This window comes from Niallia circulans (assembly GCF_007273535.1).
GTDB classification, from domain to species: domain Bacteria; phylum Bacillota; class Bacilli; order Bacillales; family Cytobacillaceae; genus Niallia; species Niallia circulans_B.
On record NZ_RIBP01000001.1, the window covers coordinates 865,074 to 1,326,446 of the forward strand.

At 36.2% G+C, this 461,373-nt stretch carries 424 protein-coding genes, 21 tRNA genes, 11 pseudogenes, 6 riboswitches and 1 other annotated feature (1 of these 463 cut by a window edge); of the genes and pseudogenes, 97 read left to right on the forward strand and 359 right to left on the reverse strand.

Translation table 11 applies throughout. From position 1 onward, the window contains the following. From CEQ21_RS05140 to CEQ21_RS05160, 5 genes are all read right to left on the reverse strand, one after another. Positions 1-116 carry the start of a DHA2 family efflux MFS transporter permease subunit gene (locus tag CEQ21_RS05140; protein ID WP_185763551.1) on the reverse strand. 1,411 nt of this gene lie to the left of the window's left edge, so the window shows 116 of its 1,527 coding nt (coding positions 1-116); the start codon lies at positions 114-116; its stop codon lies off the left edge, out of view. Between the two features lie 89 nt (positions 117-205). Continuing rightward, complete coding sequence (gene helD / locus CEQ21_RS05145; protein ID WP_185763552.1) at positions 206-2,542, reverse strand: RNA polymerase recycling motor HelD; 2,337 nt, start codon at positions 2,540-2,542, stop codon at positions 206-208. Positions 2,543-2,785: 243 nt separating this feature from the next. Continuing rightward, positions 2,786-3,220 (reverse strand): hypothetical protein, encoded by a 435-nt coding sequence (locus CEQ21_RS05150; RefSeq protein WP_185763553.1) that lies wholly within the window; start codon positions 3,218-3,220, stop codon positions 2,786-2,788. Between the two features lie 136 nt (positions 3,221-3,356). Then, a complete protein-coding gene (locus CEQ21_RS05155; RefSeq protein WP_185764099.1) occupies positions 3,357-6,524 on the reverse strand; it encodes an ATP-binding cassette domain-containing protein in 3,168 nt (1,055 codons plus the stop codon). A 71-nt stretch (positions 6,525-6,595) separates the two neighbouring features. Next, the gene (locus tag CEQ21_RS05160; protein WP_144454384.1) at positions 6,596-7,303 is read right to left on the reverse strand and encodes a DNA alkylation repair protein; all 708 of its coding nucleotides are present in this window, start codon (positions 7,301-7,303) and stop codon (positions 6,596-6,598) included. Positions 7,304-7,587: 284 nt separating this feature from the next. On the opposite strand from CEQ21_RS05160, the gene CEQ21_RS05165 reads away from it, so the two are divergent. Further along, complete coding sequence (locus tag CEQ21_RS05165) at positions 7,588-8,559, forward strand: cation diffusion facilitator family transporter (protein WP_144454383.1); 972 nt, start codon at positions 7,588-7,590, stop codon at positions 8,557-8,559. Positions 8,560-8,661: 102 nt separating this feature from the next. Here the strand turns inward: CEQ21_RS05165 and CEQ21_RS05170 are convergent, their stop codons facing one another. The 17 genes from CEQ21_RS05170 to CEQ21_RS05250 all read right to left on the reverse strand — a co-directional run bounded on the left by CEQ21_RS05170 (position 8,662) and on the right by CEQ21_RS05250 (position 28,445). Continuing rightward, a complete protein-coding gene (locus CEQ21_RS05170; RefSeq protein WP_185763554.1) occupies positions 8,662-9,252 on the reverse strand; it encodes a YdeI/OmpD-associated family protein in 591 nt (196 codons plus the stop codon). A gap of 178 nt (positions 9,253-9,430) precedes the next feature. After that, a complete protein-coding gene (locus tag CEQ21_RS05175) occupies positions 9,431-10,018 on the reverse strand; it encodes a hypothetical protein (protein WP_185763555.1) in 588 nt (195 codons plus the stop codon). Positions 10,019-10,033: 15 nt separating this feature from the next. Continuing rightward, the gene (locus tag CEQ21_RS05180) at positions 10,034-11,611 is read right to left on the reverse strand and encodes a HEAT repeat domain-containing protein (protein WP_185763556.1); all 1,578 of its coding nucleotides are present in this window, start codon (positions 11,609-11,611) and stop codon (positions 10,034-10,036) included. A 122-nt stretch (positions 11,612-11,733) separates the two neighbouring features. Then, entirely contained in the window at positions 11,734-12,948 is a 1,215-nt protein-coding gene (locus CEQ21_RS05185; RefSeq protein WP_185763557.1) for an MFS transporter, read from the reverse strand. Between the two features lie 253 nt (positions 12,949-13,201). After that, positions 13,202-13,390 carry a hypothetical protein gene (locus CEQ21_RS05190; RefSeq protein ID WP_185763558.1) on the reverse strand — a complete coding sequence of 63 codons (189 nt, stop codon included), beginning with the start codon at positions 13,388-13,390 and terminating at the stop codon, positions 13,202-13,204. Between the two features lie 55 nt (positions 13,391-13,445). Beyond that, on the reverse strand, positions 13,446-13,733 hold the full coding sequence (locus CEQ21_RS05195) for a DNA-binding protein (protein WP_144454378.1): 288 nt from the start codon (positions 13,731-13,733) through the stop codon (positions 13,446-13,448). Positions 13,734-13,952: 219 nt separating this feature from the next. Further along, a complete protein-coding gene (locus tag CEQ21_RS05200) occupies positions 13,953-15,353 on the reverse strand; it encodes a M24 family metallopeptidase (RefSeq protein WP_185763559.1) in 1,401 nt (466 codons plus the stop codon). A 377-nt stretch (positions 15,354-15,730) separates the two neighbouring features. Then, positions 15,731-19,477 (reverse strand): alpha-L-arabinofuranosidase C-terminal domain-containing protein, encoded by a 3,747-nt coding sequence (locus CEQ21_RS05205; RefSeq protein WP_185763560.1) that lies wholly within the window; start codon positions 19,475-19,477, stop codon positions 15,731-15,733. Positions 19,478-19,697: 220 nt separating this feature from the next. Further along, entirely contained in the window at positions 19,698-20,513 is an 816-nt protein-coding gene (locus CEQ21_RS05210) for a uroporphyrinogen-III synthase (protein WP_185763561.1), read from the reverse strand. A gap of 192 nt (positions 20,514-20,705) precedes the next feature. Then, a complete protein-coding gene (locus tag CEQ21_RS05215; RefSeq protein WP_185763562.1) occupies positions 20,706-21,143 on the reverse strand; it encodes a YfmQ family protein in 438 nt (145 codons plus the stop codon). Positions 21,144-21,264: 121 nt separating this feature from the next. Next, on the reverse strand, positions 21,265-21,651 hold the full coding sequence (locus tag CEQ21_RS05220; protein WP_185763563.1) for a hypothetical protein: 387 nt from the start codon (positions 21,649-21,651) through the stop codon (positions 21,265-21,267). A gap of 164 nt (positions 21,652-21,815) precedes the next feature. Next, a complete protein-coding gene (locus CEQ21_RS05225) occupies positions 21,816-22,583 on the reverse strand; it encodes a 3-oxoacyl-ACP reductase (protein WP_185763564.1) in 768 nt (255 codons plus the stop codon). Between the two features lie 14 nt (positions 22,584-22,597). After that, a complete protein-coding gene (locus CEQ21_RS05230; RefSeq protein WP_185763565.1) occupies positions 22,598-24,058 on the reverse strand; it encodes an acyl-CoA reductase in 1,461 nt (486 codons plus the stop codon). Beyond that, positions 24,055-25,191 carry a LuxE/PaaK family acyltransferase gene (locus tag CEQ21_RS05235; RefSeq protein ID WP_185763566.1) on the reverse strand — a complete coding sequence of 379 codons (1,137 nt, stop codon included), beginning with the start codon at positions 25,189-25,191 and terminating at the stop codon, positions 24,055-24,057. The genes CEQ21_RS05230 and CEQ21_RS05235 overlap by 4 nt, the downstream gene beginning before the upstream one ends. Next, entirely contained in the window at positions 25,188-26,510 is a 1,323-nt protein-coding gene (locus CEQ21_RS05240) for a solute carrier family 23 protein (protein WP_185763567.1), read from the reverse strand. Before CEQ21_RS05240 ends, CEQ21_RS05235 begins: the two co-directional genes overlap by 4 nt. Before the next feature lie 35 nt (positions 26,511-26,545). After that, positions 26,546-27,055, reverse strand: coding sequence for an energy coupling factor transporter S component ThiW (gene thiW / locus CEQ21_RS05245; RefSeq protein WP_185763568.1), 510 nt, complete (start codon positions 27,053-27,055; stop codon positions 26,546-26,548). Between the two features lie 58 nt (positions 27,056-27,113). Further along, positions 27,114-27,218, reverse strand: a riboswitch (TPP riboswitch). A gap of 77 nt (positions 27,219-27,295) precedes the next feature. Further along, positions 27,296-27,403, reverse strand: a riboswitch (TPP riboswitch). A gap of 160 nt (positions 27,404-27,563) precedes the next feature. Then, positions 27,564-28,445: an aldose 1-epimerase family protein gene (locus tag CEQ21_RS05250; protein ID WP_185763569.1), complete on the reverse strand. Its 882-nt coding sequence runs from the start codon at positions 28,443-28,445 to the stop codon at positions 27,564-27,566. Between the two features lie 480 nt (positions 28,446-28,925). On the opposite strand from CEQ21_RS05250, the gene CEQ21_RS05255 reads away from it, so the two are divergent. Next, positions 28,926-30,065 carry a PP2C family protein-serine/threonine phosphatase gene (locus tag CEQ21_RS05255; RefSeq protein WP_185763570.1) on the forward strand — a complete coding sequence of 380 codons (1,140 nt, stop codon included), beginning with the start codon at positions 28,926-28,928 and terminating at the stop codon, positions 30,063-30,065. 16 nt (positions 30,066-30,081) lie between these two features. On the opposite strand, the gene CEQ21_RS05260 is transcribed toward CEQ21_RS05255, so the two are convergent. The 3 genes from CEQ21_RS05260 to CEQ21_RS05270 all read right to left on the reverse strand — a co-directional run bounded on the left by CEQ21_RS05260 (position 30,082) and on the right by CEQ21_RS05270 (position 34,497). Next, complete coding sequence (locus CEQ21_RS05260; RefSeq protein WP_185763571.1) at positions 30,082-30,903, reverse strand: CheR family methyltransferase; 822 nt, start codon at positions 30,901-30,903, stop codon at positions 30,082-30,084. 43 nt (positions 30,904-30,946) lie between these two features. Beyond that, on the reverse strand, positions 30,947-33,712 hold the full coding sequence (locus tag CEQ21_RS05265; RefSeq protein ID WP_185763572.1) for a hybrid sensor histidine kinase/response regulator: 2,766 nt from the start codon (positions 33,710-33,712) through the stop codon (positions 30,947-30,949). 197 nt (positions 33,713-33,909) lie between these two features. Further along, the gene (locus tag CEQ21_RS05270; protein ID WP_185763573.1) at positions 33,910-34,497 is read right to left on the reverse strand and encodes an NAD(P)H-dependent oxidoreductase; all 588 of its coding nucleotides are present in this window, start codon (positions 34,495-34,497) and stop codon (positions 33,910-33,912) included. A 256-nt stretch (positions 34,498-34,753) separates the two neighbouring features. Between CEQ21_RS05270 and CEQ21_RS05275 the strand changes: the two genes are divergently transcribed. After that, the gene (locus tag CEQ21_RS05275) at positions 34,754-35,233 is read left to right on the forward strand and encodes a hypothetical protein (protein WP_185763574.1); all 480 of its coding nucleotides are present in this window, start codon (positions 34,754-34,756) and stop codon (positions 35,231-35,233) included. A gap of 139 nt (positions 35,234-35,372) precedes the next feature. On the opposite strand, the gene CEQ21_RS05280 is transcribed toward CEQ21_RS05275, so the two are convergent. The 16 genes from CEQ21_RS05280 to CEQ21_RS05355 form a co-directional block, all read right to left on the reverse strand. Further along, positions 35,373-35,840, reverse strand: coding sequence for a C40 family peptidase (locus tag CEQ21_RS05280; RefSeq protein ID WP_185763575.1), 468 nt, complete (start codon positions 35,838-35,840; stop codon positions 35,373-35,375). A gap of 249 nt (positions 35,841-36,089) precedes the next feature. Beyond that, positions 36,090-36,920, reverse strand: coding sequence for a methyl-accepting chemotaxis protein (locus tag CEQ21_RS27375; RefSeq protein ID WP_185763576.1), 831 nt, complete (start codon positions 36,918-36,920; stop codon positions 36,090-36,092). 133 nt (positions 36,921-37,053) lie between these two features. Then, positions 37,054-37,135, reverse strand: a riboswitch (cyclic di-GMP riboswitch). Between the two features lie 239 nt (positions 37,136-37,374). Next, positions 37,375-37,800, reverse strand: a complete 426-nt coding sequence (locus CEQ21_RS05290) for a PH domain-containing protein (protein ID WP_185763577.1) — start codon at positions 37,798-37,800, stop codon at positions 37,375-37,377. A gap of 66 nt (positions 37,801-37,866) precedes the next feature. Next, on the reverse strand, positions 37,867-38,958 hold the full coding sequence (locus CEQ21_RS05295; RefSeq protein ID WP_185763578.1) for a low temperature requirement protein A: 1,092 nt from the start codon (positions 38,956-38,958) through the stop codon (positions 37,867-37,869). A 275-nt stretch (positions 38,959-39,233) separates the two neighbouring features. Next, positions 39,234-40,430 (reverse strand): DUF4085 family protein, encoded by a 1,197-nt coding sequence (locus CEQ21_RS05300; RefSeq protein WP_185763579.1) that lies wholly within the window; start codon positions 40,428-40,430, stop codon positions 39,234-39,236. Positions 40,431-40,635: 205 nt separating this feature from the next. Next, positions 40,636-42,027: a right-handed parallel beta-helix repeat-containing protein gene (locus CEQ21_RS05305; RefSeq protein WP_185763580.1), complete on the reverse strand. Its 1,392-nt coding sequence runs from the start codon at positions 42,025-42,027 to the stop codon at positions 40,636-40,638. 121 nt (positions 42,028-42,148) lie between these two features. Then, the gene (locus CEQ21_RS05310) at positions 42,149-43,093 is read right to left on the reverse strand and encodes an aminopeptidase (RefSeq protein WP_185763581.1); all 945 of its coding nucleotides are present in this window, start codon (positions 43,091-43,093) and stop codon (positions 42,149-42,151) included. A 13-nt stretch (positions 43,094-43,106) separates the two neighbouring features. Further along, positions 43,107-43,778 carry an AroM family protein gene (locus CEQ21_RS05315; protein ID WP_185764100.1) on the reverse strand — a complete coding sequence of 224 codons (672 nt, stop codon included), beginning with the start codon at positions 43,776-43,778 and terminating at the stop codon, positions 43,107-43,109. A 51-nt stretch (positions 43,779-43,829) separates the two neighbouring features. Continuing rightward, positions 43,830-44,777, reverse strand: a complete 948-nt coding sequence (locus tag CEQ21_RS05320) for a DUF1177 domain-containing protein (RefSeq protein WP_185763582.1) — start codon at positions 44,775-44,777, stop codon at positions 43,830-43,832. A 25-nt stretch (positions 44,778-44,802) separates the two neighbouring features. Further along, on the reverse strand, positions 44,803-45,864 hold the full coding sequence (locus tag CEQ21_RS05325) for a DUF917 domain-containing protein (RefSeq protein ID WP_185763583.1): 1,062 nt from the start codon (positions 45,862-45,864) through the stop codon (positions 44,803-44,805). Positions 45,865-45,874: 10 nt separating this feature from the next. After that, a complete protein-coding gene (locus CEQ21_RS05330; RefSeq protein ID WP_185763584.1) occupies positions 45,875-47,497 on the reverse strand; it encodes an OPT/YSL family transporter in 1,623 nt (540 codons plus the stop codon). Positions 47,498-47,558: 61 nt separating this feature from the next. Then, positions 47,559-48,230, reverse strand: coding sequence for an aspartate/glutamate racemase family protein (locus CEQ21_RS05335; protein ID WP_185763585.1), 672 nt, complete (start codon positions 48,228-48,230; stop codon positions 47,559-47,561). A gap of 144 nt (positions 48,231-48,374) precedes the next feature. Then, entirely contained in the window at positions 48,375-49,895 is a 1,521-nt protein-coding gene (locus tag CEQ21_RS05340; RefSeq protein WP_185763586.1) for a PucR family transcriptional regulator, read from the reverse strand. 465 nt (positions 49,896-50,360) lie between these two features. Next, complete coding sequence (locus tag CEQ21_RS05345) at positions 50,361-50,966, reverse strand: alpha/beta hydrolase (RefSeq protein WP_185763587.1); 606 nt, start codon at positions 50,964-50,966, stop codon at positions 50,361-50,363. Then, positions 50,966-51,910 (reverse strand): ring-cleaving dioxygenase, encoded by a 945-nt coding sequence (locus CEQ21_RS05350; RefSeq protein ID WP_185763588.1) that lies wholly within the window; start codon positions 51,908-51,910, stop codon positions 50,966-50,968. Before CEQ21_RS05350 ends, CEQ21_RS05345 begins: the two co-directional genes overlap by 1 nt. Before the next feature lie 181 nt (positions 51,911-52,091). Next, positions 52,092-52,319: a hypothetical protein gene (locus CEQ21_RS05355; protein WP_185763589.1), complete on the reverse strand. Its 228-nt coding sequence runs from the start codon at positions 52,317-52,319 to the stop codon at positions 52,092-52,094. Positions 52,320-52,492: 173 nt separating this feature from the next. Between CEQ21_RS05355 and CEQ21_RS05360 the strand changes: the two genes are divergently transcribed. Next, the gene (locus CEQ21_RS05360) at positions 52,493-53,167 is read left to right on the forward strand and encodes a response regulator transcription factor (RefSeq protein ID WP_185763590.1); all 675 of its coding nucleotides are present in this window, start codon (positions 52,493-52,495) and stop codon (positions 53,165-53,167) included. Further along, positions 53,164-54,201 (forward strand): HAMP domain-containing sensor histidine kinase, encoded by a 1,038-nt coding sequence (locus tag CEQ21_RS05365; protein WP_185763591.1) that lies wholly within the window; start codon positions 53,164-53,166, stop codon positions 54,199-54,201. Before CEQ21_RS05360 ends, CEQ21_RS05365 begins: the two co-directional genes overlap by 4 nt. Before the next feature lie 44 nt (positions 54,202-54,245). On the opposite strand, the gene CEQ21_RS05370 is transcribed toward CEQ21_RS05365, so the two are convergent. The 3 genes from CEQ21_RS05370 to CEQ21_RS05380 form a co-directional block, all read right to left on the reverse strand. Continuing rightward, entirely contained in the window at positions 54,246-54,368 is a 123-nt protein-coding gene (locus tag CEQ21_RS05370) for an FbpB family small basic protein (RefSeq protein WP_185763592.1), read from the reverse strand. Continuing rightward, positions 54,365-54,526, reverse strand: coding sequence for a Fur-regulated basic protein FbpA (gene fbpA, locus CEQ21_RS05375; protein ID WP_235907171.1), 162 nt, complete (start codon positions 54,524-54,526; stop codon positions 54,365-54,367). The genes CEQ21_RS05370 and fbpA overlap by 4 nt, the downstream gene beginning before the upstream one ends. Before the next feature lie 154 nt (positions 54,527-54,680). Then, complete coding sequence (locus tag CEQ21_RS05380) at positions 54,681-55,151, reverse strand: MarR family winged helix-turn-helix transcriptional regulator (RefSeq protein ID WP_185763594.1); 471 nt, start codon at positions 55,149-55,151, stop codon at positions 54,681-54,683. Positions 55,152-55,274: 123 nt separating this feature from the next. Here CEQ21_RS05380 and CEQ21_RS05385 point away from each other — a divergent pair, with 123 nt between their 5' ends. The 3 genes from CEQ21_RS05385 (at position 55,275) to CEQ21_RS05395 (ending at position 57,280) form a co-directional block, all read left to right on the forward strand. Then, positions 55,275-56,057, forward strand: a complete 783-nt coding sequence (locus CEQ21_RS05385) for an SDR family NAD(P)-dependent oxidoreductase (RefSeq protein WP_185763595.1) — start codon at positions 55,275-55,277, stop codon at positions 56,055-56,057. A 212-nt stretch (positions 56,058-56,269) separates the two neighbouring features. Beyond that, the gene (locus CEQ21_RS05390; RefSeq protein WP_185763596.1) at positions 56,270-56,587 is read left to right on the forward strand and encodes a winged helix-turn-helix transcriptional regulator; all 318 of its coding nucleotides are present in this window, start codon (positions 56,270-56,272) and stop codon (positions 56,585-56,587) included. Positions 56,588-56,644: 57 nt separating this feature from the next. Then, positions 56,645-57,280, forward strand: coding sequence for an FMN-dependent NADH-azoreductase (locus CEQ21_RS05395; RefSeq protein WP_185763597.1), 636 nt, complete (start codon positions 56,645-56,647; stop codon positions 57,278-57,280). 51 nt (positions 57,281-57,331) lie between these two features. On the opposite strand, the gene aroQ is transcribed toward CEQ21_RS05395, so the two are convergent. From aroQ to CEQ21_RS05460, 15 genes are all read right to left on the reverse strand, one after another. Then, complete coding sequence (gene aroQ / locus CEQ21_RS05400; protein WP_185763598.1) at positions 57,332-57,772, reverse strand: type II 3-dehydroquinate dehydratase; 441 nt, start codon at positions 57,770-57,772, stop codon at positions 57,332-57,334. 24 nt (positions 57,773-57,796) lie between these two features. Further along, positions 57,797-58,696: a shikimate dehydrogenase gene (aroE, locus tag CEQ21_RS05405; protein ID WP_185763599.1), complete on the reverse strand. Its 900-nt coding sequence runs from the start codon at positions 58,694-58,696 to the stop codon at positions 57,797-57,799. 48 nt (positions 58,697-58,744) lie between these two features. Further along, a complete protein-coding gene (locus CEQ21_RS05410) occupies positions 58,745-59,923 on the reverse strand; it encodes an MFS transporter (protein ID WP_185763600.1) in 1,179 nt (392 codons plus the stop codon). Between the two features lie 42 nt (positions 59,924-59,965). Next, entirely contained in the window at positions 59,966-61,168 is a 1,203-nt protein-coding gene (locus tag CEQ21_RS05415; protein ID WP_185763601.1) for an MFS transporter, read from the reverse strand. Positions 61,169-61,689: 521 nt separating this feature from the next. Further along, a complete protein-coding gene (locus CEQ21_RS05420; protein ID WP_185763602.1) occupies positions 61,690-62,715 on the reverse strand; it encodes a LacI family DNA-binding transcriptional regulator in 1,026 nt (341 codons plus the stop codon). A 156-nt stretch (positions 62,716-62,871) separates the two neighbouring features. Next, positions 62,872-63,414 (reverse strand): PadR family transcriptional regulator, encoded by a 543-nt coding sequence (locus CEQ21_RS05425; protein WP_185763603.1) that lies wholly within the window; start codon positions 63,412-63,414, stop codon positions 62,872-62,874. A gap of 45 nt (positions 63,415-63,459) precedes the next feature. Next, a complete protein-coding gene (locus CEQ21_RS05430; protein ID WP_185763604.1) occupies positions 63,460-64,644 on the reverse strand; it encodes a YhgE/Pip domain-containing protein in 1,185 nt (394 codons plus the stop codon). A gap of 162 nt (positions 64,645-64,806) precedes the next feature. Further along, positions 64,807-66,387 carry a YndJ family protein gene (locus tag CEQ21_RS05435; RefSeq protein ID WP_185763605.1) on the reverse strand — a complete coding sequence of 527 codons (1,581 nt, stop codon included), beginning with the start codon at positions 66,385-66,387 and terminating at the stop codon, positions 64,807-64,809. Beyond that, positions 66,356-66,967, reverse strand: coding sequence for a DUF4166 domain-containing protein (locus CEQ21_RS05440; RefSeq protein ID WP_185763606.1), 612 nt, complete (start codon positions 66,965-66,967; stop codon positions 66,356-66,358). Before CEQ21_RS05440 ends, CEQ21_RS05435 begins: the two co-directional genes overlap by 32 nt. Before the next feature lie 145 nt (positions 66,968-67,112). Next, entirely contained in the window at positions 67,113-67,721 is a 609-nt protein-coding gene (locus tag CEQ21_RS05445; RefSeq protein ID WP_235907173.1) for a DoxX-like family protein, read from the reverse strand. Beyond that, positions 67,657-67,884: a hypothetical protein gene (locus tag CEQ21_RS27105; RefSeq protein WP_235907174.1), complete on the reverse strand. Its 228-nt coding sequence runs from the start codon at positions 67,882-67,884 to the stop codon at positions 67,657-67,659. Before CEQ21_RS27105 ends, CEQ21_RS05445 begins: the two co-directional genes overlap by 65 nt. 177 nt (positions 67,885-68,061) lie before the next feature. Then, on the reverse strand, positions 68,062-68,439 hold the full coding sequence (locus CEQ21_RS26990) for a suppressor of fused domain protein (RefSeq protein WP_213087328.1): 378 nt from the start codon (positions 68,437-68,439) through the stop codon (positions 68,062-68,064). After that, positions 68,421-68,711: a suppressor of fused domain protein gene (locus CEQ21_RS26995; RefSeq protein ID WP_213087329.1), complete on the reverse strand. Its 291-nt coding sequence runs from the start codon at positions 68,709-68,711 to the stop codon at positions 68,421-68,423. Before CEQ21_RS26995 ends, CEQ21_RS26990 begins: the two co-directional genes overlap by 19 nt. 493 nt (positions 68,712-69,204) lie before the next feature. Continuing rightward, positions 69,205-69,528: a hypothetical protein gene (locus tag CEQ21_RS05455; RefSeq protein ID WP_185763607.1), complete on the reverse strand. Its 324-nt coding sequence runs from the start codon at positions 69,526-69,528 to the stop codon at positions 69,205-69,207. 363 nt (positions 69,529-69,891) lie between these two features. Beyond that, positions 69,892-70,800 carry a LysR family transcriptional regulator gene (locus CEQ21_RS05460; RefSeq protein ID WP_185763608.1) on the reverse strand — a complete coding sequence of 303 codons (909 nt, stop codon included), beginning with the start codon at positions 70,798-70,800 and terminating at the stop codon, positions 69,892-69,894. A 109-nt stretch (positions 70,801-70,909) separates the two neighbouring features. Between CEQ21_RS05460 and CEQ21_RS05465 the strand changes: the two genes are divergently transcribed. Next, the gene (locus tag CEQ21_RS05465) at positions 70,910-71,578 is read left to right on the forward strand and encodes an O-methyltransferase (protein WP_185763609.1); all 669 of its coding nucleotides are present in this window, start codon (positions 70,910-70,912) and stop codon (positions 71,576-71,578) included. A 440-nt stretch (positions 71,579-72,018) separates the two neighbouring features. Here CEQ21_RS05465 and CEQ21_RS05470 read toward each other — a convergent pair whose 3' ends face one another. Then, positions 72,019-73,017: a methyl-accepting chemotaxis protein gene (locus tag CEQ21_RS05470; RefSeq protein WP_185763610.1), complete on the reverse strand. Its 999-nt coding sequence runs from the start codon at positions 73,015-73,017 to the stop codon at positions 72,019-72,021. A 334-nt stretch (positions 73,018-73,351) separates the two neighbouring features. On the opposite strand from CEQ21_RS05470, the gene CEQ21_RS27110 reads away from it, so the two are divergent. Beyond that, on the forward strand, positions 73,352-73,540 hold the full coding sequence (locus tag CEQ21_RS27110; RefSeq protein WP_235907211.1) for a nucleotidyltransferase domain-containing protein: 189 nt from the start codon (positions 73,352-73,354) through the stop codon (positions 73,538-73,540). Between the two features lie 98 nt (positions 73,541-73,638). Next, positions 73,639-74,025, forward strand: a complete 387-nt coding sequence (gene hepT / locus CEQ21_RS27115) for a type VII toxin-antitoxin system HepT family RNase toxin (RefSeq protein WP_235907175.1) — start codon at positions 73,639-73,641, stop codon at positions 74,023-74,025. Positions 74,026-74,117: 92 nt separating this feature from the next. On the opposite strand, the gene CEQ21_RS05480 is transcribed toward hepT, so the two are convergent. Then, the gene (locus tag CEQ21_RS05480) at positions 74,118-74,996 is read right to left on the reverse strand and encodes a LysR family transcriptional regulator (RefSeq protein WP_185763611.1); all 879 of its coding nucleotides are present in this window, start codon (positions 74,994-74,996) and stop codon (positions 74,118-74,120) included. A gap of 134 nt (positions 74,997-75,130) precedes the next feature. Here CEQ21_RS05480 and CEQ21_RS05485 point away from each other — a divergent pair, with 134 nt between their 5' ends. Both CEQ21_RS05485 and CEQ21_RS05490 read left to right on the forward strand, forming a co-directional pair. Then, the gene (locus CEQ21_RS05485) at positions 75,131-75,823 is read left to right on the forward strand and encodes a DUF554 domain-containing protein (protein ID WP_419181583.1); all 693 of its coding nucleotides are present in this window, start codon (positions 75,131-75,133) and stop codon (positions 75,821-75,823) included. Positions 75,824-76,013: 190 nt separating this feature from the next. Further along, a complete protein-coding gene (locus tag CEQ21_RS05490) occupies positions 76,014-76,262 on the forward strand; it encodes a hypothetical protein (protein WP_185763613.1) in 249 nt (82 codons plus the stop codon). A gap of 73 nt (positions 76,263-76,335) precedes the next feature. Here the strand turns inward: CEQ21_RS05490 and CEQ21_RS05495 are convergent, their stop codons facing one another. The 8 genes and pseudogenes from CEQ21_RS05495 to CEQ21_RS05530 all read right to left on the reverse strand — a co-directional run bounded on the left by CEQ21_RS05495 (position 76,336) and on the right by CEQ21_RS05530 (position 82,240). Then, positions 76,336-77,028 (reverse strand): DUF3600 domain-containing protein, encoded by a 693-nt coding sequence (locus CEQ21_RS05495; protein WP_185763614.1) that lies wholly within the window; start codon positions 77,026-77,028, stop codon positions 76,336-76,338. Then, positions 77,018-77,599, reverse strand: a complete 582-nt coding sequence (locus CEQ21_RS05500) for a sigma-70 family RNA polymerase sigma factor (RefSeq protein WP_185763615.1) — start codon at positions 77,597-77,599, stop codon at positions 77,018-77,020. Before CEQ21_RS05500 ends, CEQ21_RS05495 begins: the two co-directional genes overlap by 11 nt. Before the next feature lie 182 nt (positions 77,600-77,781). Continuing rightward, positions 77,782-77,997 (reverse strand): hypothetical protein, encoded by a 216-nt coding sequence (locus CEQ21_RS05505; protein ID WP_185763616.1) that lies wholly within the window; start codon positions 77,995-77,997, stop codon positions 77,782-77,784. 261 nt (positions 77,998-78,258) lie between these two features. After that, positions 78,259-78,465 (reverse strand): hypothetical protein, encoded by a 207-nt coding sequence (locus tag CEQ21_RS05510; protein WP_185763617.1) that lies wholly within the window; start codon positions 78,463-78,465, stop codon positions 78,259-78,261. A 128-nt stretch (positions 78,466-78,593) separates the two neighbouring features. Beyond that, positions 78,594-79,034 (reverse strand): VOC family protein, encoded by a 441-nt coding sequence (locus CEQ21_RS05515; RefSeq protein WP_185763618.1) that lies wholly within the window; start codon positions 79,032-79,034, stop codon positions 78,594-78,596. A 409-nt stretch (positions 79,035-79,443) separates the two neighbouring features. Beyond that, positions 79,444-79,758, reverse strand: a pseudogene (locus CEQ21_RS27450) (methyl-accepting chemotaxis protein); the annotation flags it as partial. A 684-nt stretch (positions 79,759-80,442) separates the two neighbouring features. Further along, complete coding sequence (locus tag CEQ21_RS05525) at positions 80,443-81,480, reverse strand: ketopantoate reductase family protein (RefSeq protein WP_185764101.1); 1,038 nt, start codon at positions 81,478-81,480, stop codon at positions 80,443-80,445. A 13-nt stretch (positions 81,481-81,493) separates the two neighbouring features. Beyond that, the gene (locus CEQ21_RS05530; protein ID WP_185763620.1) at positions 81,494-82,240 is read right to left on the reverse strand and encodes an acetoacetate decarboxylase; all 747 of its coding nucleotides are present in this window, start codon (positions 82,238-82,240) and stop codon (positions 81,494-81,496) included. 142 nt (positions 82,241-82,382) lie between these two features. Between CEQ21_RS05530 and CEQ21_RS05535 the strand changes: the two genes are divergently transcribed. Further along, the gene (locus CEQ21_RS05535; RefSeq protein WP_185763621.1) at positions 82,383-83,270 is read left to right on the forward strand and encodes a LysR family transcriptional regulator; all 888 of its coding nucleotides are present in this window, start codon (positions 82,383-82,385) and stop codon (positions 83,268-83,270) included. Positions 83,271-83,342: 72 nt separating this feature from the next. Here the strand turns inward: CEQ21_RS05535 and CEQ21_RS05540 are convergent, their stop codons facing one another. The 8 genes from CEQ21_RS05540 to CEQ21_RS05575 form a co-directional block, all read right to left on the reverse strand. After that, entirely contained in the window at positions 83,343-84,167 is an 825-nt protein-coding gene (locus tag CEQ21_RS05540) for a hypothetical protein (RefSeq protein WP_185763622.1), read from the reverse strand. Between the two features lie 70 nt (positions 84,168-84,237). Beyond that, entirely contained in the window at positions 84,238-84,450 is a 213-nt protein-coding gene (locus CEQ21_RS05545; protein ID WP_185763623.1) for a hypothetical protein, read from the reverse strand. Positions 84,451-84,763: 313 nt separating this feature from the next. Then, positions 84,764-85,702 (reverse strand): HEAT repeat domain-containing protein, encoded by a 939-nt coding sequence (locus tag CEQ21_RS05550; protein WP_185763624.1) that lies wholly within the window; start codon positions 85,700-85,702, stop codon positions 84,764-84,766. Between the two features lie 209 nt (positions 85,703-85,911). Further along, positions 85,912-86,139, reverse strand: a complete 228-nt coding sequence (locus CEQ21_RS05555) for a hypothetical protein (protein WP_185763625.1) — start codon at positions 86,137-86,139, stop codon at positions 85,912-85,914. 24 nt (positions 86,140-86,163) lie between these two features. Beyond that, a complete protein-coding gene (locus tag CEQ21_RS05560; RefSeq protein WP_185763626.1) occupies positions 86,164-86,376 on the reverse strand; it encodes a helix-turn-helix domain-containing protein in 213 nt (70 codons plus the stop codon). Between the two features lie 10 nt (positions 86,377-86,386). Continuing rightward, the gene (locus CEQ21_RS05565; protein WP_185763627.1) at positions 86,387-86,863 is read right to left on the reverse strand and encodes a DUF2975 domain-containing protein; all 477 of its coding nucleotides are present in this window, start codon (positions 86,861-86,863) and stop codon (positions 86,387-86,389) included. A gap of 443 nt (positions 86,864-87,306) precedes the next feature. Next, positions 87,307-88,101, reverse strand: a complete 795-nt coding sequence (locus CEQ21_RS05570; protein WP_185763628.1) for an SDR family NAD(P)-dependent oxidoreductase — start codon at positions 88,099-88,101, stop codon at positions 87,307-87,309. A gap of 23 nt (positions 88,102-88,124) precedes the next feature. Then, complete coding sequence (locus tag CEQ21_RS05575; protein WP_185763629.1) at positions 88,125-89,141, reverse strand: AraC family transcriptional regulator; 1,017 nt, start codon at positions 89,139-89,141, stop codon at positions 88,125-88,127. Positions 89,142-89,518: 377 nt separating this feature from the next. Between CEQ21_RS05575 and CEQ21_RS05580 the strand changes: the two are divergent. After that, positions 89,519-90,487: pseudogene (locus CEQ21_RS05580) on the forward strand (aldo/keto reductase). Positions 90,488-90,522: 35 nt separating this feature from the next. Here the strand turns inward: CEQ21_RS05580 and CEQ21_RS05585 are convergent. Beyond that, complete coding sequence (locus CEQ21_RS05585) at positions 90,523-90,903, reverse strand: MerR family transcriptional regulator (protein WP_185763630.1); 381 nt, start codon at positions 90,901-90,903, stop codon at positions 90,523-90,525. Between the two features lie 478 nt (positions 90,904-91,381). On the opposite strand from CEQ21_RS05585, the gene CEQ21_RS05590 reads away from it, so the two are divergent. The 3 genes from CEQ21_RS05590 to CEQ21_RS05600 all read left to right on the forward strand — a co-directional run bounded on the left by CEQ21_RS05590 (position 91,382) and on the right by CEQ21_RS05600 (position 94,402). After that, the gene (locus CEQ21_RS05590; RefSeq protein WP_185763631.1) at positions 91,382-92,344 is read left to right on the forward strand and encodes an ABC transporter substrate-binding protein; all 963 of its coding nucleotides are present in this window, start codon (positions 91,382-91,384) and stop codon (positions 92,342-92,344) included. Between the two features lie 88 nt (positions 92,345-92,432). Beyond that, on the forward strand, positions 92,433-93,386 hold the full coding sequence (locus CEQ21_RS05595) for a FecCD family ABC transporter permease (protein ID WP_268878982.1): 954 nt from the start codon (positions 92,433-92,435) through the stop codon (positions 93,384-93,386). A 5-nt stretch (positions 93,387-93,391) separates the two neighbouring features. Beyond that, entirely contained in the window at positions 93,392-94,402 is a 1,011-nt protein-coding gene (locus CEQ21_RS05600; protein ID WP_235907176.1) for a FecCD family ABC transporter permease, read from the forward strand. 43 nt (positions 94,403-94,445) lie between these two features. On the opposite strand, the gene CEQ21_RS05605 is transcribed toward CEQ21_RS05600, so the two are convergent. Beyond that, positions 94,446-95,690 carry a sensor histidine kinase gene (locus tag CEQ21_RS05605; protein ID WP_185763632.1) on the reverse strand — a complete coding sequence of 415 codons (1,245 nt, stop codon included), beginning with the start codon at positions 95,688-95,690 and terminating at the stop codon, positions 94,446-94,448. Further along, positions 95,680-96,366, reverse strand: coding sequence for a response regulator transcription factor (locus tag CEQ21_RS05610; RefSeq protein WP_185763633.1), 687 nt, complete (start codon positions 96,364-96,366; stop codon positions 95,680-95,682). Before CEQ21_RS05610 ends, CEQ21_RS05605 begins: the two co-directional genes overlap by 11 nt. A gap of 302 nt (positions 96,367-96,668) precedes the next feature. Between CEQ21_RS05610 and CEQ21_RS05615 the strand changes: the two genes are divergently transcribed. Then, the gene (locus tag CEQ21_RS05615; protein ID WP_235907177.1) at positions 96,669-97,376 is read left to right on the forward strand and encodes a YceI family protein; all 708 of its coding nucleotides are present in this window, start codon (positions 96,669-96,671) and stop codon (positions 97,374-97,376) included. A 726-nt stretch (positions 97,377-98,102) separates the two neighbouring features. On the opposite strand, the gene CEQ21_RS05620 is transcribed toward CEQ21_RS05615, so the two are convergent. From CEQ21_RS05620 to CEQ21_RS05630, 3 genes are all read right to left on the reverse strand, one after another. After that, entirely contained in the window at positions 98,103-99,671 is a 1,569-nt protein-coding gene (locus tag CEQ21_RS05620; protein WP_185763635.1) for a 2-isopropylmalate synthase, read from the reverse strand. 54 nt (positions 99,672-99,725) lie between these two features. Beyond that, positions 99,726-99,971: a binding site (T-box leader), on the reverse strand. A gap of 330 nt (positions 99,972-100,301) precedes the next feature. After that, on the reverse strand, positions 100,302-100,667 hold the full coding sequence (locus tag CEQ21_RS05625; protein ID WP_185764104.1) for a cupin domain-containing protein: 366 nt from the start codon (positions 100,665-100,667) through the stop codon (positions 100,302-100,304). Positions 100,668-100,751: 84 nt separating this feature from the next. Next, positions 100,752-101,114: a cupin domain-containing protein gene (locus CEQ21_RS05630; RefSeq protein WP_185763636.1), complete on the reverse strand. Its 363-nt coding sequence runs from the start codon at positions 101,112-101,114 to the stop codon at positions 100,752-100,754. 217 nt (positions 101,115-101,331) lie between these two features. Here CEQ21_RS05630 and CEQ21_RS05635 point away from each other — a divergent pair, with 217 nt between their 5' ends. Then, positions 101,332-102,195 carry a LysR family transcriptional regulator gene (locus CEQ21_RS05635; protein WP_185763637.1) on the forward strand — a complete coding sequence of 288 codons (864 nt, stop codon included), beginning with the start codon at positions 101,332-101,334 and terminating at the stop codon, positions 102,193-102,195. Between the two features lie 1,077 nt (positions 102,196-103,272). Here the strand turns inward: CEQ21_RS05635 and CEQ21_RS05640 are convergent. Then, positions 103,273-104,628 carry a serine hydrolase domain-containing protein gene (locus CEQ21_RS05640; protein WP_185763638.1) on the reverse strand — a complete coding sequence of 452 codons (1,356 nt, stop codon included), beginning with the start codon at positions 104,626-104,628 and terminating at the stop codon, positions 103,273-103,275. Positions 104,629-104,794: 166 nt separating this feature from the next. Here CEQ21_RS05640 and CEQ21_RS05645 point away from each other — a divergent pair, with 166 nt between their 5' ends. Further along, positions 104,795-105,397, forward strand: coding sequence for a TetR/AcrR family transcriptional regulator (locus CEQ21_RS05645; protein WP_185763639.1), 603 nt, complete (start codon positions 104,795-104,797; stop codon positions 105,395-105,397). A gap of 788 nt (positions 105,398-106,185) precedes the next feature. Here the strand turns inward: CEQ21_RS05645 and cdiI are convergent. From cdiI to CEQ21_RS05665, 4 genes and pseudogenes are all read right to left on the reverse strand, one after another. Continuing rightward, a complete protein-coding gene (gene cdiI, locus CEQ21_RS05650; protein ID WP_185763640.1) occupies positions 106,186-106,551 on the reverse strand; it encodes a ribonuclease toxin immunity protein CdiI in 366 nt (121 codons plus the stop codon). A 20-nt stretch (positions 106,552-106,571) separates the two neighbouring features. Continuing rightward, a complete protein-coding gene (locus CEQ21_RS05655; protein WP_185763641.1) occupies positions 106,572-106,865 on the reverse strand; it encodes a CdiA family toxin C-terminal domain-containing protein in 294 nt (97 codons plus the stop codon). A gap of 260 nt (positions 106,866-107,125) precedes the next feature. Further along, positions 107,126-107,569, reverse strand: a complete 444-nt coding sequence (locus CEQ21_RS05660) for an ASCH domain-containing protein (RefSeq protein ID WP_185763642.1) — start codon at positions 107,567-107,569, stop codon at positions 107,126-107,128. 474 nt (positions 107,570-108,043) lie between these two features. Then, positions 108,044-109,176 (reverse strand): annotated as a pseudogene (locus CEQ21_RS05665) (IS3 family transposase). 470 nt (positions 109,177-109,646) lie between these two features. On the opposite strand from CEQ21_RS05665, the gene CEQ21_RS05670 reads away from it, so the two are divergent. The 5 genes from CEQ21_RS05670 to CEQ21_RS05690 all read left to right on the forward strand — a co-directional run bounded on the left by CEQ21_RS05670 (position 109,647) and on the right by CEQ21_RS05690 (position 114,471). Beyond that, positions 109,647-109,775: an Arm DNA-binding domain-containing protein gene (locus tag CEQ21_RS05670; RefSeq protein WP_185764105.1), complete on the forward strand. Its 129-nt coding sequence runs from the start codon at positions 109,647-109,649 to the stop codon at positions 109,773-109,775. Positions 109,776-111,078: 1,303 nt separating this feature from the next. Beyond that, complete coding sequence (locus CEQ21_RS05675) at positions 111,079-111,501, forward strand: hypothetical protein (protein ID WP_185763643.1); 423 nt, start codon at positions 111,079-111,081, stop codon at positions 111,499-111,501. A gap of 61 nt (positions 111,502-111,562) precedes the next feature. Beyond that, positions 111,563-112,195: a hypothetical protein gene (locus tag CEQ21_RS05680; protein ID WP_185763644.1), complete on the forward strand. Its 633-nt coding sequence runs from the start codon at positions 111,563-111,565 to the stop codon at positions 112,193-112,195. A 382-nt stretch (positions 112,196-112,577) separates the two neighbouring features. Further along, positions 112,578-113,798 (forward strand): hypothetical protein, encoded by a 1,221-nt coding sequence (locus CEQ21_RS05685; protein ID WP_185763645.1) that lies wholly within the window; start codon positions 112,578-112,580, stop codon positions 113,796-113,798. A 4-nt stretch (positions 113,799-113,802) separates the two neighbouring features. Beyond that, entirely contained in the window at positions 113,803-114,471 is a 669-nt protein-coding gene (locus CEQ21_RS05690) for an ABC transporter ATP-binding protein (protein WP_185763646.1), read from the forward strand. A gap of 705 nt (positions 114,472-115,176) precedes the next feature. Here CEQ21_RS05690 and CEQ21_RS05695 read toward each other — a convergent pair. Together CEQ21_RS05695 and CEQ21_RS05700 are read right to left on the reverse strand one after the other, a co-directional pair. Beyond that, positions 115,177-115,869, reverse strand: coding sequence for a hypothetical protein (locus CEQ21_RS05695; protein WP_185763647.1), 693 nt, complete (start codon positions 115,867-115,869; stop codon positions 115,177-115,179). A 78-nt stretch (positions 115,870-115,947) separates the two neighbouring features. Further along, entirely contained in the window at positions 115,948-116,487 is a 540-nt protein-coding gene (locus tag CEQ21_RS05700; RefSeq protein WP_185763648.1) for a hypothetical protein, read from the reverse strand. Positions 116,488-117,358: 871 nt separating this feature from the next. On the opposite strand from CEQ21_RS05700, the gene CEQ21_RS05705 reads away from it, so the two are divergent. Then, the gene (locus CEQ21_RS05705; protein WP_185763649.1) at positions 117,359-118,153 is read left to right on the forward strand and encodes a hypothetical protein; all 795 of its coding nucleotides are present in this window, start codon (positions 117,359-117,361) and stop codon (positions 118,151-118,153) included. A gap of 695 nt (positions 118,154-118,848) precedes the next feature. On the opposite strand, the pseudogene CEQ21_RS27455 reads toward CEQ21_RS05705, so the two are convergent. Together CEQ21_RS27455 and CEQ21_RS05715 are read right to left on the reverse strand one after the other, a co-directional pair. Continuing rightward, positions 118,849-119,460 (reverse strand): annotated as a pseudogene (locus CEQ21_RS27455) (SMI1/KNR4 family protein). A gap of 350 nt (positions 119,461-119,810) precedes the next feature. Then, positions 119,811-120,368, reverse strand: coding sequence for a restriction endonuclease (locus tag CEQ21_RS05715; protein ID WP_185763650.1), 558 nt, complete (start codon positions 120,366-120,368; stop codon positions 119,811-119,813). A 1,087-nt stretch (positions 120,369-121,455) separates the two neighbouring features. Between CEQ21_RS05715 and CEQ21_RS05720 the strand changes: the two genes are divergently transcribed. Continuing rightward, the gene (locus CEQ21_RS05720; RefSeq protein ID WP_185763651.1) at positions 121,456-121,839 is read left to right on the forward strand and encodes a hypothetical protein; all 384 of its coding nucleotides are present in this window, start codon (positions 121,456-121,458) and stop codon (positions 121,837-121,839) included. Between the two features lie 716 nt (positions 121,840-122,555). Here the strand turns inward: CEQ21_RS05720 and CEQ21_RS05725 are convergent. The 3 genes from CEQ21_RS05725 to CEQ21_RS05735 form a co-directional block, all read right to left on the reverse strand. After that, a complete protein-coding gene (locus tag CEQ21_RS05725) occupies positions 122,556-123,080 on the reverse strand; it encodes a hypothetical protein (RefSeq protein WP_185763652.1) in 525 nt (174 codons plus the stop codon). 86 nt (positions 123,081-123,166) lie between these two features. Next, positions 123,167-124,339, reverse strand: a complete 1,173-nt coding sequence (locus CEQ21_RS05730) for a hypothetical protein (RefSeq protein WP_235907179.1) — start codon at positions 124,337-124,339, stop codon at positions 123,167-123,169. Positions 124,340-124,352: 13 nt separating this feature from the next. Further along, complete coding sequence (locus tag CEQ21_RS05735; RefSeq protein ID WP_235907180.1) at positions 124,353-125,288, reverse strand: S8 family peptidase; 936 nt, start codon at positions 125,286-125,288, stop codon at positions 124,353-124,355. A 1,260-nt stretch (positions 125,289-126,548) separates the two neighbouring features. On the opposite strand from CEQ21_RS05735, the gene CEQ21_RS05740 reads away from it, so the two are divergent. Then, complete coding sequence (locus CEQ21_RS05740) at positions 126,549-127,418, forward strand: tyrosine-type recombinase/integrase (RefSeq protein WP_185763653.1); 870 nt, start codon at positions 126,549-126,551, stop codon at positions 127,416-127,418. A gap of 814 nt (positions 127,419-128,232) precedes the next feature. On the opposite strand, the gene CEQ21_RS05745 is transcribed toward CEQ21_RS05740, so the two are convergent. Further along, positions 128,233-129,171, reverse strand: coding sequence for a hypothetical protein (locus CEQ21_RS05745; RefSeq protein WP_185763654.1), 939 nt, complete (start codon positions 129,169-129,171; stop codon positions 128,233-128,235). A 371-nt stretch (positions 129,172-129,542) separates the two neighbouring features. Here CEQ21_RS05745 and CEQ21_RS05750 point away from each other — a divergent pair, with 371 nt between their 5' ends. Together CEQ21_RS05750 and CEQ21_RS05755 are read left to right on the forward strand one after the other, a co-directional pair. After that, positions 129,543-129,755: a hypothetical protein gene (locus tag CEQ21_RS05750; RefSeq protein WP_185763655.1), complete on the forward strand. Its 213-nt coding sequence runs from the start codon at positions 129,543-129,545 to the stop codon at positions 129,753-129,755. A 58-nt stretch (positions 129,756-129,813) separates the two neighbouring features. Next, positions 129,814-130,488: a hypothetical protein gene (locus CEQ21_RS05755; protein WP_185763656.1), complete on the forward strand. Its 675-nt coding sequence runs from the start codon at positions 129,814-129,816 to the stop codon at positions 130,486-130,488. Positions 130,489-130,572: 84 nt separating this feature from the next. Here the strand turns inward: CEQ21_RS05755 and CEQ21_RS05760 are convergent, their stop codons facing one another. Further along, positions 130,573-130,746, reverse strand: coding sequence for a hypothetical protein (locus CEQ21_RS05760; protein ID WP_185763657.1), 174 nt, complete (start codon positions 130,744-130,746; stop codon positions 130,573-130,575). A gap of 310 nt (positions 130,747-131,056) precedes the next feature. On the opposite strand from CEQ21_RS05760, the gene CEQ21_RS05765 reads away from it, so the two are divergent. Then, a protein-coding gene (locus CEQ21_RS05765) for an IS3 family transposase (protein WP_235907182.1) occupies positions 131,057-132,207 on the forward strand; the annotation gives its coding sequence in 2 pieces (ribosomal slippage) (positions 131,057-131,306 and positions 131,306-132,207; 1,152 coding nt in all). A gap of 65 nt (positions 132,208-132,272) precedes the next feature. Here the strand turns inward: CEQ21_RS05765 and CEQ21_RS05770 are convergent. Beyond that, positions 132,273-132,584 (reverse strand): hypothetical protein, encoded by a 312-nt coding sequence (locus tag CEQ21_RS05770; protein ID WP_185763659.1) that lies wholly within the window; start codon positions 132,582-132,584, stop codon positions 132,273-132,275. Positions 132,585-132,990: 406 nt separating this feature from the next. Here CEQ21_RS05770 and CEQ21_RS05775 point away from each other — a divergent pair, with 406 nt between their 5' ends. The 3 genes from CEQ21_RS05775 to CEQ21_RS05785 are packed head-to-tail and all read left to right on the forward strand — an operon-like array spanning position 132,991 to position 134,331. After that, positions 132,991-133,320, forward strand: a complete 330-nt coding sequence (locus CEQ21_RS05775) for a PadR family transcriptional regulator (RefSeq protein ID WP_185763660.1) — start codon at positions 132,991-132,993, stop codon at positions 133,318-133,320. A 4-nt stretch (positions 133,321-133,324) separates the two neighbouring features. Beyond that, positions 133,325-133,807, forward strand: a complete 483-nt coding sequence (locus tag CEQ21_RS05780) for a hypothetical protein (protein ID WP_185763661.1) — start codon at positions 133,325-133,327, stop codon at positions 133,805-133,807. Next, positions 133,804-134,331 (forward strand): permease, encoded by a 528-nt coding sequence (locus CEQ21_RS05785; RefSeq protein WP_185763662.1) that lies wholly within the window; start codon positions 133,804-133,806, stop codon positions 134,329-134,331. The genes CEQ21_RS05780 and CEQ21_RS05785 overlap by 4 nt, the downstream gene beginning before the upstream one ends. Positions 134,332-134,649: 318 nt before the next feature. Here the strand turns inward: CEQ21_RS05785 and CEQ21_RS05790 are convergent, their stop codons facing one another. After that, positions 134,650-136,008, reverse strand: coding sequence for an SMI1/KNR4 family protein (locus tag CEQ21_RS05790; RefSeq protein ID WP_185763663.1), 1,359 nt, complete (start codon positions 136,006-136,008; stop codon positions 134,650-134,652). Between the two features lie 377 nt (positions 136,009-136,385). Here CEQ21_RS05790 and CEQ21_RS05795 point away from each other — a divergent pair, with 377 nt between their 5' ends. Beyond that, a complete protein-coding gene (locus CEQ21_RS05795) occupies positions 136,386-137,510 on the forward strand; it encodes a DUF6688 domain-containing protein (protein ID WP_235907213.1) in 1,125 nt (374 codons plus the stop codon). Positions 137,511-138,018: 508 nt separating this feature from the next. Here the strand turns inward: CEQ21_RS05795 and CEQ21_RS05800 are convergent. The 23 genes from CEQ21_RS05800 to CEQ21_RS05910 form a co-directional block, all read right to left on the reverse strand. Beyond that, a complete protein-coding gene (locus CEQ21_RS05800) occupies positions 138,019-138,243 on the reverse strand; it encodes a hypothetical protein (protein WP_185763665.1) in 225 nt (74 codons plus the stop codon). A gap of 534 nt (positions 138,244-138,777) precedes the next feature. Beyond that, positions 138,778-139,386 (reverse strand): transglutaminase-like domain-containing protein, encoded by a 609-nt coding sequence (locus CEQ21_RS05805; protein ID WP_185763666.1) that lies wholly within the window; start codon positions 139,384-139,386, stop codon positions 138,778-138,780. A 349-nt stretch (positions 139,387-139,735) separates the two neighbouring features. Then, entirely contained in the window at positions 139,736-139,915 is a 180-nt protein-coding gene (locus tag CEQ21_RS05810; protein ID WP_185763667.1) for a hypothetical protein, read from the reverse strand. A gap of 139 nt (positions 139,916-140,054) precedes the next feature. Next, positions 140,055-140,549 carry a hypothetical protein gene (locus tag CEQ21_RS05815; protein WP_185763668.1) on the reverse strand — a complete coding sequence of 165 codons (495 nt, stop codon included), beginning with the start codon at positions 140,547-140,549 and terminating at the stop codon, positions 140,055-140,057. Between the two features lie 1,140 nt (positions 140,550-141,689). Continuing rightward, complete coding sequence (locus CEQ21_RS05820; protein WP_185763669.1) at positions 141,690-142,160, reverse strand: hypothetical protein; 471 nt, start codon at positions 142,158-142,160, stop codon at positions 141,690-141,692. Positions 142,161-142,343: 183 nt separating this feature from the next. Continuing rightward, a complete protein-coding gene (locus tag CEQ21_RS05825; protein ID WP_185763670.1) occupies positions 142,344-143,219 on the reverse strand; it encodes an SDR family NAD(P)-dependent oxidoreductase in 876 nt (291 codons plus the stop codon). A 72-nt stretch (positions 143,220-143,291) separates the two neighbouring features. Further along, positions 143,292-143,864 carry a TetR/AcrR family transcriptional regulator gene (locus CEQ21_RS05830; protein WP_185763671.1) on the reverse strand — a complete coding sequence of 191 codons (573 nt, stop codon included), beginning with the start codon at positions 143,862-143,864 and terminating at the stop codon, positions 143,292-143,294. Positions 143,865-143,983: 119 nt separating this feature from the next. Then, a complete protein-coding gene (locus CEQ21_RS05835) occupies positions 143,984-145,024 on the reverse strand; it encodes an NAD(P)-dependent alcohol dehydrogenase (protein WP_185763672.1) in 1,041 nt (346 codons plus the stop codon). 66 nt (positions 145,025-145,090) lie between these two features. Further along, positions 145,091-146,143 (reverse strand): MBL fold metallo-hydrolase, encoded by a 1,053-nt coding sequence (locus CEQ21_RS05840; RefSeq protein ID WP_185763673.1) that lies wholly within the window; start codon positions 146,141-146,143, stop codon positions 145,091-145,093. Positions 146,144-146,206: 63 nt separating this feature from the next. Then, positions 146,207-146,779 (reverse strand): TetR/AcrR family transcriptional regulator, encoded by a 573-nt coding sequence (locus CEQ21_RS05845; protein ID WP_185763674.1) that lies wholly within the window; start codon positions 146,777-146,779, stop codon positions 146,207-146,209. A gap of 86 nt (positions 146,780-146,865) precedes the next feature. Further along, a complete protein-coding gene (locus CEQ21_RS05850) occupies positions 146,866-147,114 on the reverse strand; it encodes a helix-turn-helix domain-containing protein (protein ID WP_268878976.1) in 249 nt (82 codons plus the stop codon). 274 nt (positions 147,115-147,388) lie between these two features. After that, positions 147,389-148,846, reverse strand: coding sequence for a glycoside hydrolase family 1 protein (locus CEQ21_RS05855; protein ID WP_185763676.1), 1,458 nt, complete (start codon positions 148,844-148,846; stop codon positions 147,389-147,391). Positions 148,847-148,864: 18 nt separating this feature from the next. Then, entirely contained in the window at positions 148,865-150,736 is a 1,872-nt protein-coding gene (locus CEQ21_RS05860) for a beta-glucoside-specific PTS transporter subunit IIABC (protein WP_185763677.1), read from the reverse strand. 198 nt (positions 150,737-150,934) lie between these two features. Beyond that, positions 150,935-153,301, reverse strand: coding sequence for a GH39 family glycosyl hydrolase (locus CEQ21_RS05865; protein ID WP_185763678.1), 2,367 nt, complete (start codon positions 153,299-153,301; stop codon positions 150,935-150,937). A 508-nt stretch (positions 153,302-153,809) separates the two neighbouring features. After that, on the reverse strand, positions 153,810-154,289 hold the full coding sequence (locus CEQ21_RS05870) for a PTS sugar transporter subunit IIA (RefSeq protein WP_185763679.1): 480 nt from the start codon (positions 154,287-154,289) through the stop codon (positions 153,810-153,812). Between the two features lie 12 nt (positions 154,290-154,301). After that, positions 154,302-154,586, reverse strand: coding sequence for an antibiotic biosynthesis monooxygenase family protein (locus tag CEQ21_RS05875; protein WP_185763680.1), 285 nt, complete (start codon positions 154,584-154,586; stop codon positions 154,302-154,304). After that, positions 154,583-155,968 (reverse strand): glycoside hydrolase family 1 protein, encoded by a 1,386-nt coding sequence (locus CEQ21_RS05880; protein WP_185763681.1) that lies wholly within the window; start codon positions 155,966-155,968, stop codon positions 154,583-154,585. The genes CEQ21_RS05875 and CEQ21_RS05880 overlap by 4 nt, the downstream gene beginning before the upstream one ends. Next, positions 155,958-157,379: a PTS transporter subunit EIIC gene (locus tag CEQ21_RS05885; RefSeq protein ID WP_185763682.1), complete on the reverse strand. Its 1,422-nt coding sequence runs from the start codon at positions 157,377-157,379 to the stop codon at positions 155,958-155,960. Before CEQ21_RS05885 ends, CEQ21_RS05880 begins: the two co-directional genes overlap by 11 nt. A gap of 201 nt (positions 157,380-157,580) precedes the next feature. Then, positions 157,581-158,060, reverse strand: coding sequence for a MarR family winged helix-turn-helix transcriptional regulator (locus CEQ21_RS05890; RefSeq protein ID WP_185763683.1), 480 nt, complete (start codon positions 158,058-158,060; stop codon positions 157,581-157,583). Between the two features lie 365 nt (positions 158,061-158,425). Beyond that, on the reverse strand, positions 158,426-158,737 hold the full coding sequence (locus CEQ21_RS05895; protein WP_185763684.1) for a hypothetical protein: 312 nt from the start codon (positions 158,735-158,737) through the stop codon (positions 158,426-158,428). A gap of 627 nt (positions 158,738-159,364) precedes the next feature. Next, positions 159,365-160,474, reverse strand: coding sequence for a GerAB/ArcD/ProY family transporter (locus CEQ21_RS05900; RefSeq protein WP_185763685.1), 1,110 nt, complete (start codon positions 160,472-160,474; stop codon positions 159,365-159,367). A gap of 251 nt (positions 160,475-160,725) precedes the next feature. Further along, positions 160,726-161,904 carry a Ger(x)C family spore germination protein gene (locus tag CEQ21_RS05905; RefSeq protein WP_185763686.1) on the reverse strand — a complete coding sequence of 393 codons (1,179 nt, stop codon included), beginning with the start codon at positions 161,902-161,904 and terminating at the stop codon, positions 160,726-160,728. Between the two features lie 46 nt (positions 161,905-161,950). Next, positions 161,951-163,504, reverse strand: a complete 1,554-nt coding sequence (locus CEQ21_RS05910) for a spore germination protein (protein ID WP_185763687.1) — start codon at positions 163,502-163,504, stop codon at positions 161,951-161,953. A gap of 635 nt (positions 163,505-164,139) precedes the next feature. Here CEQ21_RS05910 and CEQ21_RS05915 point away from each other — a divergent pair. The 3 genes from CEQ21_RS05915 to CEQ21_RS05925 all read left to right on the forward strand — a co-directional run bounded on the left by CEQ21_RS05915 (position 164,140) and on the right by CEQ21_RS05925 (position 167,163). After that, a complete protein-coding gene (locus CEQ21_RS05915; RefSeq protein ID WP_185763688.1) occupies positions 164,140-164,676 on the forward strand; it encodes a sigma-70 family RNA polymerase sigma factor in 537 nt (178 codons plus the stop codon). Beyond that, positions 164,657-166,051, forward strand: a complete 1,395-nt coding sequence (locus CEQ21_RS05920) for a DUF4179 domain-containing protein (RefSeq protein ID WP_185763689.1) — start codon at positions 164,657-164,659, stop codon at positions 166,049-166,051. The genes CEQ21_RS05915 and CEQ21_RS05920 overlap by 20 nt, the downstream gene beginning before the upstream one ends. Before the next feature lie 488 nt (positions 166,052-166,539). Next, positions 166,540-167,163: a DUF1796 family putative cysteine peptidase gene (locus CEQ21_RS05925; RefSeq protein ID WP_185763690.1), complete on the forward strand. Its 624-nt coding sequence runs from the start codon at positions 166,540-166,542 to the stop codon at positions 167,161-167,163. A gap of 572 nt (positions 167,164-167,735) precedes the next feature. Here the strand turns inward: CEQ21_RS05925 and CEQ21_RS05930 are convergent. Further along, positions 167,736-167,938 (reverse strand): annotated as a pseudogene (locus CEQ21_RS05930) (GNAT family N-acetyltransferase); the annotation flags it as partial. Between the two features lie 337 nt (positions 167,939-168,275). Further along, positions 168,276-168,794, reverse strand: a complete 519-nt coding sequence (locus CEQ21_RS05935) for an NUDIX hydrolase (RefSeq protein WP_185763691.1) — start codon at positions 168,792-168,794, stop codon at positions 168,276-168,278. A 796-nt stretch (positions 168,795-169,590) separates the two neighbouring features. Between CEQ21_RS05935 and CEQ21_RS05940 the strand changes: the two genes are divergently transcribed. From CEQ21_RS05940 to CEQ21_RS05950, 3 genes are all read left to right on the forward strand, one after another. After that, positions 169,591-170,622, forward strand: coding sequence for a Delta(5) desaturase DesA (locus CEQ21_RS05940; RefSeq protein ID WP_185764108.1), 1,032 nt, complete (start codon positions 169,591-169,593; stop codon positions 170,620-170,622). A 95-nt stretch (positions 170,623-170,717) separates the two neighbouring features. Then, positions 170,718-171,851 carry a sensor histidine kinase gene (locus tag CEQ21_RS05945; protein WP_185763692.1) on the forward strand — a complete coding sequence of 378 codons (1,134 nt, stop codon included), beginning with the start codon at positions 170,718-170,720 and terminating at the stop codon, positions 171,849-171,851. Continuing rightward, the gene (locus CEQ21_RS05950) at positions 171,848-172,447 is read left to right on the forward strand and encodes a response regulator transcription factor (RefSeq protein WP_185763693.1); all 600 of its coding nucleotides are present in this window, start codon (positions 171,848-171,850) and stop codon (positions 172,445-172,447) included. The genes CEQ21_RS05945 and CEQ21_RS05950 overlap by 4 nt, the downstream gene beginning before the upstream one ends. A gap of 59 nt (positions 172,448-172,506) precedes the next feature. On the opposite strand, the gene rbsB is transcribed toward CEQ21_RS05950, so the two are convergent. From rbsB to mmuP, 23 genes are all read right to left on the reverse strand, one after another. Beyond that, on the reverse strand, positions 172,507-173,424 hold the full coding sequence (gene rbsB, locus CEQ21_RS05955) for a ribose ABC transporter substrate-binding protein RbsB (protein ID WP_185763694.1): 918 nt from the start codon (positions 173,422-173,424) through the stop codon (positions 172,507-172,509). Between the two features lie 17 nt (positions 173,425-173,441). Continuing rightward, positions 173,442-174,365: a ribose ABC transporter permease RbsC gene (gene rbsC, locus CEQ21_RS05960; RefSeq protein WP_185764109.1), complete on the reverse strand. Its 924-nt coding sequence runs from the start codon at positions 174,363-174,365 to the stop codon at positions 173,442-173,444. A gap of 43 nt (positions 174,366-174,408) precedes the next feature. After that, the gene (locus CEQ21_RS05965) at positions 174,409-175,890 is read right to left on the reverse strand and encodes a sugar ABC transporter ATP-binding protein (protein WP_185763695.1); all 1,482 of its coding nucleotides are present in this window, start codon (positions 175,888-175,890) and stop codon (positions 174,409-174,411) included. 14 nt (positions 175,891-175,904) lie between these two features. Then, the gene (gene rbsD / locus CEQ21_RS05970) at positions 175,905-176,303 is read right to left on the reverse strand and encodes a D-ribose pyranase (protein WP_185763696.1); all 399 of its coding nucleotides are present in this window, start codon (positions 176,301-176,303) and stop codon (positions 175,905-175,907) included. 2 nt (positions 176,304-176,305) lie between these two features. After that, the gene (rbsK, locus tag CEQ21_RS05975; protein WP_185763697.1) at positions 176,306-177,184 is read right to left on the reverse strand and encodes a ribokinase; all 879 of its coding nucleotides are present in this window, start codon (positions 177,182-177,184) and stop codon (positions 176,306-176,308) included. After that, entirely contained in the window at positions 177,177-178,163 is a 987-nt protein-coding gene (locus CEQ21_RS05980) for a LacI family DNA-binding transcriptional regulator (protein ID WP_185763698.1), read from the reverse strand. Before CEQ21_RS05980 ends, rbsK begins: the two co-directional genes overlap by 8 nt. A gap of 552 nt (positions 178,164-178,715) precedes the next feature. Continuing rightward, the gene (cobA, locus tag CEQ21_RS05985) at positions 178,716-179,495 is read right to left on the reverse strand and encodes a uroporphyrinogen-III C-methyltransferase (RefSeq protein ID WP_185764110.1); all 780 of its coding nucleotides are present in this window, start codon (positions 179,493-179,495) and stop codon (positions 178,716-178,718) included. A 26-nt stretch (positions 179,496-179,521) separates the two neighbouring features. Further along, the gene (locus CEQ21_RS05990; RefSeq protein WP_185763699.1) at positions 179,522-180,361 is read right to left on the reverse strand and encodes a formate/nitrite transporter family protein; all 840 of its coding nucleotides are present in this window, start codon (positions 180,359-180,361) and stop codon (positions 179,522-179,524) included. Positions 180,362-180,382: 21 nt separating this feature from the next. Beyond that, positions 180,383-180,700: a nitrite reductase small subunit NirD gene (gene nirD, locus CEQ21_RS05995; RefSeq protein WP_185763700.1), complete on the reverse strand. Its 318-nt coding sequence runs from the start codon at positions 180,698-180,700 to the stop codon at positions 180,383-180,385. A 19-nt stretch (positions 180,701-180,719) separates the two neighbouring features. Next, positions 180,720-183,131 carry a nitrite reductase large subunit NirB gene (nirB, locus tag CEQ21_RS06000; protein ID WP_185763701.1) on the reverse strand — a complete coding sequence of 804 codons (2,412 nt, stop codon included), beginning with the start codon at positions 183,129-183,131 and terminating at the stop codon, positions 180,720-180,722. 886 nt (positions 183,132-184,017) lie between these two features. Continuing rightward, positions 184,018-185,301 carry an SLC13 family permease gene (locus tag CEQ21_RS06005; RefSeq protein ID WP_185763702.1) on the reverse strand — a complete coding sequence of 428 codons (1,284 nt, stop codon included), beginning with the start codon at positions 185,299-185,301 and terminating at the stop codon, positions 184,018-184,020. A 651-nt stretch (positions 185,302-185,952) separates the two neighbouring features. Next, positions 185,953-187,119 carry a sialidase family protein gene (locus CEQ21_RS06010; protein WP_185763703.1) on the reverse strand — a complete coding sequence of 389 codons (1,167 nt, stop codon included), beginning with the start codon at positions 187,117-187,119 and terminating at the stop codon, positions 185,953-185,955. A 432-nt stretch (positions 187,120-187,551) separates the two neighbouring features. Then, the gene (pdxA, locus tag CEQ21_RS06015) at positions 187,552-188,556 is read right to left on the reverse strand and encodes a 4-hydroxythreonine-4-phosphate dehydrogenase PdxA (protein WP_185764111.1); all 1,005 of its coding nucleotides are present in this window, start codon (positions 188,554-188,556) and stop codon (positions 187,552-187,554) included. Then, complete coding sequence (locus tag CEQ21_RS06020) at positions 188,504-189,838, reverse strand: four-carbon acid sugar kinase family protein (protein WP_185764112.1); 1,335 nt, start codon at positions 189,836-189,838, stop codon at positions 188,504-188,506. The genes pdxA and CEQ21_RS06020 overlap by 53 nt, the downstream gene beginning before the upstream one ends. 9 nt (positions 189,839-189,847) lie before the next feature. After that, positions 189,848-191,011, reverse strand: coding sequence for an iron-containing alcohol dehydrogenase (locus tag CEQ21_RS06025; protein WP_185763704.1), 1,164 nt, complete (start codon positions 191,009-191,011; stop codon positions 189,848-189,850). Between the two features lie 47 nt (positions 191,012-191,058). Then, positions 191,059-191,958 carry a 4-hydroxy-tetrahydrodipicolinate synthase gene (gene dapA, locus CEQ21_RS06030; RefSeq protein WP_185763705.1) on the reverse strand — a complete coding sequence of 300 codons (900 nt, stop codon included), beginning with the start codon at positions 191,956-191,958 and terminating at the stop codon, positions 191,059-191,061. A gap of 165 nt (positions 191,959-192,123) precedes the next feature. Next, a complete protein-coding gene (locus CEQ21_RS06035; protein ID WP_185763706.1) occupies positions 192,124-193,884 on the reverse strand; it encodes a sigma-54-dependent Fis family transcriptional regulator in 1,761 nt (586 codons plus the stop codon). Between the two features lie 434 nt (positions 193,885-194,318). Continuing rightward, positions 194,319-194,813, reverse strand: coding sequence for an LURP-one-related/scramblase family protein (locus CEQ21_RS06040; protein WP_185763707.1), 495 nt, complete (start codon positions 194,811-194,813; stop codon positions 194,319-194,321). Positions 194,814-195,183: 370 nt separating this feature from the next. After that, positions 195,184-196,317: a glycerate kinase gene (locus CEQ21_RS06045; RefSeq protein ID WP_185763708.1), complete on the reverse strand. Its 1,134-nt coding sequence runs from the start codon at positions 196,315-196,317 to the stop codon at positions 195,184-195,186. 22 nt (positions 196,318-196,339) lie between these two features. Beyond that, a complete protein-coding gene (locus tag CEQ21_RS06050) occupies positions 196,340-197,611 on the reverse strand; it encodes a GntP family permease (protein ID WP_185763709.1) in 1,272 nt (423 codons plus the stop codon). A 121-nt stretch (positions 197,612-197,732) separates the two neighbouring features. Then, positions 197,733-198,854 (reverse strand): sugar diacid recognition domain-containing protein, encoded by a 1,122-nt coding sequence (locus CEQ21_RS06055; RefSeq protein ID WP_185763710.1) that lies wholly within the window; start codon positions 198,852-198,854, stop codon positions 197,733-197,735. 708 nt (positions 198,855-199,562) lie between these two features. After that, on the reverse strand, positions 199,563-200,498 hold the full coding sequence (mmuM, locus tag CEQ21_RS06060; RefSeq protein ID WP_185763711.1) for a homocysteine S-methyltransferase: 936 nt from the start codon (positions 200,496-200,498) through the stop codon (positions 199,563-199,565). After that, the gene (gene mmuP / locus CEQ21_RS06065) at positions 200,476-201,882 is read right to left on the reverse strand and encodes an S-methylmethionine permease (RefSeq protein WP_185763712.1); all 1,407 of its coding nucleotides are present in this window, start codon (positions 201,880-201,882) and stop codon (positions 200,476-200,478) included. Before mmuP ends, mmuM begins: the two co-directional genes overlap by 23 nt. Before the next feature lie 71 nt (positions 201,883-201,953). Continuing rightward, positions 201,954-202,057: riboswitch (SAM riboswitch) on the reverse strand. A gap of 292 nt (positions 202,058-202,349) precedes the next feature. On the opposite strand from mmuP, the gene CEQ21_RS06070 reads away from it, so the two are divergent. Both CEQ21_RS06070 and CEQ21_RS06075 read left to right on the forward strand, forming a co-directional pair. After that, entirely contained in the window at positions 202,350-203,561 is a 1,212-nt protein-coding gene (locus CEQ21_RS06070; protein ID WP_185763713.1) for a CynX/NimT family MFS transporter, read from the forward strand. Positions 203,562-203,762: 201 nt separating this feature from the next. Beyond that, positions 203,763-204,248: a CBO0543 family protein gene (locus tag CEQ21_RS06075; RefSeq protein ID WP_185763714.1), complete on the forward strand. Its 486-nt coding sequence runs from the start codon at positions 203,763-203,765 to the stop codon at positions 204,246-204,248. Between the two features lie 11 nt (positions 204,249-204,259). On the opposite strand, the gene CEQ21_RS06080 is transcribed toward CEQ21_RS06075, so the two are convergent. Beyond that, on the reverse strand, positions 204,260-205,894 hold the full coding sequence (locus CEQ21_RS06080; RefSeq protein WP_185763715.1) for a M20/M25/M40 family metallo-hydrolase: 1,635 nt from the start codon (positions 205,892-205,894) through the stop codon (positions 204,260-204,262). 75 nt (positions 205,895-205,969) lie between these two features. Continuing rightward, positions 205,970-206,710, reverse strand: a complete 741-nt coding sequence (locus CEQ21_RS06085; RefSeq protein WP_185763716.1) for an IclR family transcriptional regulator — start codon at positions 206,708-206,710, stop codon at positions 205,970-205,972. 296 nt (positions 206,711-207,006) lie between these two features. Here CEQ21_RS06085 and CEQ21_RS06090 point away from each other — a divergent pair, with 296 nt between their 5' ends. Then, complete coding sequence (locus CEQ21_RS06090; RefSeq protein WP_185763717.1) at positions 207,007-208,203, forward strand: ornithine--oxo-acid transaminase; 1,197 nt, start codon at positions 207,007-207,009, stop codon at positions 208,201-208,203. A gap of 33 nt (positions 208,204-208,236) precedes the next feature. Here CEQ21_RS06090 and CEQ21_RS06095 read toward each other — a convergent pair whose 3' ends face one another. The 30 genes from CEQ21_RS06095 to hmpA all read right to left on the reverse strand — a co-directional run bounded on the left by CEQ21_RS06095 (position 208,237) and on the right by hmpA (position 219,712). Next, positions 208,237-208,662 carry a CBS domain-containing protein gene (locus tag CEQ21_RS06095; RefSeq protein ID WP_185763718.1) on the reverse strand — a complete coding sequence of 142 codons (426 nt, stop codon included), beginning with the start codon at positions 208,660-208,662 and terminating at the stop codon, positions 208,237-208,239. Further along, the gene (kdpDN, locus tag CEQ21_RS06100) at positions 208,662-209,831 is read right to left on the reverse strand and encodes a KdpD-like non-kinase potassium sensor (protein WP_185764113.1); all 1,170 of its coding nucleotides are present in this window, start codon (positions 209,829-209,831) and stop codon (positions 208,662-208,664) included. Before kdpDN ends, CEQ21_RS06095 begins: the two co-directional genes overlap by 1 nt. A 70-nt stretch (positions 209,832-209,901) precedes the next feature. Beyond that, complete coding sequence (gene kdpC / locus CEQ21_RS06105; protein ID WP_185763719.1) at positions 209,902-210,465, reverse strand: potassium-transporting ATPase subunit KdpC; 564 nt, start codon at positions 210,463-210,465, stop codon at positions 209,902-209,904. Between the two features lie 31 nt (positions 210,466-210,496). Next, positions 210,497-212,551, reverse strand: a complete 2,055-nt coding sequence (gene kdpB / locus CEQ21_RS06110) for a potassium-transporting ATPase subunit KdpB (protein WP_185763720.1) — start codon at positions 212,549-212,551, stop codon at positions 210,497-210,499. 12 nt (positions 212,552-212,563) lie between these two features. Then, positions 212,564-214,231 carry a potassium-transporting ATPase subunit KdpA gene (gene kdpA, locus CEQ21_RS06115; RefSeq protein ID WP_185764114.1) on the reverse strand — a complete coding sequence of 556 codons (1,668 nt, stop codon included), beginning with the start codon at positions 214,229-214,231 and terminating at the stop codon, positions 212,564-212,566. Positions 214,232-214,258: 27 nt separating this feature from the next. Next, positions 214,259-214,339, reverse strand: coding sequence for a K(+)-transporting ATPase subunit F (gene kdpF, locus CEQ21_RS27460; RefSeq protein ID WP_185764115.1), 81 nt, complete (start codon positions 214,337-214,339; stop codon positions 214,259-214,261). Between the two features lie 197 nt (positions 214,340-214,536). Further along, positions 214,537-214,677: riboswitch (cyclic di-AMP (ydaO/yuaA leader) on the reverse strand. A 77-nt stretch (positions 214,678-214,754) separates the two neighbouring features. After that, positions 214,755-214,900: riboswitch (cyclic di-AMP (ydaO/yuaA leader) on the reverse strand. Between the two features lie 425 nt (positions 214,901-215,325). Beyond that, positions 215,326-215,399, reverse strand: a tRNA-Arg gene (locus CEQ21_RS06125). Between the two features lie 37 nt (positions 215,400-215,436). Then, a tRNA-Asn gene (locus CEQ21_RS06130) sits at positions 215,437-215,511 on the reverse strand. A 9-nt stretch (positions 215,512-215,520) separates the two neighbouring features. Continuing rightward, positions 215,521-215,597 (reverse strand) — tRNA-Ile (locus CEQ21_RS06135). Between the two features lie 9 nt (positions 215,598-215,606). Then, positions 215,607-215,680 (reverse strand) — tRNA-Gly (locus CEQ21_RS06140). Between the two features lie 46 nt (positions 215,681-215,726). Then, a tRNA-Gln gene (locus CEQ21_RS06145) sits at positions 215,727-215,798 on the reverse strand. Positions 215,799-215,809: 11 nt separating this feature from the next. Continuing rightward, positions 215,810-215,885: transfer RNA gene (locus CEQ21_RS06150), tRNA-His, on the reverse strand. A gap of 18 nt (positions 215,886-215,903) precedes the next feature. Next, a tRNA-Tyr gene (locus CEQ21_RS06155) sits at positions 215,904-215,987 on the reverse strand. A gap of 40 nt (positions 215,988-216,027) precedes the next feature. Next, a tRNA-Asp gene (locus CEQ21_RS06160) sits at positions 216,028-216,104 on the reverse strand. A 3-nt stretch (positions 216,105-216,107) separates the two neighbouring features. Continuing rightward, positions 216,108-216,181 (reverse strand) — tRNA-Met (locus tag CEQ21_RS06165). A gap of 25 nt (positions 216,182-216,206) precedes the next feature. After that, positions 216,207-216,299 (reverse strand) — tRNA-Ser (locus CEQ21_RS06170). A gap of 16 nt (positions 216,300-216,315) precedes the next feature. Then, positions 216,316-216,392, reverse strand: a tRNA-Ile gene (locus tag CEQ21_RS06175). Between the two features lie 19 nt (positions 216,393-216,411). Next, positions 216,412-216,488: transfer RNA gene (locus CEQ21_RS06180), tRNA-Met, on the reverse strand. 29 nt (positions 216,489-216,517) lie between these two features. After that, positions 216,518-216,593, reverse strand: a tRNA-Ala gene (locus CEQ21_RS06185). A gap of 19 nt (positions 216,594-216,612) precedes the next feature. Further along, a tRNA-Pro gene (locus CEQ21_RS06190) sits at positions 216,613-216,689 on the reverse strand. 6 nt (positions 216,690-216,695) lie between these two features. Further along, positions 216,696-216,772, reverse strand: a tRNA-Arg gene (locus CEQ21_RS06195). A 23-nt stretch (positions 216,773-216,795) separates the two neighbouring features. Then, a tRNA-Gly gene (locus CEQ21_RS06200) sits at positions 216,796-216,870 on the reverse strand. Between the two features lie 15 nt (positions 216,871-216,885). Continuing rightward, positions 216,886-216,970: transfer RNA gene (locus CEQ21_RS06205), tRNA-Leu, on the reverse strand. A gap of 4 nt (positions 216,971-216,974) precedes the next feature. Continuing rightward, positions 216,975-217,050: transfer RNA gene (locus CEQ21_RS06210), tRNA-Lys, on the reverse strand. Positions 217,051-217,064: 14 nt separating this feature from the next. After that, positions 217,065-217,140 (reverse strand) — tRNA-Thr (locus CEQ21_RS06215). A gap of 5 nt (positions 217,141-217,145) precedes the next feature. Beyond that, positions 217,146-217,221 (reverse strand) — tRNA-Val (locus tag CEQ21_RS06220). 7 nt (positions 217,222-217,228) lie between these two features. Then, positions 217,229-217,303 (reverse strand) — tRNA-Glu (locus CEQ21_RS06225). Positions 217,304-217,584: 281 nt separating this feature from the next. Beyond that, the gene (locus CEQ21_RS06230) at positions 217,585-217,809 is read right to left on the reverse strand and encodes a hypothetical protein (RefSeq protein ID WP_185763721.1); all 225 of its coding nucleotides are present in this window, start codon (positions 217,807-217,809) and stop codon (positions 217,585-217,587) included. Further along, entirely contained in the window at positions 217,797-217,967 is a 171-nt protein-coding gene (locus tag CEQ21_RS06235) for a hypothetical protein (protein ID WP_185763722.1), read from the reverse strand. Before CEQ21_RS06235 ends, CEQ21_RS06230 begins: the two co-directional genes overlap by 13 nt. Positions 217,968-218,515: 548 nt before the next feature. Continuing rightward, complete coding sequence (gene hmpA / locus CEQ21_RS06240) at positions 218,516-219,712, reverse strand: NO-inducible flavohemoprotein (protein ID WP_185763723.1); 1,197 nt, start codon at positions 219,710-219,712, stop codon at positions 218,516-218,518. Between the two features lie 165 nt (positions 219,713-219,877). On the opposite strand from hmpA, the gene CEQ21_RS06245 reads away from it, so the two are divergent. After that, positions 219,878-220,327: an Rrf2 family transcriptional regulator gene (locus CEQ21_RS06245; protein ID WP_185763724.1), complete on the forward strand. Its 450-nt coding sequence runs from the start codon at positions 219,878-219,880 to the stop codon at positions 220,325-220,327. Positions 220,328-220,409: 82 nt separating this feature from the next. On the opposite strand, the gene CEQ21_RS06250 is transcribed toward CEQ21_RS06245, so the two are convergent. Together CEQ21_RS06250 and CEQ21_RS06255 are read right to left on the reverse strand one after the other, a co-directional pair. Beyond that, on the reverse strand, positions 220,410-220,571 hold the full coding sequence (locus tag CEQ21_RS06250; RefSeq protein WP_185763725.1) for a hypothetical protein: 162 nt from the start codon (positions 220,569-220,571) through the stop codon (positions 220,410-220,412). Positions 220,572-220,619: 48 nt separating this feature from the next. Further along, positions 220,620-221,126 carry a CBO0543 family protein gene (locus tag CEQ21_RS06255; protein WP_185763726.1) on the reverse strand — a complete coding sequence of 169 codons (507 nt, stop codon included), beginning with the start codon at positions 221,124-221,126 and terminating at the stop codon, positions 220,620-220,622. A 228-nt stretch (positions 221,127-221,354) separates the two neighbouring features. Here CEQ21_RS06255 and CEQ21_RS06260 point away from each other — a divergent pair, with 228 nt between their 5' ends. Next, the gene (locus CEQ21_RS06260) at positions 221,355-222,227 is read left to right on the forward strand and encodes a YitT family protein (RefSeq protein WP_185763727.1); all 873 of its coding nucleotides are present in this window, start codon (positions 221,355-221,357) and stop codon (positions 222,225-222,227) included. A gap of 113 nt (positions 222,228-222,340) precedes the next feature. Here the strand turns inward: CEQ21_RS06260 and CEQ21_RS06265 are convergent, their stop codons facing one another. The 6 genes from CEQ21_RS06265 to CEQ21_RS06290 form a co-directional block, all read right to left on the reverse strand. Beyond that, the gene (locus tag CEQ21_RS06265) at positions 222,341-223,471 is read right to left on the reverse strand and encodes an SH3 domain-containing protein (RefSeq protein WP_235907183.1); all 1,131 of its coding nucleotides are present in this window, start codon (positions 223,469-223,471) and stop codon (positions 222,341-222,343) included. A gap of 268 nt (positions 223,472-223,739) precedes the next feature. Next, complete coding sequence (locus CEQ21_RS06270) at positions 223,740-225,815, reverse strand: methyl-accepting chemotaxis protein (protein ID WP_185763728.1); 2,076 nt, start codon at positions 225,813-225,815, stop codon at positions 223,740-223,742. Positions 225,816-226,054: 239 nt separating this feature from the next. Continuing rightward, positions 226,055-227,773 carry a thiol reductant ABC exporter subunit CydC gene (cydC, locus tag CEQ21_RS06275; protein WP_185763729.1) on the reverse strand — a complete coding sequence of 573 codons (1,719 nt, stop codon included), beginning with the start codon at positions 227,771-227,773 and terminating at the stop codon, positions 226,055-226,057. After that, entirely contained in the window at positions 227,773-229,557 is a 1,785-nt protein-coding gene (cydD, locus tag CEQ21_RS06280) for a thiol reductant ABC exporter subunit CydD (protein WP_328593461.1), read from the reverse strand. Before cydD ends, cydC begins: the two co-directional genes overlap by 1 nt. Further along, positions 229,538-230,551 (reverse strand): cytochrome d ubiquinol oxidase subunit II, encoded by a 1,014-nt coding sequence (locus CEQ21_RS06285; RefSeq protein ID WP_185763730.1) that lies wholly within the window; start codon positions 230,549-230,551, stop codon positions 229,538-229,540. The genes cydD and CEQ21_RS06285 overlap by 20 nt, the downstream gene beginning before the upstream one ends. Next, positions 230,548-231,900 carry a cytochrome ubiquinol oxidase subunit I gene (locus CEQ21_RS06290; protein WP_185763731.1) on the reverse strand — a complete coding sequence of 451 codons (1,353 nt, stop codon included), beginning with the start codon at positions 231,898-231,900 and terminating at the stop codon, positions 230,548-230,550. The genes CEQ21_RS06285 and CEQ21_RS06290 overlap by 4 nt, the downstream gene beginning before the upstream one ends. Before the next feature lie 494 nt (positions 231,901-232,394). Between CEQ21_RS06290 and CEQ21_RS06295 the strand changes: the two genes are divergently transcribed. After that, on the forward strand, positions 232,395-235,040 hold the full coding sequence (locus CEQ21_RS06295) for a YhgE/Pip domain-containing protein (protein WP_185763732.1): 2,646 nt from the start codon (positions 232,395-232,397) through the stop codon (positions 235,038-235,040). An 82-nt stretch (positions 235,041-235,122) separates the two neighbouring features. Here the strand turns inward: CEQ21_RS06295 and CEQ21_RS06300 are convergent, their stop codons facing one another. Then, positions 235,123-236,055, reverse strand: a complete 933-nt coding sequence (locus CEQ21_RS06300) for a DMT family transporter (RefSeq protein ID WP_185763733.1) — start codon at positions 236,053-236,055, stop codon at positions 235,123-235,125. Between the two features lie 115 nt (positions 236,056-236,170). On the opposite strand from CEQ21_RS06300, the gene CEQ21_RS06305 reads away from it, so the two are divergent. Further along, positions 236,171-237,511 carry an aminotransferase-like domain-containing protein gene (locus CEQ21_RS06305; RefSeq protein WP_185763734.1) on the forward strand — a complete coding sequence of 447 codons (1,341 nt, stop codon included), beginning with the start codon at positions 236,171-236,173 and terminating at the stop codon, positions 237,509-237,511. 155 nt (positions 237,512-237,666) lie between these two features. Here CEQ21_RS06305 and CEQ21_RS06310 read toward each other — a convergent pair whose 3' ends face one another. Genes CEQ21_RS06310 through CEQ21_RS06320 form a run of 3 tightly spaced genes read right to left on the reverse strand, consistent with a single transcriptional unit; the run spans position 237,667 to position 240,604 of the window. After that, complete coding sequence (locus CEQ21_RS06310; protein ID WP_185764118.1) at positions 237,667-238,845, reverse strand: amidohydrolase; 1,179 nt, start codon at positions 238,843-238,845, stop codon at positions 237,667-237,669. Positions 238,846-238,888: 43 nt separating this feature from the next. Beyond that, entirely contained in the window at positions 238,889-239,233 is a 345-nt protein-coding gene (locus CEQ21_RS06315; protein WP_235907185.1) for a hypothetical protein, read from the reverse strand. A 36-nt stretch (positions 239,234-239,269) separates the two neighbouring features. Continuing rightward, positions 239,270-240,604, reverse strand: coding sequence for an LLM class flavin-dependent oxidoreductase (locus tag CEQ21_RS06320; RefSeq protein ID WP_185763735.1), 1,335 nt, complete (start codon positions 240,602-240,604; stop codon positions 239,270-239,272). A gap of 291 nt (positions 240,605-240,895) precedes the next feature. On the opposite strand from CEQ21_RS06320, the gene CEQ21_RS06325 reads away from it, so the two are divergent. The 6 genes from CEQ21_RS06325 (at position 240,896) to CEQ21_RS06350 (ending at position 247,490) form a co-directional block, all read left to right on the forward strand. After that, positions 240,896-242,446, forward strand: a complete 1,551-nt coding sequence (locus tag CEQ21_RS06325) for an ABC transporter substrate-binding protein (protein ID WP_235907186.1) — start codon at positions 240,896-240,898, stop codon at positions 242,444-242,446. Between the two features lie 84 nt (positions 242,447-242,530). Beyond that, a complete protein-coding gene (locus CEQ21_RS06330) occupies positions 242,531-243,484 on the forward strand; it encodes an ABC transporter permease (protein ID WP_185763736.1) in 954 nt (317 codons plus the stop codon). A gap of 14 nt (positions 243,485-243,498) precedes the next feature. Continuing rightward, positions 243,499-244,401: an ABC transporter permease gene (locus tag CEQ21_RS06335; protein ID WP_185763737.1), complete on the forward strand. Its 903-nt coding sequence runs from the start codon at positions 243,499-243,501 to the stop codon at positions 244,399-244,401. Continuing rightward, positions 244,398-245,405, forward strand: coding sequence for an ABC transporter ATP-binding protein (locus tag CEQ21_RS06340; RefSeq protein WP_185763738.1), 1,008 nt, complete (start codon positions 244,398-244,400; stop codon positions 245,403-245,405). Before CEQ21_RS06335 ends, CEQ21_RS06340 begins: the two co-directional genes overlap by 4 nt. Beyond that, positions 245,395-246,372 carry an ABC transporter ATP-binding protein gene (locus tag CEQ21_RS06345; RefSeq protein ID WP_185763739.1) on the forward strand — a complete coding sequence of 326 codons (978 nt, stop codon included), beginning with the start codon at positions 245,395-245,397 and terminating at the stop codon, positions 246,370-246,372. The genes CEQ21_RS06340 and CEQ21_RS06345 overlap by 11 nt, the downstream gene beginning before the upstream one ends. Before the next feature lie 227 nt (positions 246,373-246,599). Continuing rightward, positions 246,600-247,490: a sulfite exporter TauE/SafE family protein gene (locus tag CEQ21_RS06350; protein WP_185763740.1), complete on the forward strand. Its 891-nt coding sequence runs from the start codon at positions 246,600-246,602 to the stop codon at positions 247,488-247,490. A 130-nt stretch (positions 247,491-247,620) separates the two neighbouring features. Here the strand turns inward: CEQ21_RS06350 and CEQ21_RS06355 are convergent, their stop codons facing one another. The 10 genes from CEQ21_RS06355 to CEQ21_RS06400 all read right to left on the reverse strand — a co-directional run bounded on the left by CEQ21_RS06355 (position 247,621) and on the right by CEQ21_RS06400 (position 258,150). After that, positions 247,621-248,388 (reverse strand): NAD-dependent epimerase/dehydratase family protein, encoded by a 768-nt coding sequence (locus CEQ21_RS06355; protein ID WP_185763741.1) that lies wholly within the window; start codon positions 248,386-248,388, stop codon positions 247,621-247,623. A gap of 417 nt (positions 248,389-248,805) precedes the next feature. Next, the gene (locus tag CEQ21_RS06360) at positions 248,806-250,380 is read right to left on the reverse strand and encodes a glycoside hydrolase family 43 protein (protein ID WP_185763742.1); all 1,575 of its coding nucleotides are present in this window, start codon (positions 250,378-250,380) and stop codon (positions 248,806-248,808) included. After that, positions 250,337-250,798, reverse strand: coding sequence for a hypothetical protein (locus CEQ21_RS06365; protein WP_185763743.1), 462 nt, complete (start codon positions 250,796-250,798; stop codon positions 250,337-250,339). The genes CEQ21_RS06360 and CEQ21_RS06365 overlap by 44 nt, the downstream gene beginning before the upstream one ends. A 15-nt stretch (positions 250,799-250,813) precedes the next feature. After that, complete coding sequence (locus CEQ21_RS06370) at positions 250,814-251,737, reverse strand: pectinesterase family protein (RefSeq protein WP_185763744.1); 924 nt, start codon at positions 251,735-251,737, stop codon at positions 250,814-250,816. Beyond that, positions 251,707-252,606, reverse strand: a complete 900-nt coding sequence (locus CEQ21_RS06375; protein ID WP_185763745.1) for a dienelactone hydrolase family protein — start codon at positions 252,604-252,606, stop codon at positions 251,707-251,709. The genes CEQ21_RS06370 and CEQ21_RS06375 overlap by 31 nt, the downstream gene beginning before the upstream one ends. Continuing rightward, entirely contained in the window at positions 252,603-253,937 is a 1,335-nt protein-coding gene (locus CEQ21_RS06380; protein WP_185763746.1) for a glycoside hydrolase family 28 protein, read from the reverse strand. The genes CEQ21_RS06375 and CEQ21_RS06380 overlap by 4 nt, the downstream gene beginning before the upstream one ends. After that, positions 253,934-255,064 (reverse strand): glycoside hydrolase family 88/105 protein, encoded by a 1,131-nt coding sequence (locus CEQ21_RS06385; RefSeq protein ID WP_185763747.1) that lies wholly within the window; start codon positions 255,062-255,064, stop codon positions 253,934-253,936. Before CEQ21_RS06385 ends, CEQ21_RS06380 begins: the two co-directional genes overlap by 4 nt. A gap of 59 nt (positions 255,065-255,123) precedes the next feature. Further along, a complete protein-coding gene (locus tag CEQ21_RS06390; RefSeq protein WP_185763748.1) occupies positions 255,124-256,632 on the reverse strand; it encodes an extracellular solute-binding protein in 1,509 nt (502 codons plus the stop codon). Then, entirely contained in the window at positions 256,601-257,269 is a 669-nt protein-coding gene (locus tag CEQ21_RS06395) for a YesL family protein (RefSeq protein ID WP_185763749.1), read from the reverse strand. The genes CEQ21_RS06390 and CEQ21_RS06395 overlap by 32 nt, the downstream gene beginning before the upstream one ends. A 23-nt stretch (positions 257,270-257,292) precedes the next feature. Further along, on the reverse strand, positions 257,293-258,150 hold the full coding sequence (locus CEQ21_RS06400) for an ABC transporter permease (protein ID WP_328593467.1): 858 nt from the start codon (positions 258,148-258,150) through the stop codon (positions 257,293-257,295). 421 nt (positions 258,151-258,571) lie between these two features. Between CEQ21_RS06400 and CEQ21_RS06405 the strand changes: the two genes are divergently transcribed. Next, on the forward strand, positions 258,572-259,456 hold the full coding sequence (locus CEQ21_RS06405) for a carbohydrate ABC transporter permease (protein ID WP_185763751.1): 885 nt from the start codon (positions 258,572-258,574) through the stop codon (positions 259,454-259,456). A gap of 61 nt (positions 259,457-259,517) precedes the next feature. Here the strand turns inward: CEQ21_RS06405 and CEQ21_RS06410 are convergent, their stop codons facing one another. Beyond that, positions 259,518-261,749, reverse strand: coding sequence for a helix-turn-helix transcriptional regulator (locus CEQ21_RS06410; RefSeq protein WP_235907187.1), 2,232 nt, complete (start codon positions 261,747-261,749; stop codon positions 259,518-259,520). Positions 261,750-262,079: 330 nt separating this feature from the next. Here CEQ21_RS06410 and CEQ21_RS06415 point away from each other — a divergent pair, with 330 nt between their 5' ends. Both CEQ21_RS06415 and CEQ21_RS06420 read left to right on the forward strand, forming a co-directional pair. Next, positions 262,080-262,769, forward strand: a complete 690-nt coding sequence (locus CEQ21_RS06415; RefSeq protein ID WP_185763753.1) for a rhamnogalacturonan acetylesterase — start codon at positions 262,080-262,082, stop codon at positions 262,767-262,769. A gap of 128 nt (positions 262,770-262,897) precedes the next feature. Next, positions 262,898-263,797: a LysR family transcriptional regulator gene (locus tag CEQ21_RS06420; RefSeq protein WP_185763754.1), complete on the forward strand. Its 900-nt coding sequence runs from the start codon at positions 262,898-262,900 to the stop codon at positions 263,795-263,797. A 38-nt stretch (positions 263,798-263,835) separates the two neighbouring features. Here CEQ21_RS06420 and CEQ21_RS06425 read toward each other — a convergent pair whose 3' ends face one another. Together CEQ21_RS06425 and CEQ21_RS06430 are read right to left on the reverse strand one after the other, a co-directional pair. Beyond that, entirely contained in the window at positions 263,836-264,735 is a 900-nt protein-coding gene (locus CEQ21_RS06425) for a 3-hydroxyacyl-CoA dehydrogenase (RefSeq protein WP_185763755.1), read from the reverse strand. Between the two features lie 107 nt (positions 264,736-264,842). Continuing rightward, positions 264,843-265,457 carry a TetR/AcrR family transcriptional regulator gene (locus CEQ21_RS06430; protein WP_185763756.1) on the reverse strand — a complete coding sequence of 205 codons (615 nt, stop codon included), beginning with the start codon at positions 265,455-265,457 and terminating at the stop codon, positions 264,843-264,845. A 159-nt stretch (positions 265,458-265,616) separates the two neighbouring features. Between CEQ21_RS06430 and CEQ21_RS06435 the strand changes: the two genes are divergently transcribed. After that, positions 265,617-266,387: an SDR family NAD(P)-dependent oxidoreductase gene (locus CEQ21_RS06435; RefSeq protein ID WP_185763757.1), complete on the forward strand. Its 771-nt coding sequence runs from the start codon at positions 265,617-265,619 to the stop codon at positions 266,385-266,387. Positions 266,388-266,438: 51 nt separating this feature from the next. Here the strand turns inward: CEQ21_RS06435 and CEQ21_RS06440 are convergent, their stop codons facing one another. The 6 genes from CEQ21_RS06440 to CEQ21_RS06465 form a co-directional block, all read right to left on the reverse strand. Next, positions 266,439-268,298, reverse strand: coding sequence for an ABC transporter permease (locus CEQ21_RS06440; RefSeq protein ID WP_185763758.1), 1,860 nt, complete (start codon positions 268,296-268,298; stop codon positions 266,439-266,441). Then, on the reverse strand, positions 268,273-269,037 hold the full coding sequence (locus CEQ21_RS06445; protein WP_185763759.1) for an ABC transporter ATP-binding protein: 765 nt from the start codon (positions 269,035-269,037) through the stop codon (positions 268,273-268,275). Before CEQ21_RS06445 ends, CEQ21_RS06440 begins: the two co-directional genes overlap by 26 nt. 86 nt (positions 269,038-269,123) lie before the next feature. Further along, positions 269,124-270,125, reverse strand: coding sequence for a sensor histidine kinase (locus tag CEQ21_RS06450; RefSeq protein WP_185763760.1), 1,002 nt, complete (start codon positions 270,123-270,125; stop codon positions 269,124-269,126). Beyond that, a complete protein-coding gene (locus CEQ21_RS06455; RefSeq protein WP_185763761.1) occupies positions 270,122-270,826 on the reverse strand; it encodes a response regulator transcription factor in 705 nt (234 codons plus the stop codon). The genes CEQ21_RS06450 and CEQ21_RS06455 overlap by 4 nt, the downstream gene beginning before the upstream one ends. 131 nt (positions 270,827-270,957) lie before the next feature. After that, positions 270,958-271,509, reverse strand: coding sequence for an NADPH-dependent FMN reductase (locus tag CEQ21_RS06460; RefSeq protein WP_419181570.1), 552 nt, complete (start codon positions 271,507-271,509; stop codon positions 270,958-270,960). A 90-nt stretch (positions 271,510-271,599) separates the two neighbouring features. Then, positions 271,600-272,466: an SDR family oxidoreductase gene (locus CEQ21_RS06465; protein ID WP_185763763.1), complete on the reverse strand. Its 867-nt coding sequence runs from the start codon at positions 272,464-272,466 to the stop codon at positions 271,600-271,602. 191 nt (positions 272,467-272,657) lie between these two features. Here CEQ21_RS06465 and CEQ21_RS06470 point away from each other — a divergent pair, with 191 nt between their 5' ends. Next, positions 272,658-273,098, forward strand: coding sequence for an Rrf2 family transcriptional regulator (locus CEQ21_RS06470; RefSeq protein ID WP_185763764.1), 441 nt, complete (start codon positions 272,658-272,660; stop codon positions 273,096-273,098). A gap of 194 nt (positions 273,099-273,292) precedes the next feature. Further along, positions 273,293-274,996, forward strand: a complete 1,704-nt coding sequence (locus tag CEQ21_RS06475; RefSeq protein ID WP_185763765.1) for a methyl-accepting chemotaxis protein — start codon at positions 273,293-273,295, stop codon at positions 274,994-274,996. A gap of 65 nt (positions 274,997-275,061) precedes the next feature. Here CEQ21_RS06475 and CEQ21_RS06480 read toward each other — a convergent pair whose 3' ends face one another. From CEQ21_RS06480 to uxaC, 13 genes are all read right to left on the reverse strand, one after another. Continuing rightward, positions 275,062-275,706: a HupE/UreJ family protein gene (locus CEQ21_RS06480; protein WP_185763766.1), complete on the reverse strand. Its 645-nt coding sequence runs from the start codon at positions 275,704-275,706 to the stop codon at positions 275,062-275,064. Positions 275,707-275,719: 13 nt separating this feature from the next. Beyond that, positions 275,720-276,193, reverse strand: coding sequence for a nickel pincer cofactor biosynthesis protein LarC2 (gene larC / locus CEQ21_RS06485; RefSeq protein ID WP_185763767.1), 474 nt, complete (start codon positions 276,191-276,193; stop codon positions 275,720-275,722). A 16-nt stretch (positions 276,194-276,209) separates the two neighbouring features. After that, complete coding sequence (locus CEQ21_RS06490) at positions 276,210-277,139, reverse strand: nickel pincer cofactor biosynthesis protein LarC (protein ID WP_185763768.1); 930 nt, start codon at positions 277,137-277,139, stop codon at positions 276,210-276,212. Beyond that, a complete protein-coding gene (gene larB / locus CEQ21_RS06495; protein ID WP_185763769.1) occupies positions 277,120-277,893 on the reverse strand; it encodes a nickel pincer cofactor biosynthesis protein LarB in 774 nt (257 codons plus the stop codon). Before larB ends, CEQ21_RS06490 begins: the two co-directional genes overlap by 20 nt. 93 nt (positions 277,894-277,986) lie before the next feature. Beyond that, positions 277,987-278,808 carry an ATP-dependent sacrificial sulfur transferase LarE gene (gene larE / locus CEQ21_RS06500; protein WP_185763770.1) on the reverse strand — a complete coding sequence of 274 codons (822 nt, stop codon included), beginning with the start codon at positions 278,806-278,808 and terminating at the stop codon, positions 277,987-277,989. 49 nt (positions 278,809-278,857) lie between these two features. Then, a complete protein-coding gene (locus tag CEQ21_RS06505) occupies positions 278,858-279,628 on the reverse strand; it encodes an SDR family oxidoreductase (protein WP_185763771.1) in 771 nt (256 codons plus the stop codon). 20 nt (positions 279,629-279,648) lie between these two features. Beyond that, entirely contained in the window at positions 279,649-280,917 is a 1,269-nt protein-coding gene (locus tag CEQ21_RS06510; protein WP_185763772.1) for a nickel pincer cofactor-dependent isomerase, group 22, read from the reverse strand. A 261-nt stretch (positions 280,918-281,178) separates the two neighbouring features. Beyond that, positions 281,179-282,030 (reverse strand): sugar phosphate isomerase/epimerase family protein, encoded by an 852-nt coding sequence (locus CEQ21_RS06515; protein ID WP_185763773.1) that lies wholly within the window; start codon positions 282,028-282,030, stop codon positions 281,179-281,181. Next, the gene (locus CEQ21_RS06520) at positions 281,984-283,039 is read right to left on the reverse strand and encodes a Gfo/Idh/MocA family protein (RefSeq protein WP_185763774.1); all 1,056 of its coding nucleotides are present in this window, start codon (positions 283,037-283,039) and stop codon (positions 281,984-281,986) included. Before CEQ21_RS06520 ends, CEQ21_RS06515 begins: the two co-directional genes overlap by 47 nt. 20 nt (positions 283,040-283,059) lie before the next feature. After that, on the reverse strand, positions 283,060-284,226 hold the full coding sequence (locus CEQ21_RS06525) for a Gfo/Idh/MocA family protein (RefSeq protein ID WP_235907188.1): 1,167 nt from the start codon (positions 284,224-284,226) through the stop codon (positions 283,060-283,062). Next, on the reverse strand, positions 284,223-285,110 hold the full coding sequence (locus tag CEQ21_RS06530) for a sugar phosphate isomerase/epimerase family protein (protein WP_185763775.1): 888 nt from the start codon (positions 285,108-285,110) through the stop codon (positions 284,223-284,225). The genes CEQ21_RS06525 and CEQ21_RS06530 overlap by 4 nt, the downstream gene beginning before the upstream one ends. Positions 285,111-285,124: 14 nt before the next feature. Further along, a complete protein-coding gene (locus CEQ21_RS06535) occupies positions 285,125-285,973 on the reverse strand; it encodes an AraC family transcriptional regulator (RefSeq protein ID WP_185763776.1) in 849 nt (282 codons plus the stop codon). Positions 285,974-286,173: 200 nt separating this feature from the next. After that, positions 286,174-287,580 carry a glucuronate isomerase gene (gene uxaC / locus CEQ21_RS06540; RefSeq protein ID WP_185763777.1) on the reverse strand — a complete coding sequence of 469 codons (1,407 nt, stop codon included), beginning with the start codon at positions 287,578-287,580 and terminating at the stop codon, positions 286,174-286,176. 235 nt (positions 287,581-287,815) lie between these two features. Here uxaC and CEQ21_RS06545 point away from each other — a divergent pair, with 235 nt between their 5' ends. Continuing rightward, positions 287,816-288,985, forward strand: coding sequence for an ROK family transcriptional regulator (locus CEQ21_RS06545; RefSeq protein ID WP_185763778.1), 1,170 nt, complete (start codon positions 287,816-287,818; stop codon positions 288,983-288,985). A gap of 375 nt (positions 288,986-289,360) precedes the next feature. On the opposite strand, the gene CEQ21_RS06550 is transcribed toward CEQ21_RS06545, so the two are convergent. From CEQ21_RS06550 to CEQ21_RS06575, 6 genes are all read right to left on the reverse strand, one after another. Next, positions 289,361-290,764, reverse strand: coding sequence for an MFS transporter (locus CEQ21_RS06550; RefSeq protein ID WP_185763779.1), 1,404 nt, complete (start codon positions 290,762-290,764; stop codon positions 289,361-289,363). A gap of 351 nt (positions 290,765-291,115) precedes the next feature. Continuing rightward, positions 291,116-291,850 (reverse strand): alpha/beta hydrolase, encoded by a 735-nt coding sequence (locus CEQ21_RS06555; RefSeq protein ID WP_185763780.1) that lies wholly within the window; start codon positions 291,848-291,850, stop codon positions 291,116-291,118. Positions 291,851-291,859: 9 nt separating this feature from the next. Continuing rightward, entirely contained in the window at positions 291,860-292,855 is a 996-nt protein-coding gene (locus tag CEQ21_RS06560; RefSeq protein ID WP_185764122.1) for a FecCD family ABC transporter permease, read from the reverse strand. Between the two features lie 13 nt (positions 292,856-292,868). Then, positions 292,869-293,879, reverse strand: coding sequence for a FecCD family ABC transporter permease (locus CEQ21_RS06565; protein ID WP_185763781.1), 1,011 nt, complete (start codon positions 293,877-293,879; stop codon positions 292,869-292,871). Positions 293,880-293,942: 63 nt separating this feature from the next. Next, positions 293,943-294,905: an iron-hydroxamate ABC transporter substrate-binding protein gene (locus tag CEQ21_RS06570; RefSeq protein ID WP_419181572.1), complete on the reverse strand. Its 963-nt coding sequence runs from the start codon at positions 294,903-294,905 to the stop codon at positions 293,943-293,945. 88 nt (positions 294,906-294,993) lie between these two features. Further along, positions 294,994-296,610, reverse strand: coding sequence for an ABC transporter substrate-binding protein (locus tag CEQ21_RS06575; protein ID WP_185763782.1), 1,617 nt, complete (start codon positions 296,608-296,610; stop codon positions 294,994-294,996). A gap of 120 nt (positions 296,611-296,730) precedes the next feature. Between CEQ21_RS06575 and CEQ21_RS06580 the strand changes: the two genes are divergently transcribed. Next, positions 296,731-297,546: an alpha/beta hydrolase gene (locus CEQ21_RS06580; protein WP_185763783.1), complete on the forward strand. Its 816-nt coding sequence runs from the start codon at positions 296,731-296,733 to the stop codon at positions 297,544-297,546. Between the two features lie 403 nt (positions 297,547-297,949). Here the strand turns inward: CEQ21_RS06580 and CEQ21_RS06585 are convergent, their stop codons facing one another. Further along, positions 297,950-298,819: a dihydrodipicolinate synthase family protein gene (locus CEQ21_RS06585; protein WP_185763784.1), complete on the reverse strand. Its 870-nt coding sequence runs from the start codon at positions 298,817-298,819 to the stop codon at positions 297,950-297,952. Positions 298,820-299,011: 192 nt separating this feature from the next. Between CEQ21_RS06585 and CEQ21_RS06590 the strand changes: the two genes are divergently transcribed. After that, positions 299,012-300,388 carry a MocR-like pyridoxine biosynthesis transcription factor PdxR gene (locus CEQ21_RS06590; RefSeq protein WP_185763785.1) on the forward strand — a complete coding sequence of 459 codons (1,377 nt, stop codon included), beginning with the start codon at positions 299,012-299,014 and terminating at the stop codon, positions 300,386-300,388. Between the two features lie 342 nt (positions 300,389-300,730). Here CEQ21_RS06590 and CEQ21_RS06595 read toward each other — a convergent pair whose 3' ends face one another. From CEQ21_RS06595 to CEQ21_RS06625, 7 genes are all read right to left on the reverse strand, one after another. Next, the gene (locus CEQ21_RS06595) at positions 300,731-302,812 is read right to left on the reverse strand and encodes a TerD family protein (RefSeq protein ID WP_185763786.1); all 2,082 of its coding nucleotides are present in this window, start codon (positions 302,810-302,812) and stop codon (positions 300,731-300,733) included. Between the two features lie 209 nt (positions 302,813-303,021). Beyond that, positions 303,022-303,942, reverse strand: coding sequence for a hypothetical protein (locus CEQ21_RS06600; RefSeq protein ID WP_185763787.1), 921 nt, complete (start codon positions 303,940-303,942; stop codon positions 303,022-303,024). A gap of 163 nt (positions 303,943-304,105) precedes the next feature. Beyond that, positions 304,106-304,780, reverse strand: a complete 675-nt coding sequence (locus CEQ21_RS06605) for an aspartate/glutamate racemase family protein (protein WP_185763788.1) — start codon at positions 304,778-304,780, stop codon at positions 304,106-304,108. A 21-nt stretch (positions 304,781-304,801) separates the two neighbouring features. After that, positions 304,802-305,683, reverse strand: coding sequence for a LysR family transcriptional regulator (locus CEQ21_RS06610; protein ID WP_185763789.1), 882 nt, complete (start codon positions 305,681-305,683; stop codon positions 304,802-304,804). Positions 305,684-305,751: 68 nt separating this feature from the next. Continuing rightward, positions 305,752-307,029 (reverse strand): four-carbon acid sugar kinase family protein, encoded by a 1,278-nt coding sequence (locus tag CEQ21_RS06615; protein WP_185763790.1) that lies wholly within the window; start codon positions 307,027-307,029, stop codon positions 305,752-305,754. Positions 307,030-307,041: 12 nt separating this feature from the next. Beyond that, a complete protein-coding gene (locus tag CEQ21_RS06620; RefSeq protein WP_185763791.1) occupies positions 307,042-307,683 on the reverse strand; it encodes a class II aldolase/adducin family protein in 642 nt (213 codons plus the stop codon). 56 nt (positions 307,684-307,739) lie between these two features. Continuing rightward, positions 307,740-308,819, reverse strand: coding sequence for an isocitrate/isopropylmalate dehydrogenase family protein (locus CEQ21_RS06625; RefSeq protein WP_185763792.1), 1,080 nt, complete (start codon positions 308,817-308,819; stop codon positions 307,740-307,742). Between the two features lie 357 nt (positions 308,820-309,176). Here CEQ21_RS06625 and CEQ21_RS06630 point away from each other — a divergent pair, with 357 nt between their 5' ends. Continuing rightward, complete coding sequence (locus tag CEQ21_RS06630) at positions 309,177-309,671, forward strand: PTS sugar transporter subunit IIA (protein ID WP_185763793.1); 495 nt, start codon at positions 309,177-309,179, stop codon at positions 309,669-309,671. Positions 309,672-309,832: 161 nt separating this feature from the next. Here CEQ21_RS06630 and CEQ21_RS06635 read toward each other — a convergent pair. The 3 genes and pseudogenes from CEQ21_RS06635 to CEQ21_RS06645 all read right to left on the reverse strand — a co-directional run. Then, positions 309,833-310,510, reverse strand: a pseudogene (locus tag CEQ21_RS06635) (TerC family protein); the annotation flags it as partial. A 74-nt stretch (positions 310,511-310,584) separates the two neighbouring features. Continuing rightward, the gene (locus tag CEQ21_RS06640) at positions 310,585-311,877 is read right to left on the reverse strand and encodes a CitMHS family transporter (RefSeq protein ID WP_185763795.1); all 1,293 of its coding nucleotides are present in this window, start codon (positions 311,875-311,877) and stop codon (positions 310,585-310,587) included. A 35-nt stretch (positions 311,878-311,912) separates the two neighbouring features. Then, complete coding sequence (locus CEQ21_RS06645) at positions 311,913-312,992, reverse strand: isocitrate/isopropylmalate dehydrogenase family protein (RefSeq protein WP_185764124.1); 1,080 nt, start codon at positions 312,990-312,992, stop codon at positions 311,913-311,915. Positions 312,993-313,245: 253 nt separating this feature from the next. Between CEQ21_RS06645 and CEQ21_RS06650 the strand changes: the two genes are divergently transcribed. After that, positions 313,246-313,869 carry an RraA family protein gene (locus CEQ21_RS06650; RefSeq protein WP_185763796.1) on the forward strand — a complete coding sequence of 208 codons (624 nt, stop codon included), beginning with the start codon at positions 313,246-313,248 and terminating at the stop codon, positions 313,867-313,869. Between the two features lie 53 nt (positions 313,870-313,922). Next, positions 313,923-315,068 carry an MFS transporter gene (locus CEQ21_RS06655; protein WP_185763797.1) on the forward strand — a complete coding sequence of 382 codons (1,146 nt, stop codon included), beginning with the start codon at positions 313,923-313,925 and terminating at the stop codon, positions 315,066-315,068. Positions 315,069-315,095: 27 nt separating this feature from the next. Here CEQ21_RS06655 and CEQ21_RS06660 read toward each other — a convergent pair whose 3' ends face one another. After that, positions 315,096-315,881: a class I SAM-dependent methyltransferase gene (locus CEQ21_RS06660; RefSeq protein WP_185763798.1), complete on the reverse strand. Its 786-nt coding sequence runs from the start codon at positions 315,879-315,881 to the stop codon at positions 315,096-315,098. Between the two features lie 263 nt (positions 315,882-316,144). Then, positions 316,145-316,600 (reverse strand): hypothetical protein, encoded by a 456-nt coding sequence (locus CEQ21_RS06665; RefSeq protein ID WP_185763799.1) that lies wholly within the window; start codon positions 316,598-316,600, stop codon positions 316,145-316,147. A 147-nt stretch (positions 316,601-316,747) separates the two neighbouring features. On the opposite strand from CEQ21_RS06665, the gene CEQ21_RS06670 reads away from it, so the two are divergent. After that, complete coding sequence (locus tag CEQ21_RS06670) at positions 316,748-317,623, forward strand: VanW family protein (protein ID WP_185763800.1); 876 nt, start codon at positions 316,748-316,750, stop codon at positions 317,621-317,623. Positions 317,624-317,674: 51 nt separating this feature from the next. Here the strand turns inward: CEQ21_RS06670 and CEQ21_RS06675 are convergent, their stop codons facing one another. The 3 genes from CEQ21_RS06675 to CEQ21_RS06685 all read right to left on the reverse strand — a co-directional run bounded on the left by CEQ21_RS06675 (position 317,675) and on the right by CEQ21_RS06685 (position 319,479). After that, positions 317,675-318,112, reverse strand: a complete 438-nt coding sequence (locus CEQ21_RS06675; RefSeq protein ID WP_185763801.1) for a hypothetical protein — start codon at positions 318,110-318,112, stop codon at positions 317,675-317,677. Positions 318,113-318,202: 90 nt separating this feature from the next. Next, complete coding sequence (locus tag CEQ21_RS06680; protein ID WP_185763802.1) at positions 318,203-318,604, reverse strand: hypothetical protein; 402 nt, start codon at positions 318,602-318,604, stop codon at positions 318,203-318,205. 47 nt (positions 318,605-318,651) lie between these two features. Beyond that, the gene (locus tag CEQ21_RS06685; RefSeq protein ID WP_185763803.1) at positions 318,652-319,479 is read right to left on the reverse strand and encodes a TrmB family transcriptional regulator; all 828 of its coding nucleotides are present in this window, start codon (positions 319,477-319,479) and stop codon (positions 318,652-318,654) included. Positions 319,480-319,607: 128 nt separating this feature from the next. Here CEQ21_RS06685 and CEQ21_RS06690 point away from each other — a divergent pair, with 128 nt between their 5' ends. Next, positions 319,608-320,237, forward strand: a complete 630-nt coding sequence (locus CEQ21_RS06690) for a homoserine/threonine efflux transporter (RefSeq protein ID WP_185763804.1) — start codon at positions 319,608-319,610, stop codon at positions 320,235-320,237. 530 nt (positions 320,238-320,767) lie between these two features. On the opposite strand, the gene CEQ21_RS06695 is transcribed toward CEQ21_RS06690, so the two are convergent. The 5 genes from CEQ21_RS06695 to CEQ21_RS06715 form a co-directional block, all read right to left on the reverse strand. Beyond that, on the reverse strand, positions 320,768-322,633 hold the full coding sequence (locus tag CEQ21_RS06695) for a serine hydrolase domain-containing protein (protein ID WP_185763805.1): 1,866 nt from the start codon (positions 322,631-322,633) through the stop codon (positions 320,768-320,770). Positions 322,634-322,983: 350 nt separating this feature from the next. Further along, positions 322,984-323,874, reverse strand: coding sequence for a DMT family transporter (locus CEQ21_RS06700; protein WP_235907189.1), 891 nt, complete (start codon positions 323,872-323,874; stop codon positions 322,984-322,986). Positions 323,875-323,938: 64 nt separating this feature from the next. Continuing rightward, the gene (locus CEQ21_RS06705; RefSeq protein ID WP_185763807.1) at positions 323,939-324,856 is read right to left on the reverse strand and encodes a D-alanine--D-alanine ligase; all 918 of its coding nucleotides are present in this window, start codon (positions 324,854-324,856) and stop codon (positions 323,939-323,941) included. Positions 324,857-324,860: 4 nt separating this feature from the next. Then, positions 324,861-326,309, reverse strand: coding sequence for a MocR-like pyridoxine biosynthesis transcription factor PdxR (locus CEQ21_RS06710; protein WP_185763808.1), 1,449 nt, complete (start codon positions 326,307-326,309; stop codon positions 324,861-324,863). A 206-nt stretch (positions 326,310-326,515) separates the two neighbouring features. Continuing rightward, positions 326,516-327,058: a sugar O-acetyltransferase gene (locus CEQ21_RS06715; RefSeq protein WP_185763809.1), complete on the reverse strand. Its 543-nt coding sequence runs from the start codon at positions 327,056-327,058 to the stop codon at positions 326,516-326,518. A gap of 199 nt (positions 327,059-327,257) precedes the next feature. Between CEQ21_RS06715 and CEQ21_RS06720 the strand changes: the two genes are divergently transcribed. After that, on the forward strand, positions 327,258-328,001 hold the full coding sequence (locus CEQ21_RS06720) for an SDR family NAD(P)-dependent oxidoreductase (protein ID WP_185763810.1): 744 nt from the start codon (positions 327,258-327,260) through the stop codon (positions 327,999-328,001). Between the two features lie 100 nt (positions 328,002-328,101). On the opposite strand, the gene CEQ21_RS06725 is transcribed toward CEQ21_RS06720, so the two are convergent. Continuing rightward, positions 328,102-329,355: a DUF445 domain-containing protein gene (locus tag CEQ21_RS06725; protein ID WP_185763811.1), complete on the reverse strand. Its 1,254-nt coding sequence runs from the start codon at positions 329,353-329,355 to the stop codon at positions 328,102-328,104. Between the two features lie 152 nt (positions 329,356-329,507). Then, the gene (locus tag CEQ21_RS06730; protein WP_185763812.1) at positions 329,508-329,675 is read right to left on the reverse strand and encodes a hypothetical protein; all 168 of its coding nucleotides are present in this window, start codon (positions 329,673-329,675) and stop codon (positions 329,508-329,510) included. Positions 329,676-329,926: 251 nt separating this feature from the next. On the opposite strand from CEQ21_RS06730, the gene CEQ21_RS06735 reads away from it, so the two are divergent. After that, complete coding sequence (locus CEQ21_RS06735; RefSeq protein WP_185763813.1) at positions 329,927-330,397, forward strand: DinB family protein; 471 nt, start codon at positions 329,927-329,929, stop codon at positions 330,395-330,397. Between the two features lie 151 nt (positions 330,398-330,548). Here the strand turns inward: CEQ21_RS06735 and CEQ21_RS06740 are convergent, their stop codons facing one another. From CEQ21_RS06740 to CEQ21_RS06750, 3 genes are read right to left on the reverse strand one after another with little or no spacing between them, the layout of a single operon-like run. Further along, positions 330,549-331,190 carry a hypothetical protein gene (locus CEQ21_RS06740; RefSeq protein ID WP_185763814.1) on the reverse strand — a complete coding sequence of 214 codons (642 nt, stop codon included), beginning with the start codon at positions 331,188-331,190 and terminating at the stop codon, positions 330,549-330,551. A 32-nt stretch (positions 331,191-331,222) separates the two neighbouring features. Continuing rightward, positions 331,223-331,825 carry a hypothetical protein gene (locus CEQ21_RS06745; protein ID WP_185763815.1) on the reverse strand — a complete coding sequence of 201 codons (603 nt, stop codon included), beginning with the start codon at positions 331,823-331,825 and terminating at the stop codon, positions 331,223-331,225. Positions 331,826-331,882: 57 nt separating this feature from the next. Then, complete coding sequence (locus CEQ21_RS06750; RefSeq protein WP_235907190.1) at positions 331,883-332,812, reverse strand: arginase family protein; 930 nt, start codon at positions 332,810-332,812, stop codon at positions 331,883-331,885. 189 nt (positions 332,813-333,001) lie between these two features. On the opposite strand from CEQ21_RS06750, the gene CEQ21_RS06755 reads away from it, so the two are divergent. Together CEQ21_RS06755 and CEQ21_RS06760 are read left to right on the forward strand one after the other, a co-directional pair. Continuing rightward, entirely contained in the window at positions 333,002-333,472 is a 471-nt protein-coding gene (locus CEQ21_RS06755) for a flavodoxin domain-containing protein (RefSeq protein ID WP_328593462.1), read from the forward strand. Further along, positions 333,462-334,346 carry a hypothetical protein gene (locus CEQ21_RS06760; RefSeq protein WP_185763816.1) on the forward strand — a complete coding sequence of 295 codons (885 nt, stop codon included), beginning with the start codon at positions 333,462-333,464 and terminating at the stop codon, positions 334,344-334,346. Before CEQ21_RS06755 ends, CEQ21_RS06760 begins: the two co-directional genes overlap by 11 nt. Before the next feature lie 45 nt (positions 334,347-334,391). Here the strand turns inward: CEQ21_RS06760 and CEQ21_RS06765 are convergent, their stop codons facing one another. From CEQ21_RS06765 to CEQ21_RS06835, 15 genes are all read right to left on the reverse strand, one after another. After that, entirely contained in the window at positions 334,392-334,781 is a 390-nt protein-coding gene (locus CEQ21_RS06765; RefSeq protein ID WP_185763817.1) for a hypothetical protein, read from the reverse strand. Between the two features lie 118 nt (positions 334,782-334,899). Further along, positions 334,900-335,295 carry a hypothetical protein gene (locus tag CEQ21_RS06770; RefSeq protein WP_185763818.1) on the reverse strand — a complete coding sequence of 132 codons (396 nt, stop codon included), beginning with the start codon at positions 335,293-335,295 and terminating at the stop codon, positions 334,900-334,902. A 270-nt stretch (positions 335,296-335,565) separates the two neighbouring features. After that, positions 335,566-336,009 (reverse strand): hypothetical protein, encoded by a 444-nt coding sequence (locus CEQ21_RS06775; protein WP_185763819.1) that lies wholly within the window; start codon positions 336,007-336,009, stop codon positions 335,566-335,568. 16 nt (positions 336,010-336,025) lie between these two features. Further along, positions 336,026-337,978: an alpha/beta hydrolase family protein gene (locus CEQ21_RS06780; protein ID WP_185763820.1), complete on the reverse strand. Its 1,953-nt coding sequence runs from the start codon at positions 337,976-337,978 to the stop codon at positions 336,026-336,028. Between the two features lie 35 nt (positions 337,979-338,013). After that, on the reverse strand, positions 338,014-338,997 hold the full coding sequence (locus CEQ21_RS06785; RefSeq protein ID WP_185763821.1) for an ABC transporter ATP-binding protein: 984 nt from the start codon (positions 338,995-338,997) through the stop codon (positions 338,014-338,016). Beyond that, complete coding sequence (locus CEQ21_RS06790) at positions 338,978-339,970, reverse strand: ABC transporter ATP-binding protein (RefSeq protein ID WP_185763822.1); 993 nt, start codon at positions 339,968-339,970, stop codon at positions 338,978-338,980. The genes CEQ21_RS06785 and CEQ21_RS06790 overlap by 20 nt, the downstream gene beginning before the upstream one ends. Before the next feature lie 19 nt (positions 339,971-339,989). After that, positions 339,990-340,874, reverse strand: a complete 885-nt coding sequence (locus CEQ21_RS06795; protein ID WP_235907215.1) for an ABC transporter permease — start codon at positions 340,872-340,874, stop codon at positions 339,990-339,992. Between the two features lie 57 nt (positions 340,875-340,931). After that, positions 340,932-341,849 (reverse strand): ABC transporter permease, encoded by a 918-nt coding sequence (locus CEQ21_RS06800; RefSeq protein ID WP_185763824.1) that lies wholly within the window; start codon positions 341,847-341,849, stop codon positions 340,932-340,934. Positions 341,850-341,916: 67 nt separating this feature from the next. Then, a complete protein-coding gene (locus CEQ21_RS06805) occupies positions 341,917-343,467 on the reverse strand; it encodes an ABC transporter substrate-binding protein (protein WP_185763825.1) in 1,551 nt (516 codons plus the stop codon). Between the two features lie 30 nt (positions 343,468-343,497). Then, complete coding sequence (locus CEQ21_RS06810; RefSeq protein WP_185763826.1) at positions 343,498-344,679, reverse strand: M20 metallopeptidase family protein; 1,182 nt, start codon at positions 344,677-344,679, stop codon at positions 343,498-343,500. Between the two features lie 30 nt (positions 344,680-344,709). Continuing rightward, the gene (locus CEQ21_RS06815; RefSeq protein ID WP_185763827.1) at positions 344,710-345,438 is read right to left on the reverse strand and encodes a FadR/GntR family transcriptional regulator; all 729 of its coding nucleotides are present in this window, start codon (positions 345,436-345,438) and stop codon (positions 344,710-344,712) included. 599 nt (positions 345,439-346,037) lie between these two features. Then, the gene (locus CEQ21_RS06820) at positions 346,038-347,558 is read right to left on the reverse strand and encodes an ABC transporter permease/substrate-binding protein (RefSeq protein WP_185763828.1); all 1,521 of its coding nucleotides are present in this window, start codon (positions 347,556-347,558) and stop codon (positions 346,038-346,040) included. After that, positions 347,555-348,505: an ABC transporter ATP-binding protein gene (locus tag CEQ21_RS06825; RefSeq protein WP_185763829.1), complete on the reverse strand. Its 951-nt coding sequence runs from the start codon at positions 348,503-348,505 to the stop codon at positions 347,555-347,557. Before CEQ21_RS06825 ends, CEQ21_RS06820 begins: the two co-directional genes overlap by 4 nt. A gap of 19 nt (positions 348,506-348,524) precedes the next feature. Next, complete coding sequence (locus tag CEQ21_RS06830) at positions 348,525-349,493, reverse strand: zinc-binding alcohol dehydrogenase family protein (protein ID WP_185763830.1); 969 nt, start codon at positions 349,491-349,493, stop codon at positions 348,525-348,527. Between the two features lie 27 nt (positions 349,494-349,520). Continuing rightward, positions 349,521-350,771: a multidrug effflux MFS transporter gene (locus CEQ21_RS06835; RefSeq protein ID WP_235907191.1), complete on the reverse strand. Its 1,251-nt coding sequence runs from the start codon at positions 350,769-350,771 to the stop codon at positions 349,521-349,523. 189 nt (positions 350,772-350,960) lie between these two features. Here CEQ21_RS06835 and CEQ21_RS06840 point away from each other — a divergent pair, with 189 nt between their 5' ends. Further along, on the forward strand, positions 350,961-351,320 hold the full coding sequence (locus CEQ21_RS06840) for a winged helix-turn-helix transcriptional regulator (RefSeq protein ID WP_419181573.1): 360 nt from the start codon (positions 350,961-350,963) through the stop codon (positions 351,318-351,320). A 263-nt stretch (positions 351,321-351,583) separates the two neighbouring features. Here the strand turns inward: CEQ21_RS06840 and CEQ21_RS06845 are convergent, their stop codons facing one another. Then, a complete protein-coding gene (locus tag CEQ21_RS06845) occupies positions 351,584-352,762 on the reverse strand; it encodes a glycoside hydrolase family 88 protein (RefSeq protein ID WP_185763831.1) in 1,179 nt (392 codons plus the stop codon). A gap of 60 nt (positions 352,763-352,822) precedes the next feature. Beyond that, a complete protein-coding gene (locus tag CEQ21_RS06850) occupies positions 352,823-353,971 on the reverse strand; it encodes a DUF2264 domain-containing protein (protein ID WP_185764128.1) in 1,149 nt (382 codons plus the stop codon). Between the two features lie 195 nt (positions 353,972-354,166). Here CEQ21_RS06850 and CEQ21_RS06855 point away from each other — a divergent pair, with 195 nt between their 5' ends. Beyond that, the gene (locus CEQ21_RS06855) at positions 354,167-355,039 is read left to right on the forward strand and encodes a helix-turn-helix domain-containing protein (RefSeq protein WP_185763832.1); all 873 of its coding nucleotides are present in this window, start codon (positions 354,167-354,169) and stop codon (positions 355,037-355,039) included. Between the two features lie 59 nt (positions 355,040-355,098). Here CEQ21_RS06855 and CEQ21_RS06860 read toward each other — a convergent pair whose 3' ends face one another. The 18 genes from CEQ21_RS06860 to CEQ21_RS06945 form a co-directional block, all read right to left on the reverse strand. After that, the gene (locus CEQ21_RS06860) at positions 355,099-356,433 is read right to left on the reverse strand and encodes a sulfatase family protein (protein WP_185763833.1); all 1,335 of its coding nucleotides are present in this window, start codon (positions 356,431-356,433) and stop codon (positions 355,099-355,101) included. Positions 356,434-356,448: 15 nt separating this feature from the next. Continuing rightward, entirely contained in the window at positions 356,449-358,281 is a 1,833-nt protein-coding gene (locus CEQ21_RS06865) for a PTS transporter subunit EIIC (RefSeq protein WP_185763834.1), read from the reverse strand. A gap of 138 nt (positions 358,282-358,419) precedes the next feature. Further along, positions 358,420-359,250 carry a PRD domain-containing protein gene (locus tag CEQ21_RS06870; RefSeq protein ID WP_185763835.1) on the reverse strand — a complete coding sequence of 277 codons (831 nt, stop codon included), beginning with the start codon at positions 359,248-359,250 and terminating at the stop codon, positions 358,420-358,422. 43 nt (positions 359,251-359,293) lie between these two features. Next, complete coding sequence (locus CEQ21_RS06875) at positions 359,294-359,785, reverse strand: PTS sugar transporter subunit IIA (RefSeq protein WP_185763836.1); 492 nt, start codon at positions 359,783-359,785, stop codon at positions 359,294-359,296. Positions 359,786-359,953: 168 nt separating this feature from the next. Continuing rightward, complete coding sequence (locus CEQ21_RS06880; protein WP_419181574.1) at positions 359,954-360,937, reverse strand: formylglycine-generating enzyme family protein; 984 nt, start codon at positions 360,935-360,937, stop codon at positions 359,954-359,956. Positions 360,938-360,945: 8 nt separating this feature from the next. Continuing rightward, a complete protein-coding gene (locus tag CEQ21_RS06885) occupies positions 360,946-361,482 on the reverse strand; it encodes a chromate transporter (protein WP_185763838.1) in 537 nt (178 codons plus the stop codon). A gap of 14 nt (positions 361,483-361,496) precedes the next feature. After that, positions 361,497-362,111, reverse strand: a complete 615-nt coding sequence (locus CEQ21_RS06890) for a chromate transporter (protein WP_185763839.1) — start codon at positions 362,109-362,111, stop codon at positions 361,497-361,499. A gap of 241 nt (positions 362,112-362,352) precedes the next feature. Next, positions 362,353-364,233: a BglG family transcription antiterminator gene (locus CEQ21_RS06895; protein WP_185763840.1), complete on the reverse strand. Its 1,881-nt coding sequence runs from the start codon at positions 364,231-364,233 to the stop codon at positions 362,353-362,355. Between the two features lie 32 nt (positions 364,234-364,265). Then, positions 364,266-365,699 carry a sulfatase family protein gene (locus CEQ21_RS06900; RefSeq protein ID WP_185763841.1) on the reverse strand — a complete coding sequence of 478 codons (1,434 nt, stop codon included), beginning with the start codon at positions 365,697-365,699 and terminating at the stop codon, positions 364,266-364,268. A 114-nt stretch (positions 365,700-365,813) separates the two neighbouring features. Beyond that, entirely contained in the window at positions 365,814-366,116 is a 303-nt protein-coding gene (locus tag CEQ21_RS06905) for a PTS sugar transporter subunit IIB (RefSeq protein WP_185763842.1), read from the reverse strand. After that, complete coding sequence (locus CEQ21_RS06910) at positions 366,116-366,424, reverse strand: PTS sugar transporter subunit IIA (protein WP_185763843.1); 309 nt, start codon at positions 366,422-366,424, stop codon at positions 366,116-366,118. Before CEQ21_RS06910 ends, CEQ21_RS06905 begins: the two co-directional genes overlap by 1 nt. A 21-nt stretch (positions 366,425-366,445) precedes the next feature. Continuing rightward, positions 366,446-367,810: a PTS sugar transporter subunit IIC gene (locus tag CEQ21_RS06915; protein ID WP_185763844.1), complete on the reverse strand. Its 1,365-nt coding sequence runs from the start codon at positions 367,808-367,810 to the stop codon at positions 366,446-366,448. A gap of 184 nt (positions 367,811-367,994) precedes the next feature. Further along, positions 367,995-369,479, reverse strand: coding sequence for a sulfatase (locus CEQ21_RS06920; RefSeq protein ID WP_185763845.1), 1,485 nt, complete (start codon positions 369,477-369,479; stop codon positions 367,995-367,997). A 187-nt stretch (positions 369,480-369,666) separates the two neighbouring features. Further along, positions 369,667-371,583 (reverse strand): beta-glucoside-specific PTS transporter subunit IIABC, encoded by a 1,917-nt coding sequence (locus CEQ21_RS06925; protein ID WP_185763846.1) that lies wholly within the window; start codon positions 371,581-371,583, stop codon positions 369,667-369,669. A gap of 359 nt (positions 371,584-371,942) precedes the next feature. Further along, a complete protein-coding gene (locus CEQ21_RS06930) occupies positions 371,943-372,704 on the reverse strand; it encodes a MurR/RpiR family transcriptional regulator (RefSeq protein ID WP_185763847.1) in 762 nt (253 codons plus the stop codon). 270 nt (positions 372,705-372,974) lie between these two features. Further along, a complete protein-coding gene (locus tag CEQ21_RS06935; protein ID WP_185763848.1) occupies positions 372,975-374,219 on the reverse strand; it encodes an ROK family protein in 1,245 nt (414 codons plus the stop codon). 240 nt (positions 374,220-374,459) lie between these two features. After that, on the reverse strand, positions 374,460-375,227 hold the full coding sequence (locus CEQ21_RS06940; protein ID WP_185763849.1) for an SDR family NAD(P)-dependent oxidoreductase: 768 nt from the start codon (positions 375,225-375,227) through the stop codon (positions 374,460-374,462). Positions 375,228-375,470: 243 nt separating this feature from the next. After that, positions 375,471-376,361, reverse strand: coding sequence for a MurR/RpiR family transcriptional regulator (locus CEQ21_RS06945; RefSeq protein ID WP_185763850.1), 891 nt, complete (start codon positions 376,359-376,361; stop codon positions 375,471-375,473). Positions 376,362-376,599: 238 nt separating this feature from the next. Here CEQ21_RS06945 and CEQ21_RS06950 point away from each other — a divergent pair, with 238 nt between their 5' ends. Continuing rightward, entirely contained in the window at positions 376,600-377,982 is a 1,383-nt protein-coding gene (locus CEQ21_RS06950) for a 6-phospho-beta-glucosidase (protein ID WP_185763851.1), read from the forward strand. Positions 377,983-378,063: 81 nt separating this feature from the next. Beyond that, positions 378,064-378,324, forward strand: coding sequence for an HPr family phosphocarrier protein (locus CEQ21_RS06955; RefSeq protein ID WP_185763852.1), 261 nt, complete (start codon positions 378,064-378,066; stop codon positions 378,322-378,324). 187 nt (positions 378,325-378,511) lie between these two features. Here CEQ21_RS06955 and CEQ21_RS06960 read toward each other — a convergent pair whose 3' ends face one another. Then, positions 378,512-378,925, reverse strand: coding sequence for an Lrp/AsnC family transcriptional regulator (locus CEQ21_RS06960; protein ID WP_144457148.1), 414 nt, complete (start codon positions 378,923-378,925; stop codon positions 378,512-378,514). Positions 378,926-379,040: 115 nt separating this feature from the next. Between CEQ21_RS06960 and CEQ21_RS06965 the strand changes: the two genes are divergently transcribed. Both CEQ21_RS06965 and CEQ21_RS06970 read left to right on the forward strand, forming a co-directional pair. Then, the gene (locus tag CEQ21_RS06965; RefSeq protein ID WP_185763853.1) at positions 379,041-379,805 is read left to right on the forward strand and encodes an MBL fold metallo-hydrolase; all 765 of its coding nucleotides are present in this window, start codon (positions 379,041-379,043) and stop codon (positions 379,803-379,805) included. 154 nt (positions 379,806-379,959) lie between these two features. Further along, positions 379,960-381,294, forward strand: a complete 1,335-nt coding sequence (locus CEQ21_RS06970) for an MFS transporter (protein WP_185763854.1) — start codon at positions 379,960-379,962, stop codon at positions 381,292-381,294. 229 nt (positions 381,295-381,523) lie between these two features. On the opposite strand, the gene CEQ21_RS06975 is transcribed toward CEQ21_RS06970, so the two are convergent. The 13 genes from CEQ21_RS06975 to CEQ21_RS07035 all read right to left on the reverse strand — a co-directional run bounded on the left by CEQ21_RS06975 (position 381,524) and on the right by CEQ21_RS07035 (position 393,560). Further along, positions 381,524-382,024, reverse strand: a complete 501-nt coding sequence (locus tag CEQ21_RS06975; RefSeq protein ID WP_144457142.1) for a MepB family protein — start codon at positions 382,022-382,024, stop codon at positions 381,524-381,526. A 266-nt stretch (positions 382,025-382,290) separates the two neighbouring features. Beyond that, positions 382,291-383,259: a transketolase family protein gene (locus tag CEQ21_RS06980; protein ID WP_185763855.1), complete on the reverse strand. Its 969-nt coding sequence runs from the start codon at positions 383,257-383,259 to the stop codon at positions 382,291-382,293. Further along, complete coding sequence (locus tag CEQ21_RS06985; RefSeq protein ID WP_185763856.1) at positions 383,259-384,107, reverse strand: transketolase; 849 nt, start codon at positions 384,105-384,107, stop codon at positions 383,259-383,261. The genes CEQ21_RS06980 and CEQ21_RS06985 overlap by 1 nt, the downstream gene beginning before the upstream one ends. Before the next feature lie 83 nt (positions 384,108-384,190). After that, complete coding sequence (locus CEQ21_RS06990) at positions 384,191-385,567, reverse strand: PTS ascorbate transporter subunit IIC (protein WP_185764130.1); 1,377 nt, start codon at positions 385,565-385,567, stop codon at positions 384,191-384,193. A gap of 45 nt (positions 385,568-385,612) precedes the next feature. Further along, complete coding sequence (locus CEQ21_RS06995) at positions 385,613-385,894, reverse strand: PTS sugar transporter subunit IIB (RefSeq protein WP_185763857.1); 282 nt, start codon at positions 385,892-385,894, stop codon at positions 385,613-385,615. A 27-nt stretch (positions 385,895-385,921) separates the two neighbouring features. Beyond that, positions 385,922-387,988 carry a BglG family transcription antiterminator gene (locus CEQ21_RS07000; protein WP_185763858.1) on the reverse strand — a complete coding sequence of 689 codons (2,067 nt, stop codon included), beginning with the start codon at positions 387,986-387,988 and terminating at the stop codon, positions 385,922-385,924. 353 nt (positions 387,989-388,341) lie between these two features. Continuing rightward, positions 388,342-388,974: a LysE family transporter gene (locus tag CEQ21_RS07005; protein ID WP_235907192.1), complete on the reverse strand. Its 633-nt coding sequence runs from the start codon at positions 388,972-388,974 to the stop codon at positions 388,342-388,344. A 164-nt stretch (positions 388,975-389,138) separates the two neighbouring features. After that, positions 389,139-389,528: a hypothetical protein gene (locus tag CEQ21_RS07010; RefSeq protein ID WP_235907193.1), complete on the reverse strand. Its 390-nt coding sequence runs from the start codon at positions 389,526-389,528 to the stop codon at positions 389,139-389,141. 182 nt (positions 389,529-389,710) lie between these two features. Beyond that, entirely contained in the window at positions 389,711-390,460 is a 750-nt protein-coding gene (locus CEQ21_RS07015) for an ABC transporter permease (protein ID WP_185763860.1), read from the reverse strand. Continuing rightward, positions 390,461-391,222, reverse strand: coding sequence for an ABC transporter ATP-binding protein (locus CEQ21_RS07020; RefSeq protein WP_185763861.1), 762 nt, complete (start codon positions 391,220-391,222; stop codon positions 390,461-390,463). A 144-nt stretch (positions 391,223-391,366) separates the two neighbouring features. Then, positions 391,367-391,708, reverse strand: coding sequence for a DUF1048 domain-containing protein (locus CEQ21_RS07025; protein ID WP_185763862.1), 342 nt, complete (start codon positions 391,706-391,708; stop codon positions 391,367-391,369). Positions 391,709-391,776: 68 nt separating this feature from the next. Beyond that, the gene (locus tag CEQ21_RS07030) at positions 391,777-392,097 is read right to left on the reverse strand and encodes a PadR family transcriptional regulator (RefSeq protein WP_185764132.1); all 321 of its coding nucleotides are present in this window, start codon (positions 392,095-392,097) and stop codon (positions 391,777-391,779) included. A gap of 335 nt (positions 392,098-392,432) precedes the next feature. Further along, on the reverse strand, positions 392,433-393,560 hold the full coding sequence (locus CEQ21_RS07035) for a polysaccharide deacetylase family protein (protein WP_185763863.1): 1,128 nt from the start codon (positions 393,558-393,560) through the stop codon (positions 392,433-392,435). Between the two features lie 897 nt (positions 393,561-394,457). Here CEQ21_RS07035 and CEQ21_RS07040 point away from each other — a divergent pair. Next, complete coding sequence (locus CEQ21_RS07040) at positions 394,458-394,934, forward strand: hypothetical protein (protein ID WP_185763864.1); 477 nt, start codon at positions 394,458-394,460, stop codon at positions 394,932-394,934. Between the two features lie 60 nt (positions 394,935-394,994). Here CEQ21_RS07040 and ahpF read toward each other — a convergent pair whose 3' ends face one another. Both ahpF and ahpC read right to left on the reverse strand, forming a co-directional pair. Continuing rightward, positions 394,995-396,524: an alkyl hydroperoxide reductase subunit F gene (gene ahpF, locus CEQ21_RS07045; RefSeq protein ID WP_185763865.1), complete on the reverse strand. Its 1,530-nt coding sequence runs from the start codon at positions 396,522-396,524 to the stop codon at positions 394,995-394,997. Between the two features lie 12 nt (positions 396,525-396,536). Beyond that, positions 396,537-397,100 carry an alkyl hydroperoxide reductase subunit C gene (ahpC, locus tag CEQ21_RS07050; RefSeq protein WP_185763866.1) on the reverse strand — a complete coding sequence of 188 codons (564 nt, stop codon included), beginning with the start codon at positions 397,098-397,100 and terminating at the stop codon, positions 396,537-396,539. Between the two features lie 1,021 nt (positions 397,101-398,121). On the opposite strand from ahpC, the gene CEQ21_RS07055 reads away from it, so the two are divergent. After that, a complete protein-coding gene (locus CEQ21_RS07055; RefSeq protein ID WP_185763867.1) occupies positions 398,122-398,757 on the forward strand; it encodes a pentapeptide repeat-containing protein in 636 nt (211 codons plus the stop codon). Between the two features lie 304 nt (positions 398,758-399,061). Here the strand turns inward: CEQ21_RS07055 and CEQ21_RS07060 are convergent, their stop codons facing one another. The 5 genes and pseudogenes from CEQ21_RS07060 to CEQ21_RS07080 all read right to left on the reverse strand — a co-directional run bounded on the left by CEQ21_RS07060 (position 399,062) and on the right by CEQ21_RS07080 (position 403,910). Then, the gene (locus CEQ21_RS07060; RefSeq protein ID WP_185763868.1) at positions 399,062-399,901 is read right to left on the reverse strand and encodes an MBL fold metallo-hydrolase; all 840 of its coding nucleotides are present in this window, start codon (positions 399,899-399,901) and stop codon (positions 399,062-399,064) included. A 601-nt stretch (positions 399,902-400,502) separates the two neighbouring features. Continuing rightward, positions 400,503-401,032 (reverse strand): annotated as a pseudogene (locus CEQ21_RS07065) (isochorismatase family protein). Between the two features lie 121 nt (positions 401,033-401,153). After that, positions 401,154-401,924 (reverse strand): class I SAM-dependent methyltransferase, encoded by a 771-nt coding sequence (locus CEQ21_RS07070; RefSeq protein WP_185763870.1) that lies wholly within the window; start codon positions 401,922-401,924, stop codon positions 401,154-401,156. Between the two features lie 281 nt (positions 401,925-402,205). Beyond that, complete coding sequence (locus CEQ21_RS07075; RefSeq protein ID WP_185763871.1) at positions 402,206-402,829, reverse strand: chloramphenicol phosphotransferase CPT family protein; 624 nt, start codon at positions 402,827-402,829, stop codon at positions 402,206-402,208. Positions 402,830-403,550: 721 nt separating this feature from the next. Then, positions 403,551-403,910 carry a MerR family transcriptional regulator gene (locus CEQ21_RS07080; RefSeq protein ID WP_185763872.1) on the reverse strand — a complete coding sequence of 120 codons (360 nt, stop codon included), beginning with the start codon at positions 403,908-403,910 and terminating at the stop codon, positions 403,551-403,553. A gap of 132 nt (positions 403,911-404,042) precedes the next feature. Here CEQ21_RS07080 and CEQ21_RS07085 point away from each other — a divergent pair, with 132 nt between their 5' ends. Next, positions 404,043-404,885 carry an SDR family NAD(P)-dependent oxidoreductase gene (locus tag CEQ21_RS07085; RefSeq protein WP_185763873.1) on the forward strand — a complete coding sequence of 281 codons (843 nt, stop codon included), beginning with the start codon at positions 404,043-404,045 and terminating at the stop codon, positions 404,883-404,885. A gap of 116 nt (positions 404,886-405,001) precedes the next feature. Here the strand turns inward: CEQ21_RS07085 and CEQ21_RS07090 are convergent, their stop codons facing one another. Then, entirely contained in the window at positions 405,002-405,490 is a 489-nt protein-coding gene (locus CEQ21_RS07090) for a hypothetical protein (protein WP_185763874.1), read from the reverse strand. Positions 405,491-405,783: 293 nt separating this feature from the next. Between CEQ21_RS07090 and CEQ21_RS07095 the strand changes: the two genes are divergently transcribed. Beyond that, complete coding sequence (locus CEQ21_RS07095) at positions 405,784-406,200, forward strand: helix-turn-helix domain-containing protein (protein WP_268878983.1); 417 nt, start codon at positions 405,784-405,786, stop codon at positions 406,198-406,200. 326 nt (positions 406,201-406,526) lie between these two features. Here the strand turns inward: CEQ21_RS07095 and CEQ21_RS07100 are convergent, their stop codons facing one another. The 12 genes and pseudogenes from CEQ21_RS07100 to CEQ21_RS07155 form a co-directional block, all read right to left on the reverse strand. After that, positions 406,527-406,979, reverse strand: coding sequence for a S1 domain-containing RNA-binding protein (locus tag CEQ21_RS07100; protein WP_185763875.1), 453 nt, complete (start codon positions 406,977-406,979; stop codon positions 406,527-406,529). Between the two features lie 762 nt (positions 406,980-407,741). Next, positions 407,742-408,110, reverse strand: a pseudogene (locus CEQ21_RS07105) (TSUP family transporter); the annotation flags it as partial. Positions 408,111-408,160: 50 nt separating this feature from the next. Beyond that, positions 408,161-408,388 carry a sulfurtransferase TusA family protein gene (locus CEQ21_RS07110; protein WP_182104112.1) on the reverse strand — a complete coding sequence of 76 codons (228 nt, stop codon included), beginning with the start codon at positions 408,386-408,388 and terminating at the stop codon, positions 408,161-408,163. A 23-nt stretch (positions 408,389-408,411) separates the two neighbouring features. After that, entirely contained in the window at positions 408,412-409,539 is a 1,128-nt protein-coding gene (locus tag CEQ21_RS07115; protein WP_213087330.1) for an MBL fold metallo-hydrolase, read from the reverse strand. A gap of 52 nt (positions 409,540-409,591) precedes the next feature. Then, complete coding sequence (locus CEQ21_RS07120; RefSeq protein WP_185763876.1) at positions 409,592-409,987, reverse strand: DsrE/DsrF/DrsH-like family protein; 396 nt, start codon at positions 409,985-409,987, stop codon at positions 409,592-409,594. Between the two features lie 18 nt (positions 409,988-410,005). Further along, a complete protein-coding gene (locus tag CEQ21_RS07125) occupies positions 410,006-410,581 on the reverse strand; it encodes a sulfurtransferase TusA family protein (protein WP_185763877.1) in 576 nt (191 codons plus the stop codon). Between the two features lie 53 nt (positions 410,582-410,634). Continuing rightward, on the reverse strand, positions 410,635-410,931 hold the full coding sequence (locus CEQ21_RS07130; RefSeq protein ID WP_185763878.1) for a rhodanese-like domain-containing protein: 297 nt from the start codon (positions 410,929-410,931) through the stop codon (positions 410,635-410,637). Positions 410,932-410,955: 24 nt separating this feature from the next. Then, positions 410,956-411,318, reverse strand: coding sequence for a rhodanese-like domain-containing protein (locus CEQ21_RS07135; protein WP_185763879.1), 363 nt, complete (start codon positions 411,316-411,318; stop codon positions 410,956-410,958). A 37-nt stretch (positions 411,319-411,355) separates the two neighbouring features. Next, positions 411,356-411,835 (reverse strand): DsrE/DsrF/DrsH-like family protein, encoded by a 480-nt coding sequence (locus CEQ21_RS07140; protein ID WP_185763880.1) that lies wholly within the window; start codon positions 411,833-411,835, stop codon positions 411,356-411,358. Positions 411,836-411,897: 62 nt separating this feature from the next. Then, positions 411,898-412,077 (reverse strand): annotated as a pseudogene (locus CEQ21_RS07145) (sulfurtransferase TusA family protein). 121 nt (positions 412,078-412,198) lie between these two features. After that, a complete protein-coding gene (locus CEQ21_RS07150) occupies positions 412,199-412,459 on the reverse strand; it encodes a metal-sensitive transcriptional regulator (protein ID WP_144454610.1) in 261 nt (86 codons plus the stop codon). 480 nt (positions 412,460-412,939) lie between these two features. Beyond that, positions 412,940-414,610 carry a glycoside hydrolase family 2 protein gene (locus CEQ21_RS07155; RefSeq protein WP_185763881.1) on the reverse strand — a complete coding sequence of 557 codons (1,671 nt, stop codon included), beginning with the start codon at positions 414,608-414,610 and terminating at the stop codon, positions 412,940-412,942. Between the two features lie 194 nt (positions 414,611-414,804). Between CEQ21_RS07155 and CEQ21_RS07160 the strand changes: the two genes are divergently transcribed. Beyond that, positions 414,805-415,593, forward strand: coding sequence for an AraC family transcriptional regulator (locus tag CEQ21_RS07160; protein ID WP_185763882.1), 789 nt, complete (start codon positions 414,805-414,807; stop codon positions 415,591-415,593). Between the two features lie 343 nt (positions 415,594-415,936). Then, positions 415,937-417,087 (forward strand): IS3 family transposase gene (locus CEQ21_RS07165; protein WP_235907194.1). Its coding sequence is split into 2 segments (ribosomal slippage): positions 415,937-416,186 and positions 416,186-417,087, totalling 1,152 coding nucleotides; the frame shifts between segments, so codons are not numbered across the junction. A gap of 460 nt (positions 417,088-417,547) precedes the next feature. On the opposite strand, the gene CEQ21_RS07170 is transcribed toward CEQ21_RS07165, so the two are convergent. Continuing rightward, positions 417,548-418,393: an SDR family NAD(P)-dependent oxidoreductase gene (locus CEQ21_RS07170; protein WP_185763884.1), complete on the reverse strand. Its 846-nt coding sequence runs from the start codon at positions 418,391-418,393 to the stop codon at positions 417,548-417,550. 256 nt (positions 418,394-418,649) lie between these two features. Here CEQ21_RS07170 and CEQ21_RS27125 point away from each other — a divergent pair. Both CEQ21_RS27125 and CEQ21_RS27390 read left to right on the forward strand, forming a co-directional pair. After that, a pseudogene (locus tag CEQ21_RS27125) lies at positions 418,650-418,868 on the forward strand (LysR family transcriptional regulator); the annotation flags it as partial. An 83-nt stretch (positions 418,869-418,951) separates the two neighbouring features. Further along, a pseudogene (locus CEQ21_RS27390) lies at positions 418,952-419,109 on the forward strand (PadR family transcriptional regulator); the annotation flags it as partial. Positions 419,110-419,216: 107 nt separating this feature from the next. Here the strand turns inward: CEQ21_RS27390 and CEQ21_RS07180 are convergent. Next, complete coding sequence (locus CEQ21_RS07180) at positions 419,217-419,864, reverse strand: 2OG-Fe(II) oxygenase (protein WP_185763885.1); 648 nt, start codon at positions 419,862-419,864, stop codon at positions 419,217-419,219. Positions 419,865-420,443: 579 nt separating this feature from the next. Here CEQ21_RS07180 and CEQ21_RS07185 point away from each other — a divergent pair. After that, a complete protein-coding gene (locus CEQ21_RS07185) occupies positions 420,444-420,632 on the forward strand; it encodes a hypothetical protein (RefSeq protein WP_185763886.1) in 189 nt (62 codons plus the stop codon). Between the two features lie 386 nt (positions 420,633-421,018). On the opposite strand, the gene CEQ21_RS07190 is transcribed toward CEQ21_RS07185, so the two are convergent. The 13 genes from CEQ21_RS07190 to CEQ21_RS07250 all read right to left on the reverse strand — a co-directional run bounded on the left by CEQ21_RS07190 (position 421,019) and on the right by CEQ21_RS07250 (position 433,266). Further along, complete coding sequence (locus CEQ21_RS07190) at positions 421,019-421,924, reverse strand: ROK family protein (RefSeq protein ID WP_185763887.1); 906 nt, start codon at positions 421,922-421,924, stop codon at positions 421,019-421,021. Between the two features lie 81 nt (positions 421,925-422,005). Further along, positions 422,006-423,388: a glycoside-pentoside-hexuronide (GPH):cation symporter gene (locus tag CEQ21_RS07195; RefSeq protein WP_185763888.1), complete on the reverse strand. Its 1,383-nt coding sequence runs from the start codon at positions 423,386-423,388 to the stop codon at positions 422,006-422,008. Between the two features lie 324 nt (positions 423,389-423,712). Continuing rightward, entirely contained in the window at positions 423,713-424,366 is a 654-nt protein-coding gene (locus CEQ21_RS07200) for a GntR family transcriptional regulator (RefSeq protein WP_185763889.1), read from the reverse strand. Between the two features lie 44 nt (positions 424,367-424,410). Continuing rightward, a complete protein-coding gene (locus tag CEQ21_RS07205) occupies positions 424,411-425,067 on the reverse strand; it encodes a class II aldolase/adducin family protein (RefSeq protein WP_235907195.1) in 657 nt (218 codons plus the stop codon). An 11-nt stretch (positions 425,068-425,078) separates the two neighbouring features. After that, positions 425,079-426,452, reverse strand: coding sequence for a four-carbon acid sugar kinase family protein (locus CEQ21_RS07210; RefSeq protein ID WP_419181575.1), 1,374 nt, complete (start codon positions 426,450-426,452; stop codon positions 425,079-425,081). Position 426,453: 1 nt separating this feature from the next. Then, positions 426,454-427,386 carry a sugar phosphate isomerase/epimerase family protein gene (locus tag CEQ21_RS07215; RefSeq protein ID WP_185763891.1) on the reverse strand — a complete coding sequence of 311 codons (933 nt, stop codon included), beginning with the start codon at positions 427,384-427,386 and terminating at the stop codon, positions 426,454-426,456. After that, positions 427,355-428,422, reverse strand: a complete 1,068-nt coding sequence (locus CEQ21_RS07220) for a Gfo/Idh/MocA family protein (RefSeq protein ID WP_185763892.1) — start codon at positions 428,420-428,422, stop codon at positions 427,355-427,357. Before CEQ21_RS07220 ends, CEQ21_RS07215 begins: the two co-directional genes overlap by 32 nt. Further along, on the reverse strand, positions 428,422-429,534 hold the full coding sequence (locus CEQ21_RS07225; protein ID WP_185763893.1) for an isocitrate/isopropylmalate dehydrogenase family protein: 1,113 nt from the start codon (positions 429,532-429,534) through the stop codon (positions 428,422-428,424). The genes CEQ21_RS07220 and CEQ21_RS07225 overlap by 1 nt, the downstream gene beginning before the upstream one ends. Before the next feature lie 19 nt (positions 429,535-429,553). Then, positions 429,554-430,810: a hypothetical protein gene (locus CEQ21_RS07230; protein WP_185763894.1), complete on the reverse strand. Its 1,257-nt coding sequence runs from the start codon at positions 430,808-430,810 to the stop codon at positions 429,554-429,556. Between the two features lie 77 nt (positions 430,811-430,887). After that, positions 430,888-431,610, reverse strand: coding sequence for an amidohydrolase family protein (locus CEQ21_RS07235; protein WP_185763895.1), 723 nt, complete (start codon positions 431,608-431,610; stop codon positions 430,888-430,890). 268 nt (positions 431,611-431,878) lie between these two features. Continuing rightward, complete coding sequence (locus tag CEQ21_RS07240; protein ID WP_185763896.1) at positions 431,879-432,295, reverse strand: hypothetical protein; 417 nt, start codon at positions 432,293-432,295, stop codon at positions 431,879-431,881. A 356-nt stretch (positions 432,296-432,651) separates the two neighbouring features. Further along, positions 432,652-432,816, reverse strand: a complete 165-nt coding sequence (locus CEQ21_RS07245) for a hypothetical protein (RefSeq protein ID WP_185763897.1) — start codon at positions 432,814-432,816, stop codon at positions 432,652-432,654. Positions 432,817-433,086: 270 nt separating this feature from the next. Further along, on the reverse strand, positions 433,087-433,266 hold the full coding sequence (locus CEQ21_RS07250) for a hypothetical protein (RefSeq protein ID WP_185763898.1): 180 nt from the start codon (positions 433,264-433,266) through the stop codon (positions 433,087-433,089). Positions 433,267-433,613: 347 nt separating this feature from the next. Between CEQ21_RS07250 and CEQ21_RS07255 the strand changes: the two genes are divergently transcribed. Together CEQ21_RS07255 and CEQ21_RS07260 are read left to right on the forward strand one after the other, a co-directional pair. After that, positions 433,614-433,790: a hypothetical protein gene (locus CEQ21_RS07255; protein WP_185763899.1), complete on the forward strand. Its 177-nt coding sequence runs from the start codon at positions 433,614-433,616 to the stop codon at positions 433,788-433,790. A gap of 671 nt (positions 433,791-434,461) precedes the next feature. Continuing rightward, positions 434,462-435,865 carry an MFS transporter gene (locus tag CEQ21_RS07260; RefSeq protein WP_185763900.1) on the forward strand — a complete coding sequence of 468 codons (1,404 nt, stop codon included), beginning with the start codon at positions 434,462-434,464 and terminating at the stop codon, positions 435,863-435,865. 211 nt (positions 435,866-436,076) lie between these two features. Here the strand turns inward: CEQ21_RS07260 and CEQ21_RS07265 are convergent, their stop codons facing one another. From CEQ21_RS07265 to CEQ21_RS07285, 5 genes are all read right to left on the reverse strand, one after another. Continuing rightward, the gene (locus CEQ21_RS07265; protein WP_185763901.1) at positions 436,077-436,442 is read right to left on the reverse strand and encodes a nuclear transport factor 2 family protein; all 366 of its coding nucleotides are present in this window, start codon (positions 436,440-436,442) and stop codon (positions 436,077-436,079) included. 177 nt (positions 436,443-436,619) lie between these two features. Then, positions 436,620-437,450: an SDR family oxidoreductase gene (locus CEQ21_RS07270; RefSeq protein WP_185763902.1), complete on the reverse strand. Its 831-nt coding sequence runs from the start codon at positions 437,448-437,450 to the stop codon at positions 436,620-436,622. Between the two features lie 106 nt (positions 437,451-437,556). Then, positions 437,557-438,195, reverse strand: coding sequence for an SDR family oxidoreductase (locus CEQ21_RS07275; protein ID WP_185763903.1), 639 nt, complete (start codon positions 438,193-438,195; stop codon positions 437,557-437,559). 81 nt (positions 438,196-438,276) lie between these two features. Next, positions 438,277-439,335 carry an NAD(P)-dependent alcohol dehydrogenase gene (locus CEQ21_RS07280; protein ID WP_185764136.1) on the reverse strand — a complete coding sequence of 353 codons (1,059 nt, stop codon included), beginning with the start codon at positions 439,333-439,335 and terminating at the stop codon, positions 438,277-438,279. Positions 439,336-439,608: 273 nt separating this feature from the next. After that, positions 439,609-440,496, reverse strand: a complete 888-nt coding sequence (locus CEQ21_RS07285; protein WP_185763904.1) for a CPBP family intramembrane glutamic endopeptidase — start codon at positions 440,494-440,496, stop codon at positions 439,609-439,611. 409 nt (positions 440,497-440,905) lie between these two features. Here CEQ21_RS07285 and CEQ21_RS07290 point away from each other — a divergent pair, with 409 nt between their 5' ends. After that, a complete protein-coding gene (locus CEQ21_RS07290) occupies positions 440,906-441,904 on the forward strand; it encodes an aldo/keto reductase (RefSeq protein ID WP_185763905.1) in 999 nt (332 codons plus the stop codon). Positions 441,905-442,017: 113 nt separating this feature from the next. Here the strand turns inward: CEQ21_RS07290 and CEQ21_RS07295 are convergent, their stop codons facing one another. The 13 genes from CEQ21_RS07295 to CEQ21_RS07355 all read right to left on the reverse strand — a co-directional run bounded on the left by CEQ21_RS07295 (position 442,018) and on the right by CEQ21_RS07355 (position 454,710). Beyond that, entirely contained in the window at positions 442,018-442,863 is an 846-nt protein-coding gene (locus tag CEQ21_RS07295; RefSeq protein WP_185763906.1) for an aldo/keto reductase, read from the reverse strand. Positions 442,864-442,972: 109 nt separating this feature from the next. Next, positions 442,973-443,938 carry an aldo/keto reductase gene (locus tag CEQ21_RS07300; protein ID WP_185763907.1) on the reverse strand — a complete coding sequence of 322 codons (966 nt, stop codon included), beginning with the start codon at positions 443,936-443,938 and terminating at the stop codon, positions 442,973-442,975. A 377-nt stretch (positions 443,939-444,315) separates the two neighbouring features. Next, positions 444,316-445,644: an LLM class flavin-dependent oxidoreductase gene (locus CEQ21_RS07305; RefSeq protein WP_185763908.1), complete on the reverse strand. Its 1,329-nt coding sequence runs from the start codon at positions 445,642-445,644 to the stop codon at positions 444,316-444,318. Between the two features lie 161 nt (positions 445,645-445,805). Then, positions 445,806-446,936 (reverse strand): amidohydrolase, encoded by a 1,131-nt coding sequence (locus CEQ21_RS07310; protein ID WP_185764137.1) that lies wholly within the window; start codon positions 446,934-446,936, stop codon positions 445,806-445,808. Between the two features lie 11 nt (positions 446,937-446,947). Beyond that, entirely contained in the window at positions 446,948-447,688 is a 741-nt protein-coding gene (locus CEQ21_RS07315) for an amino acid ABC transporter ATP-binding protein (RefSeq protein ID WP_185763909.1), read from the reverse strand. Positions 447,689-447,700: 12 nt separating this feature from the next. Continuing rightward, positions 447,701-448,378: an amino acid ABC transporter permease gene (locus tag CEQ21_RS07320; RefSeq protein ID WP_185763910.1), complete on the reverse strand. Its 678-nt coding sequence runs from the start codon at positions 448,376-448,378 to the stop codon at positions 447,701-447,703. Positions 448,379-448,392: 14 nt separating this feature from the next. Continuing rightward, on the reverse strand, positions 448,393-449,178 hold the full coding sequence (locus CEQ21_RS07325; RefSeq protein ID WP_235907220.1) for a transporter substrate-binding domain-containing protein: 786 nt from the start codon (positions 449,176-449,178) through the stop codon (positions 448,393-448,395). A gap of 6 nt (positions 449,179-449,184) precedes the next feature. Beyond that, complete coding sequence (locus CEQ21_RS07330; RefSeq protein WP_185763912.1) at positions 449,185-449,697, reverse strand: GNAT family N-acetyltransferase; 513 nt, start codon at positions 449,695-449,697, stop codon at positions 449,185-449,187. After that, positions 449,690-451,054, reverse strand: a complete 1,365-nt coding sequence (gene purB / locus CEQ21_RS07335) for an adenylosuccinate lyase (RefSeq protein ID WP_185763913.1) — start codon at positions 451,052-451,054, stop codon at positions 449,690-449,692. The genes CEQ21_RS07330 and purB overlap by 8 nt, the downstream gene beginning before the upstream one ends. 425 nt (positions 451,055-451,479) lie before the next feature. Continuing rightward, positions 451,480-451,968 (reverse strand): DedA family protein, encoded by a 489-nt coding sequence (locus CEQ21_RS07340; RefSeq protein WP_185763914.1) that lies wholly within the window; start codon positions 451,966-451,968, stop codon positions 451,480-451,482. Further along, complete coding sequence (pssA, locus tag CEQ21_RS07345; protein ID WP_185763915.1) at positions 451,959-452,492, reverse strand: CDP-diacylglycerol--serine O-phosphatidyltransferase; 534 nt, start codon at positions 452,490-452,492, stop codon at positions 451,959-451,961. Before pssA ends, CEQ21_RS07340 begins: the two co-directional genes overlap by 10 nt. A gap of 732 nt (positions 452,493-453,224) precedes the next feature. After that, complete coding sequence (locus CEQ21_RS07350; protein WP_185763916.1) at positions 453,225-454,028, reverse strand: endonuclease/exonuclease/phosphatase family protein; 804 nt, start codon at positions 454,026-454,028, stop codon at positions 453,225-453,227. Positions 454,029-454,236: 208 nt separating this feature from the next. Further along, the gene (locus CEQ21_RS07355; protein ID WP_235907196.1) at positions 454,237-454,710 is read right to left on the reverse strand and encodes a DUF4825 domain-containing protein; all 474 of its coding nucleotides are present in this window, start codon (positions 454,708-454,710) and stop codon (positions 454,237-454,239) included. Positions 454,711-455,012: 302 nt separating this feature from the next. Between CEQ21_RS07355 and CEQ21_RS07360 the strand changes: the two genes are divergently transcribed. The 4 genes from CEQ21_RS07360 (at position 455,013) to CEQ21_RS07375 (ending at position 457,126) form a co-directional block, all read left to right on the forward strand. Continuing rightward, a complete protein-coding gene (locus tag CEQ21_RS07360) occupies positions 455,013-455,387 on the forward strand; it encodes a DUF2089 domain-containing protein (RefSeq protein ID WP_185763918.1) in 375 nt (124 codons plus the stop codon). Continuing rightward, positions 455,388-455,777, forward strand: a complete 390-nt coding sequence (locus tag CEQ21_RS07365) for an SHOCT-like domain-containing protein (RefSeq protein ID WP_185763919.1) — start codon at positions 455,388-455,390, stop codon at positions 455,775-455,777. It abuts the gene before it with no gap. A 1-nt stretch (position 455,778) separates the two neighbouring features. Continuing rightward, positions 455,779-456,051, forward strand: coding sequence for a hypothetical protein (locus CEQ21_RS07370; RefSeq protein WP_185764138.1), 273 nt, complete (start codon positions 455,779-455,781; stop codon positions 456,049-456,051). A gap of 250 nt (positions 456,052-456,301) precedes the next feature. Beyond that, positions 456,302-457,126 (forward strand): STAS domain-containing protein, encoded by an 825-nt coding sequence (locus CEQ21_RS07375; protein WP_185763920.1) that lies wholly within the window; start codon positions 456,302-456,304, stop codon positions 457,124-457,126. Positions 457,127-457,551: 425 nt separating this feature from the next. On the opposite strand, the gene CEQ21_RS07380 is transcribed toward CEQ21_RS07375, so the two are convergent. Further along, positions 457,552-458,010, reverse strand: a complete 459-nt coding sequence (locus CEQ21_RS07380; RefSeq protein WP_185763921.1) for a CBO0543 family protein — start codon at positions 458,008-458,010, stop codon at positions 457,552-457,554. Positions 458,011-458,278: 268 nt separating this feature from the next. After that, on the reverse strand, positions 458,279-458,704 hold the full coding sequence (locus CEQ21_RS07385; protein WP_185763922.1) for a MerR family transcriptional regulator: 426 nt from the start codon (positions 458,702-458,704) through the stop codon (positions 458,279-458,281). Positions 458,705-458,923: 219 nt separating this feature from the next. On the opposite strand from CEQ21_RS07385, the gene CEQ21_RS07390 reads away from it, so the two are divergent. Beyond that, on the forward strand, positions 458,924-460,099 hold the full coding sequence (locus CEQ21_RS07390; RefSeq protein WP_185763923.1) for an MFS transporter: 1,176 nt from the start codon (positions 458,924-458,926) through the stop codon (positions 460,097-460,099). A gap of 54 nt (positions 460,100-460,153) precedes the next feature. Next, complete coding sequence (locus CEQ21_RS07395; protein ID WP_328593468.1) at positions 460,154-461,353, forward strand: MFS transporter; 1,200 nt, start codon at positions 460,154-460,156, stop codon at positions 461,351-461,353. Positions 461,354-461,373: the final 20 nt, after the last annotated feature.

Consider the following 461,373-nt stretch of genomic DNA (forward strand, 5'->3'; position numbering starts at 1 on the left):
GGGAGTGCAACATTCAACAAGGTTTCGTTCAATATTGCGACAAAGGCTCCAATAAATAGAATTGCTATCATGCCATAAGGCGGTTTTTTCTGAACAGAATTAGTTTCTGTCGACATTAGATCATTCCTACTTTCCGTGTTATATAGAATAAATGAAAATGAAGTGCAAACTGTTTTTATAAAAAAGGTTATCGTTTTTAGTAAATTTAAGCTTTAATTACCCCTTCCGCTAGTACATTTCGTAAAAACATGCTTGGCTCTCCTACGCTATATAGCGTTAAATGATGCATAGCTCTTGTGCAGGCAGTATAAAAGAGCTTACGTAAACTTTCATCATCGTAAACTTGCCCTGATGCATTATAAAGGAGGACTGCGTCAAATTCTATGCCTTTTGACATATATGCTGGTATAACAACTACACCTTGTTCATATTCGATCGCGTTGCTCTTTACAAGTATTATTTCTTCAATGCTTGCAAGAGATTCATATGCTCTTATACTTTCTTCTGCAGATTTGCAGATTATCGCAATACTTTGAAAGCCACGTGCCTGCAGCTCCGCAACTTTTGCTTTTATAGAGCTGTGGAGCTCGTGCGCATCTGTTACTTGCTCCAGCTCTGGACGCTCACCGTTCCGTTCAAACGGAATAATAGTAGCTCCATTTGGAATAAGTCGGCGAGTAAATTCAATGATTGGTTTAGTAGAGCGATAGCTTTTCGCTAAATTTATCAGCTCTGTTTCATCTGGTCCATAAAGGCTTGAAAGTGTCCTGAAGTCCACCTTATCATTTGCATGTGCGAATATTGCCTGATTAAAGTCTCCAAGCACTGTCATTTTTGCCGCCGGAAACAATCTTCGCATAAACTCAAACTGAAATGGTGAATAATCCTGTGCCTCATCAACAACAATATGTTTAATAGCGCTGTTTGACTGAAAGCCTTGTATTAATTCCTGTAAAAGCAAAAATGGAGTAGCGTCCTCGTAATACAGCTTATCATCGTCAAGCATTTTCAGCGTTGTTTCACAAATGGCCGCCATTTCCACTGGTATTTCGCTTTTCATCAATTGGTTGAAAGCTTCGGAATCTGCAAAAAGCTGTTTATAAATACCGGTAAAATTAATGAAATGAACGTCTCGTATTTGTTTGCGGAGTGGCTTGAACTTTTTAAGTACAATCAGTCGGGCAAGTGCTGCTGGCTCCACTTCGTAGTCGGCGATTTCTTCTCTTTTATAGCCGCGCTTTTTCGCTAAGTAAATACGTGCCTTATGATACTCATCATCACTAAGCAATTCTATTTCCTCCTGCACCCATGGCTGTTTCCGTTCTGCCTTTTGTGTATCGATTAATCTTTTTAACAGCCAGTCTTGCAGTTTTTCCAGTCTATTATGAAAGCGAAGTGCTGTATCGTGTTCGTAAAATCTTTCTGCAATTTGTTGTGCAGTTACAATTGGTTTGCCTCTAAAGATAATGTCCTTAAATAGCATTCCCGCTAATTCCAGCGACTGTCTATATGCTTGAATCGCTGCAAAAAAAGCGGTAGATGCTTTAAAACGGATACTTGCGAGCCTTGCGTTGTATGATGAATTCTTAGCATGAGTTAGTATATATTCCAGTTGCTCATACGGGGTTTCAATAAGGAAATTCCTACTCAGATGATGATGTAAATATTCCTGAAACGTAACCTGCTGCATATTCTCCTCACCAAGCTCAGGAAGCACATTGGAAACATAACTGCTGAACATCGTATTAGGTGAAAAAAGAATGATTTGATCAGCACTAAGGCTATCTCTATACTTGTAAAGCAGATAAGCAATTCGCTGCAGTGCTGCAGAAGTCTTACCACTTCCCGCTGCACCGTGGACGATGAGCAATCTTTTATGATCGAAACGAATAATCTGGTTTTGCTCCTGTTGGATCGTCGCAACAATATTGTGCATCTGTTTGTCTGTACCTTCACCAAGCACTTGCTGTAATATTTCGTCCCCAATAGTGATGCTCGTATCGAACATAGATTGAAGTTCGCCACCACGGCAAAGATATTGCCACTTTTTTTCTAACAAGCCGTTAACTGTTCCTCCAGGTGTTTCGTATTTAGCAGGTCCAGGCTGATAATCGTAGTAGACGCTTGACACAGGAGCTCTCCAATCATAGATCAGGAAATCTTCGCCACTAGCATCACTTAGTGAGGCGATACCAATATAAATATGTTCACAAGCCGCCTCCCCTTTCTCCTTATAATCAATCCGGCCAAAATAAGGAACCTCCTGCATTCTTCGCAATGTGGCTAAACGCTTGGCAGCATGATTATGCATGCTTTGACTCACAGACAAAACTTGAGCTTCTTGCCGCAGGTTAATAATCGTCTCAAGATAGTCATCAAATGTTTCTGTATTCACCTTCACTTCATCCCAAAAATGCCTGCGGATATGAACGACTTCATTTTTACTTCGAACAGTTTCATCCTCCATTTTTTTCATTTCTTCCGTAATTACCTGTGTCACACTTGCGACCCGTTTTTGCTCCTGCTGAAGTTCTGAATTCATAGCAACACTCCTCAGAATTTTCTTTTTGAAAAAAGGTTGACTTATGGCTCGTTCCCATCGTATAATTAAAGTAGAAAATAGGATAATTATACATAAAAATATATATTAAATGTGAATCTTTATAAGATTATCACAGGATTAGACCAATTACAATGGGTTAATCTTTTTTTGCTGCGATTTTTTAAAAAGAAAAAAGAAGTACGTTTTAACGTACTTCTTTTTTTATTGCCCCTTCACCTTATCTTAATCCCTCATTCGCCTTTTATATACAGAAGAATTAGCAAGCAGCTCCCCATCTGATCCAAGTACCTTTTGTGTAACATACAATAACTTGCCGTCTTCCGATAACACTCTGCTAGCTTCATTTATTATCAGATTACCTTTATAAGCAATTGACATAAAGTCGCCAACGGGTGTTATACCATATTTCACATAATCAACATGAGGGTTTTCCTCGTATGGATACTTTATGCCATCTGGTATTCCTGAAAATTCCACTTGGAGCTTTTTACAGTCTTTATCTACCCAGCTAACATGAAACTGGACCTTGCCCTTATCCACTTTTATCTGATAGGTTCCTGCCTTCGGAGGCTCACCAAAAGCATAAGAACAGTCTTCATTTATCAAATCCCATGTTCCGCAAAAGCCACTTAATATTTTTTCGATTCTTTGATTCAATTTGTTTCTCCCTTCTCTTAAAATAAAAATATTGCCTCTTTTTAACAGTAGCATAGGACACAAGCAGAAGTATCTGAACTTTATGAGAAAAATTAGAAAGGCAATAGACGGATTTGCCATCTATTGCCTCTTCATTTTAATTATTTTGCTCAAGATAATGATAGACCGCCATTAAGTCTCGTTTATTCAACTCTCTAATTCGGTTAAAGATAGGAATATCAGCAACTTCATCTATATTTGCCGCTTCGATTACATCGCTAACTTTACCTGTCAGCCATGTTTGTACTTGTATTCCTTCGACAAGCTCTTTGCGGCCTTCGTCATTAACGCCGCTCGCAAGGCAACTGACGCATGGGACGGATAATTTATAAACACCATCATGCAAATTGTCCTCTGAAATGACTTTTTTTCCTTTGCAGAATGGACATTGATGACTTGTCTTTATTTTATTAATTTGCGTTACAAGCTTTTTGTAACCAAACGCTTCATATACGTATGTTAGTTTTTTGAACTTACCATTGGTGAAATATTTATCAATAATCGCTTCTCTTGTTTCATCAATATTGGCAAAATCACAGATGGTTAGCTGATTTTTACTGCTGATCGCTTCTATATTCCTGTTAATTTTGCCCCAGAATGGCAAGGCATTTTGTAATACTACCTCGTAGCCAGCAAAGCTTGCTTGTTCTAACTCAAACATTTTCAACGCTACCTGTGTTTCTCTCGGAAGTAAGGAAACATCTTCTGTAAGAACCATTTCGCCGCCAACGATTGATTGAAGTTTCTCAAGCTCAGGTACTTGTCCTATTATTTCAATCACTTGATTAATCGGCAGTTGGATTATCTCGCGAATATCGTTGTTTCCAAAGCTTAATTTTTTCTTATGGTTTAAAATAGTTCCTTTACAAATTGGGCAAGGAATCATTTCTTTTGATTGCTTCATTTGCTCTTTTATTATTGATTTAGAAATAACCATGTAGCGCCCAAGGATAAAGTTAAAGCCTTCCCACTTTTTCGACGATTTTGTGGCTTTATCATAAAATGACTTTTCCCAATATCCATATAAAAACGTATGTTTTTCTGCTTCTGTCAGATCATTGTAGCTTTTACTTAAATCTTGGCCTAGTTCATTTTTTATTTCTGCAAACAGAAACTCTATTTTGGCATGCTGATAGAACTTCAACACTTCCATCACATCCGGATGTAAAAGCCCGTCCCAAAACGGAACTGTTTTGTCTTGAATCACTAATTCAAAATCAAAACTATCCATTTCCATACGGCCTGAACAGCTTGGACAATGATTATCCTGGCTGAAAAAATCAAAGCTTCTAGTATCTTTATTTGTTGGATGTGCAGCAACTAGATGATTAATCAGACCACCCATCTCATAAAGAAAACTGTATTGACTGTACAGATGTCTTTCTAAATCAATGGCAATAACTGGTGCGATTTTATCTGATTCATATTCACCGTAAATCAACCGAGCCATTGAAGACAAGCTTTTTAAAATACCGCCTTTATATGTGTTTTCCGCTTTTTTAAAGTAATCTATATGATTTTCCTTTAAGTAATTAATCCCGTATTTATTATCTAAAGTGGAAGAGATATGTACTGGTTCATGATTATGTTCACCATTATCCTTTGTAAAATAATGATCAAAACTGACAACATCAAGATGTCTCACAGGCTCCTCCTGCCTTTTGCCAAAATCAATGATAAAATCAGAGCTTTCAAGCATGTAGGCATTATGTTCAATCATGATGATTGAAACAGATTCATCTTTTAAAATAACCCTAACACTATCGATAAACTGGTTTAGTATATTTTGAGATAAACCTTTTGATGGTTCATCGAAAATAAAAAGGGTATGAGGATTTCTTGTGTTCGCAAACAGCTCTGAAACTAAATGAACACATTGAAACTCTCCAGTTGATAATGTCTGTGTTTTTCTTTCAAGCGTCAAGTAACCAAGTCCTAGCTTAATAAGCAAGCTCAACCGTTTATGAGCAATATCCTCATTAGGAAGCTCTGCAATAATATCCTCAATGGACCGCTGGAAGATATCATCAATGTCTTCACTGTATTTTGTCAGCTTCTTCTTTATATCAAGAAATGTCGCAATTGTGGACCTGCTTGTTATCGACTGGTTTCGATCTTGTCCAACCATGACTAGCTTATCTTTTGGATATCGCCTCACAAAATCCTTGGAGATACATTCATTTACAAGTGTCGATTTGCCACAGCCTGATTCGCCTGTAAAGCTCACAAGTCTGTTTTTGGGAATTTGGATTTCATCCATTTGAATGTTGCGACAGTAAAGGTCGTGAAAGTGATAGTACTCAGTTGGTTCTTCATGTTTACGACTCCAATTAACTGGTTCTGGCCGCGGTGATTCGTTGACAATTTTCCCGCCGTATTTTCCACTGCCTGGACCAAAAAACAATTGTTCGTCTGTCGTATTTAATACTGTATCAGAGTGGTCAATAAGCCAAATTTGATTTTTATAACCTAGTTGTTTAATTTGCTCCAAAATTTGCAGCAATGTGTTGTGATCAAGCCCAACGGAAATTTCGTCAATTATAATGACGCTGTTACTGCTGGCTGCCATAAACTCTGCTAAGTACATTCGCGTTAATTCTCCGCCTGATAATGTCCCCATTATGCGGTTTAACGTCAAATAGCCAATATTCATATTGATAATATTTTGGAGGATTTTTTGTTTTTCGTCGCTTATATGTAATTCCTCTGATAATGATAGAATTGTTTCCATACTCAAATTATTAATCTCAGAGATGCTATGTGGTTTATTAAATAATGACAGTGTATATTGCTCTACCTCAGGATTGTACCGTTTGCCTTCGCATTTCTTACAAGCAACGTTTTTCGTAGTACCGCGTCCTTTACAGGCAGGACACCAGCCAAGGGCATTATTAAAGGAGAATACTTCTGGAGAAACATGAAAGGTTTCACCAAGTCTTTCACGAATCTCTTTAAAAACACCAGTATGTGTGCCGATCGTTGAGCGTGGATTTGACGAAATCGATGATTTTCCAAGAAAAAGGACTAAAGGCATATCCTCCATTTTGATGGCGCTAAAATTCGTTTCCATTATATTAGAAAACAAATACTGATATTCAGCCTTTGGCAATAAAGAAACAAGCCGTTTTTTTGATTCTTCCCCAATCGTTTGGCAAAATGTTGTTTTTCCAGAGCCGGATAACCCGGCAATTCCTAACGATAAATCCTCAGGCAAAACGGTATTTAAGCGATTAATATTATTGGCAATCAATTGATTTATTTTCATCGGCTTCCTATCCTCTCCATTTTCTCCATACATGTATCGAATTCCTTAATACTCTCCCATTCAAAATGAGGTTAACATCTTACATATTTACGTTTGAAGCCAAGCTTTCCTAAATCGACTTGTTTTTGAATATTTTCAGCTGCATTAAGAAAACTGCTTTTTTTATTATCGCGTTTCATTTCGACTACGCCTATTTGCTTGGCAGTTTCAACTGCTTTCTCATGAAGCGGTTTATAAGAAATACCAACCGTGTATACGAAGTTATTCATCGCAGACTTTGTTCGTTCTGGTGCCTCATGAATAGAGTCTTTCACCTTATCAAGCATATTGGCAATCTTCTCTTCAGAGAATTCACTGTCCTTGCGATTGCCTAACAGCCAGCAATAGCAGCTCCAGCCTGCCGACATTTTCAGCTCATCTCCGCTTTCAATCCATTTATCTGAAACCTCTTGGGCAATATCTGACTCCGACAATGTTACCGCTACCACATAATCGGACAGCATATAAAAGTATGCTTTATCAATCCAACGATCAAAATCCGCTTCCGTCATCGCTTTTGGATCGGCAATAACACCTGCAAAATACATAGCATCATAGTTTCCTGTTGCGTATAGCTCTTCTGCCAATGGCTGATTTATTTTTATTTTCCTTTTAATTGGTTTCATCGCACCTGTTGCTGCCCCAAACAATGGTTCCTGTGCACCATTTGTCATGTACATTTTTTTCATTCTTTCCTTACCAAGTGCTTCTAGCTCTTCCATAACCGTTTTGAATTCCAATGCTCATACTTCCTTTCCATATGTAATTTCATTTTAAAAGTATCCCATACTTGTCCATTTTACCATTAATACAAGGAAGTATACCGACACAATTTGTGAAATAAATACGAAGTAAAACTAAAGAAGGAGCATTTTCAGAAACAGCTTTGTATATATCTATTTTTCATTAAAATTCCGCTTTAAATGGTAGATTTACTCATAAAAAACAGCACATGGGATATAATTCCTCTTGGAAATATGTATAATGTTATATATCAACCAAAGGAAAGAAGGAACAACGAGAAATGAAAGAGTTATTTATTCTATTGAAACAGGGAAACAAAGCGGCATTAACGGCAGGGATTGTCAATGCAATAATTGCCACAATTAGAGGAATTGCCTTTGCCTTTACAGGAAACGTTGCAATGTTTGCAGAAACCATGCATGGAATCGGGGATGCAGCCAATCAATTCTTTGTTTATATTGGTTCGGCACTTTCTAAAAAGGCTCCAACAGAACGATTTCCTAGTGGTTTTGGAAGATTAGTCAACTTAGTGCTACTAGGTGCAGTATTAATTGTTGGTATTATGAGTTATGAAACGATTAAAGAGGGCGTTCATCATATCATTCATCCAACAGAATCTGCTGGATTTGCGATTGTTGTAACTGTATTAGCTATCGGAGTCGTTTTAGAGTCCTCTGTGCTATACAAAGCAATGAAGGAAATCATGCATGAAACAAATTCTTCTGCAAAAGGAATGCAGATCATTTTCAAAAGCTTTCAGTTAGTTGGGAAAGCAAAACCAGCCACAAAATTGGTATTCATGGAGGATTTAGTTGCTGCTGGTGGCGGTCTACTCGCTTTAGCTGCTGTTATCATTTCTAAATATACTGGTTTCCATGCATTAGAGGGAATTGCTTCCGTTATTATCGGAATTATGATGTTTTTTGTTGTTGGAAAGGTATTTCTTGACAATGCTGCAGGTGTAATTGGCGAATCAGATGATGAAATGGAAATCCAAATTGGTCAGCTTGTCATGCAGGATCCTTTAGTGAAAGATATCCAAGAATTAGTCGTTATTAAAGAGGGCGAACACTTCCATGTGGAAGTAAAAGTGGAGCTAGCTCCAACTCTTACTATCGCTGAAGCAGATAATGTCAGACTTAGGATAGAGGCTAAAATTGGACAAGTAGAAGGCATTACAGATGTTATTATCGAGTTCGTTAAAGATGACGGCATCCTTAATTGGAAACCGGAAGAAAATCCGAACATATAATATTAGGAGAACGATTATGCAGTGGCATGATCGTTCTTTTCTAATTTTTTGGGGTAACAAAAAACCTTCCAAATATAACGGAAGGTTTGATCGCCATTTTATTTACTTATCATTTAAGCCTTTTCCCTCAAGAATATGCGGTAAATACTTTTCTATTCTTGCCTCTCTTGTTTTCGCCTGTTTTGCTTGCGAAAAATGCAACAGATAGGCTCTTTGTCTCCCAGGTGTTAATGCTTCAAAAGCTTCTTTAAACGCAGGATTTTCTGCGAATTTTTGCTGAAGCTCTTCTGGTACGCTATATTCCTCATTCTTTTTAAGCTCTACCTCTAAACCAGCTTCCTCGACTGCTATTGCTTCGTGAATATAGGCTTTTATAACTGCTTCCTTTTCGACTATTTCTTGTAAATTAGTAAAGCGAATTTGACGGGCTGCTTGGACATTTTCTGTTTGTTGAACTAAAATACCCTCTGGATCCTTTAGCAACGCACCTTTATGAAACAGCAATGCAACATATTCTTTAAAGCCATGTATTAACACAATGTTTTTGTTATTTAGCGTATAACAAGGATGCATCCACTTAAATTCTTCAGTAAGCTCGCAGTCGCAAATGATGCTTCTTAGCTTAATATATTCCTCCTGCCAGCTCTTGGCTTTATTTATAAACTCATCGACCTTTGGATTTAATGTTGTCATGACCAGATACCCCTTTGTATTTTTTCAATTCTGACAGTGATTCTAATTATAAAAAGAGCTGCCATTTCAAAATATGGAAGTACGAGAAATGACAGAGTTGTTTTCCGAGTAATAATAGGGTATTAAGTGTACGGTGTCAAGGTAATATAACTTACTACCAGTCTTTTTCCCAAAAGAGTTAATGCTTAAAATTTTCATCATAGGTTTCTGCAACAAACTCAAATTCAACAGCTTCTTTATGGACAAATACACCTGATTTAGCCGGCCTGCCATTGGCATTAGAAATTATATCAACCTCTACTAGATTAAAATTCACGTTTTTTGCTTCCTCCACCTCAAGTCCTCCACCAGGATTGTATACCCCGTCTCCAAATGCCTTAAAAACAAGTGACTTGTCTTTCCATTCCTGTTCACTCATGTTAGTCCACTCTTCATTAATTAGCACATCTATTTCCTTTTCTTTTGGCAAACATGCAATATGATTAATACCTTTATAGCATCTTAATGAGAACCTATAAATATGGGTTTCACCACCATTTATTTCGATGCCATGCTTATATGAAAACGTATTATAAACCATTTCATAAAATAACGGCATCACAATATCATCAAAGGCATTATAACCAAATGCATGAATCGGAATTAAATGTGGATACAAATCAGCAATTGCTTTTTGGAAATTCAACACTATAGATGTGTCTGACAAACTCTGGAGATTTTCATCTATGTCATGATCAAAAACTTTACTGCTTCGGTTATCTATCACAAAAATCCCCCTGTTCTATCCTCTTGTTTCAATCCCTTTCAAACAAAATTCAATGGCACTTACCTGTTGTTGTTCTAAATCATGTCTATGCTTATATAATAAGGCTTTTATAGTTTCAATTTGCTGCTTTGTTGGTAAAACAAAACTGCGATTATACTGGGCAATCCATCCTTCTAGCTGTCTTTCGCCTAAATTGGAAATTTCATCGTCTTCAGTATTTACATAGAACTTTATTATATATATAAGTGCCTGCCATTTTGGAAGTGAGCTTAATAACAACGCTGTATTGTTTTTAGTATGGTCGTATATAGTATCTTCATAAAGTGTAAAAAGAGACTCTTTCATATCCTCATAATTAAGAGTAGTTATTGCCTTTGTTGCTGCTTTAGAAATACCTCTATGCTTACAATTCAGCAGATCAGCAAAGCTACTTTTATATGTTTCACCGTCTAACATGGCTACAGCACGAATCGCTGCCTTCACGATGGCAACATTATGATGCTTTAAGTATGGAGCAATTAATTCTGCATGCTCCTTTCTGCCCGCTTCACCTATGCCTAAAATTGCTATATGCACTGACAGATGAGCGGTTTTCTTCCGACTGTAAAAATGAACAAAATCGTAGGTTGTATCGTACTTTTTTATTAAATATCTAGCATAATCTCTTATTGCCCTGTTTTTATCTAATAATGCCGCTTCTAACTGTTTAGAACGCTCACTTGGAAAGTAAGCAATAAATTCTTTTAATGCATGTAAACGAATTGTCGGAGAATTGTCCCTTTTTAAAAGAGGATAAGAGTTCTTAAAATCATCAACCTGTATATCCCTCTTCCATTCATTAAAAATGAATAGTCTCAATGACGGCTCTTTTTCTTTGCGATAGTACTTCATAAGGGATTCTTTACTAACCACATTCAAGTTCATCGTCATTTGATAACAAGCTAACCGAGTTGACCTGTCTTTTGATACTGTGCCCTTATCCAAGTAAGGGAAAGACTCCTTTTTGGTTAGAAGCTGCACAACTTTATTAAAGACGTTGCTGTTGTTGTTTATATACGGAAGACACTTAACAATTTCCTCTAAATGCTGTTCAGTTAATCGTGACTTTATGTATTGTGCTGCTGGCTTTTTTATTTCTTTAACCCAGTCATTACATCTTAATAGTAAGTACGGGAATTCTTTTCCTGTATTTTGCTGTGCTAATTTATGCAGTGCCTTTTCTCTAAAATACCCATTTGGATGAAAACTGCATAAGCCTAATATAACTGTTTTTTCGTCTTCCGACATACTGGGCACAAACAGACTTTCCGGGTTTTCCTTTTTCCAGTCATAGGACCAATGCAAGGATGTACGTTCTCTAAATAAAGAATCAAGCCTCGATAATTCTAAAATATTTAAGTTTGATACACGCATATACAATACTTGCACTGCTCTCATTTTCAATTCCGTTGAGCTTGTTAGTAATAGTTCAAAAATCGCAGGGATTTTTGTTAATAAGCTGCCTTGCGTATAATTAAGCACCTCTTCTATATATTCCTTTGAATAGTTATCTGCTGGATAATAGGATTTCTTTTTGAAAAATGACCATTTCAAAATCAAGACATCCTCCGATCGATTAATGGTTTTATGTTACAAGACTAGCATTAAATTATAGTAAAAGATTATAAATATAAAGATAACTGCCCATAGACAGTTATCTCAAGCGATGGATTATATTAACTTTTTTGTTTAACATGTAGATGTTTTCGATTAGAAATACCAACTAGGAACGAAAGCAGGAAAAATCCTGCTGCAATAAGAAATGTAGTTGTCACACCATATTCCTCTGTTATCCAGCCTAATATTACAGCGGAAATACCAAAGGCTGCATACATTATAGTGCCTCGTGCTGAAAATACTTTAGCAAGCTGTTCTTTTCTCACACTCTTTTGGACAATTGACACCTCTGCGACATCCCTTACCATTTGAGGAAACCCATATACTAAGGAAATAGCAAGAGCCAACCAAACATTTGATACTAATGCAAAAAACAATGTAAGCAAAGATAAACAGCATGTCGACCAGATGATATATTTTCCAAGCTGCAATTCCAATTTACCAGAAACTCTGTATACAATTAACCCGCCAACAAACATTCCCGCAAAGAAAAAAGCATTGATAACTCCCCACCAAAACTCCTGTTTATGAAGAACATCCTCCACATACACATATAAAATGGCAGCAATCCACACCCCATTTGCAAGGGTTTCGAGCAGACTCATTATTGTAACAGATTTTAATTGTTTAGACTTAACAATAATCAGCCAGCCTTCACTGATAGACTCCCAAACAGAAGCGTGTGACTCTTTAGGAGGTTCATCTTCTTGTTTTATAAGGAACATGAATATCGAGGAGAGGACAAATAACAGGAAAGTCAGCCAAAGCAGATAGCTTCCTTCCCAAACAACTAACAATATACTCCCAATTGGCCAAGCTATTAACTGAGTTAATTGGTCTAAAATCGCTAAAAAACTATTTGCTTTGACAAGTTCACTTTCCTTCACTAAAACAGGTACAAGCGCATTTCTAGCTGGTGTTGCGAAGCCATCCAAAAAGGAAATTATCGCAATTAGGAAATACAAAAAAAGCAAATTATTTATATGTATAAATGGAACAAATAAGCAAAGTACAAGCAGTAATGCTGTTTTGCCACTTTGCGAAAAAAACAAAATCCACTTCAGTTTATATTTATCTATGATGAGTGGTGCAATAAACCCACTAAATAAGGCAGTTATTGTTATTACAAAAGGTACAAAAGACATTAACGTAACAGAACCAGTTGCTTTATATACAATTGTCGTTAAACAGACAGTATAAATAACATCTCCAAGATTAGCCAGCACTTGACCAATCCAAAGAAACCTAAAAGAATCAATATGAAATTTTGACATAGATAACCCTCACTTCTTATTCATTTTTATTTATATAAGAGTGTAGGATTCTACATCAAATTGCCTCCTGTCAAAATATTCTATATCTAGAATACCATAAATCTTGTTACATAATAATCACTTAAATAAATTCTCCGCTTTAATCTATAACCTTAAAGAATGTTTCGATCCCTAATAACATCCTTAAAGTAAAAAAAGACAGGAAGCTCCTGCCCTTTTATTTTGCAGTTTCAAAAACACAAATCTTCTCGCATTATAGATAAGTAACGCCCATCGTTACATACACAAACACTGAAATCGCCAGAAAACCAACAAAAAACAAAATCTTATCCCTTTTACTCCAGCTGTTCATCCAGCCCCATCTTTTCCGTTTTTTATCAAGCCAAAAAAAATCAACCACCACTGCTAAAATAACAATAAAGAATACTAAAAAACTACTCATAGTCTCTTTACCTCCTTTGTTATCTTTCTATTAGCAATCAAAACGGAAGTTTCAGCTATCTGTTTTTATAAATATCTTCTGACGATAGCCATTGTGTGAAGTGTTCATACGGATAATAGGTCGTTCCTTTTAAGACTAGCTTAGGTGCTTCCGGATACTTAACTAACAGCTCTTTCACTTCTTCTGGTCGCAAGCCTAAATAAATATATAAGTCTTTTTCTTTGATTAATGTCGGATGTCCTGACGGGCTTCCTTTTGGATTTTTGAAATTTTTTAAGCCATCGCCTATAAAATAACCAAACACTGCCAACCCTGCACCTATCCAGAAAAAATCAATATCCACGTTTTCAGTCCCTTCCTGCTTTTTATTTATAATTATACGATAAAATATGGCGTAAGTTTCAGTGGATTTCTATTTTTTAACATTTAATTCCTTATTATCAGCAAAAAGGGTTGTTCTCCTTATTATCAGAAGAACAACCCTTTTGTTATTTATGTAAAAGTCTATAGAAGAGCTACCCTTCTAAATTTTTATTAACTAGGAAGCCATCCATAACTTGATTTAGCTTTTCACCTTAAATGCATACTGTTTATTTAAAAGATATGGGCGCATATAGCCATTAATATTAGATAGCGGCAATACCTCTGGATTGAGATTTATTCCTAATGTTTGGATCATATATTGCCGTCTTGCTTGAATACGATCCCAAACTTCTGGATAGTGAGCAGCCAGCTCGTCTCTTAATTTTTCGTCAGCAATCGCTACACCATCCTCTGCACTAGCGCCACCATAGCCTGGGATACTTGGAATGATGTCCATTTGAAATAGCATTCCACTTTCAACAGGAATCTCAGAGCCTGAGTAAATCGGGGATGACATCCATTCTTCACCTGCTGTTAAGTGGCCTGGATTGAGCTTCCAGCCATATTCAGCCTTCGGAATAACCTCTTCAATTAATTCATACATGTCATTGCCACTCATGCCAATCGCAATATTTTCATACCATGCGACACTTGCAGCATAATACGGTTTGGCTACTGCTTCTAAATAGTCCTTGACCTCTACTGGAAGATCTTCCTGTGATGCGACTGCATAACCTGATCTGCTGCTAAGACCGCCTCGGAACCCTAATGTTGCGGAAAACTTATCACCAACACTGACCTTTTTCGCTCTTGGTGCTACGACTGCATTTGTAAATCTGTCGCCTGTAGCAACAATTGTCTGCACATTTGTTTGCTGGCCCCAGGCAGCCAGTTCACCAGCGAGCTCCATTTCCGATATGCCAGGTTCCAATTTATTAAGCAAATTCAGTATACGGTCTGATGCTAATGAAGCACCAAACTCATAATGGGCAATTTCATTCGCATTCATAATAACCCGTGCACCCTCACCAGGATGAATGAATAAGGAAGTTGCATTTATTAATGAGCCTTGCTCTCCGATTGCTTCTTTAACGGCAGTAACGATAAAATATGGCACATCGTAGATTTGTTCATTATCCTCTAATACACTTGTGAACAGCTTCCATCCGGCAATTCCAGCTTTCATTCCTTGTTTTATCCCGGCATCCTCCATCAACCCATCTAATGTTTTACTATTTCCCATTGGCTGATTAGGTAAAGAGAAATACGGTGTATGTACTGCTTCGACTTTAATACGACTGTATTGCTGCATCCTTAACGATTCATTGCCTAACATCATATATGCCTTACCGTCTTTATGAAGAACCAATGCGGCTTCCTCAAATCTTGGTTCAAACCCTGTTAAATAGCCAAAATTCACACCATGCTCCCGGTCTGCATATATGACTAATACATCAAGCTGTTTTTCCTGCATACGCTTTAATATTTTCTGTTTATGTAGGTCCATTGTTTCATCATTTAAATCGACCGGCTCCATAGCTACAGATGTAGTTGGCTCAGGCACTTTTGTGTATTCAATTGTCTTTCTTGTTGTGGTCATAAAAATTCTCCCATCTATATTTTAAATCTATCAAAAACAACACTTGAAAGTCACTTCTTATAAAGGCAGAAAGCTTCCTCACTTTAGCCACACAAAGATTTGCTTCCCTATCATCATGGCATAGTTCTTATCATTTCGTCCAGTTGTTTGAAACCGCTATACATACTGGATATAAAAATTTATTTCTGCCAATTTTTATCCTAATCTGTACCAACACTAAAGCTGACATAATCATCACTTATTATATCCCATTCTTTTCAATTGCTTTCAAATCATTATTTGCTAAAAAATTATAAAAAAACCAAGACCGTAAATAGTGGTCTTGGTTTTCTAATTCGGTGTTCATATAAATATAATTTGTAGCTTATGCTAACAGGTTATTTCCTCATCAACACAAGCACACTAACAGAATTAGCAGCTAATGGAACAACCGCTCCATTGTCCTCTAGGTTAATTTTCGTTTCTACTGGAACAATTTGCTCGGCATTCTTTTTATTAACATTCGGAGTATGCACAAGGGAATCGTCTCCTGTAACTGTTATCATTAGGCCGTCTGTATCTACTGGAAGGTCTTTTAATTCAAGCTTCGTTTCTTTTTCAAATGGATCTGCATTTACTAGCTTCACGTATACATGATTATCGTCTTTTGTAACGGAGTGGAAGATGTCTCGGTTATAGGCTTCTAATTTGTAATCAAGTACTTTACTTGTGAAGCTTCCATCTGTGTAGGAACAAATGAGACGATCTCCTTTACTGCCGCCATAATTGACTGTTATCGTGTAAGCCGTATTTTCAGCTAGCTCTTCGTAGCAGCTTGCACGTAAATTGCCTGCAGCAGTGCTTGATGAATAGTCGCCAAGCATATAGCCTTCTATTCCTTGCTTATGAACCTTAACACCTGTTGCATTACCATCATAGCCGATTGCATATTCGATAACATCTTTTGTTTCTGGTGATATATCAGTCAAGCCGACACCAACAAAGATACCGTCATTACCGGAAACCTTTGCGGCAACAACCTCTACTTTATAGTTAGTCCAAGCTTGATTATTTATATATAAACCGTTAAGCCCACCGTTTTGTGGCTGTAATACTAGACCTCTGTCTTTATCAAGTGAGTATCCTGCTGAGCCAGGAATGATTTCCCAGTCTGGAAGCAAGTCTCGGCTGAAGTCCTGTTCAAACAATACCTCACCATTGACGTTACTTATAACCTTCACTGATTTCACTTCAACCTCTGCATTACCTGCTGCTATTTCAATCCCACCCTTTGGTGCAAGCTCAGTCAATGTCCCGTTTTGATAGGAAGAAAAAGAAGTTCCTAAAAGCTTCGTGCCAAGATATTTTCCAAACAGCTTCTGCACATAGTAATTTGGTGTGTACCAAACTGTTTCATCGTCAAACCAAATCAAATCAGGTGTCCAGCGGTACGTTCCGTCTGTTAGTACTTTATTGAATAGCGGTGCATATGCGACTAAACGAACGACATCTGAATTCCTTTCAAATCCGGTCATAACAGCAGCTTCTGCAATCGCACCAGCAAGTGTATTTTTATCTGTTGAAGCAAATTCACCGACAAACACTTTAGAAATTTCCGTTTCGTTAATACTTCCGTCTTGTTGATATGCTCTGAAGTAATAATTATATCTGTCTGCATTGTTCAACAAATACTCATTTGAACGATAATAATGCTCATCAGCAATGGTATCCATGTAATGGGGCTGCTTTTCATACCATGTAATATTTTCTTCTGTTTCGTTCTTGCCGTCTGTAAAGGTCACTGTTGCTTCTTCTGTCAGGTTGCCGCTAAGGAATTTCCACCCTTCTTGGTAGGCATCATCGTCTGCTTGAGCACCAACCGTTGAAATGATTTGCAAGTGATGGTTTGGATAATTAGTTTTCATATATTGATCGATGGCTGCTTTAAAATATTCAAAGTTCGCAAAAAACTCTGTACCCCAGTTTTCATTTCCAACACCTAAATACGGGAGCTCGAATGGTGCTTCATGGCCCATTTGCTTGCGTAATACAGCCCATTCGTTTTCTTGAAAATCTGTGCTTATCGCAAAATCGATTAAATCTGTAAAGCTCTTAACATAATAATCTCTCAGCTCTCCGCCAGCAGGATGGACATAATCAGATCGGGCCTGACAAAGCACTCCACACGCCATAACAGGCAATGGAATGGCGTGTAAATCCTCTGCCAGCTGGAAATATTCCATATAGCCTAACCCCATTGTCATCATATAGCCCCAAACATTAAAGTTTTCCTTGCGCAGCTCAACAGCGCCAACAGAGTCCTTCCATTCATACACATTGTCCCAAATATAAGAGCCCTCTGAAATACAGCCACCAGGGAAGCGCAAAAAGGTTGGGTGCAACTCGATAAGTGCATTCACCAAGTCCTTCCGTAAGCGATAGTTCGGATTTCCTTTATAGTTTGCGTGAGCCGTCTCAGATCTCACTTCCTCACCTGCTCCCCAAACATCCTGCGGCATCAAGGAGACCATATCGATGGAAATTTCACCATTAAAAGATAACACAAGCTGTCCTAATACTGTTTCAGTACCAGTTAGTACATTGGAGTGAACACCATATTTCTCCCATTTATTTGTTGCATTAACCTCAACAGTTACAGCGTTGCTGATTGTTGTGCCGTTTGTATCCTGAAGCTGTACAGTAATTGTTCCAGCTTTGTTTGCTTTCGCCCAAACCGTAAAATGGTAATACTCACCTTCTTTAATAAACATCGCACAATGATTGTTGGAATCGGTGAAGCCTTTATTAATAAGAGTGCTGCCATGTGGGACTGTAATATAATGAGAATTTACATCTTCATCTGTGATTCCAAAAAACTCATTCAAGCCTCCTGTGTTGTTAACTGTTACAGAATCAGTATCTCCAAACCAAGCATGAAGCGGCTTTCGGTTTCTTCCTGTCGAGCACCCGCAAGCTCCAGAATGGTGTGAATATGTATCGAATACGAAGGATTCAAAGGAGCGGTTTTGAACTAGCTCTGCATAAATCCCGCCGTCTGCAGCATTATTAATATCTTCATAGAAAAGACCGTACATTGTTTTGCTTATATCTAAAACCTCGTCTCCTCCGTCAATCGTTAGTAAATGTGATGGAATACCTTCAGGCAGGACAGTCAGCGGAAACTCCTTTTCTGCGGTGTCATGCCCTTTTCTTAAGATTGCCGTCAATGTAACTCCAATTGGCTTATCCATTTTCCCAACTGTGCCTTCATTTGAAAGTGCTGTGGAGTCACTGGATTTCCAAGTGACAGCCACGTTTCCGCCCATTAAGGAATCTGGAAGGGTAACATTCTGTGAAACAACCGTGATTGGAAATGTTAAATACTTGTCTTTAGCAAGCTCAACAATTTCTGCATCTGTAAGGGACTCACACATAACTTCAATTACTTCATCCTGTGTCAGACCAGCTTTATAAATACGAAAATCAGAGACAGAGCCGTTAAAGTCAGCATCTGCTTCAAATTGTGACTTACCGATAAAATTATTGCTGTAGTTGTCCGAATAAGAAAAAGTTTCGAACCAACTGCGCAATTTAGCATATGTGCCACTTGACGTTTGGCTGATTGAGCCGTCTGCGACAACTTCACCATTGACATAAATAACAGGTCCTGCACTGCTTAGCTTTCCACCTTCTGTACCGCGAACACTCATCGCAACATGAAGCCATTCACCTGCAGAGTAAGTTCTGCCTGCATCAGCGATAAGGTCTGAGCCAGAAAAACAATTCCCTCTGAAATTCCTTGTTAGAAATAGGTACGGTCCTGTTTCGCCTTTTCCAAAATCAAAAATCCGCTCCCAAACATTTGAGCCTTTGCCTAAATAAAGCCATGTGCTGACAGTCATGCCTGTATTATCATTAATATCCGCAAAAATACCTGCAGGTAAGCTTAAATAAGATGTACCAGATTGACCACCTGACAGTGTAACAGCAGACCTCGCGTCAATTGCTTCTATTACAGGTGGTACTGTTCCTTCAGCAGTTGCTTGATTGCCATTATTGGAACAATCTTTTCCTATATTATTCGGATCATTAAATGGATATTGAGCAATGATTAGTTCTTGCAGTGAATTGCTGTTTCGATTCATTTGTATTCTCCTTATTAGAAAATTTTAAGCGCTTACTTAATCACCTAACTTGTATGCACCACACAATAAAAATACCAAACTTATACTTACAACTATTATAATATTGAACAACCATTTTTCCAATGATTATTTATAGAAATTTCCTATAAATCACATTATTCTATTCTAAAAAAATAAGGTATCGGTTTTAGTAGCACCGATACCTCCATCTATTTATAATTTATACTCTACTTTTTTCAACATAACGAGAAAGCTCAATGATCATCGCACCCATACGCTCAAGCTCTGGCACAACAATTCGGTCAATCCCTTCCTCTGATAAAGCCTCTGCCGTCACTTTTCCGACTGCAACTGCTAGTGTATTGCTTTGAAATGCATGCAAAATTTCTGACGTTATTCCCTTTTCTTTAGCAAATGTAAATAAGGATCTTGCTTGAATGGCGCTTGTAAAGCAAACCGCATCCACTTTCTCTTCTTTGATTTCGTCAAATAGTGTTTGAACAGCATCCCATTCTGGAGCAATATGCTGATAAGGCAGGATAGTTTGAACACTTGCTCCTTTGCCCTCTAAAAACTCAATCAGCTTAGGAGCTGTTTCACCATGTAGCTGTACAAGCACTCTTTTCCCAGCAAAATCAACGTCTTCAAGAGCACGTATCAGCCCTCTCGTTGAGCCATCTTCATCCAATACATCTGGTTCAATGTTTATTTTTTTGAGGAAGTTTTTCGTTTTATATCCTCTTATTGCCACATTTGCGTTGTGTATTTGCTTAAGGTAGGCTGCTTTTACTCCAAGTTTATCAGCGATGTTCACTAATGTTTCTGTTCCGATTCCTGTCGTAAAGATTACCCAGTCCGCACCTTCCTCCACAAACTTAATTAGTTCTGGCTCAACCTCCTTCTCTGCCAAAAACACCGTGCCTTGCAGTGAACGAACAACCGGAATACCTCCTTGATTCTCTATCAATTTGCTGATTTCATCTGTTTTGCGAGAAGCTCCAATTGCAACGCGTTTTCCTTCTAAGCCTTTACCCATTCTGTTACCTCATTTCATAACACATAATTGTTTAGTCTGTTACTTTTCTTCACATATACCTTCTATTATACTAGCAGACCGTCTTAAATTGGTAATATATTATGCAATATTCTATTAATTTTGAAGTTAAAGTAGTACAAAAAAAAGCCATATAGTGTCACACTATAATGGCTCTTCTGTTCATTATATTTATTAAGCTTTGTTCATTTTGTCGAGATCAAGCTCAAATGGGTATGTGCTATATACGACGATTTTGTTTTTATATTGCTTTACGACATCTATTCTGTCCTTATAACTCGAAAGCAGCAGCTTCCACTCTTTTTTGCCTGTTTTCGTATGAATTGTTAGAGAATAATCGGCATTTTCCGGATGTAGATAGCTGTCTTCACTTCCTGGGTACAGGCTGTATTTTTCTCTGACAATCGCTTGATTAAAATGGCTTAAAATATCGGCTTTCGTATCACCTTCGATTTTTTTGCCATTGAATACAATATCTGTATGATCATTAGAAAGCTTCATATGCAACTTATACTTTCCAAGCAGCCACTCCACAGCGCCTGTTGGCAAGCATGTCATTAAAACCTTAACAATACAAAATAGAACTAATGCTATGATGGAAATCCAAGTCATAAATGCTCACTCCAATATTAAAATCACATCATGATAATTATATCACATTCCTATCATACTGGATTTCCTACAAAAGTTAACCATCCAATTAAGGTATTTATTGACCATCCAATTTCGCATACTATTCCTTTGTATTAATTACCCAATAATGGGTGCTGCTTGTGTCAATCACTTCTGAACTATAATTCGCTTCCCTTTGATCATCTGTTAGGAAGTATGTATAAAGAATATAACCTTGTGTAGCAATTTCCTTTAAGTTCGTTGTTCTGCCTATCGTCACAAATGGACTGCTTTGTTCCTCAGCGTGTCTTGCTGCAAATTCTGTTACTAATTCATCTTTTTCATTAATATAGGCGAACACCTCCATTGGATTAGCTCCTTTTGGTAATCTCACCTTCTCTTTTGCAAAGAAATACAGTGTATCATTAAGGATCGTTGTAGCAAAGTTAGATCTTTTTAATGTTTGGTTTAAATCCTCTATCGTCTCTTCATCCATTTTAAGTATCATAATAGCCCCTCTTTCTTTTAAGTGCAGTTTGAATGTAAGTTAATTATATAATAGCACTAACTATTACAAAAGCTTCTCTACTGCTCTAGTTCATTTAAGGGAAATCGTTTCAATGCCAGTTAAAGCTTTACCAACTAAGAAAAAGTCCAATATTGAAGAATCGCTCATTTCATCACTAACCCGCCATCTACATATATGCACTGTCCTGTAATAAATGCAGCAAGGTCAGACGCTAAAAACAAAGCACTGCCTGCGATATCCTCTGGTTTCGCCAAACGGCCCATTGGTGTCATGTGAATGATTGATTCTCTGACAGATTCCTGTGTTTCTGCACTGGAGTCTGTTGGATATGTCAGTCCAGGGGCAATGGCATTGACTGTTATCCCGAAAACCCCTAGCTCTTTTGCCAAGTTTCTAGTGAAGCCTAACAGCGCCATTTTCGAGGTTGTATAGTCATGATATGGTATAACAGGAAATTCCATTAAATTACTAACAATGTTAATAATTCTCCCGTGTGTTTGCTCTTTCATATAAGGCATTACTGCTTTGCAAACATTAAAGGCTCCGTGTACATTACCCTCCCACTGGCTGTTGTAATCCTCCCAACTGATATCCCACGCTGTTTTTCTTGTTTTCGGGTTAAAGGTGTAGTGACTTAGCGCATTATTGACAACAACATCAATTGTGCCAAACGAATCACCAATTTGAGCCATCATATCGGCAACCTGATCCTCTATTTGAACATCTGCTTGAATGGCTGCTGCCTGTCCGCCCTTGGCCTCAATTTCCTCTACCACTGAATTAGCGAGAGTCTTATTTTTCAAATAGTTTATAATGACAAATGCACCCTCTGCGGCAAACTTCTTCGCAATTGCAGCGCCAATGCCTCTGCTTGCACCAGTTACCAGCACGACTTTTTCCTGAAGATTCATAAAGACACATCCCTTTACTCGACATCATCGTCGTATTTTTCCATTTCGTATTCAAGGTCTCTTTCCATATCGACCAAGCGGACAAGCTCAATAAGATTAAAGCCGCCGTCATGATGCCAGCCTGGTTTTGCTCGATTCATTTCACCAAGCGGACAAAAACGATTAACACCAACAGCACCTAACAAGCTTGTAATAGCAAACAATCTGGCCGGTTCGACAGCCAACCCGCACGACTGCAGGTATGCCTCATAAGCTTGAAGAATATCTGCTGCTTCCTCCAGCTTGTCGATTGCATATACATGAACAGTACGATTTAAAGGGGTTCCGCTAAAAGCCGTTTCTTCCTGATAAATAACTGTCCAAGCCGTATCATCATTACTGCTGTAGACCGCTACCTTATCTGAACTTAAGCTGTTAAGTTGATATTGATTGCGAATGTTTTGAATGGCCATTGCCTCTTCACCTGTTAATTTTGCTCTCGGTCTTTTTAAATGATAACGTTCAAGCTCTCCAGCCAATCCTTGGGCGAATTGCTTCGGACTTAGCGCTCCGTTTTTTTCGACATAGACTACTTGGGGAGAAAGGCAGCTTTGCTGGTCGTAAACAGACACATCCTCTGCCACCTTATGCAGTGTTTTAGCAAAATGATCAGCTGCTAATGCTTCCTTGCCAATCAACGCTATACTTATCTTATGTCCATATGACAGCAGCTTCTTATGGACAGGGGTTCTTTTCCTGATTGCCTCTACTGTTTGATTAGAACCATACACAATAACTGCATCGCCCCAATCAATGGCAGTCTGCTCCAGCTCCACTGTTCCCCCCTTCCACGGAATAACTGCCATAGATTCAGCTAAAGTTTCGTCCACTTCTTTCAGTGACTGCAGAAATAATACAGGTAAAAGCGGCTCTGCTAACGAGGTTTTTCCGATTGCTGCTGACTTCAGCAAAAGCCCCATCACTAAACTCCATAGCTGCACACCTGGCACATTTCCGGAAAAGATATGGAAGATCGTGCTTGGCCCAAAGGCCCGGCTCATTCCGCCTGATTTTCTTGGCCGAAATTCATCTAGTATTGCAGGCTGATCAAATTCTTCATCAAGAAAACGAAGGAGCTCTTTCCTGCGGAATGTTCGCATATATTTTTTCAGCTCAAGCCGTACCATCTCGCTATCATAGCCAGTGATTGCAGGCACAAGGGATTCCGCCAGTTGTCTTAATCGATAATCAGGCTTCAGCCACAGCTGGATGGCTTTATTGATTTTAGTCACTATTTCACTTGTGGAAAGGGTTGCTAAATAAACCCTTCTATTCTCCTTAACTGCTGTACCTATTTCCTGAAGCTCCTGTTTCTCGATAACAGGAAATCTTAATAGATAAGTTACTCCGTTAACAGAGATGGATTTTTCCTCGAAGTTGTTTAGTTTAATAGACTTAGGCAAATAAAAGGCATCAACGTTTACAGGATTAGTCACGAGAACGTTGCACCACCTAAAGCTGACTGCATCATCTGATCAACAGCGATCGAGCAGCCTCTTGCTTCCGAGCCTTTTATCCTGCCAAGCAGCTGAAAGCCGTTGTCTGTTTGTACCCCTTCATCCTGTGTCAAAATTGCCAGACATGAATTCCAGTTCGCTAAATCAAAATGTGCAATGACACCTTTTGTGCCTTTCTCTACAGGCGTTAAGGTTTCGGGATCAAGTATGACTGTTCTCACCCAGGCAGGGCCTGTTTTATCATAAATCACTTCACCTTTAAAGCTTGACAGTATCGTCTGGTCATAAAGCTGAGAGCTGAGTTCTGTCATACCATACATATTGATGCATTTCGAACGGCTGACATGGAAAAACGCTTGGAACTGCTGGTACAGCTCCTCCATATCTACTTCACGGGATTGCCCTTTAAATCCGCCTGTATCAAATATCCTGCTTCCTTCTGCAAGCTGAAAGTGCAGCTTCTCCGCCTGTAAATAATCAAGGATATGAACATAGGCAAATGTTGCGCCAATCAACAGAACTGGTTCTTGGTTTTGCTCACATTTCTCAAGCTCTATCATCAGTCCTGCCATGTCTAACCCGTTTTCTTTAAATAAAAACTTGCTGTTTTCTGTACCGAAGTTGGCTACTGCTTTTGATAAATACCTTGAAAGAGAAGAGTTTTTATGCAAATCGTCTGCAGGTGAAAGAACTAGCATTGTCAGCTTCTCTACATCTGGCATAACAAATTGTTTAAATGGATATTTCATGGAAGTATCCCAAACACGTAATGTTGGATGATAATTCCGCCCCTTTTGTTCAGGATTTGTTGTTCCACTTGTCATAAACACTGCTTCTGTCTCATCTGCCGGTTCACAGGATAATGTCAGCTCCTTATATCCTTGAATCGGCATTGGCGGAATTTGTAACCAATGCTTAACAGTGAGCGGTGTCCTCTTCTTTGTCTGACAATACTTTTTATATGGTAAGTTATACTGAAATTGATAGTTAAATAGCTGTAGTGACAGTGTATTAAAATCTTGTTCATATCCTTCCAGTTCTTGAACCCCCTCTTTATATGTATCCATAAATGTGAGAATATTATTTGTTATTGCCATAGCGCTCTCCTTCATTTCCCTGTCCCCTTTCTTAACCAATTTGGGATATTAACAAGCAATAGCTGTAAAGTGATTGAACTGAATGCTCCAATTAGAATGGTATTAGAAAGGAACGTTCCTGTAGCACCAGTCAGTCCTGTTGCAAAGCTCGGCAATGAAATTGCGAGCAATATCGATAATCCAATAATCATATAGTTGCGATCATTTTGGTCTACCTTTGCTAATAACGAAATTCCGGTAAATATTAACGTTGCAGCAGCAGGCAGAAAAATCCCGCCCACAACTGGACTCGGTGTTAAGGCAAGCAACGCTCCAGCTTTCGGCACAAAACCAAGGATAAGAAAGATAACTCCGGCAATCATCACTGGATATCTTGAACCAACACCTGTTAGACGCAAAAGCCCGACGTTTTGAGCGTAAGCAGTCGTTGGAAAGCCGCCAATCAGCGAGGAAAGCATGGAACCAGCCGATTCACCAGCAAAGCCATTTCTTATTCGCTTCGTATCTATTTCTGTTTTTAATATCGTGGACGATGCTTGATAAACACCCATTGCTTCAATAACTGCCACAATATAAGCAACAAAAAATGTGATAAATGTCGTCCATTCAAACTCAAGTCCTCCATAAGGAAGAAATGTCGGAAGCCCGAACCACGGCTTTTCTGCTATCATCGAATAATCTGCTTTTCCGAGAAAAATTGCGATAATGTCACCAACAACTAATGCAATAAGAAAAGAAAATGATTTCAAATACCGTTTTCCAAAAATCGATAAAAGCAGCACGATACATGCCGTCGGAATCGACATCATTAATACCGCCGGACTGGCAAATCCAGTGTCGCCTGGTGCTCCACCAAGGAATTCTGATAGTGTAAAGCCAGACAATGAAATTCCTACTAAAAAGATAACCGTTCCCGAAATCACCGGAGTAAATAGCACCTTTAATCTGCCAAGTAAACCAGTGATTGATAGAATAAACACGATTATCGCACTAACAAGGATAGCGCCGCTCGCAGCAGCAAGACCATTTGCTTTTCCAGCAGCTATCATTATCGAGTCAAACGCTGCTGACGGACCTTGAACGATTGGCAGCTTCACGAACTTGGCTGCTTGCAGCAATGTGACAAGCCCTGCTGCAATAAAAATCGAGTTTACTAGATTAGCCGATAGTGCAAATGGCAGTCCAATCATTGCTGCTACAAAGATAGGATCAAGCCAAACATTGGAAACAAAAACATGCTGTAATCCGTATAGAATGTTTTTGAAAGGCGGGAGCTTTTCTTCAAGCTCCACTGTTAATTGTTGCTCATCTGTTTTTGGTATTATTTCTGTCATTTTTTTCTCCTTTTATACAAGCAATAGCCTGCCTTTTATTTCTTAAGCCATCCTGCATTTGTTAGGACAACTAATTGTTTTTTTACAAATACACTTAGAATAATGAAGCCTAGCAACGCTCCAGCAATCGAGCTGAAAATAAACAGCGGAATGAATCCAAACAGCGTCGCTTTTTGTCCAAGCAGTAAGGCAGCGATTGGATATGCCAGCATTGCGCCAAGTACACCTGTACCAACAACCTCCCCAATAAATGCCATATACAACTTTCTTGTCTTCAAATATAGGAAGGATGCCAACAAGGCACCAACCATGCTTCCTGGGAATGCAAACAGAGAACCTGTTCCCATCATATTTCGTAACAGGGAGACACTAAATGCTTGGAGCACTGCATAATAAGGACCTAGCAGCACGGCTGAAAGTACATTAAGAAAATGCTGTATAGGAAAGACCTTTGTAAACCCTATCGGAATAAAAAACAGATTACTTGTCATTGTTCCAATTGCAACCATCATCGCTGTTAATGTGAGCTTCCTTGTTTTGTCCATAAAAAAATCCCTCCAGTAAAATAGCACCGAGGGAAAAGGGTAGCCAAAAAACACAGCTGTCTCCAAGTAAACACTTTCCTACGCTGGCATTATCCAGTTCAGGTCCAAAAGGGTCAAGACAAAAATGTCTACTCTCAGCCGATAGGCCCCCCCAGTGCAAAAATATTATTTAATTGTCATGCTCACCAGCATAAAAAAGCCAGATCTTTTAAAGACCTGGCTTAAATAGCAGTAAACACATCACTTCACTGACTACTTTCCTCCGCTGGCATCACCCAGATCAGGTCCAAAGGGTTAAAAAAATCATTTTTCTCTCAGCCCGTTTCCCGGGCACCCCTAGTAGTTAAAACATATGTAAAATTCAGATTAAGCATAAACCTAACTTGTGCTAATGTAAAGAGAATTTTTGAATGGAACTTAGTTCTGAAGAAAATTACTTAAGCAAAACCATATTAAATCGATAGCAGGGAAACTTGTTATTATAGAATGCCCGTTATGATCCACTCATTCAAATAAACCTTACTTCATATTCCGCTCGGAATGTCTCTCCTGTTTCCAGCTTATTCATGCCGAATTTTTCATTCAGTTTGCCTGTTGTGTTATATGTATCGGCAATTCCGTACCATGGCTCAATACAAACAAACGGAGCCATTTTTCCTTCTGGTTTAGAATAATTCGACCAAATTCCAACAAAAGGAAAATTCGTAAACTTTACTTCAACACCATGATTCGAAATATTTGACGCTAACTTGATAGAATCAATATGGCTGTATATTAAAGCATCTTTTTCAAATAGAGAGTCTTTAATTTGGATAGAATTAATATCAGTAGCGTTGCCTTTTTCATGAATAAGAGCATCCTTTAATTCATACTCTGTTACACTCTGGTTCTCTGCAGGCGTAAAATACAATGTATAGTCTGCAGCGGTTTCATTTTCTGTCAGCGGGACGTTAAAGGCAGGATGGGCACCGATAGAAAAGTACATTTCCTCGTTGTTTTCATTAACTATTTCCCAGCCCACAGCTAAAGAATCTTCTATTAACTTGTAATGAATCAATGCTGTAAACTCATAAGGATAGATTTCGAGGAAACGGCCATCCGATTTAACAACAAACGAAACAGCAGTGCTTGTCTGCTCAGCAACCTCAAAGGTTACATCACGTAAAAAACCGTGCTGCGACATTTCATACGTCTTTCCGTTCAGTTCGTATTTATCATCCTTTAGACGTCCGACAATTGGAAATAATACTGGCGAAACTCGTCCCCAATACGTTTTGTCACCTGTCCACATATAATCAAGCCCCGTTTTTTTATGATTTACTTTGCGTAGCTCTGCACCGCTGCTAGCGATTTCAACCTTAAGCAAATCATTTTCCATAACAATTTTCATGCTAATTCCCTCTTTTCTGAAGTGACTTTTTTATATGAAATACCCAATTATATAGCTACTAACCTAATTTAACATAATATTCCCGTTTTTTTATATAAAATATTTACAATTATTAGTGAGGTTTTACAATTTTAGTTTTATATTAAAATTTTTAATGTCAACCGATTTGAATCTATATTCTAAAGCATGAATAAATGTAAAACCCTTCTACTACAAAATTCCTTGTTTATATGACTTGACTAAGGATTTCTGAGAATACTATTATATAGATAAAAATAAGTAGGCCTTAATATATGTATTAACTTGTTAAGAGCTATCATCCATTACTATTGAAATTATAGCATGCAGCAGTTTTAATCTCCTTGAATTCTACTTAGAATACTAATAATAAAATTTGCTTTTTATGTTTATTATAGTTTTATTAAGGGTATTAAGAAATGTTGTATATAGAAAAACAGACAGTAAGTGAGGGGAGAATAATTGGGAATTCTGATTGTTGATGATAACGAAGCAAATTTATTCGTTATTGAAAAGTTGCTTCAGCGTGCCGGGTATATTGATTATCTGTCGTTTACTTCCGCACAGGATATGTTTAACTACTTATATTCAGATACCCCATACGTAATGGAGAGTCAGGTGGATGCTATCTTAATGGATATCATGATGCCTGAAATTGATGGGATTGAAGCATGCAAACAACTCCAGCAAGTGGAGCATTTAAAGGATATACCTGTTGTTTTCGTAACAGCTTTAGAGGATTCAAGTAAAGTAGTCGAGGCATTAGACGCAGGTGGAACGGATTATTTAATGAAACCGATTAACAAAACCGAGCTGCTTGCCAGACTTCGCGTTGCGATCCGCTTAAAATATGAAAAAGATTGGCATAAAAAGCAGGAGGAAAAAATTCGCAATGAGCTTGAGCTGTCTACACAAGTTCAAACAAGTGTACTAAGCCCGCCAATTTATAAAGAAAACCTACTAATAAAGGCATCCTATGTGCCTGCATTTCAACTGGCAGGCGATATGTATTTCTGGTATGAGATAAGTGATCATCGTTATGCCGCCATTCAGCTTGATATGATGGGACATGGAATTTCGGCCTCGCTTGTATGCATGTTTATTTCCTCGGTATTGCGTGATACTATTCAAACAAATCCTGATCCTGAGTATGTTATACAAGATTTAAACCGCCGCATGAGTATGCTTAATTCAAATCAGAAAATACCTTATTACTTTACAGCCATTTACTTAGTGTTAGATACGAATGAACGAACGATAGAATACATAAACGCCGGACATTTAGATGGCTATGCTTTAATTGATGATAATCAAATAGCGGAACTAAAAAGCAACACGACAGCTGTCGGTTTCTTTGATGATATAAAAACGAAAAAGAATGTTATTACTTACTCCGAATCTATACAGCTCATCCTTTGCACGGATGGTGTACATGAGGCTATTGATAAATATGGTCAAACAGGGATTGACTGTATTAAGAAAGCGGCTTCTTGCCGACTTGCCGAAGCAAAACTAGCGGAACCAATCGACTTAATTACAACGAAAGATCATCAAGATGGAGCCGCAGATGATATGTGTGTAGTTCTTATTCAAGCAAATTAATAAAAAAAGCAGTGTCCTAATACGGAACACTGCTTTTTTTGCGGAATAATTTCTCCTGCGTATTAAAATTTTCAAAGTAGACTGAATCACTGCGAATGGTCTCCTTGCTGCCTAATCCAAGAAACCCTCCTGCACTCAGACTTTCATTAAATAAGTTATATACTTGCTGCTGTAATTCCAAATTAAAGTAAATCAGCACATTACGGCAGATAATAACATGAAATTCATTAAATGACCTGTCCGTTACAAGATTATGCTGTGCAAACACGATGTTTTTTAGCAGCGTTTCATGTAATACCGCGCCATTGCTGTCTGCTGTGTAATATTCGGAGAAGGACCTTTTCCCGCCGGCGGCCAGATAGTTTTTCGTATAGGCCTGCATTTTCGGAAGTGGAATCACTCCTCCTGCAGCTTTTTCCAGCACAACATCATTCATGTCTGTGGCATAAATCTTCGTTTTGTGAGCCAAGCCCTCTTCTTCGAGCAGAATAGCCATGGAATATGCTTCCTCACCAGTAGAACAGCCTGCATGCCATACGCGGATTTCAGGCAGTTTCCTTAAAATAGGAACTACCTCTTCCCGAAATGCCTTGAAAAAGGATGGATCTCTGAACATTTCCGTAACATTTATGGAAAAGTCCCGCAGCAGCTTGTGCAGCACTTGTTCATCATAGATAATCTTTTCCGTTAGGGCAGTAATAGTAAGCAGTTTCTCTCTGCTTAAGCGATTCTGAACACGACGCATCAAGGAGGAACGCATATACTGCCTAAAGTCATAGCCAGTAAGTCTGTATACAGCTGTTAAAAGTAAGTCTAATTCAATTTCTTCTTTTTCCATACAATCAGTTCCTTAATTTTTTACTTGAGACTAGTAACCGAGTTTAGGAGAGCCATACACGCATTGCCGATAATAATTGATCCAATTTCAGCGGTTTACTGATATAATCCGATGCTCCTGCTTCAATACATTTATCTCTGTCACCCTTCATCGCTTTTGCTGTTAAAGCAATGATTGGAATGTCATTATTTGTGTCTAGCTTCCTAATTCGCTTGATTGTCTCATAGCCATCCATAACTGGCATCATAATATCCATTAAAACAATATCGAAATGCTCTAACTCTTTCATCTTCTCAAGACATTCAGCACCATTTTCAGCAGTAATAACATTCATACCTTCTTTATCTAGTGCGTTTTTTAATGCATAGATATTTCGGTAATCATCGTCAGCAACAATCACTGTTTTTCCTTGTAATACAGTTGATGGTGACTTTGTGATAGTTTCCTCTTCACTAACAGCCGCTTCATTCAGCTCTGTTTCCGCCAATTCTGTTCCAGTAGTTGGTACAGCTTGCTCTTCTGCTATGTTATCTATGCCGATTAAAGGAATTCCGCCTGGTAAATTAGGAATGTAAATTGTGAAGGTACTGCCTTCTCCTTCTTGACTTTCTACCTTGCACATACCGCCAAGCAGCTGAGAAAATTCTCTGGATATAGATAATCCCAGACCAGTTCCACCATACTTCCTCATTGTCGCTCCATCAACCTGCTGGAATGCTTCAAATATCATCATATGTTTATCTGCAGGAATTCCAATTCCTGTATCTGTAACAGACATTTTCACCCATATGTCTGCATAGTTAGAAAGCGGCAGCTGGGATACTTCCTTCGCATCTGCTTTATTAACAGTGATAGCTACTTTGCCTTCTTTTGTAAATTTGAATGCGTTCGACAATAGATTTTTCATGATTTGCTGTAGTCTTTGTTCGTCCGTGTAAATAATTGGCGGAACATCGTCAGCATAGTTAATATCGAAGTCTAACTCTTTGCTTTTTGCAATTTGCATAAAGTTACGCTTAAGCCTATCAACGAATTCACTTAAGTACACTTCTTCAAAGCTAATTTCCAGTTTCCCTGCTTCCACCTTGGAAAGGTCAAGAATATCATTAATTAAATTCAATAAATCATTACCAGAAGAATTAATAACCTTCGCAAATTCTTTTTGCTCTGGCGATAATTCTTCATCTTGGTCATCTGCAAGCATTTCTGAAAGCAGCAGGATGCTGTTAAGCGGTGTACGCAGCTCATGGGACATATTAGCCAAGAATTCAGATTTATATTTTGAGCTAAGCTGAAGCTGTTTCGCTTGGTCCTCAAGCTCTTCCTTAACAGTCACAAGTTCCTCTGTTTTAAACTCAGCATCATTCGTGCGCTCTTCGAGTTGTTCATTTATCATCCGCAGTTCTTCTGTCTGTGTTTGTAATTCTTCTGATTGGGCTTGTAATTCTTCTGACTGGGTTTGCAGCTCTTCTGTTTGCGCTTGCGATTCAAGCAATAAGCGCTCGACTTCCATTCTACCCAGAATATTCATTATTCCGATACCCAATGTTTCTAAAACATTTTCAACAAGCTTCTGATCGGCTTTAGTGAATTCGTGAATACTCGCTATCTCCATAACAGCGACAACATCGTCCTTCACTAATATTGGAGCAATCAGAACAGCTGTCGGCTTAACCTCTCCTAATCCAGTTGAGATTAAACGATAGTCTTCCGGAACATTATTTATAATAACCATTTTTTTGTCGTGCACAGTCTGACCAATAATGCCTTGACCAGAAGTAAATGTCTGTCTTCCAGTCTCTGTATCTGCATATGCAGCGACTTTCTTGAACACAGCCTCCTTACCTGTTTCATCCATAAGATAAAATGCACCAAAACTTGCTTTTGTAGCATTTACTACCTGCTTAATGAATTGTTCTGAAAGTGTGGTTATAGAAACGTGGCGGCCGTATAATTTGATGATTTCAGCAGAATTAGATTGTACCCAGTTTTGTTCGGAAATTTCTTCGACAAATTGTTTTTCCTTTGATGTGTAACTCTCAAGGGAAGCAGCCATTGTATTAAATGATCTTGCAATATCACCAATCTCATCATTTGTATCCAATTTAATTCGCGGAACTTCAGCCAAATTATTAAAGTCAACATCTTTAATGACATGGACGATGGAATTAATATTTCTTGTAGTACTTCTGATAACCCATAGCATGACAGAAACAATTAGGATAAGTGCAACGGAAACAACCGAAATTAGTGCGATAACAAGCTGCTTATATGTAGCATTTGCTTCACTTAAAGCGTCTCCCATTAACGATTCCTGATAATCTTTGAACTCATCAATTTTACTTAATAGCACTCTTCGATTATCTGCACCAGCATTATAAATGGCTCGAAGCTCTTGTGTGGAGCCATTATTATTGTACAAAGTTAAAATTTCTGTTTCCATTTTGGCAAAATCTGAGTAACCATTACCAACTTCTTTAATTAACGATTTTGCCTTATTTGTATTCAGTATTACTTCAAGATCAGCTATTTTCGTATTAAGAAGGGTGATATCCTCCGCTGACGAATCAGCAAATTCATTGTTAGATTCTTCACTTTTTCCGTTCATCAGGTTAAGCATATTACGGTCTTCCAAATAAATCTGCTGCCTGATTTCTGTAGCCTCATTCACCTTATGATAACGGTCTTGCACAATCTCCAGCATATTATCTTTAATGGATTGCATCATGATAAGAATGATTCCCATTAAGAGAACCATACATAAGACGGTCAATCCTAATCCAAAATATTGCTTCCTTTTGTATCCCACAACAGTTCCTTCTTTCTACTTGTCTATACTTCAACTATAGCAAACATTTTACTTGTTTACTAATTTGGAAAAATACAAATCTAATAGATTTTATATGTAGATATGCAAATTCAGCCTTACAACAAGAATTTAATTATAGCACAAAAACAATACATTTTGTTTCCTTTGCTTTCATTCGCTAATATGTAAAAATAATTTTAATTATGTATCATTTTAAAATAGTTATAAATCTTCTCCAACTTTTTCGGTTGGTTCCCTTTCGGACTTTCCATATTGCCAAATTCAAAAAATTTCACCTTTTTAATGCCGACAAAATTAAATAAGGCTCTTTTCATCAGTATTTTATGCGCATTGTTCAACCATAAAAACGGATAATTAGTTGGTCCCTTCATTGTAGACACACAAACAACAGATTTGCCTATTAATAAGCCTACTGGGAAAAGTCCTTTTTTATCTTTATAAGCAAAATTAGACGCAAATAATTGATCTATATATCCTAATAGCATCGCAGGAGGTCGTCCCCACCAAATCGGGTAAATAAAAACTAGTTTGTCTGCCCACTTAATTTGCTGTCTATATTTCTCGGTTGCGGGATCTGTATGCATATCACGTCTTCGCTTTTCCTCATTAAACACTAACAACGGATTAAATTCTTCTTCATATAAATCAAGGACCTGAACTTCTGTTATATGTCGATTTTCTTTGCTTCCTTTCAAAACGCTTTGCAGAAAATCATAATTTAGACTGTTATGATTTGGATATGTATAAACGACTAACATTTTCATGTGAATTACACTACCTTTATATGTTATTTAGAAAATCTTTTTCATTTATATTCTCTTATCCTCTAAAAAATCCTTCCTTTCTTCTGTTCATTGCTTGTATGGAAGCTACTTTCATACTTTTATTTATTTGGGATATCAATACAAAATTTTAGTTATCAAACGTTTATAAAAGAAAACATTTTGGCTCTGTCCTTTTTTTATTTAGTGGCATTATTTCAACGTCTGTTAAATAGCTTAAAAGCAGGAGGTGTTTCCATTGCTAAAAATCTTCAAAAAAAGGTGGATGCTCTTTGATCAAGCGGTCAGCCCTTATAAACCATATGTAACGGTTGATTATGGCGTCACTTCCGTTTCACCTAGAGATATCATTGGCTTAAGCCACACACCTAAAGAAATTAAAAATGACGAAAAAATGGCTGAACTGCGTAAATCAATTGAAACACAAGGCTGGGACAATGACAAATTGAAAGCAGATTTGCATTTGGTTCGTCTGCCTAATGGAAAGTACACCGCAATTGGTGAAGGAAATCATTTGTCATACCTTTCTGATCAATTAGATATCCCGAAAGTTCATGCTTTTGTTTCAATCCTTATTCCTGAGGAGTATATTCCTGAGAACATTAAAGCAGAGATGGCCGAATACTCCACTAAGGAATATTTATTTGAGAAAAGAGCATCAACATTGCTTTCATTAGCAAAATTTCTTAATTTACTTCCTAAGACAGGGAAGGATTAATTTAAGCTCTTTTTAGTTTATGTCCCCACAGAAATTCACTAATTTTACCCCTTACCATATTCCCAGTGAAACACACCAAAAAACAGAGCACCAAGGTGCTCTGTTCCTAATGTATAGGCATTGTTGCCGGTTTTTTAATTTAAATACGCTTTGCACTATAGTATGCTGATTTCCAGTAGCTATTATTTAAGCTAGTAATAGTAACACCTTTAGTGGAGTCTGCATGGATGAATTTATTGTCACCTATGTATATACCTACATGTGATGCGCCTTTTTTATATGTTTCGAAAAACACCATGTCTCCCTTTTTCAATTTGCTTTTAGAGACTTTTTGGCCTTTTTTATAAAGCTCAGTAGTTGTTCTTGGCAAGCTTTTACCTGCCTTTTTATAGGCATAGTTGACAAAACCTGAGCAATCAAATCCTGATTTTGTTGTTCCGCCCCATTTATATTTTGTCCCAATGACCTTTTTGCCTTCTTTAACTGCTTTATCTTTATATGAAGTAGAAGATGCAGCCTCTACCTTTCCTGAATCGATAGGAGAAGGAGCTAATACTCCTGCGAATATACTTAAACTTGCCAATCCTGCGATAATGGCCTTTTTCATATGATGGTAACCTCCAAAAATGTTGTGTTTTCCATTGGCTATGTATCTCGACGTTTTAACTATCTCAGTATATCAATATTTTCAGAAAAATATAGTTAATTCTCATTACACTTACATTAAGAAATATTACTAGTATTACAAAAAATGCTAGTTTTTGAAAAAATAGAGGAATATTAAGGAAAGAATTTTATTTTAATAGATTATATAAAAAAAACCGCCACTATTGGCGGTGAGAAAATACAATGCTAGTTACTTTCGATTATTTAATCCTTCGAACTCATTCATTTTTCCACAAATCTCAGTCTGTGTCGTTTTAACGACTTCTTGTGAGTTTTTCGTTACTTCACTTACTCTAGTTACTTCTTTCGCAATGTTTTCAATGTTATTATTTATTTTTTTAATAGCTTCTTCTACACTGCCGGCTAATTTTCGGACTTCCTTCGCAACAACATTAAAGCCTCGACCATGCTCACCAGCACGAGCAGCCTCAATCCCTGCATTCAGCGCCAATATATTTGTTTGTAAGGAAATATTTTGAATATTTTTAGACAAATGTCTGATTAATTCTGTTTGTTCCTGCAAAGAATGGATCGCAATCATATTTTCCTTTGCCGTTTCTGTGACAATCTCTCCTAAATCAAATGATAGATTCTTTAATAATGAAACAAGCTCTACTGTTTGATTTTCCCGTTCTGTAATATCTGTCGCTATCTTAAGAACATTTGTCACTTCTCCTTCGTCTGATAAGACAGGAATGTATGTTGCTTCAAGCCACAACAAGTTGCCTTGCTTACAAACTCGTTGAATTTTCTCCTGAAACTTTCGACCTTTTCTTAAATTAGCCCAAAGCTCTGCATATTCCTTGCTAGCTTGCAATTCCTCCGTACAAAATTGTTTATGCAACATATCCGTTACTACATGAACAGTATAACCAAGTGTTTTTGCAAAATTTTCATTTGCCCAAATGACCCTTCCGTTCAAATCAAATTCAACGATAGCCAAATTCGACTCTAATGCAGCTAAAACAGCATTTGCTTCTAATACTTGCGTACTTATGTTAACTCCAGCAGTTGTGTTCAAGTTTCTTCTTCCTTCTTCTATATATTAGGATACTCTTTCTATCCTTAAATATCTCCATATCTAACAACGACCAATTCAAAGTGCAACTGATGATATATACATTCATATTAAATTACTAAATTATAAACATCCCTCTGGTAACCCAGCTATCAAAGGAAAAGACATGATCTGTGGTTTTGCGTCCCTACCTCTCGATAGGTTTACCTTTTTGTTGAAATACTTTATCCAGGATATAATTTATAACGGCAGAAAAAGGAGAAGTTTTAGTAGGAAAATATGACTAAATTTTAGCTTGTTAAAGGATGAAAATATTGTTAGGTAGAAACCTAAGAATAAAGGGCAACATGCACATTGTCTTACATTATTTACTATTAGAAGCAATTTAAACGGAAAACAACAAAAAAAACGACCTATTATGCGAATATTTATATTACAATCGCATAATAGTTCATTCTTATTCTCTGTATTCTATATGTGGCCAGCTTTTACAAAGCACTGCAATAAATCCATCTCTGTCAACAGGTGAAATTAGGACTGAGTTATATTTACCATAAAAAATCTCAACCCGTTTTAATGACAATGCGGGACTTGAGAATGGATTGTTTGTTTTTTTGACATACTTTATAGCATGGAGTGGAATGGTTGATTGGAAGGGGCCGTACTTAATAATCAAATCTTCTTTATTCAAGAAATAGTAAGTAGTAAACCACATCCAAAGCATAAATAATGGAACAGTAATCGCACCAATAAGAACAATAAAAAAGATAAGCAAACTCGCAGGTTTTACCATGAGTCCGTATATGCCACTACCCAATGCTAACAGTGCTGCTCCCCAAATGATAAGTGTAAGCCACCAGTCTTTTTTCGAATTAAATCTCAAAACCGATCACCTCTTATTAACAAAGCTATGCTGTTCTTTTCTATGTATACCGATTCCTTTTTTCTATTAAGTCGTAGTCAACTTAGCATACACAATAAAAAAGATTGTCATCTCTCCGACTATAACAATTGAAGGAACTGGGACAAGTAAATTAAAGATAAAAAATACGCCGAGAATCCCTAAAAATATTCCCAAATGATATATTTTCAGACGATGGTGCACATGTCTATACTGATGGAATACAAAAGTAGTTGCAAAAAAATAAAGTAACACGGAACCAAAAATAAAAAACAAGCTGAAGAAATAGTCTACTTCATGTAAAACCATAAGTCTGATTGATGCAGCTACGGCACTTAATGACATTAAGATAAACAGATGCCCATAGATTATTGTCTGCCCGGCGGTTTGAATTGATTTATCTACCTTCTTCTCGACATTATCGAAGTATTGCCACCACATTGCGATGATCAATACAAATGATATAACTGCAAAGCCTATCGAGTGCAGGTCGCCTTGTGTAGGCTGAATAACGGCCAGTGTACTCACAAGAGATTCGCCAAAAAGAATAATCGTAAATAAGCCAAAACGCTCAAGCAAATGGGCGGTATTTGTTGGGACTTTGACTAAGTATTTTCTACCTAAGATTGGCACGATAATATCTATCAGAATACCTAGGTACAGAATAAAATAGCGAATCCACGAATCGAAGAAAAGCGAAATTAATGAGATGATAATTCCAATCCAAAAGTACTTTCCTAAGTAGGCAGCTGCTTGCTTCCGAGCCCCCTCTTCTATTCGCTGCACAACAAGGTACTGAATAGCGGTTACTGTTCTTAAGCCAATATAACCAATTAGGAAGGTAAGATAATATGCATCAAAATCAACATTTAAACTGGAGGTCATGACTAGTGCAAAAAACATTTGCAGAATTAAAAACAGCCGCTGATGAAACAAATCCTGTCCAAAGCGGTTAACAAACATGGTTTGGCCTACCCATGCCCACCAAACTGGTACAAAAATCAACACAAATTTAAATAAATATTCGGTATGGATGTGTCCGTCTTCAACATGTAACAATACATGTGTGGCAACTGCGACAGACGCTACAAATAATAAATCATAAAAAAGCTCTAACCAAGTTACTTTCTTTTCAAACACCTTTTTATTCCTCCTATTTCCCCTCTTATTCGCAATCTCTTTATTTTTTTACTCAATATTCAGAACACTCTAGTGACAGTAATGGTGAAATAATCTCGAAATAAAGGTATTGATTTTAGGTTTAGATAACTTTGATTACCCCTCCCTTTATCACTATTATTACATGGTTGAAATGAATGCCTGATATAACACATTTTAACAGAATAAATACGTTATAAATAGTTAAAAAACAAAGAAACTGCCAATTGGCAGCTCTGTTTCAATACTGGTTACAATTAATCAATCATAGCTTGAAACTTTTGGATAACTTCTTCTGTGAGGATGCCTTTTTCATTAAACTCACTGATAAAAACGGCAAGGAGCATTTCATTTTCATCTGAAATCTCAGTCTGAAGCAATACATTGTTAATAAGATCCACATGCTTCATAGGATTTGCAAACAATGTATTCCATGCACGCACCTGCAATTCCAAATCAGTTCCTAAAATGGCGGATTCTATTTCTTCTTCGGGTAAAGGCTCGTTATTTTGAGCATATGGATCTTCGTACGTTTCAGTAAAAATAAAGTTGGTTGGATGATATTCGTCCGTGCTGTATTCATAATGTCTATTTGCGACTATAATAATTGTTTTGTCCTCAACACAGGAGATTTTGCCACTTTCCAATAAGATCTCATTGACATCAAGCTTTATTGGACAGCTAATATCAGGTGTGATTAGCCAATAATTATGGTCAGGATTTAGCTGCTTGATATAATTTTCAAAGGATAATTCTTCGGCCATTTCTTCATTATGATAGATAGTGTAATAAGCCGGGCGGTAATAGCAAGAGGCTTCTATATTCGCCATGCTTATAGTCCATTCTGATTCTGGTGCATCGAATAACACACGAAGAGCATAGCCGTCTGTTATTTTCATCAGCTCATCATATATCATATACTGCCCTGGCTGCAGCGGTTTGTCTGCCTCTTCATTAAAAGCATTCAGTAGTTGTAAATGGACGTATGCCTTATTATAAAAACCACTTTCAGTATTAATAAAAAGATGAAGGTTTCTCCCCTCTCTTTCCACACGCTCTATAATCGCATCATGAAAACCTTCTGTCAAAACAGCTTGTGCTGTAGGTGGTAAGTTCGCTGCGGCCTTCTCCGATTGATCATAGGCAGCCTCTAATAGCTTTTCAAAGGTTTCTTCCTGCTTTCTTACCCATTGTAAATAATCGTTACGAACAGCTTTAGGGAGAACTGGCTGATTTAATGTACCATTATCTAAAAATGGGATAAATCGGCTCGGCAAAACCTGCAGTAAGTCTGCTTTTGCTTCCTCAAGCTCTTCTCTTAAAATTCTATGTATATCTTCGGCTTCTTCTTTTGCTTCCCTTAACGTAATCTCCCAATCCTCATCCGTTTCATGTATCGGCAGGACTGTACATTTTGAATAAGCCTTTTTTGCATCGATTGATATATTCCACATACCATCACCTCGTTTTATTTATTCATCAGAAAAAACTGCATGGATGTGCAAATCCTATACATTCTACGAACATACAAAGATAAAGTTTCTAGTATTCGGAAATATTGTACAACTTATTATTTAGCCAATAAAGTTAACTATAAATTAATTATGTAAACAAATAATGTGTTTCACCCCATGTTAATCATAATATGGGGGTGAAACATCATTTTACCAGACGTAAATCTTGTTTTTTTTCATTTTTAAACTTCGGCTTTTTAAAAACACTTTTGCTGTCCTGGCTGCTTTTCTTTTTATAGCTGCTGAAGCCTTTTAATTCGTTCGTTTCCCATATCCAACGTGTTTCTTTCTCTCCGTTGCTTAAGTAATAGACATTATTGTTGATTATATTGCCTTTACCTTGTTTAAAAGGATTGCTGATAAGAAGCTTCGAGCCTCCTGCTACCATTGTATTTTTTTCGATTTTATTTTGCTTTGTATTGTATTGGATGAGCAATTGTCCGCCATCTTGAAATTTAGTGTCATTTTTATAGAGCACATTGTCAGAAATAACTGTTTTAACCGTGTTCCCTCTTTCCTCATCATAGCCGCCAATGGCTATACCAGCACTTCTGTTTTCGTAAATCGTATTTTTGCGGATTGTAATATTGCTTGTGGATTTATCTTTATGCTCACTGGCAGCTTCAATTCCAATATCATTTTTATAGACAGTATTATTTTCAATAATAATGTCTTTACCACCATCCACATAAATTCCGTCAGCAGAATAATGTTTCCCATATGCAGGATTTCCATAGCTTGATATATCATAGACCGAATTATTGCTAATAATGCCGTTTCTTGCTTGGTCATACGCTTTATCAGGGGCTGTGCCTTCAAAGCCGATAGCATCAATGCCGATATTATCATTTCGTCTTACAATATTTTTTGTTACCTTAAAGTTTGTGACATTTCCGTTCAGAACTAATGCTTCACTCCAGCCAAGCTTCATATCCTCTAGTTTATTTGCTGATATGATAATATCCTCAATTGCTTTAGGCGCATCTGTACCATAAACCGCAATCCCATGAGCATTGCCGTTTTTGTGAGTTGTTTCTATATGATGTAAATGGTTACGCAATATTTGGATGCCTTTCCCGCTGCCGCTGACAGAAATACCGATTGGCACTAAATCTTCAGCTGCTGTCTTATAGTTCTTAATTTCAAATCCATCAACAGTGACGTAGCTTTTGTTATGTATCGAGATCAAGCCTTGATTGTCCCATGACACCTTAACCTTTGCTCCATCAAGCGTTACCTTTTCCTTGTTATATGCTTTGATGATAATAGGGGCTTTTTTTGTACCAGATTTCTTTATGACAATCTGTTCTTTATAAGTACCTTTTCTAACATTAACAGTCGTCCCCGCTTTTGCAGCATTCACTGCCTTTTGAATCGTTTTATATGGCTTTTGCTTTGTACCTGTATTTTTATCGTTCCCGCTTGGCGATACATACAGCATGACTTTCTGATCAGCTTTAGCAGTTATTCCGTGTGTAATAACTCCTGCACAAAGCAGCAGTAATACGATGAAAAAAATTCTCCATTTATTATTCATGACACTCCTCCTTGTAATACATTTCGGTTAATATCATGATTTTTTAATATATTGTACCTAATTAAACTGTACTCCCATAAAAATGGCGCCATAAGCTACTTTAGCTTATAACGCCTGTCTATTAGTTTAATTCACCATTTTCAATTATTACGTTATCATCCACATAAACTGTTGGCTTTGTAACAACCCCGTCTATATGTACACCTGCAGCTATTGTTCCTCCGAATGTATTGTTACTGCCAAACGCTACATGGATTGTGCCATACACCTTTTCATCCTCAAGGACAACTCCTGTAATTCTGGCTTTATCATTTGTCCCAATCCCAAATTCACAAAGCAGTCTGCCATGATCTTCTCCTAAAATGGCTAAGAGTTTGTCACTATGTTCCCCTTCAGCCTGCATAATCCGTCCATTTTCAATTGTCAATAGGACAGGTGAGTTTAGTCGGCCTATTCCTGCAATCGAGCCATCAATTAAAATTTGACCAGCTGCACTTCCTTCTATCGGTGCAATATAAGCTTCTCCTGATGGCAAATTGCCTGATTCACCACTGTTTACATACATCCCAGTACTCGGAATCCCTTCGCGGCCATGTATGGAAAAGGAAAGGGTATAACCGTCTTTTTCTATTTTAATCTTACTCCCAATTGATAATATGTCAGTATACTTTTCTGTTAATGCTTTTACTTTTATATAATCAGCTGCGATAGCGCCTTCTAGAAACATGTCTTCTGTTATACCCGGCATTGTAGCAAGGCGTGTTCCTGCAGCTACGGCATTTTTTCTTGCTTGTGTATGTGTCAAGGAATGCTGGGTTACACACACTACAACATCTGACTCTCTCATAGCAGCTGCAATTGGGGCTGGCGGTTCTTGTCCAGACTTGTCCCTTTCCTTCATCACAACAAGCATAGCTTCTGCATCGAGTAATTTGCCAGCTTCATATAACGATTCAGCTAAATCCTTTTTTACATCATCAGCTACGACAAGGAAGCTTTCTCCCGCTTGTAAACCAAGACAGTTCACTAATACATTTTTGCTGATTTCTACTAATCTTTCGCTCATTGTATTCCTCCTATTAAACAAGTTCTGCAACTAGTTTTGCCATTAGTGCATTAGACAATATGACTGGTAATCCAGTTGCACTTGCGACAAGATCCCGTGCTTGCTCTGTATATCCCATACAGTCGAGCAGGATAACGTCAACATTGTCTTTTAATTCATTGCCCGCATGTACAAAGCTCTCTGTATCACCCTCATATGGTGAAGCAACAGCAAAAGATGGGTTCAATCCGTATGGTGAGTATTTCGGCTTTAAGTTCGTCTTTTGCTCTGGCAACGGAACAATTACGCCAAAACGTCTTTCACCAACTAATGCTTTAACTGTCGGGGGGATAATGTGATCTGGTTCAATTAAATAAGAGCTTTCTGTAGTTAGTCCAGGAAATACTCCAGTGCAAAGCAAAAGAATAGTCTTAATTCCTTTGTTCTCTAAATTGTCAATTTTCTCCTGCAAAATCGGCTTGATTTTCTCTCGCGACATGACAACAGATTCACCAGTTGTCAGTCTTGAGGTCAGTACATAATCATTGTCTTCTGGAAACAAGTTTTGCTCAATATATTCTTTTGTCATGCCATCGAGAACGCCAACTTGCAGGAGTTCTGCTGCTCCATGTAAATATTTCTCAAGAATTGGAGCAACATCGACACGCGGAGCTTGTCCTATTGTTATCATCCCAAGTCGTTCCATCATAACTCTCCATGTAAAGAAAAAGAAGAGGAATGCCCTCTTCTTCCTCCGTTATTGTTGTGACGCCTTTTCACCCATTGTTTGCAGTTTTTTCATGGAACCATAAAGCTCCGTTATTTGGCTGAATTCAGCATCACTATAAAATTGACACGTTCCATTTGTTGCTTCCTTAGCTGTTTCCACAGCGAAGCGAACAGCATCGGCAATATCTGTTTCATGACTTGCACCTGTTCCACAACCAGGAACAACTGACTGTGCTGTGATAGCTACGCCAACAACTGGTGCATCTGTCGCAACAGCTGGCTGCAGGATAGAGTTAATATGATAGAGTCCATTGCCGTATGGAGTTATATCCTGAACAGTTATCGGGAACGTAACGGCAAATTGACCTGTCGTCATTTCCATGATGCGCAGCAAGTCTTCGCTAACACGCAGTATATATCCCTCTTTTACGGTTGGCGATATGGCAATGCCTTTATGGTTAATAACACGGTTTCCTTTAGTCGTATCAATGGATAGAATGGCATCCATCTCAGCAGTTACTTCGTGCTTATTCATTGTTAAAATATCGACAGGTGAATCCATAAAATCAACGGGCTCATGTGGGCGTGTTGGCGCATCAGGGCAAATATGTGTCGTAATGATAACATCCCCTTGAAGATGGTCTCCCTTCACTTGCATGTCTGCCAGCTTTAATGCAGAAGCGATTGCTGCAATTGCACCGTCTGCATCCGATACTAGCCCAATTCGGCTTGGGCGTGCCCCAATGCCGCCAAGTCTTCCGATAATCCCAAAAGTAGGCACAGTGCCTCCGTTTGTTTTTCCATTGGTTCCAGGCACGAGGATTTTTATGAAGTCTGTGCTGCCCTTTTCACCGGTAACAGTCGTAACCGTTACCTCGACATTTGAAAATTTAGAGAATAACTCCTTTACAATTTCTCCAGTTACATATGCACTATCCAATGTTTCAAGTGCGATCAATGTTTGTTTAAGTACCATTTTTATCTTCCCCTTTCAAACTATATTAATAGATATATGGAATAATAGATTTATTAATAATCTCCTCAATCGGCTTCATTAATTTTTCGTTTTTCATCGTTGTACTTAAAATTAATTTTTCCTTTGGGACAGAAATAACCGTTATGTTCTGGCCTTTTTGAATTGCTGCTGAAACAATAGGTTCTGCTGTTTTAGCATCCAATGTCATAATCAAATCAGGGAATGTGCCAAACCGATCGCCGTTTTTTTCAATCGTCATATATTCATTCCAAAAGGTTAGTTCATAGGAATTATTAATTGTGACTGTTCCAACATCAAAGCCGCCAGTCGTTTCCAGTACAAAGTCTGTGACAGTACCTTCAGCAACAACCTTCCCGCCAAGTTTGCTCACGACCGCTGCAATTGCTGCTTCACCTTTGTTACTCAATAATGCTTCCCCTACTGCTATTGCCTGCTGGATGGCTCCTGCAGCACCATTTTGCTTGGCATATGCTACAGTTACTGGATTTCTGGCAACAGCCAAAAGTCCGCCCGCTTCAATCGAGGCTTTTCGAACGACTGTAGATACTTTGTCGAGTGAGCCTGCGAGACTTAATTCCATATAATTGGGACCCTGGCCGCCAACTGCAGCTTGATAGGAAATATAGTCCAGTTGTTCTGATAAATTCATAGAGCCCATTGATCCAGTCGGATGCGCGCGCCCATTACAAGGTATATCAACTACTGGGATTCCTGTAACAGCTGATTGAAACCAGCCGTTCACAGTCGTCCCTGCTCCATTTTCATTTGTTATGATGCCTTTTATGTTTTTTCCAACCTTTTGAGACAGAATTTCTAATGCTTTTGCATAATGGATCGGTTTCACATACTTATCCTTTGCTGCAGGTGCTCCAACAAGGGAAACTGTTACGAGTAAATCTTCATCTTGAAGACTATCAATAGTTATCAGCTCTGGCTGGCCCACCTCGAAAGCAAGCTTTCCGATTTGCAGGCCGTCTTCAATCCAGCCACCACCGCCGCCGCCGAGAATGGCGCCACCGTATACGGCGTATTCGACCGTTTTTTCATCAATGATTATTTTTGACAATGTACTCACCTCATTTTCCTAACTTAAATACGGAACTGAAGAAACTGTAAATCGCATCACCGGCGATAAATCCTGCAGCAAGAATACTCATAGATGCATCTGCTTCTTTTCCTTTTGCTTTTCTCCAAATAACGCGGATAATAATCCCCGCTAATACAGCAAAGCTTGCATATGGAGTTGTGATAAGTAAGCCTGTCGCAAACAAAATTCCTAATTGTCTGCTTGGACCACCAATTAATTGCAGGATAGCTCCTGGAATTGCCCATATTAATAATTGTTTGGCTACTTCGAGTGATGTGCCTGCTTGAATAGTAGATACATATACAGCATCAACTGGCGGCACTAAATTTTGTGCGAAATAACCTTTATAAGTGAAAACAACTGTTAGAAGTGCGATTCCAAAGGCAATCATTGCTGTAATATATTGCTGCTCTCTGCCTTTCTTTTCGTACTCTATATCCTTGCCATGCCCTCTTAAAATATGGCCTGCTTTAAAGTCATAACCCATATCAGCAAATGCTGGACCTGTCGCTGCACTAAATCCTGCAAGTAACGCAAGTGCAACTGGCGGGAAGCCAATCATCATTCCAATTAATAATGTTATAAAGGCAACTGCGAACGCTGGGAACCAACCAGAATGCATTGCGGCAATTCCGACGATTAATTCATGAACAAAGGCTGCAAAGGCTGCAAAAAACAAGAAGCCGATAAACATGCCTGGTGACATGTCTGTCACAATTCCTCCAGTGATAGCAATAATTAGAGCTACAACGACATATGCTAAAAAGCCTAAGCCTAACGCCCTTTTTGCTTCCTTGATCGGACGAGTATATTGTGAATCATCTGACAATTCTGTTGCTGCTGCTACTTCTGGATTACTAGAATTCTTTGCTGGTTTGTCTTTCGAAAAGATCAGGATGGATACTTGCACTAATGCTACTAAGCCTGCACCAATCATAAGACCATGTGGAATATATAATGCATTGACATCAACACCAAAGAATGGGATTGAATATTGGCGGAACAACAAACCGATACCGAACATTGTTAGTGCCCAAATATTTCCGATAAATGCTACACCAAAAGCCGACATTGGAATATGAAGGAATGCACCTAATATCCCAATCCCAGTACCTACGCCAAGAAGTCCTGCTCTTTTTCCACCCTTATCACCAGCAAGAATTGCTTCCGCAGTCGCTGCTCCAGGTGCCCATGTACCTTTCGCAGGGAAAAGCTTGGAATCGAATAGTTTATAAAGCACTGCTGCATCCACAAACATGGCTAACGCTGCACCAATAAGCATTGGAATAATTAATTCTGTATTTCCCATCAAAAACGGTATGCCAATAGGGATAAGCAAGCTGTTGGCTGCACCAAAGGTTGCGGACGAGATAGATGTTTGCACTAAATTTTGACGGTGAATAGACTTATATTTTTTAAAGATTGTAATCGGAATTCTTGCAATAAGCATGGCAATAAGTGCCCCAATTATAGACGTATTTGGAGTTACTCCTAGTGTCGTAATTATTTGCATACCAATGATGGCACCAAAAATAGCTGTTACAGATGTTAAAATAAGTGCTACAGGTTCAAAAATTCGTGGATGTTTTGGTTCATTATGTTTGTTTTTCACTTAAATCCTCCTAAGTTACTGAAAATGTTCATTTAACTACGGTGTTAGGGCACAATCTAAATTACAAGAATCCTGCTTGAGAAGAAACAGATAGAACTGACTTTTTTAATAAATAAGAGGCAAATAAGCCTTCTGCTTCAACTGCATCAATTATTGGAATAGTTAACTTTTCTCTCAAAACTGCTGCAAGCCCAATCGTCGAAAAGCCTGTACAAGCAAATACAATTGCTTCAGCACCGAGACTTATAAGATGCTCTGCTGCTTCGATTCCGTTTTGTTTTCCTTGAGGTGTTAATAGATCAGTCGTATTTGTCACGCCATCAGGTCTTTTATAACCAACAAGCAACGAACCGAGTAAATTTTCCACTGCTGCTGGAGCATTATCTGTTATGCCCATTACCCCAACCGATTTACCTATCGATAAAGCAGTAAGTGCAGCAGCACTTCCTGCTCCGATTACTGGAATTGATACTGATGTTCGAAGCTCCTCAATAGCTGGGTCTGCCGCACAGCTAATTACTAGCACCTTTGAGCCCTCTCTTTCTAGCTCTTTGCCCAATTCCACAATTTTCGGAATTGCTTGTGCTTCCGTTTCGTCATTAAATATACCAAGGGGTTGATCTTGTATACATTTGCTCACTGTCGGTATGTTACTAGTATTTGTGATTACCTTTCCGTGTTGATTTAATATCTCTTTATTATCAGTCGAAAATACACGAATAACTCCTATCATGACAATCACCTCTTCATCTTGTTTCTATTAATTGATTGAATATAAAGAATTATTATAATTTTAAGTATTTAATTCTCTTTTTACAATGTTCCCAAAAACCAAAAATAAATAGAGCTCGTTGTGCTCCAAGCACAACGAGCTCTTTCAATGTGATTTTTTAAATAAATAATGAAAAATGGATAAATAGTAAACAAATTTCTCTCGAAAGCTTGCTATTTTAATGTTTGCGACCTTTTCAATCTTATCCATCCGGTATTTAACAGAATTGCGGTGGATATACAAAAGGTTAGCAGTTTCCACTAAACTTCCATCTGTTGTTAAATAATAGAATAAAGTTTTAACTAGATCTGTATCATTTTCCTTATCATATTGACAAAGCTTGCCTATGTTCTTGGCTACAACTTCATCCATATTTACATAATCTGCGGCATCAAGCAATAAACTAAATACCTCCATTTCTTCATATGTGAAGAGATGCTGTGTTAAATCTAAGCTAGAACCAAGTAGTATAGCTTTACGCGCTTGTATGAAGCTGTTCTGTACCTCCCATAAAGCTGCTTCGGTTCCAACACCGATTCTTATCTCTTTAAACTCAGTAAGAATAGGTGTAAATAATTCCTTCCACTTTTCCGCAGTCCCACCTTTCGTTTGTAATGAACATAACAGCACGATTCTGTTTGCTTGCAAATGAATATGCATGCATGCCTTTTTGAAATATAGTGAAAAATGCTGCTTTAACCCGATCTCTATTTTCTGGAAAAAGGCATGATCTTCTTCCATTTCTGTTTCATTTTCCAGCACCATAATTCTCCAAGAGGTGTCAGGGTTTAAGCCTAATTTCCTGCCTTTGTTCATTACTTCTTGCTTGGTAAGCGGCAGTCCAGTTAACAGTTCCTCAATAAAACTGCCTCTGAGCTTTTTTTCTGTATCTATCGCTGTTTTTCTGCGCATAAGTTCTAATGCAAACACTAAACGAGCTTGTTCTACACAAACCATATCTAAGTCGTCGAGATTGTCTCTTTCAATATAAAGCTTGCCGACAATTTGTTTATCAACGGTAATTTCCCAGCACCTAATATCAGTGAAAGGAGGATTGCTATTTCTTTGCGGAGCAGACACAATCGTATTACCTTTTCTGTCTAGTAGCCATATCGGCGATTTTAATAATCCAGATACATTATCTGCAACAGTTTGTATCCCGCTGTTTTCTAATACAAGAGTTGTTAGTTTCTTGTATAATTCTTCTGACCTTCTCAGCAAGTAGGTTTGTTTATCAATTAAAAGTTCCATAACAGCATTCGTAATATCAATATATGGTATCCCTGTTGGAAGCTCAATGATAGGCAGGTTGAATTCATTGCTTATTTGCAGCATCTCCTCAGGCAAATCCTGCAGGTATCGTTCTCGTTTTATCGCTAAAGCAGCAGCATCTGCTTGAGCTAAATGCTGTACTAAGTTTGACAGCAGCTTAGTATCGTGACGTATAGCATAAGCAGTAGTCAGCAAGAGCTCTCCCTCTCTCAGCCAACCCTTAATATCAGGAACTTCCATGATGTCGATATAACGAACCATTCTGTTTAAGCCCTTTGCCCCGCTTATTACCTTCGCATCCTTTAAGACCGGAAGACGAAGCAACTCATTGATTGTTATTCCTACTGAGTTCATATATGTCACCTATTCTATTTATTGAATTTTAGAAATATTATAGCAGAAAACTATGTTTTATGTATAACTGGGTAGTAATTAAGACCCTTCCGCCGTTGAGATAAGAGTATCTAACTTAAATAAGAACACAAACAATATCAGCTTACTATGGAACAATAAACTCAAGACTGTGAATATAGTATGGCTTGTAATTTAATTCGTTTCCATGCGCGCACGTCTAGGAGTATGGACTCTCCTCGGCTTCGTCTAAGGGCTCTATTTCCCTTAGTAGTCAACTGGCCTCCGCTCCTTTCCACTAAAATTTCTAATTATTGTATTTTAAAAAACAAAAACAAAAAACCGAACTATCTATTCGAATTTCGAATGAGTAGTTCGGTTTTTATACTGATTCATATACTTATGTCCCAGCCTCTTTTCAACTTTAGCTTTACTACTTATATCCCTGTTTCTGAAAAAGTCGACTTCTTAAAATACTTTCTTATACCACTCTGACGCTGCTTCTACTTCTGATGGGATTAGGGAATGTCCGCGGTTTTCCCAGTGGATCTCAACATCTGCATTCGCATTTTGCAATAGTGATTCAAGCTCCCCCGATTCAAGCGGCGAGCAGATTGGATCATTTGTTCCAGCAGCAATGAACACAGATTTTCCTGTTAAGTCAGGCAAGTCTATTCCTCGTCTTGGAACCATTGGATGGTGGAGTATAGCACCTTTTAATGCATCTTTTTCATGAAACAATAAGCTTGCGGCGATATTTGCTCCATTTGAATAGCCAATTGCTACAATATTACTGCGATCGAATTCATATTTTACTGCTGCTTCATCTAAGAAGCTGTTCAGTTCACTTGTTCTTGCAAGCAAATCCGCTTCATCAAACACACCCTCCGCTAATCTGCGGAAAAATCTTGGCATACCGTTTTCTAAAACGTTCCCACGGACACTTAACACGGAGGCTTGATTATCAATTATGCCTGCAAGCGGCAGCAAATCTAGTTCTGTTCCGCCCGTACCATGTAGTAACAATAATGTCGGTCTTTGAGAATCTGTTCCTTTATTGAATATATGTTTCATTAGTTTTCTCCTCCTATTGAACGTACTTCTACCTTTGGTAATACTTCTTCTAGTTCTGCTCGTTGCGACTCCAGCCAGTCTGGCAGCATGAGCTTGTTTCCGAGCTCTTCTAAAGGCTCATCTGCGGTGAAGCCTGGCGGGTTTGTTGCTATCTCAAACAGGATGCCGCCTTCCTCATGAAAATACACAGCCTTAAAGTAATTGCGATCACGTATCTCTGTTGGATAATAGCCTTTCTCCTGCAGTAATGCTCGCCATTTCTGCAATTCTTCCTCATCTTCAGCTCTCCACGCAATATGATGGACAGTGCCAGCACCCATTAAGCCGCGATTGGAAGGGTTAAGCTGAATATCAATGATATTGCCTAAATCACCTGCTGATCTGAAACGAATAATTTCTTCTTGTTGACCAACAAATTCCAGCCCTAATATTTCCTCGAGCACTTCCTTTGTTTTATGTGGCCGCGCAGAATATAATACGGCTCCACCGAAGCCTTTTATTGCATGCTCTGCTGTTATTCCTGCTGTGCTCCATGTATTTACTGGACCTTCTTGTCGTTCCACAAGCTCTAATTGCAGTCCATCTGGATCACTGAACTTAATTGTCTTTTCACCGAAACGCACGAATGTTGTTAACTCTATTCCATGTTTAATTAAACGATTTTCCCAAAATGTGGCTGAACCGATTGGAATAACATATTTAGTTACTCCGACTTGCCCTGTACCCACTCTTCCTTTTAGCTGCTTTTCCCACGGAAAAAAGGTAATGACAGTTCCAGGGTCTCCTGTTTCATTGCCGAAATATAAATGGTAAACCTCAGGACGGTCAAAATTAACCGTCTTTTTTATCAGCCTTAACCCAAGTACTCCTGCATAAAAATTAATATTGCGCTGTGCATCATTAACCATTGCTGTTATATGGTGAATGCCTAATGTTTTCGTCATTTGCTTTCCCTTCTTTCCGTGTATTGACCAGACATAATTTTTATAATATCTCGAATTCGAGATATTATTTTAAAAAAATATGAAACATACTATTAATTAAATTATCTTGAATACAAGATAATGATAATTGATAACCTTATGAATGTCAATAAGAAAAAGGAAGATTCTTATTGTTTTAATATCAATAAGAATCACTCCCTAATGTTAATGGAATAATTTCAGCAATACTCATGAAATAACCGCTGCGAAAGCCCCAAATATCATCATTGCCAATAAAGTGATAATTTAGCTTTTTTAATAATTCTTCTGTCTCTGCTTTTGATTCTGATAGGCTGAGCTTATATTCTTCAATTAATCGCTCACTTTCTCCCCTTATTTCGTAATTAGTAAATACTATAGTATAAGACACTGCATTCTTCCCCCTGTTATATATACAATATGTTATTTTCTTTTACTGTGACTCCAATATAGCTTTGCAAAGTAAACTCAATATAAACATTGTGTAGGAAATAATTGATTTTCAGTTTACATTTCAACGCTAAAATTTTTTATGTCATAATAGTTATATGGAGGAGCTAATTTATGTTTAAAATATTAGTGGTTGAAGATGATGTGAATACAAGAAAGCTTATGTGTGCAGTATTAAAGCAGTATGGCTTTGATGCATATGCTGCAGAGGATGGCATCTCTGCACTTCACTTTATGGATAGTCAGCATGTTGATCTAGTGGTGCTTGATTTGATGATGCCAAATATGGACGGTTATGAATTAACAAGACAGCTCCGCTCCTCATGGGAGCATCTGCCTATCTTAATGGTTACAGCAAAGCAGGAACCAAACGATAAAAAACAAGGGTTTCTTGCTGGTACAGATGATTATATGACAAAGCCAGTAGATGAAGAGGAAATGGTACTGCGTATTAAAGCATTGCTGCGCAGAGCCCAAATAGCAAGTGAACATAAACTGACAGTTGGTAAATCAGTCTTAGATTATGATGCATTGACTGTTACAAACAGAGACACTGTGATTGCATTGCCTCCAAAGGAATTTTATCTTTTGTTTAAACTGCTTTCCTATCCGAACATGATTTTTACACGTATGCAGCTGATGGACGAAATTTGGGGGCTCGAATCAGAAACGAATGACCGTACATTAAATGTTCATATTAATCGCTTACGGGACAGGTTTAAAGATTGGTCTGACTTTGATATCGTAACTGTCAGAGGTCTTGGCTATAAGGCAGTGAAAAGAGCATGAGAGAGTTCTTTAAAAAAAGATTAAGTCTTGCCATAACATTAGTTATTTTTGTATTTTTTGTATTTGTGGCAACATTTATTATTGCACTGGCTATTACTATCTTTTTAAACTATATAGGTTATGTAAAACATAGTGATATGACAAAAGCCCTCCCCTTCTTTGGCTTTGTCGGCTTTTGCATATTGCTTGGTACTTCGCTGACTGCTTTTCTCAGCAAAAAAGCTTTAAATCCGATCAGAACCGTTATTGATGCTACACATAAGGTTGCCGATGGCGATTTTTCAGTCAAGGTTAATATAAAGGGCATTGGCGAATTGGAGGAGCTGTCGCAAAGCTTCAATAAAATGACCTATGAACTTTCCAGTATCGAAACATTAAGAAGTGATTTCGTTAATAATTTCTCTCATGAATTTAAAACACCAATCGTATCAATCAGAGGATTTGCTAAGCTCTTAAAGGAAAACAATTTGACAGAGGAAGAACGGCAAGAGTATCTTCATATCATCATGACAGAATCAGAGCGTTTAGCTGCTCTGTCTACAAATGTATTGGCATTATCGAAATATGAGCATATAGAAATTATTTCTGATAAACTGCCGTTTAGGTTAGACGAACAAATTAGGAAAACAATCGTGCTAATGGAACCAAAGTGGTCAGCTAAAGATATAGCTGTTAATGTGGAATTAGATAATGTCACCTTCAGCGGCAATGAAGATTTAACACAACAAATTTGGGTTAATTTGATTGATAACGCCATTAAATTTTCCCACAACGGCAGCGCAATTCATATTAGTCTTTCAAATAAAAACGATAAAATTATATTTACAATCCAGGATGACGGCATTGGGATGGACAATCAAACAAAGGCTCGGCTTTTTGATAAATTTTACCAAGGCGATGTCTCTCATTCGAAACTAGGTAACGGGTTAGGGCTTTCCCTTGTCAAACGAATCGTCCAGCTTTGCAGTGGGACGATTTATGTAGAAAGCGCAAAGGATGAAGGCAGTACATTCACCATAATTCTTCCGAAATAAGGTGCACAAAAGCCGATAATTGAGAATCCAATTATCGGCTTTTATTATTTCTGTGGCTGCAAATGTTTATCATCAATCTTCTTGTATATTTGTTCAACAGACTTTTGGTCTTCTAATATAATTTTCTTGTTTTCATTCACTAATTCTTTAAAGGTCTTTTTCCTCACAGCCTTTTCCCCCTAATATGCAAGTAATACTCACTTTCTAATTCACTAAGACTTAGCTCATATAACTGGACATTTTCTTTTTTATATATACCGATGCTTAACAGCTGATCTATTATAAACGCTTTTCTCACTTCTACTGCATTACTCCATATAGACAAAGGATTCATCTCCTCTAATTGATAATAATTTTCATTCTCATTAATATCTTACTGGATAGAATGGAAAAATTCAACTTTTTCAGTATGGATTTACGTAAATACCGGTTATTTTACGCAATGTAAAAAAAGCTGCATAACAGCAGCTTTATCCTTATTAATTATCAGAACCAAATCTATTGGCAATTTTCGATTCGCTTGTTGTTTCTGAAATTTGATTGGCAAAAAGTGAATTTAAATCCTGCAAATTAATATTGCTTGCAGCGATTTTACTTGCTATTTCCTCGTTAAATAATTGTTCCATCTGGCTTACTTCCTTGCTTAGTAATTTTCCTTTTTCAGTCAATGAAATAATGACTTTTCGGCTGTCATCTTTTGAGTTTTCTTTAATTATGTAATCTTTATCTAACAGTCTTCGGACAAGCCTGCTTGGATGCTGAGAATTACAAAGCAGCAGCTCTCCTAGCTCAGCAATCGACATAGACCCAAACTCACTCAACACTGTAATGACTTCACTTTGACTTGGCGTTATATCAAGCCCTTTTGCTTGAAGCAAATGAGCAAATCTATTATTACCTTCCCTTTGGACACACTGAATTAAATAGCGTAGTTTATCGATTTCTCTCAAACCATTCACTCCTTTGAATACAGTATATCATAATATATGTCTTGACATACATTTCTCGTTCTAGTTATTATATGTCTAAACATATATGTTGCGACATATATAATAACAAAAGGAGTGGTTGTTATGAGTACATATGCATTAATCACAGGAGCATCATCAGGTATTGGCGAAGAGTTTGCCCATAAATATGCTAAGGATGGGTATCATTTAGTGCTTGTCGCCAGATCAACTGAGAAATTAGTAGCCTTAGGTAAGTTATTGGAAAATAATTACGGAATAACTACATATTCGCTTTCGATGGATTTAACTGAGGAATATAGCGCCCAAAAAATATTTGCAGAACTAAATGCACTAGGAGTGGAACTGGATGTTCTGATCAATAATGCAGGCTTCGCAACAAACGGAAGACTAACAGACACTAGCTTAGAAATGCAGCATGAGCAAATTATGCTAAATTCCGTTAGTTTGATGGATTTATGTTATTTATTTTTACAGCAGAAAATGACAGCTGGAAAACAGGCGGGAACTATTATTAATATCGCATCAACCGCGGCATTCCACCCTATTCCCTTTATGGCAATATATGCTGCTACAAAATCATTTGTATTATCATTTACAGAAGGTCTCCATAAGGAATACAGTCCATTAGGCTTTAAGATTATCGCCGTTTGTCCTGGGGCGACAGACACTAATTTCTTTAAAAATGGCGGAGTATCATTTGGGGCAATGCGAACACCAGCAGATGTCGTTAAAACCGTTCATAAAGGGCTAAAAAAACAAAAAGCTGCTGTAGTCGATGGCAGCCAAAATATTTTTTCATCTGTAATTCTGCCAAAAATACTATCAAGAAAAAGTATGTTAGCTTTAGTATCAAAAATAATGCAGACTCGAATAAAATCTGCTTAAGATAAGAAATGGTGGGGCTGGTTCTATTTTTGTCTAACTGAAACTGGCCTCCTTAGAAACAAATCTCCCCTTTTCCTTGCTATTTTTACTTTTATTAATTACTATAATGCTAATTTGTTAAACTTCTCACAAATTTAATTTATAATATACATATAAAAACTCATAATAAAAGAACAAAGAAAATTTATCATTTGTTTGAAGGAGATTTATGAATGAACGAACAGCATCAATTGGGTCCTAAAGTGGAAAGAAGCTTTGAGCTTATAGGAAAAAGATGGACGGGCTTAATTATTTATGTTTTGTTAAGCGGACCAAAGCGCTTTAGTGAGATACACAAAATCATTCCTGATTTAAGTAAACGAATGCTTACCGAACGAATGAAGGAGTTAGAAGATCACGGCATCGTAATTCGCCAAATTGTGAAGGAAAGACCTGTTCGCGCCGAATACTTATTGACGGAAAAAGGCATGGAATTAGGAAAAATCCTTGGTCCATTAAGTCAATGGGGTGAAAGCTGGATGAGTGACTAGTTAAATCTCTACTGCATGTTTATTAACCGCACCTAAAAGACGAAAAAGGAGATAAAAATGGCTAATATACTATATATCACAGCTAACCCCTATGATGAAACAACATCATATAGTATGGCAGTGGGACGAGAATTTATAGATGCATATAAAAAATTACACCCAGAGGATAATATTGTTCATCTTGACTTGTATGAGGCCGAAATACCTTATTTAGATCGAGATGTATTTAACGGCTGGGAAAAGCTTAAAGCAGGCACCCCTTTTGAAAAGCTGTCACACTCTGAAAGATTAAAAACAGGACGGCTTGCAGAATTAGGAGGACAATTCTTATTGGCAGACAAATATGTTTTTGTTAACCCAATGTGGAACTTCTCCATTCCAGCTGTCATGAAGACATATATTGATGCCGTGACTGTCTCTGGCAAAACCTTCAGATACACAAAAGAAGGCTCTGTTGGCCTATTAAAGGGTAAAAAGGCTTTCCATATTCAATCAAGCGGTGATATTTATTCTTATGGTTCTGAAGCTAAAAATGAAATGAGCAATCGTTATTTAGAAGTTATGATGAATTTCTTTGAAGTGTCTTCTTTTGAAAGTATTATTATTGAAGGGCAACAAAGATTTCCTGAACAAGCGGAGGAAATTAAAGCAAAGGCGCTTATTCAAGCACAAGAGGCAGCTGCTGCATTTTAATAAGCATCAAAAAAGGCCAGATATCAAATAATCTGGCCTTCCTCATACTTTTTATTTTTGACTGGCTGCGACTGCTGCACGAATGCCAAGCAAGTAGCTTTCCTCACCGAATCCAGAAATTTGCCCTGTTGCAATGTCTGCAAACACTGATGTATGACGGAATTCTTCACGCGAATGGATGTTAGACATATGAATTTCCACTACAGGCACTGTCAGAATTGCTAATGCATCTCTTATTGCGTAGCTGTAATGTGTCCATGCGCCTGCGTTTAACACTACCCCATCTATTCCATTAAGGAAGGCTTCGTGAATCTTTTCGACCATTTCTCCTTCATGGTTTGTTTGATATGCTTCCACTTCGATTTGCAATTCGTTTGCTAAAGCTTGAATATTGCTGTTGATTTCTTCTAATGTAATTGTGCCATATTGCTTCGGATCGCGTTTACCGAACATATTATGATTGACGCCATGTAACATAAGGAATTTTTTCATTGCTTCTCTCTCCCATCAATTAGATTATTGATTGTCTCCGAATAGTATCTCTTTAACTTGCTCAACAGGCATATCAACACCTGTAAACAGCTTAAATCCTAGTGCTCCTTGCCATAACATCATCCCTAAACCGTTAATAGCTGTAGCACCAGCCTCTTCTGCTTGTGCTAACAATTTAGATTTTTGCGGGTTGTATACAACATCTGTTACGACTAAATCCTTACGAAGCACATCTAATGTATCATCAATAATACTTAAATGATCGAGCGGCTTCATGCCAAGGCTTGTACCATTAGCAAGAATGGCACTTTCTGCTACCTCACGACGGAAGGCTTCTTTATCTTCAAGTGGGAAAATATTAGCTTTAACGCCGAATTGCTTCATTTCGTTATTAATGTAATCTGCGTTTTCTTCTGCTTGGACGAAGAACGCATCATTGCGAGCGAAAATGCTGATTTCTTTGATTCCTGATTGCACTAACTGAATAGCGATTGGTGTTGCCGCACCGCCAGAGCCAACAAGTGTTACTTTTTTGTCTTCAAGTGTTACTCCATGTTCTAATAAATTTTTTACATATCCTTGTCCATCTGTATTGTAGCCTATTAATTTGCCATCACGATTGACTACTGTGTTGCTGGCACGAGCATATTTTGCAGAATCATCTAGTTCGTCCAAGTACTCTAACACCTTCATTTTATTTGGCATAGATACATTGAAGCCTGCTGCTCCTGCAGCTTTTAAGCCTTTAACTGTTGCTTCGAGCTCATCATTGCCAACTTCAAAAGCAAGATATGCATAGTTTAGATCTGTTAAAGTGTAGGCAAGATTATGCATACGTGGTGATAGACTGTGACCGATTGGTGTTGCAAGCAAGCCTACTAATTTTGTTTTTCCATCAATATTTTTTTCGTGTGCGTTTGACATAATAGTAATCTCCCTTAGTTTCATAAATTTGTATTTTTATTTTAACTATTAAGCAAAAATCTTTTTAAATCTGCTTAATACATATACAGCAAGAAGGACACTGACTACGGCGATAACCATATCGAATACTAATGTCATTGATATGCCAGCCGAGCCTACTAAACTACTTGTAATTATCGGAACAAGTATAAATGATGCGCTTGAAGCAATATTTACGTACGAAGATGCAGTTGCTTTGTTTTTTGGGAACAGCTTCATCATAATACTTAAGGCTAATTGCAAAATACCTGATGTAAATAGACCCATTAAGAATGTACAAACCAAAACAATGCCGTAAGAATTCACCATGAACAGTCCAAGCATCGAGATAAATGCGCCGATTGGATATACGATCGCCACCATAATTGGTGAAATGTATTTATCTAGTACAACAGCTAGTAATAACACAGACACAAGTGCACCGATACTAAAGAAGGAAAGTAATTGCACTGCTTGGCTTGAATCAAGTCCAATAAATTGTTTACCAAGCTGTGGCAGCCATGTTTGCCATACAACAAACAGTGCTGTTGAGGTGAAGCCAAGTAGAATCACGGCAATCCCTTCCCCTGCAAACTTCGGCTGAGCTTTAAATACAGTCTCAGCGACACCGTCTGCTTTTGTTACATTTTTATGATTTGGGAATGGCATAAATATTAAGTAAATACCAGTTAGTAAATATAAAACTCCAAGTCCAAAGAATGTCCAGCCCCAGAATATATCGTTAGCAACTAGAATTGCCATAATAAATGGCAGCAATGTTGCACCGATTGATACAGATGCTTTTACTAGTACAGAAGCAGAGCTTGCTTTTTTCGGGAATGACTCGGTTAAAGCCGGATACGTTCCTGAGTCAAGCAGTGAATTTGCAATACCAGCAGATATTGCAAAGATAAATGCTACGACATAACTGGTTGTCGTTGGGACACCAATTAAGAACACAAGATAAAGGAAGTTCGCCGTGATAATGACTGGCTTTCTCCCTAATTTGTCGGAAAGACGACCAACAAAAAACAACGCAATCAATTTTCCAATCCCGATCGCTGAAACGAGAAGACTTATTTGTCCAACAGTAACTGCGTATCGTTCTGAAAGGTTATCCATATTGGAGGCGATGATAATATTAATCATGCCAAGCATGAAGTAGTTCATATACATTCCAAATGATGATTTAATATAAGGATTTTTCATTTTAACACTCCTAAATACAAAAGCTTATTTTCTTATAAGTAATTATTTCTTATCAATTAAAGTGCTTAGCTTATTCCGTTGGCTAACTGATATAAACAAAGCAAGAATCGTGCTTATAAAGGCAATAACAAGGTCAAGCAAAAATACAGAGGAGACTCCGATGTATTTGATAAACAAACCTGTAATGAAAGGGATTACAATAAAAGCGATACTCGCAGCCGCACTTATATACGAAACGCTTACTCCCTTTTTATGTGGAAATACTTCTATCATGACCGTCACGGTTAATTGAAAGATACCTGACATGAATAATCCAAGACAAAAGGCAATGATAGGCAGCAACGTCGGATTGTTATTAAGGACTAACAACAATAATGCAAGGAACGCAAATGCTGGCAGAATTACGATGGCCGTTATCGGTTTTATCGTTCTTTTTAACAGGACTGCAAGCAATAAAATTGAGATAAGCCCGCCTGTACTGTAAAAGCTCAGTAATCCAATTGATTTCAGCTTGTCTAAATGAAGAACCTCTTGTCCATATGTTGGCAGCCATGTTTGTACGACCGTAAATAAGGAGACTGAGCTAAATCCTAATAATATAAGTGCTGCTCCTTCTCTCCAAAGCTTCGGTCCAGCAGAAGCTGCAGACTCTGAAATGATGGCGTCTTGTGGCGCCTTTTCATCCTTAAACTTCGGAAAGCTGACCTTCATTAAAAACAAACCATTGAACAGAAACAGCAACGCAGGAACAAAAAATACTAGTCCATAAAACAGTTTTTCCACAACGAAAAAGTTAATCATGATTGGCAGCAAGGATGCACCAAAGGATATAAATGCCTTTAATAGTACTGTTGCTGTTCCGGAAGCTTCATCAAATGCTTCATTAAGTGCAGGGTATGTCCCTGAATCGAGTAAGGAATTACATATACCTGCAATAAATGCCAGTCCCATTGCAATTTGGTAATGCGATGTCAGCGGAATTCCGATTAAGAAAACCATATACAACAAGGTTGCCACCACAACTAACGGCTTTCTGCCATAACGATCAGAAAATCGTCCTGCAATATTAATTGATAGTAAGTGCCCTACTCCTACGACAGAAATTAATAAGCTGATATCGGTTTTTTCTACATTCAGTTGCTCAGATAAAAAACTCATATTTGAAGCTAAGATAATATTGATCATTCCTAGCAGGAAATAACTCATATATAAACCTAGCGCCATGTTTAAATATTTATGTTTCATGGAATGCTCCTAATTTTCAAGGCTTAAACGCTAACAACCATTACTATTTGTTTTCAACTTGTTTTTATACACAATTCACGGTTTTACAAGCTGACTCATTTTTAGTTATTCAACCTTTTTAGTACATCGTTCTACTAAAAGAACATAGCATATATAACTATCTCAAAATGAATTAATAAACCAGCACCTTTCTTCTTGGTATATCGTTCTACTAAACTCTAAAAAAATATATCTTCGCATCTATTAAGGTAAATTATTTAGTACATCGTTCTACTAAAAATATTTAATTATAGAAACTGAAGAATCTATCAAAAATAAATTAGTTATTTTTAGTAACCTCGGTTACTTTACGTACATATAATAATCCTAAATTTACTTAGAGTCAAGAATTAAATTTCATATTAACAAGGTGATAAACTTACAAAATGGGGGAAACTTGCATTGGACAAGGAATTAGAAGATAACAAAGCATAAAAAATTCTTAATATAAAGATTCTCGCTTCATTATCTCCAGCTGTAAATTATGTTGATGTTTCTCTGATAACTAGCTCTGGATTTAAGATGATTCTTTGTTGAATGGAGTCATCTTGGTCCAATTTATTATATAGAATTGTTGCTGCCTTAATTCCTATCGTTCTTGGGAAAGACGAAACAGTTGTTAATGGCGGATGATATATTTCTGCTTCAGGAATATTATCAAACCCAACAATATCTATGTCTTGTCCTGGTATAATTCCCTGCATGCTTAAACCTTGCAGAACACCAAATGCCACTAGATCGCTAAAACAAAAAATAGCTGTTGGAGGGTTGGGGTTTTTAAGCACCTCTAAAACTGTTTGCACTCCGCCCTCACTTGTTGGCAAGCCATCAATAATAAGTGATTTATCCACCGCTACTCCAGCATTATCATGGGCTTCCTGAAATCCCTTCATCCGATCCTTCCATGTTGAGGACATCTTTATGCCGCCGAGAAAGGCAATTCTTGTATGTCCTTTTTTTAATAAATGACTTACAGCAAGGTATGTACCTTTTATGTAATCAATTCCGACATAATCGCAATTCACATGCTCCACTTCTCTGTTTGCGAGCACGACAGGCAGTTCAAGGTGATTTAATTGACTTATTGTACTTTTATTGGTTTTGGAGGCAGCATTTATGATTAATCCGTCCACTCTATGCTCGACCATCGTTGAAATTAACCGCTCTTGTTTCGAGACAGAATCAAAAGTTGTTCCCAGTAATACAGTATAATCCATGCTCTCAAGTGTTTGTTGAACACCTATTAAAAACTCCGAGATAAATTTATTGGAGATATCCGTCACAATGACTCCAATAATTTTAGAGCTTTGTGACCTTAATTTAGCTGCAACCCGGTCGTATACATATCCCAATTCTTCAATGGAATATAATACTTTTTTCTTCGTTGCATCTGAAATCCGAGGATGATTGCGAATAACTAATGAAGCAGTTGAAGTCGAGACACCGGCATGCTTAGCAACATCTTGAAGCGTAATCCTCCGTTTTTTTTGTTTCAAAAAAATCACCATCTTATTCTTTTTAAGTTATCTATTATTATAATCGATTATTCAAGGTTTGCGTCATTTCTTGTATCAATTTGACTATTTTTAGCATTAATTGCATTTTTAAATCAACTTACATTATGACAAAAAAGACAAGCCGTAATCTAATTCCGGCTTGTCTCCTTATATTTCCTCACTTTTCAATCTGTTGATAAGCTCTTCCATCCAGCGTATGGTGTGGTCTGATCTTGTTGAATAATATCCGCTTATAAAATGAAGCAGATTTTCTTTTTCTGGGTAAAATTCCACTTTATCAAATGTCTTCACCTGCTCCCACCTTGCAGTAAAGCTGTCGAGTTTTTTTTCGAGAATATCTATGATTTTGTTGCGGTCCACATAATCCAAGTTAGATAAACCTACGAGCATATCTGTAATAGCATCAGCATTATCAAACAGCTTGTAAATTTTCTTTGGCAGTTCTTCCCTGCCCTTTTCGGTAATGCCAAATACTTGTTTATCTGGTCTGTGATCTTCTTTTATTATTTCAACGATTTCAATCAAACCTTGCTTTACTAGTGAATCAAAGTGGTAGTATAGCTTGCTTTCTGTCAAACCAACAAGCTGATCAAGTGGTATTGGCTCTGAAAGCTGTTTTTTAATTTTATAAGGATAATTATTTTCCTCCATCAGCCTGCTTAAGATGAAGATTTGAATTTGAGTCGACATGCGGGTTGTACTCCTTCACAGAGAATTATCCTTATTCTAGCAAAATTAAGCGGTAATTTCAGCACCATTCTTAACTTTTGCCTCTGATTCTTGATTCTCAACTGGTACATGCTTGTGCACGAATGTAACGATGACAATATTAATCAACATCGCTGCAGCACCAATTGCGACCATTGACCATATATATGGACTTGGGCTAATGCCTCCATACATGTTTGCAAAGTAAGCTTGAACAGAGTAATACATTGGTGAAATATGACTCATCCATTCATATGGCAGATACATCATATCTCTTGGGATAGTTGCACCATTTGCTAATGTTTGGAATAAGAGAATTGGCAAGTTCAATATCATACCGCCTTCCCCCACTAAGAAAAGCAAAATCGCTGTAAAGTTAAAGCAAACAAGATAGTTCAGAATTTGCTGGCCAAGCATACCAAAGAATAATTCACCGCTTGGCTGGTTTACTAAATAAGTAATACCTAAAGCAATCAATGATGATGTTACAGCAATTAATAATGCAGTTGATTGTACATAAAGGAATAGTTTTGTTTTGCTTGCTTTTCCGCGACTAGCTTTAAATGCAGCTACTAGCTGCATTGCACCAATCATCGCACCAACATAACCTGCCATTGTCAAAAACATCGGCACCATATTATTATTCATGCCATCTGGAATTTCATTAATGGATACTACATTTCCTGTGTAGGCTGTTTCGATTTTATTCGCTAATTCTGCAGCCTGATCTTCAGGCACATTAAAGTTCATCAACACACCTTGAGCTGTTTGCTGAGAGAATTGTGTGCTCAGTTGATTATTGATTTGTGTTACAACTGAGTTCATTGTTGAGGAAACAGTTGTTGCACCTGCCTCATTAATAGTGAAATCAATACTTGATGAAACTTCTCCTTTTTGTAAGTCGGCAGAGAACGTTTCTGGAATATGAACAACTAACGCTAAATCGTTTTTATCTAAGTCTTTTAACGCTTGGCTGTTGGACAGGTCTGTTTCAATATTTTTAAAAGGCAAGTTCTCCTCTAACTGACTCGCAATCTTGGCACCATACTCCCCAGCATCATCATTGACAATGGCAATTGGCAATTTATCTACATTTCCTGGAATTGCAGAGTAACCTGGCAAGAAGATGCCGAGCATAGCAATCGCATAGAAAATCCCCATAAAGATGGCAGCAATTGCTCCTCTTGTTTTTAAGAACTGTTTAAACTTCATGATTTTTACATCCCCTTAATAAAATTAAAGTACTCAAATTAAAGTACTTTTTATAAAGTATTTCATCATTTTAATTTATTAATCATGTCCTGTCAACTGAGAAATCCTCTTCCTTCATGCAATAAAAAGAGGCTAAAAGTTTCTTTTAGCCTCTGGACAAGTTCAACTATGAAGTTTATGTTTTGATATGTTTTTTTCTAGTATATAGTAGTCAATTTTCAGAAAAGGAAGGCCAAATAGCTTCATTTTATGGATAGCGGTTAGTTCTCCAGCTTGTTTTTCTTCAATCAAAAAGTCTTCAGATAATGGCAGCTTAAATAGCAGTTTTCCAGTTGCCAGGTATATACCTTGATTCCCTTCTCCTTGACTAGACAGCACAAGAGATTTGGTTCTTTTTTCAAGCCGCAGGATGCCTCCCATTGTTGAAAATGGAAGTGGCAATGCGATATTCATATATGTCGTGCCTTTATTTTCATGACTAGAATAAATGGCCGTAAAAACGGTGCTTCCATTCACATCTCGCACCCATGCTCGAGGGCTCTTACGGCCATCAAGCAATGAATTTACCCCAAGAATTTGCCCGTGCATTTCCACTTGTTTCTTTGATATGGGCAGATTCAACTGATTAAGCAAAATACTGATGGGTTTATAGATAATAAGCAGTGGTTTAAACCAACCAGCCCAATATGTTGTTGCAAATAAACGATATTTATCACTTTGCTCGTAGAAATGGACGATTGTTTTAGGTAATCCCTTTATATCAACAAATTCACTAAGATCATCAACTAGCCCTGATTTATAGCTATTATCTGTCGTTAATTTCCCTCTTATCCTACTGACAGGAAAGCTCCAGACAGCCTGCTTCGATTCAGGCAGATGAAGTTTCCATCCAAGTACACCAATAAGCCCGAAGAGAATACAGTTCACTACCCCATGAAATAACAGCATAAAGTCTAATGTTACATACCACCTTCCAAAGGCACGTCCAACTGAATAGACAAGAGAAAATAAGATTGTCATACCAAGGGCACTATAAGATAATCGAATAAACAGCCCTTGCAGAAAATACTCAAATTTAGTCTTAAATGCCAGATAGATTAAACTATAAATCGCAAACATGTAAAAAATAACGGAAATAAATTCGAGTAGTCGCCAAAATGTTATGCCTAGCGCAACAAGCATTGGTGCAGCTAAAATGAGTGGCACAATTACATTGTAAAGTGCTGACTTATGAATTCGACCAAAGAAGCCAACCGATATTGGCAATAAAAAGGCCGAATAATGAAAGTGAATCGCTGTCAGCCAATTAAGCATCGGACTAAATCCGGTATTAATCCCATTAATATCAATAAAAAACCAAATTCCTCCCATAAATAAATACATCATCCCGATATCAATCGAAATTTCCGCCCAGTTGACAAAACCACGCCTAAAAAATCGGCCCAAACCGTTCAATGCTACAAACAGTGTAAACAGTATATATATTATAGATAGTATCATTTGTCCTGTCTGAATAGTGATCACATGCAACAAAAATACAGACACCTGACCTGCGCCAATAATAAACGCCTGTTTCTTGGTTATTTCCATTACTAAATGAAGTGTCATTGGAACAAGAATCAATTGTGCGGCCGTTAACAACAAGAAATGCAGCTCTGTTGTATAAAAACAACTTGCCAGAAATAAAATAAGTCCACTTATCATTGATGAGTTATGTATTCTCTTGCTTGAACCTGCCTTCATATGACATCAACCTTCCTAGCAGCGGATTTCTTATATCCACATGAATAGTGTAAAGCTCAATTACATCATCATAGCCCTCCTTAACCGTTACCCTTCCTTCCAATAACCGCGGGAGAGGAACTTCCCATTTTCCAAGGAGGATGCGCTGTGCGCCTGATTGGATTTGCAAGTCTCCGGTCGATGCTACAAGAAAAGTTAAATCCGAATAAAATAAATTAGGCTCTCCTAAATAATCTTTAACAATCCTGCGTTCCGCATCAATTGTCATATATGCATTAAAATGTCTCGTAACATCAGAAAAGTGAAAACTCCGTTCCCAATATATTTCTTGGTCACCATTTGCAAGCTGCTTCGATGTATTTTTTAACGAAAACGGGATATTGCTTCCTTCTTCAGGAAACAGAAACTTCCAGCGAACCGCAAATTTTAAAAAAGGATTTAACCATCTTTTTCCATTGCTGATATGAAGCATTATTCCCTTTCCATGAAATGGCCGATTAACTGTGATCGAATAGCGTTCCTGCAGCTTTGGATGAAGCTTATAGAAATCATCACCAAGTATTTCTTTATAAATCATCATCTCACCTTATCCTTTTCTTGCGTATACAGTTAGTCGCAGTTGTGAGCATCCTTTGCAAATACAAATCCAACGACAGAAAGAATCCACAGACTCATATTAAATGCGATAGGACTAAAGGGATGTGTCCAAATGGGCGGCTCTGCAATCACTGCTGACAATGGAAATACAGGAAAACCAAAATTAACTGTATTGCATGTAGTAGCCTCTTATTACGGTATAAAAGCCAAACAACACCAAATACAATTTCGGCTATGCCAATAATCGTCACTGCTGCCTCAGCTTTAGTCCCAGTTAATGATGTTAGGCTCGATAGCATCGATATTTCTAAAGGATGATGTGCCAGGATTTTAGGGACGAGCCCTTGATAAACCCAAATAAAGCAAAACAGCAAAGAAATAAGGATATTACAGCAAAAACGTACATACTGCCATCTTGGCAATTCACCTTTTTCAGTCCACCTTTTCAATACATCAAAGCTTAATGCCGTCCCCCAGCCGATGAGCGGACGAAAGAAAATATCAATAAACTGTCCAAATACCCCTTTATTATGTAAATCATAGTCATATTGCGTGAGAAATATGGTTCCTGCTTCAGCAGGGATATATTTCCAATAGCCCTTCCCTTCCTTTATTGGTGAAATTACTTGCTCTGGCCCAAAATGTAGGGACGAGGTTTTGGTCCCATCCTGTTTATGTGTACCAACACTTTTTCCCCAGCCTTTTACCTTGAAGCCTAAGCCAAGTTTTTCTTTCATATGTGAAGGCCTGTGGCTCTGCTTCTGTCTTTTTCGGCAAATAGGCAATGGAAGAAAACCTTAGATCCCATTGCTCATGGTGCTCAGGTGTTTGCGTCCTTTCCCACACCTCTTCTATATTCGCTTTAATAGTTGTTTCTACATAATTCGGCTTGTTATTCATTCATTAACCTCTATAAATTGTGAAAATTTTCACAAATAGTAAGATAACTCTTCTTCCAAAAACTAGTACATACTAGTATTATATCAGCTTTCCATCTGATATCTAGTGCCGCTTGCATTTTCCCTCTGTTTTTCAGCTAAAAAAAAGCTGCCCTCCTGACAGCTGAAACGTCTTACATTAGAGATAAGAAAAACTCCTTTGCATATCTGTTACCAAATAAGGATTGTCTTGTTTCATTTTTCCCACAAGCTCATTCGCTTTTGTATGATCTTCTTTTATTAACTCCAATTCCCTTTCCGTAATTCCTACTAGCTGAAGAAAGTCAACCCTTCCGTGCACAGTGTCAACTCCAGCAGCTTCTGTATCATTAACTACTAATAATGCTGTGATTTGCGATTCTGCGCCGATATGTATAGATGTCCCGTTTCCTGCAATATATTGAAGTGGTTCTAAAAATCGTTTTTGTGTAAAGGTATAGCTGGCCAAATTAGACAGCATATCAAGTGCCCACATACAGTCATCATAAGATTCTTCCTTTAATTTAAATAGCCCCATTTGCTCCACTCACCACCAAAGGCTTCTACTTCAGAATAAAGCTCCGTCATTCCATATGTCAGGATATGCTTATAGCCAATTGCTGATTGATAAATACTATAGCCGTCTAAATATTGATCGCCTCCGAATATTGCTCTTGCATGGAGGTCTGTTGCGAAATGAGCCGGCTCTTGCTCTGCATACAGTTCTGCAAAAACCTCATCAATAGCATCCCAGCCTGGTGCCCAATCCTCTTGTTCTGCTGCCTGCTTTGTATATTCCTGTTTATTCACATTCGTTCCCTCCACAACATATCTATTATTCTATGCTTTTCCACTTTTATCAGCATTGTAATCTGCGAATTTCTAACCTGATAATAATCACATAAAAAAAGCATATTTTTAATAAAAACTTCGTAATCTCAACTTACATAGCTTACTTGCCGATTCGGACATTCAAATTCTGATGCTACATGTATCATTTTATCATTACCAGCCAAATTATGGATACCAAATAAAAAATTATAAAAAATTTAATGTTTCATATTTTCACAGACTTTATCATTTTTTAAGTTAGTTTTATTGGTGAATATCCTGCTAAACCTTTGGGAAAGCTGACTATATCACTTGTCTAATACTCTTTCGATAAGTTATGCTTTACTTAAGACAAGCTATATTTATGCTTGCACTTATTGACTTTAATCAGTCATTTTTTATAAAGAGCGTCATACTATATAAAAAGCAAAGCACATTCGTTGGCGCGAATGTGCGTTAAAGACATAATCTACTATTTGCTTTTTTTATTTTGTTTATTTCGGTATTCGTCTAACCAGCGAAATAAGCGTTCTTTATCTGCGGCCTCGGCTTTTTTCTTCCGTTCTGCATTGGCGTGCAGAAGATAAAGGATAAGCCCAACAACAGCCCAGATTGCAACCCACTTATAAGCCCAGTCGTCCATCAAGAATTGAACCATCTCCAAAATTGGCGTTTTGGAGAATGAAACAGTTCCACTGGCAAAACCGTCGCGAATTCGTTTGAAATTTTCGAACAAAGCGGTTAATACAAAACCACCGTAGAGAAAATTTGAAATGAACAGAAGCACTTTCTTCATCCTTACTCACCTCCGTGATAACGAAGAATGTCCTTAAAAATCTTTCGTTAGTTCGGATAGACGACTCGGGTAAAGCTTTATTTTTTTGGCAGCACATCCCCCCCTTTCAATACCACAAAAAGGAAAAATCACATAATAACCTTATCAGAATTAAATATATTAAGTAATTGGCGAAAATATTCCTATTCTATTTAAACATTATTAGGCTTTTTAGGAGTGCTGTAAATTTTATTGGGATTTGTTGTTTGGAGGAGTTATTAGCTTTGGCTATAGTATTACCAGCACTCTTCCCTGGTTATTCACCACTGCTTGTCCCTATTTTAAAATGAGACTTTCTTCGCCATTCTTCCTACCTACATACATCTACTCTTCTACAATACCGTGGTTACTGCTTTCCATGCATAAACGAATAAATTCCTTTACTACAGGGGGAAGGTTTTCGCCCTTGCGTGTACAAATGGCAATAATATTCTTTACTGGTGCTATATCAACAAAAACCCTCGCAAGCTGTCCTGTCTTCACATACTCCTTAACAACTAGCGAGGACACAAAGTTAACGCCATACCCTGTCATAACAGAACGGATGGCCTCATTTAATCCGGTAAACTGCAAAGCAATTTTTGGCGGTGTGACCCGATGTGTGTGACATAAGGAGAGTAGCCTTTCTCTTGTGGAACTGCCTGCTTCTCTCATGATAAAAGGCTCCTTCATCACATCCTCAAGTGATACGGTACAGTTGGCAAGCCTATGCCGCGAGGATACGACAAACCATATCTCATCCTGAAAAAGCTGTCTCCACTCAATTTCCTTCATCTGCTGCTCCGATCCTCCTGCATACATGGCCATATCTGCTTTATAATGAATCAATTCCTGAAAGGCATCTGTTGAATTTCTCGTTGTAATGCTTATCTCAACCCCTTCATTTTCTGCTTTGAATGCAGCTGCCCATTCCGGGATAAGAAAGTTGGCAGGAAGATAGGTTGCAGTTATACGGATCCGCCCTTTTTTCGCTGTTTTATAGTCTTGTACAAACTGTTCTAGTTGTAATTCATGAGCAAAAAACAGCTCCGCTTTTTGAGCCATTGCTTCTCCAAACGGTGTTAAAGTAAATCTTTTGCCATTCTTATTAAACAAAGTAATTCCCAGTTCTTTTTCGAATTGTTTTATTTGGCTCGAAACAGCAGGCTGACTTATCATCAGAATTTCTGCAGCCTTTGTGAAGCTCCCCATACTAGCAACATGATAAAACAACCGAAGCCCATGCAGGTTCATTTTAACTCCTCCTTATAAATTTTATTTATATATATATAAATAACATGTATTTTATTTATATAAAATTATAACTTACAATGAATATATAATCCAAAAGGAGTTGGTTATCATGAGAAATGAGAAAACTTGGAATTCAGTTGATCACTATTTTACGAAACAGTTTCAGCCAGAAATCAAAGATTTGGAATATGTTAGAGACAATAATCAAAAGAACGGCCTACCAGAAATTGATGTTACTCCCACACAAGGAAAATTCCTCGCAATGCTTGCCCAACTAAAAGGCGCAAAAAACATCTTAGAAATCGGCACACTCGGCGGCTACAGCACAATATGGCTCGCTCGCACCCTCCCCGAAAACGGAAAAATAGTCACCTTAGAAGTAGATCCAACACATGCAAAAACAGCACAGGCAAATATAAACTCAGCTAAGTTAGCAGACAAGGTTACGATAATAGAAGGACCAGCATTAACGACCTTGCCTACATTACAGGCACAAGGCTTCAGCAAGTTTGACTTCATCTTCATCGATGCCGATAAGCCAAATAATCCCCATTATATTAAGTGGGCACTTCAATTGGCCGCAAAAGGCGCAGTAATCGTTTCTGATAATGTTGTCCGAGATGGAGAAGTAATTAATAAGAACAGCAGTGATGAAAAGGTGATTGGAATAAGGAAGTTCATTGACATTCTTGCAGTGGACGAACGGGCTGATTCAGTCGGTATCCAAACAGTTGGGGAAAAAGGGTATGACGGATTTGTACTAACATTTGTTCAATAAAAAAGAAAGGGAAGGGCAAAATAATTGCCCTTCCCTTTCTCTCACGGTTGAATTGTTTCCTCTTTAGAACGAGGCTTTCGTTCCTCCTTATATCCTCCCTTTGGATGGTCGCCATTGGAGAAAATAATAAACAGAATTGAAAGGAAAACAAACAGGTTTTTCAATATAAAAACTTCTTTCTAGATTAATAAATAAATAACATGAAAACATGTTTTATTATATATTGTATTATTTAGAAAGACAATTGTCCTTATTACCCTTTTTTTCGTTAGCACTGCTGGAGAAATAATTGATTAGTCAGCAGGTAAACAAAAAAACGAACTAATAATTGATACCTCTGAATAGTGCCATTTTATCCCCAACATATATAAGTGATTTCTGCATAGGAAAATAGTATTTAAACACTTTAATAGATAAATATGACTGCACACAGAATCCCACTAAACAATCGATTCTACCACTATCACAGACCAGCCCTTTCCTTTGTAGGCGTTATAGCCTTCTGTTAAGCAGTAAGCATAAATTTGATTGTCTTCAATAGTAAATCCTCTGACATCCCTGCCCGACATAATATTTTTAACTGCTTTCAGGTTGTCGAGTCTTCTTTCTAAAATGCCTGTTCGATCAGTTGAGGCAATAACATAGCCGTCTGAATTAATGACATATAGCCTGCTTTTTTGATCAAGCTGCACTCTGTCAATAATATCGAAGATGAATTCCCAATTAAATCTTGTTGTCATTACCCCGATAATGTTGCCTGAATCATCATGGATAGGACTGGAATAGGCCATTGTATGCCCACCGACAACAGAGGAATGATACATATCTGTCACATGTACGTGATTTTGCTTCACTGTTTCCTGAAACCATGCTCTATCTGCTTTACTTTTTCCTAACTCGCTTTGATTTTGGGCTGCTACAATAATTTCTCCATGCAAATCAACTACGAATAAATCAAAATACACTTCATAAATTTGATGGATATTCTTTAAGAACTTTTGAGCCGTTTTTTTCGTCTCTGCAGAAGGTGCCAGCAAGCAGTCTTTAATTGCATCATATGTTGCCCATGCTTGCACATCACAATTTCTTTCAAATAAGTTCCGGTCTATTTTATCAATCGTATCAAAGGCAATATCCACTGTGCGCACAGCCATAATTTCATTTGCCTTGTTTTGGATTGTTTTAATAATTGCTTCACTCTCTTTACTTGCATTCAAGCTCTGTTCAGCAAATCGTTTAATTTCAGCAGCAACAACTGAGAAGCCTCTCCCTGCTTCCCCGGCTCGAGCAGCTTCAATCCCAGAATTAAGGGCAAGAATATTGGATTTCATCGAGATATCACGAATCTTTTTCATCACAGTATCCATTTCACTATTGCTTTCCTTCAGTTCATTCATGAGGATAGACACATTTAAGCTATTATCAAGTGTTTTGTCCATATTCTCGACTCCTTTTTACCTAATTATTTATGTGAATATTCTAAAATTATAGATATTATATCACATTGCCGCGGTAAAAAAAGGAACACAGGTAGAATTTTTAGGACTTTAGCCTCAAAAAAATGCCTACTGGCTAAGTTTCACTAAAAACAAACAACAATAATTTGTTATAATAGGATTATTAAAACTACTGTGGAGGGCTGGTCTCATTGACAGAGGAACTGGAACAAACAATTATCAGCTACTTAAGTGATAAAATTTCCCCCTTTTTAATTATTTTATTATTTTTGGTTCCAGTGATAACGGAACCACTCATCCTGAAAGTGATATAGACATTGCTTTTCTTTGTGACAATAAAGTGCAAGATAAATACATTTTATTTATAGCTGCACAAGAATTAGCAGCTCAAATTGGCCAAGATGTTGATTTAATTGATTTAGGCAGTGCTAGTACAGTATTTCAGGCACAAATAGTGCATACTGGTAAAATCATCTACTGTACAAATGAGCAAAAAAAAAGATGAATTTCAGATGAAAGCTTTTTGCAAAGTTGAATGAAGAACGGCATGAGATTCTTAATAAGGAAAATGATAACGGTTGCATTTTTAAAAGTGAAGTACAAATGATCAAAGTAGCTATTATCGAACGGTGTATGAAACGGATAAATGATGAATATCACCAAAGTCCTAGTAATTTAGAGAATTATACTAAACATGATTCCATCATCCTTAATTTGCAAAGGGCTTGTGAAGCAAGTATTGACCTTGCAATGCATATTGTTGCAGACAAAAGGTTGGGGCTACCTCAAAATAGTCGAGAGGCCTTTTCCTTATTAGAAACAGAGAATATTATCACTGCTTCTCTTTCCAATAGAATGAAGGCAATGGTAGGATTTCGAAATATTGCTGTTCATGACTATCAGGAGATAAACATAGTGATATTGCAGAAAATTTTAGATGTTCGTTTAGTTGATTTCTCTGAATATACTAAAGCAATTATTCACTCCTAATCACCCTTTGATAAGGGAAAATTGAAGAAAAATCGCTCAAAAACCCAAAAAAAGCATGCGAACATGCCTCACTGCTCCTTATCTTCATATGTTTAGGTCTCCTTTGATTCAAGTAACTTTTTGATAAATTCAATAAATCTTTGCGAAGCTGGAGCAATTTCTTTTAAAGATAAGGCAGCAATACTAATAATCCGATGCTGCTCTGGCTCAAGACGAAGTGCTGTCACTTTGTATGGCATACTTTGCAGGACAAGTTCAGGCATAATGCTGACACCCAGTTCATTTTCCACCATCGCTAATATAGCTTGGTCATCAGCCATTTCAAAACTGTTCTTGAGTGTAACACCAGTCTCTTTTAAGATACGTTTAATGTCATGGTTATAACCAGATTTAAGAGTAATAAAGGCTTCATTCACTAATTGATTTATCCGGACCTTTTCAAGATTACTGAGAGGATGTTTGTGTGGAAGGATGCACAATATCCGATCTTTTTTTAATGGGATAGTTTCAAAGTTATCTGCTGTAGGCAAGGTTGTAAAACCAAAGTCTATAACACCGTTCGTAATCCACTCTTCAACATCTTGATAGCCTCCTTGAAAAATTTTAATTTCAATGAGAGGATACTCTTGTTTAAAGTTCTTCAGCAATCTTGGCAGCCATTGAATACAAACACTTGTAAAAGCCCCAATTCGTATTGTACCAACTTCCAGCCCCTTGATGGAGGCTGCTTCTTGCTTCAGTTTTTCATCCCAATGCAGGACAGTACGGACAGATTTCAATATTCTTTGTCCATTACTAGTTAGAGTAATACCAGACCGGCTTCTTATTAATAGAGGAAATCCAAATTCTGCCTCTAGGTTCGCGATTGAATAACTAACCGCAGACTGAGTCAGATTTAATGCTTCTGCCGCTTTTGTTAAGCTTCCTAATTCAACAACTGTGTTAAAAACTTCATATCTTGCAAGGCTCATCCCTATCATTCCTATCTATGAATTTCATTCATACTTACTATCTAAAACTTTGATTTTATTTATATATAATTTACCCCTATAATACAAGAAAACACAACAATATGGAAAGAGTCAGGTGAGTCAAAGTGATTTTAATGGGGGCTTTAGCAAATGCAATAGGTGTAAGCGTTGGTACATTATTAGGGAGTCTGCTTCGTCGTATTCCAGAAAGCATGAAGGACACTGTGATGAAAATAATGGGCTTAGCCATTGTCGTTTTAGGTATGCAAATGGGACTTAAAACCGAAAATTTTCTTATCGTGATTTTAAGTCTTGCTATAGGGGCAGTAATTGGTGAACTACTTGCCTTAGAAGATAAAATCTCCAAACTAGGTGATTGGCTAGAGAAACAGGTCGGTTCCAATAAACAAGGAAGCATATCACAAGGTTTTATAACAGGTACATTAATATTTGTGGTTGGCGCAATGGGTATTATCGGCGCTTTAGATAGCGGGATTCGGGGAAATAATGATGTGTTGTACACAAAAGCAGTTATTGACGGATTTATCGCCATCATCTTAACGACCACATTGGGCATCGGCGTGTTATTCTCTGCTATACCTGTAATTTTATATGAAGGATTAATAGCACTTTTTGCTACCCAAATTGTTCAATTAGTTCCAGATGCCTTAATGGATCAGTTTGTTATTGAAATGTCAGCAACTGGTGGTATTATGATTATTGCTATAGGATTAAATTTAGTCGGAATTACAAAAATTAAAATAGCTAACCTTCTACCAGCGTTAGTAGTTGCTATTGTTGTCGTTTTGATTATGCATTTGTTTTGATTATCATATTATAACAACAGACAGAAGCTGCATCTGTCTGTTGTTTTTGTAGTTCATACCATTCATTTTTTTAAATAAGCTGGTCTCCATGTCAAGGACATATTAACAAAGGAGACTTCCTTGTTAACAGTTACTATTTTTTTACATATACCACTTCATTCCTTATAATTAGATAAAAAGGGTTGTTACCATGATAAAAAAGACAAAATTAACAACTTTGCTCTTATGTTTACTTATTGTTGCTTCGTTTCTCTCTGCCTGTGAATCACAATATAAAGAAGGTATACGTTCAGACAGAGACGACTCAGGAGCAACTGAAACCTTAGAGAATAAACATTCTAAAGAAAGTGAAGACCCTGTTTATCAAGAAACGGGTGGTTTATACACAGAAGAAGACCTTAAAAATGCCAAACCACTGGAAATGCCTGTTCAAGATTAGAATCTCCTTAAATTATTACTCGTTGTTTAAAAAAATACCAATGGGATTCTTACAGAAAGATTATACTAAACAACTAGTTCCTATACTCCGTTTGTTTTTCATTAACATAGTCAATAAAGTCCCTTGCTTCTTCAAATGGAGCTTGCAAATCTGTTGGTATTTCCTTTGTTTCTATATAATGGTCTGGGTTTATCTGACTACTTGCAATAATTTCTTCGTAAACCATTAGTGATTCAATATAATGTTTGTATTCTTTCTCGGTTAACAAATCCTTACTTGATTCCTGTCCATTTAATAAATCATAGTATGGTTGTATGTCTGAATATACTTTTTCAAGCTCTGCTTGTTTTGCTGGTGAGAGATCAGCATAGTTAATCCCCCCATATTTGTCACCAAATTCAAGCTTAGCATCGGTCATTATTTTAACAAGTCCAATAAACTCTTTATATTCTTCTGGTTCTATCTGGCCTTGTGCCTGGGCAATCTTTGCATCCAAGCGGAGGTAACCTTCCATTGTCGCACTTGTAATATGCTTCTTCAGATTATCAAAAGAGCCGTAAAGTCCATCAGCTATGAGAGATTTTGAGGCAAATGCCCCTGTCGGTATTAACAATGAAGCAGCTAAAACGCCGGTGATAATTCGTTTTTTTGTTTTTGATTTACCAAGATGAATACTAGTTAGCACATTCATTTTTAATCCTGGTGGAGGGGTTATTTCTTTTCCTTTCTCTTGTAAGGACTCCCTAAGTTTTGTTTCAATATTCATAAACCTTCCTCACTTCTTCGAGTAATCTTTTATTTTTTCCTTTTGTACGCAATTTTGTTAAAGCAGCATTTATTCTGGACTTAACTGTTCCAATAGGAACTTCCATGATTGCTGAAATTTCCTCTTGGCTATAATCGTTTAAATACCGAAGGATAATGACCTGTTTCAGTTTGAATGGTAATTCATCCACTAAATTGACTAGCTGTTTATTTGTTATCTTTTCAATAACCTTGTTTGAGAAATCTACTTCTTTTTCTTGTTTAAATTCTTCAACCTTCTTAACAGTCCTGAATATCTTCCATTTTTTCCTTCGATATGCCTTAATTTGTTTTAACACAATTCCCATTAACCAAGGTTTAAATTTCCGTTCTACATCGAATTTTTTTATAGATTTAAACACTTGTATGTAAATGTCTTGAATCACATCATCTATATCTGTTTTTTCCTCCATTAAAAAGTGAACTGTTTTAAATACATCGTGGATCGTTTTTTCATAAAGTTCAGCACATGCCTCTTTGTCTCCAGATTCAATAAGGTTAATTATTCTAATTAATTCATTATCAACACTCAACCTTATTCACCTCCCTCATCTTTCACACTATATATTGGTAACAATTTGAGTTTTCGTTCGATTTTTTTATAATAAAAAAGAGCCAAACATGCATTGGCTCTTAAAAATATAGTCCTAATGTATAGAACTTGTTTAAAACGCTCCTGAAACAAAGCACTATTGATTTTTACTCTATAAAAAATTTAATATCCAAAAAATTTTGGAACGCTAACACCATAATCAAATAATGTACTCATTACAAAAAAGAAAAGAATGATAACAACACAAATATTTACAATAATCTCCCCAAATTTACTATCTGTTTCTGCAGCATCTTCTTGTTGCTGTCTTTTTATCTCTTTATATATGCCTTGAACCTTTTGGTGGTTTTTCATTTTTGTATGGCTTTTTGGGTTCATATAGGTTCCTCCTTTTTATGAAAGGATAAATACGTCAGGTAATTATCAGTTTACTACAAATCACCATTTGGATAAATATGTATTTTGTAACCAACGAATTAGAAATACTATATAGAAGGATTTTAACCAAAAAAAATAAACTCCCCCTAGGCAGTTTTATGTTTTGCTTTATTTAAATTATATTAAAAGATTAAAATCTCTAAACTAATAAAATACGAAGCTGTTTATGTAAAATGCAATTAAAGCTTACGTATATGATAGTCATTTTTCTTTATACAGTTTCCACAATTCAAGCTGTTTTTTGCTTATATTTTCATTATCTAACTTTATTTTTTTCAGTCTTCTTTTAAGCATAAGATTTGTTGGTTCTTGCTGCAGCCTTTTTATTATTTTTATACTTCGCTTTCTATTATTAGTTAATTCGTTATTCAATGTTTGTATATCAAGGAGAATAAGGGTTTTATTCATACGAACTCCTCTCTTATAAAAGTTTTAATTTTCACTTTACCCTAAATAATCGATTTGTAATAGCTTTTAGTGCTATAAAGCTAGACTGTTGGCTCGAATAATCTTTAAGAATACTTTTTATTATTGCACTACAAAATTGTAAATTTAAATTGTTCTCCTTCCATCCTATTTAAATATATCATATTTTCATCTAAACCATTACAAACTGCCAAATATCCTTCTTCAAGATGAAAACCGATGCCGATCAATTGATTGAAGCATTCAATAATTTCAACCTTCACTACTGGTTTGTTCCTACATTCATTAAGTTTTGGCATCTTATCAATTTCCCATTTAAGCAAAAAGTCAGTACCATAGTAATCAATTTCTTCTGCTAAATCAATTTGGTCAAAGGTAATAGCGAATTCACCACTCTTATATGCACATAATTCCAACTGCCAATCTTCAAAGCTGATTATAACGGGTAGATCATTAAACCACTCATCTTCCTTTTCTTCCCATGCAACCCAGAATTCTATTATTTTGATACCTATAAGCCCTTCTAGCGAATTAATTCCTTCACTAAACAAATTAATTATTGCTTTTATGATAAAAGCATTTCTTTTATTTATCAAAATAATTTTTATATAACTACAATAAGGTTATATGTTTATAGATTCTACTCGAGGAATAATATATGCTAAACAGTTGCAATTCTTAATGTTCTCTCTGTTCTAACACTTTTTTTTAGCTCAAAACAATCACTCTATTTATTAAAATACATGCTGCAAGTAACTTTAAAGTACATCATTATGTAATAAAATTAATGCAGAAAAAAGGCATTAATCCTTCTTGGATTAACACCTTTTCTTACATTTAACCTTCACCTACAAATAACACTAGCATGCAATATTTTGAAGCGAAGATATTAATTTGTCACATGCCAATCTTACCTGTTGATAAACAAGCATAAATAAGTTACAAGATAATTTACTCTTATTAAACCAATTCCTTCATATAAGCAAAAACCTCTTTGCTTTGTTTTTCTAATTTTTGCATTTCCTCTAGGAAATCTACCATAACAGTGGATTGTTCTTCTGATGACGCACTTACTTCCTCAATACTGATTTTCAAGCTTTCGATGCTATTTTTTATTTCAGATAATGATCCGCCAATTGTGCCAACGGCTTGTTTTGTGTTCTCTGAAAGTTTTCTTATTTCTGTTGCAACCACTCCGAAGCCTTTTCCAGCCTCTCCAGATCGTGCTGCTTCAATTGCCGCGTTTAATCCTAATAAATTTGTTTGCGTAGAAATTCCTTCAATGATTTTCACTAAATTGCCGATTTGCTGTGTATTATCATTTGCTTTAATGGCCTGAGAAGTAATTTCATTGCTTGTAGCTGATAATTCTTCTGATTGTGCTGCAACGATTTGGATTTTTTCATGAAGTGTACCGATAATTGCATTTAGTGAGCTTAATTCATGATCCAGCTTTTCTTCAATTTCTAATGTCTTACTTATAGAGAATAAGCCGACAACTTCTTTTGTATCTTTATCTTTAATTGGTGTTACAGTGGAGAAAAATGGAATGCCAAGCCTTTCTTTTGGGACATATTCTTCTACTTTTTTCGCTTCCTTCAACGAACGAATTAAAAGTTCATTACCGGGCACAAATGCTGGGTCGCCAACTTTTATAGATAATGGAAGACTTGTTGAAGGTGAAAAATAAATGATATTTTGTAAGTCTGTAATCATAATCGCAGTAGTTTTGCCTGTTGTCTCTTTAATAATAGGTCCTAAATCAACTAAAGTTTGTAATGAATTATGCAATGATTTTATGCCCCTTTCTTAATATCTTAGTATATATCGGTTAAAACACTGAACCTTTAATGTTAATTTGAGAGATATCCTAACTATAGCGCTTTCTTTGAAAGTTTTATTACTGAAGTATACAGATATGCAGAAAAAAAGGATTGCTTAAGCAATCCCTTCATCTGGTTACATTTTGTGTTTTTTTATCAACTCTTCAAAGCTTTCTATATTGGTAGTAAAATCAGGAACAGTTTGAGAATCTTCCGCAGATTTAACCAGTTTAACAACTAAGTCATTAAACGGTGTGGGAATACTTGTACCTTCTGCCATTTTTGGAACAACTCCATTGATAAAATCAATTTCTGTTTTGCGCATCTTTTCAAGATCTTGTAGCATACTTGCCTTTAAAAGCCTTGAAGGCTCCATTACTGCCCTAAAGGTTTGCACTCGTTCAGGTACATCTTGTTCGTTTATTACTTCTAATGCAGCAATATCAAAACCATTCATTTTAGCAAATGTCACCCCAATAGCATGACCAACTTTAATCGTTTCGTCTGCAATATGAACGGCACTAACGATGCCATATTCATTATCGAGAATGTCACCATATTCACCATTCAAGGCAGCGGATAAGCCACTGAATGCATTATTGATAAGTAGCTTCGACCATTTTGTTCCAACTAAATTGTCCGATATATGTGTACCCCCAACAAGGTCTAACACAGCTTTTATTTGCTTAATTCTATCTGTTGTTTCTCCATTTAATTCACCGATTTGAAAGGCATACTTTTTGAATTGAGTGTATTCGGTTGTTAAGCTGGATACTCCTGGTTCCATAAATGTTGCCCCAAATTCAACTGAACCTGCGATTACACGCTCTGCACCAACAATGGCTGCAACATTCTTCTCCGGTATACCGTTTTGTAAGGAACAAACTACACTATCCTCCCTTAAATACGGAAGTAACTCAGCAAGAACAGAGTCGTTATATAATTGTTTTGTCAGCAGTAAAACTAAATCATATTTGCCAGATTTATTTTCTGGTGTAATAGCTTTCACCTTTGCTTGAAACACATGTGTACCAACTACTTTAGCTCCTGTTTGATTTAGAGCATTAACATGTGCTTCGTACGTATCAATTAATTCAACATCCATTCCACCCTCACTAAGATATGCTCCTACGATAGTTCCTAAAGAACCTGCTCCTAAAACAGCAATTCTCATCATAAAGTCCTCCTTATTTTTCCTCTAGATAGTTATATACAGGCTGTGCAGCATTTAAAGTCAAATCTGTAAGAATATGAGAGGCCGAAATGACTTCTAATACTGGTAAGTCTGCCAAAGGTGCCAATGCGTGTTCAAACAATTGAAGTCGCGCAGGTCCTGTCCATGCCTCTTTCACTTTTATATCTGTTATTTGTGTTCGAATTAGATCACAAACCCGTAATTCTCCCGTATAATCGGTTGCAATTTTCACCATAAAATTAGGACGGCAAATTTCGCTTTTAGCTTTATCCTTGTCCATTTCGCCATGCTTATACCCCATAGTGGCAGTCGCTACTCGAAGGCTTCCATAATCCAATGTTCCAACAAGCGTATCAGAGTCTGTATATAGCTTAGGTGCTCCCAATTTCTTCGGATAAGCCGTTAGCTCACGCCCACTTGCAATTGCTGGGAAGTTGTCTACATACATAGAATGCACATAATCCCCTTCCTCTCCATTAAATCGGACAGGAATCACTTGTCCAGCCTCTGTATAAGCACCAAGTCCAGAAACATCGGGCATCCACATAACTTCAAATTTCACTAATGGTTCCGTTATTTGAAGAGGTTCTGGCACTGCCGCCCTTAATGCTTTTTCATCTGTGCGATAAATAATATTAAGATATTCGCGGTTCACAAACTTATATGGTGGCATAGGGTAAGCTGGTGCAGTTAACGGTGTATTGAGATTTTTTGCGATATTGTTAATATCAATTTTCATTGTAATGACACCTCTCCTAAGTTGTATATAATATCCTTTTTCAAACTATGTAATTAATTTATCTTACATCTTCATTTACATTTAATCTAATACATAATAAGGTATATATATATTTATCAAAATAAATAAGGGGTTTAAATAAATGGAATTACTTCAACTCAAATACTTTCAGACAGTTGCTTATACTGAGCATATTTCAAAAGCAGCCAGCACCTTAAATATTGCCCAGCCCTCTTTAAGCTTAACTATAAAACGATTGGAGGATGAATTAGGAACAGCGCTTTTTAATAGGAAGGGGAGAAATATTCAATTAAACTCCTCAGGCAGAATTTTTTTGAAGCATGTTGACAGGATTTTTATGGAGCTTGCAAATGCACAAAAGGAAATTCACGCAGAAGAAGATAAAATGTCTCATACGATAAAAATAGCTATCTCCAACCCAAGATTTCTTGCAGGATTAATCAGCGAGTATATTAACACCTCCCCTGAATCAACCATTCAACAAGGAATAAAAGCCAAAAGTGACATAATTGCAAGCTTAAAAAAAGGGGATGTTGATTTAGGGATAGCTGGTCATCCGATTGAAGACGATGAGATAGAGAGTTGTTTATTAGTCGAAGAAGATATTGTGTTAGTGTTGCCAAACACCAATAAGTATAAGGCTAAAACGGAACTATCATTATGTGAGGTTGCAAATGAGCCGTTTATTTCATTGGCCGATAATGAGGAATACAGCGAATTCACTACGAATCTCTGTAAAAAACATGGATTTGTTCCGAATAACATTTTTGAGGTGGATTCCTACTTACTTTTAGAAATAATTAAGGTAAATCAAGGGGTTGCACTACTTCCCATTTCGGTCTGCAGGCAATTACAGTTAAATTATGTGAAAATCGCAGACATTTCGCCCTCCTATTCAGTCAGTCTTTCATGGGTTAGAAATAAATTGCTGTCTTCATCAGAAAAAAGCTTTAAAGACTTTATTATTGCTTATTATCAAGAGAATATAAAAATGTTTAAGGTGGATTAAATATAAATATGGAAATAAAGGAATATCCATACAAATGGGTATTCCTCTTAGCTTACTTGATTTGTGCAGATATTATTTAAAGCTCACACTATCCTTTGATATTTGCACACTTATAAAGTCACCTAACGCATGGACTACCGCAATTGTGACAACAATTACATCATCCGTTACATAAACAAATACTTCTGGAAAGTCCATTTTATCTGCTTCTAAAAATTTCTTAAGTAGGTCTTGATCATCTAAGCTTGCGATATACTTTTTGATTTCCTGTTTATATTCTGAGGATTGATCTGTAACAATGTCCCCCAGTTTAAACGCTTTAATAAACTCATCATCAAGATTGACTAAATCACTTAAGCTTACTTTTTCACCTGTTTGCATATTTACAAGTGTTGAATAAGATAAGTTTATCGGATAGCTATTGATTGGACTCGTAAGTAACCCTGCATATGTTATACTAACAAGCTCATCATTTACAAAAGGAATATTATATTTTACTTCACCTGTATAGCTCTCATAATAATCTTTCTCAAAAAAATAACTCGCGTCCTTCGCAATCACACGGTTAATTTTATTTGCCTTATCCAAATCATCGGCTAATTGTGGATAATCTACTGTAATATTCCCTTTTGCATACTGTTTTGTATGGAAGTTGTTTTTGTTATAAAGTCCAATTGTTTTCTCGGTTGTAGCTGCTTCTTGGTTCTCTACATTACCATTGTTATCTTTCGTTTCTCTTTGTTGATTTTCCCCTGCATCGTTATCTGCTTTTATTTCTTGATTTTCTACAACTTCGTTTTGATCATTCCTGTTTGTAGCCTCCTCATTTCCCCCATTACTGCACGCAGATAACCACAATAGAGATACAATACTGACAATAATAATTTTTATATGCATGACATCACCTCTATTGGTAAATTCATCACTTTAGCATAAATGAAGTAGCTATTTGTCACCTGAATTCTCATTACAAATCTTTTAAGTTGATGTTTTTTAAACCAAAAGAAAAGATAAAGCTAACAATAACATAGTAAATACCTAAAATAGACAAGCAATCGGTAGCAACTTTTATTAACTCTCTATGCAGAAATAAATAGCGCCAACCGAATGAACTAAGCATAAATGTTATCGGAAGCACAAGAAATAAAATGATAAAGATGATGCTTTTTTTATTATTCATTTGCTCTCATCTCCTTTTTAACCATATTATATCAGGTGCAAATGTCATTCTTTATTTAGAAACATAATACTTTGTGACATAATTAAGTCTTGGTTAAATTGTAGCATTTTATTATTTATAATTCGTTTGTTCAGTGAAATTTTCTAATGTAATATTTGAAATTCTAAGTGGTATATGGCGGAGAACACTCGACTCCCATGGTAAAAAGAGGCCGAGGAGCCTCTAGTACTCCTCTTTGACAGCGTGTAATCGAGAGTCCAATAAAAAGAACTAATTTAATAGCCATACGCTTACGATTTAAGGAATAATTTGCTTAATTAGTGCTCTTTCGAAACCCCTCCTTTTCTCTATCTGAAAGAAAGTCCCATTTTTTTATTTTGATCCATTCTAATAATTTTTGGACTTTATTATCATAATCTTTATATTTACTTAGAAATTCAAATGCTGGTACTAACTCGTCACTATCTATCTTTCGTTTTTTACTTAATACTGTTTTTACACGTTTATACACAACGTCTATCGCCGTTTCATCACCATGGTTTTTAATTGCTAATAGAGCATAGCTTTTTACATGTGGGGAACGGTCACCTAATGCCTCTATATAATGGGAAAGGTATGCTGCTCCTCCTAAACTAGCGAGTGCACAGACAGCGGAGCGTCTTACTTCTCCTTTTGTATTCGTGAGTAAGGGAAGGATATATGGAATGGATTTTGCGGAACCCATATTACTTAGAGAACCAAGTGCATAATAAAGATCATATTCATCTTGCGATTTTCTAATCACTTCTATAAGTGCGTCTTCTACTACGTCCGTACTTTTAAATTTTCCCAATGCTGAAATTGCTGAATGTCTTACTAGCCATCTCTCATCATCTAAACACTTAATAATAGAAGCGGCATCAGGTATGACTTCTTGTTCCTCAATACTCATCAGTATCCTTTCTAACGTATGTTTATTTGTTTCTTTATCAAGCTGTTTTAATAGAAAATCTACAACACGTTTATCACCTGTATTTGCTCCAAGACACCCTAAAGCAAAATAAATATTCCTTTTGACTGATTCTTTGTTGCTTGTTTTGAACATGTCAATTAGATACGAGATACAATTTGTGTCTGTCAATGCTTCTGCTTTACGGTATGCATTCCAGGAAGGAGCTCCCTCACTTGTGTAGGTTCCATCCGCTTCATTATAAATAGTGTCCGCTCCATCCATCTCATTGATTAAATATTGCAATTGAATTTGATTCATCATTGAAACCTCTACTCATAGTTTTTAATCCTATTATATACTATGTCTGTATTAGGCTCACTGCAATTAAATTACTAAAAAAAAAGCCTTAATCCTTATTCCAATGGATTAATGCCACTTTACTCCGTTTATTAAAGATACTATCTTCTAATCCAGTTATTGAATAACTGTAAGTATCTTTTTCCAAATGCTTTGTTTCTTATAATTGAATTTTAATCCATTACCAAAAATGCATTTCCCTCTTCTAACAGTTCCTCAAGCTCCTCAAACCCCAAATAGCTAAATCCATGTGTTCGTGAGACACAGGTAATTACATCTTTTTCTTCATCTATATTAAAGATAGAAAATCTACATCCATCTAAGATAATTGCTAATCCTAACGGAAGGTTTTCGCGATTGTCATTTCTAGGTACTCCCCCTGTTTTCTCAAAAACTTTCATACTATCACCTCTGTGTTAAATAAATTAATTATCATCTTGCCGGTACTCTAAAATGTCTCCAGGCTGGCACTCTAATGCCTTGCAAATTGCAGCTAATGTAGCTATCCGCACCGCTTTTGCTTTCCCGTTTTTTAGGATAGAGAGGTTTGCTATAGTGATACCGACCTGCTCTGAAAGCTGTGTGACACTCATTTTTCGTTTTGCTAGCATCACATCTATATTAATTACAATTGCCATATTTTCCACCTCATATCGTATGCTCATTTTCGTCTTTTAGTTCAATTGCGTCCTTAAGAAGCTTTTGAAGGACAGCAGCAAACACTGCAATAACGACTGACGCAAAAACAGGAACCATACCAATAAGCACTAAGCCTGGAGCATCGTCTAGCTGTGCTACACAAAAAATAAATGGAAGCATAAAAACATATAAGCAACTTATGACAATGGCACATAGTTTTATCCACTTTAACGCATTCACTGAGTCTTCAGAGAACGCTTTGTTCTTATCAATATAGTTTAAAAGTCGGTAAGCCTGATACAACGCATAGAAATAAGGGGCAGCTGATGCATACATGATCGTAACAATAGGATATAAAACCTCCGCATAATCTGGATTTGCAGCATGTGTAGGTAACCACGTTAAACCAAAAATCCCTAAAGCTAAAATAGGAATTCCCAACAGAAAAACAGCTAATTCTAAAAAAGACGTAGACCCTCGTTTCAATTAAAACACCCCACTAAATGAATTTACAAAATGAATTTAACACATAATTTATTGTTTTACAATAAATTATTATTGAAAATTACTAATTAGTTATTGAAATACATTTTATAAAATACCTGTTAATTGTTAAAATGTCTTCAAAAAAGGACGTTTATCGTCATTTTTGATTAACTCATCCACTACATTTTTTCTTGTGATTTTTTGCAATTTATCCATGCTTTTTCATAGGTTTGCGCTATCCTCTACGAAAGCTTTAACAGTTATAGACTAAATCTAAATAAAAAAAGCCTAAACTCCATATGTTCCAAGAGTTTAGACATTTTAAATGTTCTAACATAAAATATATTTATTCAAAGAAGCCTATTAAATCCCTTCCCAATATAAAATGGTTACAAGAAATTTCTTCTATCACAAAGCTGAAGGACTTTATATAACTAGATAGCTTAAAATATAGTCGGAACCATTCCCCCATCCATACGGATTGGCGATCCCCTAAATGCAGATGCATAGGGACTGCACAAGAATGTAGCAAGTCTTCCTATTTCAATTGGTCTGATAAATCGCTGTATTTGAGAATGTGGCAGATTATTGACCATAAATTGTTTTTCTTTTTCTGAAAACTTCATGTTTTCATCGCTGTATATCCCCTCAATTATTACTTGGACATTTTCAGATAGTGTTGGTCCAGGCATGATTGTATTGACTGTAACTTCTGTTCCTTTTGCTAGAATAGACAAGCTTTTTGCCAATGACAGCAACATCGACTTTGTCATGCAATACTGGGGCATTTGTCCAGAGGGCATCACAGCCTCTTCACTTGCAATAAAGATGATGCGACCATCATTACTTCCCAGCATTTTTGGAAGATAATGCTTACATAATCCATTTGCGGCTAATACATTCGTTTCAAAATACGTTTGCCAGATTTCATCCGTAACATCTTTGTATTGCATGATTTCGTAAATCCCCATATTGTTAACTAATATATCTACATTGGGGTACTTTTTAAATAGTTCCTCTCTTTGTTGAGCATCGACAATATCCGCAGCTGCATTTTGAGGGGACGTTAGCGGGAATTCTGATTTGATTTCCTGTACAGTCCGCTCTACCTCCTCATAATTACGCCCATTTATGAGGACATTTGCTCCTTCTTTCGCGAGTTCTTTTGCGATTGCTTTACCGATTCCTTTTGTTGAGCCTGTAACTAAAGCTGTTTTATTTAATAATTCCATTTCCATGATACATTTCTCCTTTAAGTTGGTTATCTTTGTAGTTCGTTTATAAGTGCATGTTCAGCACGCCAATTTAAAGGAGTTTCACCTTCCCAACTGCGAAAGGCACGATAAAATGAGCTCTGATCTTTATACCCAACGAGAAAAGCCACTTCTTTAATGTCTAGAGCAGGATTATCCAAATACTGTCTTGCCTGTTCATGACGAGCCTTCTTTAGCAATTCCTTAAAGCTTGTTTTTTCATCAGTAAGCCTCCGCTGTAAAGTACGTTCGCTCATGCCCAACTCACTTGCTACGTCTTGAATGTCGAGGCGTTCTCCTGTTAAATTGCGTTTCAAAATCCACTTAACTATCTCCGTTACGGAATGACTGCTGCGCTGCTCATCCAAAGTTTGCTCCAATACTGGTGTTAAAATCTCCAGTAATTCAGCGTTGTATGATGTAAAATGGCGATCGAGATCTTCACTATGCAATGTCAGTCTATTACGTTTTGCTCCGATGTGGATAAAGCAGCCAAAGTATTCTTCAAGTGCCTCTACTTGACCAAATGCATGTGTAAATTCTACTAATTTCGCTTTTATCGGATACCCTGTGCCTCGTCGTCCTAATTCAAGTAAAAACGCGAGTGTTGTGCCAACTAGCAGTGCTGGTCCAGCTTGCTCCGTATCCAACCATGCCACTTCAATGACACAGTTTGCACCTTGTTCCACAATGCGTAATTTTTCAGGAGGACACATTTCTTTGTAGCGCTCCATTCTTTTAAGCGCATCCCGATAATCACAGGCATGATAAGCTGCCAGTACGGACGGGGGATACTGCGTTGTTTCAAACACTTTCGGAAGCTGCAGCATTCCAAGCTCCATATCACCGATAATATCGGAATATGCTTGCCATAATGCATAATATTGTTCTACAGTGACAACTGATTCCGTAATTACAGTCAACGGCATTTTTGCTTTTCGAACTAAATCATACACATTAATTTCAAGTTGTTTTAGTCCTGTCCATAGTCCATCAGGTATTCTAATACGAGTATTTGTAGCCATTTTACACCTCTCTATCTATCAGCACATTAACGCTTAGCTTATATTGTTAACGGGATAGCTATTTCATTTTACTTATATCAAGTCTCTCTGTAATTAGCAGGGGACGACAATCAATTTGCCAAAAACGCCAACTTTTCTTAGATTAATTATAACAATTCTTCCTTCATGCATCTCTTTAACCCCCTTAAAGCTACTCTAAGTTATAAAGAACTGAAACTCACAACCTCCGTGTGTACTTTTACACAAAAAAGGCACGTTTGATTAAAAAATAATGGTAAAACTGCATAAATGTCTAATAAAAAATTTCGCTTGACCTCAAGAGAACTCTAACTCTTATGATGAAATTGCACCAAAATATTATTATAGGAGTGGATACTATGAAAGTAAGAAAGCTTGGAAATAGTAGTTTGGAAGTGTCATCAATTGGACTTGGTTTAATGGGGATGTCACCAGGGATTTATGGACAAACAAATGATGAGGAATCCGTTAAAACAATTCTTGCGCTATGGAGTTAGGCGTGACATTATTAGATACTGCAGATGTATATGGAAATGGTCATAATGAAAGTCTACTCGGCAAAGCTTTGAAAGGTAATCGAGATAAAGCAATTGTTGCAACCAAGTTTGCTTATACGATAAATTATGAAAATATTGTGGGTCATCCTGATTACATTAAAAAAGCTGTTGACGAAAGTCTGCTGCGCTTAAATATTGATTATATCGACCTTTATTATCAACATCTTGTCGATCCAAATATTCCAATTGAGGAAACAATCGGTGCAATGTCCGATTTAGTGAAGGCCGGAAAAGTCCGAGCAATTGGTTTGTCAGAAGCATCTGTTGAAACAATTAAACGAGCACACAACATACATCCTATTTCGGCTTTACAAACAGAATACTCTTTATGGAGCAGAGATATTGAGGAAGAAATTTTACCTGTTATACGAGAATTAGGAATAACACATGTAGCCTACAGCCCTTTAAGCAGAGGTTTTATAACAGGAGAGATAAGTAATTTTAAAGATTTTGGTGATGATGATTTGCGCAGATTCATGCCTAGACCAAGGAGAGAACTTCCAAAAAAATCTTGATTTAGTAAGTGAAATTCTGAAAATGGCTCATAAAAAAAATGTTACACCCTCTCAATTAGCTATTGCTTGGACTATTGCAAACGGTGCCTTACCGATTCCGGGGACAAAGCGTCAAAAATACTTAGAGGAAAATGTCGAAACTCTAGAAGTAGAGTTGACTCCTCAAGATTTAGTGCGTCTAGACACTATAAGTCCCAAGAATACTGTCTATGGAAATCGATATGATGATACAAACATGAAAAATATTAGTCTATAAATCTTTTGGGGGCACTACTCTTTATGTGGTGTCCTTTATTGTGGCAATATCTTCAAGTCTTTTTCATGAATATCATAAAAAGCTAATTTATAATTTATTTTCTCAAGATAACTATAAGTTTCCTGCAGCTGTTCTTCTACTTTTTTCTTATGTTTAAGCATCATTTCTTTTCTTTCACTAATAGATTCTTTACCATATTGCGTTAACTCAACGTATTTCTTCATTTCACTCAACGGCATATTCGTTGAACGTAAACAAACCATAAAGCTTAACCATTCCAAATGATACTCCTCATAGATTCGAATGCCATTATGATCTCTATTAACAGTAGGAACAAGCCCTTCCTTTTCATAAAAACGTAATGTATGTGGAGCTATACCTGTTTTCTCAGCAACTTCACTAATTGTTAACCCCATATTTCCTCCTCTATTGCCACATGCAATTATCTTGTATTTTACTCCATAAGATATGACATAGTAAAATGTAATCGAAATCCAAAATAATGAGAGACCTATTAACGAATAATAGGCGACTCCTTTAACAGCGCATAAGAATGTGAAGCTGCTGAAGCATACATGATTGTAACAATAGGATATTACAATATGTTCTATAGAACTCTTAAAACTGTCCTATTTAAATATTGCACGAAATAGTTAACTTTTGTCTTTCAAATCTGGTAATGTCAACCGCTCTAATATAGATATGTTATGCAGGTTTTCCAAACATTAAAATTTACTAATTCATTATCAAAAATGCTACTTTGTTTATTTATTCTCTGCTTCATTAAAAGACTATTTGCTTTAATTAAAAGAAAATTAAAATATTAAATTGACAAACTAGTATATAATGATTATCATTCTCAATATAATAAAAATATAAAAAAAGAGGGGAAAAATGTACATAACATCTATTAAATCAAACATTGTACTTGTTGCTGCACTGTTTTCTTTATTCCTTGCAGGATGCTCAGCAGGTCAAGAAAATACAAATACTGAAAATATTGCTACACACTCTGTGACACATGAACTTGGAACTGCAGAAGTTCCTAATAAAATAGAGCGAGTTGTTACATTGGAACTTGGCTTAACTGAGACGGCCGCTGCTCTTGGCGTGATCCCCATCGGTGTTGCAGATGATGATAAGCCGGAAAGAATTGCTGAAGATACAATGAAATTAATCGATGGATACACATCAGTAGGTACACGTGCTCAGCCAAATTTAGAAGTAATTAGAAGTCTTAATCCTGATCTGATTATTGCTGATGTTGACCGTCATGAAAGCATCTATGAGGAACTGCAAAAAATAGCGCCGACAGTTGCATTTAAAGACGATGCAGCAAACTATGAAACAGTTGTAGAAACTACAAAAAAGCTAGGTGAAGTATTAAATAAACCGTCTGAAGCAGATAAATTGATTACACAGCATAATCAATCAATAGAGGAACTGAAGTCTAAGCTGCCGGTAACAGATAATACAGTATTACAAGCAGGATACAGTGAAGGAAATATATTCAGTGTATCGACTTCCTCTGCTTTTACACCTGGTTTCTTAATTAGACTCGGTGTTAATTATGCACTAGAGGATGATACTGCAACTACTCAAGAGCTAACAATAGAACAGCTTCTTAAAATCAATCCGGATACATTAATTGTAACCGTAACGGAGGATGCGCCTTCTGTTTTGAAAACATTAAAAGATGATCCTTTGTGGAATAAGCTTACCGCTGTCAGCAGCAAACAAGTTTATGAGGTTGGCCATAATGACTGGTCCCGTAGGAGAACACTGTTAGCTATTGAAGATAATAAAGAGAAACTTACCGAAATTTTACAAAATATGAAAACAGAAAATGCAGAATGACTTTATAGTCGTTCTCTTTTTTTGGAGGTGAAATTCTATAGCTTACCGTTTTAATCTACCATTTGTATTTGCAGCAGGTCTATTAATTCTGCTAGTATCTAGTTTTTTTTCTTTAAAAATCGGTGCCTTTTCCTTTACATCCACCCAAATAGTAACCGATTTATTTTCAAAATCGGAATCAGAGTCAGCAATCATACTTCAGGATGTTAGAATGCCAAGACTACTTATTACTATTATTACTGGAGCAAATCTAGCTGTTGCCGGGGCATTGATCCAAGCATTAATGCGCAATCCCCTCGCTTCGCCAAGTGTACTTGGCATTAATGCCGGAGCCTCTTTAACAGTAGTATCCTGTTTAGTATTCTTTCCAGCTATTACTGGCTATTGGCTCATTATTACAGGATTTGTTGGCGCTACTATCGCCGCCTTGCTTATTTTTATCATGAGTGTTGTATTTCGTGGAGGAAATATTGCTGTCAGCATTTCACTCGTCGGCATAGCCATTCAAGCGTTTTTTTCTTCTGCAACTCAATCAATCTTAATATTTAACGAAGAATCAATTAAAACAATCCTTATTTGGCTGGCTGGCATGACAGCAGGATCTGCCTGGGACGATGTCTATCTTCTCCTTCCACTCAGCTTGCTTGTTTATTTGCTTGCCTTTTGCTCTCATCGCTCACTGTCCATATTGCTGTTAGGAGAAGAAGTGGCCATTAATTTAGGGCAAAGAATTATGGCAATCAAGCTTTATGTCAGCATACTAGTTATACTGCTCGCCGGTGCAACCGTCTCGATTGTCGGACCGATTGGATTTGTCGGCTTAATCATTCCCCATATTGTTCGCTACTTGGCTGGACAAGATTATAAATGGGTGCTTCCATTAAGTGCTTTATATGGCGGCTGTTTACTTGTTGTCGCAGATATTCTATCGAGGTTTATCATGTTCCCTGCTGAGACACCAGTTGGAATTTTAACAGCCTTATTAGGTTCTGTATATTTTGTGTATCTGTCCCGCATTAAAAAAATGAAAGAGAAGAGTTGAATTATGTGAACTATAAACGACATCCGCTATTTATCCTGTTGGGGTTGTGTGTAGTCCTCATAACCTTGGCTATTATTAACATTGGTCTGGGAGCAGTGCCCATTCCGCCACTGCGAGTCATCTCTTCCTTGATCGGATTAGGAGAATACAACGAAACATACATTATTGTTTTTTACAGACTGCCCCGAATTGTCTTAGCCTTACTTGTTGGCGGATGCTTAGCAGTTGCTGGTGTGATTGCTCAGTCAATCTTACGAAATCCATTAGCCGCACCAGATACATTAGGGATAACAGGCGGAGCAAGCATTGGAGCCATCGGATTTACCCTGCTGTTTCCCGCAGCATCTCCCTCCCTGACAGGCATTGCCGCTTTTATCGGCGGCACTATTGCTGCAGCAGCTGTATATCTATTAACCTATCAACGTACTGGTACCGAGCCTGCCCGATTAGCTTTAGTAGGTGTTTCTGTCAGTGCATTTTGCGGTTCATGTGTGGAGCTTTTTATTTTAAAAATGGATACTAACCTGCAGACATCCTTGCTTTGGCTGAACGGCAGCTTATTTGGCCGAACATGGCAATCTGTTATCGATATCCTTCCTTGGGCTGTTATCTTAATAGCAATTACACTTTTTCTAGCAAAAACGCTCGATATTTTCATACTAGGACAAGAATCAGCGATCGGTTTAGGGATAAAAACGGAAACAGCAACTGCCATATTAATGGGATTATCTGTTCTGTTGACTGGTGCAAGTGTTGCTGCCGCTGGAATGATTGGTTTTGTCGGACTTATCAGTCCTCATATTGCCAGAAAGCTAGTTGGCACTGTTCATCATTATCTTATTCCAACAGCCACATTGATTGGAGCAATCATGCTGTTATTTGCTGATTGTATCGGCAGAGGACTTATTCCTCCAGTTGAAATTCCAGCAGGAATTGTCACTGCCTTGATTGGGGCACCGTATTTTCTATTTTTGCTGTGGAAGCAATCAGCGAAGAAGGGATTGTTATCTCGGTGAAATTAAATTGGAAAAGGAGGAGCAATTAATTTGCTCCTCCTTTTTAACTTAGCCTCACTATAAAAGTAGTATTACCACCAGGAACACTTTTCACCGATATCTTCCCTTTATGTTTCTCTACAATAGATTTAGCAATAGCTAAACCAAGCCCATTCCCACCATTTTTCCGCGTACGAGAAGGATCATTACGATAGAATCTGTCGAATATTTTTTCTAAATGCTCTGATGTAATCCCTTCTCCTGTGTTTGTTACCTCCAGCAATATTTCATGATGTCGTTTTCTTAAATCTACAGTAATTAAGCCTTGATGATTGGTGTATTTTATCGCATTATCTAATAAAATCATTACTAGTTGCTTCATTTGCTCCACATTTCCAAAAGTGTTTAAGTCAGGTTCAAGATGGTACTCAAGATTGACTTCCCTTTCAAAGATAACACCCTCCATTGTCAGAATGACACTTTCGACTACTTTGCTTATATTTAATGGTGCAAAGACTATATCAGAGCGTTTATCATCCATTTCTGCCAGGTAAAGCAGGTCATTGGTGAGTAACTTCATTCTTTCTGTCTCTGTCTTAATATGATGTATCCACTTTAATTGAGTTGCAATCAAATCTTCCTGATTGCTCAATAATACATCTGCATTTGTATGAATAACAGATAATGGTGTTTTTAGTTCATGAGAAGCATCGGAAATAAATTGCTTTTGCTTATCAAACGCTTCCTTGACTGGCGCAATATACCTGTTAGCCAAGAATCTATTTACAATAAAGATGATAATTAGCATCATAATACCAACGAGAATAAAGGTGTATATTAAATTGTTCACCACTTTTAACTCAGAAGTAACATCAAGGGCATAGACTGAAAAACCTGACTGGTTTTTCTCCACTTTATAAGCCCAACTAATCTCATTTAGTTTTAAGCGACCATTAGAAGAGTTCCTTGATGCTATTTTATTTATGATTTTTTCATAGAATTGATTTTCCAAATCTAATTTTGATTGTACAGAAAGAATATTCCACTGATTATCTGTCTTCAGCTCAAAGCACGGTAAGAGTTCATCCTTTGAATAACCAGTTTGATCCCCTTGAGGTGGAGGTGACTTATCATCATTGCTGGCCTTTTTTTTATGATAATAATCAGATACCATTTCAAGATTTATGTTTATATCAATTATTACTTTTTGACATGTAATAATATAGATTGAGATAAAAGCGACTAACATGATAAAAATAATCGTTGCCATATTAACAATTAAGAAGCGATTACGTAATTTAGTGAACATCTGATGCCACCTCCAAAATATACCCTATCCCTCTTATTGTTTTTATTTGAACAACAGAATCTAGAAAAGCCAGCTTTTTTCGTAGAAAAGAAATATATACTTCCACATTATTGTGTTCAACATCTGAATCTAGCCCCCATAATTTTTCAATGATTTGCTCTTTCGATGTTACTGTATTTTTTCTAATCAATAGCAGCTCTAATAACTTGCCTTCTTTTAAAATTAACTTCAGATCTTTGGTTTTACACATTAACATAAGAGTAGACATATTTAACTCCAAATCTCCAAATTTCAAGGAATCCTCTGGAACTACTTCATTATTGCGCCTTAGTGCCGCTCTTATTCTTGCCAAAAGTTCATCAGTAGCAAACGGTTTTGCGATGTAATCATCTGCCCCATTATCAAGTCCTGAAACTTTATCAGGAACTTCGCCTTTTGCTGATAGCATTACAACAGGAGTTGCAATTGCCTTATCTCGAATCGTTCTCAATACCGTTATTCCATCTAGTTCAGGCAGCATAATATCAAGCAGGATTAAATCGTAAATGCCAGTAAGGATATAATCCAGCCCTGTTTCTCCATCGTGCACTATGTCCACATAATAATTATTTTTATTCAGAATTTGCGCTAACGCTTCAGCAAGTCCTACTTCATCCTCGACAATTAAGATTCTCATCCTACTTCCCCTTACCAAGATTAATTTAAATCCGAAACGTATTCCATGAGGATAATCTTAACACTTCTCAAACGGAATAATAAATATATTCTTTATTCATTCTTCCATTTAAGATTCATTTAAGGTTCGATTTATAAGATAGTCTTAACAAATGAACAGAAAGAAGAGGAGGCCCAGTTAATACAATTACTTTCAGGACTTACTCAAAATGATTAAGTGTTAAATATAGTATGCAAAGTCTTTTGGGAGTAACTAATATATCGATCAAAATTCAACTATTTAATAATAAAGGAGAAAATAATGTGAAGAAAAAATATATTATTTCAATAGCAGCAGTTGCTGTTCTTATACTTGGTATTGGAGGCTACACATTACTTAACAGCTATATGGGAAATAATGTGGAGATAAGCTCTGTATTAGATAAAAATGAGGAAGCTGACTCATCTGAAGCAAGTGCAGACTCTGATACAGCACCTGTTTCTACAGAAGATTTAAACGGTGATTGGCAAGTTGCTGACGATTCAAGTGTCTATTGGTCTGTTACAACATCACAAGAAACAGTTAACTTTGTCAATGAAGATGTAACCGGCAACTGGACGGTTGATATCAATGATTCAACTGCAATGTCTGGTGAAGGAATTGTCAATATGAATGCATTGGATTCAGGAAATACCCAAAGAGATGACCATGTCAAAGAAGGCGCTGAGTACTTAAATGTTACCGAGTATCCAGAGGCATCATTTGCGACAAGCACCATTTCAGAATTGCCAACAAGCTGGACAGAAGGTACTGTTGTACCAGTAACAATTGATGGAACAATCACTATAAAGGGCATCGAAAAGGAAGTTCAATTTGACTCAGAAGCAATGTATCAAAACGGGCAACTACTTTTATCTGGAACTACAGTTGTAACATTTGCTGATTTTGGAATGGAAAATCCGCACTCTGTTGCCTTAGAAACAGAGAACGACCTTACTGTGCAATTAGAGCTTGTATTAGATAAGGCATAATTAAAAATAAAGACGTCCCTTAAAGTTGGCGTCTTTATCTTTTTACTAGAGGGTAAAGCAACAGTAACCTCTTTTATTAATCTTTTATATTCTCCGTTTAATTTTCATATGCATTCTACCATGCTGCTAGATACACTAACGCCAAATTGCATTATGAAAATGGGTAACGTCATGCAGCTATAATATGTGTGCTTTGTGGATTTTCATGTTTTTTCTGGAAATCTTATTTAACTAAAGCACCCGTTCGTTTAAGTATAATCTTCACAAATTAACCTTATTTCATCCTTTAATTACAGGATTGCTGCCTAGTTAGTGTAGAAAAAGAAAAGTAGAGCATTATTTCTTATTGTACCAATGCTCTCTAAAGTGAAAATATTCTTTTTTAACAGTTCTTTCAATAGAAAATTGATTTTAAAATTACTCGCATTTAAATAAAATTAACTTTACTGCAAACTAAACCAGCACTTTTTTGTTTAGATGAAGCAATACAATTTTTGTCTATATACATCCACTATTATTTCTTCTTACATCAATTGCACCGATAATTAATTCTTTTTCTAGAATCGTATAATGATAATAATTCACTTGAAATTTTGTTCTCTCTTACAATTATTGTATTTGTAACTTCTACTGGAGATTGTTAACTTTCTGGAATAAATATTTGTTGTACTCTATTTTCCCTTCCGTTCATAGATAAGCTCCTAACTTTTCAATCATGTTAGGTTTTTACTTAACTGGAAGTAAATGATTGACCACAATACTATTTATGGCATTAATATACGCATAAGCACTTGCTTTTAAAATGTCTGTATCTGATGCTTTGGCAATATATATTTCCCCTTTAAATTCAACTTGAATTTTCACTTTTCCTAATGCTTCTTTTCCCCTTGAAACACTTCTAATATCGTATTGAATCAACTTCATTTCTAAATCACATACATTCATAATTGCAGAATATAAAGCATCAATCGGACCAGAACCTATCGCAGTTCCCTTTATGATTTGATCAGCCTTCTTTAACTCCACACTAGCAGAAGGAAATTTTGTATTACTGATCACTTGCAGATCTATTAACTCATAAAAATTGTTACTGTAATGGCTGATGTCCTGATTATTCCCCTTTGCTTTTTTGTAATAATTTTCAATCAATACATATAGATCATGATTATATACCTCTTTTTTCGCATCGGCTAATTCAAGAAAGTCTACAAAGATTTCCTCGAACTCTGAATTTGAAAATTGATTCATACCTAATTTTTCAAAAGCCGTTTTAACCGCATGGCGACCAGAACGTGCTGTTAGAATCAGCTCCATGTCATCAAGACCCACCGTGACGGGATCAATTATTTCATAGGTATTTCTTGACTTGATTAATCCATCCTGGTGAATACCTGAAGAATGTGCAAAAGCATTTTCCCCTGTAATTGCTTTGTTTACTTGTACATCAAGTCCCATGAATCCACTTACCATTCTCGACGTATTCATAATTTCCTTTGTATTAATATTCGTATAAGCTTGATATATCTCAGAACGTGTATGAACAGCCATAACTACTTCCTCTAATGAAGCATTTCCTGCACGTTCTCCAATTCCATTAATAGTACATTCTACTTTTTCTGCACCATTTTTAATTGCTGCCAATGTATTAGCTGTAGCCATTCCTAAATCATTGTGGCAATGAACACTTAGAAGCACACTATCATTCAAATTCTTCAAGCGATCATTTATTTTGTATATTAATTCACCGAACTCTTGAGGTTCAGCAAAACCAACTGTATCAGGTATATTAATAATTGTGGCTCCTGCTTTTACAACAGCCTCTATAGTTTTCCATAAATATTCAAAATCAGCTCTAGACGCATCCTCTGTTGAATATTGCACTTCTGGTAGGAGTGTTTTCGCATACTTCACAGCATCCACTCCGATATCTAATATTTGATTTTTGGATTTTCCAAATTTCTTTTCCACATGAATATCCGAAGTACCTAATACAATATGGATTAGTGGATTTTCTGCATATTTCACACTATTATATACAGCATCAATATCGGATTTCACTGCTCTTGCTAACGCAGTAATTATAACATCATCTGTATTTCCTATCTTTTTAGCAATTTCTTTAACCGCGTTAAAATCACCTGTTGATGACGAAGGAAATCCAGCTTCAATCATATCAACTTTGAGTTTCTTTAATTGCTTGGCGACTTCCAATTTTTCATATACATTCAATTTTGCACCAGGAACTTGTTCTCCATCTCTTAATGTTGTATCAAATACCCAAATTTTTCTTGACATGTGAAACACTCCTTATTTAATAAAATATAAAAAAGCCCCGCCTCTATATAAAAATATAGAGACGAGGCATTGCTCGCGGTACCACTCTAATTGGTTAATATAATACAAAAGTAACCCACTCATTTTCGGCGGCGATCACCACCTATCTTTTATAACGGAAGAAATCCGACATCTCCTACTTATATGGTTCAGAGAGTAGCTCTTGGATGAGTTCAAAGGGTATAACTACCGATTCGCACCAACCATCGGCTCTCTGAAGAAGTTTATAAACCTTTTACTATTTCCAATCTTTGCTTATTTATTATTTAATTATAGGCTATAATATATCAGTAATTTCAAGTTGTCAATATAATTTTCAGAAATATTTAATTAGAATAATTTTTCTGAAAATGTAACATAAGGTTGTCTTTAGTAATTTTATTAATTGGACAAAATAAATGTCATTTCCTCTTACTAAAAATATTCTTTATTTCATAATCCACTTCAGTAATTCGTCTGGTACTTAATAAATAACTCTTTTCTTTTTGAATCTAAGCAATTTCTAATTTAAACATTCAGTCGAAATAGTATTAGTAAATTCTTTCCACACTTACTATAACGTTTGATAATTGTTTATATTTTATCATTAGATTAGATCCAGATATCATTAACTGCGGTTAATGCTGATTTAGTATCGCCAGTATTTACAATTCCTCTTGGCTCTACTAACATGATATGACACTCTTGTGTAGCGAAAGGTTTATGTTCGGTCCCCTTTGGCACTATAAACATCTCTCCTTGAGACACCTTAACTTGACCATCGCGAAAATCAATGAACATTTCACCAGCGAGAACGATAAACACCTCGTCGGTATCTTGATGATCATGCCACACAAAATCCCCTTCTATTTTGACCACTTTGAATTGATAGTCATTCATTTCACCAATGACCTTTGGAGACCAGCGTTCGTGAAACTTAGAAAATTTCTCATTCAGATTAATGGCTTGATAATTAATATTAACCCCCACCTTTTGAATTCTATATACCATATTGACTCGATTCATCTTAACCAATCCTACTTTTAAACTTTCAGCAATTTATCAAATTCCTTGAGGGTTCAACACAGTCCGTTCATTGACCACATTTCCTGTATTTAGCGTGGTTTTTGGTTCGATTAATAACAAATGGACTTCCTCTTCAGCAATTGGCTGATGTTCTATTCCTTTAGGTATAACAATAAATTCTCCTTCATTAAGAACTATTTCACCATTTCTCAAACGTATTATCAGCTTTCCTCGCCATACGAAGAACATCTCATCCTCATGATCGTGGTGATGCCAAATAAATTCACCCTTAATCTTCACCATTTTTATGTTTGAATCGTTTAACTCACCACCTATTCTAGGATTCCAATAATCATTTATTTGTAAAAATTCATCCTGTATATTGACCTTTGAAATCAAGAACTTACCTCCTCGTTATCGACAACTCTGTGTTTTAACTTACATAGCTATTTCTCTATTTTCCTCCTCATTAATGAATAGAATAATAAGTTACTCTATTACTTAGTCTTAACATAAAACCCTTACAAACTAAGTTTACATACTCCGATACATCATGTAAAATCAAATAAAAGAGGATAGTTAATCACATTTTGTGATGCTAAAGGAGAAAATTGTTTTGGATATTAAATCTTTAGAAGTGTTTAAGGCAGTAGCTATTGAACAAAGTATTACTAAGGCTGCTGAGAAATTAAATTATGTACAGTCAAATGTTACTGCAAGAATACAGCGTCTTGAACAGGAATTAGGAGTTCCCCTGCTGTACCGATATCATAAGAAAATATCACTGACCCCTGCAGGTCGTGAATTATTACCATATGTAAATAAGTTGCTTTTCGATTTTGAGGAAGCTATTGAAGCAGTCAAGCTTTCCTCTACTCCGCGAGGATCTTTGCACATCGGAGCTATGGAATCAACTGCTACTACACGATTACCAATTATTTTCTCTCGATATCACAAAGAATTTCCCAGTGTAGACCTGAGCTTATATATGGCACCTACTGTAGATCAGGTTAATGCTATTCTCAATTACAAGATAGACGGAGCATTTGTTGATGGGCCAATTCTTCATCCAGAAATTATTGAGTACCCTGTACTTGAAGAATCCCTAGTTCTGATTACAAGCTACTCTACAGAAACATTTCATATAGAATCAATTTTACATGAACCACTACTTTCATCATTCGCACATTGCACATATTTAGGAATTTGGCAAAAATGGCTTGCGGACAATGATTTTGCTCCTATGAGGGTAATGGAATATGGTACTCTAGAAGGTGTCCTTAAATGCGTTGAAAACGGGTTAGGAGTCACCGTATTACCAATATCTATGGTTGAATCACGGATGCAGGACAAACTTAACTGCCATCCATTACCAGATCCACATAGAACAGTTCCCACTGTGTTTATAATGCGTCGTGATTCGTATATGACCAGTGCTCTCTCAAAATTTATGGAGCTAGCAGGCATTACTGATTTATGATGAACGGTAGCAAATCAGCCAGTATGCAGCTCCAAACATGATTTGTTAGACTTCAACAGCCGATACTTGAGTCAGTTGAAACTTTCTTTTCACGTATAAAAAGAACGACTCTCTTTAGAACCCTTTCTTTTTATTCTATTTCTATACTGTTTTTTATCTATTCAAATTAAGTTTCCTTCTGTATTACCTGCTAAAGCTAGTGAACATGTTACCAGTCAGCAATAATTAGTTTTAGAGCCGTCTTCATATCTTAAATTTTTTTCGCTAACCTTCCCCGTTTCTTCCATAGGGCTAGTTTAATATATTGAGAAAATCAGGAAAAGTGACTTTGGACAAATATGTGTGTTCTTCAAGTTTAAATCCTCCTTTTTTATTAGAATATAAACCCAGCAGAGTTTTCGAACTTAATAGTTTGAAGACTGCTGGGTTATTAGGTACATTTGTAAATTAAACTGCAGTACGTAGTTGTTTACGTTATTTATAAATTTCATTCTTTCCAAAAAATTTTAAAATACTTTAAGAAAAAGTAAATTCCAAAAAACAACACTCCTAAGGCGGTAGTCCAAAATCCAATAATTATCATTAAATGATAATTATTGGATTTTGGGCTATGTTGAGAGTTCTTACATTTTTGTGAACATTACATATAATCGATACTTGTTATCACCTTTATTGCGGAACTTCCTTGTCTCCAAGCACTTTTAAGGATATTTATAGCAAAGATACCCAAAATGTAAAATATAAAAATTGGTATCTTTTATTTACTCCGTAGTTTTTGTTATAATTCCTCAAATAAAAAAGACAGAACAAAAAGTACTATCTCTCAAAAATAGTGAAAAAAGCGAGAATATATGAATAATTTTAAATATTATTTCTTATAAGCTTAGCATTAAAACGAATCATTTATATACCACCATCAAGTGGTCACTAAAATGGACATAAATTAGCCGCACACGGTTCCCTTAATAAATTTCCCAGAGATTTTTTAATCAGTGTTCCCTCTGAGCTGCTTTTCTATCAATAAGCAAAGACTGTTGATAGAACTAAGTAATCAACAATCTTTGAAATCTATATTATTTATTCATTCTTACTTTTTAAGAGTTGCCTAAACCCAAAATGAAGACGATTATCTGAAAACTGTAGCAAGAATTCGGTCCCATTCATTGTAATTGTGACAGCCCTTTGGCCCACTGTACGGTTTGGAAGTTCAGTTCCTTGGAATTCCACAAAAATTGCAGCATTTTTTTCATAGACTTTGATTGCTAGACCCTCACTAGATTGATATGTACCGATGATTGCATGGCGGTCTTTTTCAGTGAGCATATAATCTTCATATTGCATTGCTACTTTATCAGGCTTAATATCCATTTCACATTGCACAGCCCCTTTTAAAAGAGCTTCAGCAGGTGCCCCTGCAATATTCGTTAAACAAATGGCAGCAATATCTCTCTCAGGTAATACTGCAAATTGTGCTGATGCGCCTTTAATACTTCCACCATGTGTAATAAGCGTAGTGCCAAAATATTCAGGTAATACGATAAGGCCATATCCATAATACACACCAGGTTCCGCTTCAATGTGTTTTGAAGTTAACACAGTAAGACTTTCTCGAGTTAAAATACCGTTCCCATCTTTTAAAAAGATATCTCCGAAACGGAGCATATCATTGGCCGTTGACTTTGCATAACCCGCTGGTCGCATCGCAGGAGCATCCCACCATTCAGGTGAATATTCAACCATTCCAGTAAGTGGATTCACGCTGTACAAGCAAGCTGCCCGTTGATCGATACGATCAAGTTGAAAGAAACTGTTTTTCATCCCTAGAGGTTGAAAGATGTTTTTCTCTATATAATCTTCATATGACAATCCACTAACACGTTCAATTATAATGCCCAGTAAAGCGTAGCCATCGTTTGAGTAACTAAATGATTGTCCAGGTTTATCAAGGGGTACAAGTTGAATCGTATTTAAATAGTTTATCAGATCATCATATGTATCAATGCTATTTTGCTCTCTGTCAAGGGGTACACCCAACTTAATCTGCAAATCGAATGTACCATCCCTTTCCATTGAGAGCTTATTCGCGTAAAAGAGTGTATTCAATGGTGGAATACCCGATGTATGAGTCAGCAAATGATGAATTGTTATATTATCACTTCCTTCAAACGTAATTTCTGGTATGTATGTTTTAATGGTGTCATGTACAGAAACTTTTCCAACTTCTTGTAGCTGAAGTATCGCAATACTTGTCATTGACTTTGTAATACTGCCAATACCAAAGATAGTGTCTGCAGTTACAGGTAATTGCTTTTCCTGATTACGGAAGCCGAAGCTTTTTTCGTAGCGTTGATTGTTCAACGCAATTATTGTTGCTGGTGTCTGATGGGTCTTTATAAGCGATTCAGCAAACCCTTCGTAGATATATTTATCCATATTAGCGCCTCCTCTTAAATTGCACTTTAGAGCATTCAGTTAATCAATGCCCTATTCAATTTTTTAAAATCATTTAATCTTTCTTATAATAATATACCAATTAGTATTTAAATACTAATTGGTATATTATTATAGTGTGTTAATATTGTCAAGAGGAGGAAGAACAATGAATAGAAAAAGAATGACTCAAGAGGAGCGAAAAATAGAAACACGAAGGATGCTTCTGGATGCAGCTGCGGAAATTTTTGCTCAACTAGGATTTCATGGGGCATCAGTGGATAAAATTGCGGAATATGCAGGATATAGCAAAGGAGCCGTTTACGCCAACTTTAGTTCAAAAGAAGAACTGTTTCTAGCCTTATTAGAAGAGAAAATGAAAAGAGATGTAGATACTATTCATCAAGCCATGAAAAAACAACATTCCATTGATCAGTTTATCGAAAAAATAGAATATCATTTTGACTTAGAGAGACAAACAAACAAAGTTTGGAGCATCCTTAACATGGAATTTCTCTTATATTCCATGCGTCAAGAATCAGCACGTAAAAAGTGGACTGCCATGATTGTGGAATCGGTAGAACAAATTTCTGAGGGTATTGAAAGTATGATCGAACCGAAGAATCGTGAGAGTGCTCCATCAGCAGAAGAACTTGCATGGACTATTCTATCATTAGGAAATGGTATGGCTACTCTTCATTATATTGCCGAAGGTCGTGTCCCTCATAATTTGTATGGAAAAGCTTTGAAAAACATTTTTAAAACTTCCTAATTAGGAAAACATTACAAAAATTATACACAATCAGTTAAAACATCCAATAAAAGTATACAAAAGAAAAGATGTATTATATTTAACGTTTCACTTCGTTTGGGACCAACAGCCCATAATTTCAAACGATGATTTGTATATTTAATTATTTTTATAGAAAGAGAACTTTATTATAATAATCAACCTTTTTTATAACATCACCCAAAATAGTTCCTTGTATGAAAACTGGTTCGTTATTGAAGGGACCAGTTTTTTGATTACATTGTAAATGTTTATTATTCAGAAAAAGCATAATCAGATTAATATTACTAGGAAGAAGAGTGTTTTCTAATTAACACTCTTAAGAAAGGTATCTTCCATTTTTATAGGAATACTGCCACTATAACACCATAAAAAGGCTATCCTTTGATTTTAAAGAGTAACAGTGAAGAATTATAGGCAATAATTTCAAATACATAGACAAAAAGCGTTCTAATTATTATTAAGGTCGCTTTTTGACTTAGTAGCATTTATTAAAAATTTAGTTCTATTATATAATTTGTGAATAAATGTACTTATACTATCCTGCCCCGTTTCTTCCATAAGCAATTTTTTCATTTATTACAGGAATTCTGTCCTGTTAGTGCCGATAAAAAGAGACATTAATATATTTACTGGATAAACGCCGCTTTTATCATCCTTCCATAAGGTTTGAAAAATCACTAAACCCTTCGGAGCCTTTTTACCATGTTTGGGTCAACAATAAGAAAGTATTTTTAATAAAAACTTGAAAGGGTTCCCCTCACAAGTTACTACACCCCTTTAATGTTAAATCTCTTTCTTATTTCCCCTAATAATTCTTCTACATGAACACGATTGTTAGGATACTTTTCTAGGTACTCCTCACTGTCTTCGACTAAATATTGATAGAATGTATCATAATCTAAAACGAATTCGACATCCTCTTCAACCGCAGGAGCATCTATGTAATAGCAGACCCCTTCTTCTCCGAAGTAATCTTCTTCCCACTCGTCCCAATTATTAGCAAAAACGAATCGAGCATATTCATCTCCATATCCTATTGCCTTAGATATATGTTCTAAAATAGTCAGAAATCTTCCATCACCCATCACATGATAGTACACCTTAATTAATTCTCTTTGTTCTTCTGTTCTCATTATATAAAAACACCTCTTTACTATTCGATAGTCGGAAAGAAGTTAGTAATTTCGTTAGTTTCTAAATTTAAGAAACCTCTAAATCGCACCCCATTAGATGCAATCCCATCAACGACCCTTCCATTAACTTCCCCATTTTTCATAGCTTCTTTACCCCATTCTATTAATTGTTCATCCGAAACGATACTTGGATCATAAACCGTTTTTGGTTGAGTGTCTTTACTCAAACAGTAAAGATATCGCTGAGTTGGATAAAAACGGAAAAATAACCTATCTAGAAAATATACCAGACAATACAAATATGTTTGATTCATACAAAAAATAATATGTGATTTATTCCACTAAAATTATACTACTCCGTTAGTATCATAACCAATCAGGGGCATTATTCCTCTAGGATTAATGCCCCTCATTAATTGAGTAATACAATTTACAATCTTGGTTATTTCATGGAGAATTTTTCAAGGTATATTACACCTTAAATAAATAAAGCTTTTAAATACAACTTGTTTTTTCGGAACAGGGAACAACTGCTTAATAAAATTCTATTTATTATTCTTTATCATTTATTTGCTTATTTGGGATATACTTTTTTAAACATTTCACACACAACTAACATATTTGGTGAAAATGCTATATCATACTCTTTTAACAATTCAGTAAAGAACTTCTCGTGTGCATTCCACCAGAATCGGTAATCACCCTCACCCTCAGCTAAAGCAAATTCTTCGGTAACCTCATTCATTGGAACAACTTGCACAGATTCAATTTCTATAACCGCAACTGGATTTTCCTTACCATTTAAAACAATATAATACTCACCAACCGTAGGAATTGCTTCTTTTTCCATTTCATAAAACACTAGACCAGAAGTTGTTGCTTTCTTCTTTCCAGTAACAACTAATTCTGCTAACCAATCAGCAGAAGCACCAAATTGGAAAGCATCTCTATATTGAATTCCTTCTTTTTTAGTTTCTTCACAAAACTCATTCCAAAATTCTTTAACCCTGTTATTCATTTGATTATTCCTTTAATAATATTTTTGTTTCTTCAAAATCTTCAATCTAGATACTTATTCTAGGTTATTTTGGGTTATCCTTCTTGCACTATACTGACCAGTTTGTGACACAAGAAAGAACCTCTTCATTTATTACAGGAATGCTGCCCCTTTAGCGACATAAGAAAAAGACCTCCCTTTATTCAAGGAAATCTATATAGTATTTAAACAACCCAATTCAATCAAGTTGTCTTTAATAATCTCAAATTCTTTAATATTTGCTATCGAATGAAGCATTTATTCTGCGTTAAATACTGAAAAAACGTTCTTCATTTGCCACTTTTTACTCAGTCATGATCGGCAAAAGCACCTCTCCCCAGAGTTATTATATGGGCATCACCGTTAATTACAATTTAAACTGCTCTTACACTTTCTCTTGTTGACCATTCACAAAGATAGGTAAATGTGGAATGTCAAAACCAAACTGGACAACTTTTATAAGGCCTGTTTCTTGAATTCTACTGGCGTTAAGTAACCGAGTGTTCCATGAATTCGAATATGGTTAAACCAATGAACATAATCATTTAATTCCAGTTTTAGCTGTTCAAGAGAAGTAAAATGGGCTCCATTTGCGAATTCCGTTTTGAAGACTTTGAACATGGCTTCGGCGACGGCGTTATCGTATGGACATCCCTTTGTACTCAAAGATCTTTGAATCCCAAATGTTTCTAAAGCCTCGGAAAGTAGTTTATTATCAAACTCTTTTCCTCGGTCTGTATGAAACATTTGAATGTTATGCAAGTTACCTTTAATGCTTGCCAATGCTTTATATACCAGGTCAGCTGTCTTATTTGGACCAGCACTATAGCCGATAATTTCTCGGTTGAAAAGATCGACAAATAAGCATACGTAATGCCATTTTTTCTCGACACGGACGTATGTTAAATCACTTACAACTACTGTTAATGCTTCTTCTTGGTTAAATGGACGTTTTAACTCGTTTCGGGTAGGAGCTTCCTTACTGGATTGTTTATATGGCTTGTATTGTGCCACCGTATAATTCGATACCAAGCCTAGTTGTTTCATAATCCGACCGATTCGACGACGAGAAACGATCTAGTTTTGCTTCTTTAACTCTACTTTGAGTTTGCGAGTACCATAGTTACAACGACTTCCCTTAAAAATGCGTTGAATTTCATTGGAAAGCTCCACTTCTTCTCTTTCATGGGCTTCTTTTTCGCACAAATTGGCTTGATAGTAGTAACTACTTTTGGGTATATGGAGGACGTTACACATTGCTGATACTGAATATTTGTGTGTGTTATTTCGAATCACGTTTATTTTCGTCCCATAATCAGCGCAGCTTGCTTTAAAATGTCATTCTCCATCATTAAGCGTTGATTTTCTTTGCGCAATCTCACTAACTCATTCTCTTCCTCTGTACGATTATCTTTCGCAGAAAAGGATCCAGTATCTTGATGATTTTTAATCCAACGATTTAATGAGGATGGTGTGATTTCATACTCTCGACAGATATCCGCACGGGACTTTGCATTTTCATATAGCTTTACTAATTGAAGTCTGAGGCCTTTTGCTGCTTTTTCTGATGTGTAAAATGAAAGAGCTATCGCTCCACATTTATCTTCTTCTTGATAAGGGATATTCGCTTCCAAATGATTTTCAAAGTCAGTTTCTTCAACCACTTCTTTTTTGGTATATCTATAAACTGGTTCTAAATTATCTGCTCCTGCGTCGGAGGGTGGGCAACATTCTGGCATATCAGCCTGATTTTAAAAAACCATTATTATATCCTTCCCCTTCTTTTTTATGCATATACCTTACGATTATGTATAAATAGTAAATAATTCCTAAATACAATATAGCAATATTCACTACAAAAAAGATAAATTCGACAAAATAAGACATAAAACATATAGAAATCTAATTTTAACTTTAACACTGAAAGAAAAACCGAAATAAACTCACTATAAAATCGGACATAATGGATATTTGTTTGTTACATAAATACAAAGAAAACCAGGTAATCCATGAAATTAAAGAATATTTCTACAGACGAGGCAGTACTTGCAAGTAGAAAATTTGCACCAGCGAATCCAAATGGGCTTTTGACGTGGATATCGGGATTGATCCAGTAACTGGTAAACGCCAGCAAAAGACCAAAGTGGTATTCCAAAGAAAAAAGAAACTGAAAAAGCTGAAACCTTGACGTTCCATAATGGAAAATATGATTTGTATTAAGGAGTCCTGTCAAACCTTTAGCAATTTTACAAAAGAATGGAAACTATTTACAGTTAAGCGGAAAATGTTAAACCCGCAACCATTCAAGTATGTCATGAAATCGGGAAATTGCTTCCTTACTTTGGTCAGTTAAAGCTGAAATTTACGATATCAAGATTCTTAAACGATTTAAAGGAGTGAGGATATTCAGACAGTACAAGAGAAGGAATTCATCGGACTGGTAGGTTGATCTTCTGAAAAGCGTTAGAGTTTGAATTGTTTAAAATATTCCCAGCTGAATTTGTTTATCTCAAAATAGCTAAGAAGACCATTGAGCAGTTGGAGGAAGAAGAGCTTTCAAAATATCTCGTTTCAGTTTAGGTTAGAAATGATTAGATTTTTGTGTGTAAATTGATAATAATGTTTTCCATTTCTTTTATTCAACGATAAAATTTATTTCTCATTCTTGAGACCATTACATTTATTAGTGTTTTACTTCAGTTAATTTTCTCTCAGAAGAAAATCAGATTTTTTCCATGGACAACTACTCAGCTAATTTTTTAAAATGCTTCTTCCAACACTTTGAATTTATAACTAATTTTTTAAACCAGTCTTTTACAACCTATTTATTACTATCTAATCGCACATAATGGTTATAATGTGCGATTAAGAAAAAAATTATAGTATACCAGAATTTATCTTCTTTCCTTATATATTCATATTTAATTGTTAATTGCATTTTAATAAAACCACTATAAAATCAGCATCTGCAATAAGTGATACTAGAATGATAATTGAGTGACTTATCAGTAAATCTTGATTTTTATGTTTACGAGTTGCAAAAATCAAGTTTTTTCTATATATAAGAAATGTAAATTTCACAACTCAGTACCAACGTACTATATTATTTTAAAATAATGAACATTAGCAATAGTTCACATGTTGAACAGTAACTTTATTTACCTTTGTGGCTAGGAAACTAATTTTTTTTACAATAATGACTTTTATTAGAGCCAGATTAATAGTCAATACTAAATTTTAAATGAATTTGATGTACTAAAACCCAATTCGCCAATTCCGCTTAATGACAGTACTAAAACTTATTCCAAAATAGCCATCTTTAGCTATTCCCATTGCACTCTTTAAAACACCTAAATTTATATATTAGATGGTGTAGCGGAACGAATTATAAATATATTTTCCAAAGAATAGAATAAATGCATTAAAAATAAATTGGTAATTATGTAATATATTCCTAGTAAAATAAAAAAAAAAGGAAAGAGGTATTATTAATGAACAAAATTACCAAATCTAAACTTTTTAAAATTCCTGCCACACTTGCACTAGCAGCTGGAATACTCTATGTAGCACCTGTTACATCTCATGCTGCAGAAGGTGGATGGACTGAAGGCGAAGGTAGCTGGATTTCGGAAAATCCCTCACAATTTTCAATTATGGCTACTAAAGTTGCAAAAAAACCACAAAAACATACTGCGTCTTTTAACTATAAAGTACATACTACGTACGTAGCTAAGCAAGTTGTTGCTCATACAGAATGGAAGGATGCTTACCATTACTCAAGAGCAAGATTTGAAGGATCTTTTGGTCGTGTTGAAGGAGATAGCAAAAGAGTATGGGGAACTGGTTCAACCACTGCTAAAAGTGAATATATAGATCCAGTAGCAGTAGTTGCGAAAACTTATTGGGGAAACTAATACCTACCAAAAATAGGAAATGGTCTTTGGCCATTTCCTATTTTTAGGTAATAATATAAATATGAAAAAATATTTTATTTTCAACTTAAATTATATACCTATACTTCTAGTCATACATTTATGCATTTTATTATTAGCATATTTTGCATCTTATCTAAGCAGTATAAACTTACTTAATAATGGATACATAGATCAACGAGCAATCACATTTATTACCAATGAAAATCCTTCTTTTATTATGAAAAATCAAGATAATTCTATATTAATACAATCTCAACAAGACTCTAATAAAGTAAAAAATATCTTATTGGGTGAGAAGGTTTTATTACCACCTATAAATTGGATCGAGAACTACAGTGAGATTACCTTAGGAAAAGAGAACGTAGCAATTATCGGGGAAAATGCACAAAAAGAAAACGTGCCAAAGGATTATGAAATTATTGGAACTTTCAGCTACTTAGACTCCTATAAATTAAATAATGATATTTGGTTAATCTCCCGAGATGGACAGGTTAATGATAAAAATGGAAATATTTATATTTTCAATTCACAAAAAGAAGATTCTTATAAACAAATAAGAAAACTTTTAAAAGAAAGATCAATTAAAATTGTTGATACAGAGTCTTCTGGAACATATACATTAAACTCCAATAAAACCCTTATAAATGCATTAAAGATAGGTTTATTTTTTTAAACAATAATTTTTATTTTTGTTGTTTTTCATTGGGTCTTTAAAGACAGATTTTTAATCAGAATTCTATATTTAGAAGGGAAAAATATATATATAATTTTACTTACTTTATTACGATTCAAACTTGCTCCACTTATATTATTTTCATTCATCTTAGTTATTATTGATTATTCAATTCATAAGTCTTTGAATATTTTTTGGACTACCGAGTGGCTAATAATTTCGAGGCTAATAATATTAGTATCTAACTTGTACATACTTTTAATAAGTTTGATTCAAATAATTCATTCTACAGTAAGAAAAGGTGGAAAAAGATTTTGAGCGTTCTATGGATATTATTTAAACAGAATCGTTTTTTAACTTATTAATGATTCTTATTTCGATATTGTTCTTTTCGTTAGTTTTTATTTTAGTAGTAAATTTAGATCAGGCAAATATTGACACTAAAGCAGCTACAAACTTTAAAGATAAGAATCTCTATCAGATTTCAGATCGTCTTTTTGACGATAGAGAGACTGAGTTTTTTTCAAACAAAGACGGCTTTGATATATTAAGCAACTTTAATAACAAGTTATCTTCTTCATCTATATTTGTTACCTATACAGCAAATTTCCAACCTATTAGCGTTGCAGATTTTAAAGGCGATAATACGTTTAATCCAAACTATCAATCTGATTTATCTGAACCTAATACTTTTGAATTAGACAATAAAGTTTACTTTGATGTCCTCTCATTACAAGTTAATGATTCTGTTTTTGAACTAAATAATCTTCAATTATTAAAGGGAAGAGTATTTTCTCAGAAAGAGTACTTTTATAATAATAATGAGAAAGTAGTTCCTATTATACTTGGTAGTGACTATGTTGATATTTATAAACTGGATGAGATCATAGATATATTAATTTATAACAAAAAATATAAGGCAAAAGTTATCGGCTTTTTTTCTACCTCTCAAAAAGTGATGACTTCTAATGATCCTGAAATAATATTGGATAAGTATATGATTTTACCGGCAATACTTTTTAATGAACCTATATCTAATTACCTTCCTCAAGAATTAGAAGAACAAGTTTTTTTCCGAGCAAACTTATTTGCTGTTGCTAATAGTCTTTTACTGACAAAAGATTCACCTTTGGAATTAAGAAAAAAAGTAGATACTATTTCCGAGCAAACTGGCTTTAAAGACTATGAAATCATCGGAGCTAATGGGTTAGGGATAAATACTATAGTTAAAATGACTAAAGCTAATATGAATATGATCTACATAGCTATTGCTGTTATTTTTTGTCTCGCGATACTTACTTATATTTATATTTTACATTTAAAAATCAAAAAGAATGTAGACACTTATATCGTATTGCTTATTAGCGGGGCTAATATGAAGTATATAAAAGGTAATCTAAGTATTGAGTTTCTTCTAATTAACATTATTGGTATTTTTGTACCGCTAATCCTTTTCTTATTTATATCCATGAATTCATGGATATTTATTGTAAATTTTTTATTTGTTAGTGTTGTATTCTTATTAATAATTATATTCGTAATTAAGATAATGATTGATAGAGTATTTAAAAAGGTTAATATAGTTCAACATCTAAAGGGGTAAATCTATGTCTAGAATAGTTTTAAAGAATATTAAAAAATCTTTTAAAAAGACAGATATTCTCAATGATATTAACTTAACTGTCAAGTCTGGAGAAATGGTTGCTATAAAAGGTAAAAGTGGAATTGGAAAAAGCACATTATTAAACATCATAGCAGGCCTTGAAAAACCTAATGCAGGATCCTACACGCTTGAAGATATTGAGATGACAGGCAAAAATCTTAATCAATTGGCTTCTATACGTGGAACAAAAATCGGATATATATCACAGTTTAGTCCGATGATTCCAAAATTAACTGCATTTCAAAATATCTATCTACCTCTAAGTCTCAATAAAAAAAGTAAGGAATTAGAAGCGTCTATAGAAAAAGAAATCACAGAGATTTGCGAACTATTCGATATTAATCTTTTATTGGATAAGGATATTAAGAAATTATCTGGTGGAGAAATCCAGCGAGTAGGAATTGTTCGATCTGTAATAAACAATCCCAAAGTAATAATTGCAGATGAACCAACAGGATCCTTAGATGATGATACAGCATTAACGGTTTTAGAGTTTTTTAAACAAATGGCTTCCAAGGGTAAAACTATAATAATAGCAACCCACAGTCAGGTGGTAGCCGAGCAATGTGATACTATATATCATTTAACAAAAAGTGGACTCCAACAAGAATAATTTTACTTAATGCGAATTTTTTCCTTTGCTAAAATACGATTACTAATAACATAATGAGCCAATAAGAATAATATTCCTTATTATTCTTATTGGCTCATTTATCTATTCTTCATTACACTAGAACTAGTTTCAGAAATTTGCTTTATTCTATTCTCTATCATTTCAAAAATCCATATTTAAATACCCAAAATCGATTTATTTTAATAAAGTGGGATACTGCTAAAAAAAGAGAAGTTTTATATTTTCTGCTCTTTAAGTTGTACAGGATATCTTCCTTTAATTTTATCCAATTTAGTTCATTGAAGACGGAACCATAAGTATTGATTATTAAAACAGAAGCTGTGCTAGCACATGGTTTATTTCCAATATTTAGCTAGAAATAGACAAATAAAGATTATGCTACTATTTTCCAGTAAATCCGGCAGAATTGCAGCCTAATAAAACATGGTCACTAAGCAATACAAAATTTTATTCTTTTTTTTAAATTACTCCTTGGAAGATAAAAAATGCTATCAGACTTTACAATTGACTTTTATAGTGTTTATAAATTAATAATACACAAAGGTATTTATTTAAAAATAGAATGTTAATGCAGGCAATTAAACCAGTTTTAATTAAAGTGGACGTGAATCATTATTTTACAAAAAAAGAACCGCAAAGTTTATACTTACGGTTCTTTTTTATTAAAACTAGTAAAATATACTTTTAATTTGTAAACTTTCCATCTGTTTTACTAACTATAGTATTAGTTGCTGCTGTAGATTTTCCTTCATCAACTATAAAAGCATCGATTTTCATTTTTGCTGACTTACCAAAGTGAGGTACTGATTTTTTACTTAAGACTTTTGTTGTTCCCTGTTTAACTTTCGCTACAGAAAAATATGAACTATATTGAAGAATATATGTAGAGCTACCAGGAACCACTGAGTATCCTTTTACATAACCAGCAATTTGATCAATGGTAGTAAGTGGAACATAATTTATTACATGAGGCTGCGCAGAAAATCTCGTTGAACTACGAGAATAGCTTTCAAAACCAACTGCTCCTAATCCAAACGAAATTGCTCTAGCTTGTATTTTTGGTTGTACATCTTCAATATCAGTAGAAATATCAGATAGATTTAATTCATCTAATATTTCTACTACATTTACTTCTAAATTTGGATTTTCTTCCAACTCTTCATTTGCTTTATTAACTATCTCTTCGTATTCTTCTTCTGTCGCTGCTCTTAAATCTTCTGGATTATAATTGTAATGCCTATCAATAAGTGTATTTATTTCTATTTGATTCAATTCTGATAATACTTCATTTTCCTCGCTTGCAAATGCTAGAGTAGGCATCAAAAGTGTAAATGCCAAAGTTAATCCTGCTAAAGATTTCTTATAAGAAAATTTCATTTGTTTCCTCCTAAAATATAAAAATAGTAAAAAAGTAACATTTCATATTTTAACATCATAGGAAGAAAGTAGCAATATTTATATTCTATCGTTATTCATTAATTTGTCGATTTCTTCTTTTGATAATACATTTCCAGTATCCTTGGTGTTTATATTTTGGAAATATTTATTAAATTCTTCATTTGAAATTATTGTATTTCTCTGTTCATTAAATAGGAGTATATCTAAAGATTTATTGATTAAAGTAATGTCCTCTTCAGTTCCTTCTTGTTTAAGAATTTTTTCAACAAACATAAGATACTCTTCATAGTCACAATTACTTAGATAGAAAAAGTATTCCATGCAAATGTATATTAGTTTCAAATCTTCACTAGTTAAAGAAGCATCTTTAATAAACTCTATTCTTTTTAATTCTAGTAAAGATTTCATGTTTTCATATTCCATACCGTCACTTATTAATTCTAGCCCATGGCTAATAGTGCTCTGGATTATGGAATCAAAGTTTGTTATGTTTGCTTTTTGAGCTGTAGCAAAGAAGCCAGTCATACGAGCTTGGTACATAAGATAATTAAAATTATGAAATGTATTAATTAATTTTTGAGAATAGGTTAGCATCATGTATTTCTCCTGTTCTTGCAATTATTTGAATAGTACTTTTAACATTGTAACTCGTGATATTAAGGATTAACTTTACCCTATAAAAACTAAAACAGCTCCTTTTTACGATTGGTTAGCATCTTAGCACTCTATCTGATTCTAAGTAACGCCTTCCCAAAACTATATCATAAACTAAAACTAATAATATTTATAAAGAATCTTTTTTTCACCATTGTTTCATTCCTAATTTCTTTAACTTATATTATTATCTACTGAGAAAAATATCCAAAATCTCAAACGCAGAGCTATACATCAAATATAATTAAATCCTATCGACATTATACACCTTTTTCCATTTTTAAGTTAACCTTAACTCCCTCAATAAACAAACACTTATCTTCTAAATACTCAGTTTTAAGCGGTAAATGAGCGTTAATTCTTCTTAGATTAATTAATTCGCAAAGAAAAAACCGTCTAATCCCATATATATTAGTGGTTTCGGCGGTCTCTTTACATATTTTATTAAACGTTAATAAGAATTTAACGCAGACTTTAAGGTTTATATAATTATTGTTAATACTTCTTCTCTTGTTTATATTAGTAAACTTCACATTTTTTTGTTAGTCGTTTAGGTTACCCTTTGTGTAACATATCCATTCATTTAGGTAGTTACTATTGGCAAAAATCAAAATCTTTGACAATTCTCTGTGGAGCTTAGAATAACCTGGTAAAGCAATAACTCAAGGGGCGCTGCAGTATAAATAAGACCAGATGTAATTATCTCAGTTCGTTCACTAACACCACCGATGATTTTGTGTGATTATACAGTATGTAATCTGTTATAAGACAATCCACCCTTGACATATGTTGTATTTATAAAGGAGGGATAAATGTGACAGAGATTAAAATTATTGCTTCGCAGATAACAGAAGTTTTGATGCAAACTCAACTGATAGAAGGAAAAAGCAGATTATTAAAATATTATTCTTTTTTTCATTGTTTAGAAGGAAAACCTGTTATTGAACTAATAGGCGATAACAACTTCAGGTTAATTACTTACCATGAAAATTACGAATTTTACAGTAAATATAAACCTAATATTCCTTTTGATTGCATAGTGAAAATATTTAATACTAATGCTGACCGGTATCTTGAACTCCTTAAACAGCTTTTTCATGGAAAGGCTCGATCGTCCTTTAACAATAAGTATATTATTATTGATATTTTACTCTTAAGTTTATCCCCTAAAGAAATTGCTACTAAAATTGGGGTTACCATAACAGAAATTCAAAAATATATTTTTGCCGATAAATATAAAGAGTACCTAGAATTTGCAATGAAAATTAACAAAAGAACTATCATGGAGGATGTAATTAAATATTTCAATTCAAAAAATATCTTTAAGGAAACAACCAAGAAATATTTATTAGAATTAGTGATTAGTCAGAATTCAGCACTGCAATTAACTCGTAACAAATGGATTATTATTAAATGGGTATTAGAAAGAATAAGTAATAAATTTATTCTTCTGCAGGCTAATGATCAGATAGAGATACTAATTGAAATTTATCCATCTGGTATGAATGTTCTTAACAATCATTTTAGCCTCCGTTGTGACCAATTTTTAATGCGTGATAATTTATATAATAATGGAGATGATTTTTATCAGCCACCTCCTATTCATTAATAAATTAAAAATAACTTTTTTTATCTAATTATATTCATACTTCAGAAATTCTATCAATTTGAATTCAAATTTTTTTAAATCTGTGCTTCTATTCACTGTCAATTTGATTGATATTCTTCCTTGAAGTCGAGTGAAAAATTTATATGCTACTTGCAAGCTATTCCTAAGTGAATTATTAGGAAGCCTAATACACATATCTACTAATGTGCTCTCTTGAATTCGAATATGATTATACTTCATATCCTTTGAAATTAGCCATGTTTATCCCCCATAAGAATAGCTAATTAATATAATTTCTATTACAATAATGATTTTCCTTCTTCATCACAACTACACTGATTGTGACAACATAAGCAAGTCTCTTTTCAGTTATTACAGGAATGCTGCCCTGTTTCTTCTGTAAGCCAGTTTTTAATTTGTGATGGAAACGCTAACCTGTTTGTAAAATAAAAAGAGCTGCTCTTAGCAGCTGAATCCTTTACACCTTGTACTCATATTAAATTAATATTCTAACTCTACTTTTGTATAACTACTTTATAGAGATTATTCTTCCCCTATTCTGCCATGTCTGTGGCACAAGAAAGGTTATATTCATTTGGTACAGAGAATAAAGCTGTACTTTGGATAAATTGGCTTACCACAAAGAAATGTCCATCATTCTTGGATTAATGCATCTATTTACAAAATAAACTGTTTTATTTTGTAATTCTAAGTTCTAATTTAACATTCTCCAACTTTCCAACTAATTTCTTTGCTAATCCATATGGAAATTCTTTTACTATGATAAAGGGAAGGTTTTTTGATTCCTCTAGTAAATCGGCTACTGAAATGTCTAGTCTAAAGTATCTTTTAATTTTTAGTAGATCCATTAATTCACCATCACAAGTGTCTATTAAAACTACTTCGCAATTTTTAGACCAGTTGATATCAATTTCAGTTTCATCTGAGCTAATTAAGAAACCACTTTGAACCCATTTAGTAAAATCTGAAGTAATCAAATGAGCATGTTCTGGAGCCATATCCCCACCATCAACTATTAAAACCCTTTTCTCCTTTTCACCTTGGTGCATAAGAAATACTCTGCCACCGCCATCGTCACCAATTGCAATATACCCCTATGCATATACTTGTGTCTCCCAAGTTTCATTTCTCTCCATTATATCTTGTGTACCATAGATTAATATCCTTTCATCAATAGATAAACCATTATTAACTCTTAGTAAATCCTTATAAGAATTAGGTAATCTGATCTTCATCTTTTCTTCAATAATTGAAATTTCCCTTTCATTTGTTGGGGGCATTAACATTTCATCACTCATGCTTTGAATCCTCTTTCACTAGGTATTTCTTTATGTAATTATTCTTTGTTCTTATTTAACATTCCTTCCTTAATAAAGAAACACTTCTCTCTTTATTATAGGGTTTCACGCAGTAAATGAGCGTTAAATCCTAAAACAAGCGTTAATCCTTCTTAACCTTAAATATGGTATAAAAAGAAAACGGCTAATCCCTTATATATCAAAGGTTTTAACCGTTTATAATTAGAAATCTATGAAGCGTTAATATGTATTATACGAATCGTTGTTCTTTTTTAATATGGAATTCTGTATCCCAGAGTAGACCCATTGATTTAAAATTAAGGAATTAAGATTCATATTCAGATGAATTCTGGTATTATTTTCCGAATCTCCTGCTCATTATGGTTAACACTTGCTAACCATATATCAACTAATTTCACCCCATCAATTAATTCCACATTAATCCCTTTAGCATATGCACGAGCAGCAGATGTAAATGATCCAGTTGTAATCACATAACCTCTTTGTGCATTTCGCTTAACCATATTTGAATGCACTAAAGCTATTGGTTCATAGGATAAGTCACCTTGGTAACATTTAACCTGTCCTAAATACAGTTTATCATTTACTGTCTGTTCAAAGTCAACACCGTAATCACCAGAAGCCCTTGATACCCATGTTGATCCGCCTTTAGATTTTTCAAACACATCTGCTACAAATCTTTCGAATTGTAACGGATCTTGTTTTATGTAGATAGAAGAGTATTTAGGAGTATCATCATTTTCCTTTTTAAATCTTAAATATAGACCCATTGCTAAAGTCTTTTTAATTTCATCACTTGAATTTAAATGATTTACCACTAGAGATACTTTGTATTCATTGTTTCTTTTTGTAAACAAGTAATGAATAAATGCCATAACCAAGACTATTCCAGCGATTAATTCTATTGCTATCCTATATCACTCCTTTTTTCAAGGATAGACAATAAATAGTCTGAATATACAAATAATCATGTAACTGATTAATGGTTCCTAATTTTTTTACTCAACTTAATATATAATAATATGGATAACAAAATTGACCTTTCAACTATCGTCCTTTTTCCTGTTTATGATATGATAATATCAACTTAATAATAGGAGGTGCAATTATGGTCAGCTTTAAAGGCTCCTTCACAGTCAAATTTACTGTGTTAGAAATTACTTTGTTGGTAATTCTTATCCTCGAACGTATTTAATCTAGTAATAAGAAATTAAATACGCTTCAGTATATAAAGGAAACTTTTATACTGAAGAAGTCCTTTAAAGCAAAATAAATTAATTTAACGAATTAATATTCGTAGGCCACAGTTGCACTCAATCGGATATATGTTTCTAAAATTCCATCTGAAATATCCTCTAATTTATATTCATATAAATAATCAGATAACATGCTTTTTATATTGGATATCATCGTATAATCCATATTTTTTTAGCGTCCGAAGTAGTTACAAAGTATTATTAAAAGATATGGTTGTAGACTATTTTACCTAATTATAGTAAAGTATCTATGTATAAAACTGGAAAGGAAATATAAAAATGACCAAAGATCTTTGTATTATTTATTATTTTTTTAGTAATAAGTATCGGTTTATCTGTATATTTATCTTACATAATTAATAAGAAGCTTTTTCCTAAATTAGACGAATTGAGTATAAAAGTTTCAAATTACTTAATAAACAATAAAGTAAAAAATGACAATAGAGCCTTAATAATCAGTGAAATAATGTTACTTTTTATAACTATTGCTATTATAGTATTTTTATTGTTTTATGGAAAAGAGCACCCGTTCTATAGTTGTTTTTTTGTTCTCTTATATGTGGTGTTATGCTTTTTTGTTTCTACTTTTATGGTTAATTTGAGAAAAAAAACTGCTTCTAGAGAATTTGAAAATTCAAAGTTTATTAGTAGCATTAAAAATAGTTACTTCATAAATAGATTATCTCTTTTAGGTGGAAGAACAGGGATGAGTTTATATGCCTATATTGGTATTATCTTCATATTAATTACTGGACTTGCTATATTTAGTAATATTCCATATCAGGCAGGTTATGTAATATTCATAGCTATTCCAATCGGTCTTGCTGTATGGGTATACTTTACTTCTTTTGATAAGCCCTCTCAAAGCCTGCGAAGGATTTTATCATATGTTTTATTACTAATATTATCTTTTATTAAAAGTATTAATGACTTTAAAATATTATTAGATTTACAAGAGAGTAATCCCATGAATGATTACTTGTTATTCTTAATGTTAACTATATTTACCGCAATTGATAGATTGTTTAAGAGTGTTATTGATGATTATGTTGATTATAACTCTAAGAGTGAGAAAACAGTTGATAACTAAGATAAAAGAATCTATAAAGATATAAATGGATTCTAATGACCGATAGGAAAAATAAACTTTTCAATTAGTAACTAGCTGTCTTTTTGATTTTATTCATGCTATAACATTTTTTCGACACAAAACATCCCGACTAATTGCATATTTAGTAAAAAAACTTTGGCTATGTGTCAAAGTTTTTTACTTACAAATAATAAAAGGGATTGAGACTGATATATTGGTAATATTTATAGTTAAATGTACTTACCCTATTTAAGAATAAAAATGGAGTCAGCCAAAATACGTCCTGTTACTTATACTTCTTTTAATTGCTTTTTTTTTACTATAAAACTACATATTATTTAATAAATCATAATATTATTATGCAAACAACAGTTCGTAATAATTGTATTATACGAACTGTTGTTCTTTTTTGTGTGATACTCCACTCTAATGATTAACACTTTACAAACTATATTAAGTAACTAAATTAATGATATTTAAGTAGATACCACCTACTCTTTTTTAATTTTCCCTTTCGCATACCTATAGCTAATAATCAAGATAGCAGGACTGATGGACAAATTAAAATACTCAAACAATTGTATTAATTGGAGATAACCTTTTTAAAGCTTAAACGATTGCGTTTACGCAGATGAACTTGCGTCTATTTACATCTCTAGTTTAAGAACTTTGGTACAAAGACTTCTTTCTACCAAAGTTCTTTTAGTTTAATACTTTCATACACCTTCTTCTAATAGGTACCTTAAAAACCCCATATTTTCAACTGTATTTATATCTTTTTTAAATTGGGTAATCGTATTCTTATAATGCTTCGAATTTTCATATAAAGGAAAACCTAAACATAAATTTAATATACTATTTAGCCTTTCCGACGAGCCTCCCAAGAAATAATCAGTGAAATATTCATTATCTTTACTAGCAATAACGACCATTATAGAAAAATCAAGAATATCTTCTAAATCATTCTCGGGAAAAGGTCTTTCTGAAAATAACGTACTATTAATAGGAATATCTTTAAATGATTTGTACTTTTTTTCAAGTACATCTAGAATTGATTTTTGATAGATAAAATAAACTCCTGAAATATCGTGGTAATTTGGTATATAAGGATCATTCATTAAATGTAATATTCGATTATCATCCTTATCAATTAAAACAGCCTTAAAACAGTCTATGAGCATCTCATTAACAAAATCTAATTTTTTAGGAATATAATCTTGTTTTAATTTTGTTGTATCCATACTAATCTCCTAACTGTTAGTTTTAAAGGTATACCAGCATGTGGTATACCTTCTTCTTGTATTTACTATACCTTAACTTGATAAAATTACCACAGTTTTCCTCCACCATAAAAAGAATGTGCACCTGTTGTTTCATATGGATGATAATGATTAAATGTACGTTTACCTGATTTTGCTGAATGAGCATCATGCTTTAGATATCTACCTGTTTTTGAAGCACCTGTTGCTAACAATCGAGCATTTACCGAATCGATACTCCAACAGTCTTTCCCATTTTTAATCCTTGAGATCGCTTTTGTTTTAGTTTTTCCAGGTCCAACCCAAATTCCTTTTGAATTATTTGCGCGAGACGCCTCATAATGAACATATTTTTTATTCTTTTTATTATCGTTAGCAACCTTGCCAGCTACCCATAATGCTCCACTTACTAGATTAATCATTCCTTTAGAAGCTAAGTATATTAAGGTTGAAGCCCCAACACTGATAGCAAGCATTTCTAGCATTGAAAGACCAACAAAAACACCTAATGCTGGTATCCAAAAAGCTGATGTCTGAAATTCTCCATCAGTATTATTTAATTCTACTTTTTGATTGGTACTAAGGTTAGTCAAATCTGCGTTGAATTCTTCTTCAGAAAGGTCATTTAATTCCAACTTGTATTCATTATTAGTTTCTACGCCTGTATCATTTACAATATCAATTACATTATCACCAATAGAAAAGCCAAGTGCAGTAGTAAATGATTCACCCATATCATCTTTACCTGTAACTTCAATAACAATATCATTTTTATCAACTATATTCTCGTTTTCTATGCTTAAATCTTCCTTCATTTCTTCAATTAGTTCATTATCTTCGCCAGCTTCTTCATTTGTAAAAAATACTTCCTCAAATTCCTGAACATCTTCTACTTTTATATCATCAATTCTTTCTGCTTCTACATCTTGAATTACTTCTTTTAGGTCACTTTTGTTTACTTCTTCAAGAGGCTTATCAATAATTGTGGACAGTTTATCTTCGTAAACGGATTCAACTTCTGCTTCTACCTTATTTGATTGTGTTTCCATCGGTAACATTATATTTACATCTGCTTCTTCAATTCCTACTAGTTCTAATTCATTTACAAGATTATCCTCTAAGACCGCTAATTGATTACTTGTTGGCTCATTAGCACTGGCAGATTGGCTCACTGTAACAAACGTTAAACAAAGAATAATTACAAAAACAAACGAATTTTTCAACAATTTAGTATATCTCATCTCTTTACTCCTTTTAATCTTGAATAAAACCATATCCATATTTATCCTTATTTTTTAAATCAATAGAGTTATTTTTCAACTCATCTAGAATGCTATTAAGAGTATAGTTATCTTTATCAGTATAACTACTAATCTTGTTTGCAATTACTCCGGATACATATGCTGTAGCAGCAGAAGTGAAGCCGAAGTAACCGTAACTGTTATTAGGCTGCGTAGTTATAATGTTTGTACCAGGACCAACAAAATCAATTTTCCCATAAGATGTACCCGATAATTTCTTAAGGTTATAATTAACTGCTCCAACAGAAATAACATTATCCAGCCTTGCTGGAAAATCTACTTCATTACTAATATTATTACCTGCAGCTGCGACAATAATAATATTTTTTGAAGTGGCTTCATTAATTAAATCTAATAATTTTGGAGATTCCTTTGCTGTTCCAGCACTAAAATTAATAATATCTACATTATTTTGAATGGTCCATTTGAGAGCACGCTCTAAATATTCTACTTTACTAGTATTATTACTAAATGCCTTTATTGAATAGATTTCAAGTGAATTCGAATCACTTACTCCTCTTATACCTTTTCCATTATTTATTGCACCAATAATACCAGCTACGGAAGTCCCATGACCTGTGTCATCTACAACACTCTTGGCGCTATTAATAGCATTGTATTCCTTTTTTATAATGCCTTTTAAATCAGAATGCTCTCGATCAATACCTGAGTCAATTATTGCAACTCTTATTTTTCGGTTCACTACTCTTTTTTCATTAATATTTAGTGCCTTCCACCCCCACCCTTCTAATTGTTTTTTATCTATATTGAGAAGTTCTTGCTTTTTTTCCCAATCTTGTATCTCTATTTTAAACCCGGTAGTAGATTGGACTGGGAAATATACGAAGACTCCTAATATAATTAAAATAAATATCGCCTTTTTTATCATTCCATTGCTCCTAATTCAAAAAATATTATGAAACTTGGAAATCACACATTTATCTTCCATACTAGTAATATTTTACCATTAAAAAATATAAATTCAACCATTATTTTACAATACAGGTAACAAAAAGCAGTAAAACATATATCTGGTATGCTAATGTTTGGTGACTAAATCGTGTAATAAATAGAAGGACATATACATTTCGAATATTATCAGGATGAAATGAATTTTATGCACCTGAAGTATCTATCAGTGAAAAAATTTAAGTTCGTTTACATCCTCTTTCCATATATCTTGTAATAATTGTTGTTAGTAATGCATGAATATATCATCCTAACCAGATGCCTTCGTACTTTTCAAAAGAGATATTGAAGGTTATTCGAGTAGGGTACTGAGGTAAAAGTATAGATACATCTAGAAGAAATAATTATTACCATAATAATCCGCTATTAATCTCTAATCTACATATTTTCTTTTTCAAATATTATTTCTAACATTCCTGTAACCTTAACAGCTTCATTAGTTTCAGATGTAACTATAATGGTTAAAATTAGGATGCCGTTGACTTAATTGTTTTAAAGCGGAGCGGTAACTTTATCATTAGTTAACCCTTGTTAGCATCTCCTACAAATACCAAATGGATATTCTTAATGTACCTGTAACTTCTTCTGGGTCAAATCCCTTCTCCATAACAGTTTTTCTAATAGTAAATCCCTTTACTTTATATTTTGTAACTTTAAAATTAATAAATTAGATAGTAAGTGGAAATTGATTGAGCAAGAAACTAAACTAGATGGATATATATAGTTTTTCTAGAGAATAGTTGAAGACTCCCCAAAAGATACTGTCTATTGGAAATCTATTTTAAATATATTAAATAAAGGGGCAAATATTGATAGTGAAATATGTCCTTAAAATTTATTTAAAAAAACCTCTTAAACCCTTGATACCACTGTTATTATAAGGGATTCAATTCACTTTTGTTGTGTTCTAAGACAAAATTAGATTTTTTTCATGAACAACTGCTCATCTAATTTCGTATAAATGACCTCTAGAAACTATTTAAATAGTAGTTCATCACAATTTTATAAACCTTTTATTACCATCTAATCGCACATAATTACAATTATGTACGATTAAGAAGTTTTTATTTTGTTTGGAAGTTTTTAGAGAGAAATTGGGTGTCTTAGCTCGTTAGATGACCAATTTAAATTAGAGCAAGACATACTTACTTACTATGAAGAAGAGGTGGAGATTTTTCGAGTGTACCTGGAGGACTTGAATTACTCTACCTTTACGATTAGTAACTATAAATTGAAAATCATTACATTGAACACTATCAGCAAACAAGATATTGCGGGATTTTTACGTAAGCATCATCGAAACGCTTCGAAGTCAAGCAGGAATCGACGACTCATGACTCTACGAACTTTATATAAATCTTTAATGAAATCAGAAATCCTTTCTTATAACCCTGCACAAGAAGTAGATATGGCAAAACAGGAAAAAGGACGAATTCCCACTTATCTTAGTGAAGAAGAATTGGCATTACTTTTTTCAGGTATGCCAGCTAGCGACTACTATATACGTAATAAATGTATGCTGATGTTGATGGGACTTGCTGGATTGCGTATCGTAGAAATACATAATCTTAACATCTCAGATATTATTAGAAATCAAGAAGATCCAGGCATAGAAGTATCAGGAAAAGGAAATAAAGCAAGATACATTCCCCTTCCTGTTCCTTTATATGAATTGTTATTGGATTATGAACGAATATACCGTCCTATACCTAAACCTAATCATTCCAATGCGTTTTTCCTATCCAAAAGAGGGTTGAGAATTTCCAGAAGAAGAATACAAGAAGTAACAGAGAATGCTTTTGACTTTTTAAGGCAGCAACCTGGATATCAATACTTAGAGCAAAAAAAACTAACAGCTCATAAATTACGCCATACCTTCGGAACAGGTATGGTTCGGGATGGAACGGATTTAGTAACTATACAACAGCTGATGGGGCATACAAATTTAAATACTACACAAATTTATACCCATGTTAGCAATGAACAGAAGCAAAAAGCTATGAGAAATAAGGATGTCTCAAGATTTTTTAGTGATTATAATCACCCGTAAACCATTGATACTATTAGGTTTTGCGGGGTTTTTGCTTAAAAATCGCATACGCTGAGACGAAATTAGAATAGCTAGTATGATGAACCACTCATTAAATTGTACAGAATGCGTTTCTCTGCCTACATTTAATCCACCATTTTTGATAAGCCCCTTTTTAAATAGGTTATCAAATCTAGTAGTAATATTTTTGGAAAGTCGTAATTGCTACTAGATTTGATTATTAAATATATTGAATGCGTAAAATTATAAAAAAGGAGGATTAATTAGACAATCCTCAAAACATTGGAATAAGCCTCCATACTAGTTCTCTTTAAAATTGCAAATATAATTTATGTATCATTCAGTAAAGAAAACAGACTTCAACTAAATGGAAGTCTGTTTTCTTTACTTTTTATCTCTCAACTAAGCAATAAAAACAATTCATTAATTGTTTTTATTTTTTTGAAATTTTATTTCACCTTATTATATATTGAAATTAGTAAACCAATAATTACTCCACCGAATATTGCAAATAGAAAATAAGGTGTCAAATCTCCATTAAAGATACTAAAGATTAAAATAAAGAATAATATGCAGGCAAAAACACTAGTAATAATGGTGGAATATAATTTTAAACCAATCATCTCCTAAAATATAACTAAAAAGACTACAAAGTAGTAAAATTACAGATAACAGTTTATTAAAAAAATTTGGTGCAATGAATAATAGTTTAGAAATATTCTCCACATACAGTAGAAACAATTTGTAGTTATGCTTAACTTTTATGAATCTAAACCATTACCTTTAACCCGGCTTTTTTATTAGGAGATTTGAATTAACTTTCATAGGAACTCCGTTTAAATAGTAATATATAGTTTATTAATATTGAGATTGAAAATGTAAAGAGAATAATCAAAAATGAAGAAATAAATTTTGTATTTTCAACTAATTCTATGGTTACTACACCGTAAAAATCAAAAATCTTATTTCCAAAGAAGAAAATAGAATTTTTCAAATCATATGTACCAAAGTTAGGTAGTACGAATGTATACACTATAACTATGATTAAACCAACATAAATATTTTTAAATAAAATACCTAAAGTATATCCAATCTCAGCAAAAAATAAAGCAATACCATACGCAAAAATAATCTTTAATAAAACTGGAGAACTACTTGTATAAATACTAGAATCTATTGCAAATTCTTTAATAGGTATTTTGTTTTCCAAATATCTAAACTGGAACTCTCCTGCTATATATGCAAGTGTTAAAGCTGCAAGTAAAATAACTAGACTACTAATAGCAAGGGATAATTGCTTAGCTGCTCCCCATTGCCTTTTATTTATTCTAACTGTACGAAGTTTAATAGTTTTGTATCTGTAATCATTTGTAGAAAACAGTAACCCCACAACTCCAAAGACTATTGGAAAATATAGAAATGATGATTCTAATAGCTGAGATAATCTATATTCAGAACTGGCAGCAAATATATATCTACTAATAGTATTTTTATAATAAGCAATTGGGTTACTTATTAGGCCGCCTTCTAAATTAGTTTCAACATTGTATTCAGCGTTAAGATCTTCTTCAACATCAAGATTATTTTTTTGATAATAATTTAATGTGTATTCATACTCAGAGTACGAATCAGTCACTGCTGTGTAATTAATATATAAAATTACTCCAAATAATAAAAGGAGAAATATTGACATATTATCATACATTTTAGATCTTAATCCATATTTTATTTCCTGTTCAATATATTTCTTCATCGTAAATATCCTCCAACAAAACTCCGCTGCTACTAAAATCTAATAAGGCTATTTCATTATCTTTAAATACAAACAATGATCAATTATATCATTATTAAAACTAATTGATGTCCAAACCACCCATTTTCACACTTCAATATTTACGGTAGGAATATATACCAGATTAGATTTATTTTGACATTTTGTCAACGGAATATTATATTTTTATATGTAAACGTATTGTTGGAAGATTGTATATCATAACAAGCTGTTGTTATCTTTCTCAATAAATAGATCATTTTTGTAGCAAAAATATTAATAACTCCAACTCCACCTTGCTTTTCTTAAATGAATTGTATGCTTATTTAGATAATAAAAGGAGGTAAATTACTATGAAGTTTTTTAAGAAGATGAATGAAAAACAAAAAGTAAATACAAAAAAAGCTGCAGAGATTACTTGTGTGTTTTATATGATAAGCTTACTAATACACTCAACTTTTATATTTATTTCAACAGGAAAATTGTTAAGTTCTTCTTTTTATATATTAATAGCTGGATTAATCGTTTTCTTTTGTAGTGAGGTTATTTTCAATAAAAAAGGTTGACTTTCCATTATTTAACATATATGTTTTTATATGTTGAATTAACAAAGGGGGAGCAATCATGTTAAAAACACAAAAAAGTATTCGCAGTCTAATTATTATTTTAGTTTTCTTTTTAGTCTTTTCGGTATCAATACCAATTAAGTCTTCCGCGGAAGATTATGATGAAACTACAGTGTTACCATCAGACATTAATGAACAATTAGACAATCTAATAATTTTATTAAAAGAGATGAATTCTCTTGAAATTGATTTACTAGATATTGAGAATAATAGTAATCAACAAATTGCAGATTTAAGTTCAGAAGCAAAAAATCTATATTTAGGTTACGAGGAAATGGTAGATAATGGAGAGTATGAAGATCTAGTAGAAGAGTTATCAGAGGTTGAATACAAGATAACAGATGATTCTCTATTCACATCGGTAAATTTTAGTGGTACGAAGGTAATGGCAAAATCAAAAGGTGAAGTAAAAATCTCAAATGCTACTATAAAAAAATTAAATGAATTAACTGGTTGGAGTGGCGGAATTTTTGGAGTAGCAGCTGCACTTATTAAAATGAAATTAGGATTGAGTCCAACAGCTTTAACATTATTAATAATCGCTGTAGGTGGTCTTGGTCTGAAAGCCGTTAACTCATGTAATAAGTATAATAAGGGTATTATATTAAAAGGGTCGTTTATTGGCCCAGTAACAATGCCTCTAGGGACAGTTACATGTAAACCGGTTAAATAAATGTTGAACAAGCCTGTGCATAACTGCTGGCCCCGTAAATGTTGATACCATTTTAACATTTACGGGAGTTTTTTTACGACATCATTATCTCAGTACTCCAACCTTAACTTTATTTGGAGCAGAGTTTGGCAGCGTTATCCACCACTCTCCACGTTCAGGTTCAATATAAAACGTTCCTTTAGGAGTAGAATTTTCCTCTTTATAGTCTATTCCAATGGAAGTAATCATCTTATATAAAATATCTTCCTGATTATTCAATGAAACATCTATCCAAATAGTAGCACTATCCTTGATCTCTGGATACGTCCCATCAAAAGGGTATTCCAAACTATATTAGTTGCTTTTAGTAGCTAGCTCATTATCTTGTTTTGTTATTCAAAATTTTTATTTTATATCTCTACATAATCAATCACCTTATTCACACTTTTTTTCATTTTGATTTGAAACAAGAGTACCTTTAATTTAATGAGCATCCTGAAGATAAACCACAAGTATTTTGGAGTTAGTATAGTTTCATGGACACAATTTAATTAAGTCCTTACAATTATTTTGAGAGGATGTGTCCGAATTGGAACGTAAACCTGCAGGCAAAAAATATAACGATGATTTTAAGAAAACGATTGTGGATTTGTATCATTCCGGCAGCCCGGTTAAAGAATTAAGCAGCGAATATGGCGTATCAAAAGTAACAATTTATAAATGGGTGAAAGACTTTACCCCTATTGGTTCAGAAAAAGAGGCGCTGACACCAAAAGAGTTAGGTGAGATTCAGAAAGAAAACCTTCGGTTAAAACAGGAGGTGGAAATCCTAAAAAAGGCTATGGCCATATTCGCGAAAAAGTAACCGAAGCAGAGCTCATCGATTTTATCGAGGAACACAAGGATCAATATCCCGTCCAGAAAATGTGCGAAGTACTGGCCATGCCAAGAAGTAGCTACTATGGCTCCCTTGAAAAAACGACGTCAAAACGTGAACTGGAAAACCAGGAACTCACGCAGGAAATCCAACGGATTCACCTGGAAAGTAAGGCGCGTTATGGCGCACCGAAAGTCCATAAGACCCTATCGAACCACGGAGTTTGTTTAAGCCTGAAGCGTGTCCAGCGCTTAATGAGAAAGGCAGGCATCCGTTCGATTACCAGGAAAAAATACCGTCCTTTCCCCTCAAAAGAAAAGGTTGTGCAGCTGGGTAATCTTTTAAAAAGAGACTTCTCTACCTGCACGTTCAATGAGAAATGGGTGGCGGATATTACGTATATTCCTACGGTAAAAGACGGTTGGTGCTATCTGGCCTCAGTATTGGATCTGCATTCGAAAAAAATTGTTGGCTATTCTTTTTCTCGTTTTATGACTTCGGAATTAGTGATCGAAGCACTTCAAAACGCCTGTTTTTCTCAAAAGCCCCGAAAGGGCTTAATTCTTCATACCGATCTTGGCTCACAATATACCAGCAGTGAGTTTACTCAGCATGTCCAAAAATACGGAATCAGGCAGTCTTTCAGTCAGAAAGGCTGTCCTTATGACAATGCCTGTATAGAGTCATTTCACGCCATATTAAAGAAAGAAGAAGTCTATCATACCCAGTACACAGACTACCGGGCAGCGAAGCTGGCCATGTTTCAGTTTATAGAGGGCTGGTACAACAGAAACAGAATTCACAGCAGCATCGGCTATCAAACACCTCAAGCTATGGAGGATCAGATTAGAAGAACCGCTTAATACTTAACTTTTTTGTGTCCAAATTATTGACTCAAATCCATAAAGCAGCCTTGTTAACTATTTTATTATTTAAGAAGTTTGTTTAGAAATGCTGTATATTCCTGTTCTTTCATTGTAATATCTATTCTGTCAACCCTATCTGCATTAGCAAACAATATCGGTGTTTGGCTGAATTTGGTTCCTGTTTGTCCAATCCCACTAATCATGAAATTAAGTACTTTAAAGCAATTTGTATCTAATCCATTTTCCGCCTCATTCTTTATACTAATAGTTACAAATCCATCAATTCTTGAAAATCTCTTTCTTTGTGGTGAGATATCTTGCCTTCTACAGTATCCTTTTACTGCCTCTTTAAAATAATCTACCTTAGGATCCATTTGACTATAATCACCTCATTCAGATTTAACCCACTCACTAAACCTAACTTTTTAATTCGTTGAGTGTTTTACCGATTCCTTCTGGCACTATCCTGCCATATTTCAAGTTTTTTTTTTCAGTTATTATAGGAATGCTGCCACTATAGCGCCATAGCCAATAAACATTATTTCCCCAGTTAATTTAAGTTCACAAGTTTGGTTTTTATTTAGGTAATATAACAAAGTAATGCCTTCACCTCTGTCAAAAAATGCATTCTATAACTCTTGGTAAATACATCATTCCCCTTTTTATTCCTTCAACTAAGGTTTTTAATAATCAAAAAAAAATTGACACTATACTGTTATATACAGCATACTGTTATTAACAGTACTTTATTATCGATAAAAAAAGGAGGTTATTTACTTTATGAAACATACTGGGAGACATACAGGTGCATTTCTATTGCTGTTTTTAACAGAGGGTGATAACTATGGAGGAAAACTCCTACAAAAATGCGAGGAAGAACTTCCCATCAATCCAATTGATAGTGCGATATTATATCGCACATTAAAAAAATTACAGGTGGAAGGTGCTGTGGAGTCTTATCTTGATGTATCTGATGGAGATAAACCAATTAGGATGTACAAAATCACTAATGTAGGGAAAAAGAGATTAGAAGAATTCCAAATAGATATTGAAGAAAAAATAAAAAATTTATCGTTTTTCCTAGAAAGATATAAAACATGGAAAGATTAAAATAATGATTAGTGGAATTATTCTCTATACTATTGCCGCTATTTTTTTGGGAAATTCCTTCATAAAAGACAAACATAAAACAAAGGCTGCCCTTTTGAGTTCATGGAAAATGTTCCGCAATGTTTTACCGGATTTATTAGCGATTATGCTTTTTATTGGGCTGGCATTATCGTTATTTACACCGAATCTTATCTCGTCAGTTATTGGTGAAAGTTCCGGCTTATTAGGTATCATTTACTCAACAATCGTCGGCTCTATTGCTTTAATACCGAGCTTTATTGTCTTTCCTCTTGGCCATACATTAATTCAAAATGGTGCCGCGCTTCCACAAGTAGCTGTATTAATGTCAACAATGATGTCCGTAGGACTTGTAACTTTATCCATGGAACAAAAAACTTTCGGAAGAAGATTTGCTTATGCCCGAAATATTTCTGCCATAATAATGTCTCTTCTATTTGGATTGATTATTGGGGTGGTAATGACATGACAAAGCTAAAAGAATATCGTTTCTTTTTCATCTTATTATTATGCCTTCTTATAACTGCGTTTATTAATCACTCTATAGCTTTGAAAACCGTTCAGATAACTGGTAAGAGTATTTTAGATATGTTAATCCTCCTTCCTCCTATATTCATTTTAGTGGGATTATTAGATCAATGGGTAAAAAAAGAATCACTTATTCGGTATATGGGAGAAAAATCAGGTATATATGGCGTCTTCTTCACTTTATTATTAGCAACGGTGGCTGCAGGCCCTCTTTATATTGCCTTTCCAATTGCAGTAGTATTATTAAAAAAAGGAGCAAGTGTCCGCTATATAGTGTTTTTCTTAGGGGCTTGGTCAACAGTTAAATTACCAGTTATAGTCTATGAAATCACTTCATTTGGCTCAAAATTCACACTTATTCACATTTGTTTTGGCCTCTTGTTTTACTATTTAACAGGAATTCTATTTGAAAAGTTTTATAACCGACAAACTTTGATAATGCATGATCTAAAAAAGAAAGTCTAGATACAAAAGCATAAGAACTTGAACTTAAATGCAAAATTTTCCGAAGAGTTAAAATTAATTATATTTCTCATAAAAAGAACTTTACTTTTATAAATACTATGCTTTAAATAACCCTGTACCTATGTAATTGTTTAGAAACAAGAGGATATGATACACTGTATCCTCTTGTTAATTTCCTTTTGAAACTAAACTGCCACGATTGTTCCATAAGCTATTTTTCATTTAATACAGAAATGCTGGCACTATAGCAACATAAGAAAATGACCTCCCTTTTATTTAAAAAGGGCACCCGTTAACTTAAGTACATTGTTTCAAAAACTAATAAAATATTTTTATGTTTTGTATGACCTTCTCTATGGATATTCTCCTCTTTTTTATCAATTGCTTATCATGGAATTGAACAAGAAAATCAGTAAATTTCGACTTTGTTGGAAGATCTGAAATAATATGAGTGTATTTATCTTTTGCGACCTTCTCATGGATATACATTTCTAATGCGTGAATTACAGTTACTTCATGCTTTTCTTCTAAAGAGGTCCACCTTTCTAAGTCATCCCATGAAAAGTTTGACCTTACGAAGAGCTCATCCCAGCCTTCTGTTACAGGAAATTTCACATGATTCTCCATCCACAAAATAACATCCCTCGAATGAAAATCACCAAGATGGGAAAGTGCATCATACCCAGTTATCTTTTTATTAGATTCTTGTTCAAGAAAATTAAATACCAGAGATAGTCCCTTATCCTTACCTAAACACATTGAGGTTAGATAAGAACGTAATCTAGTATCGATATTAAATTGTTTAATTTCCCATAAGCTTCTAACCCAGGTCTCTGCGTAAATCCCTAAAACTCTTCCAATAATCTCACATATTATCTTTTGGTCATTAAATGCCTCTTGTTTATGTAATTCTTCTATAAGGAAATCAAATAACTCATTTTTATTAAATCTCTGGAGACAGTCGATTGATTCTTCATCTAATTTCTTTCGATAAACAACATAAGCAATTAACTGTTCCATGTTATCTTTCACATCATCTAGGGTTGTCTCTGAAAATGACTCAAACCATTGCTTCCACTTAACTGCTGCTAGACTTGTAGTATTCAACCCTGTATCACTTAGAAAATATTCAAGCTGCCATTTTTCACTACCAATACACCCTAGTTCAGTAATCCTAAATAAATAATCGATAAACGAATCCGCAATATAAGTAAATGTATCTTCTTCGTGATCCCAATAAATAACTGGTTTCTCATCACTCTCAGCAGTCATATCAAACGCATAAATATCTCCATTTCCAGCTTGAGAAAACTCTAATTTCCCTCTCAGCAACCTTCCATAATCTTCTCCATCTTCTATAAGTTCGTTAGCTAACATATTTAAATTATGAAGGGTTTCAATATTCCAATTTATTTCTCCTGAGAATATTTCCGTAAATTCTCTAGGAATCATTGTATCCTCAGAAAATGAGTAATAAAACGATAATGATTTACCTAAATTATGTAATATATATTTATACGAAGAAGGTAAATGATAACCTAACTCCTTTTCTTTAGCTTCTATCTCATTTATTGTTGCTGTCTTTCCAATTACGATTGGGTGGACTTGGCCGTTATTGTTCTCTAATTTTTGAAGTATCTGCTCCCATCTTGATTTTAGGATTTTAAAATCCTCCATACTTTTTAACCCCCATTTCATAGTTCTAATTATAATTCAATATGGAAATGGTAAATACCATCTTGTACTAAACTGCCTCGTTTGTGTCACAAGAAAGGTCCTTTTCATTTAATACAGGATGCTGCCAAGTTAGCTCTAAGCAAAACAGAGCATATTCCCTTTCTGGAACATTACTCTTATTTCCTCCTTTTAAATTTGTTATTCCTTTGAAATACATCGTTATGTTACCTTTAGGTGCAAATCGCAATCATTAATAATAAACTTCTTTTTTCATCTACTACAAAGTAATTCTATATACTAGATTAAAATTTTATGGTACATTTTACTAGTAAGTTATTGTTCCAATGAATTGTTTGGGAGGAGGATGTTTGTTGTTAGTGATACTTTTAATTTTAATTTCAGTTCCAATATATTCCTTAATATTAATGGTTCGGAGTTTTAAAAGGAAGACTAAGCATGATGCTAAGGCTGGAACAGTCAAAATGAAAACAAGGGATTCCTTACTTTCTATAGGTATTTATTGTTTATTTTTGCTTGGCTTTTATTTAAATAGTAGTGCCGTGGATGCTGGTGAGCCATTGCGTATCTATGAATTTACTGGTGCCAAGTCAAATGGATATGCTTCGTTTGCCAATGAATATATAGTAGCAGTGATTGTCTTAATAACATTAGGAATGCTTTCCTTTTTTCTCGCAAGTATTAGCTATAAGTCTATTTCGCCTATTGTGTATGTGATATGTAGTACATTAATTATAGCTAATATCATATTGGCAGTTGTCTATCTTACTCATACAGGCTTCTCACATGATGGTGAAGAATACTCGGTCCTCCTTCTGCAAATTAGCTTTCAATCACTAATTTTTTTATTTATCTCAAGATTGAAAGATTTTCTGGATTATTTTCTTGATAGACAAAATGAAAAAGAGACTGAGTACAACAATAAATTTATTCTATTTCTCTACAGAATATCTAATAACGATCAAAAGATGTCAAAACTATGGGTAATATGTTTATTTCCAGTTTTAATCATCTTCCAGCTGGTTTTGGTCCTGTTTGGACAACGTCCAGATAGCTTTATTCGTGTGTTCCTTGAAACGAGCTCTTTCATTTATTCGAAAATCCCTGCGCCAAAACCAGAGCTAGTAGAGGGTGACGGGCATTATTTATGTACGGTCACTGTGAAAGGGCATAAAAAATTGGTCAAAACAATCAGAGCTGGTGTAAGAAGAGGAATAAGAATCTCTGTGAACCGCCAGTTGCTTATTGCTAATGCGTTAGAGAACATTCTAGAACAATATGTGCCAACCATCCATAAAGTCATCCGTAACTTTTACGATAGATATGGCTATCCAATAAGTAGGCATATCAATTCAAAATGGTCCGCAGACATCATTTATCTTTTAATGAAGCCTTTAGAATGGTTCTTCCTTTTTGGGCTGTATACGATAGACAAAAAACCCGAAAACAGAATTCATATACAATATAGTGAGTTGAGAAAGTGAAAAAACAAGTTAGTTTACTCTATGGTATTCGCTTTTTATTAGGTAATTTGTTTCATAAATGAATAATTTGATAGCCAACTTTTAGAAGAAAAGAAATCATCTCACACTGAAGAAATGAGATGATTTTTATTTTCAGTATTAAAGAAATCAGTTATCTAGTTGGGTACACTAATATAGATTATTTTCGTGAGCTCTTTGTAAAAAAAATAAGTGTCTCTTCCAAGGCATATCGAAAAAAGAATACTATTTTATGAGCTTTAGACAATAAATCTAAGTTTAAAAAGGTTAACCAACATAAACAAACAGCTGACATCTCAGCTGTTTGTTTTTTCTTTTTATTCAAATATAGGCTTATCCGCTGACAGCCTTCATAAATTAACACTATTAAGTCAGCTAAAACCTAAAGATTATTTCTAGACATATTCCTTTAACCCCTTCTTCTTTCACTAAATTCACCTTGGTGTACCAGGGGAAGGTACATTAAGGACCCTCAAAAAGGGACGGCCCATTAATATAGTGGCTGTTGATTCTGACAAGCTGGAAATCCATTTATATCCTGAATCATATTAAAATCATATTGCTTTAATGCAAATTGTGATTGATACAAATATTCAATTACAAGTAGTTTTCCGCCGGATGTACCACATAAAACACCTGACGTTCCTTGTCCATTTGCTAATGAAAGACCAATAGGCTGACCAATCAAAAAGCTAACTTTTTGTTGCCACGGCATATTCATCACTCCTTCAAAGCCATCATATTTAGATATAAGAAATAAGTGCATGTATTGTTTTTTAAAATAAATTTTTAAAAATGTAGGGCATGCCTTAAGCTAGAGGTACGCCTTATTGCTCTTTAGTTGTACTATTAACACCTGTTGCCTTTCTATTAGATATCACATGATGACTTGAAAAAAGCGATTGCTCATTCAGTAAATGGGTAAGAGATATATCGTTTTTAGGATCAGACTTTTGCTAATTAAATTAGATTAAAGAAATGTTATTTTCTTTTTAATGTACCATTAGCGGACAAATGGCAGAATCATATAGAAATGACTCAGCAGCCAATTTTACTATTTCATTCCTTTGCAGCTAACTCTACATGGTTGTCACAAAAATATCGGTCATTCCATTATCAGTTAATTTAATTGAATTCCTTATTCAGATTGGACTCTTGTCTCTGAATACTATCTAATTTCACTAAATTACCACTTTAGTGAAATAAAAAAGCCCCCCCTTTAAATTTGGAAATCCAACTAGTGAAACAACTATAAACTCTCTGGCAAGTGAAGTTTATACATTTCTAATGCATTTGTATTTACTTTTAGAACAGCAACAATTTTAGGATGTGGCTTAGCATAAATAACTGGATAATCCTTCTCAGCAAGTTCTTCATTAATTGTAAAAGCTAACATTTCTTCTTCAATTGAAAATTGGGCATCAATTCCCGCTTTATTTCCACGCGCATCAACCCTAACCCATTTATGAATGGATTTCAGGTAGATAGAATTTAAAGCGTGAATACAATATCCTTTTTCTGACGTATCAAATAGCATTAACCTTTGATAAGAAAAGCCTGTTGGTATTCCCTGTGATCTTAATAATGCCGCTAAAAGGTGTGATTTTGCATAGCAGATACCCTCTTTATACTCCATTACTTCCGAAGCATTACAAGTAACTCGCTTTGATTGAATATCCCAAGAATGAGAAATTTCATCACGAACAAATTCGAAAGCCATTCTTGCCTTTTCCATTTCCGTTTGAGATGGATTAAAAAGTTCATCTGCTTTCTTTTTTATAATCGGATTAGAATAATTAACTTCGGTTGATTCGAGTAAATAGTCTTCTAGTTTTTCCGACTCACAGATCAAAATCATAATCACTCCCTTTCTTTCGAATGAATAAAAATTCAATAATTAACATTATTATACTGATTCAGTTTTTTAAATGAAAGGGTTTATTATTATGCTAATCTGTGGGTTAACGCCACGTTTCACCTTCATTATTAAATTACAGTACCTTTTAGCAAAAAAGCTGCTTATCGTAGCTTTCACCTTGTCTTATATGAAATTTAAAACCAATAGTAACCAAGTTGTACCCGAAGTCATTTTGTGCATGTTCGGAGACATCTCTCTTTATAGCCCTTATTAAATCGAAGTAAATCGAGAAATCCCTCAGTTATAACAATACCTCCCAACCTGTTAGTAAGTGGGAGGTATATAGTAATTAGTATGGGTGATTATTTTTATTTTTCCAATCCTCATAAAATTTCTGCACTGTATTATGGATACCGTATAATGCTAATAATATTAAATACAGCATCATAACAGTGGCAATTTCACCTGTGAAAATCGCAATCACAGCAATCAAAAGGATTGAAAAAGTATGTACCAATTTGTTGTTCATAGATAACCTCAGTATGTATATTATTTTTTCTTATTAATTTTACAATAATAAGTTTAATATTTTAATTTTTCATCTACTAAGGTGGAATGAATACATCTATAGATACTATCTTAATCTATTAATATTATAAAAGTCTTACTCATGACCATTTATCATTATCATCTATCCATTTCCAAGCAGTTAAATCAAATGATTTCAGTGAATCATGGAAAACAAAATAAGCAGGTAGATTTAATGAATCTGCAGCTGCATTCTTCCAGCAACTTTGAAACCACTCTACAATTGCTTTTTCTTCCTTAAATGCTAACTCTTCTTCATTTTCCTCATAAAAACTGTAAAATTCATCAAGATGTTCATCAGATATGTGACTTATTACCACATCTGAGATTATTCCCTCACTGCCAGCAAATAGCACTGAATCCTCAGTTTCTTTAAATACTTCATTATTATCTCTATCCATTGAAAACATCCTAATACTAAATGATGATTGCTCCATAAAAACAACGAAGTCTAATAAATCAATTTCAGGAGAAAAATCATATGCTCTAATCTCCTTTAATTTCTTTGTAAGAGTTTCTTTATTATTATTTAGGTTCTCTACAAATGTTTCCATATACTTATTAACGAAAAACATAACAACCTCCAAAGTATTTTTATCCATTATATACCAAAAAATACTGAGAAGTATATGTAAAAATGTATTATTCTAGTTTATGCTTCAAACGGAGCGAAAGGAAAAAACTAGGTAATTAATCCAAGTTAGTGGATTGATTGAGAAACATTTAGATATCTAAGAGGAAGAAAAGCGATTAAATTGATTACTCTTTTAGGGAAGCTGTGGCAATGGGTATAGAGCAAGCGAAAGAGATTATAAATATGGTGTCTAAATATCATAAAACTATTAGTCAATTTAAAGAGAGGTTACCCACAGCGTAACCTCTTAACAGTTTAAAACTAATATACGCTTATTTGCCTAAAATAAAATTCAAAAGCAAATAAACCATCGTTGACAATACAATAACAGGTACAATACCTACAACACCACGTGCTAAATATAGCTTTACACTATTTGATTGATATTTAGCAAATTTCAACTTTTTGACATAATTAGAAACCACAATAATTGAGAAGACTATAATTAAAATAGTGACAGTGCTACTCATCGCCGTTGCCAGCTTTCCAAAAAAAAACTATGCTTTCATTGTCACTTAAGCTATACACGATTTATTTCCCCCATTTTCTAAAACAGTCTCATTCCATTGGATATTTGTTTGTTCGGAAATGATTAACTGGTTCGTTTCGTTAACAATTAATTGTTTATTGTTGTTTGCTTGAGCATGTGTAAGACTTGGAGCAATTCCCGTAAATAATAAAATTGTTGTTAAAATCGCTGCACCAAATAATTTAATTATCTTTTGTTTTCCCCCTCTAAAATGTTATAACATATACAGTTTACTGTAAGGTTTATGCCTGTGAAGGTTTTTGAACTTTGTTAGGGGTAGTGAGAAACCCAACAGCTCTAATTTAGGCAAAATGCACAGCATGGTCCTAAGCTCGTATACTTGAAAAAAAGTAAAAATGTTTATGCATTTACTTCTTATTTCAAATGCTTCAATACATCGTCATATCCGGCACTCCACATAGAGAACATACTTAAAGTTTTCCAAACATCTAATTTTCCAATAAAATCCTTGTTCAGCATGTCTGCGAGTATTAGCTCATTTATAATAGAATTACTCTCTCGTTAACTACCTTTTAATAGCCAGATGCACATCTATGTATGGTTTTTAAATGGATATCGCTCTAAAGATAAAACTAAATTTTTAAATTCATCAATATCTTCTTTTATCCACTGATTCCTGTCAAGTTCGCGTATTACTTGCTTTGAAACAGAAAGTAACGAATCTTTGAGTTCTTTATAAAGGAATGTTCCTTTAAAACTTTCATTTAAGTCATCTTCAAAGCTAAAATTCATTTCTACTTGATCTTCACTTACTTTTTTCACCAGAACTTCTGGTGTACCATCCATAAAATCAAATTTATAAGTTGTTCCTATTCTAGAGATATCTACACTTCTAATAGATTTAATCCACCAAGATAAGATGATTACCAAAAAGTCATCCCATCCTTCATCAGGAAAATAGCGATGATAATCAATAATAAAATATATCGTGCCTGTTATATTTTTACTGCGATTAATTTCTAATGAATCTAAATCAACATAAAGGGAGATATGCTGTGCCAACTAATTCATCCCTTTCAGTTTGTTTTCTATACTATTCTCCAAAATTATTATATACCTTTTTTCACCCTGAAAGACTGTAACTGAAACAAAACATTTTTTTATTAAGTCTCCATTTTGTCTAACTGATGTTAAAATAAATGTAACTCAACTAAATAAAAGGACTACAAAAAGTCCTTTTACCCGTTAATACTTATATAATAAATATGGATTAATAACATTCATACAATAATCCCAAACCGTTTTTTCATTTTCGACTGAGTAGAAGCGATCGTAAGGTTTGATTTCCTTAGAATTGCCGAAGTATTTTCCTGTAATGCCTGTTACAGTTGGCGATGTAGCTAAAAATACATTTGTTGAAGCTCCTTTTTCTGGGCTCGCCATAATTGGCAAGGCGATTTTATATATAAGATTTGTTATAATGCCTTTATCACTGTCTTGACCAAAATTTGTGGCAACTGCACCAGGATGTGACACATTGACTGTAACATTATTTACTCCTTGATCTTTAAGTAATCGAGACATATGACGTGTGTTCCAAATCACGTAAAGCTTAGATAGTCCATATCTTTTCTGTGCGGAATAGTTTTCCTCAAGGTTCAGATCTGCCATGTTTGGTTTTCCACTGGCACGATGGGAAGCTGATGACATGTTAATCACCCGTGCATCTTTGCTTTTTTTTAAGATATCCAGTAGTAATTGCGTTAAAAGCAAGGGAGCTAAAACGTTCAATGCCATCGTCTTTTCAATGCCATCTTTCGTAATGGAGCGTTCGTTATCTAAAACAGCTCCAGCATTATTGATTAAAACATCAAGGTGATCATAACGTTGTTTAAAATTAATGCTCATTTGCTTGATAGACTCAAAAGAGAATAAGTCTGCTAGTATATAATCAACTTCATTGTTTCCAGTAGATGCTTTTATTTCATCTACTACTTTTTTGGCTTTATTTTCGTTACGGCCGTGAACAATGACTTTGTGTCCTTGCTTGGCTAATTCTTTAGCAGCCACCATGCCAATTCCGTCCGTTGCACCAGTGATTAAAATGGTTTTTGTTTTCATAAGTATACTCCTTCTTAATAAATGAATGTTCGTTTTTAAAAATAATTTATAAAAAGCACTCTAAGAGAGTGCTTATGCTTTAATTGCATCCCAACACATTTGAAATACTTCTATAAAGTCAACCTCATTGATATATTCCTTGGAATTAAGATTTTCCTTATAAATTTGGGAAATAGGATACATACAAAATCCAATAAGTATATTGGGATTCGTTTGCTTTAAAATACCTTCGTTTATGCCTTTTTCAAAGACCTGATAAACCATGCGACTTGATGTATCAAAATCTTTTACCGATAAAGAATTTAAAACAGGCGAATTAGAAGCTTGCTCTAAAAAAATAAAATAATCTCCTCTGTTCTTGAGGAATAGAAGGATATTTTCACAAAATTGCATAATAGATTGCTTAACCGGAGCTTCAGAAGTTAAATTTTTAGAACAGTCAAGCAGCATCTGTGTTTTAACGTCCAAGTAAACCTTTTGGATCATATCCTCCTTGTTCTCATAATAAATATACAGGGTTGAAGCAGAGACGCCAGCTGCTTTAGCAATTTTAGACATGGAGACATTCACAAAGCCAATTTCATTAATTTGTTGGATGATTGCTTTCACAATCGCTTCTTTTTTATTATTATCTTTTTTTCTCATATATCCATAATAACGAACATTCTGTTATAGTCAAGTTATAGAAAAGTATAGTCTTCATATGTTTCTCGTGTCCTTCATTTGGTAACTTCTTGATAAAGAAAATATTCAACTAGATTTAATTACAAAGTAGATGTATCAATAACAAATCGATACCTTACATCATTACGTTTAAGCCTATCAAACGCCTCATTAATTTGATTTGCATTTATTACTTCTATTTCAGGGGCAATATTGTGTTGTGCGGAGAAATTAAGCATTTCTTGTGTTTCAGGAATTCCACCCCCTGGAGTTGCAGCAATTCTGCGACGTCCCATCAGTATGCTAAGCGTATTAAATTGTTGAGGCTTTCCAGAATCACCGATTATAACAAATGTACCGTTAATATTAAGCATAGAAACATACGCATCCAAATTAAGATTTGCTGATGTAGTGTTTAAGATAACATCAAACTGGCCTGCTAGCTTTGTAAATGTATTTGGATCACTTGTTGCGTAGTAATGATCTGCACCAAATTTTAATGCATCGCTTTCCTTTTCCATAGTCTGACTTAAGGCAGTAACTTCTGCACCTAATGCATGGGCATATTTAATGGCTAAGTGGCCTATTCCCCCAATGCCTACAATAGCTATTTTTTTACCTGGTCCTATTTCCCAGTGCTTCAATGGATAGTAAGCTGTAGCTCCTGCGCAAAGTAGTGGGCTAGCAGCGTCTAACTCTAAATTGTCCGGAATTCGGAGAACATAGTCTTGTTTTATGACAATTTTTTGGCTGTAACTACCATATGTTACACTACCATCATAGTCTTGAGAGTTATACATCATAACCATTCCTTTTGTGCAAAACATGGTTTCACCTTGTAGACAATTCTCACACTCTCCACAGGAATTGACAAGAGGCCCAGCTCCAACCCGATCACCAACAGTAAACTTCGTCACTTCTGTACCTACTGCTTCAACAACTCCTGTCATTTCATGTCCAGGAACCATCGGGAATCTTGAGTACCCATTATCATTTTGTATCATATGAACGTCAGTATGGCATATCCCACTAAACTTGATATCTATTAATACATCATCAGGACGCAATTCTCTTCTCTCAATTGTTGTTTTTTCAAATTGCGCATTAGCACTTGAAACACTTAAAGCATGAGTTTTACACATTATATTTACCTCTTTCTTTACTTTTAGTTTAGACGTCACTATTTACAGGGCAATCTTTTAAACAGCTTACAATCTATCGCATCCCCCCTTATATATTCTCCACCAAGGAAATACTGGTCCTTGAGTCGAACCAATGTCAACATTTTCGCCAATGCGAGGTGCAGCAACAATAACGTTTCTTTCAACTGCAGCTTTCAGAACACGTTCAATGGGCTCATCCCAATCATGAATTGCCAATGTAAATGCCCCCCAGTGAATTGGGAGCAAGGTTTTACCTTGGAGTTCAATATGAGCTTGAACTGTTTCCTCTGGCAACATATGCAATGGCCACCAGCCGCTGTTGTCATATTGTCCAGCTTCCAGGAGCGTTACATCAAACGGGCCATATTTATCACCAATTTCCTTAAAGTGCGGACCATAACCACTATCTCCACCAAAAAATATCTTTTCATCCTTGCCCTCAATAATCCATGAACACCATAAGGTAGCATTATGATCAAACATTCCTCTTCCAGATGAGTGCTTTGCTGGTGTACAACGAAACGTTAGACCGAAAAACTCAGCTTCTTCCCACCAGTCAAGTTCAATAATCTGTTCTGCCTTAATCCCCCATCTTTGCAGATGGCTTCCTATGCCTAATGGAACAAGAAACATTTTAACCTTATTAGTTAATTTCTTTATCGTTTTAGAATCTAAATGATCATAGTGGTCATGTGATATAAGTACAGCATCAAGCTCAGGAAGATTATGAACCTCTATTGGTAGCTCCTTACTATAACGTTTTCCGCCTAATTTAAAAGGAGAAGAATATGCCTCAAAGTTTGGATCTAACAATAATAATTTGCCATCTAATTGGATTATTGAAGTAGAATGCCCTAACCATGTAACAGATGCTTTATTTGATTTGCTGGTAAGTGTTGATATTTGTTGAACCCGAAGTGTTTCAGTAGGACGCTTATTGGGATTTCCTTTAATATAATCAAGCATCACTGGTAGCAAAGCCTTAAAACTGTAGTCAATCGGCGTTTCATTTGGATACTTAAATTTTCCTTTACTAAAGTTTTTCGATTGTTGTTTTCGTAAACTTGTATTTCGCAACTGTTCTTCTCCAAGTATCATTTTCAAACTCCTTAAATTCAAATTAAATGAACGTTCGTTCTTAAAATATTAAAATGAAATAGCCTAAGCTTTAATAGCATCCCAACTCAGTTCAATTAAGTCACCTATATTTTTCTCATTTAGTTTCCATTCACCATTAAAATGCTGCTTAACAAGTGCCGCAACTGGCGCATGGACTTGAACTAACAGCAACAAAATGTCACATTCTTTTAAAATTTTTTGCTCAATTCCCCTATCAACCAGTTTAAACAATGGAAGGAACATGTAGCTTGAATCCTCCAAACATAAAATTTGTAGCAAAGGGGAATTGCTAAATTGTTCCAGAAATAGAAATTCAGCTTTATAATTAAATATAAATTCAATTTGATTTCGAATAACAATCTCAAACGCAGTCTTTATAGGCATTGTATCCTCTATTCCCGCAAGAATTTGATTACTCATCTTTTGCTTGACCATTGCATAAAGCTTACTTAACATATCCTCCTTATTTTTAAAATAAATATAAATAGTTGAAGGGGAAACATTAGCACGCTTGGCAATTTTAAACATTGATATATCCGAGAAGCCGACCTCATTTAATAGTTGAATGGTAGCTTGAAAAATAGCTTCATTTTTATTTTTGTCTTTGTTTCTCATAAATTCTATAATAAACGTTCATTCGTTTATAGTCAATTGGAATATCTTGACCTTTGTCTAATTTTATTTCATTTGTTTTTTTGAATTTAATATTTTAACAATACTATTGGAAGTGGGAGGCTTTTAAAAGCATAAATTGTACCATTCTGTGCACAATATGCGCGTTTTTTTCTTTCATTTCCATGTACCAAAAACACATTAATTCTATTTACTTCTAAATCTATTCCTTCGAAACGATCCATCCATTTCTTGATCATTTCAATTTTCAAGGCAATTGCCGCTTTTGTCATATAAAATCTATCCGCTAAGTCTTGCATAGTTATATAATTACTCAAAAAAAAGATAAGGAATTATTGATGAATACTGTGGCAATAAAGTATTTTTTCTAATCCTTTCTTTTAAAGAAGTAATAATACATTATTGTGATTGCAGCAATTGCATTTATGTATTTCTTAATTTTCTTGGTGTTTTCTTGATACAGTAGATATTGTACCTGTTGTTTAACTATTGCACCCGTTAGTTTAAGTGTAAACATTCACAAACTTTCTCCAGTTAATATAAAAAAGAACTCCCCTTAATTGAAAGGGAAGCTCTATTCGTATTGATTGTCTACTGAAATTGATTTAACTTCGTCCCATTAATTTCTTGCCCATTTGTTTTTATTACATTTTGATACCAATAAAAGGATTCTTTTTTTATTCTTTTTAAAGTTCCATTTCCTTGATCATCTGTATCGACATATATAAATCCGTATCTTTTCCGCATAGTACCACCTGAAAGGCTAACTAAATCTAAAGCACTCCAAGGTGTATAACCTATTAACTCTACACCATCTTCAATGGATTTAGCCATTTGATCTATATGCCTACTTAGATAATCAATTCGATAATCGTCAAATACCTTATCATCTTCCGTAACTATATCAGTAGTTCCCATACCATTTTCTACAATCATAATAGGAATTTGATAACGATCATAAACATTATTTAATACCCAACGCAATCCTAATGGATCAATCTGCCATCCCCATTCCGTTGCTTTTAAGTATGGGTTCTTGGCTCCAATTACTAAATTACCAGACATCATTTCTTGATCTTCTTCAATACCTATACAGTTTGTCATATAGTAACTCATTGAATAGAAATCAACTTTCCCTTTGCGCAATATTTCCTCATCTTCAGGTAACATCTGTAGCTCAATATTCTTTTCTTTAAAATAGCGTTCTGCATATCTTGGGTAGTATCCTCTCACTTGAACATCGCCACATAGCATATTTTTAATCTGATCGTGTTCCTGTGCTAATCTAATGTCTTCTGGTCGACAAGTTAAAGGATAACTACACATATATGCAATCATACAACCTATTTTATTATCTTCGTCAATTTCATGTCCCATTGCTACAGCCTTTGCACTAGCAATAAATTGATGGTGAAGTGCTTGTATGCGGATTTTCTTCGTATTTTCTTCAGATTTGATTGGTATATTTACTGCACCAGCAGTAAGAATACCAAATGGTACTAAAAGACAGTTAATCTCGTTAAATGTAATCCAGTGTTTTACCTTCCCTTTATAACGGGTGAATAATACTTCACAATAATTTAAATATGAATTAATCATATCTCGACTCGTCCAGCCACCAAACTTATTAGCTAAATTAAGTGGAGCATCATAATGAAGAATAGTAACAATAGGTTCAATATTGTATTTTTTTAATTCATGAAATACTTCATCATAGAATTTTAAACCTTCCTCATTAGGTTCTGTTTCATCTCCATTTGGAAAGATACGACTCCATGCAATAGACATTCTATATGCTTTTAAACCCAGCTCTGCAAAAAGCCGGATATCTTCTTTAAAATTATGATAGAAATCACTTGCTACCTGTCCAGGATAATAAACGTCTGGCTTGACCTCATGTGTTTGAATTCTGAACGCACTACCATCTATACTTCCCCCTAGTACGTCTAATACACTTGGCCCTTTCCCTCCTTTATCCCATCCACCTTCAACCTGTCCTGCGGATGTAGCTGCTCCCCATAAAAAGTTTTCTGGAAATTTATTAGTCATTTTTATCTCTCCCATTCCTTATGCATTTAAAACGGTATCGCCATAAGTAACTATACCTATCTCATTATTTAAATTTTTGTAGTTATTTGAATTCATTACTATAATAGAGGTTGTTACATCATATCCAAGATTTTCAATCTCATTTAAATTAAATTCAATTAGAAGATCTCCTTTTTTCACACTTTCCCCCACGTTAACAAAGGTTTGGAAATGTTCACCTTGCAACTTAACTGTATCAATACCTACATGTATTAGGACTTCCATACCCTTTTCACTAACTATAGCAACAGCATGTTTTGTATCACTAACTATTGCAATTGTCCCGTCAAATGGAGCAACTACTTTTCCTTCTGATGGAATAATAGCAACACCTTTTCCCATTGCTTCAGACGCAAAAGTTGCATCATTTACTTCTGTAATTGGAATTGACTGTCCCTTTAAAGGACTAGCAACTTTCTCTCCTTCTACCAAAATTTCTTCTGATTTATCTATTACGTTTTTGTTTTTGTCATTTTCTTTACCTTGGATGTCCTTAAATCCTAAAATCATTACCGCAATAAACGTGAAAATAAAAGCAGCTATAATAGAAATAATTGTCCAAAGGAGAGACATAAATCCATCATCTCCAATAAATATTGGTAATGAGACAACACTTGGATTTACAAATGAATAGGCTGTAACTCCAGTTAATCCTGCAATTGCTCCCCCTAACGCAGAGCCAATTAGAACTGCAATAAATGGCTTCTTTAGTCTAAGATTGACACCATATAAAGCAGGTTCAGTTATACCAAATATTGCGGAAATACCTGCTGAAATTCCAGTTCCTCGCATTGCTTTATTTTTAGTTTTTGTTGCAACAGCAAATGCAGCACCTGCTTGAGCTATATTAACCACCAAACCGCTTACAATTAATACTGGATCAAAACCTTTTGTAGCAAACATTGTAACAATCAAAGGAATTAAAGCATTATGTGTTCCACTTAGTACAAGGAAAGGATAAATAACTGCATTTATACTTACCGCAATCCAACCCCATGTATTCATAATGTCAACAAATCTCGCAAAATACTCACCTGCCATTGCACCAATAGGTCCAAATACAATAAGCATTATAGGGGCAACAATCAATATATTTAGCATTGGCCTTAAAAATACTTTAATAGTCGCTGGACTATATTTGTCAGTAAATCGATTCACATAAGATAATATCCAAACACTTAATATTACTGGTACTGCCTGAGCACTATAATCAAACAATTGCATTGGAATTTTTAAGAAGCTAGTCGAAGTTGCTCCTTCTGCTGATAATGCAATAAAATTAGGATGTAATATAATTGCTGCTAAAACCATTGCTGTAAAGTGATCTGTTTTCAGTTTTTGTGCAGCTGTGAAAGCAACAAAGAAAGGCAAGAAGTAATAGACACCATCACCAAGGATAGTTAAAATTGCTAAAGTCGGGCTCCCATCTGAAAGAATATTCAGGTTAATTAGGATGGAGCATAGTACTTTAATCATTCCTGCTCCAGCAATAACCGGTATTATTGGTGTAAAGCAGCTGATGAATACATCTAGCACACGGTTACCTAAAGATTTCTTTTCCGAATTGTTTTCTTTTTTATTCTTTTTATGGTCTTTTTCTGTATCAAAAGAAGACATTTCTATAAACTCTTTATAGACCTTATCTACTGTTGTTCCAATAATTACCTGATACTGTCCCCCTTGATTTACTGTACCGCTTACATTTTCTAAATTTTTAATAGCTGTATCATTGACTTTAGACTTATCCTTTATTGAGAACCTTAACCTAGTTACACAATGAGAAACAGAGTTAATATTTTCACTGCCACCTATGTTTTCAAGGATGTCTTTTGCTGTTTGTTTGTAACTCATACATTATCCTCCTTCAATAGAGCTCTTTTACACCTTAATAATAATTTATTGTAAACACTTTCAATAGTTTGTTTTCTGCGAATTAGAATGTAAATTTTTACTCAAAAGGTTATTTCAAAAGTAGAATATTAATAATTCGATATGAATTTTTGTTATCATTCATAAAAAATAGGATATCTAAATTTAGATATCCTTTAATTAATATTGATAAGTTATTCGAATACTTTGAATCTCATTTCTTTCCAAAATGGTTTCAAATTCAAATGTCCCGTTTTCTACATTTACTTCGTGTATTTTCATTCTTGGTAAAGCAATATCCCTTAGATAATCTATTTCACTTTTACTAAGATCCATGCCTGAGTTCAATTTAAACCATTCTTGTTGTATATTTCCATGATCCTCATTGACCGATTGTATTTTAACTTTATATGTTCCATTCTTTACATTACAAATTCTATAGTTAAGAACCTTTTTTTCTATTTGCTCAAAAATATCTGAATATACAATACGTTCATGCCCTTGATACTGTTCTAGATAGTATTTATAATTCAATCTTCCAACATTTTGACAGACTATAAAGTAATTCTCTGTACCATCAGATGTAATAAAACTATTATCATCCTTACCTAAATAATACTTTCCTTCACCAATATTAAGGAATGCATAAGCATAATAGGAAGGTTTTCTCAGTCCCTGATTGCTTAACAGTCCTGGGCTTCCATATAAGAGTAAAGGGGTATTAGCGGATGAAGAAAGAGAGTCTAGGGCAAACCAGTAACCCATTCCTTCTAAAAGGCCATAGCAATCAATAATATTTTTAATAATATATGCAGCTTTATAGCTACTATCATTTAAAAAATTATGTTGAGAGAGAGTAAAATTCCATATTGATAATTGTATATCATTAATTTCAAAATTCACTTCTTTCGATATTTCTCTTACCATTAATACCTGGTTTTTTATATATTGTCCGTCTAAAAGCCTCCTTATGTTTTGTTCTCCAGATATATGTAAGGAAGAATCCGGAAAGGATTGTAATGTAAGGTAATCAGGCTTACACTCATTATCGTGCCATTTTATCAACAACTCTTTTATTGTTTCTGAACCACAATGAATTGGTATACCAGCTCCTCCCACCTTAAATCCCGGAGAAAACTCGTTCAAAATTCGCTTAATATTATTGAAGTAAGTAAAGTAAAATTCATTAATCTCTAAATTGTCATTCTTGATTGCACCACTAATTTCAAAATACCATTCCTTCACCTGTCGAATTCCGTACCTATTAACAATATGAGACACAAAGCTTTTAAATAAATGAAGAAAATCATTAAGAGTTTGGCTTTTATCATTCGTTTCTAAAAGGAGCATATCTACCTCTGGATTTAAAACAATATAAGGTTTAATTTTATTATCCATTAAGAAGTCAAAAATTCTCTCTAGATTAAAAAAATTCTTTTTAGTAATTAAATCTTGTTCTAAGATCATTAATTCACTTGAAAACAAGTCCCAAATTCTTCCGTATTCAAAACCCAATTCTTTTTTTAGTTTAATAATATGGTTTTCCGAATTAAACCCCAATAGCCTAGATGCCTTATTTAGATTAATTACTTTTTTCCAATACTTGTTGAAAGAACTTTCATTATTGCCATCTAACTCAAGAACAGAAACTTCTTCTCGATAAACGTCATTTTTAACTTCTTTATTACTAATTATTTTTTTCATTTTTATTATTAGTTCATTCTTTTTCAAAGTATCTTGTTTATTTATAAAACTAATATGTTTAGTTCGAAAATCATGTGGAGTTGTTTGATATTTTTCCTTAAAAACCTTATTAAATGAACTTACATTAGGAAAACCATTATTCATCGCTATAGATGTAATAGAAAGCTTGGAAACTTTAAGCTCCTTAACAGCTTGATTTAATCTAAATTCATTTAAGAACTTATAAAAATTCATTCCAAAAACTTCTTTAAAATATTTAGATACATAAGCCGGCGAAAGGAATAGAAAATCCGCAAGATCTTTTAAGCCAATAGGATTTTGATAATTAGCTTCTACAAAAACTAGAATGTCATTTTTACGACTAGCCCCTAAATCATTAGAATTAAGCTGTTGTATAGAAAAGTCTTTAACTAAGCATTCTACTAACTGATAATTATACATATTTAAACTGATACTGCTATAGTGAGTATCCTCGTAATAACATTTAAGAATATTTTCTATAATATTTTTTAAAACCGAATATTTATGTTGATCATCTATTGAGGAGTTACATAAAAAATAGATATTTGATGAACGCAAATGCTTTAAAATCATTTGATAATTTATATGAAAAATAACATACAAAACTTCCTCATTTGTACTAAATGAGTGTTGGTGTGTGGAATTTATCACGATAAGATCTTCAGGAAAAAGTTTAAATTCTTCCTTGTCAATCTTCACATCCAAAGTTCCTTTTAATATATAAAGAAACTCCGCTTCTCTATGATAATGATTTGAAATATTCTTTTGATCAGTTAATTCATATGTAAGTAGTTGAGGCAGAGTATAGTGCATATTAGTCATTATATTTCCCTCCAGATAAAAGCTTTATTTATTACCTATAATTAACATTCGTACTTTTTTCATCATCCTCTTTTTTATTTTTTCTTTTATAATGATTTCTCTGATTGTCAGTTAAATCCTATCAGATTGATTCAATGAAATAAACATCACTATTCTTTACCATATGTATTCTATTGTTAGGGACATTCATTAAAATGGATTTATTATCCCAGCAGGTAAAGTAGTGTTTTTATGAATTACAAAAAATAAAAACGTCTAATCCCGTATATATCAAAGGTTTAGCCATATTTAAATTTCCAATTTAAATTATTAAATTAAGTTCGCTTTTTACCGAAAAAATTGTAATGCCAATTAATTTTAAGCATCATTCCACTAAGCATTAATCATATAAACACTATCAGCTTATCTTTTACCACGGATAATCACCATCTATTACAAAAAGAAAAGGACCGTCATTGACGATCCCTTGTAAATTATCTATCCAGCAGACCTTAAAATTAGTTTATAATCAGAGATTGATTTGGCCAACTAGTTGACTATTCTTAACATTATCCCCTAAATTAATTATGGAAAGTTCTTTTATTTCAGATGAATTTGTAATAACAACAATAATATCCGTTTGTTTGCCATTACTTTTAATTAAGTCCAAATCCATTTTAGCAATCTGTTGCCCTGCTGCTACTTTTTCATTCTCAGAAATAAATAACTCAAACCCTTCACCATTAAGCTCAACGGTATCTAAACCCATATGAACTAATATTTCTATTCCATTTTTAGATCTAAGTCCTATAGCATGCTTCGTGTTAAATATGCTGACAACATCACCCTCAATTGGTGAAAATACATTTCCATCTGAAGGTAGAACAGCAAATCCTTCTCCCATTAGTTTACTTGAAAACACTTGGTCTTTAACACCTTTTATATCTATTAAATCCCCATTACCAACCGCATACAGTTCAACACTTTTACTTTTTCGTTTAAATAACATACCTATACCTCTCTATACCAGTTCAAGTAATGTTGTTTCATTTTTTACGAAGTAAGGTTTTAAGGATGCTTTATGTTTCAGGAAAATCCCTCCAGCTTTTTCACTACCCATCCGTTCTTGAGATTCCCATACATTAACAATATACACACTATCTTCTTTCTCACTATCTGTAAGGACGTAAGCTCCTAGACACCCATCAACGTTCTCTTTATTTGCTTTACAAAATTCTTTTGCATTTTTTATATACTCCTCTTTTTTTCCTGGTTTAACAGTATTTTCTACCAATTGAATAATCATTTCATGTCTCCTTTTACATTTAATCCATTAGAATTAATAACTTCTTTGTACCAATAAAAACTATCTTTCTTATAACGTTTAAATTGATTATCATAATCAACATATACAAATCCATATCTCTTATTTCTATTTCCACTAGCACTATATAAATCAATACATCCCCATGGTAAATAGCCAAAAACAGGTACGTGGTCTTCTTCTACAGTCAATAATACCTGTTTAATGTGCTTTTCAAGATATTCTATTCGATAATCATCATGTACTTTTTTATCATCCGTTAATTGATCTGTTTCCACACCGCAACCGTTTTCAACAATCATTAATGGAAGCTTATAACGATCATATAGTTCATTCATAAATATTCGGAGTCCAAGGGGGTCAATCTGCCACCCGAAGGATGTCTTCGGCAAGTATGGATTGTGATAAGCTTGATAAAGCAACTGAACAGTCTCAGCCTCTTTTACTTTCTTAGGGTCTCTATCCTGCATACAAATACTAAAATAATAACTAAAAGAAATAAAATCAATTTTGGCATTTGGGTCTTCCATTAATTCCTTTTCAGCTTTGCTAAGTTTAATGTTTACCTTTCTTTCACTAAGTCTTGTGTAAAGTGTTTCATCAATTTTACCGGTTGTTAGAATATCTAGATCATTCCACATCGTTTCCCGATTATGTTTTTGTGCTTCTAGTACATCTACAGGATCAGAAGTAAGGGGATAAGCAAAAGCACTAGCTAACATACAACCTATTTGAGAATTTGGTACCAACTCATGCCCTAGTTGGACAGCTTTGAAATGGCAGATTAAAGAATTGATATATATATCCCATTTTATTTGTTCAAACTGATCATCTTCTGGTGAGACTTTTTCATCCAGGAACATATTGGGAATCAATAATCCTAGATTATTTTCATTAAGCGTTAACCAGTACTTTACGTATGCTCCGAATTCTTCATAACAAGTCCTACAATATCTTTCAAAATGTTCAATGAATCCCTTGTCTTTGAACCCATTGTATTTTTCTACTAACTCCTGTGGCATATCCCAATGAAAAAGTGTTACTACCGGTACAATATTATATTTCTTTAATTCTTGAAAAACTTTAATATAAAAATTTATACCTTCTTTGTTTGGTTCCTGTTCTGTTCCATTAGGATATATTCTAGTCCAAGAGATAGACATTCTAAATGCTTTAAAACCCATCTCAGCCATTAGGGCAATATCTTCCTTATAATGATAGTAGAATTCTGAAGCTTCTGAATATTTAACTCCTTTTCTTTGTTCTCGAATGTCGTATATACTTAACCCTTTTCCACCTTCTTTACCTCCACCTTCATATTGAAACGCTGAAGTTGATCCTCCCCAAAGGAAATTACATTCCATAATCCTTACCTCTTCTCTTCATAATTTTATTAAAGTCAAAACTTGATTTTGCTAAACCCCAGGTAAATAAAGCACTGGCAACGAATGAAATTACAATGGTTAATAAACCTATAATTAAGTTTTGAATTCCTTCGTCATTAATCATTGCTGGAATCCCTACGATACTTGACGAAGCTATCATAAACATTTTAAATTTAAATATTCCTGCAAATATTCCACCTACTAATCCTCCAAGCATTGCTCCAATAAAGCCATATTTTGACGGTAAATTGACACCATACATAGCAGGTTCTGAAATTCCTAATGCTGCAGTTAGAGAAGCAGACAAACCTTCTGACCGCTTTTTCTTATCCTTTGCTATCAGTGCACAAGCAAATGCAGATCCAGCCATAGCAAGATTCTCTGCTAGCATACTTGGCATTAACAATTGGTCATAACCAATACTCGTTAGTGTTGCAACAATAACAGGGAATGCAAAAGAGTGAGTTCCTGTTACAATCATTAGTGGTGTAAAGAATGCAAGAATACCAACTGCAAAGAAACCTAAGTTATCACCTAACCACACCACACCAGAACCTAAGAATCCAGCAATATAATGACCTAATGGGCCGATAACAATTAATTGGATCGGCAAGATTACAAGCATAACAGATAACGGAGCCATAAACGCTCGAACTATATCAGGATAAAACTTATTAAAGAGTCGTTCTAGATAAGATAAAAGCCAGACTCCTAAAATAACCGGTAATACAGCACGACTATAATCTATTGTTGGAACTGCAATTGATAGGAAATTTAAACTCTTGACTCCATGATCGGCAAAATTTAAAACATTTGGATGTAACATAATCCCTGCTAAAAGCATAGATAAAAATGGATTTGCTTTAAATACTCTAGATGAGGAAAATGCAATAAAGAAAGGTAAGAAATAAAAGCCCGCTTCATATACTATATTCATTAGGTAATATGTTGGATTTGTTTCCGTTACCACGCCAGTTAGCTTTAAGATAGTAACAAGAGCACCCATCATTCCGGAGGCCATTAATACTGGAACAATTGGGGTAAATATACCTGAAACTGCTTCGAAGAATTTATCAGATTTTGTTTTATCTTGTTTAGAAGACTCTTCTATGCTGGTGGACTCCATCTGATCTTCACCTATTATTTTCCTAACTTCTGCAAATGCTTTACTAACATCAGGTCCAATGACTATTTGGTACTGGCTATTTTGAACAATTACTTGAATAACCCCTTCAGTTTTTTCTATTGCTTCCGTATTTTCTCGAGCCTTTTCTAAATTTTTCAGATTAAATCTTAAACGGGTAGCACAATGAAATACGTTTTCAACATTTTCTTTTCCTCCTATAAGATTAATAATTTCTTCTGCTAATACCTTATAATTTTTCGCCATAACTTCTATCCTCTTCCCTTATTAGATTTACATAGCATACTATGTATATAACTAATTTTATCCATATACATAGTATGCTATGTATATGGATAAAAAAATGCTATAAAAAATACCCTATGTTTTAAAAAGCAAAAAATCGGCGTAAAAAACCAGTGATCACGATTACATAGTATACTATGTAATCGTTTTCGTCAATATATTTTATAAATATTTAAAATGATTCATAATCTTTTCGGCAATTTCTCTGAATTTTTCTTCCTCTTCCTTACTCAGTATTTTTTCAAATTCCTTTTGAATACTAATATATATATCACAACAAGATTCGTATAAACTCTCGCCTTTACTCGTTAGGTTTAAATTATAATATCTACCGTCCTTCATGCTTTTTTTGCGAATAATTAGGTCTTTTTTTTCCATTGATTTAATACTAACTGTTAAAGTAGGGTTTGTTAAACCAAAAGTTGTTTCAATTTCTTTCTGGTAGTTATCTTTCTCTTTATTTTTCATTAAGTAGATAATTACTAATGCTTGAATATGACTTATATCCAACACATCTAAACGATCAGTTAAATACCTAAACATTACTTTATCCAAATCATGTATAATCCTACTAAACCCCAAATTTTTCTGAGAAAAGATTATATCATCAATTACATAATTGGTATTTCCTTCTTGCATCATAGTTCCTCCTGACTGTTCACCATATACTCTATATTTTAAGATAGAATGAATACTACATACAAACAAAAGATTAGTCAATATTTGTTTTCCTACAATTAAAACTCTTTATAAAAGAATTATCTGCAATATTATCATAAACTTATAGCCAAAAACAGACTCCTTCTATTTCATTGTGAAAGAGTTCACTTAAACAAAACTGCCACGTTTCTTCCATAAGCTATGTTTTCATTTATTACAGGAATGCTGCCCCGATAGTACTAGAAAAACTTAAACATTATGCTGCTTCAGTTATTATAAAAGGGTTGCATGTTTAGCCTCTATAATAGTTACATTACAGTAGCCTTGTTAACTTATATGTTATTTTATTATTTAAAAAGTTTGTTTAGAAATGCTGTATATTCCTTTTCTTTCATTGTAATATCTATTCTGTCAATTCTATCTGAATCAGCAAACAATATCGGTGTTTGGCTGAATTTGATTCCTGTTGGTCCAATAGCACTCAAAATGAAATTAAGTACTTTAAAGCAATTTGTATCTAATCCATTTTCCGCCTTATTTTTTATACCAATAGTTACAAATCCCTCAACATTTGAAAATCTCTTTCTTTGTGGTGAGATATTTTGCCTTCTACAGTATCCTTTTAATGCCTCTTTAAAATAATCTACTTTAGAATCCATTTTTCAGTAATAACCTCATTCCGAATTAATATACTAAACTTTAACTTCGATGAGTACCTTACCAATTCCTTCTTACACTATCCTGCCATGTTTCTTCCAATAGTTTTTTTTCATTTATTACAGATATGGTTATATAAAACGGGCTCAATATCTGCACATCTAATATACCAATAATTACCAGGATATAATAGTTAGTTAATCATATATAATACATTACGTGTATAAGTTATATATGCATAAAATTGTCTCTACCCATTCAATTTTATACAATTTTGCTTATATGCTGTTCATCATAAAAGGAAAAAAGTAAATTTTTTTCTTTTGTGATGGATTATACACAATGTAGTATGTGGCGGCTAAAAAGGTAACAATTAATTCTGCTAACCAATCAGCAAAAGCTCCAATTTAGCAAGCATCTCAATACTAAATCCCTTCTTTTGGGCTTTCTTCACAAAATTCATTCCTAACCAAAACTCTTTAACCCTGTTATTCATTTTTGACTCTTCCTTTATCTTTATTATAGAAAGAAACCATTAAATAATTTATGGATTCTTGTTCAATTAACCTCCCTCAATAAACAAACATTTATCTCTTAAATACTCAGTTCATATTTTTTGAATTCAGCTATTACTGCATTCTATAATTGTTATATTTCTTTTTAATCATCCCGATTGTCAATAATAAGATAGGGAGTAAAAAACAAACAGTGAGTGAAAATAAAGGGTACGTTTTATTCAAAAAGTAGTTAAAAAAGACAATATCTTGATAAAAGAATATGGAACAGGAAAAAATCAGTAAAGCCAGAGGGTATAAAAGGATTTTGTTACTTCTCAATTTTAACAATTGGGCCAATCCAAGTGAAATTCCGTAAAAACAAATAGTTAATTTAAAGTACATAGTAATAATCCAAATAAAAGCCATTATGGCTTCAACTCTAAAGATAACATCTCCAACACTAATTTTTTTGCCTAAAGTATAGGTTGGATATACTTGAATCCTAGTGGTGTACGTATCTAGAACTAAAAGACAAAAGAAGATAGTCAATACTAATATCAGGCCTCCTACTAGCATCCCTCGATAGTAGAATCTCATCATTTTTGACTTGTCCTTCACGTATGGCATTAGCATAAGAAATATAATAAGTTGCAAATATGGTAGCGAAATATGATGATATACTCCATTGATTACAGGTTTAACTCCTTCACCTAAAATTGGCTTTAAGTTATCAAAATGCACATCAGGTAAAAGAAATAAAAATAATATCAAAAGTAAAAAAACGATCCATGGAAAAAATATTAAGGCAGATCGACAAATCACTTCTATCCCTAACCTTACACCAATTAAACTTGTAAGTATAAATACAGCCATTATCATCTGAATAGGAGTTTCATTAAGTAACTCCGTACTCATAAAATCACCTATTTCTCTTAGAGAAGCAGTAGATAATTCAAAAAAATAAAAAAGGAACAGGAGAGAGAACATTTTCCCTAATACATTTCCATATACTTTTTCGTTACATTGTATATATGTAAGTCGTGGAAAAAGCTGATGAATTTTATTGTAAATAAAAATAAAAAATAAACTTATAATGGTAGTAACAACAGAAGAAATCCATGCGTCCTGTTTCGCAGCAGATGCTAAGCTCGATGGTATAATTAATATAGAACTACCTACTGTAAATAAAACGACCAGTAATAAAAACTCTCCTGCATTGATTCTTCCTTTTTCAACCACCATGCCACATCCTTTCTAAGAGAGAATATTCTCCATGACATTAGCTATAGGTCTATATAATGTTATAATCCAACTTAACGGAGAAGGGATTGTCATATTTTTTGAAAGTAGGATACATAGCATAAGACCAGTTGATACCAATAAAAAGACTATGAAAACCTCATACCATTTTCTTTGTTCTAAATAGTGCCTTACCTCCCAGAAAAAGAATAAATAACCGCCACATATCATAACAATAATCTTTATCATTTACCTCATTCTCCCTCATCATCTAAAATGGCACCGATGCGACGAATGTTAGCTTTAACGGTTACTTTCACATCTAAATCCGCAAATTCCTTCTGCCAATTTCCTTTTACTTCTTTCCATATGTTAGGTTGGTTTTGATGTATAACTTCGCCAAATCCAAATATATCGCTTTGATAAGTTTCTTGCATATTTATTATGACATTTTCCACTTTCTCTTTAATTACCTTTTCATAATCGTCCGTTATTTTATCTAAATTCTTTTTACTAGAAAGGTTCATATTGCATTCCACATCGCCTAGTACTCCGTTTGTGAATATATTTACTTGTATTAGTGGTTTTCCATTTCGAGCTAGCGCTTTAAGATTTGTAGTTGAATTAATCGTTTCTATACTAATTTCCGCATCCTTACATGGTACGTTTATTATTAAATTAGAGATATTATCTTGTGTGTAATTAAACCCTATACTTTCTTCTTCATTTAACCAGCCCAACAACTTATCCGTTCTTAATACTCCTATAGAATCAACCGTTATGCCTGATTTTGGTATAATACTTTGTACACTGGTAAGATCTCCACTCGTTTTTGGATCTCCATAAAAATGTATACCTGTCAACACAGGTTCTTTTCCTATTTTGTGTATATCAGTAATTAATCCATCTATCATTACTGCTTTTGTAATGCCTAATGACTTTTCGGTATTTTTTATCGTTTTATTAATCTTCTCACCCGGTACTATTTCCATAGGGGACTGTACGTTAAGTAGTTCTTTAGCTGTTGATCCTTTTGCAATTGCTATTAAAAAGTCCGAACGCATGTCATGATCTCTTGTTAGAAAGTCTAGTGCTTTTCCTATTCCTTCTTTAGCCATATCTTCCCCAAAAATTATCGTACGAATATGTGCTACATAAATCTTTCTAGGTGCATCCATAGAAAGTTTACGTAGTGTTTCAAAAATAGTTTTCCCTTCTTTTGTAATTAAACTCACCTCCGAACGGCCAGATTTCCTCTCTCCAGCTAATTCACCAGGATTAATGATTTGAACAGAAACTTGATATCCATTATCTGTCTTATCAATGCCTATTGCAGATGCAATGGCAATTTCATTTAATTCACTATTACTCCAACATCCAGTTAATAATATGGTCATTAAGCTCAACAAACAAAGTAGAAAAATTTTCTTCACAGTTTATACTCCTCATTGATTTCATATCATACTTTGTTTTCCATTTCTATTTTTTTCTTTTTGTTGTTTCTAAAAACCATTTGGGTAATCGAACGATACTATCTTTCTGAGCTTTTAATTTAAATGGTGCTAACGGAGTTAAATACGGCTCTCCAAATGAGCGTATACTACTTAGGTGAAGCACTAATAAAAGTAAGCCGATAATTATTCCAAATAATCCTAATAGATTAGCGATAAACATAAACATAAAACGAAGTATTCTAACTGACGCAGCCATACTGTAGGAGGGAGAAACGAAATTACATATGGCTGTTAAAGAAACAATGATTACCATTGCTGCAGAAACGAAACCGGCTTCCACTGCAGCTTGTCCAATAACTAATGCACCAACAATGGATATAGCAGTACCTATAGACCTTGGCATTCTGATACTTGCCTCTCTCAATATTTCAAAAGTTAATTCCATTAAAATAGCCTCGAATAGAGTAGAAAGAGGAACACCCTCCCTTTGAGCACTTAAATTAATTAGCAAGGAGGTTGGTAGCATTTCCTGATGAAAGGTAGTAATAGCTATAAATAATGATGGTGTTAGTAAGGATAAAAAGAATGCGAGAAACCTAATTAAACGTACAACTGTAGCGATATCTGCTCTTTGATAATAATCTTCACTAGTTTGAAAAAAGTTAATTAACAGGGCTGGTACTAAAAGCACAAAAGGACTTCCGTCAACTAAAATCGCTATTTTCCCTTGTAAAATTCCAGCGGCAACTGTATCAGGTCTTTCTGTATCATAGACCGTGGGGAAGGTTGTTATTTTACCATCTTGGATATATTCCTCTATATTACCGCTGTCTAAAATAATATCTGTATCAATGTCTTTTAGCCGTTCTCTTACCTCATCTACAGTCTTTTTATCAGCCACATCTTGAAGAAACATGATTGAAACATCCGTCTGCGTTCTTGCCCCAATCTGTTTTGTTTCTAACCAAAGATTTGGGTCTTTTATTCTTCTTCGTATTAAAGCAGTATTTGTACGCAATGTTTCTGTAAAACCATCTCTAGGTCCTCTAACTACCGTTTGAGATTCAGGTTCCTGAATACTTCTTACAGCCCACTCTCTTGAACTTAATGAAATTCCTTCTGTAATTCCATCAATTAATAAGATTGTGTCTCCAGATAATACATGAAGAAATAATTTGTTAAAATTATTTACTTCTGTTATTTCTGCTACAGGGAGTGTATTTGTTTTTATAACATCCATCAAACGGTGATGTAAGGAATTTAGGTCAAAATCAACTTGTCGGATATTTATCATTAAAGTTTCCAAGACGAATTCATTTATTAATTGTTTATCAGATAAACCATCTGTATAAATAATCCCTAGATTTATTTCAGACTTTTCACCAATCTTAAATTCCTTAATCATAATATCTGTACTATTGCCCATGATTTTTTTTATCATATCAAAGTTCGTTTTTAAACTAGCAAACAAAGGAAGGTCCTCTTTATTGAAAAAATCGGTGTTTTTCAATAAACTTTGGTGATTCTTTTTCTTACTGTCTCTTCCTTTCTTTGATGAGAAAAATTTTAATAACTCCAAGTTGTCTCACCACCTCTGTTGTTGTTTAATATTTTCATCCAAAAACATTTTTCTATACGATTAATTTTTCAAATTAAATGGGAGGTATTAGGAAAATAACTAATTCAAAAAATCTAATTTAATAAATGCACAGTGATATCAGAATTTTTTCTAAAAAGTTAGATAAAAACCAAGGTATCAGTGAAACTTCAATACTTTAAAATGGCAAACAAGTAAAAAAAACAGCAATGCTGTTTTTTTCGAATTAGTTACAGTTTTTATTGTATAAATTTAATTCTTCTAGTGTAATTAAAAAAATCTTTCCTTTGTTTCTCTGATTATTCCCTCAACAGAATTTTTTTGGTAACTTTGTGAAAAAATTCACTTAAACTATTCTGCCACTTTTGTATCCTAACCTATGTTCTAATTTATTACAGCAATGCTGCCATATTTAGTTCCAATATTGCCGAAAAGGAAATTCCCACTAAAACTGCAAAACCTATGCTTGTCTTTTTTCTTGAATTAACCCAAAATGTTATTGCCATGATAATCGTGAAAGTTAACCCGAAAAGTAATCATTCATTTTAACAAATAATAATTGTATATTGAAACTTTTTTCTGTTCCTTTGACTCTAATACTATGAAGGGAGGTTATTATGAACGAATTTAATCTTATTGAACAAGCGAAAAAAGGAGATCGAAAAGCGTTTGAACAAATATTTACTGCGCAAAACAAGCAGCTTTATCATACAGCTTATTCATATGTACATAATCGTGAAGATACCCTAGATATTATTCAAGAAACAGCGTGTATTGCTTATCTGTCGATTAATAAGCTTCGCAAAAATGAATATTTTGGTACTTGGTTAACACGAATCTTAATCAATGAAGCTTATAAAGTATTGCGTAAGAAAAAACCTAACCTAGTGGATCTAAAGGATAGAGAAATGGATAGTATCGCTACTTTTTCCGATTTTGGTGATAATCGAATGATGATTGAGGTTGGTTTGAAAGGTATGAAAGAAAACTATCAAACGGTTATTAGATTATATTATTTCCGCGATTATTCTATTAATGAAATTGCAGACATTATGCGTCGACCGGAAAGTACGGTGAAAACATATTTACGAAGAGCAAAACAAAAGTTACGTAAAAATTTAGAGGAGGTTAGTCATGAAGGATTCTCGATTTGAGAATATGAGTGAAAATATTGAAGTTCCTATAGAGGAAATAAATCAAGCGATTCAAACAGGGATTCTTTCTGCTGAACAAATAAAACAAAAACGGAAACAGAAAAAACGGATTACTTGGGTGGCTATCCCACTTCTCGCAGCAAGTCTATTATTCTCAGTTGTCTCTTTTCCAAATCAAATAAGTCATGCACTAGCTAATTCACCAGAGCTAAATAGTGCCTATCGCTATTTTTATGATACAGTAGGGCGTAAATTAATTATGCAAAAAGCAGTAACGGAATTAAACCAAACGGCTGAATCAAACGGGATTAAAGTCAAATTAACTAGTGTTTATTATGATGGTGTCGAAATTGGCATTACAGGGACGATGGATGGGGAGTTAAAATATAATAAAGGCGAAGAAGACGAATATAGTTTGGATTATAATTTTTTTCATGGTAAAGGTGATTCAGACCCCTGGTTAAGCAATGCACAATCACAGTTTTCTAACACTAGTAAAACACATGCAGATTTCTTAATTACATTAGATAATCCACGAGGAGAGTTAGCCAAAGATTTTACTTTACCAATTAATATTCGTGCGGCTAACGTAACGCTAGGTACATGGAAGTTTGATGTACCTGTCAAACAACTGCCAATCACGAAATTAAATGTTTACGAGACCATTCATTATCCAGAGTACGGTGTTTATATTAACGTCAAAGACTTTGTTCAAGGCAAGTATAATACAAGCTATTCAATGAGCATTACGCAAGATAATCCTGATTTTGAAGTGAATGTAGGAGAGTATTCCATATTAGGGAAGGAACGTAATGATTACAGCCAGACTATTCAATCAAAGGAAAAGCGTAATGGCAACGAGGTTAAGGAAATAAGTACGAATAAATTGGCCGCTTCTACTAGTGGTACAAAATCGATTACGTTTTATCCAACGGTTACAAAAACAGAAAATACACCGAGGGCCATTTTATTGGAAAGAGGTGTTACATTAGCAACTTCACTTTCTTCTTCCAAAGTTAAAATTTTAAAAGCTGAAGAAACAGAAGAAGAATTAATTTTAACTGTTCAGAATTTGAATACACCAAAAGATATAAGTTTTGGTGAATTAGAAAGTTACATGAAATATGGGTTTGAAATTTCTACAATTAATAGTAATGACGGACAAGAAGTATTTATGAACTCCACTGAGATTATTAATGGCCCAAATAGTAAAGCGGAACTCATGGATAAAAAGCAAAGTATTTTTAAGGTCACGCTACCGAAGGTGAATGTTAGAACGACGGTATTAGACGGGAAACATTATCTTTATTATGATTTTGGGTTATATGCAGAAACAGTAGCATTAAAACCATTTACAGTTGATTTAACGAAATAAAAAGCGAAGTATAAATGTGCTAAATCCTTCTTAAGTATTATCAAAGAAGCAAGTAGATCCCAGCTCCATTCCATGATAATCCTGAGCTCTACCAACATGATAATGTTTAGCTATATCAATACCAATAACTACGGTTTTAACTGTAGTTGAGCTATTTTATGATTTTGGTTATAATTCATATTGAGACCTCCGTGTAGATATTTTGTCCCTTTTAGCTGGCCAGCTCAGGACACATTTATCTTATCAAGAGGTCTTTTTTCTTTCAAATCCCATTTTCACTTATTATAGGAATGCTGCCACGTTTCTTCCCTAACTAACAATAACATGTCAGTCATTATAACAAAATAAAGCACGAACATTCCAGCAACCATATACTAATGAAGCATGCCCTTTTTTACCAAATTGAACATACGTCCATGCCCCTTTTGAATAACAAACATCTACTATACAAAGATGTTTGTTTATATTTTAATTAAGGGGAAGACAATATGAAATTAGACGAAATTAAAGGTTCATATAATGCTATATTTAGCCTGGGTGAGAATTGTATTCCTGCTTTAAAATTAAGAAAGTATAACCTAAGACAAATGGCAGGTCCTTTTGATTGGGTAGGAACGCCAAAGCTAAAAAATGTAAACGCTTTAATAAATACTAACTTCGCTGATTTTTTAAACGAAAGTAATTTGGTCATCCCACAGTACGCTTCTACTGAGGATGTCCTAGTTGTGGATTCCGTAAATTACGTATCCTTTAATCACGATTTTAAAACAGATGTTAATACATTAACGGATCTTCCCAGCTTACCTCAGGTACAAGAAAAGTATTCCAATCGTATCAATCGGTTTATGACTACACTTACTACCTCACAACGTTTATTATTTATTAGAACGAACGCTTCCATAACAGACATAGTGGAGTTAGAAAGAATACTCTCTCAAAAAGGTAAAAATGAATTTTCTATCCTTGTTGTCAACCACACCTCTGTGAAGGAATTAATAGAAGTAGATTGGAATATAAGTAATGTATGCTCTATTGAACTGCCTAATGAGGAAATATGGGAAGGAAATAATGATTGGTGGGAGTTTATTTTTCAAGAAATATCCCTTTATTAAATATATTTTTACATGCTGAAAATTTTTTTCTAGGCTAACATATTTTTCATTCTTTCTCCCACATACCTATAATATAAACTCTTCAGCTAAGGTGTACTTTAATTGTACACCTTAGCTATTAAGTAAAAGACCCTTCTAGTAAGAAGGGTAGAAAAGTAAATAATATAAAAGGGGAAGTTACATAAATATAATATGCTAGTACAAATAATTGGTACGGGCTATTAGTTTTGAGTAATTATAAGCATAAAAAAAGAAGACATCTCCATAAATTGTCTTCGTTAAAACCTATCTTATTGGGACAGGTGATATTATGTCTAAATATCATATTCGTGTTACTTACTTTTGTTACAGGGCGTTTATAGCTCGTTGCTTTACAAACACTTATAAGAACCTGTAATAGAAAAATAAAATAGGCGTACCTTATAAATAACCATTAACTTTATTGAACTATTTTGCCCCGTTTCTCCCATAGGAGGTTTTCCATTTATTACAGGAATACTTCCATTACAGTACAAAAACATTAAAAAACATTAAAAAACTATTCTACTAGACCTAATTCATAACCATTTCTTTCATCGTTGGGCTGTATAATTATCTGGTGCTGTACTTAGACTTTTTGCACCTGTTTCAATGACAAACTGTTTCGCTTTATGTAAAATAGTTCACCTACGCCTTGTTTTCTTGCTGGTGCATCAACATATAAGTCGTTTAATATCCACGTTCGTTTCATGGAAATCGTCGAAAATGTGGGATAAAGTTGCGTAAACCCAAGGTAGTTTGCAAAATCCAAAGACTTTTGCATGGGAGCAACCTGTAGTAGTAGAATTCCAGCGATTAGCAGGCCAATATAGTTATCTAGTTAAGAGTTTTTGGAGAACCGACTACATTATTGAAATTCTCTTCTGCTGTGGAATATAAATTATATATTAGAGATAACAGTAATCGAAACATTTCTCAATGATTTTCCATATTTAGTGGAATAAAGTGTTACAACGTTGATGTATACAGCAGTAGCCTCTACTACAGTAAGAAAAGCCACTAACATTCACAATGTTAGTGGCTTCTTACTACGTTCACCCTTTTTTGTATGTAAATTATTGCATAAGTTTCATTTAAAGACGAATAGACCCATATTGCTGTCGCCCCTCAAACAGAAACGCAATGATGCTCTCATAATAAGGGATAAATTTTCTTTGTTCGATTAGCTTTAAGATTTCTTCTTTAGTGGCCCATTTTGCTGCTTGTACCTCTTCAGCCTGTAACGTCAATTCATTTAGATCAATGTCATATTCTATTAAATAATAATCATCAAAGCCCCGTTCAAAGTTAATAGTAAGGTGTGGACGAAGCTTGTCAAAGTTATAATGAATTCCCAACTCCTCGAATAGCTCTCTTGAAGCAGCCTGATGACTTGTATCGCCTGCGATGGCACTCCCGCCACAAGTGATATCCCAAAGATTCGGCCATCCTTCCTTAAAGGGCTGACGCTGTTGAATGAGCATTTCTCCTTTTGAGTTAAAAATACAGACGTGTACTACTAAATGAAACTCGTCTGGTGCCATTTCATCTCCACGCATTATTTGTTTTTCGATTTTATTACGATCCTTATCGTATAAATCCCACTTTTCCATAGTAATGCTCCTTATATAATTTTTTGTAACAAAATTCCCAGTGTACTTTAACAATTATTTATATTAATAAAGTTTACAATATATATAAGATAAAGTAGATAAAATGCTTTCAAATTCATATGTTTTTATAACGAAGACAGTACTCCTTATTCCCACAATAAACATTTAACTCATAAGTCGCAATAAGTGTGCTAACAACCTTTCCTTGACAGCCCTACCTCTTTTTTTCTGGTCACCACAAAAAAAATCTAAAAATCACAACCAAGATTACAGATTCGATAACGTTTTCGAGCCAGTTAAACGTTCCTGTAGCTGAATAATCGGTATTCTTTTTAACAATAACCACTAGTAATAGACTTATCATTAAAAACCATCTTCTAAGTAACTCCATGATATCACCACTATTTTTTTATTCTTTCTGCTGTTTAAGAGCTATTCTTTATTATAAAAAAGATAATGGCATAGGACAGGTTAATCCTTTAATGTCACAAAATAATTGGTTGTGCTAATGTGAAAGTTCAATAGATTTCAGTAGTGGAGCACCAATAATTAGTCCTTATTAAAAACAGATCAAGTTGAACGTAAAATCACGTCCCTTTTATTAAGCAAGCAAGGATAGACATATAGTTGAATCTGACGAGTTTGCTTGCAATTCTGTTAGCGCTTTAGTGGCCATCTCATAAGAAAAAGCCCCCTATATGACAAATGTCATATAGCGACCATGACATGTATGTCTGCAAATATGTTAGGGCTATATTTATAATGTAGATATCGATAAATAGAAGGGAAGCTAATGATGAATATAAAAAACTTAAAACAATTGAGAACTGCTGTAGCCCCCTTTGAGAAGTCCACTTTAAAAACAAGTGTCTGGCAGCTTGTCAATACTATCCTGCCCTTTGTATTGCTCTGGATTGCGGCCTACAAAAGCTTAACTATTTCTTATTTTTTAACACTTGTGTTCACTATAGCTGCAGCAGGATTTTTGGTCAGAATTTTTATTATTTTTCATGATTGCTGTCACAATTCTTTCTTTAAAAACCGGAAGGCGAATAAGGTTTTAGGTACTATTACAGGAATCCTGACATTATTCCCATACAACAAATGGCAACATAGCCATTCTATTCACCATGCAACAAGCAGCAACCTGGATAAACGCGGCGTCGGCGATTTATGGATGATGACGATTGACGAGTATGAGAATGCCTCTATGTTTGTAAAGCTACAATATCGCTTGTACCGCAATCCGTTCATTATGTTTATTTTAGGTCCGATTTACGAATTCCTTTTGGCTAATCGCTTTAATCGTAAAGGAGCTAGATGGAATGAAAGGCTAAATACGTACGCAACTAACATTGCCCTAGTATTATTGGTAATATTGCTTGGAAGTACACTTGGCTGGTCCTCTTTCTTGCTTGTACAGCTGCCGATTTTTCTTATTTCTGGCTCTGTTGGAGTTTGGTTGTTTTATGTGCAGCATACTTTTGAGGATACGTATTTCGAGGAAGATGAAAATTGGGACTATGTTAAGGCTGCTGTTGAAGGAAGCTCCTATTATCACCTGCCGAAATGGATGCAATGGCTGACAGGTAATATTGGCTACCACCATGTTCATCATTTAAGTCCAAGAGTTCCTAATTATAATTTAGAGCAGGTTCATAATGAGACGGAACCTTTGCGGAATGTACCAACTGTAACACTGGTAAGCAGTCTCCGTTCTTTGAAGTTCCGATTGTGGGACGAAAAAGACAAAAAGTTTATTAGCTTCTATGAATGGAAAAAACAAAAGAAATCACTTAAATTGTCTGCCGGATCAGGGATGCAATAACATAAACCAATTTAGCAGCAATTATGCCATTAATTGCTGCTAAATTATGTTAAACTGAACAGATGACAGCCAATAAATAATGAGGTTTGAAACTGATGATCAAAAAATTAGAGGTACTAAAAAAGAGCACCGGCATTTCTCCTTATATATGGACATTACTTACTATTTTGCCCTTTTATTTTATATTTCACGCCTCTTCAGCGGTTGATGTGATTGCCGGTATTATCCTTACAATTTTATTTTTTCTGTTTTATAGATTAGCCTATCTTTCAAAAGGCTGGACGATATATTTATGGCCCTCCCTTTTAATCGGGATATCCACCTTTGCCATTTATGCATACAGCTATGTATATTTTTCTTTTTTTCTGTCGTACTTTATCGGTAATATAAAAAAACAAATTCCCTATTTTGTCCTTTACTTTATTCACTTGGCGGTTACAACTTTCGCCATTTACTACAAAGTCATAATTGGCGATGCCTTGCTGTTAAAGCAGCTTCCGTTTGTGCTTATTATTTGGTTTGGCGTTATTTTATTGCCATTGACCATTCATAACCGCAAAGAGAGAGGCCAGCTGCAGGAAAAGCTGGAGGATGCGAATAAGCGCATATCCAATTTAGTTAAACTAGAGGAAAGACAGCGAATTGCCAGAGACCTTCATGATACACTTGGCCAAAAGCTCTCCCTTATCGGCTTAAAAAGTGATTTAGCAAGAAAATTAGTTTACAAGGACCCTGAACAAGCCCGCTTGGAGCTTAAGGATATTCAGCATACTTCAAGAACAGCATTAAATGAAGTCCGAAAAATGGTCTCTGAAATGCGTGGCATTAAATTGAGAGACGAGCTTCTCCTCGTCAAAAAAGTATTAGAAGCGGCTGAAATAACCTTGGTTAGCGATATTGCTTCCAATCTTAAAATGTCATCGATTGCAGAAAACATTATAAGCATGTGCTTAAAAGAGGCTGTTACAAATGTAGTTCGCCATAGCAATGCCACCTCTTGTTATATAAGCATCAGCCAAAATAAAAAAGAAACAATCATGGAAATTAAAGATAATGGAACAAGCCCTTTTAAGGAAGAGGATACTCATAATGGAAACGGATTAACTGGCATGCGAGAACGTTTGGATTTTATAAACGGTACTTTAGAGATTTCCGTGAATGAGGGAACAATATTAACAATCGTAATTCCACATGATGGGAAATTAATCGAAAGGGAGGAGTTATTATGATCCGGATTGTCATTGCCGAAGACCAGCGCCTGCTTTTAGGTGCTTTAGGTTCCTTACTTGATTTAGAAGATGATATTACAGTTGTCGGCAAAGCAAATAATGGTGAAGAAGCAATCCAGCTTGTTAAGGAAAAAAATCCTGATATTTGTATCATGGATATAGAAATGCCTGCCAAGACTGGCTTGGAAGCAGCGGAAGAACTCATGAATCATCCTTGCAAAGTCATTATCTTAACTACCTTTGCCAGATCAGGCTATTTCCAGCGTGCTTTAAAGTCTGGCGTATCGGCATATTTGCTTAAGGATAGTCCAAGCGATGATTTGGCAAAAAGCATCCGCAGTGTGATGGAAGGAAAAAGAATATACGCACCAGAGTTGGTTGATGATGTATATAAAGAAGAAAATCCCCTAACAGAGCGGGAAAAAGAAGTGCTTATGCTAGTTGCAGATGGAAAAAATACTAAAGAGATTGCTCAAGAGCTATCAATTAAAACAGGGACGGTACGCAACTATATCAGTATGATTCTCGATAAATTAGAAGTGAAAAATCGCATAGAAGCCATCACAAGATTTAAGGAAAAAGGATGGTTTAAATAAAAAAGGACTGAATCCAGTCCTTTTTTTGTCTTTACGCTACTTAAGCCATTCGCTGCTAATTAATCTTTTGTAACTAGTTTTAGCGGTGCAGCAATGTTTTCCTCGACCTTTTTACCTTGTAAAACGTCTCTTGCAGCATTTACTGCAAGCTTACCAATCAGTTCTGGCTGCTGAGCAACTGTCGCTTCCAAGTCTCCTTCTTTAATAGCATTCAGGGCGTCGTCATTTCCATCAAATCCAATGACCGCAACATCCTTCCCAGAGCTGTTAATTGCTTCAATAGCACCTAATGCCATTTCATCATTATGAGCAAATACTGCTTTAACATCAGGGTTTGCTTGCAGCAGGTTTTCCATGACAGTTAAGCCTTTTGTCCGGTCAAAATCAGCTGCTTGCTTAGCAATGATATTCAATTGCTTGTCCGCTATGTTATGAAATCCTTGACCTCTTTCCCGTGTTGCTGATGCCCCTGGCACCCCTTCTAATTCAATAACCTCTGCTTTTTCTCCTAACTTTTCAAGCAGATAATTTGCTGCCATTTCTCCACCCTTAATGTTATCGGAGGCTACTAATGCTTCTACCTTCCCTTTATCTGCTGAGCGATCTAATGTAACTACAGGTATACCGATATTATTTGCTGATTGAACAGCAGTTGAAATAGAAGCCGAATCGGTTGGATTAATAAGCAATGCATCTACCCCTTGCTGAATTAAATCCTCAACATCATTCACCTGTTTTGCCGAATCATTTTGTGCATCAACGATAATAACTTCCATCCCTAAGCTTTCCGCTTCTTTAACGACTCCATCTTTTAATGAAACGAAAAATGGGTTGTTTAATGTCGAAACCGATAAACCAATTTTTATATCCTTTAGATTCTCCTTTTTAGCTGGTTTCGCCCATGAAGGCGGTTGCATAGAACAAGCACTTAGGAGTAAAAGTGTTAGTGTTAAACATATAACAATTAATTTTTTCATGATAATCTCTCCCTATACTACTTTTTACGATCAAGTAATACTGCAATTAATATAACAATCCCCTTAACTACCATTTGATAGAAGGATGATACGCCAAGCAAATTCAAGCCGTTATTTAACGTACCGATAATTAACGCACCAATGAGTGTCCCAAAAATGCGTCCTTTGCCTCCTGATAGGCTTGTCCCTCCTAACACAACCGCTGCAATCGCATCAAGTTCATAGGAAGTACCGGCTGTTGGCTGTGCTGAATTCAAACGAGATGTCAAAATCGCTCCTGCCAAAGCTGCAAGCATACCGGAAAGACTATAAATCATGATTTTTACTTTTGGTACTTTAATTCCTGAGATTAAAGCTGCCTTTTCATTGCCACCAATCGCATATGTTTTGCGACCAAATGGAGTTTTGTGCAAAAGAATGAATAAGAATACAAATGCTAGGATCATTGTTATAGCTGGTACAGGTATGCCAAGAAAATATCCACGACCAAATAACTGAAACAGATAATTATCTCCAAGACCAGTTATCGGGTTTCCGCCAGTATAAACAAGGGTTAAGCCTCTGAAGATCGTCATTGTTGCTAGTGTCGCAATAAATGGTGCCATTTTTCCGATAGTAATAAATAATCCATTGACCATTCCCATTACTGCCCCAAGAATACAGCCAACTAAAATGGCAACAATCGGGTCTACGCCAGCTACCATCATTCCTGCTGTCAACGCACTTGATAATGCAAGGATGGCTCCGACAGATAAATCAATTCCTCCAGTCAAAATAACAAAGGTCATTCCAAAAGCTATCAGTGCATTAATGGCAACCTGCCGTAATAAATTTAATAGATTCAAAGGTTCAAGGAAACTAGGATTCAAGATGGACACAATCACAACTAATAAAAATAGCCCAAGTAATGGTCCTAACTTTTGAGTAATAGCATTCATCATATTCGTCTTGCTCGGTTGTGTTACTGTATTAAGGGGATTCATATTATTGACCTCCTGTTGCCAATGTCATAATTTTTTCTTGGGTCGCATTCTCTTTCAATAATTCTCCATTTACTTTTCCTTCATGGACGACGAGGATTCGATCACTCATGCCAAGAATTTCAGGTAATTCGGAAGATACCATGATAATAGCAACACCACGCTCCGTTAACTCATTCATTAGCTGATAAATCTCTCTTTTCGCACCAACATCAACTCCTCTTGTTGGTTCGTCTAAAATGAGCAGCTTTGGTCCTATTCCTACCCACTTGGCAATGACAACTTTTTGCTGATTTCCGCCTGAGAGTCTGCCAACAGCGATATCCTTGGATTCTGTTTTGACTGTTAAGCGTTTAATCAGCATATTAACAAAGTCTGTCTCACTTTTTTCACGGATAATTCCTTTTGGAGCAAAGCTTGCAAGAGTTGGCAATACAATATTATCTTTTATAGAGAAATCAAGAATTAACCCTTCATCCTTGCGATCCTCTGTAATGAAGCCGATACCTAACTTAACAGCCTGAACTGGCGTCTTAATCTGCACTTTCTTGCCATTAATCCATATTTCACCACTATCACTTGAATCAAGACCAAAGATCGTCCTCATAATTTCGGTTCGCCCTGCACCCATCAAGCCTGAAACCCCAACGATTTCTCCAGCACAAACGGAGAAGTTGATGTTCTCAAAAGAGTCTTTTTTTGTTAATCCCTTTACTTGAAGAACCGTTTCACCCAAACTATGATTTCTAGTCGGAAAGCGGTCTGTTAATTCTCTCCCAACCATTTTTCTAACAACCTCATCAAAATTGGTTGCAGGAATGGCCTTCGTATCAACGGTTTTTCCATCACGCATAACGGTAATCCTGTCACAGATAGCGAAAATCTCCTCCATTCGATGTGAAATATAGACGATGGATACGCCTTCCTTTTTCAAAGAAGTAATCACATCAAACAGTTTACTGATTTCCCTTTCGGTTAGTGCAGCAGTTGGTTCATCCATAATAATCACTTTTGCTTCTGTCATTAATGCCTTCGCAATTTCAATCATTTGCTGTTCCCCAACAGAACAGCTACCCGCCTCTTTATCCAAAGGAATGGATACGGATAATCGCTCAAATTGCTTTTTTGCTAACGCTTTCATTTCGGTGGTTTTTAACAGCCCAAAGGAATTCTTACGTTCCTTGCCAATAAATAAGTTATCAAGAACAGTCATATCAGGCCAAATATTTAATTCCTGATGGATAAAGGTTACGCCGCTTTGCTCAGCTTCTTTTGGATTTCTAAAATAGGTTTCCTTTCCATCAATGGTAATTTTGCCGTTATCTCGCGCATGCAATCCTGTAAGAACATTCATCATTGTTGATTTTCCTGCACCATTTTCCCCCATTAGCGCATGTACTTCCCCATCCACCAAATCAAAATCAACACCAGTTAAAACTTGATTGGTTCCGAACGCTTTATGGATGTTTTCCATTGTAATTCGCATCGTTTTCACCTCATTTAATTAAAAAATACTCCTGATTGTAAAATACAATTTGCGTATGGTGTAATCTCACCTGTACGAATGACTGCTTTAGCTTGCTTCGTTAATTGTTTAAACTCCTCGTGGGAAACGTTTTCAATTCCCTTATCGGCGAATTTATCCTTTATGTAGCTAGCATGTTCAGGGTTGCCTGCTTCTATTTCAGATGCAATGATCACTTTTTCGATAACCATATCCTCTTCCACGGCATTCACAACATCTATAAATGAAGGAATGCCGCCTTTAATTGCTAAATCAATCTTTTTAACATCAGCTGGAATTGGTAAACCAGCGTCTGCGATTACTATATAATCTGTATGACCGAGATCAGCTAAAATCTTCGCAATGTGACTATTTAAAATGCCAGAACGTTTCATATTTATAAACTCCCTTCTACTTCTTCTCTTGTTGGCATCCCGCCTTGTGCACCGAATTTTGTTACAGACAAAGAGGCAGCCCGATTAGCAAAACGAATGCTATCTTCCATGCTTTTACCTTCAGCAACCGCAACTGCAAATGCTGCATTAAAGGTATCTCCTGCACCAGTTGTATCAACTGCTTCAACAGAATACGCTGGAATAAGTCTTTCCTTTTCACCATCATAATAACGAACTCCGTTTTGACCTTCTGTAACTAATAATTTATTAGGAAACTCTTTAAATACTTCAGCGATATTCTTGTCTTTAAAAAGAATTGCCGCCTCTGATTCATTTGGTGTCAGATAAGCAGCCCTTTCAATGACTTCTTTACTTATAGGTCTTGCAGGCGCTGGGTTAAGTAATAAGGGCACATCATTTGCAAAACAAATTTCTGCCACATATTCGACTGTTTCCTCTGGAATTTCCTGCTGAATAAGGACAATATCGGACGCAATAATTGTATTAAGTGCTCTTTCAACTAAATCAGGTGTGACATAATCATTAGCACCTTTTACGACAATAATGCTGTTATCACCCTCTGCTAAAGTAATATGTGCTGTGCCTGTTTCTGTATGTGTAACCCGTTCCACATAGGTTGTATCAACACCATTATCAGCCAAATTGGTTATGATTTTCTCCCCAAACTCGTCGACTCCAACACATCCAATCATATTTACTTCTGCACCGAGCCTTGCAGCTGCAACAGCCTGGTTAGCTCCTTTTCCACCAGGAACTGTCTTAAAGCTTTCTCCAATAATCGTTTCCCCTTGATGTGGTCGTTTTGCTGCAGTTACAACTAAATCGATAGAAGAACTGCCAATAGTCGTGATTTTAATCATTTTTCTCCACCTTTCTTGTCGTTTGCCTTTCTATAAAGGTTACAGGCAATTCAATATTCTTTAGTGCTAACGGCTTGTTATTTATAATGTTCATTAATAGTTTGGCAGCTTCCCTCCCCATATCATAGGCAGGCTGTCTTATAGTTGAAAGGGATGGAAACAGCAGCTTGCTAAGCGGAATATCATCATATCCTATAATTTGCAAATCTTCTGGAATAGATCTTCCGATGCGCAGTGCCTCATGTAATATCGCTGCCGCACTTAGATCATTGCTGGCAATTATTCCATCTGTTTCAGGAAACTTCTCAAATAAGTTTTTAGCCATTTTTTCGGCATCATAAAAGCTAAACGATGATGTAATCACTTGAAAGTCCACATTAGCAGCACACAACTCATCAACTGCACCCTTGAATCTGTCTTGTGCAGTCCTTAATTCAATCGGACCTCTTAGTAATGCGATTCGTTTACTGCCTCTTCTGACCATTTCTTGTGCTGCTTTTTTTCCTCCATCCACTCCATCTGCATAAACAGAAGGATAACTTCCTGTTATGCGATCAAGTAAAACGACAGGGAAAGAAAGATTTTCGTAAAGGTTCGTTTCAGCCTGATTAGTTGCTGAAATAATTCCGATTACATTATTTTGTTTAAAAGTTTGTATGTAATCTATTTCTTTTTCTAATTTCTCATCAGCATTGCCAATAATTAAGTGGAGTCCTTGCTCCTGCATTTCATCCTCTACCCCACGAGCTAGCTCAGGAAAGAAGGGATTACGAATATCGGGGAGCAATAACCCTATTAATCTTGATTTTTTTTTATATAAAGATCTTGCTACTTCATTTGGTTTATAATTTAATTCTTTTATTGCGTCGTTAACGAGCTTCCTCGTATCTTCATGTGCATAGCCTTTGTTGTTTAATACTCGTGAAACGGTTGCCACAGATACTCCGGCTCTTTTGGCAACATCCCGTATTGTAGCCATGAACTCACCTCTTTTGTGTAACCGGTTACACACATAGTAACCTATTATTTTTTGGTGCGCAAGATATATAATTTGATAATCTGCCGAGGTTTCTTAGAATTACTAAAAGAGGCTGAGACAAAGTATTCAAGTCTAAATCAAAGACCGAACTAATTAATCGTTTATTGATTAATATTTAATTTTTTGTGGTTTTCCGTTTAAAACAATCATTTTTAATCTTAGTGGAATGAAGAGGAGGCCACTCGACTCCTGCGGGAAATAGGGGAAAGGCTGATACCCCGCAGGCGAGACGTGGAGGCTAAAGCTTCCTCCCCGCGGAAAGCGAGTGGGTGTAGCGTAATGAAACGAACCATTTTTAAAGGAATACTCTATTGATAATTCCATGCCTCATTATTTCAAAGTTAGATAAAAGTATAATTGTTTGTCTTCAGGAAGGGGTATTTTTGTTTTGTCCCAGCCTCTTTTGTATATTTTTCGATAAAAAACATACCAATCACTCTTAATAAGTGTTTTCCGTAATTACCACTCCCATAATCAAAACTTTACATTTAGTTAGCTTCCTGAAACAAGTTCCAACGTGACTTGTTTGTTCGCTGCTTGAAGTTCCTCTATTCTGTGTCTAAAGCTAACAACTTCACCAACAACAATCATTGCCGGGTTTTTTATTCTCGTCTTTTGAGCGATACTAACAATTGTTCCAATTGTACCTGTTACTGTTTTTTGTCCTGATGTTGTACCTTCTTGAATGATGGCGACTGGTGTATCCTCCCGCTTACCATGCTTCACTAATTGGTCACATATATACGGCAAATTTCCAACTCCCATATAGATAGCTAATGTATCCACCCCATTAATAAGACTTTCCCACTTAATATCTGCTGGTTCTCCGTTTTTGCAATGACCGGTAATGATTGCAAATGAGTTACCAAGCTCCCTATGTGTGATGGGAATTCCGGCATAAGCTGGGGCCGCAATTCCAGCTGTTATACCCGGTACGATTTCATAAGGAATATTATTCCTTACCAATTCCTCAATCTCTTCCGCCCCTCTGCCGAACACAAAAGGGTCCCCACCTTTAAGTCTAGTAACCACTTTTCCTGAGCGAGCAGATTGCACTAACAGCTGGTTAATCATTTCTTGTGGCATTGTATGATAGTTTGGCTGTTTGCCACAATAAATGAATTCTGCACCAGATTTTGCTTCCTGCAGTAATTCTCTGTTGACTAACCGGTCATATACAATAACATCTGCCTGCTGTATACATTTCAAACCTTTAATTGTAAGTAAGTCAGGATTACCCGGGCCTGCTCCAACTATATAAACTTTCCCCATCATCATGCCTCCCTTTAAATCATCTGTTAAGTTTCAGCAATATATTCTTCCTGTTCTGAAACTACCATGCTAGTTTTCTTTTTCACTTTATGATGAGTAAAGTATAATGCTAGACCTGTGAATACAACTCCACTTACCATATTGCCGAATAGTACAGGGAGCTGATTCCATAGCCACCAATCTGCTACCGAAACATCTGCACCTAACATCATCCCTGCCGGAATGACAAACATATTTACGACAGCATGTTCAAACCCTTGAGCAAAGAAGATTAAAATCGGCAACCACATTGCAGCAATTTTTCCAATTGTACTTGTCGATGTCATCGCCATGACTGCCCCTAATGTTACCATCCAATTACATAGCAATGCTTTTACAAAAACGACGATTAAACCATCGCTTCCGAGGTTTGCATACATAAGAGTTTTTGCTTCTGCAACTGCAATAATTTTTGTGGCGATTGCATTGTCAGGCACATGACTTAACTGTGTTATTGCGATAACATAAAGTAAAGCATACAGTCCTGCACCTAATAAATGACCAATTATGACCCAAAACCAGTTCGAAAGCATTTGAAAAATGGATACCCTTTTTTCTAAAACCGCTAACGGGATGAGCGCAAAGCTGCCTGTTACTAATTCAAGTCCGAGCAGGATGATTAGTACAAAACAAGCCGGAAATAATATTGCTCCAAAAATCCCCATGCCTGTTTGAATTTCAGCTGTGAATGCCAATGTCGTCCCGAATCCAAGAAGGGCTCCTGCAAGCCCACCTCGTATTAACATATCTATAACAGATAATTTCGCTTTTGCTTCACCTGCCTCAATCATGCCCTGCACTACTTGATCTGTCTTTACGAATGACATGGTATTCCTCCTTTTGTAAAATCAGATAACAATGTATACAAGGTTTTCTTCCACTTCCACTTTATATGCTTTCACACAACCATGATCTGGTGCTTGAACCTGGCCGTCACACACATTGATTTTCCAGTCATGCATCGGGCAAAAAACATGTTCTCCGCTTACCATTCCTTCCGCAAGGACCCCGCCCTTATGGGGACATCGATTCTTTATTGCACGGACCTTCCCATTTGCCAGCTTAAATAACGCAATTTCTTCCTTCCCAACAAAAGCCGTTTTCCCGAGGCGTTCTGGCAAATCCGAATATTTACCGATTAAGACTCTTCCTAGTGTATTTTCCATAACTACTCCCCCCTACCTATTATTTAGAAGCTACTGGAACATGAACTGTTTCATAAAGTCTTTTTACTAAATTTTCATCCTTAAGTGTTTCACTCCATGGTTCTTGAACGGTTGCTAACGTTATATCCATCCGTTTATTCAGTTCAGCGCGGAAGTCTTTATCATCAAGTTTTTCCTTTACATGATCAATTCCAAGACGGCCAACCCAGACAGATGTTCTTTCTAAATAATTCGCTGTTTCTCGGTAGTACTGTAAAAAGGCCCCAGTCCATTCAAGTACCTCAGCTTTTGTTTTAACCTTAACGAATAAATCCCCTTCCCTAAGGTCTGTCCCTGCATTACCTCCTACATACAGCTCCCAAACTCCATCTAAACCAACAACTCCAACGTCCTTAATTCCGCTTTCAGCACAGTTTCTTGGACAAGCTGATACAGCCATTTTTATTTTATGCGGCCCATTCAACCCTTCAAATTTCTTCTCTAACTCGATGCCCATTCCAACTGAGTCTTGTGTGCCAAAACGACAGAAGTCAGCACCAACACAGGTTTTAACTGTACGTAATCCTTTAGCATAACCATGTCCTGATGGCATTCCAAGCTCTGCCCAAATACTTGGTAAGTCCTGCTTTTGAACACCAAGTAAATTAATTCGTTGTCCCCCCGTTAATTTAATCATTTTCACCTTATATTTATCTGCTACATTAGCAATCTTTCTAAGGTCATCGGCATTTGTAACACCACCATACATTCTTGGAATCACACTAAAGGTACCGTTATTTTGAATATTGGCATGCAATCTTTCATTAACAAAACGAGATTCTCGTTCGTCCTTATATTCTGTTGGGTTCAGCATTCCTAAATAATAATTTAATGCTGGTCTGCATTTAGAGCATCCTTCATCGTTGTTCCAGCCCAACACATTCATAACTTCCCTTGTATGTGTTAGCTGCTTTTCCTTAATTTCATGAACAACTTCATCCCTAGTTAACGTGGTACAAGCACAAATGGATTCCTTTTGCTCTTCACTATATTTATCACCCAGTGTAAATTCCAAAATATCAGCAACTAATGACTTACATGAACCACATGAACGTGAGGCATTCGTACAGCCCTTCACTTGTTCAACTGTTGTTAGTCCCTTATTATTTATTGCCGAGACAATACTTCCCTTCGTTACGCCATTACATCCACATACGACTTCATCATCGGTCATTTGGGCTACTAGGCTAGCTCCTGAGTCTTCGGTCTGAGGGGATTCCATATATTCATCTATACTTGCACCATTCTTAATTAAATGTAATAATCGGTTGCCTTCCTTGGTGTTTCCAAATAGGACTGCTCCAGTTATTTTCCCTTGCTCGACAATTATCTTTTTATAGATGCCATGCCAATCATTTACCATTTTTATTGCTTTAGTATTCTCATCCTCTTTGATTTTCCCGGTAGAGAAGACATCTACACCAGACACCTTTAATTGTGAGGAAAGAACCGACCCTTTGTAGCCCTCATCGAATATATTGCAAATACGTTTCGCTAACGCTTCGCCCTGTTGATACAGTGGTGCAACTAAGCCGTATACCATTCCCCTGTGCTCAGCACATTCACCGACTGCAAATATATTAGGAATTCCTGTTTCCATAAAATCATTTACGACAATACCTCGATTAACAGGAATGCCAGATTGTTTAGCCAGGTCCATATTTGGCTTTATCCCGACTGCCATAACAACTAAGTCTGCGTCAATTTTTTCCCCGCCTTTAAAACGCAAGCCTGTCACTTGTTTTTTCCCAAGAATTTCAGTTGTCTGTTTATTTAATAAAAAATTCATGCCTTGATTTTCTAACTCTGTTTGTAACAGTTTACCTGCCTCTCTATCTAATTGACGGTCCATAATATAATCATTAATGTGAATAACATCTACCTGCATTCCAAGATTAAGCAACCCACGAGCCGCTTCAAGTCCAAGAAGGCCTCCACCTATAACTGCTGCTTTCTTATGCTTTTTTGAGTACTGCAGCATTGTTTCACAATCTTTAATATCACGAAATGCAGTTACACCTTGTTTATCTGAACCAGGTAACGGCAGCATAAACGGATTAGAACCTGTTGCGACAATTAACTTATCATAAGGTTCTTCGCGGTCCTTATCTGTATAAACAACCTGTTTTTTTGTATCAATATTAATAACACTTTCGCCTGGATATAAGCGAATATTATTGTTTTCATACCAATTCCAATCATTCAATGTAATATCTGCAACTGTAGTATCTCCTTGCAATACCTTTGATAATTGGATCCTGTTATAATTTGGATGTGGTTCACTTCCAAAAACAGTAATTTCAAATCCATCAGGCTCAAGCTTCAATATCTCTTCTATTGTTCTAATTCCGGCCATTCCATTTCCAATCAAGATTAACTTTCGTTTTAACATAACTGGCAGCCCCCTCAAACTTTCCGATTATTCCGATAATAATCTTGTGCCTAGTTTACTTGGCTGCCTATAAGTCCTGCAAGCAACTTGTTAGATTTCCTCACATATTCTTTTTGCTGTATTTCCGTGGTAAAGTGTTACTACTATATAGCTTTAATTTAAAATTATTTAATAATATCAAGGATGTAAACGATACCATACTTTTGCCAACTCAATTTCTTCATGGACAAAAACACATCTAAAGACCTGTAAAAGTTTTTAACATAGTAACCAAAAATATATGGTGTTTTCATTCAACTAAGATCTGACCAATATGGAACAAGATCATCATTCTTTAAAAAAACTGGCCCGCTCCATATTTGGATTGGAGTCGTTGCGAACAACCACCTTTAATGTGAGTGGGTGGGATTCAAACGTATTATTTTTCGCACCAGGAACCACTTTAGAGTTACATTTCGAAATTAATTCAAATAAAAAACCTCATTTAGATTTAGTACAGAATCCGTACCGTATCAAAATGAGGTTTTTTATAATGAAATAATGAGTTGTCTCTATTATCGCTAATCATCAGTTGAATCCGCTTTCAAAATATATGTAACTCTCTTGATGTCACATAATTATTAACAGCACGGCTACAAACATACTCTGATGCGTATTCGACTTTAATAATTATACTTTGCCCACTAATAAGTGCGACTTCTCTCACTATTTCCAGCTGTTTGAATAAACTACTTGGTGGAAGAAGGATTTCTCCCTGATCAGGAATCAAAATAAGTGTCGGTATTAAAAACAAAGAACAATTTTCTTAGAGTAGCTCTATTTCAAGTTCCTTTAGAAAAATCTGTATCTTGGACCAATTCATCCAACTGTTCCTTCTATCACTTTATCAGTTTACAGGGAACATAATAATAGCACCTACACATAGTGCAAAAATACGGATTAGGTACATAGGTACTGTAAATAACCAGAACTGTGGTAGCTTATATTTACCCATCCCTAAAATCATGGCAGGCATACCATCGACTGGCATGTATCCGCCGTTCCAGCCAGAGATTACGACTGCAATTGCGGCAGCAGCAGGATTAAGTCCTAAACTAATGCTTGTTGCAATAGCGATTGGCGCAAAGATATAAACAGCACCCATATTGGAACCAGTAAAAGTAGCACAGGTACTAGTTAGAAGTGCAAAGATAAAGATAAGAATAAATGGGTGGATATCAGTACCCAATGATTTCGCTACAAAATCTCCAATCATAGCTGTAAATCCAGAGTTTGCCAGAGCGTCAGCAACACCGATAACACCAGCCATCATAAGGATCACAGGTGCACCCATATTATCTCGAACTTCCTTGAAGTCGAGTACATTGATTATTAGTAAGAATGCTCCTGCAAGTCCCGGGATTACATAGGCAGCATTGTCCAATACGTTCATAAGCATCATACCAACCACACTGACAATAAATGCAGCGATGGTGCAGTATTCTTTCCATTTAGGCATAGTCACAATCTCAGTCGTAACCGCCACTTCATCATATTCAGAATGTTCTGTAATCGAATGATCTGGTAGAAGACGATAAGCAACCAAACTCCATACCAAGAAACCAAGAGCCAAGATAAAATTCACTACAGCAAATTTTGACATTGATAGCCCGCCGGTATAACCAGCTGTTTCTAGTACACTGACAGTAACTCCATATAAAAGTGCTACATTGAAAGGAATCAGTGGATGATTAGTAGCGAATCCCAAAGGCATCATCAGTTTGGATGTAGGCATTTTTTTGTTGTAAGGGATTGTAGATATCAACGACAGAATTAGTACATAGTAACCAGTAGAACCAGTACCCGCTAAACTGGCACCAAGCATAACTACCACAAGTAAAAAAGCATAACTCTTATAGCCGCCCTTATTCACCAAAGCAAGCATAGATGACTGCACCCTACCTATCAAACTAGTCTTCATTAGTCCTGCCATAACAACCATAAAGCCAGCGACCATTATCACGCTTGGGTTCACGAAGCCTGCGAAAGCTTCCTGAACTGTAGACAGACCTGTGACTACTAGCAGAAGGGAGGCCAGGAGTGGTGGTGCGCCGAAGGCAAATTTGTCTGACATAATCATTACAATCATCAGGATCAAGATACCAAGGGCAAGAATCATTTCCGTTGTCATTTTTGTTTCTCCTCTCTCTTATGTATTGATAGTTTGCTAACATAATGAAAACTATCAAGGTCTTAGTGAACCTGAGCAGCTGTTGGGTTATTAATTCTACTCTCCATTCTTCGCACCACATTCTGCTAGGTGAAGTGAACGAATATATTTCTCACCTTTTAAGGGGATGAGCAGCATAAGCCTGTTGAATTATTCCATCAAAAGACTGCATCAAGTATGGATAGTTATTGGTCTACTTCTAAATTCCATAAATACCACACACTCATTCCATCCAGAGAACATTTTAAAACACTTAGCCACCATCCTAAAGACAGTGCAAATACAATTGGGTACTGCAATTCCATTTCATGCAACGTTGCCTAAAATTGGGTTAGATATGCATGTAGGATGATATGTAAGTAATTGCGCTAGGCCACTCTAAGGACGCAGCACACTGATGCTAGCGTTACGAATTGGCCGCGGTGTCTGTCTCCAAGGCTTGTACATGCCAAAGGCCTTGCTGTAATTAATACGATAATCATAATGTTTACGCTTACAAGAAACCAAAGGACCAATCACCAATCATTTTATGAACTGATCCTATACTATGTCTTTTATTTAATAGAAGAATAAAACTAAAGCCCGTTTTTAATAAATATTATAATTATGTGATTAATTTATTTCGCCAGATGTAGGATTATATACACCTTCATTTTCACGTTTTTCACCATAGATATCTTCAATTGAAAAACTGTTATATTTTACACATAGTCTATTCTTATATGCGTATACTAAATGTAAAAGCCCTTTTCCATCCTGATAGATTGTAGGATATTCAAATTGTGAATTATTTGTTTTATTCTCTGCTCCAATGTAACCTTCTGCATATTCAATTATTCGACCGATCGGCCAGGTATTTCCGCCATCTTCAGACACTGAGACTACTACCGGGTTTCTTAATCCAGGCCATGCTACTTTACCTTTTTCAGGATTATTAGCAGAATTTGCATTGTATGCAATTGCAATTGCATCATTGTTTAGTTTGATTGCACTTATACTTGAATTATTATTTGGTAAGATTGTTGGCTCAGGTACCGTCCAAGAATCCCCATAATCCTCCGATTCACTTCTATAAATATAATCCGCAAATCTACTTCTCATAAATGCCACTAAATGACCAGCTTCTAATTCAATAACATTGGCATGTACTCGGCCGTTACTTTCAGGCATGCGTACTTCTTTCCACGTTAGTCCCTCATCATCTGATACTTGAAATACTGTAGGATCGTTTGTAAGACCTAATTTTGAATCTTCACATACCCATGTGCTAAATATCCATCTACCATTACTTAATACTTGAATTGTTTGTCTGGCAAAGACACCAGACTGACTAAATAATACTTCTGGTTCAGTCCAATTCTCACCATTGTCATAGGTTTTCTGATATTTGATAATCGACGTAAACTGCATATTATCTTTATCTGGTTGTCGGCCTTCCTGAGAAGTATATATTAACCAGACCGATTTATCTGGTGCGTGGAAAAATGATGGATTTTGCTCACTACGAGTATCATCTCGCGAGATAATTTTCGGTTCATTCCACTCTTGAGTTTCATGATTAAATTTTGATAATACAATTGAAATATCAGGACTCCCCTCAAAGGAACCAGCAAACCATGCACATAATAAATCTCCATTTTCCAACTTAATAATAGTTGGTGCATGTGCAGTTGGAAAAGGACCAGACGGAATTAAAGAAAAATCAATATTTGTATAATCATTATGATATAATTTGCCGTTTGGAATGGACTCATTAACTACTAATTTATTATTACTCATACTAATCACCCTAATCACCTTATCTTTTTAAATTTAATGCCTGCCCTAATTAGTGCTTTATTGAATACTGAGACTTTACGTCCATTGTGAAGCAGACAAATATAGGCTAAACCTTTAATGATTTTTGGTCCACCTTTTTTTGCATTATATTCAATATCGACTACTATTTAGTGATCATGCTATATATTCTAATCTGTCGATAACCATCATCATCTTAAAAGCTCTCTATATTCATTTAATCCACCTTAGTAAGGGGTTACATTTTTAGTGTAGCTATTTTGATATTACCGCCCGATACCAATGGTCTGTGTTTTCTAGGGAACTTAAAATTATTTCTAAGTGCTAAATGTCCAAATGAGCCCAAATCAATCAATTCAGTATACACAAAGAAATTTCCCATTAAGTTCCCTTAAAACTTTCTTTTTCATATCCTTAATTGCAAACTTCTTTTGGAGACAAATCAGCAGCAGATTGGATGGCTGCAAGCATACTTCTTTCATCAGCAATATTTTTTCCGGCAATATCAAATGCAGTGCCATGGTCTACAGAAGTACGAATAACACCACCATTTAAACCAACCGTGATATTAACACCTTCTTCTAAACCCAGTACCTTTATTGGCACATGGCCTTGATCATGATAACAGGCAACAACAAGATCAAAATCACCACGAACCGCTCGGAAAAACACCGTATCTGCAGGGTGTGGACCGCTTACATTTATTCCTTCAGCAATTGCCTGCTCAATTCCCGGAACTAGTTTTTCTTCCTCTTCTCCTTCTCCAAACAAGCCATTTTCACCCGCATGTGGATTAATTCCGCAAACTGCAATTCTTGGATTTATATAACCCGCACGTGTTAGTGTTTCGTGGGCAAGTTTCACCACTTTATACGTCCGTTCTGGTGTAATAGACTGAACCGCTTTAATCAGGCCAACATGTGTGGTCAAATGGATGACCTTTAATTTAGGTGAAGATAACATCATTGAATAATCCACCGTTTCTGTTAATTCTGCAAGAATTTCGGTATGTCCCGGATATAGATGTCCTCCCTTATGAAGGGCTTCTTTATTTAATGGTGCGGTACAAATTGATTGAATCTCTTTATTCATCGCCAGTTCAACAGCCATCTTCAAATATTGAAAGGCTGCATCTCCCGCTTGTGGTGATAACTCTCCAAATGGTAGATCAGCAGGTAGTAAATTTAGATCGATACAATCAATCCTGCCAAATTGAAATTTGCTTTCAGTGACAGATGCAACCTCCGCAACAGTTAATGGTGCTTGAGTAATACTAATGGCTCTTTTAATCATTTTAGCATCACCAATCACAACTGGTCTGCATATTTCATAAACAGTTGGATGGCCCAAGGCTTTCACGATGATTTCAGAACCCACTCCTGCGGCGTCGCCCATGGTAATCCCTATTATCGGCTTCATCATATTCCCTCCCATGAAGTTTATGTAATGCTTTCAACATGACTTCTTTAGAGCCAAAGTTTCCAGCTTTTGTTACAATGAAAAATTCTCTGTCAGTATATACCCGGCCAAGCGGGACACCTGATTCTATCTCATCCATTAAAATAAATTCATTCGCATTTAATTGAAGGAAAACTTGCTGAGCAGTATCTCCTCCAGTTAAAAATAGATACTTTAAATCATGATTACGGATCATTTCTGCCGCAAATTCACCTAATCTCATTGAGATTATATTACTGATTTTAACAGCATCATATCCCAGTTGCCCTCCAATTTTCCGGGTTTCATTCACATTATTCGAAGAGTATAACACTACATTTTTCCCTTGTGAAATGTCCTCTTTAGCCTCAGACAGGATTCGCATTAGTTCGATTGACTTCAAATTTTCGTCTTGCAAAACTTTAGCCGAATTCATTTCCAGTCCAACAGTATCTGAATTGTTCAAAAGGTGCTGCAGCTGAGACCTCCCTGTTTCACTAACACTACCAACAACCAAGAGAACTGGTTCACGATGGATTGGTAGAGTAAGTGCTTTTGGGATTTGTTTCATTCCGTATTTCTCCGGTAAATAATTCATTAAACCGGCAGAACCCACCCAAACGACGGAGAAATCCGTCTTGTGAATCAATTCCACTAACTTTTCTAAATCAGACTCTAAAACAGAATCAACCGTAATGTAAGAGACCTGATTGTTCTTAAAGGAAACCAATTTTTCCACAATCGTGTCATATCCTTGATGAATCTCTTGGAATGTAATATGCTCTACCTTTCGCTTCGATTGATTCTCTATTAATCTTTTAATTTCGGAATCCGTGACAGGTGTTTTTGGATCTTTTGCCACCTCGGTATTCTCCAACTTAACGGAATTTAAATAATGAATCCCATTGATGACTTTACGCCCATTCACCGGGAAGGCAGGGGCAATGATCACAAAATCCGGGCAAAATGCATCATAGATGGCATTGATTTCCTCACCAATATTCCCTCTCATGGTCGAATCTATCTTTTTATAGACCATGTCAACAGGCCCGGATTTTATCGTATCACAAACCTTTTTTACTCTTTCGTAAGCCTCTTCCCCTGTAACAGAGCGGCTGTCTGTATTGTAAATAACTGCGTCACAGTCGTTAATTTTTTCATCATGTTCCTGCACCACTACGGACACCTTTAAACCAAATCTAACTAGCTGCCCTCCACAATCACTTGCTCCCGTTAAATCATCCGAAATGACTGATATTCTCATAGTCAAGTATTATAGCAGTTCGCGATAAATCGCTTCAATATCTGCTATGCTTAATTTTTTCGGATTATTATTTAGTAAGCGGGTGACTTGTGAGGCTGACACAGAAATTTCCGGCAATTCTTCTTCTTTAACACCATAGTTTTTAAGATCTTGAGGAATTTCCAACACATTTGTCCACTCAACGATTTTTTCTACAACTTTTTCTGCCAATTGGCTATTCGATAGACCTTGAGCACTGATTCCCATAGGTTCAGCAACTAAAGCCAATCTGTCTGCTATCGCATCCATATTGTATTTCATGACATGTGGAAGGAGCATTGAATTTGCCACACCATGAGGAATTTTATATTTCCCGCCTAAAGGATAGGCCAGCGCATGTACGGCTGCTGTTCCTGCACTTGTTAATGCCATTCCACCATACATAGACCCTACCAACATTTTTTCTCTTGCCTCAATCGATTGTCCATTTTGAAACGCTTCCACAATACTGGAAGAAATTAACCGGATTGACTCTAACGCAAACATATCACTGATTGGATTTGCCTTTGTTGAAATAAAGGATTCTAAAGAATGAGTAAAGGCGTCCATTCCTGTTGCAGCAGTGATTGGCTTAGGTAATTTTAATGTGAGAACAGGATCAAGGATAACAAGGGTTGGAAGTAAAAGCTTACTTACAATACCAACCTTTAATTCTTGGTCTGGCAGGGTGACGATCGCATTTGGTGTAACCTCTGCACCTGTTCCAGAAGTGGTTGGAATTAAAATCGTTGGAGCCCCTGGATTCACGACAAGGTCCGTTCCCAAAAGCTGCTCAACCGAAGAATCGTTTGTTTTTAGCACGGAGAGAATTTTCGTTGTATCAAGCACACTCCCCCCGCCAATTCCAATCAATACATCATAATTCGTACTTGCTGTTGCTTCAAATACTTGTTCAATATTCTCTAATGTTGGTTCTGGCAGAATATTTGTATTAGTATCAACCGAAACTCCCTTTGCCTCCAATTGACTAACTATCTGTTCAACAAAGCCTAAATCCATCATTGGAGGCTGAGTGATGATCAATGCTGATTTCACTTCAACTCCTAGTAGATTCAATTTTTCTCCAAGCAACTGAAGTGAGTTTGGTCCTGCTACAATATTCTGTGCAGTTTGAAATTGATAAATCGTTTGCATTTCCATCCACCTTTCTATTCCGTTATGTTGTATTTTTATATTTTTAATTAGTTTGTAATCGAAGCTTTTTGTTGTTTATACTTTTCCACCATTTTAGAGACAATTTCTAGCGCATCTCCTGAAATCTCAGAGACAGGCATTTTCGGCGGTCCCACTGGAACACTATAAAGTTCTACCGCTTTCTTTAATACAGAAGGCAAGGTACCATGTTTAAAGGTGTTACGAAGAGGCTCTAATTTCACCTGATTTTCCTCTGCCGCTTCTATATTTCCAGCTAACCAGCTGTCGTAAATTGCAACTACAACATCTGGAACCATATTGGCTGTCGCAGCAACTGCTCCTTTTCCACCAGCCTGTAAGGTTTGGAGAATTAAAGAATCTGTACCGGCAAAAACGGAAAAATCTTCGTCCTTTGTTGCGTTGATATATTTCTCGATGTTGTCAAAGCTACCGCTGCTATCTTTGATTCCAACAATATTTGGCACTTTAGCCAGTCGTGCAACGGTTTCAGGTTCAAGGTTAACTCCTGTTCTAGCCGGTATATTATATAAAAGAACAGGCAAGGAAATACTCTCAGCTACCTTTGTGAAATGAACTGCCATTTCTTCTTGCGTTGGTGAGATAAAGAACGGAGTAATCAAGGATAAAGCATCCGCGCCCAACTGTTCCATTTTTTGTGATAACTCAATTGTTTCCTCTGTACTATTACCGCCAGTACCAACGATTACAGGCACTCTTCCTTTTGTTTCCTCTATGACAGTCTTAGCAAATCCTATTTTTTCCTCAGTATTAAGTAGGTGAAATTCACCGTTTGTCCCAAGAATGAAGAGTCCATGTACACCTGAATCAAGCAAATGGTTTGTTAACTGTCTTGTAACAGATTCGTTGACTTTTTGTTCCACTGTTAATGGTGTCAACATTGCTGGAATGATTCCTTTTAGTTGCATATCCTTACACCCTTCTAATTGAATTGTTTAACTTTTAAACAGTAATAAAATCGCTTACATGCTGAATTATAAATCAATATGTTTATTTTTACAATAAACAAACTAAATAAAAAATTAAAAAACACCAAAACTGTTTAAAAATGAAACAATTTTGGTGTTTTTTATCTATAATTCTTTTAATTTTCTCCATAAAGTGGTTCTATTAATGCCTAGCCTTTCAGCCGTTTTCGTTTGATTCATACCTTCTTCAACCCAAACTCGCCTGATGATTCTCTGTTCTATTTCCTCTAAGGTACCTTTAAGATCCAGCTGAGCCATTTCCGTTTCCTCTAACTTTGTTTTTAAAATATAATTCATATCTTCTTTTTCAATAAAAGGTCCATTTGCTATCAGTACAGTTTCATTTATAACTTGTTTCAATTGGGTTATATTTCCCGGCCAGTTATAATTCTCTAACTCTTCCATAGCTTCATTGCGAATCCCGGCAATTTGCTTTCCATACCTTGTATTAGCTTCATTAATAAAAATACGAGCGATATGATCAATATCTTCTTTTCGCTTTGATAACTGCGGAAGACTTAATGTCAATTGCGCCAACAGATAATACAAGTCACTTAAGAAAGAACCACCTTCAATCATGTTCAAAATATTCTCTCTTGAGGATGCGATAACGCGCGCCTCTAGGTTATTCTTTATAAAATAGGAAACCAATTCCTTCTGAGTAGATAAAGCAATTGCATCGATATTTTTGAGGAAAATTGTTCCATTATCATTAGAGGAAAGCAGACCTTCTTCTTCACTTAACAACAGGTTCCACTGTTCTGCATTTAAAAGCGAACAATTTATTGTCATAAGAGGAAAGGAGCGTTTGGAACTGCGAAAATGGATATAGTGAGCTAATTTTTCCTTCCCTGTTCCTTTTTCACCGCTGATCCAGATCGATTCTTTCTTCTCACTATATCTTTCAGCTGATTTTATTATCATTTTCATCTGGTTACTTTTTATAAACGAAGATTTGATTGGGCTAGAATTCATGAGTGAAGAGATGTTTATACCTTCAGAAAGCCTTTTTTTATCGGATTCCACTCTTTGTAATCGAAACAAGACTAGTGATATTTCTAGCCCTTGTAATATAGACCCCTTTACCTTCCAAAACTCGTTGCTGTATTCAATTAAAGAGGTATATTCACCTTTTAAACCAACTTCTGTCACTGCCTCTTCGATTTTAACGGAAGCATTAAAGGTTGTATTTAACTTTTCAGTAAAGCAGGAATTAGAATAGACATTATTGAATGTTTCGTCAAACACTACAATGCCATCTTTCTCTTCTTGAAGAATTTGTTCGGTAATCGATAATTTTTTTCTAAGTATGGAAAAATAATTGTGAATTTTTTTTGCATTTTGAAAGGCCTTAAGGATGCTTTCTTTTCCCGAAGTAATTAACACCCCATTCAATCCAAGATTTTCAGCTTCCTTCACGGTAATTACATCACCTATAATGACTTCATATCCCTTTTCAAGCAATTGTTTTAACGTTGGTTTAACTTCTTCCTCCTTTGAAATAACAAAGGGGGAAATATCAATTTCAAGTATTTGACAGACAGTTGCTGCACCTTCCGATATGGGAGGAAAGCCAACAATCGCAGCCTTACCAGGATAGTCTTTTACAAGAGTTAACACTCGGAGCATATCATATCCGGAAACTTCAATTTCAATAACAGGAATGGAGACTTTCTTTTGAATAAGTTCTGCAGTCCCCCCTCGGCTAATAATAATATCGTATCCCTGCTCTGCTGCACTACTGGCGAGTTCCACACCTTTTTCTAAATCTCCAACCTCCACATGTATTTCAATGTCTTGATTACGGCCTATTTCTATAATTAATTCTCTTAACCCCTCATAAGGGGCAATCGCCAAAACCTTCACTTAACATCACCTTCTGTTGCATTATTAAACAATACTTATCTATACTATACCAAAAAACAAATAGCAGTGTTTATTTTTTCAAATGTTTTCTAGCAGATTACCTAATACATACTTCCATAGAGTTGGTTCTCATGATTTTTAATTATAAATTAACTAAATCAGTTGAACTCTTCCTAAGATTGCTGGGTTAATGTGCATGATTTACATTTTACGCACCAATTCACTTTGTTTTCGTGCATACTCTTATAGTGCTCTTCTCCATTAAATTTAAAAGAGACTGGAACATTAATAACTTCTTATAAATGAAAAAGTGAATTCAGACAGCCGAATTCACTTTTCTTTCATGAATATTCACGTAAGACCTTATGCAGTTACTGCATATTTCCTTTTGTTTTCTGCCAATAATGCATGATTTATATTTCGATGTCCCGCCTTCATGTCGCCGCCGAAGAAGCCGCTGCTTCATCAGCCTTCACACAATCAATTGCAACAACCAACGCAATAATAATTGCCTCCATGTCTTCCTTGACTACTTGCACCTTATAGCTGTCACCCCAAGTGAACCACTCCTTGCTAACTGTACCAATCACTTCACCATGCTGCAGAACCTGAAAATCCATATCCCACCAGTTCCCCTGCACATCAATACCTGCTGCATCTATCGTATAACGTGGTTTAAAAAACGAAAATTCCTTTCTTATCGTTAATTCCTCTTGACCATTGACTTCAACATAAAACTTCGGTAAAAAGCTGAAAACCTTTTTCGTAATAAGGGCAACTTCTTGTCTCGCTGTATTCATAATGGAAAAGGTCTTTGGTATCTGCATAAAGCTTCCTTCTACATAATAAATATCCTGTTCCTGCTGATCCTTGACTGTAAACTTTCCACTTAAACTGAATACCTTTTGCTTTATATAAAGTTGTTTCATAAGGAACCTCCTTGTAAATTGGCTCTTTCTTATCCCGATTAATAACTATCTTCTTTAGTATTAAACCTAACCTATTTACGTTATCATTTATAATTATTTACGTATTATTCATTAAAAAGTTTCAATATCCTATCTGTTCATAAGAAGGAATAATTGATTTCTAGTGGATTTATATTTTTCTCACATAATTAAAAAAGTAAAAGCTCCAAGGCTTTTACTTTTAATTACAATATAATTTTACTCATTAAGTAATCGGTGTTCCACTTCAACATTAAAGTACCTAGTCTACACTCTGCCTCCACTAACTCTTCTACTCTGTCAATTACAAGAAAGCTCACTGATGCTTTACAAGGTTTGCACCAATTTATTATCATTTTTTCAACTGCCAAACTGCCGCAATATTTCGTGCTGTTCTCGCGACAAATTCGTCTGCATGAAGAAATGCCTCCTGTAAGGATACTATCCCGGGAACGATGCTGAATATGGCATCAATGCCGTACTCATGAACAACATCGCTATCGCTTGCGACGTTGCCAGCAATCCCGATCACAGGCACACCGTGTTGCTTGGCTGTTTTTGCAACACCGATTGGGGTTTTTCCGAAGATGGTCTGTCCGTCAATTTTACCTTCGCCTGTAATGACTAAATCAGCTCCCGCAATGATGTCGGAAAGCTTTGCCGCTTCCATAACAATATCGACCCCACGACTTAATTCAGCTTGCATAAATGCCAGCAAACCTCCGCCAAGACCGCCTGCGGCACCGGCTCCAGGCACATCTGCTATTTTCACGCCGAGATCTTTTTCAATAATTTCCGCATAATGAGCAAGGTTTTCATCCAGTTGGTTGACGATTTCTGGTGTCGCCCCTTTTTGTGGTCCAAAGATGGCAGAAGCTCCTTTTGGACCAATAAGCGGGTTATCAACATCGCAGGCTACTTCTATTTTGACATGTGCTAATCTAGAATCTAAGCTGGATAAATCAATGGCAGCGAGATCGCTTAAAGCCCCGCCTCCTTCTGCTATTTCTTGTCCGTTTGAATTAAGAAAACGTACACCGAGCGCTTTCGCCATCCCAGCTCCGCCGTCATTTGTAGCACTGCCGCCAATTCCGATAATTATATGATTGACATTATATTCAAGTGCAGCAGCAATCAATTCGCCTGTGCCTCTTGTTGTTGTAAGTAGTGGATTTCTTTTAGTTGCTGCAACTAAGTGAAGGCCAGAGGCGGCGGCCATTTCAATTACCGCTGATTTTTCATTCCCTAATATGCCAAAAAACGCCTCTGCTGCTTCTCCCAATGGTCCAGTAACTGTTTTCTTGATGATTCTTCCGCCTGTTGCATCAACTAAAGACTGCACAGTGCCTTCTCCACCATCTGCCATTGGAACCTTCACATATTCAGCATTTGGAAGAACCTGCTTGAAGCCTCTTTCTATCGACTCTGCTACCTGTAATGCTGACAAGCTTTCTTTAAACGAATCTGGTGCAAGGACAATCTTCATTATTTTTGCTCCTCTCTATTTATTAGCCAAATAAGTGAAAAACTCCATAAATAAGCGTCGAAATAAGTGCTAATGTGAAACCAACTAGCGTTTCATAAGGTATCAGCTTTAAACGCTCCTTCATCTCCATATTGACACTTCCGCCTGTTGAATGGAAAAAGCTGCCGTGCGGGAGATGGTCGAGCACTGTTGCTCCTGCGTGAATCATTGCTGCCCCAGCAAGTGCGGACACCCCCATATCTAAAATGGTTGAGCTAAACACTTGGCTCGCAACCGCTGTTCCTGCTGTTGTTGAGGCTGTTGCCGCTGACATAAAGATACCGGAGACAGGTGCAAGTACAAAGCCTGGCAGTCCAAGGAGATTTAAACCATCAATGAGCACATCCTTTAGGCCAGAGTTTGCAATAATACCTGCTAATGTCCCTGTTCCAAGGAGCATGATGGCAACACCTGTCATCTTACCTAATCCCGAAACAGCATAATCATTAATCTTTTTCCCTCTTCCCATTACAATTGCCCCGACAATACCACCAACTGGCAAGGCAATCATTGGATCAATACTAATATTAAACAACGGTCGTAATGATAATAATAGTATCGTTACAACAGGTGCAATAATAGCTGTTAAGAAGGAAGGAAGCTCCAGACTATTAGGCGTTTCTATTTCCTCTACTTCAATTGCTGAACCTTTTTTCACGAGTTTCTTCGCGAGTATGTAAGTAACGATTAGTCCGAAGACAGCTGGAATGATACCTGCAGCCATAATCGAGGTTAACGGAACATCAAAGGCATCTGATGCTGCAATCGCATTGGGGTTTGGTGACATAATATTCCCTGCTTTTCCTCCGCCAATCATCGCCAGTAGTATAGCCATTTTTGAAATGCCTGCCTTTTTAGCAATGGCTAATGCAATAGGTGCAACTGTTATGACCGCAACATCAACAAATACACCAACAGTTGTCAAAATCATTGTCGCTAATGATAAAGCGAGAAGTGCCCGCGTTTCGCCTAGCTTCCTAACGATTGTTTCGGCAATCACAGCAGCTGCTCCAGATTCAATCAGGACACCAGCAAGCACACCGGCAGCCAAAATTCTTAAAACAGCAGGAATGATGTCCTCCGCACCAGCCATCATTAATGACACTGTATTGACTATATCGACTCCTCCAACAATTCCTCCGACTAAGGCGCCGGCAATCATCCCATAAGCAGGAGAAACCTTCTTCAGTATTAAAACGATCGCTACGACAAGTGCAACAATCGCTCCTAACGCACTTACTTGTATGTCATCCATAAGAGTTCCTCCTCGTTTGTTATAATTACATTGTAAGCGGTTTCTTGTATTTTTTCTTTGGACACAGCATAAAAAATAAGCTTGGCAGCACCAAGCTTTTTTGTGCATTTGCACAATTTTGTTAGGAAAGCTGGTTTTGCAGGACCGACAGATAAAGCTCCACTAATTCCTTCAATTTTCGCGGGTCTTTGCCTGTCAGTTCATTAATTCTCTCCAAACGGTACCTAAGTGTATTGCGATGAATAAACAGCTTGCCTGCAACTTTATTGACATCGCCATTTTCCTCCACATACATAAGCAATGTTTCAAGCAGTTCCCCTTTTTTATCGTGTTTCTTGAAGTACTCAACATATGATTCAATGCTGACACTTAATCCCAACTCTTGCGCTTGTGAAAGAAAAATCGGCAGTTTACTATCCTTTGAGAAATATAGTCTTGTATCTGGATACAACTTCTTACCAACCTTTAAAGCGTGAACAGCCTCCTTATAAGAAACGCTTAGCCCATCCATGCCACTATGATACGAGCCTAGCGCAAATTTAACTGGTATTCCTGCATGGTTTTGAAAGTAATATGCCCACTTCTCCAGTTCAAGCTTTGTAGCAGCCTCGTTCCATAATCCGTCTTTTAAATCTATCTTTTTTAATAGAATAATATATTGCTGGTGAACCACATGAAGGTCATCCTTTAACAGCTTTGAACGGAGCGATTTAAACACTCTCGCTTTATCTTTTGATGCAATAATTACTGCCGCTCTTGGGATAGACACATCTATTCCAAGCCGTTTGGCCCTGTCAAAAAAAAGTGAATCGAAGCTTTCCTTCCCATCCAGAAGCTTTGTGACAAGCTCCTCCTTAAGTCGTTCATCCCATTGCATTTCCTCCATTAAAAATGCTTGCTGGATAATCATCTCGGCCGCCATCTTCACTAGTTCTCCATAATTTCGGATTTCCGCTGGATCGCCTGTAATCCCAATAACTCCGACCACTTTGTCGAAAGATTTGATTGGCAAATTAATGCCTGCTTTAACGCCATGGAACTGTGTAATTTCTGTATTATCAATTTCAAAGCCAGCCTGCGTTTCAATCACCTTTAATGCGCCTTCATGAACAGCATCAACCCGCCGCTCATCTCCAGAGGCTATAATAATCCCTTTTTCATTCATTACATTAATATTCCAGTTAATGATTGTCATTGTTCGGTTGACAATTTCCTGTGCTAACCGTTTGTCTAAGTATTTCATCTACTTCCTCTTTTCTGACACAAAAGGATATTTATCATTGTTATATCTATCATAACATAGCTGCCTTTTTTGCTAATTTATCTAGATTTATTCTTTTACAAAAAATAAGTCTAGTAAAAAAGCATGTCCAGTTATGACCATACTGTTAACAACTGGACATGCTTTTTAGTTTTTAGACGACATCTTAGTACGGGCAATAAGAAAATACATCGCGTGCAGGATAAAGAATATTACCACAAAAATAAGGAAATCCACAAAGACATTTAATGGGGCATTTTCTACAATGAAATCATGAAGAAAGAATGTAATACACAAAACAATTAGGGATCCTAAAACACTTTGTTTCCAAAAAGAACTATATGCTATCTTTATGACAAATACCTCCTTTTACTCGCGCTCTAGAAACTAGCATCTAATTTGAAACCGATTTAAATAAAAGTTAACAAATTCATTGACAGGTTTTTGTCGAAAGTTGTCGTATATTTGCATGTGTCATAAATTAGACAAAATTACGGATTTTAACAAATCAAACATAGTTCAGATATTAAATACTTGGTGGCTATCTACTTCTCTAAAGGCTGAAACAAATCTATTACCATTTTAAATCTCAGGTTGTTAGTAATTATTATCAAATAGGAAGGTTGAACAACACCTTAGTGTACAAAAAAAGACCACTCCAAGTATAAGTGGTCTTCCGATTTACATCATTCATTTTCGCCATTCTCTAGCAATCTCTTCAATATCCCGTGGAGATGTTCGGCAGCATCCGCCAATAATACTCGCTCCTGCTTGAAACCATTCTTTATGGTTCAAACCGGAACAGGCTTCCTCACCATGCCATGTTTTCGTGTCTGGATTATATGTCTCGCCTGAATTCGGATAGACAATGATTGGTTTATTTGTACTGTCTTTAAAATTCTTGATTGTATCTGTAACAATTGTTGCCGGAGCACAGTTTAACCCAATTGCAGCAATTTGGTCGTTTTCGACAAACAGACTGCCACAATCTCTGATTAGTGTACCGTCACTGATTTCTGAATCTGTTTTTAAAGAAAACGACAGCCATGCATATGTATCTGGAAATTCCTTCAGGAGAGTCGCTAATACTGTTGCTTCCTGCAATGATGGAATTGTTTCAAATGCTAGCAGGTCAGCACCTGCTTCTATTAAAGCCGTCATTCTGCTGCGGTGGAAATCTGTCAATGCCTCATCTGATACTCCGTAATTGCCGACATACTCTGATCCATCTGCCAAGTAGGCTCCATACGGTCCAACTGATGCTGCAACTAACGGCTTCGGTCTAGTTGGCTGTTTATGCTTCTGCCAATAATCATCCCTAGCTTTTCTTGCTAAAGTAACGGATTTTTTTATCAACTCTAATGCCACTGTTTCATCCATCCCTCTTTTTGCAAACCCTGCAATGGAAGCCTGATAACTTGCGGTGATGGCACAATCTGCTCCTGCTTGAAAATATTCCGTATGAACCTGATAGATTAGCTCTGGATTCTCTAGTAGTACACTTGCCGACCAAAGTGGATCATCTAAATTACAGCCATGCGATTCTAATTCAGTCGCTAACGCTCCATCTAAAATTATTAAAGGGTAATCTGTTAGAATCGTCTTAATTGGATTGCTGCTGAACATAGTCGACTTCCCCTTTCTTCTTAAGCTTCTTTGTGATGTAAAAGCTTATATAGCAGAATACGATAAACGGAATTCCACAATATAATGCAATTCGTTGTGTTGGATCAAAGGCTATGCCAATACATGATACAAGACAGAGTACAAATGATGCAATTGGTACAAAAGGATACAGCGGTGTCCGGTAAACAAGGTCGTCAACTGAATTTCCTTCTTTTAAATACTGCTTGCGGAACAAAAACTGGGAGGCACTTATGCTCATCCATACAGCAACAACAGCAAGTCCAGAAATGGACACTAATACGATATAAACGGTGCCTGGTGCAATAATGCTTGATAAAAGGGCCAATCCTCCGCCAAGCATGCTGAATATGACAGCATACACTGGAACACCATTTTTAGATAGCTTTTTAAATCTTGGAGAAATAGTATTTTTATCTGCAAGTGACCACAGCATTCTTGATGATGCATAGAGTCCTGAGTTCGCGGCTGACAAAATAGCAGTCAAAATCACAAAGTTCATAATATCTGCTGCATAAGGAATACCAATTCGCTCAAAAACAGCCACAAACGGGCTTTCTAGTACACCAGCTTCAGAAGATGGCAATAGTGCTGACAAAATAAAGATCGTACCAACAAAGAAGATAACTAGACGCCATAATGTTGTGTGAATCGCTTTAGGTACTGTTTTTTCTGGATTGGCTGTTTCGCCTGCGGCTATTCCGATTAACTCTGTTCCCGAAAAAGCGAAGTTAACTGCCAGCATTGTCATAAACACTGTAACAACTCCATTTGGAAAAAGACCACCACTTGTGAAATTACTTAGCAATGGTGCTGACTGTGTATGAGTCATTGGAATAATCCCGACAACAGCTCCTAAGCCAAGTATAATGAAAAGTGCGATAGCTATTACCTTAATAGAAGAAAACCAAAACTCAGATTCTGCGAACATTCGCACTGTTAGAATGTTCAACACCAATATTAAAAGTGCGAATATTAAGCTCCAAATCCATACATTAACAGTTGGAAACCATCTTTGCATAAGAAGTCCTGCCGCTGTAAATTCCGATCCTAATGCAACAGTCCATGTTAACCAATACAGCCATGCAACTGTATAGCCTGTGGCTGGATTGATGTATTTAGCTGCGTAGCTGTGAAAAGCTCCTGTTTCCGGCATATGTACAGCCAGCTCTCCTAAGCACAGCATTACTAAATAAACGACGAGTGCTCCAATAAGATAAGCAAGAATGGTGCCTATTGGGCCAGCCTGCTGTATCGTATAGCCTGAACTCAAGAATAGTCCTGTTCCAATAACTCCTCCAAGTGACAGCATCACTAAATGTCTCGTTTGCATCTTTCGTTGAAATTGTTCTTTGTTGTTTTCCATCCAAACTCTCCTTAAAATATCCAGAAAAAAACACACCCTAATTAGAGTGTGTCGCTGACAAATAAACTAAGCTCTCATCTATCAGGGAGTCAACACCCACTGGAATTAGCACAGTGTCCATAGACCTGCTGCTGAGGCTTCATAGGGCCAGTCCCTCCACCTCTCTGGATAAGAAATATTTTTTTAACATTACCAAGCTATGAAATTAATGTCAATAGGGTCGAGTCTGGCAAAACAGCAGAGAATTATTCTTGTATTTCTTATTTAAATGGGGCATATGCAAGTTACCTGTTACTACCAACACTAGTTTCTGTGTGAGGAATATTTCAATATAACAAAAAAACAATAAAATTAATTTCTATTATAAACTAGTTAATCATCTAGCTACTATTTTTAAAACAAAAAAACTAGCTTTGTTATGTTATACTGGATAAGGTTTGCAACATTAGAGAGGAGTTACCAATATAATGGACTTATCAAAATCATCTGAGTATAACAAATCTAAAACTATATCTATTTATTTACTTATTGCAGGGATTGTCCTTGTCGCTTTCAACCTTCGCCCGGCAATTACTTCTTTAGGACCTCTTGTCGGCTTTATTCAGGAAGACGTTGGACTTGCCCATTGGAGTTCAGGGTTACTGATGAGCTTGCCCTTAATCACATTTTCCGTCATGTCACCTCTTGTACCGAAAATATCGGGCCGATTATCAAATGAAAAGGCCCTTCTTCTCGGTCTTATTGTATTATTAACAGGCATTTGTTCAAGATCCATTCCATACACCTTTTTCCTTTTCGCTGGGACACTACTTATCGGAATTGGTATAGCTATCGGCAATGTCCTTCTGCCAGCAATTGTTAAGGATAAATTCCCAACAAAATTTGGTCTAATGACAAGTGTATATTCTACTTCTATGGGTATTTTCGCTTCCTTAGCTTCAGGTCTTAGTGTTCCGCTAGCTGAAGGAAACGGTCTAGGCTGGCAAGGTGCTCAAATGGTGTGGGGCATTCCCGCTGTAGCCGCGATTATTGTCTGGTTTTATTTACAGAAATACAATCGGAATGATAGCGCTGAAGTTACAAATACAAATCTAGTTACACCGACAAAAGTTTGGTCTTCTCCAATTGCTTGGCAAATTGCTATTTTTATGGGCTTTCAATCGTTTTTATTTTATGTGACGATTTCATGGCTGCCGGAAATTTTGCATAGCTATGGAATGAGTATCGAGACTGCAGGATGGATGCTATCCTTTATGCAATTAGTGGGTTTACCTGCCAGCTTTTTCATCCCATTTGTGGCAAGCCGTCTCAAGTCCCAATCTTGGATTTCCTTAGGTTTAGGCATTTGCGCGATTTTAGGCTATTGCGGGTTATTGTTAAGTGCTGACCACTACCCGATTTTAATAATCAGCATCATTTTAATTGGTTTAGCTCTTGGCGGAATATTCCCATTAGCACTAAGCTTAATTGGTTTCCGTTCACAAAGTGCGAAACAAGCAGCAGAGCTTTCCGGAATGGCACAATCAACAGGTTATATTCTTGCTGCAGTAGGACCTTTGTTCATCGGTTCCCTGTTTGATTGGACACATGTATGGTCAATCCCTCTTATCACCCTTATTTTTGTCGCAGCGATTGTTACAATATTTGGAATGATGGCAGGACGAGATAGACATATTTAATAGTCAACAGACACGAAATTTTAATACTTTAATCTAAGCTAAAAGGCCTTGCCAGAAGGTTCTTAGTCAACATGAACACCGAACAATCTCATTGACGATTGTTCGGTGTTTTTTATTTAATTTACTCGGTTAATAAATCATCTAAAGATAAATATTTAAATTCCACAAGGACAAGCTAAGGAAAAACAAAAGGAGAAAAAAATGTCTAAGCGGAATGAATTGAACTTCTTACGATTATTATTATTTGCAAGCATTGGTTTATTTATAAACATGATAAGAAAGCCGCCGCTAAAGGAATGGTTAATTATCTTTTTGATCAAAAGCTATATTGCCTCCATATTAGATAATATTGCCGTAAAAAAAGGCTATATAAAATACCCTGTAAGAATATTTAGGATGTTTGATATTAGTGTACTTTTCAGCTACCTTATTTTCCCTGTCACATGTGTTTATTACAACCAAGCGACAAAGGATTCCAAATTGCCAGGAGTGTTAATAAAGTGCCTCCTTTTCAGTATTCCATCAGCAGTCGCGGAGCATTTTATTGAAAAAAACACGAAGCTTGTTGAATATAAAAAAGGCTGGAACTCTTTTTGTAGCTTTACTTCTATTGCTTTCTCCTTCTTGCTTGTAAGGTTATTTATGGCCATTGTTCGCAAAGTGGAAAAAGCCCAAGCAAACAACTAGATTATATGATGTTATGCAGAAGGATTGGCTGCAAATATTGATGCAATGCTAAAGAAAAGAAGGTCCTTTAATGTGACAAATGCATAGTCAATATCCAATCTTTCTGTCCACTGGTGGGCATCAAAACCAACAGGTCCGATATTTAATACAGGTACGTTGAATGCTTCTAATTCCTTAAGAGGAACAGAGTATCCCCTCTCCCACATCGGCATATTAGCGGTAAGTGATATCATGGATGCAGCAGGATACTGCAAACCAGCATAGCTTAAATCAGATATTCCATTAAAGTAGTTTCTTTTTTCAAAATCTACTCCATGTGAAGCTAATCCATATTTTTGAATGGCTTGCACAACATTATTGATTAATGGATCTTTATAGGAGCTTATCGCTGGATAAAAGGGCGGCGCAAAGAATAAGATCATCATTGGTGCCAGCTCCTTACATAAAATCGCTAGCTTATCGACCATTTCAATTGTGGCCTCTCTATCATCCATTGTTCCTTTGTTTTTCAGGATATTTGCATGGATACTTTCCACACTTTCTTTTCCATACTTTGTCACAGCATACTGACTCAGTTCATCAAATGTTAATACAGTAACTTTCATGTCAGGCGGCACAAAAGGAGTATAGTTTGCAAACGCAGAAGCTTGTTTTTGATAGGAACTAGCTATGTTAGCTGCTGCTTTTTCAGCAGTTTCTTTTAATAAGGATACGACATCATCCATTTTTTTCTCTAATAAAAATAAATTAAATAACGTTACTGCCCGATGCGGAATTTGCACAGAATAGTCCTTTTTAATCCCATATTGTATAAGATTAGTTGGCGGTGGCGTAACTTCTCCTTCTACTATTTCGCATAAATCGGTATTTAACTCAAATGCCTCGGTCAATAAGGAGACCATATAATTTGCATTTAAGCCAGCAAAGGGTTCCCCAACATGCGTTTCTTTTCCATAGCATAAAAAGCCTGGCAGCAATTTCCCAATTGAGCCCGTATAAATATATTTATTTTGGTCTCCAGGATATCGCATAAACATCGGCTCACTATTTAATACCGTCACATATTCCAAGTCATGTTCCTGGGCAATTTCCACTAAAACAGGGACAGCCGCTCTCATGCCGACAGAATTCACTTCCTCATCTGGAACTGTTACTAGCAGAATATTTCCATCGAACTCTCCATTGCATGCTTTTTCTAGTATAGACATATGGAGCGCAAGCCCACATTTCATGTCCATTGTTCCCCTGCCAAACAACCAATTTCCAGTTTCCATATCGTTTTTGACTTGGCTTGGTAGCTCTTCCTTATGCTGCTGAAATGATTCTGTAATTTTTTGCGGCTCAAATGCGTATTCCTTCCATCTTCCATAATCCTCTACATCAACTACATCAAAATGACTGATAAGTATGACTGTCTTTTTCGTCTGCGGTTGATTTTTCACAAGACCAGTAACAAAATACGTTCCGTCACCTGTTGGATTTTTTCGCAGATACTCTGGATTTTCTTGAAAATACTTCAAGCTTGTTAACTGATTTATGACAAAGTCAGGCAGCTCCTTTTCTGCCTGTGAGCCTGTAATGCTAGGAATTTTGACAAGATTACATAAAAGGTCAACTAATTGCTCCTTTGTACTCCATTTCTCCATGACATAGCCTCTTTTCTTTTCCGTATGATGAAATTACTTTCCATTCACTATATAAAAATGGACAGAACCCGCAAATTATGTGGTTCTGCCTATTGCTGTTGAAATTTCGTCTGCCGCTTTCTTTATACAATGAATCAAATAGGATAAACGTTCTTCACTAACACGATATTGGACGACACCAATACTGATTGCCCCGACAATATCATGATTAAAATTAAAGACAGGTGCTGCAACAGATATTGTGCCATCTGTTCTTTCACTGAAGCTAGTAGCATAGCCTTGTTCTTTAATAAGAGTTAAATGGTCAAATAATTCTCTTCGTTTTTCTTTAGATTTTGGCAGCAGCTCCATCACATTTGCCTCGATTGTCTCTTCTGGCATATTAGCTAGAATGGTCTTATTGGGCGCTCCGATGTGAAGGGGAATTCGCAAGCCGATTTTGTCAATAATTCGCACATTTGTTGGACTGTCCACTCGTTCGATTATGATAGCTTCCTTCCCGTCTGGAATATTGAAATAGATACTTTCCTCTACTTGAAGTGCTAGTACTTCCATAACTTCTCGTGCTTTCGTTCTATAATCAGCTTTCTCAAGCTCCCTCAAGCCAATCTCCATCCATAAGCTTCCGAGTTTATATTGCTTCGTATGTTGGCTTTGCAGTACGAGGCGATGTTGGATGAGTGTATTTAATAAGCGATGGACCGTACTTACTGGAAGACTCAAGCTTTCAGCGATTTCTGAAATGGACCACCATTCTCCTTTATCAGACGCCATTAACTTGATAATGCTTAATGCTCTATCGATAGACTGTACCATAATGACCTTCATTCTGTTTTTGACATAAAAAACCTTTTCACACCATCAATGTAGCAGACAGGTAAACATTGTGCAATATAATTTTTAAAATGTTGAGAATTATTAAAAAATTACCTGTAACAAGCATTATAACCCATTGACTTAATACTGAAATTATTTGACAATAAAAGTGATTTCCAAATTGTAGATATGCTTTCCACATTGCGGAAAAATAACTAAATTATTTTATCTTTAACAACACACCATACGATATATACACACGTTTGAGAAACCACCTAATGAATGGAGGAATCCTTATGTCTATGTCAGAAAGGATTATAAGGCAAACGGAGAAATACGGAGCTAACAATTATCATCCCCTGCCAATAGTAATTGAAAAAGCGGAAGGGGTTTGGGTGGAGGACCCAGAAGGCACTAAATATATGGATATGCTTAGTGCCTATTCTGCCGTTAACCAAGGACATCGGCATCCGAAAATTATTGCGGCTTTAAAAAATCAGGCTGATAAAGTGACACTAACCTCTCGAGCGTTCCACCATAGTCAGCTCGGTCCATGGTATGAACAGCTTAGTACTTTAACAAATAAGAATATGGCACTGCCTATGAATACTGGTGCAGAGGCTGTTGAAACGGCTATTAAAGCGGCAAGGCGATGGGCCTATGATGTGAAAGGCGTCAAAGCTAATTCAGCAGAAATTATTGCATGTACAGGAAATTTTCACGGCCGCACGATGGCCGCCGTTTCGTTATCGACTGAAACTGAATACCAGCGTGGGTTTGGTCCATTGCTTCCTGGCTTTACACTTATTCCATACGGAGATTTAGACAGTCTTGAACGAGCGATTACCCCAAATACTGCGGCATTTTTAATCGAGCCGATTCAAGGGGAAGCAGGTATAATCCTCCCGCCGTCCGGCTTTATTAAAGCAGCATTTGAGCTATGCAAACAGCATAACGTTCTTTTTATCGCTGATGAAATTCAAGTTGGCCTTGGCAGAACAGGAAAAATGTTTGCCTATGAGTGGGAAGACATTGAGCCAGACATGCTTATATTAGGTAAAGCACTTGGCGGTGGCGTATTTCCTATTTCTTGTGTTGTCGCAAACAAGGATATTCTCGGTGTATTCAATCCAGGATCACACGGATCCACATTTGGCGGAAACCCCCTTGCATGTGCCGTCTCCATTGCATCATTAAAAGTCATTAAGGATGAAAAGCTTGCAGAACGGTCCCATGAGCTTGGCGCTTATTTCCTTGCCAAACTGCAAGAAATCAAACACCCAGCAATTAAAGAACTTCGTGGCAGAGGCTTATTTATCGGCATGGAATTACATGTGGAAGCGCGGCCATATTGTGAGAAGTTAAAGAATCTTGGCTTACTTTGCAAAGAAACACACGATACTGTAATTCGGTTTGCGCCGCCGCTGATTATAACTGTGGAAGAATTGGATTGGGCCATTGAAAGGATTAATCAGGTGTTTACCACAGAATAAGGAAGATAAGTAACAAGAAGCTGATTAGACATCCTAATCAGCTTCTTGTATCATCGCATTTCCGTTTTGCTCTGACAGCCACTGAATCACTTCTCTCCGTCTAATAATTCCGATAAACACGCCTGAATCATCTACAACTGGGACAAAGTTTTGTTCAAGCAGGGTACTAACGATTTCTTCTATCTCACTGTTGACGGAAATGGCTTCATACTTAGAATGAAGCGGCACGTCTTGAAGGCTGACCACATTGGTATGTTGGAAATCAAGATTACCAGTATTCTTCATCTTCCACAGTAAGTCACCTTCCGTTATAGTGCCTAAGTAGCGTCCCTCCTTGTTTAAGATTGGCACGGCACTGTAGCGGTGATATTCCATCTTTTCCATTACCTGCCTCATTGTCCAATGTTGAAATACGAAAGCAACCTCGTGTTTTGGAATGAGAAAAAATGCTACGTTCATTATCGTTTATTTTCCTTTCTGATTGGCTTACTGTCTGCCACAATATGAATATCAATATTAGTTGTTTGTCTCATAATATCATTAACGATGGAGCCTCTTTTAATTTCCTCCCATCTTGTTCTTGCTGATTGCCCTAATAATATTTGCGTGATAAAGTAACTTTTGGCTGTTTCAACAATTATTTGGGCAGGCTTTTTCTTTTCTTTTTTCTGAAGAATAAACTGTGCATGAAACTGTAATGATAATTCTTCCCAGACTTTGATCTTTTCTCTTTTCCACTGCGGCATTTCCAGCACATCAGCATCTGTAACATGGAGCACATACAGCTTTGCCTTAAGCCGGTTAGCCATGCGCCAGCCTCTTCTTATCAGCTTCTCCGCTGTTTCACTGTACTGCACGCACACTAATATCTTTTCATGAAGTCCTATCGGCCCTTGATAAAGATGAGCATTATTTTCTTCAATTTTTTCATCGACATCATCGGCTACTTCTCTTAACGCTAATTCTCTTAATGCATAAAGATTTGCTTCTGAAAAAAAATTACTTAAGCTTTGCTTAATTTTATGGTTTGCATATATCTTGCCTTCCTTCAGCCGCTTTCTCAATTCAATGGGAGTGATATCAATAAGCTGAATTTCGTCTGCTTTATCAAGAAAAAGGTCTGGCAGTCTTTCCTTTACTTTTACTCCAGTGAAATTCTCAACAATATCATGCACACTTTCTAAATGCTGTATATTAACAGCTGTGTAGACGTCAATCCCTGCAGCTACTATTTCTTCAACATCCATGTATCTTTTCGGATTAACTGATCCATAAATATTCGAATGGGCAAGCTCATCAATAATGACTATTTCAGGCCTTCTTGCTAAGATTGCCGGCACATTTACTTCAAAAAACTTCTTGTTTTTATACGTTATTTCAAGTAGCGGAATTCTTTCTAGCTTTCCAATCTGATTGCCTGTTTCCATTCTGTTATGTGTTTCAATCAGCCCAATGACAATATCCTTTCCTTCATTATGCAATTCATTAGCATCCTGCAGCATTCTATATGTCTTTCCGACACCGGGTGCTGCGCCAATATACAGCTTTAATTTCCCCCTGCTTTGCTTATTAATTTCTGCTAGGATTTCTTCAGGCGTTCTCCTGTTGGCAAATGGATGTTGTTCCATATTCACACGCATTTCAACTCCGTCATTTATAAGTTTCCCGCTTAGGTACAAGCGGGAAACCAAATTTATATTAGGAAATTAATTTCATTAATTCTATGTTCAATTGCAGAACATTTACCTTTTGCTCCCCAAACAGCCCCCAATCCTTTTTCTCTGTTTGGCTCTCAATCAATTCCAACAATTCCTGCTTTGATATACTCGTATTGGTGGAGATTCTTGTTATCTGTGCCCTTGCTGCCTCTGGAGTAATATGTGGATCAAGCCCTGAACCAGAGTTTGTGATAAGGTCAATTGGCAAATCCTGCAATGATTGATTTGGATTTTCCTGCTGCCATTCTGCTATTGATAACTTCGTCCGCTCAATCATCTCTGCATTTGTTGGAGCATAGTTATTGGTGCCAGAGCTTGAAGCATCGTAATTAATGCTTGAGATTCTTCCATGAAATAAACGTTCATCAGTAAATGACTGACCAATTAGCTTAGAGCCAATTACTTCACCATTCTCCCCATATATGAGACTGCCATCAGCCTGCTGTGGCAGTAAAATAGAGGCAATACCTGTAACAGCTAACGGGTAAAGCAATCCACAAATAAGCATAAACAGCAGGCTGGTTCTTGCAACGGTTGCAAACATATTTTCATCCCTTCCCTTAGTCAAATAAAGTCTATAATACAGTCGCTATAAGCAGGTCAATTACTTTAATGCCAATGAACGGAACGATAACTCCTCCAGCACCGTATAAAAACAGGTTTTTCTTTAATAATGCATCAGAGCTCATTGGCTTATAAGCTATTCCCTTCATTGCCAGCGGAATGAGCAGCGGGATGATAACCGCATTAAAAATTAATGCAGACAAGATCGCCGACACCGGTGAGTGCAGCTCCATAATATTCAATCTGCTGACCTCTGGTATTGCCACCATAAACATGGCAGGCACTATGGCAAAATACTTGGCAATATCATTAGCAATGCTAAAGGTTGTTAAAGCTCCCCTTGTCATAAGCAGCTGTTTCCCAATGCTAACTACTTCAATGAGTTTAGTTGGATTAGAATCTAAATCAACCATATTGGCAGCCTCTTTTGCTGCTGTTGTACCACTATTCATGGCCAATCCAACATCAGCCTGTGCTAAAGCTGGCGCATCATTGGTACCATCACCTGTCATTGCAACCAATTTTCCTTTTGCTTGCTCCTGTTTAATAACTGCAATTTTATCCTCTGGCTTACATTCAGCAATAAACTCATCAACCCCTGCTTCCTTTGCAATTGTAGCTGCTGTCAAAGGATTGTCGCCAGTGCACATGATTGATTTTATGCCCATTCTCCGCAGCTCTTCAAATCTTTCTCTCATGCCTGGTTTCACCGTATCCTTTAAATAAATGAGCCCAACTATTTGGCTGTCAATTGCTACAGCTAAAGGAGTTCCACCTGCTTGTGCAATTATCTTTGCTTTATTATTCAAATCAGCAGGTACTATACCTCCCTTAGACAAAACCCATTGCTTAATGGCATCTACTGCCCCTTTTCTAACAAACCTTCCATCCTGCAAATTCAATCCACTCATTCTTGTTTCCGCTTTGAATTCAACTATCTCCGCTCCAGCTGCCAGTGTATCATCATAGTGATAGGTCTCTTTTTTTAATAGCTCCAAAACAGATCTGCCTTCAGGTGTTTCATCCTTTAATGAGCTTGCTGCAACCCATTTATAAAAGTTATCTTTATCAATCTCGCCTGTCTTGATAAATTCACTTGCCATCCGATTCCCAAATGTTATCGTACCTGTTTTATCTAAAATAATCGTATTAATATCACCAGCAGCCTCAACTGCTTTACCCGACATCGCCAAGACATTGAATTTAGTCACCCGATCCATCCCTGCGATCCCAATGGCAGAAAGGAGTCCGCCAATTGTTGTCGGAATTAAACAGACAAGGAGAGCAATTAATACTGGCACTGAAAGTTGAAAGCCAAGATAGCTTGTAAAGAACGGCAGTGTGATGACAACAAACAGAAAAATAAGTGTTAAGCTAATCAAAACAGTATTCAAAGCAATTTCATTCGGTGTTTTTTGCCGCTTTGCTCCTTCTACTAACGAAATCATTCTATCCAAAAAGGATTCACCTGGATTGCTTGTTATTTTCACCTTTATCTCATCACTGACAACAATTGTTCCGCCAGTTACAGAATTAAAATCGCCGCCAGCTTCCTTTAAAACAGGTGCTGATTCACCTGTGATTGCAGATTCATCGACAGATGCCAATCCTTGAATTACTTCGCCGTCACCTGGTATCGTTTCTCCCTGCTTAACTAAGACAATATCACCTTTTTTCAGCTGAGAGGACGGTACATGACTAATGCGGCCCTCGTTTATTAGGTTTGCGAACATATCTGTTTTCGATTGTTTAAGCGTGCTTGCTTGGGCCTTTCCGCGTCCTTCTGCAATCGCCTCTGCAAAGTTTGCAAACAAAATAGTAAACAATAGAATGATAGACACAGCAATATTAAAGCCCCGATCCGTTCCATTAGCGACGATTACGTCAGGAAAAATCGCTAAAACTACTGTGAGAATAAAGCCTAATTCTACAATAAACATAATTGGATTCTTCACCATTAATGTTGGATTCAGCTTAATAAATGAATCCTTCACCGCCTGAATGATAATATCATTATTCATTAACGTACTTCCTTTCTGACTTTGCCGTTCCTCCTGAGTATTCATAGCTACCCTCCATCACCATGTTAAAAATTCTGCAATTGGCCCTAAAACTAATACTGGGAAAAACGTCAACGCTCCAACAATGAACACTGTTCCGATAAATAACCCTCCGAAAAGAGATGTGTCTGTTTTAAATGTTCCTGCTGTTTCTGGTACTATATTTTTTGCTGCAAGACTTCCAGCGACTCCAAGCATTGTGATAAGGGGGAAGTATCTGCCAATAAACATCGCAATTCCTGTTGAAATATTCCAAAATGGCGTTGCATCACCGAGCCCTTCAAAGCCTGAGCCATTATTATTAACAGACGAAGTAAATTCGTACAGTACTTGTGTCAATCCGTGAAAGCCTGAATTAGATATCCCATCACTCCCTAATGGAGTAAATAACGCAAGCGCACTTCCCAATAATATAAGACACGGTGAAATCAACATTGTTATCGCAATCAGCTTCATTTCTTTACCTTCGATTTTTTTGCCGAGAAATTCAGGTGTTCTGCCTACCATCAGCCCGGAAATAAATACAGCGATTAATACATACATCATAATATTGATAAACCCAGAGCCGACACCGCCAAACACTGTATTTAACAGCATATTGGCAAGCGACAGCATGCCAGATATCGGCGTTAATGTATCATGCATCGTATTAACAGCACCTGTCTCAGTTGCAGTTGTTGTTATCGCATATAAAACAGACTGCGCAATTCCTAATCTGACTTCCTTTCCTTCCATACTGCCGTTGTCAGCAGATATGCCAAGTGCTGTGATCGCTGGGTTCCCCTGATATTCTTGATACAAAGAAGTGCTGAGGAACACAAGAAAAATCATCGCCATTGAAATTAATAGTACTTTTCCTTGTTTTTTATTTCCAACTAGCTTTCCGTAAGTAATTGGAATGGATGCTGGCAATAAAAACATTAAGATAATCTGCAGGATATTACTGATTGCATTTGGATTTTCGAATGGGTGAGCAGAATTAACACCAACAAAGCCACCACCGTTGTTTCCAAGCTCCTTAATGGAAAGAAAGGATCCAATCGGTCCTGTTGCAATTACTTGCACATCCCCTTCTAGCGTAGTTGCTTCCATCGTTGTTTCCAATGTTTGCGGAACACCAAGTGCAATGAAGAGAAAACTAGTCACAAAAGCAATAGGCAGCAAGATTCTTGTAATGCTTTTTGTAAAATCAATAAAGAAGTTGCCGATTTTTTTTCCAGCGAGTCCCTTTATGAACGCAATCGCAACAGCCAGCGCAGTAGCCGGTGCGACAAACATCATGTAAACAATGGCTATCAACTGGGACAGCAACGAAAGTCCAGACTCACCGCTATAATGCTGTAAATTCGTGTTTGTCATAAAGCTGATTGCCGTATTAAAGGCTAGATCTGGGCTCATTCCCGCAATATGCCCTGGATTTAACGGCAGATGGCCCTGAATTCGAAAGATCAAATAGACTAACAGAATCATAAAGGCATTTGCCGCAAGCATTGAGAACGCATACTGCTTCCAACTTTGGTTATTGTTCCTTATCCCCCCAAGCTTATATATCCACCTTTCAATCGGATAGAATAGCTTATCTAGCTTAGTTTTATTGTCACTGAAAACGACTGCCATATAGTTTCCCAACGGTATTACCAGTCCAACTATGAGCAGCAATGTGAGAATGATAGATAATATTGTCAAAAACAATTTAATTTCCCTCCAGTCAGCTTAAAATTTCTCAGGGTTTAATAAGGCATAAAGCAAATAACTTACCACTCCAAATGCAAGAACCCAGATAAACAGCATCATTTTTGTTCCTCCTGCCCTTCTCCAGCTGTTTTCCTATCAGACCATTTAATCAGTCCATACATCGAGGTTATACTTATTCCGATGATAAATAGCATAAGCAAGTCTTCCATACATTTCTCCTTTATTTGTTAAAATTTACCAGTATTTTTACACAAAAAACCCCCTGTATTACACAAGGGGGAAAATTCCAAGGTAATACCTTCTGTCTTAACGCTTACGAAGTTAGCTGTCGGATTCGGGCCAAGAAGTAGCCCTACCTTGTAAAAGGATTCACCCCAGTGAGGATTCTCACATATTAAATGGGTCCCCCGCTCCAGTGGATTCAGCGATATAAGATATTTTGTATTTTAGTTAACAGAAAAAGACCGCGGAGGATTACCCCGTGGTCGAGTTGATTTTTTCGATCACCAGTTACACATCCTCTCTCTTCACGCTTACGAGGTTAGCTGTCGGATTCGGGCCAAAAGAGTAGCCCTACCTTACTAAGAAGGATTCACCCCGTGCGGTATAAATACCGCGGATGGGTCCCCCGCTCTAAAATAGATTCAGCGATATAAGAAGCAATATTATGTTAGCAATCATACTCCTTTAAGTTAATGCATGTAAAGATAGTTAAAATTCGATTTTCATTCAAATTTAACCATATTGAACCAATTAAGCTAAATTTAATAGCATAAGTTAATGCTAGCTTCTTTTTTCACCTGAATTCTTGTATTTTATTAGCTTTTGCAATAAAAAGAGGAAAATAAATAACTAGTCTAAATCATTTTGTTTATGTTGCTGAAAGGGACTTTGATGGCAATTAAGTTTCCGTTGTAGTCATACAGTCACTCTTAAGTTATTCGGATTTTAAATGAAGTTTTGCTGCTACTTTCGATTAAATTAAAGGCAACGAATACATTTCCCCGTACCGTCGATAATATTATATTAAAATAAAAAAATAAGCCCTCTCCTTTATATAATAAAAGAGAGGGCTTATTTAAGTACGCGCCTTAGAGGATTCGAACCTCTGACCGTACGCTTAGAAGGCGTATGCTCTATCCTGCTGAGCTAAAGGCGCATGATTTTTTTAAAATTATGTATTACTTAAGTAATTATGGCTCCGCAGGTAGGATTCGAACCTACGACCGCTCGGTTAACAGCCGAGTGCTCTACCACTGAGCTACTGCGGAACAATAATATGGTGGGCCTAAATGGACTCGAACCATCGACCTCACGCTTATCAGGCGTGCGCTCTAACCAGCTGAGCTATAGGCCCATATTATTTTGGAGCGGGTGATGAGAATCGAACTCACGACATCAGCTTGGAAGGCTGAGGTTTTACCATTAAACTACACCCGCATTATTTAGAGAGGGATTATGATTATTACCAGTATTCCCTCTATGACTGGGCTAGCTGGATTCGAACCAACGAGTGACGGAGTCAAAGTCCGTTGCCTTACCGCTTGGCTATAGCCCAATGAAAAAATATGGGGCGACTGATGGGAATCGAACCCACGAATGTCGGAGCCACAATCCGATGCGTTAACCACTTCGCCACAACCGCCAAGGTTATAAATTATAATGGTGGAGGGGGACGGATTCGAACCGCCGAACCCGAAGGAGCGGATTTACAGTCCGCCGCGTTTAGCCACTTCGCTACCCCTCCGACATAAAATGAAACATGCTGCTATTTTTTTTGTGAAAAATGGCGGTCCGGACGGGACTCGAACCCGCGACCTCCTGCGTGACAGGCAGGCATTCTAACCAGCTGAACTACCGGACCAGATTGCGGGGACAGGATTTGAACCTGCGACCTTCGGGTTATGAGCCCGACGAGCTACCAGACTGCTCCACCCCGCGATAATAATATTCATATTGAGTTATATGGAGGAGGAAAGGGGATTCGAACCCCTGCGCGGTTTGACCCGCCTGTCGGTTTTCAAGACCGATCCCTTCAGCCGGACTTGGGTATTCCTCCTCGAAACGCATTCCTATGGTGGACCTTGTAGGACTCGAACCTACGACCGGACGGTTATGAGCCGTCTGCTCTAACCAACTGAGCTAAAGGTCCAGACATGTTTAAAATAATATGGTAGCGGCAGAGGGGATCGAACCCCCGACCTCACGGGTATGAACCGTACGCTCTAGCCAGCTGAGCTACGCCGCCATTATTTTAATATAGTTAATTGAATTAATTGGTGGAGCCTAGCGGGATCGAACCGCTGACCTCCTGCGTGCAAGGCAGGCGCTCTCCCAGCTGAGCTAAGGCCCCAATTGTTTAAAGGGATTAATGGTCGGGAAGACAGGATTCGAACCTGCGACCCCTTGGTCCCAAACCAAGTGCTCTACCAAGCTGAGCTACTTCCCGTTCATATGGCGCGCCCGAAAGGAGTCGAACCCATAACCTTCTGATCCGTAGTCAGACGCTCTATCCAATTGAGCTACGGGCGCATTTTTATCTTTAGTAGTAATTCTGGAGCGGAAGACGGGGTTCGAACCCGCGACCCCCACCTTGGCAAGGTGATGTTCTACCACTGAACTACTTCCGCGTATTAAATTTTAAATGGTGCGGGTGAAGGGAGTCGAACCCCCACGCCTTGCGGCGCTAGATCCTAAGTCTAGTGCGTCTGCCAATTCCGCCACACCCGCATTATGGTGAGTCATGCAGGATTCGAACCTGCGACCCTCTGATTAAAAGTCAGATGCTCTACCAACTGAGCTAATGACTCATCTTTTAGAAAGATGGTGCCGACGAGAGGACTTGAACCCCCAACCTACTGATTACAAGTCAGTTGCTCTACCAATTGAGCTACATCGGCATATATGGTGGAGGATGACGGGATCGAACCGCCGACCCTCTGCTTGTAAGGCAGATGCTCTCCCAGCTGAGCTAATCCTCCGATATATTGGTGACCCATACGGGATTCGAACCCGTGTTACCGCCGTGAAAGGGCGGTGTCTTAACCGCTTGACCAATGGGCCTTTACTTTAATTTTCCCTTTGCTGATTCAGCGTTTGTTTCGTTTGTTGTATCAGCGACAAGTAGTATTATATAACCCTTTAGGACTTAACGTCAACACTTTTTCGAAAGTTTTTTTAAAAAAACAGACGTTTTTTTCGCAAACCTTGTCCCATCAAGGTTTGTAGGGTGTTTTTTTGATAGATTTTTAATTTTACACTATAAAATCCAATGATAAAAGCACTCTTTTGACAAGAGAAAATTTAGACATTGCAAAAAGACGCATGCTACTTTACGCCCTCCCTTAAATATGTATTTTTATAATATTGTATTGTTCGATAAGACCTGCACTTTCTTTATGATAAGAATCAATAATCAATATTCGGTCTTCATCATTTTCCTCTTTATCTATATTCGAATTAAATGGATAAAATTGTTCACGGGCTCTGCCAGCAACTCGTTTCAACCCATCATTGCCTTCTTTTTTCCAAACAATTACTTCATCTTTATCAAATCCTATAGGGACCAAATAGGCTTTTCTGAAGATTCCGCTATATGTTCAAATAAGTTATCAAGACCTTCACTTAAAAGAAGCTCGGTCATTTTCTTAGTGAATTTACCTGCCGCACTTTTATATTCCTGAATTTCTCTTTCCTGCTCTAAAATTGTTTTAGGATCTTCAAACAATCCCTACTTCTTTATTGTATCTTTTATAAACGCTGCTGCTCTAAAGCCAGCTTTTAATAACTGACGGTTGCATCATAATTGTTAAAGGTGGATGAACTTTCCAAGCAACATACTCTTATCTAAAGTGTATTCATCTATCCAGTTGGCTTTGGATTTTTTATAATCTTTACTCGCTCTCGTATATTTAACTTCATGCCCTTTAAATTTTATGGCTACAAATTCTATCTGCCGTAATAGGTGGACAGTATTCAGAGGTATTTGCAGAATTAGCAAATGGCAAAAATATATGTAATTGAAAATAAGGTAGTTCCTAGATTTGGATGAAGAGGCGCCCTGATTTCAGGTATTAAATTTTCCAACTTAAAAAAAGGATAGTGATTGGAGCAAAAGGGATGAGACTCCTACGGGATTAGCGAGACAGGTAACACCGTGCAGGTGTTAACGGAGATGCAGCTCGCCCCGTGGAAAGTGAACCCCTGTAATACCTGAATATGAGTTTGTAAACGATCAGAAGCGGGCGATTGCCCGCCCGCTTCTTTTCATACCTTCTATTCCAAACTGCCTGCCGGGCCAAAAAATTCAAAATGAATATTGTCACCTGGTACTTCTAATTCTTTCAAATGAGAGTTTATCATTTTCATAAATGCAGTTGGTCCGCAGAAATAGAAATCTGCATCCTTGCTTGCAACTATAGACTGCAGCCATTCTAAATCCATAAACCCTTCCTTATCAAATGCCTTTTCTTCTATATCTTGTTGCGTTGGTTCGGAGTATGCCACATAACTTCTTATATTTGCGTGCTTTTCAGCTAACGCTTGCAGTTCCACCTTCAATCCATGCACAGAGCTGTTTAAAGCACCATGAATAAACAATACTTCTCTCTCTGGCTGTTCCTTAACAATTGTGTTGAGCATGCTGATCATTGGGGTAATACCAACACCCCCGCTAATCAAAACAACTGGCGTTTCTTTTTGATTAAGAACAAATTCTCCAGCAGGTGCACTTATTTCTAAAATTGAACCTGTTTGCACATCTTGGTGCAAATAATTAGAAACTACCCCATGTTCTTCTCTTTTAACGCTTATTCGATAGTATGATTTGCCTGCAGCATCAGATAAGCTGTAATGGCGTATATGAGAATACTCTTCTCCCTCTGGGTGAACTCTGACTGTCAAATATTGTCCTGGTAAGAATGAAGCAATTGCCTTTCCATCTTCCGGCTCTAAATAGAAGGAAGTTATACTGTCGCTTTCTGCCACTTTTTTTGAAACGACAAAGTTTCTGAAGCCTTCCCATCCGCCAGTCTGCTCTTTTGCTTCTTGGTACATATCCTGTTCGATTCCGATAAATGCATCTGCAATGACGCCATAAGCTTCAGCCCATGCACCGATAATTTCATCCGTTGCCGCATCCCCTAATACTTCCTTAATTGACTTAAGTAATGTTTCACCAACAATTGGATAGTGCTCTGGCAATACACCTAATGCACGATGTTTTTGAGCAATTTGTTTAACAACTGGAATAATCGCACCTAATTTATCAATATGAAGAGCTGCTGCATAAACAGTATTAGCTAGAGCTGTTTGCTGCTTCCCTTCTCTTTGGTTAGCATGATTGAAAATATTCAATAACTCCGGATGATTAGTAAAAAGTGTTTTGTAAAAGTGAGTTGTTATCGCTGTTCCATGTACTTCTAGTACAGGTACAGTACTCTTAATAATTTCGATTGTTTTTTCATTTAACATGATTACGTCCCCCATAATTTAAACATGTATTTGTTTTACATGTTTCTATTATACTTAACTTATTAACAAAAGATATATATTAAATACATCTTTCATAAATTTGTCACAATTACATCTAAAACAGTTAGGTGCTATAATAAAGATAGCTTCAATGGAGGTTTTCTAATGAGATTAACAAATTATACGGATTATTCTTTACGCGTATTAGTATATTTAGGATTAAAAAAGACCGGTCAATTAAGTACTATTAAAGAAATTGCCGATACATATAATATTTCTAAAAACCACTTGATGAAAATAATTCATCACCTTGGAAAGCTTGGTTATATAGAAACAATCAGAGGACGTAATGGCGGTATAAAGCTCGCTATGAACCCCACTGAAATCAATATCGGAAAAGTAGTTTTAGCAACAGAAGAGGATTTTCATATTGTCAACTGTTTTAGTGAAGGCAAGAATTATTGCATACTTACCCCATCCTGCAAGCTTAAGCACGCATTAAATGAAGCACTGATGGCATTTTTGTCTGTTTTAAACAGCTATACTTTAGCTGATTTCCTTCATAATAATGATGAACTGAAAGCATTAATCGGCGATCCTTTTTCTGATAAATAAAAATGACCAAAACCTCAAACATTTATTCGTTTGAGGTTTTGGTCATTTCTAACTATTTAAATAATGCATTAACGTAATGATATTACCATTTTTGCTTATCATCCTGAACAGCATGCCTTTCAGCAAGCTCATTCTTTAATTCTTCTATCCGTCCTATTCTTTTACCAGTTAGATGCGATAATAATTGCAGGAAATAATGCATTAATTTACTACTGTCACCATTGTTCATTATTATTTTTTCCAATATCAACACCTCATTTGTTTTTACTAATTATACCATTTCTATTAGGCATCATCCTAAAATTTTAAAAGGGATATTAAACAAATGAATGAGTAAAGTGATAATAATAATGGATAAAAGATAGGCTCTTCCCGGTTTTTGCTGGTGCAACGCAATAACAGAAAACATGGCAAGGTCAAATATAAAGGAATACTCAAATTTCCAGCCGTTTTGATAGGATATTCTCCCAGTAATATAAAGGATCAACTCAACTATTATGTATACAACTGACCATATTACTATATATGGAATCCTTTTAGACCAACTAGAAGGAAAATGTGAAAGAAACAAAAAAACACTGATGGGCATTGTTATAAGTGCATAAATAATGACAACCATGTCATGACCATAAAAGAAATCAGGATGAAACTTCCACAATGTATCCTCCTTAACAATATACTCGTAAAGTAGGCCACCAGTTGAAATAAAAAACATGCTGGCATGATATTTCCGCCAGTTTTTCCAATCTCCCCACTTAAGAGAGGCTAAAATAGTAAGAAGTGTGATGGCAACGTGCATCAAACACAGCCCTTTCAGATAATAATATAGGAAGAGAATCATCACTAAAATGAATGATTAAGAAGAGAGAACCTTTTTATATATACTTTCCATTTATGGGAAAGTTCATGTAAAAAAAAAAAAACAGTGTAAATTATGTCTTAACACTGTTCATTGTGAAAACAATTGCTAGTTATGGTAGTATTAAAAGTGGTTTTAAAAAGAGTATATAGAAACGAGGAAAGAGAAATGAGTGTGATGACAAAAAAAAAGCCCAATAATGTTAGGTTTCTATCGCGTATTTTGTTAGTAATTATTGGCGGCTTCATAACAGCTTACGGGCTTGAAGCAGTATTAATTCCAAACAATGTATCTGACGGAGGAGTTACGGGGATAAGCATCGTTATCTCCGAAGTAACAAATCTTCCACTAGGTATTTTAATTGCAATTTTAAATTTGCCTTTTGTATTTCTTGGCTATAAACAAATCGGTAAAAGTTTTGCAATATTTTCGGTAATCGGTATAGCCTCATTAGCTGCAGGTACAGTACTAATGCATCATATTAATACAATTATTCATGGAGATACATTGCTTATTACCGTTGTCGGCGGTATTATAATCGGTTTTGGTATGGGTCTTGCACTCCGCAATGGTGGAGCACTTGATGGAATCGATATGTTAGCCGTCCTATTATCCCGAAAACTGCCTTTTGGTACGAGTGATCTTATATTATTCTTGAATGTATTTGTGTTTGTAATAGTTTCCTTTGTATTTGGTCTCCAAGGAGCAATCCTCTCTGGTATCGCCTACTTTATCGCCTCAAAGGTTATCCATATCGTCGAAGAAGGTTTAAGTGGATCGAAAACCTTTAAAATCATCACAAGTGAACCAGAATTGATGGTAGAGACAATCCGTGACAGACTTGGCAGAAGTGCTACATACAGCCTTGTGCAAGGAGCATATTCTAGCGAACAATTTAAAGAAATAACATGTGTCATTAACAGGCTGGAAGAAAGCAAAATGAAAGAAATCATCTATGAAATTGATAAAGGCGCCTTTGTTACAGTTTACGATGTAGCAGAAGTTAAGGGCGGTAATTTCAAAAAGAAAGATATCCATTAATCCTTATTGGTGTGCAAAGGGCATTCTTTGCACACCTTTTATTATGTATTTCGAACACACATTATTATTATTAAAAAAGAACCCCACTCAGAGGAGTGAGGTTCTTGCTTTAATTAGTATTTCCCTAAACCAGAGTCTGGTGTCTGGATAATAACAGGGTTTTTGTCTGGGTTCAGCCATTTTAAAACAGTCGTAACATTTGATTTTGACGTGGCCGTACAGCCGGCAGTATAGCCGTATTTCCCTGCCACATGGAAGAATATCGCACTACCTTTGCCCGCAACCGGGTTTTTCGTATTGTAATTAATAACAAACCCTAAATCGTACTCAGGTATATTCATTTTTTCCGCACTTTTCCAGCGTCCATTGTTTTTAGAAGCCTTTTGCCATGTATTATATAAGGAAGAAGCTGGATCATCTACCCATACATCATCATTCGTAATTTTACGGTATGGTAATTTAGTACCTGGATTTGCACCTCTGCCAAACGCAGTACCAATCGTATATTTTCCTGTCGGCGATGCTTGTGAGCCTTCTGACATTTTGTCAGTCATCCCCTTTTTGCCAAGCACACCTGTCATAGAATTGACTTGCTTCCACTTACCCTTTGATTTCTCAAATGTTCGGATTGTAGCTGTTTTTGATGAAGAATTCGCTGATGTAACTAAAATCAGCTGTTGGGCATTCCCAAGCGTCTTCATATTATTAACAGTATCGACAATCGATTGCTTCGAAGAACTATTAGATGATGAAGTTGCTTTTACATATGTACCGCTGACATAGCCCGTTTTTCCTTTAAAATCGATTTTATACCAGCCATTAGATTCCTTCTTTTGAACTGACAGCTTTGTTCCCTTTTTAACAGAACCAATCACTTTAGACTTTGTACTTGAACCGCTTCTTACGTTCAGAGTATCTGCCGTCACCGTGTATGTAGTCTTTGGCGCAGATGTAGTCGCTTTCACATATGATCCGCTGACATAGCCTGTTTTTCCTTTGAATGTAATCTTATACCAGCCATTAGATTCCTTCTTTTGAACTGACAGCTTTGTTCCCTTTTTAACAGAACCAATCACTTTAGACTTTGTACTTGAACCGCTTCTTACGTTCAATGTATCTGCCGTTACCGTGTATGTTACCGAGCTTGCTGCTTCAGCAACAGATGGTGTTAACATCCCAGTACCTACAACTAAACTAGAACTGATAATTAAGCATGTTAGCAGCATACAAATATACTTTTTCACTCTCTTCACTTCCTTTCCTGATAACCTCCATATTGTAACAGGTTTTATCCAATTACTAGATTTCATCACAAAAAAATCATTAAATTGTAATCGTTGACATATTTTTATTTCTTGAGATAAACGCAAATGCACTAGCTTTCATACCCAATCACTATTACTAATCCTGTTATAAATGATTTGTTAACAGGTATTAATATAATAAGTCACTAGAGCCTTTAATAATAAAGAGGCGCGGACATAAAATCCGTGCCTCTTTCAAAAGAATATACTAGTCTTCTTTTTTCTTTAATTTAAAGAAGTTAATTTTAGATTTCATTTCATAGGTCATCTCACCTAAGCTGACAGCTGATGCACTGACTTCTTGGATGGAAGCAGACATTTCCTCAGCAGATGCTGAAATCTCCTCTGCTGAGGCAGCTACATCTTCTGCTATAGCTCCTGTATGATCCAATTCTTCCATAATTGCCGTTTTTTCTTGTTGGATTTTTAGCGAAGAATCTTTAATTTCTTTAATTTTTGGTGAAATATCTTCTACAGCATTTATTATTTCTTCAAAAGAATGAATAGTTGTATCTAACTGTCCTCTTTGAGATAGAAGTTCTTTGTTAACATCCTCTGCTGATTCAACCATTTGCGTAGTATCTTTAGAAACACCATTAATAATGGAATCAATCTTATCAGAAGACTCTCTGCTTTTTTCTGCCAAGTTTCTTATCTCATTCGCAACAACAGCGAAACCTTTACCAGAATCACCAACCCTTGCTGCTTCAATTGCTGCATTTAATGCTAACAGATTCGTTTGTTCCGCAATTGAGTTAATAATCTCTGTCATCTCATTAACATTGCGGATGTTTAATTCAACAGATTTGACTCTTTCTATCAATTCCATAAATGTTGTATTCAATGACTCGAAAGCCCTCATCATCATATTCATTTCTTGACTGCTTTCATTTGCCATACTCAAAATAGAATTAGTTGAAGAATCGACGTCATTAATTGATTGTGTCATCATATCTAAGCTTGTGCCAAATTGATTTAGCCCAGAGTTTACACTTTTGATTTTATGATGCTGCTCTGTTGCGCCTTCCGCGACAGTTGTAATCGCTGTTGCAACGTTCTCCGAAGTGGCACTCATTTGTTGAGAAAACGAAGATAGGTTTTGAGCATGATCATCAATACTTAAAGCATTTGTCTGGAAGTTATTAATAACATCTGTTAAGTTATTTTGCATATTAAACAGTGATCTTCCGATATCTCCAAGCTCATCTTTTCTTGTCAGATCTTTCTCTGCAAATTCGTTCACTAAACCGCCATCTGCCACAACTTCTGCTATATTACTATATTTCTTCGCTGTTTTCCCCATCCGGTTTGAATAAATAACAATCGCTATTGTAACCAAAACAATCGAAACAAGTCCAGAAAGAACAAAAATTCTCAGCAAGTCATTTAGGCTATCAAATAGCTTGCTTTCACTTACACTTATTCCTATCTTCCAGTCCGTATTAGGAATAGTTGAAAAGTAGTAAAAATACTTTTCATTATCTGCAGTATATTCTGTTTTCCCTGTCTTATTTGCTAGCATATATTTAGAAGCAGTAACCAAGGAAGAGTTTTTATCATCCAGAATGCTTTCCTTTGTTAAACGGTTTTCATCTACACCGCCAAGAAGAACCCCATCACTCTGTACCAACATGGCTTTCCCGTCGTAATCAATGTTTGCTTCCGTAATTAACTTCTGAATGCTGCTAATATCAACATCCACTGTAACGACACCCATTAAATTCCCATTTTGATTCTTAAATGGATAAGCAGTTGTTACCATCGAAACATTTGTAGATGGATCAGCATATGCCTTTGTCCATCCTCCGTTTGCTTGAGACCCAACTTTATACCACTCTGTTGTCCAAATATCTAGGTCACCTGTAGTATAGGAATCATCAGCAGTAACCTTATCTCCATCCTTATAGGCATATGGCGCGTACTGTTTTTTACCTTTAACTGCGTTTGGCTCGAACCAAATTCCCATCCCAAAAGTTTCATTATACATAGGAATGTAATTTTGCAATAAACCATTATAATCTTTATCCTTTAATAAATCAGAATTAACTTCAACTGTTTTTGCCAAACTGTTGGCTAAACCATTTTCCTTTTCCAAAATGGTAGTAATACCTTGCGCAGTTTCTTCTATTTTTGTATTCATTGCATAATCAAGTTGTCGCTTGATGATTTGTTTTGAAAAGGTATAGCCAATTGACGAAATAACAACTAACGCAATGATGATAATAGGAACAACAAATGAAATAAGCGATGCTGCAATACTTTTCTTACGATGTTTGAATTTCATATTTCCCCCTAATTTCTTTATAATAGATTACTATATGACTACTATCGTCTAGGTAGAAGGAATTATGAAGTGCTTCTCATAAAAAAAACGCAAATTTCGACATCTGAAATTTCTCGAAGTAATACTATGGATTTGTCTGCAAGGAACTTTGGGTGATATTTGCATAAAAAAGGCTTCCTATGTTAAGGAAGCCTCTGATGAATTCTATGAAGTAATTATTAAAATTCATCGATATCTCTTTACAGCAAACTTTCCTCCAACATTTTCATTTGATAAAAATAGCCTTCCTTAAACATCAGCTCTTGATAAGAGCCAGATTCTATTATATTTCCTTGATCCATTACAATAATTGTATCCATTTTGTCTAATCCTTGTAAGCGGTGACTGACTAGAATTAATGTATCTTGTTCGGCTGCTTTAAATAGATTTTGGTAAATAGTTTGTTCTGTCAGTGCATCTAATGATGAGGTTGGTTCATCTAATAACCAGAGATGGCCCTTTTTAAGGAAAGCTCTTGCAATTGCTAGACGCTGTCTTTCACCACCAGACAGATTTTCAGCATTCTCTAATACAGGCTGATCTAATGAAAAATGCTCAAGATTCACCTTATATAAGGCATCCTTCAGCACATCATCAGTAAGGTCATTACCTGCTAATTGAAGATTTTCGCGGATTGTACCGTAGAAGAAATGATTCTCCTGTAATACTACCTTTGTTTTTCCCCAGATTGCCTCGTCAGCAATACTAGCTGTATCATGTTCATCCCAGTTAACCGTTCCTTTTTGAACCTGTATTAACTTTAAAATGATTTGGAGCAAGGTTGATTTTCCCGAACCACTCGCACCAACAATTGCGACATTGGATTTAGCTGAAATGGTTAATGATAGATTCGTAATGATAGTGCGCCAATCTCCTTGATAAGTAAATTGGATGTCTTTAAACGTAAGTGCCGGTGCTTGATCTGCTAGCTTATGAATAGATGGTTGTGTACCACTTCTTTGAATTTCAGGATCTTCTATAACATCGTATAAACGCTGTGTAGCGTCCTGACTTTCCTGCATATAGACTGGAAAGACTGCCATCGGAGCTGCTGGCTCAAAAACTGTTAAGGAAATCATGACCAGCATTGCTAGAAAAACCCCTTCTAATGTTCCAGTAGTTACTAAATATGCACCAATTGCTAGCACAAACCAGCTAACAACAAAGGTAATAAATCCATTAATCGATTGACTGGAAATTTTATTTATATTTTCAGTCTTTTGTTGATTAACATAAGCTTCCGATTGACTTAATAGATGATATTGTTTTTTCTGCAGTTGTTGAAACAGCTTTAAATCGCGAAATCCAAACATCATTTCTGTTATATATGTTGATAAATGACCTCTTTCTTGCCTAACTTTTCCGTTAATTTTCACCTGTCTTAACGTGAATAGAGCTGGAATAATAATAGTAGTCAATAAAAAGCCGATTATTAATATAACTGCAATCTGTACAGAATAGAAGCTTGTAAAGAGAATGGTGCTAATAAAAACTAGTAATAACACGATTGGTGGGTAAAAGACTCTCAAAAAGAAATTTTGCAGGCTCTCAACATCCCCAACAACACGTGCCAATAAATCACCACTGCGATATTTATAGAATACATTTGGAACTAGTGGTGTTAATTTTTCAAAGAATGCTACTCGTAAATTACTTAAAATCGTAAAAGTTGCTCTATGGGAATAAAGACGTTCTCCATATTTTGCCCCTGCTTTCACAAGACCAAGCAATTTCACAGCCGATGTTAAAATAATTAATGTATAAAAGGGAGGGATTAAGGCAGATTTAGAAATAAGATAACCACTTGCAGCAAAAAGGCCAACACTGCTTATACCAGCAATGAAGCCACAAACAACTGCAATCACGATATCTTTTTTCTCGATTAACATTAACTTAATCACTTTTACCAAAGATTTCATTATTTTGCCCCCCCTTTTTGAATAGTAACAACTTTTTGATAGGCAGGTACATTGTCAAGCAAGTATGCATGTGTACCGATTGCTTGTAATTGCCCATTTTCCAAATAAAGAATTTGATCTGCATTTTGAATGGTGTGCAAACGGTGTGCAACCGTTATAACGGTTGCCATTTCACTTAGTTTTTCAATCGATTGCTGCAAAATACCTTCCGTAGCTAGATCAAGTCCTCGTGTTGGCTCATCAAGTAAAACAATATTTGGTTTTTTAAGAAAGGCTCGAGCAATGGATACGCGCTGCTTCTCTCCACTTGAAAGTCCCCTGCCAGCTTCGCCTATGCTTGTTTGTAATCCCTTTTCTAAGGAAGTAATTAGCGGTAAAAGCCCTGCTAGTTTTGCAGCTTCATATACAGCCTTTTCATCAACCGCTTCTGACATCCCCATTGAAATATTTTCAAGTATCGTACCAGAAAAAATATAAGGGTGTTGTGAAATATATGAAATCTGCTTTAACCAAGAAGCTTCCGTAAAGGCAGTGAGCTCCATATTATTGAGTTTAACTGACCCGTGGTCTGGCGTTATCATTCCTGCCAATAAATGAAGCAACGTAGATTTACCTGTGCCACTTGCACCAACTATCGCAATTTTTTGTTTTGGTAGAAATGTAGCAGTCACAGGCTGTAATTGAAAGCCATCATCAGGATAGGTATACCCTACCTGATCAAGCATTACTGTTGGTGGAGTATCCTGCTCAGGTATTTCTTGGGTTCCCCATACTATCAAACTATCTTGTTCTTCAAATTCTTCCAATACTTTTTTTGTAGCTCCCATACTTGCCCTGCCATTATGAAAGGTTAATCCTAGTTCTTTTAATGAAGTAAAAAACTCCGGAACTAAAATTAGAATTAAAAAGGCAGTAAAGAAGGATAAGTTTTGATAAATAATCATTTGGATAGCCAGTTCCAGTGCAACAATTCCGATACTTAACATCGAAATAAGTTCAAGTGCAAAGGATTGTGTAAAGGCAATTTTAAGAATATCAAGCGTTGTGTCACGAAAGCCTAAACTTGTTTTCTCTAATTCATCCTTTTGACGATTCGTTTGATCGAATAGCTTTAACGTAACAAGCCCTTTTAATGTATCAAGAAATTTGCCAGAAAAAGAAGCTAATTTTTCTAACTTCTCTTCTGACTTTTTTTGCGTTTTAATACCGATAATAATCATGTAAATCGGAATAAAAGGTGCCGAAACGATTAATATTAGGCCAGAGTTCACATGCTGTGTTAAAACTACTATTAATATTAATATTGGCACAAAAATACTCTGCATCACTTGTGGAATAAACTGGCTATAAAAGCTGTCCATTTCATCAACACCATCAAGCAGCATGCTAACCTTTTTCCCTGTCTGCCCTTGTCCGGCAATGTGCAGGGAGCTTTTCGTATATTTTGTTAATAATTCACGACGAATATTTCCCTTAACATCACTAGCTATTGATACTCCGATATGTTTACTTAAATAATCCGAACCAGACCTCATTAGTAATATCAATAATAAAAGTAGTAGCCATGGTCCAATATTCTCAAAAGATTGATCCTTCAAAAACACCCCGTCAACAATACTCGTCATTGCAAAAGCCTGTGTAATAATTGCTATGCCAAGTAGTAAAGTTAATCCCATTAACATAAAGATGCTTTTTTTATATAGCCATATGGTCTGCTTTAGCTTTTGCATAATCAATTCAGCCCTTTTTAATCTAGTATTTTCATTACTTCTTTCCCTTGGCATAATTTGCATCAAATAAGAATAGACGCATAAGCAGAATAAGCGACGGAACTAATAAAAGCAGTCCTCCTATAAATGCAGCGATAAGTGCAATGGCCATAGAAGGATTCGTAGCACTATCTTCAATATTTATTTGCGGGAAAAGTAAATATGGAAATTTAGCCATTCCATATCCGAAAAATGCCAAGAAAAATTGCATCATTACGGCAATAAAGGCAATCCCATAAAATTTCCCAATATATAATAGACTAATGGCAATTAAGAAAAACGCCATGGATAAACCAAAAACCCACCATAAATCTATCATATTTTCGAAATTTTGCTGGTTCCTCTGACTTAAAGCAATCATTGTTGTTAATGCCATAATAATGGTTGGTGTAGCCCAAAACAGTGCCCATTTCCTCACTAGCTGAAGAGCCGGTTTATCATGTGCTCTTGAAGCATAATAAGTAAGAAAGCTTGCACTTATGAAAAGGACGGATACTATCGCTAACCCAACAATACTCCAAGCTAATGGGCTCGTAAATAACTCCAAATACTTTAATGATACTTGGCCGTTATGTTCAGAAATAAATCCGCCCTCAGAAATCGTTAAAGCAACCGACAGAGATGCAGGGATAAATAACCCTGTAGCACCATATAGAAACATGTAAACATTACTTTGCTTTGATCCATAATTTTCAAACGCATAAAACGAGCCTCGAATCGCTATTAAGATAATGGCGAAGCTTGCAGGAACAAGTAATGCAGATCCATAATAGTAGGCTGATGATGGAAAAAAACCGACAATGCCAACAAAAAAGAATACTAGAAATACATTGGTTACTTCCCAAACCGGAGATAAATATCGCGAAATAATTTTGTTTATGATGTGATCACGTTTTGTTACCTTTGCAAAATAAGCAAAGAAGCCTGCACCAAAATCAATTGATGCCACAATTAGATAACCATATAAAAACAACCATAATACGCTAATCCCTATGATTTCATAGCTCATTTTTTAGCCCCCTTTGAAAGTTCAGGGTAGTGCTTCTCCAAATCAAGCTCCACTGGATTATCTTTAAACAATTTTCTTAAGGTAAGAATAAATAGTGTGCCAAGCACCACATATAATGCTAAAAATAAGAAGAACATATGCACAATATATGGTGATTTAGTCGCAGCCTCTTCGACTGTCATGTAGCCTCTTAAAATCCAAGGCTGTCTGCCAAGCTCCGCGAAAAGCCAACCGAACTCAACTGCTAACATCGCAAGTGGGCCGCCAAGAGCAAGGAGCCATAGAATAAATTTATTGTGGACATCCCAGCGTTTAAATCTGCTTAATACCAGATACAAAAACGAAACTGCTAATAGGAAGAAACCGATCATAACCATCAAATCAAACAAGTAATGAATAATCAATGGCGGTCGTTCGCCTTCAGGTGTTGCCTCTAGTCCTATTACCTCACTTGTAAAATCTCCATGTGCTAAAAAGCTTAAAAATCCTGGAACTCGAATGGCACCAACGACTTCATTATCTTCATTTAGCCAGCCAAAAAGTACTAAATCAGCCTTTCCTTCTGTTTCAAAGTGCCATTCTGCGGCAGCTAATTTTTCCGTCTGATGTTTGGCGAGGTATTTTGCTGATAAATCCCCACCTAATGCTGTTAGCACGGAAAAAACAAACATGGAGATTACAGTCATTTTTAATGCTTTTTTATGATATTCTGCAGCTCCCTTTTTTCTTAATAGAGCAAATGCCGCAATAGCAGCTAAGATTGCAGCAACTGTTAAGTACGAGCCACCTAAAACATGAAACACTCTTGTAGGAGTGGATGGGTTTAACATTGCTTCTAATGGATTGACTGCCGAAAATTCACCGTTCTCCATGGTGAAGCCTGAAGGTGAATTCATAAACGAATTAACTGTACTTATAAAGACCGCTGACATACCAGCCCCAATAATAACGGGTAAGGATATTAACCAGTGTGTATATTTACTTTTAAAGCGATCCCATGTATAAAGGTAAATACCGAGGAAAATCGCTTCAAAGAAAAACGCAAAAACCTCCATAAATAGTGGCAATGCAATCACATTACCTGCAAGCTGCATAAAGTTTGGCCAAACAAGTGATAACTGTAAAGCGATAGCAGTCCCTGTAACTACCCCTATTGCTACAGATATAACAAAACCTCTGGACCATCGTTTAGCTAATAATTCATAATGTTTATCTTTCTTTCTAATGCCAATAAACTCAGCTAATGAAATAAATAATGGTACACCTACACCTAAAGTAGCAAAAACAATATGAAAAATCAGAGTCATAGCTGTTATTAATCTACTTATTGTAACTGTATCAAACTCCATCTTTTCAACCTCCTAATGTAAATTTATGTGAAATGATGAACAATCCATTGCAAACTTACTCCTTTTGATAACAGATTGCTCCATTCAAACAACTTCTAAATCCTACTTTGAACAAAATTACATTTAAACTATGTACAACATTTATTTTCGAACCTAATTTACTCCTTGGTTATGTTCATATTTCTTTATTACCACTATGTATATAATGTTAACATGAATAGTCACAGAATAATTGTGAACAAATGGTGTACTTTTTGTGTCAATTTTCGTAAGGATAAGTTTTCCATTTTCACTAAGTTATACAGGTCACCATCATTACCACCTACACCTCAAAGTTAGATATCTACTATTTGACTCCATAAGCAATATTGCATTTAACTAATAAATTCAGTCAAAGAATGCTTGACATGATAAAAAATTTATAAAAGAATGATATGGTAGAAAAATCCACATAATAATGATTCATACTTAATGAATAAAAGGGAGATTAAGTCTTGCGAAACATATTTACTATTTATAAAAATGATTGGGTGCGGATCTTCCGAACTCCTGTTGCATTGTTTTTAATCATTGCCTTAATGATTTTACCCTCTCTTTATGCTTGGTTTAATTTAAAGGCGTCATGGGACCCGTATTCCAACACTAGCGGTATTAAAATTGCGATAACTAACGAGGACGAGGGTGCTGTCATTCGTGATAAGGACGTACATATCGGCGATGAAATCGTTTCAACCTTAAAAGAGAATGATAAGCTCGGCTGGACATTTGTCAGCAAAACAGAAGCCGCTGAAGGGGTCAAAAAAGGCACTTATTATGCAAGTCTTTATATACCGAAGGACTTCTCCGAGAAGATAGGTACTGTTTTAGAGGATCAACAAGTAAAACCAGAAATTGAATACACGGTCAACGAGAAATTGAATGCCATTGCGCCAAAAATGACATCCAGCGGTGCTTCTACCATTGTCCAATCTGTTAAGGAAAGCTTCGTGGAAACAGTCAGCGAATCTGTCCTGACTATCTTTAATGATGCGGGAATCAAGCTAGAAGAAGAGCTTCCTACCATTCGCAATATTGAGAGTAAAATCTTTACACTAGAGGGAGACATCCCGCAAATTGATGCATTATCTGAAAAGATTATTCATTTAGAGGAAAAGCTACCAATAATTGATGAACAGGCACAAAAACTATTAGCATTAGAAGCTGCCATTCCCGAATTAAATGCCGCATCTGAAAATATTCTATTATTGGAAGAAAAACTGCCAGAGCTTAAGAAGGTAGGCGAAGGAATTCTGCTCCTTCAGGAAAAAGCACCTGAATTGGAACAAGTGGCCACAAAGGTGGCTGAATTAGAAAGTCACTTTTCCGAAATTAGCGACACCGTTACAAAAGCCGTCACCAATGTCGAAAAGATGCAAGAATTTATAACAAACGCTAGTGGGTCGTTAGCAGAAATTGAGCAAGGTATCAATAATGGGCAAGAAATCGCGGAGGTCATTCCTGAATTTATAGAAGAAAATGCGGAAGCTTTTGAAACAATTGGTCCGGTTTATAAGCAGAACCTTCTTTTATATCAAAACACAGCGGATGCTGTCCACCAGTATGCGACTTCAGTTAAAACTGGTTCACTATCTGAGCAAGAAATAACAGAAAAGGCGGCACTCCTTAAGACTCAAGTACAAACAAGTATAGATAGTCTCAATCGCTCCATTGCGTTATTTACTACGCTTAATACTGCTAATGGAGCTGCAGCTTTACAACAAGAGATAACAGACCTGCAAGCTTTACAGACAAACTTTACAAAAGAAAAAGAACTTCTTGATACTATTCAAGCAAATAATGCTGCAGAATTAATGGTATTGTCTCAAGAAGCTATCAACCTAAGTACGGCAATGCTTAACCGTTATGATACACAAACGGCACCTGCCATAATTAATGCGCTAAGTGCATTGAAAGAAACAGCCCAAAATGCGGGTGCAGATTTAAAAAGCGCTCAAGAAAACTTGCCGAAATTAAAAGAAATTCTAAATACAACAAAAGATTCGCTTACGCTTGCACAGGAAAATCTCGCAAAGCTCGAAAACAATCTACCAGCAATTAAAAAAGAGATTCAAGAAACCTCAAGCATTATTAAAGACAATATGGCAGACGTTTTAGATGGGATAGATAAAGCTGCAGACTTTTATACAAACACATATCCTTCCTTAGAAGAGAAAGTGCATGTAGCAGCAGACTTTGTCCGTAATGACCTTCCTGAAGCAGAGAAACAGCTATCTAAGGTTGCTTCGATTATTAGAAATGATCTGCCTGGATTAGAAGAATCTGTTCATAAGGTTGCAAATTTAGTGCGAGATGACTTGCCAAGCTTCAAGAAAACCCTGACAAATACTGCCGATTCTATCCGAGAATTTGAAGATAATTATGATCTAGGTGAAATTATCTCTTTGTTAAAAAATGATATAAATGAAGAAAGTGACTTTATGGCGAATCCTGTTGTTTTAGATGAGCATTCACTATTTGCCATTCCTAATTATGGGTCTGCCAACTCTCCTTTCTACACAACCCTTAGTTTATGGGTTGGAGGATTATTACTGATTTCGTTGCTGCGTGTGGATGTCAGAGATCCTGAAGGAATTTATACTTCTAATCAAATCTATTTTGGCAGAGGTTTAACATTTGTTACAATTGGATTTTTCCAAAGTCTGATTGTTACTTTAGGAGATATTTTCATCTTAAAAGCATATGTAGCAAACCCAGTCGCATTTGTCCTTTTCAGTATGTTGATCAGTATGATTTTCATGACAATTGTCTATACTTTAGTGTCTGTTTTCGGTAATATCGGTAAAGGTGTCGCCATCATTTTCCTCGTATTACAGTTATCAGGCGCAGGTGGAACATTCCCAATCCAAGTTGCTCCACCATTCTTTCAAGCGATAAATCCATTCCTGCCATTTACGTATGCAATCAACCTGTTACGTGAAACAGTTGGCGGAATGGTAAATGAAACAGTTTATCATGCTGTTAGCATGCTGCTCCTATTCGGTGTGATTGCGATAATAACAGCCGTATTCCTTAAAAAACCACTAGCAAATGCCACGAAAAAAACGGCTGAGAAAGCTAGATCAAGCGAGATTATTCACTAACTTAAATAACGTAACATACTTGACTGTAGATGAAACAATATGGTTTTCATCTACAGTTTTTTTACTGTTATGCAATTGGAGCCTATATCACTCGCTTTATTTTCTCATTTACTTTCCCTCTTACACCGAAATAGTTGGTACCAATAACACCGATGATAATCATAATCGCACCTGCTAAATGGTATAAATGAAATTCCTCTTTTAAGAAAATAACACCTGCTAGAATTGTTATGAGTGTAGCAATATTACTGAAAACACTCATTTTTGATGCAGCTATTTTTGATAAAGCATAGTTGGAAAGATAGGACGATCCTAATGACGACAGTATACCTAAATAAAGGATGGCAAGAACAAAATCACCATGCTTAAAAGGTTCGACATATTGCCTGACTGTTCCATCCACTACGTGATTTGTCAATGCGATGCCGTTAAAGACTATAAATCCAAACAATGTCATGAAATAAGTGATCGTAAAGATGGAATAGCGCTGTGTTAGCTTTCTGGCAAATACGTTGTAGAGTGAAGACGTAATGGCTGAAATTAAGATTAGACCAGTACCAAGAAAACTTGTGTTAGTGCTCCCTGAATTGTTCATTACCATAATAAAAATCACACCGACTACAGATAAACCAATTGCTAGTTTTTGACTATGTGTGGAAGTTTCCTTTAAAATGATAGTTGCAAAAATTAATGTAAAAATTGGGATTGTTGCTTGAATAATTCCTGCTTCCGATGAGGATGTATACAATAAGCCAAATACTTGGAAAGCAAAGAAGCATGTCGGATAAAGAATGGCTAACAACGAAATTCGCAGTGCATCTTTTTTTGTTATTTTGATAGACTCTTTTCTTATTAGCAATAACACTGTGGCAACAAGCCAAGCAGTAGTAAACCTATGCGCTAATGTATCTAACGGTGTAGCAACCGTTAGTGTAATTTTTACAAACATAAATGACAACCCAATGATAAATGCATAAATAGTCGCCGCAATATATGCCTTTTGTTTTTCGTTCATGTCTATTCCCCCATAAATTAATCCGGCCGGTACTACTATCTTAAGAGATAATAATACAAAGCACGATTTAAAATTACAGATCTGTACCGATACAGATTTTATAAGGAGGTTTATAATGCTAAAGTATGAATCAATCTATCAATCACTATTAATGCAAATTCAATCTGGTATTTTTGCAACAGGTGCAAAAATACCTTCCATTCGAACTTTAACAGAACAATACGATTGTAGTAAAAGTACGGTATTAACTGCATTAAAAAAACTGGAGGAACAACATATTATTTACGCCTTACCAAAAAGCGGGTATTATGTTGTCGATAATCATGTGTTCACCCCCCCATTGTCCACAGACATTATTGATTTTGCAACCTCATCTCCTACTTGGCATGCATTTCCTTATAAAGAATTTCAGCACTGTATCAATAAAGCAATTGATACCTATCAAGAGGAACTGTTTCGCTACGGGACGCCAAAAGGTTGGCCGCCACTGATTGCAGAAGCGAAAGAATTATTAGAATCCTACCAAGTATTTGCGCAAACTGAACAGATACTGATAACTACAGGTGTACAACAGGCTCTTTCCTTACTAAGTATAATGCCCTTTCCAAACAACCGAACTACCATTCTAGTTGAACAACCTAGTTATCATTTATACATGGATATGCTGAAAACCTTTCAGCTTCCCGCAATCGGAATTAAACGTACTGCCAATGGAATTGACTTAAATCGATTGGAGCAACTATTTCAAACAGAGGATATTAAATTTTTTTATACGATGCCGCGCTTTCATAATCCTTTAGGAACTTCCTACGATAAAAAGCAAAAAGAGGCTATTTTACAATTAGCACACAAATATAATGTATATATTATAGAGGATGATTATATAGCAGATTTTGAAACAAATTCGAAGAATGATCCGCTTTTTACTGAGGATTACCACGAAAAGGTTATCTATTTAAAAAGCTTTTCAAAAGTACTATTCCCTGGCTTACGGGTTGGATTGGCAGTGCTTCCTCCTGCGCTTATCGACATGTTCCAAAAATACAAAATGACTACTGATATTGACAGCTCGATGATTTCACAAGCCGCCTTATATCTTTACTTAAAAAATGGGTTGTTTGAACATAATAAAACAAAAGTCAGTGACATCTACCAAGTCCGTGGGAAAATTCTGCATCAATCCATACAGGATCATTTATCTATGTACGAATCTTCAGGTGAAATCGTCATGCATAGTCATATTTTATTGCCCAAACGAGTGAATTTACCAACATTTATTGCCCATTTACATCAAGATGGTATCCTTCTTGATTCAGTTAACAAAAATTATTTAGACGACTTTTATAATGAACGAATTTTGAAGTTAAATGTTTCTAGTGTTGAAGTCCATCGGATTGACGAAGGAATTAAAAAAGTTGCCAGCGCACTAAAAAATCCGCGAAACTACTTTTTGTAGGAGTTTACGTCACGTCTTGTTTGAAAAGTGATAAGGGTTTATCCCTCCCCTTATCGCTTTTCTATTACATTCACCTTTATATATTGTTTGACGATAGTTCTCTTAACAAAAAAACCAACCTCAGAAAATGAAGTTGGCCTTTCCATATTCATCGATTAGCTTGGTTCAAAGTCCTTAGCGATTGCATCAACATATAACTTGTTTAATGCCTGCTCCGCCAAATCGGCAAAATAATAGGCGGCGGGCAATATTGCCTCTTCATTAAGCGTATATTTAGGATGATGCAAACCGTATTCACCGGAAACGCCAATATTAACAAATGCGCCTCGTATGCTCTGTTGATAGAAGGCGAAATCTTCTCCTCCTGATGTTGGTTCCACTTCCACAACTTTATAACCATTGTTCTTAGCAATATGTCTGGCAAAGTTGGTCCATTCTAAATCATTATTAACAGATGGCGGTCCTGCATGCCAAACTAATTTGCCCTCAGCTCCGTAGGTATCTGTTATCCCTTTAATTACCCGCTCGATTTTCCCCTCTATTGTCTGCCGGATTTCTTCCTTCAATGTTCGGACAGTTCCTTCTAAATAAGCTGTCTCTGGAATAACATTCCATGTGTTGCCGCCGTGCATTTGTGTAACACTGATGACGACACTTTCACTTGGCTTTGTTTGCCTGCTAACAATCGACTGTAATCTTGTGATGATTTCAGCAGCAATAACGATAGGATCTATTCCTTCTTGCGGGCGTGCCGCATGGCTGCCTTTACCCCTAATGTTAATTTCGAAGCGGTCAACACCTGCTGTTAATACACCATCTTTAACTCCGAAGACGCCTACTTCGCTTAAAGGGTCGTTATGATGACCAAATATGGCCTCGACTCCTTCCAATCCTCCTGAAGCAATAATAGACTTAGCACCATGCCCTGTCTCTTCTGCTGGCTGAAATACAATTCTGACTGTCCCCTTAAGCCTGTCTTGTCTGTTTTTCAACAAATAAGCAGCGCCAATAATGACGGCAGTATGGAAATCATGACCACATGCATGCATAACACCAGGAATGCTTGATTGAAAAGAACTCACTGCTTCTTCGTGAATTGGCAAGGCATCAATATCAGCTCTTATCGCGATGATTGGCCCATCCTGCTCACCAATCACCTCTCCAATAACACCTGTAGCTAATGGCACATCAAGAATGGCAATCCCAGCATTTTCGAGCCACTGTCTGATTTTCTTTGTTGTTTCTACTTCTTTGTTGGATAATTCAGGCTCATTATGGAGATTCCTTCGTACATCAATTAAATGATTTTCTAATTCATTCTTATTATCTGTCACAATATTTAAGCCCAAAGCTATCCTTCCCTTCCTAAAATTCAACCTACAAAATCATTTCTGTCTCTGCAAGAAATTCATTTAAGGATTTAACTAACCCGCCGCTTCCAAATTTGACGTATTTACTATCTGTTTGGAACTGATCTTGTGTCAACAGATATTCTAAATACGCAATCACATGGATACGTCTGCTGATGATATTGTTAATTCCATTTGTATAAAACCATTCATCAATTGTATGGTAAATCCCTTTATTTATTTTATATTTTTCGTTGCACCATTGAAAAAAACGAACCTCTGGAAAATGAAGATATTCACATTGAGCAAATGCTTCCTTTTTCTTCATTCGAAAACCCTTTTTTGAGACGACAAGCCCGTAGTCAATCAGCATGTGAAACACTTCCTCCCCATTTTTATTAATTAGTACTTAGTTTTGATTAAGCGGCTGTTTTTCGTATTGACTGTGCTTGTAAGCTAACCCTAAATTCTCTCTGAGTGTTGCACCAGTATACGCTTTATTGTAATAGCCCCTGCTTTCCAAAATAGGCAAAACATTTTCGATCCAATCAGATAAGCCGTTACCAAGTACAGGTGCACCGTAAATGAAGCCATCTGCTGCTCCGCCGTCTACCCATTCAATTAACTGGTCTGCCACTTGTTCATATGTTCCAAAGAACGCACTTTTCGGTGTTGTCACTTGCAGTGCAACCTCTCTTAAAGTCAGGTTGTTTTCTTTCGCCAGTTTTTTGATGCTGTCTGTTGTGGAGCGGAAGCTGTTCGCTCCGACATCCCCGATTTCAGGAAAAGGCTCATCAAGTGGAAAAGCACTGAAATCAAAATGGTCAAAGAATCTTCCTAAGTAGTTCAATGCATCTTCAATGGATACAAGGTTTTGAATTGCTGCATACTTTTCTTCTGCCTCTTCCATTGTTCTGCCTGCAATCGGGTGAATGCCAGGGAAAATTTTTATTTCATCCTTGCTTCTGCCGAGCTGCTCTGCACGACTTTTCACATCATCGTAAAATGCCTTTGCTTGTTCAAAGGAACTCGAATTTGTAAAAACGGCATCAGCATCCTTTGCGGCAAGGTTTTTTCCTGCTTCCGATGACCCAGCTTGAAAGATAACCGGCTGCCCTTGCTTAGAGCGTTCAATATTTAACGGTCCTTTAACGGAGAAATGCTTGCCAGTATGGTTTAATGTATGCAGCTTTTCTGGATCGAAGAATTGCCCTGTTTTGCGGTCTCTTACAAATGCGTCATCGTCCCAGGAATCCCACAAGCCCTGTGCCACTTGGAGGTACTCTTCGGCAATTTCATATCTTAACGCATGGTGCGGGTGGTCTCCTTTACTATAATTTTCAGCAGAGCCTTCTAATGGAGATGTCACAACATTCCAGCCTGCTCTGCCACCGCTGAGCTTATCTAATGAAGCAAACTGGCGGGCAATCGTGAATGGTTCACTATAAGAAGTAGATACCGTCCCAACTAAACCAATATTCTTCGTAATGGTCGCAAGAGCCGATAATATTGTTAGCGGCTCAAATCTGTTTAAGAAATGAGGAATCGATTTTTCATTTATAAATAAACCGTCTGCCACAAATGCGAACGTGAAGCCTGCTTCTTCTGCCTGCTTTATGATCGATTGATAATATTCAATATTAACACTTGCGTCTGCCGGTACAGATTCATCCTTCCATGCGTTCATATGTCCCCCAGGGCCGTGCAGCATAACACCAAATTGAATTTGTTTTTTCTTTGACATGATTTTCATCCTCCATTTGCTTATTTTAAATACCAACAAAACTTGTAGGAATAGTTTAGATTATCATAAACCAAAGTTTTAAGAATGTATAATTAGTATTTTTAAAGTCACGCATTACTTTTATTAATACATTTAGCCAGACGGGAATTAATTCCAAAAATTAGTATTAGTAAATTCACCTATTAGTTTTTTCAATTTAACAAATCTTCTGGCGGATGTTAGCATAAGCACTAATCCTACAAAACAAAGTTAAATAGTAGGAATTAAATTGCATACAATGGGGGAATTACTTTGAAAAAAACAAAGTACAAATGGCTGTCACTATTACTTGTTCTATTCGTCATTGGAGGCTGCAGCAGCAATAAGGGTACAACACGCAGCTCTAGTAATACGAATGATGCTGTTCAAGATGGAGGAACGTTAAATATCGCTTTTCAAAGTGAACCCACAACACTTGATCCGCAAATAACAGGAAACTCCAGTGTTAAGGATGCAACACGCAGCATATATGAAAAGCTCGTCATTCTCGATGATAGTGGCAATGTTGTTCCTGACTTAGCGGAAAAGATTGATTTAAGTGATGACAAGAAGGTATATACATTCCAATTGCGTAAAGGCGTGAAGTTTCATAATGGCAAGGAAATGACTGCTGATGATGTGGAGGCCTCTATTAATAGATGGATTAAGCTTTCATCCTTAGGTAAAACAAACTTTATTGGCGCAAGCGTAAAAAAAACAGACGACTATACAGTGGAGCTCCATTTAAAAACACCTAATGTGAATACACTTGCACTGCTTGCAGATCCAATTCCGGCAGCTGCAATTATGCCGAAGGAAATTATCGAAAATGCTCCTGACGAAGGTGCAACAGAGTATGTCGGTACAGGACCTTACAAGATAAAGGAATGGAAGCAAAATCAGTACTTAACTTTAGAAAAGTTTGCTGACTATTCCTCAGAAGGCCGTGAGCTTAAGAAAGAGCCTCATGTAGATGAAATTAAAATCAGCTTTATTACAGACGAATCAACTAGAATTTCCGGATTAACAACAGGCCAATTTGATATTGCATTAGGAATATCCAGTGATAATGCACAACAAGTGGAAGGAGCACAAACTGCCTCCATTAAAAAAGCACCTGGTGGTTTTCTTGGTCTTTTCTACAATTCCCAAGAAGGTTTCTTTAAGAATTTGAACGCAAGAAAAGCAGTCAATGCGGTGATAAATTCTGAGGATATCCTTTCAAGCTCCTATGGCAGTGCTGATTTCTATGAGTTGACTTCTTCGATTGTTAATAAGCAGTTCCCTAACTATTACAGTGAAGCAGGCAGTGAGGAGTATAACCAGCATGATCAGGATAAAGCGAAGGAATATTTAAAGGAAGCCGGCTATAACGGACAAGAAATTAAAATTTTATCTTCTCGTGACTATCAGGATCAATACAATACTGCTGTTGTTGTACAGCAAGAATTAGAGGATATTGGTGTCAAAGTAAAACTGGAAGTCTATGATTGGGCAACATTTGGTGAAAAATTAACTGACACAAGCAGTTGGGATCTTTATCCTGTTGACTGGGCAGCACGTTCAACTATCTTCCAAGGCTTCTGGACATCTTATGGTGCACCTGTTGAAGAATCTACTAAGTACTTAGATGCTATTAAGGCCTCAGATGATGTGGAGAATGCAAGACCTGCGATTGATGCTGCTCAGCAGTATGTGTGGGATACTCTTCCATTCACATTAATTGGCCATAAGGTCGCACTTAATGCTGTTGCCAATAAAGTAGAAGGCTATGATTTCAATCTCGGACCAGTCTTCTACAATATCAGTCTCAATAACCATTAATACACACGAAGAAGCAAGGCTTGCAGATTAAAAGCTCTGTCTTGCTTCTTCCATACAAATTTTTAATTCTGAAAGGAAGATTTCATGGGCGGATATATTATAAGACGGCTTTTGTCGCTCATCCCCGTACTGTTAGTCGTTGCTGTCGTCGTTTTTCTTATCATTCATATTACGCCTGGTAACCCTGCCATGATTATATTGGGCGAAGGTGCAACTCCTGAACAAATCACAGAGCTTAATCAAAAGCTTGGTCTTGATAAACCATTAATAGCGCAGTTTTTTATTTGGCTGGCTAATATTGCACAAGGTGACTTTGGCAACTCTTATTTTCTTGGAAAACCTGTCCTAATAGCATTTTTGGAAAATGCAGGACCAACGCTTTCACTTGCCATCCTATCACAGCTAATCGGTGTCACCATTGCCCTTATCTTCGGTATTGTTGCAGCAAAAAACCAAGGTCGCATGAAGGATGATCTTATTTCTGGAACGAGCTTAATCGGTATTTCGATTCCCAGCTTTTTATTAGGCTCCTTTCTCATCATGATCTTTGCTGTGCAACTGAAGGTTCTGCCAGTCTCAGGCTATGCTCCTCTTAGTCAAGGGTTATGGGAGCATTTAAAGTATCTTATTTTGCCTGCTATCACTCTCGGCACAATCCAAGCCGCTCTTATTACAAGGATGACAAGGTCCTCCCTGCTTGATACCCTTTCGGAAAATTTTATTAAAACAGCGAAGGCAAAAGGTGTTAATGAAAGAGCAATCTTGCTCAAACATACATTAAGAGTTGCCTTCCTTCCAATTTTAACTGTTATTGGTGAGTCATTTGCAGGTCTCATCACTGGTGCTGCTGTGACGGAATCATTATTTAATATACCTGGACTTGGCCAATTGATTGTTGCTTCCATTAATCGCCGTGATTATGCAGTCATTCAAGGAGCTGTTTTAATGATTACCGTTGTTTATGTGCTGATGAACCTGCTCGTTGATTTGTTATATGCAGTCATTGATCCGCGCGTTCGAAACTCTTATCAAGCTTAAGAAAGGAGAACAAAATGTCAGAAAGCACAAAAGTACTAGTTAATAAACCTATAGCTATTAATAATACTGTCAAAAAAAAGAGCCGCTTTTTTTCGAACAGATTGCTGCTTACTGGTAGTATTCTGTTAGTTATCACCACCTTTATAGGAGTGTTCGCCTCCTTTCTTTCTCCGTATGAGATATTAGAAATCGACCCAAAAAACCGCTTGGCTGCACCATCTAATGCCCATTGGTTTGGTACAGATAATTTCGGGAGAGATGTGTTTAGCAGAACGATGTACGGTGTTCGCATATCTTTGCTAATTGGGGTTACTGTCACCTTGGTTGCATCTGTTATCGGCCTGACTGTTGGACTCTTGGCTTCTTATTATAAGCTGCTGGACCATATATTTATGAGGATATGTGACGGCCTGTTCGCTTTTCCGTCGATTTTACTTGCAATTGCCATTATGTCCGCACTTGGTCCAAAATCAATTAACGTTATCATTGCGCTAGTCCTTGTCTTCATCCCTTCTATAGCAAGAATTGTCCGTTCCGCTGCATTAGTTGTGAAAGAAAAGGTATTTATCGAGGCACTACAGGCACAAGGTGCGAGTTCATTTCGAATTCTCTTTATGCATATCGCCCCAAATATTCTTGCTCCGCTCATTGTCCAAGTGACATTTGTCTTTGCAGTCACTATTTTGACAGAAGCATCGCTCAGCTTTCTTGGAGCCGGGATTCCTGCTCCCCTTCCAAGCCTTGGGAATATGCTTTATGACGGAAAGCTTGCGATCTATAACGCTTGGTGGATGACCGTATTTCCTGGCCTTTTCATCATTTTAATCGTGCTTGGGCTTAACCTGTTCGGCGATGGCTTAAGAGATCATCTTGATCCGAAAAGCAAACTTTCAGTGAAAAGGAGAAAAAGAAGATGAGCCACGTTGTTCCATTACTTAAAATAGAAGATTTGCAAGTAGACTTTGCCACACATAAGGGAACGGTTTCTGCTTTAGATGGGGTCTCCTTCGAACTGCAGGAAGGCGAGATATTAGGTGTAGTTGGAGAATCCGGCTGCGGAAAAAGCGTTACAGCAGAAGCCATCCTGCAATTGCTCGATGAAGATAGCACCTTTTATGATGGAAAGATTATGTTTAATGGGGAAAACCTTTTGGAGTATAACAAGAAAAAGCTGGAGAAATTACGCGGCAATGATATTGCCATGATCTTTCAAGATCCAATGTCCTCACTCAATCCCGTTATGCCGATTGGCAAACAAATCGCAGAATCGATTCTTATTCATCAATCGACATCAAAAAAGGAATCGTATAGGAAAGCAGTCGAACTTCTGAGACTTACCGGAATCCCTTCGCCTGAGCAAAGAGCAAAGGAATATCCTCATGAGCTTTCCGGAGGGATGCGTCAGCGGGTTATGATTGCGATGGCTTTGTCATGTCAGCCTAAGCTGCTGATTGCGGATGAACCGACAACTGCATTAGATGTGACCATCCAGGCGCAAATATTAGAATTAATTACCTCTTTTCAAAAACAATTGAATATGGGGATTATCCTTATCACACATGATTTTGGTGTAATTGCTAATATGTGTACAAAAGTAGCTGTTATGTATTTAGGGCAAGTAATCGAAGAAACAGATGTCAAAACTCTCTTTAAACGGCCATTTCATCCATACACAATTGGTTTAATGAAATCTGTGCCGCAAATTGAAGGCGAACGCGTTGAACAGTTACCGAGCATTGCAGGCACTGTTCCATCCCTATTTCAAATTCCAGCCGGCTGCAGGTTCGCACCGAGATGCAAGTATGCAAGCAGCACATGTGAAAGCAGCATGCCTTCATTGGAAACAGTCGAAAACAACCATCGTGTCCGGTGCTGGCACTATGATGAAGTGTTGAAAGGAGAAACAATTTATGCAGATTGAACAAAAACCGATTCTGCAGGTGAAAAATCTGCAAAAATATTATCCTGTCAGAACATCATTAGGGAAAACAAAGGCTTATATTAAAGCAGTTGAAGACCTGTCCTTTGACATATATGAAGGCGAAACGTTTGGATTGGTGGGCGAGTCAGGCTGTGGAAAAAGCACCGCTGGTAGAACACTCTTAAAGCTTGTTGAGCCGACAAATGGCGAGGTTATTTATCGGGGTGAAGATATTTTTAAGCTAAGAAAATCCTCGTTAAAGTATGTTCGTAAGGAGCTGCAAATGATTTTTCAGGATCCTCATACCTCACTAGATCCACGCAAAAAAGTCGGCTATTCGATTGAAGAATCACTTGCTATTCATAACATAGGCTCTAAACAAAAACGCAAAAGCCTTGCATTAGAAATTTTGCAAAAGGTCGGCTTTAACGAAGAACATTATTACCGGTATCCTCATGAATTTTCCGGCGGACAAAGGCAGCGAATCGGGATTGCCCGCTCTCTGGTTCTACAGCCGAAACTAATTATTTGTGATGAACCTGTATCGGCCCTTGATGTTTCCATCCAAGCACAAATTGTTAATCTGTTGAAAAGTCTGCAAAAGGAACTGAACTTGTCCTATGTATTTATATCACATGACTTAAGTGTTGTCAGACATATTGCCGATAAAGTCGGGGTCATGTATTTAGGAAATCTTGTCGAACAAGCTTCAACAGAGGAATTATTTTCAGACCCATTACATCCGTACACGAAATCCTTAATTTCAGCAGTTCCATTGTTAAATCCGGAGAGCAAACGTGAAAAAATAGCGATACAAGGAGAAATTCCCTCTCCCCTTAATCCGCCGTCAGGATGTGTATTTCACACAAGATGCCCGTTCGCCTTCGAGCGCTGCAAAACCGAAGTGCCGAAAAACAACAATATACATAATAACCGTGCCGTTAAATGCCATCTATACGATGAATAGAATTTTGAATGTCTTGCTAGCTTCAGCAAGGCTTTTTTGTGCACTTAAATATTTTTAATTATAAGTTGACAGGTAGGAATTATATGTTTTATAATCATCTTAATTTAGAAAATTAAAAAATTGGCAAGCTGATCGGAACACCGAAGGCGTAACCCTTACTGCATTTACTGCATATAAAGGATTACGCCTTTTTTCTATACTTTTATTAACACTAAGGGGTATTGTACATGAAAAAATTAATCATCTTTGCGTTTATCGGGCTGTTAGCACAATTAATCGATGGTTCACTTGGAATGGCCTATGGCGTAACATCTTCTTCGCTCTTGCTTACATTTGGAATAGCACCTGCTGTTGCATCTGCTTCTGTTCACTTGGCTGAAGTCGTCACTACTGCCGCATCTGGCGCATCTCATATTAAGTTTGGCAATGTTGATAAGCAAACAGTTTATCGTTTGATTATTCCAGGCTCCATTGGGGCATTCTTAGGGGCAACTTTTTTAAGCAATCTTCCAGGTGATATAGCAAAACCGTATATCTCCTTGTTCCTATTAATATTGGGACTATACGTGTTAGTGCGCTTTTTGTTCAACTTCCGTCCATCAGAAGAGAAAAAGAAGCTGTCATTAAGCCGTAAACAATCAATTCCGTTAGGACTTATTGCTGGATTTGCCGACGCTACAGGAGGCGGCGGTTGGGGACCGATTGCAACTCCCGTTTTATTATCAAAAAAAGGCATCAGCCCTCGTAAAGTTGTTGGTACTGTTGATACAAGTGAGTTCGCAATTGCAGTATCTGCAACGCTTGGATTCTTTATATCCCTTGGCTGGGAGCAGGTAAACTGGCTGTGGGTTGGCGCGTTGATGATTGGCGGCATTATTGCGGCACCAATTGCAGCATGGCTTGTCCGCAAGTTGCATGCACAGCTGATGGGCGTGTTGGTCGGCGGATTTATTATCTTAGTGAATGCTCGTACACTTGTAACTTCATGGATAGAAAATGAAGCAGCATATCCATATGTTTATGCGATTATCATTGTCGTTTGGATTGCCTCGATTATCTATGCTGTTAATAAAATTAAGTCTTATAAGAAACAAAGCAATCCTAATATTTCTGCCTAACCTGAAAAAACCTTACAGAAAAAGCACCCCCCTGAATCATATTAGAACAATACGATTTTAGGAGGGTGTTTTTTTTATGGTTATGAAAGTTTGTTCATTAAAGATTTTGTGAACGTTAACATTTTTCCTGCTATAAATTCTTGTCTTTTTTTAATACATCAAATGCATTGGACCTTGAGATAAATCCTAGCTGTTCAAATACGTTAGATGTAGACCATGGTTTTTGAGGATTATCAGAAACCCCAAAGTAAGTTCCATACCTTACTTTTGACTCAAGAGCAAGGTCAAAAAGCTGGACTGTATCCTCATGTGTTAGCAATGTTCTATGCAGCCGCTCGTCTTCTGTTACCGCCTTCATTTCATCTGGATGAACACTTCCAATCCGTAAATTTATTAGCGATAAATTGTTATCGGTTTGATGGGAAAGAATATGGCCAATATTTTCAGAAGCCAGCTTCAACACACCATATAAGCCGTTGGAGTAAGGATAATCCGCTGTCGTAACTTCCCTTCCTAACGTTGAATAGCCATCTTTCTCGTAATAATCAGTCGTATGATTGCTGCTCGCATAGACAATCTTAGGAATATCTAATGTAATAGCGGCATGCATGACATAAAAAGAAGCCATAAAATGAAGCTTTGTCATGTTTTGAAATTCTTGTATATCCTGTAAATCGTTATGCGATTTCATAGTTAGTAAATTAATTAATGCATCTGAATCTTTTGGGATGCTGCTGCAGAGCGAGTCATAATCGGTTGCATCCACCTCAATAAATTCTTCTGCTTTTTCAGGGGCTTTTTTATCAAGGATAACAATATGGTATTTACTGCCAAGACCACGATATAAAATCGATCCAATCGTGCCGGCACCGCCAATAATGGTAACTTTCTTTTTCATTATATCCTCCGTTTAAATAAGATTTGTGATGCTTTTAGGCTGCTTCTCTCTTATTTAAAAAGATAACCATTAGGCGAAATATTAAACCTAGTATATACAAAATAGAGGCTGAGACAAGTCAAAATATAATCTATCTAAACACAAATAAAAATAATTTCATCTCATATTGAAACAATGAGCTTCGGATTATAAATAGAATAGGACTTCAAATTGGTTCGTTCCATTGTGTTGCGGTCACTCCCTTACCGCGGGAAGATGAGCATGCAGGGTATAAATCGTCTCTATTTCCTCAGGTGTCAAGTGCCCTCCGCTCCATTCCACTAGGGCTTCTATTTTTTTTTTTATACAGAAAGAACCAAATAAAAAAAACTGAACTAATAATCGATAAGTTAGTTCAGTTCCCAACCTCTTTTTCAATTATTTATAATCAAACCCACAATACTCAAAGTAATCAAAATCCGCATAAGAACTAGCTTTTTTATCCATATCATGGACAGCAATTCCAACAAAATTGCCGGTAAATCCTCCAGATAGGAACATCACATCCTCATCAACACCAATTTGCTGCCAAGCAGCGCTATCACCGATTTCGATTTGATAATAAAAATTAGCAACTGGACCATTGACTTCTACCTTAAACTTAACCTCTCCTTCCCCCATCTTTATACACACTGGACTTAATGTAAATTCCCCATCAGCGCATTTCATCAGGCGGATGACACGTCCAGCTTCTTCATCGTATGTTAAGTAGGTATACAGATAGTTACTATCGTTAAGATAGAGAAGCAACCCAGCCATTTGGTTATAGGTTTTTGGTGTGTAGTCTAGCTTAGTTTCAGCAGTGAAATGAAAATCCTTTTGGCGGACTGCAAGGAGGTGGTGCTCAAATAAAGATTGGATGGATTCACCAGCGTGCATTCGTAGATAGCTATTGCGGCTCTTTAAATCGCACCATGTTTCATCTGCTTGAATCCGTAATGTATTCCACTCTTTTTCAAGTGCATTGTTAAAATCATCTTTAAAATCGGTATGTTTTTTTTGTTCAACCTTGTCGATAGTTACAATCTCTGTTTCTTGCAGTGGACCATCGCCGCCCATTGCTAATCGCAGCCAGCCGTCTTCCGTCCAATAAACCTCCTGGATGGCCGTTTCTCGTCCAAGGATAGCGGCATTTCCTTGCAATGGCCGTGTACATAAATACACCATATACCATTGTCCTGTAGATGTTTGCACAATGCTGCCGTGACCAGAGCATTGTAATGGAGAAGCTGGTTTATCTTTTGCAGTCAGCATTGGATAATGGGGATCGAGTTCATATGGACCTGTAATTTCCGTTGACCTGCATACTGTCACAGCATGACTTGACCCAGTGCCACCTTCTGCGGTAATTAAATAGTAATATTCACCGTGGCGGTATAGATGAGGAGCTTCTGTTTTGGCTAATTCTGTGCCATCAAATATTTTGAAGACTGGACCGATTAAAGCTTCTTTCTCTCCGTCAAATTCTTGCATGACTATTCCCGCTGATTTATTGCCAGTTGTCAGTCGATAATCCCAAATTTCATTTAACAACCATTTCCGTCCATCCGTATCATGATATAAAGACGGATCGAAGCCACTGCTGTTTAAATAGACCGGCTTTGACCATGGACCATTAATACTTGGTGCGGTAATTAAGTAATTGTGTGAATCCTTAAACGGCCGTTTCGTACTTTTCACATCCGTATAGATTAAATAAAACAGCCCATCTGAATAACTAATTTGCGGTGCCCAAATACTGCCGTTCTGCGGGTTCCCCCGTAAATCTACTTGATCCGTTAAGATATCTGTTTCATGCTTCCAATTAACCAAATCATTTGATTGATAAATTCGTACTCCTGGCAGCCATTCAAAGGAAGAAACAGCAATATAATAAGTATCCTCGACCTTAAGGACATTGGGGTCTGGATTAAATCCTGGCAATATTGGATTTTCGACTTTTGTTCGATACATAGTTTGCTCCTTCACTTTTCGTTATTTTTCTAAATAAACATAAGCTTCCAGCAATAAAAAAGAAAAAAGCTAATGGGAAAGCAAGCATTTGAGTGCCAATTAAAGTAGTCGCACCTGCTGCTAAATAAAGAAAAGCCGCCCATTTAGGATATCTATTTCTCCAGATGCATATTGTCGCTGGTAAAGTGAGGCTAAGCACAATCAACAAGGTAACACCAAACCATACAGCAAGTGCTTTCACTGCAACGAAACTTTCAGAAACATAGTCTTTCGAAACATCCTCCTGCAGAATTGGAAAAACAGTTTCTGCAAAAGTCTGCTCCTCCATTGTGGTGATGGTTAACGAAAATCCCCCCAATAGAATGACACAAAGGATGACACCCACAAAGCCAATGATTACTTCCCTTTTTCGCTTCATTCTCGTAATTCCTTTCTATTCAATGAAAGTGATCCAATCCAACATGACCAACTCTTTTTTAGAGTGATAGATATTTTTATATTCTTTATATGTCGCCGTTTTTCTGTTGTGCTGATTTTCCCAATCATCCCATCTTACAGGATGAACATGCTTGCCGATTCGACAATTAGCAAAGGTCGTTTTTGCAAACGAACGCCACGGTCTTCCTAAATAAACATTTGTAACGTCTTTGTCTGCCGTTAAATAGCAATGTATAAAATACAAGCCATTTTCACCTTCAGGAGTGGAGGCTGCCGTTATATATCCTTCGTCATTATTTGGCCTTTTTAATGATTTTATTTCACAGCCTTGAAAGACTGCTTCGCCACCGCCAAAGATAAAATCAACCGTGCCCTCAATGTAACAATAACTAAAATGACAGCTGTGCTCTTTAAAGGATGTTTTTAGTTTTGGAGTTGAAAATAACTGACCGTTTTTTTGCAATGCTGGTAATGGTCCAAGACATATTGTGTCCTGATAGCCTTTGAAGGAGCAGTTCTTGAACGTAATATTGGTTCCCTCATTATAAAGAGCTACCGCCTGACCTACCGTCTCCCCTGGTCCAGCATTATTAATAATCTCAATATTTTCAATGGCTATATTTGATCCATTGATAAAAAAGGTAGCTGTTTGAAAGGTCCCGATTTCTTGCTGCTGCTCATTTTTCTGCAGCGCATACCGATTGCCAATAATCTGGACTGTTCCAACGCCAATTATGGAAATGTCTGATTGATACAAAAGTATGTTTTCATGATATTTTCCACTCAAAATGGTTAGCTTAAGTGGTCCTCTTTCCTCCTGCCAATAGTCTAACGCAGCTTGGATACTTGAAAAATCACACATTTCGTTTCTACCAACAACTAAACTCTTTAAAGATGTTTTTCTAAGAACTTTTTCCATAACGCGCGCATCTCCCTTGTTTCTTGATGCCCTCCTGTGAGCACATAGCCTTCAAAGTTTTGAGGAACATGGTGGTTCGTGTATGTTTTTTGCAATTGTATGTTTAAGTATTGCGCTCCTTCAATTGGACACATCCTGTCATCCTTGCCTGCTAAGCTTAGGCGAGGCTTTGGGGCTATCAGTTCCTGAACAGCTAAAGTAGAGAAATGCTTTAAAAATCCAGGCACATAATAGTAGAAACCGTGATGGTCTAAGCCGCGTTTGTTCATAAGCGTCTCGATATGAACCTGACCAGCAATGTCAACAGACACTTTAATGCGCTCATCAAGTGCAGCCAACCACCAGCTCATCAATCCGCCCATTGACATACCGATTGTCGCTAGTCTGTTAGAATCTACATCCGGACGGGTTTCAAGATAATCCAGAAGCGACAGGCTGTCGAATAAACGCATACCCCAAAGCGTCTGCCCATTTAAAAGCATTTCTTTCACAAGTTCACTTTCCTGTTTTCCCTTACGTTCATTAAATCCCCACATATCTATTGAACAAACAGCATAGCCAAGCCCTGTAAGTTCCTCTACAAATGAGGGATTTTGTAAATAAGCACTGCTATGAAGTAGTTCTTGTTTTCCTTGCTCAAAATTACCGCCATGAGAGTGATTAAAGATGACCGTTGGCAGCGGGCCATCTGTGTCTTGCGGTATAGCAAAATAAGCTGGCACCTTTTCCAGACCATTTAAATCTAACAGTAAACTTTCTAGTATATATCCATTTTGTTGTTCTCTACTAATTACTTGGGCAGATAAGGTTTCTGGTTTTGAACGATCTCCTAAGAGGGCAAATAATTGCCTTAAATGTTGGTCTTTCATTTCACCTTTACTTCTTTAAGTAGCTCTTCTGCAGCTTTTGTATTCTTGGACTTGCAATGAGTGACCTCTATGTCCTCTGAATATTCAATATGGAAGGCTGGTCCTTCATGGTTCTCAACGGTTACACGATTAAACAGGACGTCTTTGGCAAAGCCAACATAAAAACCACGATTATTCATATCCTCGATTCCGGCCATCATTGCCGGCTTCCCAGGAGTAGCATTTTCAGCCATTGAAATATCAATATGATTAAAGCTAATTTCCAACACATACTGTTCAGCTAAGCCATAAATAAATCCTGCTGCTGCATGAACATTACGGGCAGTAATATGCGAGAAGTGGATGCGTCTGAACATCGGTGTCTCCTCTGTTATTGGATAAGGATTTTTATCCCACACATATTTATCCTTTCCGCGCGGTCCACAGAAATAATATAAGTTTAAGATAAATGGACATATGACTCGTTCCATGACAATATTATCAACACGAATGTCCTCAATTACTCCGCCGCGACCCCGACGTGATTTGAGGCGAATCCCTCTGTCTGTATCTTGGAAAACACAGTTACTTATTGTCACATTTCTAATATCACCACTCATTTCACTGCCAAATACAACAGCTCCATGCCCATGAATCATCGTACAATTAGAAATCGTAATATTTTCGCAAGCAACGCGTTCTGCTGTACCTTCTGTTCCAGATTTAATGGCAATACAGTCATCGCCTACGTCAATGTGGCAATTGCTGATTCTAACATTTGCACAGGATTCCGGATCAATTCCGTCTGTATTCGGTGAGTCAGCTGGATTAAAAATCGACACATTATCAATGGTCACATTATTGCAACAAATGGGATTAACGGTCCAGCTTGGTGAGTTTATGAGCGTCACATCTTTAATGGTAATATTTTCACAGCCATCAAAGCTGATAAGCTTTGGACGCGGGTAAGCGAGCTTCTCCTGATGATTTCGGAATATATCCCACCATTGCATTCCATTTCCATCAATCGTGCCAAAACCAGTTACAGCAATGTTTTTGGCATTTTCCGCATACAAGCAAGATGCATAAACCTCTCTTTTTACACCTTCCCACCGCGAAGTAACCACAGGGTAGTCATGCTGATAATTAGAAAATTTCAAAACAGCTCCTCTAGACAAATTCAATTCAATATTATCTTTTAAAAATAACGCTCCTGTTAAGAACTCACCTGCAGGAATAATGATCATGCCACCGCCGTTTTCATATGCTTCATCAATCGCTTTTTGGATTGATTCCGTACATAATTCACCATCACCAAGCGCTTCCAAATCGCGAATTAAATAGGCTGTCATTTCAACACCTCTTTCATTACTTCTTCAAATTCTGCTAAAGCCTGCAAAAATGCTCCCACACCCTTTTGGTCATTACAAATAATTGGTTCACTTATATAATAAGTATAGGAGCCATCCCTGTTACCAGCACCGCCAAGTCCAGCAACCTGACAGGTTTTATTTAAATTTACCCAGCCTTCCTTCGTTAACAAAACAAATTCATCCAATAAGCCCTGATGGGATTTTGTTAACTGTGCTTCCCAACCGTTACGGTCCAAAACACCCAACCGGATACCTTTTGCAAGTGCACAAACATACATACTGCTGCATGAAGCTTCTAAGTAATTCCCTTTTTCATGTCCTTTATCTGTAACTTGATACCAAACACCGCTCTTTTCATCTTGGTAAGTCTTAAGTGCTTGCAATGTTTTCTCTAAAATTTGGATAAGAACATCACGACCTACAGTTTTTTCTGGCAAAATTTCTAACGTATCTACAACTGCCAGCAAGTACCAGCCAATAGAACGTCCCCAGAAATTCGGGGACAATCCTGATTCTTTATCAGCCCATGGCTGTTGCTTTTTTTCATCCCAGGCATGATACAACAGCCCTGTTTGTTGATCTACCAAATGCTGGTAGCTTAGCTTAAATTGAACAATGATATCCTCTAAACCTGCTCCATTAGCGAAGGTTGTTTGATATTCCGCATAAAAAGGGGATCCCATATACAGTCCGTCCAGCCAGATTTGGTATGGATAAATTTGTTTATGCCAAAATGCACCTTCAGATGTTCTCGGATGTGTTTCGAACTGTTTCCGTAATAAATCACAAGCTTTTTTATATTTTTCTTCCCCCGTTTCCTTGTAAAGCACAAATAACAGCTTCCCGTTGTTAATATGATCAATATTATATTCCTCTAAGTGATACCCTCTAATGGAACCATCATCTTGAATAAAATAATCCATATTGTCCTTTATATAGTTGAAGTATTGCTGATAACCTGTTTGTCTCCACACTTTTTCAAAGCCTTTTAAGACAACTCCATAATCATAGGACCATTTTCCATTGTAGCCTTTGTCTTCATATAGTCGGGGCAGTCTCTCCATAATCGAGTTTGCTGTTTTTACAGACCAGTTCCATTCTTTCATCTTTTACTCCTTTTCTTTCAGAAGTCAGCTTATTGTGTAAACATCCAAGGGCAAAATCCTTAATTCGTAGTTTTATAGGCTTCCTTATATTCTTCTTTTATTGTTTTCCCGCCTTGGTCATTCCAACTCTTCACTGCTTTCTTAAAGTCAGCAAGAGAGATGTCTCCTAAAATGTATTGATAAGTAGCGTCTGTGATAATCTTTTGTAATTCAGACCCTTGCGTTGTAAAAGTCGGAGATTCTAATGGAAAGGCAGGATTCATAACAGCATATTGTGCATTATCTGCTATTTTTTCATCCGCTTCTGCCTTAATTGGATTTGGATCCTTCAGATTGTATCCGGTTTCATTAGGGCGTGAAGAAGCAAATGGCTGAACTTCCTGTTGCCATAAGTCTTGATTGATAATTTCATAGGCACCATCATCATCGAGCTTGTAATGTGTACCTTCAATTCCATAAGTCATTAATGTATAGTTTTCTGTGTCTATTAAATCGTTAACGAACTTTAATATCTTTTTCAATTCTGTTTCATCTTTAACTTCTGAACGAGGAAATGCTAGTAACCCTCCAATTCCATTACCTCCAGACCAAATCGCTCTTTCAGAGTAAGACGCTGAAGTCATATCGTTAACAAGGGTAAGCTTCATATTATCCTGGATACCGGCTGCCATTGTTTCAAGATTTTTCGCGTCAAATAAGGCACCAACATAAATACCACCTTTTCCTTGAGCGAAGTTTTGCTGCTGATCCGTCTTAGCAGTTACAGCAAAATCTTTATTTATCCAGCCATTATCATATAACTTTTTCATATAATCCATTGTTTTGATATATCCATCAGTTTCAAATTCCGGCACAAATTCTCCCTTAGAATCTACTTCCCAATTATTTGGTGTTCCAAAATACGAACCGACCGTTTTGAATACTCCATAAATTAAATCACTGCGATCCATAAAACCAGTTGTATCTTTTTTGCCGTTACCATCTGGGTCGTTCTCTGTAAATGCTTTCGCTACCTCCATTAATTCTTCTGTTGTTTTAGGAACCTCAAGACCAAGTTTATCTAACCAGTCTTTACGAAGAACAATACCGTTTCTCGCCAAATCCTTTTGGAACGGTACACCATAAAGCTTGCCTTCAGTCGATGCTGATTTCAGCATTTCTTCGGGAATTGCTTTTAAGTTAGGAAATTCATCTAAATAATCTTCAATATTCCAAAACATACCTGATTTCAATGCGTTTCTAACAGAAGAATTTTCTAAAATCGTTAAGGTAACAATATCCGCCAAAGAATCAGAAGCTAAAGCAGTATTAATACGTTCTTCTTTTGACGCGTCAGGAATCCACGAGAATTTAATTTCCGTATTTGTTTTCTTTTCCAGTTCATTTATGATCGTATCTGTCGGTGGAGAAGCGGTATGGAGAATATTTAGCCAGGATATTTCTGTTTTGCCATTATCCTTGTCACCATCTCCAGATTTATTGCTAGTTTTTTCTCCACTGCACCCTGCAAGCAGCAACATACTGGCAAGACTTACACTAGCTAACTTTGATACCATTGGTTTTTTCATTACAATTCTCCTTTATGTGTTCATTTATATTTGTTTCTTTAGAATCCTCGATTTCCATTCTCGTAAACACTTGATTTGCTGTCCAAGTGATTGAAAAGAACAAGAAACTGACTCCAAGGAAGGTTATAACTCCTGGGAAAAACGTTATAGCTGCCCAATAAAGTACACCTGTCACTAGGAAAAATAGCAGTGAATATTGCAGGCAGGCTAAGCCAAATAGCAAGGACATCTTCATTTTCAAGATAATTCCATTCCAATTGTAGTGGGCCATGATTGGAAAGATATATACGACAGACAACAAATAAATGAATCCTACTATTAACAGAGCCACCCTTAAATACCAATTTGTGACGGTTAATAAGTCGACAGCTATAACAAAGCCAATAAAGAGATAAATCCAACTAATTAAGACAGATTCCTTAAAGTTTTCTTTGTAATATTGCCAATAGGTCTTAAAAACAGGTATTCTGTTTCCGCGTATCCATTGCCGGCAAATACTAACCAAGGCATAAGTAGAAGGGCCGATACCAAACACACCTAACCCTAATAACGTAAACAAAATCCACAATATATTTACATACACTAAGTTTAGAATGCTAGTAAAAATGGAATTTAATTTTTCTACTGATTTGAGCATCGAAATACCCTCCCTCTTCCTTATTAGTACACGCCGTCTTCTCCAAACTTTTTAGCTAGTTTATTAGCTAAAATAACTAATATCAATCCAACAATCCCTTTAAATAATCCCACTGCTGTACTAAAGCTTAATTGACCATTTTTCAACCCGGCTGTATAAATATAGGTGTCGAAAATTTCAGCAACATTTCTGTTTAATGAATTAAGCAGAAGATACATATGCTCAAATCCCAGGTCCAAAGTATGCCCGATTTTTAAGATTAGTAGCGTAATAATAACGGGACGAATGGCTGGTAATGTAACATGCCACGTTTTTCTGAGGATGCCCGCACCATCCATTTCCGCTGCTTCATATAATTGCGTATCAACAGCAGTAATCGCAGCAAGGTAAATAATCGTTGACCATCCTAATTCCTTCCAGATTATTTGACTAATGTAAACCGTTCGCGTCCAATCAGGTGAAGTTAAAAAGCTAATTTTGCCCAATCCTATTGACGCTAAAAACTCATTGATAACCCCGCCATCTACATTTAAGAAAACATACGTGATGGAAACAATAATTACCCAAGACATAAAGTGCGGAATATAAATCAAGGTTTGAATCCCTGATTTAAAGTATTTGTTTTTCACTTCATTCAACATGAGTGACAGGATAATAGGTAGTGGAAAAAAGATAACAATATTTAATGCAAACAGTATTAACGTATTATTCAATAACATGAAGAAAGTAGGTTCAGTAAATAAACGAATGAAATGTTTAAGACCTACCCACGGACTGTCAAGAATACCTAAGTATGGTTGATAGTCCTGAAACGCAACGATAAGTCCCGCCATCGGTAAGTATTTAAAGATTAGAAAATACAGCATACCTGGGAATATCATTAAATATAGAAGCTTATTCGTTTTTATCCCTGCCAGGATCTTTTGTCTCCGAATTCCTTTCTCTTGCTTAACAGTTAAGGTTGGTAAAGTATGATTTGGCTTCACAGCACCTCCCATTTTACTCCTCCTTCAATAGTGATTTAGCTTTCTGGATTAAGCATACTAAGACTAAATAATTACGTACATAATCATTTTATGATTACGCTTACAAACACTGTTATTTCAAGGTTTGTAAAGAGAATCCTACATTTTGATTATCGTTAATTTCCTGAATGATTATTTGGTTTTATTATCTGTAAGCCTCCAAGAAAGCGGGTTTTATAGCCATCTTCTTCTATGTTCGATAGTGATTATATACGTAATAATCTCTTCGATGATAAGGTAAGTGTATCTTTTAAACAGTAATTCAAGGAGGCTGTATATGTTGACGACGAAAAAGAATAAACTGACTAAAGGAGGCCGTGCGTTTTCAATAATTAATGGAACAATATTAATTATTATAGCACTCATTTGTTTCCTTCCTTTTGTGAATGTAATTGCCAGTTCCTTTGCATCCACTCAGGAAGTGGTAGCCAAAAAGTTTATCTTATTTCCACGAACCTTTTCTCTCGACGCATACCGGTATATCTTATCAACCCCAACATTATTTAAATCATTAGCTGTTTCCATCGGGGTTACTGGTATAGGCACACTGGTAAGTATGGTTCTTACTGCTTTAATGGCATATGGTTTATCCCGTAAATATTTATTTGGAAGAAACTTAGTGAATTTTATTGTTGTTTTTTCCATGCTGTTCAGCGGCGGAATGATTCCAACCTTCTTAGTCGTTAAATCGGTCGGATTGATTGACTCCTATTGGTCCTTAATTCTCCCAGTGGCAATTAATGCTTTTAACCTTATTATTATGAGAAACTTTTTTCAGGCTCTGCCTGATAGTTTGGAAGAGTCAGCAAAAATGGATGGCTGCACCGATTTTGGCGTATTTATAAAAATCATGCTGCCCCTTGCATTGCCATCCATTGCAACTATTTCCCTGTTTTATGCGGTGACCTACTGGAACACGTATATGACAGCAATTTTATATATTAACGATTCCACTAAATGGCCGATTCAAGTATTATTGCGTCAGATTGTTATTGTATCGAGCGGAATGCAGGCTGAGGGGTCCTCTGTTGATGTGGTTCCTCCTGCACAAACGATTAAAATGGCTGTTATTGTCATTGCAACAGTTCCAATGCTTATCGCCTATCCATTTGTCCAAAAATACCTAGTAAAAGGTGCTTTAGTTGGATCTGTGAAAGGATAATCTTAAAACAAGAAAAAGCTTCTGGAGCTCCAGAAGCTTTTTTTGGTGCTCTCTTTTCCATTTAGGAGTGCCGATATTCTTTTCGGTAATCTCCTGGGGTGATGCCCAACTTCTTTTTAAAAAAGCGGATGAAATTTTGAGGGTTGCGATATTTCAAACGCTCAGCGATATCCTTTATCGCTAAATCAGTGTCTTTCAGCCAGGTTTGTGCCATCTGTAAACGATAATTCATTAAATAATCTACGAAGGTTTGACCATATTCTTTTTTGAAAACATTGCTTAAATAATTAGGATTATAATGCAATCTGTCAGCAATCAAATCCAAGGAAATTTCTTCATCAAATTCGGTTTGGATAATATAAACCATTTTTTCTGACAGTGATTTAAACCCGCGCTCCGTCTTATCTTGCGTACTGATTATTACTGGTTTTATTAAGTCATTGATCAGCATTTGTTTGATTTTTTCGGGATGGTAAGCAGTGATTGCTGCTTGGTACATTTTCTTAATATTTTCAAAGATTTTTGATTCTGCACCTAATAGCTGGCCTAGCTGTACAAGCTCATTAATGACTCTTATTAAAGTTACCCCTAAGCTTATCGGGTTTTTATTTAAGCGGAAAATTTCATCCACTAAAACGCCAACCATGCTTATGACAACTTCTTCCTCTCCTGACCGAATAGCAGTCATTAACTCATTTTGCAGCTCGACAGGAAATTTTGAAATCGACGCATCATTTAGCATTGAAGCAATATCCTTATAGAATATTATTGATTCTGCACCAACATTCACTCGATAATGAAGCGATTCTTTCGCTAAATCTACTGCTTGCTTACTTTCTATTAAACTGTCATAAGCAGGGCTGATTCCGGCGCTTATTACTATATTCAAGTATTTCTTCACAGCTGTTTGAATGTCTGTGTAATACGTCATAATACTCCGTTCTGCGTCTTGGTCCTCTTTACCTAGGACAAAGATGACTGCTTGCATCTCATCATTTAACACAATCGGAATTAAGCGTTCATTTTTAGGGATTATTTCCTGCACAATATTATTTATGCCCAATAAAAATACGCTTCTATCCTCCAATAGTTTGTCATCTAAGTTATCGATTTGGATTAATCCAGTATAAAACACCTTATTTTCCGCTAACTGGTATCCAAATTGCTCCAATCGGTGCGTAACCTCGTTTTCAGTTATGCGTTTTCTAAATAAACTCAAAACAAATAAAGTCTCTAATTGCGGTTTTTGCTTCGTTAAATTAGCTGTTAACACCTCCTTTTGACCAACTACCTTTTCCACAGATTCAGCTAACAGAGAGAGTTCATTTTGCTTTGGATTTGCCCGTTGAATACCAAGCTTGTCTTGAATTCTTTTGATAGGACGTGAAAAGGATTCAGCCAGCAAATACGAAAGAAAGCCAACTAGCAAAATCAAAATAGCAGAAGCAATAAAAAGTCCGATTCTCGTGTTATGAATGATACTGCCAATTTCACCTTCGTTAATCTCTACTAAGTAAAGCCAATTATTATAATTTGAGCGCGTAAAAACATACTTCTTTCCGTCGTCTGTATTGATTACACTTGAATTTTCGCCATTTTCGACAGCTGCTGTTTTTAAGTGCCGAAAGCTGTCCTCAGGTAGTTTTGTTTCATTACTTGCAGTTGTATAAATCAGCTTGTCTGTTCGATCGTAAATTTGCACAAGCTGGTGATTCTCCCCAACAATTGTATCAATGCTTAATTTAGGAATATTTGCTATTCCTACTGCAAATTTTTCACTTTGATAAATGGGCAGAGTCATAACCATTTGGATGCCGTTATTAATCGGTTCCCAAAAAAGGCTTCTGCTTGTATCGGATACATATTCTTTTTGATATTTTTTTACATCATCCATCGCCTGGGTTTTTAAAGAACCTTCAATAATTCCCCATTGTTGTGTTAAGCTAATCAAACTATAGTGGCTTCCTTCAATCCCCATCAATTCTATGTAACTCATTTCTTTTTTTATGTCGCGATAAGTAGCGAAATCTTTGTCAGACAGTGGATTATTAAACACTTTTTCAAAATTTGCAGTTGAACTGTATGCCGTAAATCCGTATTCAATTGTCCTTACCTTCTGTTCCACGTTCTGGAGGATTTGCTTTGTATAATTTTTCTTATCTGTTAAAAAGCTTTCCTCAACAGATTCATAGGTAGAGTTATAGATAAAGATACTGAATCCAACAACAAGACCGACTCCAACTAAGAGAAACGGAATAAAAAGACTGTGAAACACGCGCGTTTTTTGAAACAAAATCATCACTCCTTCATAGTTTTTCGTTCACTATTTGTAAGCGTTATCATTTTTTAATACCTTATTTCTCTGCAAAGTAGCAATTTTCCTTGGTTACCATTCAGTATACACCTTCATGGTAGATAAATTTGGTGAATTATGTAACTCGATTTCCAATTGTATTAATAAGAGGAATTGACTTATAAACCTATAAGTTATATTATGTAAGCGTTAACACATCATTCGTATTTAACAAAAACAATAGTTCTATTATGATTATACATAATAGTGTTAACGTGTGCATATACCTAATTGAAAAAAATGGATAATTACTATATAGGAGTTGTTTATATGGAGGGAAATATTACTATTTTCATCGCTGGAGATTCAACAGCTGCAATGAAAATACAGGAGAAGCGTCCAGAAACGGGCTGGGGTGAGGCTTTCCAAGCATATCTTTCAGAGGCCGTCATCCTTGATAACCGGGCAATTAATGGCAAAAGCACGAAATCCTTCCTCAAAGAAGGCCATTTAAGAGCAATTGAGAAGTGCATTAAACGAGGTGATTACCTGCTTATTCAATTTGGTCATAACGATCAAAAACTGGAGGATTCTGCAAAAGGCACACAGCCGTATGGAGAATATCAGCAAAATCTCTTACAATATGTTCAGGTTGCACAAAGTGTGAATGCCTTTCCTTTATTATTAACATCTGTTACGCGCCGTAATTTCAATGGAACTATCATTGACGAAAAGTCTGTTGGAGACTATCCAAAAGCAATGCTTGAATTTGCTGCAGAAAATAATGTACCTGTACTTGATATCCATACAATAACACGAGAGTTTTTCAATGCAGCAGGTGAAGAAAAGTCAAAGGATTATTTTTTACATATAGCTCCAGGCCAATCTGAGAACTACCCTGACGGTATTACCGACAATACCCATTTTAATGCAAAAGGAGCCGCAATTGTCGCTAAATTAATTGCCGTGGCAATGAAAGAAAGCAATTTATCTATAAAGGATTTTATTGTACTGCCTTGATAATAACAGAAGCGGTTTCCTCTATATCTAGGAATTTCCCTAGCATTTTTCCCTTCTCTGTTAAAATATTTGCTAAAATAGCTTTAAGGAACAAAAACTATTCTTAAAAATTATTTAAGGTGACAAACATGAATATAACCCAGCTTCAATATTTAATTGATGTCGGAGAACTAGGCTCCTTTACAGATGCCGCCAAAAAGAACTTAATGACAGTCCCAGCCATCAGCCTGTCCATCACGCAATTAGAGGCAGAATTAGATGTGCTGCTTTTTACTCGTTCACGCAAAGGTGTAACCCCAACAGTAGAAGGCAAAAAAGTCATCCAGCATGCCGTAACCGTTTTGAAAACCATCGACATGCTGAAATATGAAATTGCTGTTTCCAAAAACAACCTGTATGGAAATATTGTTATTGCCACAATTCCCGGACTAGTTTCACAAATCATTAATAATACCCTTGAATTTCGTGAAAGCTACCCTTACATTAATGTACAGGTAATGGAGGAAGATACTGCTGCAGTGCTGGAACAAGTAAAAAATGGCCATGCAGATATGGGCTTTGTTTCGTTAGGCTCAGGCAATCATGATGTTGCGTTGGAATGGGAACCGATTAAAAGGGTCGAAGTGGTGCTTGCCGTTAATAAAAGCTCTATCTTAAGATTCAACAATAAGATATCCCTTGACCAAATCATAAACGAAATGAATGAATCAATTGTCCTGTACAATGACCCTTACTTGAAAAAAATTGCCGAGGATTTATTTCCAGATAACTTGAGGAACAGAATTGCCTTGACGACAAATAACGGAGACGTTCTTTTACAAATGGTACTGCAAAGGAACGCTATCACGATCACTAATGACTATATCATTCAAGCATTGCCGACACATCTTAAGGATGAAGTCGTGACAATTTCCATTAATGAGTATCTTACCCTTTCCAATTATTTATGGCGTGTGACTCGAAAAAATGAAAAATGCCCGGAAATGATTAATCAGTTTACAGAGCACCTTTTGCGGGATTTAAAATAACAAAAAAGCCTTCCGAATGCGGAAGGCTTTCTGTTATATTAATTTCCCAAGAAATCAGGGTCCATGAAGCGAGGATTTGGATACTTATAAAACCCTTCTCCTGTGGCAGCCCCAAGTTTTCCTTTGTCAATATACTCTGTTTTCAAAAGCTTTGCCAACTTTTTGAATTCTGAATTACCTGTCGCTTCCGCTTTTGCCTTTACAATATTGTATGATGTTGTGATGCCGACAACGTCAAGGATCGCAAATGGACCTTTTGGCGCTCCTGTTGCAATCATCCATGTTTTGTCAATTGTTTCAACATCAGCAACCTCTTTTGATAACAATAGCTCTGCGGCGTCTAAAAGCGGCACAAGCAAGGAATTCAAAATATATCCGGGCTGCTCCTTATGAAGAGGCAATGCTACCATGCCAATTGCTTTCGCAAACTCAACAACTTGATCAAACACGTTCATGTCTGTTCCTTGGTGTTTCATTATCTCTGCTGTATTGTTTATCCAAATTTCATTAGCAAAGTGAAGTGCCAGAAATTTCTCTGGGCGTCCAGTTGCTTCGGCAAACTGGCTAGGCAGTAATGTCGATGAATTTGTGGCAAATACGGTTTTTGCTGGTGCTACTTTGCTGAGATTTTGATAAAATTCTGTTTTAATCGGCACAATTTCTGGAATTGCTTCGATCAGCAAGTCTGCATCAGCAGTCGCTTTTGCTAAGTCACTGTTATAAGAAATGCGGTCAGATGCTGCTTCTACTTGTTCTTGACTCGCATTTAAATCCTTCTGATAACGTCCTTTTAATAGATTAATTTTTTCCTTTGCTGATTCAAGTACTTCATCATTAATGTCATAAACGGTTACGTTAAAACCGTGGAAGGCTGATTGGAAAGCGATTTGACTTCCTAAAACTCCGCTGCCTGCTACTGTGATTTGTTTAAATTCCATGATTTATACCATCCCTTTGTATAAAACTATTTCGTTCGACAATATTATTTTAAAATAGATTATATATAAAATAAAGTTAATAAAATTTAATTTAATTTAAGTTTTATTTAATGATGATTGCTGTCAGGTTTTTTTACGTTCACTTTTGGTGTAGAAAATCTTAAAATATGGATAAGCTGTTTTCCCATATAATCAGGCTGTTCCTGAAAATCACTGTTGATCCACTGCATTAGAATGCCGATAATGCCATGAATTCTATAGGTGGAAAATAGGTTAATATCAATATCAGCATCAACATCATCTGTAAAAAACTCAAATTCCGATCTGAAAATACGATCTAGCCTGTTAATCATTTTTTCCTGAAAGGAATAATTCGTTTCTGGTGACAGCATTAGCTTATAGAAGTCTTTATGCTCTAGAAAATGATCAAACAATACAATGGCATTAGCAGACAACTCATGAAAATCAATGACAGATAAATTTTCATATGGCTTTTTATATGCTTCTTCCATCTGCTCAAACATATCCTCAATTATTTCATCCAATAGCTCTTCCTTGCATTTATAGTGTGCATAAAATGTGCCTCTATTATAATCTGCCGCATGAACAATATCAGTTATGGTAATTTCTTGAAAACTCTTTTGTTTCATTAATTCCAACAATGCTGCTTTGAAATTCTCAACAGTTCTTTTAACCCGCTTATCTGGATAAATAATAGACAATGGAAGGACCCCTTTAAAAATTTTACTAGACAAATGATTATCATTTGTATGTTTTTGTACATATTCATTATTATTGCATATTGAAGCCCTTTCATAAATAAACTAAGCTTTAATTGCAGATAAATAATACAATTTTAAAGATGAAGGGATCGATATAATATGACATTTCCAGTATTAGACGGAAAAGTTGCTATAGTAACGGGAGCTGCAATGGGTATGGGCCTTGCAACGGCAAAACTGTTTGCTGAAGCAAAGGCAAAGGTTGTCGTAGCAGACTTTAATGAAGAAAAAGGACAAGCAGCGGTTGCCGAAATTGAAGCTGCTGGCGGTACAGCATACTTTGTAAAAGTTGATATTTCTAAATCAGAGCAAGTGCAAAACCTTGTAGCAAAAACAGTCGAAAAATTCGGCCGTCTTGATGTTGCTGTTAATAATGCAGCCTTAACTCCTGACAATGCCCCAGCGGCAGAATTCGATGAAGCATACTGGGACAGATTAATTTCTGTTGATTTGACTGGTACAGCGCTTTGCATGAAGTATGAATTACAGCAAATGATTAAGCAAGGCGATGGCGGAAGCATTATCAATATTTCTTCTGTGAGTGGGTTCCGTCCACAGCCGAACAATATAGCATACGTTGCTGCAAAGCATGGTGTTGTTGGGATGACAAAGGTTGCTGCATTAGAGAACGGTCCTCAAAATATCCGTGTTAACACAGTTGCTCCAGGAGCAATTGACACACCAATGCTAAGAGGTTCATTAGAAGAAACAGGTCAGACAGAAGAAGAATTTGCTCCACAGCTTAGCTTATTAGGCAGATTTGGCCAACCAATTGAAATCGCCCAAGCAAGCTTGTGGTTAGCCTCAGACCAATCATCTTATGTAACGGGGACAACTATCCACGCAGATGCTGGTTATACAAGCAGATAATTACACAAAAGCAGCGGCTCTATATAGAGCTGCTGCTTTTTTTGCCCTGTACTAAAGAACACGCTTAACCTGCTTTGTGTAAAAAAAACGGACAATCGCAAAGTAAATAACCTGGATTAATATAAAGACACCTAATACTGCTGTTGATATTTTTGTTAAATCATAATAAAAGAAATGTGACAGCGCTGTTAAAGCAACTGCACCATGAATCAATGCCACTAGAATTGGTGTAAAGAATAGAATCGCTGTTTGTCTTGTAAGAACATTCTTTAATTCCTTCTCTGTTAAGCCCATTTTAGCAATAGACCGAAACTTCTGTTTGTCTTCCTCTAAGTCCGCATACAGTCGGAAATAAAGGAAGCTTCCCGCCGAAACAAAAAAGACGATTCCGATAAATAATCCTACAAATAATACTAAACCATATGCCTTATTTAGCTGATAGATACTATAATCTTTAGCATAAAATTCATAAGGAGGAACTAATTTCTCTATCTTTTCGGAAGCTGCGATGACATTGTCTTGCCCTTTTGTTACTTGCCAAGCATGATAGCTCTCTACACTTATTGGCTCTGGCAGTTCTTTAAAGTCCTGATCAGAAACTACATAATAAGAGTCTGTTGCTGGAAGAGCTCTTGAATAGATTACTTCCTCTGGAATTAAGGATGTACCTGAATTCAGGTTGATGTTTTGTTTAAGTAATTCTTCCGTTTGGCCATATTCATTACCGGTAAATTCAACTACTTTAACCTCACCATTATTAATATCAATTGTATCCTCTCCCAAGAAAGCTGCAAATCTATTAAATTCAGTTTCACTAGTTATAACGATGTTATCTTGACCTATCTGATAATAATTGAGTTTTGTTTGCTCATGCATCGCTTTCATTTGTTCCTGGTTTACTGTTTCATTTATAAAAGCTACATCCTCTTTATCCTGATCAACACTTATATAGGCAAATGTATAGGGATTATTATTTTTCAGCCCTGCTGTTAAGAAGGTTTGAAACCCAAACAATGTACCGATTGCACTAAAAGCTACAGTCGATATAATCGCAACCATAAAAAAAGTACGTGCATTATCCTTCATCCGAAAGGATAAATCTGAAAAAAGGATCATATTGGTTTTCCACCAGAAGATGTTGTTATTCTGTTTCAATTTGCGGATTATATAAACGCTTAGCTGTGTAAACAACAGATACGTGCCTAGAATTACAACAATCACTACTGGCAGCATCGCAACAATTACGACCGCACCCTTTACAATTAATGCAGCTGCATAGCCAATACCAATCAGTAAGACGGCAAAAATCGTTAAAAAGATATTAGCCTTCGGTTCGCCTTTAGACTTCTTATTTCCCTTGATTAAATCAATCAGCTTACGGCTCCGTAATATATAGGAAACAAATAACGAAATCATGAAAAATAACAAAATAAAAGACAGAAATGTTACGATAATTGCTTGTAAAGGAAAATAAAAGTTAAGAGCTTCATCCAACACAAGCACATTTTCTGCGATTAATAAAATCACTTTGGAAAATATTAACCCTAATAGGATACCGCCTAGTGTTGCAAAAAAACCGATTACCATGTTCTCCAAGAAAATCATGAGACGAACTTGCCTAACGGACATCCCTTGCATCATCAATAACCCTAACTCTTTCTTCCGCGTCGTCAAAAACGAACTCATTGAATAAAGGATAAAGAAGAAGGAAAAGACATAAATGATGGCTCCTGCAATATTCATCCCTTGTTGGACAGAGGAATTCATATCACTACCAGATATCACCTCGTGGAAGGCAAAAATCGCAAATGTAAAAAATACCATTACCGTAAACATACTGCTTAAGAAGTAGGCTGCATACAGTCGCTTGTTGCGAATGACATTATTAAACGCGAATCTGCGAAAGGTCATGACCATCTCCTCCTAGTAAAGAAAGTGTATCAATTATTCTTTGGAAGAAGGCTTGGCGGTTATCGCCGCGATGAATTTCTGAATAAAAATTTCCGTCGCGAATAAATATTACTCGATTACAGTAACTGGCTGCTTGCGGATCATGCGTCACGAGTAGCATCGTTGTGCGCTCATGCTTATTTATCGTTTCCAGCATTTCCATAACATCTTTGGAAGACTTCGAATCAAGATTTCCCGTTGGTTCATCAGCAAGCAGCAGCTTAGGCACATGAATCATCGCCCTTGCCACGGCTGCTCTTTGCGCCTGACCTCCAGAAATTTCATATGTGCGCTTATTCATAATAGAGGTAATCACCAATTTTTCCGCGATTTCCTGTGCCTTTTGTTTCATCTCTTTCACCTTTTTTCCATCGAGCGTTAACGGAAGGACAATATTTTCTTCTACCGTCAACGTATGCAGCAAATTAAAGTCCTGAAAAACAAAGCCAAGTTCACGTCTGCGGAATTTTGCCAATTCCTCTTTTTTTAGCTGATGAGGATTTTTACCGTTTATCAAAATCTCGCCAGTTGTTGGTTCATCAATTGTTGCAATCATATTTAATAGAGTTGTTTTCCCACTGCCAGATGGCCCCATAATCCCAACAAACTCACCCTCTTCAACAGCTAAATTTATATTGTTTAAAGCTTTATAAGCAATTTTCCCTTCATAAATTTTACTAACCTGGTTCACTTCTAACATCACAAGATCTCCTTTTCTGCTTTTGACCTGTGATTAGTATACCTTTCTGATGGATGACTTAACTATCGATTCTTCTTACACTTTCCTTACAAGCCTGTAAGGTTTTGTGTTGCAGAAAAAACGATGCGAAAGGTTGTACCCTTTCCGTAAGCGGACTCCATTTCCATTTGGTGATTAAGATGTTTTAACGTCTCCTTTGTTAAATAAAGCCCCATCCCAGTGGATTCTCGAAACTTCCTGCCATTTTCTCCGGTGAAAAAAGGATCAAAAATCCGCCTTTTATCACTTTCTGGTATGCCAACCCCAAAATCCTCCACTTCCAGTATGGCTTCCTTCTCTCTTTCATAAATGGAAATCACAATCCGACTACTAATTCCGGACGAATATTTTACTGCATTATTAATGAGTTGGGTGAGAATAAAAAACAACCACTTTTCATCGGTTTCCACTGTGATTCCTTCCCTTTTCACATCCAGCTTCGGATAAACTTTGTTGCGAATATAAAAGCGTTTATTCTCACCGTTCACTTCATCCACCAATTTCACAAGATACACAGGCTTAATATGAAAATCCTGTTCAATGGTTTTTAGCCTGGCAATGTACAGCACCGTGTTTAAGCCTGCCTTCATCACTGCCGTTTCTTCGCGGATGCTGGAGGACTCAGGTTCGTCTAAATTTTGGGCGGTAAGCTCAATCACTGACAAAGGTGTTTTCATCTGATGAACCCATTGATCCATAAACTTGCGATGCTCCTCCTGTTCTTTTTCAACTGCTTTCAATTGAGTCTGAAAAAGCTTGTATTGACTACGCAACACCTCATCAAAAGCCGTAGAAATCGGGGCATCATCTGTTTTTTTATAGCTGTCATCCAGTGATTCCAGCGGCTGATTTAAACGCTTGTACATTTTCTGACGTGATAAATAATGACAAGTGAGATAACCGCCAAGAATGAAAAAATTAAGAAAAACAGTGTAACAAAACAGTTTAATATCGCGATAGCCATCAAACCAGAAGATAGAAAGGAAGAGGAGCATTTGCACAAATTGTACGAACATCAGCAAGGCATGCTCTTTCATAAATAACTTCATCTTTTATCTGCCGCCCAAGATACATTTAACCGGTATCCTGCCCCTCTTACTGTTTCGACTGCATCCTGCAAGCCAATTTCCTGAAATTTTTTCCTGACTCTCGTAATATTGACATTCAATGTATTTTCATCCACATAGCTTTGGTCATCCCAAAGCTTCTCAAGTAAATCCTCACGTCCAGCCACCCGAGGATATCGTTCCATTAAACTTTCTATAATGTCCGCTTCTTTTTTTGTTAAGGAAATATTCTTGTTTTTATAGGTAAGCTCCAATCTCTCCGGAAAGAATTTTAGACCAGCGTTTTCTATTATCCGATTCTCTGGAATGCTGGCATATTCGCCGTAAGCACGGCGCAGCTGACTGCGGATTTTTGCGATAACAATTTCCGCACTAAACGGCTTTGTTATATAGTCATCGCCACCATTTTCCAATGCCATTACTTGATCCATCTCTCCTATTCTTGCGGAAAGAAAAATCACCGGACACACCGATTCCTTCCGGATTTGCCTGCACCAATAATAGCCATCAAAACTTGGCAAATTAATATCCAGCAGCACTAGATTTGGAATTATTTTATGAAAAGTATTCATAACATGTTCAAAATCACTGACACACGTCACATCATAGCCATATTTCTCAATATGAATCTTTAAGTGGGTTGCTATTTTAGGGTCATCCTCAACAATCAATATTTTTTGCATATGTGATCACTCCTTAATTCAGATACCATTATGGCATAGAATGGAAGCAGCGACAAAGAAATCACTATTATTGTTCAAAGGACAATAAAAAAACCGAGCATCCAACAAGATGCTCGGTTGTCTATTAATCATTATTGTCGCAATGTTTTTAGTGCACCGCTCCATGCATGCACTTGATCAAGCATCTCATTAACATTTGTAAGATGGAGATCAGCAGGCTTAAATACTGTGCCATTCTCAAAATCTGTAAACAAGGATAGTGTTGGATGAACGCGGACATCGGCAATCAGCAGCTCCCCTAAAATTCCTCTTAAGTGCTCAGCTGCACGTGCTCCTCCAGTTGAACCATAGCTTACGATTCCGGCTGCTTTGTTGTTCCAAGCATCTCGTGCCGAATCAAGGGCATTTTTTAATGCTCCTGTAATACTGTGGTTGTATTCTTGGACGATAAAGACAAATCCATCAAGGCTGTCGAGCTTTTCATTCCATTTGGCAACACCTTGCTCCTGACCATCTGTTGTGCCAAGAAACGGCAGGCTGAAATCGGCAATATCGACAATTTCATAGTTGGCATCTCCGCGTTGTTCCGCGATTTCTTTCACCCATGCTCCAACTTGCGGACTAACTCTTCCCTGTCTTGTACTTCCTAAAATAATCCCGATATTTAACTTTTCCGTTGCCATTTTTCCAGCCTCCTCTTTTTGTTTACCAAAAATTCTTTTGAAAAAACTCATCTTATCAGCCCCTTGTCACAGTCTAAAGAGTCATCTACATTAGTTAGAGCTGCCTTCTACTATTTGTGCTAAACCTTCACGCAAAGATGTTACTGGACGTCCAAGCAGTTTATCAAAATCATTGCTTTCAATTGCCAATGTACCTTCGCGAATATCCTTTTGAATATTAACTAGCATTGGCAGCAAAAATTCTGGCACACCTGCTTGTTTCATGATGTCTGCATAATCAGTGTCCTCAACATGCTGTACGACTACTTCTTTGCCAAGAACAGCACTCAGTTCTGCGGCAATTTCGTCTTGAGTTAATAATGTACCGGAAAGTTCATAAATCGTATTTTCGTGATTAGTGCCAGTAAGTACTGTCGCTGCTGCTTGTGCATAATCCTGCTGCACTGCCCAGCCAACCTTGCCGTTTCCTGCTGATGTTACCCAAGGTGCTCCTGCTAGAACTCCTTGAATACTGGAGCTTTCATTTTCTAAGTACCAGTTGTTGCGAAGGAAGGAATAAGGGATGCCTGTTTTTAGGATTGCTTCCTCTGTTGCTTTATGTGTTGGTGCAAGGAAATTACTGCTTTCCTGTGCGTTGCCGATACTTGTGTATGCGATGAATTTCACACCAGCACGCTCTGCTTCGGCCACTGCATCTGAATGCTGACGAATTCTTGTTTCATTATCGCCATCTGCAGAAATGAGCAGCAAACGGTCAATTCCTGAAAATGCTGTAGCCAATGTTTCTGGCTGGTCAAAATCTCCGTGGCGCACTTCTACACCACGTGCACGAAGATGCTCTGCTTTCTCAGGGTTTCGAACACTAACTGCCAATTGTTCTGCGGGTACTGTTTTAAGTAATTCCTCGACCACTTTACTGCCTAATTTGCCTGTAGCTCCTGTTACTAATAGCTTCATTTCTATTCCTCCAAGTAAATTTATTCATGACAAGTTGTTAACATGCATAATATCGATGTATTTATTTCGAATACCTGTATTAATAATAGATACATCTTAAGTTTTTGTCAATGAGAATGGTTTTTATTTTTTGGGGAATATCATGTATAATACTTTTTATTGTATTTTAATCGGAAAAGCAGGTGAGACTTATGCAAATTAGCAGCCGATTTAGCGTTGGTGTCCATATACTAGCTTTATTGGATATAAATAAAGACGGGATAAGCTCCTCCGAATTTTTGGCAGGAAGTGTCAACACTAACCCAACTTTAATAAGAAAAATCATGGGCATGTTAAAAAAAAATGGTTTAATAGAAGTGCAGCCGGGTATTGCTGGAGCGAGACTGGCAAAAGCTCCGTCCGACATTCGTTTAGTCGATGTATACAAAGCTGTTGAAGTTGTGAAAGACCAGGAATTATTCAGTGTGCACGAAAATCCTCTTCGTGAATGCCTTGTTGGCAGAAATATTCAGGATTCCATAGCACCTGTCTTGTCATCAGCCCAAATAGCGTTGGAAAAAGAACTAGAAAACGTGACAATCGAAGATATTATTAAAGATATTAAAAATAAGGAAGAAGAGACAACTCACTAATCAGAAAGTGCTTCCCCCCCCCTAGGCATGCAATTTGTTATTGCATGCCTAGGGGTATTTTTTATATTACGCCCCCGCCATTTCTCCTTGGTCTTTTTAACCTAAAATAGATTAAATTCCGACCACTTCACTAATTAATCATTTAACCGATATATAAATAGTAATATATGCTTATGAATAAGTGAGGTCGAAGGATGAAAATTAAAACACAATTAATCTTAATACTGACTGTTTTGCTTCTATCTTTAGTTAGTATAGGTGTTTACAGTAATTACAGTCTTCATAACGCTGAAGATAATTATGTAAAATTAAATGAGGCGAAAGAAATGCAGCGTCTCGTTACACATGTCCAATATCGTTTAGCAGGGATGTCAAATGACGAAAGAGGCTTCTTGCTGACTGGAGACAACCAATATACAGATGGAATAAACGAGAAGACTGCAGATGTAGAAGACACACTTACTTCTATGGGGAAACTAGCGAATTATCAAGAATATCAAAAAAGTATTCAACAACTAGCTACAAGCATTCAATCCTACAAAACAATGAGCGACAAAGTAGTCAATACGTTTAGCGATAATGCTCTTGAAGCAGAGGCATTACATTTCGGTGATTTAAGAGATTTACGAAAAGAAGTGCTTGATCCTGCAGTCAATACGCTTGTAGAACAAATTAACTCAGATGTTATCAAAATTGAAGCAGACAACGCACAAAACACAGAAATTGCTAGAACAACATTAGTTACAATTATTATTGTAGCAGCTGCAATAAGTGTAGTATTAGGTTTTGTTCTCCTACGCTCCATTTTACTCCCATTAAACATAATGAATAAGCAGATGGTAGAAATTGCATCTGGTGACGGAGATTTAACAAAAAGAGTGAAGGTAAGCGGAAGGAATGAATTTGCTAGCTTGGCAGCTTCCTTTAATGAATTCGTTCAATCACTTAGAGAAATGATTACACAAGTTGGCCAAACCTCCAAGGATGTTGCGCAATCCTCTGATGAGCTTGCAGCTAGTATGGAGCAATCAAGGGTAACAGCAGAACAAGTTGCTGATGCTATTCAGATAATTACTGAAATCAGCAATGACCAAAATACTGCTGCACAGCATAGTTTAAACAGAGTAAATAACTCCCTGCAAAATGTTCGAAATGTATCAACGAATGCTAATCATGTTGCACAAGAGTCCGATCGTATTAAAGGCAAAGCAAATGATGGTGAACAAGCGATGTCAGAAATGCTTGGGCAAATGGATACCATTCACCATTCCGTTGGATTGGCAGAAAACGGTCTGCACTCATTAGTGTCGAGCATAAATGAAATTAAAGAAACGCTAAGCAATATTCAGGAAATTTCCGGACAAACGAATTTACTTGCATTAAATGCTGCTATTGAAGCTGCAAGAGCTGGTGAGCACGGAAAAGGTTTTGCCATCGTTGCAGATGAAGTACGCAAACTGGCAGATATGACAAGTAATTCTGCCAACCATATCGACACACTAGTAAACGCTATTCAGAACCATTCTTCAGAAACTGTCGGGAATATGATTCTAGTTAAAGATAATGTCGATTCTGGTATTCAGCTTTCTGAACGAACAAATTCGCATATTAAAGAAATACTTGAAAGCATTGAAGTGGTTGCTGGCCATATTAAGGATGTTGCCACAACATCTGACCAAATCACAACAGAGGTTCAAGGTGTTCAGCAGGCGATGGAAGAAATCGCAAACAGCTCGAACAAAACATTGGCGAACACAGAAGAAGTTGCAGCTGCTACAGAAGAACAAACTGCATCATTCCAAGAAGTTTCGTCTTCAGCAACAGCCCTATCCCAACTGTCCGATCAGCTTGAAAAATTGGTTCATCGCTTTAAGGTTACGGAAGAAAATAATAGGTAATTAAAAAAATGCCCTAAGGTACTTCTACCTTGGGCATTTTTTATAATTTTGTTCTCACCAGCTATTTATTTTACCCATAATTTAAATAAGCCATCTGTTATGCCAATAGAGTACATATAGTAGACACCAAATGCAAAGCTGACAGACCCGGCAAACCTTACTAACAGCTTATTTGCAAGGATACTTTTACTGCTGTATACAAATGGAATGCCGATTATTGTGGTGAAAATAAGCATGCCTATTATTGTTCCTATACCAAAAACCAAGATGTACAAGGCACACTGCCAAACTGTTGAAACTGTTGACATAGTTAACAACACCATTGCTGCACTTCCTGCAAGACCGTGAATTATCCCTATTAACGTAACTTTAATAAGTGACGTTCGTTCAGTCGGCTGTTTTAGATTTTTATTTGTATAAAACAGCAAGTTTTTGCTTCCTAAATACACAAGCATAATTCCTACCATAAATTCGAGGGTCATTACCCATTTATCAGCTAACTCCCCTTTCAGCAAAACAATCAAGATCCCAAAAACAAATAATGTTGCCGTATGGCCAATTCCCCAAAAGGCTCCTGCCAATGTTGATCTGGAAAGTCTTTTATCCTTACTGACAATGGTAGATACTGCAATAATATGATCTGGTTCTAATGAATGCTTTATGCCAAGTATTAACCCTAAAAATAATACTGAAATGAATGAAATAATCATCACAGAATCTCCTTTATATTTCTGACCTCGTATTTCTCCACACTTGTTCATATACTTCTTTCAGTGGGATTTGGTGTTGCACTGCTATTTTTTTGCAATCTTCATATTCTGGTGCCGTTTGGACAATCTGTCCTTGCAGGATACCTTCCTTCACTTTAACTATCCCCCACTCTGTTTTGACCTCTCTAAACCTTCGTTCAAGGCGATGGACGACAACTGGGTAATAACGAATGCCTAATGTGGTAGTTTCCTTAAAGAGAATTCCCTTCATTTCCGCTAATTTCTGCTGTGAACACAGCAGTTGCAGCAAAATTCCCGGCCGATTTTTCTTCATATAAATCGGTGAATAATAGACATCGTTAGCGCCACTTGCAAATAATAAATCCATAACATAACCAAGTACTTCCCCGGAAATATCATCCAAGTTAACTTCTACTTTCAGCATCGCTTCATCGATATGTTCTTCATTGGGAGGATGTGCTGTCATCTGTTTATTCTCCTCTCTACAATGGTTGGGATTGCTCTCCTATAATTACTCGCAAGACATTTGGATGTTCGGCAAAGGTCTTTGTGCCAGCCCCATAGCCAATCGATTGCACCTTTAAAGATGGAAACGCACAAAAGTCAGCTGCCAATGCGACAACAATTGCCGCACCAGTCGGAGTCGTTAATTCACCGTGAATAGTTGTATGCTCAAGTGGAATTCCCTTTAATATCTCGAGGGTAGCAGGCGCGGGAACAGGATAAATACCGTGATCAATCTTGATTCTTCCTGTGCCCACAGGTATAGCTGATGCTTTTATCACCGTGACTTCCAGATGATGAATAAGTATCGCTGCCCCAACGATATCAATGATTGAATCCACTGCACCAACCTCATGAAAATGGACTTGTTCAAGAGGCATACCATGGATATGTCCTTCTGCCCGACCGATTTTTTCAAAAATATGTAAAGCTGTATTTTTGACATCATCCGATAAGTCCGCTTCAATAATAAGCTTCACAATATCTTTATAAGAGCGGTGATGATGACTGTGCGAATGGCTGTGGTTATGACTGTGTTCGTGACTATGCTCATGGCTATGGTCTTGATTGTGGTCGTGACTATGACTATGACTATGACTATGACTATGACTATGACCATGCTCATGGCTATGGTCATGATTGTGGTCGTGACTATGATTATGACCATGCTCATGGCTATGGTCAACAGCATTATTCATCCTTATACTATCTAACAACATCACATCAAATTTTGTGCTTGTGATTCCGTTTTTTACGACCTTCTTCCAAACAAGCTCGTATTCATCGTCAATTTGAAGCTTTTTCAATTCTTGAACTAAGAATTCTGGGTCAGCTCCTGCATCAATTAAGGCGCCAATTACCATATCACCACTTATTCCTGAAAAACAATCAAAGTATAACGTTTTCATTTTTTGTGCTCCTTTTTTGTGCAAGTTGATTGATTAAGACGGCGTTATAGCCGCCGCCGAAGCCATTATCAATATTTACAACACTTATTCCTGATGCACAGGAATTCAACATTGTCAGTAATGCGGATAAGCCGTTGAAATTAGCTCCGTAGCCAACGCTTGTCGGCACAGCAATGACTGGGTGAGACACAAGTCCGCCAACGACGCTTGGCAACGCCCCCTCCATACCCGCAATCACAACGGAAACGGTTGCATTTTGAATTTCCTCAAGATGATTAAAGAGGCGGTGAATTCCTGCAACACCCACATCATATATGCGACGCACCTCGCTCCCGAGCACTTCTGCTGTGACAGCCGCTTCCTCTGCTACTTTTAAGTCAGAGGTGCCAGCACAAATGATGGCAATATAGCCATTATCACTCGGTTGCTTCTCCGTCCCCTTTTTCCAATATAAAATCCGAGCAGTTTCATTGTAGATAAATTCCGGACAGACTACTTGAATCTTTTCCGCTTTTTCTTTAGAAACTCTTGTCACGAGCACTTGATTGTTCCGATTTCTTAACGATTGAATGATGGAAATAATATGCTCAGGTTCCTTCCCTTCTCCATAAACAATTTCTGAGAAGCCTTGACGTTTGTTGCGATGATGATCTACCTTGGCAAATCCTAAATTTTCATATGTTGCTAGCTTCTGTTTGGCTTCACTCACGCTTAACTCACCACTTTGAACTTGGGACAAAATTTCCTCCAGCATATCGCTCCACCCTTCAATTTTCCAGACTATACGAGCTTCATACTTAAAAAACCGCTAGATTGTTTGTTTTATGTTATTAGTACTCTACATAAATTAAATAATTGTGTTTCCTTCTTTAACAAGTGACTTGTTCATACTGCCACTCTGGTAGCCTATTAAATCTAAAGTAATATATTTGTAGCCGAACTCCTGCAATGCGTTCACTATAATCTTGTTTTTTCCGAGGATTATCTTCATATCATCTGGCTCTACCTCAATTCTGGCGATGTCCTGGTGTGTTCGAACCCGCACTTGACGAATATGCAGTGATTTCAGAAATGCCTCTGCTTTTTCGACCTTTGTCAGCTTTACCTTCGTGATTTTATCACCATAAGCAATTCTTGAGGATAGACATGCAAAGGATGGTTTATTCCACGTTGGCAGTCCTTGCTCAAACGAAAGCTCGCGAATTTCCTCTTTGAACAAATTAGCTTCTTGAAGCGGACCTCGAATCCCTTTTTCCTTTGCAGCCTTCATGCCTGGTCTAAATTCATTCATATCATCAGCAATGACTCCATAAATAACATTGTTATAGCCCGCCTCTTCCATAACCGGTATCAGATGATCAAACAAGCTGCTTTTGCAAAAATAGCATCTGTTTTTCGTATTTTCCGAGTAACCGGGAATTGCTAATTCCGAAGTTTCAATAACGATATGCTTTACCCCGATATGTAACGCCAGTGATTTTGCCTCTTCTAATTCGCTGGAAGGGTATGTTTCTGAGTCTGCCGTAACTGCAAGCACATTCCCAGCTCCAAGGGCATCCACTGCCGCTTTTAATAAAAATGTACTGTCCACTCCCCCTGAGAAAGCAACAACAACTGTCTCCATTTTCTGAAGGATCGACACTAGCTGTTCATATTTTTTTGCAATCATTGTTTCAGCATCCTTTCTCCCGTACTATTTTTTACGTTGGTTATGAAAATTAAATCGTCATACTTCCAAATCCGCCATCTACCCTTATCAAAGCACCTGTTACAAAGCTGGACGCTTTATCTGATGCCAGCCACACTGTTGTACCTTTTAACTCTTCCGCGCTTCCAAATCGTTTCATCGGCGTATGCCTCATTATGTCTTCTATTCTCTCTTGATCAAGAATTTTCTTATTTTGCTCTGCCGGGAAAAAGCCGGGGATAATGGCATTAACACGAATTGCGTGTGGAGCAAATTCACGTGCCAAGAATTGTGTAACGCTATTGATTCCTGCCTTTGATACAGAGTAAGTAAACACTCTTGAAAGCGGCGTTGTAGAAGAAACAGACGAAATATTAATAATGCTCCCTTTTTTCCCATGCTTTATCATTCTCTCCGCAAAAATCTGACAGGTTAAAACTATGCCTTTTAAGTTAACATCCATAATTCGATCCCATTCATCCATCCCAATTTCAAAAAAAGGTGTTGCACTATTCGTGCCAGGTGCGTTAAGAACAATGTCCCAGCAGCCAGCCCATTGTTCGATTTCATCTGCTGCGTTAAGTAACGAATTCTTTGTTAAGACATCAGCATAAAATGCTTTCGCAATCCCGCCATTTTCGGTTATTTCTTGAACAATCTCTTCTGCTTTATCTAAATTCCGGCCAACAATGGCTACCTTTGCACCATGCTCTGCCAAGCCCATTGCCATCGAGGAGCCTAATACCCCGTTTCCTCCAACTGCAACTGCCACCTTACCGTTTAAATCAAATAGTGTAGACATCTATCTTCTCTCCGTTTCCTCTAAAATAAATTGCCTTGCTCATTGAAAGGAATTTCTTTAAGATCCGTAATTTGCTCCATATTTGGATGGGAGCAAACATAATCTAGTAAGCCTTCAGAAACTTCAATCTCACTCAGGACTAACGTGTTTTTTATGCGCACAAGTTTGACATCGTTAAAATTTAAGATATTGCAAGTTTTAACTGCTGCTTGAAAAGTCATTCTATCATTAGGCAGCGTCGTGGCAATTTTTGTTGGTGCTACAACAGTGGAAGTCAACCCGTTAGCATAAGTTCCTTCTCTGTCCATCTTGTCTAGTAACCGTTGTGTGGTGAAATCAGCCGTTCCAACACCATTCGCATTTCCCTCTGATTGGGGTGTCACATCTAACACGACCATCTTGTTAACATCTGGTCCTCCTGATGCATATGGGGTAGGATAGCGGCCAGTAATATTAGGGTCCATTCCGTCACCACTGATATTTTTGCCAATTTCATCAATTACAAGGACATCGAGCTGGTCAAAAAAAAGCTTTGGCAATAATGTCTTTGCTGCTTTCTGTAAGTCCGGCTCTTTAGCAATGACCTCATCAGGTGTCAGCACTTCAACGATTGCAATCTTATCAAAGGCATTTTCGACTGTCGCCACACCGAAAAGGAAGGGAGTTTTCGCCATTATCACCTTTGCCATTGCTGGAACGTTTTCAGCCATATACTTAAATCCCATTTGATGACATGCCTCAGCCCCTTTTTGCTTACCTAAACCGATGCTTATCATCTTCATAATGCCGCTTTCGACAGGACCTCGAAATGCTGTATGAGGTTTTACGCGGTTAATCACAACGATGCCGTCTGCCTGCAAAGCGTATTTATCTACATAAACAGGCAGCCCATTCGCAAGTCTGCCAACTTCAACCACTTCCATAGTGGACCGAATCTCAGCTCCTACTGCTTCCTGCGTTATTCCAAGATGCTCTAAAACAGCCCGCTGTCCTTCAGCCGTTGCACCACCATGACTGCCCATGCTCGGGACAATAAAAGGCTTTGCGCCTAAATCTTTTAGAAACTTCACAGTTACAGCTGTTAGCTCGATAATTCGATCAAGTCCCCTGCTTCCAACTGCAACGGCAATTTCCATGCCTGGCTTAATAGTTTTTCCTATTTTCTCTCTTTGCAATTTTTCCATTAAGACTGACGTAAGATCATCTATTTTGGCATCATCAAAGTTAACCTTAACTTTTGCCATTTTTGGAACTGGAATGTCTTGTAATAATACTTGAAGAATTCCCATCCGTTTTTTCCCTCCTTTAATCACCTGATTTGTTTGTAACCCCTTCCATTTATGCTGAAAAAAATATCCACTTATTCTCTAATTCTACTATTTTATTAATTTGTTTAGCAAACTAACTAATTAATTTAATCTTAACACTATAGGTAATTTGCGTCAATTATTATTTACTAAGTAAACATAGGAACGACCTACAACCAAAGAGAGAAGTCCCACTATATTAGGACCTCTCCCTTATAAAGCTTAACATTTACAACCTATCTATCAGAACAATTCAGCATATCCTAATTGTTTAAGATAATCTCCTGACTCTCTCAGACAATCAAATGGATCTCTGCCATATGTGTCGTCTTGTTCAATCAGAAAATATTGTACACCACTGTTTATCCCGGCTTCCATAATCCCTTTAATGTCAAGATTACCTTGTCCGAGCTCTGCAAATTCAATATTACCCGTAAATTTGTTCATAAAATTGGACATATCCTTTAAATCACCTAAGTCAATCTGGCCGACTCTGTAATCCTTTAAATGAATGAGTGCAACACGTCCTGCAAATCGATTAATAACATCAATCGGATTTGCTCCGCCTCTTTGTGCCCAATGTACATCAAGCTCAAAGCCTAGGTTTGAAGTTTGCTCCTTCATGATATCAAGCAGAGAAATCCCGTCATATTTCTCAAACTCAATATGATGGTTATGGTAATACAGCTCTATATTATGCTGTTTGAGCCGTTCTGCCATCTTCTCTGCTTCAGCAATATATGCCATAGCCTTGCTCTTATTTCCCATCAGATTAACAGGCATCATGCCAATTCTTATAAAATTGCAATCTAATGTTTTACAGTCACTGACAATCTTATCAAAGTCTGTTGATAACGATTCGCCTTGGCTGCCAGGCATGGAATCAAGGGGGGCACTGATAGCTGCAATCTTGATGTTAAAGTCTAAGCCTGCTCTGCGTAGTTCGGCAACATTTTCAGGTGTCATTTGAATTTGTGTCACCTCCACAAAGTGGTAACCAAGCTCATGGATAGATCTCATAGTTTCATAAACACCTATTTCTTCTATCTTACTTTTCAAATTGAACATTTGAACTCCAATTTTCGCGTTGTTCATCCTTTAGCTCCTCCATTCTGACACGTCTTTTTTCTTCTGACGATTGCCTGATTGCATCAATCATTTTCATCGACATAAGGGCGTCCTTTACATGGGTATATTCGTCGCTGTCTGCAGCAATGCAACGATAGAACCGATTAATCAGCTTAGCGTGGCTTGCTCCATAATAGAATTTCGTCCCAGGAAGCTTGTCATCTGTCACTAATTCTATCTTTTTGTCCTCGTCATCAGCTCTTGTTAAAATACTGTCCTTAATGGTAAACTTTTCGTCCTTGAATGTTACTTGCAGCTCTACACTTGAGTTTCGTTCATTCGTAATTGTCGCAAAAAACAACCCTGTTGCTCCATTGGAAAACTGAATATGAGCACTTGCTGTATCCTCTACTTCAATTCCGTAATCAAGTAATTGATCAATAGATCCTCTTATTGATTCGATTTCTCCGCCAAGCAGCTGCATTATATCCAAAGTATGAATCGATTGGTTAATCATCACACCACCGCCGGCATCATCTATCTTGCCACGCCAAGGCTTTGTGTCGTAATAAGCCTTAGGCCTGTTCCACGTCACCAGACCCTTAATTCCTAAAATCGGTCCATAATTGCCGTTTTTAATCATGTCGTTCAGGACTTCAAATGTTTTATTGTACCGATTCTGTAAACACACACAAATCTTGACATGCTCATGCTCTTCTTCTAGCTGCACTAACGAATAACCCTCTATATGATTTAAGGCGACAGGTTTTTCAAGAAAGACATTAATCCCCTTTTCTACACAGGCTTTTGTAGCAGGATAGTGAAGATAGTGCGGCAAGCATATATGGACACAATCCAGCACTTCCTCTGCTATCATTGCTTCATAGTCATTGTAATAGTTCACATTTGGGAATAGGCTTCGATGTGCTGAAGCAATATCGCATACTGCCGTTAATTCCACATCTGGGTTAGCTTCTATGGCGGCTAGGTGAATCTTTGAAATATCGCCAAGTCCGATTACAGCTGCTTTCAGCATTCAATTCTCCCCTTCACATCTTAGCTTTTGATTGGGTTTCGTTTCTCTTCTGCTATCTTTTTATTTAATTCTGCTAGATACACCTCTTCATCAATCGGAAGCTCTACTTCCTTGTCTAACCAGCTTGAAAGATGAATCGCATTTGCCAGTGCAACCCCATTTATGCCATCAGCACCACTCGCAATAAGCGGCGTTCCGTCGATAATATTAGCTGCAAAGTTTTCTAAAACAGCAATATGCTGCTCTCCCCAAACACTCTCGAATTCTAGCACTTCCTCTGTAAAGAGTTCGTCGGTGTTGCCGCCCATAAATATTTTCGCCACATCATGCATACTCATGGTTGCACTCATTTCTGACTCTGGTTTAGCAAGGCGTTTAATCGTAATTTTCTTGCTGTCATCAACAACGATTTTTCCGTTATCACCTAGTATTTCAAACCGATCAGTACCAATGAGATCATGTGTACATGTTATGAATACACCTGTTGCGCCATTGCCGTAATCAAGCAATGCCGTCACTTCATCCTCTACAGCAATATTGCGCTGGAAGCCATATTTCACATTAGAATATACTTTCTTGGGCATTCCGCAAATCCATTGAAGCAAATCAATTTGATGTGGTGCCTGATTGACAAGTACCCCTCCGCCTTCTCCTTCCCAAGTTGCTCTCCATGCTCCTTGATCATAATACCCTTGCGGCCTCCACCATGTTGTTATCATCCAGTTTGTACGGCGAATGCTGCCGATTTCTCCACTATCTATTAAACTTTTTAGTTTTTGATAAAGTGGATTTGTCCTTTGATTGAACATAATCCCAAATGTTAATTCAGGCTTTGTTGCTGCAAAGTCGTTCATTTCTTTGACTTGTTTTGTATACACACCTGCTGGCTTTTCAACAAGTGCATGCATCTCTCTTTTCAGTGCTTCAATCGCCATTTCAGGATGCAAATAATGAGGAACACAAGTGACAATTGCATCTACTGCACCGCTTTCAAGCATTTCAATATAGTTATCATAAAAAGGAATGCCAGCAAACTTCTCGGACGCTACAGACTTTTTCGCGGGATCAATATCACAAATAGCTCCAAGCACCATATTCGATACTTTTCCCTCTGCCAAATAGTCAGCGTATGCTCCGCCCTGTGCTCCTAATCCGATCACACCTAATCTCACTTTGCTTCCCATCATACTTCCTCCCTGCTTGAAATTTTTTTAAGGATTTCCAACAACGCCTCATATTGCAGCTTATATGCCTCAGCACCCGTAAGCGCTTTATTATTTTCGATAAAGTGAAGCGATTCTTCCAGCTCCAAGTCCTTTAACGACTCGAATAATACAAGATGCGGCTCAAGTGTCAAAAAGCCTTTATAGCCATTGTCAATTGCTAGTGCAAGAATCTCAGGAATCCTCCCTTGACCCGTGCCACACACTACATTCTGTCCAGTAGCTGAAACTGCATCCTTAATATGAATATAGCTGATCTCATCCTGCAGAAGATCATAGCATTGTTTTGGCTCCTCCCCACACTGAATAAAGTTAGCAAAATCAAATATCGCTTTAAAAGAAGGAGACCCAACCTCATGTAATATCTCTTTACAACGAATACCAATATCTCCATAAATATCCTTTTCATTTTCATGCAGCAAAATTACCTCATATTTATTGGCAATCTCGGCAAATTCCTTTAATTTACTTATAACAGTATCTCGATAGAAATCTGCTTCTTCCCCTTTCGGTATATAAAAGCTGAAAATACGGATATAATTGCAATCAAGTAAGCTGCAAATCTGGCATAATGTGTGCAGCATTTGCTTTTGCTCATCAAAGCCGCTTTCATCATCAATAAGAATTTTCCCGATTGGCGAGCCAATCGAAGAAACACCAATCCCAGCCTTTTGCAAACGTGGTAAAACAGCTTCCCTTATTTCCTCTACCGAAAAGTCACCAATATTTCTGCCGTCAATTCCGCGCAATGATATGTATTGCATGCCGAGCTGCTTCACAACCTCAAGCTGTGTGTCAAAATCAGCTGAAATCTCATCTGAAAATCCTGAAATCAATAGTTCATTCATATTCGTGCATCCTCCTAAAGATTTTTTTTCAGTTTAAGTGTTCGATACTTCTTTGCCGTATTTCCTACCTTCTCCTTGAAATACCTGCTGAAATGGGAGATGTTTTCAAAGCCTGATTTGTGTGCGATTTCGGATAATGTAAGATGTGGCTCGACCTCCAGTAAATATTTAGCATTGTTAAGACGACACCCCATCAAGTACTCCATTACAGTAAAACCAGTGATTTCCTTAAAAACATGTGATATATAATACTTACTTAGATTGCGTTCCTTAGCTAATCTGTCCAAACTGATTTTTTCTGTAAAATGATCATCAATCCAAGCTGCTATCATTTCTGCATGAATTTCCTTGTCTGATCTTTTTACTGGGTTCATTTGCAAATCATTATGACTCAGTTTATAAATTTCTACTAGAAGCTGAACAAGCTCCAGCTTCACTTGTGCCTCTTGAATGTCTGCTTGACCAAACCCAGGTTTATCATTGCTTGCAAATAGACTGCAAATTTTGCTCATTTTCTCTTCGACGAGCTTTGCAGAACGATCGTAATTTGTTCTTAGGAGACAGTTGTTCAGTTTTCGAAAGGGAGCAAGCAAAATCTCCATGCCAAGGGCTTGCAAAATTTCTTGTAAATAAGCTGGTGAAAAGTGGACGACACTTCTAACATAAGGAGTATTTAAGGATGGATTCGGTTTATGCAGGGTCAATCCGTCCATCAGTAAAATGTCTCCAGGCTGAAGTTCATAAATCCGGTTATTTATGAGATATTTGCAGTCTCCAGAGTGAAAAAAATAAATTTCGTATTCGCGATGTGAATGAAATTCAAAGCCTGCCGGCTCCATTCCTCGCATCCTGTAATTTGCCAATAACCATTGCTCCAGTAAAAACCACCTCTTTAAGGTAAGCGTTATCATTTTTTATTAAAAAATAAGTATCTGCTTCTATTGTATTGCTTTCTGAAGCATAATACATTCGCCAAAACTGCTGAGTTTTGCTGTTTTTTTTACTGATATTGCTTTTTAGAAAGCAATTTCAGCAAAAATTATTGAATCGCACTTTCTAGTAATTATCTTACTAGAAAGTAGCGTTCTGCATTATGGAAGCCAATGTTTTGAATTATTTCCTCCAGCAGCTCGGAATCATGCGGGATCAATCCGTTTTCCGCCCAATTGCCGATAATATTACAAACAATCCTGCGGAAATAATCATGACGCGCATATGATAAGAAACTCCTTGAGTCTGTCAGCATCCCAATAAAATGACTCAACATCCCAACATTTGCCAAGTCCTTCATTTGCCTTTCCATGCCATCGATATGGTCATTGAACCACCAGCCTGAGCCAAATTGAATCTTTCCTGCTACACCTTTTTCTGAATAGTTTCCAACCATGCCAGCTAGTACTGCATTGTCTTTCGGATTAAGATTGTATAAAACCGTTCTCGGCAAGGCATCCTCCTGGTCAAGTGTATCAAGGAACGCAGCCAGTCCATGAGCATGATTCTCCTCTCCAACTGAATCAAAACCGGTATCTGTTCCAATAAGTTTTTTCATTTTTGTGTTAGTGTTGCGCAGTGCACCTATATGTAATTGCATGACCCATTGTTTTTGTGCATACATTTTGCCAAGCTCTTTCAACAAAAACGAACGATAGCATATTAGTTCATCTTCAGATAGCTGGATTCCCTTTAAACCTTTATCAAAGATGAAGTCTATTTCTTCCTTTGTTGTGGATACATAATCCATTTTAGGGATATCATGATCTGATGCACGTCCCCCGTTTTCATGAAAGTAAGCAACTCTGTCTTTAAGTGCAGCCACTAAGCCGTCTATATTATCAATCTGCATACCAGATACGGCTGCTAATTTCTCTATCCATTCACTGAATGTCGGTCTTTCAATAAAAAGTGCTCCATCAGGCCGGAAGGTAGGAGCGATGATTGTCTTAAAGCTGTCATCTTTCGTTAATAATTGATGGTATTGTAATGAAGAAACAGGGTCATCTGTTGTTCCGATGAATGTAACATTTGATTTTGCTATTAATGCCCTTGCCGTATATTGTGCTGTCTGAAGCATTTCATTGCATTGCTCATAAATTTCTTGTGCTGTTTTTGGACTAAGCAGTTTATCAATTCCGAAGTACATTTTCAGCTCCATATGTGTCCAGTGATACAAAGGATTTCCAATCAAATACGGCACGGTTTCAGCCCAAGCCATAAATTTCTCCCAATCACTGGCATCTCCGGTTATATACCGTTCATCAACACCGTGTATACGCATCACTCGCCATTTATAATGGTCTCCACCAAGCCATAACGCTGTCAAATTTTCGTATGTTTTATTCTCCCAAACTTCTTGCGGATCTAAATGACAATGAAAATCAAAGATTGGTAAACTACTAGCAGCATTTTCATAAAGCTGTTTTGCCGTATTGCTATCCAGCAAGAAATCAACATCAAGAAACTTTTTTTTCATGTGCTTCCCTCTTCCTTTCCGTTGTTTTTTAAAAACAATTGTAAGCATTTACATTTTACTTTATATTAATTTGTTCACTAAACTAATTAATTACACCCATAATGTAACATGTTTATATTTGTTCGTCAATGACGATAACACAATTAACACTCGTTTAATTAAGTTAAATGTTGCTGGTATAATACGGGTAGTCTAATATTAAATATATCAATATATAAAAACACTGGAGGATTACATGATTACTGGTGATGCAGCATACATAAAGAAACTCAATCGCTCCTCAATAATACGAAATATCATTAAAGAAGGAATGATATCACGAGCTGATTTATCTAAGGTTACAGACTTAACAAGAGCGACAATTTCTGTTCAGGTGGCGGATCTTCTTGCTGAAGGTTTAATTGTCGAAACACAGCTTGAGCATAATTCAGTTGGCCGAAAACCGATAATGCTGTCCTTGAACGGTCATGCTGGATACGCTCTTGGCATTGATCTCGACAGCGGAAAGATCTCTTTCATTCTGTCAGACCTTCTCGGACAGCCCGTTTCCACTAAATCTGTTAAATTGCAGACAAATGATTATGCTAAGATTTTACCTATCCTTATTGAAGAGATAAAGGCGTTCCTTAAGAGTACGCCTGAAAGCGAATATGGAATTGTCGGCATTGTCATCGCAATTCACGGGTTAGTGTCAAAGGATGAGAATATCCATTTTGTTCCTCGTTTGGACTGGAGCAACATCCATTTGAAGGCAGATTTGGAGAAGGAAATAAACATTCCCATTTATATAGAGAACAATGCTAATCTTTGTTCCTTTGCAGAACGTGTCTATCAGCACCATGAGACAGATTATTTATTATGCACCACTCTTTACTCTGGTATTGGTATCGGCATGATGATGAATGATGCGTTTTTCCGAGGCCATGATGGTTTTGCCGGGGAAGCAGGCCATATGATTATTGTTCCTGGCGGTAAGCCTTGTAATTGTGGAAACAAAGGCTGTTGGGAAAAATATGCATCTGAAGCAAGTATATTTGACCATTTATCTTCAGCAAGGAAGATTGAAAACCTGACCTATGATCAAATTCAAGCTTGGATTGAAAATGGTGATCAAGAGGTAATAGACTTAATGGAACAGCTTATTTATTATCTTTCCATCGGACTGAATAATTTAATTAACATGTACAATCCTGATACACTTGTGCTGGAAAGTGATTTGCTGCGAATTTATCCTGATTCGTTAAAAAAAATCCAAGCTAACCTTTCGTCTTCCACAAGTCATTATCAAGGGTTATTAATTTCTCCACTTGGGAAAGGTGCTGTCGTTTTAGGAGCGTGTGCGTTAGCAATCAAAAATTTTTTGGATGTACCTATGCTTAATTTTACGCTTGAAAACGATGCTTAAGATAAAAACGAAGCTCCTACTGTGTATAGGGGCTTCGTTTTTTTAAAAATTAAATAATAATAAAATAGGCTGGGACAAAACAAAAGATTACCTTTCTAAACACGAATAATAAACTTACATCTGAATTTGAAAAATGAAGCTTGTGACTAAATAGAATATAGATTTAAAATTAGTTCGTTTCATTTCGCGCTCGTCCTCGCCTGCGGGGTCTCATCCTTTCCTCTATTTCCCGCAGGAGTCGAGTTGCCTCCGCTCCATTCCACTCAGATTTCTAATTATTGTATTAAAACTAAAAACCGAACTATCTAATCAGTAGTTGATTAGTAGTTCAATTTTTACGTTGCTTCACATACTTATGTTCCAGCCTCTTCCAGTTTATTTGCCAGAATTTCTTCTATCAGCAAGATCTTGTGCAAGCTGCAGGGTTTTCTTTTTACTGAGCGGGTACAAGAACACTAGCAGCAAGAATACTAAAAATAATGTGCCTGCCGTCAAAAGGGTTGCAAGTGTATGAATGCCCTGAAGAGTGCTTTCTGATTGCACATCCATAGATGCATTATAACCGACTGCAGCAAGGGCTGTACCGCCTAATCCCCCGGCAACTGCTTGCCCTACCTTTCGCGCAAATGAATAGATAGAGTAAATCGTACCGTCTTCCTTCATGCCTGTTATAAATTCATGATAATCAATGACATCTGTGACAAATGCCCAAACGACAATACCAAAAAAAGAGAATCCAAACATTCCAACAGCAGATATCGCAAGGAATTGAATAGCACTAATGTCTGCTAAGAAATAGAGTAGTAGATAATCAATGACGGAAAGCAGTAAACCAGCGGCCGCCACCTCTTTTTTTCCAAAACGTGCGACGAGCGGTTTTGCGATCAATATCGCAATAAACATGGCTGCTGTCGCAATCAGTCCGGAAATACTTAATGCTTTAGCATTGTCAAAATAGTTCTTGAACAAATACACATCGACTGCTCCCTTTAACATGGAGCTCATAATAAATACTAAGGAAGCAGACAGAATGATAAGCAGCGGCTTATTTTTCGCAACCCCTTTTAAAGTAAGCTTAAGAGAGGTTTTACTCCCCTTTCTCGTTTCCGTTATCCTTTCGGTAGACATCCTATAGCATGCCATATAACAAGCAAGGGAGAGGATAGCAAAAATTATTGCTGCTAAGAAAAAACGGTTTGGATCTGCTTTATTGTCGACAAATATGATAAGCGGACCTACCACGTTAACAATTAATCCTGCTAATGTCGCTCCCATAGTCCGGAAACTAGACAGAGAAGTACGCTCAACAGGATCACTTGTGATGACAGAAGCCATTGATCCGTATGGAATGTTCACTGTGCTATAAAGTGTTCCCCACAAAATATATGTCACAAAGGCATATGCTTCATAAAATCCTGTTGACATGCCAGGGATATGTATAAACATCAACACACCCGAAAAGACGAGAGGAAATGACATTCTGAAAATCCATGGTTTAAACTTGCCGTGTTTGCTTGGCTTTCTCGTATCGATAAAACGGCCCCATGTTACATCAGCCACTGCATCCCAAAGGCGGGCAATCAGAAAAACCGTTCCTACCATTGCAGGGCTAAGACCAAATACATCTGTGTAATACACCATAAGAAATGAACCTACTAAAATAAAAAAGAAATCATTGCCGAAATCACCAAACAAATAGCCTAACTGATCTTTCATTCCAAATTTTTGTACTTTCCTGTCTACATCCGGTATTTCTAGCTCTCTATTAGTTTGAGCCATCAGTATCCCTCCATACAGAATTGTAATTTGTGACGGAAATTTCAAATAAATCAGTTTGTGCTTATGCCATTGTCTCAAGAGGTATTAAAGTCTAGCATGCAGAACATCCTCACAATCGAAAACCGGCTCCTCCCCTCTACCTAAAGAATTGTAAACCCTTACATTTTTTAAAAAATGCACTAACCAAAATCAATTGTTATTAAACATAATTAATTTGTTTAATGAACTAATTAATTGGTCGTTATTAGATTAACACCCTCTTACTCGTTCGTCAAACACTTTTTTGAAAGCGTTATTATTTTTAGGACAGGATATAAATAATGCGATGTCTTCATTAAAGAAGCATCGCAATCATTGCCTGTATAGCCAGCGTACAGCTTCGAAAAATTGTTCGATAAAGAATTCACGATGGTGATTAGCAAGGAGCCGCATTTCAAAATGCAGGCTGTCCTGTAAGAACCCCTTTTGTTTAAAGATGTCATTAGCGTTTTTTACAGCTTGAACCATGTTATTTTGAATATTCGTTTTTCCTTTTCCTTCTTCACTGCCAACATATAAATACAGCTTCTTCCCCTCAATTTTGCAGTCTTGTGTTTCCATGTATTTAAGTATGTCTGGAAACCATAAGGATGGGGAAATTAAACCGTATCTTCCTATTTTGTTACCTGTTGTAAACAGTGCAAACAGTGTGATTAGGCCACCTAGAGAGGCGCCAAGCATACCTGTTTCCTTCATATCCGGAATTGTGCGGTAGTTGCTATCCATATATGCTTTAATAGAATTCTTCCATTCTTGCAAATATCGATTTCCTTCTCCCTTAAAAGCTGGAAAACCTGATGTTAAGCTCTCTGCAGGCCACGGAGTATACTCATGAAGTCTATCAATCGGTTCCATACCAATAAAAATCACTTCTTTCATTTCTTGGCGGAAATAGCTTTCTTTTAATCTTTCGAGATTATGGGAAAATAAATAGTGGCCATCATGCACATACACTGCTGGATAACGATGATCTGTTTGATGGTAGCTGGGAGGCAAATAAATATACAGCTTCCTGCCACCAACGGTTCTTTCAATAATCTCTTCCATTTTTGCCTCCTACACTTTCGCTTTAACTAATAAAAAGATGAAATATGGTGCACCGATTATACTTAGAATAATCCCAACAGAAATCTCTGCAGGCGCGACAACACTTCTGCCGATAAAATCAGCTACTGTCAGGAGCAGCATACCGACAAGCCCACAAACCAGCAAGGAATGGCGGTGCTTTAAACCGACAAGAAGTCTTGCAATATGAGGACAAATAAGGCCAATAAATCCAATGCTTCCAGAAACAGAAACACAGGAGCTAACTAAAACGACTGCACCTGCCATTAACAGCCATTTTTCTTTCTCGACCTGTATACCAAGCCCCTTCATCACATTTTCTTGCAGTCTAAATAAATCAAGCTTGAAGGCTTTAATGATAATAAATGGCACGACAAGCAAAAACCAAGGCAGAATCGCAACAACATAAGTCCATGTAGCATTATAAATTGTTCCGTTGAGCCAAACTGTTGCCATTTCAAAATCCTGTGCTTTCATCTTCAAGGATAGAAACATTGAAAGAGAACCAAAACCTGTACTAATAGCAATCCCCGTTAAAAGCAGCCGCTGGGAGTCAAGGCCGGTAATTCGATTCCATGCTAACAGGAAAATAATACTTGCCGCAAATAACCCGCCGACCATTCCAATCAGCGGCATAAGCAGCTTCATCAACAACTGATCTCCAGAAAAGGTGCCTTGAAAAAGGAGCATATATGCAACAATAAAGGCTCCTGCTCCACTGTTTATGCCGAGAATAGCTGGATCTGCCAGCCCGTTCTTTGTTATCCCCTGCAGGACTGCACCTCCAACTCCAAGTCCAAAGCCAATCAGTAAGGCAAGCACAAGTCTTGGCAGTCTTAATTCGAAAATAACTAAATCTATATCCTCCTGTTGCTGCAAGCGGAAGATACTTTCAAAGAATTGTTTGAAGGTGATTGGATACACGCCATTTGTGATGCTGTAATACCCCGCTGCAAGTATTAACGCAAGTAAGACAGCAACAATTATGTAAAATCTTTTATTAAACACGTTGAGAGCCTCCTCCCTTCCGTTTGATTAAATAAAGAAAGAAAGGAACACCGATGATGGATGTTATGATGCCAATAGGTGTTTCAAACGGATAGTTGACAAACCTGCTGATCACATCACAGAAAACCAAAAATACTCCTCCAAGTATGCCAGCACACGGGATAACTGCCCGATAGTCGCTGCCAACCAGATATCTCGTAATGTGGGGAATAATCAGTCCAATAAAGCCTATCTTTCCAACAAGCGCAACAGAAATTCCAGTCATTAAGCCGACAGCTGCCATTGAAAACAGCTGAATCCAGCGAGTTTCTTGCCCTAATCCTGTTGCCAAATCCTTGCCTAAGGATAGGATTGTCACTGATTTGGACAAAAGAATGGCGATTATGATACCGATTATGCCAAATGGAATGACAAAGGTTAGTAAATTCAAATCAATTTGGTGAAGTCTCGCATTGTACCAAAAGCTCATTGTTTGCGATACTTGAAAATAGGAGGCAAGACTTGAGGATACCCCGCTAAGAAATGTCCCAATGATAGTCCCGATAATTGCCAGCTTGACAGGCGAGTACCCGTTCTTAACGAAAGCTGCCAAGCCCATAACAAGGGCTACACCAAACAGAGAGCCTAAAAACGAAAGGCATAATAATTGAAAGGAAGACAAATTAGGCAAAAAAATAAACGAGATTGTAATAAAAAAGGCAGAGCCGTCTGTCACACCCATAATCGATGGTGACGCTAAGTAGTTTCTCGTAATCCCTTGCATTAACGCCCCTGATACTGCCAGCAATACCCCAATAAGCAAGGCGCCGACTGCTCTTGGTATTCTTGATGTCCTTACGATTGTCTGCTGCATATTTTCTTGATCATAGTGAAAAATAGCCGCAAAAATATCTTTAAAACTCGTATCTGTTGCCCCATATCGAATCGATAGAAGGATTACTACTGCAAATAAGACTGGTGATAATAGGATAATTAAATAGGTTGCTAGTTTTTTATGATACATACCGATTCACCTTTATAAACAATTAGTACTTGTCCGGCAATTGCTGGACAAGTACTTGTTATTTTACAGACCTAATTCCTTTTTAAATGCTGCAAGGAAATTTGTTTTGCTCCAAGCAGTACCGCCTGCTGCCATCGGATCAATGACATTTTCATATACATGACCGTCTTTCACTGCATTTAAATTCTTCCAAATTGCATTGCTCTCTAAATCCTTCAATGCATCTTTATTTTCCTGATTTTCGGAATCCTCAAATTGAACAAACAAATAATCAGGATTCATTTCTGCTAATTTTTCCAGGGAGATTTGCTCCTGTGCTTTAGCTGCTTTCACCTCTTCAGGAACAGTAAGACCTAAATCTGTGTAAAGAACAGGATTGAAATAAACACTTTCTGGATAAATAGTAATGCTGCCATTACGTACTCGGAACATCAGCACTTCCTTATCACCTAGTTTTTCAGTAACTGCAGTTTTTGTCTCCTTCACATTTGCTTCATAATCAGCAATATACTTTTCTGCTTCCTCTGTTTTGTTCGTAATTTCTGCCAACACAAGCAGATTATCCTTCCAATGTGTAGAAATATGAGAAATCGGAATCATTGGCGCAACTTTATTCAAGCTATCGGCAACATCTGCTTGGAACTTGCTCGTACCAAGAATAACATCAGGTTTTAATTGCAGTAATTTTTCTGTACTTGGCTGGAATTTATCACCAATTTCCTCTGCCTCTGACATAGAATCACCTAAAAAGGCCGGAAACTCGCCACCGGTTGCAACTGCCCCAACTGGTTTAACACCTAAAACTGCAGAATCCTCCATTGCTTCCTGACTTGCTGCAACAATTTTTGTACTGTTGCTTGGAATTTCATATTCTTTATCTAAGAAAGTAATCGTTTTTGTTGTATCAGCACTTGCCTCTTCTGACGCAGCTGCTTGTTCATCAGTGCTTGCAGATTCTTCTTTCCCGCAGGCTGCTGCTATAACTAGCAGTATTCCTAACATTATAATAAGTGCATATTTTCTCACGAGTATCTTCCCCTTTATATAGTCTAATTGATATTGATAACCACTATCAATTAGGATTATACAAAACTATCTTTTATTGGAACATGGATTATTTCCTCTCTTTTCCTTGGACTTTTTCCGTAACCAACTCTACTAAATTATCAATAACCCGGATATGCGAGCTTGCAGAGCATTCATTCCACGGGTCTGATTGGATAAAATATACCTGCTGACATTTGACTGCCTCTATATTGTTCCACTCTGGCGATTTCCTTAGCTTCCTCCAATATTTTAGTGTGTCTTCATCCTGCCGTATATTCAGCAGAATAAAATCAGGCTGTAATTTGATAATCTTAGCTAGCGTAACGCCCTCATTATGCTTCCATTGAACTCTAGCTTGAGATGAAGCAATCTGCAATTCTTCAAATATAACTTCAATAGCTGTTCTAGAGCGATTTAAATAAAAATTATCCTTGAAAAGGCTGATGACTAGTCCTTTCTTATCATTGAAATAGGGAGTTAATTGGACAGATGTACGCTCAACATGCCTTTCATAGCTATCCATCCACTCCTTCGCTTCTTTTGTACAATTCAAAAACTCTGCAATTTGGAAAAACTGCTTTTTCCAATTGTCATTTTCCGAATAATAAAAGACAGAAGCGATTTTTTTCAATTCTGCCTTTTCCTCTGCAGTTATATCCTGCTTCGCAATGATTAGATCTGGCTTTGCCTCTTGTAGCTTTGCAATGTTTTTTCCCCATTCCGTATGTTTTCGATATGACTCAAGGTGAAAGATAATATCATCTTTAAATTGTTCATAATAGTCAAGTGTCCATTTCGGATGAATAGGTGCGGCATATGGAAGTATTTGCAGTGCAAGCAAATGTCCTGTTGTTGCAAAGTCATATGAGGCGATTTTCCGGTTTCGCTTCTCACGATATGCTGATGGAGATATACCGACAGCTTGTTTAAATTTTCTGCTCAAATAAAATTCATCTGCATAGCCAACAGAGCTGGCAATGATACGAATACTGTCCTTTGTCATTAATAATAACTGCTTTGCCTTATTTACACGCAATCTTGTAATATAGTCGCTAACTGTACTACCATATTGTTTTTTAAACATTTCTGAGTAGTATTTCGGACTAAGCTCTGCCTGTTGTGCCAGCGTATCAATCTTTATCTTTTCATTGAAATGCATATCCATATATATTTTTGTTTCCTCGATTGCTAAGAGAGTATCATTAGGTGTTACGTGCTTTTTATATGATAATAAATGAAAAAATATTTCATTTAGCTTTGCTTTTTGCAGGAAATGCAGGTGTGGAATTTCCTCTCCTTTAAGGCGGTATAAATCCTCTATTAAATTCACTATTACTTGTTGGAAAGGAAGCACTTGTTGCTGAATACATGCCAAGCTGTCTAAGCAGGGCTGAGCCTCATCTTTCTTATCCTTTAAAAATACTTGAAAGGAAACAAGATAATAATCCACTTCACTAGCAAATGTTAGTTTATATGTACTGCCTGGCGGTATTAAAAGCAGCTGATGGCTTGCAAATTGCTTTACTTCTTTATTAATCGTAAATGTGCCCCTGCCAGCATGAATATATATTAATTCAAAATAAGAGGTGATTTTATTTTCCTTACTTTGCTTCTGAATACGATTAATACTGTTAAAATCTAGGTATGTTTTTTTCCAAATATTATTATTTTTTATGCTTGCCACTTGTTTTCCTCACCAGTTCCCTTTAAAATATGGTTGATATTGATAATCATTGTCATTAATAATACCAAAATTTATCCAATTAATAAAGATAACCTATCAAATATGGAAATGGAGAAAACTATGCTAACAGAGCCATATGCTTTACCTCACACGGAAACCTGGTCTATCTGTTCACAAGAAATGAAGCGTATTTATAAAATATTTGTGTCTGTTCCTGATTCACCGCCACCTGATGATGGCTTTCCGATTATGTATGTGTTAGACGGGAATTCTGTTTTTGCAAGTTTTACCGAAACGATGAATCTGCAAACAAGCAGAGCAGACATAACAGGCAAAAAACCGCATATTATTGTCGGCATCGGCTATGAAACAACTGGTCCATTTAATGACAATAGATATTATGACTTAACGTTTTCACCAGACATTGATTTTTTATCGTATTACCCTATTGATAGAGAGCTGCCACAAGCGGGCGGCGGCGAGTACTTTCTGACGTTTATTGAAAAAGAATTGAAGCCGCAAATTGAACAAAAGTACGATGTCAATAAGGAGAAACAGGCGATTATCGGCCATTCTCTTGGTGGATTATTTGTCCTATCAACATTGTTCACATCGCCTTCGTCGTTTCAATATTATATTGCCAGCAGTCCTTCCATCCATTGGAATGAAGCGTTTCTGAACACAGCAAAGCAGCAGTTTTTGGCAAGCGAGATGAAAGCGAATCTGCTGATTACGAGCGGAGAATTGGAAAGAGATCATTTTTCACAAATGAACGAAAAAGCGAAAATGCTTAATGATGAGCTTCAAAAACATACTACTGCCGTGTTTAAAAGTGAATTCCTCGAATTTCCCGGTGAAGATCATATGACTGTTCTTCCGCCGCTCATTAACAAATCGATACTTTTTGTTAATGATATAAAAACGCAAATTAAATAACTGGGTTGATTTTGCTTGATGTGTATGATATGAGAAATAAGAAAGGCCAAGGAGCGGTAGCTCCTTGGCCTTGGCAATATATTAGATTAGGAAGAAGAATCACCCTTGCGTTTGTGGCGTAGAGTGGTTTTTCTTTCTTTGCTCTTTTTCCTTTTGCCTTCTAAACGCCTTGTGTAATCCGCAGCAACTATGTAGTTTTCTTCTAATATACAAATATTTGTAGGTTTTTTTTATTTCAAGTTAACGCAGTAAATGAGCGTTAATTCTTCTTAAATTGCAATCGAATAAATAAAAAAATACGTCAAAACCCATTCTCACCATGGCCTTTAACGTATATCAATATGATTACTTGTAGTTTTGTTATCCCTTGTTTATCCTTCTTCAAACGAGTACTTTTTTTAATCTATTCAAAAAAACCCTCAATTTTTATTTGCTCCTCTTTGTTTAAAACAGAAATTGGTTCCCGACATATCCCTGCAGGTACATTTTGCTTTTCTAATATATACTTAATTGCTCGAAGTGTTCCTATCTCTGTTATAGTCTTCATATTAGGTGACAGTTTAGAGATCAACTCCTTTGCTTCATTAATATTACCAAACTTTATTTGTGCAACTATCTCATGTATTTCGTTAGGAAATACATTTCCCAAAACACTGGAAATACCATTAAAACCGAGTTCCGCATCTTCTACAATAGTTTGGTCTGATCCAGTTAATACAATAAATTCTGAACCGAGGTTTTCTTTTACTAGCTTTACAGTAGCTCGATCACCCGCTTCCTTTAATGCAATAATTTGAGGGAACTGTTTAACTAATTTAAGTAATGTATCCATATTTAAAGTAAACCCCGTTCTTGGAGGGTTATTATATAGCATAATTGGTAAAGAAGTATTTGAACAAATCCTTGCTGCATAATTGAAGGCTTCCTCTTGATTAATTCGAAGGTATGGGGGGAAACCTAACATAATTCCATTAAAACCAGCTTCTTCTGCTGCAATGGCCAATGCTATTGCATCTTTAGTTTGTACTGCTGCAACTCCTCCATAAAGTAGAAAATTATCTTGCGCCGCTTCTTTTACTTTATTATATAAAGTCATACGTTCTTCTATAGTCATAGAATGCTGCTCTCCTGTAGATCCACTGATCAGTAAGGAGGGAACATTATTCTTTTTATAATAAAAAATTAATGGCGGTATACTGGCTAGATTAAGCTGTCCTTCATAAGTAAACGGTGTTACCATAGCAACACTAAATTCAAGAAAAGGATTTTTCATTTCAAAGTCTCCTTATATATTTTTCTTCACTGCTTCCGCCACTTAGTATAATATTTCTAAAAGTAACCTTAGTAAGATTTCTTTTTGCTTATATCCTTCAACCTATAAATGGCTTCAAAAAGATTTTATACTGCAATGTGACATTAAAAAAGGTACAATTATGAACAAATAAACATGTCAAGGGTGGTATTAATGAAAAATACTATTTTTGCTCTTAATGAAAACACACCGAAATATAAACAAATTTACGAGCAGTTTAAATTTTATATGGAGAATGGAAATATTTCCGTTAATGAACAGCTGCCATCTATTCGTCAGCTTGCTGACTCGCTTTCAGTAAGTAGAAATACTACGCTTAATGCTTATGAACAACTTTTGGCAGAAGGTTACATTCGTAGTGATGGACGTAAAGGATATTTTGTAAATGACTTAGATCCGCTTTTATATCAAAGTGCTAAAATGCCAATTAAGAGTGAGAAAAAAGAATTAAGAGATGCTTGCATTGATTTTCGAGCAGGAACCGTAGATCAAGAGCATTTCCCACTAAAAAATTGGAGAAGACTGACGAATCAAGTTCTAACCTTGCAACATACCTTTCAATATGGCGATCCTTTTGGTGAGGAATGCTTACGTGAACAAATTGCAGCATATTTATTTCAGTCTCGTGGACTCAAAACAAATGCAAATAACATCATTATCAGCAGTGGCACTCAGCAAATGTTAATTAATTTAGGGAAGATTTTGAGAGAGAATTTCTCTAGCTTTATTGTGGAAGATCCAGGCTATGTTGGTGCTAGAGAAGCTTTGAAGTTTCATGATTTCACATTGGAAACCGTACCAGTTTTTGAAACAGGTACAGATTTTTCTAACCTAAACCAGAAGAAATCACGACTAATTTATGTAACACCCTCTCACCAGAGTCCAATAGGCGTTAGTATGTCCATACAAGAAAGGTTGAAGCTTATAAATTGGGCCAGTGCTAGACAAGGATTTATTATTGAAGATGATTATGATAGTGAATTCCGTTATACACAACAACCATTCCCAGCATTAGCTTCCATTGATTTAACCAGAGTCATTTACTTTGGGAACTTTTCGAAATCTTTTCTTCCTGGAATACGTATAAGTTATATGGTTCTTCCAGAATTATTAATAAACCAGTATAAAAAGCAATTTTCTCTTTTTGAATGCCCTACTTCGCTTCTTAATCAGATTGCAATGGCCAAATTCATGAAAGATGGTGAATGGAATCGTCATCTTAAACGAATGCGTCTTGTTTATAAGCGGAAAATGAATTATATCGTTTCAGAATTAAAAAGTCAGTTCAAACAGACTATAACTATAATTGGTGAACAGTCTGGGCTTTTTGTTTTAGTTAAACTTCGTCTTAACCGCTCTGAAGAATGGTTAATAAACCAAGCTTCTTTATATGGAGTAGCAGTGTATCCAACCTCCATATACACGATAGAAAATCACATGAATGAGCCAACTATAAAGCTTGGATTTAGCAACCTGACATGTGAAGAAATTCAGTTAGGGGTTCAGCTTTTAAAAGAAGCTTGGACATAAAAAAACCGCGTAGTCGTTAGTAAATTTACTAACGCTTACGTGGTTCTTTATTAAAGATAAGGGGAAATTAGTCAGTCGTTAAAATATCCAATAAATCAACACTTTTTAAATCCGCACTTCAACTCATCAATCAGGATAAAACCCCAAAACTACAATAAATAAAGCCAGACCCTAATAAGAGCCTGACTTTACAAGGAAACTGCCGTACCTAAGTTCGATAAAACTTGAGAGTTTAAGAAGGAAGGTATGGCATAGCCTTAAATCAATCGGGAAAGCTATCCATCTAACATTTTACAAGATACGAGAGTTAGAAGGAAGATGGATAATAGCCCAATATGTATTTTATAGATAATCTGAAACAATGATATCCAAATCAAAAGGAGTAATCCCTTTATCAACAGAGAATACTAAATCTGCTTCCTCTATCTTATCAGAAAGTTCTCCTCTTGCCTCAATATGAAGCTTAAATAAATCATATAAGTTTGGTTTGACGAGTGTGGTTAACGCCTTCCCCATCAAAACCATACCCATTTGATTTTCTTCTACATTATTAGCATATTCAGGTTCAGTACGAAGTGCAATATCTGTCCAAATAACTTGATTCTCATATAAATCGAGAATCATAGGAATACAAATCATGGAATCTGATGTAATATCCAGTTTGTTCTCAACTGTTTTTGGTTCATATATTTCCCCGGAATTAGGATCTTCTCTGCTCATCCAGCCCATAAAGCATTCTGGCAGCTGATTAAAAGCTTCCCCGCTGAAAGAATGTATAGAAAACACTACATATCTTCCGCCAAAATTTCGGACCGACTGTATGTCTAAATCAATGAACTCACTTGCGCCAGCTGGTGCTGATGTAATATCTCCGCTGTGACATGATTTATACTTAGAAGATCTTAAATGTGTATATGAAACATGTTCCAAGTATCCCCATGATTCATCATACATAACAGCAGATAAATCGATATCTGTGCCCCATTCATTTGACCCGTCTTTCCAATATATAAAGGTTCTAATTGTATTCGTTGACTCAGCTATATCTATCTTTGAGCCCCTGACAACAGATTTTAACGACTTATTGGCAGAGCGCTGCGAAAATGGAACAATATAATTTTTGAGCGCTTCATCCAAATAGACCTTTCCAAGCGGTTCCTTTTGCTTGTATGCTTCAATCAAGCTTTTTTCGCAGACTGAGACAGCAGCTTCGCAAACATTTGCGTCTATTGCAGGCAAGGTATAATCAATTACATACATCTTAGCAACATTGCCTTTAGGGAAAAACGACCTCTTTTCTTTGTCTTCATTTCTATGCTTGAAATGCTCTCTTACTTGCAGCAGTACTGTCGTCTCGACTTTATCAGCCACTAGCTGAAAGCTGTCTATCACAGACTGAGGTTTGAGATGCAAGCGTAGAAGCTGATCAAGCTTGCGGGCAAACTCCCCAGGTCTGCTTGATAATAACCTAATCGCCTCGTCTATTTGGTTATTTTGCAGTGCCTGTGCCACAAGCCCATTAAATGTAGGAATATCCTCATTGTTTCTCAGCTTTGAAAATGCTTCGTTCACTTTTGTAAATTGCTTGTATTCTGCAGGATGCAGTCGCTCCCCTAATCTAATCCATCTGTTTTTATATCGCTTCATATCCTCTTCTATGCTTCCGCAATTTTCAAGTAAAGCTAGTAATAAACGCCTTTCTTTTCTTTTAAAGCTCTTAAAGCGTGTATTTGCTGCTAAACTGATGTCTCCATCAGATAGAGAAACTGCAATCCTTAACACGTCTGTCGCCGTTTTAACATATGGAATCAGCAGTTTGTAGTTAAGGCTGTTTTCGACTGTTAATTTTCCGAGCAATGCAACATTCTCCTTAAGAGGAATGTCTTGCGGAATTATTTGCTCTACATGTTCTGGCAAACTAGCAAACACATCTGCTAAATCTTCCCTATCACTTTCTGATAAAGATGTTTTTGAAGAGAGAAGGTTCCGGAAAATCGTCAGAAAATCATTCATTGATCCAAGGGCAATCAGCTTTAGTTTTGTCCTGTCATACAATGGAAATCTTGTCTGCTGTTCATATTCAGGCAAAATCGTACCAAAAGAAGCGTAATGAATAAGCGCATTTATATATAATTCTGCATCACTTGCTTTCATTACCTGTTGTGGAAAATCAGGATACATTGGCTTATAGGTCTTATCAGCACCCAATAACTCTTGCAAGCTATGGATAGTGGTTAAATAGAATTCGTTAAGCTGGTCTGTGGAATATGTATAAAGGATATCTATGACAGGCTTTGACAGTGAATAGCCCAGTGACTCGAAATTAGCTGCGATGGTGGCTATATAATGGAGTTGCGGTGTGGGTTCCTTGCTTTTGTTAAGTATGAGTTTGGTTTTTCTTCGTAAGTAGATTTGATTAATCATTATTCACCTCTTATAAATAAATACCTTTCTAGTTATAACATTGTTTAGGAGGAAAATAAAATAATAACTTACAGTTTTATTATAATTTGGGAATTTTATAGTTTATATATATAATGAGGCAGGCTTTTCAAAGGTTTAGCTTAGAATGGCAAATTTCAAGGGAACAATCAGTATCCCCCTTATTTATTTTATTAATACAGTATTCAATATTAAAATTCCTCTTCATCCTCAATAGGAGTGATATCAAAAAGATAATCTGTGAATTCAGTTCCTTCCCAGCCTTCTTGAACGATATTACCTTGTTCATCTGTCTCCTCGCTCATCTTCTTCAGAGCATTTGTGGAAATATAATAAGCTTCAACTGGCAACTGTTTTTCATCTAATTTCTTTATTTCTCCATTTGAAATGACATGTGGTTCATTTTCGGTAAAGCCATATTGTGATCTTTCTCCGAAACCGAATAATTTATATGAAGAAAACTTACCTTTGGCAATTGTAATATCTTGAATATCAAGCAAATCCAAATTTCCGAAATAATACTTTGTATCAACTAGAAACACAAATTGGCTCCATGCTTCATGATGACTTTTAGATATTTCGTATTCTTTCTTATCTGTAGAGTATTGAATTCTATAATAATTATACTCATTGTCTGCTTCCCCAATCATCTCCCAGCTTAAGTCTGTTATTTTGCCAGATTGGGTATAGTTCATCCTAAAATTATCGAGCTTTATATTACTCTCTTCTAGTTTTAATTCCTTCGTAACCAATTCATTCTCGTTAGCAAAATCAATTGTATACGCCGATTCTAATTCATGCTCAATTGTTATCGTACGGCTTTCCCACATATCCACAGTAATTGGTGTAATCCATTGAACAATGATAAATATGATGAAACCAAAGATGGCTGCTTGTCGTTTAATATCTGCATTTACCTTAGGCCGGAAAAACAGTAAATAGATAATTAAACCAAGCGGCAAGGCAATTCCATTAAATTTAAATGCAAATACACCTAAAATATAATAACCAATTATTTTTAATGGAAATTTTGCTTCTGTATCACGCTTTTTCTTGATTAAATACACTAACCCTCCAACAACTAACACGATGTAAACGATAGATGCAATCACGCATGAGTCCCCCTGACTGGAGAATTTTTTGGATTTCTCCAGGTTTTTCTCTGTATTATAATACCAATATAAGTATAACATGGTAATTATGATTAATTTATAATTTTTCTTGTGTATCCTAATATAAGGAAGACCTCCATTTAGATGAAGGTCTTCCTTATATTTAACGATAAAATGATTCTAGCTCACTGACAATCTTATTAGAGCTTATTTCTGGACTAGTCAATATCGGAATTTCAACATCCTTCAAAGCAGTCTTTGCTCTTGCCATCGAAAGCTGAGCCAATATAATGACATCGACTTGATTGTTGAGCAGTTTATTGACACTGCTTGCAATATAACTGTCATGTGTTTCGTAGTCTTTTTTACTTAGAGCAGTAAAAGCCTCTGTATTAACTTCAACAAGCACCTCTACTTCTTTTCCTAAAGCTTCTGCCTTTTCAAGTACGGCTTTTTCTGTAGTTGGACCTGCAGTTGCTACTGTGGCGACGACACCTATTTTCCTTCCGAGCTTAACGGCTTGTTCAATCATCGCATCATCTACATTTTCAATTGGAAGCTGTGGAAATCTTTTGCGCATTTCTGTAATTGTTGGACTGTAGGCAGAGCAGGATAGAAGTATTCCATCCACCTCTGTCTCCACCGCTCTCCCTAGTAAACTCGCAAAGCGTTCTACTAATGCTGGGGTAATTTCTCCTTCTTTGTCTAATGCTTTGAGCAGTCCCTCATCCATGAAATTAAACGTTTCAATTTCAGGGAAATTCTTTGCGAAAGCCTCCAATAATGGGTTAACTGCGTTCAGTGTAGCATGAATTAAACCGACCTTATATTTTTTCATGTTCCACACTCCATCCTTTTTTTAAACCTGCTTCGATATCATATCTTGAAAGTTTATTTCGTCCATAAACTCAATAAATGTTTTTACTAATTTTAAATTATAGTCATCTTGGTTATAGAACATCCAAGTATGTCTGGTGATTGGGTTATTATCCTTGTCATTTAATGGTAGCTGATATAAATTACCTGTGTTTTTAATAACTAGGCTAGGCATAATTGCGTATCCTAAATCATGTGCTACCATTTCACGGCAAGTGTCTGTCTTATCTACTTTAATACCTACCTTCGGGGGTACAGAAAAGTTCTCTGACCACCATGTATCGATCATATCTTGTAGCTTAACATCACAAATATAATCAATACGCGGTAATGTTGGCAGGTCTTCTAAATCAACCTTACTATGCGCTACTAGCGATAAGTTCTCTTCTAATAATAATCTTTTACCGCCAATCCACTTATAATCACCTCGTACAAAGCCAATATGGATTTCGTGATTGTACACTTGATTAAAAATTTGGCTGCTCCATTTGCTTGTTAAGCTGAAATTGACCTTTGGATGTCTTGATTTAAACTCCTTAAGAACAGGGGGGATTTTTCTTGTTATAAAACTAGACACACCCAACCGTAATGTACCGGAAATCTCGTCATCCATATTAGCTAAATGATCCTGTACTTCTATATCTCTTTTTATCATTTCATCTGCATAGTTTACGAGGTATTCTCCTTGAGGAGTGAACTGAATTCCCTTTTTACTGCGATGAACAATTGTCACCTTATATTCTGCTTCAATTTGCTGAATTCTTTTTGTAAGTGCTGGCTGTGACATGAACAGACTTTCTGCAACTTTTGTTATATTTTTTTCCTTGTATAACTTCTGCAATATCTGCCAATCTCGTTTGTCCATGTTTTACCTCCTGAAATCATAACTTCTAGTTAAATTATATAGAACGTTAATCGATTTAGAAAGCGCACTTACAAGGAAGTTAGTTCCTTCAGGTGTGTAACCGCTTTAACAAGAAAGTCGGTTTTACCGAAACTTCCTGATTTAAGAACAATTAACATTTCCTTATCAATTACTAATCCAGAAGGCACACCTGTATCAATTTCCTTCACAATATAATTCCCTTTAATTTCTAAATGCCTGCATACAGTGCCAGAAGTGTCTCCGCCCGCAACGACAATTCTTTTTAAACCTAAAGAGTCAGTCAGTCTTTTAGCAACAGCGGCTAAAAAGCTGGAGATTTTTTTACTGATAATTAGTTCACTTAAGCCCTTTAGTTTTCCTATTTCCTTGGTTTCCTTCACAATGCTTGGATTATTTTCCGCCATAATTAACACATCTTTTCCGTCTTTAAACAGCAATTTTGCTTCATGATACACTTTTTCCAGTTCTTCTTGATAAGTGCTGTCTAAGATTTTTCTTGAATCAACAACAATAGCTGAAACGCCAGAGTCTATTAATTCCTTCGTCTGCTCCTTTGTTTGCGGAGTTAAGCTTCCAGATATTATTAATACTCCATTTTCATCCTTTATTGAGACAGTACTAGCTAAATGAGGAAATTCTGATTTCGGCAGTGCTTTAGGCAATTCCTCTCCTAAGGCAGAGCTTCCAGCGAGTACTTTATATCCTGCTGCAGCTTGGGCGATAATGTGGAGATCCTCTTGTGTTTCCCCATCAATGAGTACGTACTGATAATCGTTTTTTGCCTTTTCAATCGCCGTTTTTAATTCTTCGGGACCTTTTCTGACTACATCTAAATAAATAGAAGTCACTTTTCTTCTCGTTTGTTTTTTCAAGATGGATTCTAAGTTTGACTCTATCGTGGGATGAACAGGATCATGGAGGAACTCTGAATCTTCTAGTCTATTCCCATTAACCTTGTGAATCCCATTTACGGTAGTTCGGCCGTTTTGTGGAAAGGATAGTGAAATAATCGCAAAATCTTCTTCCAATTCATCGAGCATGGCGTCAAATTCTACCCCAATATTCCCTCTAAACACGGAGCATGTTTTATTGTAGTACATCGAACAATTTGCATTCTGTAAAATCTTAGTTGCTTTACAAACCTTATCATAAGCAGTTTTTGGACTGTCTAAGCGACTGTCTGTATCAATTATAACTACATCTGCATCTTTGACTATTTCCATATTTTCTTCAAAGGTAAGCACCTTTACCTTATAACCGCTTTTTGAAAACATAATGCCAATATCATTTGCGCCAGTTGTATCATCTGCTACAACACCAATCATCGTAATGCCTCCTTATCGTTTAATCCTTGGCTTATAAAGGGACTCTTCCAAAAACTCTGTCACTTTAAAGCTTGGCAGTGAATGTAATTCAACCCCACTGGATTTCGCTGTTAACATCATTCTGCACGTCATTTCTAATGTTTCTATTCTCATTAAAGCTTCAGAAATGGAGGAATCCATTACTACTACACCATGATTGCGCATCATGATGACATCCGATTTCTTTGCCTCTTCCGCTATCGCTTCTCCTAGCTCTCTTGTTCCTGGATGAAAATAATCTACATAGCCGATATTTTCCAGGTAATAAAAGTTTTCTATAAACAGGTTTGCCAGTATTGGTTCTTTACTGCATGCAAAGAGCGTTGTATAGAATGGCGATGAATGGATAACCGCTTGTACATCTGGCCTTGTTTTATAAATCCCTGTATGCATTGGCGTTTCTTTCGAGGCTTTTCGTTCACTTAAATTTTGTTCATTCTGAAGGTCAAATAGAACAAAATCTTCGTCTTTCAAATCCCCCATAAAGGTTCCTGAAGCGGTTATCAGCATTGTATTTTCATCGACTCTGCTGCTGATATTGCCTGATGTTCCCCATGCCAAATTATTATGGAGCATATATTTGCCACATGCTATCAGCTCATTGCTACTATTCATGAATTCATCCTCCTATAGAAAAAACCAAACAGATACCCGTTTGGTTTTTATTTTATTTATGCTTGCATTCTTGTGATAACAGCTTCTGTAAATTCTGTCGTAGATGCCATTCCGCCAAGGTCACGGGTAGTTGGTCCTTCGGCGATTGTTTGTAAGACAGCATTTTCGATTACTTCGGCAATGTCATTTAAATGATGATCATCGTGATGGTTTGCCAGCCACTGTAGGAGCATCACTGTTGAAAGCAGCATACTTGTTGGGTTTGCAACATTCTGACCGGCAATGTCCGGTGCTGAACCGTGTGCTGCCTGTGCCATTGCTTGCTCACCATTTGTATTGAGTGATGCTGACAAACCAAGACTTCCAACAAGTTCACCAGCAAGATCTGATAGGATGTCACCAAATAGATTAGTAGTTACGATGACATCAAACTCTTCTGCTCTTCTTACTAAGTGTGCTGTCATTGCATCAATATGAAAATCATTCACTTCTACTTCTGGATAATACTTTTCGCCAACCTCGTAGCAAACATCACGGAATAATTCATAGGCAAACTTGATTACATTGGCTTTGTGAACGATTGTTACTTTTTTTCGTCTTGTCATTGCCAGCTTAAATGCTTCATGGGCAATTCTTTCTGTTGCTTGTCTTGTAAATACGCCTGTTACTAATGCAACATCCTTATTTACCATGTATTCTCCTGTCCCTTTATACATATTTCTATCAGACAGGAAGCCCTCCGTATTTTCTCTAAAAACAACAAGATCTGCATTTCCTACTAAACTAGTAGTCCCAGGCAAGGCACGGCTTGGACGTACATTAGAATATAAATCAAAATGATGTCTAAGTTCACCACTTGGATTGCGCTTTGAGATTCTGTGCTCATCAGGGTAAGCTGCTGAATCATGTGGAGCCATCAGCCAGCCATTCGTATCCTCCAGCTCTTTTTTTGTTATTTCTGGAACAGGGTCATTATATTTTTTAATACCTTCCCAGCCCATAGGCAGCTCTTTATATTCAAAAGTCGTACCATTATTCGCTTGTACAGTGGCAGCCTTCAATACTTCTACAGACGCTTTCACAATTTCAGGACCAATTCCGTCTCCATAAAGAACACCTAATTTATAATTTGCCATCAGATAACCACCTTTATTGTTGTATGAATTAACTGGTTAATACTTACTTTCTACATTTATTCTATTACATTTAAACCATAATAAAAAATATACGTTTTTTATCAAAAATCATAAAAAAAAGTTATGGATACAAAGGGTTATTACCTCTATTTTAGGAGAGATTCTTTTCATAACTTTTCATTATCGCTGTTCATTCTTAATTAGAATAATGCATGAAACTGTTGGTATCACTAGGTTTCAAGGTTTGTATATTGTTGTTCTTCTAGAAAGGAATTGACGAACAGTTTGCCACTCGTTACATTTACTTTTAAAGGGAACAGGAGATTTAGTATCTCTTGTATGAAAGGAGATTAAATAATGTTTAAAAATAGTCATCAGAAGAAAACAGAAGCAAATTCTATTTTTACTCCTGCAGATGGAAAGTTTGTCTCTTTAGAAACTGTACCAGATCCAATTTTCAGTAATAAGCTTGTTGGTGAAGGCTTCGCCGTCCATCCTTCCAATGGTAAAATTGTTTCACCCGTTTCTGGTGAGATTACCCATATTTCTCATACGAACCATGTTATGACAGTAAGAAATTCAGAGGATATAGATGTTTTGATCCACATCGGTCTTGAAACCGCTTCCTTAAAGGGTGATTACTTTAAAGCTTTAGTCACACTTGGTGAATCGGTGAAAATGGGCGATGCTCTCCTTGAATTTGATCTGAATTATTTAAATGAAAATGCTTATAGTCCGCTAATATTAGTAATTTTGCCGAATATCAAAAATAAGAACTATTCGCTTATATGGCAGGATGCTGATACTTTAGCTGCTGGCGAGACAAAAATTGTTTCTGTTGTGGAAAGATAGTTAAAAAAAGAAGGTGCCGATTTGAAATTCGGCACCTTCTTTTTTCATCAAACCTTTGTCAGCTCTCTTTCCCGTTCTTTATGGCTCTCTATATTTTCGCCATTCAGAAATTCTTCAGGTTTTTCCTCATCCATAAAATCAATTGATTCCTTTACTTCAGCAGAAGCTACATCACCCGCTGGAATATCTGCCGCTTTCTTATTTTTATAAACCCCTATCCCAACTACCAATGCAATAACTAATAGTTCAAAGCCATACTTTAATAATGGGTTTTGGAAGTATGTACCTATAAAGGGTTCCGCGACGATCATTTTCGAGGCTGTCCACGCTAAAATCCCTGCACCAACAGTAATAATGACTGGAAAGCGCTCTATCCATTTTAATATTAATGTACTGCACCACATCACGACAGGAATGGAAATTAATAACCCAATGACTACTAATAGGATACTGCCATGGGCAGCTCCCGCAACTGCTAGCACATTATCTAAACCCATTAAGGCGTCTGCAATAATAACTGTTCTGACAGCACCCCAAAAATTATGGCTTGATTTTATATCACTATGCTCCTCATTCTCAACTAATAGTTTATAAGCAATGAAAACTAGCATTAACCCGCCTGCTAGATGTAGACCTGGTACTTTTAATAGCCACACAACCGCAAGCGTAGCTGCAATTCGAATAATAATCGCACCAACAGCCCCCCACATAATAACCTTTTTCTGCTGGTCTTTTGGCAAGTTTCTAGCAGCTAGCCCTATTAATATGGCATTATCTCCTGCCAATACTAAATCAATAACAATAATGGACAGTAATGCCATGAAAAATTCGAGTTCCATTTTCATCCTCCTTCATAATATAAATAGCCCTTTCGCAAGGGCTATTGTATGTGGTTACATTTAGTTTCTTGAACTCACAGGACCATTGCTCCTGTTAAGATTCCAACGATGATCATGACAACGGCAGTTAAGAGAATCCAGCCCATTGTATATTTTTGCAGTTTTCCTAAATCACTTCTGATTAATTCGATTAACACCCATAATGGTGCTGATGTTGGACCTATTAAGTGTATTGTCTGTCCAATCACAGATGCTCTTGCAATACTGACAGAATCAACACCATACTGACTGCCTGCCTCTGCTAATACTGGTAATGCTCCGAAGAAAAAGGCATCATTAGACATAAGAAAGCTAAGCGGCAGACCAATAATTGCAACAATGATAGTATAGTAGTCTCCAAACGCACTTGGAATAATCGAAACAATATCATTTGCCATATGGTCAACCATTTCTGTACCTTGAAGGATACCTGTGAATATACCAGCTCCCAGTACAAGTGATACAACTGGTATGGCATTAGAGGCATGTTGTTTTAGCACCTTTTTCTGTTCTTCAATATTTGGGAAGTTAACTACTAAAGCTATAGCAAACCCAATGATAAAGAGAATATACAATTCTACTACATCAAGGATTAAGACTCCCATTATTGCTAAAGTTAGAAATAGGTTAAACCAAATGATTTTAGAATTTTTCTTTACTGAAACTTCTGCTGTTGCTGCAATCTCTTGATTGTATTTAGCAATAACTTCCGCGCCAAGACGTTTACGCTCTCTTTTTCCTAAAAAGTATGCAATCGCTAGTGTAGAAATCGCACCAGCCACCATTACTGGCAGCATTGGAATAAAGTATTCATTAGCATTAAGTCCTAGCACACTTATTGCTCTTGTTGCAGATCCGCCCCATGGTGTACTTCCGGCAATAATTCCTAATGACATTATAGAGACAGTTGCTAATATTAGTGGATTCATGCCAATTTTTCGATACACAGGCAGCATCGCTGAACAAATAATCATATATGTTGTTGTCCCATCCCCGTCTAATGCTACAAGCAATGCTAATATAGCAGTCCCCATTGCTATTTTAACTGGATCTCCTTTAGCAATCTTTAAAATCATATTACTAACAGGATCAAATAAACCAGTATCCATCATGATACCAAAGTAAAGAATGGCAAATAGTAGAAGCACTGCCGTTGGAGCGGTAAGCTCTACCCCTTGAACCATCATATCCCCTAATTCTGACCCAAATCCCCCAAGTAAGGCAAAAATCACAGGAACAAATATGATAGCTGTAAAGGCAATTAAGCGCTTAGACATGACTAAGTACGTAAACACCGCAATAGTTAGAAACCCTAGAATTGATAACAAATTTATACCCCCAAACACACTGAATGCGTTTTCATTTATTTGACAGCTAACTCACCAATTCTTGCGATAATTGCCTCTGCAAACTCAGACGTTGAGGCTGTGCCTCCTAAGTCTCCAGTCATTGTCCCGTCTTTAAGGCAGCTATTTATTCCTTGTTCCACAAGCTCGCCAACCTGGTGTAATTTTGCGTCATGATGTCTTTCACTTAACCAATCCATCAGCATAACTGTCGACAGCATGATTCCAATTGGATTGGCAATATTCTTCCCAGCAATATCTGGAGCTGATCCGTGAGCAGCTTGAGCCATTGCCTGATTTTCATTCGTATTGATAGAAGGAGCTAATCCAAGGCTTCCAACTAATTCACCAGCTAAGTCTGATAAAATATCTCCAAACATATTCTCTGTTACTATAATATCAAAATCTTTTGCTCTGCGGACTAAGTGTGCTGTCATTGCATCGATATGATAGTCATCAACGGTAACCTCTGGATATTGAATTGCTACTTCTTTACATGTATTTAGGAAAAGACCTGTTCCTAATTTGATAACATTTGCTTTATGAACAATTGTTACTTTTTTTCTGCGCTGCATGGCCATTTTAAAGGCAGCATGTGCAATTCTTTCAGCGGCTTTCTTCGTAAAAACGCCTGCAGATACGACAACTTCTGGTGTTATTTGCCATTCTCCTCCGCCAATATGCATGTTTCTATCTGTATAGAAGCCTTCTGTATTTTCGCGATAAATAATCAAATCTGCTTCACCGACAACGCTTTTCGCCCCAGGCATTGTTTTTGCTGGTCTGATATTTGCGTATAAATCTAAAGTATGGCGCAGCTCACCGCTTGGGTTTCTTTTTGCTTTATGTTCTGGCGGATATGCTGCAGAATCGTGCGGCCCTAGTATCCAGCCATCACAGTCATTTAACATTTCCTTCGTATAGGTAGGTGTTGGATCATTATACTTTTCAATCCCCTCCCAGCCCATCGGAAGCTCCATCCAATCAAACTTAACATCTAATTCCTGTGCAGCTGCTTTAAACACCTTAACTGTAGCGCTTACAATTTCTGGCCCAATACCGTCACCCTGTAATACTCCTAGCTTATATGCCTTCATCATTCCATCTCCCTATTTGTTTTGTTCTTGTAGACTTTCAATATTGAATTTCTACTATCACTGTAATATAAAGCTAACGATAAATGAAATATCGCTTTTTTATGTTTATCCATAACTATTTTTTATTTTTGTTTTTTAAATATGAACATTTAACCATCACTTTTTTTTATAGATAACGATTACTTTTATTGATTTCTATCCTAATGTGTAAGTTTTGTATAATAATAGAAAACCATTATAAGGAGAGGTCTACATGGAAAAAATAATAGAGCAATTTAAAGGGATTCCTACTACATCCATTTCCGATACAATGAATGGATTAAATAACCTTGATCCTACTATAAAGCCTATTAAAGAGGGATATTCATTTGCTGGGAGAGCATTGACTGTTAAGCTTCCCGTTGGTGATAATTTAGCTGTATTAAAGGCCATTAGAGCAGCCAACCCCAATAATGTTATTATTGTTGATGCAAAGGGAGATACATATAGAGCTGCTGCTGGAGACTTTGTGATTGGTATGGCCAAAACGCTTGGGGTTGGTGCATTTGTTGTAGATGGTGCTATTAGAGATATTAATGGCATTAAAGAACTTGACTTCCCTGTTTTCTGTAAAGGAACAACTGTCGCAGCAGGAGGAAAAGCTGGCATGGGAGAGATTAATGTCCCAATTTCTTGTGGAGGCGTTACGGTAAAACCAGGTGATATAATTGTCGGTGATATTGATGGTGTTGTTGTAATTCCACAGGAGCAGGAAGAAGAAATATTGACAAAATCACTTGATAGAGTGGATAAGGATAAGTTAAGAGAAGAAAAAGTTTCAGGAAATAAAGAAGAAATTATTAAATACCTTGATCAAATGATCAACTCTGTTAAATAACTAGTTAGGAAAGGAAGACCACAGCTCTTCCTTTTTATTATGGGGAGATATAGATGATATTAAAAATTATTATATTTTCGGTTTTTGCGTTTCAATTAATTATTAATATTACTCGGCCAATTATCACGCTATATGCTTCTAACTTAGGCTCAAATACATTTGAAATAGGCATTTTAACAGCTGCATTTGCTTTTTTCCCACTGCTATTTGCCTTACAGGCAGGCAGAATAGCGGATAAGTATGGTGATCGCTATCCAGTTATTTTTGGGATGATTGGATTAGCTGTTGGAATGTTTTTCCCATACTTCTTCACCACGATCTGGGCACTTTATATTAGTCAGTTTATTGTTGGGATATCCAATATCTTTATCGCTGTTTCCCTGCAAAATGTCATTGGAAATATTGCTACGGAATCGAATCGTGATCAGTATTTCAGTATGTTTGGCATGGCAGTTGCAGCAGCCTCGTTAATAGGACCAATACTAGGAGGCTATATTTCCGAACATTATAACTATAATAGTGTGTTTCTCGTTTCCCTCCTATTAGCTATTTTCCCAATTTTCATAAGCTTTAAAGTTCCTGCCATTAAAAAGAACGTGAGTGAAAAGAAAAGCATCATCGAGTCAATCGGCCTATTAAAAATCCCTTTACTGAAGAAGGCTTTATTTTCAAGCGCTTTAGTCTTATACTCCAGGGATATTTTCGTTGCCTACTTTCCAATTCTTGCAAAGGAAGCACATTTATCTAATTCCCAAATAGGGCTCGTTATTTCCTTACAAGGATTAGCGATGATTATTATTCGGTTTGTTTTACCAAGGCTTCTTATACTAATGAGCAGGGACTTCATTTTATTTATTTCCGTAATCTTGGCAGGAGCCGCTTTTCTGCTTATTCCATTTACAGGAAGTCTGATTTTTTACTGTATATTTAGCTGCTTAATGGGGTTTGGGCTTGGCTGTGGCCAGCCATTATCCCTAACCACTACTTATAACGCTTCCCCGTTAAATAGAACTGGCGAAGTGCTTGGTTTACGACTATCTACAAATAGATTATCCCAATTAATAGCACCAATATTCTTTGGCCTTGTAGGATCGTGGATGGGCATTCTATCTGTGTTTCTGTTTAGCGGCTTTTTCTTAATTGGCGGGTCTTGGTTTATAAAAGAAGATAAAACTGGTTCTGTGCAAATAAAAAGATAAGCTGACCACAGCTTATCTTTTTTGTAATTATTTCTTCTCTATCAATGCAATCAGTTCGTCGAGTTTAAAAGACTGGATTGCATTTCGTGTCAATTGAATATCGAAATAATCCTTCACCTGTTTTTCGGCGGCTTGTATGTACAGTGCTACTTTTGAGATTTGCTCATTCGAACTAGTTGTTCGTTCGACCCAGCTTTGATATTCCAGTTGTTTTTTTCTTACATTCGCTTTCACAAGTCCAAAACCAGCTTCGTCTATCCAGCTTTGCCACTCATTTTGTGAATAGCAGCGAACATGGCTTTGATCTCTCAGCTGTTCTAAAGTATTAATAAACTCATCAAGCTGAGGTTCACTTGGTGCAATATTATCAACTAATAACAACCTTCCGTCTGGCTTTAATACGCGGTGTGCTTCTTTTATAAATTCTTTCGCATTAGGAAAATGATGTGCCGCAATTCTGCATGTAACTAGATCAAAGGTATCGTCTAAGAATGGTAAGCTTTCAGCATCTGCGACAATGTAATTAACATTGGAAACAGTTAAGTCTACAAAACGCTTCGCTTCTTGTAGCATTTCTCTTGTAATATCTGTTGCAATTACTTGGTGAACATGTGGAGCTATAAGCTTTGTAACATGTCCGCCGCCTGTTGCAATATCAAGTACAGTCCAACTCTCTTTCGGGTCAGTCCACTCAAGTAACATTTTTAAGTCTTCCCCTGATGAATGGCTTTTACTTTCTACATACTTTTTGGCGTTTGCTCCGAATTGCTGCTGCACTTTAAACTTTATTTCGTTGGAATTATGATTATTCATTTCCCTCACCTCTTTCCTATACTATATAACTAATTGATGATTGTTTAGCATCGAAATTTATTATCGTGAAGAATAAGTTTTTGTTATTACACAAAAAAAAGCTGCCAATATGGCAGCTGCAAATCTCCTATCACGAAGAAACATCCTTATCCTGTGTAAAGAAAAAAATAAAAATAACAATAGGCAAGGCAATCAGAAACAAACTTGTTTTATTTGCACCTTTAATTGTTGGTAAATCAGTTAAAGCCATTTGTGTCACCTCATTAGCACTTTTTTAATTTTTCCAATAACCTATTATCAATAATGTAGTTAGAGCTCACAATTTCATTAAGCTCCCTTTGATTCCTTTTCAAATATGGCAGTACGGGGACTACTTTCTCCCTGCCTAATAGTGGACCGCTTATACTTAGAGAGAATCTTGCATCAGAGGAAATAAAAAGCCCCACAAGGTTTATTTCGTCCTTTATTAGAAGAATGGCCACTAAGATATCAATAACATCTAACGAAAAGTTAAACAAATGATTCTTCCCTTTTCCCTCTAACCTCGAAACTCCTGTAATTGGACCACCAACAGTTACACCAAAATAACCTGGTCCAAAGTATATTCTTGTTAACGTTATTTGTCCCGTTAATAATAGGGCGGCAATAATGAGATCGAGATCTCGCTGTATCTCTCTAATGACAGCACTATCTAACATTGCTTTTTCTTCCAGTTTCATGATATTCAGCACCTGTGAACCGACATATGTTAGTTATATGCCTAGAACAAAAAATGGTTCCTTCAAGGTATTTAACTGTGATTATGTTATAAAGCTTACATAAAAACCAGGCTATTATCCCACACTGATAATAGGGAGGGTTTGCAAATGTTACTTAGTTGGATGCTTGCACTTTTAATTTATACGCAGCAAGAAAATGTACAAGATAACTTAATTATTACAAACAAGGGCGATGAAATGTATGTAGTAAATCGGTCTAACTTTTCAATGCAGTTCCCAGTACTGCCTTTTATAGACACGAAAAAAGTGAAAGACTTTATGAATGAAATAGATGAGCAAGTTAGCAAAAAACCTAAGAATGCTTTTTTAGACGCAAACGGCAATATTACATCAGAACAAATAGGCTATCGCTTAAACAGAAGAATGTTCACAGAAGAAATGCTGTCTTATTTTTTTAATAAAGGCACATCGACCATCGAACTGCCGATAGTCGCTAATTATCCTCGTGTGGACAGTGAGTTACTTGGAAACATTAGAGGAGAAAAAATTGGGGAATATATAACATTTTATAGTCCTTACAATACACAAAGAAAAAACAATATTGACCTTGCAGCAAAAGCAATCAATAATAATGTTCTCTTCCCAGGTGAGGTGTTTTCCTTTAATAAGGTCGTTGGAGAAAGAACAGTTGATAGAGGATATCTGCCGTCAACTGCAATCGTTAACGGGGAATACTCTGAAGAATTCGGCGGCGGAATTTGCCAAGTATCCTCTACGCTTTTTAATGCTGTCGATAGTGCAGGGTTAAATATTGTTAAGCGCTTTACACACAGTAAAGGCGTTTCGTACGTTCCAGTTAACAGGGATGCAACGGTTAGCTGGGATGGGCCAGATTTTATCTTTAAAAATGATTATAATCAACCTATCCTCATCCGTGCCAAAGCAGTTAATAACCATGTTAAAGTAGAGATTTATTCTTCTGATGTTATTACATATACGCCTAAAAAAATTCCATATCTCTAATATATCCAATAGGATTTGTTCAGACGTATAGTGGTTCTCTTTAAGATTCAATTATTTACTTGTTACAATAAGTTCTTTTGTATCAATATCATAAATTTTATAGCTTATTTCCCAAATATGATCTTTTGTGACTGTAACTGCACAATAATACGGTATTTTTCTTCCATAAGCATCTAGTTGGGGAATGTCCTTAAATGAAAATATTTCGTTTGTATCATGCATTACGAAGTCAGCCATTGAAGAACGACCAGCGGAATCCACATCTATTACACACTGTCCTTTAACAACATCGTATTCTTTTAACAGCATGTATTTTAGACTTGGTAAAAACACCATTAAGATTAAAGCGCCTAAAACAACTGCTCCACTAGCTTTTCCTATTTTTGAAATCGGATAGGCCCTTTTCCGATGCATTTGAAGAAAAGCATAAATAGCTAAAATGACTAGGAAGAAACCAACACAAAGTCCAAAATAATATACAAGCAGCATTTTCTCACCTCCTAACATAACAACAAATGAAGACAAGCTACCATAAAGCAGCTTGTTCAGTCTAACCATATAAGGAACTAAACCAAAGTATTATTCACAATCACTCACCAATTCATCAAGAAAAAGTGTTAATTCTTTTGCGATTTCTTCCACTGTTTCATCAAGTAGTTCTCCTGAGATCTTGCTGCCTGGTATCCTTCGTTCTATTGGTACACCAAAAAAACTACAAGTACACTCCCATATATAAATGATATGTATATCTAGAAGTTCTCCTTCGCTTTCAGTGATGCCTACTGTAATAGAGGAATTATAGCCGGGGATAAATGGATCATTTCCTTCGATTACAAATTCCGCTTCAAGAAACAGTCCTTCTTCCATTAATACAGGCTTCTTTTCCCTTACATATTCCTTTAAAAAGCTAGTGAAAACTAATTCTTTATTTTTAATCTGCTTCCGCAATTCATCATTAAATTCCTTTTGAGGATACTTCATCAACCTATCACATCACTTTTATTTAATTGACAAAAAAATTAAATATACTAGTCCACATAATGCTTCTTAAAGTCTGGATGGATGGAAAATTTGCGGCGCAGCTGAATGAGATTTTCCCCGAAGCTTTCCTCTAATAGTTCTCTGTGCTTCGCCATAATTTCCATAAGATATAAATCGTGGATCATCACTTCTGTTATTGGCATAACTAATCCAACATGCATCGTCCATGCTGCACGGCTGTCCTCGCCAAGTGAAACAATTCCTGCAACTACTTCCGAGTCATCGCCACTTATTACAATCCATCTTCCGCCATACTCATCTGTAATGGCATCGCCCATATAATGCAAATATACGTTAGCGAAATCAGAAACAATTTCTCCGTAGGCAATAATTGTTACGTTGACGCCTTTTTCTGCTGCTTGTCTTAGTTCCGCCTCCAGCACTTCGTAGTCCTCTTTCCAAACCTCAAGCAATATTCGTGTGGAAGTTGAGGAGATACAGGCTTTAACTTTATCAAGTATTTCACTTCTGCCCATAATGTTCCAAATATTCTCGCGATCATTTGCAGAGTTCTCAAACTGAGCTAATGATTTTTCGGCAAGCTCAAAGTTCTCTTCTGCTTTTTGTCTGCGGTTTTTAATTAGCTCTTTCGCAGGTACTGGTGTGTATTGTGGCGTATTACCTAGACTAACTAAAATATCGCCTCGGCTTGTTAGGTTGTCCAAAACTTCATATATACGTGAACGTGGGACACCGGAATTTTTTGCAACAGCATACCCTGTTAATGGTGAATCCTGTAAAAGTGTGAGATATGCTTTTGCTTCATACTCCGTAAAATGAAGATTTTTTAATGTTTCGAGAATGTTTTCTTTCATAAAGCCTCCATCTATGTTTGTAACTAATATTTTAACAAAATCTGTTGATTATTTCCAAATCAATCTGCTATACTCATTAAAAAGTAGTTACCTGAGTAGTCACTATCAAAAAAAGGGGGAAATGTAACATGGATAGCTTATTAACATATGTAACAATTGCTGCGATGATGGTTATAATTCCGGGAGCCGATACAATGCTACTTGTGAAAAACACGCTCGGTTACGGTGCAAAGGCAGGACGCTTCACTGTTCTGGGAATGGCAACAGGTTTATGCTTTTGGACACTGATTGCAATTCTTGGTTTAGCTGTTGTTATTGCAAAGTCTGTGATTCTTTTCAGTACCATAAAATATTTAGGGGCTGCTTACTTAATTTACTTAGGAATTAAAAGCTTTTTTACTAAAAGCGTCTTCTCTTTAAAGGAGATTCAAGCACAAGCAAACACACCAATAAAATCATCAAAACGTCATAATAAAGAGGCTTTTATGCAGGCCATGCTGAGCAATGTCCTTAATCCAAAGACTGTTTTAGTATACATAACGATCATGCCGCAATTTATCAATCTGAAGCAAAATGTGAACGAGCAGCTAATCATTTTAGCTCTCATTCTGACATCACTTGCTGTTGTATGGTTCTTATTTCTTGTGCAGCTTATTGATTATGCAAAAAAATGGTTGAACAATTCTAAGTTCCAAAAAGTCTTCCAAAAGTCGACTGGAATTATGTTAGTTGCTTTTGGAGTTAAAACAGGAATTTAAACCTAATGTTTATTATCTCCGTTCAGAGAAACTGGACGGTTTTTTTAAAACTACGCTACATAGTTATTCTTTACACCTAACAATAACTTTGTTATGATAAATTAAGTTCCAATATAAGGAAGGAAGGAAAGACATGGTTTTACTTATTATCTTTGGATTCAGTCTTGTATATTTTGTACCATTAGCTTATATGTTTTTTAAGACGGACAGTTTTTTTGTAAAGATTATTTCTTCATTCGTAGCATTTTCATCTGTCCCTGTTGCCCTTATTGTCATGTGTATTTTACAAAACTTCGCTATATTTTCAGATAATAGCTTCATTCACTTCTTTTATATAAATAATGTATATAATTAATTATATTTATTGCATTGCTTAGGGTTGACTGTCTCATTGACGGTTAAATGAAACTTACCGTATTACGATGCAATAGACTTTAAAATTCAGCGATAAAAAAGGATGCCTCATAGACATCCACCGTTCAAACCTCTTATTACAAATTTTTTTGTGTTAGGTTTAAGATAATACTTAGTTAACTATAAAACTGCCATGTTAATAGTAAAAAAATCAGCATGGTAATTGAAAATATTGTTAATACATAAAAGCACTTCTGTAATTTAGTTAATTCAACCTTTTTCCACTTAAATAATATGAAAGCAATAGTTATCACAGCTATAACGGTTAAAATATAATTCGTGATTATTTGTGGAAGTACTTCAGCATATCCTCTTTCACTATTACTTAGCATTCTTATTATTAATACCATTATGTTTACTATAAATGCTGTGCCAACAATGTTTAATAGATATATCCATTTTCTCAGTTTTGAATTCACCTGTTTTCGCTTCTTATTTATTAATTTTGTTATGATTAAAACAAATGGAGAGATGATAAAGAAAAGGACGCAATATGCGAATAGAATAGCGCTGATTGCTAGCCAGTAAGTGTTATTCTTCATCGGCAGATAATCAGAAATGGCTGTATGAATTTGATTAACTGAGCCATCTTCGAATGAGAAATAAAGAACATTTGTCGGAATAAACATAGAATGACCTTTATTCAATTTATAAACATTTGGATATATTTGCGTGTAATTAGCTGTTTGCCCTGCCAAACTAACCTCTATATCAGTTTCATTCACTGACTTCACAACAAGTGGCATTAGCTTGAAATACACATTTAAGAAGCCGCTTTCTATTTGTCTTGCGGTAATATATTTTCCTTCGGTTATTTTCGAATCTGGCAAGTCTGTTAATTTGACGTCACTTACTTCTCTCTCACCAACTAATTCTTTCGTAAGCCCATAAGTAAGATCAACCTCGCCTGCTTGGTTCGTTAACACAATAACAGCAAAGTTTTCTTCCGGAACTATATGAAAATTACTTGAAAATGATGCCGTATTACCACCATGTGTGAATCCTTTTGACTTACCATCATATTCCCAAAAACCGTGAGCAATACCAGGAACATTCCTATTAACAGCATAACTTTGCGCAAGCATGTTACTTAACGTATTTTCGTTCTTAAATAAAACGGAGCTCTTAACCTGCGGCATCAATGCACGTGCAAATTCTGCTAAATCCTGTGCTGTTCCATTTATTCCTCCACTCGGGTACATAGACATATAATAAGGTGTTGATGGTTTAAATTCCCCTGTTCCAAGCAGTTCATAACCATTCACTTTTTCCTTTGTTAACGGCTCATTTATACCTAAATAGAAGGTCGTGTCTGAAATCCCCAACTTTTGAAATATATGCTCATCCACATAATCACTGAAGTCTTGTTCTGTAATTAATTGAACGATATAAGCCGCCAAGCTTGTAGAATAATTGGAGTACGCCACAACTTCCCCAGGGTGATAAATTTGGTTCGGCTCAAGCATTTTCAATCCTTCTTCTAATGTTTTCAGATGGACATCTGTCGCGTATCCTAAGTCAAATATTCTTTCCTCAAAACCAGCTGTATGATTCATTAAATTCAGCATGGTTATGGGATCCTCATATTTCAACTTATGGAGAAATCCTTTAGGCAAGTAATTGCTAATATCTTCATCCAACTTGATTTTTCCTTGTTCCTCTAATTGCATTACTGCTACCCAAACAAACAACTTACTTATGGAACCCCATTCAAAAACTGATGTATCCGGATCTATTTTCTTTTTGCTGTCAACATCTCCATAGCCATATCCTTTGGAAAAAACCACTTCATTATCTTTAACGATGATAATGCTTGCACCAGCTGTCGTCTTACCAATATAATCACTCACATAGCCATCAACAAAGTTCTCTAATTTGGTAAGTGGAATTCCTGACGGAGTTGTTAGTTCCTTTGCACTAAGTGTCTTTGGTACGCATAATGCAAATATTATGATCAAAAATAAAATAACTATTTTTCGCATATTCCCCCCTTAATATTTAGCGAAAAAGAAACCGTTGCTATATCAAAATTTTCTGTTATTTATGAGTGCAGTGATAAATGTTCTTTTGCGCACAAATTGGCATTCTTCTCCCTTTAATTGTATCTGTAAATGATTTACAAGTAATCGACTACAAGACCTGTTCTTTTCTAAGCCTTAAGAAGTAGTAAATATATGATTTTAAACTTTTTTATTAGTAAGATGGTAAATAAATGAAGGAAGCTTGAAAATTTTTTATTATATTAGCGAATGCAGTAGGTTCATTGCCACAAAAAAAGCCGCAACTAGCTAGCGGCTGACAGAGAATTCTCTATTTTTTTAGAAGTCCAGCATTAGTTTATGTTTAAGGAATCGCTTACTTTAACTTTTGCATTTTTACCGCCAAGAACAGAAAGCAGAACTATGATAGCAATACCAATTGTCATCAAACTTATAGCTTCGTTGAGAAAAATAGCGGCAAATAAAATCATCAGAAATGGCTGTAAGTATTGTATTTGACTGACTCTGGCAATGCCGCCCAAGCTCATTCCCCGATACCAGGCAACATAGGCAAGAAATTGACTGACCACACCAAGATAAAGGAAGCTGAGCCAAGCTTGAATTGGTGCATGTATCATCTCTTGTGTGAAGTTTAAGCCGACAGGAATAATGAAAAATGGGGCAGCAATCAAAATTGCCCATGCAATGACTTGCCAGCTGCCTATTTCCTTTGCTAGTCTTCCTCCCTCTGCATAACTAAATCCCAACAGTACAACAGCTGCAAGTAAGGCTAAATCAGCGATCTGTAACTGACCGATGCCAAGAATTAGTGCATATATGATAACGGCACAAGATCCTATCATACTAGAAATCCAGTATTTAAGTGATGGCTGTTCTCCTGCTCTTAACATGGCAAACCCTGCTGTTGCTAAAGGCAGGAGTGCCACCTCAACAGCTCCATGTGAGACTGGTAAGGATTCCATTGCCCATGATGTGAGGAGAGGAAATCCTAACACAGCACCGAGTGCTACGATGAGAATACTCGTAAACTGCCGAAGAGAAGGGAGCTTTTCTTTGCGGATTATAAGGATGACAGCTACTAAAATAGCGGCGATAACTGTTCTTCCTAACCCGACAACAGTCGTTCCGAAATAAGTTACTGCTATACTTGTCGCAGGGAGCGTTAAACTAAAACACATAACACCGACTATCCCAAGTAAAAACCCTAGTTTTTCTTTAGCCATGTAAAGCCGCCCTTTCTTCTGTTTTTTTCTATACATAGTAGTATTTCTTTGTAGTGCTTTGTAATTATATCTTATACTCGTTTGCTCGTTCTTTCCGTGAATTTTCGATAATTAAATCTAGCAATTTACCATATGGAATCCCTGCGGCATGAGCACTTTTCGGGAGCAGGCTGTTTTTCGTCATACCTGGTAGTGTGTTAACTTCTAAAATATAAGGAATACCGTCTTTAAGCATCATGTCAATTCGCGCATACACACTGCACTTCAATGAATGATAGCAAGCCATTGCAGCAGCAGATACACGTTTTTCTATTTCTTGAGGAAGCTGAATCACCTCTTCAATCGTAGCCGTATCATCATATTTCGAATGATAATCAAAAAACTCTCCTTTATGTTGAATAGAAATAATCGGCAGCAGCTCCCCATTTAAGACAGAACAAGTAATTTCCTTACCGTTAATATGCTGCTCAATCACTACCTCATGATCCCATTTAAATACTTCTAAGATGGATGATAGCAATGTCTCCTGATCATAGACAATTTTCACCCCTACACTTGAACCACCTGAATTAGGCTTAACGACTAGTGGATAGCCCATTTTTTCGATTTCACTTAAAGGCAGTTCCTCCAAGCTTGATAGCTGAATCCAATTAGGTGTTAACAAACCTTCATAGCGAATGATTTTTTTGGAGAGATTTTTATCCATACATAAGCTGCTTGAGAGGATACTGCTTCCTGTATAAGGAATGCCGAGTGTTTCAAGTGCTCCTTGAATAACACCATCCTCCCCAAACTTACCATGCAAAGCAAGCAGCGCGATATCAAGGTTTTCTGCCTTTTCGACAATTTCCTGTTTACTGTTAAGCTCGATTGGGATTATTTCGTACTTATTTGTATCTAAATGAGCGATCATTTCCTTCCCTGTCATAATGGACACCTGCTTTTCAGAAGATACTCCACCCATAATAACGCCAACCTTCATTTTCTCAACCTCCATAATGTTCTTTTATCGTTTGCCCTATCAACTTAATTCCTCTGCTTATTTCTTCTTCCTTCAATCGAGAAAAACCTAAGCGCAGTGTGTGTTTCCCACTATTGTTTGTATAAAAATCATTTCCAAGTGCAAAGACAACACCCCTTTGAGAGCATTTTTTTAATAGCTCACGGGAATCGATTTTCTTATCCAGCTCAATAAAAAGATGCAAACCGCCATCACCGGTAATTCTTTTCATCGGGATGTATCTTTTCGAAGCATTTAAGGCTAATTCATACTTTTTCTTATAAACAGATCTGGCTTTTTTTATATATTTCTCAAAGTAACCATCATGTAAATACTGATATAAAACTGCTTGATCTAATGTAGATGTATGAATGGTGCGAGCCCGCTTCATACTTTCCAAATAATAAATTAACTCTTTATCCGCTAAGACCCAGCCGACCCTTAAACCAGGAAAAAGAATTTTGGAGAAGCTGCTTGTATAAATGACATTATTACCGCTTCCAGCAAATGCCGCCAATGGTGCAAGATGGGCTCCTGAGTATCTCAGCTCTTCATTAAAGCCATCCTCAACAATCGGAACTTGATAGACAGAAAATAATTCCATTATTTTTTTCCGTTTTTCAGACGAGGTTACAATACCAGTTGGATTATGATAGGAGGGAATTAGGTAGGCGAAATCATATTTGTTTTTTGATAAAACGGATTCCAGCATGGAAATATCCATACCGTCATCTTCCATGTCAATTCCATCGATTTCATAACCGTGCATGCGAAAGAGCTTCAGTGCAGAATGATGGGTTGGATTTTCACAAATAATTCGGCCACTTTTCTTATTTAAAGAAGATAAAATAATATCAAGGCCCTCGGTAAAGCCATTTGTTATCAAAATATCCTTCTCTTTAATGTCTACACCTTTAACTTCCATATAGTGCAGCAAGTAGTCAATCAGTGGCTTATAGCCCTTGGCATATCCATAATTCAGAACAATATCGCCTTCAATTGCCATTCTGTTTAAAAAAGCTCTTTTAAAATTTTCCACGTCAAAAAGCTTTTCATCTGGTGCAATACTATTGAATGAAATCATTTCATTGCTTCTGCGTACACCATGCTTCATTAAGTCGAGGTTTTCTGCTAAAAGTGCTTGCTCATTCATCTTTTCGCCCCAATTCACTTCAATAGAAGGGGTTTTTGCGGTTTCTACATTTTTAACAAAGTTGCCTTTTCCCTTAATTGCGTATATCAGGCCTTCTTGCTCCAAATCTGCATACGCTGTTAAAACCGTATTTCGGCTTATTGCTAACGAAACGCTCATTTCCCTTGTTGATGGAAGCTTTTGATTCTCAAGCAAATGCCCATTTGTGATCATCCTTTTCAGGTATTCCTTAAGCTGGATATATACAGGCCGCCCTTCGGTAAGCTTAAAATCATTAAACACAGCATTCATCCTCTCCATTACATTTTTGCATTTTCAGCGTTATTTCTAAAGGTCCACTCAAAGTGGATTTTTAGCGTAGGGTGGTATGTAATCCTTTTTAGCAACGATATAATAAATAGTTATTAGTTAAGTATAAAGCTAATCTAATCATTTTGGCATTCCCCTAATTATAAAAAAAGCCGCCAGTTGGCAGCCATATTCATTGCTCAATTATCGATGCTTTTTATAACTTTAGCTGGATTTCCTGCGACTACCGTGTTTGCCGGAACATCCTTTGTCACGACAGATCCTGCCGCAACAATAGAATTATCGCCAATTGTGATTCCTGCCAATATAACACAGCTGCCGCCGATCCACACATCATCGCCGACTGTAATAGGAATTCCATATCCGCTTTTATTTCTGCCCTTCGGTTCGATTGCATGTCCTGCAGTATATATTCCGACATTAGGTCCTATCATACAGTTATCGCCTATTCTAACTTCTGCCATATCTAAAATCGTGCAGTTGTATCCTGCGTAAAAATTTTCTCCTACATGAATATTGTAACCTAAGTCACAATGAAAATTATGTTCAATCGCAGGATTAGCCCCCACACTACCAAATAATTCTCTGATTACTTCTACTCGTTTTGCTGAATCCTCTACATCGCTATCATTACATGCGCGGACAAGCTTTTGTGCACGAATGCTTTTTAATTTTAACTCTTCTGTCCCTCTTTCATAGAAGACCTTCTCTTTCTCGTTCACAATAGCTTCCTCCCTTCCATTCTATTTATTTTACCATGCAGTGGTATATTTATCCTTTACGTTTAATTTATTTCTATAAGCGTAATATATTAATTTGAGATATTTTAATTGACACTTTTAGACTATGGGTATATTATTAACTTGTAGATAAGATACTAATTAATAGATAGACAACTTAGACATTATTGGAGGAATTAACATGACAAATTTACAAGACAAAGTAGCAATCGTAACTGGTGGTGCTTCAGGTATTGGATTAGCAACAGTTAAAGCTTTCCTAGATAAAGGTGCGAAAGTTGTTTTAGCAGACTATAATGCAGAAGCTGGCGCTGCTGTTGAAAAAGATTTAAAAGAAACTTATGAGAATGTATTGTTTGTAAAAACAAATGTAGCCGAAGAAAGCGAAGTTGAAAACTTGGTTGCTGAAGCGGTTAAACATTTCGGCAAGCTAGATATCATCTTTAACAACGCTGGCGTTGGTGTGCAAAAACCAACACATGAACTAACTGCAGAAGAATACAAACGTGTAATTGCGATTAACCAAGATGGCGTATTCTATGGAGCAAAATATGCAATCCGTGAAATGATTAAAACTGGCGGAGGTTCTATTATAAGCACTTCTTCTATCTTAGGATCTGTTGGGGAGCCTACTTCGATTCCTTACGCTGCAAGTAAAGGTGCAGTTAATCAAATTACAAAATCATTGGCGATTGAATATGCAGACCGCAATATCCGTGTTAACGCAGTTGCACCAGGATTTATTGAATCTGGTATGGTTAGTAAAGAAGCTTTAGGTGATTTCTATGATGGTTTAGTTGCAAAACATCCAATTGGACGCTTAGGTAACCCAGAAGAAATTGCACATGCCGTTGTATTCTTGGCAGAAAATGACTTTGTTACAGGCACAACACTCTTTGTTGATGGCGGTTATACTGCTATATAATTAAAAAAATCCCCCCGATTAATGAAATCGGAGGGATTTTTTGTTTTATCATTTTTAATAAATGATAGTCGGTTTAACTCAAGCTTCCACCATAAGCTATTTAGATCAACCCAATCAAATCATGAATACCAGTCAAAATAATACCGATTATAAAACCGCAAATCGCACCATTCACTCGAATCCACTGCAGGTCTTTGCCAATATTATTTTCAATCATGTCAATCATTGTCTCATTGTCTAGCTTATCGAGGTTTTCTTGAACGAGATCACCAATTTTCGAATGGTTTTTCTCGATTAATATGGATATTTGTGTTTGCATCCATTTATCAATCGCTTCGCTATTTTTCTGAATCATGCCTAAGAAATGCAGGCATAGTGGCATAACATACGTATCAATAAATTCTTCATCATCCAATTGAAGCAATATATTTTCCTGTAGTTTTTGTAATGCTTCCAATACTGTATTATCTAAATCCCATTCAGCTATCAGCTGGTTCTTCCACTTGTCGATACCCTCAATTAACTGTTCATTATCGTTCATTGCTTCGATTTCTTTACGAATATATTTGACGAGAGCTTCGCGGTTTGGCTGCCCTTTATGCTGCAAGCTTCTTACCCCGCTCAACAAAAGGTTTTGAACAATATTTCCGAGTTTCTCTTCGCTAAGTAAGCTTTCAATTGATCGTAATGCAAATTTAAGCATGCCATCCGCTTCAATTCTGTTGATGACATTCATAGAAACGCTGCCGAGCTTTTCCTTCGTATCCTCTTGTCTTAACCAATTGTCTGCTTTTTTCAGCACATGATCTAATACTTTTTCATCGAAATTTTCATTCACTAATTTTGAACTGATCATCTGCAGGATTTTTTTCACTTCAATATTAGAAAGAGTTAAAACAATTTGTGTTTTAATGAAAGGCACCATTTTTTCAATGTCGATATTGCTTACTAGTTTTTTAACTGCTTTAATCAATCCAGCCTTAAGAGAACCTTTCGTTATAAGTTCTGTTATGGTTGGAAGCAGTTTATCTGTAAATGAAATATCCTTAATTTTATCTTGGATGCTCTCCTTTGAAAGCCAATCATTTTTCAGGACTGTTACAAGTCCTTTTGTGACCCTTTTTCGATTATTAGGCAATAATGCTGTATGTGGAATTGGCAATCCAAGTGGATGACGGAACAGTGCAGTAACTGCGAACCAATCCGCTAATCCCCCGACAAGACCTGCTTCAAATCCTCCCTGCAGCAACCTGATCCAAATGGAATCATTAAACGGTGCTGTTGCAATATACCCTATTCCCATAATAATAAGGGAATATACAGCTAATTTTTTTGATTTTGTTTTCATAGACATCTTTTTTCCTCATCCTTAAATAATAGTAAATTTATCTAGTCTTTTTCTTATTATAACCTTCAATTGCCGAAAAAAACGTTGAAAAGGCATTGTGATAAATAAAAAAGCCGAATTTTTCATCCGGCCCCTTATATAATCTATAAAATTCTCTATTACTTGTCTAGTTTATTCAGCTTCTCAGAGATTTCTTTAAGAAGACTATTTTTCTCTTTTTGCAGCTTTAATAGCTTCAAAGCATACCAAATTGCGAAAACAAAGATTGCAATTTTCCCTAAAAATATAAAAGGAATTACTATTAAATTAGCATCCATCCAGCTCATGTTAAGACCCCACTTTTTTATCTTTTTATTTATATAACTGGCTAATTATAACTTTTATTCATCTTATTAACAAACACACAAGTACACAGATTCATTTTCCTCATTTAGTTTTTACGTTATAAACGATAAAAAGTTCCCTTCTTTTATTAATGAGCCATTATATCTTAACAAGCAAGTTTAATCAATTTATTTGTTAACTTACTTATCCATTATTGTATAATAATAACAAGTGTTGAAAAGAGGGGGAAGTTATGAATTCCATTGATTTAATTTTATTAAATTTCACTGAAGTAAGACGAAGAAGTATTAAGGTATGGACATCCATTCCCGCAGAAAAACTTTTATGGAAGCCAGATAATGAGGCGATGAATTGTATCGAAATGATAAGGCATGTATTAGAAAGCGAGCATTATTATCATCTAGCGATCAAAAACAGAGGCAGCTTAGCCGTATTTGAGTCTCCATTTGAGGGATTACCGTACACAACCGTTCAAGATGAATTAGAATTTGCTGAACCATATCGCAATGATTTTTTACAGACAATAAAATCATTCACAGAAGAAGGTTTATCTTCCATAAAGATTGATCGCTCAGAATCAGGCTACATAAGAGATTTAGGAGATATGCTGTTGCGAGTAGCCTATCATGAGTCCGTTCACACAGGCCAGCTCTTAGATTACTTAAGGTCAGCAGATGTTCCTAGAGTGCGGATTTGGGATTAAACTACATAAGATATTAATTCTTTGTTGACCGCTTTTATTTATATGGAAGCTTGTTGCTGCTCCTGTTATGCCATTATTACAAAATAAAAAGGGCTGCAATCTGTGATTATTTAACCTCTAGTCAAATAAACACAGATTGCACCCTAAAATATTATATTTCATCTATCAACTTATCATTAATTTGCGTAACCTCTGTTCCCTCTGGCAGGTTATCCATTAACTTCATAATACTTGAATATCGTTCTTCGTTGGAAAACAGATAAAATCCATGCCCATCAAAACCAGGTGTAATATAAAAAGAATTAGGTTTTTCCTCAATAACTGCTAGGCGTTCCTTATGATCGAACCGAACGTTATCTTCTGAAGAAATCGCAAAGAATTCGTTCATTTGGGCGATTCCATAATTGGCATTGATTATTTTTGCTAATGTATTAATGTCCATAAATTTCACACAAATGCTTGCAGGATGATAATAACGTCTAATTCTTCTCTGTGTGTAAAAAACTCTCTGTGAAGTTGTATACCTTGCCTCATATTCTAATCCTAACTCATTTAATTCCTTTTCATATTCCGCCATTATTAAATATTGAATGGAGTAAGTAACATACAAAGGAAAGGTTTTAGTAGCAGACAAAAATTTAATTAAATACTCCTCTTCCGTTCTATCATCTTTGTCATCAACACTAAGACAATAAACCTTAGGTTCTCCACCTGAAAGTTCAATCCTAACGGGCAAAGAATGCTCCTTCAACGCCTCTTGCAAATCCTCTTCTTGAATCCATAATTCATCCATTATTTTTCCCCTAAATAAGTAATAAGACTGTTTTATTCTAAAATCGTTCCATTCGGTAGATGGCATATCAGTTGTTCAACTGTCGAATACTTGGAATCATTCGTATAGAGGTTAAACCCTTGGCCATCATGCCAGATTTTGATGACAGTTGCTGGATGCTTCATTGTAAAGCACGGTACTAAGTATTGTTTCATCTTTCCGAATAACCCTTTTTTAAGGATAGGCTTATAGCTAGTATTATTGGAAAATGAGATTGAATAAAACTGATTTGATGCAGCAATCCAAAAGCTTTCCTCTAGAACAAGCTTTAATGCAGATGGACCATTAATTGTAATCGTTAAGACTGGAAACCGCTTAAACGATGAACCCTCATACCTTAAAGAATATGGGATACTCTCACTAATGTATAACTTCTCTATTTCTTCCGTTACATCACCATATGGTTCATACAAGACAAAATAGGGAAAAGCATTTTGTTCACATAAAAATTCATATAAAAATTGTTTAGTATCCTCATCGTAATTTTCATACTCAGAGGGTCCGATATATAATTTCTTCAGTTTTTGTGCCTTTTCAAAAAAAATATAATCCTCTTCAGAATCAAACGCTACAGCCGTTATTGATATTTTTGTCAAAGGGAATCCCTCCCAAAAAGGGACATTCAAAAAATCTAATGACCCTTTTATTAAGTATTAAAATATCCAGTTATAAGAGGGTTTGTCAGTTTTATTTATATCACCAATTAACGGAAGACGTGTTAGCATATTCGCCAATGCAACAGCCTCCCATGGAAAATGCTCTGTAATCCCAAGTCCAACAATGTCATAAGCCTTTCCAACATCTTGAAGGACCCGAATGATCGTTTCTATACTGGAACCTTTTGGCGTTTTTTCGACCATTTCGCTGTATGTTTCTGGGTTTGCTATAAGTAATGACCGAAACTCTCTTAAATCAAGTACGTCTAAATCAAAATGAACAATTACTTTTGAAACATTTCGCTTATTTAGCCAATTTAAAACAGAGCTGCTGTCCTTCACAATTTCCTCAGGCTTAACCACACTCAAATTAAATCGGTCCATCACTGCTTTTTCTGAAGCTGTTCCGTCATTTAAACCAACGTATAACACGTTTTTAGGGTCTACCAATGTTGGCACTTCTGCAACGAAGTCCTCATCTCCTACTCCAAGGAGATTCGCAAGCACATGTGCATGATGGTTTTCAAAATGCTCTGGAGTATTTACATCAGGATGAGCGTCAACCCAAAGTATTGCTGCATCTCCATCATACCTATTATTGAGATAGGCAAACGGAGCCAATTCAACGCCACAGTCTCCACCGAAAACAACAACACGATCGGGGTTATGTTTATCGAGTATGGCTTTCGCAGCATGTACTTGTTTAAGTAGTGTACTCCTTGCAAAAATCCCCTTCTCAACAGTAAGCCCTTCTGCTGACAGGTCAATCGGAACCTCTTCAAAGGCATCATTTGAACTTGGAGCAAGCCAATTAAGAAGCTGTGCACCGAGGTAATAAGCTGAATTATTCCCGCCTTGCCATTGTGGCATTAGTAGCCTTAATGTCTTGTCGCCTTCCGTTTTCAAGCTTTCATTCCTTTTCATCATACAGCCTCCTATTAATACAAGATTATAAAAATTAAACTATATTTTTATAGTAATACTCCTCCAACCAGCTTGTAAAATTTAACTCCTTGGCCTTTTGTCAAATATTGCAGCATTTTTTACATTGACATTGATAATCATTATCATTTATAGTTAGTTATAATGAAAATTATTCTCATTTAAGAGGTGTTTATGATGAAGGTACTAATTGGGTTTGCAAGCTTAACAAGCAATACAGAGGATATTATGATGATATTAAAAAATAAATTAGAAGCATTAAATTGTGAAGTGGCTGTTGAGGACTTAGACTTAATTCCTCTTCAAAAGCTATCACAATATGATCTTGTTTTTTTCGGAAGCTATACATGGGGTGATGGAGATTTGCCGTATGAGCTGGAGGATATGTATGAAGAATTAGACGAAGTGGATCTAACAGGGATGTCCTTCGGTGTCTTTGGCTCAGGCGACCGTTTCTATCCTGCCTTCTGTCAGGCAGTTGACCTGTTGGCAGACAAGGTGAAGGAACGAGGCGCAGATGTTTTTAGCTCTTTATTAAAAATTGAGTTTAGTCCAGATAGTGAGGAGGAAGTGCAGGAATGTGAACAATTTGCAGTAGGTGCCTATGAGTGGGCAAAGGAAAAGGATACTAGTCATGCACGCTAATGGAGCGACTGCTGTTGTTACTACCTCCCCTAATGAATTTTTAGTTTCCATTAAAGGAGAAGGCATTTATTCGTTCAAGCATAATCGTTGGAAGATAATAATTCCATTGCAAGACTCCATTTATCAACTGAAAAAAATTGGTGATTACATTATGGGTGTTGGTGAAAGAGGTAGGTTCATTCGAATCCATGAAAAAACAGGTAGATGGAAGACCTCCTTCTTTCCAACAAGTCAGCGCTTGTGGAATATTGTAGGCAACGAGAGTGGCTTAGTTATAACACATGCAGGTACACAATTACTTGTGTCTTTAGATTTCGGGGTAAACTGGAAAGTCATTTCGCTTTTTAAAGAACTTTCCGTTAGACCTATTATTCGCTCTTTAACATTGCATGGTGAAGACTTATATGTTGGCACACAAATACATAAACAACATGGCGGGTTGTGGAGATATACATTATCTTCCCAACAGCTAGTGCCAGTCCTTCATGATGAAGAAACGATGGTTTCCTCTATTCATGTCGATAATTCGTTTCTCTGGATGACAACAGGTGCGTGCCAAACAAAAAAAGGCACTATCGCCTTTCGAAATCATCGAGACAACAAGTGGCATTCCCTTACTTGCCAAATAGAAGAACGTGCTTTTCTGGGCATGGTACTTTCTGGCGATCATATTTATGTTTGTTCCAGCAAGGACGAATATGGATATTCACGTATTTATCATGGTGACTTATCACAAATGATATTAGAGCCAGTCGAAACAATTAAAGGTCATTGCTTTTGTGTAGCTGCCAGTGCCGGAAATCTGTTTTTGGCTGGCGGAGAAGAATGCAAATGGATGAAAGACAGCTTAACAAAGACAAAAATCCTTCATTAAAGGAAATAGGGGAGCGTCGCTAAGCAGGCGCTCCTTTTCTTAAGACTAGCCCTCCACAATGGCTAGATAATTAAATAGTCCTGACTCATTTTCCACAATTAGAATATCATTTCGTTCTTTGGCAGAAAAAATTTTTGACCCTACCTTCAGCTTATTTGCCATTTCATCATTAAAATCTGTGTTAGCTTCATTTAATGTTTTTATTTCCCCAACTTGAGCATCCTTCGTTAACGCTAGTTCATCTACCCAATCAATATTTGTTTGATATATTACACCTTCAAACTGAAAAATATCGGCTTCTGGGTTCAAACTTAGCACTTCCTCCGCATCAATTTCACCGCTGACCGCTGTTACTTCTTCCCCTTTCGCAGAGCATCCAGTCATAATAAGCAAGGCTAAAGCAGTCAAAACAATATACAGCTTTTTCTTAACCAAACCAATAACCCCCTTTTTATCCTTTAGACGCTTGTTTAGGACTTAAGGTTACTGGATTATTGGTTATTTTTGTAAAAAAAACAATTCTTCCTAAAAAAAGAATCGCTGAGAAATAAAGCTATTTATTTTTCAAACTAATGCTTTCCGTCTGATTATTCCACTCAACGGTTACATTTACTTTAGACTTATCCGTCACTTTTGCATTTGAGGCATTATTCTCATTTGTCTCTGTATAAATACCGTTCTCATCAAGGGTAGCACCGTTGCCACTATAGCCGCTTGCTTTAGTTGCTACAGTATAGATAATTTCACCAACGGAGTTCACGTCCTGCCCCTTATATTGCAATGTTAAATCTTGTTTTTCATAATCATCCTCTCCCTGCGTAACATTTAATTCAACCGACCAATTGCCTGACTCACCTGTAAAGGTAAACGTATCGGAAGAATTATTACTGGTGCATCCTGTTAAGACAAGGATGATTATGAACGATAAAGCAGCTAGAATTCGCTTCATCTCTTTCCTCCTAATGAAAAGACTTTGATAAACAATTATACGCTTGGGCTTGTTAAAAGTTTCCACAAAACTTTTGAACTTTCTTAGCAGTAGCGTCAATAAGAAGAGATCCTTTCACTTCATTATAAAGCATTATAAAATTTTCCTTAGCAATAAAAAGTTTATTATATGAACCAGCACAAAAAAGCTGCTTTTACGACAGCAGCTTCTTAAATAATAGTGTTTATCCGCTAATAATCTAATTAAGACTTAATACCGCCTCAAGAAAATTCACATAACGTTTTTAAACTTAAGCTCAATTTTATATGTACCTTCAGTAGTATCATCTAAAACATTCCATTGACTGTTAATCATAGATGACAATATTTCGTACTCAGCCTGTTTTAATTTTAATGAACTAATTACGAAGCCATCCTGTAAATAGTCCGTATCAGCAACCTTCTTGAATCTAAAGTTCAGCAGTTTTTTTAGTCCATTCAAATGGAGCCATTTTAATTCATAGCCGGATTTCACGGCTGTTTCCCAGTCTTCTCCCAATTGCTCGGCGACCTGATATCTTTCGTTAAAGTCCATGTCCTTGTCTTGGACATTGTCTTTAAAGATGGAGAATTGTTGCTGCTTTATAGAGTCAATGATTGTCTCTAACGGTAAACCACTTGTTAAGCAATTTTCAATGAAAAAGGCTACTGGCATGGATAATCTTATTGTATTCATTTTTTCTTCCTCCTCGTTAAATATATGCCTCAATCCAAGCTGTGACTTCTTCTAAAAAATGAATCCGATAGGATGGTTTTCCATTTTTCATAAATGTATGGTTTGATTTTGGATAACGAATAAGTTTTGTTGTTCGCTCCCACTTTTTAAGTGCTGTAAATAGTTGATCAGACTGTTCAACGGGACAGCGCAGATCCTCCTCGCCATGTAGAATGAGCAATGGTGTGCTTATGTTTTTCACATGTGCTAAAGGTGATTTTTCCCATAGCATATTTATATTGTCCCAAGGATTTCCTCCAAGCATTGCATCCGTATAAGAAATACCGATATCACTCATTCCATAAAAGGAAATCCAATTGGTAATACTTCTTTGTGATATAGCAACATTAAAGCGATTTGTTTGAGAAACAATCCAGTTTGTCATTAACCCACCGTAGCTTCCCCCTGAAACTCCTAGCCTTTGAGTATCAACGAAAGAGTAGCTGCTTAACACATAGTCCAGACCACTCATGATATCTTGATAATCTCCTTCACTGAACTCTCCTCGGCACGCTTTAGCAAAATCCTGACCATATCCAAAGCTTCCTCTTGGATTGATAAACATAACACTATATCCCTTTGACACTAATACTTGAAATTCATGGTTAAAGGTTCCCGTATACATAGCATGTGGACCTCCATGGATTTGTAAAATCAATGGTGTCTTTTCTCCTGCAGGCTTATGCTTTGGGCTCATCAACCAGCCTTGAATTTTTGTCCCATCAAAGGAGTTAAACCAAAAATCCTCAACCACAGCTGCAGCAAATGTATGAGTAAGTTCCTCATGATAATTGGTGAGCTTTACTTCTTCACCTGTATCCAAATCAAGCTTATACAGTTCGCTTGGACAGTCTTTAGTAATAGCTAAATAGAATAAATGTTTTTTATCTTCTGATTTGATGTAATGATAAATATCTTTATCACCAGTTGTAACAGCTTTAAAATCGCCATTTTGAGCATAGCGATATATATGGACACTCCCATGTTTTGTGCCAAGCACATATAAATTCCCTTCTAAATCAGCAAATGGCGCTGGATAGCCACCAGCAAATTTCATGTCACTTAATGCATAATTTCCAAATTGTAAATCAAGTGTGGGGGATAATAATGATTTAGGAGAGTTATTATCACTTGAAACTTTATATAGTTGGTTTTGTGTTCCACTTCCAAACTCTTGATTATTAGCAACTAGTACTAGTGTTTTTTTATCCGATAAAAAGTTATATTTGCTAATTAATAAACTGGAATCTGTTTTTTTATCGATTAACTTTGTTGTTATATTAATGGAAAAAACATCATTAGTTTTATTATTTTTCTGCTGGTCTGTTGATGCACTTTTTGTATTGCGCAAATACAATATTTCAGACCCATCTGGAGACCAAGCAGGACTTGAAATTTGGAAAGTTCCCGTTGTTAATTGTGTGCATTGGCTTTCTTTTGTATCTATAAGGAAAAGGTGGTTATACTTTTCATCCTTTAAACCAATTCCTTCACTTTTAAATGGTAGATCCTCATATACCTTTCCTTGATCAGTGTTCACATTTACTTCAGGCACTCTTGAAGTAAACAAAAAACAATCTCCACGAGGGGACCATTGGAAACTGCCGATTCCATGGCTGTGATTTGTCAACTGGACAGCATGATTATCATCTTTGACGATAAATATTTGTTTTTTTCCGTCAACGTTTCGTAAAAACGCGAGGCTTTGTCCATCAGGGGACCAAGCAGGGAAAGAATCCTTTCCTTCGTTTGAAAGCTTGGCAATGCTTCCTCCGTTACTAGATACAAAACAAATATTAGTAGAATAATTGTTTTTGTCCTTGTTGATTGTACGTTCCACATAGGCAATTTTGCCTTGAGGATTGACAGTAGCATCACTAAGCCACGTGTATTTATAAAGATCGTCTGGTTGCATCGAGCGATTTTCCACTTGTATCCACTTCTTCCTTGTATATTTGTTTTAGATTATGCTAATGGAAAATGGCATGCTGCAAAATGCCCGTCTGCATGCTCCATAAGTGCTGGCTGCTCTGTCTTGCACATCTCGCGGGCATATGGGCATCTAGTATGAAATGTGCATCCACTTGGCGGATTAGCAGGATTAGGAATTTCACCTTGCAAGACAATTCTGTCCTTCTTCTCAAATGGGTTCAAAACAGGAATTGCAGACAACAGTGCTTCCGTATATGGGTGTTTGACATTATTAAACAGCTCATTTTTATCAGCAAGCTCAACAATTTTGCCCATATACATAACGGCAATCCGATCACTTATATGCTTAACAGACGGCAGCCCATGAGCAATGAATATATAGGTTAGATTGAACTTTTTTTGCAGTTGCTTTAACAGGTTAAGTATTTGCGCTTGAACAGAAACATCAAGTGCTGATACAGGTTCATCACAAACTATTAATTTCGGCTTTAACGCAAGCGCTCTTGCAATTCCAATCCGCTGACGCTGTCCGCCGCTAAACTCATGCGGGTGCCTGTCTGCGTGATGCTCTCCTAGACCAACTACTTTAAGCAGATTCATTACCTCTTCTCGCAGTTTCTCCCCTTTCGCAATTCCATGCACTCTAAGAGGTTCAGCTACAATATCAAATACCTTCATTCTTGGATTCAAGGAGGAAAATGGATCTTGAAAAACAATTTGTAAATCCCTTCGCAATTCCCGCTTCTTCTTTTCATTTAGTTGATTTAAATGATTTCCATCAAACCAAATATCGCCCTCTGTTTGTTCTAACAGCTGCGTAATCATTAAGCCCATCGTTGATTTACCGCATCCCGATTCACCAACAACTCCAAAGGTTTCCCCCTTGTTAACTTCGAAATCTAAGCCATCCACCGCTCTAAAATAGCTTTTTTTTGAAAAAGCACCCTTCTTTATTGGATAATGTTTTTGTAGATTAACCACTTTTAAAATGGCTTGACTACTTTGCTCTGAATTCATTGTAAACCTCCTTAGCTCGTATGCACCTAACCGAATGGTTCTCCGCCTTTTTCACTAGAGCTGGTTTTACTGCTTTACATTCGTCAACAGCAAAAGCACATCTTGGATGAAATGGACATCCATCAGGCATTTCCAATAAATTCGGAACCGTTCCTGGAATTGAATCCAAGATTTCTGTATCTACATCCATTCTTGGGATTGATCCTAACAAACCAATTGTGTATGGATGGGAGGGGTTTTTAAATAACACTTTAACCGGCGCTTCCTCTACAATTTCACCAGCATACATAACTGCTACCTTATCTGCCATTTCTGCTACAACGCCAAGGTCATGCGTAATTAATATGACTCCAGTATTTTCTTCCTTGCTTAGCGCTCCGATTAACTCAAGGATTTGGGCTTGGATCGTAACATCCAAGGCAGTCGTTGGCTCATCTGCAATTAATAGTTTAGGAACACAAGCTAAAGCGATCGCAATCATCACCCTTTGCCTCATTCCTCCTGATAATTGATGTGGAAAGTTGCTTGCAACCTTTGCTGCATTTGGAATTCCAACACGCTCAAGCATTTCAATACTTTTTGCTTTTGCCTCTTGCTTATTTAAACCTTTATGTCTTCTAATAACCTCACTAATTTGAAATCCAATTGTAAAAACAGGATTTAAGGAAGTCATTGGCTCCTGAAAAATCATCGAAATGTCATTGCCGCGGTATTTATTTAATTCTTTGCGGGACATATGCAGCAAGTCTTCGTTATTAAAGTTCACTTCCCCGCCAATAACCTCACCAGGATCACCAAGCAAACCCATAATGGATAGAGAAGTAACACTTTTGCCGCTGCCCGATTCTCCTACGATTGCTAATGTTTCACCAGTACTAACAGAGAAACTAATCCCATTTACTGCAGGCAACACACCATCTTCCACATGAAAAACTGTTTTTAAATCTTTTACTTCGAGTAAATTTGATGGCATCGTATCAATCCCTTCTGTATCATTTTTTTGCTTTTAATCGAGGATCAAGCATATCTCGAAGCCAATCGCCTAAAAAGATTACGCCTAGTACTGTAATTGTTATCGCAAGGCCAGGGAAAGTAGCTACCCACCATGCTGTAGCAACGTACTGACGTCCATCACTCAGCATTCCGCCCCATGAAACGGCAGGTGATTTAATACCTAAACCAAGAAAACTTAAGGAAGCTTCTAAAACGATGGTGGTTGCTACGCTCATACCAGAAATAATGATGAAGGAGGAAATGACATTAGGAAGAATATGCAAAAATATGATTCTACTTTTCCTTGCTCCAATTGCAACGACTGATTTTATAAACTCACGCTCTTTTATACTTAATACTTCCCCGCGGACAACCCGTGCATAAGAAACCCAATTTGTTATCCCAATAACAAAAATTAAAGTGGATAGTCCCGGACCAACAACTGCTAACACAACGAGCATTAATAAAATTGTCGGGATTGCTAAAAAAGCATCCGCAGTTCTCATGATTATGGCGTTAATCCAGCCACCATAAAATCCGGCAAGCAAACCTAAAACTGCTCCGATTAAACCAGAAACAAGTACGGCACCGATTCCGACAATAAGTGAAACCCTTGAGCCATATAAGATACGGCTTAAAATATCTCTGCCTAGATTATCAGTACCTAATATATGTTCAATCGTGCCGCCCTCCATCCACATTGGTGGTTTAAGTCTCATTAATGGGGCTACTTTTCCTGGATCATAGGGAGCTAATAACGGGGCAAATATGGCAATAACAACCGTAAACAGAACAATAACCGCCCCAACAACACCCGTCTTGCTTTTCAATAATTGTTTTATCCAACGCTTCAGCTCACTTTTTTTCGGACGACTAGAATTTATCGTCGTGTTTTGCCCTTCTACTACTGGTTTTGAAACAGAAGACAAAGCTACCCCTCCTTAGCTGTATTTAATTCTTGGATCCAAGAATCGATAAATAATATCTGTCAAAAGGTTTATTAAGATAACTAGAATTGCAATAATAAATACGGATGCTTGTATAATTGCCATATCCTTGTTGTTGACTGCTGTCACTAGTAATTGCCCGAGTCCAGGCCATGCAAATACGGTTTCCGTTATAAGAGCTCCTGATATTAAGCTAGTAAATTGTAAGCTCATTACTGTTACAACAGAGATTAATCCATTCCTCAATGCATGCCGTCCAACTACAACCATCTCCATAATCCCTTTACTTCTTGCCGTTCTTATATAATCTTGATTTAAAATTTCCAGCATATTCGCTCTAATCAATCTAGTCATCTGTGCAAACAAACCTACACCTAAAGTAAAGGCAGGTAAAATGATGTGACTAAAGCCACCTCTTCCCGACACAGGGAAAATCCCGAGGATAACAGAGAACAATAATATGACCATAATACCTACCCAGAAATTAGGCATTGCTTTACCAAGAACGGAAATTCCTGAGATAATCAAATCCAAAAAAGAATTTCGTTTCAAAGCAGATAGAATCCCTAGAGGAATGGCTACTAATGTGGAAAAAAGCATTGCTACAAATGCTAGTTCAAAGCTTGCTGGTATACGCTCGAGCACTAAAGGCAGAGCTTGTTGTCCGTAGTGATAAGAAATTCCAAAATCTCCTTGTACGGCACTTTTTATAAATACGCCATACTGTACATATAGTGGTTCATCAAGTCCCAATGCTTTCGTTAGCTCAAGACGGTCTTGTTCTGTCGCAGTTTCTGGAAGCATTAATGCTACAGGATCACCTGTAACGCGCACTAAAATAAAGACGATTACCGTAATTAAGAATAATACTGGAATCATTTGCAGAAGTGACTTGATAATATACTTTCCCAATTTTCTCATCCCTTCAAAAAAAATTTAGACCAAGAGGAAGATTACCTCCCCTTGATCTAGTTATTGTTTAGTTGGCTGGAGTAATTTCTTGGGCATAATACATTTCATCTTCTCTTGGAGAATATTTAATGCTGTCCGTTACTCCGAATACACCTTCCATTTGGAATAGGTATACTGCTGGTCTGTCTTCTGCAAAGATTTGCTGTACTTTTTGATACTCTGCCTCACGAGATTCAGGATCCATATTTACAAGAGCATCCTGCAGTAATTTCTCTACTTCTGGGTTATTATAGTCAGTTTCTCCTGCGGCTTGATCAAGCATGTAACGACCATAGTTGTTTGATGCATCATTTAAGGAGTTACCAATCCCAATCATGAATATCTCGCCGAATGACTTAGAGTTGAACTGCTCATAGAATGCAGTTGCTTCTAAAATATTAAGGTCAACCTCAAAGCCAACCTCTGTTAGCATCGCAGCAATTACTTCTGCATATTCGCCATATTGACTAGCTACAGAGAAGCTTATCTTAAGGTCATCTTTTGTATAACCTGCATCTTTTAATAATTTCTTAGCTTTTTCTACATCATATAAAGAAGTTTTATATAGTGATGGATCTGCACCAAAGTTACCTGGTGTCACAGATGTTCTTGTTAGTACACCTGCTCCGCCTGCAATGCTATCAACAATTGATTGCTTATCAATCGCTAAATCAATCGCCTCACGAACAACGGGATCTGCAGTCACTGTTCCCTCTGTATGACGAAGGATAAGCTGCAATACTCTTCTAGTTGGTGCAGAAGCAATCGTTTTACCATCTGTTTCTTCAATACGCGCTACATCTGTTGTTGGAATTGTCGCTGCAATATCAATCCCACCTGCTAGTAATTCTGATACTCTTGTAGAAGCTTCAGGAATTGTACGGAAAACTACTTTTTCCCATGTAACATCTCCACCGAAATAATCATCGTTTTTCACTAGCTCTAAGCGATCGTCTTTTGTCCAGCTGCTGAATTTATATGGACCTGTACCAACAGGATTTTTCAGAAATTCATCCATACCTTTTTCTTCAATATATTTGGATGGAAGCATACCTGAACCCATTCTTGACAGTCTATTTAGCAGAATTGGATCTGGAACCTCTGTGATGATATTAACTGTATAATCATCGACAATTTGTACTTCTTTAATTTGCTTATACAGGTAGTTTTGTTTTAAAGAACTATCCTTAGCAACTCTTTCTAAAGTAAATTTAACGTCAGCTGCTGTGAATGAATCGCCATTGTGAAACTTAACATCATCACGCAGTTTAAACTGCCAAGTTGTATCATCGACTTGCTTCCATTCTGTAGCAAGTACAGGAATTTTATTTCCGTCACTATCGTTTTGAATAAGGTAATCAAACATATTAACAAGGACAGCTTCACTCATTGTATTGTTATTATTATGAATATCGAAGCTTTCAATATCTGTTGCGTTAGCAAATGTTAATACATTGTCTTGTTTTTCAGTAGTAGTGCTATCTCCACTTGAATTAGTGCTGTTACTGCAGGCTGAAATGATTAGAACGGCAATCAAAGAAACTACTAAACTTAAAAATTTATATTTTTTATTTTTCAATTTAATCTCCCCTTCTCAACTGAAACTTCTCTAATTTTCTAAATATTTAAGTGCGGTGCCTGTTAACATTGCTACCCCGTAATACAAGCCTTCCTCGTCTAAATCGAAGCTAGGATGATGCAGCGGATAGGATGTTTCTAAAGAACCATTGCCAACTCCTAAGCGGAAAAAGGCACCAGGAATTTGCTCTGCATAGAAACTAAAGTCTTCTCCGCCAGTTGATGCATTCAGTAACTTACATTGTTCTGCACCAAGAATTTCAGCACTGGTTTCTGAGACCAAATCTATCAGGTCTTTATTATTTTCTAGTGAGGGATAGTTCAGCTCGTAACTAAATTCATAATCAGCATCAAATGCGCTCACAACTCCTTTTATTACTTGCTCCATTAGTTGCGGAATTTTTTCCCTAATGGCTGGTGACAGTGTTCTCACTGTTCCCTCCATCTCAACACTAGTAGCTATTGCTGTTCCAATGGTTCCACCATTAATTTTTCCAATAGACACTACTACTGGTTCTAGCGGATCTATCATTCTGCTGCTGATATTTTGCAGTGCGACGATAACCTGGGAAGCAATTAAAATTGAATCTTTCCCTTCATGAGGTCTAGCTCCATGACCTCCTTTTCCGATAATTTTGATGCTGATATTATCAACAGACGCGCATACAACTCCATATGTAATACCAATTTCACCCACTCGCAAACTAGGGTTAACATGCAAACCGATGATAGCATCCACCTTAGGATTCTCTAAGACTCCATCGGCAATCATCGCAGCAGCACCTGCTAATAATTCTTCTGCTGGCTGAAAGATAAATTTAATATTGCCTTTTTTCGGTTTGCCAAGTGAGGTGAATAGCTCTGCAGCTCCCATAAGTATACTTGTATGTGCATCATGGCCACATAGATGTGCAACGTTAGCATTGGAAGAGCGATAAGTCACCTCCTTTTCATCTTGAATTGGCAATGCATCCATATCTGCTCGAATACCAATCGTTGGGCCCGGCTCTTGCCCTCTAAGCAAACCAGTAACGCCAGTCTTACCAACACCAGTTTCAACCTCTAGGCCAAGTCGTTTAAGATGCTCTTCTACTTTAGCCGCAGTGCGAAGCTCCTGATAACCCAGCTCTGGATTCGTATGAAAATCTCTGCGCCATATGCTTAGCTGCTGTTTTAATTCTTCTGCTCTTTTGAGCAAATCAGATAATTCCAAAATCAAACCTCCCATTTCTAGATAAATCTATTATTCTTCTGAGGAAAATACTTTTGAATAAATGGCATTTTCTGAATTGGAAATATGTAATCTCATAATCTCTTTTGATTGTTCTCCATCCTGCTTTTCTAATGCTTTAAGCAGGCTTATGTGGCCTTCATAGTTAACCGTCTTCACCTTGTCGCTATATGGCATTAAGTCAAGGGCAGGATTAATTTTCGTTCTAATCATTCTTACAGCCTTTTCGAAATATTCATTGCCAGATGCCTTAGCAATTGCTAAGTGAAACTTTACATCCAATGAACGAAATAATTCCCGAGAACATTCTGGTTCTATGCTCATTCTCAAATAGTCTCTTAGCTTCATTAATTCTTCATTCGTTATTCTTTTTGCAGCAAGATAGGCGGCCTCTGGCTCAATTATTGATCTAAATTCAAATATTTTTATCATCTGATCCCAGTCTTTTCTTAGCTCTGCCTTGTTTCGCATATGAGAATTTAGCGTTAATGGAAGAACGAATGTCCCCCCTTTTGCACCAATTCTTTTCTCAATCAAGCCTCGCTCTTCTAATATGGACAACGCCTCACGAATAGCTAAACGGCTCGTTTTGAAGATTGTTGCCAGTTCACGCTCTGTAGGTAATTGCTCACCAGACAGAAGCTCCTTCAGGATGATAGCTTCCTCTAGCTGATCTAATATAAAATCACTCACCTTCTTTGGCGAAACTGTCTCAAATTGAAATTCTGACTCCGGAAACATTAACTTTTCTCCTTTCAAACCTTAAAACATTAAGGTTCAAACCTTAAACCTTTATAACATAAAAAACATTAAGGTTTAAACCTTAGACCTTTAAGTTCAGATTAGCCTTTTCCCTACATCAAGTCAACGAATTAAGAATTTTCTAATATCACATAATATTTAATAAACGTAAGACAGTTAATACTGTATCCACAATCAGGCCTATAAAAAAAGGCACCTAATAAATTCAATCATATGAAAATGATGAATAGTATAGGTGCCTTTGGTTGTCCAATCGGCTACATTTATTAAATAAAAGTGTAAATAGAATTTTATTTTATTAACCAAATCTTAATCATTTAATTCTTATATGTCAACTAGGAATTTAAATTATTAAGAACTTTTTTTAAAATCAAGTTAATTAAAAATTAAGATTACCTTGCTTTCCAGGAAAATTATAAAAGATTTTCATATATCCATCAAGAAATTTTTTTTCATAAAGAAATCAATCCCGCCGCGATAGGAACACTTATGCTCCTTAGTTTTGCATTTAAACTACAACAAGGAGCTCTCTATCAACTAAACTATCGAGAGCTCCCTAACTATATACAGGAAAAAATTTAGTTATTAAGTAAGTTCTTCCCTTCTAAAAATGTTTTAGCAACATCGCTTGCTTTTTTCTTATCCACCGCAACTTCATAGTTCATTTCTCTCATTTCATCATCCGTTATTTGATCGGCTAGTTTATTTAGTATGTCTTCCAGCTCTGGATATTTCTCTAACGTCTCTTTTTTCAGGATTGGTGCTCCTTGATATGGTGGAAACAGGTTCTTGTCGTCTTCTAAAACAGTTAAGTTATTTCGTTGGATTTCGCTATCTGTTGAATAGGCATCAACTATATTTATATCGCCTCTTTTAACAGCAGCATATCTTAGTTCTGGCTGCATGATATTTACCTTGGAGAACTGTATGCCATAGAGATTTTGAATGCCAACATATCCATCTTGACGTTCTGGAAACTCTGGTGTAAAGCCTGCTTTTATACTTCCTTCGATTGCTTTTAAGTCGGAAATGGTCTTTAAATCATATTGTTCGGCAAGTGCTGCGGGAACAGCTAAAGCGTATGTGTTATTGTATTTCATTGGCTTCAGCAAAACTAAATTCAATTTAGTTAAAGCTCCTTCTTTCGCTTGATTGTAAACCTCTAGTCTATCCGTACTTTCCGGCTGGTCTTTTAAAAGATCGACTATTACGGTTCCTGTAAATTCTGGATAAATATCTATACTTCCTGATGTTAAAGCGTTATAGACAAAAGTAGTTCCTCCCAAGTTTGGTTTGATGTCAACTGTTAAGGAAGAATCCTCTTCAATCAGCAGCTTATACATATTCATTAATATTTCCGGCTCTGGTCCCATTTTGCCGCCAATTGTTATATCTGCACCTTTAGGCTGGTTTAAAGCAGATACAGTTATAATTAAGAAAGCAATTACGATGACAGATACGATTGAAATAAATGCTTTCTTAAAGGAAAGCTTTTCAAATTGCCTTAATAAGAAGTCAAAAAACAGTGCTAACAGAGCTGCTGGAATGGCTCCTAATAAAATAAGACTAGTATCATTTCTGCTGATCCCCACTGTAATTAAATCACCTAAGCCTCCCGCACCAATAAGTGCAGCAATTGTAGCTGTACCAATGATAAGAACCATCGCTGTTCTTATCCCTGCCATTATTACTGGCATGGCAAGAGGTAGCTCTACCTTAAATAACAGTCTTCGATTATTCATCCCTAACCCTTTTGCTGCCTCAATTAAATTTGGATCAACCTCTTTTATGCCTGTATAAATATTCCTTAAAATTGGAAGTAACGCGTAAATAACCAATGCAATAATTGCTGGGATTGTCCCGATTCCAACAATCGGAATAAGTAAACCTAATAAAGCTAAAGATGGTATTGTTTGAAATACAGATGTGATGCCGATAATGATTTCGGCAGCCTTTTTCTTTCTTGTTAAATAAATTCCAAGTGGAACTGCAATAACTAATGCAAAAAAGAGCGCAATAAATGATATTTCAATATGCTGAATTAAATCCTTTAATAACTCCCCTTTTCTTTCTAAGAAGGCTTGATATAGATTACTCACTCTTTTCCACCTTCCTTCATGCCATTTAATTGATATTGTATAAGCGATTGTCTATCAATCATGCCAATGATTGCTCCATCCTTTTCAATCCCTACTTGATTATTTTCAGACAGTGCTTCTAAGGTAGCTTGTAAAGAGCTTGTGACCGGAATAATTGATCCGTCAAAGTCACTGATCGTTAATGGCGACAGAATTTGTTCAAGATTAAAGGCAATATGTTCATGACTTACCCTGCCAATAAAATCTTGAACAAAATCATTTACAGGATTATTTATTAATTCCTCTGGAGTTCCAGTTTGGACAATTTTCCCATCTCTCATTATGCAAATTCTATCGCCTAATTTTAAGGCTTCCTGCATGTCATGCGTGACGAAAACAATTGTCTTTTTTATTGTTTTTTGTAAGCTTATAATATCATCTTGGAGCTTTTCTCTGCTGATTGGGTCAAGTGCACTAAAAGGCTCATCCATTAGGATAATTTCTGGATCTGCGGCTAGTGCTCTGATTACTCCAATCCTTTGTTGTTGCCCGCCTGACAGCTCATTAGGTTTTCTGTTTTTATATGTTTGCGGCTCTAATCCAACCATTTCAAGCAATTCATCAACTCTTGCCCCTATCTTCTCTTTCGTCCACTTTTTCATTTCAGGTACTACAGCTATATTTTCTCCAATAGACAAGTGAGGAAACAACGCAATTTGTTGCAATACATAGCCAATATTCCAGCGCAGTTCATGAATATCGTATTCACTTATTTTTTTCCCATCAATGAGTATCGTTCCATTTGTTAAATCTATTAACCGATTTATCATTTTTAAGGTGGTCGTTTTACCACTCCCGCTTGGCCCAATCAGTACAAATAGTTCACCTTTATTAATTGTGAGATTTATTTCATTAACAGCTGTCGTACCATCCTGGAATAGCTTTGAGACATTTTCAAATTGAATCATATGTAATCTCCTTATGTTTTTATGTATTTACTATTACAATCTTTCCATTTGCACGATTACTTTCCATTAAAAGATGTGCTTGGCTAATCTCCTCTAAAGTAAATACCCTTGCTATCGGTACTTCTATCGCAAATTGTTCGATATGTTGAAATAATTTAGTCAGCAATTGGGGTTTGAAGTTAACGCCACTGTCAAATTGGGTAAAATACGTGCCAGAAGGGATATCTACCATTGGCTCAAAGCTATCCATCTCCCATTTACCGCCCAATATGCCTGTCATACAAAGGATTCCTTTTTCATCAAGCATCCTGAGCGAATTCTTTAAGGTGACAGTGCCAACTAGTTCTAATATCTTATTAACACCATTAGGGAAAATACTATAAAGCTGTGGCTGGATATCGCCTTCATCTAATAAAACGTAATCCGCGCCAAGCTTGTTCAACTGTTCCACCTTCTCTTGATTACGTGTTGTTGAAACAACTGTTACTCCTATACTTTTCGCTAACTGAAGTGCAGCTAACCCTACCGAACTCGTGCCACCACGGATAAGCAGGGTATCCCCTGTTTTCAACATTAAGCTATCAACTAATGATGCATAAGCTGTATAATACATTTCTGGGATTGCCGCAAGCTTTACCCAATCCAGCTCATTGTTTATGGCATATACTTGGCTGGAAGGGATAAGCGCATATTCTGCATAACTTCCATTAAATTCACGCCCAAGCCCTCCCATCAAGGAAACAACCCTTTGCCCTTTTTTCAGCGTACTATCTGATGGATCAGCAACCTCTCCTGCACATTCAATTCCAATAATTCGTGGCAGCTGTACAGATGGTGAGTGCCCTTGTCTTGTATAAATTTCCGAACGATTGATTCCGAAGGCTTTTATTCTAACTAATACCCATCCTGGCTTCACTTTAGGCATCGGTACTTCCTTTACATATAAATCCTGTGGTGCACATGCTTTTTCTAACACAACTGCTTTCATTTAAGCACACTCCTTTGCTTTATCAATTTATGATTGGATCTGGCTTTTAATAGATTTTGCTTTTATAACATTCTTAACCAGTACGAAGTAGATAAGCACAGCAACAAGACCACTGCAGAAAATAATTATCCCGAACGGCAGGGCAGAATTTTCACCGGCTATTCCTACAAGAGGGCCAAAAATTGCACCTAATAATGTCGGACTAACACCAAGTAAGGCAGAGGCACTCCCTGCAATATGTCCTTGCTTTTCCATCGCTAACGTAAAAGATGCGGAGCTAATGATACCTGTCGACCCAACAAACAAGAAAAGAGCGCTAACTAATAGATATAAAGGGCCTTGAATAAATACTATCCACATGACTGCTGCCCCAGAGATAAATGCAACAGCTAACCCTATAAGAACAATTTGTTGTTCTGCGATTTTTTCAGCCATTTTTTTAACAAATTGAGAGCCAAGAATTAAGCTGATTCCATTTAAAGAAAATAACAGTGAATAAAGCTGTGGAGAAATACCATAAATCTTCTGGTAAACAAAGGGTGATCCAGAAATATATGCAAATACCCCTACGAATATAAACCCTTGCATTAAGGTATATCCCATAAACGTCCGATCTTTCATCAATATGGTAAAATTACTAAAAAACTCTCTTAAATTATTAGGAACACGCTTCTCGGCAGGAAGTGTTTCTGTTAATCCCCATGCTGTTAAACTTGATAATAATATTCCCAGCACACCTAAGAACAGAAACACACCAGTCCATAAAGAAAAAGCAAGAACTGCACTGCCTGCAAGTGGTGCAAGTAATGGTGCCAAATTGGTAAACATCATAAGCAAAGAAAAAAACTTAGTTAGTTCAACTCCACTATACAAATCACTGACTATTGCGCGTGAAATAACAACGCCCGCCGATGCAGCAAATCCTTGAATAAAGCGTAAAGCAATTAGCACCTCGATATTTGGTGCGAATACACAGGCAAAAGAAGAAACTAAATAAATAATCATCGAAATTAATAACGGTTTTCGCCTGCCATGAACATCACTTATGGATCCCATTACAAGCATCCCTATACTCATTCCAATCATACAAGCGGTCAAGCTCACCTGTATCATCGAGGCGGTTGTTCCAAAGTACTTCATCATTTGCGGAAATGCAGGAAGATAAGTATCAATAGTAAACGGGCCTAAGCTAGAAAATACAGCTAATAATATTGCCAGTCTTAATGATTTTTTGTTACTTTTATCTAGTTTCGGATATTTATCGCCAGTCTTATTCATGTTGAATTCATTCCCCTTTCGATTTAAATACCTAGGAAGATTTTTAATTTTATAGCAGCATATTGTGTTTACATCTAAATTGACAATGCAATAGTTACATCATAAAATCATGATAAATGTCATTGTTACTTTTGAAAAGTAGGCACCTTTAGGTTGTATAGTAACCTTTTAGTAACTAATGGAGGTCTTATGATGGAAACAAAAAAAGAACTACCTGCTTGCCCTGTCGCAACAACAGTTGGACTGATCGGCAACAAGTGGAAGCTGTTAATCTTGCGGGAATTATTAACTGGCACAAAAAGATTCGGTGAACTCAGAACTGGCATTGAGGGAATTAGCCAAAAAGTCTTAACGCAAAATTTACGCTCAATGGAGGAAGACGGCATCATCAAACGCCAAGTTTTTGCAGAGGTCCCGCCACGTGTCGAATACTCACTTAATGACTTGGGAAATAGTCTAAGACCAATAATAAGTGTTATGGAGGAATGGGGATTAGGCTATAAAGCAATGATAAACGGGGAAACAAATGAACTTATAGGGAATAAATAAACTTTAATATAATAATGATAAAACAAAGAGGCTGGGACAAAACAAAAAACCGAACTATCTAATCGAAATTAGAATGGACAGATCGGTTTTTATACTGATTCATATACTTATGTCCCAGCCTCTTTGTTACAAGATTTTTACACTTTAACTCTTGGACCAATACAATCTAACTTTACTACTATGCTAGTTTCCATCTGTACATAGAGCCAGCCGATATTGTTGCAATTTTTTTTATTCACTGTTTGTAGCCTTCTACTCTAGTTCTACCAGTACATCCTCCAGCTCATAGCTGTACGGATTAGTGCTTCAAAATAATAATAATCTCCCCAAATACAACATTCATCCACTCCATTATTATCAGGCTTCGAGTAAACTGCATGTTGCAGTATGCCATTGGAAGGAACCTCTTTCGTTGTATAGTTTTCGGCAAGTGATTTAATCATTTTTATGGCTGCATTTTCATACAATTCTCTGTATGGATTGGAAATCGGCAGATGCTTGCTTAATTCAAGCAGCCCACATGCCATGATGGCAGCTGCTGAGCTATCACGTTCCTCCGAACCCTCTGTAAATATCAAGTCCCAATAGCAGACAGCATCTGCAGGAAGACGATTAAGAAAATAGTTTGCTAGTCTTTCCGATAAATCAAGGAATGCTCGATTTCCGGTATGCACATAGCTTAATACAAATCCGTACACTCCCCATGCTTGGCCACGAGCCCAGCATGATTGATCCGTATAGCCTTGCGCCGTCTTTCCATATAGGGGATTTCCTGTTGCCGTATCCATGTAAAAGGTATGGTATGTGGAAGAATCCGCTCTAACAATATATTTAGCTGCCTGTTCAGCATGATTTACGGCAATATCATAATACTTTTTATCACCTGTTACCTTTGAAGCAAAATACAATAACGGCAAGTTCATGTTGCAATCTATGATCATTCTTCCATGCTGCTCAGGGTCGGATAAATCACCCCATGCTTGCAGAATTTTCGCCTTATTATGATAGCGAATGATTAACTTATCAGCCGCTTTTATGGCGGTTTCCTTTGCTGTGTTGTCATTCAGCACTTCATATCCCGCTACACTGGATAACGAGTATAAAAAGCCGATATCATGTGTTTCTAGCTGGATATTTTTTGTTAATCGGTCTTTAAAGCTTTCAAGCTGTATTTTTATTACTTGAAGATACTTATCATCATGTGTATATTCATACGCTAGATAAAGCATGCCTATCCAAAAGCTCGCCGTCCAATCAGTGTTTTCTTCCGGGATATAAACTAAGTTTTTTGACGCAGCAGGCGGTACTTTCGTTTTAAATATATCGAGATTTCCATCTATTTTGCGCAAAACGAACTGAATCTCCTTATCCAACCACTCTTTATTTAATTCAGTTCTGATTTTAAATTTATCATGTTTTATCCCTTCATTAATGCTTGTCATATTTTGGCTCCTTCCATGCTTTCAATTTATAAGGTCATAATGACTGTTGAAGAAAAACTTCTACAAACACTGGTCAATTGGGAATGCCTTTCCTGACCAGGCTCTTTTTGATGTCCAGTCCATTGCTGGCTGACTCCAGAACGGGTCTGACTCTGCCAGACCTAATGGCAGGAATATTGCGGCACACAAATAAACACTGCCTGTCGAGATATAGTCTTCACCAATCTCTGGTTGATGACCGCAAAACCCTATAGTCAGCCAGCCTGTATCGGTAAACGTATCTGGGGCTTCAAGTGACCGTTTCAATACTTGAGTTAGCGCACTTCTGATTTGTTCAGGAGCTAATTCTCTCGGTAAATCCTGACGCAATGCATGATGAGCTAATGTTTGAAAAACACCGAAACGATAAGCAATCGACCTTCCTACTGGTGGAAAAGTCCCTTCTGGTGAAATTAAACGCTCTTGTATAACCGCATACCGTTTCGATCTTTCTATAAAAGTACCCTTTCTTTCAAGCCAGTCCTTGTACTCTTCTCCAACCGTTTCCAATAAATCTACAAGCATAGGATGGATAACAAAGCTATTATAATAATCAAAATGAAACTCAGGACCATCGCTATAGACTCCGTCACCCAAATACCATTGGTCAAATTGCTTAACAGCAAAATCAATCCGCATCGGGTCCCAGTCCTTCTCACCAGCCTTATATAAAAAGGCCTCTATCACTGCAGAAAATAGAAGCCAATTCGAATAAATCGGTTTCCTTGTCCTGGTAGCTTTCATCGCGGTAATCACATTTTTCTTAACCCTTTCATGAAGTGGCTCCCATAACTCATTTGGAGCTCTAAGAAAGGAATGGGCAAGAAAAGCTGTATCCACAATCGGCTGAAGATCCTCAGAAAAATTCATGTAGTCTGGAGAATGTGGATCAGTACCTGCATCAATCGCTAAGCGTGCTAGCTCACAATACTGGATACGAAGTGCATTTTCCTCACTATTTTCGCTTTTCATTTCTAACCACGGAGCCATTCCAACAAGCAGTCGAGATAACGCTTCCAAATGAGTGAATTGATCACGGTTCGTGTCTTTTTTCATCTCGATCGGCATTACTTTTTTTAGAGTCCCAGCCTTTAAATTTTCAAGTACCGGGTTTGCAATTTTAAGCATGGCTTGAAGCCAATATTTGCGAATTTCATCGTTCTCCTCTATCACTTTTTCACCCTCCTATTTCTACCATTTGCTTTACTAAATTATAACTTACGTATTATTCTTAAAGTGTTTGTTAAATAACCAAAAATGTTGTTCTATTGCTCTATATTGCCAAAGATAAATAGTTAGAAAGAATATCCTAGAGATTTCGAATAGTAAGCTCTCAATGATTGATTAATAGGTGGAGGAATTTCGGTGAATAATTTATTTGAACAAATTGATCTTAATCCATTTAACTGGGTTTATCGCAGGGTTTCAGAGAAGGATTTCCAAGGTTATTATCACTGGCATCAAGGCTGTGAACTATTATTCGTCTATCGTGGAAAAGGGCGGGTAATTGTTAACCAGCAGACTTATGAGATGAAAAGAGGGATGCTTTTCTTTTTTCAGCCTTTTCAATTACATAAAATATATGTAGACGTATCACCTGAAACTCCGTATGAGCGAAGTATTCTTCATTTCGATACGTTGATGCTCGGAGAAAGTAATCTTAATCATGTACCAGGTCTTAATAGTCTGTTAAAACAATTACAATATGGTGTAAATGAGCTGCAGGCATTTGATTTAGAAGATGTCTATAGTTACTTATATGAGGTTTATGAGATATTTAACAAGTCTTTACAAACAAAAAACTGGGAGGAAGATGCCCAGCTCTTTCTAATGCAGTTACTCTCTTGCATCCGCTTAAAAGACTACAGTACCTATACTAATGCAACCTCTAATCTCCCTTTGCGGCCACTGCTCTATTCGGAAAGGATGATGAACTGGATAGAAGCACATTATATGGAGCCCTTTAACTTAGAACAATTAGCTGATGAGCTGCATTTATCAAAATCATATTTATCAAGAAGCTTTAAACGTGAGACGGGAAGCAGTTTAACAGAATACCTTACAATTCGAAGGATAAAGGAAGCATGTCAATTACTTGAGATGACTCATAAATCGGTTGAATTTATTGGTGAAAGTGTAGGAATAAAAAATACGTCCTATTTTATTCAGTTATTTAAAAAAGTGGTCGGAATCACTCCGCACCAATATAGGCTAACGCACCAGAAGGCCAACCATTAATATTAAGAATATAAAAAAAGGATATCATAGCCTCAGTAGGTAATGATATCCTTTTTCTGTTACTTATTTCTTCCTATATATGCTCTTCCGTTTTCAGCTTCCTTAGCCCATCTATCTGATGGAGTGCCAGGTACTGCCCCTTGTAACAGGGGATCGTTAGTTTCCTTCATCCAGTTGGAAACTTTCATCCTTAGCTGTTCGGCTACCTTCGCATATTGTGGCTCATTAATAAGATTTGTGTATTCTAATGGATCTTTCTCCAAGTCGTAAAGTTCTTCAATATCATTAGGAACATAATAATCTTTACGTACCTCAGCACCAGAAATACTACTGTGAATATCCATAGGCATATATATTTTCGGGCCATCCTCAAAATTTTTTACATATTTATACTTTTCTGTACGAATTCCACGCATCGGATGATAGTTATCATGCCAAGTTAGTTCACAGAAAAAGTCTTCCCGAATTTTCGCTGCTGACTCTGTTAATAACAGTGGCGCAAAGCTCTTTCCGTCTAAATCCTCTGGTACAGGTAATCCTGCTAACTCTAGTAGGGTTGGCATAAGATCTACATTACAAAGTAAATCATTAGAAACGATGTTTGTTCCGAATATCTTAGGGTTATAGAAAATTAATGCGGTTTCTAAGCCTGCTTCTTTCATTGTTCCTTTTGCTCTTGGGAAAGCTATTCCGTGATCTGTCGTGTATACAACAATTGTATTATCAATAAGACCTGTTTCTTCTAACGTTTCCATAATCTTTTTTACCGCAGCATCTAATACTTTCACAGAGCCGTTCATTAATGCAATCTCCTTACGAATTGCTTCTGTATCTGGCAAGTAATCTGGAACTTCTACGGCAGCGATTTCATCTGCAAATGGTTCATACTCATCAAATGTACGATGCGTTTCCCAGAAACCAATATTTGCAAAGAATGGCTTGCCATCTTTACTTTTTTCCTGCAAATACTTAACAGCACTTTCGGCTACTTGTGGAGCTCTTGATCCTTCTATTTTCTCATAGCGGTCATATCCTAGCTTATAAGAAGAAGTCCAAGTACCTCTTTCTGTATGACCAACGGTTTCGTGACTAAAACCAATCAATGCAGACTCATATCCACTTTCGGAAAATTTAGTAGGCATGGTAGAAACACTTTCATCAATCCCAAATTCGTAATGTGCTAATCCAATTAGTCCATTATTATGCGGATATAACCCTGTTAAAATACTGCCGCGACTTGGGCTGCATTGGGGTGCAGGGCAAAAGAATTGATCGAATCGTACTCCTTCAGCCGCCAACCGATCTATTTCAGGAGACGCAACAGCCTTCCCATAGCATCCTAAATGTCTTCCAGTGTCATGTGAAATCATAAATACTATATTTGGATTATTCATTTGAATCACTCCTTCTTATTCTCCTACAATTTCTTCAATTTCTGTTTTTATAATTGGTACATGAGGTCCATAGATGACTTGTACTCCATTTCCACGAAGCATTACGCCCTTTGCTCCTGTTGTTTTCAGGTCTGCTTCTGATACTTTAGACGAATCCTTAACCGTAACTCGTAATCTTGTTGCACAATTATCTACCTCAGATAAGTTGTCTTTTCCACCTAATGCGGCAATAATTGTTGCAGCTCTATTATTTTCTTCAACAGTAACAGCCGCTTCGGCTTCTGCTTCTTCATCTTCACGACCAGGTGTTTTGTAATTAAACTTTGTAATTAAGAATCTAAAGACAACATAGTAAACAATAAAGAATGCAATTCCAATAAGTGGTATTAAAATCCAGTTCGTTTTATCATTCCCTTGAAGAATACCAAACAAAGTTAAGTCGATTAATCCAGCTGAAAAAGTCATCCCTACTGTTATATGGAAAATATGAGCGATCATATAAGCTAGTCCCCAAAGTGCAGCGTGTGCAACAAATAGTACTGGTGCAACAAACAAGAATGCAAACTCAAGTGGTTCAGTTATACCAGTTAAAAAGGAAGTCAACGCACCTGTAGCAAGCAAGCCGAATACTTTCTTTTTATTTTCCGGTTTTGCTGTATGATAAATAGCAATCGCTGCACCGATTAAACCAAACATCATTGGGAAGTACTTACCTGTCATAAAGCGAGCTGTACCGATGTAGTATTGGTCGACATTAGGATCTGCTAGCTGTGCGAAAAAGATATTTTGCGCACCTTGCACAACATTACCTGCAACCTCCAATGTGCCACCAAGTCCAGTTTGCCAGAATGGTAAATAAAAGATATGATGCAGTCCAAGTGGACCCAATAATTTAACAATAAATCCGAATAGGAATGTACCAAAATAACCTGTTTTATCCACCAAGCTACCAAGCTGTGCAATCCCATCTTGAATAGGCGGCCATACTACATACATGGCAATTCCTAGAAAGATGGAAACAACGGAAGTAATAATTGGGATAAAACGAGAACCGCTGAAAAATCCTAAAAATTGCGGAAGCTGAACTTTATTAAATCTACTGTGAAGCAAATACGTAACTAAACCAGAGATAATTCCGCCAAAAACACCCGTTTGTAGTGTTTGAATACCTAATACCATCCCTTGCCCGACACCAGCTAAATTCTCTGTTGCTAAATTATCCGTTATTATTAGCATCGCATTTAATGAAGCGTTCATGACAAGATAGGATAAAACGGATGCTAACCCTGCAACTCCCTTATCTGATTTCGCCAGCCCTACGGCTATGCCAATCGCAAATATCAATGGCAGATTTCCAAATATAATGTTTCCTGCTGAACTCATAATAGTGAAAATGGCTTGCAGGATTGTATGATCTAAAAAAGGATAAAGTGCAATTGTATTAGGGTTTGAAAATGCTCCCCCAATCCCTAATAACAGTCCTGCTGCTGGCAATACTGCAATCGGAAGCATAATAGCCTTGCCAAACATTTGAAATTTGCTGAATAGCTTGTTAAACATATTTTCGTCTCTCCCCTCTTCATTCCCTGAAGATTCTAATTCTGTCTTTTCTCTAACTATTTCTTGATATAATTGAAAGGTAGTTTCTTTTCCCAGCAATATATGCAGCTCATGTTCTCGATAAAGAGCAGCATATACACCTTTTAATGCCTTTAGTTCTTCTAGGTTTGCCTTGTCATTTTCAGCTAGTTCTAAACGTAATTTGGTTGCACAAGCTTCTACATGCCGGATGTTTCTAATTCCGCCTATATGATTTATAAAAACGGGGTACAAATCATTTTGTTCCACTTTATCCCCCTCCAAGGTGTTTGAAATTTTGCAAAAAAGAGATATGAAGTATAAAAAAGGCAAGACCTAAAAAGACAAAGAGGTATACTCTCTACCTTTTTAGGTCTTGCCTGATTTAACAGTAACAATCCCCGATATTTAAATATTTTTGTCCTTAAGCCTTTGGATATGCAGTGTAAGAAAACCAATTTCTGATTCTGGAACATCATACTTATATTCTTCATTTAGATAAATGGCGAGTACTTCTGCACATTGATAACTTTGTTGATATTTACTTTTCACTATTTCCAACATATCAATGTCCATTTCATGAAAAGCCTCATTCTTCTCCATCCTGCTTATTACAAACTCTAAGTGTGTTAAGAAGCGATAATAGCTTAATGATTCCTTGTTTATTTCCATATTAAGATGACTCGCTACAATATCCATTAAGTCTTGTAAAATAAATGTTCTTTTTAGCGGTACATCAATATTACTTTCATTTATTGTACTTGTATGAATATGCAAAGCAATATAACCAGCTTCATCAATTGGCAGTTGAACACCTAGTTTTAATTTTACTTGTTCAATAGCCCATAAACCTATTTCATATTCTTTTGGATAAAGAACCTTCACTTCACTTAATAGCCTATTCCTAATTGCGATACCCTTTTTAATACGATCTATTGCAAATGCTAGATGATCTGTTAAAGCAATGTGAATATGGCTGTTAAGCTCTGCTTTTAATTGTGATTCCGTATAAGAAATGATGTCTTCTGCAAGCGATACATACGACTCTGGTAATGACTGTAATAATTCTTGAAATTGTTTTGTCTCATTTTTCAAAATAAAAACCTTTTCAATTTTCTGTTCCTGAATGATATCATTTTTACTTTTTTGGAATGCGATCCCAGGACCAAGAACAATTTTCTCCATACCATCTTCAATTATAATGACTGCATTATTATTTAAAATTTTATTGATTCTCATATAGTTCCATTCCCACCCATATAGGAAATTAAGGGATAATAAGTTAAATGGAAGCAATTAATACTTCTTCTACTCCAGCTTCCCCTTGCTGTTTATATTGTTTCTCTAGCTTCTTCACTTTATCACTATTTATTATAACTAATGGTGTAATAGTACTTGTAGCATTTTCCTTTACTAAATCTAAATTAAATTCTATAAGCAACTCACCTGTTTTGACGTAATCTCCGGGATTTACATGAACAGTAAAGCCCTCTCCATGCATATTTACTGTATCCAAGCCAATATGAATAAGAATTTCTAAACCGTTTTCACTTTCTAACCCAATTGCATGCTTCGTTGGAAAGACTTGCAGAACCTTTGCATTAAGTGGTGCTACTACTTTGCCGGCTGTTGGGATAACAGCAATTCCATCTCCCATCATTTTCTCAGCAAATGCCGGATCTGGAACCTCTTCAATCGGAATAATCTTTCCAGTTAAGGGCGACTTAAAAATTTCCTTTATTTCTTTTTTTCCAAATAATTTACCTAAACCCATTGTTAACACTCCTTTTAAACGTAAAAAGACCTAAAACAAGCTAGAGAAATACATCTCTAAAATGTCTTAGGTCTTGCCTGATTTAACAGTAACAAATCCTCAATATATTAATTGATTTAATCATATAACACTATTAAAACGCTGTCAACGTTTATTTGAATTCGCTTTCTATTCTTCCTTAACTATATCTTTAACACATCTAAATCCTAAATTCCCACTAGAGCTATCAATAGTATTATGAGTCCTGGCAGCAACACGATATCGATTACAATAGGAATCATGGCATAAATAAGATCCACCTCTCATTGACTTTGTATTGCCATTGTGGGGCCCTTTAGGGTTATTAAGGGAATCTGTCTTGTGATAGGTTGGATGGAACCAATCAGCGCACCACTCCCATACATTTCCTGCCATATTAAATAATCCATATCCATTCTCTTCAAAGCTATCTACAGGTGCAGTACCGACAAAACCATCTTCTTCAGTATTAACCGTTGGAAACTCTCCCTGCCAAATATTACACATATGCTTACCATTTGGATGAAGGTCATTCCCCCAGCTATATTTATTCTGTACAAGTCCTCCTCGTGCAGCATATTCCCATTCAGCCTCAGTCGGTAGCCTTTTTCCTGACCATTCACAGTAAGCAAGCGCATCATTCCAAGAAATATGAACGGCAGGATGGTTCATACGGTCTTTAATAGAGGAGTTTGGACCCTCTGGCTTTTCCCAGTAGGCTCCTTCCACAACACGCCACCATGGCGTATTTCGAGGGGCTTTTCTATATACTGACATATCTTCCTCAGATAATAGCAAATGAAAAACAAATGACCACCCATATTTCTCTGCATCTGTAACATAATTTGTTTCTTTTATAAAATGTGAAAATTCCTTATTTGTTACAGCATATTTATCCATATAGAATGAGTTCACGTTTACCTTTCGAATTGGTCCCTCTCCGTCAAGTGGAAATCCATCACTATCCTCTGTGCCCATTAAAAATTCTCCACCCTCTAAATAAATCATATTCTCGTTAGAGGTATGGCTGGTTTTTATTTTATTTATTTTTTCTGTACCTATGTCTAGTGAAACAATTGATTCTCTGCTGACTGAACAGCAAGAGCTAACTTTTAGTTCTTTTTCCATGTACATCACACCTTCTAAAATATAATTATGCCTACAATCCCTGCTCCCACTATAACAATCAAAGGATGTGCCTTCCACCTCGTCAAAAAATATAAAGAAACTAAACATATGCACAGGAGACTAATCATTTCTAAATTAATAGTCAGAGAAATTACATGATTTGAAATCGCCAGTTTAATTGCAGCAAACACAATTAAACTTGTTACAATCGGCCTAAGTCCATAAAATCCCGCTTTAACCAGTTTATATTCATTTACATGCGTAAAAAAAACTGCCAAAAGGAGGATAATAATATAAGATGGAATAGTCATGGCTAATGAAGAAATAATCCCACCAGGTATGCCAGCTAGTTGATAACCAACTAAAGTTGCACTATTAGTTGCTATTGGACCTGGAGACATTCCCGCAACAGCAATAATTTCGGTAAACTCGCCAGTGCTTAACCATCCTTTCTCTGTAACTCCATGCTCAATAACTGGAATCATCGCATAACCGCCGCCAAAGGAAATCGCTCCTATTACAATAAAAAACAAAAACAACTGGATGAGCATCAATGATTCCCCCTTTAACTAGCCTGGTTTGTTTTTTCTGGTTGTTTTGGTGTTTCGTTTCTTTCAAACTGTACAATTATACCCAGCTTTTCTTTCACTTTAGTAATAATAATTCCTAATACTGCTCCCAGAAAAATAACGAGAATAGGATGAAGATTAAGCACAATCATAGCAACGACCATAAGGATAGCAAGACTTGCTGTTGACTTATCTATAATAGAATTTTTGCTGATCTTAATTGCTGCATAACCAATTAAAGCTACCACAGCACCACTAATGCCTTTAAACGCTGCATTTACGTACTCATTATCCTGAAAGATTAAGTAAGCACTGCCTAATACAATAACAATAATAAACGTTGGAAAAAGTGCTCCAAACATTGCTGCTACAGCACCTAACATACCACCAACTCGATAACCTATAAATATGGCTGAATTAATGGCAATAGCACCAGGTGCTGTTCCGCCAAGGGCTAACGTATCTGATACTTCTCTCATATCCATCCATTTTTTACGTTGAACAATTTCTTTCTCTATTATAGGAATCATGGCATATCCCCCGCCAAATGTAACTGGGCTCATCTTAAAAAATAACCAAAACAATTCTATAAAAAGCTTATTAGATTTCATTTTATCTCCCTTCTGTTCAAGGTAGCACACTTTCATCCAAAACGGATAAAAGTATCTAAAAAAATTACCTGCTGTAAGCAATCCCCTATCTGAAGTCATGTGATATTACCAATTTCATTTAAACTTTCTTCAACCGCCTTAAATACATTTATAATCATAACACACTTTCATCCAAAATGGATAAAAGTGCGTATGTTTAATTTGATTATTTTTTTACTTGTTACTTAAAGATATGACCTGCTTATAAATGTTCAGAATTAGCAATAATAAGATTCTTAAATTCTTCAAAGGAATTTATTGAATTTATTTGTATCATCAATTCTTTATTGTGTACTAATTTTTGAATAAACAAAAGCAAATCCCTAGTTTCCGTGCTTTTAGCTTGAGCAATAGTAAAAATTATTTTAACTGGAACCCCTGACCAATTAACAGGCTTCTTTAGAATACCGACTCCGATTTTTGTAACTTCTGAACAAAGCTCAATTGGGTGCACAAGTGCAATTTGATTGCCAAATGCAGTACTTGCTAGTTTTTCTCTTCTAATACAAAGTTCCTCAAAATTGGTTGGAGTAATGCCTGTTTTCCCTATTAAATCACACATTTTTGTAATTGCTTCGTGTTTATTATCACACTCTAAATTGCTATAAAATATATCTTTCGAAAAATATTTATCTATAATATATTGATTCTTTACCTTTGCTTTTTCGTCTAATAACTTACGTTGTTCTTCATCCGTAAAGAATGGACTAATAACTTCAATTGGAATATTTGGTATATTGACAGGAACAGTCGAAAAGATAATGTCTGGGTTAAAATTAATAACGTCTTCTTGATTATATAACGCAAAATGTTGTATATGATGTGCTCTTGGAAAAGTTTGCTCTATTTTAAATTTGAGTAACTGAGCGGTTCCTTGACCTGTTGTGCATATAATGGCTATGCGCTTAAATTCTCTTTCGTCCGCCTTTTTAAAGCCCCGCTCTAAAGCCAACCCTATATGCATCGTTATATAAGCAATATCGTCGTCTGTTAATTGACATTTATAGATTGAATTCACCTTTTCAGCTAATAATACGGCAAGACTAAAAGCAAAGGCGAATTGTTTTTTAATATCATGGAGAATTGGATTTTTCAAATGAATATCCTTTGTTATTCTGCCAAGCAGCTGACGCAAGTGAATAAGCAGTCCTGTTCTTAACTCCTGATCCATCCACAATGATACATCATACATAGACTCTATTTTTTCTAAAAAACTATCAATAATCATATTTATTTTGGAATCAGAAATTTCTAATTCAGTTAAGTAATCCGTTAAAAACAATTGACCGATTATATGCGAATAAACATAAATGTATTCAGAAGGGTGTAAATTTACTTCCATCAAAGTCTCTATTTTTCTAAGAATAGCTTTCGAAATTTCATACTCTAATGAATCGTCCATGATATGTTCTGCGGGAATATCAATAGGATGTTGCTCAGAAACCCGTTTCATCATAATTTTGATATGATAGATAATATTTTGCAGGACAATATCTGAACATTCCCCTTTTCTTTTTTTCATCTCAGAGATAATAATTGATTCAATGAAGGAGATGTCGTTTTTATCATTTAGATAAGCTTCTTGAGTTAATAGATTAGCAATTGCTAGTCTTTTTCCTAATTCAGAACCAATGATTTTGAGTCCATAATGAGGTTTTGTCTTTAGCTCTAATCCGTATGGTTTGATATCCTCCTTTAATGTAGAGAGGACACTGCTAATTTTACTTCTGCTCACATAAAATACATCACATAGTTCTTCTAATCTAATATATTGAGTTTCCTCAATTAATACTTTAAATATGTTTTTTGATAAATCAGAGGAAGAAATGAAAGATTCGGCTGTCTCATTATTAATGTTGTTGATAATTTCTTGTTTGTTGCTTGTTCGTAAATAATACCCTTCTCCCCGTTTAGCTACAATCTTACTATTATATTTTTCTAAATAAACGTTGAGAGTGCTGATTGAATTTCTTATTGTCTTTTCACTTACTCCAAAGACAAACATTAAATTCTTTATGGGTATATATTGCTCATCTCTTATAAACTCATTTAGCAATTTCAAATCCTTCTCTAATAAAATCATTGTAAATCATCCCTTTTTACTGCAGTAAAATATTAAGTCCGTTTATCATATCTTTGCGGAACAATATCGCCTGTTTCAAAAAAATGCTTTAACATTTTTTCTTTGAAGCTTTGAATAATTGAAGCATATCTTTCATCATCTATTTTATTGCATTTTTCAGTTGGATCTTCATTTAGCACGTAGAATTCATCCTTTTCATACAACCTATAAATATATTTATAGGAATAGTCTCTAATCATCATCGCTTTCGTATGCTGTGGCATTTTTGTTTGCTCAATTGTCCTTGCCCAATACTCGTTACTTGGATCATGACCAGCATCCATGCAATGATCTTCGCCCTCTAGCCTGCCACCTTCAGAAAATACCACTTCACGATGTTCATTGTTTCCTTCTAATACTGACTTTAATGACTTTCCGAAATGTGTATAATCAGGTTGAATTCCTGCCATGTCAAGTATAGTCGCCTGGATATCTATTAACTCAACTAATGCCTCTGTGACCCTATGCTTTACAGGCATGCCTTTTGCAGGCTTAATAACTAGTGGAACATTTGTCAGCATATCTTCGAAGGTGTTTTGGTTTTTCTCTGCAATTTCGTAATCCCCTGTATAATCACCATGATCACTAAAGAAGATAAATAACGTATCATCATAAACATTTTTTTCTTTTAACGTATCAACTAATTCTCCAATGTATGAATCAAGTTCAGACCCCATTGCGTAATAAACATGTTTCATTTCTTTTAGTTGTTCGTCCGACCAATTATAAAGCTTCTGATTCTCTCTTATCCCTCTTAATATACTTGGTTTTTCCTTCCACTCTTCTTCAGTTAACCGAACAGGATTAGGAAGCTCATCCTTGTTTATTTTATCAAGCCATTTTTGCTCTACTTGATAAGGAGGATGTGGTAGACTAAGTGCTAAATACACACAAAAAGGCTCGTTTTCATACTTTTCATCCTGTATAAATTCTATAGCATTATTTATCTGCTCCCAGTCTAGTTTTGGATAATCTTCCTTTTCGCCAACATAATGAGAGTAATCAAATATATCAGGTTGTTCTGCTTCATTTTTGTCTTTTTTAATATTTTTAAAGAATTCTGCATATTGATTATCTCTTGTGGAACAGTATTTTGCAATGTCGGCATCCGCACGCAAGAAATCGTTTCGACCGCCCCAATATACATGATAACCTTCCTTTTTTAACGTTTTTAATAAATTAGGGTCTTCTTCACCCATTAAGTGATGCATTGTTCTGAAACCTTTCGTATGTGGATACCATCCAGTTAAGAAAGAACTTCGACTAGGCACGCAAACAGGCAACTGGCAAAACGCATTAGAAAAACCTACTCCCTCTTCTACTAATCCATCAATATTCGGTGTGTATGTTGTCTCATTTCCTGTGTAGCTAATAGAATCAGCTCTCCACTGGTCTGCAACTATCATAACTATATTGGGTTTTTTCATTCGTTTAACAAGAAAGAATTTAATAACCTTTCCTGTTATTCACCTCCTGTGTCCATCTATTAAGTAGATATTGTGGTGGAAAGTGAGAAATATCCCTCACTTCCCTCCTTTGTTTTATGATAATAGTTCTTCTGCTCTTTTTAGTACTTTATCACCTTTAGCTAAAGCATAGTCTCTGCTGTCAATAACTTCACATGGTTTACTGTTTGAGTCCGCTACTTTTTTTACTGCTCTGAACTTATGACGAATTTGGGGTCCTAACAAGATAACATCGAAGCGGTCTATTAAACTTTCCAGCTGATCAACAGGATGTGCTTCAACTACCCAATTAGCTTTTTCCGGCCCAAAAGCATCTCTTATATTTTTTTCTAATATACTAGTTGAAATTCCGCCTACACATACTAATAAAATATTCATTATAATACCTCCGTTAGTTTTTCTACTAAATCTCTCATCGTAATAGTTGTCATTAAATGGTCTTGCGCATGAATTAACAATACGCTTGTTTGAGCACCTTTACCGCTTGCTTCTGCTGTTAATAAAGCTGTTTGATGCTGATGAGCCTGGTTTAATTCGTTTTTGGCCAAAGTCATTAATTCTGTGATTTTCTCTTCATTCCTTGGTTTCATATAATCCATTGATTCAAGAATAAAGCCTCTTGCATTGCCGCTATATAGAATAATTCCCATACAAATTTGTTCCAAATTAATTTGTGTATTTTCCATCTCTAACTTCCTCTCTGATTATCACTCAGCCTTTAAATCAAGGGCAGAATTATTATTTATTTGTGTTAACGCAGCTTCTTCTTCCTCTTCTTGTATCAACTCTTTTTCAAAACGTTTATAGAATGGGTAATATACTGCAATATCTATTAAAATAATTATTAAAGCTACTAATCCTGCTTTTACAGATGCTGATGCCGCCATAGCAATTAAAATTACCGGTGTTTGACTTGGTACATTTAGAATAGGAGCATTTATTAAGTTAAACCAATCAAAAGCTGCATAAGTAATTATGGTATTAATTACAGGCACCATTACAAATGGAATAAATAGCTTTGCATTAAATGGGATTGGTGTGCCAAACATGGTTGGTTCACTGATGTTAAATAAGGAAGGAATGAAACCAACCTTTCCAATTTGCTTTAACCCTGTAGATTTACTAAATAAGTTAAGAAGAGCTAATGCGAATATCCCCGCACCACCAATCATAATAAATCCGAACTGAACAGGACCGGTAAACACATTATCATATGGCAAGCCTGCAGAATAATTATTAAGGTTTTCTACGATATTCTGAAGTTCAATCGGCAATAGAATCGGCATCACAATACTGCCGCCATGAATACCCATAAACCAGAATAAATTAACAAGAAACATAAAGAAACCAACCATAAATACGTTATCAAAGTTGTTTACTAACGGACTAAAGATAGTAGTAATCATCTCTGGAAGCTTAACGCCGAATAAACTGTTAAGAACACCATTTATTAATATAAACACTAGTACATTCGCAATTCCAGGTAAAATGGAATTAAAGGACGTTTTTACATATAAAGGAACTGAATCAGGAAACTTAATGCCAATATCCTTAGTGTGGAATAACCGGATGATTTCCACCACAATGACAGAGATAACAATACCTGAAAAAATCCCAGTGGATCCAAATGCACTCATATTTATTTGCAGTGTAGCAACATCGTTAATTAAGACAGATGTCGGTTGACCCACTATAAAAAAGTAAATCATCACACTTGTGACTAACGCACCTATCTCATTTAACTTGTAATGCTTGGCTAAATTGTAGCTAAAACCCATTGTGAAAGCGATGCCGATTATACCTGTTGAAATATCATTTATTCCTCGTAGCCAAACATGCTCATCGCCCCACTTTGCCCATCCTACTAACATTTTTGCTATAAAATTGTCAGATTGAAAGACTACTTCAGGAATAGGCGGTTTACCAATTATTACAGCTAGAGCACCAACTATCGTTAATGTAAGCGTAGCCAAAATTGCTGTCATGATAGCCTTGAAATAGCGGTTATTCGAAGCCCAATCAGCTGCAGGCCCTAAATATTTTTCTATTTGCTCCATAGCTTTATCCAACATGGCGATTAATCCTCCTTTGTTTTTTGTAATTTCTGTATACTTTAATTATAGATGACTACAAATCATGTTCAATTTGCAATTTTACCAGATAAAATGGAAAAGGAGGGGTTCTAATTAACCAAAGAAAAACAGCCATTGCTTAATTTGGAAGCAATGACTGTCTCTACTCTCTGCTTTTTAGAAATTACTTTTTCTCTAAACCCAAGCGTACATATTGTTCGTCTGGTGCATCACTTTTTTGCATAAGATCGACTAATTTATGGCTCATTTCTTTTTCCAATTCATTATCAACTATAGGATTTTCCTGCTTGGGATCACTTTTAATATCAAATAATAAATTACCTGACTTATAAGTGTTATAGAGACTATTAACTGGTATTTTTAAATAAGGAGACTTATTTGTAAATTTTGATTCTGGCATCAGTTCTGCTTCATTTATTGATTGTTGACTTAAGAAACCTCTTATATTTGTAACCGCTAAAGTATGATTGAATAATGGTCCATTATTTTGCTGAGCAGCTGCTCTCATATAGGTGTATTTTCCATCATGGATATTAACATAAGAACCATGTGTGCCAAATAATATGGAATCATGATTAGCTTTTTTTTCTTTTGCTAAGATTGGAAGAAGCGAATTCCCCAAGACCATAGTGCTCTCAAATGAAACTTGAAAATAATCCATTAATGTAAGAGGAATATCTATTGTTTGTGATAAAGCTGAACATCTAGTGCCGCCAATTGTAATATTAGGAACATGAATAAAAAAAGGAATGTGAATAACTTCTTCATATAACGGAGCGATATTCTTACCAACCCAATTATGCTCTCCTAACAAAAAACCATGGTCTGTATTAACAATAAGAAGTGTATCTTTCCACATATCTTGCTCGTCCATAAAATCAAGCACTTTCCCAAGGTGATAATCACACATACTAATTAAGGCAGCATATTCTTTTTGAAGGGCATCTATGTCTTCCTCTTCATAGTCGCCATCATTTAACTGTTGATATGCCGGCCAGTATGGTATATCTTTTTTATCCTCACAATCATAAATTTCCCGGTACTTTTCTGGCACATAGAAAGGTTCATGCGGATCAAAACATTCAATTTGTAAGAACCAATTGTCTTTTTCTTTATGTGTTTTTAAAAAATCAAGACCTGCAGTAATTGTTTGAACACTGGACATATCTTCTTCACGCTGTTGTCTAGTTCTATTTGCGAAATGCTGTAAGACAGATAAACCTTGCTTATTCATTTTATGTTTATTTTCATTTGGCAAAGCTTCCCCTCTGGCAATCCATCTATCACCTTCCTGACCTCTAAAACCTTCCCATGTTGAATACCGGTTATGGTAGGTAGCTCCACCATCCTCAAAGTAATGGGAATGATCTGTTACTAAATGTGTGTATACTCCCTTCTTCTGTAACTCTTCGAAAACTGATTTATCAAATGATTCAAGAGGTCCCCATTGACGGTGAAGGAAATTATAATTTCCTGTATGCAATTCTCTTCTCGCTGGCATGCATGGCATACTTCCACCATAAAATTGATCAAAAGTAACTGTTTTTTCCTGCAATCGTTTGAAGTTAGGAGCATGCACCCAATCATTATGATAATTCGGAAGAAAATTCCGAGATAAAGTATCAAACATTAACATTACTGCTCTCAATTTATTCCTACTCCTCTCAAAATGAAAATAGTTATACACTACTATAGTTATCATTATATTATTGTTTTGCTTCTTTTTTAGCTAATCTAAACAGATTGGGAAATTACCCGCGACTTTGGGAAAAAGTGACCACTATACATTTTACTTAGTGAAAAAAAGGGGGTAATGTCCCCCCTCCTTTTAACTCTTATACATGTAAAGAAATTATATTGCCTCCAAAATCTATTGGTTGTTCGTTAGCAACCTTAATTTCTTTGTACTGATCCTGATTAGTTACTACAACCGGTGTCACAATCGGATAACCCGCTTCCTTAATTTTCTCAATATCAAACTCAATTAATAACTGTCCTTGTTCAACTCTATCTCCTTGTTTAATATTAGTTGAGAAGAACTTCCCTCCTAATTGCACTGTATCCATTCCGATATGCATGAGGATTTCTGCTCCAGAATCAGTAGTAATTCCGATTGCATGTTTTGTTGGAAATACTGCTGAAACTATCCCGCTTACAGGGGACATTAATTTCCCTTCAGTCGGAGTTATCGCAACTCCTTTCCCAAGTAAACCAGAAGAAAAGGCAGCATCATCTATGTCAGATAGATTTTTCACTTCTCCTTTTAGTGGACTGAAGATAACTACATCTGTAGGAACATTCTTTTCTTGCACTTGCTGAGCTTTTACGTTTTGCTTTAACTCTTCCTTTTCTTTCTTTTTATCTATTCCGAAGAAATAAGTTAAGATAAACCCAACGATTAAGTTTGCTGCCATCGCAATGACCGCACCCCAAAATCCCATATCAATTCCATCAGGACTAATTTTAGTTGGTAAACCAAACACACCAAGTCCGCCCATCATATATGCTTTTGTCCCCATAATCCCCATTATGCACCCACCGATAGAGGAGGTTATAAGAGTGATAATAAATGGTCTTTTTAACGGTAGTGTAATCCCATAAAGCGCTGGTTCTGAAACTCCAAATATTGCGGATATAAATGCTGGTATACTTAATGTTTTATATTTTTTTTGCTTAGTAGCAACTAATACTCCTAAGACAACACCAGCTGTTGCCATTGATGTGGCAGAATTAAATGCTAATATATAATCACTGCCATGAACACTAATATTATTAATAGCAATTGGAACTAATCCCCAGTGCAAACCAAACATAACAAATACCTGCCATAAGCCTCCAACTACAAGACCAGTTAGAATTGGACTTAAATCATAGACCCAGAGAGTTCCTTCACCTAAAAGCTTACCTAACCAGGTTGCTACAGGACCAATCACGATGAACGTTAATGGAACGATTACTAATAAAGTAAAGAAGGGTACCAAAAAATTCTTAACAACATCTGGAATTACTTTAGCAAACCATTTTTCTAATTTCGTTCCTACATATGTCGCAAGTATAATAGGAATGACAGAGGATGAGTAAGACATTAGAATAACAGGAATACCTAAAAAAGTTATATGAATGGGTGATTCAAAAATAGTACCTGTAAATAAAGTGTAAAGCGGATCACCAGAGCTCAAACCCGACAGCGTTGGATAAACTAACGCAGCACCTATTGCCATCCCAATAAAATGGTTGCCTCCAAATTTCTTCATGGATGTATATCCTAAGAAGATAGGGAAAAAGTAAAATAATGCATCACCAACAGCATTTAAAATTTGATAGGTTCCCGTTGTATTTGCATACAAACCAAGAGCAACAAATAGCGCATTAAACCCTTTAATCATTCCAGTAGCTGCCAGAACTCCTAAAGTAGGCGCAAAAATACCAGATATAATATCTATAAATTTATTAAATAGTCCTTGACTCTCTTCTTGAACATTTTCTGAACCTGATGTATTTGACTCAAATCCTCCAACTCCAAGGACTGCTTTATAAACATCTGGAACATGATTTCCGATTACGACCTGATATTGTCCTCCACTCTTCATAACCGTGATGACATCATCCATGTTTTTTAAAACCTCTGTATTTGCTTTGCCTTCATCCTTTAACTTAAATCGTAACCGAGTTATACAATGCACAACACTGTTAACATTCTCTTTTCCCCCGACATTTTCAATGATGTCTTTTGCTAACTGTTCGTATTTCATATTTTCCCTGCCTCCCCTTAATTTACTGCTGAGACAAAACCTTTTTCTAGATAATTTAAGTCCCTAAATTAACTTTGTTATACAAGTACTGTAATTATGGCCTATATTATAATAAGACTATCTTGCACACATACATTTACTGTTTAATCATCTTTCCTTTGTATAAATAGTGTTAAAGAAAAAAACAAACTATGAAAGCGCCCTCTTTACGTATTATAAGTTATAACAGCTACTTTAGGACTCTTTTCAGACACATTGGGAAAGCGCTTCATCGTTTTGGGAAAGTGTTAACTATCTAAAAAAAGATAAGAACCCTTGCCAATAGGCAAGGGTTCTTAATGCAATATGTGTGGTAGGATTTATTTTCCATTAAGATATTCTACATAGCTATAAACCAACATTTCAATAATTACATGAATAGGGCTATATAAAGAATATATACTAGTTACAGTTGTAGGTGAGTCAATATTTGCATAAAGACTAAATGTAGAGTGATCCATTAACCAATTGTTAGCATTTGCAGTGATTCCCAGTATTTTAACGTTTTTAAGGATAGGAGTTGTCAAAGCTTCCTTTAACACCGGATTATTACCTGAGCCTGAAAATACAATCAGCAAATCCTTCTCGCACATTCTCTCAATCATAATTTGATAGAGACTAGTATGCCCAAATGGGAGAACTTGCATTTCTTTGCCAATCCCCAAAAACATTCTCTGCATTTCTGAGGCTTGATTTTGTTGGGCCCAACCTGTGCCAATAATATATATATGTTCGCTATTTTCAATCGTTTGAAATATTTCAAGCATGCTTTGATTTTTTAGAATCTCTACTGTGTTAGTGACACTCTTCACTATTTGCTCACCCAAATTACTTTTTACATCTGGATTTTGAGAAAAGTAGTTTCCCCATTTCATAAAGTTTTTTAATTCTGTAAATCCTGAAAATCCTAATTTTTGAGCAAATCTTAACACAGATGATTTAGATGTTAAACTTTTAGATGCAAGTTGGTTTATGCTTAACTGATGAATGATTTCTTTATTTTTAAGTATATATCCTGCAATGGCAAGTTCACCTTCACTGAACGAACTATATCTTTCATTAATTAGGTTCTCAAGTTGCATAGCGTCTCTTCTCCCCTTCCTATTTATATATTATGTCCCCGTAATTTTTAAAATAAATTCCTTTTTTTATTCCATAATAACACACCTTTTATCCAATTCGGACAAAAGGTGTGTTAGGAAAAGCATCAATTGTTTATGTATATATATGATTTTAAATACTTCAGGCATGCTATCATTTAGAAATTGTTATAATAAAATAATAAGACACCGAACAATTGTTAAATTTACCATAAAACAATTGGGTGCCTTTTATGTCTAATACTTATAAAGCTATTTAAAATACGCATTATATATCTCAATAGCGCCACCTAATGCAACCGATTTCTCTCCTAATTTACTTTTTTGAATGATTATATTAGAGGTGATGTTTATATTTTCCTTTATTGTTTGTACCACTTTTTCATAATAAGCAGGGTACTGATAAATCAACTTACCATGCAGAAATACTTTGCTTGGATGCAAGATATTAATCATATTACTTATACCTACACCGTAGTAATAAGCTGATTGCAATACTAGCTCTTGTACTTCTAAATCATTATTTTTTAATAACTTCATAATAAAATCAAAGGCGTTATCCTCAATTGTTAATAGCGAGATATCTTTTTTCGCTACAATCTCATCCAATAAAGATTTATATGTTGTGTAAGCAGCTAAGCAGCCTTTTTTCCCACAAATACAGTCTTTTCCATTAATATCAATCACAATATGTCCAGCTGCACTTGAATCGCCTGCTTGATTATTACCTGGTACACCACTTTCTAAAAAACCTGTTCGCACACCATAACCATTAATACAGAATAAAATAGAGTCATTTAACAAACTATTTAAATAATATTCAGCATAGGCAGCTGTATTTGCTCCATTATTTAAAGTAATTGGTAAAGAAAATTCCTTATTAAGCATTTCGACTATAGCTACATTATTCCATTCAGTTGCAACAAAACTATCTGGATTTAAAATTATTCCTTTTTCCCTATCAAGCGGCCCTACAGATCCTATTCCAATACCTAGTAAAGCTTTATCTTTAATCTTATACTTTATTAATAAGTTTTTTAAATCAAAAATCAACTTAGGTATTACCTTTTCTGGAGTATCTATTGCATGTAATTTATATTGAATCTTTTCTACTTCTTCAAATAATATATTTGTTAAAATAGCTGTTACATGAGTTCTAGATATATCAATTCCTATTACATAGGCGGCATTAGGAACAATTGCATAATACGTAGGTGGTCTTCCACCTGAAGGTTCTCCGGTTCCATCATTATAAATAAATCCTTTATCCTGTAAGTCGTAAATTATTCTTGTCAAGGTAGTTTGAGGTAAATTAAAAGCTTGCAAGAGTGCAATTTTAGATATCCTTCTGTGTAAGTGAATATATTTATAAATTTGTTTCTTAATATTATTTTTTTCCGAGTTATCTAATAAGAAATCCTTTAACATTCTATCACTCTGTTCCCTGTTTTTTACTAATATATCATATATCTTTAAGAATGAAAAAGATAAATTCATAATATTCACTATGAATAGTAGGATTAAATATCGACCATTAAAAGTTTATTGATATGTAATAGAAACTTACTATTCAAACCACCTTGTTTATTTGCTTCATTTATGAAGCATTAATAGTTTAATTTCTTCTCTTGTCTTTCATTTGTTACCGCTTCAGATGAACTTCGCATCAAGTAAAATTTCTCACGCAAAAAGGAGTAAAAAAACTACTCCTTTTTCGCGTGATTTTCCCGATATTTATTAAACGTTATATAAACCACCATCAATAGTATAGGAAGATGAAGTAATGTAAGTAGATTCATCAGAGATTAAAAACGCAATAACATTTGCTACTTCTTCAGGTTCACCATATCGCTTCATTGGAACTGCATCATTGTAGGCATGTTTTGCTGCCTCAGCGTCTTCTGACACATTTGATTCAATATTACGCATCATTTGTGTATTAATGACACCTGGATTAACAGTATTCACACGCACATTATAAGTTGCTGCTTCTAAAGCTGCTACTTTATTAATACCCATTACAGCATGTTTAGAAGAATTATATAATCCCATACTTGGTGCTCCAGTTAACCCAGCTACAGAAGATGTATTAACAATGGAACCAGCATTCTGCTGTTTCATCACAGGCAATACATATTTAAGACCAAATAGCACACCCTTCACATTAATACCATATACAAAATCAAAGTCTTTTTCTGTTATTTCTTCAATTAGTTTAGCTGGACCTTCAACGCCTGCATTATTTACGAAACCATCAATTCGACCAAATTTAGCTATTGTTTGATCAACATAATTTTTAACATTCTCTTCATTTGAAACGTCAGTTTGTACAACTAAACTGTTATTTTGAGTTAATTGAAGCTCTGATTGTACTGCTTCAATTGCTTCTTTGTTTAAATCGACTAGTACTACCTTTGCCCCGCCACTAACTACTTTTTTCACTACTTCTTTCCCGATACCGCCAGCTGCTCCAGTAACTATAATAACTTTATCTTTAAAATTCATTTTCAAATCCCCTTTAAATGTATTTAATTAAGATATCTCAAATTAATAATAACATAGGTTATTTTAAATAACCAACAATTTAACTCAGATAATTTAATATGTTTTTAGTTTATGTTATTCTTTTCAAGTAAATCGTTAAAAAATAAAAAGGGGCAAAAATAGAGGACCGAGCCAATTACAGGCCAAGTCCTCAATCTTTGTCTATCAACTTTTGCTAGAATGATGGTTATTTAATTATTTTATCTATTCATCAACAAGATCTAGTCTTCCCTCTTTCATAACTTTATTCGAACTTTTTCTGTGATCAAAATATTTAGAGATATGAATTTTATTTTCAAGGTTATGCTCGTAATTTAATGAAAAAACACAAGCATAAAGGACATTTAATAAAAAATTAATTGATTCGTTTGTGGTAAAGCTGTCAATTTTGGAATACAATCTTTCTCTTGTTGTTATCCTTAAAATGCAATCAGCATATTTAGTTAAAGTATTTTCGCCAATACTTGTTATAGCAAGGATAGGAACCCGCTTTTCCTTTAAAAATGGTAATAGTTCAACGGTATTTTCACTTTCTCCACTATAGGAGATAACTATTGCACAATTATCCACTGAAGAGTTTGCTGCTTCAAAATGGGGATCAATAGTACAAAGACTAACGTATTTCCCAATCCGATTCATCTTCGCTTTAAAGTCATGACAAATCATTAAATTATGATAGACAGAAAAAACTTTAATATGTGCTGCTTTTTCCAACATTTTAGTTGCTTTTTGCAAATCTTCATAATTTATAAGAGACAAAGTATCACTAATGGTTGTCTGATTCAGTAATGCCATTTTACTTGCAACAGTCATGATATTATCCTGTGCCTCAAAAGGATAATTAGCATCTACATTTGAATAATGACTGTTTAAATACTCTATCTCTTCTAGAAAGACTTGTTTCAATTCAATCCAACCACTATACCCCAACTTCTTTGCGATCCTGATTAAGGTAGACGGATGAGTGTACGTTTCCTTCGAAATTTCTTGTGTTGTTTTATCTTTTATCTGCTCCCTCTGTTCAAATATATAAGTAATTATTGCTCGTTCAGATGAAGAAAACATATCCTCCCGCATTTTTTCTGTCAATAACATATTTAATCAACTCCATCATCTTTTCCACTTGTAAATCACATTTACATTTAAACATATATTTTGTAAACAAAAATGTAAATACCAAATGATTTATCTCTAAACCTATTGTTAATAAATCTACTTATTTTATACTACAAATAACAAGAAGGAAATGACCTACTGATTTCCTCTTTGATTTAAATTTACAAACTTTTTAACTATATGTAAATATATTTACCTATTTTGGAGGGAAAGATTGATGGCTAAAGGCATAAAAATTGTAACTATAGGTGGAGGCAGCAGCTATACTCCTGAACTAATGGAAGGTTTTATTAAAAGATATGACGAATTGCCAATTAGAGAAATGTGGCTCGTTGATGTGGAGGAAGGAAAAGAAAAACTTCAGATTGTTGGTGAGATGGCTCAAAGAATGTGGGATGCTTCTCCATATGATGTAAAAGTTCATTTAACATTAGACCGGCGTGAGGCACTAAAAGAGGCAGATTTTGTTACGACACAATTTAGAGTTGGTTTATTGAATGCACGGATTAAAGATGAAAGAATTCCTTTATCTCATGGAATGGTAGGACAAGAAACAAACGGAGCTGGCGGTATTCTAAAAGCCTTCCGAACAATTCCAATCATACTAAGCATTGTCGAAGATATGAAAGAATTATGCCCAAATGCGTGGTTAATTAACTTTGCTAATCCAAGTGGTATGGTGACAGATGCAATTATTCGCTACGGTAAATGGGAGAAGGTTATTGGTTTGTGCAACGTACCGGTTATGGCTATGATGGCAGAACCAAAATTGATTGGAAAGACATTAGATGAGCTTGTCTACTCTTTCGCAGGCTTAAACCATTTTCACTGGCATAAAGTACAAGATACTAATGGAAATGACGTGACATCACAAATTATTGACAAATTATACGAAAATGAAAATGGAACTCCAACAAATATATTCGACATCTCGTTTTTCAAAGAGCAACTAAAACAAATGAATTTAATTCCTTGCGGCTACCACCGTTACTATTATCGATATGATGAGATGTTAAATCATATGCTTGAAGAATATAATGACCCAGAGATTGGTACAAGAGCACAACAAGTTAAAAAGACAGAAGCAGAGCTATTTGATTTGTATAAGGATCCTAATTTAGACGAAAAGCCTGAACAATTAGCAAAACGTGGTGGAGCATACTATTCAGATGCTGCTTGTGAAACAATTGCATCGATTTATGCGAATAAAAATACGCACATGGTAGTTTCCACTAAAAATAACGGTGCTGTTCCTGATTTAGATCCAGATGATGTTGTGGAGGTTTCAGCATATATTGGTTCTGCAGGAGCAAGACCTATTGCTTTTGGCAAATTTCAACCTGCTGAAAAAGGCTGGCTGCAAGTAATGAAGAATATGGAACTATGTGTAGAAGAAGCAGCAGTTACTGGTGATTACGGCTTAGCATTACAAGCTTTTACCATTAACCCCCTTATTCCTAGCGGAGAAACAGCTAAACGTGTATTAGATGAATTGTTAATCGCACACAAAAACTATCTCCCGCAATTTTCCGATAAAATTGCTGAGTTAGAAGCGGAAGGAATTGTCGTTAAAGACGAACTTTCTAGAAGTTTAATCTAATAATCCATCCTAGAAAACATAGACTTAATCTATGTTTTCTAGGCAAATTAAAAGCTGATCTATACATAAAGGAAGATTTACATGATAAAAAAAACATTTAAGTTACATGCTAATACTGGTTTTGCTCGTCAAGCAAGTTATTTATCAAATGCCTCCTCTATGTTCAACGCTAAGCTATTAATTACATATCAAGGAAATTCTGTTTATATAAGAAAGTCTCCTGATTCTATCATGGATATTTTGTCTTTATATATTCTACCTGGTGCATATTTTAGTATTTGCGCAGATGGAATTGATGAAAAGATTGCTCTTGAGACAATAGAAGATATACTTTTTGATTAACTTAGCAAAGACCGGTGAAGTAACATATAATTCTCCTGTCCTTTTCCTTTCCCCTAGAAAAGAAAGTCCATGAAATTTCTAGCGCTACTTAGACAATTAAACGGCGGCAATTTATACAGTTAAAGAATAGCATCCAACAATGTATTTGCTTTATAAGTTAGATAGCGCTACTTATATTCATGTCCTGCTACAACTTATTAATTACAATGGAAACTTTATAATTTACATGCTTATTTAAATCTGTTAAAAACTGATCTAGTACTTCATTGGAGGGAAATCTGCTTTCTAAAAGATAACAACCATCTCCGCTGATTTTGTAATTCGTTAATACATAGTTTTTTTGTTCTGCTATAAAAGAAAGATAAGGCTGATGCGATGTACTTTTTGTAAAAATTGTAATCCAGGCATGCACCCAGCAGCCTAATTCCTTTTGATTCACTTGGATGGTATATTTTTCGATAACTCCATTATCCTCTAATTTAGCGACTCTGGCTGCTGCTGCTTGACCAGTTAAATGGACTCGCTCGCCTAATTCTTTCATTGTAATTCGGCTGTTATTTGATAATTCTTCTAGGATAAGCTTATCTGTTTGATCTAACATTTATAAAATCCTTTCATAAATCAAGTTAAACGACTAAAAGACCTGATTTTATCTGTGTATTTAGGTTTATCAAAAATATAAACTATATGTAGCTTAAAGAAAAGGAGTTATTATCATGAAAATTACACAAATCCGAAATGCAACTATTATAGTGGAATATGCAGGGAAAAAAATCTTAATTGACCCAATGCTAGCAAAGAAAAATACCTATCCAGCATTTCCAAATACAATTAGACAGGACCAAGGAAATCCTTCTGTAGATTTACCGATGTCTGTTAACGATATTATCAGTGGAGTAGATGCCATTATCCTAACACATCTTCATTTAGACCATTTTGATGATGCTGCTAAGGAACTTTTGCCAAAGGAGATAAAAATGTTTGTACAGAACCAAAATGATGCTGAACAAGTGAAAAGCTTTGGTTTTCAAGAGGTAGAAGTGTTAACAAAAGATACAGTATTTGAAGGTATTCAATTGATAAAAACAACGGGGGAACACGGCAGAGGAGAAAAGCTTTTAGAATTGATGGGTGAGGTTTGTGGTGTTGTATTGAAGCAGCCTACTGAAAAAACTCTATATATAGCAGGTGACACTGTCTGGTATAATGGTATTCAACAAGAACTCGATACACATAAACCTGATATTATCGTTGTTAACGGTGGAGATAATCAGATAATAGGGTTTGGTTCTCTTATCATGGGTAAAGATGATATTTACGAAATGTATAAAGCAGCCCCACAATCTAAAATTATTTCTGTTCATATGGAAGCAGTTAACCATTGGGGGTTAGCAAGAGCAGAGTTAAAAACCTTTATTAATGACAAAGGAATATCCGATCATATTTTAGTTCCAGATGATGGCGAATCCTACATTTTTTAAGTTTTAAATATAAGAAGCTCAAGATTATTTTGTAAATAATTATGAGCTTCTTCTTCATTACTGCTTTTAAAACAGCATAATCATTAGCTTAAGTATTTTTAATTTAAGATTGTTAGCTGACTAAAAATAAATCATAAAATATGAGGTACTGTTTATGAATGTTAATACAAAGGATACTATTCAAGCAAAACAGCAATCTGCTTGGTTGCAAGAATATATAGATTCACCTGATAAACAAAAACAGCTCTATGCAAAAACATTAAAAGTCGTAGTTTTTTCACAAATGCTTGGGGGAGCCGGACTGGCAGCCGGGGTAACGGTTGGCGCGTTAATCGCCCAGGATATGCTTGGAACAGACAGTGTATCAGGAATCCCCACTGCGCTACTCACTTTAGGATCTGCAGGTGCTGCCTTACTCATAGGTCGGTCTTCTCAGCGTTTTGGCCGGAGAGCAGGATTGGCAGGCGGGTTTCTTGCAGGCGGCCTTGGAGCAATCGGAATAATTCTCGCTACCCTGTTCAGCAGCCTAACCCTTTTCTTTATTTCCCTTCTTATTTACGGGGCAGGTACTGCTTCCAATTTGCAAGCCCGCTATGCAGGAACCGATTTGGCTACATCGAAGCAGCGTGCGACTGCAGCAAGCATGGCCTTGGTGTCAACAACCTTTGGAGCTGTAGCAGGTCCTAATTTGGTTAATGTTATGGGGGAATTTGCTAATTCGATTGGCGTACCAACACTGGCTGGTCCCTTTATATTATCAGGAACGGCATTTATCTTAGCTGGATTAGTTCTCTTAATCTTTCTTCGTCCAGATCCGTTAATTGTTGCGACAGCTTTAGCAAATGCTCAAAGGAAAGCTGATACAACTGGTTTAAAATCATATCAAGATAGTTCTAAATTGAACAAACGAGGAACAATCGTGGGGGCTACCATTATGGTGCTGACCCAACTAGTGATGGTAGCCATTATGACCATGACACCAATACACATGCAGCACCATGGTCATGGACTAAGCGAGGTAGGATTGGTTATAGGATTCCATATTGGTGCTATGTACTTCCCTTCTATTGTGACAGGCATCCTAGTTGATAAAATCGGGCGCATTGCGATGGCCTCAGTCTCTGGTGCTACCCTTCTCGCTTCTGGTATTGTAGCAGCTTTTGCTCCGCCAAGCTCAATGACAATGCTTATCTTGGCATTAGTACTGCTTGGACTTGGCTGGAACTTTGGTTTAATAAGTGGTACAGCTCTCATAATCGATTCAACTCATCCTTCTATTCGTGCAAAGACACAAGGTTCTGTTGATGTCTTAGTAGCATTATCCGGGGCTTCCGGCGGAGCGTTATCAGGAATGGTTGTCGCTCATTCCAGTTATGCAACACTGTCCATTATTGGGGCCATTTTATCACTGGTACTTATACCAGTAGTTGTTTGGTCGCATAAAAGCAAAAGTGATATAAATACTGCTTCTAGTTCCACAAGTATTTAAAAAAACCAACAAAGGTAATGCAAAAAGGGTCTGTTTAACATGATGCAGACCCCTTTTTGCATGAGCCACGCTAACTATATAGATTCATCCTTCGTGATTTTCAGCATGATGGCAGCATCTATAAAATTATTTGTTCTGACACTATTAAAATCTTTATATTCATACGAAATTCTTCCAAATATAGATAGCTAGACCAAAACCAAAGGTACAAAGCTATTAGCCGATACATTTAATGACCAAATAGCCTCATAAACTCATGATTTGGTATATCTTGCGACAACTCAATAAAATATTCTAATTGCCATGATTGTGTTTTTATAGCTTGTTTGCTGACAGGTTTATCCCAGCTAGGGTAAACTCTTATTGCCATTTTTCCGTTTGTTGTGGCAGTTTTGAGGATTTTTTGCTTAAGAAGGGCGTCCTTTGGAAATATAAATTGTCCAAATCTATTAGTTGTAAATGTATTAATAATTAATAAATCGGGAGCCTGCTCATAGGAATAGGCTTGGTTTTTATTTGCCTCATCTTTTTCCCAAAAGGCAACAAACTGGCCTATCTTTGTTGGTGTTGTCTTTGCGACTCTAAATCTAACTGATTTTGTATTAAGCTGAAATGTACCTGCACCGTACTCTGAATTTTGAGCTTCTTCACAAATATCTTCTATCATTAAGTGATTTGGTGCATAAAAGTTTTCGTTAACAAAGGTTAGTGCCCGATAAAATTCATTCACTGCTTTGTGCTCCTTATTTTCACTTATAATTTTCTCTTCCAATTAACTTAATAACTAAACCAATTAAACAAGCCGTCTACCATTTACCTCTAATTTTTAGGTAAATCACATTTCTCTCAATATCCGAAAAAGATGAAATAATATTATTTCAACTATACCATAAAATAATAAAAACAGAAACGTTTGTTCTTGTTTAGCCAAATTACAGGATAAGCCCTCTTCCGTATAAAGAAGAGGGCTTATCCATATTCAACTTACAGCCACTATTAATCTTTCTTTAACTCAACAACTTCTTCAACAGCACTAGCAATATCCTTTGCTGTTAACTGATAAAAGGCTTTTAAATATTCAAGCTTACCAACCTGGCCGAATTGCTCTTTGACGCCAATTCGTTTCATTGGTGTTGGGCAGTGCTCGCTTAAGACCTCTGCCACAGCACTTCCTAGCCCGCCGATTACATTATGATTTTCTGCAGTAACAATTGCTTTTGTTTTTTGAGCGTACTTAACAATTAAGTCTTTATCAATTGGTTTAATTGTGAACATATCAATAACTGCTGCTTTGATTCCCTCTTGCTGAAGGATGTCTGCTGCCTTTAATGATTCAGCCACCATAATACCGCTCGCAATAATCGTTACATCCTCCCCTTCACGAAGAAGCTTCCCTTTTCCCGCTTCGAAGACTTCATTTTCTGGGTAAAGCTTTACCGCGTTTTTGCGGATGGTGCGGATATAATGGATACCATGCTCTTTTTCCACCTTTTGAAGCAGGTAGCGCAGCATAGTAGAATCACTTACTTCATAAACATGACAATTTGGAATGAGCCTGACTAGACCGATATCTTCAAAAGCCATATGTGTACCACCATTATGCTCTGCCGTTACTCCTGAATCAGATCCTAATATTTTTATATTCGTTTTAGCATAAGCACCTGAAATGAACAGTTGATCGAAGGCACGACGAGTAGCAAATTGACCAAATGTATGCACAAAGGGAATTCTGCCTGTTAACGATAAGCCGGCGGCAACTCCCATCATATTCGCTTCCATAATTCCAGTATTGATTATTTGATTTGGTATTTCCTTGATAATTTTATTCGTTGAAATGGCGCTCATTAAATCTGCTTCTAAGCCAATTACCTGTGGATTCGCCTTAGCCATTTCCATTAGAGTATTAGCATACACCTGGCGCATTTCTACGCTTTCTAATTCATAGTTTTTAGATGCTGTGATCATCAGTTCACACCCTTTTCAAGTTTCATTTCTAATTCTGCAACTGCACTTAAAATTGCTGCTTCATCTGCTTCACTTGGACGGATATGATGGTTATCAGCCTTCTCCTCTAAATAAGGCACTCCTTGCCCTTTGACTGTATCTAAAATAATCGCAATCGGCTTATCATTTTGCGCTTTTCCTTTTTCGATTGCTTCATAGATTTCTTTTACAGAGGCACCGTCGATTTGCATGGCATAAAAACCAAAGGCATTAAATTTCTCTACGAAATCCAGTGGATCAATAATATCCTTCGTTAATCCGTCTAGCTGTTTTTTATTATCATCCACAAATACTACAAGCTGATTCAGCTTATGATGTGCTGCAAATTGAAATGCCTCCCAGCACTGTCCTTCGTTTAATTCGCCATCTCCCACAATGCAATACGTGTAGTTGCCTTTATTAGCTAGTTTATGAGACAGAGCTACTCCAACAGCCGCTGAGATTCCTTGCCCGAGAGAGCCTGTTGTCATATCAACACCTGGTGTTAAATTTTTGTCTGGATGTGAAGGCAGCTTCGTTCCATTTTGATTTAGCGTATACAAAAGCTCTTCAGGGAAATAGCCTTTTGCCGCTAAGGTTGCATATAAACTCGGTCCACCATGGCCTTTTGATAGAATAAAATAATCTCGCTCATCCCAGTTTGGATTTTCAGGATCTATCCTCATCACTTCTCCATATAATACGGCCAACGTTTCAACAATGGACAAGCTTCCGCCATAATGGCCAAAACCCAAATGGTTTAACTCTTTTAATGTTTTTAAGCGTATCTCATCTCGGAAAAGCTCCAACTTCTGTATATCCTCACTCATGCTTATTCCTCCTTCTTGTAAACAAATGACCTGCTTGATCAAAGATTCATCAAAAGCCCTTTGCGATTCTTAACTTCTTAGCATTAAACACCAAGCTTTTGTGAGTTATTGCTGTCTTTGTTTTTCTTAAAAAAGCCAAATACCACAGCAAGTAAGACAAGACCAACAACCGTAATGGTAACACCAGTAGCGCCAAATGATTTAGCGACATTTCCAAGAACAACTCCAGATACGGCGAAGTCAGCATCAGAAAATGTTGTGCTAACGAAGCCTAAATCTCCAAGTACAGGCATTAAGAATACAGGCAGGAAGGTGATTAATAATCCATTAACAAAAGAACCGACCGTAGCTCCGTGCACCCCACCTGTTGCATTTCCAAAAACACCGGCTGTTGCACCAGTAAAGAAATGCGGGACTACACCTGGCAAGATGATAACAGAGCCTGTTAGAGCAAGAATGACCATCCCGACAATACCGCCAGCAAAGCTTGAAAAGAATCCAATTAGCACTGCATTTGGTGCATATGGAAACACAATTGGACAATCAAGGGCAGGCTTAGAATTCGGAACTAGTTTAGTAGAAATCCCTTTAAACGCTGGGACGATTTCTGCTAAAACAAGACGAACTCCTGAAAGGATGATAAATACTCCTGCTGCAAAAGTAACACCTTGAATAACAGAGAAAACAAGATAATGACTGCCATTACTTAGTTCCTGCTCTACATAGGAAGGACCAGCAAAAAGCGCAATGATTACATAAAGAATTACCATCGTTAACGATATAGTCACAGAACTATCGCGCAGGAAGCCTAATCCTTTTGGAAAGTTAATCTCTTCTGTTGAACGCGATCCTTTTCCAACAAGCTTTCCAATAAGACCAGATGCAACATAGCCTAAGCTCGAAAAATGGCCAAATCCAACATTATTGTTGCCTGTAATTTTCCGCATAATCGGCTGACAAATCGCAGGAAACACTGCCATGATTAAACCTAGAGCAAGGGAACCAATAATAATGAGGGGAATTCCTTTTAAACCAGAAACGACTAAGATAACAGCGAGCATACATGCCATATATAATGTATGATGACCAGTTAAAAAGATATATTTCAACCTTGTAAACCTTGCAATTAAAATGTTGGCAATCATGCCAAAGAACATAATAAAGGCTGTCGTACTGCCAAATTCGTTAAGTGCCACTGCAACAATCGCCTCGTTATTCGGAACAACACCTGTTACATTAAAGGCGTGCTGAAACATCTTTCCAAACGGATCGAGCGACTGAGTTATGATTCCAGCGCCTGCTGAAATGACAAGAAAGCCAAGAAACGTTTTAGTTGTCCCCTTCACGATTTCACTTGTTGGTTTTTTCTGTATAATAAGTCCTACTAATGAAATTAATGCAATTAAGACAGCTGGTTGGCTCAAAATATCCATCATCAATTTGAGAATTCTTTCACCCATCATATATGCCTCCTTATAGTTCAGCTAAATTAGCAATTTGAATAGTTACAGCAAGCCCTTTTGTTGCAAGACTTCTTGTAGTTTCGCCCGTAGCCCATCCATATCTATGATGCTATCAATGACAATAACCTCACCTAAATGGCCCATTCCTGTGGCAATGTCCTTTGCCGCTATAAACAGATCTGCTGAATCTGGCGTTGCTGAGCTAAGGTCACAATGATCTACCTCAATCCCATTGATCCCAAGCTCTGTCAAAATTTGCTGCACGTTCATCTCCAACATAAAACTGCTTCCTAATCCTGTTCCACAGATTGCTAATATTTTCATCGTAATTCCTCCTAATGTTTGTTTTTATTAAACCGCTTCCGAATATAGCTCGAATAACTGAAGAATGCTCTCGACTGACTCTGTTTCCTTTAATATTTCAATATTATTTTTATCGCTCAGCAGCTTCGTCAATTGCGAAAGTGCTTTAAGATGTGTGGTATTATCGCTAGCCGCAATACAGAAAAACAAGCGGACAGGGTACCTTTCATCATTTAAAATATATACAGGCTCATTAAGCTTAAGAAAGCTCATCCCTACTTGATTCACTCCCATTTCCGGCCGTGCATGCGGGATGGCAACTTCCGGACCAAGTACTACATATGGACCTAATGTTTTAATATTGGCAATCATCGCTTCTATATAAGAGGACTCAATTGTGCCTTTTTCTAGCAACGGATTTGCTGCAAATTTTAAAGCTTCCTCCCAATCGGGCAGTTGTTCGACAAGTTGAATTGTATCTTCTTTTAATAAATCGCTTAACACAGGTTGGTTCCTCCTCCTTTGAATATCTGTTTTTTTATGAAAAGTTAGTTGACTTAAAGCACTTGTTAATCCCTTTTCATCATATATATTTGCATGCCGCCCAATTGTTTGGACAAGCTCTTTCAAAGATATATCGTGGTATTGTATATTAAAAAGCTGCTGATATACTGCATTAACTAAGCTGTTCTTTTCATTTGGCGTCATTAATGGCTTAACATAAAAGCAAGGCAGCTTTGACTCGATCTCTACTGTCGAAAAAACAAGATCGTATTGATTAACATCCTCTTTTTGGTATCCTTGTAACGATAAGGTTTTTTCGACAGTAATCTCTGAGAAAAGCGACTCGACAAGATGTCTTACCATTAACGACGAGCTAACACCACTTGGACATACGACAATCGCCCGTTTTTTCTTCGGCATGACTTGCTTTGGTTTTGCTAATAATGCGCCAAAATGAATCGTAATAAAACCGATTTCTTCCTCGGGAATATTTATTCCTAATAGCAAGCCAATCGGCTGGATCAACTCCTGCACAATGGTATAAAGCTCGTTATGCTCATTTTTTATTTGTTTGATTAACGGATTATTTATCGGAATGCGATATTTCATTCGATAGTAAGCTGGCTTTAAATGCTGATACAAGGTTTGAACAACTTCATCCTTTTTCTCAAACACAATGGCTGCTTTGTATTCGAAATCAAATACTAGCTGTTCACATAGGTTGAAGAGTAAGTCCCTCCCGCTACCTTGAGTAGAATAACTTCCTAATGAGAGACCCAATAATTGAATCGTAAAATAGCATAATTCATTTTCATCTGACTCTAAGTCAAGAACGTGAAATAACTCCTGTGCCACTAACCACATAGGGTCATTTTTTAATAACTCGATTTCATCATGATGAAATTGAATTAATTTCTGTTCTTCAAGCCGATAAGAATAGAAGATAAGAAAATAAGCAAATTGATGCAATCTTTCTTCCACAAAATATAAATCAAACACCTTTTCTATTTTGGTTAAAGCACCGTGAATGGAACCTAACTGAATTGGATTTGTTCGGTCGGTACCTAAATAACTAATAATGGTTGAAAAATAAGGAACTTGCAGCATCTTAGCTACATGATGCTGGAGAAGGATTCTCTTATCAGACTCTGTTCCAGAAAGATGGTAGCCCTTCTGCCTGGAATATCGAATTTCGACCAATGATGGCTGATTTTTTTCATTCGCCTTTTTCACATCTGATATAACTGTATTTTTACTAACCTGTAAAAGCTGTGTTAAGTGCACAGATGAAATAGGTTCCTGCCGAATAAACAAATAGAAATAAATGAAGATTAAACGTTCCTCTTCTGTTAAAAAAATTGCTTGTTCCTTATTATCTGTTTGCTGTTTTTTATAATGAAACACCACCTCTTCTGGCACTTGAATATAATTTATTCCTTTGTACGCAATACTCGGAAGCTCTTTCTCCTTTAACCAATAATTGATTTTATCCATATCATAGGCAATTTGCCGTTTGGATAATTGAGTTTGCTCGATAACCTGATTCATAGTTGTACTCTTCACTTTTAAAAGATATTCAAGTAAAAGTGCAGGTCGTTTATCAATCATCATTGAAACTACCTCCTGAAATAATCATATAATAAAACGCTTACATTTAGAGATATCATTGGGAACAAACATTGGTATGCAGTCTTTAGCAAAATTGTGCTGAACCCCTGTCGAGACAAAGTTTTGTTTCCTCCTTATGCTTTATTGTCTCTATCTTACAAAGTACATTTGAGTATAACCATTTAATCATCCAGCCTCAAGAGTATTTTTTATTTGAAGGACTATTAGTCATTTGCAGCAAAACATGGCAGATCTTCACAATTAAACCGACCAAATAAAAAAAGGCGTTCTCCAATTAAGGAAAACACCTGATTACACTGCTCTGCTATATTTTTAGAATTTCATTCATTTATAGATTAAAATAATGCTTGAATCCCAATATAAAATTCATATAAGAAATAGAAACCGAATCCAAACAATAAAATACCCGCAATAATAGAGGTCCATTTAATCATTTGGCGGTTCATTATTTTTCTTGTAAATGACACAATTGTTAACAAACCAATATCGTGCAATAAGATTCCTGTAATAATTCCTAATGCGACAATGATAAAGCTGTTTGATTCACTGCCTTTATAGGAATCTGCTAACACAGCTCCAAATACAGATACCCAAAACACTAAATTCCCCGGTGATACCGCGACAAGCAGGCCATTGCGATATGTTTTGAAAAAGGATTTGTTGACCTTTTCACCCGCCATGGTAATATCCTTATCTGCATTTTTAATAGAATCATAGGCGAGAAAAAATAAAAATATCGCTCCGACAATCCATAATGGCATTTGTATAAAGGGAATTGCTAATATCTTCGCTAACCCTAAATACAGTGCTATTATCAAGATTAAATCAACAGTCATACCTCCGATACCAACTGCCCATCCATGCAAAAAACCATTCTTTAAGCCCTGCTTCGTCATCTCAACTGTAATTGCTCCTACCGGCATTGCAATCGCAAGCCCAACCATAACATAAGCAAAATACAAACTCACATAAACACTTCTTTCAACTCATAAGATTCCTTCTTACGTCCGTTTATATGAATTATTATACATTATAATTTATAAAAATGAAATATTATCCAATAATTTTTTCTAGTAATTTATTAAGTCATCTTAAATGATTCATGTGCTTTTAGTTTTAAATGTTTCTTCTGCTAACAGATTTCTCCTCCAGGAACAGTGAAAAAATCCAGTCCGTTATCACCAGTCAATACCCACCCCTCGAAATAAGTACTATTATGAAACAAATCGAAGTACAAATCATTCTCTAACTTAACGGAAAGTAGAAAAAGCTCCTCATAAAAAGTAATTTCCACTATCTTTCTATTCTTAATTAGTTTTTCCAAACTTTTTCTAGAGAATTTATCAGGGGCTGACACACAATCTGACTCACCGATAAGTATGCCACCTTTATCTCTTAATCTCCAAGGACATTCAACTGATAACTGAGAATGCTCAAAAATCAGCCGGAGAAATCTCCTCTTTTCTGTGTCAACATCTATTAGTTTTTGACCATAAAAATACGAAAAGTCTAAATCACTCATGTAAATCACCTTTTAATTATTATTTGAATTTAGCAGTAAATAAAATCTTACAACATCTTCTTCTACCTTAATTCTAAACCACCATACCATTTTTATCCAATATTACTCCTTTTACAGTCTTCTAAGGGCCAAGGATTGTATAATATTAAATATTATGCAGGAATCACTATCTGATAAGGTACCTACCCTAATTTACGCTTAAACTCTTTACTAGCAAAAACGTAAGCTATAATCGTTATCCCAACACACCAGGCAAGCGCGATCCAAATTTCATTTCCAACAACACCATCATATAAGAGGGCACGAATACTATTCACGATTGACGTCACCGGCTGGTTCTCTGCGAACACCCGAACAATTGTAGGCATCGTTTCTGTCGGAACAAAGGCAGAACTTATAAAGGGCAGGAATACTAGTGGATAGGAATAGGCTGTTGCCCCTTCCATTGAAACTGCCGTTAATCCCGGGATAATCGCCAGCCATGTTAGTGCCAGAGTAAATAAACCTAATATTCCAGCAACTGCAAGCCACTCGACGATATGAGCGCTCGTACGGAAACCCATTAAAAGTGCGACAAGAATAACCACGACGACAGTAATTGCATTCGAAACAAGTGATGTTAACACATGAGCCCATAATACGGAAGAGCGCTTGATAGGCATGGTAATAAATCTTGCCATTAAACCGCTCTTAACATCATTAAACAGCCTTACAGAAGTATAAGCGACACCAGATGCAATCGCCATCAGCAAAATTCCCGGTAATAAATAATTAACGTAGTTATCCGTACCTGTCTTGATGGCCCCACCAAATACGTAAACAAACAGCAGCATCATCATTATCGGCGTAATTGCCACAGTAATAATCGTATCAGGGCTACGCATGATATTTCGCATTAAACGCCCAAGTAGCACCCCAGTATTGTTGTTCATTTATTTCTCCTCCTTTTTGCTAATGATTGCGAGGTAGATTTCCTCTAATGTCGGCTGCTTCTCGATGTATTCCACTTCCGCTTTCGGAAACATCTGTTTAAGTTCCGTTAGGGTACCTGTCGTGATGATCTTTCCGCCATGCAAAATGGAAATACGGTCTGCCAGTTGTTCGGCTTCCTCTAAGTACTGGGTTGTCAGCAAGATCGTTGTGCCACCGCCAGCAAGCTCTTTAACGGTATTCCAGACTTCAAGTCGTGCTTCAGGATCAAGTCCTGTTGTCGGTTCATCGAGAAAAATGACTTCAGGATTCCCAATCAGGCTCATGGCAATATCAAGCCGGCGCCTCATCCCGCCCGAATATTTGTCAGCACGAAGATTGGCCGCTTCAAGCAGACTGAATTTTGCAAGAAGGTTATCAGCGACTTGTGCTGGATTGGATACTCTCCGCAGCTTAGCAATCATCAGCAGATTTTCTCTTCCTGTCAGCATACCGTCTAAAGCGGAAAACTGACCTGTCAGACTAATGCTTTTGCGAACAAGATCAGGTTGAACCACAACATTGTTGCCACATATAGCAACCTCACCACCATCAGGCTTCAGCAGCGTTGACAGAATATTTACCGTTGTCGTTTTACCAGCTCCATTTGAGCCAAGCAGTGCAAAAATTTCACCACGCTGGACTTCAAAATTTACCCCTTTTAAAACCGCTTTGTCTTTAAAGGATTTCTTAAGCCCTGAAACAGAAATTATTGGATTGCTCATTTTTTTGCCTCCTAAAGAATAATTTTAGAACTAGCTATATAGTCTGACTAATATTCAGTATTACTTAGTACCAGAATAAAAATATAACTGAATAACGAGCGACAATAATACCAGCTATTCAGTCTGTATTTAGTCTATTCCATTTCACTTTTTACCCAATTCATCTTTGATACTCTTATTCAAATCTTCACGGTACTTAGCAACATATGTTTTAGCGTTTGCGACAAGCTCGTCAGCAAATGCGGCGACATCTTCACCAGTTATCTCCAGCACTTGTCTGCCTTCTGCTGCACCACCTTCGAATAAATCTATTAATTCATACTGAATACGCAGCATATCCATTCCGTTGCCTGCTGAGAATTGCCACATATAGTTTTGGATTTTCTTAAACACAAACTGGTAGTTCTCTGGCAATGCCTCAACTCGTGCCATCATCATCTTATATTCTTTTTTATCACCAAGCATTTTTTTAAACATTTCCAACATTTTATTTTCCTCCTTGTTTTAAGGCTAATTAACCATTTCGATACTAATCAGCAGCATATCTCATGATGCTATGTTGACTTTAAGACACCAATTTTTGAAGATACGAAATCCCACTTTTTCCAAAATAATTCAAGCTCTTGCCGCCCAGCCTCATTAAGTGAATAAAACTTTCGCGGCGGTCCCATATCAGATGGTTTCTTTTCTATGTTCACTAGATTTTTCTTCTCGAGTCGAACAAGAATGGTGTAGACTGTCCCTTCCACAACCTCAGTAAACCCAAGCTCATTTAAGCGACGGGTAATTTCGTAGCCATAGGTTTCTTTACGGCTGATGATTTCCAACACACAGCCCTCCAAAGAACCCTTAAGCATTTCAGTTAAATTTTCGATGTTCAGCGCCTCCTCTATTTTGTACGACTTATATTCAGTGTTACTTAGTACTAAATTAAAAATGATACCGAACAGCATTTAGTTAGCTATTCAGTATTACTGATTACAACTACATTGTAGCACCGAGTAGCAGAGGAGTCAATGGGAGCTTTTAAAATAACAAAAAATAGTTAGATGCCCATTTCACTCATTACACAATGGATTTATAAGTATTACAAAGCAAATTTCTTTCCATTTCCTTTTTAGCAACTCCATTACTAACAGCAAAAAAACACTACCTCAAAGAGGTAGTGGCTTTATAAGCATTTAAAATTCAAACCGAAAGAATGATATTATTATTGTGCTTTGCTGCCATTATGTGGATAACAACGATCATGGCACTCAAAACTATATGACTCAAGCTCGTTATCAATTATTTCTGTTTGATAGTTGTTTTTTTGTAAATAATTTAATAAATCAGGGAGTTGTTCGACAGTTCCACTGCGGTCATGCATTAAAATTATTGGCGCATGTTTAGATGGATCTAACGTTTTTAACTGATCAATGACGTCTTGGACATAGTTTTTATTAGAAGCACTCCAATCATCACTATCCACATTCCAATCCCATAGCATAAATTTATTATCGCTTAACACCTTTCTAAATGAATCTGTTAAATAAGGGATGCTGCCATAAGGTGTGCGGATTAGATTTGTTTTAACACCTGTTATGCTAAGTAATGTTTCTTGAGCAGTTTGCATTTCCTTTAAAGCCGATTCTGGTGATTGATAAAATTTACTGACATCATGTGTAACACCATGCAAACCAACTCCATGCCCATCCTTCACAGTCCGTTTTACTGCGTCAGGAAAAGCCTTCATTCCAGGTTCTAACATAAAGAATGTTGCTTTAACCTTGTACTTGTCGAGGATATCCAAAATTTCTAAAGTTGAAGCAGTTGGTCCATCATCGAAAGTAAGATAAACGGTTTTTTCATTCTTTTTATTTTCTGTTGCATTGTTACTCTTATTTTCCTCTGTTGGTTTTTCAACCGCTTTATCTTCTGTTACTTTTTCATCTTTTGTATCTTTTGTAGTCTTTTCTTCCTGATTTTCTTCTGTTACATTCTCGTCCTGTTTATTTTCTGTCGTCTTTTCATTCTGCTTATCTGTTGTCTGTTCCTCCTGCTTATCCTCTGTTACTTTTTCGTCCTGTTTTTCTTCCGTTGTTGTTTCATTCTGATTTTCTTCTGTGGGCTTTACATCCTCATTATCTTCCTTCGTATTTTCAGCACTCTTATTTTCAGTCGTATTTTCAACGTTATTGTTTCCCTTTATTTGAACTTCATCTTGTTTACTTGTCATAGTGTCTTCTTCCATTTGTTTTGGCGCAGTATCACTTGATAATATTCTATTCTTTTCGGCCATGACTAAAACTAATAATATGGCTAATATACTAAATACGATAACTTTGATTTTTTTCATTTTACTGCCCTTCTCTTTCTATCTTTTAACTTATGACATTATGTATCTTAACTCTATTCCCTTTTCCATTAACAAAAAACGCCAAAATAAAAAAAGGCAAACAACTACTCAAAATAAGAAATTGTTTGACCTTCTTTTAAAATTAACTTCAATTTATAAAGATAAAAGTAAAAACAAACACTTCATTCTGTTTCTTGCAGGTTTTTTTGAAATTTTATTGGTACTTGTCTTGATTCTTTCTATGTATCTAAAATAACTTTAATTTATTATATTTATGTAATATTTTAGCATATTATTGAAATAATTTCTGCATCACTAATGTACTATTCTTAAAAATAAAATAATTAATTTAACTAGTTATATGATTCTAAGTGGACATAATGAACAATCATTTACCTAATAATAGAATTTCTGCTGCAGAGGTTTATCCTTATTAAATGTAAGTAAATAAAAAACTGCCCCTTAATAGAAATAAACTAATATACAGAAGTGTAATACTAAATACATGTGAAGGTATAAGGTAAAATTCTTCTTATACCTATACTATTAAAAACGAGTTTTCTTAAAGAAAAGTTTCACTTTTTTTAAGAAAATTCCACAAAATTTCATTATTGTATCAATCCCTACTATGAAAACGCTTAAAAAACATCAATACTGTAACAAAATAAATGTTAATGATGTGATGACAAAACTGCTGTTGCCAATTGGTATTATTGCCTAAATACAACAGATCTTATTTCTGACTCCTCAGGTAATTTCATCTACCTTCTAATATCAAGCATTATATAATAGTTTGCTCAATTAGTTCTTATCAATATTATTTTTCAAAACACCTTTTATGAATAATAAAAACTAAAGAAACGAACCCTAATAATAAAAATATGTGAGGGTTTGACTATGTCATTTAAGTTTCAATCCATCCTTAATATTTGTATGGTTTCTATTTCTTGGTTGTCGCTGTATTTTATTGGCATTAAAAATATAAAACGATTTCTTCCCGCTACATTGATAATCGGTATTATTGAAATTTTGCATGCGAAGATTGGAAAGGATCGCAAATGGTGGGTTTTTTATAATAAGCCAAACACTTATATTGTCGATGAATTACCTTTTAATTCTGGACCGTTTATTTTCATTACGATGTGGACATTAAAGATTGCCTTTGGGAATTTTAAAAAGTTTATGTTAATCAATGCGCTCATACATGCGTTTTTTGCATTTCCTTATACTTTTGCTGCAAAAAAACTGAAGTACTACACATTAGTTCGCTTTAATAATATCCAGTTTTTTATTTATTTCTTTATGAAAGCACCACTTTTGTATTTGTTACAATATCTTTTTGAAAGAAGCAATAATAGTTTACCGAAGAATTAATATGAGGATAAAACAGCAAAAAAACTGCCGACAAACGAAATTTGTCGGCAGTTTTTTTGTTTAATTGCGAATTAGATAATCAAATGCACCTAGTGCTGCAGTTGCACCTGATCCCATGGAAATAATGATTTGTTTGTAGGCACTGTTTGTACAGTCACCTGCCGCAAATACTCCAGGAATGTTTGTAGAGCCGTGTCTATCAACAACGATTTCACCGAAACGAGTACGCTCGATCGTTTCACCTAACCAGTCAGTATTTGGCACAAGACCAATCTGAACGAATACACCTTGAAGCTCAACATGGTGAACCTCTTCTGTATCGCGATCGATATAAGAAATGCCGTTAACTTTATCAGTACCGGTAATTTCTTTTGTTTGTACGTTCTTTAATACTGTTACGTTTGGAAGGCTGTATAGACGATCCTGCAATACTTGATCTGCTTTTAATTCAGGCATGAATTCAAGTACTGTAACATGCTTAACAATTCCTGCTAAATCAATTGCAGCTTCAATACCGGAGTTACCGCCGCCGATAACTGCTACGTCTTTTCCTTCGAACAATGGTCCGTCACAGTGAGGGCAGTAAGCAACACCTTTGTTTTTGAACTCAGCTTCTCCAGGAACGTTAACGTTTCTCCAACGAGCTCCTGTAGAAAGAATGACAGATTTACTTTGAAGAACAGCTCCATTTTCCAGCTCTATTTCAATTAAATCTTTCTTTTCTAAACGTTTAGCACGCTGTAAGTTCATCACATCGATGCCGTATTCCTTCACATGCTCCTCAAGGCTAGCTACAAGCTTTGGCCCTTCCGTATGCTTCACACTGATGAAGTTCTCAATGCCTAGAGTATCCATAACTTGTCCACCAAAGCGTTCAGCTACAATTCCAGTGCGAATACCTTTACGTGCTGCATAAATAGCTGCACTTGCACCAGCTGGACCGCCGCCGACAACTAATACATCATAAGGGTCTTTGTTAGAAAGCTCTGAAGCATCTGGACCGCTGCCGATTTTATTAAGAATTTCTTCTAATGTCATACGGCCGCTTCCGAATGGTTCACCATTAACGAAAACAGTTGGCACTGCCATAATATCCTTGCTTTCAACTTCCTCTTTAAAAGCGCCTCCGTCAATCATCGTATGTGATATTTGCGGATTAAAGATACTCATCACATTCAATGCTTGCACAACATCTGGACAGTTGTGGCAAGTTAAGCTGATATATGATTCGAAATGGTATTCACCTTTAATATTTTTAATCTGATCAAGCAAGCTTTGGTCTACCTTAGGAGCTCTTCCGCTTACCTGCAGCAGCGCCAAAACTAATGAAGTAAATTCATGGCCTAATGGAATCCCTGCAAAGATGACACCAGTATCTTCTCCAATACGGTTAACACTGAAGCTTGGTGTTCTTTCTAAAGTAGTTTTTTCTACTTTAATTCTTGACGACATTGTAGCCAATTCATCTACTAAGGAAAGCATATCACTTGATACTTTATCAGTACCTGCACTAACCTTTAATAAAACGTCGCCTTCCATTAGCTGAAGATATTGTTCTAATTGTGATTTAATGTCTCCATCTAATATCATTGATGACACTCCTTAGATTTTCCCTACAAGATCAAGGCTTGGCTTAAGTGTTTCAGAACCTTCTTGCCATTTAGCTGGGCAAACTTCACCTGGATTGTTGCGAACATATTGTGCAGCTTTGATTTTGTTAACAAGTGTGCTTGCATCACGGCCAATTCCGTCTGCATTGATTTCAACTGTTTGGATAACACCATCTGGATCAATGATGAAAGTACCACGATCTGCAAGGCCTTCTTCTTCATTTAACACATCAAAGATGCGAGAGATTTTTTGAGATGGGTCACCGATCATTATGTATTCAATTTTTCCGATAGCATCAGAATGATCGTGCCATGCTTTGTGTGTGAAATGAGTGTCAGTTGATACAGAATATACTTCTACTCCAAGATCTTTCAAAGCACCATATTGATTTTGAAGATCTTCTAATTCAGTTGGGCATACGAATGTGAAATCTGCTGGGTAGAAGCAAACTACACTCCATTGGCCTTTAAAGTTTTGATCTGAAACATCGATGAACTCACCGTTGTGGAATGCTTTTGCTGAGAATGCTGCTACTTCTTTACCGATTAATGACATAAAAAATTTCCTCCTTAAAATAGGTTATTGTAAAGTTAATCTATTAAAAATTATTTTTCACTTAACAACACCAAGTTATAATTAGTATTATAAAATAATTACTATTTATAATCAAATAAAATATTCTTTAATAATTAATTTAATTATAAATTACCCAGGATATAACAGAGTTGATTAGCCTTCAACATAGGAAATCCCTATATTTTTAAATGATTCCACACTTATCTTCTTCAGTTAAAACGGCAAATCGCAGCAACCTAATGCCATTAATTTCTTCCACGATTTTTTCAATTACACTGCCTTAAATAATAATGTGGTTCATTCGTATGCTCTGTTCTAACTTATGGAGAACCTCTTTATTTTTCCCTATGGAATTATAATCATTCATATTTGATATCACTTAAGGAATGTACTAAACCTAGCATTAAAATATATTGATTTTAGGAAAAGTACACACACTTAAGAACCACATATTTATAATGCCATACTTAAGTACCCTCTATATGTTGCTGTTGTAAATATAATAATACAAATTGTTATAAAAATAATAATAAACGGCTTGAACACTCGAAAATTCAAGGTTCAAGCCGCATGGATAATCATTCCTAAGGCAATCAGCAAGACTTTATTATATATAAGGAATTTTATTGTATACACTTCAGTTAGTTTCATCCATTAACGACCAATTTTTAACGGCATATAGTAATGTATCAATAATACAATGAGGTGACTATACGATGAGTTTGTTTAATCTTTTTTCCCGTAAATGTACCATTTGCAAACGAAAAACAAAGCCATTACGAGATTATTATAATGAAGAAGGAAATATAATTAATATTTGTCTCCCTTGTTCGGAATACGCTGAGCGGAGAGCGTATAGACTTAAAAATTAATGAGATTTTAACTTATTATTTTTAACAGCCTTCTCTAACAAAAATATCATTAGCTAGGTAATTTTGAATATGCTATACTTTTCGCTAGTTAACTTCTTAATATTAATGAAAGAAAGAAGGTTTACTTTATGAAAATTACAGCACCGAAAATTTCGTTAGAGTTATCTGAAAAGAAATTTGATGATATTTTTTACGAAGAAGATCCAGTCCTTGAAATGTGTACAATCACAAACTCAGATTTTACAAATGAATCCCTTTATCGGGCCCGCCTTGAGAAAGCAAACATAAAAAATTGCAAATTCAATCATACTGATTTTAGTAATATTAGCATTACCGATGTTCGTTTCGAGAATTGCGATTTCTCTAATGCTGATTTAAGTGGTTCATCTATCCATCGAGTAGAATTTATTAACTGTAAATTATTAGGAACCACGTTTTCAGAATCTAGCATTGGCAATGTGAAATTTGACAATTCAATATTAAACATGGCTACTTTTGGACATTCAAAGCTAGAAAAAGTAGTTTTTCAAGAAGCTGTCTTAAGAAGTACTGATTTATATGAGTGCAAATTAAAGAACGTGGCGTTCGAGCTATGCGATCTTAATGGTGCAAACTTTGAACAAACATTGCTAAAAGGAATAGATATAAGTACATCTAAGTTTGAATCACTTGTCATTTCAATAGATAATTTAAATGGCTGTATCGTTTCAACTGAACAAGCTATTCAGTTCGCTGCCTTAATGGGACTAGTGATAAAAAATTAGGATGCTTTAACTCCTTAAAGGTACCTTAAGAAAAATACACTGATAAAATATTTTACCTATATAGAAGGTTATTTTTTACTATTTAAATCTTATGTATAAACGCCATACTCTATTAATGCAGGAGCAAACGCTGGCAACCTTAGAAACATGCGTACGTTGTAGCTCCTAGCAATAGTAGGGTGCTTTCCTAACTGTATCCCAAAGACCTTTGGTTATATTTATGATTAAGATGGATTATTATCGTTCCATTACTAGGTATTACGATAAAGTCATATAATAATGTTAAAGAGTCTAAAATAAATAGTCAGATATATTCTAGCTTTAAACCAACTCCAACTTCTTTTATGTTTGCAGCAGTCGCAAGCGCTAATTTAGAATGCAAATCAGTACAATGGCAAGCATGAAGGCTCTCTGGTTTGAGTTCTTTTATGTATTGAACAGTCTTTTCTAACTGGTGCATGGATGGTTCTAACAGATGAAATCCTCCTATTACATCCACTACTCTGCTTTCCTTACAAACCTCTTTAGCATACTCAATGATATTGCATATTCCAGAATGTGCGCATCCTACAATAATTACTAGTCCATTATCCGTACGATATGCTAACGCCGTGTCATCCAGAACGAAGTCATCAAAATCCCCTTGCTCCGTAATCCTTTTTCCGATAGACTCTTTCCCCTCAAAATCAAATACTCTTTTTATTTCACCTAAAAACACTAGTCTATCTGTTAACCATACTGGTTCTTTAGACAAATGTATGGGAAAGTGCTTATTTAACTTATCATAAGATAATACACTTCCTATTTCTCCAACTGTATCAAACATTTTGCTTTCAAACACTTGTGGATGCCCCGTAATTGTAGGTGTTTTATGTACCAATCCCTCGTTTTTTGCCTCCATATGCAGTCTCAATAAATGTGTTAGACCCCAAGTATGGTCTATATGTCCGTGCGATAAAGCAACAACATCCAAATTCGCTAAATCAATTTTCATTTTTTCTGCATTTCTCATAAAAATATCAGAATAACCTGTATCAAAAAGAATCCGCTTATCACCTTCCTCAATAAAGAAAGATAACGCAGGTTCCCCTAAGAAATACCTGTCAATAAAAGTATTATTATCCACTAAAACAGTTAGCTTCAAAAATAATCACCACCATTACCATTTTCTCCATTGTAACAAAAAAGATTTGCTTTTTTACCATCTCAATATATTTGGCTCCAACTTATAAAAACTTGCTTCTACCAATTCAAACTGGAAACAAACTAAAAAGTACACTCTAAATGAATTTTCTACTATACCTACACTTAAATATTAGTGAATAATTTATTTGGAAATTTTATCAATAATTACTTATTCTTCTACTTCTTTTTACTAAATAAAAATACTTTTGCAAAACCGGTAGGAATATGTAATTCTATTAATAAAAGTGAGAGGGAGAGTGTGCTTATGCTTAAACTAGGTGAAAAGGTACTTCATTGTTCTGAGAAATACGAAGTAGTATACATTTATGATAGCGGTTACGTAGAGATTAAAAAGAATCCTTTTTCTATTAAATTAGTTCATGTTTCTGAAATAACTCCTAGTGGAACTTGCTAGAAATTCATGTTGAATTTGTATTTATATTTTTCTTAGGAGCTATGACAACCATTTTAATTACATAAAAAAAGCTGCTATAGGCAGCTGTTCAAGACTAACAAAGATAATGTCCTTCTGTCCATTTCAAGTTAATGTTTCGCACACTCTAAAATTCAATATCATTTGTATCCGATACACTAGCAAACCAATCTTTAAACACTTTATTATGATGCATTATAATATGCTCTGCAGCAAGATTTTGACTGTCATATGTGCTATTACCATCTTTAACAATAGTAACAGCAAATCCTTTACTAAATGCTTGACGACAAGTTGAGTCGACACATATTTCTGTTTCAACCCAAGCATAACAAGATGATTAACAGCTCGTAACTTTAACTCTGCTTCCAAGTTTGTTTGTTGAAAGGAGTCCGGATAATTCTTTTCTATTATAATTTCATCCCCCTCAAGCTCCAACGAAGGATGAATAGACCAGCCTGGTAATCCTTTTTGACTTGGACTGCCTAATTTCCCATTATGTTTCGTAAGAAAAATAGGGATATTTTTTTTACGCGCTCTTGTTACTAATGACTTAATGTTGTTTTTAAGATCCTCACTATTATGTAATACTTCGGTTCTATTGAAGTCTACAACTTGGTAATCAATAATTAATAATGCCGTTTTACTTTTGTCCATATGTACCACACTCTAACATCATATATACCCTTTTAACATTGGCTTATTGTTATTATGCAACGATTTTTTGGAGTTATACTGTATGAAAAGTAAACTATAACATTACATTATTACTAACCGCTTATTTTCTGCCAATGATTATCATTGCATTACCTAATATTTTTTTGTTTAATAAGAGCTTTGGCAAGTTCATTTCATCAGCAAGTTTATAGCTTTTCCATTCTGATACGCCATGTTCCCTTAAGTCATTGAAGAGCTTGTTTTGGTCTCCAAATACTTTTTCATCTGCAAACAAATCTAAGAAAACTAATTCACCACTTGGTTTTAACACTCGCATTGCCTCTTTCAATACTTCCGTTTTATTGCTATTATCTTTTACTTCATGAAACGTAAGACAACTTACAAGTAAATCAAATTCAGCATCTTTAAAAGGAAGTACTGCAGCACTTGCTTTTTTAAATTCAATTCTACTAGAAACCTCTTCTATTTCAGCATTCTGCTGGCATTGAGCTTTGGAGTACTCCCAATTACCGCCCCAATAATCTATTCCGGTTAAACAGGTTTTAGGAAAGGTATTTGCAAGTTTAATAATTAGTGAACCACTACCTGTCCCAATATCTAATATTTTCCCTTTTCCGTCCAAGTTCACCTTGGCAACAATTAACTCATGTATTTTTGCCTGATAATTCCCTCCGAACGCTGCAAATTGGTATATAGAATAAGTAAGGATAAAGGTGATATAAAAAAACGGCAGGGCTAATATACCTGACAGAACTCGCCAATATAAAGAAATAGGTAATAATGTACCCAAAAGAAAAAGGAGTGAAATAATTAAAAAAATAAGAAGCTTATGAATTCGAATCCAGGTTTGGTATTTTGCTTTTTTTTTCATGTTATCAGCTGCCTTTACAGAATTCATTTCTTGTTTAAGGAATTTAAGAATCCTTTGTTCATGTTTAATGCTCAAAGCGGGAAATAAAGATGCTTTTCTTAGCATTGTAACTATCTTAAAGTTAACTTATGAAAAGATTCATGATTGCTACAAACAGAAAAACAAATGCAGATACATTTTTAATACTTCTGCACAAGCTACCCCTTTCCTGTTCTCAAAAATAAAACAGTTGCCATATTTGACATCTGTCTATTAGAGCTTTAGCATTTTAATTCGATTTCCTAACAGTTCATTTCAGCAATTTGCTTAAATGCTGTACCTAATGGAGTTGTTTCTAAACGCGTACCGATTGCAGCTGCACATTCTTCCGAGCTTAATATCGATGTATCCAATTCCATATCATAAATACCAGGCACATGAACAGAATTCTGCCATCGGTTTACAGCTTCTGGTACTGTTCCAGCTTCTGTATAACCAGTACCCCAGGTTGCCATTCTTCGTTCCATGATAACATCCACATTACATTTAACACCTATAAATAACACAGGAAAGTCCTTCAAAACCTTAGTACATTTTTCCAGAATACCTCTACTAGTTGCATAAAAATCATGGTGCCCAACATCAACGACAACATTAAGTCCTAAGCGGCTATGTGCAGCAATAGACTCATACATAGCTTGATACAAAGTAACAATAATCGGCTCAAGGTCAGGACGCTCTCCCCCAGGCCTTAAGCCGATCCCTGGTTGATAACGCTCTGGCGTCATTTTCATGAAGTTATCAACACCTAAATTCATCCATACTCCTTCAAAGGAATCTTGAATAATCGCAGCTATACTTGATTTTCCTGATCGAGGAGTTCCATTAAGGATTACAATTTTACCAAGTTTTTTTGAGTTTCCCACTGACTACTACCTCCATTTTCAAAATGCTGAGTTGCTTAAGGCCGATCACATAATTCATCATAGCGAATACTTGATATGAAAAAAGATAACTGTATTGAATCGGTGGTACAAATGGAATTTTGGTTCTCTAGCTATAAATTGCAATATCCATCCCACCTTTAAACAAGATGGATATTCGCTCCAGTATTGTGACTGGCCTATAAAAAGGGTGTACCATTTCCGGCACACCCTTAATCTTATATAGCAATATTCATAAGTTTATTAATTGTAAAAATTGTAGTGTTAATGTCGTCACAGATTTCAACAACGGAGGTATTTAAACTTCTTAGTTCGTAACAACCATCTTTAAAACATATTGAAAGTAATGGTTTTTCGTCATTACCGTTAATAATCATGTTAATGTCAGATGTATGATATTGCTTTAATGTTTGCAGCATCGTTTTGGTATACTCTAAAGACATTTATAGTATCCCCCTTCCCGATTATAAAGGGAAGGTGACTAAATAAAGTCTGGTAGGACCCCAAATAATATTAAATTTTGATTACTTTTACCTTAACATAGGACATCTTATTAAGTAAAGCGGGTTAGATACCTATTAAGCCGATCTTTTTTCATCTTGTCTGACATGAGCAGATGGAGTTTTAATATATCTGCCAAAAAAACTTTGAAGTTTCTTTTTCTTCTAGTTAACACACCTCAAAAGTAATATAGACATGAATATTATGCTTTCTTCTGTAGCCATGTTCCTTCAGCTAATTTTTCATCGATAAAATCTAAAACAGTCTGTAATTGAGCCATTTGATTTTTTACTTTCTCTTTATGCTGGTGCATTCCAGCTAGCATTTCAGGACTCATATTATTAGTTTCTGCAATATCAAGATATAATTTTATTTCATCTAAACTAAGATTAGCTTTTTTCATACAGGTGATCATTTGCAGTCGTTCTATATTAGGTTGGGTAAAGACTCGATGTTTATTAGGCAGCCGTTTAATATTGGGAAGCAACCCAGCTTTTTCATAATATCTTATCGTATCAATGCTTAATTTGGTAAGCGTACTTGCCTGTTTAATTGTATACATTTGCCCGCCTCCTTCTTGTAACGCCATTATAAAACATGGAGCCAGCTTTAGGTCAAGCAGAAATCTTTCCTATTGACCTGAAGTTAACTCCATGTTTTATACTACATTCATTCACCAATAGGAGGCTATAAAATGATCATATCAAAAAGAAAAACAGCACTTGTTACTGGTGCTAACAGCGGGATAGGACTTGAGTTGACGAAAAAATTAATGGAAAACGGTTGGGAGATAGCTGCTTTAATTCGCTCAGACTTTCCACAGGAAGAGCTTAAAATCCACCAAAAAATTCGCCAAGGTATAATCCGTATTTACCGTGCCGATTTATCTGATTTCACAAATATCAAATCGGCATTGACACAAATTAAGGAGAAGGAAGCGAAGCTTGATGCTCTTTTCAATAATGCTGGAGGCAGTTTCCCAAGCCTTCTTTTTTCACCGCAAGGACGTGAACTGCATTATGAAATTCAAACAGTGGTTCCCTATATTATCTCACTGGAAATGCTTGCTCTTTTGAAAAAAGGTGATCACAGGATGATTATTCAAACAAGTTCAGACGCGTTTAAATTTAAGAAAGCCTTTGTACCAGAGGAATTGGCCAATCCGCCTAAATTTCAGAAATTAATTGGTCCATATGCAACTACAAAGCTAGCAATCACGTTGTGGACACATGCATTGGCACCAAAGTTAAGGCAAGAAGGCGTAACAATTGTCAGCATTGATCCAGGGAATAATAATACAATGCGAAAAGGCAGAAATGGTGGATTGCCTTTGCTTATCCAGCCGTTCATTAAAGTATTTGGTCCCCATCCAAGTGTTGGTGCAAGTCGATTGTATGCTGGACTTGAAAGGCTGTCGGAAGAAGCGGGATTATATTTCTCAAAAGGAAAGCCCGCGGGATTTCATTTCAAACAGCACGCAGACCAAGTACTAATGCAGGTACAATCTATATATGAAAATGAATACTTGACTTTATAATGAAGATAAATAAGCTGTCGAAGCTTTCCGACAGCTTGTTTGTCTTTGTTAGACAAATGTTCCACTTATTATTAAATCCTACTATAAATAAAGTTGCTTACTTTTCCATTTGTTATTTAAAACATCTGATCTTTGAATGTGGAAGTCTCTTGCCAATCTTTTGTAATAATTAGTTTGGTTTCATTTGAAACGGTTAATTCGCCTTTTTTCTCAACATTTTGACTGGAGGAATTATTAACATCCGTCAATTTTAAAGATAAATTGTATGTATAGATTACTGTACCATCATCATTTTCTTTCTTTTTGCTTACATTCACATTTGTTAACTCAATAGAATGATTCGTATTCTTTGCAAAGTCTGGAGCTAATTGAAAATTTCTGTTTGCTTCTTGTTCTTCTAAAGCATCCTCAGTTAAATATTCTTTTACATTTGTTGCAATTTCAGCTCCTGTTGGAGTTTCTTTCGGGTCTGCTATCGTGTATTGCTCTGTTTTATACTCTTTCAGTAGTGAAAGGACATCCTCATCTTTTATTTTCTCGGTTTTGCTACAACCCACTAAGCTGATAACTAATAAAATTAAAATAATTCCTATCCATTTTTTCATAGAATCCACTCCCTTTCCAATTAATGTATACGATTCACCAAAAATAAAGTTTCATGGATAAAAAATAGACGAAGGCACTCCATGGTAAAGACGAGTATGACCATATTTTTTAATCCATCTTAACCATTTCAGTTTTAGATGGATTAAGTAGTTTATCTGCTTGCTTTTATAATGGAATTGGAATTTACTTCAGGTAATTCAGAATTTGTTTTGTTTAGTTCTGTGAAGCGTTAATTTATGTATAAAACCGGGAAAAGTTCTGTTATAATATTCTAAAAAATTCTCAATTAAGAATTTTTGGAAACAAACAATTTGCTGAAGAGCTTGTAAATCGTCTTAAAGAACTCCGGCTCAAAAGAGACTGGACTATCAAATATACAGCTGAAAAGATCGACATAGGAGCAACTATGTATTCTGGATACGAGTCGCAACTTCGTCTTCCACCAATGGAATTATTACCCAAGATTGCAGAAGTATTTGATACTACAACTGATTATCTATTAGGAAGTTCAAAAAAAGGTGAAACAACCATGCCTCCAACAGATTTAGAGTTGATTCTATCACAAGAAAACATTCACTTCAGAGGAGTTGAATTAACATTTAAGGATAAAGAAAACGTGAAAGTGCTATTAGAAATGCTGTTAGAAAATAGAATGGAAACAATTAATGAGGTAATTTGCCCCTTAGATGCACATCAACAATCCGATTAGATTGAGGATTTAACATACATGAGGAGTTAGGCGGGTTATTCACTGAACACTATTTTGAAAATCTGGTTAAAAAAGATATAAATCATGTAAATGAGTCCAAACTTGACTAAAGAAGACTTAAATTTGTGCATTGCACTACTTGTTCAACGTGATACTAAAAAAAATATTTAATCTCATTATAAACTAAATTATCCTTACTATAATTATTTATTATATTTCGCTAATACTTTTGCAAAAAAAAAGGTGTACTACCGGCCAGCGGTTGGTTATACACCTTTTCATTTTCAATTTAACAAGTGAAGAATAGTGAAAAAACCGCAGCAGGTTTATCCACGTCTTCCTCCTCTTCCCCCTCTTTTTCCTTCCGCGTTGCGTTTAAGAGATGTTAAGTTCTCCTCACTACTCTTTAAGAATTGGGAGATTTTATCTTCAAACGTTTCTTTTGGTTTAAAATTCCCTTTAGAACGATCATTTCCTCTTCCGTTAGTTGGACGGGGACGTTGTTTAGAAAAAGCAGGTCTTTCTGGTCTTTCCGGTCTTTCTGGTCTATCTATAGTTTGCTTAATGGATAATGCAAGTTTACCTTCTTTTTCACTTAAGACTTTTACTTCAACCATATCACCAATTTTAAGATGATCATTAACATCTTTTACATAATTATCAGCAACCTCACTGATATGCACAAGACCTGTTTTTCCTCCTGGCAATTCAACGAATGCTCCAAAATTAGTGATACCTGTTACTTTACCTTGTAATTTACTACCTACTTCGATTGACATTAATATAATGTGCCTCCTCTATTTATTAAAACAGTTTATTATAACAAAGATATAGTTTAACATCAAACTTTTCACATTGCATCATAATAAGCAATTTACAATGACCTAAAACATAAAAAGATTTTTTAACAGTTTTAGATATATTAATTTATAACATTTTTTCAGATTTTTTTCATCAAATTTAAATAATTAACCCAAATACAAACATGTATTAAAGGGAAAATTTTTTAGTTAAATCAGCCTTCTTTGCCATTTCAAATAATGTCAGGTTTATTTATAAACTTATTTTGTACCTGATGGATTTGGAATATCTAAAGCAATTATTGGGATGGACAGCGGGAACATTTATTATTAAACAATTGCCCCCGTTCTTTTAAGCACAAAATTTTATTTTCACTTTTTTATTCAAGTGAAAAAATACTACCTTATTAATTTCTGCCACCCTTTAATCTTAAAAAGTTCTTATATTAATACAAAAAGATATGTAAAAAAAGAGAATTACCCTACCGTTACATAAATTCTCTCTCTATCTTGTAATAGGATTATTACTAATCAACCCAGAATTATTCAGTCTAAATAAATTAAAAAATTATGGTTACTGAAGCATAACCATATGGCTTAGCGAACCAATATGGGGTTCCAACATAACCTATAGGAGCAATAGGACCTACATAGCCATGATGCGCAATTCCACTGATACCAATATGTCCAATTGAACCTACATGCCCAAAATGACCAACACCTATATGTCTTGTAAAAGACAACCATAATAACGGCAATAAGAGCTAAGATTCCATAAACAATATTTATTCCAGTCTCCGGCATATGAGTAGAACTGAGTCCCCCAATAAAGCTTCCAGTTACAATGCTTACTCCCATGTAAATGATTAACGTTTTATTTAGAAATCCATCCTTACGATAGGCTAAAACACCTCCGAGTGTTGCAAAAAACACTTGAATGGCAGTAATCCCTGAAACTTCATGTGCTGTAAAATGTCCTACGCCTAACATTACTGGTATATATAGCAACATGGGATAGTTGATGATAACACCACCAATTCCTAACATCCCAGAAATAAAAGAACCAACAAATCCAATAACAAAAATTGTAGCTATAATAGTAATATCCATGTTGTTACACCTCTTTAGAAAAAGGGAACCTTATTTGGTCCCCTTTATTTTCAACCCTTTTTAATCCAGAATTTTAATACTCCATTTTCGTCTTCATGTTTTATTAATTCATGTCCTCCTGATTTAGCCCAAGCTGTTAAATCGTTTAGCGCTCCTTTATCTGTTGTATGGACTTCTAATACTTCACCTGTTTCAATATCTCCCATTGCTTTTTTTGTCTTTACAATCGGCATTGGACAAGCTAAACCTTTAGCATCTAATACTTTATTTGAATTCATTTGTTATTCCTCCTATTTAATAATTAACGAACGGCACAACGGTTAGGTCCAATTTCCATCTCACGTTGTTTATCTATTTCCGGGTTTATTTTCCCCATATTTGTCTCACGAATTTCTTGATATGCATTTGGTTGTGGCGGCAAGTTTTCAGTTACTAATTTTCTAAACTCGTTTTCATTATCGATATTGAGTCCATGGTTTTTTGTAAACAACTGTCCTAGTTTTTCTGCTACGCTACCATCCTCATTCAACTCGTCAATAATCATAAAGTGTGCTGGTAGAACAATTAGTTCATCTGATAATTCTTTGTAGCGTTTATATAATGTCTCTCTTAAATCACTGACCCAGTCTTCTGCCATACCTGCAAGATCAGGCCTTCCGATAGAATCAATGAACAAAATATCACCTGAAAGCAAGTATTTATCATCTACAATAAATGAAGTTGATCCAATCGTATGTCCAGGTGAATACAATGCTGCAATATTAATGGTTGTATTACCAATTGTTACATCATTTCCATCTTCTAATGGCTGGTAAGAAAAAGTCACTTCCGTTGCATCCTTAGGTGGTAACCAATAGACAGCACCAGTTTTCTCAGCAATTGTACGTCCTCCGGAAATATGGTCAGCATGGAGGTGCGTATCAAATACGTGTCTAATCTTTACTCCCTTACTTACTGCAAAATCAAGATAGATATCCGTCATACGCGTTGAATCGATTACTACTGCTTCTCCTTCCGATAACACCATGTAGGATAAACATCCCTTACCTACTCGAACAAATTGATAAATTTCGCCACCATCATTCAAGTCACCAATCTTAACTGGTTGTAAATGTTCACTCCATGCCTTCATTCCACCCTGTAAATAGAAAACATATAATCCAACATCAGAAAGCATTTCTGCTACCATTACAGATGAACCTTCCTTTGCACAAACAACTAGTACTTCTTTATTAGTGGAGATTTTACCTATAATTTCATCAACGCCATCAAGTAATTCAAAATAAGGAATATTTAAATATTCAAAGTTCTCTCCTTCGATCTTCCAATCGTTAAAATCACTCTCATTACGAACATCCAGAATAAATAACTCATCTTTATTCAAAACTTTTTTCGTCACATCTTTTGAAGTCATTACATTAACAGCCACCAATATACCCCCTATGGTATTAATCTGTTTAAAAAAATAGAAATACATAATGTTAAAAAGTTAAAGTTACATCTGCATCTTTTGCAAATTTCAAAAATGTTACTGCTCCGCCTACTTCCAATCCATCGACAAAATTTTCTTTTTCTAATCCCATAACATCCATTGTCATTTGACAACCAATAAATTTAACTCCCATTTCTTTTGCCATAGCCACTAATTCTGGAATGGGAGGAACATTTGCTTTAATAAATCCTTCTGCAAACTGCTCCTTACCTTCAGGCATGATTAATTGCTTATATGCTTCCTTATGAATCAAATTCAACCCTTCAAAAGTAAAGAAAACAGATACTTCTTGATCCGTTGCAGCTGCTGCAGTTGCAATGTTAAAAACCTTATAAGCATCAAATAATCCACCATTACTTGCAATAATTGCTACTTTTTTATTCATCGTTAATTCCCCCGTTTTTTAATCATTTATATTACATGTTTTTCCACTCCATTGACTCATACCAGGTTCAACATTAATTACATTATTAAATCCATTTTCAGCTAACTTTTGAGCAGCATGATCGCTACGATTTCCTGTTCTACAAACTATATAAATTTCATCATTTTTATTTAGAATATTCAATTTGTTTTCCAATTCACCCAATGGGATAGAGATAGCGTTAGGAATATGGCTAAAAGCAAATTCTACATTTTCTCTAACGTCAATAACTACAATGTCCTTATCTACTTCCATCCTCTTCTCTAGTTCTTCATTGCTAATAACATTTGGGTGTTTTTTTTCATTTGATTCTTCATTAGAAGATTTTCGCAAATAATGCTTCAGCACTTCCCCTTCTTCAATTGTTCCTAGATAGTGATGTCCAGTGCTTTCAGCCCAAGCTTTCATATCTGCTTTAGAGCCTTTATCTGTCGCTTGAACTTCCAGTACTTGCCCTGCCTCTAAGTTATTCATTTCTTTTTTTGTTTTAACAAGTGGCATGGGACATGCTAAACCTTTAGCATCTAAAATTGTATTAGCTTTTAAATTCGTCATTTTTCCATCCTCCATTTTTATACCCATAAGGGTATTTTTAACCTCAAAAAAATTTATTCTACTTTTCCTTCCCAAGCAAGCATTCCACCAGTCATATTAATTACATTAAATCCATAATCTTCAAGGTATTGTGTGGCCCGACCACTTCTTGCACCAGAACGGCACACCATGATATATTCATAAGTCTTATTTAATTCTTGCATGCGAAACGCAATTAACCCTAATGGGATATTAATAGCACTTGGTATTTTCCCAGTGGCAACTTCATCCACCTCTCGTACATCAATAATATTTAATTTCTTTCCTTCATTTATTAAAGCCTCTACTTCTTTTACGGTCATTTGTTTCATTAGTTAGTTCTCCTTTTATTTATTTTAAAACCAAGCATTCATGCCGCCCTTAACGTTAGTTATGTTTATAAAGCCTAAGCTTTTTAAGACTTTACTTGCTCGTTGACTTCTCATTCCACTTTGACAAATTACGATAACTTCTTTTTCCTTCGAAAGGTCTTTTTCTGCAACTTGAGCAAGTTGATGGAGTGGTATATTTCTAAAACCTTTAATATGGTTACCTTTAAACTCTCCATTTGTTCGAACATCAACAAATTGTTTGTTCTTATTTTTTAATTCTTTTTTTAATTCATTAGTGGTAATATGGTTAACTCCCTTTATCGGTAAAAACACTCTCATTAAGAAAAATAGTAATAATGCAAGGACAATATAATTTAAATATGCCAAATTAAAACCTCCTTTAAACAGGGGAACTTTTACTTAGTTAGATAAACAGATTAACATTTCCATTCTCTGCATCCGCTAAATAAGCAGCAACACCTGCATATTCTATGTTACCTAATAACTCCTCTTGTTTTAGTCCTAATAAATCCATTGTCATAGTGCATGCTACAAGTTTGACATCTTGTTCTTGAGCCATTTCAATTAGTTGTGGTAAAGGCATAGCATTATGCTTTTTCATAATATCCTTAATCAGCTTAGGACCCATTCCAGCAAAATTCATTTTGGATAGTCCCATTTTATCAGCACCTCTAGGCATCATCTTGCCAAACATTCTTTCCATAAACCCTTTTTCCACAGCAATATCCTCATCCTTACGTAAGGCATTTAACCCCCAAAAAGTGTGGAAAATAGTTACCTCATGATCATAAGCTGCAGCACCATTGGCTATAATATAAGCAGCCATTGCTTTATCATAATCACCACTAAATAATACTATTGTTGTTTTTTTCTTTTCAGTCATGTTGTTACCTCCACTACTTAATATAACCAATACCCGTATGGGTATTATTAAAAGCAAAAAAATTATCCCTTTTTAATCCAAAACTACAATACACCATTTTCTTCTTATTGATTCAAAAATTTGACCTACTGTTTTAGACCACGCTGAAAGATCATTTGTTGCCCCTTTATCTGTTGTATGAATTTCTAATATTTCACCAGTTTCAAGTTCAGTCATGCCTTCTTTGATTTTATAATTGGCATTGGAAATGCTAATCCTTTTGCATCTAACAATTTCTCAGTTTCAAAAGTAATCACTCTTTCTTATACCATTACCCCTATAGGTATAAAACTGATTAAAAAAAGAGAAAGTGTCAACTCTTTTTTATCTGCTTTTTACAAGTAGGTTTACAGCTTCTTTTACTAATTCCTCTGTATTCTCGCCATTTTTATCAGCTTCCCTAACACATTCAATCAAATTTGAGCTAACAATTAATCCTATTGTTCGGTCAATTCCAGTTCTTGATGCAGATAATTGTGTAATTACTTCCTTGCAATCTTTATTATCTTCCATCATTTTTAAAATTCCTCTTAACTGTCCTTCTATACGTTTAACTCTATTTTTTATTTGTTCATTATAATCCATTTTTTTCCTCCCTTTTTATAGTAAATAATCATGTAATGATGATATTTATAATTAGTGTTTTAATTTTTAGCATTTTATATCAGTTTCAATTTTAAGTATTAGCAAATGAAATATTTTATTTTCACTTACAAGCTTCATGATATACCCCTATAGGTATAATGTCAATAATTAATTTTATAAAAAAGACCGCAATTAGTTTGGCGGTCACATTTAATATATAGTGCGTTAAGAATTAATTTCATTATAATGATACACTTTTATCAAGACATCTAATTAAACGCTCTTTTTTTCTAAAATATCCCAATAAACATTTTCCTCTTATATACGCAGTTTTTCTCAATATACCAACTCTACAAACCACATATCTCCTAATTAGCAATTAATGATTCTCTTTTATCTCTAATTCTTCTTACGTCAAGAAACTAAAGAATTTTCACTCGCTGTGATTGTTTCTTTTACCGATGTTTAGAGATTAAAAACTTAGCAGGAATGAAAAATTTCCTTTACTTTATGATAAGCAAGCTTTTCTCTTCGATAAGTATCTACTAGTCCTTTATTATTCTGGGATTTCGGCCTACCATGAAACCACCCCTTGTCTACCCTACAATCTGCATACTGCCAGATTATTACCCCACTTAATTCTTCATCCGATAAAATAGTAGTTACTTGTTCCGTTAAAGCAGACTGCTGGTATTCTTCCGTCCACTTTTCCTGATTATTATTCCTATAACCATAAATTGCACCAGCTCCAATTTCACTGATTAGTAATGGTTTACCCGCTCCAGAAGTACTATTAACGAACTTTTTAAGATTATATAAGGAATCTTTTACTGATGTTTCATGATACCATCGCGGGTAGATATTAAAAGAAACTATATCAACCAAATCTAGGCACAAATCTGACCCTATATGAGCTTCAAGACTTGCAAAGGATACCGGACGACTAGGATCTAAATGTTTAATAAGTTCAAACTGTTTTGCGTAGCAGGACCTCCCAAACTCTGTGTTACTCACACATTCATTTAATATTCCCCATACATAGATAGATGGATGATTTATATGACTATCAATCATTTCTTTAATACAATCCAAACTTTGTTTCTCAAAGTTTTTGTGTCTCATCTGTTCTTCACTTAATCCTCTTGCATGTGCCTCTTCCCATACAAGTATTCCATTCTCATCACATAAATCCAGAAAACGCTCATCATTAGGATAGTGACTAGTTCGAATACAATTTGCACCTAATGACTTAATAATTGCAATATCTCGATACATTGCTTCCAGGGGAAGTGCACATCCAAATTCAGCATAGTCTTCATGGCGATTTACTCCTTTAATGATTACCTTTTCTCCGTTTAACAAAATGTCCTTTCCATTGACTTTTACTTCACGAAATCCTACTCTGTCTATAAAATCGTCCACTTCTTTTTCCTTGTCAAATAGCTTTGCTTCCAGCATATATAATTTTGGATTCTCCAATGTATAAGTAGTTGCAGCAGGAAACGCAAAGGTATTCTCTAATTGTGTTTCAGCATTAGAAGGAAGTACTTTGCCAACAAAGGAAATCTCATCATCCCCAACCTTAATTTTCAGCGTTACAATCTTTTTCTCATTGGAAAGATTACTTAGCAAAGTTCTGATTGATGCATACCATTTACCATTTTCCTGATAAGGAATAAAGTGAGTATTTTTAATAAACATTTCACCAATTTCCTCCATTACTATCGGTCGGGTAATTCCACCGTAAGAATGATAATCGTTGCTCACATGCAAAGCAGACTCCTCATGAAAGGAATTATCCACAATAACCTCCAGTAAATGTTCACCATGAGATATATCCTGTAATAATATATCGAATTCTGTATAAGCATTATAATGGTATCCAACCTGCTTCTTGTCCAGGTATACATATGCCGTATGGCTGACTCCTTTAAATACTAGACGGGTATTTCCCCCAAAGGTTACTCTCTTTGAATACACTGCCTTCCCTTTATAAGAAGCAAGCTTAGGATTGCTTTCCCAGCAGCTCGGAACAAGCATTTTGTATTCCTCTTGTTTTTTACCCGATGAACTTAAGATATGAAAATCCCATATAGAATCAAGTGGTACTTCTCTACGTACCATGTGATTTTGAAATAACCTCGTATACATGAATACCCTCCAAGCTTCTTTTTATTAGTTTTATTAACATCTATTAAAATTACTACAAATATCGCCACTGATAAAAAGTAAGATTATTACTGATTCATCAAGCACTTGATAATGGTTTCAATATAATACTTTAAAGGTATATCTTCAATAATATATAATAAGATGAAACTGATATATACTGAGGTGATATAGATATGTTTAAAATTCTGCGTATGGGTTGCAATACTGCACACGGTAACAACTTTGCTGTTAATCGCCCTAAAGGGTATGAATGGTGTCTTCTCTTGTTTGTTAAATCTCCGGCAGTTTTTATTATTAATGGAGAGGCTATATCTACACCAGCTAATACTCTTATAATTTTTGACAAGAATTATCCTCATGAATACAGATCGAGCGAAGCTGATTACAAAAATGACTGGATACATTTTGAACTTAATGCATCATTCTTTGACCAATACCCAATTAATTTGAACACCCCGTTGTATATCTCGAACCATTTATTTATATCTGATTCAATCCAAAAAATAGCAAATGAATTTTATTCTAACAATTCTTATAAGGAGCAAACCATCGAATATTTAATGCGCGTTTTATTCTTAAAGACGAAAGAACTGGTTGAGACAAATACTCTCCAACCTTGGCGCTCAAAAGTTCATGAGGAACTTATTAAACTTCGAAGTGAAATATACAGCAACCCTCAAAATGACTGGTCAATAGCTTTAATGGCTAGTAAGCTACATATAAGCTGTGGCCATTTACAAAATATTTATAAAAACACCTTTCTTATCTCATGTATGTCTGATGTTATAAACAGTAGAATTACTTATGCTAAGGAGCTTTTAATGGAATCTGATTCACAGGTGGGGGAGATTTCAAATTTATGTGGTTATCAAAATGAAGTTCATTTTATGAGGCAGTTCAAGAAGTTAACTACTTTAACTCCTTCTGAGTATCGTAGGTTGAACAGTATGACAGGTAAGTAAAGTTTATGTTTATGCTTCCAAACCTTTTTCTAGCAGTTTAAATGGCGTCATTCTCGGCGATAAAGTGAAGTTTTCATTATAGGTCAAACTATTACCTCTGCAAGCTTAACCAAGTCACCTGCCTTCTTTATATTCTGGTCATTACATCTCTGAAGCCCTGAGAGTCCTTAATTAAATGAGCTCTCCGTTTAATTGGCACCCTAACTGCATTAACCAGTAACATTAAAGGTTTCTTTACTGATTTTATTAAGCGTTAATTACTTAACGCAGACTGGAGTTAGTATAGTTTCATGGACACAATTTAATTAAGTCCTTACAATTATTTTGAGAGGATGTGTCCGAATTGGAACGTAAACCTGCAGGCAAAAAATATAACGATGATTTTAAGAAAACGATTGTGGATTTGTATCATTCCGGCAGCCCGGTTAAAGAATTAAGCAGCGAATATGGCGTATCAGAAGTAACAATTTATAAATGGGTGAAAGACTTTACCCCTATTGGTTCAGAAAAAGAGGCGCTGACACCAAAAGAGTTAGCCGAGATTCAGAAAGAAAACCTTCGGTTAAAACAGGAGGTAGAAATCCTAAAAAAGGCTATGGCCATATTCGCGAAAAAGTAACCGAATCAGAGCTCATCGATTTTATCGAGGAACACAAGGATCATTATCCCGTCCAGAAAATGTGCGAAGTACTGGCCGTGCCAAGAAGCAGCTACTATGGCTCCCTTGAAAAAACGACGTCAAAACGTGAACTAGAAAACCAGGAACTCACGCAGGAAATCCAACGGATTCACTTGGAAAGTAAGTCGCGTTATGGCGCACCGAAAATCCATAAGACCCTATCGAACAACGGGGTTTGTTTAAGCCTGAAGCGTGTCCAGCGCTTAATGAGAAAGGCAGGCATCCGTTCGATTACCAGGAAAAAATACCGTCCTTTCCCCTCAAAAGAAAAGGTTGTGCAGCTGGGTAATCTTTTAAAAAGAGACTTCTCTACCTGCACGATCAATGAGAAATGGGTGGCGGATATTACGTATATTCCTACTGTAAAAGACGGTTGGTGCTATCTGGCCTCAGTATTGGATCTGCATTCGAAAAAAATTGTTGGCTATTCTTTTTCTCGTTTTATGACTTCGGAATTAGTAATCGAAGCACTTCAAAACGCCTGTTTTTCTCAAAAGCCCCGAAAGGGCTTAATTCTTCATACCGATCTTGGCTCACAATATACCAGCAGTGAGTTTACTCAGCATGTCCAAAAATACGGAATCAGGCAGTCTTTCAGTCAGAAAGGCTGTCCTTATGACAATGCCTGTATAGAGTCATTTCACGCCATATTAAAGAAAGAAGAAGTCTATCATACCCAGTACACAGACTACCGGGCAGCGAAGCTAGCCATGTTTCAGTTTATAGAGGGCTGGTACAACAGAAACAGAATTCACAGCAGCATCGGCTATCAAACACCTCAAGCTATGGAGGATCAGATTAGAAGAACCGCTTAATACTTAACTTTTTTGTGTCCAAATTATTGACTCAAATCCAAGACTTATAAATTTATATATTTCTTATTTATGCATCTTCTCCTGTCTGTTAATGAAACTGCATACTAACTTATAATTAATTTTACTTTTCCTTTTGTGAAAATATCATATTTTCATGCAGCCTAAATGCATCTGGTTGCAAGAAAGAATCTTGAAAAACGGGGTCATACTAAATTCTAATAAACCGAAATAAAGAAGGCCTAATTTGCTTATTTTATTTCCATATTCACCAATTCCATTGGAATCAAAACGCATAGAGATACTACTTGGTAACGATGACCACTTAATAGATAGTTAGATAATGTAGTAATAAGTACAGTCCACGAAATCAATTGCTTCTCATAAAAAAATGTCCCCATAAATTTTGGGGACATTTTTTTATTGATTCTATTCTGGACTTCCATTAAATACTTCCTAGAGTTTATACATCCTCGTGTGCCAAAGACACGGAAATCTTTCGGTAGGCGTTTATTTCTTTTTCAAGATTGGTAACCTTTTGTTCCGCAATACAAACTGCATCGGTGCCAGCAATAAAGCGACTTGGAGGAGATTCTTCATTTGAAATCTTAATGAGCATCTCTGCGAGTTTAGCCGCGTCACCTGCCTGTCTTCCATTTTGGGCATTGAAAGAATCCTGATTTCTTTCTCTTCTGCCTGAATAGTCCTCAATCGAAGGTTTAGCGTAAGTCGACGACTCTTTAGTTAGAAACTCGGTGCGGAACATCCCAGGATTTATTATTGTAGTATATATACCAAACGGAGAGACCTCAGGCTGCAGCGATTCCATCCATCCTTCGAGACCGAATTTTGATGCGGCATAGGCAGTATTAAACTCGAACCCGGAAAGGCCAGCACCTGAAGAAATCGTGATAATGTGACCAGAACGATTATTACGCATCACAGGCAACACTTCTCGGGTAACATTCATTGGACCAATAAGATTAGTCCTCAACTGCGAATCAATTTGTTCAGGAGTAAGCTCCTCAAAGTATCCACCTAAAAAATTAGCGGCATTATTTATGAGAACATCAATCTTTCCAAACTTGTCAACCGCAGCCTTGACAGCTGCCTTGGCATCAGAAGGACTAGTAACATCCAGCTTAACAACTAGAAGGTTTTCATTCTCTTCCATGATTTTAGAAATCTTATCTGTATTACGACCTGTAGCAACCACTTTATTACCTTGAGCAAGTGCAGCCTTAGTAAACTCTATGCCCATTCCACGACTAGCTCCCGTGATAAACCAAACTTTTTCCCTATTCCTCATATTTTTTTTCCTCCCAGATCGCTTAAAGAAGACCTTCGTCCCACTTGTAGTGCGGACTTTTGATGATATTATTCAAACTAATAACAACTACTATATCTATATTGAAGACGCTACCAATTCTTGTTACTATGGTTATTACATTTTATTTTAGCCATTCGCTTTTGATATATCCAATACTTATATCTAATATCATGATATGCTTAATAAGTATTTCACATAAATATATACTAAAACCTTAATAAAGAAGGAATTTTAGATGGAATTTAGGGTTTTACCTCATTTTCTTACTGTTGCAAGAGAAGGAAACATTACAGTTGCTGCAAATTATTTACATGTACCCAACCTACCTTATCAAGACAATTAAAAGACCTTGAAATAGAGTTAGGAAAAAAAACTATTTATTCGCAGTAGCCATAGTATCATTCTTACAGATGAAGGATTGCTCTTGCAAAAGAGAGCAGAAGAGATTATCGATAAAAATTTATCTCGTGTTTTTTGTTTTAATTTATTATTATGTATTTAAATATATATATCTTTTAGTTAGTTGTGAGAACATAATTGAAAAGTTATAATGCTACAACATATGCAATATTAAGTACTGACTGAAGTCTGGTTATGCAGTAAAACAGTTTTTTGATCAGAGTTTAATTCATTTGTGGAAAATTAGTTATGGACAAATTTATCCGATACTAAAATTAATTGCCCAAGACGAATTAACATAAATTCGTACTTCATCTGACCATGGAAAACCTGATAGTAACGATCTCCTTCTTCCTACTATTCACTAATTGTTATTTTATAGTAAACTATAATTATAGTTGTTTTACCTGATTTTTTGTTTTCGCATCCATTGAGTAGCTACCCATTTTTCTCCTTTGATAACAGGAGCTCCACCGTGTAAAGTTAACTCGTTCAAATCTTGATTATTATAAAAATACTCAAAATAGACAGCGCTTCCTTTTTTAGGGGATATGGACAGATTTAGTTTTGGGAAATAGGTTTCTCCACCTTCTTCCACATCATTCAAATAAATAACGAGTGTGCTAATTCTATTGTTTTTTGCAGCTTTACTAGCAGAATTGAAAAAATCAAAATGTGCTTTATATTCTTGACCAGGTGTATATTTAAGAATTTGGATACCTTCAGCATGTTCAATAGGAATACACATTATAGCGGAAATTCTTCTTTCTAATTTTTCAAGAAGATCAATTTCGCTCCCTTGGAAAAACATACTACTACTTGTTCTAATATCATTCACTTCTCCTTCTCCAGAAGAACTAATCTTAGAGCGTTTTAAATTATCTTTAGAAAATTCAATTAATTCATTGCATTCTTGATCACTTAAAACATTATCTAAAACAACTATTAGGGGTTCATCAAATTTAGTAACAATATTTATTTTTCTGTCATCTGCAATAATGTGATCTCCACTTTGATAAAAAATAGTTTCTTCATTGATAATTTTTGTCATTTGTTTCACTCCTTATAACATTTTTATTAAATTAATGGCTTTTACAAGCCCTTATTTCAGTCATGAGCTGTTGCCAAACATATTTATATCAAAATCCTATTTTAGCTAAAAGAGGTCTTGTTTATAAAGTACCATAAAAAACAAATCATTCCTATCTTATTCAAAACCAATATCTCTACTAAATTAATCATTAAAAAAGATATGATATAGGTTTGCGAATAGGCTTAATCGGTTCGTTAACCCCTAAAACTTCATTGATAAAACTTCCTCTCTTCTTCTAAAGTCATTTCATTTTCTCATTTTACCCTTTTGGTTTAACATTCTTCTTTTCTGGAACCAGCTATAATAACAGAGAAAGCACCAAATCCTAAGATTTCTACTAATTCACCATTTTTCAATGCTTAAATTCAACAAAACAAGCCATAAAATCACCAACACAAACAAATAAATCTAATTAGTTTTTCAATTACAATTTCCCGCAAGAGAAATTACACAACATGATAAAAAATACCTTATAATTAAGTTAAGAAACTGCTGAAGTATTTACTCTTATTAATCATTCAGAAAGGTTTGATGACGATGACGAAATTATATTATAGTGGTGTAAAATATGGAAAAAGTGATGTTGATGTAAAATTATTGGTTGATATACAAAATGATTGGTTTGAGGTAACGCATACCAAGGAAGTGTCTCAAGTAATGAATAAATCAACAGGTGAATATATCACAGTAAATCGAAACAGCTTAAAAATTGAGGTTGCTTCATAATACAAAAAAAGAATTTAATTTAAAGATATAGCCGTAACGAAAATCTAGTATACGGCTTTTTTTTGTTAATTTCACAGGCGAAAATATATCAGTGCAAAGCTATATGAATTGAAAAAACCAAATGAAAAAAATGCATAAATTCAATTCCATTCTTTGTATCAATATTAAATACGTCTGTAATAATCTTCTCTTCTTAAAGGAATTAATTTATATTTTTCTATTAATAATATAAAAATCCTTCTTCTACTTAACTCCTAAAACAAGCATTAATCCTTCTAAGCTTGATTCCCAACACAGAAAAAACCGCCTAAACCCAGATACCAACAGTTTAGACAGTTTTTTAAAAGCATTATTATCATTCACCAATGCTTTTCTACTAATTAAATCTAACCAACTATCTGCTTCTCCTTACTAATAAAGAAATGATACAGAGCACCATAAAGATTGGCATCATTTTGAAATTTACAAGCTACAACCTTAGGATTCGCAACATGCATCGGATTAGCTTTTGTCACTTCTGCCAATGCCCAGTGTATTCGCTCAAGTAAGACTGGTTGAGCGCTTATTCCTCCACCAATAGCAAAAGTTTCAGGGTCTAAAATATATTGCAGATTTAGAATCTGTGTTGCTAGATGGATACAAAACTCGTCGAATATAACCATTGCCTCTTCATCCTTATTTACAATATACTTAAAAACACTTTCTCCATCCGTTTTATCCGTTAGCTTCTTTAATTCTGCAATCCGGCGAATCATTTCTACAGCAGAACAAGCAAATCCAAAAAATTGACCAACCCTTGTTTGTATTTCTATATTGTCCATTACATAGCTGACTTCACCAGATGATTGGTGAAAGCCTCGGTGTATTTTCCCATTCATTATAATGCCGCCGCCAACACCACTGCCGAGAACAAGCACTACTGCATCTTTAACGTTTTTTAAATTACCAAGCCATAGTTCAGCCAAAGCTGCGCATTTTCCATCATTCTCAATTGAAACTTCCTTCTGATACTTTTCTTCAATTCGCTGTTTTAAGTTCACCTTATGCAAAAAGGGAAATGAACCTCCATGATAAATCATACCTGATTCTACATCAATTGTTCCTGGACAACTGATAGCGATCCCTTTGACATGTGTTGAATCATATTTATCAATTATCGAAAAAATAACATCCTCAAACTCTGCTCTATTTTCTCTTGATGCAGGTGTCTTTCCCCTGTGTGTAATCTTTCCAGAGGCATCCATTAAAGCAAATTTAACAAAGGTGCCACCAATATCTAAAACTAAATACATGCTTATTCTCCTCATCAGGCAAGTTATACATTATGAAAATATTACATTCATCAAATGAATGTGCTTTGTTTATCAGTTTATCTATTGTTGTGCTCTTCTTGCTTCTAGCTCTGTCATAATTTCTTCATGTGGCTTCTCCCACTTATAGATAAAAATCATCACAAGAATAGCTACAACACTCAAAATCAATGGTAACCAAATATAACTTAACGCAATCATATTTAATGTTGCTGAGGATTGAGCTTGATTTGCAATGTAACCACCTGCAGCAAGTAACCAAACTGGGATGGCACCACCAAGTCCTGAGCCTAATTTATTGGCAACACCAGAGGCTGAAACTAGGATACCAGGGGCACGGACACCTGATTTCCATTCACCATAATCAACAGTATCCGCCTTTAAAACAAATAGTAGTCCTGTTGGTAATCCTAATCCAATTGCACCAATAATTGTACCTATAATGATCAATGTCACATTCGATCCGCCCATAAATATAATTAAATGACCAACTATATTAATAGAAAGACCTGTTATTATTAATGATTTTTTACTAAACTTTTTCGTTAAGAACGGGATGGCTAAAACACCCAAAAGTGAACTCATTGCAAGAGTATTAACGATAGAGATTATTTCAGGCTTGTTAATGTAATACGTCATATAGTAAATCCCTGCTGATAATCTCATTATATTTAGTGTGTAAAAAGTAATCCCAAATAAGACAACACCTAACCACGGACGATTACCTTTAATTGCTTTTATACTTTCTTTCACAGGAATAGATTCATAGCCAGACGCACTTTGCACACGTTCTCTTGTATTAAAGAAGGTAATTAAAAATAAGGCTAATGCTATGACAGAAAATATGATCATTGTGTAGAAAAAACCTGTTTGCTGATTACCGGCCCCTAAATAAGCCACTAATGGAAGCAGTGTCAAGTTAACTATTAATCCACCTATTTGACCGCCAAACATACGGAATGTGTTTGCAACTGTTCTTTCTTGAACGTTATTTGTCATACTTGGGAGCATTGTCTGCAATGGATTATTAACAGCAGCATATAGCACATTAGCTGCGATATAAAACACATAAACATAAGCCAATTTCCCGGAAGCGCTTAACTCTGGTCCCATGAAAAGCAGAATGGATACAATCGTAAACGGGAAACAAGACCATAAAATCCAAGGACGAGATTTCCCCCATTTCGTGTTTGTTTTATCAATTAATATTCCTAATATTGGACTGTCAATCATATCTACTAATCTCGCAACCAACATAAGGGTCCCAACAGCAGCTGCACCTATACCGTAAACATCAGTGAAGTAAAATGTTAAATACGTTGTCAAAACAGTATATATTAAATTAGATCCTGTATCGCCTAAAGCGTAGCTTACTTTTTCTAACATAGACATTTTTTGATTCGTAGTTGAATTATTTCTATGCAAATCTTGTTCTCTTAACCCCATTGTTTTCACTCCCTTAAGATATTGAAGCGTTTACATTTTATCGATAAATATTAGCCTTGACTGTTTAGATAGTTGCAATCGATAGTTTCTATCATTAAAAATTTTTCATAAACCAGAAGCAAATCAAAAAATTTTTTTTAGCAACATAAGTAAACAATCCAATTATATTTACAGGATTTATTCATACAAATAATCACATCAAGAGATTAGATTGGATACACCAAAATCTTGTCACTTACCTCATTATTAACAGGCCAAAATTCTGATATATCCATTCTTATGGGGAATTTTTGCTGTAAATTTTATGCATACCTTTCATTCATCCTAATAATGAATAGAAGTATCCCCAGATTTTAATACAGTAATCGTTGCTCTTACATGCTTTCTCATTAATTCTTCCGCCAAATCGCCGTCTCGTTTCTCTAGTGCATCAATAATCGCCATATGCTCCGGGTATGTTTCATCAGGTGAACGATATAGACCTTGTGTTAAGCTAGTTTGGATAACTTTACATGATTCCAAAGATCTCGAAAGGTGGAAATCCTTCGTTTCCTCTGCTATAAAATTATGGAACTTTTTATCTGCTGCATAATAGGCATCTTTATCATTTTCCTGTCTTTTCTGATAGGCACTTTGGAAAATCGCTCTCAAATAGATTACTTTCTCGTCCTCAATTACTGGAGCTATTAATCTACATGCTAATCCTTCCAAAACAGCCCGAAGCTCGAATATGGAAATCATATCTTCTAGAGTAAACCTCTTGGCGTACCAACCCTTTGGCGTCCTGTACAATAAGCCCTCCATCTCTAATTCAGCCATTGCTTTACGCAAAGGTGTGCGACTAACTCCCAATGTCTCAGTCAATTGGTTCTGAATAATCACTTGTTCTGGAGGGAATTCACCATTTATAATCATTTCACGTAATTTTAAGTAAACAGTTTGGTCTAGCGTATTTTTTGCTGCCTCTAAGTTATGCATGGAATCATCCTTCTATTTTATGGTTTTATGGTTTTGATATCATATTACCATAAACGACGGGGCTTGTATCCGGCATGATGAAGGAAATCACTTGCCGTATCCGTGTTTAATATAGCAGGATTTAAACCAGACATCTTAGACATAACAGCCATTTTGCATGTCATTTCAATTGTCTCTAGACACATACGGGCTTCCTGCATCGTTGCGTCAAATACAATAACACCATGATTTTTTAAAATTAATACATTTGCCTCGCTAGCCTTTGCACCAACTGCGGCTCCTAGATCTTTACTGCCTGGATGATAATAGTCCACATATGCTATCCGTTCGGCATAGTACATGCTTTCAATAAACAATTTACTTTCAATCTGTAGGTCTGTACATGCTGCTAAAGTTGTCCAGAATGGAGAAGCATGTATGACGAAGCCTGTATCTGGTCTTGCTTGATATATCGCAGCATGCATGGGTATTTCCTTGGAAGGCCGCTTTTTATCGCTATTAAATTGCCCAGAGGAAATTGTTACCTCTACTAAATCTGACTTCTCTAAATGCCCCATATACGTGCCAGATCCTGTAATAAGCATCGTATCTTCATCAACACGTTTGCTTATATTGCCTGAATTCCCCCAAGCAAGTCGAAAGTTCATCATATATTGGCCAACGTCAATAATATCTTGCTCTGACTTCCTAATTGTTCTCACCTCCTTTCCATCTATAAAGATTCCTGCTTCACTCTTACAAAATAATCTTCCTGACCAAGCTGGCCTCCTTTAAGAGCTAATTCGATTCCATTAACAGTAGAATCACTTGAGTAGCATATATTCAATGGCGCTCCAGGTGAAATAGGTGCAGCAATTTCCAGCGCTGTTACTCCGAGTTCCCTTGTTGCATACCCAGATGTATCCCCGCCAGCAACAACAAATCTTCTAGTACCATTACGGGTAGCAATACCTTTCATTATTCGCCCCAACAGCTGGCCAAGTAATTGTCCGCTTTTATCCTTTGAAATCCCCAGTGATTTTAACCTTGCTTTCGTTTCGACTATGGATGGATCATGCGGACCTTTTGCAGTATAGAGAATTAAATCCCGACCTTCTGCAAGTATCGTTTCCGCTGTATTCAACAAATTATGTAGTTCGGCCTCCCCAGAAGCTGGATGCAATAGCTCCTCAATCGGCAATTGAATGGAAACAAACCCTTCCCTTACTGCCACTTCTATCTGTTTTCTCGTTATTTCAGAGGCACTACCCGAAAGAACTAACAGCGGTGCAGCTTCACTGGATACCTTATTATCATTCGGATAATTCGGGGAACGTCTGTTTAATTCAGGTATCAAATCCCAAGCTTTCGCCAATGCATACTCAACCCCTGAGGAACCAACTATAAAGAGTGGTGCTGTTGTCTGAGCAAGTTTCCACAGTAACTTTCCAGAAGCAGTAGTATCAGTTTGATTTAAGGAATCAAACAATAATATAGAATCCTGTTTTTGCGAGAAACGCTCCCAAACCTCCTTATCGTTCCCTTCAAGCTCAAGTACGGACATTAATCCAATAGAACGGTCTGTTTGTTTGGAAAGATGTACTCTAAGATCTGCTTCATCCATCGGAGTAGCAGGATGAACGGACATAATCGGATGTCTATCCAAGCGATGAATAACATCTGAAACTGCAGCAAAGTGCTGTCCGAATACAGTATATCTGGCCAAAGGAGGTGCTCCTGCTAACACTGGTGTTATCTGCTTTTGAGGAAAGTACCTTTTTCCAATGTCCAACACACGCCCAATACTCCCTAACTCTGGTGTAGAATCAAAGGTGGAACAAATTTTATAGTGTATAACAGTCGGGTTATAATTCAACAAACGTTCAAAAATCGGAGCAAGCTCTGCTTCCAGTTCTTCAGTAGGCAAGGATCGACTTATACCTGCAATTCCAATACAATCGACATCTGGATAATTTAACCTCAGCTCCTCTGGGTCTGGCGGATCGAGAAATAATACGGTGCGATATCCTTGCAGTGCCAGCATTTCCATTGCATCTGTTGATCCAGTAAAGTCATCCCCATAAAATGCTAGTAGCAATGAATGCAATTTATTCACCATCCTTTATTGGTGCGTCTTCAAGAGCTTGGAGAGCCTTTATTAATGTTCGCTTTGCACCGGCCATCAATAAACCTGGTTCCTCACCTGCAGTGGTCATAATTTCTATTCCTAAACCTGCTTTTCCGCTTCGGTTTATATAACCAACCTCTATAAGATCTTTCAAGAATGCAGCAACTTCTGGCACACTATGACAGCCATTTTGATATCCAAAATACGGATGTTTATCTCCAAAGCGATCATCTTTCCGATCAATGGAACAATTGCCGATGTGGACATGACCAAGCCAGTTATTTGTGTTATGAACAGTTTCTTCAATATCCTCCCCAAGAAGAGGTACATGACTCAAATCCACTAAAAGTGATAAATTCGTTGTATGCTTTTCAAGCAAGTTCATTAAATGTGCTGCCATGTTACTGTTACCAAAAAAACGATTTTTGTCGATGTCAGTATCAAATAGTTCCAAGTCAAGTTGTAGGTTGCGCTCTTTTGCGGCTTTATCTAATAGCAATAATGAATCACAAAGACGTTGTAGTTCATCTTCGTATTGTTCATTCAAATTTTTGGGACCGCTGATTACAGCGACACGATCTGCCCCAGCCTCAACAGCATCATCCATCGCCTGCATGATTTGGTTGACCGCCTGCATTTGCTCTTCCTTATTGGAAGAATGCAGATTTAACTCCTTACCGAATATAAGCGGTTGTAAGAGATAACTTGCATTCATATTGGCAACTCGCAGCCATTCTGCGAATTGCCTCCTTCGATTCGAATTTGCTATTGGAGCTATTTCTATCCGTTCAAAAAATGAATCCTCTAACACAGTACGAATGGAATGCTCCCACACTTTTTCATCATTTGCAGCATTTGGCCAGAGCCCAGGATGAACTAGACTAATTTCTAGCATTTCTTGCCATTGCTTCATATGTACCTCCTAAACAAGAAACGACGCGCTGTTCCTTAGCAGATTGATAGCATGCATAAACAATCCGTTGGGAGATCATATATTTCTCTCCTTCTGTTTCAAAATAATCCCTGTCTCCGGATAGCAGTCCATCAATAAAATGCTGATGTGTTGAAATGACGCTGCCGCCTTTCCAGCCTTCCGGTATTTCATAAACATGTTCTTGTTCTGTTGCGCCACGCAAGGTAATGAAAATCCGGCCATCTTCAGCCAATCTTAAATTTCCAAATTCCCCTTCGACATTCATCCAACCATATGTTGGGGGGCGTACCTCTTCCGTATAAACCACTCTATTAGCATCATATATACCTGTCATTCCATTAACAAAGTTAAACAATACGATAGCCGCATCCTCACCCTTTATAAGTGGGTTCCAAGTATTTGTTTGGCAGTATACTCTTTCAATCTCACCAAACAAATATCTAAATGTGTCCACCCAATGGACACCAGTTTCATACAGCAAAAACTTTTCCATATCTTTAAAATATGGCTGCATTGGGTAAGGAGACTGACCGAAGCCATCGCCAGGTCGCATCGAGAAATACACTCGGAACAAGCGTCCAAGCTGGCCTGAATCTATTATTCTGCGAATCTCTCGATACCAGCCTTGCCAACGCCAGTTTTCATTAATCATGATTGGTACACCTTTATCTCGGCAATAGCTCACCAATTGCTCACTTTCCTCTTGGCTTGGAGCGACTGGTTTTTGACATAGAACTGGGATACCATAATCAGCAGCAATTTTAGCATATTGAAAATGAGTGGCTGGTGGTGTACAAATATCCAAAAAGTCAGGATTCAATTTTTCTATTAAACTATAAATATCAGTATCTGCTCCTGAGAATGGGATTTGATGCTCCATTGCAAGCTTATTTGCACCCTCAACATCTTTGCTGACAATCGCTACAATTTCACCGCCTTTAACATGTGCCCAAGCATCCATTTGGATTTGTGCAAAATGTCCTGATCCGATGATAATACCTCGAAGGCTTTCCATTACTTTGCCCCCTCATATAGCTTTATTAATGATTGAACTACTGCGTCTCCCACTTCTGACGTCGAAGAAGTACCACCAATATCTCCAGTGCGAATTGTACCCGCTTTCAATACTTCTGCAACTGCTGCCTCAATGTCTTTTCCTGCTTGAATTAAACGATTATCTTGATGATGTTCACCTAACCAATCCAACATCATTCCTGCTGATAGAATGGTTGCAACAGGGTTGGCAATCTGTTTCCCTGCAATGCCTGGTGCTGACCCATGAGCAGGTTGGAACATAGCGTGTCGATCGCCGATATCACCTGATGGTGCAAGACCAAGCCCGCCAATTGTCGCTGAAGACAGATCGGACAAGATGTCAGCAAACATGTTTTCAGCTACTAAAACATCGTATTGCGAAGGCTGGATTACTTGATAGAAGGCCATCGCATCCACATAAGCATAATCCTTGTTAATATCAGGATAATTCCCCGCTACTTCATCGTATATTTTTCGGAAGTAAGCATACGAGCTTAAAACATTGGCTTTATCCACACATGTTACTATTGATTTACCATCCACTGGACGTCCTTGTCTCTTTGCAGCTAAACGAAATGCATAGTCAACGATTTTTTTTGTACCATTTTTCGTAATGATGATAGTATCTGTTGCTACTTCATCACGAACATTGCAGCCTCCTGTTCGTGAGGCATACAAGCCTTCAATATTTTCACGAACAACAACATAATCAATGCCTTTGCCACTATCGCGAAGTGGCCCTGGAACTCCTTCATACAGCTTTACTGGACGCACACCCGCATACAAATCCAAGTCAAAACGTAAGCGGAAGATTACATCACCATTTACTTCCCTTCCATCAGGGTGTCGCGCTTCAAACAAACCGATAGCACCCATCAGCATGGCATCTGCTGATTTACATTGCGAAAACTGTTCTTCTGTCATGGCTTTTCCCGTTTTCAAAAATTGTCCAGAGCTAGCACCATTGTGTTCAAATTCAAGATCGAATGTGCCATGCATCTTTTGAACAGCTCGTAATACCTTCAACGCCTCTGCTGTAACCTCAGGTCCAATTCCGTCTCCATCTAACACAGAAATATTATATCTACTCATTACTTTAACCCTCCCCGTTTTATTTAAGTACTGCTTTCTTTTCCAATACCTCTCCAGATTTCAGATGTATAACTGCCTTCCATTCCTTATCCTCCGAATTAACAACTGTTGGTCCTTGGTACCAGTTAAATACAAAGTTTATGAAGAAAGGATCATCATAGCTTAAGTGTTCCAGCTCACCGTTTTTGAAAAACTCTACATAATCAATGGTTTCCGGATATAAACTAGCCAACCTAATCCAGCGCTTTCCATCTACAGTAATGTCTTCTTCAAAACCTTGTAAGTAGAATTGCTCCTCAAACGGTATTTCTGGAAGCGAAATACCAATAAATTCAGCCATACGCTGTGCAAAAAAACGATCTTCTCCTTCCGTAATTCTCCAATCTGTCGGTGGTTCTTGTTTCGTTAAGTTATTATAGTATCCCCAAGATGTTGTCTGACGGACTGCCACTTCCATATTGCCAAGCGCTTGTGAATCTTCGTTACATACAATCGGAGAATTCGGCGCCCAGCTCTTAAGCTGACAAATATCATTGTAATACTGCTGCCTTGTGCGGTCATTGCCATGATAGAATACTACATCGCTTTCTTTAGCAACTTCCTCACTGATCATCGGTGCAGTTGAGCTGCAGCCCACTGGAAGTCCGCCTGATTCATTACGGGCTATTTCCATAAGAGAAACAATTCCCTCAGGAAATTCTAGTAATGAATGCTTCTTCGTCAAATCATGCTCATTAGCCACCTCGATTATTACATTCGTGTAGCCGCCACTTTTTAGAAATCTTGCCGCTGTTCGTGTTGCTTCTATAACTGCGCGGCCATTCTGTAATCGTTCTGCCTGAAAGAAGTAGAAGAAGCTAACGATTACGACCATGCCAATGTCATCTGCTGCACGAATCAATCGGTCCAATCTATTCGCATAAGCAGGGTCAAAGCTTGTGCCATCAGTGCCGAACGGGTTATTGTTAATCGGCTCATTAAACAAGGTAAAGCAAGGGCCACCGCCTTGTAATCCAACTGTAAAGGCACGCAAACCGTGGGCGTACCAATCTGGGAGTGCTGCTATTAGATCATCTGTGTTTTTTTCTGCATCAAACGTTTTACCAAAACGGTTAAAACGGCTTGGATTTTCACTATCATCGAAAATCCCTTGAATAAATCTTGCATTCATTAATAAGCCATGCGCTTCTTTTCGACTGCCAGTAATTCCTGCGTATACTTTTTTGTCATTAATATAAAAGTCAGTTCCTTCAATACTAAGTACAGTCTTTCCCATAAGTACCACTCCTTTTACCAGTATCCATTTCGGTTAATTAAGAATTAAATTTCAACTCATATGGCAGGCTTTATGTATTATAATTTCTTTAATTTAAAAATCCTTTTTGGATTCAAATAAAATATTGTTTCCAGCTGCTCATCAGTTAATCCAATATTATTGTATTTTGCTAACTCCACTGGAATATTACTGATATGATCTGAACCCATAATGATTTTTTCTATCCCTACTTGATCAATCATCTTTCTAGTCATATAGGTTTGACACCATGATGGTTCAAGAAAAATATTCTCACAATGCTTTGCAGCAACCAATGCTTCATCGGCATACACAGCAAAGCCCGCATGACAAAGGATAAATGACACATCTGGATAACGCTTAGCTGGATCAATCATTAACGACGGTAACGAAAACGGATTACCTGTTCCAGTATGAACCAACACCGGAACCTGATATTTACTCGCCAACGAATAAATCTTCTCACAATGTTTAGACAACGGGCTGATGTTATGTCCTAAAGGATGCAGCTTTATGGCCACAAAGCCCAATTGTTTAATGCACCGTTCTACTTCATTAACATAAATCTCTTCTGCTAACCAAGGATCTAAACTTGTCATCCCAAAAATACGATTTGGATATTTCTCCATCATTGTACCAATCGCAGTATGCACATCAAAAACATTCTCTAATGTTGGCTGCGGCATGACAAAAGCAGCTTCAATTCCATACTTATCCATCGCATTAGTTATATCTTCTTCCGTTGTACTAACTCCTGAAAACTTGGAAACTCCTAAATGCATGTGAGTATCTATTATTTTTATTATTAACACTCCTTTGAAATATAGTGGTGTATACATTGTATACAAGGTATACACATATATTAATCGCTTACATAATGTATTGTCAAACAATTTTATTAATTTCTTATCTTTCGTTAGGGAACAATGCAAGAATTCATATATAAAAGAATCATGTATTAATACTGCTTAGCATAAATATCAATAAAATAAAAAGACGTCAGATCCCTTGGTTATATAGGAGTCTGACGTCTTTACAACAAATTTAAATTTACCTTGTTCTAAATAAAATGAAAGATAAGTGAAAATATAAAATTGCTGCGGCTAAACTATAAACTATAAGTGGAATAACATCTACTAGACTAAACTGTACATTCCCATTAAATAGAATAACTAAAATAATACCAACCAAAACACCTGCTAAGGAATATAACCCTAATCCAGCAAAGTATTTTGCTACCTTTGACTTTATACCTCTATTATCTACAAAGCTGTCAATCCATTTAGAAATAGGGATTCCAGCTAGAAAGTAAACGGGTCCAGCATAAATAATGGCAAAAAGAAATATTTCAAAAAATCCAAAATAATATGTATTAATTTCCCGATATGAAACAGGTGTGTAGGCAATCCAAGCGTATATTGTCGCAAATAATACAACTGATACAGCAGCTGTAAATATCCTCTTCATATTTCACTTCCTGTTAATAAAATAAAAATACCATTCACTTATTAGTCACTAATTATAAAAAACTACGACAAATACATTTTTTGTGTTTTACCTACGAAGCTACTTTTACCTGTGTAAGCTAACATACTTTCCAGAATTGATGATTAACACCTCAGACTAATAATAAGTGTAAAAAAACATTAACCATTAGATTAATGTTTAAAAAATCCCTTTATTGGCTTATGGATGAAGCCAATTGCAAAAGCACAGTAACAACATTCGATCCATATTCTAGTTTTGCGAATCCAGCAAACATTTAATACACTCAGCAGTCCGCTTACCATTGACAGACACACTAAAGGATAACTCTCACTATATTAATGGCCAATATTATCGCTATCACCACTAATTGGTTCGATTATTTCCCCATTTTTATCTGTTATGACACTTTCCTTTTTCTCATTGGGTTCTTTCACAGTTGAATAATAACCAAAGGACACAATGATGATAGCAGCCAACACAATAGAAATGATCTTCTTCATAGGAACTCCTTCTAAACGCTTCTAAGATATTTGTTTGAACAAGCAATTACTTTTAATAAACTGTATTTTACATATTTACAATAATATCTCCAGTTCTAAATCGTCAATAAATCGCATTGAATTTACTATAAATTATTCTTCTAATCGGTTTTTATTACCTATAAAAAAAAGAGATTTATACATATTATAAAAAGAACCCAACATCAAATGGATACAATTTGTTGCTGTCGGATTAGTTTAAATAAGCCTTCTACGAAAGAAATCTGTTTACTAAAGATTGTTACTATCTCCACCCTTGACTTCTTTATAATCTTCATCTGACCATACAAAATTACTGATAGTGAAGACATTAAAACTATAGTCCTTTAATAAATCTAGCGCTTCATTTGTGAAGCTATAACCTATGGCTATTTTTTTTGTATCAGAATCTTGTTCTATTCTTTTTAACATTTTTTTCACATCCTTCTCGAGGATAACTCTGTCTGGAAATATCAAGCCACTAACACTTTCATCGCTGTTAGGAATAATTCTCCTATACTTTAGCGAAACCATTTTTTGAAGTTGTTTGTAGGTCTTATTTTTGATAATAAGAGGTTTTATTATTGTCTCCTCCCTCTATCTGAAAACCGGACTTTCCTGGCTCTCACGTTTTATAATTTACACTAGCACATTCCCTTTCTCAGTGCATGATTTCGGCCAAATATTTGACACCTCCATGTCAAAACTTGAGGGTTAATTTCACTTTTCTAAAGTCAACTCAGGATATATAATGAGATTAATCGAAAGGAGGAGTCATAATGAAACAATTAACTCTTCATCAAAGGCACAATAAGCATAATAAACGCATAGCAGAATTTCATAAAAACCATGAGATTGAAATTCAACGTGGTGAAAATGGGAGCGGTTTGTTAGCTAAATGGGAAAGATTTTTTTATAATAATGTAATTTCTCCGTTAAAGAACGGGAAGCAATAACTAACTATTAAATGAACTGTCACCTGGTACAGTTCATTTTTAATTTAAATTTCGCGTCATATACGAATCAGCTAAACTGCTCATTCAATTTGATTAACTCCTCTTTTTATTCCCGGTTCTCTTACTACTTCATTCTTATATAAAAAGTTCATGTAACTTTTACAACTCCCTTAAAAAATAGGCACTTCCTACATGTAGTAAAAAGGAGTTAAACCTTAAAACAAGATTTAATTTTTCTACGTTTAACTTAATAAATAAAAGTATATCTAATCCTTTATTTATCAAGGCTCCTGATGGATTTACTTATGCCTATTGATACCTGCCATAACTAAAAAGTTCATTACATTATGTTTAACATAAAATACATACGGGTATCTAGTATACATAAAAATTTATGGTTTTATAAAAAGAACTATTGTATTGAATGATAGCAATGTCTGGATATAGTTAAATTTATTTTATGATGGGAGGAATACACCTATTTACCTGTGTTAAATGACTTACGTTGGTTGTTGTTTTTAACCTGAAGATTTTGGCACTTATAATTATTTATACATACAGTATGCTTCAGATGCTTTTGCACACAATATGATACATAAGCAGTACCATGAGTAACATTAGTTTAACTCATTTGTTCTCTTTGTATAACCACACATCACGGAGTTGAAAAAATGAAATTTAATAAGAAGAAGATTAACGTTGTTGATATCCAAACAGCGAAGAAAAGTGTGTTCGCAACAGGAGTAGGAAATGCAATGGAATGGTTTGATTTTGGTTTATATTCCTACTTAGCTGTTATTATTAGTCAGAACTTTTTTAGTGCAGTTGAAAATGACGAGTTAAAATTAGTATTTACTTTCGCGACTTTTGCCATCGCCTTTTTAATGCGTCCATTAGGCGGTATTATCTTCGGTAAAATTGGTGATAAGGCCGGAAGAAAAGTCGTCTTAACTACAACAATTATTTTAATGGCGTTTTCTACATTATTGATTGGGTTATTACCTACTTATGATCAAATTGGAATATGGGCTCCTATCCTGTTATTAGTCGCAAGAATTATTCAAGGATTTTCAACTGGAGGAGAATATGCCGGTGCAATGGTCTATATTGCCGAGTCATCTCCTGACAATAAGCGCAGTATCCTTGGTAGTGGATTAGAAATCGGTACACTTACAGGTTATATATTGGCTTCACTTGTAGCCAGCATACTCTTTATTACCCTATCAGATGAACAAATGGCCTCATGGGGATGGAGAATCCCATTCTTGCTTGGTTTACCGCTTGGGTTCGTCGGAATGTATTTGAGAAAAAGCCTAGAGGAATCACCTATTTTCGAGAATGAAATTTCTACAAATGAGGCTGAGGAACAAGTAGAAGAAGGCTTCTTCTCTATCCTAAAAAATCATAAAAAAGATATTATTGTCTGTTTCGTGTCTGTAGCCTTCTTTAATGTAACAAATTATATGTTACTATCCTATATGCCTTCTTATTTGAACGAAATCATCGGTTTATCAAGCACAACAGGTACTATTTTAATTACACTTGTTATGGTTATCATGGTGCCACTAACATTACTTTTCGGTAAGTTAAGTGATAACATCGGAAATAAAAATGTCTTCTTAATTGGTTTAGGCGGATTATCGCTTTTATCTGCGCTAGCTTTTTATCTCGTGAACATGAATGGTTTAATATTCATTTCATTAGGTATCCTGATTCTTGGCGTGCTGCTTGCAACGTATGAAGGCTCCATGCCAGGTTCGTTACCAGCAATGTTCTATACTGACATACGCTACCGAACATTATCTGTAACGTTTAATGTGTCTGTTTCCATATTTGGTGGTACTACACCATTAGTTTCTACATGGCTCGTTCACCAAACAGGCAATAACTTAGCACCTGCTTGGTATTTAACAATCGTAAGCGTAATTGGATTCTTTGTTATTCTATTCTTATTTAAGAGTACAACAGGAAAGTCCTTAAAAGGATCTTATCCAACAGTTGCGACGAAATCTGAATTTAAAGAAGCTGTTGCAAATCCGGAAGATGCCTTATGGTGGAAAACGGAACAAGAATAAACCACTTGGCTAAGGCACTCTTCTAATACAGATGCTAATGCCCAAATAAGCTGCCGTATGGCAGCTTATTTACGTAATAAATGTTCAAGCTTTTCTAGATTAACAACTCGCCTGTAAAAACCAACTGCAGAATGTCTGGTAAATGATTTTTATATATGCTAACCCATTGATATCAGGCTATCTATTCCTTTCATACTTTAACAAGTACAATTTAATTACCTGTTGCAATTGCCTTTACCGGATGCCAATTGTCACCGTGTTTCTCAAAATACATTTTCATCCTCATCGGCCATGTCCTTCTAAAACCATAAATTCTTGCATCAAGCTTAGTATCACAATCTAAAATGGCAGTATTTTCATTTACCTTGATGGAAGTTTTCTGTGGCATAGTATGGAAGTATCTCATTTCTTCGTTGTCAATTTGTTCGAGCCACTCTTGTTTATTTTGGTGGTATCCAGTCATATGAACTAATATATAATCTTTATCAAGGATACCTTCCAATGTCTCCGTATCTTTATTAACCATCGCTTTATCAATTTCTTGATAAATGGATAAGATGATTTTATCGTCAATCATATCAATAACACCTACTTAAGAAGTTTTCATTTGCTGATAATAATGACTGGAAAGTTTTATTAACTAGTCCAGCCATTAAATCCGCCACACTTTTACGTGAATTTTCGTGCCCTCTAACTGGTTCCCTTTTTAAGGAATCTCAATATCAGTTTCATCTTTATTTAAAAAGTGAAAACATTATTCCACTGGTTTAAGTGGTCCATAAAAATAAGAAGCTGTTGCTCCTCCGTCAATTAGGAAATCAGAACCGGTAATGAAAGCACCTTTAGGCTCCAACAGCAGCTCAGCCAAATTTGAAACCTCATCAGCAGTTCCTGGACGGCCAGCAGGGCTCTTGGCAAACATACTCTTATAGAATTCTCCTCTTGGACCATTAAACTCGTCTAATGCCAATGGTGTTACAATAATACCTGGTGAAATAGAATTGATACGAGCATTTTTTTCACCCCAACGTATAGATTCAAACATAACGCGCTTCACATTGCACCGCTTCGCCATTTGATAAGCGTGCAAGGTATCTATAATATTTGCTGGTCGCAGGACTTCCAAGCTAAGGAGTTCTTCCGTTGGTGTCGTGGCCAGCTGCTCATCCATTTCAATTCCTAGTTGTGGCAATCTATGCCCAGACTGACTGGAAATGGTCACACCAACGCCTCCTGGAGCAATAACCTTACCTACTTCCTCCAGCAATACTGCCGTTCCGTACAAATCCACCTTTAAGATCGTTTCAATAGTCGCCTGACTAGGTGACACCCCAGCTGCATTAATCAGAGCAGTTATTTCACCAAACTTCTGACCCTCCCCAATCAAATTCAAAATAGATTGTCGGGAAGAGATGTCCGTCTCGACAGGTATTATATCAAATCCAGCCTCTGTCATAATTTTAGTTATAGCCTTAGCGTTATCTAGGTTTTTATCACCAACAATAATTTTCTTACCAAACCCAATTCTTCTAGCTATCGCCATGCCAATCTGCCCAGCACCTGTCCAAAGTACAACTTCTTTCATGGTTTTGCCTCCTTACTTTTATTCCATCATGTTTGTTAAATTTTGTGTGGTCTCTTTATTTGTTGATATAAGACATATAACTTTACCAAAAATCACCCAGTTTTTTTCAGTAAAATGCTGGTTTATCTCCCTCTGTACTAGGCTTACTTACACCAATACTGTGGCGAACCTCTAATTCAGGAGATTGCATTAATTTTACTACTAGTGAGGCGATACTCTTTCTAGATATTTCCGTTCCCTTAAACAATTCCCATTTTTGCGTCAGTTCGTAATCTACTTCATCTTTATCAGTGAACCAGGCACCTCTTAATATTGTAAAATCAAGACTAGAGCTTTCAATTATATTTGCCGCTCTTCGAAAATCAGGCAGACTACTGCCACACATTCTTTTATTCCATTCTCCAAACTTACCTGGGACCTCATCATAAATACCAAGAGCACTTATAAAGATTCCCCTTTTAACACCTGCAGCTTCCATTGCTTCGACAATGCTTTTCGTGTTGTTCGCGATATCCGGGCTTCCTATATTAGAATAGACAATATCCTGATCTTTCATTGCTTTAGCTAGCATCTTTACATCTAACACATCTCCTTCTACAATGTGTTCGCGACTTGAGTCTGAAAGCTTAAGTCTCCGTGAGTTGCGTAAATAATGGGTAACTTGAACGTTTTCTTTTTTCAACAGCAACTCAGATACAAGCCGTGCGATTTGGCCATTTGCTCCCAATATTAATACCTTTTTCAATATAAAGTGCTCCTTCCTATTATCCTCTTCTATTAAAAAATGGATTATCCAAATAAGATGGAAATCCATTTTTTAACGACATTACAGTGTAGACATGTCAATTACAAATCGATATCTAACATCACTGCTTAGTACACGTTCAAATGCATTATCCACTTGATCTGCACTAATTACTTCAATCATTGGAGCAATACCCTGCTCAGCAGCATAATCTAGCATTTCCTGTGTTTCTTTTATTCCGCCAACGTTGGAAGCAGCAATACTTCTACGCCCAGCAAACAGAGAGAATACACTATATTGATCTGGTTTGTTTGGCAGACCAACATTAACAAGTGTTCCATCGACTTGAAGCATAGATAAATACGCATCGACATCAAGATTTGCTGACACTGTATTTAAAATAAGGTCAAATTGACCTGCCAATTTTGTAAATGTTGCAGCGTCACTTGTTGCATAAAAATAATCAGCACCTAATTGAAGTGATTCCTCCTTTTTATTCATAGTTTGGCTCAAAACTGTTACTTCTGCACCCATTTTATGTGCAAATTGAACAGCTAGATGACCGAGGCCTCCCATTCCAACTATCGCTACTTTTTTACCTGGGCCTACATTCCAGTGCTTCATTGGTGAATATGTCGTAATACCTGCACATAATAAGGGACTAGCAACATCCAATTCTAAGCTATCCGGGATTTTTACAACAAAGTTTTCTTTCACAACGATTTTTTGACTATATCCTCCATATGTTAAATTGCCATCATAGTCAGTGGAGTTAAATACTACTACAACTCCTTTTGTGCAAAACTGTTCTTCCCCTTTCAGACAGTATGGACATTCCATACAAGAGTCAACAAAGCAGCCAACTCCAACACGGTCACCTACCGCATACTTTGACACTTTCGACCCTACTGCTGATACAACTCCAGCAATTTCATGACCTGGAACCATTGGGAAGACCCCGCTCCCGAAATCATTATGGGCATTATGGATGTCTGAATGGCAAATCCCACAATACATAATATCGATTAAAATATCATCTGGTCGTAAGTCTCTTCTTTCTATTGTTGTTTGTTCAAATGGAGCTTTTGCACTCGGTACACTTAATACACGACTTGTAATGTTTTGATAATGATTACACATACTTTCCATTCAACCCTTTCTTTATCCTGTTGATTTAATTACTAGTCTTCGTGATTTATTAGGCATCTGTCTATTATTATATATAAGTTTAAAATGTTTCCTATTGTTAGATTCAGCTAATTTGTTTAGTAATGAACAAATCAAATTAAATTGTTCATTAACCTATAATGTCATCTCCTGTAAAAAAATGATAATGAAAATGGCCCTCATCCTCACAATGAGAGCCACTTTGCCTATAAATTCAAGGAAGATTATCTTCACTAGTGCCCTATACTACACTCTTTTACCAGAAAATAAATAAGTACAAATAAACCCAAAGATGATTAATAGAGTAGCTAAAAGTCCTCCTTCTAACCCAAAAGAACCACCTGTCAATATATCATTCCCACTACTAACATCAATTGTATAGACACCATATGGCGTTGTTCCACTTACAGGAAAGCCGAAAATATTTCCTTGAAAATAGTTCCATGTAATATGATAGCCGATTGGCGTCCACAAACTCTGTGTTTTGTCATACATGTAAGCAAATAGTATTCCGACTAGGAAAATATTAAAAATTCCAAGTGGAGTCACATTTTGATTAGCTAAATGGGCAATTCCAAAAATCAGGGCTGAAACAATGTAAATCGTTCCCTTGCGTCTCCCTCTATCTGCAAGGGTAGACATGATATAGCCTCTAAATACAAGCTCTTCAAACAAACCAACGAAAATAAAAAAGATTAAGTAGGTAATAGAATACGTAGAAAAGTTTGGGTTGGAAAGTGTGTTGATTAATTGTATATTTTCAGTAAATAACAGGATAAAGAAAATAATAGCAATAGATACTGCTCCTAATAGTAAACCAAATAGTATATTTTTTAGGAATGAACTAAAACCCATTTCATGAAGTTTCTTTTTGTTTAAGAATTTCCATAATAAAAGCAATGAAATTAAAGCAGCTGTATAACCAAGTGCATAAGAAAATAAATCTAACCACGGTCGTTCAAACATAATATCACTTCTATCCATTCTTAACACATCTGTACTGTCTGAAGACACCGTCCATAATGCGTACATTTCGACTGGAAGCATAAAAATTGCCTGCACAATAAAAGTAACTAGCAGTGTTACAAAAATAAGCCACCCTGGTCTTACCTGACCATTATTGTTTTTAAACAAGATGCTTTCCCTCCTTCTGTTTAAGTTATAGGCCACTACTTGTAAACCAATCTACTAAAAAAGCGAAAGGATTCTTCCTCTTTAAAAGCCATGTAAATTTCCGTGCAACATGAAGGTTATTATGAAACTTAATTCTTTTCTTTTAAAACTTACAAATATATACATATTATACAGTATATTTCATTACTAAACATAAACATTTTTAATAATCAAACACTTTTGCATCAGCTGAAAAATAAATAATCAATTCCGCAAGCTTAATACTTTTCGTCCTCCATATAGATTATGGACATTTTCTAAAATTATGTTCATTACTATACACATTGCTACTTTTTGACAATTGAAAGATTCACATATAAATTTATACTAGTAATGAAAACTAAAAAAATGTGGAAAGTGAGGAATTGCAATGGAATATACTAAACTTGGTAACACTGGATTAGATGTATCTAGACTTTGTCTTGGTTGTATGGGTTTTGGAGTAAAGGAACGCTGGATGCATCCTTGGGTAATTGATGAAGAGAGCAGTCGCACAGTTATTAAACAAGCTCTTGAGTTAGGTATCAACTTTTTTGATACTGCTAATGTATACTCAGATGGTACGAGTGAAGAATTTCTTGGACGTGCCCTTAAAGACTTGGCAAATCGAGATGAAGTTGTCATTGCAACAAAGGTTTACTTTTCATTAGGCAAGGATTTAAACAGCAAAGGTCCAAATAGCATGGGATTATCGCGCAAACATATTATGAGTGAAATTGATAAAAGTCTTACACGTCTTGGAACAGACTATATTGATCTGTATCAAATCCATCGTTGGGATTACAACACACCTATTGAAGAAACAATGGAAGCCCTCCATGATGTAGTGAAGGCTGGCAAGGTAAGATACATAGGCGCATCAGCCATGTATGCATGGCAGTTCTTAAAGGCAAATCATATCGCTGAGAAGAATGGCTGGACAAAGTTTGTATCGATGCAAAATCATCTTAACCTTATATATCGGGAAGAGGAACGGGAGATGCTGCCATTATGCAAGGAAGAAAAAATTGGCGTAATTCCATACAGCCCGTTAGCATCAGGCAGATTAACCCGCGATTGGTCTGAGGATACTCTCCGTTCTGAAACAGATGCAACGCAAAAATCGAAATATGGTTCAACAGAACAGAATGACCGTTTAGTTGTGGAACGAGTTGCAGAGCTAGCCGAAAAACATGGCGTAGCAAGGTCCCAAATAGCACTCGCTTGGCTGCTACAAAAGGAACCAGTAACAGCTCCGATTATAGGTGCTACGAAAGTTTCTCATCTGGAGGATTCTGTTGGTGCTTTAGCTGTGAAATTAACAGCAGAGGAAGTCTCCTACTTGGAAGAGCCTTATGTTCCACATAATGTGGTTGGAGCATTAAAGTAGTAAAGCTTTGCATTTAACCTTGATTTGTTGATTCAGCAGGAAACTTGAACAGAACATAAAAAAGCCGATTTTCTAAAAGAAAATCGGCTTGAACTACTCTTTATTTTTGTAGGTTATCTCACTAGTCCTGTCAAAAACTCAACTGTTTCTGGATCAGAATGAGAGAAAAACAGACTTTTTTCTTGATCTAGCTTTTCAATCTTATTCATATCCTCATTGGTTAATTCAAAATCAAAGACTTCAAAGTTTTGAATCATTCTGTCTTTCGATACCGTTTTTGGGATAACAACAACATTACGCTGGATAAGATAACGCAGAGCCACTTGGGCAACAGATTTACCATAAAGCTCTCCAATCGCTTTAAGGGTTTCATTGTTAAAGAAGTCATTTTTACCTTCTGCAAAAGGTCCCCAAGATTCAATTTGTGTCCCATACTTCTCCATTATTTGTTGAGCTTGCTTTTGTTGGTTAAATACATGTGTTTCGACTTGATTAACCATTGGCTTGATTTCACTAAACTGAGCGATATCAATGAAACGGTCAGGATAAAAATTACTAACACCGATCGCTTTGATTTTACCTGCTTTATAATACTCTTCCATCGCCCGATATGTACCGTAGTAATCATTAAATGGTTGATGTATTAACATTAAATCAATATATTCTGTTTGTAGTAAACGCAAAGATTCGTCAATAGATGCTTTAGCTTTCTCGTACCCTGCATTTGAAATCCATACTTTTGTTGTAATGAAGAATTCCTCACGAGGGATACCACTTTTACGAACTGCATTTCCAACTGCTTCTTCATTTCTATAGGCTTGAGCAGTATCAATTGATCTATATCCCACTTCAATTGCTTCACCTACGACACGCTCACATTCTTCTAAGTCACTAATTTGATAGACTCCGAAGCCTAAAATAGGCATTTTTATTCCATTAGCTAACGTTACAGTTTCCATTTGGTATTCCTCCTATATGTTTACTATCTTGCACTTCAAATCTTACTTCCTTCGTGTTACACTAAGTCAACTCTTAAGTTTCTACAGCAAAAACTCGCAGAGAAAGTGATTAAAAATGTGTTTCATTAACATCAATTTTTGATAATGCATTGTTTAGGCTGGCTAATTCTTCAACTGTCAATTCGATATCTGCTCCGCCAAGGTTTTCTTCTAATCTGGTTAGCTTGGTTGTACCTGGTATCGGAATGATAAAGGGTTTTTGCGCAAGCTCCCATGCTATTACAACTTGAGCAGATGTAGCCTTTTTACTTTCTGCTACTTCAGCAATTAAATCTAATAGCTTCTGGTTATGATCTATCACTTCAGGTTTAAATCTACCCATTAAATTTCTAAAGTCACCTTCTTCATATGATGTATCCTTTGTATATTTCCCGCTTAAAAAGCCATTTCCTAATGGACTGTAAGCAACAAAAGCAATATCAAGCTCTTCACAAATATCAAACAATTCGCTTTCTGGTTCACGCCACATCATAGAGTATTGATTTTCAATGGCAGCAATCGGACATACAGCATGTGCACGCTTCATATAGTCAACCGGTGCATTCGATAAGGCCCATGCTTTAATTTTCCCTTCAGCTATTAAGTCCTTCATCGTTTCTGCAACTGTTTCTGGTTCTATATTTGGGTCAATACGATGCTGATAATATAAATCAATGTAATCAACCTTTAATCGTTTTAATGAGCCTTCTAGTTGTTCTCTTATAGATTGCGGTGAGCTATTTAAAATATTTTGAGGGCGATCGTTTATGATTTCTTGACCCGTAATTCCAAATTTAGTTGCGATTACCACCTGATTTCTAACTGGAGAAAGTGCTTCACCTAATAATTCTTCATTGGCTTCGCCATAAATAACTGCAGTATCGAAGAAATTACATCCAAGTTCAACAGATCTACGAATTAATTTAATCATTTCTTCACGATTAGCCGGTTTACCATAAGCATGGTCCATCCCCATACACCCTAAGCCAATTGCCGATACCTCTAACCCGCTTTTTCCTAATTTGCGTTTCTGCATAATTTCCCCTCCTTCGAAAAATCTCCGCTTCTAAAATGGTTAATTGCTTTTACACCTTAAGAATACCCTATTTTTCAAATAATACCTTTACCAATAACTATCAAATGATTGCCTAATCCTCTTAGAATTATCCACTCGACATAATTTAAGCCCATCCATTCTATTATGTATGGTGAGCTGAACATATTAATAAAATAAAAACACATCTAATCCCATATATATCTTTGATTTAGTCGTTTGTTGTATATACCAAAAGCAAATATTAGATTAACTATTTGTGCTAATCAAATACAAAACCCATGCCTGAAATGGTGGCATGGGTTTCAAATATATTTACGATAATCTCTTGCACAAAGATTATCATTTCAAAGCTAATATTAGTTTGTGAGTGAATGAACCGGCTGTTCTAAGCCTAAATTTCCACGCAGTGTATCACTTTCGTACTCAGTACGGTAAATCCCTCTTGCTTGCAGCTCAGGAATGACATGGGTAACAAAGTCTGTTAGTGAATCTGGCAGCAATGCAGGCATAATATTAAAGCCATCTGCCGCGCCTTCTCTGACCCATTCCTCCATCTTGTCAGCTATTTGCGACGGAGTTCCGATTGCTATATGATGTCCGCGTGAACCTGCAACCCATTGATAAGTCTGGCGCAATGTCCAGTTTTCTTCCTTCGCTTTCTTTAAAATCATTTCATGTTTACTTTGAATAGCATTAACCGTCTCTGGAAGTTTAATATCTATAAACGGTGTGTCCAATGAAATTCCTTCAAAGTCGATGTCTCCAAAGTACCTGCCCAATATGGCAAGTCCTGCTTTTGGAATGATTAACTCCTGCAATGCCTCATATTTTTCTTGTGCTTCTGCTTCTGTCGCACCGATAATCGGCATAAAACCAGGCATAATACTTAAATTGCTTTGCTTGCGATCATATAATTCCATTTGACCTTTTAGTTCCTTGTAAAAGCTAATTGCATCATCTTTGTTTGCTTGGGCAGTAAACACAATTTCTGCATATTTAGCAGCAAAGCGTTGACCATCACCTGATGACCCTGCTTGGACAATGACTGGATGCCCTTGTGGTGATCTTGACACATTCAGTGGTCCTCTTACAGAGAAGAACTCACCTTGATGGTTAATTTGATGGAATTTGTTTTTATCAATAAACTGCCCTGATTCCTTATCAATCACTAACGTGTCTTCTTCCCAAGAATCCCATAGCTTTTTTGTTACTTCTATAAATTCAGTTGCTCTTCGATAGCGGGCACTGTGTTCTAAGTGCTCTGTCTTATTAAAGTTTTCAGCAGTAGATGCCAGAGAAGTTGTTACAACGTTCCAACCTGCACGACCTGCACTTATATGATCCAATGAAGCAAACTTTCTAGCAACATGGAATGGTTCTTCATATGTAGTGGATGCAGTTGCTACTAACCCGATATGGTTTGTAGCAGATGCCAGATACGATAACAACGTCATTGGCTCAAATCTAGTCAGAATATTTGGATGTGAGTTTTCATCAACTGACAGGCTATCTGCCAAGAATAATAGGTCGAATAATCCTTTTTCCGCCATTTGTGCAATTCCTTTAAAATATGTTAGATTCATAGAGGCATTCTCAATAGCATGTGGGTGTCTCCATGAAGCAACGTGATGACCCGTTCCAGCTAGAAACAAGCCTAATTTCACCTTTTTTGGTTGATCGGTCATTTAGAATTTCCTCCTTAGCTTTTTAACCCTCTTTAACAATACAAAAAATAAAATCTTTCTTCTGTTAACAGAAGAAAGATCAAATAATAATACATAAAAATTAGTCATGCACAGCAAGCCTAAAATAATCTTTTACGCTTGCAAACCAGTTATGACATATATTATTTACTCAATACATTAACTGCTAGTTGAGCAAAATATTCAGATGCAACTTTAATTGCTTCTTCATTCAAATCATATTCAGGATGATGCCACTCTTGCGGTCCATTAACACCCATCCATACGAAAAAGCCTGGGATGTAAGTTTGATAAAACGCAAAGTCTTCTCCACCTGCACTTGGCACGCCATCAACAACAGTATAGCCAGCATCTGCTGCAGTTTTGCGCACGATTTCTTCCAGGCTAGCATCATTGTTAACGACAGGTAAATAATCATCCCATATAAATTCAACGGAACCACCATTTCCTTGCGCAATGGATTCAGCTAAGTTCTTCATTAGACTAGGAATCGCTGCTCTTGCTTCAGGCTGGAATGTCCGGACCGTGCCTTCAAGCTCAACAGAGTCAGGAATCACATTCCATGTATTTCCGCCGTGGATGCTTGTTATACTTATAACTGCATTATCAAACAAGTTTAATCTTCTTGCGATGATTGTCTGGACAGATGTTACATATTGACTAGCAATCACAATCGGATCAATCGCATTATGTGGTATGCCCGCATGTCCGCCAACACCATTGAATTTAATTTTAAATTTATCGACACTTGCCATTAATCCACCTGATTTAACACCAATCGTACCTACTGGCAAATCAGGTTTATTATGCATCCCGAAAATGGATGAAACACCTTCTAATGCCCCTTTTTCTACAGCTATCTTCGCTCCTTGAGCAATTTCCTCTGCTGCTTGGAAGATAAATCTAACACTTCCGTGTAAGTTATCCTTTTGGTCATTAAGAAGAATCGCCGCTCCTAATATCGAAACAGTATGGAAATCATGACCACATGCATGCATTTTTCCGTCTGTTTTCGATTTAAAGGGTACCTTTGTTTCTTCTTTTATCGGTAAAGCATCAATATCTGAGCGAATTGCAATAGTAGGTCCTGCAAATGCACCCTTGATTTCTGCAACTACACCTGTTTCTAAATCAAGTGGCAGAATCGCTATATTGTTTGATTCTAACCACTTTTTAATATGAGCAGTTGTATTGAATTCCTCAAAAGCAAGCTCTGGGTTTTCATGTAAATATCTTCTTTTACCAATTAAATCCTCTAATAGTTCATTAGACATTTTCATGATTGTTATTCATCTCTTTCCAGTGATTTTAAAAATTGTTTCGTTCTTGGATTTTTAGGACGATGGAATAATTCCTTTGGATCATTTTCCTCGACTATATTTCCATCTGCCATGAAAATGACACGATTTGCTACTTCCTCAGCAAATTTCATTTCATGTGTTACGATAATCATCGTCGTATTTTGCTTGGCAATTTCCTTGATAACCTGAAGTACTTCAGAAACCCATTCCGGGTCAAGTGCAGAAGTCGGTTCATCAAATAAAATTGCATTTGGGCTAACTGCAAGCGCACGAGCAATCCCGACACGCTGCTGCTGCCCTCCAGATAAAGTCGATGGATACTGATGGAATTTATCCTCAAGCCCAACCTTAATTAACAGCTCTTTTCCAATCTTCTCCGCTTCCTGCTTACTCATTTTCTTTGCAACAATTAAAGCTTCCGTTACATTTTGCAAAGCTGTTTTATTCTTAAACAAATTATAGTTTTGGAAAACCATCGCTGTTTCCTGACGCAAATTATGGACTTCTTTTCTGCCCATTTTAGCTACGTCAACATTTGTTTCGCCAATATGGATAGTGCCTTCTTCAGGTACTTCTAATAAATTTAGGCAGCGTAATAATGTTGATTTCCCTGATCCAGATGGTCCTATAATCGCCAAGACATCGCCACGGTCGACGTGTAAATCAACACCATTTAAAACGGTATTTTTACCAAAACTCTTTTTCAAGTTTTTTACAGATATCATGGTAATACTCCTTTAACTGATGTACGGTTTTTCCATTCGCTTTTCAACTACTTGTTGGATTAACGTAACTAAAATAATCATTACCCAATATAGCAATGCCAACGCTAAGTATGTTTCAAAGAATTTCAAGGAGCTTGCCGCTAAGATCTTTCCTTGCGCAAATAATTCTACGATACCCAGTGTAAAAGCTAGGGAAGTCTCTTTAATTAGACCAATAAAAACGTTGCTGCTTGCCGGAATCGCATTACGAGTTGCTTGTGGTAATACGACCCTCCGCAAAGCTTGAGCTTTTGTCATTCCGACAGATAAACAAGCCTCTACTTGCCCTTTATCGACAGAGTTCAGTGCCGCTCGGAAAATTTCCGCTAAAAATGCCGATTGCTTTAAGCTAAGTCCCAAAATAGCTGCCGTAACTGCAGTCATTCCTGTTAAACCTGGGAAAATTTGCGGTAATCCGTAATAGATTAAAAACAGCTGTACTAATGTTGGGATTGCTCGGAAAAATGAAATATAAATTGTTGCTAGCTGTTTCAAAATAGGTATATTCGACCTAGTAATTAACGCTAGAATTAAGCCGCCAATAACGGAAAAGAACATAGATATAACAGCAAGAAATAATGTGAATGGTATTAATTTCAATAGTGCCGGAAAAATTTCTATAAAGTAACCAAAATCGAGTTCAAGATTCATTTTGTTCCTCCAAATTATTCCTTAACTGTGATGTCTTCACCGGCAAAATATTTCTTAGATATATCTGCTAACGTTCCATCCTCACGCAGCTTCTTGATTTCTGTATTAAATGCTTCCGCTAATTTCTCACCATCTTCAGTTTTTGCAAATGGGAATGAAACATCTTCATACACAAATGGGTCTCCAACGAATTTCAATCGCAGATCGCCTTTTTCAATCTCAGCAATTAAAGATGATTTTGAGTTAACATAGCCATCGACACGGTTGTTGATTGCGTCATTCATTGCTCCGTCACGTGTTTCATATGTTTTTGCGATAATTTCAGGATCGAAGTTTTCAAGATTCTTAACATTGTTTGACCCTAATACACCAGAAACTGTTTTACCTTTTAAATCATCTAAACTATCGAAATCATTGTCTTTATTTGTAACAATTGTAGCCCCTGCATATGCATATGGCTCAGAGAAATTGTATTTTGCTTTTCGTTCTTCTGTTACAGCAACAAAGTTTGCTACAGTTTCAATCTTTCCAGTTTCTAATTGACCCATTAATCCAGCAAAATCTGTTTTAACCCACTCTACATCGTAGCCTAAGTCTGAAGCGATCTTTTCAAACACTTCTACGTCAAATCCAACTAATTTGCCATCTTCTTCATAACCGTTAGGATAACTTTGTGCCGTTGATCCTGCACGAAGAACTTTCTTTTTGCTATCCCCTGATTCTTCATTTCCACTTCCGCAAGCTGCTAATAAAAGAATAACTGTTATAGTAATAAGTACGAGTAATTTCTTTTTCATGATGTCTTCCTACCTTTTCTTATAAGTTTTTGCTAATAATAGCTTTTCTAAATAGATGGTTACATGCCCTTTGCCTAAATCAGACTCGCCAACCTTTTCATAACCACGCTTTACATACATATCTGCAAGCCAAGGATGCTCCTTTGCTGTACCCAATGATACAGAAGGACAATGAAGCGTGTCTTTCAAGTAATCATTTTCAATGAAATCTAGAAGCTTTGAAGCATAGCCCTTTCGCTTATACTCAGGTGCTACTGCAACCCACCAAATATGTGGTATTTCATACGGGCCATGATGGCTGCTCCATGGCATTCGGATGGAAGCTGTCGCTACCATTTCATCGCCATCCTTCATATAAAAGCAAATATTTTCATTGATATTTTTTTCTACTAGCTGCTCATCCGCTGTTGCCGCTGCAAAATTAATACCAAGCTCACGTATTGTTGCATATCCGCGTAACGATAAATCTAGTAATGCTTTAATGTCCTTATTAGTTGCTTGATGAAAGGTTAAATTACTCATCTAATAATCCACCGCCTTTAATGGATTGAATGACCTCATCAACCTTTTGGCTTGCAAGACCTGTATACTGACTTGGATCAAGTAGCTCATTAATCTGTTCGTTAGACAGCACCGAACCTACTTTTTCATTTGATGCCAGCAATTCTTTAAATGGAACTTTTTGTTCAACTGATGCCATCGCAAGTTCATAAACAAGGTGATGTGCTGTTTGTTTCCCTACTTTTTCCGATAAGGCAAACATAACTCGTTCAGATAGGATTAGACCACCTTGCATTTCCAAGTTTCTCATCATGTTTTCAGGTTTTACTACTAAACCTTGTAAAACATTGATCGTACTTTTCAATTGCGAAGAAAGGTATAAGCAAATTTCCGGCAAAGCAATCCATTCACTTCTCCAGCTCATTGCATCACGCTCATGCTCCATCACTAATGATTCATGAAGCAGTGCTACACTGTGCAGAATAGGTTTTGTTAAGCTTGCGATCCCTTCGAAAATAGCCGGGTTGCGTTTATGAGGCATTGTTGTTGAGCCAACATTCCCTGTTTTAAATGGCTCTTCAACTTCATCAATCTCTGTACGCATTAAATTATAAAATTCATTCCCTAACTTCCCTAGAGAACCACTTATTAAACCAAGCACAGAACCATACTCAGAAACTCGGTCACGAGAAGAATGCCAGCAAATATCTGGAGTATCCAATTCAAGAAGCTCTAACGCTCTTGCTTCTACTTTAGGACCACTACTGCCTAATGCTGCATAAGTACCAACGCCACCCGCTAGCACTCCAGTAAAAACTCTCGTTTCCACAGCAAGTAATCTTTCTAAATGACGCTGGAACTCACTTAATACAACTGCCATCTTAAAGCCAAATGTAGTTGGTAAGCCTTGCATTCCATGCGTTCTTCCAGGCATCGGTGTATCCTTATAAGTAGAAGCTAGTCCGATTAACAGCTCCGCAACCTGCTTAACATCCCGCTTAAGTATTGTATTTGCTTCTTTCAACTGAAGAATCATCCCTGTATCCGTTACATCCTGTGTAGTTACTCCAAAATGAACAAATTCTCCATACTCTCCAGAAAGTGACTGTAAATGATTAACGGTTGCCATTAATGAATGCTTTAATTTCGCAGCCTCTGCTGCAATTTTGTCAATTTCAAAGTTTTCTATTTTGGCAGCAGCTTTAATTACATTCCCTGCTTTTTCGGGAATGACTCCGAGTTCACTTTCTGCCAATGCTAATGCTGCTTCCACATCAAGAATTTTCTGTAATCTATTCTCATCATTCCAGACAGCGCGCATTTCCTCTGTACTAAAATTATTTTGTAACATTCGTAAATCTAAGACATGTGAACCCATTATGTTAACACTCCTAAGTTGATATCCTGAATATATATACTAGCGTAACTTTTCGAACAATTAATTTATACAATTCCTACTTTTATAGTGTGAATTATATCATAGAGATTTTAACTTGCAACAATTATTTTAAAATTGAAAATGCACACACAACTTAGCTTGGTTAAAATATATTGGGAAATGGACATTGCGGAATAAATAAAAAAACTGAGTTTGATGGAATATCAAACTCAGCATGCAAAGGTATTTTTTTCAGGGTTTTACACATATTCCAATTAACGCTAATTGCTCCGTTATCTGCATTTGTTCATCTCACTTCCAGCCCAGCGATTGCCAATCCGTTGTTCTTGGTTACCGGAAGGAATTTACTCATGCATTCAAAAATACATCTTACTTTATGGAAGCAAGCTATTGTGGTAAGTTCTTTAAACCCACATTATATTTAATAATTTACCAATTGTAATGAAGATAAAGCACCACACTAATGCTCCTATTCCGCCATACAACATATATGTTCTTAATCTCATATGCGCGATACCACAAAAATAAAATGTTAAATGACGAACACCTGGGATAAAATAGGCGATTAACAGGGAATAAGGGCCAAATCTCCTTATCCATGCCTCTACTTTTAGGATTCTACTTTCTTTTATTCTTAGCCATTTTCCAAGTTTATTTATTAAAGGCCTTCCAGCTTTTTTACCGATGATATAGCTAATTACCATGCCAAGAAAAGCTCCGAGCGTTGCGATGAAAATGGTTAGTCCATAATTGAGCGTTCCTATATGTGTAAAGTAGCCTAATAACGTCATAAGTGCTTCATCTGGAATTGGCAATCCAAAGATCCCTAATGTCAGCATGATAAAGATGGCAAAGTAACCATATTGACTGATAAGGTGGTTAGCTATTTCCATCCGTTTATTTCCACTTTTTCACTGTCTTGCTTCTTAAAATTAGGAATTTCCAGCTTACTTACCATTAATAATGACAGGATACACATACCTACAGCCACTACAAATGGACTATGCACAGAAATTAACACTAACAATATCAGGGCCGCACATGGTGCTGGCAATCCAATAAATACAGACAAGTTACTTTGTTCGACATTAAACCGTGCTAATCTTAGTAGTCCACATATGCTGAATATAAGTGTACATATCAAACCGACATGAGCTAGTTCGTGTAAAACAACACTGTATGCTAATATTGACGGCGCAATACAAAAAGTCACTAAATCAGAAAATGAATCAAGCTCTTTTCCCATCTCTGATACAGTGTTAAATCTTCGAGCTACCCTGCCATCAAAAAGATCAAACACCATTCCTAAGCAAATAAATACCATCGCAGAAAATGTATTATTTGAAACACAGGAATAGATAGATAATACACCACAAATAAAGTTACATATGGTAATTATATTAGCTAAATAACTCAAAATATAACCGACCTCCAAATAGTCATTAACCTATTCATTCTCTTAAGTATATTCTCTCCAATTTACTATCTTTTCAATGGTTAATTTGTATTAACTACCGTTTACGTAGTGAATGAAAAGCAGTTTGGATTAAAACTTCCAACTCTTTTTATAGGAAAAGCTATCTTATTATTCTTCAATATTATAAAAATTAGATGTGTATTCTATGTGTTTTCCTTAAGAATATGATTTTTATTTAATTATTTTATAATAAAATTAAAAGGGTAACTCCTTTTTTTGCTGACTTCCATTCTAATTCTTTTTGTTGTGATACCTATATTAGTCTCTGACAAAGTGCGAATAATAAATTCGGCTCAAAGTGGTTTAGTTTTTTTAATCTCATGAAATATATGATTTCGTTGACGTTTCGACAATGTATTTTTGTTAAAGTGGCATGCTCATATACCATTAAATTACTTAAAAACTCTTAGAAATTTCCATTATATAGTACACTAAAATATGACAATTACGCTTCTGCTAATTCAAGTAGAATTTTAACTACGGTATACAGAGAATCTAATGCTATTGCTGAGGCATTATTTTTGTTTAACCAACAAAAAAAGGTTCCTATTTGTAAGGAATCCCTCTTTCGTTTTAATTTAGTGCTATATGAACTATTGATTGGATACTGCCTGTCACTTCTACTTTACATATAATATCTAACTATCCATCCCTTTATGAAAATTCACATAATTATTTCCAAAGAATATCAAGCTTCACTTCAACACCGAAGTGATCGGAAACAATTGGTTTATTTATGTTATTAAAAATGACTTTGGAATACGCTACTTTAACTGGTTTATTTGTTAGAATTAAGTCTATTCTTTTGCGCAAAACATTCCCCTCCCAACCCGCAATTTCGCCTCGAACCGTTACACCATCATCTTTTCTTTCTGCAAGATTATATGTGTCAATTAGTCCATTATTTAGTAAATATTCATATCCCTCATTGCTAATGAAGGCATCATTATTAAAGTCACCCATAAAAAAAGAAGTTTTATCCATATTAACATTTTTAAAAAGCATTTCTGCCTGATGTATAAATGGTTCTTCCTTGTCATGCCACCACCCCATATGACAGGAGTAACAGGTCAATTGTTGTTCACCATATTGAATGGTTGCTCCAACTATTTTTCTTGTCTTCCAATTATTAAAGTCTTTTATTGATGAGACATAAAAGGAATGCTTTTCTACTACTGGATGTTTTGTAATAATAGCTAAACCTTCTTCAAAGCTTTCATACAAATGACAAAAATCCCACAAAAGAGAATACCCTTCTTCTCCTAGTTTTTTAAGTTCCTCCAGTAAAGCTACTGCAAAATTATTGCTTTTAAGCTTAACAATTCCATTTTTAGTTCTGTCTTTAAATACTTGGTTCACTTCCTGTAAAGCAATAACATCATATGAATTTTCCTTTATAGCTTGTACTATATGTACTATCTTTTCCTCTTGATTCTCCTCCTGCCACGAGTGACAGTTAAGTGTTAAAAGCTTCATGTATATACTCCTTTTATTAACTTGTTAGATGAAAAGAGCGCCCCTTATTTAACTTGTTTAATAAGCGTCAGCGTTTCGGTATACTAGTTTTCTTGTATCCACCAAGTTAAATGTATTGGTGGATACATTTATTTATTAAATAAGTGACTTATTTAATCCTTTAAAATTGATATTGCATATATATGAGGTGTACGATACCTCATAACTGTTAGTCTAAAAACTCACTAACTTTATTTTCATTACTTAAATTACTTTGGATTAGTTTTTTCAGCTCTTTTTCGGTTGCAATCTTATTGAAGTCTTTTCCGTACCACTTTTGTAAGTCTTCTTTCGTAACTGTATATTCATAGTGTTCAGATTTAACCGTTATCCAATCAACATTTTTAACAAGAGTAAATAAAAATGTTGTATTGTATATTACTAATTCTTTATATTGGTACTCAGATTTTTCCCAACCATAATTTACGATTATGCCATACGGTTCTTCTTTTGTTTTAAGCTCCAAGCCCGAGAATTCCTGTGCACCTGGTAACTTGTTGATAATATTTCCAACCGCACTGTTATCACCAACATATGAATCCTTATATTGAATAATATCTTTATCTGTATGCTCTGCATTGCAACCACTTAAAAAAAGCAATATTATCACAGAAGCGAACAAGTATTTTTTATTTTTTATCAATTTTAATCCTCCCTTCATAGAAAACCACCACATGCATAGCGAACCTTTCTTCAATCGTACGCAGTGATTCTACAATAGACACATTTTACCAACCATTTAGTTCTTATTATTACCTACGTTTCAAAGTTAATAATGGATTCAAAGCATTTATTTTAGACCCCAATACCTTTTATCAAAATTTTTAATGATGAAATTAAATATTTTAAATATAATTAACTCAAACCTTATAATTTTTAATTTACATATTCATTTTTTAAATAAATTGATGTATTATTAAATTATTAATAACGAAGGAGGGAATTATGGCATATCCTCTTATTTCAGAGTGCCCTGTTTGTAGTAAACAATTAAAAATAACAAAGCTGCAGTGTACTCATTGTCATACTACTATTGAAAATGAATTTGAGCTTTCTAATTTCGCAAATCTTAACAGTGAACAGCTTAGTTTTATTGAAACATTCCTAAAATGTCGCGGAAACATTAAAGAAGTCGAAAAAGATCTTGGAATATCATATCCTACCGTACGCGGAAAGTTAGATGACATTATCTCTGCACTAGGCTATTCAACAGCTAAAAAGACGGAAAAAGTTGATCGTAAAAAGATAATCCTAATGCTTGAGCAAGGCGAAATAACGGCTGAGGAAGCTATTGGGATATTAAATGGGGAGGAAGCGTAAATGAGTGAGGAAATTTCAAGAGTATTAACAATGCTGGAAGACGGAAAATTAGATAAAGAGAAGGCTGCTGAATTAATTGATGTTCTGCAAGGTAAAGGAAAACAAGTTACATTAACCAAACAAAACTCTAATTCCTATTTAAATAAAATGCTTAAAATCCGTGTTATTTCAGAAGAAGGTGACAATGTAAATGTTAATCTTCCCATCAAACTTATCAAAGCTGTATTAAACGTTGGAAGCAGTATTGCAGAAAGGATTCCTCAATCTGAAAAATATGTAAAGGATATTGATATTGAATTGTTAATTGATGCAATTGATAATGAATTGGATGGGCAAATTGTCGACGTAACGGCAGCAAACGGTGACAAAGTGCTGGTTACAATTGAGTAATATGATAAAGGTTAAAATCAAAGTTAACTCTAGACGGTTTACTATTCCCGTTCCTTATGCCTTATTACATTTATTCGTTAGAATTATTACATCAAAAAGAATTCTAATGCTGGCAAATCGTATCATTGAAGAAAAAGCTAAGAAGAAGTTTCAAATTCCGTATATAAACAAGGATGATTTGAAGCCTTTTCTGAAGGAACTTTCCAAACAAAAAGGTCTCCTGCTTGTTGAAACAAGTCTAAAAGACGGAACAGAGGTATCTGTTAGATTATAAAGCATACTTCCAAATGATTCTGGAATTGTGCTTTTTTTTGTTTGTATTTTGGTACATTTCTCTTTATTTTTGGTAAAGGGATTATTGGCGAATTTCTTGTTATGACAGCTTAAACACACTGAATATTTTTCAGAACAAAGAACAAAGATAAAAGTTACTTCTTCATAACATAGGTAATTTTTACTATATAATGTCGTCCTAATAGTTATTTGCTATAATTATTGTAAATATAATAAAAGGCGGTTTTTATTTGAATTTAACAACTAAAAGTTTTGTGGATGGGTTATGTAATAACATTACTAGTGACAAAGCTAACTTAGCAAAACAAAGATTTAATTCTGATCTGAATCATTATTCGAACGAAGTCGATATGAAATTAAAAGCGTGGAGAGAAAATCTTATAGATATTTTTGCAAAATCTATTTCTGATGACTTGGAGCAGACTTATGCTCATTTAACAAGCTGGGGTAATGATGGCGTAAATTTATTAGTTGAATTAAACTTGCCATTAGACTTAGGAATTGAAGAGGTCAGATATTATCGTAATACAATTGGAGAAATCATAAAAAATGAAGCGATTCATCATGAAATATCAATCGCAGATTTTTATCATATCCTCTCCAATTTTGATTCAATTGTTGACCGTGCGGTACATTTACTTAGTCTGTCCTATTCTAAAAGCTATTTATCGCGGATACAAGCAGCAGAAATAACTGCTATTGAGCTGTCGGTACCAGTCATTCAAGTTACACAAGAAATGGGAATAATTCCGTTAGTTGGAGATATTGATACAAGGAGATCTCTAGAGCTTATGGAAAAAGCATTGTCTTCTGTTTCCAAGCTAGGATTATCTCATATTTTCATCGATTTATCTGGTGTGCCAATTATCGACACAATGGTCGCGAATCATCTTTTTAGAGTAGTCGATGCATTAAAATTAGTTGGTGTAGAAACAATCCTTTCAGGCATACGTCCAGAAATAGCCCAAACGATGGTGCAGCTTGGTCTCTTTAAACATAATATCATAACCTATTCAAGCCTGCATAAAGCAATTAAAGCGATTCAGGCTATATAATAGTTGCTAGTGTGTACGTCTTTTTGTATAACACTAACAACAAAAATAAGCTACATCATTGTACAAAGTCGAATAATGTATGTTATGTTTGAGTAACTTTAAAATAATATTATTTGCAGACATACGAATATGCCCTTTTTTTGTATCTACAAGTATTATTTTTCTGAATCTATTTATTTAGGATGATGCCATATTGAATTTGGTCAGAAAGTAATATATCAGGGTAAAATTCATCGTATTTTCTTTAACTATGAAAATGGACTATTAGAAATTCAGAACACTGCTACTAACTCGATAATACTTGCCAAATATGAAGAGATTATTGTTAGAATAAAGTAAAAACACCATGCTGGGATGGTGTTTTTTTGTACAATTCCCCTGCCAATAGGAATCGCCAAACACTTGAATTTCTGATTACTACACTTTTAAAGCTTACTTTCCTTCACATACTTTATTATTGTTTTATGAAATAGCATTAACAGGATATATAAAACAGGATAAGTAAAAACAGAGTAAATATGCTTCCAGCCGTTTAAATAAAAGGTTCCAGTCAAAATAAACAGTTTTTCATAAAGCATGGCTAACGCACTCCAAAGTAAAATATATATCGCCTGTTTATACAATTGCTTTCTAGATGGATAATAATTTAAAAAAATCACATTGATTGCAGGATATATGCCCAAAATATAAATAAACGCACCCCAATCAGCACCTTTATCAAAGTAACCATATAAGTCATATTTAACGTCCAAATAAACATCCGTAATAACTTGCAGGTAGGAAGCAAACAAAGTTGTCGCTAAGAGTTCAATTTTACTAATCTTCTTTGGAATCAAAAAGGCTATTACATTTAGCATGATGACTGTAAGAAGTAGAAACAGCATATAAATACTCCGTCCGATCTGTGACCTTTATACTGCTATATTTTCCCCTAAGTTTTTTTATAAAATACATGTGCAAGTATAGTTGAATATGTTATTTAAATAATTATGTAAAAGGGTCAACCTTTAATCGGTTGACAAAGTATCGTATTATCGAGGAATACTTCCATTACAGAAGTACTCTACATAGTATTCCTTTGATTAATTAATGTGTGGGCATATTTGAATATATATACTAATAATAAAGTTGTGCAGCTATTTTAAATCGGATTTATTGTTGAACTTCTACCTTATGTTTATTGCCCTCCCATTTTCCAGGGTTCATATCGTCTGGTATATCACGGTTCATGATACCCTGATAATGTTTTGCTTTCGCCTCCATTTGCTTTGCGATGGCAGTTGCTTCCTCAAGCCTAGCAAGTGCAATCGCTTGTTGTTCCATAATAATTTGATAACGTTGTGGAATCGTAGCATCCCCTTGCAAGCACAATTCAATATAATTCTTAATGGATGCGACGGACATCCCCGCTTGTTTTAAAAACTTTGCTCCTTTAAGCCAATTAATAGACTCCTCATCAAATAGACGATTATTATTTTTATCACGCTTCAAGCTCGGAACTAATCCCTTATCCGTGTAGTAGCGAACAGTATGTTCCGTTATATCCAGTAAATTAGCAACCTCTTTCACTGATAACATAATAAAATCTCCTCTTTATAAATTAGATTTTTAGTGTAGAACTCCTTGACTTCGTGCTACACGAAGACGTTAGGCTAATATTAGTTGAAGTTACTTCAGATGTAAACAGCGGACCTAAGACTGCAATTAAAAAAGAAAGGAGAAGCTGCCTGTTACACATCTAAAACAGATTTAAGCAGTTAGACAACTTCAGAAAATATTTATGAAAGCCGGTGTTTTATGCCTACACGAAACAATTTGTATATCTTTATTTTAGCTCTAGGGGTTTTTGGTATTTTAACAACTGAAATGGGTATTGTTGGCATATTGCCTTTAATTGCAGATTATTATCAGATAAGTATAGCTAAAGCATCTCTTCTAGTTAGTCTCTTTGCCTTAGCTGTGGCAATTTCAGGGCCTATAATGCCGCTATTATTTTCTGGTATCAATCGAAAAAAAGTAATGATACTAGTACTCGGTCTTTTCCTTTTAGGGAACATCGTTTCGATATTTGCTTCAAACTTTACTGTTCTCTTACTCGCACGGGTTATACCTGCCTTTTTTCATCCTGTCTATTGCTCTTTAGCCTTAACAGCCGCTGCCGCTTCCGTTCGTAAAGAGGAAGCACCAAAGGCGGTTTCTAAAGTAATGATGGGTGTGAATGCAGGAATGATTCTCGGTGTTCCAATCACTAACTTTATTGGTAATGGGACTTCCTTAGAGGTGGCAATGTTATTCTTTGCTATCCTTAACGCCTTAGCCTTACTTGCTACATTATTCTTTGTTCCCTCCCTGCCAGTTAAAGAAAAGCTGTCTTACGGAGCTCAATTAAATGTGTTAAAAAAGCCACTTGTTTGGACAGCGATAGCAACTGTCATTTTTATAGGCAGTGCAACATCAGGTGTAAATAGTTTTATTGCAGAATATCTCGAAAACGTCACCAATATATCAGGTAATTTTTTAAGTATCATGTTATTTATTTTTGGTTTAGCAAGCCTTTTAGGTAATTTTATCGGCGGTAATCTGTTAAGCAGAACTCCAATAAAAACGACAACTTTATTTCCAGTTGTATTAGGAATAGCCTACCTATTGTCGTTTGTTACAGGAGAAACTCCCAGTACGATGATCGTCACTATTTTTTTATGGGGGATTTTATTTTCTGTAGGTAGTATGATAAATCAATATTCCATGACCCATGCTGCCCCTGAAGCCCCAGATTTCGCTAATGGTCTGTTTTTATCTGGTGGTAATCTAGGTATAACGATCGGAACTGCAATTGGTGGCCTTTTCATATCTGGGTTAGGAACACAATATATTGTTATTGGTGGTATCCTATTCTTAATCTTAAGCCTTGGTTCTATCTTACTTACTAATTACATGATAAGACCCGGCAAACAATTAACCGGAATTAATTAGTACAAATAGGTTCAGCACTATAAATAGGGAAATGTTTTTAATCCTTATCAAGGAATTAAACCTAAGGAGAGATGCTTTATGGAACGCCTCTGGACGAAGTCATATATTTTCATGATAACTGGCATGTTTTTTCTATTTACTGCCTTCTATATGCTTTACCCCACTCTCCCTTTGTTCATTAAGGAAAATGGGGGCACAGAGTCGCAGGTAGGTCTGGCGATGGGGGCGTTTATGCTTACGTCTGTTTTATTCCGTCCTTTTGTAGGTGGACTGCTGGACCGGTTTGGCAGGAGGCCATTTATTATTTGGGGATTGCTGCTTTTTGCTGCAACAATGTTTATGTACAATTGGGTTAGCGGACTTGCTGTCTTAATGGCGATTAGAATAATACACGGATTTACCTGGGCTGTTTCCACAACCTCCATAAGCACGGCAGTTACTGATTTAATTCCGACTACACGCCGAGGAGAAGGCATGGGCTGGTCAGGAATGGCGATGACTGTTGCTATGGCAATCGGTCCCATGCTTGGTCTGGCAGTCGCTAATAATCACTCGTACGAATCACTATTTGGATTCGCCGTTCTACTCTCTGTTGCTGCACTAGCTTTAACCTTTGGCGCAAAAATAAAGGCCACACCTAAAGCTAATACAAGGAAAATAGAACTCTTTGATAAGTCAGTGTTTCCTATTACACTATCCGTATTTTTACTATTTATTTCCTATGGTGGTATTACTACATACATACCTCTGTTTGCTGATTCCATCAAAGTAAATTCAGGCACTTTCTTTCTTGTCTATGCAGCAACCCTTGTTTTAACTCGTCCAATTGCAGGAAAGCTCTCTGACCGGCACGGTGAGGCCTTTGTTATTATCCCGGCTCAAGTAATTACAATCTCGGCTTTGATTATCTTAAGCTTTTCAACTAATTTATTAGGAATAATCATATCAGCGATTATGTACGGAATTGGCTTTGGTTCTGCACAGCCGGCACTTCAAGCTGCAACAATCCGTCTAGTAAGTCCAGACCGCACAGGCGTTGCCAACGCATCATTTGCCACCGGTGCAGACCTTGGCATCGGGCTTGGTGCCATGATGCTAGGCTGGATTTCTCAGTATATGAGTTATCAGGCATTGTTTACAGTTAGTGCTGTTGCAGTTGTATTTTCCCTACTGGTGTTTATCTTTTTAGTAAAGCGTTTATTATATAATGACTCTATCCCTCATAATAATAAAGCAGCTAAAAGAGCTTTATAAAAAAACCGATTCTCCCTTTT

Bases quoted from the DNA above. Each gene is read 5' to 3' on its own strand.
- CEQ21_RS05810 (WP_185763667.1), bottom strand. From the start codon at position 139,915: ATGAACAACAAATTGGTACATACTTTTTCAATCCTTTTGATTGCTGTG.
- CEQ21_RS06790 (WP_185763822.1), bottom strand. From the start codon at position 339,970: ATGCCATCAAATTTACTCGAAGTAAAAGATTTAAAAACAGTTTTTCAT.
- CEQ21_RS27105 (WP_235907174.1), bottom strand. From the start codon at position 67,884: ATGAATAACAAGCCGAATTATGTAGAAACAACTATTAAAGCGAATATA.
- CEQ21_RS07090 (WP_185763874.1), bottom strand. From the start codon at position 405,490: ATGAAAAAATGGATAGGAATTATTTTAATTTTATTAGTTATCAGCTTA.
- CEQ21_RS07070 (WP_185763870.1), bottom strand. From the start codon at position 401,924: ATGAAAAAAAAAGCAAAATACCAAACCTGGATTCGAATTCATAAGCTT.
- CEQ21_RS05425 (WP_185763603.1), bottom strand. From the start codon at position 63,414: ATGTCGACTCAAATTCAAATCTTCATCTTAAGCAGGCTGATGGAGGAA.
- CEQ21_RS06440 (WP_185763758.1), bottom strand. From the start codon at position 268,298: ATGACCTTTCGCAGATTCGCGTTTAATAATGTCATTCGCAACAAGCGA.
- CEQ21_RS05350 (WP_185763588.1), bottom strand. From the start codon at position 51,910: ATGACGAAAACATTAGGCATTCACCATATAACAGCAATGGTTAATGAT.
- CEQ21_RS05835 (WP_185763672.1), bottom strand. From the start codon at position 145,024: ATGTGTAAAACTCATGCTTTAAGTGTTTCAAGTGCTAATGCGCAATTT.
- CEQ21_RS05750 (WP_185763655.1), top strand. From the start codon at position 129,543: ATGAAGTTTTTTAAGAAGATGAATGAAAAACAAAAAGTAAATACAAAA.
- CEQ21_RS06055 (WP_185763710.1), bottom strand. From the start codon at position 198,854: ATGAAATACTTAGACAAACGGTTAGCACAGGAAATTGTCAACCGAACA.
- CEQ21_RS05965 (WP_185763695.1), bottom strand. From the start codon at position 175,890: ATGCGAATTACAATGGAAAACATCCATAAAGCGTTCGGAACCAATCAA.
- CEQ21_RS06370 (WP_185763744.1), bottom strand. From the start codon at position 251,737: ATGGAAAAAGTTCTTAGAAAAACATCTTTAAAGAGTTTAGTTGTTGGT.
- larE (WP_185763770.1), bottom strand. From the start codon at position 278,808: ATGATTGCAAAAAAATATGAACAGCTAGTGTCGATCCTTCAGAAAATG.
- CEQ21_RS07310 (WP_185764137.1), bottom strand. From the start codon at position 446,936: ATGTCTAATGAACTATTAGAGGATTTAATTGGTAAAAGAAGATATTTA.
- CEQ21_RS05235 (WP_185763566.1), bottom strand. From the start codon at position 25,191: ATGAAGGAGAGCGCTATGGCAATAACAAATAATATTCTCACATTTATG.
- CEQ21_RS05525 (WP_185764101.1), bottom strand. From the start codon at position 81,480: ATGAGAATTGCTGTTTTAGGAGCAGGTTCTTTAGGAACTATCGTAGGA.
- CEQ21_RS06605 (WP_185763788.1), bottom strand. From the start codon at position 304,780: ATGAAAAAATATAAGGTCGGTTTAATTCATGCTACACTGAACGCAGTT.
- CEQ21_RS05840 (WP_185763673.1), bottom strand. From the start codon at position 146,143: ATGATACTTGGAGAAGAACAGTTGCGAAATACAAGTTTACGAAAACAA.
- CEQ21_RS07040 (WP_185763864.1), top strand. From the start codon at position 394,458: ATGTCATTTAAGTTTCAATCCATCCTTAATATTTGTATGGTTTCTATT.
- CEQ21_RS06450 (WP_185763760.1), bottom strand. From the start codon at position 270,125: ATGAAGTTATTTATGAAAGAGCATGCCTTGCTGATGTTCGTACAATTT.
- helD (WP_185763552.1), bottom strand. From the start codon at position 2,542: ATGAATTCAGAACTTCAGCAGGAGCAAAAACGGGTCGCAAGTGTGACA.
- CEQ21_RS06010 (WP_185763703.1), bottom strand. From the start codon at position 187,119: ATGAGTAATAATAAATTAGTAGTTAATGAGTCCATTCCAAACGGCAAA.
- cydC (WP_185763729.1), bottom strand. From the start codon at position 227,773: ATGAAATCTTTGGTAAAAGTGATTAAGTTAATGTTAATCGAGAAAAAA.
- CEQ21_RS06775 (WP_185763819.1), bottom strand. From the start codon at position 336,009: ATGAATACAATAAGATTATCCATGCCAGTAGCCTTTTTCATTGAAAAT.
- CEQ21_RS05420 (WP_185763602.1), bottom strand. From the start codon at position 62,715: ATGGTGATTTTTTTGAAACAAAAAAAACGGAGGATTACGCTTCAAGAT.
- cydD (WP_328593461.1), bottom strand. From the start codon at position 229,557: ATGCCAAGGGAAAGAAGTAATGAAAATACTAGATTAAAAAGGGCTGAA.
- CEQ21_RS05775 (WP_185763660.1), top strand. From the start codon at position 132,991: ATGAAACATACTGGGAGACATACAGGTGCATTTCTATTGCTGTTTTTA.
- CEQ21_RS06700 (WP_235907189.1), bottom strand. From the start codon at position 323,874: ATGGCTAAAGAAAAACTAGGGTTTTTACTTGGGATAGTCGGTGTTATG.
- CEQ21_RS07260 (WP_185763900.1), top strand. From the start codon at position 434,462: ATGAAATTTAATAAGAAGAAGATTAACGTTGTTGATATCCAAACAGCG.
- CEQ21_RS06580 (WP_185763783.1), top strand. From the start codon at position 296,731: ATGCTAACAGAGCCATATGCTTTACCTCACACGGAAACCTGGTCTATC.
- CEQ21_RS06985 (WP_185763856.1), bottom strand. From the start codon at position 384,107: ATGAGTGAGGATATACAGAAGTTGGAGCTTTTCCGAGATGAGATACGC.
- CEQ21_RS05550 (WP_185763624.1), bottom strand. From the start codon at position 85,702: ATGATGAATCAAATTCAATTGCAATATTTAATCAATGAGATGGATGGA.
- CEQ21_RS05445 (WP_235907173.1), bottom strand. From the start codon at position 67,721: ATGAAAGAAAAACTTGGCTTAGGCTTCAAGGTAAAAGGCTGGGGAAAA.
- CEQ21_RS05210 (WP_185763561.1), bottom strand. From the start codon at position 20,513: ATGGGTAAAGGCTTAGAAGGAAAACGCGTTGCAATTGGAGCTTCTCGC.
- CEQ21_RS05185 (WP_185763557.1), bottom strand. From the start codon at position 12,948: ATGTCAAAATTTCATATTGATTCTTTTAGGTTTCTTTGGATTGGTCAA.
- CEQ21_RS05675 (WP_185763643.1), top strand. From the start codon at position 111,079: ATGAACAAAATTACCAAATCTAAACTTTTTAAAATTCCTGCCACACTT.
- aroE (WP_185763599.1), bottom strand. From the start codon at position 58,696: ATGTCAAACGCACACGAAAAAAATATTGATGGAAAAACAAAATTAGTA.
- CEQ21_RS05455 (WP_185763607.1), bottom strand. From the start codon at position 69,528: ATGAAGAAAGTGCTTCTGTTCATTTCAAATTTTCTCTACGGTGGTTTT.
- larB (WP_185763769.1), bottom strand. From the start codon at position 277,893: ATGCTGGAGGAAATTTTGTCCCAAGTTCAAAGTGGTGAGTTAAGCGTG.
- CEQ21_RS07280 (WP_185764136.1), bottom strand. From the start codon at position 439,335: ATGTGTAATCATTATCAAAACATTACAAGTCGTGTATTAAGTGTACCG.
- CEQ21_RS06690 (WP_185763804.1), top strand. From the start codon at position 319,608: ATGGATAGCTTATTAACATATGTAACAATTGCTGCGATGATGGTTATA.
- CEQ21_RS07365 (WP_185763919.1), top strand. From the start codon at position 455,388: ATGAGTGAGGAAATTTCAAGAGTATTAACAATGCTGGAAGACGGAAAA.
- CEQ21_RS06965 (WP_185763853.1), top strand. From the start codon at position 379,041: ATGAAAATTACACAAATCCGAAATGCAACTATTATAGTGGAATATGCA.
- rbsB (WP_185763694.1), bottom strand. From the start codon at position 173,424: ATGAAAAAATTAATTGTTATATGTTTAACACTAACACTTTTACTCCTA.
- CEQ21_RS05390 (WP_185763596.1), top strand. From the start codon at position 56,270: ATGAACGAACAGCATCAATTGGGTCCTAAAGTGGAAAGAAGCTTTGAG.
- CEQ21_RS05480 (WP_185763611.1), bottom strand. From the start codon at position 74,996: ATGAGCCTTGCAAGATATGAAGTTTTTAACACAGTTGTTGAATTAGGA.
- CEQ21_RS05530 (WP_185763620.1), bottom strand. From the start codon at position 82,240: ATGAAAATTGATATTAACAATATCGCAAAAAATCTCAATACACCGTTA.
- CEQ21_RS07150 (WP_144454610.1), bottom strand. From the start codon at position 412,459: ATGGATTATAATGAACAAATAAAAAATAGAGTTAAACGTATAGAAGGA.
- CEQ21_RS06945 (WP_185763850.1), bottom strand. From the start codon at position 376,361: ATGTTATTGACAGAAAAAATGCGGGAGGATATGTTTTCTTCATCTGAA.
- CEQ21_RS05895 (WP_185763684.1), bottom strand. From the start codon at position 158,737: ATGGATTCTAAAGTAGATTATTTTAAAGAGGCATTAAAAGGATACTGT.
- CEQ21_RS06270 (WP_185763728.1), bottom strand. From the start codon at position 225,815: ATGAAATTCAAACATCGTAAGAAAAGTATTGCAGCATCGCTTATTTCA.
- CEQ21_RS05320 (WP_185763582.1), bottom strand. From the start codon at position 44,777: ATGGTACTTAAACAAACATTGATCGCACTTGAAACATTGGATAGTGCA.
- CEQ21_RS05300 (WP_185763579.1), bottom strand. From the start codon at position 40,430: ATGTGGAATATATCAATCGATGCAAAAAAGGCTTATTCAAAATGTACA.
- CEQ21_RS05430 (WP_185763604.1), bottom strand. From the start codon at position 64,644: ATGAAGTTTAAACAGTTCTTAAAAACAAGAGGAGCAATTGCTGCCATC.
- CEQ21_RS06875 (WP_185763836.1), bottom strand. From the start codon at position 359,785: ATGGGTTTAGGTAAATTATTTGGAAAAAAAGAAATAAAGGAAATTTTT.
- CEQ21_RS05855 (WP_185763676.1), bottom strand. From the start codon at position 148,846: ATGACTAATAAATTTCCAGAAAACTTTTTATGGGGAGCAGCTACATCC.
- CEQ21_RS05335 (WP_185763585.1), bottom strand. From the start codon at position 48,230: ATGATAGGAGTTATTCGTGTATTTTCGACTGATAATAAAGAGATATTA.
- CEQ21_RS06590 (WP_185763785.1), top strand. From the start codon at position 299,012: ATGAAAAATACTATTTTTGCTCTTAATGAAAACACACCGAAATATAAA.
- CEQ21_RS05715 (WP_185763650.1), bottom strand. From the start codon at position 120,368: ATGGCATTTATTCATTACTTGTTTACAAAAAGAAACAATGAATACAAA.
- CEQ21_RS07085 (WP_185763873.1), top strand. From the start codon at position 404,043: ATGATCATATCAAAAAGAAAAACAGCACTTGTTACTGGTGCTAACAGC.
- CEQ21_RS07200 (WP_185763889.1), bottom strand. From the start codon at position 424,366: ATGCATAACTTAGAGGCAGCAAAAAATACGCTAGACCAAACTGTTTAC.
- CEQ21_RS07015 (WP_185763860.1), bottom strand. From the start codon at position 390,460: ATGAACAACAATACTGGGGTGCTACTTGGGCGTTTAATGCGAAATATC.
- CEQ21_RS06930 (WP_185763847.1), bottom strand. From the start codon at position 372,704: ATGCAACTTGAGAACCTAATTAATGAAAGATATAGTTCGTTCAGTGAA.
- CEQ21_RS06285 (WP_185763730.1), bottom strand. From the start codon at position 230,551: ATGAGCTATGAAATCATAGGGATTAGCGTATTATGGTTGTTTTTATAT.
- CEQ21_RS07170 (WP_185763884.1), bottom strand. From the start codon at position 418,393: ATGAGGAATAGGGAAAAAGTTTGGTTTATCACGGGAGCTAGTCGTGGA.
- CEQ21_RS06895 (WP_185763840.1), bottom strand. From the start codon at position 364,233: ATGATTTTATTAGAGAAGGATTTGAAATTGCTAAATGAGTTTATAAGA.
- CEQ21_RS05485 (WP_419181583.1), top strand. From the start codon at position 75,131: ATGGGGGCTTTAGCAAATGCAATAGGTGTAAGCGTTGGTACATTATTA.
- CEQ21_RS06365 (WP_185763743.1), bottom strand. From the start codon at position 250,798: ATGAAGCGAAAAAGGGAAGTAATCATTGGCTTTGTGGGTGTCATCCTT.
- CEQ21_RS06390 (WP_185763748.1), bottom strand. From the start codon at position 256,632: ATGAAAAAACCAATGGTATCAAAGTTAGCTAGTGTAAGTCTTGCCAGT.
- CEQ21_RS06625 (WP_185763792.1), bottom strand. From the start codon at position 308,819: ATGGCAAATTATAAATTAGGTGTTCTTTATGGAGACGGAATTGGTCCT.
- CEQ21_RS06480 (WP_185763766.1), bottom strand. From the start codon at position 275,706: ATGATTATTTCATTCATTTCAGTATTATTTTTAGGGTTAATACTTGGC.
- CEQ21_RS05875 (WP_185763680.1), bottom strand. From the start codon at position 154,586: ATGATTATTCAATTGGTAGAAAATACTGTTAAACCAGGAAAAAAAGAG.
- CEQ21_RS06465 (WP_185763763.1), bottom strand. From the start codon at position 272,466: ATGAAGCTATTAGTAACAGGAGCTACAGGCAAATTAGGCAGTAAAGTG.
- CEQ21_RS06610 (WP_185763789.1), bottom strand. From the start codon at position 305,683: ATGGACAAACGAGATTGGCAGATATTGCAGAAGTTATACAAGGAAAAA.
- CEQ21_RS07220 (WP_185763892.1), bottom strand. From the start codon at position 428,422: ATGGAAAGCCTTCGAGGTATTATCATCGGATCAGGACATTTTGCACAA.
- CEQ21_RS06960 (WP_144457148.1), bottom strand. From the start codon at position 378,925: ATGTTAGATCAAACAGATAAGCTTATCCTAGAAGAATTATCAAATAAC.
- CEQ21_RS07380 (WP_185763921.1), bottom strand. From the start codon at position 458,010: ATGCTGTTTCTACTTCTTACAGTCATCATGCTAAATGTAATAGCCTTT.
- CEQ21_RS05560 (WP_185763626.1), bottom strand. From the start codon at position 86,376: ATGGCAATTGTAATTAATATAGATGTGATGCTAGCAAAACGAAAAATG.
- CEQ21_RS07305 (WP_185763908.1), bottom strand. From the start codon at position 445,644: ATGACCGATCAACCAAAAAAGGTGAAATTAGGCTTGTTTCTAGCTGGA.
- CEQ21_RS06045 (WP_185763708.1), bottom strand. From the start codon at position 196,317: ATGAAGATTGTCCTTGCACCAGATTCGTTTAAAGAAAGCTTGTCAGCA.
- ahpC (WP_185763866.1), bottom strand. From the start codon at position 397,100: ATGTCATTAATCGGTAAAGAAGTAGCAGCATTCTCAGCAAAAGCATTC.
- CEQ21_RS05505 (WP_185763616.1), bottom strand. From the start codon at position 77,997: ATGAACCCAAAAAGCCATACAAAAATGAAAAACCACCAAAAGGTTCAA.
- CEQ21_RS05915 (WP_185763688.1), top strand. From the start codon at position 164,140: ATGAACGAATTTAATCTTATTGAACAAGCGAAAAAAGGAGATCGAAAA.
- CEQ21_RS07190 (WP_185763887.1), bottom strand. From the start codon at position 421,924: ATGTATTTAGTTTTAGATATTGGTGGCACCTTTGTTAAATTTGCTTTA.
- CEQ21_RS06630 (WP_185763793.1), top strand. From the start codon at position 309,177: ATGTTTAAAAATAGTCATCAGAAGAAAACAGAAGCAAATTCTATTTTT.
- CEQ21_RS06900 (WP_185763841.1), bottom strand. From the start codon at position 365,699: ATGAAAAAACCCAATATAGTTATGATAGTTGCAGACCAGTGGAGAGCT.
- cobA (WP_185764110.1), bottom strand. From the start codon at position 179,495: ATGGGGAAAGTTTATATAGTTGGAGCAGGCCCGGGTAATCCTGACTTA.
- CEQ21_RS07100 (WP_185763875.1), bottom strand. From the start codon at position 406,979: ATGTCAATCGAAGTAGGTAGTAAATTACAAGGTAAAGTAACAGGTATC.
- CEQ21_RS06935 (WP_185763848.1), bottom strand. From the start codon at position 374,219: ATGAATTTATCTTTTTCATTCTTAAAGATATATGATATATTAGTAAAA.
- CEQ21_RS05440 (WP_185763606.1), bottom strand. From the start codon at position 66,967: ATGATGATTTATAAAGAAATACTTGGTGATGATTTCTATAAGCTTCAT.
- CEQ21_RS06070 (WP_185763713.1), top strand. From the start codon at position 202,350: ATGGACTTATCAAAATCATCTGAGTATAACAAATCTAAAACTATATCT.
- CEQ21_RS07000 (WP_185763858.1), bottom strand. From the start codon at position 387,988: ATGATGATTGATAAACGACCTGCACTTTTACTTGAATATCTTTTAAAA.
- CEQ21_RS05360 (WP_185763590.1), top strand. From the start codon at position 52,493: ATGTTTAAAATATTAGTGGTTGAAGATGATGTGAATACAAGAAAGCTT.
- CEQ21_RS05435 (WP_185763605.1), bottom strand. From the start codon at position 66,387: ATGAAGGCAGGTTCAAGCAAGAGAATACATAACTCATCAATGATAAGT.
- CEQ21_RS05800 (WP_185763665.1), bottom strand. From the start codon at position 138,243: ATGCCGTGGCAACAAAAAGTTAGCTTTTTGATTGGTCAGCCTATTGGT.
- CEQ21_RS06545 (WP_185763778.1), top strand. From the start codon at position 287,816: ATGATTACTGGTGATGCAGCATACATAAAGAAACTCAATCGCTCCTCA.
- CEQ21_RS05825 (WP_185763670.1), bottom strand. From the start codon at position 143,219: ATGAAAACAAAAACCATTTTAATCACTGGTGCAACGGACGGAATTGGC.
- CEQ21_RS05165 (WP_144454383.1), top strand. From the start codon at position 7,588: ATGAAAGAGTTATTTATTCTATTGAAACAGGGAAACAAAGCGGCATTA.
- CEQ21_RS06425 (WP_185763755.1), bottom strand. From the start codon at position 264,735: ATGGAATTTAAACAAATCACAGTAGCAGGCAGCGGAGTTTTAGGAAGT.
- CEQ21_RS06880 (WP_419181574.1), bottom strand. From the start codon at position 360,937: ATGTACATGGAAAAAGAACTAAAAGTTAGCTCTTGCTGTTCAGTCAGC.
- CEQ21_RS06670 (WP_185763800.1), top strand. From the start codon at position 316,748: ATGTTACTTAGTTGGATGCTTGCACTTTTAATTTATACGCAGCAAGAA.
- CEQ21_RS05535 (WP_185763621.1), top strand. From the start codon at position 82,383: ATGGAATTACTTCAACTCAAATACTTTCAGACAGTTGCTTATACTGAG.
- CEQ21_RS05510 (WP_185763617.1), bottom strand. From the start codon at position 78,465: ATGAATAAAACCCTTATTCTCCTTGATATACAAACATTGAATAACGAA.
- CEQ21_RS06475 (WP_185763765.1), top strand. From the start codon at position 273,293: ATGAAAATTAAAACACAATTAATCTTAATACTGACTGTTTTGCTTCTA.
- CEQ21_RS05860 (WP_185763677.1), bottom strand. From the start codon at position 150,736: ATGAGTTACAAACAAACAGCAAAAGACATCCTTGAAAACATAGGTGGC.
- CEQ21_RS05700 (WP_185763648.1), bottom strand. From the start codon at position 116,487: ATGATGCTAACCTATTCTCAAAAATTAATTAATACATTTCATAATTTT.
- CEQ21_RS05585 (WP_185763630.1), bottom strand. From the start codon at position 90,903: ATGGGGTTAACAATTAGTGAAGTTGCTGAGAAAACAGGTATAGCTCCA.
- mmuM (WP_185763711.1), bottom strand. From the start codon at position 200,498: ATGTTCAGCAGCAATCCAATTAAGACGATTCTAACAGATTACCCTTTA.
- CEQ21_RS07320 (WP_185763910.1), bottom strand. From the start codon at position 448,378: ATGAATCTTGAACTCGATTTTGGTTACTTTATAGAAATTTTTCCGGCA.
- CEQ21_RS06360 (WP_185763742.1), bottom strand. From the start codon at position 250,380: ATGTATCGAACAAAAGTCGAAAATCCAATATTGCCAGGATTTAATCCA.
- CEQ21_RS06345 (WP_185763739.1), top strand. From the start codon at position 245,395: ATGCAGATTGAACAAAAACCGATTCTGCAGGTGAAAAATCTGCAAAAA.
- CEQ21_RS05540 (WP_185763622.1), bottom strand. From the start codon at position 84,167: ATGCATATAAAAATTATTATTGTCAGTATTGTATCTCTATTGTGGTTA.
- CEQ21_RS05730 (WP_235907179.1), bottom strand. From the start codon at position 124,339: ATGAGATATACTAAATTGTTGAAAAATTCGTTTGTTTTTGTAATTATT.
- CEQ21_RS07250 (WP_185763898.1), bottom strand. From the start codon at position 433,266: ATGTTAAAAAGAATAGAACAAGATTCTGATACAAAAAAAATAGCCATA.
- CEQ21_RS05225 (WP_185763564.1), bottom strand. From the start codon at position 22,583: ATGAATCTTCAGGAAAAAGTCGTGCTGGTAACTGGTGCAAGCAGAGGC.
- CEQ21_RS07195 (WP_185763888.1), bottom strand. From the start codon at position 423,388: ATGGGGTTAAGAGAACAAGATTTGCATAGAAATAATTCAACTACGAAT.
- CEQ21_RS05190 (WP_185763558.1), bottom strand. From the start codon at position 13,390: ATGAGTAGTTTTTTAGTATTCTTTATTGTTATTTTAGCAGTGGTGGTT.
- CEQ21_RS05385 (WP_185763595.1), top strand. From the start codon at position 55,275: ATGAGTACATATGCATTAATCACAGGAGCATCATCAGGTATTGGCGAA.
- CEQ21_RS05415 (WP_185763601.1), bottom strand. From the start codon at position 61,168: ATGAAACATAAATATTTAAACATGGCGCTAGGTTTATATATGAGTTAT.
- CEQ21_RS06330 (WP_185763736.1), top strand. From the start codon at position 242,531: ATGGGCGGATATATTATAAGACGGCTTTTGTCGCTCATCCCCGTACTG.
- CEQ21_RS06940 (WP_185763849.1), bottom strand. From the start codon at position 375,227: ATGAATTTTAAAGATAAAGTTATTATAGTTACTGGAGCAGCTGGCGGT.
- CEQ21_RS05755 (WP_185763656.1), top strand. From the start codon at position 129,814: ATGTTAAAAACACAAAAAAGTATTCGCAGTCTAATTATTATTTTAGTT.
- CEQ21_RS06515 (WP_185763773.1), bottom strand. From the start codon at position 282,030: ATGAACAACGCGAAAATTGGAGTTCAAATGTTCAATTTGAAAAGTAAG.
- CEQ21_RS07180 (WP_185763885.1), bottom strand. From the start codon at position 419,864: ATGACAAAAATTATCAATGAAGAAACTATTTTTTATCAAAGTGGAGAT.
- CEQ21_RS05345 (WP_185763587.1), bottom strand. From the start codon at position 50,966: ATGAAACATATATTCAATAAAGGAACAGATTCTCAAAGACCGACATTA.
- CEQ21_RS05830 (WP_185763671.1), bottom strand. From the start codon at position 143,864: ATGAGAAAAAAAGATAATAATAAAAAAGAAGCGATTGTGAAAGCAATC.
- CEQ21_RS06080 (WP_185763715.1), bottom strand. From the start codon at position 205,894: ATGGAGAAATGGAGTACAAAGGAGCAATTAGTTGACCTTTTATGTAAT.
- CEQ21_RS05545 (WP_185763623.1), bottom strand. From the start codon at position 84,450: ATGAATAATAAAAAAAGCATCATCTTTATCATTTTATTTCTTGTGCTT.
- CEQ21_RS05690 (WP_185763646.1), top strand. From the start codon at position 113,803: ATGTCTAGAATAGTTTTAAAGAATATTAAAAAATCTTTTAAAAAGACA.
- CEQ21_RS06955 (WP_185763852.1), top strand. From the start codon at position 378,064: ATGATAAAAAAAACATTTAAGTTACATGCTAATACTGGTTTTGCTCGT.
- CEQ21_RS06755 (WP_328593462.1), top strand. From the start codon at position 333,002: ATGATGAAGGTACTAATTGGGTTTGCAAGCTTAACAAGCAATACAGAG.
- CEQ21_RS05880 (WP_185763681.1), bottom strand. From the start codon at position 155,968: ATGGAATGTAATTTCCTTTGGGGAGGATCAACTTCAGCGTTTCAATAT.
- CEQ21_RS05465 (WP_185763609.1), top strand. From the start codon at position 70,910: ATGAGAAATGAGAAAACTTGGAATTCAGTTGATCACTATTTTACGAAA.
- CEQ21_RS05990 (WP_185763699.1), bottom strand. From the start codon at position 180,361: ATGTCATTCGTAAAGACAGATCAAGTAGTGCAGGGCATGATTGAGGCA.
- CEQ21_RS06490 (WP_185763768.1), bottom strand. From the start codon at position 277,139: ATGAAAACGTTATACTTTGATTGTTTTTCAGGAATAAGTGGTGATATG.
- CEQ21_RS06695 (WP_185763805.1), bottom strand. From the start codon at position 322,633: ATGCGAAAAATAGTTATTTTATTTTTGATCATAATATTTGCATTATGC.
- CEQ21_RS06725 (WP_185763811.1), bottom strand. From the start codon at position 329,355: ATGTCTATGAAAACAAAATCAAAAAAATTAGCTGTATATTCCCTTATT.
- CEQ21_RS06050 (WP_185763709.1), bottom strand. From the start codon at position 197,611: ATGGATGACATACAAGTAAGTGCGTTAGGAGCGATTGTTGCACTTGTC.
- CEQ21_RS05570 (WP_185763628.1), bottom strand. From the start codon at position 88,101: ATGGAAATGGAATTATTAAATAAAACAGCTTTAGTTACAGGCTCAACA.
- CEQ21_RS06290 (WP_185763731.1), bottom strand. From the start codon at position 231,900: ATGGAGTTTGATACAGTTACAATAAGTAGATTAATAACAGCTATGACT.
- CEQ21_RS06400 (WP_328593467.1), bottom strand. From the start codon at position 258,150: ATGATATTCCCAGGTATGCTGTATTTTCTAATCTTTAAATACTTACCG.
- CEQ21_RS06720 (WP_185763810.1), top strand. From the start codon at position 327,258: ATGACAAATTTACAAGACAAAGTAGCAATCGTAACTGGTGGTGCTTCA.
- CEQ21_RS06645 (WP_185764124.1), bottom strand. From the start codon at position 312,992: ATGAAGGCATATAAGCTAGGAGTATTACAGGGTGACGGTATTGGGCCA.
- CEQ21_RS06680 (WP_185763802.1), bottom strand. From the start codon at position 318,604: ATGAAGTATCCTCAAAAGGAATTTAATGATGAATTGCGGAAGCAGATT.
- CEQ21_RS06510 (WP_185763772.1), bottom strand. From the start codon at position 280,917: ATGGGAATTCTTCAAGTATTATTACAAGACATTCCAGTTCCAAAAATG.
- CEQ21_RS05950 (WP_185763693.1), top strand. From the start codon at position 171,848: ATGATCCGGATTGTCATTGCCGAAGACCAGCGCCTGCTTTTAGGTGCT.
- CEQ21_RS07270 (WP_185763902.1), bottom strand. From the start codon at position 437,450: ATGAAAGAAGTTGTACTTTGGACAGGTGCTGGGCAGATTGGCATGGCG.
- CEQ21_RS06870 (WP_185763835.1), bottom strand. From the start codon at position 359,250: ATGAGAATCAATAAAATTTTAAATAATAATGCAGTCATTATAATTGAA.
- rbsK (WP_185763697.1), bottom strand. From the start codon at position 177,184: ATGATTAAAATCACGACTATTGGCAGTTCTTCTATCGATTTAGTTGTA.
- CEQ21_RS06750 (WP_235907190.1), bottom strand. From the start codon at position 332,812: ATGATGAAAAGGAATGAAAGCTTGAAAACGGAAGGCGACAAGACATTA.
- ahpF (WP_185763865.1), bottom strand. From the start codon at position 396,524: ATGATATTAGATGGAGACATTAAATCACAATTAGAACAATATCTTCAG.
- CEQ21_RS06910 (WP_185763843.1), bottom strand. From the start codon at position 366,424: ATGGAAAATACACAAATTAATTTGGAACAAATTTGTATGGGAATTATT.
- CEQ21_RS05250 (WP_185763569.1), bottom strand. From the start codon at position 28,445: ATGAAAATTGTTATGGAAAATGATTTGCTTAAGGTTGAAATCGCTAGC.
- CEQ21_RS06925 (WP_185763846.1), bottom strand. From the start codon at position 371,583: ATGAAATACGAACAGTTAGCAAAAGACATCATTGAAAATGTCGGGGGA.
- CEQ21_RS05270 (WP_185763573.1), bottom strand. From the start codon at position 34,497: ATGAAAATGTTAGTCGTTTATACATATCCAAATCATAACAGTCTAAAT.
- CEQ21_RS07020 (WP_185763861.1), bottom strand. From the start codon at position 391,222: ATGAGCAATCCAATAATTTCTGTTTCAGGGCTTAAGAAATCCTTTAAA.
- rbsD (WP_185763696.1), bottom strand. From the start codon at position 176,303: ATGAAACGTTCTGGCATTTTAAATAGTCACATTGCGAAGATTTTAGCT.
- CEQ21_RS05310 (WP_185763581.1), bottom strand. From the start codon at position 43,093: ATGAGCGAAAGATTAGTAGAAATCAGCAAAAATGTATTAGTGAACTGT.
- CEQ21_RS05725 (WP_185763652.1), bottom strand. From the start codon at position 123,080: ATGGATACAACAAAATTAAAACAAGATTATATTCCTAAAAAATTAGAT.
- CEQ21_RS06255 (WP_185763726.1), bottom strand. From the start codon at position 221,126: ATGCACGTTGCCATCACACTTCTTACTATTTTAGCCTCTCTTAAGTGG.
- CEQ21_RS06830 (WP_185763830.1), bottom strand. From the start codon at position 349,493: ATGAAAGCAGTTGTGTTAGAAAAAGCATGTGCACCACAGGATTTATAT.
- hmpA (WP_185763723.1), bottom strand. From the start codon at position 219,712: ATGTTAAATGAAAAAACAATCGAAATTATTAAGAGTACTGTACCTGTA.
- CEQ21_RS05925 (WP_185763690.1), top strand. From the start codon at position 166,540: ATGAAATTAGACGAAATTAAAGGTTCATATAATGCTATATTTAGCCTG.
- CEQ21_RS06380 (WP_185763746.1), bottom strand. From the start codon at position 253,937: ATGACAGCCTATTTAATTCGCGATTTGGAAGCGCTTGGTGATGGTGAA.
- CEQ21_RS05315 (WP_185764100.1), bottom strand. From the start codon at position 43,778: ATGGAACGACTTGGGATGATAACAATAGGACAAGCTCCGCGTGTCGAT.
- CEQ21_RS06980 (WP_185763855.1), bottom strand. From the start codon at position 383,259: ATGATCACAGCATCTAAAAACTATGAATTAGAAAGCGTAGAAATGCGC.
- CEQ21_RS06355 (WP_185763741.1), bottom strand. From the start codon at position 248,388: ATGAAAAAGAAAGTTACCATTATTGGCGGTGCCGGCACGATTGGATCG.
- CEQ21_RS06005 (WP_185763702.1), bottom strand. From the start codon at position 185,301: ATGACAACGGAAATGATTCTTGCCCTTGGTATCTTGATCCTGATGATT.
- CEQ21_RS06020 (WP_185764112.1), bottom strand. From the start codon at position 189,838: ATGAGAATATCAGTCATTTCGGATGATTTAACGGGAGCAAGTGATTGT.
- CEQ21_RS06885 (WP_185763838.1), bottom strand. From the start codon at position 361,482: ATGCTCATCCAGTTGTTTTTGTTTTTTATTGTAATAGGAGCGATTTCC.
- CEQ21_RS05745 (WP_185763654.1), bottom strand. From the start codon at position 129,171: ATGAAGAAATATATTGAACAGGAAATAAAATATGGATTAAGATCTAAA.
- CEQ21_RS06840 (WP_419181573.1), top strand. From the start codon at position 350,961: ATGATGGAAACAAAAAAAGAACTACCTGCTTGCCCTGTCGCAACAACA.
- CEQ21_RS07245 (WP_185763897.1), bottom strand. From the start codon at position 432,816: ATGAAGAAGATCATTTCTATTGTGTTGGCTGCTATCATCATTGTGTCC.
- CEQ21_RS07360 (WP_185763918.1), top strand. From the start codon at position 455,013: ATGGCATATCCTCTTATTTCAGAGTGCCCTGTTTGTAGTAAACAATTA.
- CEQ21_RS06445 (WP_185763759.1), bottom strand. From the start codon at position 269,037: ATGTTAGAAGTGAACCAGGTTAGTAAAATTTATGAAGGGAAAATTGCT.
- CEQ21_RS26990 (WP_213087328.1), bottom strand. From the start codon at position 68,439: ATGGGGCTATTTAAATTAAAGGAAGAATCTTATGATGACTGTATGTGG.
- CEQ21_RS06095 (WP_185763718.1), bottom strand. From the start codon at position 208,662: ATGAACGTAGCATTTTTTCTCATTCCAAAACACGAGGTTGCTTTCGTA.
- CEQ21_RS05780 (WP_185763661.1), top strand. From the start codon at position 133,325: ATGATTAGTGGAATTATTCTCTATACTATTGCCGCTATTTTTTTGGGA.
- CEQ21_RS07215 (WP_185763891.1), bottom strand. From the start codon at position 427,386: ATGAAGCAATGGCAAGAAATGCTAGAAATTAGTCTAGTTCATCCTGGG.
- kdpC (WP_185763719.1), bottom strand. From the start codon at position 210,465: ATGTTTGCAACCGTTGCAAGAACCAGCCTGCTGTTTATGCTTATTTGT.
- larC (WP_185763767.1), bottom strand. From the start codon at position 276,193: ATGACAGCACATCCTCCCAATGAAGAACATATCGATGAAGCGATGCTG.
- CEQ21_RS07385 (WP_185763922.1), bottom strand. From the start codon at position 458,704: ATGTTATCAGTGAAAGAGGTTGCTAATTTACTGGATATAACGGAACAT.
- nirB (WP_185763701.1), bottom strand. From the start codon at position 183,131: ATGTTAAAACGAAAGTTAATCTTGATTGGAAATGGAATGGCCGGAATT.
- CEQ21_RS07155 (WP_185763881.1), bottom strand. From the start codon at position 414,610: ATGTATACGAGGTTATTTCAAAATCACATGGTACGTAGAGAAGTACCA.
- CEQ21_RS06845 (WP_185763831.1), bottom strand. From the start codon at position 352,762: ATGACAAGCATTAATGAAGGGATAAAACATGATAAATTTAAAATCAGA.
- CEQ21_RS06520 (WP_185763774.1), bottom strand. From the start codon at position 283,039: ATGCTGAAAGCAGCTGTAATCGGACTTGGCGATATTTCAAAGATTCAC.
- CEQ21_RS05205 (WP_185763560.1), bottom strand. From the start codon at position 19,477: ATGAATCGAAACAGCAATTCACTGCAAGAACTAATCATTGCTCAATAT.
- CEQ21_RS06040 (WP_185763707.1), bottom strand. From the start codon at position 194,813: ATGAAACAACTTTATATAAAGCAAAAGGTATTCAGTTTAAGTGGAAAG.
- CEQ21_RS06090 (WP_185763717.1), top strand. From the start codon at position 207,007: ATGTCTATGTCAGAAAGGATTATAAGGCAAACGGAGAAATACGGAGCT.
- CEQ21_RS07010 (WP_235907193.1), bottom strand. From the start codon at position 389,528: ATGAGTGATTTAGACTTTTCGTATTTTTATGGTCAAAAACTAATAGAT.
- CEQ21_RS05280 (WP_185763575.1), bottom strand. From the start codon at position 35,840: ATGAAAAAGGCCATTATCGCAGGATTGGCAAGTTTAAGTATATTCGCA.
- CEQ21_RS06815 (WP_185763827.1), bottom strand. From the start codon at position 345,438: ATGTTTCCGGAGTCAGAATTTCAATTTGAGACAGTTTCGCCAAAGAAG.
- CEQ21_RS05890 (WP_185763683.1), bottom strand. From the start codon at position 158,060: ATGATGCAAGAAGGAAATACCAATTATGTAATTGATGATATAATCTTT.
- CEQ21_RS07300 (WP_185763907.1), bottom strand. From the start codon at position 443,938: ATGCAGAAACGCAAATTAGGAAAAAGCGGGTTAGAGGTATCGGCAATT.
- CEQ21_RS06860 (WP_185763833.1), bottom strand. From the start codon at position 356,433: ATGAATAATCCAAATATAGTATTTATGATTTCACATGACACTGGAAGA.
- CEQ21_RS06415 (WP_185763753.1), top strand. From the start codon at position 262,080: ATGGAGGGAAATATTACTATTTTCATCGCTGGAGATTCAACAGCTGCA.
- CEQ21_RS07290 (WP_185763905.1), top strand. From the start codon at position 440,906: ATGGAATATACTAAACTTGGTAACACTGGATTAGATGTATCTAGACTT.
- CEQ21_RS07350 (WP_185763916.1), bottom strand. From the start codon at position 454,028: ATGAAGCTTTTAACACTTAACTGTCACTCGTGGCAGGAGGAGAATCAA.
- CEQ21_RS06505 (WP_185763771.1), bottom strand. From the start codon at position 279,628: ATGTCTACACTATTTGATTTAAACGGTAAGGTGGCAGTTGCAGTTGGA.
- CEQ21_RS06315 (WP_235907185.1), bottom strand. From the start codon at position 239,233: ATGCTGATTGACTACGGGCTTGTCGTCTCAAAAAAGGGTTTTCGAATG.
- CEQ21_RS05605 (WP_185763632.1), bottom strand. From the start codon at position 95,690: ATGTTCACTAAATTACGTAATCGCTTCTTAATTGTTAATATGGCAACG.
- CEQ21_RS06555 (WP_185763780.1), bottom strand. From the start codon at position 291,850: ATGGAAGAGATTATTGAAAGAACCGTTGGTGGCAGGAAGCTGTATATT.
- CEQ21_RS06075 (WP_185763714.1), top strand. From the start codon at position 203,763: ATGTCTAAGCGGAATGAATTGAACTTCTTACGATTATTATTATTTGCA.
- CEQ21_RS06350 (WP_185763740.1), top strand. From the start codon at position 246,600: ATGAAAAAATTAATCATCTTTGCGTTTATCGGGCTGTTAGCACAATTA.
- CEQ21_RS06025 (WP_185763704.1), bottom strand. From the start codon at position 191,011: ATGCAAACGATTTATCAATTTCAAACTGCACAGAATATTGTAGCAGGA.
- CEQ21_RS06260 (WP_185763727.1), top strand. From the start codon at position 221,355: ATGAGTGTGATGACAAAAAAAAAGCCCAATAATGTTAGGTTTCTATCG.
- CEQ21_RS06375 (WP_185763745.1), bottom strand. From the start codon at position 252,606: ATGAAAGACCAACATTTAAGGCAATTATTTGCCCTCTTAGGAGATCGT.
- CEQ21_RS05610 (WP_185763633.1), bottom strand. From the start codon at position 96,366: ATGAGAATCTTAATTGTCGAGGATGAAGTAGGACTTGCTGAAGCGTTA.
- CEQ21_RS05720 (WP_185763651.1), top strand. From the start codon at position 121,456: ATGAGTTTATATGCCTATATTGGTATTATCTTCATATTAATTACTGGA.
- CEQ21_RS07125 (WP_185763877.1), bottom strand. From the start codon at position 410,581: ATGACGAATTTAAAAGCTAATACAATTTTAGATGCTAAAGGTTTAGCA.
- CEQ21_RS05655 (WP_185763641.1), bottom strand. From the start codon at position 106,865: ATGAATCAAACATATTTGTATTGTCTGGTATATTTTCTAGATAGGTTA.
- CEQ21_RS06650 (WP_185763796.1), top strand. From the start codon at position 313,246: ATGGAAAAAATAATAGAGCAATTTAAAGGGATTCCTACTACATCCATT.
- CEQ21_RS07230 (WP_185763894.1), bottom strand. From the start codon at position 430,810: ATGGGAAAGACTGTACTTAGTATTGAAGGAACTGACTTTTATATTAAT.
- CEQ21_RS05770 (WP_185763659.1), bottom strand. From the start codon at position 132,584: ATGGATCCTAAGGTAGATTATTTTAAAGAGGCAGTAAAAGGATACTGT.
- CEQ21_RS05815 (WP_185763668.1), bottom strand. From the start codon at position 140,549: ATGTTTTTCGTTAATAAGTATATGGAAACATTTGTAGAGAACCTAAAT.
- CEQ21_RS06735 (WP_185763813.1), top strand. From the start codon at position 329,927: ATGAATTCCATTGATTTAATTTTATTAAATTTCACTGAAGTAAGACGA.
- pdxA (WP_185764111.1), bottom strand. From the start codon at position 188,556: ATGAAGCCGATAATAGGGATTACCATGGGCGACGCCGCAGGAGTGGGT.
- CEQ21_RS05660 (WP_185763642.1), bottom strand. From the start codon at position 107,569: ATGAATAACAGGGTTAAAGAATTTTGGAATGAGTTTTGTGAAGAAACT.
- CEQ21_RS05940 (WP_185764108.1), top strand. From the start codon at position 169,591: ATGAATATAAAAAACTTAAAACAATTGAGAACTGCTGTAGCCCCCTTT.
- CEQ21_RS05490 (WP_185763613.1), top strand. From the start codon at position 76,014: ATGATAAAAAAGACAAAATTAACAACTTTGCTCTTATGTTTACTTATT.
- CEQ21_RS05215 (WP_185763562.1), bottom strand. From the start codon at position 21,143: ATGACTTGGATTTCCATCATAGCATTAGTTCTATTTTGTATTGTTAAG.
- CEQ21_RS06620 (WP_185763791.1), bottom strand. From the start codon at position 307,683: ATGAATAGTAGCAATGAGCTGATAGCATGTGGCAAATATATGCTCCAT.
- CEQ21_RS06665 (WP_185763799.1), bottom strand. From the start codon at position 316,600: ATGAAACTGGAAGAAAAAGCAATGTTAGATAGTGCTGTCATTAGAGAG.
- CEQ21_RS05260 (WP_185763571.1), bottom strand. From the start codon at position 30,903: ATGGAAAAAGAAGAAATTGAATTAGACTTACTTTTAACAGCTGTATAC.
- CEQ21_RS05240 (WP_185763567.1), bottom strand. From the start codon at position 26,510: ATGACAGAAATAATACCAAAAACAGATGAGCAACAATTAACAGTGGAG.
- CEQ21_RS05460 (WP_185763608.1), bottom strand. From the start codon at position 70,800: ATGAACCTGCATGGGCTTCGGTTGTTTTATCATGTTGCTAGTATGGGG.
- CEQ21_RS07235 (WP_185763895.1), bottom strand. From the start codon at position 431,610: ATGCATTTAGGAGTTTCCAAGTTTTCAGGAGTTAGTACAACGGAAGAA.
- CEQ21_RS05170 (WP_185763554.1), bottom strand. From the start codon at position 9,252: ATGACAACATTAAATCCAAAGGTCGATGAGTTTATAAATAAAGCCAAG.
- CEQ21_RS06340 (WP_185763738.1), top strand. From the start codon at position 244,398: ATGAGCCACGTTGTTCCATTACTTAAAATAGAAGATTTGCAAGTAGAC.
- CEQ21_RS07370 (WP_185764138.1), top strand. From the start codon at position 455,779: ATGATAAAGGTTAAAATCAAAGTTAACTCTAGACGGTTTACTATTCCC.
- CEQ21_RS05620 (WP_185763635.1), bottom strand. From the start codon at position 99,671: ATGTCAAGAAAAATTTGGGTATTTGATACAACATTAAGAGATGGAGAA.
- CEQ21_RS05365 (WP_185763591.1), top strand. From the start codon at position 53,164: ATGAGAGAGTTCTTTAAAAAAAGATTAAGTCTTGCCATAACATTAGTT.
- CEQ21_RS06685 (WP_185763803.1), bottom strand. From the start codon at position 319,479: ATGAAAGAAAACATTCTCGAAACATTAAAAAATCTTCATTTTACGGAG.
- CEQ21_RS06395 (WP_185763749.1), bottom strand. From the start codon at position 257,269: ATGCTCAAATCAGTAGAAAAATTAAATTCCATTTTTACTAGCATTCTA.
- CEQ21_RS05645 (WP_185763639.1), top strand. From the start codon at position 104,795: ATGAATAGAAAAAGAATGACTCAAGAGGAGCGAAAAATAGAAACACGA.
- CEQ21_RS06950 (WP_185763851.1), top strand. From the start codon at position 376,600: ATGGCTAAAGGCATAAAAATTGTAACTATAGGTGGAGGCAGCAGCTAT.
- CEQ21_RS06760 (WP_185763816.1), top strand. From the start codon at position 333,462: ATGCACGCTAATGGAGCGACTGCTGTTGTTACTACCTCCCCTAATGAA.
- CEQ21_RS05470 (WP_185763610.1), bottom strand. From the start codon at position 73,017: ATGGACAAAACACTTGATAATAGCTTAAATGTGTCTATCCTCATGAAT.
- CEQ21_RS06305 (WP_185763734.1), top strand. From the start codon at position 236,171: ATGCTAAAGTATGAATCAATCTATCAATCACTATTAATGCAAATTCAA.
- CEQ21_RS07240 (WP_185763896.1), bottom strand. From the start codon at position 432,295: ATGAAGAGGATATTTACAGCTGCTGTATCAGTTGTATTATTTGCGACA.
- CEQ21_RS06245 (WP_185763724.1), top strand. From the start codon at position 219,878: ATGAGATTAACAAATTATACGGATTATTCTTTACGCGTATTAGTATAT.
- CEQ21_RS06915 (WP_185763844.1), bottom strand. From the start codon at position 367,810: ATGTTGGATAAAGCTATGGAGCAAATAGAAAAATATTTAGGGCCTGCA.
- CEQ21_RS06615 (WP_185763790.1), bottom strand. From the start codon at position 307,029: ATGATTGGTGTTGTAGCAGATGATACAACTGGCGCAAATGATATTGGC.
- CEQ21_RS06405 (WP_185763751.1), top strand. From the start codon at position 258,572: ATGTTGACGACGAAAAAGAATAAACTGACTAAAGGAGGCCGTGCGTTT.
- CEQ21_RS06385 (WP_185763747.1), bottom strand. From the start codon at position 255,064: ATGAAAGAATGGAACTGGTCTGTAAAAACAGCAAACTCGATTATGGAG.
- CEQ21_RS05900 (WP_185763685.1), bottom strand. From the start codon at position 160,474: ATGGTGGTTGAAAAAGGAAGAATCAATGCAGGAGAGTTTTTATTACTG.
- CEQ21_RS06460 (WP_419181570.1), bottom strand. From the start codon at position 271,509: ATGGCAACGGAAAAGTTAAATATCGGGATTATTTTAGGAAGTACAAGA.
- aroQ (WP_185763598.1), bottom strand. From the start codon at position 57,772: ATGAAAAAATTCCTTATGTTACATGGCGTCAATCATAATATGTTCGGT.
- CEQ21_RS06585 (WP_185763784.1), bottom strand. From the start codon at position 298,819: ATGAAAAATCCTTTTCTTGAATTTAGTGTTGCTATGGTAACACCGTTT.
- purB (WP_185763913.1), bottom strand. From the start codon at position 451,054: ATGGGTTCACATGTCTTAGATTTACGAATGTTACAAAATAATTTTAGT.
- CEQ21_RS06835 (WP_235907191.1), bottom strand. From the start codon at position 350,771: ATGAATAAGACTGGCGATAAATATCCGAAACTAGATAAAAGTAACAAA.
- CEQ21_RS05785 (WP_185763662.1), top strand. From the start codon at position 133,804: ATGACAAAGCTAAAAGAATATCGTTTCTTTTTCATCTTATTATTATGC.
- CEQ21_RS07035 (WP_185763863.1), bottom strand. From the start codon at position 393,560: ATGAAAAAAATCAAAGTTATCGTATTTAGTATATTAGCCATATTATTA.
- CEQ21_RS05305 (WP_185763580.1), bottom strand. From the start codon at position 42,027: ATGAATAATAAATGGAGAATTTTTTTCATCGTATTACTGCTGCTTTGT.
- nirD (WP_185763700.1), bottom strand. From the start codon at position 180,700: ATGGAAAATACACTAGGAAGAGTCTTAATCGGTAAATATTCGGATTTG.
- uxaC (WP_185763777.1), bottom strand. From the start codon at position 287,580: ATGAAAAAAAAGTTTCTTGATGTTGATTTCTTGCTGGATAGCAATACG.
- CEQ21_RS05200 (WP_185763559.1), bottom strand. From the start codon at position 15,353: ATGACCACAACAAGAAAGACAATTGAATACACAAAAGTGCCTGAGCCA.
- CEQ21_RS07330 (WP_185763912.1), bottom strand. From the start codon at position 449,697: ATGAGTAATTTAACCTTTCATCAAGCAACTAATAAGGACATTAAAGCA.
- CEQ21_RS07225 (WP_185763893.1), bottom strand. From the start codon at position 429,534: ATGAGTAGATATAATATTTCTGTGTTAGATGGAGACGGAATTGGACCT.
- CEQ21_RS06770 (WP_185763818.1), bottom strand. From the start codon at position 335,295: ATGAAGCGAATTCTAGCTGCTTTATCGTTCATAATCATCCTTGTCTTA.
- CEQ21_RS05220 (WP_185763563.1), bottom strand. From the start codon at position 21,651: ATGATACTTAAAATGGATGAAGAGACGATAGAGGATTTAAACCAAACA.
- CEQ21_RS05805 (WP_185763666.1), bottom strand. From the start codon at position 139,386: ATGATTTTGATCTGTGAGTCGGAAAAACTAGAAGACTATTTACTCGAA.
- CEQ21_RS05885 (WP_185763682.1), bottom strand. From the start codon at position 157,379: ATGGCGAAAAATTATAAGGTATTAGCAGAAGAAATTATTAATCTTATA.
- CEQ21_RS05870 (WP_185763679.1), bottom strand. From the start codon at position 154,289: ATGTTATTTAAACGAAAAAGTAAAAGTGTTGAACTGTATGCGGTTGGT.
- CEQ21_RS06970 (WP_185763854.1), top strand. From the start codon at position 379,960: ATGAATGTTAATACAAAGGATACTATTCAAGCAAAACAGCAATCTGCT.
- CEQ21_RS05495 (WP_185763614.1), bottom strand. From the start codon at position 77,028: ATGAATATTGAAACAAAACTTAGGGAGTCCTTACAAGAGAAAGGAAAA.
- CEQ21_RS06085 (WP_185763716.1), bottom strand. From the start codon at position 206,710: ATGGTACAGTCTATCGATAGAGCATTAAGCATTATCAAGTTAATGGCG.
- dapA (WP_185763705.1), bottom strand. From the start codon at position 191,958: ATGCAACTAAAAGGAATCATTCCAGCAATGTTGACACCATTAACAGTG.
- CEQ21_RS05155 (WP_185764099.1), bottom strand. From the start codon at position 6,524: ATGAAAATAAATCAATTGATTGCCAATAATATTAATCGCTTAAATACC.
- CEQ21_RS05640 (WP_185763638.1), bottom strand. From the start codon at position 104,628: ATGGATAAATATATCTACGAAGGGTTTGCTGAATCGCTTATAAAGACC.
- CEQ21_RS05790 (WP_185763663.1), bottom strand. From the start codon at position 136,008: ATGGAGGATTTTAAAATCCTAAAATCAAGATGGGAGCAGATACTTCAA.
- CEQ21_RS06675 (WP_185763801.1), bottom strand. From the start codon at position 318,112: ATGCTGCTTGTATATTATTTTGGACTTTGTGTTGGTTTCTTCCTAGTC.
- CEQ21_RS07255 (WP_185763899.1), top strand. From the start codon at position 433,614: ATGAAACAATTAACTCTTCATCAAAGGCACAATAAGCATAATAAACGC.
- CEQ21_RS07315 (WP_185763909.1), bottom strand. From the start codon at position 447,688: ATGATATCTGTAAAAAACTTGAAAAAGAGTTTTGGTAAAAATACCGTT.
- CEQ21_RS05395 (WP_185763597.1), top strand. From the start codon at position 56,645: ATGGCTAATATACTATATATCACAGCTAACCCCTATGATGAAACAACA.
- CEQ21_RS06300 (WP_185763733.1), bottom strand. From the start codon at position 236,055: ATGAACGAAAAACAAAAGGCATATATTGCGGCGACTATTTATGCATTT.
- CEQ21_RS07120 (WP_185763876.1), bottom strand. From the start codon at position 409,987: ATGAATAAAAAAGTAGCAATTATTGCAAGTAATGGTGGATTATTTGAT.
- CEQ21_RS07160 (WP_185763882.1), top strand. From the start codon at position 414,805: ATGTTTAAAATTCTGCGTATGGGTTGCAATACTGCACACGGTAACAAC.
- CEQ21_RS06660 (WP_185763798.1), bottom strand. From the start codon at position 315,881: ATGAATAATCATAATTCCAACGAAATAAAGTTTAAAGTGCAGCAGCAA.
- kdpB (WP_185763720.1), bottom strand. From the start codon at position 212,551: ATGAATACTCAGGAGGAACGGCAAAGTCAGAAAGGAAGTACGTTAATG.
- CEQ21_RS06905 (WP_185763842.1), bottom strand. From the start codon at position 366,116: ATGAATATTTTATTAGTATGTGTAGGCGGAATTTCAACTAGTATATTA.
- CEQ21_RS06320 (WP_185763735.1), bottom strand. From the start codon at position 240,604: ATGTCAAAGAAAAAACAAATTCAATTTGGTGTTATGCTGCACGGCCCT.
- CEQ21_RS05695 (WP_185763647.1), bottom strand. From the start codon at position 115,869: ATGAAATTTTCTTATAAGAAATCTTTAGCAGGATTAACTTTGGCATTT.
- CEQ21_RS05680 (WP_185763644.1), top strand. From the start codon at position 111,563: ATGAAAAAATATTTTATTTTCAACTTAAATTATATACCTATACTTCTA.
- CEQ21_RS06435 (WP_185763757.1), top strand. From the start codon at position 265,617: ATGACATTTCCAGTATTAGACGGAAAAGTTGCTATAGTAACGGGAGCT.
- CEQ21_RS07340 (WP_185763914.1), bottom strand. From the start codon at position 451,968: ATGGAAATAGCTAACCACCTTATCAGTCAATATGGTTACTTTGCCATC.
- CEQ21_RS05340 (WP_185763586.1), bottom strand. From the start codon at position 49,895: ATGAACTCAGTAGGAATAACAATCAATGAGTTGCTTCGTCTTCCGGTC.
- CEQ21_RS06785 (WP_185763821.1), bottom strand. From the start codon at position 338,997: ATGAATTCAGAGCAAAGTAGTCAAGCCATTTTAAAAGTGGTTAATCTA.
- CEQ21_RS06550 (WP_185763779.1), bottom strand. From the start codon at position 290,764: ATGGCTCAAACTAATAGAGAGCTAGAAATACCGGATGTAGACAGGAAA.
- CEQ21_RS06455 (WP_185763761.1), bottom strand. From the start codon at position 270,826: ATGCAAAAAATATTGATTGTTGAGGATGACCCTAAAATAGCAACCCAC.
- CEQ21_RS05410 (WP_185763600.1), bottom strand. From the start codon at position 59,923: ATGAAAAATCCTTATATTAAATCATCATTTGGAATGTATATGAACTAC.
- mmuP (WP_185763712.1), bottom strand. From the start codon at position 201,882: ATGGAAAACAACAAAGAACAATTTCAACGAAAGATGCAAACGAGACAT.
- CEQ21_RS05735 (WP_235907180.1), bottom strand. From the start codon at position 125,288: ATGATAAAAAAGGCGATATTTATTTTAATTATATTAGGAGTCTTCGTA.
- rbsC (WP_185764109.1), bottom strand. From the start codon at position 174,365: ATGATGAATGCTATTACTCAAAAGTTAGGACCATTACTTGGGCTATTT.
- CEQ21_RS07390 (WP_185763923.1), top strand. From the start codon at position 458,924: ATGCCTACACGAAACAATTTGTATATCTTTATTTTAGCTCTAGGGGTT.
- CEQ21_RS06705 (WP_185763807.1), bottom strand. From the start codon at position 324,856: ATGAAGGTTGGCGTTATTATGGGTGGAGTATCTTCTGAAAAGCAGGTG.
- CEQ21_RS05920 (WP_185763689.1), top strand. From the start codon at position 164,657: ATGAAGGATTCTCGATTTGAGAATATGAGTGAAAATATTGAAGTTCCT.
- CEQ21_RS07130 (WP_185763878.1), bottom strand. From the start codon at position 410,931: ATGAAACAAATGACCGTAAAAGAAGTAGAGGCTTTAATAAATGAAGGA.
- CEQ21_RS06420 (WP_185763754.1), top strand. From the start codon at position 262,898: ATGAATATAACCCAGCTTCAATATTTAATTGATGTCGGAGAACTAGGC.
- kdpF (WP_185764115.1), bottom strand. From the start codon at position 214,339: ATGATGCTGTTTATCTGGGTTCTTGCATTTGGAGTGGTAAGTTATTTG.
- CEQ21_RS06565 (WP_185763781.1), bottom strand. From the start codon at position 293,879: ATGTATCATAAAAAACTAGCAACCTATTTAATTATCCTATTATCACCA.
- CEQ21_RS06655 (WP_185763797.1), top strand. From the start codon at position 313,923: ATGATATTAAAAATTATTATATTTTCGGTTTTTGCGTTTCAATTAATT.
- CEQ21_RS05865 (WP_185763678.1), bottom strand. From the start codon at position 153,301: ATGACTAATATGCACTATACTCTGCCTCAACTACTTACATATGAATTA.
- CEQ21_RS06730 (WP_185763812.1), bottom strand. From the start codon at position 329,675: ATGAGCTGGATGGATGCTAATTTAATAGTAATTCCTTTTATATTTTTA.
- CEQ21_RS05980 (WP_185763698.1), bottom strand. From the start codon at position 178,163: ATGGCTACAATACGGGATGTTGCCAAAAGAGCCGGAGTATCTGTGGCA.
- CEQ21_RS05845 (WP_185763674.1), bottom strand. From the start codon at position 146,779: ATGAGAAACAAAGACAAAAATAAAAATGAAGCTATTTTTCAAGCTACC.
- CEQ21_RS06890 (WP_185763839.1), bottom strand. From the start codon at position 362,111: ATGAAATCTAATAAGCTTTTTATAGAATTGTTTTGGTTATTTTTTAAG.
- CEQ21_RS06825 (WP_185763829.1), bottom strand. From the start codon at position 348,505: ATGATTCAATTTGAAAATGTCTCAAAGCTATTCCAGGATGGTACGACA.
- CEQ21_RS05590 (WP_185763631.1), top strand. From the start codon at position 91,382: ATGTACATAACATCTATTAAATCAAACATTGTACTTGTTGCTGCACTG.
- CEQ21_RS07265 (WP_185763901.1), bottom strand. From the start codon at position 436,442: ATGATTGACGATAAAATCATCTTATCCATTTATCAAGAAATTGATAAA.
- kdpDN (WP_185764113.1), bottom strand. From the start codon at position 209,831: ATGGAACAACATCCATTTGCCAACAGGAGAACGCCTGAAGAAATCCTA.
- CEQ21_RS07080 (WP_185763872.1), bottom strand. From the start codon at position 403,910: ATGTATACAATTAAACAGGCAAGTACGCTTACCAAATTAAGCATTGAT.
- CEQ21_RS06595 (WP_185763786.1), bottom strand. From the start codon at position 302,812: ATGATTAATCAAATCTACTTACGAAGAAAAACCAAACTCATACTTAAC.
- hepT (WP_235907175.1), top strand. From the start codon at position 73,639: ATGATCAAAGTAGCTATTATCGAACGGTGTATGAAACGGATAAATGAT.
- CEQ21_RS05555 (WP_185763625.1), bottom strand. From the start codon at position 86,139: ATGAAAGTTTTTGAGAAAACAGGGGGAGTACCTAGAAATGACAATCGC.
- CEQ21_RS07140 (WP_185763880.1), bottom strand. From the start codon at position 411,835: ATGACTGAAAAGAAAAAAACAACAATAGTATTATTTAGTGGTGATTAT.
- CEQ21_RS05945 (WP_185763692.1), top strand. From the start codon at position 170,718: ATGATCAAAAAATTAGAGGTACTAAAAAAGAGCACCGGCATTTCTCCT.
- CEQ21_RS07295 (WP_185763906.1), bottom strand. From the start codon at position 442,863: ATGGAAACTGTAACGTTAGCTAATGGAATAAAAATGCCTATTTTAGGC.
- CEQ21_RS07025 (WP_185763862.1), bottom strand. From the start codon at position 391,708: ATGTTGGAAATGTTTAAAAAAATGCTTGGTGATAAAAAAGAATATAAG.
- CEQ21_RS05575 (WP_185763629.1), bottom strand. From the start codon at position 89,141: ATGGCTACAAATACTCGTATTAGAATACCTGATGGACTATGGACAGGA.
- CEQ21_RS07185 (WP_185763886.1), top strand. From the start codon at position 420,444: ATGACGAAATTATATTATAGTGGTGTAAAATATGGAAAAAGTGATGTT.
- CEQ21_RS05935 (WP_185763691.1), bottom strand. From the start codon at position 168,794: ATGGAAAAGTGGGATTTATACGATAAGGATCGTAATAAAATCGAAAAA.
- CEQ21_RS07110 (WP_182104112.1), bottom strand. From the start codon at position 408,388: ATGAATTCAAATAAAGTATTAGATGCTAAAGGTTTAGCTTGTCCAATG.
- cdiI (WP_185763640.1), bottom strand. From the start codon at position 106,551: ATGAGAACAGAAGAACAAAGAGAATTAATTAAGGTGTACTATCATGTG.
- CEQ21_RS06470 (WP_185763764.1), top strand. From the start codon at position 272,658: ATGCAAATTAGCAGCCGATTTAGCGTTGGTGTCCATATACTAGCTTTA.
- CEQ21_RS06530 (WP_185763775.1), bottom strand. From the start codon at position 285,110: ATGAATGAACTATTGATTTCAGGATTTTCAGATGAGATTTCAGCTGAT.
- CEQ21_RS06525 (WP_235907188.1), bottom strand. From the start codon at position 284,226: ATGATGGGAAGCAAAGTGAGATTAGGTGTGATCGGATTAGGAGCACAG.
- CEQ21_RS06740 (WP_185763814.1), bottom strand. From the start codon at position 331,190: ATGGATGAATTATGGATTCAAGAAGAGGATTTGCAAGAGGCGTTGAAG.
- CEQ21_RS06335 (WP_185763737.1), top strand. From the start codon at position 243,499: ATGTCAGAAAGCACAAAAGTACTAGTTAATAAACCTATAGCTATTAAT.
- CEQ21_RS06995 (WP_185763857.1), bottom strand. From the start codon at position 385,894: ATGAAAATATTAGCAATCTGTGGAACAGGATTAGGAAGCAGTTTTATG.
- thiW (WP_185763568.1), bottom strand. From the start codon at position 27,055: ATGGACAAAACAAGGAAGCTCACATTAACAGCGATGATGGTTGCAATT.
- CEQ21_RS07055 (WP_185763867.1), top strand. From the start codon at position 398,122: ATGAAAATTACAGCACCGAAAATTTCGTTAGAGTTATCTGAAAAGAAA.
- CEQ21_RS06990 (WP_185764130.1), bottom strand. From the start codon at position 385,567: ATGGGTGAAAGAATTCTCAAATTGATGATGGATATTTTGAGCCAACCA.